Genomic DNA, 450,926 nt, shown 5'->3' on the forward strand with positions numbered 1-450,926 from the left:
GCGGACCGGTAGTTCAGTTGGTTAGAATGCCGGCCTGTCACGCCGGAGGTCGCGGGTTCGAGTCCCGTCCGGTCCGCCATCAAGGCCTGGCAGCTTGCTTGAGATAGTGCAGTAACTTGTGCGATTGCGTGGGTGATTAGCTCAGTTGGTTAGAGCACCAGCCTCACATGCTGGGGGTCACTGGTTCGAATCCGGTATCACCCACCACGCGGACCGGTAGTTCAGTTGGTTAGAATGCCGGCCTGTCACGCCGGAGGTCGCGGGTTCGAGTCCCGTCCGGTCCGCCATTATCGCCACGAATTCCCGAAGCCCCGAGCCTTGCTCGGGGCTTCTTCGTGTGTGCGCCACTCATCTCCGGCCATGGCATTTTTCCGCTTCTGCTGACCGCCCCGTCTGCCCTTGCTGACCCTTCCTGAGTCTCTCGCCACCATGCTGGGCTGGCCTCGTCCGCGCCCCGAGGCTTTGCACGCCTGCATCAGCTGTCATACAGTTGTTTGAATTCGGTCCGATGACAACTTCCCCGACAATGCCCGGAGCGCCACCATGACCGCCTATCCCCACCTGTTTCGCCCCCTCGAGCTTGGTCATCTGACCCTGCCCAACCGGATCCTGATGGGCTCCATGCACACCAACCTGGAGGAGGTGCCGGGTGGTTTCGCGCGCCTGGCGGCCTTTTATGCCGAACGCGTCCGGGAGGGCGTCGGGCTGATCGTCACCGGCGGCATCGCGCCGAACCCTGAGGGGGCCGTCTTCCAGGGGGCGGCAACCCTGGAGCGCGAGGAGCAACTGGATGATCACCGCGGGGTGGTAGAGGCGGTGCACGGAGAGGGTGGCCGGGTCTGCATGCAGATCCTGCATGCCGGGCGCTACGCCTATACGCCGGAACCGGTAGCGCCCTCGGCGATCCAGGCGCCCATCAACCCCTTTGCCCCCCGGGCGCTGACCAGCGAGGAGGTGGAGCGCCAGATCGACGACTACGTACGCTGCGCCACGCTTGCCAAGCGGGCCGGCTACGATGGCGTGGAGGTGATGGGTTCCGAGGGGTACCTGATCAACCAGTTCATCTGTCGGCGCACCAACCAGCGCGATGACGCCTGGGGCGGGGAGTTCGAGCAGCGTATCCGCTTCCCGCTGGAGATCGTGCGGCGCATCCGCGAGGCGGTCGGCGACGACTTCCTGGTGATCTTCCGCCTCTCCATGATCGATCTGGTGGAGGAGGGCAGCACCCATGATGAGGTGGTGGCCCTGGCCAGGGCGATCGAGGCGGCCGGAGCGGATGCGCTCAACACCGGGATCGGCTGGCACGAGGCGCGCATCCCCACCATCGTCACCAGCGTGCCCCGGGCAGCCTTTACCGAGGTGACCCGGCGACTGAAGGGCGCGGTCTCCCTGCCGCTGATCACCACCAACCGCATCAACATGCCCGAGGTCGCCGAGCGGGTGCTGGCCGAAGGGCATGCCGACATGGTCAGCATGGCGCGGCCCTTCCTCGCCGACCCGGCCTGGGTCAGCAAGGCCGCGGCGGGACGCAGTGACGAGATCAATACCTGTATCGCCTGTAACCAGGCCTGCCTCGACCACACCTTCGCCGGCAAGCTCACCTCCTGTCTGGTCAACCCGCGAGCCGGTCACGAGACCGAGCTGGTCATCGAGCCGGTGGCGACGCCGCGCCGCATCGCCGTGGTGGGTGGCGGGCCGGCGGGCCTGGCCGCCGCGCTGACCGCGGCCGAACGTGGTCACGCGGTCACCCTCTTCGAGCGGGATGGCGAACTCGGGGGCCAGTTCCACTATGCTCGCCAGATTCCCGGCAAGGAGGAGTTCGCCGAGACCCTGCGCTACTTCCGGGTGATGCTGGACAAGCACGGGGTCGAGGTGCGACTCAACCATGCCGCGGAGGTGGCGACGCTGGCCGACTTCGACGCGGTGGTGCTGGCCAGCGGCGTGCGTCCGCGCCGACTCGAGCTGCCCGGTGCCGATCACCCCAAGGTGATGGGCTATCCCGAGGCGATCCAGCATCCCGAACGGGTGGGGCCGCGGGTGGCGATCATCGGAGCGGGAGGCATCGGCTTCGATGTGGCCGAGCTGCTGACCCAGGTCGGCCAGCCGTCGCTGGATGCCGAGGCCTGGTGCGAGGAGTGGGGCGTGGACCTCGCCGTCTCCACACCCGGGGGACTCACGGCGCCGCGTCCCCCGGAGGTGCCGCGCCGGGTCTTCCTGCTGCAACGCAAGACCAGCAAGCCCGGTCGCGGGCTCGGCAAGACCACCGGCTGGGTGCATCGCGCCTCGCTCAAGCAGCGCGGGGTGGAGGCCCTTGCCGGTTGCGAATATCGGCATATCGATGATGCCGGCCTGCATATCCGTCACGCCGATCAGCCACGCCTGCTGGAGGTCGATACGGTGGTGGTCTGTGTCGGCCAGGAGTCGGTACGCGAGCTCTATGAGCCACTGCGCGAGGCCGGTGTGGCGGTGCATCTGGTCGGTGGCGCAAGCGAGCCCGGTGAGCTCGATGCCAAGCGTGCCATCGACCAGGGGACCCGGGTGGCCGCCACGCTCTGAGCGTTGCCGGGTCGTTGTGCTGCGGGCCTGCCGTCATCGTGATGGCAGGCCCGCTGCGTTGAATGCTCCGCTCCGACGGTGTCGAACCATGAGTCCGTTGCGGGCTCATAGGGATACAGAGAAGCGTTGACAGGATGTCAGCCGATAGTGTGCCGCGCTGACCTACGCTGAAGGTGACCCTGTTCTCGTGCGCCCCCATGCCGGCGCCGAGCCATCGGGCTTAAGGAGGCATCGATGAGCATCTTCGACCATGTGCAGAACCGTTTCGCCCGCGTCCAGCAGGAGGAGATGAGCCTGCAGGAGTATCTGGAGCTGTGTCGCGAGGAACCGCTGGCCTATGCCTCGGCCGCCGAGCGCATGCTTCAGGCGATCGGCGAGCCGGAGGTCATCGACACGGCCAAGGACCCACGGCTGTCACGCATCTTCTCCAACAAGGTGATTCGCCGCTACCCGGCCTTTGCCGAGTTCTACGGCATGGAGGAGTCGATCGAGCAGATCGTCGCCTACTTTCGCCATGCCGCCCAGGGGCTGGAGGAGCGCAAGCAGATCCTCTACCTGCTGGGGCCGGTGGGCGGCGGCAAGTCATCCCTGGCCGAGCGCCTCAAGCTGTTGATGGAGAAGGTGCCCTTCTATGCCATCAAGGATTCGCCGGTCTACGAGTCGCCGCTGGGGCTGTTCTCGCCGGAGGAGGATGGTGAGCTGCTGGAGAAGGAGTATGGGGTTCCCCGCCGCTACCTGAAGAGCGTGATGTCGCCCTGGGCGGCCAAGCGTCTCAAGGAGTATGGCGGCGACATCAGCCAGTTCCGGGTGGTGCGCCTCTATCCCTCGCGGCTCAACCAGATCGCCATCTCCAAGACCGAGCCCGGCGACGAGAACAACCAGGACATCTCATCGCTGGTGGGCAAGGTGGATATCCGCCAGCTCGAGCTCTACTCCCAGGACGATCCCGACGCCTACAGCTTCTCCGGTGGCCTGTGCCGAGCCAACCAGGGGCTGATGGAGTTTGTCGAGATGTTCAAGGCGCCGATCAAGGTGCTGCATCCCCTGCTCACCGCCACCCAGGAGGGCAACTACAACCCCACCGAGGGCATGGGGGCGATCCCCTTCGAGGGCATCGTGCTGGCCCACTCCAACGAGAGCGAGTGGCAGACCTTCCGCAACAACCGCAACAACGAGGCCTTCCTGGACCGGGTCTACATGGTCAAGGTGCCCTACTGCCTGCGGGTCTCCGAAGAGATCAATATCTACAAGAAGTTACTCGAGCACTCGTCGCTGTCCCAGGCACCCTGTGCGCCGGACACCCTGCGCATGCTTGCCCAGTTCTCGGTGCTCTCGCGGCTCAAGGAGCCGGAGAACTCGAGCATCTACTCCAAGATGCGGGTCTACGACGGCGAGAACCTCAAGGACACCGATCCCAAGGCCAAGTCGATCCAGGAGTACCGTGATGCCGCCGGGGTTGACGAGGGCATGGACGGGCTCTCCACCCGCTTCGCCTTCAAGATCCTTTCCAAGGTGTTCAACTTCGACAGCCACGAGGTGGCGGCCAACCCGGTGCACCTGCTCTACGTGCTGGAGCAGCGCCTGGAGCAGGAGCAGCTGCCGCGCGAGACCTTCGAGCGCTACCTGCGCTTCATCAAGGAGTTCCTGGCGCCGCGCTACGTAGACTTCATCGGCAAGGAGATCCAGACGGCCTACCTCGAGTCCTACTCCGAGTACGGCCAGAACATCTTCGACCGCTATGTCACCTACGCCGACTTCTGGATCCAGGACCAGGAGTACCGCGACCCCGAGACCGGCGAGTTCCTCGACCGCCAGGCTCTCAACGAGGAACTGGAGAAGATCGAGAAGCCGGCGGGCATCTCCAATCCCAAGGACTTCCGCCACGAGGTGGTCAACTTCGTGCTGCGGGCGCGTGCCCAGAACAACGGCATGAACCCCAGCTGGCAGTCCTACGAGAAGCTGCGTGGGGTGATCGAACACAAGATGTTCGCCAACACCGAGGAGCTGTTGCCGGTGATCTCCTTCAACGCCAAGGCCTCCAGTGCTGACCAGAAGAAGCACGAGGACTTCGTGGCTCGCATGGTGGAGCGCGGCTACACCGAGAAACAGGTGCGCCTGCTCTCCGAGTGGTACCTGCGGGTGCGCAAGTCCCAGTAGCCCGACGCTGCGCCGTGGCGGCAGACCCCCGCGGCGGGCAGGAGAGTTGCCATGAGCTACTTCATCGACCGACGGGCCAATGCCAAGCACAAGAGCGCGGTCAACCGCCAGCGCTTCCTCGACCGCTATCGCACCCATATCAAGCGGTCGGTGGAGGAGGCGGTCAATCGCCGCTCGATCACCGACATGGAGCGCGGCGAGAAGGTCTCGATACCCGCCCGTGACATCTCCGAGCCCGTCTTCCAGCACGGCGCCGGTGGCAAGCGTCGCATCGTCGCGCCAGGCAACAAGGAGTTCGTCGAGGGCGACCGCATGCGCCGCCCCGGCGGTGGCGGCAGCGGTGACGGCGCGGGGGAGGGCGGCGCCTCGAACCAGGGCGAGGGGGTGGACGAGTTCGCCTTCACCCTCTCCCGGGAGGAGTTCCTTAACTTCGTCTTCGATGGCCTGGAGTTGCCCCACCTGGAGCGCAAGGCGCTGGTGGATCTCGACGAGGTGCGCCCGGTGCGCGCCGGGGTCTCCAAGGAGGGGGTGCCGGCGCGGATCAATATCGTGCGCTCCATGCGCGAGGCCCACGCCCGGCGCATCGCCATGCGCGCGCCGATCCGGCGTGCCCTGCGCGAGGCCCGCGAGGCGCTGGAGGCCGAGGAGCGCAAGGACCCGGTGTTACGTAATCCGGCTCGCATCAATGAGCTCAGGGCCGAGGTGGAGCGCCTCGAGAAGCGTCTCGAGGCGGTGCCCTTCATCGATACCTACGACCTGCGCTACAACCACCTGGTCAACCAGCCCCAGCCCTCCAGCAAGGCGGTGATGTTCTGCGTGATGGACGTCTCCGGCTCCATGACCCAGGCCCACAAGGACATCGCCAAGCGCTTCTTCCTGCTGCTCTACCTGTTCCTCGAGCGCAACTACGAGAAGGTCGAGCTGGTCTTCGTGCGCCACCACACCGCCGCCCGGGAGGTCGACGAGGAGGAGTTCTTCTACTCCCGGGAGACCGGCGGCACCATCGTCTCCAGCGCCCTGTCCCTGGTCGACGAGATCATTGCCGAGCGTTACCCGCCTGGGCAGTGGAACCTCTACGTGGCCCAGGCCTCGGACGGCGACAACTGGGACGACGACTCGGTGGCCTGCCGCGACCTGCTGATCAGCAAGCTCATGCCGCGGCTGCAGTACTTCACCTACGTGGAGATCACTCCCCACGCCCATCAGGCGCTGTGGGAGGAGTACGAGAGCGTGGCCGCCGAGTTTCCGGCGCGCTTCGCCATGCGCCAGATCGTCGAGGCCGGAGATATCTACCCGGTGTTCCGCGAGCTGTTCAAGCGCCGCGTCACCGGCGGTTGAGGGCCGGTCAGCGGCCGAGGAGGCAAGATGACCCGACGCAAGCCCATCGCCACGGGATCCGACTGGAGCTTCGAGATACTCGCCGAGTTCGAGCGGGAGATTGCCCGCCTGGCAGACGAGTATCGCCTGGATACCTATCCCAACCAGATCGAGGTGATCACCTCCGAGCAGATGATGGATGCCTACGCCAGCGTGGGCATGCCGGTGGGCTACCACCACTGGTCATTCGGCAAGCAATTCCTGGCCGTGGAGCAGGCCTATCGCCGCGGCCAGATGGGGCTGGCCTACGAGTTGGTGATCAACTCTGACCCCTGCATCGCCTACCTGATGGAGGAGAACACCCTGATGATGCAGGTGCTGGTCATGGCCCACGCCTGCTATGGCCACAACTCCTTCTTCAAGGGTAACTACCTGTTCCGTACCTGGACCGATGCCGGCTCGATCATTGACTACCTGGTGTTCGCCCGGAAATACATCGCCGAGTGCGAGGAGCGTCACGGGGTCGCCGCCGTCGAGCAGCTGCTGGATGCCTGCCACGCCCTGCAGAATTACGGCGTCGATCGCTACAAGCGGCCCTCGCCGATCTCCACCGAGGAGGAGGTGCGTCGCCAGAAGGAGCGCGAGGAGCTGCTGCAGGCCCAGGTCAACACCCTATGGCGCACCATCCCGGGGCGCCCCTCGCCAGAGGCGCTGGGCGACGCACAGGACACCGAAGACCCGTTGGGCCTGCACTCGGGGGGGCGCTACCCGTCGGAGCCCCAGGAGAACCTGCTCTATTTCATCGAGAAGAATGCGCCGCTGCTGGCGCCGTGGCAGCGCGAGGTGGTGCGCATCGTGCGCAAGCTGGCCCAGTACTTCTATCCCCAGCGCCAGACCCAGGTGATGAACGAGGGATGGGCCACCTTCTGGCACTACACCCTGATGAACCGGCTCTATGAAGAGGGGGCGGTGGATGAGGGGCTGATGCTGGAGTTCCTGCAGTCCCATACGGCGGTGGTGCAGCAGCCCGCCTTCGACAGCCCCTGGTACAACGGCATCAATCCCTATGCGCTGGGATTCGCCATCTTCAGCGACCTCAGACGCCTCTGCGAGGCCCCCACCGAGGAGGACCGCCTCTGGTTTCCCGATACCGCCGGCAGCGACTGGCGCGAGACCCTGGAGTTCGCCATGAAGAACTTCAAGGACGAGTCCTTCATCCAGCAGTTCCTGTCGCCCAAGGTAATCCGCGACCTCAAGCTGTTCATGGTGCTCGACGACGACCATGAAGAGATGCTGGAGGTGACGGCAATCCATGACGAGCGGGGCTACCGGCGCATCCGCGAGGCGCTGGCGGCTCATTACGCCCTGTCCGTGCGTGAGCCCAATATCCAGGTCTACTCGGCGGATATCCGCGGCGACCGTTCGCTGACCCTGCACCATATACAGGATGATCGCCGCCCGCTGGCGCGCAGCGTCTATCCGGTAATCCGCCACCTGCATCAGCTGTGGGGGTTCCCGGTGCACCTGGAGTCGATCCAGGGCGAGCATGTGGTGCGGCGCTACCAGTGGCCGCTACCGGACGAGGAGGATGCCGAGCGCGCCTGACCCGGTGCGGCACGCCTGTCACTGGCCGTTACCCTTTTGCCTTCCTTCAACGACAGGACCCGCGCCTGGGCGCGGGTCCTCGCTTATGCCGGGTAGCGGCCGGAGCCGTCCGGATATCAGCTCTGGGCGGTCCAGGACTGGCACCAGCCCGCCGGCTCGACGCTGTTCTGGGGGAACAGCTGGCAGCCATTGGTGTCGGCCTGGAAGAACATGCAGTTGTCGCACTGCTCGCCTTCCGCATAGGCAGGGTGATCGGCGGCCTCGGTGGCATCCTTGACGTAGTTGAGGGCCTGGGCCTGCTCGGCGGAGGGGTCCAGCGGCGGCAGGTCCTGAGCGAAGGCGCTCTTGGACAGGATGCCGGCACCCAGCGGCAGGGCAGCCATGCCCAGCAGGCTGTTACGCATGAAATCACGACGGCTGTGGTTAGCCATGGAATCTCCTTATTGTCTCGTTGCCAGTCACGGTCGGGCGTCTGCCCGCTATCCTCGGGTGGTGACCCACCTCTCGAACTCCGACAGTCGGCTGCCGGAGGAGTTCGTCAACCCATGGTAGTCAAGGCGCCGGGCTCATGCGAACACGTGGCTGCGACGGCTTGTCGCAGTCACGCGAGGTGTCTGGCCACTCGCGATTCTTCCCGGCCCCCGGCACTGATATACTCGATGCCAGCCCCCGGGCAGCCGTCGATGAATGCCCGCCACCCACTCCGCCCTCGGGGCGCAAGCTGGAGAGAGCCCGATGCAGAATGCCGTGATCCTGATCAATGCCGAGAAGGGACAGGTCAAGTCGGTGGCCGAGCGCCTGGCCGACGTGGAGGGGATCAGCGAGGTCTACTCCACCTGCGGTCGCTATGACCTGGTGGCCATCGCCCGTACGCGCGACTTCGAGAGCCTGGCAGAGCTGGTCACCGGACGTCTCAATGCGGTGGAGGGCATCCGCGACACCGAGACGCTGAATGCCATGCAGGTGCACTCCCGCCACGACCTGGAGACCATGTTCTCGCTGGGCTGGTAGCCTGAGTCGCGGCTCGCCGCCAGCGATGTAGCGGCGGCCTGCCGCGCCTGCCTTCACCTGTAGTTCCCTGTCCCTCTATCGGAAAGCCATTCACGGATGAGTCGCCGACGTTCCCCCCTGTTGCGCCGTGGCCGACCGCTGCGGCGCCTTGCCGTCAGCCTGCTGTTCGTGGCCGTGGGTACCGGCCTGTGGCATTTTCAGGCCCGCGAGCTGCGTGATTCCCTGGTGTGGATGGGCGTGCCCGAATGGCAGCAGGTATCGCCCACCAGCTTCCACCGTGTGCTGCGCAATGAAGGTTTCCTGGTGGGCTGGTCCGATGTGCGGGTCAATCCGCTGTGGGTCAGTTATCGACTCCAGGCGGTGGAGGATCCCCGATCCGGGCCGCGCCCCGGGTTTCGCCAGGATTGGCGCACCCTGTGGCCCATCGGTACCGACCACTATGCCGGCAGCGGCTTCGACCGCGGCCACCTGGCGCCCAATTACGCCATCGCCGCGGTGCATGGTCGTGATGCCCAGCTCGACACTTTCTACATGAGCAACATGACGCCTCAGCGTCCCGATCTCAATCGACGGCTATGGCAGCGCCTGGAGGAGGTGGTGATGGACCACTTCGTGCCTCGCTTCGGCGCGGTGCAGGTGATAACCGGGCCGGTATTCCCCGAGGGCTTCCTCGACAACGTCTTCAACCGGGTCGGCTTCGTGGAGGTTCCCGAGGCCTTCTACAAGATCATCGTGGTGCCCGCCGAGCGCCCCCGGGCGCTGGCCTTCCTGATGCCTCAGGGAGTGCGCGGCGACGAGCCGCTGGATGACTTTCTGGTGAGCATCGACGAACTGGAGGCGCGAACCGGACTCGACTTCTTTCCCAACCTGCCGGCAGCGGCCGCCGAGGCGCTGGAGGGCCGGGTGAGTACCCGTGGCTGGGCGCTGGAGGAGGTCGCAAATCGACCCGGGCGCTTCGAGTAAATCCATCGAGCAGGCACAAAAAAACCGCGATCCATGTCGCGGTTTCCTGTGTGTATCGTCTGATCCAGCCTGCATGACGCTAAAAAATGGTGCCCAGGAGAGGACTTGAACCTCCACATCCGTAAGGATACTAGCACCTGAAGCTAGCGCGTCTACCAATTCCGCCACCTGGGCGCATCATGCATCTCGTCGTGTCCGCGTCTCCGAAGGAGTGGTGCCCAGGAGAGGACTTGAACCTCCACGTCCGTAAGGACACTAGCACCTGAAGCTAGCGCGTCTACCAATTCCGCCACCTGGGCGAACACGAGCGAGTCGTACTGTAAAAGAGCGATGGTGCCCAGAAGAGGACTTGAACCTCCACGTCCGTAAGGACACTAGCACCTGAAGCTAGCGCGTCTACCAATTCCGCCATCTGGGCAGGCGACGCGTATGGTACCCGAATTCGCCGGCTTTGCAAGAGGCAGGATGGCCGCGAGGTGTTTTTTTCCAGCCTCGAGGGGCCCGCCAAGGTTGGGTGGCCGCGCCCGCGGCGCTATACTGCGGCAATGATCAATGAATCCCCAAGCAACACCTCGTTCCCGCGGCGCTCGAGCGCCTCCTTACTCATGTCGTCCCCGACCCTGCCAAGGATGCACCGCGCATGACCCACTGGACGCTCAGCGACGATCCGCACGCGGAACGCGAAGCCCACAAGTATGACAAGCCCGCCCCCAGCCGCGAGTACCTGCTCGCCCGTCTGGAGGAGGTCGGCAAGCCGATCACCCACGAGAGGATGAGCCAGCAGCTGGGCCTCGAGGATGAGGAGCTCCAGGAGGCGGTGCGTCGCCGGCTGGCGGCCATGGAGCGCGATGGCCAGGTGCTGCGCAACCGTGCCGGTGCCTACGCGCTGATCGACAAGCTCGACCTGATCAAGGGCAAGGTGCTGGGGCACCGTGACGGCTTCGGCTTCCTGCTGCGTGACGACGGCAAGAAGCCTGATCTGGTTCTGCCGCCGCGGCAGATGCGCCGTGTCTTCCACGGCGATCACGTGCTGGCACGTGTCAGCGGTCGCGACCGCCGCGGCCGCGACGAGGCCACCATCGCCGAGGTGCTGGCGCGCAACACCCAGACCATCGTCGGCGTCTATCGCCAGAACACCCCCGAGTTCGGTGTGCTGATCCCCGAGAATGCCCGCATTACCCAGGAGATCATCATTCCCCACAGCGCCTGTGGGGGGGCGAAGGATGGCCAGGTGGTCTCGGCGCACATCGTCAAGCAGCCCGAGACCCGGGTGCAGCCGGTGGGCGAGGTGATCGAGGTGCTGGGCGAGCGCATGGATCCCGGGATGGAGATCGATATCGCCATCCGCAGCTACGAGATCCCCGCCGAATTTCCGCCGGAGGTCCACGACCAGATCGCCGGCATGTCCGCCGAGGTGGCCGAGGAGGACACGCATCGGCGCATCGACCTGCGCGACGTGCCGCTGGTGACCATCGACGACGAGAGCGCCAAGGACTTCGATGACGCCGTCTGCGCCTGGAAGACCAAGTCCGGGAGCTGGAAGCTGCTGGTGGCCATTGCCGACGTCTCCCACTATGTGAGACCGGGCAGCGCCCTGGACCAGGAGGCGATCCGCCGCGGCAACTCTGTCTACTTCCCGGGACAGGTGGTGCCGATGTTGCCGGAGCTGCTCTCCAACGGGCTCTGCTCGCTCAACCCGGCCGTCGATCGCCTGGCCCTGGTCTGCGAGATGAATATCTCCCAGAGCGGTGCCATCAGTCGCTACCGCTTCTACGAGGCGGTGTTCCAGTCCCATGCGCGCCTCACCTACAACAAGGTGGCGGCGATCCTCGACGACGAGGGGCAGGAGGGCGAGGCCCTGCGCGAGGAGTACAGCGAGCTGGTGCCGTCGCTGAAGAACCTGCACGCCCTCTACCGGCTGCTGCGCGAGGCCCGGGTCGAGCGGGGCGCCATCGACTTCGAGACCACCGAGACGGCCATCGTCTTCAATGACGAGCGCAAGATCGAGAAGATCGTGCCGCGCTCCCGCAACGATGCCCACAAGATCATCGAGGAGTGCATGCTGGCGGCCAACGTGGCCACCGCGCGCTTCCTCGACAAGCATGACCTGCCGGCCCTCTACCGCATCCACGAGAAGCCCTCGCCGGAGCGCCTCGACAAGCTGCGCCTGTTCCTCAACGAACTGGGCCTGTCGCTGGCCGGCGGCGACGACCCGAGTCCCCAGGACTATCGTGACCTGGCCGAGGCCATCAAGGGGCGTCCCGATACCGACGTCATCCAGACGGTGATGCTGCGCTCCATGAGCCGGGCGGTCTATTCGCCCCAGAATGATGGCCACTTCGGCCTGGCCTATCCGGCCTATGCCCACTTCACCTCGCCGATCCGGCGCTACCCGGACCTGCTGGTGCATCGCGCCATCCGCTCGGTGATCCGTGGGCCGCGCCAGACCAATACGGTACTGCGTGCCGACGGGGCGGCGGTGGAGCCACCCAGCAAGTGGGCGCCCTATACCTTCGAGCAGATGCTCGAACTCGGCGAGCACTGCTCGATGACCGAGCGCCGTGCCGACGATGCCACCCGCGACGTCGAGGACTGGCTCAAGTGCGAGTTCATGTCCGACAAGCTCGGCGAGGTCTACGACGGCACCATCGCCTCGGTGACCCAGTTCGGCATCTTCGTGCGGCTCGACGAGGTCTATGTCGAGGGGCTGGTCCACGTCACCTCGCTGCCCTCCGACTACTACCATTACGAGCCGGAGAAGCACCGCCTCAAGGGCGAGCGCAGTGGCATGAGCTACCGCCTCGGCGACGGCGTCACGGTGCAGGTGGCCCGGGTCGACCTGGACGATCGCAAGATCGACTTCGCCCTGGCCGACGACAAGCCGCGCCCCCAGCGTGCGCCGCGCCGGCGCCGTGCGGTGGATGATGCGCCTGCCAAGGGGCGCGCCAGCGCCGGTGGCAAGCCGCCCAAGGCCGAGGCATCCCGGGGCGACACCGCCGCCAAGGGCGACAAGTCCGACAAGGGCGATGGCCGCAAGCGCAGCGGCAACCGTCGGCGCCGTTCGCGGCGCTGAATCCTGTGGCGGGCCACCGGGCCCGCCGTGTGACCCTCGATGAAGCGATAACCATGAAGCACAAGCGACCCCACCGGCCTGCCGCCGGCAAGCCCGCCGCACCCGGTGGCCTGGAGGCGGTATTCGGCGTCCACGCCGTGCGTGCCTTGATCGAACGCGGCGAGACGCCTCGCGAACTGTGGGTGCAGGAGGGCAGTGCGGGGGCGCGCCTGGCCGAACTGGTCGAGGTCGCCCGCCGCGGCGGCGCCCGCATCCAATCGCGTCCGCGTGACGAGCTCGACCGCCTGGCCCAGGGCGCCGCCCACCAGGGTGTCGTGGCCTTCACCACGCCGCTGGCGTTCGAGGCCGAGAATGCACTGTGGTTCCGCCTGGAGGCCTGGCCCCATGCGACGCCCCCGCTGCTGCTGGTGCTCGACGGTATCACCGACGTGCACAACTTCGGCGCCTGCCTGCGCAGTGCCGATGCCGCCGGGGTGCATGGGGTGATCGTGGCCAAGGACAAGGCCGCGCCGCTCAACGCCACGGTGCGCAAGGTCGCCTGCGGTGCCGCCGAGAGCGTGCCGGTCTATCAGGTCACCAACCTCTCTCGTGCCCTGGCCAGGCTCAAGTCGCTCGGCGTCTGGGTCACCGGCACCGCTGGTGAGGCCGAATCGCTGATCTTCGAGGTCGACCTCACCGGGCCCACGGCGCTGGTGATGGGGGCCGAAGGCAAGGGCATGCGCCGCCTGACCCGCGAGGCCTGCGACCAGCTGGTCAAGCTGCCCATGGCCGGCAGCGTCTCTAGCCTCAACGTCTCGGTGGCCACCGGCATCAGCCTCTTCGAGGCGGTTCGCCAGCGGGGGCGGGCGACGCCCGGGACCTGAAGCCCGGGGCCTGAAACGACAACGCCTGCCATACGGCAGGCGTTGTCGTCTCTACGCGGCGCGAACGATCAGCTGCCGGCTTCCTCGGGTTTGGCTGCCGGGCGTCTGGCAGGGGCGTCGAGGAAGGCCTCCAGCGAATCATCCATGGCATCCAGCCAGCGGGTATGGTGGGCCGGCGCCTGGGTGCCGGTCATCAGCGAGGAGTAGGACTTGTCACGGAAGGTCATGATGTCCGTGTGCTTGTGCTGCTCCCACTCGAGGAAGGTCCGGTTGACCCCCTCGATGTCGAAGCTCGGATAGTCGGTGGCATCGATCAGGCTGGCGACATAGTCGCCCTGGAAACGGATCATCTGCTCATCGTCTTCCAGCGCCTCCTCGCGCTCGCGCCAGGCCTGGCTGTCAGCCTGCATGGTCTCGCGGTCGGGGAGGGCGATGCGCTCCAGGATGATGTCGCGGACATACCAGGCCTGGGCGTCGAACATGTTGAAGGTGTACCACTGATCCTGCATGCCCAGGTAGAAGAGCCCGGGGTTGTCCTCCCAGACGACCCCGCGGTAGAGCCCCAGCGGCCACAGGCGATTGTTGGTCTGCAGACGCAGGGTGTCCGGCAGGAAGGGGAAGTGGTGCAGGTAGCCGGTGCACAGGATGATGGCATCGACCTGCTTGCTGGTGCCGTCGGCGAAGTAGGCGGTGTTGCCGTCGACCCGTTGCAGCAGGGGCTTCTCCTCCCAGTTCTCGGGCCAGTCGAAGCCCATGGGACGGGTGCGGTAGCTGGTGGTGATGCTGCGCGCGCCATACTTGTAGCACTGCGAGCCGATGTCCTCGGCGGAGTAGCTGCTGCCCACCAGCAGCAGGTTCTTGCCCTGGAACTCCAGGGCGTCCCGGAAATCGTGGGCATGCAGGATGCGGCCGTTGAAGGCCTCGAAGCCCTCGAACTCGGGCACGTTGGGCGTGGAGAAGTGGCCCGAGGCCACCACCACATGGTCGAAGATCTCGCTCTCGACCACGTCGCGCTCATGGTCATGCACGGTGACCAGGAAGGTCCCGTCGTTCTCCCGGTATTCCACATGACGGACGGGGCAGTTGAAGCGGATGTACTCGCGTACGCCTGACTTCTCGACGCGCCCCTTGATGTAGTCCCACAGCACGGCACGCGGCGGATAGGAGGCGATCGGCTTACCGAAGTGCTCCTCGAAGCTGTAGTCGGCGAACTCCAGGCACTCCTTGGGGCCGTTGGACCACAGGTAGCGGTACATGCTGCTGTGGACGGGTTCGCCATTGGCATCGAGGCCGGTGCGCCAGGTGTAGTTCCACTGGCCGCCCCAGTCGCTCTGCTTCTCGAAGCAGACCAGTTCGACGGGGTCGGCCCCCTTCTCGAAGGCTGACTGGAAGGCGCGCAGTTGCGCCAGGCCGCTGGGGCCGGCACCGATGATGGCAACACGTTTTGTCATGAATGGCTCCGTGAGAGAGGCTCGCCACGGCGCCGCCGACAGCGGCGGCCGGGTCGAGCATCGAGATGGCAGAAAGCATGGATGCCCGGTGCCCGTCAGGGGGCAGGACGCCTGGTCCGCGATTCGGTCCCGGGGTGGTGATCCGTGCCCGGGAGGGGGTGCGCCTGTCGTAGTGACGGGGCGGAGTGCTTGCTGATGGCGTCATGGCGCCGATTCCGAGGCAGGGCCCATGCAGGCCGGCAACAGCGGAGGAGAGGCGGCATGGCGCGCCCGGAATCAGTGCGGATGTGGCGTGTCGGCCACGGGGAAAGCGGGGTGATCCATAACTATGCGTTATCAAAATATGGATATTTGATTATTATGTCAAATATCCGTCCGGTACTGCCGCGCCCCCGAGGCCATGATCGAGGAAACGCGCCTTGCCAGTACGGCGGCCATTCTTTAGAATGCTTGCGCCCGTTCGTCCATCGAGCGGGCATTCGTGTTTCTTCTATCACCTCCTTGCTTCCCCGGAGCGCCGAGACCTCCCGAGGAAGCTGCCAAACCGCAAGGAGATCCCATGCGTCATTACGAAATCGTGTTCATGGTCCATCCGGACCAGAGCGAGCAGGTTCCGGCCATGGTCGAGCGCTACACCAGCCTCGTCACCGAGAACGGCGGCACCGTGCATCGCCTGGAGGATTGGGGCCGTCGTCACCTGGCCTACCCGATCAACAAGATCCACAAGGCTCACTACGTGCTGATGAACGTCGAGTGCAGCGGCGAGACCCTCGACGAGATCGAGAACATCTTCCGCTTCAACGACGCCATCATCCGCAGCCTGGTGGTGCGCTGCAACGAAGCCATCACCGAGGCCTCGCCGATGATGAAGCCGGTGGAAGAGAAGCGTACCCGTCGCGAAGACAAGCCCCGCGACGAGAAGCCCCGCGCCGAGTCCGCCTGATCACCCCCATCGCACGTCTGAAGGAGTCTTCACATGGCACGCTTTTTCCGTCGCCGCAAGTTCTGCCGTTTCACCGCCGAGGGCGTGAAGCAGATCGATTACAAGGATCTGGACACCCTCAAGGCCTACATCACCGAGACCGGCAAGATCGTTCCCAGCCGTATCACCGGTACCAAGGCCCGCTACCAGCGCCAGCTGGCTACCGCCGTCAAGCGCTCGCGCTACCTGGCACTGCTCCCCTACTCCGATAGCCACCAGTAAGCCGGCGGCAAGATGCTGACGATCGCCCGCTGGGTGATGCGCGGTACGCCCTACGCCTCCGGCGGGGCCGCCGTGGCCACCCTGATTCCCTGGCTGTTCTGGCTGGGGGCCGCCATCGCGGCCCTGGTCACCCTGCGTCGGGGACTCTCCCCGGCACTGCCGGTGATCGTGGCCGCCGCCGTGCCTTCGGGCTGGTGGTGGATGCAGGGGGATGTCATCCCGCTCTCCAGCGTGCTGCTGGTGACCCTGATGGCGGTGGTGCTGCGCTCCCGCCTGCGCTGGAGCGAGGCGCTGATCGTTGGCGCCCTGGCCGGCGCGGTGATGATCCAGCTGGGTATCTTCCTGCCCCCCGGGGGCACCGGGGAGATGCTCGACCAGCTGCGACAGGCCTCTCCCGAGGTGGAGCGCCTGCTCACCGAGCTGGGCAGCCAGGGGCTCGATGCCGAGCAGCTGGCGGGATTGCTGATCGGTGGAGTCACCGGTCTTATCGTGCTGATTGCCGCCGTGGCCTGTCTGGCCCTGGCGCGCAGCTGGCAGGCGGGACTCTATAACCCCGGGGGCTTCCGCGAGGAGTTCCACGCCCTGCGCCTGGCGCCGCGTGAGCTCGCCGTGCTGGTGGTGCTCGGGGTGATCGGCGCCGTGCTGGGGCTTCCGGGCCTGGGCATGCTGCTGTGGGTTCCGCTGCTGGTCGCCGGCATCGCCCTGGTGCATGGATTTATCGGACTGAAAGGGATGAACGGGCTGTGGCTGGTCGCCTTCTACCTGCTGCTGATCACCACCTGGCCCATGATTCTGATCGTGCTGCTGCTGGCCTTCATCGACGCCTTCGCGAACATTCGCGGGCGCCTGGCCAGCCGCAACTGACAAGAGGTTTACGAGATGGAAGTCATTCTGCTCGACAATATTGGCAAGCTGGGCGGCCTGGGTGACCAGGTCACCGTCAAGCCCGGTTACGGCCGCAACTACCTGGTGCCCTACGGCCTCGCCGTGCCGGCCACCAAGGACAACATCGAGGCCTTCGAGGCCCAGCGTGCCGAGCTCGAGGCCCAGGCTGCCGAGCGCAAGGCCGAGGCCGAGGCGCGTGCCGCCCAGCTCAACGAGATCGAGCTCTCCCTGGTCGCCAAGTCTGGCGACGAGGGCAAGCTGTTCGGCTCCATCGGGCCCCGCGACCTGGCCGATGCCATCGCCTCGGCCGGCATCGATGTGGCCAAGAGCGAAGTGCGCATGCCGGAAGGTCCGATCCGCGCCACCGGCGAGTACGACATTGCGCTGCGTCTGCACGCCGATGTCGAAGCCACCGTGCGCGTGGTGGTGGTGGCCGAGTAAGTCCTGACGGCCGCTCCTGACGAGGGGCGCGGGGAGAGATCCTCGCGCCCCTCGTCGCGTTTTTATTGTGTCTGTCTGGGGTAGAATGGCGACCCCGCAATGCCCAGGGTGAACCATCGCCATGTCAGAGATGCTCGAGCACGACCAGGAAACCGCCGCCCTCAAGGTACCGCCCCACTCGCTGGAGGCGGAGCAGTCGGTGCTGGGCGGACTGATGCTCGACAACCAGGCCTGGGACAACGTCGCCGACCGCCTGGTGGCCGACGACTTCTATCGCTACGAGCACCGCCTGATCTTCAACGTCATGGCGGAGCTTGCCGAGTCGGCGCGGCCGCTGGACGTGGTGACCCTCTCCGAGGCGCTGGAGGGGCGTGACCAGCTGGACACCGTGGGCGGCCTGGCTACCCTCGCCGAACTGGCCCGCAATACCCCCTCCGCGAGCAATATCCGCGCCTATGCCGATATCGTTCGCGAGCGGGCGACCCTGCGCAAGCTGATCCGTGCCGCCAGCCAGATCGCCGATGGTGCCTTCAGCCCCCAGGGGCGGCCGGCGGATGAGCTGGTCGACGAGGCCGAGCGGCTGGTGTTCCAGATCAGCGAGGAGCGCCCCAAGTCGGGCGGCCCCATCGGCATGAGCGAGCTGCTCGCCAAGGCGGTGGACCGCATCGACGAGCTGTTCAACATGAAGGGCGAGATGACCGGCCTCTCCACCGGCTTCCGCGACCTGGACGAGATGACCTCGGGGCTGCAGCCCTCGGACCTGGTGATCATCGCCGGGAGGCCCTCGATGGGCAAGACCACCTTCGCGATGAACATCGTCGAACATGCCGTCATCTCCAGCGAGAAGCCGGTGATGGTGTTCTCCATGGAGATGCCCGCCGATGCCCTGATGCTGCGCATGCTCTCGTCGCTGGGGCGCATCGACCAGACGCGGGTGCGTACCGGCCAGCTGGAGGACGAGGACTGGCCGCGGCTGACCTCGGCAGTGAACCTGCTCAAGGACAAGCAGCTGTTCATCGATGATACCGCCGCGCTGTCGCCCAACGAGATGCGCTCGCGGATCCGCCGCCTGGTGCGTGAGCACGGCAACGTCGGCCTGGTGATGATCGACTACCTGCAGCTGATGCAGATCCCCGGCTTCTCCGAGAACCGTACCGGCGAGATATCCGAGATATCCCGCTCGCTCAAGGGGCTGGCCAAGGAGTTCGGCTGTCCGGTGGTGGCGCTCTCCCAGCTCAACCGCTCCCTCGAGCAGCGACCCAACAAGCGGCCGGTGATGTCGGACCTGCGCGAATCCGGCGCCATCGAGCAGGATGCCGACGTGATCGCCTTCGTCTATCGTGACGAGGTCTATAATCCCGACAACCCCGACAATCAGGGGCTGGCCGAGCTGATCATCGGCAAGCAACGTAACGGCCCCATCGGCACGGTGCATATGGCCTTCATCGGTCGCTATACCCGCTTCGAGGACCTGGCGCCCGACAGCTATGGAGATGGCTTCGGCGAGTGAGCGCGGGCGTCGCGGGTTGAGCCGGGGCGAGGGGCCCGTATAATGCCCACCCCCCGAACGAGTACAGGAAGGAGGCAGCATGGCAGGCGGATTTCAGCGCGGCAATCGACGCCGCACCCCCAAGCTGGAGGCGCGCGGCGAGCTCCAGTCCGTGGAGCGTGAAGGCCCGTTCAAGGAGTGGCTGGGCATGCCCGACCTCTACCGCTACCAGCTGATGGTGGAGGGTGAGACCTACAGCTACCAGACCGAGGACGCTGAACTGCCGGTGGCGGTGGGTGACCGTGTGGTGTTCCGCTACAAGGAGACCAAGGCCGGCAAGTGGGTCGACCGGAACTCCCTGGGCAAGGCGATCGATCCTTCCGACTATCAATAGCTTGTGGAACTCTCCTGGGGTCTCGTAGTCACATTTTCGACATGCAGCCGTCACCCTGGCGTCATCCTCCGGCGCCAGTCTGTGAGGACATGCAACTATAAGACACCCTGGAGGGATCCATGGATTTTCACGACCTCAAGGCCTTCGCGGCCCATCATGACAACTACGAGATTCGCGTCATCGGCCATGCCGGCAGTCGCTTCTATCAGGTAGAGCTGGAGGACATCGAGGGGCAGCGACACATGCTGACCCGTCAGGGCAAGCCGGTGCTGTTCCGCGCCCTGGACGACGTCTATGTGGAGCTCAAGCGTGCCGGCATTCACCGCGCTTACCTGGTGCAGCAGGTGCCTCACGACGAGGTGATCGGCCGCGCCACCCACTATCAGGACCCGCTGACTTCACGCATGCCGCTGGTCTTCTGAGCATCGTTCCGGTTTCTCGGCCGGCCCCTTCTCGTAGACCGCCTCCCGGCGAGACGATTCACCGCCGCCGCTTCTCCAGCCAGCGTCCCAGGCGCACCCGGCGGCGGGCAAACCAGCGATAACCCGCATCCATCAGCCCCGCCAGTCCCGGCAGGGTGCTCAGCCATACCAGCCGCTGGTAGCCCAGCACCGCGTAGAGCGCGCGGCTGGCGTCCATGCCGATGTACCAGTGGCCCCTGGCGTCCTGCAGGTGCAGCCGGCCCATCATTTCCTCGAAGGTCCGGCCCTGCGCCGTGGCGTCGAAGTCCGGTGCCTGGATATCCACCAGTGCCACACGCGCCCGTCGTGGATGTCGTTCCAGCCAGGCCACCTCACGCTGGCACAGCGGGCAGTCGCCGTCGTGGTAGAGGGTGACCGGCGGCGTGGCGGCGAGGGTATCGCGACGGCTCATGGGGTCTCCTCCTGGCGCGTGGTGCGGTAACCGGCGAGATGGCGGCGGCGCTCTTCAACGTCTCCCGCCTGGCGCCAGGCCGAGCTTCGCGGCAGCGCCGCCAGGAAGGCCTCCGCCTGCTCTCGCATGGCCGAACGCTTCTCGTCGCTCATCCTGGCCAGCGAGCCATAGATCAGTTTCATGCGCGGGTTGGCCGAGAGAGTCTCGGCATGACGCTCCAGGAAGCGCCAGTAGAGGCTGTTGAGCGGGCAGGCGTCGTCCCCGGTGACCCGCTTCGGGTCGAAGCGGCAGTGGCGACAGTGGTCCGACATGCGGTCGATATACTTGCCCGAGGCGCAGTAGGGCTTGGAGCCCATCAGGCCGCCATCGGCATGCAGCACCATCCCCAGGGTATTGGGCAGCTCCACCCACTCGCAGGCATCGGCGTAGACCGCCAGGTACCAGTCGCAGAGCGCCTCCGGCGATACATCACACAGCAGTGCGATGTTGCCGGTCACCATCAGCCGCTGGATATGGTGAGCATAGGCGTTGTCGCGGGTCATCTCGATGGCGCGCGCAAGGCAGCGCAGCTCGGTGTCGCCGCTCCAGTAGCAGGCCGGCAGGTCGCCCTCGGCCCCCAGGGCGTTGCCCGTCTTGTAATCGGGCATGCGTGTCCAGTAGAGGCCGCGCACATACTCCCTCCAGCCCAGGATCTGGCGTATAAAGCCCTCCACCGAGTTCAGCGGGGCGTGCCCCTCGAGATACTCCCGCTCCGCCGCCTCGCACACCTCGCGAGGCGACAGCAGCCCCAGGTTGAGTGCCGCCGCGAGCCGCGAGTGGAACAGGAAGGGCTCGACGTCGCTGATGGCGTCCTGGTAGCGACCGAACTCGGGGAGCAGGTGCTGGATGAAATGGCGCAGGTCGACCAGCGCCTGGCGCCGCGTCACCGGCCAGTGGAAGCCCTCGAGGCTGCCGAAGTGGTCGCCGAAGTGCTCCGCCACCAGCGCCAGGACCTCCTCGGTGACGGCGTCCCGACGGTGGTGCGGGGGTTCCGGGGCCGTGAGTGACTCCGGCAGCGGCTCGCGGTTGTCGTGGTCGAAGTTCCACTGCCCGCCGGCGGGCTGGTCATCCTCCATCAGGAGGCCCGTTCGCCGTCGCTGCTCCCGGTAGAAGTACTCCAGGCGCAGCGACTTTCGGCCGCGCGCCCAGGCGGCGAAGTCGTCCGGAGTGGTATAGAAGCGGTCATCCTCGAGCAGGCGCCAGGGCAGGGCGGCGCGCACACGCTCGTGCATCGCCTGCCACAGCCGCCACTCCCCGGGACGCATGACCTGGATCTCGTCGCAGCCGTAGAGGGCTGCCAGCCGCTCCGCCTCCTGGATCAGCCCCTGGGCGTTGTCGGCATCGTCCAGGGCGCTGTAGTGCACCCGGAAGCCCCTGTCGCGAAGTTCGGCGGCGAAGTGGCGCATGGCGGCCAGGATCAGTGCGATCTTCTGTGGGTGGTGGGGCACATAGGTGCCTTCGGCGGCCACCTCGCAGAGCGCCACCACGGCACCGTCGGGTGGGTCGCGCAGGCTGGCGAGCGTCGGGGTGAGCTGGTCGCCGAGCACCAGTACCAGGGGGCGGGACATGGCTTGACCTCGAATTGTACAAATCCATTTGATAGTACAACCCGATCGCCGTCGTCGCGAGGGTCCTGATACACTAGCCCCGTTTTCAACAACCGCACGTATCGACCAAGGAGCCAGCCCATGACCACCGCGACCCCGGATTCGGCCAATTCCGGCATGGACCACCCCGGCAGCGGCCGCCTGGCCCATGCGCCGGATGACCATCCGCCGATTCCGCGCGCCCGGGTCGGCGTGGTGCTGGTCAATCTGGGCACCCCGGACGCCACCGACTACTGGTCCATGCGCCGCTACCTGAGTGAGTTCCTCTCCGACAAGCGGGTGGTGGACTATCCGAGCTGGAAGTGGCAACCGCTGCTGCAGCTGATCATCCTTTCGCGGCGGCCCTTCAAGTCCGGCGAGGCCTACCGTGGCATCTGGAACACCGAGAAGGACGAGAGTCCGCTGTTGACCATCACCCGGAATCAGACCCGCAAGGTGGCCGAGGGGCTCGAGGAGCGCTACGGCGATCAGGTGATGGTCGACTTCGCCATGCGCTACGGCAATCCCTCTACCGACAGCGTGCTAAAGCGCCTTCAGGCGGCGGGCTGCGAGCGTATCCTGTTCTTCCCGCTCTACCCCCAGTACGCCTCGCCCACCACCGCCACCGCCAACGATCATGCCTTCCGAACCCTGATGAAGCTCAAGTGGCAGCCGGCGATTCGCACGGTGCCGGCCTATTTCGAGCATCCCCGCTATGTCGAGGCCCTGGCCAACTCGGTACGTGAGGCGTATGACGCCGCCGAGACGCCGCCGGAGGTGCTGGTGGCCTCCTATCATGGCGTGCCCAAGCGCTTCCTTATGGAAGGCGACCCCTACCACTGCCAGTGCCAGAAGACCACGCGACTGCTGCGCGAGGCCCTGGGCTGGGAAAAGGACAAGATCCAGACCGCCTTCCAGTCCCAGTTCGGTCCCGAGGAGTGGGTGGGGCCGGCCACCGTGGAGCATGTCGCCGAACTGGCGCGCCAGGGCAGGAAGCATATCGCCGTGGTCTCGCCGGCCTTCTCGGCCGACTGCGTGGAGACCCTGGAGGAGATCCAGGAGGAGATTCGCGACGCCTTCCTCGAGGCGGGCGGCGAGACCTTCACCTACGTGCCCTGTCTCAACGACCGCGAGGATCATGTCGCCGCGCTGCTCGCCATCATCCATAACGAGCTGGGTGGCTGGGTGTAGTCGTCGCAGCCGCAACACAGAACGCATCGGGCCCGCCATTGGCGGGCCCGATGCGCTCAGCCGTGGCCGCGGTCGGGGTGGGGTACCGGCTTCTCGCCGACCTCCTCGGGGCGTAGTTCCACGGGGGTGCCGATGGTCTTGTCCGCATGCTTGAGCTTCAGGTGCAGGCCGGTCTTGGCCAGCAGGTGGGCGCTGACCGGGGCGGTGATGAACAGGAACAGGGTGATCAGCATCTCCTGGATGTCGGGCTTGCCCTCGGTGCCCCAGAAGTAGAGCATCGAGCCGACCAGTATGCAGCCGATCCCCAGGGTGGTGGCCTTGGTGGGGCCGTGCAGGCGCATGTAGAAGTCGCGCAGGTGGGCCATGCCCAGTGAGCCGATGAACACGAAGGCGCCGCCGGCCACCAGCAGCAGGGAGGTGACTCCCTCGATAATCAGATGCAGGGTCATGACGCCTCCTATTCGATGATGTCGCCACGCAGCAGGTACTTGCACACCGCCACGGTACTGATGAAGCCGAGCATGGCGATCAGCAGCGCCGACTCGAAGTAGGTCTTGGTGTTGAGCCACAGCCCCAGCAGCACGATCAGCGCGATGGAGTTGATGTACATGGTATCCAGCGCCAGCAGGCGGTCGGGCATGTCCGGGCCGATGGTCAGCCGATAGACGTTCAGCGCCAGCGCCGCCACCACCAGGGCCAGGCAGGTAAAGAGAGCGACCTCTAGCATTCGTAGATCTCCTTCAGTGGCCGTTCGTAACGCTCGCGAATGGTCTCGATCAGTGCGTCATCATCCTCCACGTCCAGGGCGTGGATCAGCAGCGACTTGCCATCCAGGCGCAGGTTGGCCGACACCGTGCCGGGCGTCAGGCTGATGGTGTTGGCCAGCAGGGTAACGGTGAAGCGGTCCTCCAGCATCAGCGGGTACTCCACGAAGTGGGGCCGCAGGCGCCGCCAGGGGTTGATGATCAGCCAGGCCACCTGGACGTTGGCGATCACGATATCGCCGAGTACGCGCAGCGCAAAGCGCAGCAGCAGACCCGGCTTCTTCACATGGGGCTGGGCGTCCCAGAAGCGGTGGGTCACCAGCGGGATCACTACCGCCAGGACGCCGCCCAGCAGGAGGTGGCCGAAGGCGATGCTGCGCACCATCAGCAGCCAGACGATCAGCAACAGGATTGACAGCAGCGGGGTGGGCAACCAGGCACGAGGCGTGATCATGGGGCGTCTCCCTCGGTGTTCAACAGCGTCCGGGTCAGCGATTCGGGATTCGCCAGCTGCTCGGCCGTGGCGTCGGTGTAGTCGACCAGCGGCCCAGCCAGGACCACCAGCAGCGGGGCGACGCCGATCAGCCAGGCGACGCCGAACCACTGGCGATGCGCCAGGCGCTGGCCGTCGGCCTCGCCGGTGCTGCGCCAGAATAGCGTCGAGCCGGCCCGGGAGAGGGCAATGATGGCGGCGAGCCCCGAGAGCAGCAGGATCGGCCACAGCCAGGCGCGCTCCGCACCCTCGGCGGCAGCCAGCAGCAGCGCCTTGCCGATGGCACCGGAGAGCGGTGGCATGCCCGCCACGGCGATGGCACCGGCGAAGAACAGCACGGCCAGCCAACCCCCCTGGCGCAGCGGGCGGCCCTTGACCAGCCGGGTGCCGGCCTGGCCGCGCTGGGCGCCGATCATCTCGGCGAGCAGGAACAGCCCGCCGGTGATCAGGGTAGTGTGGATCAGGTAGTAGAGCAGGGCAGAGACCGCCGCCGGGGTGCCGATTCCGATCCCCGCCAACAGGGTGCCCACCGAGACCAGCACCAGGTAAGCCACCAGCAGGCGCAGGTCCCGGGCGGCCAGGACGCCGATCGCGGCCGCCACCAGGGTGCCCAGTGATAGCCACCATACCCACGCCTGTTCCAGATTGGCCAGCGGCCCGGCGGCCTCGCCGAAGACCAGCGAGTAGACCCGCAGGATGGCGTAGATACCTACCTTGGTCATGATCGCGAACAGTGCCGCCACCGGCGCCGGAGCCGCTGCATAGGCCTTGGGCAGCCAGAAGTAGAGCGGCAGGATGGCGGCCTTGAGGCCAAACACCACCAGCAGCATCAGCCCGCCGGCCACCACCAGCCCCTCGCGCTCGGCGGGAAGCGTGGCCAGTCGGGTGGCCATGTCGGCCATGTTGAGGGTGCCGGTGGCGCCGTAGAGGATGCCCACCGCGATCAGGAACAGCGATGACCCGGCCAGGTTGAGCACCACGTAGTGAACCCCGGACATGATCCGCTCCTTGCCGCCACCGTGCAGCAGCAGGGCATAGGAGGCGAGCAGCAGGACCTCGAAGAACACGAACAGGTTGAACAGATCGCCGGTCAGGAAGGCCCCGTTGATGCCCATCAGCTGCCACTGGAAGAGGCCGTGAAAGTTGCTGCCGCGCTCGTCATCGCCGGCGCAGGCGAACACCACGGCGCCCACCGCCAGCACTGCAGTGAGCAGCACCATGAGTGCCGAGAGTCGGTCGAGCACCAGTACGATACCGAAGGGGGGCTGCCAGTCCCCCAGGGCGTAGTAGGTTACCTCGCCGCCGGCGGCGCGAGCCACCAGGGCGATGCCCACCAGCAGCAGGGCGAGGGTGGCGCCGGTGCCGATCAGGCGCTTGACGCGGACGCTGCCCTGACGCTGGAAGAGCAGCAGGATGCCTGCCACCAGCGGCAGCACCACCGGCAGCACGATCAGGTGGGAGCTCATCGACGTCCCTCCCCGGCTTCATGCTTGCGGCCGTCGACATGGTCGTTGCCCGCCTCGCTGCGCGCGCGCATGGCTAGTATCACCACGAAGGCGGTCATGGCGAAGCCGATGACGATGGCGGTCAGCACTAGTGCCTGGGGCAGCGGGTCGGCGTAGTCGCCTGCCCCGTCGACCAGTGCGGCACCATCGGTGGTCAGGCCGCCCATGGAGAATAGGAACAGGTTCACCGCGTAGGAGAGCAGGGTCAGGCCCACCACGACGGGGAAGGTTCGCGAGCGCAGGATCAGGTAGAGCCCGCAGGCGGTGAGAACACCGGTGGTGATGGCGTAGAGGCTTTCCATCAGGAGGACTCCTTGGAACTGTCGGGAGACGGTGCGCTTGCGGTGCTGGGCTCCTTGGCCGGGCGGTGCGGCGTGGTCACCTTGCCCAGGTTGGCCAGGATCATCAGGGTGGCGCCGACCACCGCCAGGTAGACCCCCAGGTCGAAGAGCATGGCCGTGGCCAGCTCGAACTTGCCCACCAGCGGCAGCGAGAAGTAGCCGAACGAGGAGGTCAGGAACGGATAGCCGAACAGCCAGCTGCCCAGGCCGGTCAGGGTGGCGATGCCCACCCCGGCCACTGCCACCGGCTGGTAGGGGAAGTCGAGTCGCTGCTGGGCCCACTCCACCCCGCGAGCCATGTAGAGCAGGATCAGCGCTACCGCGGTGACCAGGCCGGCGATAAAGCCGCCACCGGGCTCGTTATGGCCGCGCAGGAAGATGAAGGCGGAGACCAGCAGCGCCAGCGGCAGCAGCGCCATGGAGATGGAAGTCAGTATCGCCGGGTAGCGGTCCGGCGACCACACGCGGCCCTCACCGTCGCTGTGGGGCATGAACACCCGCAGCCGGTTGAGCAGCTTGAAGATCGCCAGGCCGGCCAGGGCCAGCACGGTGATCTCGCCCAGGGTATCGAAGCCGCGGAAATCCACCAGGATCACGTTGACCACGTTGTGGCCGCCGCCACCGGGCACGCTGTTCTCCAGGAAGAAGCCGGAGATGGGGGTGGTGTCGCGGGTCAGTACCGCATAGTTGAGGCTCGCCACCACCAGCCCCAGGGCCCCGGCCAGCACCACGTCGCGCAGGTTGCGCCGGTTGGAGGACTCGGTGGGAGTCTTCTGGGGCAGGAAGAACAGCGCCAGCATCAGCAGGATCATGGTCACCACCTCGACCGAGAGCTGGGTCAGCGCCAGGTCCGGGGCCGAGAAGCGGGCGAAGGTCAGCGAGACCACCAGGCCCACCACCGAGAGCATGATCAGCGAGATCAGGCGGAAGCGGTGGGTGACCGCGGTGGCGATGCCGCCGAACACCAGCAGGGCGGCGCCCAGCAGCACCACGCCGTCGACGGGCTGGTTGCCGAGCGCGCCGGTCAGCCCGCTCATGCGCGCCAGGCCCAGCCCACCCATCAGCAGCGAGGCGAACAGCAGCCAGGTCATGTAGCGCTGCAGGGAGCCGCCGTCGAAGCGGCCCAGGCTCCGCTCGGACCAGCGCCCCAGGCGCTGCAGCGCCGCCTCGAACACCAGGCGGGCATCCACCGGGCCGAAGCCGCGGTGGAAGTGGCGCAGGTCGGCGTGTCGCCAGTAGGCGGCGACCCCGGCGATGATGGCGATAGCACTCATCGCCAGCGGCAGGTTCAGGCCGTGCCAGATGGCCAGGTGGAAAGCCAGGGGTTCACCCAGTACGGCCTCCACGGCCAGGCCCAGCAGTCCTTCGGCGAGCACCGGTGCCAGGCCCACGATCACGCAGAGCGCCACCAGCAGCTCCACCGGCGCGCGCATCAGCCACGGCGGCTCGTGGGGCGCCTTCGGTGGCCCCTGCTTGGCGGGCTTGAAGAAGACCGCGTGCACCAGGCGCAGGGAGTAGGCCACCGAGAGGATGCCGCCGATCGTCGCCAGCACCGGCAGTACCCAGCTCAGGCCCGCCAGCACCGGCGTCTCCACGGTCTCGGTGAAGAACATCTCCTTGGAGATGAAACCGTTGAGCAGCGGTACCCCGGCCATGGCTGCCCCCGCCACGCTGGTCAGCAGCGCGGTGACCGGCATGGCCCTCTTCAGGCCGCCCAGGCGGCCGAGCTCACGGGTGCCGGTCTCGTGATCGATGATCCCGGCGCTCATGAACAGCGCCGCCTTGAAGGTGGCATGGTTGAGGATATGGAACAGCGCCGCGAGTACCGCCATGGGGCTGCCGATGCCCAGCAGCACCGTGATCAGGCCCAGGTGGCTGACCGTGGAGAAGGCCAGGATGCCCTTGAGGTCGGTCTTGACCAGGGCGAACCAGGCGCCGTAGAGCATGGTGGCCATGCCCACTAGGGAGACCACCGCGGACCACAGGTCGCTGCCGGCGATGGCCGGATGCAGGCGTGCCATCAGGAAGATGCCCGCCTTGACCATGGTCGCCGAGTGCAGGTAGGCGGAGACCGGGGTAGGGGCCGCCATGGCATGGGGCAACCAGAACTGGAAGGGGAACTGGGCCGACTTGGTGAAGGCCCCCAGCAGCACCAGCGCCAGCATGATCGGGTAACGCGGGTCGGCCAGTATCGCCTCGCCGCCGGCCAGGACGTCGTCCATGGCGTAGCTGCCCACCATGTCGCCCAGCAGCAGCAGGCCGGCGAGCAGGGCCAGGCCGCCGGCGCCGGTCACGGTGAGCGCCATGCGCGCGCCCTTGCGGGCGTCGCTGCGGTGGGACCAGAAGCCGATCAGCAGGAAGGAGGAGAGGCTGGTCAGCTCCCAGTAGAGCCACAGCAGGATCAGGTTGTCGGCCATCACGATACCGACCATGGAGGCCATGAACAGGATCAGGTAGGCGTAGAAACGCCCGTAAGGCTCCTCCGGCGACAGGTAGTAGTGCGCATAGAGCAGGATCAGCAGGCCGATGCCCATGATCAGCAGGTTGAAGAGCAGCGACAGGCCATCCAGACGGAAGGCCAGGTCGAGGCCCAGGCTGGGTATCCAGGTCACGGAGACGCGCAGCGCCTCGCCGGCCGAGAGGGCCGGCAGCTGTGCCAGCATCAGCAGCAGGGCCAGGGCCGGGAGTACGGCGGTGGCCAGTGAGCAGGCGCGGCGTCCGCGGCCGGCAGTGACCATCGGCACCAGCATGCCCGCCAGCGGCAGCAAGGCTATCCACATCAGTGTCATCGGTCGCTCATCCTGCGAGTGAGAAGTAAGGGGAGGGCGCAGGATGCCTGCTGGGCCGGAGGATGCAAGCGACACCGGGTCGCATCCCGTCCCTGGGGCGCTGGCCCGTCCACGGCGGTATGCTGTTTATCCTAACGCAAAGCGCTGTTTCACGCTCTACCCTTGTGTTTCAACACCTTGTGTGGATAAGGTGATCCGATCGACCGACGGGAGAGCGCCGGATGCAGCTCGCTGTGCTGGGAGGGTTCGTGGTAGCCGCCATGGCGCCGCTGCTGCACCGCTGGTTCGGGCCAGGCACCGCGCGAGTAATGGCGCTGCTGCCCGCGGCCATTGCCGCCTGGCTGATCGGCCAGTGGCCAATAATCGCCGCCGGCGAGACGCTGTGGCTCGAGTGGGCCTGGGTGCCGGGCCTCGACCTCACCCTCACCTTCATGATCGACGGCCTGGCCTGGCTGTTTGCCATGCTGATCTCGGTGATCGGTACCCTGGTGCTGATCTACGCCGGGGAGTACCTGCGCGGCCACCGTGACCTGCCGCGCTTCCTGGTGGTGATCACCGCCTTCATGATGTCGATGCTCGGCCTGGTGCTGGCCGACAACCTGGTCGCCCTGTTCGTGTTCTGGGAGCTGACCAGCATCACCTCCTACCTGCTGATCGGCTTCAACCACACCGACCTCGCCGCTCGCAAGTCGGCCCAGCAGGGGCTCTTCGTCACCGTGGGGGGCGGACTGGCGCTGCTTGCCGGCTTCGTCATGCTGGCCCTGGCCGGCGACAGCTGGTCGCTGGCCGAACTCAACGCCCGGGGAGATCAGCTCAAGGCGCATGCGCTCTATACGCCGCTGCTGATCTGCGTGCTGATCGGCGCCTTCACCAAGTCGGCCCAGTTCCCCTTTCATTTCTGGCTACCCAATGCCATGGCGGCGCCGACCCCGGTCTCGGCCTACCTGCACTCGGCGACCATGGTCAAGGCGGGCATCTATCTGCTGGCACGGCTTCATCCGGCGCTGGGCGGCACCGAGCCCTGGGTGGTCACGCTGTCGCTGGTGGGGGCGCTGACCATGGCCACCGGCGCCTTCCTGGCGATCCAGCACACCAACGTCAAGAAACTGCTGGCCTACTCCACGGTGATGGCGCTGGGCACCCTGACGATGCTGCTGGGTATCGGCACCGAGGCCGCGCTCACCGCCTTCGTGGTCTTCCTGCTCGGCCACTCCCTCTACAAGGGGGCGCTGTTCATGGTGGCCGGCATCCTCGACCACGAGACCGGCACCAAGGATGTCACCGCCATGGGCGGGTTGCGCCGCGCCATGCCGCGCACCGCCCTGGTGGCGGCGGTGGCGGCGCTGTCGCTCGCCGGGCTGCCGCCGCTGCTCGGCTTCGTCGGCAAGGAGCTGATGCTGGAGTCGGTGCTGGGCGCGTCGGACTACCGGGGAGTGATCCTGCCGCTGGCCTTCCTCGCCGCCTTCCTGACCCTGGCGGTGGCGGCGATCGTCGCCATTCGGCCCTTCTTCGGCCCGTTGAGGGAGACGCCGCATACGCCCCACGAGCCCCCCGGCGGCCTGCTCGTGGGGCCCGCTCTGCTGGCCGCCCTGTCGCTTGCGTTCGGCCTGGCGCCGGGGCTCCTCGATGCCCTGGTGAGTGCCACCGTCGCGGGCATCGGAGCAGGGCAGGTCGATGTACACCTGGCGCTGTGGCACGGCCTCAACCTGCCGCTTGTGCTGTCGCTTGCCAGCCTGGGGCTGGGGGTGCTGGTGTTCCGCCACTGGGATCGCCTGCGTTCGCGGCTGGCGCGCCTGGAGCCGCTGATGGCCCGCGGCCCCGAGGCCGGCTATGAGGCCCTGATGGCGGGCATGGTGCGTATCGCCGAGTGGCAGACCCGCTTCCTGCAGAACGGCTATATGCGCAACTACCTGGTGATGACCCTGCTGGTGCTGCTGGGCCTGGTGGGCCATGCCCTGCTGGTGCGCCACACGCCGACACTCTCCTTCGCGCTGGATCTCTATCTCCACGAGGCGATGGTGGCGGGGCTGATGGTCGCCGGGGCGGTCGCCGCCTGCGTGATGCGCTCGCGCCTGGCGGCCGTCGCCGCGGTGGGGGTGATGGGTTACTCCATCGCCCTGACCTTCGTGCTGTTCAGTGCCCCGGATCTGGCCATCACCCAGCTGCTGGTGGAGACCCTGACGGTGATCCTGCTGGTGCTGGTGCTGTTCCGCCTGCCGCGCTTCGCCACCCTCTCCACCCCCGTCGAGCGATTGCGTGACCTGGTGGTGGCGGGGCTCTCCGGCGGCCTGATCACCCTGTTGATGCTGGCGGTGCTCTCCGGCGAGCGCCTGCCGCGCATCTCCGACTACATGGTGGAGAACAGCCAGCCGCTGGGCCATGGCCACAATATCGTCAACGTCATCCTGGTGGACTTCCGCGCCCTGGACACCCTGGGCGAGATGTTCGTGCTGGCGCTGGCGGCCATCGGTGTCTACGCCATGCTGCGCTTCCACGCCGAGGAGTATGAGGCGAGGAGTGCCTCGCGGACACGGAGGGGCGACGATGGTTAGATCGGGCACGCTGATTCTCAATGTGGCGGCGCGGCTGCTGTTGCCGCTGCAGCTGATGTTCTCGCTGTTCCTGCTGTTGCGTGGCCACGACGAGCCGGGTGGTGGCTTCATCGCCGGGCTGGTGGCGGCGGGGGCCTTCGCGCTCTACCTGTTCGCCTACGGGCGGCGTGCCCTGGGGGCGATGCTCAAGGTCTCGCCCCGCGACCTGGTAGGGATGGGGCTGCTGCTGGGGGTGGTCTCGACGCTGCCCGCCTGGTGGTACGGCGAGCCCTTCTTCACCGCCCAGTGGTGGACCATCCCGGTCATCGACTTCAAGGCCTCGACGCCGCTGATCTTCGACATTGGCGTCTATCTGGTGGTGCTGGGTTCCGTGCTCACCGCCATCACCGCTCTGGTCAAGACCGACCAGGCAGACGACGAACGCTGAGGAGGTCCCATGGAACCCTTGATGGCCGTCGCCATCGGCATCCTGTTTGCCGCTGCCATCTACATGATGCTGCGCCGCTCCATCGTCAAGCTGGTGATCGGGCTGATGCTGCTCTCCAATGCCGCCAACCTGCTGATCTTCTCCACCGCCGGCATGACCCGCGGGGCGCCGCCGCTGGTGCCGGAGGGGTTCACCGCGCCCGAGGGGGCAATCGCCGATCCGCTGCCCCAGGCACTGGTGCTTACCGCCATCGTCATCGCCTTCGGGGTGCTGTCGTTCGCCGTGGTGCTGGTTCGCCGGGCCTGGGAGATCGTGCGTGCCGATGACCTGGACAAGATGAAGGATACCGACACGTGAATCCCGAGATCGCGCTGCCCATCCTGATCCCGCTGATGTCGGGGGCCGTGTCGCTGGTGTTCTGGCGCTCGCGCCTGATGCAGCGGCTGGTCGCCGTGGGTGGCACCGCCGGGCTGCTGATCACCGCCCTGTGGCTGCTCGCTTCGGTGAACCGCGAGGGCATCCTGGTGATGCACATGGGCAACTGGGCCGCGCCCTTCGGCATCAGCCTGGTGGCCGACCTGCTGGGCGCCATCATGGTGGTGCTCACAGGCATCATCGGTTTGGCCGTGGCGATCTACTCCCTGGCCACCGCCGGCCGTGGCCACGAGGCCTACGGTTACTTTCCGCTGATGCATCTGCTGCTGGCCGGGGTGGCCGGCGCCTTCCTCACCGGCGACATCTTCAATCTTTACGTGTGGTTCGAGGTGATGCTGGTGGCCTCCTTCGCGCTGCTGATACTCGGCAGCGAGAAGGCGCAGATGGAGGGGGCGATCAAGTACGTGACCCTGAACCTGCTCTCCTCGGTGATCTTCCTGATCGCCGTGGGGCTGCTCTACGGTATGGTCGGCACCCTCAACATGGCCGATATCGCCAGGCGTCTGGCGGCGGTGGAGGAGCAGGGTATGGTCGATGCCCTGGCGATGATGTTCATGGTCGCCTTCGGCATCAAGGCGGCGGCTTTCCCGCTGTTCTTCTGGCTGCCGGCCTCCTACCACACCCCGCCGGTGGCGGTGTCGGCGCTGTTCGCGGGGCTGCTCACCAAGGTGGGGGTCTATGCGCTGTTCCGGGTGTTTACGCTGATCTTTCACCACAGCCCGGGCTACACCCACGAGATCCTGCTGTGGGGGGCGGGGCTGACCATGCTCTCCGGGGTGCTGGGTGCGGCGGCCCAGTTCGAGTTCCGGCGCATCCTGTCGTTCCATATCGTCAGCCAGATCGGCTACATGATCCTCGGCCTGGCGCTGTTCACGCCGTTGGCGATCGTCGGCGGGGTCTTCTACATCATGCATCACATCATCGTGAAGGCGAACCTCTTCCTGGTCAGCGGCATCGTCCACCGGCTGGGCGGCAGCTACCAGCTCAAGCGCCTGGGCGGCTTCTACCGCAGTCATCCGTGGCTGGCCGTGCTGTTCCTGATTCCGGCCCTGTCGCTGGCCGGTATCCCGCCGCTCTCGGGGTTCCTGGCCAAGTTCATCGTGATCCGTGCCGGCATCGAGGCCGAGGCCTACGGGGTCACCGCCATCGCCCTGCTGGTGGGGTTGCTGACCCTCTATTCGATGATCAAGATCTGGTCCGAAGTGTTCTGGAAGTCGACGCCGCCCGAGGGTGATGTTGCCCCCTATCCCGAGGTGCGCCAGCGCGAGCTGTGGCTGATGGCCGCCCCGGTGGTGGGCCTGGGGCTGTGCACCCTGTTCATCGGTCTCTATCCGGCACCGATCCATGCCCTGGCCGAGGCCTCGGCCGCTCAGCTGCTCGACCCCGATGCTTACATCCGCGCGGTGCTGGGCGAGGGCGCGGAGGTGCTGCCATGATCGGTGCGGCGTGGAACCTGCTGCTGGGGGGCGCCTGGGTGGTTCTCACCGGCGACTTCAGCGGCCTCAACCTGCTCGCCGGGCTGGTCTTCGGCTACCTGGTGCTGGCGCTGATCCAGCCCCAGGTGCCGGCGCTTGCCGGCTATGCACAGCGCCTGCCGCGGCTGGTGCGTTTCATCGGCTTCTTCCTCAAGGAGCTGGTCATGGCCAACCTCAAGGTGGCCTTCGATATCGTCACCCCGCCCTGGTACATGAAACCCGGGGTGATTGCCATGCCGCTCCAGGCGCGCAGCGAGTTCGAGATCGCCTTCGTTGCCAACCTGATCTCGCTGACTCCGGGCACCCTGAGCCTGGATGTCTCCGACGATCGCCGGGTGCTCTATATCCATGCCATGTTCCTGGACGACGAGGCGGCGCTGCGCCGCAACCTGGCAGAGATGGAGCGCCGCGCCCTGGAGCTGTTCCATTGATGCTCTTGCCGAGTCGTGGAGGAGAACGCCGATGTCGCCCCTGATCCTGCTGAGTCTGGTGCTGATGGCGCTGGCGCTGTGCCTGACCTTCGTGCGCCTGTTTCGTGGCCCGAGCCTGCCCGACCGCGTGGTGGCCCTGGAGCTCTTCTCGTCGATCCTGGTCGGTATCATCGGGGTGGTGGCCATCGCCACCGACGTGGCGAGTCTGCTCGACGTGGCCATCGTCATGGCACTGATGGCCTTCATGGCCGCCATCGGCTTCGCGCGTTTCCTGGAGCGGGGAGGGCCCCGGGATGACTGAGATACTCAAGGAGGGGCTGATCCTGATCGGGGCGCTGTTCATGCTGCTGGCGGCGCTGGGCCTGGTGCGCCTGCCCGACCTGCTGACCCGCATGCACGCCACCACCAAGGCGGCGACCCTGGGTGCGACCCTGATCATGCTGGCGGTGGCCATCCACTTCGCCCAGGTGGCGGTGGTAGCGCGGGCCTTCGGCGTGATCCTTTTCATCATGATGACGGCACCCGTAGCCGCCCACGTGATCGGCCGTGCCGGCTACTTCGTCGGCTCCCGGCTGTGGGAGGGTACGCTGAAGGATGAGCTCAGGCCCAACTATGACCCCCTGACCCACGAGCTCAAGAGCGGCCTGGAGACCGAGTCCAACGCGCGCCGCGAGCCCGGGGAGAGCGACGCTTCCTGAGCGCTTCCCGACCACTGTCTGCCGTGCGGGGCCACCTTCGGGTGGCCCTTCCTGTAACGGCTCCCGATGCTCCTTGCCTGGCGTGACCGGTATCGCGCAGCGGGCGGTATCGGGAGTATAAATTGTACAGAACCTGTACTATCATCCTGTCATGTCCATGCCTGGGGTTCTGTCATGCACTGCAAGCCATATCTGCCACACAAGACCTGCACCGGATGCGGCCGGCCCTTCGCCTGGCGCCGCAAGTGGGCGCGCTGCTGGGAGGAGGTCCGTCACTGCAGCGCGCGTTGCCGGCGCGAGGTGCGTCGCCGGAGTTGCGCATCGTGAGGCGTGTGCTGGCATGGCTGCGTGGTGACCTGCGTCTGGCCGACAATCCCCTGGTGCGCTTCGCCTCGCCCGCCGAATCGCTGCTCTGCGTCTACGTGCTGGACGACGCCTGGCTCGAGGATTGCGCCGGCCTGGGGCCCCGCATCGGCGCCGCGCGGCTGCGCTTCCTGTGGGAGAGTCTGATCGCCCTGCGCGGCGAACTGCTGGGTCGCGGCAGCGACCTGCTGGTGCTTGTCGGGGACCCGGTGGCGGAGGTCGCCGCTCTGGTCGAGCGTCACGCCATCGACCAGCTTCGCGTGCGTCGCGACGCCGGCTGGGAGGAGGGCCGCGCGGTGGCGCGCCTGGCCGAGCGCCTGGGGTCAGGGGTCGAGCTGTGGCAGCCCGATTCCGGCACCCTCCTCGATGAGGATGACTTGCCGCTGCCCCTGGCCTCGCTACCGCCGAGTTTCTCGGCCTTCCGTCGCCGTGTGACACGCGACGCCACGCTGCCGGCGTCCTGGCCGGCGCCGGTGACCCTGCCGCCCTGGCCTGAAGACGCGCCGCGAGGGCTGCCGGCGCTGCATCGGATATCACCTGCCGCCGCCGACTGGACGGCCGATGCGCGCGGCGACTTTTGCTTCGCCGGAGGCGAGGCGGCCGGGCTGGCGCGGCTCGACCACTACCTCTGGCAGAGTGGCGCCGTGGCCAGCTACAAGCAGACACGCAACGCCTTGATGGGCTCTGACTTCTCCACCCGCCTCGCGCCCTGGCTGGCCCACGGCTGTCTCTCGGCGCGTCAGGTGCACGATGCGGTACGCGCCTGGCAGGCGACCCATGGGGCGAGTGACTCCAGCGAGTGGGTGATCGTCGAACTGCTGTGGCGCGACTACTTTCATTGGGCAGCGCGCCAGGAGGGGGCGGCACTGTATGGCCGCCAGCGGCTGCCGCCGGTTGACGACGCCTTCCTTCACTGGTGTCGGGGTCGGACAGGGGTGCCGCTGATCGATTCCGCCATGCGCGAACTGTTTGCCACCGGCTGGCTCTCCAATCGGGCGCGTCAGAATGCGGCGAGTTTCCTGATCTTCGAGCTGGGTGGTGATTGGCGCCTCGGTGCGGCCTGGTTCGAGCGCTGCCTGGTCGATTACGATGCCGCCAGCAACTGGGGCAACTGGCGTTACGTGGCCGGTGTGGGGCGGGATCGCCGCGGGCATCGCTTCGATATCCCCTGGCAGGCCCGTCGTTACGACCCCGAGGGTGACTATGTGGCCCGCTGGCAACCCTCGCTGGCCTCGCAGCCGGTGGCCCAGCCCCACCGGCTCCGGTGTGCCGATGTTCAACGCTTTCCCCCGTCCCCGGGCGGCAAGGTGCCGCCCGTCGATCCCTGAGGAGCCCTGCATGCCCCTTCCCGGACTCGCCATCGATGCCGACGGCCGCCTCTCTCGCCTGCCGCTGCTGCTTGGTCTGGCCGGCCTCTTGCCCTTCCTGTTCACTGCTGCGGCGGCCTGGCTGGCGCCGGTGGCCTGGCAGGTGGTGGCCATCAAGGCATTCCTCGCCTATGCCGCCGTGATCCTCTCGTTTCTGGGCGGCATCCAGTGGGGCGTTGCCATGTCGCTGGAGTCGGCCGGCAGTGCCGCCTTTCGTGCACGCCTGCTGCTGAGCATGGCCCCGAGCCTGATCGCCTGGCCGGCACTGCTGCTGCATCCGCTGAGTGGCGCCTGGGTGCTGGCCAGTGGTTTCGTGCTGGTGCGCCTGCATGAGCTGGGGCGCGACAGCCGCGAAACGCTGCCTACCTGGTTCCAGTCCCTGCGCAACCTGCTCAGCGTGGTGGTGCTTGTCTGCCTCGCAGCGGTGATCTGGCGCCTCTCCGGATACTGAACGGACTTCCCGCGGCGCACCAACTGAGCGATGATCGTTGCCTGTTGCCATAACGCCAAGGAGTGCCTGCCACCATGCAACGGATGACCCTGACCTGCTGCCTGACGTTAGCCCTGCTGGCCGGCTGCCAGAGCGGCCCGGCCCGTGAGGCGAGTGCCGCCGAGCAGTCGTCCGCTACCCCCGGCGAGACGGCTGTCCAGACCTCTTCCGGCACTTCCGATGCCCGGGAACCTGGTGCCACCGAGAATTTTTCCGCCTGGCTGGCCCGCTTCCGTGGGGAGGCACGGGGCGAGGGGATCTCGCCGGCGACCCTGGCCCTCGCCCTGGACGGTGTGCGCTATCGCCCCCGGGTGATCGAGCTGGACCGTTCCCAGCCGGAGTTCGTGCGCCCCATCTGGCAGTACCTGGACAGCGCCGTCTCCGCCCAGCGTGTCACCACCGGGCGGGCCCGCCTGGCCGAGCACCGCGACACCGCGCGCCGCATGGAGCAGCGCTACGGGATGCCGGCGGAGGTGGTCGTGGCGATCTGGGGCATCGAGAGCAACTACGGCGGCAACTTCGGCGACTTCTCGACCCTCGAGGCGCTGGCGACGCTGGCCTACGACGGGCGGCGCCGCGACTTCGCCCGGGGCGAGCTGCTCGCCGCCCTGCGCATCATCGAGGCCGGGGATATCGCCCCCGAGCGCATGCTCGGCTCCTGGGCCGGCGCCATGGGCCATACCCAGTTCATCCCCTCCAGTTTCGAGGCCTACGCCAAGGACGGTGACGGCGACGGCCGCCGCGACATCTGGGGCAGCATCCCCGACGTCATGGCCTCCACCGCCCACTATCTGGCGCGTGCCGGCTGGCGCGAGGGGGAGCCCTGGGGCGTCGAGGTGACCCTGCCGGAGGGGTTCGACTATGCCCAGACCGAGCTTTCCAACCGCCGCTCGTCTGCCGCCTGGTCCGCACAGGGCGTCCGTGCCGTGGGCGATGGAGCCTTGCCCGCCTATGACGAGGCGGCGGTGATCGTTCCCGCCGGGGCGAACGGGCCAGCCTTCCTGGTGGGTCCCAACTTCCGGGCCATCCTGCGCTACAACAACGCCACCAGCTATGCGCTGGCCGTGGGTAGCCTGGCCGACGAGATCGCGGGGCGCGACGGAGTCGTCGGCGGCTGGCCCCGTGACGAGCAGCCGCTGGCACGGGCCCAGGTGCGCGAGATGCAGCACGCCCTCAATGCACGCGGCTTCGAGGTGGGCACGCCCGACGGCATCCTGGGTCCCAACACCCGGCGTGGCCTGCGTGAGTATCAGGCCTCCATCGGCGAGGTGCCGGACGGCTTTGCCACCCGGCGCTTGCTGGAGCGCCTGATCCGCTGAATTTACCGAGGACTCCGGTCGCGAGGGCCGGTCGCAAGAGGACATAGATGATGCGCATCAAGCATGCCCTGGCAGCGGTTCTGGGAATGGTCCTGCTGGCCTCGGCGGCCCAGGCCGACGAGGACAAGGTGTTCGGCTGGGTCGAGAAGGCCATCGTGGAGCCCTGGGGCGTGGAGGTGAAGGCCAAGCTCGACAGCGGCGCCCTGACCTCCTCGCTGGACGCCCGCGACATCGAACGCTTCAAGCGCGACGGAGAGCGCTGGGTACGCTTCCGCCTCAAGCTGGAGGACGAGGAGAGCGGCGAGGTGTTCAGCGAGCGCCTGGAGTTGCCGCTCTATCGCAGCCTTCGCCTGCGGGGTGCTGGCGGCACCGACCGCCGCCCGGTGGTGCTGATGAAGGTGTGCCTTGGCGATACCGTGTACGAGGAGCAGTTCAGCCTGCGCGATCGTGGCGATATGAACTATCCGCTGCTGCTGGGGCGGCGAACCATCGGCCACCTGGGCCTGCTGGATGTGCGCGATACCTTCCTCTCCGAGCCGGTCTGCGACGACGATTCGCCGCTGGTGGAGCATGATCCCGAAGAGGAGGAGGTCGTCGAGGAGCCCAACGACTGACTGCTAGCCCGGATGTTGCACCGGGCCGGCCAGACGCTCCCAGATCTCAGGCTCGGTGAAGACATTGGCGCTACGGGCTTGAGATTGGCTATTTCTTGATCAATTTCCTGAGCTCAAGGCGCATTTCCCCCTACCCCCATGTGTTTTCTGTGCCGGGGACAGCACGCCGCGGCGCTATCCCGGCACCAGCTTGCTGGCCAGCTTCAGGAAGAGGTCCTGCTCCGGGTACTGGCTGCTCAACATCAGCCGAATCGTGCGCGTGTTGCGGGTGATGACAGCGCCGATCTTCAGCAGCTTCAGGCGGAGGGTGTTGACCTGGGCCTGGGCGAAGGCGGTGCGCTTGAGGTAGATCCGGCGTAGCCGCTCCAGCAGCAGGTAGGCCAACCCCGACAGCAGCAGTCGGTACTGGTTGGGCCACCATTCGTGGCAGCTGGTGCGGTCGGAGAACAGGAACTGCTGCTCCTTGATACGGTTCTCCATCTCGCCTCGGGCACAGTAGCGGTGGTCATAGAGCCACTCGGCGCTGCAGCCGCGCAGGCTGGTGACCACATAGCGGGTGTTGAAGCCACGCCGGCTGGTCTCGGACTTGACGATGACCTTGCGTCGACGCTCCTTCCAGCTCTTGGCAGCGTACTCGATGAAGCCGAAGACACGCTCCTTCTCCCAACTCTTCTCGAAGCGGATAGCCGACGTGTAGTCGATGTCCAGAGCCAGCTTGGCCAAGCGCTTGTTGCCGGCGAGGCCGATGATGTAATCGACGCCGTGGCGGTCACACCAGTTGAGGATCAGTGGACGGCAGAAGCCGCTGTCGCCTCGGAAGACGATCTTCACCTCAGGCCACGCCTGGCGCAGCCGCCGAACCAACAGGGCGAGGATGGCACCGGCGTGGTGGGCGGCATCCAGCGAGGCCGGACGCAGATAGCTGACCAGCAGCTGGTCGCCACAGAATACGAACAGCGGCAGGAAGATGTAGTGGTTGTAGTAGCCGTTGAAGTGCCGCCCGAGCTGCTGGCCATGCACCCGATCGTCGGTGGCATCGAAGTCGAGGTAGAGCGGTTTCTTGGGTGGCCGCCGGAACGAGCGGATGAACTGCTCGATCATCTCTTCGTGGATGGTGATCGCCCAGTCCCGGTCGGCTTGCTGCTCGAAGCGGCACAAGGTGGACTGGCTGGCCAGCACGCCATCGGTATCGACGGCGGTCTGCAGGGCGATATCGTGACGCAACGCATGGTGGTCATTGAGATCCTCATAGCCCAGCGCCAGGCCGAACACGCGCTGCCGGACCAGGGTTTCGGTGCGGTGCAGGCAGCGCTGAGCGTCGCGCTCGTCGCTGAGTCGGCGAGCGACGGCGCGGGTCAGGCCCATCTCGCGATCGAGCTGCCGCAGCAGCAGGATACCGCCGTCGGAAGTGACATCACCGCCATCGAAACGGGCGATGACCTGACGGCCTTTGCAGCGTGGAAAGGAAGCGGACGGCGTGGTACATTTTGTCATGGCGGCTGAGGCGGTTGGTTCTTGTGTAGGAGCTTGAATTATAACCGATTTTCAGCCGCCTTTTTCATGTCTGATGCAATATCCAGGCTAGAAGAGTCGCGCCAGCAGGGCGGTGACCGCGGTCTCCACCCGCAGGATGCGCTGGCCTAGGTGGATGCCTTCGCAGCCCGCGGCGAGCAGCTTCTCCACCTCCCAGGGAATGAAGCCCCCCTCGGGACCCACCAGCAGCAGCGTTTCCTCGTTAAGCCCCCGCGGGCAGTCATTGGGCATGCCGGGGTGGGCCAGCAGTCCGCGCCGCCCCTCCAGGAGGTCGGGCAGACGGTCCTCCACGAAGGGGCGAAAGCCCTTCTCCAGGGTGACCTCTGGCAGGCGGGTGTCCCGGGCCTGCTCCAGACCCAGCACCAGGTGGTGGTGGATCTTCTCCGCGTCGAGCTCCGGCGACATCCAGTAGCTCTTCTCCACCCGCCGGGTATGCAGCAGGGTGATCCGCTTTACCCCGAGGGTGGTGACGTGTTCGAGGCTGCGCGCCAGCATGCGTGGCCGCGGCAGCGCCAGCACCAGGTGCACCGGCAGTGCCGGCGGCGGGGCCTGGTCGAGGGCTTCCAGCGCGAAGGTCGCCTCCTGCTCGTCGAGGGTGAGCAGCTCGCCCCGGCCGATACCTCCGCCGACCACGCCGAGGGTCAGGCGGTCCCCGGGGGCGGCGCGGTGTACCTCGCGCAGGTGGCGCAGGCGTCGCGGATCGGTCACCCGGGCGAGGCCTTGATGCGCGATATCGTCGGGGGCTAGCAGGATCAGGTTCATCGGGGACTCGCCGCGTTGGTAATCAAAAGATGGCTATACCTTGCATGGTGGGTGTCGCGGTGCACAATGGTCCCACAGGGGCAGTCGTCCCTCCCACGTTGAATGAGGAGCAGCGCCGTGCGCGTGATTCGCAAGTATGCCAACCGCAGGCTCTATGATACCGAACAGAGCCGCTATGTGACCCTCGAGGACCTGCGTGGGCTGATCCTCGACGAAGTGCCGTTCCGCGTCGAGGATGCCAAGAGCGGCGAGGACCTGACCCGTACCATCCTGCTCTCGATCATCATCGAGCAGGAGCAGGCCGACGGCGATGCGCAGGTGTTTTCCAACGACCTGCTGGCCCAGTTCATTCGGGTATACGACATGGCCCACCCGCTGCCCCTGTCGCGCTACCTGGAGCAGGGCACCAAGCTGATGATGGAGCAGCAGCAGCGCATGCAGGATCAGTGGCAGCAGGCCCTGCGCCACTCGCCCATGGACCTGATGCGCGAAATGGCCGAAGAGAACATGCGCTTCTGGCAGCAGACCATCGGCCAGGGACCCGGTGCCGGTGGCAAGGGCGACAAGGGCGACGATGACAAGGCGTGAGCGCTTGTCGCGACGCAGGCGCCACGACTTTCTGACATAATACCGCCTCGATTTCCAACGCCGCTCAGTCGGCCAGCAGCATGAAGGTGGAATAGGATGAAGGTGCTGATCATCGGCGGCGGTGGCCGCGAACACGCCCTGGCCTGGAAGGTCGCCCAGTCGCCGAAGGTGGCGATGACCTATGTGGCGCCGGGCAATGCCGGTACCGCCCGGGAGCCCGGGCTGACCAATGTTGCCGTCGCCGCGGATGATCTGGAGGGGCTGCTGGTCTTCGCCCGTGACGCTGCCGTCGACCTCACCATCGTTGGTCCCGAGGCGCCGCTGGTGGCCGGCGTGGTGGATCGCTTCCGCGAGGCGGGCCTGGCGATCTTCGGGCCTACCGCGGGCGCTGCCCAGCTAGAGGGCTCCAAGGCCTTTACCAAGGACTTCCTGGCCCGCCATGCCATCCCCACCGCCGCCTATCGCACCTTCACCGCGGTGGCGCCAGCTCTCGACTACCTGCGTGAGCAAGGCGCGCCCATCGTGATCAAGGCCGACGGTCTGGCCGCGGGCAAGGGCGTCATCGTCGCCATGAGCCTCGAGGAGGCAGAGGCGGCGGTGCGCGACATGCTCGAGGACAACGCCTTCGGCGATGCCGGCGCCCGGGTGGTGATCGAGGAGTTCCTCGACGGTGAGGAGGCTAGCTTCATCGTCATGGTGGATGGCGAGACCGTGCTTCCCATGGCCACCAGCCAGGACCACAAGCGGGTGGGCGAGGGCGATACCGGCCCCAACACCGGCGGCATGGGCGCCTACTCGCCGGCGCCGGTGGTCACCGCCACGGTACATGAGCGCATCATGGAGCGGGTGATCCTGCCCACGGTCCAGGGCATGGCCGCAGAGGGGCATCCCTATACCGGCTTCCTCTACGCCGGCCTGATGATCGATGCCGAGGGCAACCCCAAGGTGATCGAATACAACTGCCGCTTCGGCGACCCCGAGACCCAGCCGATCATGCTGCGCCTGCAGTCGGACCTCGCCGAGCTCTGCCTGGCCGGGGCACAGGGCGAGCTGGCCGGCCACGCCTGCGAGTGGGACGCGCGCGCCGCAGTAGGCGTGGTACTCGCCGCCGGCGGTTACCCGGGCAGCTACCGCAAGGGCGATGTCATCGAGGGGATCGAGGCTGCCGAGGCCACCGGCTGCAAGGTGTTCCATGCCGGCACCGCCGACCAGGACGGCCAATTGGTCAGCGCCGGCGGTCGGGTACTCTGCGTCACCGCCCTGGGCGAGGGGGTCTCGGCGGCCGCCGGGAACGCCTACCGCGGGGTTGATGCCATCCGCTGGGAGGGCGCCTTCTGTCGCCGTGATATCGCCCACCGCGCCATCGCCCGCGAGCGCGGCGAGGGTTGAGTCACGCCCTTGAGCTACGGCACCTCGCGTCACAACAAGAGCAACATGGGAGGCAAGCATGGAGCGCGTCAGGCTCGATTTTCCCGAGGCCGCCATCATCCACCGCCAGCCACTGACGGTGCGCGTGACCGACATGAACTATGGTCGTCACCTGGGCCATGACGCCCTGGTGTCGCTGCTCCACGAGGCTCGGATCCAGGCCCTGGCCGGGCTGGGGCTCACCGAGTGGGACCTGGGAGGCTATCCCAGCGTGGTGGCCGACCTGGCCGTACAGTACCAGTCGGAGGCGCGCTGGCCCGACGCCCTGGTGGTAGAGACGGCGATCCCCCCTTCCCGGGGCAAGGCGCTCACCGTCTTCCAGCGGGTGTGTCACGCCGAGGGTGGCCGCCCGGTCGCCACGGCGCGGCTCAACCTGCTGCTGGTGGATCCCGCGAGCGGCCGCCCGGTGGCGGTCCCCGAGACCGTGCAGGCGGCCATCTCCGGGGCGGGAGGGGCCTGATGTCCCGTGAATATCCGATCATCGCCGTGACCGGCTCTTCCGGAGCCGGTACCACCACCGTGAAGCGCACCTTCGAGCGCATGTTTTCCCGTGAGGACGTACACGCCGCCTTCGTTGACGGTGACGCCTTCCATCGCTACACCCGTGAGGAGCTTTCGCGGATCTTTCGCGAGGAGCCGGAGCGCAAGGATGAGCTCTCCCACTTCGCCGTGGAGGCCAACCTGCTCGAGGAGCTCGAGACCCTGTTCCAGGAGTATGGCGAGAGCGGCAGTGGCACCTATCGCCACTACATCCACGCCGAAGACAAGCAGATGATCGAGTCCGGCTACCGCATCGGCACCTTCACCGAGTGGCAGCCATTGCCCTATGGCACCGACCTGCTGTTCTACGAGGGGTTGCACGGAGGCCTGGTCACCCCCGAGCACGACATCGCCCGTCATGTCGATCTGCTGGTGGGCGTGGCGCCGACCATGAACCTCGAGTGGATCCAGAAGATCGACCGCGACACCAAGTTGCGCGGTTATTCCCAGGAGGCGGTGATCGATACCATCCTGGGGCGCATGGACGACTATGTACGCTATATCCAGCCGCAGTTCTCGCGCACCCATATCAACTTCCAGCGGGTGCCCACGGTGGACACCTCCAATCCCTTCGAGGTGCAGGACATTCCTACCGACGCCGAGTCCTTCGCGGTGATCCGCTTCCGGGAACCGGCCACGGTGGATTTTCCCTACCTGCTGGCGATGATCCAGGATGCCTTCATGAGCCGCCCCCACACCCTGGTGGTGCCCGGAGCGCGAGTCTCCCTGGCCATGGAGCTGATCCTGGGGCCGCTGGTGCGCCACCTGCTGGCCCAGCGGCGATTCCGCTGAGCGCGATCAACCCGACGAGTGAGGAGGCCCGAGAGATGGAGTGCCTGTTCTGCAAGATCATCAACCGCGAGATTCCCGCCGAGATCGTCTTCGAGGATGACCAGGTGGTGGCCTTCGAGGACATCAATCCCCAGGCGCCTACCCACCTGCTGATCATCCCCAGGAAGCATATCGCCACCCTCAATGACCTCGAGGAGGGCGACCTGGCGCTGGCGGGGCGCCTGCAGCTCACCGCCGCGCGTCTGGCGAAGGAGCGAGGCTTCGCCGAGGAGGGTTACCGGGTGGTGATGAACTGCAATGACCAGGGCGGCCAGACGGTCTATCATATTCACATGCACCTGATGGGCGGCCGTCGCTTTACCTGGCCGGCTGGGTAGTCGGCGTTCCTGCGGGCAACCGCGCGTTCTACGGTGTTCGGCGCATCAGGTGCATCCTTATATACAACGGCGCCACCCCTCTGGGGTGGCGCCGTTGTGTCATGGGGCTGCTGCCGTTCACTCCTCGACGATGGTGTAGGAATGGGTCACCTCGACCCCGCCCTTGACCAGCATGATCGAGGCGCTGCAGTACTTCTCGGCTGAGAGCTCCACGGCGCGCGCGACCTGCTTCTCCTTGAGCCCACGGCCGGTGACGGTGAAGTGGACATGGATCTTCGTGAACACGCTGGGGGTGGCGTCGGCGCGCTCGGCCTCGATGCTCGCCACGCAGTCACTGACGTCGGCGCGGGCCTTCTCGAGGATATTGAGGATATCGAAGGAGGTGCAAGCCCCCATGCCCATGAGCAGCAGCTCCATGGGGCGGGGGCCGGTGTTGCGGCCGCCATGGTCGGGCGGACCATCGATGACCACGCTATGGCCGCTGCCCGATTCGGCAACGAACTGGCGGCCGTCGGTCCATTTCACTGTGGCTTTCATGGCAAGGGTTCCTTTTCGATTGTCGGTTAAGGGTGGCCAGCATACAGGTGGATCGCAGCTGCCCATAGCGAGAGGCGCTGGGGACAGGTCGGAGAGGGGGTCCGAGGACCAGGGATGGCCGAGGTAGCCTACAGGGAAGTACTCGTAGCGCCCCCTCGAAGGCCTGTCCCCGGAACAGCCTCGAGCAATCCTGCCACCCGCTCACAGCCTTCGGTTCAGTCCCGCAGGCGCCGGTCGAGTTCGGCCAGCCTCTCCGGCGTGCCCACGTCCACCCAGCGGCCGCGGTGGTGGTGCCCGGCCACGCGCCCCTCGGCCATGGCGCGACGCAGCAGCGGCGCCAGGGCGAAGGCGCCCGGAGATTCGCCGGCCACCAGCGCCGGGTCGAGCAGGCCGATGCCGGCGTAGGTGAGCCGCGGCTCGCCCTCGGCGCTGACGCGGCCGGTGGCGTCGAGGTGGAAGTCGCCCGCCGGGTGGTGGTCGGGGTTGTCCACCAGCACCAGTCGCGCCAGGTCGCCGCTATCCAGCGCGGGCAGGGTGCTCGGGTCGAGATCGCACCAGACGTCGCCGTTGACCAGCAGGAAGGGGGCGCGACCGAGCAGCCCCAGCGCCCGCTGGATGCCACCCCCGGTCTCCAGCGGCGTCTCCTCGCGGCTCCAGGCGATGCGCACCCCATGGTTGCCGCCGTCACCCAGCGCCTCGATGATCTGCTCGGCACGGTAGCTGACATTGATCACGATCTCGGTGATGCTAGCCTCGCGCAGGCGTTCGAGGTGGTGGACGATCAGCGGCCGGCCAGCCACCGGCAGCAGCGGCTTGGGGCAGTGGTCGGTGAGCGGGCGCATGCGGGTGCCGAGCCCCGCGGCGAGGATCATCGCCTTCATGTGGACGCCTCCAGCCTGGCGGCCAGGGCCGGGCGGAAGGCGTCGACCAGCCAGGCCTTGAAGCCGTCATGCCCCTCCACGCCAGCCAGGCTCTCCTCGAGGTGAGCGAGGAAGTGGGGCAGGCGCTCGAGGTAGCCCGTCTTGTGGTCGCGCAGGGTCAGGCGGCAGAAGATGCCCAGCACCTTGAGCGAGCGCTGGGCGGCCATGGCGTTGGCCTGGGCCAGGAATGTGGCCTCGGTGGTGCTCGAGGGGAGACGGCCGTCGGCCACGGCGCAGCGGCGGAAGGCCTCGACCCAGGCGGCGAACCGCTCGGCGTCGAAGCGGCAGTAGCGACCGCGCAGCAGCGAGATGAGGTCGTAGCTGATGGGGCCTGCCACCGCGTCCTGGAAGTCGATCAGCACCAGCGAATCGTCTCGCACCATCAGGTTCATGGCGTCGAAGTCGCGGTGCACCGTGACCATCGGCTGGGCCAGCGCCTGCGCCACCAGGGCCTGGCGAAGGGCTGCCCAGCCCGGCGGCGTTTCCAGCCCCAGCCATTCGCCCAGGCACCATTCCGGGAAGAGCGCCAGTTCACGCTCGAGCAGGTCGGCATCGAAGCGCGGCAGGTCGTCGGGGCCGGCGCGGTTCTGCAGCTCGTGGAGCAGTGCGATGGCCTGCTCGTGCCAGGCCCGCACCTCCTCCTCATCGCCGAAGCAGCGCTGCAGGGGAGTGTCTCCAAGGTCCTCCAGTTCGATGAACCCCGCCTCCAGGTCGACCGCATGGAGGTGCGGCACCGGCAGCCCAGCGGCCTCCCAGCGGCGGGCGATGGCCACGAAGGGGTGGCTGTCTTCCTGCTCGGGCGGGGCATCCATCAGGATGCGGGTGGTCTCGTCAGGCAGGACCAGGCGGAAGTAGCGGCGGAAGCTGGCGTCGCCGGCGGCCAGGCGCAGGTCGAGGGCGTCGGGCGCCAGGGCATGGCGCTCGGCGGCCCAGCGGGCGAGCCGTTCGCGGCGCGAGGCGTCGAGGGCGGCGTCGGTCATGGAGGAGGCTCCTGGGTCGGGGTGTCCGGTTGACGGTCGTGGGCGCGCGCCGCATGCTGGGCGCTGCGCCGTCACCGCCGGCAGGACAGGCCGACGGCGGCCTGTATAATAGCGTTTCACCTCGCCAAGGACATCGACCAACATGGGCAAGCGACTCTCATGGAAGGCCCTTGCAGGCCTGGTGGCCGCGGGTCTTGGCAGCGGCCCGCTGCTGGCGGCCCCGCCGGAGCCCCTGCCTGCCGAGCAACTCGACTTCCGCCCCTGGGGCAGCGAGAGCCCGGGAGCTTCCCTGTGCCGCGGCGTCTACGTGATGCCCGACTACCGCCTGCCGCCCCCCGAGCCGGGCAAGGTGGCCAGCGAGTCGGCGAGTGCCAGCTACGGCGAGGATGGCGAGACCCTGCTGCGCGGCGAGGTGGTGTTGCGCCGCGACAACGCCCAGCTCGAGACCCCTCAGGTGCGGGTGCCATCAAACCGGGAACGTGCCTTCGCCGAGGGTCCTCTGGCCCTGCGCGACCAGGGGTTGCTGGTGCGCGGCAGCGCCGCTGAACTCTCGCTGGTCAACGACGCCGCCAGTGTCGACGAGGCGCACTACGTCATCCACGACCGCCACCTGCGCGGCGATGCCCAGCGCCTGGCGCGCCTGGAGGACGGCCGCTACCGGCTCTCCTCGGCGAGCTTCACCACCTGCGATCCGGGTGACAACCTGTGGCAACTGGTCGGCGGCGATGTGATGCTCGATCGCGAGAGTGGCTTCGGCACCGCCCGCCATGCCCGGCTGGAGGTCAAGGACGTGCCGGTCTTCTACTGGCCCTGGGTGCGCTTCCCCATCGACGACCGCCGTCATACCGGCTTCCTGTGGCCGGCGGTGGGCTTCTCCACCGACTCGCTGGACTATGCCCAGCCCTTCTACTGGAACATCGCCCCCGACCAGGACGCCACCATCACGCCGCGCTGGATCAGCGATCGCGGCCTGCTGCTGGGCGGCCAGTACCGCTACCTGTTCGCCGAGTCGGCCGGGCAGATCGAGGGCGCCTGGCTCGACAGCGACGATGGCGGTGACAGCGACAACCCCAACGATGCGGCGCGCCGCTTCGAGGGCGAGGAGCGCTGGTACCTCGACTATCGCCACGCCGGTACCCTGAGCCCGCGCAGCCGCTACCAGCTGCGCTACGGGGCGGCCAGCGACGGCCGCTACTTCGACGACTTCGGCAGCGACTTCGCCGAGCAGAACACCTCGTCCATGTCGCGCCTGGCCCAGGTCGACTACCGCGGCGACACCTGGCGCCTCGATGCCCGCGCCCAGGGGTTCCAGAAGCTCGATGACCCGCTGCTGGAGAGGGACAAGCCCTTCTACCGCCTGCCCAGCTTGACTGCGTCGGCGCGCTGGAACCAGCAGAGCGGCTTCTACCAGCAGTGGCAGAGCAACTACAGCTACTTCTGGCGCGACATCGACGAGGCAGCGTTACCGAATACCGAGCGTTTTGATCGTGAATCGGCCACCGGCTCGCGGCTGCATCTTGCGCCGGCCGTGGGCTGGCGCTTCGACGAGAGCTGGGGTCACCTGGAGCCGCGCCTGGAGTGGCTCGGCACTGCCTACGCGCTGGACTATGGCGAGCGCGGCACCGACCGCGATACTTCGTTGACCCGCAGCGTGCCAGTCACCTCCGTGGACGCCGGCCTGGTGTTCGAGCGCGAGCTCGACCTGGGAGGGCGGGGTTACCGCCAGACCCTGGAGCCCCGCGCCAACTACGCCTATGTGCCGGCCCGCGACCAGAGCGATTTCCCCGACTTCGATACCAGCGAGCGCGCCTTCTCCTGGAACCAGTTGTGGTCGCCGCACCGCTTCTCGGGCAGCGACCGGGTGGGGGACCTCAACCGCCTCTCCCTGGGTCTCGAGTCGCGGCTGCTGGATGACGACAGCGGCCGCCAGCGGCTCTCCCTGGGGCTGGGCCAGGCGCTCTACTTCGAGGACCGCAGCATCGATATGGATGGCAACCCCGACGAGTTGCCGACCAACGGCGCGGATTACTATCGCGCCACCCGCGATCGCTCGCCGCTGGTCGCCAACGCCGACTGGCAGCTCACCGAGAGCTGGCGCACCCGCTGGCAGTGGCTGTATGACGACGACCTGGAGCGTACCGAGCGCGCCGGGGTCGAACTGCAGTACCGCTCGCCGAATGGGCACGCGTTGAACCTCGGCTACCGCTGGGAGCTCGAAGGGTTCGATCCCTCGCTGGATCAGTTCGACGACGACTTTCGCAACTATGATCGCGAGGAGTACGACGCCTCCTTCGCCTGGAAGGCCGGCCGGCGCGTCGACCTGATCGGTCGCCTGCTCTACGACAACACCAACGACCGCGCCCTGGAGCAGCTCGCCGGGGTGCAGTGGAACGACTGCTGCTACGGCGTTCAGCTGGTGTGGCGCGAGTGGATCGACGACAACGACACCGGCAACCTGGCCGATGACTTCACCGATCGCGGGGTCTTCCTGCGTTTCGTGTTCAAGGGCCTCGGCGGCGTGGGCCGCGGGGCCGACAGCTACTTCGAGGAGGCCATCCCCGGCTACCGCAGTACCGCCTTCTGAGCCGGATGGCCCGTTAGAGAGGAATGATGAAAGGACAGCACAGCATGCGCAGTCGCCGCACCCCCTTCCTGGCCGCCGGCCTGGCCATGGCCCTGGGCCTCGCCACCGTGCCCGTCACCCAGGCCCAGGAGCCGCCTTCTACCCAGCGCCAGGCGCTGGATCGGATCGTGGCGGTGGTCAACGAGGGGGCGATCATGCAGAGCCAGCTCGAGGATCGCCTCGCCCAGGTGCGCAGCCAGATGGGCGCCCAGCAGCAGGAGCTGCCCCCCGCCGGGACCCTGCGCGAGCAGGTCCTGGAGCAGATGATCCTCGAGGAGATCCAGTGGCAGATGGCGGATGAGGCCGGACTCACGGTGGATGACACCGACCTCAACCGCCAGGTGCGTGGCATCGCCGAGCGCAACGGCATGAGCCTGGAGCAGTTCGCCGATACCCTGGAGGCCGACGGCCTGACGCTGGCCGGCGTGCGCGAGGAGATCCGCCGCGAGCTGACCCTGCGCCAGCTGCAGCAGCGTCGCGTGGGCAGCCGGGTCAATCTCTCCGAGCGGGAGGTGGAACGCTTCATGGAGCAGGAAGGCGTCGGCCGCGAGCAGGCCCAGCAGGCCCTCTTCCAGCGCAAGGCCAACGAGGAGCTCGGCGCCTGGTTGCAGGAGATCCGTTCCCAGGCCTTCGTCGACAACCGCCTCGACGAGCGCTGATGGCGACCCCCGCCGCGCCGGTCCTGGCGCTGACCAGCGGTGAGCCCGCGGGCATCGGGCCCGAACTCGTGCTGATGCTGGCCGCCGAGGGCGTGGCCGGCACCCGCCCGGTGGCGGTGGGTGACCCTGGCCTGCTCGCCGAGCGCGCCGCCGCCCTCGGCCTGGCGGTGGAACTGGTCGAGCTCGCCCCGGGCGAGGCGGTGCCAGCGGCGCGCCCCGGGCGGCTGCCGGTATGGCCGGTAGCACTGCGTGCCCCGGTGCGCCCCGGCGTACTCGAGGTCGCCAATGCCGACTACGTGCTCGAGACCCTGGACGTGGCGATCCACGCCTGTCGTGCGGGCCAGGCCGCGGGCATGGTCACCGCGCCGTTGCACAAGGGCGTGATCCTCGACGCCGGGCATGCGAGGTTCACCGGCCACACCGAGTACCTGCGCGACGCCTGTGGCGTCGAGGAGGTGGTGATGATGCTCGCCACCGACGCCGCCCTGCATGCCGAACGGCCCGGCTGGATGGGGAGCGCCGCCTTGCGGGTGGCCCTGGCGACTACCCATCTGCCGCTGCGCGAGGTGGCCGATGCCATCACCCGTGAGCGCCTGATGCGGGTGCTGCGCATCCTCGATGCCGACCTGATGCGCTGGTTCGGGGTGGCCAGGCCGCGTATCGCGGTGTGCGGGCTCAACCCCCACGCCGGCGAAGGCGGCCACCTCGGCCGCGAGGAGCTCGAGGTGATCGAACCCACCCTCGAGGCGTTGCGGGGCGAGGGGCTGACCCTCGACGGTCCGCTCCCCGCCGATACCCTGTTCACCCCGCGTCACCTGACAGGCGTGGATGCGGTGCTGGCCATGTACCATGACCAGGGCCTGCCGGTGCTCAAGTACGCGGGCTTCGGCCGCGCCGCCAATATCACCCTGGGGTTGCCGCTGGTGCGAACCTCGGTGGATCACGGCACCGCCCTGGACCTGGCCGGCACGGGTCGCGCCGATCCCGGCAGCCTGAGGGTCGCCGTGGCGCTGGCCGCGCAGATGGCCGCCCGCGGCGGTGGCAACTGAACCAGAATCTGGGCCGTTCAAGGGGCGCCGGGGATAGACCGAAGTGGAGGTCCGATTCCAGGGAAGGAATCGGTAGCGTACAGGGAAGTATTCACAGCGCCTCCGCGAAGGGTCTATCGCCGGAACAGCCCCGAATCAGCGGCGATGCGATAGTTAGATTATCCAGCGATAGAAGGACACCCCTGAATGGCATCTCGCCCCCCGGTCCACCGGGCCCGCAAGCGCTTCGGCCAGAACTTCCTGCGTGACCGCGGCATCATCTCCCGCATCGTGCGGGCCATCGGGCCGCGCCCCGGCGAGCGGATCGTGGAGATCGGCCCCGGCCAGGGGGCGCTCACCGAGCCGCTGCTGGAGGCCGCAGGCGGTCGCCTGGAAGTGATCGAGCTCGACCGCGACCTGATTCCCGGGCTGCGCGTGCAGTTCTTCAACTATCCCGACTTCGTGATCCACGAGGGCGATGCGCTCAAGGTCGACTTCCGCGCCCTGCGCGGCGAGGGGGAGCCGCTGCGTGTCGTCGGCAACCTGCCCTACAACATCTCCACCCCGCTGATCGCCCACCTGCTCCAGGCCGGCGATACCGTCGCCGACATGCACTTCATGCTGCAGAAGGAGGTGGTGGAACGCCTGGCCGCCGAGCCGGGCGGCCCCGACTGGGGACGCCTCTCGGTGATGGCCCAGTACCGCTGCCGGGTGGAATCGCTGTTCGTGGTACCGCCGGAGGCCTTCGTGCCGCGGCCCAAGGTGGACTCCGCCATCGTGCGGCTCACCCCCCATGCCGAGCTGCCCCATCCGGCACGCGACGAGGCGCTGCTGGCGGCGATCGTCAAGGAGGCCTTCGGTCAGCGCCGCAAGACCCTGCGCAACAACCTCAAGGGGCGCATCACCGCCGCCGAACTCGAGGCACTCGACATCGACCCCGGCCGGCGCCCCCAGACACTCTCCGTGGCGGAGTTCGTGCGTATCGCCGACCACCTGGCCCAGACGACAGGGGAGGCCCGCCCATGAGCGATCGAGTCGCCAGCGGAGACGCCCCCAAGGATGAATCGCGAGTCGCCAGCGGAGACGCCCCCAAGGATGAATCGCGAGGCGTGAGCGTCGAGGTCCAGCCGGAGTTTCGTGCCGATGAGTCTGCCCCCGGCGAGGGGCGCTACGTGTTCAGCTACACGGTGACCGTGCACAATGCCTCGCGCCACAGTGTCCAGCTGATGGCCCGCCACTGGACCATCACCCAGGGTAGCGGCAAGGTCCAGGACGTGCGCGGCAAGGGGGTGGTGGGGCAGCAGCCGGTGATCGGCCCCGGCCAGCACTTCCGCTACACCAGCCGGGCGATCCTCGATGGACCGGTGGGGGTGATGCAGGGCGACTACACCTGCGTGGATACCGCCACCCAGCGCCCCTTCGAGGTGCCCATCGCACCCTTTCGCCTGGCCTGCCCCAACCAGGTCCACTGAATCCACTGCACTCGAGCCCCAACCGAATACCGGGAGAGCCCATGACCACCTATGCCATCGGCGACCTCCAGGGCTGCCATGCCGAGTTCGTCGAACTGCTCGAGACCCTGGACTTCGACCCGCGGAATGACCGGCTGTGGCTGGCCGGCGACCTGGTCAACCGTGGCCCCGGGTCACTCGACTGCCTGCGAGAGGTCGAGGCGCTTGGCGACGCCGCGCTGACGGTGCTTGGCAACCATGACCTGCACCTGCTGGCGGTGGCGCGGGGCGGCGCTGCGCTCAATCGCAAGGACACCCTGGACGCCATCCTCGCCGCTCCCGATCGCGAACGGCTGCTTGACTGGCTGCAGTCGCGGCCGCTGTTGGTGCGCGAGACGCTGGGCGGCGAGGATACCCTGATGACCCATGCCGGGCTGCTGCCCCAGTGGACGCCGGAGCTGGCCGCGACGCTGGCCGCGGAGGTAGAAGCGGTGTTGCGCGACGAGCGCGGCGGCGCCTTCCTCGAGCGCATGTACGGCAATGCACCGGACCAGTGGCGCGATGACCTCGATGGCATCGACCGTCTGCGCGCCATCGTCAACGTCCTGACCCGCATGCGCTTCATCGACGCCCAGGGGCGGCTGGACTTTGCCGCCAAGGAGGGGCTCGACAGCGCCCCGGCGGGCTTCGAGCCCTGGTTCCGCTATCCCCGCGGCGACGATGTTCGGCTGATCTTCGGCCACTGGGCGGCCTTGCAGGGCGAGACCCCCGGCAGCCGGGTCAACGCCTGTGCGCTGGATACCGGTTGCGTGTGGGGAGGTTCGCTGACGGCCCTGGATCTGGTCAGCGGCGAGCGTACCAGCGTGCCCAGCCGGCGGCGTTGAACACGGCTATCCTTTCCTTCCGATCACTTCCTGACACGAGGCGCCTCCATGAGCTTCCAGCATCTCGATATTGCCACCCTCACGACCTGGCTCGACGAGGGTCGCGACGCCGCGCTGGTGGATATTCGCGACGCCCTGAGCTTCGCCCAGGGACATATTCCCGGCAGCCGGCGGCTCGATAACGACACGGTGGGCGACTTTATCGAGACGACCCCCGTCGAGCGCCCGGTGGTGGTGGTCTGCTACCACGGCCACTCCAGCCAGCAGGCCGCCGCCTGGCTGGCCGGCCAGGGATTCGCGGCCGTCTACAGCCTCGACGGCGGCTTCACCGATTGGCAGCTGCGCCACCCCGAGCGGGTGGAGGCCTGAGCGTGGCGATGACGGACGATCCGGCCGTGCGCGGGCTCTCGGTCTATCGGGTGGGCGGTGCGGTACGTGATGCCCGCCTCGGTTGGCACGTCACCGACACCGACTGGGTGGTGGTAGGGGCCACCCCGGAGGTGCTGCGTCGCCGTGGCTTCCGCCCCGTGGGGCGTGACTTCCCGGTCTTCCTGCACCCCGAGACACACGAGGAGTACGCCCTGGCGCGCACCGAGCGCAAGGCAGGCCACGGCTATACCGGCTTCGTGGTGCACGCCAGCCCCGAGGTGACCCTGGAGGAGGACCTGGCGCGCCGCGACCTGACCATCAACGCCATGGCCGAGACCCCGCAGGGCGAGCTGGTGGACCCCTATGGTGGCCTGGCCGACCTGGAGGCGCGGGTGCTGCGCCATGTGTCGCCGGCCTTCGTCGAGGACCCCCTGCGGGTGCTGCGCACCGCGCGCTTCCTGGCGCGCTACGCGGGGCTCGGCTTCACCATCGCCGAGGCGACCCGGGGGCTGATGCGTGAGCTGGTGGAGAACGGCGAGATCGCCCACCTGGTGGCCGAGCGGGTGTGGGTCGAGACCGAGAAGGCGCTGGCCGAGCCCTGGCCCGAGGTCTACTTCCAGGCGCTCGACGACTGCGGCGCCCTGGCCGTGCTGATGCCGGCGCTGGCCGCCGACCGGGAGGCGCTGGACGAGGCGCTGGGTCGGCTGCATCGGTTGCCCGAGGAGGAGGAGGGCGAGGCGCTGGCCCGCTGGCGCTGGGCGCGGCTGGTGGAGCACCTGGACGAGGCGGCGCGGCGCCAGCTGGCCGAGCGCCTGCGCCAGCCGAAGGCCTACGTCGAGCTGGCCCGGCAGGTAGCACAGACCCGTGCGCTGGTGGCGGACGCCCGCCACGCGCCCCCGGATGGCGAGCGGCTGCTGGCCTGGCTGGACGCCATCGATGCCTGGCGGCGCAACGAACGGGTAGTGCCGCTGATCAGCCTGGTGAGCCTGGATGCGCCGGCGCTGGCCGAGGCGCTGGCCGTGGCCTGGCGGCTTGCCGCCCAGGTGTTGCCGAAGTCATTGGTGGAGGAGGGGTTCAAGGGGCGCGAGCTGGGCGTGGAGCTCACTCGGCGGCGGCGTGAGGTGATCGATGCCGCCCTGCGGCGCGAGTAGGCCGGCTGCTCAGTCGGGACTCGAGATCCGCCGGCCGGCCCAGCTGAAGGCCACCGGCCAGAGCCGCTGGTCGCCCGCCTCGAAGCGGCGCCACAGGGCCGCATAGGTCTCGCCGCTCCCGGGCAGGCGCGCCTCGGGCAGCAGCTCGGCCAGGGGCTGGAGCACGAAGGCGTGGTGGGTGATCTCGCCCCGCGGCAGGCTGACGCCGTCATGCTCGCCGGTGAGCTCGCCCACGGTCAGCAGGTCGACATCCAGGGTGCGGGGGCTGAACTTGGGGCTGCCCTCGCGCCGGCCGTTGGCGAACTCGAGGCGCTTGCACCAGGCTTGCAGTTCACCCACCGAGGCATCGCTCTCGAAGGCCGCCACCAGGTTGTAGAAGTTGCGCCCATCCTCGAAACCCACCGGCTCGCTCTCGAATACCCGCGAGACCCGCAGCCCCTCGAAGGAGGTCGCCAGGGCGTCCAGGCAGACGTGCACGTGGTGCTCGCGCTCGATGTTGCTGCCGATGCTGACCGTGACCAGGGCCATCACACCGCTCCCGGGCGAGTGCCGCGCTCGATACGCACGCCCACCGCGGCCGCGGCCGCCACGGCCCCCGGCTTGCGCACCGTCAGGCGCAACCAGGCGATGCCGAACTCGCCGCGCAGGGCCTCGGCCAGGCGCTCGGCAAAGGTCTCTACCAGGGCAAAGTCATGCGCGGCGGCGAAGGCCTGGGTACGCTCGCTGATCGCCGCATAGTCGAGGGTCCGGGCGATGTCGTCATGCTCCGCTGCGGGGCGGATATCGGTGGCCAGCTCCAGGTCGAGCACCAGGCGCTGGGTGATGGTGCGCTCCCAGTCATAGACCCCGATCACGGTGTCGACGGCGAGGGACTCGATCAGCACTAGATCCATGGCGGGGTTCCGGGCGACTCAATGGCAAAGGGTGGTGGGGATTGTACGCGAGCGACGCAGCACCGAACACCTTGGCCGCTGGGCAGCCCGGGGCGGGGCTGTCAGAATGGCCGGGTTCCCGTTGCAGGAGGGTCGGCCGTGGAGACGCCACTGATCACGCTGCTGCCGCTGGCGTTGCTGGGGTATCTCAGCGGCAGTTGGCTCGGCGCGCTCACCGTCTGCCGGCTGGCCGGCGTGGGCGACCCACGCCTGGCAGGCTCCTTTAATCCGGGGTTTTCCAATGTCCTGCGCCTGCACGGCCGGCGACTTGCCCTGGCGACCCTGCTGGTGGATGCCGCCAAGGGTGTACCGGCCCTGGCGCTGGCGCTCCTGCTGGGGTTGCCGCCCTGGGCCCAGGGGGTGGTTGGCCTGGCCGTGCTGTTGGGCCACAGTTACCCGGTCTGGCACCGATTCCGTGGCGGCAAGGCGGTGGCCAGCGCCTTCGGCGTGATGCTGGTGCTGACTCCGGGGGTGGCGCTGGTGTGTGCCGTGCTATGGGCGCTGCTCGCCTGGCGGGTGCGCACCGCCGCGGTAGCGTCCCTGGCCAGCGCCGCCGCCGCACCCCTGGCCAGCCTGTGGCTGGCGCCGGATTACGTCATCGTGGTGATCGCCTTCACCCTGCTGGTGCTGGTGCGCCACGTGCTCAATATCCAGCGCCTGGGACGCGGTGACGAGCCACCTCTCTAAAGCTGTAAGCGATACGCTTTACGCTGTACGAAAAGCCCTTGTCGCGCGTTTCGGCAGCGAGATTCTGGCTTACGGCTTACGGCTTACGGCTTACGGCTTACGGCTTACGGCTTACGGCTTACGGCTTACGGCTTACGGCTTACGCAGGGTATCCATGGGCCAGCGCGGCACTGCTTTCATAACGCCGGTCTCGTCACGCTCGCCGGCCTGCAGTCGCTGGGCGCCGACATAAGCGATCATGGCGCCGTTATCGGTGCAGAAGCGCCCCCGGGGGTAGTAGGCCCGGGCGTTACGTTTCGCGCACTCGCGCTCCAGCCGCTCGCGCAGTCGGGTATTGGCGCTGACGCCGCCGGCCACCACCAGGCGCTTGAGGCCGGTCTGGTCCAGGGCGCGGCGGCACTTGATCACCAGAGTGTCGACCACCGCTTCCTCGAAGGCGCGGGCCACGTCGGCACGGGCCTGGTCGTCGAGTTTGCCCGCCTCCTCGAGCTGGCGGATGGCGGTGAGGGTGTGGGTCTTGAGCCCCGAGAAGCTGAAGTCGAGCCCGGGGCGGTCGGTCATCGGTCGCGGGAAGCGCAGGCGTGCGGGGTCGCCGTGCTCGGCCAGGCGCGCTATCTGGGGGCCACCGGGGTAGTCCAGGCCCAGCATCTTGGCCGCCTTGTCGAAGGCCTCGCCAGCGGCGTCGTCAACCGATTCGCCGAGCAGGGTGTAGCGCCCGAGGCCGCGCACCTCGACCAGTTGGGTATGGCCGCCGGAGACCAGCAGGGCCACGAAGGGGAAGGCGGGACGGTCCTCCTCCAGCATGGGCGCCAGCAGGTGGCCCTCCATATGGTGGACGCCGAGTACCGGGATACCCAGCGCCCGGGCCATGCCGTGGGCAGTGGCGGCGCCCACCATCAGCGCCCCCACCAGGCCGGGGCCGGCGGTGTAGGCGATGGCGTCGAGGTCCGCACGGACCAGGCCCGCCTCGTCCAGCACCTGCTGGATCAGCGGCAGCAGGCGGCGGGTGTGATCGCGGGAGGCCAGCTCCGGCACCACGCCGCCGTATTCGGCGTGCATGGCGACCTGGCTGTAGAGGGCGTCGGCCAGCAGGCCGCGCTCGGTGTCGAAGAGGGCGACGCCGGTCTCGTCGCAGGAGGTCTCGATGCCCAGTACGCGCATGGTGTCGGCTCGGTGTCTCGGAAATGGCCGCCATTCTACGTGGAAAGGACGCGGAAAGCATTTGCATAGGCCGGGCGTGAGGTCTAGACTACTGTGCGCTGCAAGACTGGGTCGTGCACCCAGGTGGCGAAATTCCGCGACCGATACCCTCGTTTTCCGGCGCGCTCAGGCGTTCCGGGCGTTTGTTCGTCGCGAAACGTGCCACCCGCAGGGGTGTGCGTACTAACCGAACTCTAGTTACCTAAGGTAGGTGAGTGCTTAATGCCTTCTGTCAAAGTACGAGATAACGAGCCGTTTGACGTCGCGCTGCGTCGCTTCAAGCGTTCCTGCGAAAAAGCCGGTGTTCTCTCCGAGGTGCGTCGTCGCGAGCATTACGAGAAGCCGACTGCGGAGCGCAAGCGCAAGGCGGCCGCTGCCGTCAAGCGTCACGCCAAGAAGCTCCAGCGTGAGCGCAAGCGCTTCGAACGGCTCTATTGATCCGTACTGGAGACGTCGGGGCCCAGGCCCGGGCTGTCTCAGGAGGACGCCAAGCGGCCGCCATCCGGTGGCCGCTTGTTTTTTCCGGGTCGGTGGCGGCTGCCGTCGACCCAGGGTGATCACACCGCAGCCGTCGAGGTGATCCGACTTCATGGCCGGACAGATTCCCCAGCGCTTCATCGATGACCTGTTGGCCCGCGTCGACGTGGTCGAGGTGGTGGGTGAACGAGTTCAGCTCAAGAAGGCCGGACGCAACTACTCGGGCCTGTGTCCCTTCCATCAGGAGAAGACGCCGTCGTTTACCGTGAGTGCCGACAAGCAGTTCTATCACTGCTTCGGCTGCGGCGCCCACGGCAATGCCCTGCGCTTCCTGATGGAGTACGACAAGCTGCGCTTCCCCGAGGCGGTGGAGCAGCTGGCCGGCCGCCTGGGTATGGAAGTACCACGTGAGGGGGCCGACGACCCGCGTGCCCAGGCCCGGGAGCGCAAGCGCAAGGAGGGTGTGAACCTCCTCGAGCTCTCGGCCAGCTTCTTTCGCGAGCGGCTGAAGATGCCGGAGGGCCAGGGCGCCCGGGAGTACCTGGAGCGCCGCGGCCTGGCGCCTGAAGTGATCGACACCTTCGGTGTCGGCTATGCCCCGGACACCTGGGAGAGCCTCAAGCGCCACCTCGGTGAGCGCGGTATCGGTGAGGCGGTGCAGGTGGAGTACGGCCTGCTGGTGCATCGCGAGGAGAGCGGACGCACCTACGACCGTTTCCGCGACCGGGTGATGTTCCCGATCCGCGATATCAAGGGGCGCACCATCGGCTTCGGCGGGCGGGTGCTGGGCGATGCCAAGCCCAAGTACCTCAATTCGCCCGAGACCCCGGTGTTCCGCAAGGGGCGCGAGCTCTATGGCCTCTACGAGGCGCGCCAGGCCGATCACCGTCTGGAGCGGGTGGTGATCGTCGAGGGCTACATGGACGTGGTGGCCCTGGCCCAGTTCGGCATCCGTAATGCGGTCGCCACCCTGGGCACCTCCACCAGTGAGGAACATCTCGGGCGACTGTTCCGGCTGGTCAACGAGGTGGTGTTCTGCTTCGATGGCGACCGTGCCGGACGCCAGGCCGCGACACGGGCGCTGGAGACGGTGCTGCCGCTGATGATCGATGGCCGCCAGGCACGCTTCCTGTTCCTGCCCGAGGGGGAGGATCCGGACACTCTGGTGCGTCGCGAGGGCAGCGAGGCCTTCCAGGATCGCATCACCTGCGCCAGCCCGCTGTCGGAGTTCCTCTTCGACCAGGCGGCGGCAGGCCGCGACCTGGCGCGCATCGAGGATCGCGAGCGATACGCCAGCCAGGTGCTGAAGGCGATCGGGCGCTTGCCGGAAGGGGTGCTCAGGTCGCTGATGCTGAGCGAGCTGTCGCGGCGCACCGGCGTCGAGGCGGCGAATTTCTCGGCCCTGCTGGCAAGGGGCGAGGGCGTGGCGGGGCGAGAGTCGCGCGGCGCACAGGAGCCAGCTGCCATGGAAGGGGGTAAAGGCAGCGCCATGTCGGAGCCGCCGCCCCGGGGTGAGAGCAGTGCCGCTCTTGCGCGGCGCTCCGGTGGGGCCTTGAGCCTGACGGCGCGCGCCCTGCAGCTGCTGCTTCACGAGCCGGCGCTGGTGTCGCGATTGCCCGAGGAGGAAGACTGGTGTCCGGAAGAGGAGCCCGACGGGGTGCTGTGTCGCGAGGTGATCCGCCTGCTGAGGGCCGGTGGCTACCGCAGCCCCCAGGTGCTGCTGGCGCACTTCCATGGCAGTCCCGAGGGTGAGCGCCTGGCGGCGCTGGCACGGCGTGAGCTGCTGATCCCGAAGCCGGCACGGGGTGCCGAGCTGGAGGGGCTGGTGGCGCACTTCCGGCGGCACCGTCGCAGGCGCTCACCACAGGAGGAGTTCGACGCACTGCTGGCCAGGGAGAAGGCGGGTGAGCGGTTGTCGCGGGAGGAGAAGCAGCGACTGATGGCGTTGATCACCGAACTGCATCGCTGACCGGAAGGTCAAAAAAACACACGACGGATTGGCGCTGCGGTTGATTTCTCTCCTAACATCCCCACATAGGAGACATCGCTCGGCACCGGCGTAACCTGACAACCTAACACACCTGAATGACCGCGCAAATAGATCGAACTGGCAGAAAGGTGCTTTCTGCCGCTATACTGTTCGGCTTTATGAGTTTTCTCCACCCAGCGCTTCAGGTGCTTCATTCTTCTTCGTCGAGATAGGGTTTCTATGGCTGGAAATGCGCAGCAGCAGTCGCGTCTGAAGGAGTTGATCGCGCGCGGCAAGGAACAGGGCTACCTGACCTATGCCGAGGTCAACGACCACCTTCCCGAGGATATCGCCGACCCGGATCAGGTGGAAGATATCATCGGCATGATCAACGACATGGGCATCAGCGTCGTCGAGGAAGCCCCCGATGAAGACACCCTGATGATGTCGGATCAGTCCACCGACGAGTCGGCGGCCGAGGAGGCCGTGGCGGCTCTGGCCGCCGTGGAAAGCGACGTGGGTCGCACCACCGATCCGGTGCGCATGTACATGCGCGAGATGGGGACGGTGGAGCTGCTGACCCGCGAGGGCGAGATCGAGATCGCCAAGCGCATCGAGGAGGGCACCCGTGAGGTAATGTCGGCGCTGGCCTACCTGCCCGGCGCGGTGGACTCCATCCTCGATGCCTATGATGCCACCCAGGACGAGGAGGCCCCCGGCCGCCTCTCCGACCTCTTCTCCGGCTTCATCGATCCCGACGAGGGCATTCCCGGCGTGGCCGAGGCCGAGGTTCCCGAGGAGGAGCCCCAGGCGGCGGGCGATGACGACGAGGATGGCGAGGCCGAGGAGGAGACGACCGGCGGCCCCGATCCCGAGGAGGCCCGCGCCCGCTTCGAGCAGATCCGCGAGCAGAACGCCGCGGCCCAGGCGGCCATCGAGGCCCACGGTCGGCACTCCAAGCCCGCCCAGGAGGAACTGGCGCGGCTGGCCGAGCTGTTCTCGCCGATCAAGCTGGTGCCCAAGCACTTCGAGCGCCTGGTCAACCAGGTGCGTATCAGCGTCGAACAGGTGCGCGCCCAGGAGAAGGCGGTGATGCAGCTGTGCGTCAAGAAGGCGCGCATCCCGCGCAAGACCTTCATCAAGGCCTTCCCGGGCAGCGAGTCCGATCCCGAGTGGCTGGATGCCTTCGCCGGCGAGCACCCCAAGTATGCCGACCGCCTCGCGCCGCTGCGCACGGATATCCAGCGTGCCCAGCGCAAGATCGCCTTCGAGGAAGCGATGGTTCGCCTGCCGGTGCAGGAGATCAAGGAGGTCAACCGTCGCCTCTCCATCGGCGAGGCCAAGGCGCGCCGCGCCAAGAAGGAGATGGTCGAGGCCAACTTGCGTCTGGTGATCTCCATCGCCAAGAAGTACACCAATCGTGGCCTGCAGTTCCTGGACCTGATCCAGGAGGGCAATATCGGCCTGATGAAGGCGGTGGACAAGTTCGAGTATCGCCGTGGCTACAAGTTCTCCACCTATGCCACCTGGTGGATTCGCCAGGCGATCACCCGCTCCATCGCCGACCAGGCGCGCACCATCCGCATCCCGGTGCACATGATCGAGACCATCAACAAGCTCAACCGGGTCTCCCGGCAGATGCTCCAGGAGATGGGGCGCGAGCCCACCCCCGAGGAGCTGGGTGAACGTCTCGAGATGCCCGAGGACAAGGTGCGCAAGGTGCTCAAGATCGCCAAGGAGCCGATCTCCATGGAGACGCCCATCGGCGACGATGACGACTCGCACCTGGGCGACTTCATCGAGGACAGCTCCATGGTGCTGCCCATCGACTCTGCCACCGGAGAAGGGCTGATCGAGGCGACGCGCAACGTGCTGGGCGGCCTGACTGCGCGTGAGGCCAAGGTGCTGCGCATGCGCTTCGGCATCGACATGAACACCGATCATACCCTCGAGGAGGTCGGCAAGCAGTTCGACGTCACCCGCGAGCGGATCCGCCAGATCGAGGCCAAGGCGTTGCGCAAGCTGCGTCATCCCAGCCGCTCCGAGCCGCTGCGCTCCTTCCTCGACGAGTAGGGTGCGAATCGCGCCGGCTCCGGCCGGCGTTGGCGCCATGAAGAAGCCCCGACAGGCCAGGCCTGTCGGGGCTTCTTGTGTTGTCGGCGGCCGTGCGCCGGAGGCTCAGCCCGCCTTGCGCGCGAGCGCCCAGCGGCGGGCCAGCAGGACAAGTTCGATCACTGCGATCAGCAGCAGGGCATAGCCGAACAGCTCCACCACTTCCTCGGCGGCACTCTTGAAATCACGCAGGTAGTTCTCCTGCAGGATCGCCTGCCAGAAGTCGCCACGTCCGTAGAGGCGCGAGAAGACGTAGGTGGTCAAGAAGCCCGCGGCGAACAGGCCGAAGGAGAGGCTGTTGGAATAGGCGGCGAACTCGGCCACGAAGGCGCGCCGGTGGCGGATGACCACGAACAGGATCGGCAGCACCGTGAGGCTGACCAGCAGCTGCCAGGCCCCGTCGAAGACCCGAGCATCGAGCAATGCATCCTGCTCGCGGATCAGCGAGGCGAACAGGAATCCGAACATCAGCAGGGCGACGAGGCGCAGCTGGCGCAGCCCGAGCATCACGTAGAGCAGCAGGGCGGAAGCGGTGGCCAGCAGGCTGGTCTGGGCCAGTTCGGTGAAGCCGCGTTCGGAGAAGCGGTCATCGGGGAAGTACAGGGCTTCGTAGAAGACCCCCTGGGCGATTCCCGCCACCAGCAGGATATAGAGCGTCGCACGCAGGCATACGGCACGGAACCCGATGGGCCAGGAAGGCTCGGGCAAAGACTTATGGGTCATGGCGAAGTTCGAATATGCAGGCAATAGTGTTTGCGTATTCTACCTGCCCCGCCAAGCGGTGGCTAACCTTGCCGGCTAGTTGTTTGCAAACTATTGAATTTATGGGGCCTACACCATTAGTCGAGTTTTCACCCTGGCCTATTGCCGAGTCGGAATCACTCCTCTAGCTTACGTTAACGTAAAGTGCCGAGGCCGGTGACCACTCGAGGATCGCCACCTGTCCGATGCGGATGACCACAGCCGTCATGCCGACGACGACAACGGCCGACAACAACGACAACAGCACCACGGCGGGTCGCCAGGCGACCCCGAGAGGACGATCCATGACCCAGGAGTTCATACTGGAGACTCGCGGGTTGACCAAGGAGTTTCGCGGCTTCACCGCCGTGGACGACGTCAACCTGCAGGTTCAGGAGGGGCATATCCATGCCCTGATCGGCCCCAACGGGGCCGGCAAGACCACCGTCTTCAACCTGTTGACCAAGTTCCTGCCGCCCACCCGCGGCGAGATTCTCTATCGCGGCAAGCCCATCACGCGCATGAAGGCCAACGAGATCGCGCGTCTCGGCCTGGTGCGCTCCTTCCAGATCTCCGCGGTGTTCGGTCACATGACGGCGCTGGAGAACGTGCGGGTGGCGCTGCAGCGCAAGCTGGGCACCTCCTTCCACTTCTGGAAGCCCGAGAGCAGCCTCGACCACCTCAACGACCGTGCCCTGGAGCTGCTCGCCGAGGTGGGTCTGGCCGAGTACGCCGATGTGCTCACCGTGGAGATGCCCTACGGGCGCAAGCGCGCCCTGGAGGTGGCCACCACCCTGGCGCTGGAACCCACCCTGATGCTGCTCGACGAGCCCACCCAGGGCATGGGCGCCGAGGACGTCGATCGCATCGTCGAGCTGATCCGTCGCGTCTCCAGGGGGCGCACCGTGCTGATGGTGGAGCACAACCTGAGCGTGGTCAGCCGGCTGTGTGACCGCATCACCGTGCTGGCCCGCGGTGCTGTGCTGGCCGAGGGCGACTATCAGGAAGTGTCGCGCAACCCCCAGGTGCGCGAGGCCTACATGGGCAGTGAAGCGGCGGCAGAGGAGGCCAGCGCATGAGCCAGGCAGCCGAGGCGATCCGCGAGACCCGCGGCGCCCATCCCCACCATGACGGCGCCGAGATGCTGCGGGTCAGCGACCTGCACGCCTTCTACGGCGAGTCCCACATCCTCCATGGCGTCGACTTCGACGTGAAGCGCGGTGAGCTGGTGACCCTGCTCGGCCGCAACGGCGCCGGGCGCAGCACCACCCTGAAGTCGATCATGAACATGGTTGGCCGGCGCACCGGCTCGATCATGATCAACGGCAACGAGACCCTGGGGATGAAGCCCCACCGCATCCCGCGGCTGGGCATCGGCTACTGCCCCGAGGAGCGCGGCATCTTCGCGAGCCTCGACGTCGAGGAGAACCTGATGCTGCCGCCCACGGTGCGCTCCGACGGCATGAGCCTCGACGAGATCTACGCCATGTTCCCCAACCTCTACGAGCGGCGCCGCAGCCAGGGCACGAGGCTCTCCGGCGGCGAGCAGCAGATGCTTGCCATGGCGCGCATCCTGCGCACCGGGGCGCGGCTGCTGCTGCTCGACGAGATCACCGAGGGCCTCGCCCCGGTCATCGTCCAGGCGCTCGGCGAGGTGCTGGTCAAGCTCAAGGAGCGGGGCATGACCATCGTGCTGGTGGAGCAGAACTTCCGCTTCGCCGCGCCGCTGGCCGACCGTCACTTCGTGATGGAGCACGGTCGCATCATCGAGGAGATCAGCGCCGCCGAACTGCCGTCGCGTCGCGACCACCTCAACAGCCTGCTGGGGGTGTGACGGCACGCCCGTCGCCCGGCAGTTTCACCACCGCCAACCGTATCGACAACAACAAACCGCCCCTCGTGGGCCACGGAGTCAATCATGACCTTCAATCGCAAGATTCTCGCTACCAGCGTTGCCCTGGCCACCGCCACCCTGATGGCCACCGGCGCCCAGGCCCAGATGAGTGATGATGCCGTGCGCATCGGCTATCTCGCCGACATGTCCGGCACCTACCGTGACCTGGCCGGCCCCGGCGGCCTCGCGGCCCTGGAGATGGCCATCGAGGACTTCGGTGGCGAGGTCAACGGCGCCCCCATCGAGGTGTTCAGCGCCGATGACCGCAACAGCGCCGATGTGGGTGCCAACACCGTGCGTGAGTGGTTCGACACCCGCAACGTCGACCTGGTCGCCGGCCTGGTGGCCTCCTCGGTTTCCATCGCTGCCACCAAGGTGATCGAGGAGAACGACGGCCTGGGCATCGTCTCCGGCTCTGCCGCCTCCAGCATCACCAACGAGCACTGCACCCCCAACCATATTCACTGGGTCTATGACACCTACCCGCTGGCCAACGGCACCGCCAAGGCGGTGGTCGAGCAGGGCGGCGATACCTGGTTCATGCTCACCGCCGACTACGCCTTCGGCCACGCCCTGGAGGGCGACGTGACCAAGGTAGTGGAGGAGAACGGCGGGGAGATCGTCGGCGGCGTGCGTCACCCCTTCCCGACCAGTGACTTCTCCTCCTACATCCTCCAGGCCCAGGGCTCCGGCGCCAAGATCGTCGGCCTGGCCAACGCCGGTGCCGATACCGTCAACGCCATCACCACCGCCAGCCAGTTCGGCCTGACCCAGTCCGGCCAGCAGCTCGCCGGCCTGCTGATCTTCCTCAATGACGTCCACTCCATGGGTCTCGAGGATACCCAGAACCTGCTGCTCACCACCGGCTGGTACTGGGACATGGATGACCAGGCGCGCGAGTGGGCCGACCGCTACTTCGACCGGGTGGGCGCACGTCCGACCATGGTCCAGGCCGGCATCTACTCCAGCACCATGCACTACCTGGAGACCGTGGCCGAGGAGGGCACCGATACCCCCGAGGCGATCCGCGCGGCCATGGCCGAGCGCCCGGTGGAGGATTTCTTCTCGCGCAACGGTCGCATCCGTGAGGATGGCCGCATGGTCCACGACATGTATCTGGCCCGCGTGAAGACGCCCGAAGAGTCCACCGACGAGTGGGACGTCTACGAGATCCTCGCCACCATCCCGGCAGAAGAGGCCTACCGCCCGCTCTCCGAGAGCCAGTGCGACCTGGTCAACAACTGAGCGGATGTGGAACCGGCGGCGGCTACGGCCGCCGCCAGCTGACGGGAGGCCCATGAGATGACAATGATTTTCGGGGTGCCGGTGATGGTGTTCATGGGCCAGCTGATGCTGGGCCTGATCAACGGTGCCTTCTATGCCCTGCTGAGCCTGGGGCTGGCGGTGATCTTCGGCCTGCTGAAGATCGTCAACTTCGCCCACGGCGCCATGTACATGCTGGGCGCCTTCGTGGCCCTGCTGGGCCTGCAGTATCTGGGGCTCAATTACTGGGCGGCGCTGCTGGTGGTGCCGCTGGTGGTAGGCGGACTGGGCATGCTGATCGAGCGCTTTATCCTGCGCCGTATCGCCCACCTCGACCACCTCTACGGGCTGCTGCTCACCTTCGGCCTGGCGCTGATCTTCGAGGGCACCCTGATCAACTTCTTCGGCGTCTCGGGCTCGAGCTATCCCACGCCCGAGGCCCTGCAAGGCGGGATGAACCTGGGCTTCATGTTCCTGCCCACCTATCGCGGCTGGGTACTGCTGGCGGCGCTGGTGGTCTGCCTGGCTACCTGGTTCATCATCGAGCGCACCCGCCTGGGCGCCTACCTGCGCGCCGGCACCGAGAACCCGTCGCTGATGCAGGCCTTCGGGGTCAACGTGCCCCAGCTGATCACCCTGACCTACGGCTTCGGGGTGGCCCTGGCCGCCTTCGCCGGGGTGCTGGCCGCGCCGCTCTACCCGGTGTCGCCGACCATGGGCTCGAGCCTGTTGATCGTGGTCTTCGCGGTGGTGGTGATCGGTGGCATGGGCTCGATCATCGGTGCGGTCATCACCGGCCTGGCCATGGGCCTGATCGAGGGCCTGACCAAGGTCTATTATCCCGAGGCCGCCAACACCGTGATCTTCGTGGTGATGGTGGTGGTTTTGATGCTGCGTCCCGCGGGACTCTTCGGCAAGGAGGCTTGACGCCATGTCGGCAACCCAGACCCTGACTCTCGCCATGCAGCGCCGCCGCCAGGCCAGGCTGCGTCGCAACGTTCTCTACCTGGTGCTGATCGCCATCGCCCTGGTGGCCCCCTTCGTGGCCTACCCGGTGTTCCTGATGAAGGTGCTGTGCTTCGCGCTGTTCGCCTGCGCCTTCAACCTGCTGCTCGGCTACGCCGGCCTGCTCTCCTTCGGGCACGCTGCCTTCCTGGCCACCGGCGGCTACTTCACCGGCATCATGTTGGCCAGCTACCCGGGGCTGACCCCCGAGCTGGGTATCCTGATCGGCACCTTCGCCGCCGTGGTGCTGGGCACCCTGTTCGGCGCCCTGGCGATCCGCCGCCAGGGCATCTACTTCGCCATGGTGACCCTGGCCCTGGCGCAGATGATGTTCTTCTTCTTCGTCCAGGCGCCCTTCACCGGCGGCGAAGATGGCCTGCACGGGGTGCCGCGGGGCGCGCTGTTCGGGCTGATCAGCCTCGACAGCAACCTCAACATGTACTACTTCGTGCTGGCGGTGTTCGTGATCGGCTTCGCGATCATCCGGCGTGCCGTTCACTCGCCCTACGGCCAGGTGCTCAGGGCGATCCGCGAGAATGAGCCGCGCGCCGTCTCGCTCGGCTACAACGTCGACGCCTACAAGCTGGTGGCCTTCGTGCTCTCCGCCGGCCTGGCGGGCCTGGCGGGCTCCACCAAGACCGTGGTCTTCCAGCTCGCCTCGTTGACCGATGCCCATTGGCACATGTCCGGCGAGGTGATCCTGATGACCCTGCTGGGCGGGGTGGGGACGCTGTTCGGCCCCCTGGTGGGAGCCGGCGTGGTGGTCAGCCTGCAGACCCAGCTCGCCCAGTCGCCGCTCGGCAACTGGGTCAGCGTGATTCTCGGCGCCATCTTCGTGATCTGCGTGCTGAGTTTCCGCAGTGGGATCGTCGGCGAGATCCAGAAGGTCGTGAAGAAGAACTTCAAGTGAGTCCCGTCTTGCCATGCAAACTCGAGGCGCCCCGCGGGGCGCCTTTTCAATGGACGGAAGGCAGGCTTTTCGGCAGGTGTTCGACCAGGTGGTCGAGGAAGCGGTGCAGCTTGGGGGAGCGCTGTCGGTGACGCGGGAACACCGCCCACACGGCGTTATCGTCGTGGCGGTAGGCGTCGAGCACCGAGACCAGGTCGCCGTTGGCCAGGTGCTCCTTCACGTAATAGTCGGGTAGCTGGGCCAGCCCCAGGCCCTTCAGGGCGGCATCGAGCAGGGCGGGTCCCGAGTTGGCGCGCCAGGGGCCGTCGACGCGCACCTCACGGCGGACGCCGTCCACGGCGAAGCGCCAGTGGTCGCGTGAGCCCACCAGGCAGCGGTGTCGGGAGAGCTCGGCCAGGGCATGGGGTTGGGAAATATGGGCAAAATACGCCGGGGCGCCGACAACGTATTCGCGGCGCTCGCACAGGCGCCTGGCGACCAGGCTCGAATCCTCCAGGCGGCCCATGCGGACCGCCACGTCAAAGCCCTCATCGATGATATCCACCTGGCGGTTGGTGAAGTGCATGCGCACCTCCAGCTGTGGATGTTCGAGCTGGAAGTCGTTGACCAGAGGCGCGATGAAGCGCTCACCGAAGGTGGTGGCCGACGTCAGGGAGAGCCGTCCCTGGGGACGGTCCTGAAGGTCACCGATGGCGGACTCGGCCTCGCGGAAACCATCGAACAGGTGGCGGCAGTGGCGGTAATAGAGTGCCCCGGCGTCGGTCAGGTGGATCTGGCGAGTGGTGCGGTAGAGCAGGGCAGTGCCCAGTTGCTGCTCGAGCTGGGCCACCAGCCGGCTGACGTGGGAGGGCGACACCGACAGTTCCCGCGCCGCAGCGACGAAGGTGCCCAGACGCACCACCTCGACGAAGGCCTCGATTCTATCCCAGCGCTGCATTCAAGCACCTTGATCAAGAGCTGTTCGAGGCTGATCCGGCGGCAGGTCTCCGAGGGGGCGCTGTGAACCCCTCCCTGGGCGCTACCGACGCCATCCCTGGCGTAGGACCCCCTCTGCGACCTGTCGCCGGCGCCTCTCACGCAGCTCGGTTACCAGTTGTCGACATTATTGCTGTGTGGCAATAATGTCGTGCCTTTGGTGCAGTTTATCTTGTATGGCGATCTTGCCTAGACTGGGGACAACATTCCCCCGAGTGAGGAGATCGATCATGAAGTCACGCGCCGCCGTTGCCCTGGAAGCGGGCAAGCCCCTGGAACTCGTCGAGATCGACGTCGAAAGCCCCAAGGCCGGCGAGGTGCTGGTGAAGATGGCCGCCACCAGCGTCTGCCACACCGACGCCTATACGCTCTCCGGTGCCGACCCGGAGGGCAATTTCCCGGCGGTGCTGGGCCACGAGGGGGCCGGCATCGTCCAGGAGGTGGGCGAGGGCGTTACCAGCCTGCGCCCCGGTGACCATGTCATCCCGCTGTATACCGCCGAGTGTGGCCAGTGCAAGTTCTGCCTCTCCGGCAAGACCAACCTGTGCAGCTCGGTACGCGCCACCCAGGGCAAGGGCGTCATGCCCGATGGTACGTCGCGCTTCTCGCTGGATGGCCAGCCGCTGCACCACTATATGGGCTGCTCCACCTTCAGCGAGTATACCGTAGTCCCCGAGGTGTCCCTGGCGGTGGTCTCCAAGGAGGCGCCCCTGGACAAGATCTGCCTGCTGGGATGTGGCGTGACCACCGGCATCGGCGCGGTGATGAATACCGCCAAGGTCGAGCCGGGCTCCACCGTCGCCGTGTTCGGCATGGGCGCCATCGGCCTGGCGGTGATCCAGGGCGCCGTCATGGCCAAGGCCAGCCGCATCATCGCCATCGACGTCAATCCCGAGAAGTTCAAGCTCGCCGAGCAGTTCGGCGCCACCGACTTCGTCAACCCCAAGGATCACGCCGCCAGCATCCAGGAGGTGATCGTCGACATGACCGATGGCGGCGTCGACTACTCCTTCGAGTGCATCGGCAACGTGAATGTCATGCGCTCGGCCCTGGAATGCTGTCACAAGGGCTGGGGCGAGTCGGTGATCATCGGCGTGGCCGGCGCCGGCGAGGAGATCAGCACCCGCCCGTTCCAGCTGGTGACCGGCCGGGTCTGGAAGGGCTCCGCCTTCGGCGGCGTGAAGGGTCGCTCGCAGCTGCCGGGTTACGTGGAGCAGTACATGAACGGCGAGATCAATATCGACGACTTCATTACCCATGACATGCCGTTCGAGAAGATCAACGAGGCCTTCGAACTGCTGCACAAGGGCGAAAGCATTCGTACCGTGCTCCACTATTGATGAGCGCCCGACAGGAGGCATATCCATGACCATGACCGAGCACCTCGAGCTGGTATCGGCCAACAAGAGTTTCGGTGGCTGGCACAAGCGCTACCGCCATCGCTCCCGGACGCTGGACTGCGAGATGGTCTTTGCCATCTATCTGCCGCCCCAGGCCGAGACCGAGCGAGTGCCGCTGCTGTGGTGGCTCTCCGGGCTGACCTGCAATGACGAGAACTTCATGCAGAAGGCCGGTGCGCACCGCATGGCCGCGGAGCTGGGCATCGCCATCATCTGTCCGGACACCAGTCCGCGTGGCACCGACCTGCCCGGCGAGCACGACAGCTATGACTTCGGTTCCGGCGCCGGCTTCTACGTCAATGCCACCCGGGAACCCTGGAAGCGCCACTACCGCATGTACGACTACGTGACCGAAGAGCTGCCCTCGGTGGTGCGTCAGCACTTTCCGGTCAATGGCCGGGAGTCGATCAGTGGCCACTCCATGGGCGGTCATGGTGCCCTGGTAATGGCGCTGCGCCGGCCCGGTCATTATCGCTCGGTGTCGGCCTTCGCCCCGGTCGTCAATCCTACCGAGTGTCCCTGGGGGCAGCAGGCCTTCACCGGCTATCTCGGCGAGGACCGTGGCAAGTGGACCCAGTACGATGCCTGTGAACTGGTGGCCCGTGGCGCCTCCAGCCAGCCGCTGTTTATCGACCAGGGCGAGGCGGATGACTTCCTCGAGGAGCAGCTCAAGCCCGAGCGGCTCGAGGCGGTGTGCGCCGAGCACGACCATCCGCTGACCCTGCGTCGCCAGCCGGGCTATGATCACAGCTACTACTTCATCGCCTCCTTTATCGAGGAGCACCTGCGCTATCACGCCGAGCGGCTGCACAAGAAGCGCTGAGGCAGCTGTCTCCCGTCGAGGCGACCGGGGCCCTATACTGGCCGCATGAGGGCTGTGGGGTCGTGATCAGGGCCCGGGACGAGGGGAGAGACGCATGCGACGAGGTCGGCGATGATCGCCAGGTGGAGACGCAGACTATGGGGCTGGCTGTGGCGGGCGTGCCTGGGCTTCGTGGTGCTCTCGGTGTTGCTGGTACTGCTGTTCCGCCAGGCCCCGGTATTCGGTTCCATGGTGATGGTGGAGCGCAAGGTGCACTCCTGGGTGTCCCGGGAACCCATCGACATCCAGCACCGCTGGCGACCCTGGGAGGCGCTCTCCGACCACGCCAAGCTGGCGGTGATCGCCGCCGAGGACCAGCGCTTCCTGGAGCACCACGGCTTCGATCTGGTGGAGATTCGTCGCGCCTGGCAGGCGAGCCGCAACGGTGGTCGGCTGCGCGGGGCCAGCACCCTCAGCCAGCAGACCGCCAAGAACCTCTTTCTGTGGACCGGGCGCAGCTGGATACGCAAGGGCTTCGAGGCGTGGTTTACCCTGCTGATCGAGGCCCTGTGGCCCAAGCAGCGCATCCTTGAGGTCTACCTCAATATCGCCGAGTGGGATAGCGGCGTGTTCGGCCTGGAGGCTGCGGCGCAGCACTACTTCGGCATCTCGGCGGGCCAGCTGAGTGCGGCCCAGGCCAGCCGCCTGGCGGCGATCCTGCCGGACCCGCGGGGTCGCGATGCCGCTCGGCCTTCTCCCGGGGTGGTCCAGCGCAGCGCCTGGATCCGCCGGCAGATGAGCAACCTGGGCGGCGTCGCCTACCTGCAGAATTTCTAGGCGAAGCTTACGGCGAGCATGATCGCCCGCATTACAGCCACAATGACAAGAGCAGAATAGCGAGGCCGCCATGCACGATACCACCAGCCCCCAACGAGCACGCCGTCGCGGCGGGGCCCGCGGCCGCGAGCTGGCACCGCTGGCGCTGAGCGGGCTGCGCGCCCTGCTCGGCGACGAGCGTGCCGATCCGGCGCTGCGTCGCCGCGACCGGCTGATCGAGCACCTCCACGTCCTCCAGGACGCCCACGGCCACCTGGCCATGGCGGAGCTGCGGGCGCTGGCCAGCTACATGGCCCTGCCCATGGCGGCCATCTACGAGACCGCCACCTTCTATGCCCACTTCGACGTGGTCCACGACGACCAGGCGCCGCCGCCGGCACTCACCGTGCGGGTGTGCGACTCGCTCTCCTGTCGCCTGGCCGGCGCCGAGGCGCTGCACGAGCGGCTCGCGTCCGGTGCCGACCCCGAGGCGGTGCGGGTGCTGCGGGCGCCGTGCATGGGGCGCTGCGACAGTGCGCCGGTGGCCCAGGTGGGCCACCTGCACGTCCGTTACGCCACCGCGGAGGGGGTCGAGGCGGTGGTGGATACCGGCCACTTCCACCCCGAGGCGATCCTATGGCAGCGCCTGGCCGACTACCGCGCCGCGGGTGGCTATCGGCTGCTGGCCGCATGCCAGGCCGGCGAGGTGGACTTCGCGGCGCTCTGCGAGGCCTTCGAGCATGCCGGGCTGCGTGGCCTGGGTGGTGCCGGCTTCCCGATCTTCAGGAAGTGGCAGGCGGTGCGCGCCGAGCCCGGACCCCGCTATGCGGTGATCAACGCCGACGAGGGGGAGCCCGGTACCTTCAAGGACCGCCACTATCTCGAGCATGAGCCGCATCGCTTCCTGGAAGGGGCCCTGGTGGGCGCCTGGGCGGTGGAGGCGGAGGCTCTGTATATCTACCTGCGCGACGAGTATCCCGGCCTGCATCGGGTGCTCACCGAGGCCATCGCCGAGCTCGAGGCCGGAGGCCTCGTACTGCCGGACTATATCGTGCTGCGCCGGGGGGCCGGTGCCTATATCTGTGGCGAGGAGTCGGCGCTGATCGAATCCCTGGAGGGCAAGCCCGGCAAGCCGCGCCATCGCCCGCCCTTCGTGGCACAGCGCGGGCTCTTTGGCCGGCCCACTCTGGTCAACAATGTCGAGACCGTCTACTGGGTTCCGCGGATCTGGGAGCAGGGTGCCGACTGGTTCGCCGCCCAGGGACGCCACGGGCGCCAGGGTCTGCGCAGCTTTTCGGTCTCCGGGCGGGTTGCCCGGCCCGGGGTGCACCTGGCCCCGGCGGGCATCACGCTCGCCGAGCTGCTCGAGGAGTACTGTGGCGGCATGGCCGAGGGGCATCGCCTCGCCGGCTACCTGCCCGGCGGCGCCTCCGGTGGCATCCTCCCGGCGAGCAAGGCCGATATCCCGCTGGACTTCGATACGCTGCAGGAGCACGGCTGCTTTATCGGCTCGGCGGCGATCATCGTGCTCTCGGACCAGGATGATCTGAAGGCGGTAGCGACCAACCTGCTGGGCTTCTTCGCCGACGAGTCCTGCGGACAGTGCACGCCCTGCCGGGTGGGCACCGAGAAGATGCTCACCCTGCTCGAACGCGATGAGTGGGATGTCGAGCAGCTCGAGCGCCTCGCCCGGGTGATGGCGGATGCCTCCATCTGCGGCCTGGGCCAGGCGGCGCACAATCCGGTGACGAGCCTGCTGCGCGATTTTTGCGGCGAGCTCGAAGCCCGGCAGCTGATCGCGAAAGGGTAGGGAGGTCGAGATGAGTGACTCCAGCAGCAACGACAGCTTCACCCTGACCCTGGATGGCGTCGAGGTCAGCGCGCGTCCCGGCGAGACCCTTTGGCAGGTGGCCAGGCGCGCCGGCGAGACCATTCCCCACCTCTGCTTCAAGGATGCCCCCGGCTACCGCTCCGACGGCAACTGCCGCGCCTGCATGGTGGAGGTCGAGGGCGAGCGGGTACTCGCCGCGAGCTGTATCCGCGAGGCGGCCCCGGGCATGGTGGTGAAGAGCGCCGGCTCCGAGCGCGCCCGGGAGGCGCGTGAGGGGGTCATGGAACTGCTGCTCGCCGACCAGCCCGAACGCGATGCCGGCCCCGACCGATCGAGCCACCTCTGGGCCATGGCCGAACGGCTGGCGATCGACGTCGGTGCGGTGCGTCAGCGCCTGCCGTCGCGAGCGGAGCGCGAGACACCGACGGTACGGCATGTCGTCGCGCGTTCGGCTGCGCTGCCCCATGCCGACGGCCATGACGCCACCCACTCGGCCATGAACGTCAATCTCGACGCCTGTATCGAGTGTGGCCTCTGCGTGCGCGCCTGCCGTGAGGTGCAGGGCAACGATGTCATCGGCCTGGCGCATCGCGGGGCGGCGGCCAAGATCGTCTTCGACTTCGACGACCCCATGGGGGAGAGCACCTGTGTGGCCTGCGGCGAGTGCGTCCAGGCCTGCCCCACCGGGGCGCTGATGCCCGCGACCCTGATCGATGAGGCAGGTCGCGGCGACTCCGCCGTGGCCGACCGCACGGTCGATTCCATCTGCCCCTATTGCGGCGTGGGCTGCCAGCTCACCTACCACGTCAAGGATGAACAGATCCTCTTCGTGGAGGGCCGCAATGGGCCCTCCAACCAGGGCCGGCTGTGCGTCAAGGGGCGCTTCGGCTTTGACTACCCCAACCATCCGGCCCGGCTGACCCGACCGCTGATCCGCCGCGAGGGAGTGCCCAAGGGCATGGATCCCGGCTTCGATCCCGCCAACCCACTGACCCACTTCCGCGAGGCGAGCTGGGAGGAGGCGCTGGATCTCGCCGCTAACGGGCTCACCGGACTCAAGGCGGCCCACGGCCCCGATGCGCTGGCCGGCTTCGGCAGCGCCAAGTGCTCCAACGAGGAGGCCTGGCTGTTCCAGAAGCTGGTGCGCACCGGCTTTGGTTCCAACCATGTCGATCACTGCACGCGGCTCTGCCACGCCAGCTCCGTGGCGGCGCTGATGGAGTGCCTTGGCTCAGGGGCGGTCACGGCGTCGTTCATGCAGGCGCTTCAGGCCGATGTGGTAATCCTCACCGGCTGCAATCCGGCGGTGAACCACCCGGTGGCTGCCACCTACTTCAAGCAGGCGGCGAGAAACGGCACCCGGCTGATCATCCTCGACCCTCGTGGCCAGGCGCTGGATGCCTACGCCTGGCGCAGCGTGCGCTTCACCCCCGGCGGTGACGTGGCTCTCTACAACGCCATGCTCCATGTCATCGTGGCCGAAAAGCTGTATGACCCGGCCTATATCGACGCCCACACCGAGGGCTTCGAGGCGCTGGCGACCAGCGTGGTCGACATGACCCCGGAGGCCATGGCGCCGCTGTGCGGCGTGGACCCCGGGACGATTTGCGAGCTCGCCCGGGCCTATGCCGGGGCCGAGCGGGCGATGATCTTCTGGGGCATGGGCATCTCCCAGCATGTCCATGGCACCGACAACGCCCGTTGCCTGATCTCGCTGGCCCTGGCCTGTGGCCACACCGGTCGCCCGGGTACCGGCCTGCACCCGCTGCGCGGGCAGAACAACGTCCAGGGCGCCTCGGATGCCGGCCTGATCCCCATGGTGCTGCCCGACTACCAGCCGGTGGGCGATGCCCAGCTGCGCGCTGCCTTCGAGGAGCTGTGGAATACGCCCCTCGACGCGACGTCGGGACTGACCGTGGTGGAGATCATGGACGCCATCCTGGCCGGAACCATCAAGGGGATGTATATCCTCGGCGAGAACCCGGCGATGTCCGACCCCGACCTCCATCACGCCCGGCAGGCCCTGGCGGCCCTGGAGCACCTGGTGGTGCAGGACCTCTTCGTCACCGAGACCGCCCAGTTTGCCGACGTCATCCTGCCGGCCAGTGCCTGGCCCGAGAAGGAGGGCACGGTGACCAACACCAATCGCCAGGTGCAGCTGGGACGCGCCGCCGTGGCGCCGCCGGGAGAGGCGAAACCCGACTGGTGGATCATCCAGGAGATCGCCCGGCGCTTCGGCCTGGTCTGGGACTATGCCCACCCGCGGGAGGTGTTCGCGGAGATGAAGCAGGGAATGCACTCGCTGGACCACATCAGCTGGGAGCGCCTCGAGGACGAGGGCTCGGTGACCTATCCGTGCCCGGCGGACGATGCCCCGGGAGCGGACGTGGTGTTCTCCGATGCCTTCCCGCGCGCCGGCGGGCGGGCGAAGTTCTCGCCCACCCGACCGCTGCCGCCGGACGAGCCGGTGGACGCCGACTACCCGACGGTATTGACCACCGGGCGCCTGCTCGAGCACTGGCACACCGGCGCCATGACCCGTCGCAGTCGGGTGCTCGACGACCTGGAGCCAGAGGCCGCCGCCAGCCTGGCACCCGCGGAGCTGGGGCGCCTGGGCGTGGCCCCGGGGGAATCGATCACCATCGCCACCCGGCGCGGAACGATCACCCTCGTGGCACGGGCCGATCCGCGGATGCCCGAGGGCATGGTGTTCGTGCCCTTCGCCTTCGTGGAGGCGGCGGCCAACCTGCTGACCAACCCGGCGCTGGATCCCTTCGGCAAGATCCCGGAGTTCAAGTACGCCGCCTGTCGGCTGTCGCCGGCGGTGTCCTGACCACCAGCACCACCCCGGCGATGGCGATGGCCATGCCCAGAAGCGAAACTGGCGGCAGTGCCTCGTCGAACAGCCACCACGCCTGCAGGGCGGTGACCGGCGGTACCAGATAGAAGAGGCTCGCCACCCGCGAGGCCTCGCCGCGCTTGATCAGTGCCATCAGCAGCAGGATGGCACTGATCGAGAGCACCAGCACCAGCCACCCCAGGGTCATGGCGAAAGTGGCGGACCATTCGACATCGCGCTCCTCGAACAGCAGGGCACCCAGGCCCAGCAGGGTCGCCGCCGCCAGATACTGCACCACGGTGCCGGAGAGCAGCGGCATTCCGGTGCAGTAGCGCTTCTGGTAGAGCGTGCCGCCGGAGATACCCAGCAGCGCCACAAGCACCGCGCCCAGCGCCCCCAGGCCGAAGCCCTGGAACAGGCTCTCCCCCGGGTCGAGCTTGCCGCCCAGTACCAGGATCACCCCGGCCAGCCCCAGCGCCAGGCCCAGCCACTGGCGCATCGCCAGCCGCTCCCCGAGCAGCGGCCCGGCCAGCCCCGCCGTCAGCAACGGCTGCAGTCCCACCAGCAGCGAGGCAAGCCCCGCCGGCATGCCCAGGTAGATGCCGTAGAACACGCCTCCCAGATAGGCTCCGTGCACCAGCAGACCGGAGACGGCGATATGTCCCCATAGCGCGGGTCCCCTGGGCCACTCGCCCGAGAGCCAGTGGGCCAGGGGCACCAGCAGCGCCAGGGTCAGGGCGAAGCGGATGAACAGGAAGGTGAAGGGCTCGGCATAGGGCAGGCCGAACTTGGCGCCGATGAAGCCGGTGCTCCACAGTGCCACGAACAGCAGCGGCATGATGGCCAGCCAGAGCCGGTGGGGGGCGAGTGAGGTCATGGAGGCATCCTTGCGAGGCAAAGCCCGCATCATGGCCCCTGGTGAGCCCCCTTGCCAACCTTCCGCCGTCGCCGTGGCGGCGCCCTGGATCGGCAACGTCCAGGCTCAGGAGGGCATCCGCATCCGCATGCAGTCCTCCTGGCAGCCGGGCACCGTCGGCTACCGCACCTTCGAGGCCTGGGCCAAGGGCGTCGTCGAAGCGACCAGCGGCGAGGTAAGCATCGAGCCCTTTCCGGCCGGTGCCGTGGCTGGTGCCTTCGAGGTCGCCGATGCCGTGCGCAACGGCGTACTCGACGGCCAGAACTGGTTCACCGTCTACTGGCCCGGCAAGATGCCCGCCGGCGTCTTCCTCACCGCCTTTCCCATGGGCCTCTCGCTGCCCCACCAGTGGGACATGATGTTCGGTGCCTACGGCGGCTTTGACATCGCCAAGGACCTCTACCGCAAGCAGGGCCAGGAGCTGCTGGGCTACGTCCACCACGACCTCAACCTGATCCACTCCAAGGTGCCGCTGCGCAGCTTCGACGACTTCGATGGCGTCAAGATCCGCATGCCGGGCGGCATCGTCGCCGAGACCTTCGCCGCCATGGGCGCGCGCACCACCCTGCTGCCGGGCTCCGAGGTCTATCCGGCCCTGGAGAAGGGCACCATCGATGCCGCCGACTTCACCGGTGCCGCGGTCAACTACGAGCTGGGCTTCTGGCAGGTGGCCGACTACATCATCATGGGCCCGCCCTCCACGCCCTGCCTGCACCAGTCCGTCGACCTCATGGATATCGCCGTCAACCGCCGCGTCTACGAGCGCATGTCCTCCCAGACCCAGGATCTGATGCACGACCTGGTTGCCGGCTACTCCCGCGAACACTACGCCGCGATCCAGAAGGCCAACGCCGAAGCCTGGCCCAAGTACCGCGAGAAGGGCGTCGAGATCATCCACCTCTCCGAGGAGGACGCCACCCGCTTCCGCGAAGTCGCCATCCCGCTGTGGTTCAAGTGGGCCAACAAGGACCCGGATGCCGCGCGGCTCTTCAAGGCGCACCTCGACACCATGATGGACCCGGCGGTGGCGCTGATCACCGAAGAGGACATCCAGGGCCACGAGCTCACCCTCTGAGCCGCCGGCCTGCCGGGCCGGGGATCGTTTGCGGGCGGTCGCCGGTCCGGTCGGTGAGCGTCCCTGCCTCCCGGCCTTCCTTGACTCGTTGATCCGTGGCCATCGCCGGGAGGCGATGGCGCAGCGGAGGAGTGTCCATGAACCTCGATATCGAATTCGTCCTGCCCCACTGGCTCTACTGGTCCGTGCTGGCCCTGCTGCCGCTGGTGGTGATGGCCTGCGTCGACCGCAGCTTTCGGCGCGGCGCCGTGGTGAGCGGCGGCGATACCGCCGAGCTCCCCGGCGAGGCGCCGGTGGAGCGCTATCGGCCGCCGGGCAATCGCTTCACCGCCGCCGTCGACCGCGTCTCCGGCTTCTTTGGCCGCTATGTGGCCTACTGGTCGCTGATCGCGCCCTTCGCCTTCGCCTACGAGGTGCTGGTGCGCTACGCCTTCAACTCGCCGACCAACTGGGTCCACGAGTCGATGACCCTGATGTTCGGCATGCAGTACCTGATCGCCGGCGCCTACGCGCTGCGCGAGGGCGGCCACGTGCGCGTGGACATCCTCTACCAGCGCGCCCGGCCGCTGACCAGGGCGGCGCTCGACCTCGCCACCTCGGTGTTCTTCTTCGTCTTCACCATCGGCCTGCTGGTGACCGGCTGGAGGTTCTTCTCCCAGGCGGTGAGCGATCAGTACTTCTTCGGCGCGAGCTATGCCAACGAGACCTCCTTCACCGAGTGGGCCATCCAGTACTACCCGGTGAAGTTCATGCTCTTCTTCGGCGCCCTGCTGCTGCTGTTGCAGGGGTGCGCCCAGCTGATCCGCGATTTCCAGACCTTCCGCCATCATCGCGCCGGCGAACGCCACGGCCGCGGTGTCGCCTACCTGCTGGTGGCGCTGGGCGTGGTGCTCGGCGCCTGGGTGGTGTTCGAGATGGTCAATATCGCCACCACTGACTATGAGAGCCTGACCGGCAGCCTGGAGAGCGTGCTGGGCAATGTCGGCATCGGCGGCCTGACGTTGGTAATGTTCGGCACCCTGATGGTGGTGCTGGTGGCGGGCCTGCCGCTGGCCTTCGTCACCGGCGGCCTGGGCGTGGCCTTTCTCTACCTGGTGGGCAGCCAGGACATGCTCAACCTGATGCCGTCGCGCATCTTCCCGATGATGACCAACTACCAGCTCTCGGCCATTCCGCTGTTCATCTTCATGGCCTCGGTGCTGGAGAAGGCGGGGATCATCGAGGAGTTGTTCGATGTCGTCTACAAGTGGATGGGTGGCCTCAAGGCGGGCCTGGCGATCGCCACCGTCATCGCCTCCACACTACTCGCCGCCATGGTTGGCGTGATCGGAGCCGCGGTGGTGACCATGGGTCTGATCGCCCTGCCGGCGATGCTCAAGCGAAACTACGATCCGGAGATCGCCATCGGCTCGATCATGGCCGGCGGCACCCTGGGCATCCTGATTCCACCCTCGATACTGGCCATTATCTACGGCGTCATCGCCCAGCAGTCGGTGGGCGAGCTCTATCTCGGTTCGCTGTTGCCCGGCCTGCTGCTGGCCTTCATGTACGGCTTCTACTGCTGGATGCGTGGCACCCTCAACATCAAGGTGGCGCCGCCGATGCCGGTTGAGGATCGGGTCGACATGAAGGAGAAGCTGCGTCTGCTGCGCAACATGCTGGCGCCCATCGTGCTGGTGGTGCTGGTGCTGGGCATCATCTTCACCGGGATCGCCACGCCGGTGGAGGCGGCCGGCATCGGCACCTTCGGCGCCCTGGTGGTGGCCGCGATGCACAAGCGCCTCACCTGGCCCAACTTGCACGCGGCCTGCATGACCACCCTGGTTGCCTCGGCGATGGTGATGTGGATCATCTTCGGTGCCAGCATCTTCGTCGGCTTCTATATTCTGCAGGGTGGCCAGACCTTTGTGCAGGAGCTGATCTCCGGTGCGGGCCTAGGCCCCTACGCGGTGCTGGCGCTGATGATGGTGCTGCTGGTGGCGCTGGGTATGTTCCTGGACTGGGTGGGCATCCTGCTGCTGGCGGTGCCGATCTTCGTGCCGCTGATCAAGGGACTCACCTTCGATGGCGTGCTCGGCCTGCCCGGGGTGGACCCCGCCGATGTCTCGCTGTGGTTCGGTGTCATCTACCTGGTCAACATGCAGATGTCTTTCCTCAGCCCGCCGTTCGGCTATGCACTCTTCTATATCAAGGGGGTGTGTCCGCCGCATATCACCATGGCGCAGATCTTCCGCTCCTCCTTCCCCTTCCTGGGGATCCAGGCGCTGGGACTGCTGTTGGTGATCCTGTTCCCGGCGCTGGTCACCTGGTTGCCCAACCTGGCCTACGGCTGATGGGTTCTGCCACGCAAGAGAGGGCGCCTGCGGGCGCCCTCGTTACATTCCAACACAAAACGATCTGAACTCCCCGGAACGAGGGTCGTCACAGGGGGGCACATACATGATGCAAAATACCTGGAGGTATCTATGAAACGCATGACTGCCCTGTTCTCCGCCGCCTTGCTCAGCGCTGGCCTGATGTCGGCCACCGCACACGCCCAGGAGGACTCTGCAGCCAATGCCGCCGAGCAGACCCAGGCTGCCGCCCCGGCCCAGGACTTCTCCGATGCCCAGCTCCAGCAGTTCGCCGATGCCTCCAAGGAGATCGCGGTGTTGTCTCAGGAGTACACCGAGCGCCTGCAGTCCGCTGAAGGCGAAGACGCCCAGCAGGAAGTACGCATGGAGGCCAACGAGGAGATGGTTAAGGTGGTCGAGGAGAGTGGTCTCGACGTGGATACCTTCAACGCCATCGGCCAGGCCATCCAGCAGAATCCCGAGCTGATGCAGCGTGTCCAGGAGATGGCCCAGTCGTAAGCCACCTTTGACCCGTCGCCGACTCCCATCGGCATTCGCGGCCACCCTCCGGGGTGGCCGTTCTCGTATGTACATGGCGGCTGCAAGAAGGCGCTTTACAGCGTCCCGGCAAGCTTCCAGACTTGGCGAAAATGAGCGGCGACGGGAGAGGACGCATGGAAGTGGAATGGCTGGAGATTCGCCAGCATATGGGGCGCTTCCCGCCCTTCGATGCGCTCTCCGACGAGCTGCTCGACGAGATCGCCGGCCAGGTGGAGGTGGCCTACTACCGCGCCGACAGCGATATCTACGTGGCCGACCAGGAGATTGATGCCCTCGGCTATGTGCGCAGCGGCGCGGTGGAGGTGAGGCGCCGCAACGGGGAGCTCTACGATCGTCGCGGTGAGGGGGAGATCTTCGGCCACTTCAGCCTGCTGCGTAACCACAAGGTGCGCTTCCCCATCCGCACCCTGGAAGACTCGCTGATCTACTTCATCCCCGACGCCATCTTCCAGCGCCTGTGTGAAGAGGATGAGCACTTCGCCGACTTCGTCGAGGTGGAGCGCCCGCGCCTCGAGAGTGCGGTGGAGCATCAGAAGCAGCAGAACGACATGATGATCACTCGGGTGCGCAAGCTGCTCACTCGTTATCCGCTGATGCTCGAGGCGCGCACCACGCTGCAGGCGGCGGCCGGCCAGATCAGCGACTTCGGCGCCTCGGCGGTGCTGGTGCTGGACAGCCCCAGCGACAACCCGCGCTATACCTTCCGCGACAGCGAGGAGCGCGCCTGGCAGGTGCGCGGCATCCTCACCGACAGCGACTTCCGCCGCACGGTGGCCGAGGGGCGACCGCCCGATACCCCCATCGGAGAGGTGGTGGGTGACCGGCTGGTGGCGATCCAGTCCGACGAGTCGGTGCACGAGGCGATGCTGACCATGCTGCGCAATAACATCCACCACCTGCCGGTGATGCATCGCCGCAGCCCGGTGGGCATCGTGCACCTCTCCGATATCATCCGCTATGAGACCCACTCCAGCCTCTACCTGGTCAGCAATATCTACAGCCAGTCCACCGCCGAGGGGCTGGCCAAGCTGGCGCCGGACGTGCGCGCCGCCTTCGTGCGCATGGTGGAGGACGGTGCCGACTCGCGGATGATCGGCAGCGCACTCTCCACCATCGGGCGCAGCTTCACCCGCCGCCTGCTGGAGCTGGCCGAGGAGGAGCTGGGACCGCCGCCGGTGGCCTACTGCTTCATGGCCATGGGCTCCATGGCGCGCAACGAGCAGACCCTGGTCACCGACCAGGACAACGCCCTGGTGCTATCGGACGACTTCGATCCGAAGGCCCACGACGACTACTTCCTGGCGCTGGCCAAGCGAGTAAGCGATGGCCTGGATACCTGCGGTTACAGCTACTGCACGGGCGACATCATGGCCACCAATCCCCGCTGGCGCCAGCCGCTGTCGGTGTGGAAGGGCTACTTCCAGGAGTGGATCCGCGATCCGACCCCTGAGGGTCTGCTGCACAGCTCGATCTTCTTCGACCTGGATGCGGTGTTCGGGGAAAACGCCTACGTCGAGCAGCTTCAGGACCTGATCGCTGCCCAGGCTCCCCAGAGCCGACTGTTCCTGGCCGCCATGGCCCGCAATGCGCTCAACCGTACCCCGCCGCTGGGCTTCTTCCGCACCTTCGTGATGGAGAAGGACGGCAAGCACAACAACTCCATCAACCTCAAGCGGCGTGGCACGGCACCGCTCACCGACCTGATCCGTGTGCACTCCCTGGCCTGCGGCTCCCGGGCCCAGAACAGCTTCGAGCGTCTCGACGATATCGACCAGACCCAGCTGCTGGCCCAGGGCGTGAGTGCCAAGCTGCGTCATGCGCTGGAGTTCCTGACCATGGCGCGGATACGCCACCAGGTGATCTATATCCAGCACGAGCGGACACCCGACAACAATATCGAACCCGAGAACGTCAGTGACAGCGAGCGCCATACCCTCAAGGACGCCTTCCAGGTGCTGAGTAACGCCCAGAAGTTCCTCAAGTTCCGCTACCCTGTGCCGCCCGCCGCCGAGCGGCGGAGGCGCTAGGATGGCCATGGGGCGCAGGCAGCAGGCGGTACCGGGCTGGCCGGAGTATCTGGCCGACCGCGCGGGCCGGGTAAGTCATCCACTGCTGGCCGACTTCTTTTCTACCGGCTGTCCGCCGGCCGACACGCCCATCGGCGAGGCGCCGCTGGTGGCGCTGGATATCGAGACCACCGGCCTCGACCCGCGTCGCCATGCCATCGTCAGCATCGGCATGGTGCCCTTCAGCCTGGCGCGAATTCCGCTGCGCGAGGCGCGCTACTGGGTGCTCAAGCCCTATCGCGAGCTCACCGCGACTTCGGTAACCCTGCACCACATCACCCATGACGAGGTGGAGAATGCCCCGGACCTGGCCGAGGTACTGCCTGAGGTGCTGGGTCTGCTCCGGGGACGACTGGCGGTGGTTCACTATCGGCATATCGAGCGTGGCTTCTTCGATGCGGCCCTCAAGCATCGGTTGGGGGAGGGGCTGCTGTTTCCGGTGATCGATACCATGTCGCTGGAGGCACGGCTCTACCGCCAGTCGCTATGGGCGCGCTTCAGGCGCTGGCTGGGGCGCCCGCCGGTATCGATCCGCCTGCAGGCGAGTCGCGAGCGCTATGGCCTGCCCCCCTACCAGGGGCACCACGCCCTGGTGGATGCCCTGGCCACCGCAGAGCTGCTGCAGGCCCAGGTAGCCAGTCGCTTCTCGGCGGAGACCCCGCTAAGCGAACTGTGGAGCTGAGCACCTCGAGCGCCGTTCAAAGGCTCGGCCCATAAGCTCGACCCATAACGCAGCGAGGCGGCCCGAAGGCCGCCTCGCTGCGTCTTGCTGGCTGCTTGCCAGCCTGGGGCCGATCTACTTGGCCTTGGGCTCGCTCATCAGTCCCTTGACGATGGCATAGCAGCCCACCAGCAGCACCAGGGTGAAGGGCAGGCCGGTGGTCAGTGCCGCCGTCTGCAGCGCGCCGAGGCCGCCACCCAGCAGCAGGGCGATGGCGATGGCACCTTCGATCAGCGCCCAGAACACGCGCTGGGGCTTGGGTGCATCGACCTTGCCGCCGGCGGTGATGGAGTCGATCACCAGCGAACCGGAGTCCGACGAGGTGATGAAGAACACGATCACCAGCACGATGCCGACGAAGGAGGTGATGGCGCTCAGCGGCAGGTACTCCAGCATGGTGAACAGCTGCAGCTCCAGGGCGGCGTCCTGCACCTCGGAGATGCCGGAACTGATCACCTGGTCGATGGCGGTGGTACCGAAGGCGGTCATCCATACCACCGAGGCCAGGGTGGGCACCACCAGCACGGCGATCAGGAATTCACGCACGGTACGGCCGCGGCTGACACGGGCGATGAACATGCCGACGAAGGGTGACCAGGCAATCCACCAGGCCCAGTAGAAGGCGGTCCAGCCCTGGCTGAAGTTGGCATCCTCGCGTCCGAAGGGCATCGAGAGCGCCGGCAGGTTCTTCACATAGCCGAGCAGGTTCTCGAGCACGCCGGTGGCGATCATCAGGGTCGGGCCCACGGCGATCACGAACACCAGCAGCAGCAGGGCCAGGCCCATGTTGAGCTGCGACAGGCGCTGCACGCCCTTGTCGACGCCGAGCATGATCGAGCCCAGGGCGACGACGGTGATGCCCAGGATCAGCAGCACCAGCGTGACGTTGTTGTCGGGAATGCCGAACAGGTAGTTGAGACCGGCCGAGGCCTGGGTCGCCCCCAGCCCCAGCGAGGTAGCCAGACCGAACAGGGTGGCAAACACCGCCAGGATATCGATCAGATGGCCCGGCCAGCCCCAGATACGCTCACCCAGCACCGGGTAGAAGATCGAGCGCATGGTCAGCGGCAGGCCCTTGTTGAAGGCGAAGATCGCCAGCGACAGGCCCACGATGGCGTAGGCGCCCCACGGGTGCAGGCCCCAGTGGAAGATGGTAGCGGCCATGCCCAGCGAGATGGCGGCCTGCTGGTCACCCTCGGCACCGCCCAGCGGCGCCCAGTCGGTACGCAGGCCATCCTCGCCCATGCTGATGCCGCCGAAGGCGGTGCCATAGTGGCCCAGCGGCTCGGATACGCCGTAGAACATCAGGCCGATGCCCATGCCGGCGGCGAACAGCATCGCGAACCAGCCTGGGTAGCCGAAGTCCGGCGTGGCCTTGGCGCCGCCGATGCGCACCTTGCCCATGGGGGTGAAGATCAGCACCAGCGCGAGTATCACGAAGACGTTGGCACCGAGCAGGAACACCCAGCTCAGCTTGGTGGTCAGGAAGCTGAACATGCTGTTGAAGATCGGCTCCATCTGAGCCTGCATGGCCAGCGTCAGGATCACGAACAGCAGGATCACGATCGACGAGACCATGAACACCTTGCCGTGCAGATCCACGTCGATCCCCATGGGGGAAGCGGTGATGTTGTCCTGGCCGATCACGTAATCCGTGTCGATCAGGTTGGCTGCCCCCTCCGGGGCCGGAATCCCCTCGGAGCCCTGCTGAGGCTCCTGGGGCTTGTCATCGTTGGTCTGGTTGGCCACGAGACGTCTCCCTTGCGGTTATCGATGTACGCAGTTGTGTGTCGTAGCGGTTATTCACCGGCCCCCGGACGTACCAGGAATACCGAGGCCTTGGTGTGCGTTGCCACCTTGCCACCGTGGGACGGCATGATCACGTCCAGATGCTTGGGCGGATGGGTCGGCATCACCACCAGATCGGCACCCACCTTGTCGATGGCCTCGATCAGGTCGTCGTCGAGGTCGGCGATGGGGTCGGGGCTGACGATGGTGTGGGTGCTGACCGGCTGGCCATGTACCGCGGCACGCTTCTGGGCGAAGGCCTCCAGCTTCTGGGAGAACTCCTCCGGGGTGCGTGCCACGCTTCCCGGGGTGCTGGAGGTGATGCCCACGTAGCAGACCTCGGCATCATAGTGCTTGGCCAGGTCGGCCACCGTCTGCAGGGCGGGCTCGATCACCTCGATATGGGCGAGATCGATCGGCACCATGATCTTGCGATACATCACGGCATCTCCTTGTCGTTGCGATGAAGGGGCGAGGCAGCGCCCTGAGCAAGCATGTTCTATACAGCAAGGGACACTCGAAGCGTAGTCGCTCTCTGGCGATCAGTGCTTCAACGCATCACGCTTGTTGTACGCGAACTGTACACCAATGATGAAAGTGGCGCAGGTGAGCTCCGAGGAGCCCGCGCGATACAGCATAGCTGGCATGCCAGACATGAAGCAGGGGAACCACTCGCGTGGCTCCCCCGGGAAGGCGCGGCGAGCGCCGCGGGTCAGCAGGATCAGTTGGCGGCGTCGAGCCACTCCTGGACCTGCTCCTGGTTCTCCTCGACCCACTGCTTGGCGCTCTCGTAGGGGTCGGCGTCCTCTTCCTGGTTCATGAGCATGACCTCGCCCATGTCCTCTGCGGTCCACTCGAAGGCATCCAGGATGGCATAGGCCTCCGGCATATCCTCCTCGAGGCCCTGGCGCACGATGGTGTGGATCTGCTCGGCGCCGCCATAGACGTTCTCGGGATCCTCGAGATACTTGAGGTCCCAGCGGGCGAACATCCAGTGCGGGGTCCAGCCGGTGACGGCGATCGCCTCTTCGTTATCGATGGCCGCCTTGAGAGCCGCGCTCATGGTGGCGCCGCTACCGGTCTGCAGGTCGAGATCGAGCTCGTAGGCGTCGATTACGTCCTCGGTCAGGCGCATGATGCCGGCGCCCGGATCGATGCCCACGATCTTGCCGTCGAAGTCGTCGGCATACTCGTTGAGCTCCGCGATGCTCTCGGCTTCCACGTAGCTCGGTACCACCAGGCCGAGCTTGGTGCCGTCCAGGTTGACCCCGGTATCGACAAGTTGATCCTTGAGCTGGGCGTAGTAGTCCTCATGGGTGGTGGGCAGCCAGCCCGCCAGCAGGGCGTCGGTGTCGCCGGAGGCAACCGACTGCCACATGGCGGCGGCAGAGAGTGAGGAGGTTTCCACCTCGTAACCGGCTTGTTCCAGCACGGCACGCATGACGTTGGTGGAGGCCACGGTGGAGGACCACTCGACGTAGGACAGGTGGACGGTGCCCTTGTCCTGAGCCTGGGCGGCACCGGCGGTCAGGGCTGCGCCGGTGGCAAGTGCCAGGCCGGCGAGACGGATACGACGGTTCAGCGGATGCTTCTTCATCGGTTACCTCTTCTCCAAGTGTTCAATAGACCACCATGAAGATCATGGAAGTGTTTTTCAAGGCTGGCTTATGCCTTGCGCCCCTTGCGCAGGGACTGGGTCAGGCGGTCGAGCAGCATGGCCAGTATCACCACGGCGATGCCGGCCTCGAAGCCGTCGCCCGGGCGCAGGCGCTGGATGGCGCGCCATACCTCGCTGCCCAGGCCGTCGGCGCCGATCATGGCGGCGATCACCACCATGGAGAGGGCCAGCATGATGGTCTGGTTGATGCCTGCCATCACCGTGGGCAGGGAGAGCGGTAGCTGCACCTTGAACAGCTTCTGGCTGCGGGTGGCGCCGTAGGCATCGGCGGCCTCGATCAGCTCGCCCGGCACCTGGCGGATGCCCAGGGTGGTGAAGCGGATCGCCGGCGGCATGGAGAAGATCACCGTGGCGAAGATCGCCGATACCGAGCCGATGCCGAAGAAGGGAATCGCTGGGATCAGGTAGACGAAGGCCGGCATGGTCTGCATGAAGTCGAGCACCGGCATGATCACGCGGTAGAGTCGCTCGGAAAGCGCCGCGGCGATGCCTACCGGGAGAGCGATCACCACCGCCACCAGGGTGGCGATCACCACCAGGGTGAGCGTCTCGATCATCGGGTCCCACAGGCCCAGGTTCCAGATCAGGGCCAGGCCGGCGGCAGCGCCGATCGCCAGGCGTAGGTTGGCGACCCACCAGCAGAGGCCGACGATGATCAGCAGCAGGCCCCAGGGCGGCAGCCACATCAGGGCGTCGTTGAGGCCGTCGATGCCGGTCTGGGTCACCCGGGATATGCCGCGGGTCACGATGGAGTACTCGCTGGTCAGCCAGTCGAGGCCACCCTCGATCCACTGGCCGAGCGGAATGCTTGGAATCTCGATCGCCATCACTGTTCTCCTGCCGCTGCGGTATCGGTGTCTGCGTCTGCCGTGGAGTTCTCCTCGGTGGCCTGGGCGAGCTGGTCGAGCACGGCGCCCTTGACCACCACGCCGAGCAGGCGCTCGTCGTCATCGACCACGGCGATGGGGAAGCTCTTCTCGCTGAACATGGCGAAGAGGTTGTGCAGCGGCTCCTGGGGCCCGACCTTGCGAAAGTCCTGGGTCATTGACTCGCTGATGGTGTCGGCGCCCTGCCTGGCCGCCTGCTCCGCGGCATCCACCTCGAGCAGGCCCAGCAGGGTGCGGTCGCGGCGGGTGACGTAGATGGAGTCGAGGTTATGCTCGTGCATCTTGCGCAGGGTGGTACGCGGGCCGTCGCCCTCGCGGGCCACAGCGCGCACCTTGCGCATGGCGTGCTCGGCGGTGAGGATCTTGGACATGTCCACGCCTTCCACGAAGCGCTTCACATAGTCGTCGGCGGGGTGGGTCAGGATCTGCTCCGGGGTGCCGATCTGCACGATCTCGCCATCCTTGAGCAGGATGATGCGGTCGGCGATGTTGAGCGCCTCGTCGAGGTCGTGGGTGATGAAGACCGTGGTCTTCTGCATCCGGCTCTGCAGTTCCTGCAGCTCCTGCTGCATGTCGCCGCGGATCAGCGGGTCGAGCGCCGAGAAGGCCTCGTCCATCAGCAGCACCGTGGAGTCATTGGCCAGCGCCCGCGCCAGGCCCACGCGCTGCTGCATGCCGCCGGAGAGCTGGTTGGGGTAGGAGTCCTCCCAGCCGTCCAGGCCCACCTGCTTGAGCGCCTTGCGGGCGATCTCGGCGCGCTCGGCCTTGTCCACGCCGCGGATTTCCAGGCCGAATTCGGCGTTCTGCTGCACCGTGCGGTGGGGGAAGAGCGCGAAGTTCTGGAACACCATCGAGAAGTGACGGCGGCGGCACTCCAGCAGCGCCTTGTCATCCAGCTTGGGGATGTCCTCGTCGTCGATGATGATCTCGCCCTCGGTGGGCTCGATCAGCCGGTTGAGGCAGCGGATCAGAGTCGACTTGCCCGAGCCGGAGAGCCCCATGATCACCAGCAGCTCGCCTTCGTAGACGTCGAAGTTGATGTTGGAGAGGCCCAGCGTCTGGCCGGTCTTCTCGTGGATCTCGGTGCGCTTGAGTCCCTGGTCACGCAGTTCGAGCCCCTTCTTCGGGTTGCTGCCGAAGACCTTGCTCAGGTTGCGAACCCGAATCTTGACGTTTCGGTTCTCGTTCATTGAATAGCCTTCTTGTCAGCCCCTGGCGTAACGCGAATGGCACAGAATACAGTGTGCCGGCGACGCCCAGATTGGCATGCGGAAGCGTTGACGGTTGCGAAAGGATCTCTACCCTACGTTTTTTTGAATGATCATTCAAATTAAAAAGCCTGGCGGTAACGCCAGGCAAAACAGCAGCAGGGAAGGGAAGAGGAGGACGAGGCTACGCTAGGGAGCCACCGGCGTCAGCCGATAGAGTGCGCCACGAGCGGCATCCTCGAGCAGGTAGATGGAGCCGTCCGGGCCCTGGCGCACGTCGCGGATGCGGCCGATCTCACCCTCGAGGATCACCTCGCGTTCGACCACGTCGTCGCCGTCCAGGGCCAGGCGTACCAGCCTTTCGCTGGCCAGGCCGCCGGCCAGCAGGTGGCCCTGCCAGGCAGGGAAGGTGTCGCCGCTGACCTCGGCCAGCCCCGAGGGGGCGAAGCGCCCTGCGAAGACATGCAGCGGGTCACGCATGCCCGGGGCGCTGTCGCGGCCGATGGGCTGGTTGGTGGCGTAGTCGTTACCGCGGCTCACCACCGGCCAGCCGTAGTTCTCGCCGGCCACCAGTCGGTTGAGTTCGTCGCCGGTGCGCGGACCATGCTCCGTGGACCAGGCGGTGCCGTCGGCGGCGACCGTGAGCCCCTGAGGATTGCGGTTGCCTAGGGTGTAGAGCTCGTCGAGCACCGCGTCGTCGCCGACGAAGGGGTTGTCCTCGGGCACGCCGCCGCTGTCGGTCAGGCGCAGCACGCTGCCGGCATGGTCGTTGCCATCCTGGGCCCGGGGCGGTTCGCGGCCGCGGTCGCCGATGCTCATCAGCAGGGTGCCGTCAGGGAGCCAGGCCAGCCGCGAGCCGTAGTGTCGCCCGGGGGCGGAGAAACGGTCCTGCACAAATAGCGTCTCGACGTCGGTCAGGGCGTCCTCGCTCAGACGGGCGCGGGAGAGGGTGGTGGCGCTGCCGCCGTTGCCGGGCTGGCTCCAGGTGAAGTAGAGCCAGTCATTGCCACCGCCTTCCTCGCCGAAGTCGGGATGCAGGGCAAGATCGAGCAGGCCGCCCTGGCCCCGGGTGCTCACCGCTGGCACACCGGCGAGGCGGGTGATCTCCCCCGCCTGGTCGATGCGTGCCAGGCGCCCCGGGCGCTCACTGACCAGCAGGTCGCCATCCGGCAGGAAGGCCAGCGACCAGGGGTGCTCGAGCCCCGTGGCGATGCGCTCGAGGTGCAGGGCGTGATGGTCGCTCTCGAGCCGCTCGACCAGCGTCTCGGCGGCCTGGGCGTGGTTATCCTGGGAAAGGCTGGTCGTGAGCAGGCCTCCCAGGCCCAGGCCGACGAGCAGCAGGGCGGTGGTCGCTCTATGAAGCATGGCCGGCATGGTCATCTCCTTGCGGGACGTGTCGGGTATCTCTCCACCAGCATAGATCGACAGGCGGACATCCACCGCAGCTCGGGCTACATCAGCCAGGCCAGCAGTAGCGGCAGGTAGAGCAGCGAGAGCAGGGTCGAGCAGAACACCAGGCTTGCCACATACTCCGGCTCGCGCCGCGCCTTCTGGGCGAACAGGTAGTTGAACACCGCCACCGGCATGCTCATCTGCAGCACCAGGATGCCCTGGGCCATGGCCGGAAGTTCGAGCAGGGAACCGATGCCCCAGGCCAGGGCCGCTGCCACCGGAATGCGCAGCAGGCTGAAGCCGACCCCGGACTTGAGGCTGCGGACCTGGATGCTGGCCAGCGAGACCCCCAGGGTGATCAGCATCAGCGGCACGGTGAAACCCGAGATCAGGTCGACGCTGTTGGCAAGCCACAGGGGCAGGGCGGTATCGGTGAGCAGCAGCGTAAGCGAGATGACAATGGCGTAGACCGTGGGGGTTCGCACCAGGGTGCGCAGCGGGTTGTCCCGGCTGGCCATCACCGAGCCCACGGTGAACTGGAACAGCGACACGGTGACCATCACCGTGATGCCATAGGCGAAGCCGGCACTGCCGAAGGCGTAGAGCACTACCGGCAGGCCCATGTTGCCGGTATTGGGATACATCATGGGGGCCAGCACCACCCGCCACTCCTTGCCCAGCAGGCGCGCCATCAGCGGGGTAGCCGCGGCCATGGCCATGATCACCAGGGCCGCGGCCAGCATGGTGCGGCCGACGTTGCCGGCCTCGATCTCGGCGTTGGCCAGCGAGGCGATGATCAGCGCCGGGGTGCCGATATTGAAGACCAGCCGGGTGACGAACTCCACCGGGTAGGGCTGACCCAGGCGGATCCAGAGATAGCCCAGACCGGCGCCGGTAAGCACCGGGGCCATTACGGCGAAGAGTTCGGCAAGCATGCGGTCGTCCCTGAGGTAAAGAGCGGGCGACTATTGTCGGAAGCGGCGGCCGGCCTGGCAAGGCGGCCGCCGATCGGTGCCTCAGCTCAGAAGGTGTAGCGGGCGGAGAGCCAGAGGCGGCGCCCCTCTTCGCTGTTGGCGTAGACGTTGCCGTATTCCGCACCGCCGTCGTAGGCGCGGTAATCGACGAAGTCCTTGTCAAACAGGTTCTGGACGGTGGCGCTGACGGTGAAGGCGTCGGAGACCCGGTAGCTGCCGCCCAGATGGAACAGGGCGTAGGATTCGAAATCGCCCAGGTCGTCGTAGGAGGCGGCGCCGCGGACCCGCTCACGGTTGCGGTAGCGCTCGCTGCGGTATTCACCGGAGAGCCAGGTACTCAGCCGTTCGGTAGTCTGCCAGCGCAGGGTGCCGTTAACCGCATGCTCCGGGGTATCGGTCAGAGGCTCGCCCTGCTGCTCGCCACTCTTCTGTTCGCTGTCCGTGTAGGTGTAGTTGGCACTCAGGTTGACGCGCTCCGAGAGCTGGATCCGGGTGGAGAGCTCGATGCCCTGGGTCTCGGCTTCATCGATATTGATGTCCTGGGAGTAGGTGCCGTCCGGTATGCCCGGATCGCCGCTGATCGTGATATCCGGTCCGGCGGCGATCTTGTCGTCGAAGCGGTTGTGGAACAGCGTGGCACTGGCCATGAAGCCCTCACCGTTGTCGTACTGGGCGGCGAGCTCGCTGCTGGTGCTCTTCTCCGGCTGCAGGTCGGGGTTGCCGATGGTCAGGATGGTGCCCTGGCCGGTCACGCCGTTGACGCCATCGTGCAGGTCATTGAGCGACGGCGTCTTGTAGCCGCGACTCACGCCGCCCTTCAGGGTCCAGTCGTCGCTGGCACTCCAGACCAGATAACCGCGCGGGCTGAACTGGCTGCCGAAGGCGTCGTGGTGGTCGTAGCGCCCGCCCAGGGTCAGCGCCCAGTCCTCGGCCAGCCACCACTCGTCCTCGGCGAACAGCGCCCAGGTGGTCTGCGAGAAGGCCTCGGTGGCCAGTCCGTCGGTCAGTTCGGAGTCCATCCACTGACCACCGATCGTGGCCATATGGTCGCCCAGGGGCATGGTGAACTTGCTGTCGAGGACGGTATTGGTGGTCTCGAGCTCGCGATCATCGCCGCCCACGATACCCGGGAAGCCTTCATAGGGCTGGCCCTGAGTGCCGGGGATGGTGCGCCCAGTGGTCTCGGTGGTATTGCGCATCAGGCTCGATTCCAGGGTGCCGGAGGCGAAGCGCCCGGTATGCCCGATGGCGAGCTGGTTGCGCTCGAAGCGCAGCTCATCGCTGTAGCCGTTGGCCTCGCCCGGGGCGGGTTCGCAGCTGCGGGTGCGCCCGTCCAGAGTGCCCAACTGGCAGTCATCGTTGTTGAAGCGCTGGCGGCTGGTCTCGCCATCGAGCCACAGCTCGTGGTCTTCGTGCGGGGTCAGGGTGAGCTTGGCGCCCAGGCTGTAGATGTCGCCTTCTACGGGGCTCGGCCCGCGCTGGCTGACCGGGACCTCGGTACCGTCCGCCTCGGTATAGGTCAGGGTCGAGGCATCACGCTCATGGAAGCGGCCGCGTACCTGCAACCCAAGGGTCTCCTCGACCAGCGGACCGCTGGCATAGAGGCTGGTCTCGCGGCTGTCGCCGTATTCATCATGCTCGTTGAGGGTGGTTTCGGCCTGCACCGAGCCGCTCCACTCCTTGCCTACCTTGCGGGTGATGATATTGATCACCCCGCCCATGGCGTCTGAGCCGTAGAGGGTCGACATCGGGCCGCGGATCACCTCGATGCGCTCGATGGACGAGACCGGCGGCATGAAGCTGGTCGCGGTTTCGCCGAAGCCGTTGGGCGTGACGCTGCCGGCGGTATTCTGGCGGCGGCCGTCGATCAGGATCAGGGTGTAGTCGCTGGGCATGCCACGGATGCTGATGTTGCGTCCGCCGGTCTTGCCCACCTGGCCGCCCACATCGACGCCTTCCACGTCGCGCAGGGCGTCGGCGATGCTGGTGACCCGCTTTTCCTCCAGCTCCTGGCGGCTGATCACCGAGATGCTGGCAGGGGCTTCGGCCATGGCCTGCTCGAAACCGGCGGCGGTGACCACGATGTTGTCCAGCCGCTGGCTCTCCTGGGCCAGGGCGGGAAGGGCAGAGGCGGTGGCGGCCAGGGCCACGGCGCTGGCCAGAGCGTTGGGTGTGATGCGGTTCATGTCAATCCTTGAATGATATTGATTATCAAAGGCGCAAGGATTCTAGCCGACATTAAGAATCAAATGATAGTATTTCTCACAAATTTGTTCGCTGCCTACCCCTGTGAAGCCAGTGTGCCACCTCGACCCAAGGGGCCGGGCACGCTGGAGCGAGGCGGTGTGCGTCGCTATCCTGCCCGGGTCAACCACAAGGACTCCCCATGACCTCCACCCCGGCGACTCCCAACAGCTTCCAGGCGCTGGTGCGCCTGCTGCGCTACGCCCGCGGCTACCGTCGGCGCATCATCGCCGCCAGTGCCTGCTCGATCATCAACAAGCTCTTCGATATCGCGCCGGAGATCCTGATCGGTGTGGCCATCGATGTGGTGGTCAATCAGGAGGAGAGCTTCGTGGCTCGGGCGGGCTTCACCTCGGCTCAGGAGCAGATATTCGTTCTGGCGATCCTGACCTTCTTCATCTGGGCCGGCGAGTCGCTGTTCGAGTACCTCTACAAGATCCTGTGGCGCAACCTCGCCCAGCGCCTCCAGGCCGACATGCGCCTGGACACCTACGAGCACGCCCAGCGCCTGGACATGGCCTACTTCGAGTCGAAGAGCTCCGGCCAGCTGGTGGCCACCATGAACGACGACGTCAACCAGCTGGAGCGCTTCCTCGACGGTGGTGCCAACTCGCTGATCCAGGTGGGGGTCACCGTGGTGGCGGTGGGTGCGGTGTTCTTCGTCATCTCGCCGCTGATTGCGCTGCTCGCCTTCACGCCGATCCCGCTGATCATCTGGGGTGCCTTCTACTTCCAGCGCAAGGCGGGGCCGCTCTACGCCGACGTGCGCGAGAAGGTGGGTGACCTGGCCAGTCGGCTGGCCAACAACCTGGCCGGTATCGCCACCATCAAGAGCTTTACCAGCGAGGCCCGCGAGGCCGAACGCCTGCACCGGGTCAGCGAGGCCTATGTGGAGGCCAACCGCCGGGCCATCCGGGTGAGCTCTGCCTTCATCCCGGTGATCCGCATGGCGATCCTGGCCGGTTTCCTGGCCACCTTTACCGTGGGCGGGATGCTGGCGCTGAAGGGCGAACTCAACGTGGGTGCCTACGGCGTGCTGGTGTTCCTCACGCAGCGCCTGCTCTGGCCGCTGACGGGCCTGGCCGAGGTGATTGACCTCTTCGAGCGCGCCATGGCCAGCACCCGACGCATCCTCGATCTGCTGGCGGAGCCGATCAAGGTGCGTGATAACGCCGGCGTGCCGCTGGCCGAGCCGCTGCGGGGTGAGGTGAGCTTCGAGAGCGTGAGCTTTCGCTATGCGGCGAGCGAAGTGGGCGTGGAGAACGTCAGCCTGGAGGTGCCGGCCGGCCACACCCTGGCCCTGGTGGGCGCCACCGGCTCCGGCAAGTCGACCCTGATCAAGCTGCTGCTGCGCTTCTACGACCCCGGCGCCGGGCGGGTGCTGATCGACGGCCAGCCCATCGGTGAGGTGAGCCTCGCCTCCCTGCGCGGCGCCATCGGCCTGGTCAGCCAGGACGTCTACCTGTTCGAGGGCAGCGTGCGTGACAATATCGCCTACGGGAAACCGGACGCCGCGGAGGACGCCATCGTCGAGGCGGCCAGGACCGCCGAGGCGTGGGAGTTCATCCAGGCGCTGCCCCGGGGGCTCGACACCTCGGTGGGCGAGCGCGGCGTGCGCCTCTCCGGTGGCCAGCGCCAGCGCCTCTCGTTGGCCCGGGCGCTGCTCAAGGACCCGCCCATCCTGGTGCTGGACGAGGCCACCAGCGCCGTGGACAACGAGACCGAGGCTGCTATCCAGCGCTCGCTGCGCCGCATCGGTCACGGTCGCACCGTGATCATGATCGCCCACCGCCTCTCCACCATCGTCCACGCCGACGAGATCGTGGTGATCGAGGGCGGGCGGGTCACCGAACGCGGCACCCACCAGAGCCTGCTCGAGGCCGACGGGCGCTACGCCGCCCAGTGGCGGGTGCAGACCGGGGCGCTGCTGGCAGATGGCATCGAGGGGCAGGCACCGAATGCGTGAGGCGCTGGAACGCCACCAGGTTTGGCTCTATCTGGCGGCGATCCTGATCGGGCTGGGCCTGGGGTTCTTGCGTCCCGCTACCGCCGCCGGCCTGGAGCGCACACTCTGGCCGTTGCTCGCCGTGCTGCTCTACGCCACCTTCACCCAGGTGCCACTGAGTCGGTTGGGCCTGGCCTTGAAGGATTGGCGCTTCGCCACGGCACTGGTACTCGGCAACTTCCTGCTCATGCCGCTGATCGTCGGCAGCCTGGTGGTGGCGCTGCCGCTGGCGCCTGCCGTAAAGCTCGGCGTGCTGCTGGTGCTGCTGGTGCCCTGCACCGACTGGTTTATCAGCTTCACCCATCTGGGCAAGGGGGATGCGGCCCGGGCCATCGCCGCCACACCCCTGCTGCTGCTGGTACAGCTGGTGGCCCTGCCGGCCTATCTCTGGCTCTTTCTGGGCACGGAGTGGGCCCGGGTCGCCATCGGCGGGCCGCTGCTCGCCGCCTTCGTCGGGCTGATCCTCGCCCCGCTGGCGGCGGCCTGGCTGACCGAGCGCCTGGCCAGACGCCATGCCGCCGTCCGCCGCCTGGTGGCGGGCCTGGGCTGGCTGCCCGTGCCGCTGCTCGCCGCGGTGCTGCTACTGGTAGCGGCGACCCAGGTTGCCGGCATGGAAGGGGTGAGCGGGGTGTTGCTGCAGGTGCTGCCGCTCTTCGTCGGCTACCTGGCGCTGGCGGCACTGCTGGGGCTGACGCTGGGGCGGCTCTTCGGGCTTTCGCCGCCGGCGGCCAGGACCCTGACCTTCAGTCTCGGCACCCGCAACTCCTTCGTGGTGCTGCCCATTGCCCTGGCGCTGCCACAGGGCTGGCAGGCCGCGGTGGTGGTTGTCGTCTTCCAGTCGCTGGTGGAACTCTTCGGCATGCTGGCCTTCCTGCGCTTCGTGCCGGGCCGGCTGATTCCCGACCGTTAGGTCGGCGGTAGCGGCGGGGATGGTCGCTGTGAAGGAGGGCGCCTTGCCGTCATGCCCGGCGTCGAGTGGCGAGCGTCGCGGTCACCGGCGCCGCAGGCCCCACATGAAGTAGGCGCCGCCCAGCAGCGAGGCCACCAGGCCGGCGGGGATCTCCGCGGGGAACAGCAGCTGGCGGCCCAGCCAGTCCGCCAGCACCATCAGCAGGGCGCCGATCAGCGTGGCCCCCAGCAGGTGGGCGCGGGCCCGGGAGAAGCCCGCCAGCCGGGCCATATGGGGGGCCAGCAGGCCGACGAAGGAGAGCGGGCCCACCACCAGGGTGGCGCAGGCGGTCAGCAGCGCGACCAGCAGCAGCAACGCCAGCCGGGCCCGCGCGACCCTGACTCCCAGGGCCGCGGCCGTGGCCGCCCCCAGCGGCAGGATATCCAGCCAGCGGGCGAAGGGGCGTGCCGCCAGGGCCAGCGCCACGGCGAGGCCCGCCACCACTGTCGCGCTGACGGGGTCGACGTAGTAGGTGGAGCCCGAGAGCCAGGCGATCACCTGCTGGCCGCGTGGGTCGCCGCCGGCCAGCACGATGGCACGCACGGCGTCGAACAGCGCGGTGATCGCCACGCCACTGAGCAGCAGCCGTTCGGGCATGAAGCCGCTGCGCCGGTTGAGCACGACCAGCACGGCGAGGCTTGCCAGCGCCCCCAGGGTGCCGGCGGCGACCAGGACCAGGTTGTCGGGGGCGGGCAGCAGGAAGAGCGCCGCGATCAGGGCGATGGCGCTGCCTCCGCTGATGCCGAGCACCTCGGGGCTGGCCATGGGATTGGCGGTGAGGCGCTGGATCAGGGTGCCGGCGACCGCCAGCATCACCCCGCTGGCCGCGGCCGCCAGCAGCCGCGGCCAGCGCCACTCAAGCACCGCCTCCTCAACAGTGGCGAACCAGCCGTCGGCCGCCTGGCCCACCAGCAGGGCGAGCAGCAGGGCGACGACAAGGCCCAGGGCCAGTCCCGCGGCCAGGCGTCCGGGGGCGGGGTGGCGCGGGGCCAGGGCCGTGGCGTTGGCGGGCGGGCGGCCGGCTTCCAGGCGCAGCCGGGGGATCAGCCACAGCAGCAGCGGCGCCCCCAGGGCGGCCGTGGTGGCCCCGGTGGGAAGCAGGGTGGGCAGGCTGCCGGCGAAGCGCTGCAGCAGCAGATCGGTGGTGGCCAGCAGCAGGGCGCCGAGCAGCGTCGACCAGACGAGCCGCGCTCCCAGGCGGCGCGCCCCGGCCAGGCGCACGATATTGGGCGCGGCCAGGCCGATGAAGCCGACCACCCCCACCACGCTGACCACGCAGCCGGTGAGGAAGACCGCCAGCCCCAGCCCCGCCAGGCGCAGGTGCTTCAGCGAGACGCCGAGGCTCCTGGCGCTGGCGTCGTCGAGCTCGAGCACCGTCAGCGGCCGCAGCAGCAGCCAGGCCGCCAGGGCGCCCAGCAGCAGCCGCGGGGCCAGGAAGGCGGCGTCATGCCAGCCGTTCTGGGAAAGCGACCCCGCGCCCCAGATCAGCAGCCCCTTGAGGATCTCCTGGTGGAAGAGCAACAGCACCATGCCCAGCGCCCCGGCGTAGAGGTTGACCACTAGGCCGGCGAGGACCACCACCGCGGGGGAGAGGCCGCGGCGCCAGGTCAGGGCGAAGACCAGCGCCATGGCACCGGCGCCGCCGGCCAGGGCCACCCATTCACGCCCGACCAGTAGCAGGCCGGGGGCGAGCAGGGTGGCGGCCATCAGCGCCAGGTTGGCGCCGCTGGCCACCCCCAGGGTGGTGGGGGCGGCCAGCGGATTGCGCAGCACCTGCTGCATCAGCACCCCGGCCAGGGCCAGCCCGCCGCCGGCCAGCAGCGCCATGGCCAGGCGCGGCCACCAGCTGTAGTGGCGCACCAGCGCTTCGGCGCTTGCCGGCGTCACGGTGGTCAGCGCGCGCAGGCCATCGAACAGCCCCTCCTCGGCGAGCGACCCCAGCACCAGGGCCATCAGCGCCAGGCCCGGCAGCAGGCAGACGAGGGCAGGGGCGTGGCGGCGGGCGGCCTCAGTCGTCATGGGGTGCCTCCTCCAGGGCGGCGACCAGGTGCTCGGCGAAGCGCTGCGCCGAGGGCAGGGCGCCGAAGCTCCATACCGGGGGCAGGGTGATCAGGGATTCGTTGCGCACGCTGGGCTGCTGCTGCCAGAGGCCGCTGTCGGCAAGCGCCGCCTCGACGCCCACCGGGTAGGGTTCGACCACCACCAGCCGAGCCTCCAGGCCGGCCAGCTGCTCCAGGCCCACCAGCGAGAAGCCCCAGGCGTTGGTCTCGCCGCGCCAGGCATTCTCCAGCCCCAGGCGGGCCATCACGGCCTGGTAGAGGCCGCCCGCGCCGAACACCCGGACGTGGCGCTCGTCCATGAACTGCACCACCAGCAGCGGCGGCACCCGCGCGGGTAGCCGTTGCCGCTGGGCCGCGAGGCGAGTCTCCGTCTCGGCGATCAGCCGCTCGGCGGCCGCCTGCCGGTTGGCCAGGCGACCGACCTTACGGGTCAGCTCAAGCAGCTGGGGCCAGGTCTCGCGGCCCGGGGAGTAGAGCGGCAGGGTCGTGACCGGGGCGATGCGCGACAGCCGCGGCGCCAGGTTGGCGAACATCGGCGAGATCAGGATGCGCTCGGGCGCGAGGCTCGCCAGTAGCTCCAGATTGGGCTGGCTGCGCAGGCCGAGATCGACGGTGGCAGCAGGCAGGCGCGGCGTGCCGACCCAGGCCTGGTAGGCGTCGACCTGAGCGACGCCGGCCGGCGTGGCGCCCAGTGCCACCAGGGTCTCGGCCAGGGTCCAGTCGAGGGTGGCCATGGCCGGCTGGGCCTGGGCGCGAGGCATCGGCGCCAGTGCCAGGGCCAGCAGCACAGGCACGAGTCCGCGGAGCAGCCGGGCGGGCACGTCAGGCATGGACCAGGGCGACGGGATGGTGGCCGGCGGGATGCGCCATCACCCGCATGGGGATGCCGTAGATCGCCTCCAGGGTGGCCTCGTCCATCAGCTCGGCCGGGGTGCCCCGGGTCAGCACGCGCCCGCCATGCAGGGCGACCAGGTGGTCGCAGTAGCGCGCCGCCATGTTGACGTCGTGCAGCACGATCACCACGCCGAGCCCCAGCGTCTGACTGAGCCGGCGGATCAGCGCCAGCACCTCCACCTGGTGGGCGATGTCCAGCGCGGCGAGGGGCTCGTCGAGGAGCAGGAAATCGCTGCCCTGGGCCAGCAGCATGGCCAGCCAGACGCGCTGGCGTTCGCCGCCGGAGAGGGTGTCGACCAGGCGGTCGGCGAAGGCCTCGGTGTGGGTGGCGGCGATGGCGCGGTCGATGGCCGCCTCGTCCTCGCGGGTGTGCCGGCCCAGCAGGCCGCGCCAGGGGTAACGGCCCATGGCCACCAGCTCGCGGCCGAGCAGGTTCTCGGTAGCGGGCAGCTGCTGGGGCAGGTAGGCCACCCGGCGGGCGAACTCGCGCTGGCCCCAGCGGGAGAGGGGCCGGCCGGCGAAGTGCAGCTCGCCCTGGCTCACCGGCTGCTGACGAGCCAGCAGCTTGAGCAGGGTCGACTTGCCCGAGCCATTGTGACCGATCAGGCCATGCACCCGGCCGCCCTCGAGAGTGAGGTCGGTGGCGGCAAGCAGCGGCCGGTCGGCGATGGCGAAACCGGCTCCGCGCAGTTCGAACATGCAGGACGCTCCTTCGGCGGGCCCCGGACGGGGCGGGCGATGGGCGCTACCTTACCCGTGTTGAAAATGCGTATCAATAAGGTCCTGGCCATGAGCACCACTATAGATGAGAAAAATTCCTACTTGTTTGCATAAATGATAGTGATTACCATGCGCGTTCAATTCGCACACAAGAACCCAAGGCTTGCTCACCCATGTTCCAGACTGCCGCCCACCCGTTCGGGATCGACCCCCTGGCCCAGGCCGTTCGCCGGGCCCTTGGCCTGGCCACCGCCGGTGCCTTCCTGTTCTGCTCGCCTTCCCTGCTGGCCCAGGAAACCGAACCCGCCGAGGCACTCGAGACACTGACCGTCGAGGCCGAGGCCCTGTCGGTCATCACCGAGGGCACGGAGCGTTACCGGGTGCCGCTCACCAGCACCGCGACCCGGCTCGACCTGACGCCCCGCGAGACGCCTCAGTCCGTGTCGACCGTGACCCGGGCCCAGATCGACGACTTCAACCTGGACACCACCAACGACATCCTGGAGAGCACGCCCGGGGTCACGGTGGAGCGCCTGGAGACGGACCGCACCTACTACACGGCGCGGGGCTTCGAGATCTCCAACTTCCAGGTCGACGGGGTGCGCGTGCCGATGCCCTACAACAACGTGCATGGCGACATGGACACCGCTATCTACGACCGGGTGGAGGTGGTGCGCGGCGCCACCGGGCTGATGTCCGGCTCGGGTAATCCGGCGGCGACGGTCAACTTCGTGCGCAAGCGACCCACCTATGTGCCCCAGGCCTCGGTGTCGGCGAGCGTCGGCTCCTGGGACCAGCGGCGCCTGGAGGCCGATGTGGCCGGGCCCCTGGACGATGCGGGGCGCATTCGCGGGCGCCTGGTGGCGGCCGGGATGCAGAGCGACTCCTTCCTCGACCGGCTGAGCCGCGAGCGGGGGCTGCTCTATGGCGTGCTGGAGGCCGATGTCAGCGACAGCACCCTGGTGACCCTCGGCCACACCTGGCAGCAGAACGACACCGACGGCAACATGTGGGGCTCGCTGCCGCTCTATGACCCCGCCGGCAACCCCACCGACTATGACGTGGAGACCTCCTCGGCACCCGACTGGTCCTACTGGGACGTGGAGACCCACCGCAGCTTCCTCGAGGTGCAGCAGGCCCTCGGTGATCGCTGGTCGCTGAAGGGGACGCTCACCCACCTGGACATGCTCTCCGATACCCAGCTGTTGTATATCTACGGGTCGCCCGATGCCACGACGGGGCGCATCGCCGAGGAGCAGCTGACCCTCAGCCAGTATGACCGCCACCTGGAGCAGTGGGTGGCCGACCTGCATGCCAAAGGTGACATCGAGGCCTTCGGGCGCAGCCATCAGCTGGTTCTGGGCACGGATTGGAGCCAGAGCCGCAACCAGCAGGAGTCTCGCTATCCCACGGCGGACTTCGACGCGGGCGGGCAGGGGCTCCCGCCGCTGGACGACTGGAAAGGCCGCTACCCCGAGCCCGACGCCTGGGTGGCCTTCCCCGGCACCGACGGCGATGCCACGGTCAAGGAGCGCAGCCTCTATGGCGCGGCCAAGCTGGACCTCGCCGAGCGCTGGACCGCGGTGGCGGGTGCCCGGCTGAGCTGGGCCGACACCACCGGCGAGCAGTACGGGGTCTCCCAGGCGAGCGACCACGACCGGGTGCTGACGCCCTATGCCGGCCTGATCTACGACGTCACCGACCGGGCGTCCCTCTACGCCAGCTATACCGAGATCTTCCAGCCCCAGACCGCCATCGACCGCAACGGCGACTACCTCGATCCCGTCGACGGGGTGAGCCAGGAGGTCGGGCTCAAGGCCGATCTGTTCGACGGCGGCGCCGATGCCTCGCTGGCGCTGTTCCGCACCGAGCAGGACAACGTCGCCCAGCCGGCGGGCACCCGGCCGGATGGCACCGCCTTCTATACGGGCGGGGACGGCATCACCAGCGAAGGGGTGGAGGCGACGCTCGCCGGCGAGCTGGCCCCGGGCTGGCAGGCCAGCGTCGGCTATACCTACCTGGAGGTCGAGGACGTCGAGGGCGACGCCACCAACACCTACATCCCGCGCCACCTGGTGCGCGCCACCACCAGCTATCGGCCGGCATCCTTGGATGCCCTCAAGGTGGGGGCACGGCTGCGCTGGCAGGATGAGATCGAGCGTGGGCGTGACCTCGCCGACGGCAAGAGCCGCCAGGGAGCCTATGCCTTGGTCGACCTGATGGCGAGCTACGACTTCAGCGACAGCCTGACCGGCTCGCTGAACGTCAACAACGTCAGCGACGAGGAGTACCTGACCAGCCTCAAGTGGGACCAGGCCTTCCACGGCGCACCGCGTCACGTCATGGCCAACCTGACCTGGCGCTACTGATCCTTATTCGTCGTAAACGGCATGCCACCAGGGCCCACCCCGGCAACGGGGTGGGCCCTGGCGTTGGTGAGGCGGTCAGCACGTTTCGGCGGCACGGGCCCGGCCTCGGCAGGCCAGCGGGCAGTTGCCGCAGACGCCCAGCTCATCGATCAGGTAGCGGATGCAGCACAGGCGACGCACCCGCCGGGGAGCGCCGTCATCGCCCTCGACATAGCGCACTGGGCGATAGAGGGGGTTACGACGCCCGTCGGGCAGCGTGCGGCTCGCCATCAGCGCCCGGGCGGGCTCACCCACGTCCGCTGAGGCCATCGGGTGGTCGGCCAGGGCGCCGGCGAAGTGCTCGAAGTAGTTGCCAGCGTTGCTCCAGAACACCCTGGGCGAGGCGCCGGTGACCGCGGCCAGGGCCTCGATCAGCGGACTCAAATGGGCGTCGAGCAGGGTGGCGAAGCGCGAGTGGGGATCGAGTTCGGCCAGGGGGCGGCCGGCATGGCGCAGCACCAGGCCGGTGGTCTTTCCTTCGGGCGATTGCGCGAGATGAAGCTCGTCCAGGCCCAGCGGCAGGTCGTGCTCGAGCAGCAGGTTGGTCGCCAGGCCATGGGCGATCAGGGCGGCGAAGTGCCACTTCGACCACAGCGAGGCCACCGCCCGGCGATCCCCCCGACCGTACTGGACGCCAAAACGCGTCAGCAGTGCGTCCAGCCGGGCCGGGTCGAGCAGCTCACGGGCCGGCATGCCGTCGGGCGCCACCGGCGCGATCGCCGGCGGGGCGAGGTGCTGCAGGGGGCCGACGTAGAGCCGGGCCAGGGAGGAGGGCATGGCGAGACCACCGGATCCGAGGAAAGCGCCATTATACAAACAATAATCGTTATCAAAAATAGACGGCGTGGGAGCCAGTTACTCCTCTGTCTTCTTGAGGCTCTTGGTCCAGCGCTGGCGGGCGTACTTGCGCAGGTTGGCGACGTTGTCGGTCTCGTCGACGATGTCCTGGCCGAGGATCGTCTCGATGACATCCTCCAGGGTGATCAGGCCGACCCAGGTGCCGAGGTCGTCGTAGACCACGCAAAGGTGCTGACGATCGAGCACCATCATGGTGAACACTTGCTCGACGTTGTCATCGGACTGGATCGTCTTGACCGGATGCATCAGCGTCTTGAGGGCGGTCTCATCGTCGGCCTGGTAGGTATCGGCCTTGTGCACATAGCCCAGCGCCTGCTCGCCGCCGTCCATCACCGGGAAGCGCGTGAAGGGCGAGCGGCCGAGCGCCTCGTCGAACTCCGCCACCGTCATGCCCGGCTTCACGGTGACCGACACCGTGCGCGGGGTCATCACGCTCCTCACGGTGATGTCGTGCAGGTTGAGGATGTTGACGATGACTCGGGTCTCTTCGGGATCCAGCGCCTTCTCCTCCTGGCCGATCTGCGCCAGCGCCTTGATCTCGCCGCGCATATCGGTGTCCATGGCGTCCTTGCCGATGCGCCGAGTGATCTGCTCCGACAACCAGATGAACGGCTTCAGGCTCCACACCATGACATTCAGCGTGGAGGCCAGCATGGGGGAGAGCTGGCGCCAGTAGGTGGCGCCGATGGTCTTGGGGATGATCTCGGAGACAAACAGGATCAGCAGCGTCATCAGCGCCGAGGCGACACCCAGCCAGGCCTCGCCAAACACCACCGTAACCTGGGCCCCGACACCGGTGGCGCCCACCGTGTGGGCGATGGTGTTGAGCGTGAGGATCGCCGCCAGCGGCTGGTCGATGTTGCGCTTCAGGTCGTTGAGCCTGGCGTGCAGCCTGGGGTTGGTCTCACGCACCTGGGCCACGTAGCTGGGTGTCATCGAGAGCAGCGCCGCCTCGAGCAGCGAGCAGAGGAAGGAGACGCCGATGGAGAGGGCGGCAAAGGCAATCAGCAGGAACATGAGGTCTCGTTTGGTGGCCAGAGGAATGCCGCCACAGGCGGCCCCGGCATCATCGCCGAAGCGCCGTCCACCCCGCAAGGCGTGCGGCTGTCGTCTCAACCCGAGCGCAGTAGGCGCCGCGCGCAGCGAGACGGGAGCAAGCTCAGCGCCGATCCGTGTAGTAGGGTGAGGCATCCATCAATCCGGAGGACGACGATATGGTGAGTGCGAAGATCCTGCAGCAGGGCACCATCCACTGCTTTCCCGCCGGCCTCAGGGACGGCAAGGGGCGGCTGGTGAACGCCGAGGTCTCGGCGGTGGCCTACGATGGCGAGCGACTGCTGATGGCCAGCGACAAGCCGATCCCAGGTGAGTCGCGCTCGGCGGTGTTCGCCGTGCCCCTCACCCCCGAGGGGCCCGACGACAGCCGGCTGACCTACTTTACCCAGCCGCTGGTCAAGCAGGCCGAGAAGTACGAGGACTTCGCGCTGACCGCCGATGGCCGCCACGTGCTGGCGACCACAGGCTTCGATCGCATCGATGACGAGAGCCACGCGCTGAACGACTACAACCACCTGCTGATCTGGCCGCTGGGCGAACCGGACCGGGTGCAGGTGGTGGACCCCGACCCGCGCGACGGCGTGGCGGGCTCGCTGGAACTGCGCGACAAGCTGAACGCCGCCATCGGCTTTCCCTACTACAAGATCGAGGGGCTCGCCGCGATCCCCGGCGAGCGGGGCGATGGCCTGCTGCTGTTCGGCGTGCGCGAGCAGGGCCAGGCCCATGACGACTTCGCCTACGTGAGCCGGGTGGTGGGGGCCCACTACGAGATCAGCGAGAGCGGCAACCTGGTGTTCCTCGATGCGCTGCGTGAGCACTATGCCTTCGACCCGGGCGAGCATCCCGAGGTCCGCTACGACTGCGGCCTCTCGAGCCTGGAGTACGACCCCTACCACGCGCGGCTCTACCTGCTGAACAGCTTCGAGGTGGAGGAGGCCGGCGAGGAGCGCATCGGCGGCTACCTGTGGGTGATCGGCCTGGAGGATTTCCGAACCGGCCAGAGCCCGACCCTGGTGACCACCCCGGCGGGCCTGCCGCTGGAGTTCGAGCACAAGGCCGAGGGCCTGGCGGTGCTGGACCATGATCGCCTGTTCGTCGCCTACAATAACGACCGCCACCTCGGCCTGGGTAGTGTCGACGAACGCGACGAGCGCCACGCCTGCGAGGCGCCCTACACGGTGCTCGGGATCTCCGCGACCTGACCTTTCCCTGCCTCAGCGCCGCAGCAGCACGGCGTCGAGAATGACCGGCACCTCGTCGCCGATCTGCTCGTAGCCCAGCAACAGCAGTACCGAGCGAAGCGTCGGGTTGGCCATCAGCTCGCGGCCATCCAGCGCCACCCGCTCGGCGTTGCTGACCCGTACCCGGCCGGGTGCCTCGCGGGTGAAGTGCACCGCCAGGGATTCGCGGTGGGTGGTGCCGCCGGACTGCACCGAGAGCTCGAGCACCTCCACCAGCGACTCGCCCACGGCCAGCGCCTCCAGGCGGTGGGGCGGGAAGCGGGTGGTCACGGTAGCCAGGGGCAGCTCGGTGAGGCCGGAGAGCCAGGGCGGAAGCGATCCCATGCGCTCGATCACGTCGCTCTGGGCCAGCCGCAGGGGCAGGCGCAGGGTGCCATCCGCCTCGGCGCTGCCGGCGAGGCGACGCACCTCGTGCTGATGGGCAATGGGCCCCGTCGGGGCGATCTGCACCACGGTGGCGGCCACCCGCGAACGCGCGGGGTCCAGCTCCCAGGCTGCAGTTGCCGGCAGGGCCAGCAGCAGGGCGAACAGGGCAGTGCCAATGGCAGCAAAACGGCAAGGGGGGAAAGGTCGCACCGGTCGATCTCCACAAGGGCAGGCCACCTGCAGACCGCGGCCGCCGAAGGAAGTGCCGCGTCGGGTGGTTTGGCAAACCAAGGGCAGCCGGCTATGGCCACCTTCATCGCCATTCGCTATCATACGTCGGCGCGTTCGCGCACCTTCCTTGAAAGGGCCTATAGCTCAGTTGGTTAGAGCAGGGGACTCATAATCCCTTGGTCGCTGGTTCGAGTCCAGCTGGGCCCACCAATGAAATCAGCGCCTTACGATTTTTACCTGGTGAGTCCCATAGTCCAAGGGTACAGTTTCGGTACAGTGCCGATCCTTCAGCCCCCTGGAGACTTTCATGGCCACCATCGTCAAGACCCCTGCCGGTAGCTGGAAAGCCGTCATCCGCAAGACCGGCTGGCCCACCACCGCCAAGACCTTCCGCACCAAACGAGACGCCCAGGACTGGGCACGCCGCACCGAAGACGAAATGGTGCGTGGTGTCTATATCCAGCGCAGCGCTTCGGAGCGCATGACGCTCGAAGCAGCCCTCAAGCGCTACCTGGCCGACGTCACCCCCACCAAGAAGCCCAGCACCCAAAAGAGCGAGCGCCACAAGGCCAGCACGCTGATCGAGCACTTGGGCAAGTACTCCCTCGCGGCCCTGACGCCGGAGCTGATTGCCAACTTCCGTGACACCCGCCTGAACAGCATTGGCCATCGTGGCCAGCCTATCAGCGCCAATACCGTGCGCCTGGAGCTCGCTCTGCTTGGCCATCTCTACACCGTGGCCATCCAGGAATGGGGTCTGGGCCTGACCTACAACCCCGTCCAAAACATCCGCAAACCCAGCCCTGGAGAAGGGCGCGACCGGCGCCTGAGCGCCGACGAGGAGAAGCGCCTGTTCGCCGTGCTACGGCAGCACAGCAATCCCATGTTGGCCTGGATCGCAAGAATCGCCCTGGAGACGGGCATGCGCTCCTCAGAGATCCTGACCCTCACTCGCTCCCAGGTCGACGTGAAACGCCGCGTGGTGCGACTCACCGACACCAAGAACAACGAAGCCCGCCTGGTTCCGCTGACTCAGGCCGCCACCGAGGTATTCAAGCAAGCGTTGAACAACCCAGTGCGCCCGCTTGACTGTGACCTGGTGTTCTTTGGTGAGCCTGGAAAGGATGGCAAGCGGGGCCCCTACGCCTACACCAAGCTCTGGAACCAGGCCAAGAAGCAAGCTCGACTGGATGACTTCCGCTTCCACGACCTACGCCATGAGGCCGTCAGCCGGTTGGTGGAGGCGGGGCTATCCGATCAGGAGGTCGCCGCGATCAGTGGCCATAAGTCGATGCAGATGCTGCGGCGGTATACGCATTTAAGGGCAGAAGATCTTGTCTCGAAGCTGGACCGAATACAAAACTACTAGCCAAACCATCTTGGGTGTAAAGCTGCGGTAGTAATAGTAATGTTATTACTATTACTACCGCTGAATAGCCAATCTCCCTTTAACTCCTGCCCAAAGCTAGCCCATGTTATGCCAGCGATGTGTGGCGGGCATGCTTCATATCATATTCTGTATAATATTTTGTATCGTATTTTGTATTGTATTAAGTGTTCGATACGAAATAAGCGCCTGGGCATGCCGCAAGGGAAAGCCGGGGGGCGCCTGCAAGAGTTAGCCTGAGCCGCTGATCTGAGTCTGTAGGCGAAGGGGGTAAAAAATATTGTGTATTTTTGTTAATCTGCAAGATGTTGAAATAATTTATCTTTTTGGTTGTCTATGTAAGTCAAATGGTCAAAGTGATATATATTGATGATCAAAGTATATTATATTGATTTCCCTATAAAACCGGCATGGTTGAGCTTTGTCTTAAATTGGCTAGCATAGGTTTCGTCAACGTTCGATTGATGGGTGCTAACCATGACTGTAGATGACTATCTTGTCGGGCGATTCGGCCTTCTAATGAGCATAACTGACCTGGCGGACCTGCTTGGTCGTTCGCCCGATGGTGTGCGAGTTTCTCTTTATTCAGATACTGAGGTCTCTCGAAAGCTGAAGCCAACGATGGTGAAGGTGGGGCGCCGTGTCTATTTCCGGACGCTCCAAGTAAAAGACGCCCTGAATTTGGAGCCTTCTGAATATGGCGCGTATTAATCCTTCGGTAGTGCAGGAGATTCTGGGGAGGGTGATTGGCTATTATACTGCCTTCACACTTCTTCCTGGTGTTTCTGTCCCTGGTGCAGTTTTTCTCAGTCAAGCCTTTTACTGGAGCCGTAATTCAACGACGAAAGCACGTAATGGATGGTTCTATAAAAATCAGCGAGGCGAAGATAGCTGGGAATCAGAAACGGGATTGACACCGAAACAGCAGGCCAATGCTAGAAAATCATTAGTAGAAATTGGCGTTCTTGAGGAAGAGAGAAGAGACGTTCCTGCAAAGATTTGGTATCGAGTGAACTGTGAGCGCCTGCTTGAGCTCTTGACGGACCAACTCGACGAAGGATCTTCTGGAAGTGGTTGTAATTCCAAGTTTTTCCCTTTGGTCGATTCTACTATCCCTTCTGGCCAATCTGGCGATCAGGATGGTCAAACCTTGATTCGACCAAAGGGCAAATCTATTACAGAGAATACAACACAGAGTACATCAAGAAATAAAAGCGAGGCGGCCAAGGCCAAGGGTTATCTTGGGTCCGCATCAAAATTAACTCGGGCGGAGTTGGCTGAGTTATTGGGCCAGCAAAGAGCAGACCTCATAGCCAGAAATTACGGCAGTGACAAGGTTGGAGCTCCTGCAGTAGAAGAAATGCGAAGAACCCTCCGCACATAGGATTCAAGTGGCGCGGAACGGGGGTGATGGCCCCGACCGCGCCTAACCACGATTGCCTGCATAGGAGGCATCCATGGCTAACAAACAGGGTATCACATCCGCCTACACCGACAGTGGCCTGTCGCGGCTGTACCGGTCACACGCGGTCGAACAGCATGCCATCCAGAGCGAGATTCAAACTCTGGTGATCATCGCCGGTTACGCTTGCGATTTTCTCACCGAAGGGGTGGAAGCCCTTCCCGAAGACTTTTTCACCTGCATCGAGGAGATGAAAGAGGTGATGGAGTCCATTGACTTGAAAAGTCTGGATTTTGAAAAGCGGTCGCTCACGCTCCAGAGAACGAAACGGCGTCTGGAGGCCAAGGCGACCCGTCAGGATCGTCAAAAGGAGGTTTGATCATGAGCAACAAAATTTCGTGCGCACGAAAAATGGCTGGTCTCGCCCTCGCGGCCACCATCGGACTATCGCAGCCAGCCATGGCGGGCGGGATTCCCGTGATCGATGTGTCGAGCCTGACCCAGCAGATTTTGCAGGTTCAGCACATGCTTAACCAAATCGAGCAACTGAAAAGCCAGCTCGCAACGGCCAACAAGGAGCTGGATAGCATGAGCGGGGTTCGTGGCCTTGGGAACGTCATTGACTCGGCCTATGACACCGCCGTGAATGTCGATCCTAACCAGGTGCTGAGTGACGCCGGCATCAGGGGGGCGAACGAACACGGCCTGTCCGATGAAGTGGCGGACCTGTACGACAGCGGCAACCAGAATACGGCGACCTGGCTTGGCCAGTCCCAAAAGTCCCTGGAACAGGCTCAGGATCGTTTCAGCGAGCTGACCGGCTTGGTGGCTGAGGTCAACAACAGCCCGGACCAGAAGGACATTCTGGACCTCCAGGCCCGTATCGGCGCTGAACAAGTCATGCTGCAAAACGAGATGGCCAAGCTGTCCATGCTCCGTTCGCAGGCCGAGGCCAACCAGGCGCTTCACGCTCAGCGGGTTCAGCAGATGCGTGTCGCGTCATCAGGGGAACCTTTCGAGCTTGATTGGTAAGGAGGCCTTATGAGTACCAGAAAAATTTCGTGCGCACGAAATATTGCCGTTTTGGTTCTGGTCAGCGTTGCGCAGTCCGGGTGCGTTGATGACACCCCGGATACTGGCCCGGTGCAGACCGTGGACTGGTACAAAGCGCATGACGACGAGCGCAAGGTGACCCTGGAGACGTGTGGCAACAACCCTGGCGAACTCCAGGAGACGCCGAATTGCATTAATGCACTACAGGCGCAGCGGGCACTGTCTAGCGGTGAGCCCTTCGAGCTCGACCTGTCTAGCCTCAAAAGCGAGGAGGGCTCATGAACCTGTTTGAAGGCATGTTCTCCGTCGTTGATCAGGCACTCGACCAGTACATTGTCAACACAGCTACTGACCTCATCGCTTACATCACTCCGATGTTTACCAGCATGTTGATCGTCTGGATTGCCATCTGGGGCTATTTGATGATGTTTGGCAAGGTCAGTGAGCCCTTGCAGGAGGGCGTTTTTCGTATCCTTCGCATCGGCTTCATCATGACGCTGGGGCTGACGGTCGGTACCTATATGGGCGTCGTGGTGGACTTACTGGCTCACGGCCCGGAAAAGGTAGCAGCAGTCATTACGGGGTCCAATGGAGGCGCAGCGGCCATTTTGGACAGCCTGTTCTCCCGCGTTCTCGCCGTAGCTGATCAGGCCTGGGATAAAGCGGGAGTCATGAGTGGTGATTTCGGCATGTATCTGGTGGCAATTCTGATCATGGTGTTTGGTGGTGGTGTTGCTATTGTAGTGGCGTTCCTCCTACTGGCCAGCAAGGTCGCTACCACAGTGCTGCTGGCGATTGGCCCGCTCTTTATCATCGGCCTGCTGTTTAACAGCACCCAACGATTTTTCGAGAGCTGGCTGGGCATGGTGATCAATTTCGGCATGCTGCTGGTTTTAGGTTCAGCCATTGGGCGCATGGTCATCGATGTCAGCGAAGCATTCATGAACATCGTGGAATCCTCGGCAGGCAGCATGGCCAGTATGACCACAAGCGCCTATCTGATTGCTTTTTTTGCTCTTGGAATCCTCGTGCTGAAGCAGGTGCCGGCCATTGCTTCTGCATTGGGCGGTGGTGTGGCATTGGCAACTCAGGGCGCTCTGGGCTCTGCTATGTCCGCGATGCGTCCCTCAGCCATCCGCCGTCAGTATCGCGGCGTTCAACGTGATGCACGCTTAGCAGGCAGTGCGGCAACCTCTCCGTACCGTGGCGCCAAGTCTGCCTATCGTGCCTACCAGAAGCGTTTCGGTGCTGGCAACACGATGACAGGAGGCTAAGTCATGAATAGCAATATCAAGTGGTTAGATATCTGGCGCGACCGAGTAGCGCGGGTAAAGCGTGGGGTGGGGCTGGTCATCTCGGGCCTGTTACTGGTGGTGGGTATCCTGTTGTCTGTGGCGTTGCTCCCTGAACTGCCTGGTTTAGTCAGCGTCGCTCTTGCTGGCGATGGCGAGGCTGCTCGTACTCTGTTTGTCTGTGTGGCCGGTATTGCTGTGTGTGTTCTCCAGTGGCTATGGCGCGCAACGATATATCCCGAGCTTCGGCGTGATCCACCTCAGAAGGAGACCTCATGAGCTACCGGCGCTTGACACCCGAAGAGATCGAGGACCTGCGAGCTGAGATGCGCGCTTCTGGACAGTGGATGAAAGCTGAGCTGGCCAAGCGTCGCCGAGAGCATGGTGAGACGGGTGCGGTAGAGACAAGTGCCTCCCCTATTACTAATGGCGAAGCCTCCCGATCAGCCCCAGGCGACGAGCAGTTTTGAGACAGGTCTGTCCGTATTGCTAATGGCGAAGCCTAACGCGTATCCCCGTGCTTGATAGCCTCGCCCGAGAAGCAGCCATTTTTCTTACGTACGAAAAGATTGGATGGGTTTGGGGCTAGGGCAGGATTCGCGAAGTGCCGGCACATGGTACCGCCGCCCTGAGTTGATCGCGCCCGAAGAGGGGGGCGGAGTCAAAATTTCTTACGTACGAAAAGTGTGGGTGGTTTTGAGGCTAGGGCAGGATTCGCGAAGTGCTAGCAAAACGTACCAAGGCCCAGTAGTAGCCATCGTGGCAAGTTGGAGAAATTTCTTACGTACGAAAAGTGAGGGTGATTTTGGGGCTAGGGCAGGATTCGCAAAGTGGTACCGGTTGCCGGCACCCTGCTGGCATTTGGTACCAAATTCGAGAGTCAGCGCGTGATGCAGGATGACGAGATGACAGAAACAGCAGTAGTCAAGACCAGGCTGACGCCTGGCGAGAAGGAAGCCTGGCAGCGTCTGTGTGAGGCATCTGGCCGTTCGGAGTCAGACGTACTACGAGAGATGATCCAGCGCGTATGTGGAGAGAGCATCGCCGAAGAAGGGCGAGATATGATGCGAGGTCCAAAGTCTTGCAAGTTATCGATTCGGCTGACTCGTCAAGAGCAGGAGTTGATTACAGAGCGTGCCGCTTACGAGGGCTTTCCGAATCGCACTCGCTGGGCTTCGGCGCTGATTCGGGCGACGCTGCTACGCCAGCCGGTCATGAACGAAGAAGAGCGCTTGGCCTTGATCCAAGCATCTTTCGCACTGACCGACGTCATTGAAAACGCGGGCGGCACCCAGCTGGGTTTACCTCGCATACGGATTAAGGGGCAGGGCCGGGGAGAAATCAGCATCAAGGAACTACAGGACAGAGTCTGTGAGGTTAACGAGCGCGTGATAGCACTGGTCTCCGGTGGGCGCAAGCGTTGGAACCTGGTTTGAGCATAGGAGAATGGAAATGCCTAGATATAGCTTCAAGGTCGACCCGTGCCCTCCGGAGGAAGGCTATGGCTGGGTCCTGAGGTACTTTGAAGATGATTGGGAGATCCCAGGCTACGAGCTGTTTTTGGCACCCCAGGACGTTGAGTGGATGAAAGAAGTTGAATTTGATAATGCACGGTTTTCAGGTGAGCTATGGGTAGAAGAGATGGTTTCAGATGTGGGGGTTGAGGCTTCGTCTAGATCTGAAAAAGAGCCGGATTTCCCTCAGCTTGATCTTAAGTTTTGATAGCAAACACCTTGCTTGCTTGGGGGTTGGGGGTGTTAAGTGCAATTAAAAATGTGACGGTTGACTGTGGTGGCAGTCTTTTGAGGTTTGGCTTGTTGTTTTTTTGTGAGGTGAGGTGATGCTCTCTATGTTAGTAGGCTTTGTTAGCGATCCTGTGGCTCAGTTTTTGGCGCTAGTGGTTATGTTGATCGCATGGGTCTTGTTTAGTCTTGTTCCCGATTGGCAGGATAGAAAAAGGTTGGCATCATCGAAAGTTTTTGATGATCTGTGCGAAGCATTTGTTAAATACAGTTCTGGAAGTGCAGGAGATATAGAGAGGGCTAGGCTTGAGTTTGCTGCAGAGAAGTTTTGTAAGCGCCATTTGAATCATCGCTTAGTTGCGATTGCATTTTTCTCAGATAGTGCACTATCTGTCTTGATGGATATGAGTAAAGTTGCTGGGGAAATAAAGTTTGAGAGCTTTAAGTTTTCCGCCAAAAGAAAAGGGGGTGGCTTTCCGAGCAGGCGTGATGGTGAAAGGATTCTTAGTGCTGGGAAGTGGTTTTATATGCTGTTCGTTTTATTGCTGGCTGTTGGTTATGTTTTGCTGGTTGTTCCTGGTTTCACAAGCAAATCAGCTGTTGGGCTGATGACTATTTCTTCACTTCCTTTTGTTTTGTCAATGATCTTGTCATTCAAGGCGTCAAGGGTTTATAGGTTGGCGAGAGTGGGTGAGTGTATAGAGAGTAATAATATTAACTTAACTTTACATGCTGAGAAGAAGGAGGAACCTCAGCTGTGTTAGAGATTGAATAATCACCGAAGATTTGAGCATCCTCGGCCACAACATGGATACTTTCGAAGGCTGGGCTGCTGTCAGCCCGGCCTCCCGTGTATGATGCCTCCCAATCAGTTCTGAATCGCACAAAACGTGGGGAAGCATCGTGAACACGGAGAGTCACTCTCAGCTGGCGGCCTTCATCTGGTCCGTGGCGGACCTGCTGCGCGGCGACTTCAGGCAGTCCCAGTACGGCCGCATCATCCTGCCCTTCACCCTACTGCGCCGCCTGGAGTGCGTGCTGGAGCCCACCAAGGACGCGGTGCTCCGCGAAGCCCAAGCCCATCAGGCCAAGCCCGAGGCGGTGCGCGAGAAGCTGCTGCTGCGTGCGGCGGATCAGCCGTTCTTCAACGCCTCGCCGCTGGCCCTGGGCACACTCTCCGACACCCAAACCGCCGACGACCTGATGAGCTACGTGCAGTCGTTCAGTCAGGACGCCCGGGAGATCTTCGAGCACTTCGATTTCGAGGGATTCGTACAGCAGCTTGGTGCCAGTAACCTGCTCTACCAGGTGGTGCAGCGCTTCGCCGCCATCGACATGAGCCCGCAGTGGCTCTCCAACTACGGCATGGGTCTGGTGTTCGAGGAGCTGATCCGCAAATTTGCCGAAAGCTCTAATGACACGGCGGGGGAGCACTTCACCCCGCGCGACATCGTCCACCTGACTACCTCGCTGGTGCTCACCGGCCAGGACGACAAGCTGCGTCCCCACGGCATCGTCACCGTCTACGACCCCACGGCTGGTACCGGTGGCTTCCTTTCCGAGAGCGACGAGTACATCCAGCAAGTCAGCCGGGACGTCACTGTCTCGCTGCATGGCCAGGAGCTCAACCCAGAGTCCTACGCCATCTGCAAGGCCGACATGCTGATCAAGGGCCAGGCGGTGGAGCAGATCAAGCTCGGCAATACCCTCAATGACGACCAGCTCCCCGCCGAACGCTTCGACTACATGCTCTCCAACCCGCCGTTCGGTGTGGAGTGGAAGAAGGTACAGAAAGAGGTTGCCGCCGAGCACAAGCAGAAGGGCTACGATGGCCGCTTCGGCCCCGGCCTGCCGCGGGTCTCCGATGGTTCGCTGCTGTTCCTAATGCACCTGGTGAGCAAGATGCGCTCCCGCCAGGAGGGAGGCTCACGTATCGGCATCATCCTCAACGGCTCGCCACTGTTCACCGGCGGCGCCGGCAGCGGCGAGTCCGAGATCCGCCGCTACCTGCTGCAGCACGATCTGGTGGAGGCTATCGTCGGCTTGCCCACCGACATGTTCTATAACACCGGTATCGCCACCTACGTGTGGATCCTCTCCAATCACAAGCCCGCCGAGCGCCGTGGCCAGGTGCAGTTGATCAACGCCACCGGCCGGGCCAGCAAGATGCGCAAGTCGCTGGGCAGCAAGCGCCAGTTCGTCGCCGACCGCGACATCGACGAGATCGTTCGCCTCTACGGCGCCTTCGAGGAGAGCGAGGAGAGCAAGCGCTTCCCGGTTGAGGCCTTCGGCTACCGGCGCATCACCGTGGAGCGCCCGCTGCGTCTCAACTTCCAGGCCAGCCCCGAGCGCCTGGCGCGACTCGATGACGAGAAGCCGATCCAGAAGCTGGAGGAGGGCGAGCGCGAGGCCCTCAAGGCCGCCTGTGCCACCCTGGACCCGGAGCAGGTGTTCACCAACCGCAACGCCTTCACCAAGGCGCTGCAGGCCGCCATCAAGGCGGCAGGCCTCAAGGTCGGCGCCCCGGTGCAGAAGGCGATCCTGGGTGCTCTCTCCGAGCGCGACTCCGAGGCGGAAATCTGCCTGGACAAGAAGGGGGACCCCGAGCCCGACAGCGGCCTGCGTGACTTTGAAAACGTGCCACTGGACGAGTCGGTCTATGACTATTTCGAGCGTGAGGTGAAGCCCCACGTCCCCGATGCTTGGATCGACGAGGGCAAGCGTGACCCGCTGGATGGCCGCATCGGCATCGTCGGCTTCGAGATCCCCTTCAACCGGCACTTCTACCAGTTCACGCCGCCGCGCCCGCTGGAGGAGATCGATGCCGACCTCAAGGCCTGCACCGACCGGATCAAGCAGATGATTGAGGAGCTGTCGGCATGAGGAAGGGCGCCGCTCAGCCTTGTCTTGCACAGTCATTGACAGTGAAAGGGACATGCCCTAGCATGTCGGGTAACACACCCGCCATGCCTCTCACTGAAGCACACTTTGGCGGGTTTTTTGTGTCCGGAGGTCGAGCATGAGCGACTTCCACAAGCCCGCGCACAGCATTGATGAGCAGATCGCGACGCTATGCAGCCGTGGCCTGGCGATACCCGACGAGGCTCGGGTGCGTCACTATCTGGCCAATATCAGCTATTTCCGTCTTTCAGCCTACACGCGTCCCTTCTACCAGCCAGGCCTCCAGGAGCATCGTTTTCTGGAGGGCACCTCCTTCGAGGATGTGCTGAGGCTCTATGTGTTCGATCGTGAGCTCCGCCTGCTGCTGCTTGATGCCATCGAACGGCTGGAAGTCGCGCTACGCGCTCAGTTGACCAACACCCTAGCTGAGCACCATGGCCCTCACGGCTACCTGGATCCTGAAATCTTCGACACCCGCTACAATCATGGGTGGTTGTTGGATAAGTTGGATCCAGATAACAACCGTAAGAAAAAGAATAAGGGCGATAAATCCCAGCCCGACATTGAGCCCTTTCTTAAGCACTACCGTAAGCGCTATACGGCAGCACCAAATCAGCCACCTATCTGGATGGCGATGGAGCTGCTTACTTTCAAGGAAGTTTCAATCTTGCTTGAAAACTTACGGCGTTCAGAAGATACCCAGCGTATCGAGCGGCACTTCGGCTGGAAGATGCCAGTGCTGAGATCCTGGTTCCGCAGCCTGTCCGATCTGCGCAACGTCTGCGCTCACCATGGCCGAGTGTGGAATCGAGAGTTCGGTAGCCGCCCCGAGATGCCAAGAAAGGTTCCGGCCGGCTGGCCGAGCATCCCTGGTAGCATCGAGACGGGGTCTCATGAGCACCCCGAGCAGCGTCTCGATCCGCGTAGGCGCCTGTATCTACAACTCGTGGTGATCGAGTCGCTGATGCAGGTCGTGTCGCCCACCAGTCAGTGGGCCGAGCGGTTGGTGACACTGCTGGACCATTACCCTCAGGTCTCACGTCCACATATGGGCTTCCCTGGACATTGGGATACGGAGCCTTTCTGGCGAGAAGCAGTGATGAACGCAAGAGAGGGGGCAAAGGCATGACTTTCCCGAAATACCCCGAATACAAGGACTCCGGCGTCGAGTGGCTGGGGGAGGTGCCGGCGCATTGGAACCACGGCAAGGTTCGCTATTTCGCCAAACTAGAGTCTGGTCATACTCCTAGCCGCAACAAGCCAGAGTACTGGGAGAACTGTACCGTTCCTTGGTTCACGCTATCGGATGTATGGAAAATACGGTCTGGACTTACCAAGGTCGTGTATGAGACGAAAGAGAAGGTTAGCGAGCTAGGGTTGGCTAACTCATCAGCACGCCTGTTGCCCGCGGATACTGTGATTCTTTCCCGAACAGCATCTGTTGGATACTCGGCGATTCTTGGTAAGCCAATGGCTACTACTCAGGATTTTGCCAACTGGATTTGTGGGAAAAAATTATTTCCAGAGTATTTGTTGTCAGTGTTCAGGGCAATGAAATCTGAGTTTTCTCGCATGATGATGGGGTCGACGCACAAAACCATCTATATGCCTGATATTGCAGAGCTGTACTGTGCTATTCCGCCAATGCACGAGCAATATAAAATAGTTACCTTTCTCGATTATGAAGCTGCCCGCATCGATGCCTTGGTGGAAGAGCAGCAGCGCCTGATCAAGCTGCTCAAGGAAAAGCGCCAGGCTGTGATCTCCCACGCCGTCACCAAGGGGATCGATCCTGACGTGCCGATGAAGGATTCCGGGGTGGAGTGGCTTGGCAAAGTTCCGGCCCATTGGAATCATGGCAAGGTTCGCTATTTTGCTAAGTTAGAATCTGGACACACCCCCAGCCGCAACAAGCCCGAGTTTTGGGAAAACTGCACTATTCCTTGGTTTACGCTCGCTGATGTATGGAAAATCCGGTCTGGCAGCACCAGGTTTGTGCATGAGACAAAAGAGAAGGTGAGTGCCCTTGGGCTTGCCAACTCATCTGCGCGTCTATTGCCAGTCGGTACCGTGATATTGTCGAGAACAGCATCAGTTGGATATTCAGCGATATTGGGCAAGCCAATGGCTACTACTCAGGATTTTGCCAACTGGGTTTGTAAAGAGGAATTGCAGCCTGAGTATCTGTTAGCAGTCTTCAGATCAATGAAGTCTGAATTTTCTCGCATGATGATGGGGTCAACTCACAAAACTATTTATATGCCAGATATTGCTGAGCTATATTGTGCAGTACCACCAATAACTGAGCAAGCTGAAATAGTTGCTTTTCTTGATAAAGAAACAGCCCGGATCGACGCCTTGGTGGAAGAAGGTGAGTCAGCCATCAAGTTGCTCCAGGAGCGCCGTTCGGCCCTGATTTCCGCCACCGTGACCGGGAAGATCGATGTGCGCGGCTGGCAGCCACCTACGGACTCAACGGCATCCACTGAGGCAGCCCAAACGGAGGTGGTATGACGCAAGGACGCAGCATCCGGCTCTTCCTGGTGGACGGCACGCCTAACGGCCTGCTGACCGCCGAGATCATGAACTGGACCGGCCATGTGTTGACCGGACCCCGCAGCAAACTCAGCGAGCTGGTCCAGCGACCGGAGTGTGGCCGTACCGGCATCTACTTCCTGGTCGGTACGGATCCTGAGGGCAACCCGCGGCCGCTGGTCTACATTGGCGAGAGCGACGACGTGGCCACGCGCCTCAAACAGCACAACCGCCCCGAGGAGAAGGGCGGCAAGGACTTCTGGGAGAAGGTCTGCCTGATCACCAGCAAGGACCAGAATCTGACCAAAGCCCACGTGAAGTACCTCGAGAGCTTGCTGATCAAGAGCGCCGGCGAAGTCGGCCGCTGCAAGCTGATCAACGGCACCGCCCACGAGTACATCGGCCTGCCAGAGTCTGACCGTGCCGACATGGCCTTCTTCATGGAGCAGGTACGCACCGTGCTGCCGGTGCTGGGGCTGGACTTTCTGCGTGATGCCACAAAGCCATCTGCCTCTACTGGAACACCCGATCCCCAAGATGCTCAGGCCTCGCCACGGTTCGTCCTGGAAGCCTCCAGACACGGGATCAAAGCCGTGGGGCAGGAAGTGGATGGTGAGTTCTTCGTATTGGAAGGCTCCCTGGCCCGGCGTGAATGGGCGGGCCCTTACCACAGCTATCAGAAGCAGCATGCCCAGCTCTGTGAGGAGGGGGTGCTCGTCGATAATGGCAATGATCTGCGGCGTTTCACCAAGGACTATGCCTTCTCCAGCCCCAGTGCTGCAGCCGCCATCGTGGTGGGGCGCGCGGCCAACGGCCGAATCGATTGGAAGGTCGCGGGCAGCGGCCTCTCCTATGGCGAGTGGCAAGACCAGCAGGTCAGCGCCGCCGCTCCATCGGCGGAGCAGTCCCCGAGCTGACGTAATGCTGCAAGCCCCATTCTGTCGCGGTGGCGAGAGCACGGTTTAGAAATAAACGTGAAAACGGCCTCAGCGGCCGTTTTCGTCACGCGATATAAACCTGGGAGTGCGAAGGCTTGCTCACCTTCCTCGATCGATATGCCACTCAAGTGCGGAAGCAGGCTTCACCGATATTTGGCCTCACCGTCCCTCGTGGACGAGTCACCGTCCTAAGTAGCCTTCTCCTTACATCTCTTAAGCGCTAGGCTGTTACTCAAAATTACGCCAAGCGCAGGGGATGACATGGCGGACAGCAGGGAAGCCCGCTTCCAGCAGGACATCATCGAGGCCATGACGGCCCATGGCTGGAAGGCCGGCACGGCCGGCGGCTACGATCGCGCCTCGGCGCTCTATACCGAGGACCTGCTCGGCTACGTGCGGGAGGCCTGGCCCGAGCGCTGGGAGAAGTTCTGCAAGTCCAATCCCCAGGCGCCGGAGCAGGTGTTCGTGCAGAAGGTGGTCCGCGAGCTGGACCGGGCCGGCACCCTGGAGGTACTGCGCCATGGCTTCAAGGTGCCTGGGGTGAAGTTCGACCTGTGCAGCTTCCAGCCTGACCACGGTATGAATCCCGATTCCCTGTCCCGCTACCGCGCCAACCGCCTGCGGGTGGTGCCCGAGGTCTCCTACTCGCCCCACGCCCGCGAGAAGGGCAAGGGCGGTGGCGACAGCTACAACCCCCGCCTCGACCTGGTGCTGTTCGTCAACGGCATTCCCACCGCCACCCTGGAGCTCAAGAGCCAGTTCAAGCAGACGGTGGAGAACGCTAAGCGGCAGTATCGCCAGGATCGCCCGATCAAGGATCCCGTCACGCGCAAGCCCGAGCCGCTGCTGGCTTTCAAGCGCGGCGCCCTGGTGCACTTCGCGGTGAGCCAGGCCGAGGTGGCGATGGCCACCAAGCTGGCCGGCAAGGAGACCTTCTTCCTGCCCTTCAACCGTGGGACGGAGGAGGGCGGCGCCGGCAACCCGCCCGCGAAGGACGAGCAGAGCTACGCCACCGCCTACCTGTGGGAAGAGGTGTTCGCGCCGGACGCCTGGCTGAAGGTGCTCGGGCGCTTCCTGCATCTGGAGAAGAAGACTAGCGAGGACTTCCACGGCCGACGCCAGACCAAGGAGACGTTGATCTTTCCCCGCTATCACCAGTGGGAAGTGGTCAACCGTCTGATACAGGCCACCCTGGCCGAAGGGCCGGGACGGCGCTACCTGGTGCAGCACAGTGCCGGTTCCGGCAAGTCCAACTCCATCGCCTGGTGTGCCCACCAATTGGCCAATCTCTATGCCGAGGATGGCAAGAAGCTGTTCAACTCGGTGATCGTGGTTACCGACCGCACCGTGCTCGACAGCCAGCTCCAGGAGACCATCTACCAGTTCGAGCACACCCACGGCGTGGTGCGGCCGATCACCCGCGACATCGGCAACCAGAGCAAGTCCGAGCAGCTCGCCGAGGCGCTGGCCAGCAATACCCGCATCATCATCGTCACTATCCAGACCTTCCCGGCACTGTTCGACGCCCTGGACAAGCGCCCCCAGCTCGCCGAGGGCAACTACGCGGTGATCGCCGACGAGGCCCACTCCTCGCAGACCGGCAGCTCGGCCAGCAAGCTCAAGGCGCTGCTGGCGGCCGCAGGAGAGACGATGGAAGGGGATGATGGGCGCGAGGGCGGCGGCGAGCTTGAAGTGAGCGCGGAGATGATGCTCGACGCCGCCGTGGCCTCGCGCCGCCCCAGCGAGCGCATCAGCTACTACGCCTTCACCGCCACCCCCAAGGCCAAGACCCTGGAGCTGTTCGGTCGCCCGCCGGACCCGGACCTGCCGGCAGGCGCCGACAACAAGCCCGAGCCGTTCCACCTCTACTCCATGCGCCAGGCCATCGAGGAGGGCTTCATCCTCGACGTGCTGCAGAACTACGTCACCTACAGCACCGCCTGGAAGCTCGCCCACCCCGAGGGGGAAGACCAGGAGGTTGATTCCAAGAAGGCCTCACGGACCCTGGCCAAGTGGGTGCGCCTGCACCCCTACAACATCGCCCAGCGGGTCGAGGTGATCGTCGAGCACTACCGCGACAACGTCCGCCACCTGCTCGATGGCCAGGCCAAGGCCATGGTGGTCACGGCCAGCCGCCAGGAGGCGGTGCGCTACCAGCTGGCCATGCGCGATTACATCGCCGAGAAGGGCTATGACGACGTCCACCCCATGGTCGCCTTCTCCGGCAGCGTGCCGCCCGACGAGGTGATCCCTGAGGAGGTCACCGAGACCAGCAAGTTGCTCAACCCCGGGCTCAAGGGGCGCGACCTGGCCGAGGCATTCGACACCGACGACTACAACGTGATGATCGCCGCCAACAAGTTCCAGACCGGCTTCGATCAGCCCAAGCTGTGCGCCATGTACGTGGACAAGAAGCTCCAGGGCGTGGACTGCGTGCAGACCCTCTCGCGGCTCAACCGTCTGTTCCCCGGCAAGCAGACCTTCATCCTCGACTTCTACAACGACGAGCAGGAGATCCTCGACGCCTTCGCCCCCTACTACCGCAAGGCGGAGCTGGCCGATGTCTCCGATCCCAACGTCGTCTACGATCTGCAGCGCAGCCTGGACGCCAGCGGCATCTACCACTGGCCCGAGGTGGAGGGCTTCGCCAAGGCCTTCTTCGACCCCAAGGCCCCGGCCTCGAGCCTCAGCTACTACTGCCGGCCCGCCCAGGACCGCTTCAAGCACAAGTACCAGGCGCTCCTCGAACAGCAGCAGACCTGGAAGGAGGCCCGCCGCATCGCCGGGCAGAACGGCGACGACAAGGGCCTCAAGCGCGCCGAGCAGGAGCTCAAGGAGGCCGGCACCGCCCAGGACGAGCTCGACCTGTTTCGCAAGAACCTGCAGAGCTTCGTGCGCACCTACGAGTTCCTCAGCCAGATCGTCACCTTCGACGACGCCGAGCTGGAGCAGCTGTGCGTCTACGCCCGCCATCTCGTCCCGCTGCTGCGCACCGACCGGCTGCTGGAAGAGGAGAGCATCGACGTCAGCGAACTGGAGTTGACCCACTACCGCCTCACCAAGCGCGAGGAGAAGCGCCTGCGCCTGGAGGAGGCCGAGGGCGACTACGGTCTCACCCCGGTCAGCGAAGTGGGCTCAGGGAAACCCCACGATCCCGAGAAGCAGCGCCTGGCCGAGATCATCGACCGGCTCAACGACCTCTACGGCGCCGAGGTCAGCGACGACGACAAGCTGCACTTCGCCAACGGCATCGCCGACCGTATCAAGCGTGACGAAGCGGTGATGGCCCAGGTTCGCAACCACAGCGAAGACCAGGTGATGCACGGCCTCTTTCCGAAGAAGGTCACCGACGCCGTGCTCGACGCCCTCAGCGACCATGAGAAGCTTTCCATGCCACTGCTGGAGGATGAGGAGACAGGACGGCAGTTTGCGCTGTTGATCCTGAAACTGCTGGCGGGAAGGACCGAGGGAAGTGTGCGGTCCGGAACGTGATTTTCCGTCTCTGTATCAATGAGTGTCTGACCCCGATTGTTTGACCCGATTGTTACACTGGAGGATATTTCCAGACTGTTCCATCAGCTATGATAGCCAAGAACTCACCATCACGGATCTATCACAGTATCTAGCATTATGTTGAAGAATGTCTCTCTCTAATGTTAAAGAAGATATGTTTTCACTTATATCTGAGATTAATAAATTGACGGCACGAAAAAGCATTAAAGACAAAACCACTCCAAAATGCCCATTTTGATCGTCAGGATCGGCATTTGAATAAACAGTTTTAGAAAAAGGTGCGATCCATTCTCGACTATCACAGTCCTCTATGTGTAGGTCATCATACATCCATGCGCAATTATTATACTGCAGGTGGTTCCTTGTTTTTGCAAAATCTCTAGCGGGCATGCCTCCTACAAAAGCATTGAATTCTGGGTCAAATGGAGTATTGGTTGTTTTTACAACCAGATTTTTAAAAAGATCCCATGTGTGTATGTGACCTGGCTTGAAATTCAAAGGAAGTAAAATAACAGATGTTGCTCCCTTATTGCTTCTTCCATCTAAAAGCCAGTATCGGGACGATACTGTGCTTGAAGACATATAGCAGCCTAGCAGCATAGTTATACTTCGTGCTAGGAAAAAAGAAGAAGTATAAGCAGAAACCTCGGCGTAAGTTTGGTCGTCGTTTTCAATATCCCGACTATAACTTCTTAATAGTGCACTTGCTTTGTGGGTGAGATAAATAGCCTCCCTCAACATAATTTCTTTAGAGTTTAGCATGGAGAATCCAACGCCAGATATGCCTGCATGTTGGAAGCTAGACTCGTTGATTTCTAACAAATCTTGAATAGATGTGCTTGGTGGCTTTCCAATCTCGTCGTAATCAACAAAGCTGAGCCTCCAGTCTTGTCGTAACTGGTGCCAGCTTTGTTGAGGAATTCTTCTGATAACTTTTTTAGGCATCATACTAAATCAACCTGATCATTTCACCTTGGCCTTGCTCTTGCATAACATTTTTAAAGTATGTTTCAAAATCTCTTCCTGCTTGATTCTCCGCTGCCGTGCCGGTGCCAATTTTATCCCAATCAGAAAACTGGAAGTCAGAAACTTTGCTCAACATTGACTCGATGTCTTCAACCCTAAAACCACGCTTTTCTTTCGCTGTTATTGAAAAAATTGGGTGAAGAGCGTTAATGACTGCACCAAACCCTAGTGTTTGGAAAAATCTTTGTTTAGTCAATGAGAACTCATCTGGGAATACCGATTTTAGAGCTTTGAAATAATTTTCAATGATGAGGCTGAACTCTTTTTGAGAATATGCGGAGAAAGGCCCTTTGCTTTCGAGAATGAGAGGATATATTTTTCTAACAAAGTTGTTGAGTGAAATTTGACCTTTTTTAGGAGAGGTGACTACCACGATTTTCTCGAAAAAAATTGAGTCTGGATCTTTTCTAAGAGTGTTCGCGATATCTGCAGCTTTTTCCTTAGCAACATCCATTGGCTTTGTTTTAGGGGGGAGGAAGTTTAGGAGATCGTAATATAGTGAGGTGGGAACTCCTTTGGCCTCTCTATTAATAGTTACAAATTGAGCAATTTGATCTTTGAGGTCTAGGCCGATATAGGCGACAATAGGAAGCTCTATTTCAGATTCTTTATCTGCAAGTGCTGCGCCTCTTAATCGATGTTGTCCATCAATGACCCAAGCGGAGTCTGGCGAATCTTCAATGCTGATTTCTGAATTAATTTCATCATATTCTGCTTTTCCTGCATCAAGTGACAATACAATTGCAGGAGCTATAGTTTTACGGCTAAGAATGTAGTCTTTGATATCTTTTGCGCGGGAGGGAGATAGTGCCCTCTGATATCCCTCCTCCTTGTCATCACTTTTCTGGTTTATACTCGAAAACCGCCAGATATCACCAGCGCGTGCTGAAAATAAGTATAAATTATTTTCACCTTGGCTAAATCTGATTGCCTTGTATTTCATGTCAAACCTCATCAATTACTGGATTTCTACCGACAGCCCCTGCTTTCTTTGGATCAAAAACAGGCCTGTCAATTTCTCTATACTGAAGCGTCCCGTTTTGTGCTGAGACGAGCCTTTTTTTAGCTATCTTAAAATAGCTCTCTGAGAGTTCCATACCCAAAAACTCTCTGCCTTCCATTATGGCCGCTGCTCCGGTAGTGCCAGCACCCATAAAGGGATCTAATACAATACCGCCATTGGGTGACAAAGACTTAACCAGCCTTTGAGCTAAGGCAATAGGAAATTGGCACGGATGACCTGTTTTCTCCACATGATTGGCCTTAACGTTTGGTATAACCCAGAGATCCCCAGGGTTTTTCCCAAGTGGGTTGCAGCTATATTCTCCCTTCTTATTGCCTTGGTAGTATTTTTTCCCAGGATACTTCTGCTTAACCCTTACCGAATCTAAATCAAAGTAATAGTTGTCGCCTTTGGTAAACCAAAGTATAGTTTCATGACGCCCGCTAAATCGGTTCCTGCAATTAGCTCCATGCTCAAAATGCCAAACTATTCTGTTCCTAAGTTTAGCGTCTGGGCACAGCCTTTTGAAGGCTTCATAAACTATAAAGTCCAAGGGTATGATTTCACCTTTGTTTACATGATGACCAACTTGCCAGCATATTGAGCCGCCTGCTTTAGTCTTTTTATATACTTCTTTGATTATGGGTTCATTGATCTCCAAGAACCCCTCAATTGTTGTATGAACGTCATATGCTTTTCCTATACAGTAGGGTGGTGAAGTCAAAGTGAGGTCAACACTTTCATCGTCAAGAGTAGGAAGGACCTTTAGGCAATCACCATTAAAAATATTGTAGCTCATTTGCATTACCAGCCATCGTACAGTAAAGGCAATTATACCAGCTTGGCGCGGGAGATCTAGACTGTTTGTGCTGGGCAAGGTGCGGTTGTGAAAAAAATCAATAAAAACAACTGCTTATTTGGTTTTGGCTGGCGTTCTCAATACCTGGCTCCTGCTCATGCCGTCGCAGTTGGCGCGCTGATATCGCTGTGTAGCAGTCTCCCAGCCGTTATCAGCTACTGCTAAGCGACAATGATTTTTGTGAGCGCTTCAGTTGAGGTAGATTTGCTGGGTAGTACCTGTTTCAGTTGTCTAGAAGGCAGCTCGTTACTTGCCAAGGAGCGACGCTCGATGTGACCTAATGGTTGACCGGTTTTCGAGTCTAATTCTGGTTTTTTGATCTGTAGACCGGTACAGTAACGGTACACACACCAGCTTCCTATGCTATCCTCAACTTACGCTAAGCTACTGATTACAAAGAACTGTACCTTCCGCTAGATTTCGGTCAGTTTCCCTTGTCTGTTAGTAACTTATTGTTTTAAAAGCGAACTCATAATCCCTTGGTCGCTGGTTCGAGTCCAGCTGGGCCCACCATCGCTGCATTTCAAGAACACCAGTCAGCCCACCCCCATGGCCGCGATGTCCTTGGCAGAGTAGAATTGCTATTAGCAAGCTATCTACCTTCAGAGCGATCCATCCCATGGGATGCGGCGCTCCGGCTGACGCACCACGACTACAAGAATCCCGCTTGCCTCCCCTGACACAGCGCCACGGCCTGCGATGCCGCTGGTGTAGTTCCACCGTGCCGCAGGTCCGGCACATGCCCTGTCAGAGGAGACCTTCCCTATGCCTCGCCCGACGCGCCCCGATCCCGGCACCGCCATGCACGCTCTGATTCGTGAGATCCGTACCCGCGTTCCCTTCGCCACACCCGGGTCGAGCCTGTGTCGAGGGCCCTGTCGGGGCTGCTCGAAGAAGCTGCTGGAGTTCCTCGATACCGAAATTGAGGAGTGGGAGGGCGGCCTGGAGGAGGGCGAGGTGCCAGGCTTCGGCGACCTCAAGCGACTGGAAAAGCTGGCCACCAAGGTCATGGCGGCGCTGCGCCGCAACGGCTTGGTCGTCTGAGCTTCTCTGACCAAGGCACCCGGGCTCGAGGCGCGGGAGGCGCTTCGGGGGCAAGCGGCGTGTCTCTCTTCTATGGTGAGGAGTGAGGCGTGTGCCTCTTCAGCGGGGAGGGGGAGCGATGATGGGCACCCGACAAGTGAGTGTTATCCATCCGTGGCGGGCGCTGGGCCTGGCCACGATCGCGGCGCTGGCACTAGGCGTCGTCGCCGAGGCGTCGGCCCAGGGCCTCACCGGCGTCTACTGCGCGCGCGGTGGCGACGATGCCTTGGTCGTGGAGGGGCACGGCCAGTCGCTCAGCTTCATGCTGAGCTCCTGGCAGGGTGGCATGCACCACTGCGGCACCGGTCGCCTGACGGCGACGGCACAGGGAGGAGGCTTTGCGGTGACCGATGGCGCCTGCACGCTGCGGCTGCGGGAAGACGGCCTCGATATCCTCCTGGAGGCGGCACCCTTCGAGGCCTGCAAGCAGCAGTATTGTGGGGCGAGGGCGGCCCTCGATACCCTGCGCCTGCCGCTGTCGAGCCGTCGGCCCCTGCCGATGCCGTTCGACCAGATCTCGATGATGGAGACTCCCGTCTGCCGGTAGCGTCTGGCCTGCAAGCAGAAAGGAAGATGGCCGCCAGGGGCGGCCATCTTGATGGGTTATTGGTGAAGGTTATCCATCATTTTCACGACCTTTCTTCTGTTTCTTCTCCTTGCGCTTTTCCTTGAGCGTCTTCTGGGGAGCCTTCTTGGCCTTTTCCTTGCTCATATGGTCACTCCTCCTGGTCAGGTCCCGGCAAAATGCCGCCTTTGCCGGCAAGCTTTCTAGGCTGGGTCATCCAGCATGTGCGGCAATCAAAGTACGTATCAGCGATGCACGTCGAGGACGCGGAGCTTGCGCTCCATGCCGAGAATCCGGACGCCTACCACCTCCTGCTCGGCGGATGAGAGCAGGGCGGCTCCCAATGGGGAGAGGATGGAGACCAGCCCCGCGGAAGGGTTGGCTTCGGTGGGTTGGGTGAGGGTGATGACCTGGCGCTTTCCCGAGGAGAGGTCCAGGTACCGGATCGTGCAGTTGATGGCCGCTCTCGTCAGGCCGCATCCGGCCGCCAGGTTCTCTACGCGGCTGATGACGCAGGCGTAATCGATGGGGCGTCCGCGGAAGAAGAAGGGGTGGCGCATTCCCTTGGTGAAAAGGTAGTCAAGGTACCCTGATTTTTTCAGGATAAAATGTCTGCGAGCCAATTGGATGCCTCACAATAAATAATGGCGGTGCTTGGGAGTGTTCCTGCTTTTATAGGGCAGGTTTACATGACCATACCTTAGAAAAAATAAAAAGCAAATCGGCGGTGATAAGGGTGGTTTTCTCCACTTTATTTCGTTTTATATGTGCCGGGTTAATTGATCGGTTTTTGGGGACGCACCCCAATAACTACGCCCTCAGCGATCACGAGAAGCTCAGGGGAAATTGGGGACGTACCCCAATAACCCCGGATCAGCGCCGCCGGTATCGGGTGCCGTTCCCCGGCACGCGCCCCGGTACCGGCTCGCGGCGTTCTTGTGGCCTGGTGTCGAAGACGGCCATGGCCTCGTCCAGGCTGGTGGCCACCGCATCCCACGGCAGCGGCGAACCGGCGAGGTGGCAGTGGTAGAGGGCGTCGTCGTCGATCTCGACACGATGTATGTCGTTGCCCTGATCGTCCTGCCACCAGTCGGCATGGATATGCTGCCAATGGGAGGTGAGCGGGGCGCCAAAGGAGATGTTCATGATAGCTGTCCCTTGTTGGACACGAGGCGCGACCTGAGACATGACGGCTTCGCGAAAGGGGGTAATCGCCAGACCTGATTCATCATTGGTCCCTGACAACTGCTTGAAACTCCAGGGGCCGCTCTCGATGATGCTTCGCCGGTCACGATGGTGAATACCCTTCCCGCACCGTCGGCATGGTCCCCTTATGATCAAGCTAGTAGAAAAACGCTGTTTGTAAACATCTGTAACAATTTTTCCTTCAGTCATCACGACGGAGGGAGAGCAGCTGCGACGGCCCCAGGGTCAGGGGCGGCAGGGCTAAGTGGGCGCGATGAATGCCATCTGGCCGCGACGAGGCCAGATGCGTAGAATCGCTGCTAGCAAGCTATCGATCATGACGTGCGATCCTCCCATCAGAGGCGACGGTTCGGCTGACGCCCTCCCATAACAAGATTCAGCTTGCCTCCCCTGACACAACGCTATTGGCCTGCGATGCCACCGGTGCGGTTCCACCGCGTCCGCAGGCCCGGAAATGCCTTGTCAGAGGAGTTCTTCCCCATGCCTCGCCCGACGCGCCCCGATCCCGGCACCGCCATGCACGCTCTGATTCGTGAGATCCGTACCCGCGTTCCCTTCGCCACACCCGGGTCGAGCCTGTGTCGAGGCCCCTGCCGGGGCTGCTCGAAGAAGCTGCTGGAGTTCCTCGATACCGAGCTCGAGGAGTGGGAGGGCCGCCTGGAGGAGGGCGAGATGCCGCGCTTCGGCGACCTCAAACGCCTGGAGAAGCTGGCCATCAAGGTGATGGCGGCGTTGCGCAGGAACGGCCTGATCGTCTGAGCTTGTGCTCCGGTGCACCTGGAGAATGGGGAACCTGACCCACCCTCGCCATGGCGTAATGAACTTCTGGCCTGGTTTGCTATCATTGATAGCATTGATGATGATTCAGGAGAACCGGCATGGCCAGCATCACGATTCGTAACCTGGATGATGCGCTGAAGGCCGAGCTCCGGCTGTCGGCGGCGCGCCATGGGCACTCCATGGAAGAAGAGGTGCGCTTGATCCTGCGCCGCGCGCTGGCGACAGCACCTCAGCAGGGATTAGGCAGCCGAATCCGGCAGCGCTTTGCCGAAGAGGGCGGGGTTGAGCTGGAAGTACCGAGCCGCCAGCAGCGCCCACGGGCGGCGGAGTTCGAAGAGTGATCGTACTGGACACCAATGTGCTCTCCGAGCTGATGCGTCCTTCTCCCGAGCCGCGCGTGGTCGCGTGGCTGGACGCTCAAGAGGCTTCGTTTGTGTCCATCACGGCGATTACCGTTGCCGAGATCCTCTACGGCATCCAGCGTTTGCCGGAAGGGCATCGCAGGCGCGCCTTGGCGTCGGCTGCTGCCGCCATGTTCGAGGAGGACTTTGCCGGCCGTATTCTTCCCTTCGATGCCGAGGCGGCGGTTTGCTATGCCGAGTGCGTCACCGTGAGTGAACGAGTGGGCAGGGCGGTGCAGATGCCGGATGCCCAGATCGGGGCGATCTGCCTCTGCCACCAGGCGGTGCTTGCCACACGCAATACCAAGGACTTCGAGTCCCTGGGTGTCCAGCTGATCGACCCTTGGCAACAGGCGTAATCCGGGGCGTACTCCGATTCCCTCGACTCCCCGGCATCAGCCTCTTTTCAGCCGGAGAATATCCGCGACGCTCTCGTCGACCGGGTAGCGAACGAAATCGCGCTCCTTACGGTCGGCGCCATACATGGCCATACGGTCGGCCAGTTCGTTGCCCTCCACCCCGGCATGTCCCTTGACATGGGCGATGGTCACCTTCGACTTCAGGCTTTCGTAGAGAGCGTAGGTGGGCTGGATGATCTCGGGGTTCTTGATCGGCTGGCCATCGGCCTTCTTCCAGCCGCGCTTCTTCCAGCCGCCGGCCCACTTGGTGATGGCATTGATGGTATAGGTGGAGTCGCAGTGGATCCGCACGGAGGCTCCCCGCGCGACCTCCTCCTGGGCGACCAGCAGGGCCTGGCGCAAGGCGTTCAGCTCCGCCGTGTTGTTGGTGCCCGCGGGGTTGTAGAGGCCATACCAGAGTTCAGCGAGCTTGCCGTCACGGTAGATCACCATGCCTGAACCAGCATCGCCGGGGTTGGGCTCACAGGCACCGTCGCAGTAGATCTCCGTATCGTAGGTCTTGCCAGGGGCGGAAGAGGTGCCCGATGGCGTGGGTGCCTTGCGGCGTGCCGGTCGTTTCGCGGGCGTGCCTGCGGCCTCTCCCTGCCTGGCGGGTGCGCTCCCGCCCGGGCCCTTCGAGAAGGCCGCTTCGGCCGCTTCCCGGGAGGGGAAGGACTTGAAGCGCGCCTTGGGGTAGCCCTTCACCTGGCGGCTGCACTCCTCCCAGGAGGTGAAGATGCCGGTCTGCCGGCCTACCCAGACGACGTAGAACTTGGGGCCCTTGCTGGCTGCCATGACCTGCTCCTTGGCAATAATTCGGCCCGCTATGATACATGACTCGCCCCTTCACGGCCGGGCTTGCCTCAAACCGAGATCAGCACCCCGCCGCCCGCCAACAGGGCAACTACCGCCCAGGCAGGGAGCTTCCATACGCCGAGCAGCAGGAAGCCGGTGAGCGCCAGGGCGAACTCTTGGGGCCCGAGGATGGCGCTGGTCCACACCGGCTGGTAGAGCGCCGCTCCCAGGATGCCGACCACGGCGGCGTTGGCGCCGCGCATCAGTGCCTGGGCGCTGTCCCAACGGCGGAAGCGGTTCCAGTGGGGGAGCACCGCCACCAGCAGCATGCCCGGAAGGAAGATCATCACCAGCGCCAGGGCGGCGACTACCAGGCCGCCACCCAGCGGTGACATTACCGAGCCCCCTATCACTGAACCCAAGTAGGCGGCAAAGGTGAACAACGGTCCGGGGATCGCCTGGGCGGCACCGTAGCCGGCCAGGAAGTCATCCGGGCTCACCCAGCCGGACTGCACCACCTCGGCTTCGAGCAGCGGCAGCACCACGTGGCCACCGCCGAACACCAGGGCACCGGCGCGGTAGAAGGCATCCATTACCACCAGCGTCATGGAGGGCGTGACCCAGGCCAGCAGCGGCAGTACGACCAGCAGCACGACGAAGCCGGCCCCCGCCAGATGGCCGGCGCGGCGGGAAACGGGCAGCGTCAGGGGATGCGCCTCGGCCTCGGCGTGGGCGCGGCAGAACGCCATGCCGGCCAGGGCACCGATGAGGATGGCCGCCACCTGGCCCAGCGGACCGCTCACCAGCACGACGGTGAACACCGCGGCGAGCGCGATACCGGTGAGGCGGCGGTCGGGGCAGAGATTGCGCGCCATGCCCCACACCGCATGGGCGACGATAGCCACGGCGGTGACCTTGAGGCCTTGGATCAGGCCCTGGCCGATGGGGCCCTCGAAGGCGGCGGCGCCCAGGGCGAAGAGCACCAGCAGGATCGCCGAGGGAAGGGTGAAGGCCGTCCACGCCGCGAGCGCCCCCCAGGGGCCGCCGCGCATCAGCCCCAGGGCGAAGCCGACCTGGCTGCTGGCGGGGCCGGGCAGGAACTGGCACAGCGCCACCAGGTCGGCGTAGGCCTGCTCGGTCAACCAGCGGCGGCGCTCCACGAACTCGCTGCGGAAGTAGCCGAGGTGGGCGATGGGGCCGCCGAAGGAGGTCAGGCCCAGCAGCAGGAAGGCGCGGAAGACCTCGCGGATGCGGCCCGGGGTTGCCTGGTCAACGCTCATGACACTCTCCTGAAGCCTTTGGCAAGGCTGTCACCCTGCGGGTGAGGGATGACGATAGTGTGACGGCACGCTGGGTGCGAAGGGGGCGGGAGATCATGTCCCCGGCAGGAACTGGCGGCACAGCGCCGCCACCAGGATGCCGCCGGCGATGGCCGGCAGCGGCTTCTTGAGCGTCAGCATGATCACGGCGGTGGTGAGCAGCGCCAGGCGGGCGCCGGTGTCGCCGGTCACCGCCAGGGGCGCAAGCAGTGCTACCAGCACCGAGCCGGACATGGCGTGGATGAACTGTCGCACCCGGTAGCCGATGGGCACGAAGGACATCACGAAGACGCCGCCCCAGCGCGTCGCCAGGGTTACCAGCGCCATGGCCAGGATGACGAAAAGTGCCCCCATGCCGCCCGTTTCGAGGCTCATTCGCGCTTCCCCCAGGCCAGGCCCACCAGGCCGCCGGCGATGGCGCCCACCACCACGTGGCTGTTCTCCGGCAGATAGTAGAAGGCGAGCAGCGAGGCGCCGGCGGCCACCGTCCAGATCAGCAGCATGCGCAGGTTCTTCTCGCCGCCCACCACCATGGCCAGCAGGAAACAGCCCATCACCATGTCGAGCCCGAGGCTCGCGGGGTCCTGCACTGCTCCACCGACGTTAAGGCCCAGCCAGGTACCCAGCACCCAGAAGCCCCACAGCGCGATCCCGCCGCCCAGCAGCAACCCCAGTCCCGGTCGGCCACGGCCGAAGGCCTGCATGGCCATGGCCCAGTTGGCGTCGGAGGCGACCAGCATGATGCCGTAACGCCGGGCCGGTGAGAGCGATTCGAGCCAGGGGTAGAGGGTGGCGCCCATCAGCAGGTGGCGTGCATTGATGGCAAACACCGTTACCAGCAGGGTGAAGAAGGGCACCTGTGGCCCCCACAACTCCAAGGCGGCGAACTGCGAGGCTCCGGCGAAGACCAGGGTGCTCATCAGCACGATTTCCAAGTCGCCGAGTCTGGCCTGGGTCGCCGCCAGGCCGAAGGCGACGCCAAAGACGATGACGAACAGCGAGAGCGGCAGCAGCGCCTTGAATCCCTCCCACACCAGCGCCCGGTCCAGGCGGTAGGGGCTCGCTTCCTTGCGTGTCATGTGGGCTCCTCTACGCCCAGTCGTCCGGGCTCGTTGATATTGTGTTGTTATCAGTTCGCCATCCCTGGCGGCCGGAATCAAGCTGGCCTGGCCGTGGACGGGTGGTACGCCGTGAGCGCCCAGCGAGGATGGCGTCATCGCGCAGCTCCGGGCGCACGATATCGTCCTGGGTCAGGTCGAGCGCGGCGAGGCGGGCGAGCGTGGTGGAACCTTGGCGTTGGTCGGTGGTGGTCTGGGCAAGATGGCTCATGTCGGTCTCCTTTTCCCCTGTCTGGAGGTCGTGGTTCGGCAAGCGCCGACCCAGGGGAGAGGAGTCGTACGCCGCTTTAGCTGCATTTCTATCCCGCCCGCAAGTTGGTGCTTAAATCGGCGGTGCCCCGAGGGCCAGATACACAAAACCCGCTTTGCAGATGCTAAAGCGGGCTCTTGGCGTCGCTTTAGCTGGATTTGTAGAGCGCCCGCAAGCTGGGATTCAAATCGGCGCTGGTTTTACGGTACGGCGCCGCCGGGGCGATGTCAAACGCCTTCGGGCCGGGTGATGGCGCCGGCAGGTGCCTGGCTGTGTTGTGGTGGCCTCTTCCATCGCCGATAAATCGGGCTCCCACAGTAGCTGCCCTTGTACCACCGCGATCGCTGATAAATCGGGCTCCCACTATATCGGGCTTCCCAAAATAGTGTTGTCTCTATCTGCGATAGCCCTGGGGCCGGGTGGCGAAGCGGGCGCATGTTGACGTTGAATTGCACCGGTCAGCCGACCCAGCGAGTTTTCTCTGCCATGATGCATGCTCGAACTCCAAGGAGAACTCCCCGATGAGCGATACCGCCCTGATGATCGTCGACCTGCAGAACGACTACTTCCCCGACGGCAAGTGGCCACTGGTGGGCATCGAACCGGCTGCCGAGCAGGCCGCCGCCGTGCTCGGGCACTTCCGTGAGCGCTCGCTGCCGGTGGTGCATATCCGCCACGAGTTTCCCTCCGCCGAGGCGCCCTTCTTCGCGCCGGGCAGTGAGGGGGCGCGCATTCACGCCACCATGGCGCCGCGGGAATCGGGCAACGAATCGGTGGTCCTCAAGCACAGCGTCAACGCCTTCCTCGGTACCGACCTGCACGAGCACCTGCAGGCGCAGGGCATCGAGAAGCTGGTGGTGGTGGGCGCCATGAGCCATATGTGCATCGACGCCGCTACCCGTGCCGCCTCGGATCTCGGCTACCAGGTCACGGTGCTGCAGGATGCCTGCGCCACCCACGACCAGACGTTCAACGGCGAGACGGTGCCGGCGGCCCAGGTGCATGCGTCCTTCATGGCCGGGCTGGCGTTCGCCTATGCCGAGGTCACCGACACCGCCGAGTGGATCAAGCAGCACTCATAGCCTTGCCTGGGGGGCGTAATCCACCATCATGGGGGATAATTCTTCCAACTTCCGCTTTCCAGGAGTGACCATGCGTATCAATGCGGACTTCACCCGGCGTGCCGTCGTCACGCCGGAGCATCACGAGTGGGTGGCCTCGCCCCAGGGCGGCGTCGAGCGGGTGATGCTCGACCGGGTAGGGGCCGAGAAGGCCCGCGCCACCAGCCTGGTGCGCTACGCCCAGGGCTCCCACTTCCCGCCCCATGAGCACCCCGGCGGCGAGGAGATCCTGGTGCTCTCCGGCACCTTCTCCGACGAGAGCGGTGACTTCCCGGCAGGCTGGTATGTGCGCAACCCGCCGGGCTCCGCGCATCGACCCTCCAGCGAGCCGGGCGCCACCATCTTCGTCAAGCTGTGGCAGATGCCGCCGGAGGACGATCATCACGTCCGCGTCGACACCAACGACCCCGCCGCCTGGCATCGCCAGGGGGAGGGGCGCGAGACCTGCCCGCTGTTCGAGTCCGCCGCCGAGCGAGTCTGCCTGGAGCGTCTGGCGGCGGGGCAGGCGCTACCGCTCGAGGCGACCCGGGGCGAAGAGCTGCTGGTGCTGGACGGCGAACTCGTGCTCGACGGCGAGGCTCCGGGCCAGACCCTCAGCAAGGGGAGCTGGCTGCGCCTGCCCGTCGGCGACACGCCGCGCCTTCTCGCCGGGGCGGACGGCGTCACCTGCTATCTCAAGCGGGATCATCTGGCGCCCTTGACTGTCGATGCCTGATTGAAGAAGGGCCGCCCCTTTCTGGGCGGCCCTTCTGCACTTCCGCTCGAGTGGCGAGCATCGGCTCAGCACTCGATGGCGTTCACGGCCAGCCCGCCCGTCGAGGTCTCCTTGTACTTCGCCTGCATGTCGGCGCCGGTGTCGCGCATGGTGCGGATCACCTTGTCCAGCGAGATGAAGTGCTCGCCATCGCCGCGCAGCGCCATCTGGGCGGCGTTGATGGCCTTCACCGAGGCGATGGCGTTGCGCTCGATGCAGGGCACCTGGACGAGGCCGCCTACCGGGTCACAGGTCAGCCCCAGGTTGTGTTCCAGGCCGATCTCGGCGGCGTTCTCCACCTGGTCGATGGTGCCGCCCATCACCTCGGTGAGACCGGCGGCGGCCATGGCACAGGCGGAGCCCACCTCGCCCTGGCAGCCCACTTCGGCACCGGAGATGGAGGCGTTCTTCTTGCACAGGATGCCTACCGCGCCGGCGGTGAGCAGGAAGTTCACCACGTCGCGCTCGTTGGCCCCGGTCTGGAACTGCATGTAGTACTGCAGTACCGCCGGGATGATACCCGCGGCGCCGTTGGTGGGTGCGGTGACCATACGCCCGCCGGCGGCGTTCTCCTCGTTGACCGCCAGGGCGTAGAGGTTGACCCAGTCCATGGCCGACATCGTGGAGGCGATCAGCGAATGATCGTCCTTGCTGGCCAGCATGTGTCGATAGAGGGTCTTGGCGCGGCGCTTGACGTTGAGCCCGCCAGGCAGGATGCCCTCGGCCTCCATGCCCTTCTTGACACAGGCCTGCATGGCGCGCCAGATGCTGGCGAGGCCCTCTCGGATCTCCTCTTCGCTGCGCCAGGCCTTCTCGTTCTCCAGCATCAGCTCGCTGATGCGCAGGTCGTGCTCGTGACACAGCCGCAGCAGTTCCTCGGCGCTGTTGAAGTCGTAGGGCAGTTGGGTGGTGTCCGCATCCAGGGAGCCAGCGGCGGCCTGGGCCTCATCGATCACGAAGCCGCCGCCCACCGAATAGTAGGTGTTGCGGTGAAGCTCCTCGCTGTGACCGTGGGCGATCAGGCGCATGGCGTTGGGGTGGTGGGGCAGGCTCTCCTCGAGCAGCTGCATGTCGCGGGCCCAGATGAAGGGCACGCTGTGGCGGCCATCCAGACGCAGCGCCTGGGCCTCCTGCAGCTCCTCGATGGAGGGAGCGATGATGTCGGGGTCGATGCGATCGGGGCGCTCGCCCATCAGCCCCATGATCACGGCGTGGTCTGTGCCATGGCCGATGCCGGTGGCGGAGAGCGAGCCGAAGAGCTCTACCTCGACCCTTGCCACGCGGGTCAGCAGGTCGCGCTCCTTGAGTTCGCCGACGAAGTCGTAGGCGGCCCGCATCGGGCCCACGGTGTGGGAGCTCGAGGGCCCCACGCCGATCTTGAACAGGTCGAAGACGCTGATGGACATGGTCGTGAACCTCTTTTGTTGTCTTGGCGACTCGGTGCTACTGCGCCTCGGCTCGCGCCTGCCGCCCTTCGGCGGCGCGGCAGGCGGCCGCGGTGAACAGTACGTCGGTGGAGGAGTTGAGCGCCGTCTCGGTGGAGTCCTGGACCACGCTGATCACGAAGCCGATCGCCACCACCTGCATGGCCACGTCAGTGGATATGCCGAACAGGCTGGCGGCCATGGGGATCAGCAGCAGCGAGCCGCCGGCCACCCCCGAGACGCCGCAGGCGGCCAGCGCGGAGACCACGCACAGCAGCAGTGCGGTGGGGAAGTCCACCGGAATGCCCAGGGTGTTGGCGGCGGCCAGGGTGATCACCGAGATGGTGATCGCCGCGCCGGCCATGTTGATGGTGGCACCCAGCGGGATGGAGATGGCGTAGGTGTCGGGGTCGAGATCGAGCCTCTCGCACAGTGCCATGTTGACCGGGATATTGGCCGCCGAGCTGCGCGTGAAGAAGGCGGTGATGGCGCTGCCGCGCAGGCAGGCGAAGACCAGCGGATAGGGGTTCCGGCGCGTCTGCGAGAAGACGATCAGCGGATTGGTGACCAGCGCCACGAACAGCATGCAGCCGACGATCACGCCAAGCAGCCGGCCATACTCGAGCAACGCGCCCAGTCCTGCTTCCGCCAGGGTATTGGCGACCAGGCCGAAGATGCCCAGCGGGGCGAAGCGGATGACTACGCGCACGATACCGGAGATGGCTTCGGAGAGGTCGTTGAGCGTGCCGCGGGTGGCTTCGCCGGCGTGGCGCAGCATCAGGCCGAGGCCGATTGCCCAGGCCAGGATGGCGATGAAGTTGGCCTCCATCAGTGCGGTGACCGGGTTGGCCACGGCATTGAGCAGCAGGTTGCGCAGGATCTCGATGATGCCGCCCGGCGGGTTGCCACTGACCTCGGGCATGTCCAGCGTCAGGGTGGTGGGGAAGGTGAAGCTCGCCACTACGGCGACCAGTGCCGCCACCAGGGTGCCGATCACGTAGAGGATCAGCACGCCGCGGATATGGGTGGGCTGCCCCTGGCGGTGCCCGGCGATGGCCGCGGCCACCAGCACGAACACCAGGATCGGAGCCACGGCCTTGAGGGCGGAGACGAACAGCTCGCCGAGCAGCGAGAACGAGGCGGCGAGGTCGGGCGACACGACGGCGAGCAGGATGCCGCAGGCAATGCCGATGGCGATCTGGGTGATCAGGCCCAGACGCAGCAGCGGGCCGAAGAGGGTATTGAGCGTGGAAGTCATCGAGGATCTCTCGGTGGTTGGGTGCTGGCAGAATTGTTGTGTGCTCGGGCCGGATCAGGCGGCCCTGGCCTTGCAGGCCCCGTGGCGAGGTAGCGCCAGGGGGCCAGTCTTGCGTTGTCGCGGGCGAAATGTGCCCGCGGCGGCTGCCTCACGCAACAGCGGCAGCCCTCGGTGGTCGGCGACTTGCGGCAGTCAGTTGCCGGACGATCATTTCCCCCGGTAGTAGCCAGGAGCGACGAAGGGAGTCTTGCTGACGGTCATCGGCAGGTGCTTGCCGCGCACCTCGGCGTAGACGGTGGTGCCTACCTCTGCGTGCGCCAGGGTCACATAACCCATGGCTACCGGCTTGCCCACGCTGGGGCCGAAGCCGCCGGAGGTCACCGCACCGATGGTGTTGCCTTCGGCGTCGAGCAGCGGGGCGCCCTCGCGCACCGGGGCACGCCCCTCGCCGAGCAGGCCGACCCGCTTGCGGGTGTGGTCCTTGGCCTCGACCTGGTGGAGGATCGCCTCGGCACCCGGGAAGCCGCCGGGGCGCTCGCCGCCATTGCGGCGGGGCTTGCCGATGGCCCAGATCAGCCCGGCCTCCACCGGCAGGGTGGTGGTGTCGATATCGTGCCCGTAGAGGCACAGACCGGCCTCAAGGCGCAGGGAGTCGCGGGCGCCCAGGCCGATCGCCTCGACCTCCGGCTCCGCCAGCAGGCGGCGTGCCAGGGCCTCGGTCTGCTCGGCGGCCACCGAGATCTCGAAGCCATCCTCGCCGGTATAGCCACTGCGGCTGACCCACACCGGAATACCGTCGATCTCGAAGTGGCCATGCTGCATGAAGACCATCTCGGTGGCCTCCGGGCATAGCCGCTGCATCATCTCGGCGGTCTGCGGACCCTGGATGGCGATCAGGCCGCGATCCAGCTCCTCGATCTCGTGGCCGGCCGGCAGGTTGGCGCGCAGGTGGGCGATGTCCTGGTCCCGGCAGGCGGCGTTGACCACCAGGTAGAGGTGGTCGCCGGCGTTGACCACCATCAGGTCGTCGAGGATGCCACCCGCCTCGTTGGTGAAGATGGCGTAGCGCTGCATGCCCTCGGCCAGGCCGACGATATCCGCCGGTACCAGGGTCTCCAGTGCCTCGGCCGGGGAGGGGCCGCGCAGCAGCAGCTGCCCCATGTGCGAGACGTCGAACAGCCCGCAGGCCGTGCGCGTGTGCTCATGCTCCTTCTTCACGCCCAGCGGGTATTGCACCGGCATCTCGTAGCCGGCGAAGGGCACCAGCTTGGCGCCGAGCTCGACGTGCAGGTCATGGAGAGGGGTACGCTTCAGCTCGCTCATGGGGGCCTCCGATAACAGGGAAAACGAAGCGGCGTGCCTCAAGGATAGCGGCAACCGGACAGCATAGCGCCTAGAGTAGACGATGTTTCCTATTGGAAACAATGGGTGTCATCAAGAATTGCCGTTGCCATGATGGAGCGCCGCGGGAGAACCGATCGCTTCATGGTGTCGGCGGGGAGATTGAAGGGCTTTGCGTGGCGGGGACCGAGCATCGTGACGCCGCTCGAGAGGGCGGTGTCACGACACTCAGGTTTTCCTATTGGAAACAGTGCGCTCTTGAGCCGTTTCCATTGGCGAGCGGTCGGTGAGTCACTGAGTCAGAGCGAGCGGCCCGCCGTTGATGGCCGAGAGCGCCTCGTTGGCCTCGAGGATCTGGGCCTCGATGCCGGTCACGCCCATACCCTCCAGGCGGCCGGTGTGCATCCGGCAATAGGCCTCGGCCTCTTCGCGGGTGGCGAAGAGGTAGACACCGCCGGCCCGCTTGCCCGCGGGATCCTCGGTCCAGATCTTCCACAGCAGGCCTGGCTCGTCATTGATGGAGCGGGCCAGCGGCGTCATGGCCTCGACCATTGCCTCGCCGAAGGGGCCATCGAAGGGAAAGTGCACCTGTAGAATTACGGCCATGGGGGCCTCCTGTGGTCGGGTAGTGGGGATGTGTGGCTGGGCTCAGGCGAAGTCGGGGTCGTCGGTGCGGAAGATCGACTCCTCCTCGCCGGGCAGGGTGACCGAGAATTCGCCGCCGCCCAGGTAGCTGACCGGGTGTCCCTCGCGGGTGCGCAGGGCGGGGCCGCCGCTCACCGGGCCGGCATGGGTCAGTTCACCGAGCTCCTTCACGCTGACCTGGATGTCGATCATCACTTCGCGGCCCTGATCGTCGAAGGCCATGATGGTGCGTTCGTGTTCGCTCATGGGGTTGGCTCCGGCTGGTAGGGTGGCCGTCAGTATCGGCATTTTCGGCCCGCGAGGCGAGTGGCCGAACGACGCGGGGCCTGCGCAAAGGCAGGCCCCGTTGATGTCGAAGGCGACTGGGTGACGCTCAGAGGCGGCTGGCCACGGCGTCCAGGAAGCCCTGCATGTCGACCAGGGTCTCGCTCTCCGGGGCGTTGGTCTTGCCCTTGAGGTCGCCGGTGATGATGCCGGCGTCCACGGTGTCGATCAGCGCCGCCTTGAGGCGGTGGGCGTAGTCGACCAGGGCGGGATTCTCCTCGCGTTCTCCCAGGGTCTCCAGGGCGTTGGCCACGGCGTAGAGCAGGGCGGAGGAGTTGAAGTGGGCCTCCTTGCCGTCGCTCTCCAGATACTTCAGGTAGAGGTCGTGGGCGGTGCCGTGGGGTGCCTCGAACAGCATGGTGCCGTCCTTGCTCTCGATGATGGAGCTGGCGGTGGCCAGGCTGCCGCCGAGCGCGGCGGAGATGTCCGAGAAGATGTCGCCGTCCAGGTTCTGCGCCGGGTAGAGGGCGTTGCGCGGCGGGTCGGTGATCATCTTGATGAGCTGGCTGGAGGGCCGCATGATCATGAAGGAGGGGGGCGAGGTGTCGGCCTCGGCGAGCTCGCGGCGCACGTCGGTGATCACGGTGCTGAACACCTCGTCGTACTCCATGACCTCGCGCTTGAGGCCGAAGTAGACCTCCTTGCTCTTGCGCGAGGCGTCACGGAACACCTGCAGCACCCAATCCTTGATCGCCTCATGGTCGTTGGACATCAGCAGGATGGGGTCACCCTTCCTGACGTGGCGGGCGTGCTTCTCCTCGCCGTCGACGATGACCTTGAGGATGCCGTCCTCCTCGGCAGGGGCGTTGAAGCTGCCGTACTGGTCGCCGCCGCCGGCGCTCATGCGCGAGATAGAGACCTGGGCCTTGCGGTCGGGAATACCGTATTGCTTGAGCTGCTCCACCAGCTTGTAGAGCTTGCGCCCGGTGGTGTTGTCCGGCACGCCCCACAGCGCCCGCTCGGGCGGGTTGGAGACAAGGCGTGCGGCCTGGGCGTCGATCAGCTCGTAGAAGTAGGCAAGGCCCAGGGCCTCGACCTGCTCGCGGTAGTGCTGGTCGTAGATTCCCTCGATGGCGGCGCGCATCACCCCGTCGTAGCCGGAGATCACGGTGTCCTTGAGGCCCAGGTAGATGTCGCGCTTCTCGTCGATGGCGCGCTGGAAGAAGCGGTGGGCCCAGGCCTTGACGTCTTCCAGGTCGTTGGTGGCGAGCAGCCAGGGGTCGCCCTTCTTGACCTCGCGGCGGTGCAGCTCCACCGGGTCGCCGCTGGCCCCCACGAACATCAGCTTGACGATGCCGGTGGCGCGGGAGAGCTCGTTGAAGCTCTCCTTGATGCCGCCGACCTCCATGGTGTCGACGACGATGTCGCGGTCGACCCACTCGGGGCGCTTGACCTTGAGGTTGCGAAACTGGATGTCCTCGCGGGTGATGTTGCCGCCGATACCCTTGCGGATGGCGCCGTTGGGCGACTTGGTGGCCAGCGGGTGCAGCTTGGTGCCGTCGAGGTCGGGGTGCTTGGCGAGCAGCTCGCCGAGCTGGGCGCGATTGACCGTCATGCCGGCGTTCTTGATGCCCACGCCGTGGCGCTTGAGCGCCTCCACGGCATCGACCACCACCTGGCCGTTGGTGACCAGGCGATTCTCGGCGGAGAGGTCGATCTCGACCAGCGGGATCTCCAGCCGGGAGGTCACGAAGGTATCGAGAATCTTCTCGAAGGCTACCTGGGCCATCTCGTCACCGTGGAGGATGACCAGTGGGGCGTCGACTGTGATCTTGCTGCTCATCGCCTCGTCTCTTCTGCTGCGCGCTGGAAAGTGCGCATAGGGTACGCCGGAAGGCCCAAGGGCGCCATGCCCCCAAGGGGTAAGGCCGCTGGTAACAGCCGCCCTCATTGCTCGGTGCTGTTCTGGCGGCAAGCCTTCGAGGAGGCGCTGTGAACCCCTCCCTGGACGCTACCGACGCCATCCCTGGCGTAGGACCTCCTCTTCAGCTTGCCCCCAGCGCTCCTCGCTGAGCAATTGGCAAGCTGATGGTGATTCAGCTGTCGCTGCCGGCCCAGCGTTCGTCAGGGTGGACCTCGTTGGCGGGCAGCACCGGGTCGTAGCCATCCCGGCGCAGCGCCTCGATCACCTCCCGGGTGTGCTCGCTGCCCAGGGTTTCCAGGGTGGCCTCCACCTCGGTGGCACGCAGCGAGAGGTCGGTGAAGGTGCGGTGGTGTGCGATATGGATGACGTTGGCGTGCTGTTCGGCGAGCTGCCGTGTCAGCTCGGCCAGGGCGCCGGGCACGTCGGGGATCGCCACGCGCACGCGCACGATGCGCCCGCTGCGGACCAGGCCGCGCTGGATCACCGAGGAGAGCGCCAGCATGTCGATGTTGCCGCCGCACAGGATCAGCCCCACCTTGCGCCCGCGGTAGCGTTCGGGGTCGGCCAGCACCGCGGCGAGGCCGGCGGCGCCGGCGCCCTCCGCCACACTCTTCTCGATCTCCAGCAGCAGCAGGATGGCGCGCTCGATCTCGGGCTCGTCCACCAGCACGATGTCGCGCACCCGCTCGCGCACGATGGGCAGGGTCAGCTTGCCGGGCTGCTTGACCGCGATGCCCTCGGCGAGGGTGGCCAGCCCGCAGTGGATCTCCTCACCGGCCAGGGCCTGCTGCATGGCGGGGAAGCGCCTGGTCTGCACGCCCACGATCTCGATGCCGGGCTTGAGCTCGGTGGCGGCGATGGCGTTGCCGCTGATCAGCCCGCCGCCGCCGATGGGGATCACCAGGGCGTCGAGGTCGGGGGCGTCCTCGAGCATCTCCAGGGCGATGGTGCCCTGACCGGCGATGATGCGCTCGTCGTCGTAGGGGTGCACGAAGACCAGGTTACGCTCGGCGGCGAGGCGGTGGGCGTACTCGCCGGCCTCGGCGACGCCCTCGCCCTCGAGATGTACCTCCGCGCCGAGTCGACGGGTGTTGTGCACCTTGAGGTTGGGGGTATGGCGAGGCATGACGATGGTGGCGCGGATGCCCAGCCGGGCGGCGTGGTAGGCCACCGCCTGGGCGTGGTTGCCGGCGGACATGGCAATGACGCCGCGTTCCCGCTCCTCCGGGGTGAGGGTGAGCAGGTGGTTCAGCGCCCCGCGCTCCTTGAAGGCGGCGGTGAACTGGTGGTTCTCGAACTTGATGAAGAGCTCGCAGCCGGCGATCCGCGACAGGGTATGCGACAGCAGGCAGGGGGTGCGCTCCACACTACCCCGGATCTGCTCGGCGGCGGTGCGGATGTCGTCGAGGGTCACGCTCATGGCGGGGCGTCTCCGGTTCTGGGCTGGCCTTCATGATGCGTCGTCGTGAAGTTGATGTCGAAACCCGGACGCCTGGGATAGAGTCCATCCAGGCACACCTTTTATCCGGGCATGTGAACACGAGGAGAGTGCGATGAACGCCAGCAAGATACTGGAACAGTTGATGCAGCAGGCCGGCGGCCAGTCCGGCAGTGGGTCGAGCGGCCAGGGCAGTTCCGGCCTAGATATCAAGGGCATGCTGGACGGCCTCTCCCGCCAGCTGGGCGGTGGCGAGGCCAGGTCCGGCCAGGGCGGTGGCTCAGGATTCGACGTCAAGAGCCTGCTGGGTGGCGGCGCCCTGGGACTGCTGGTGGGCTCCAAGCGCGGCCGCAAGCTGGGTGGCAAGGCCCTCAAGTATGGCGCCATCGCCGGGGTTGGGATGCTGGCCTGGAAGGCGTGGCAGAACTCCCGCGGCGGTGCCGGTGGACAGCAGGGCGAATCGCCCGCCGAGGGCGAGCCGGTGGAGCGGCTGGCCGGTCAGGCCCGCGAGCAGCGCAGCCTGGAGCTGCTGCAGGCGATGATCATGGCGGCCCGCGCCGACGGCCATATCGACGACCAGGAGCGTGAGCTGATCGCCGGCCAGATCGACGCCCTGGGCGCGGACCGCGAACTGCACGCCTGGGTGGAGCGTCAGCTCCAGGCGCCGCTGGACGCCGAGGCGCTGGCGGCCCAGGTCGATTCGCCCCAGGCTGCCCGCGAGATGTACCTGATCAGCGTGGCGGTGGTCGACGAGCAGAACGCCATGGAGCGCGCCTGGCTCGACCAGCTGGGTCGCGCGCTGGCGCTGCCCGGCGAGGTCACCGCCGAACTGGAGTACCAGGCCCGGGAGGCCGGTTGATGGTCGAGCCCTTGATGGCGCTGGCCACCGGCTTCGGCCTGGGGCTCTCGCCCTGGGCCTCGGGTACCGTCGGGTCGCTGCTGGGGCTGCCGCTGGCCTGGTGGCTGCTGGGACGCACCCGGCGGGTACAGATCGCGGTGACGCTGGCGCTGCTGCTCGCCGCCGTGCCGGTGTGTCACCTGGTCGAGCAGGACCTGGGCGGCAAGGATGATGGCCGCATCGTGCTCGACGAGATCGTCGCCTTCCCGGTGGCGGTGCTGGGCCAGGCGGCGGCCCGTCAGCCCTGGACGTTAGCCTCCGCCTTCGTGGTCTACCGGGTAGTCGACGCCACCAAGCCTCCGCCGGTGAGTCTGGCCGAGGCGGTGCCCGGCGGTGCCGGCATCGTGCTCGACGACGTCATCGCCGCGGCCATGACCTGGCTGGTGATGGCCGGCGGCCTGGCGCTGTGGCGGCGGCGTCAGGTCTCCTCCTGAGCCGGCGGCGGGAAGCTGACATCGAAGCCGCGGGCGTCGAGCTGGCGAATTTCGTGGGGGCGGCCCTGGGTGTCGAAGTCGACCAGGCCGATCCCGCTGCCGTTCCAGAGCCGCTCGCCGGCTTTGGCGTGGTCGGGGTCGCGGGGTGTGATGGCCAGGCGACGGCGCTTGGTGAACCAGTTGAGCGGTGACCAGGGCGCATAGAGCCAGCGGTTCAGGCGATCGAACCAGTCAAGCAGGGTATCGGGGAAGGCGTTCTTGATGCCGCTGGAGGTGATCTGCCACAGCCGCGGGCCCTGGCGGCGCTGGCGGATGCGGATGTCGTAGGCGAAGGAGTAGTGCACGTCGCCGGAGAGGATGACGTAGTTCCCCGGGGTGCGCGAGTGGCGGAAGATGTTGAGCAGCACGCTGGCCGCCCCGCGGTGGGCCATCCAGTTCTCGGCGTCCACCAGCAGCGGCTTGCCGGCCAGGGTGAAGAGCTTCTGTATCACCTCGATCAGCTTGACCCCGAACATCGGCGCCGGCGAGACGATGATCACCGAGCGGTGGTGAAGCAGGGCCTGCTGGAAGTCGCTCAGCGCCTCCCAGTCCATCAGTCCCGAGGGGCGCTTCGGGCTTCGTTCGCTGCGCCAGCGCCGGGTGCGGGTGTCGAGCACCACCAGCGGCGGGTCTCCCGGGATCTGGTACTCCCAGCCTTCGAAGCGCAGCAGGCGCCGGATCACGGCATCCAAGGCCTCGCCGTCGAGCCAGCCGTCGTTCGCCATAGCGTCCTGCAGCAGCCGGGCGCACTCATCCAGCGGTTTGGCCAGGCGCTCGGGGGCATTGCCCCAGCCCTGGAAAAGCAGGTAGCCGAGCAGGGCGTTGCCGATGATGCGCCGCGAGAAGGGGTGGCCGTAGGCGGTGCGCTCCCAGTCGGCGGTGAGATTCCAGTCGTCGGTGATGTCGTGGTCGTCGAAGATCATCAGGGTCGGTAGCCGCGCCAGCAGCCGCGCGGCGGCCGGCAGGCCGGCCACGAAGCGCTCGATCACCGCGTGCTGCTCGGTGAACAGCGCGGCGTGCTTGTCATCCAGCGCGGGCGTTGCCACCTCGATCAATGACCAGGGCGTGGGCGACCACACCAGCAGGTACATGGCCACCATCTCGGCGAAGGTGGCCAGGTGGTTTTGGGCGTTGGCCGAGGTGAACACCGGCTTGCGCACCCCGCCGAAGAAGCGCTCGCGCAGGTTCTCGCTGCTCTTCACGTCGGGCAGCAGCGATTCCCGCGCGTAGTAATGGGCGGCCTCGCCATGCAGCGCCCGGCTGTCGGCCACCACGGCGCCCTCCAGCGATTCGTCGAACAGCCCAAGGCGGCGGATCAGGGCGTGGATGGCCACCAGCATGGGGCCGGCGACATCGTCGGCGTAGATCTGATCGCCGGTCATCAGCAGCCAGGCGGGGCGCTCCTCGGGGGCCTCGCGGTGCTCGGCCAGCCACGCCTCGGCGCGCACCAGGCCGTCGCCGCCGTCGTGGTGGGGCTTGCGGCAGGAGCCGTGCAGCAGCCGGTGGTGGCGGCCGGCCAGCACGAAGGCGGGGAGCTCGCCCTCGGCGTCGAGCAGGTGGTCGCCCCAGTCGGCGATGCCGCGCTCGTCTTCGCCCTCGTGGTGGCGCTCAGCGTCGCGCAGGCGCAGGTCGTAGGCGATCAGGGTGTCGGTCGGCAGCGGCGTCTCGAGGGGCAGGTCGATCAGATGCAGCCAGGCGTGGCGGCCCACCGGCACCCGCCGGCAGTGGTCGTCCAGGGACAGCCGTCGCGTCCCCTCGCCGGCCGGGGTGAGGGCGAGGGTCAGCGCGAGGGGGCGGCTCGCTGCCAGCCACAGCACCAGGCGGTCGGGTGCCAGGCGGCGCAGCAGCGGGCCGGCAAGGACAGGGGGGAGGGCGGTCTCTTCCATGGATGCGGTCGTCATGCGGTTTCCTGGGGTCACCCCGAGACCGGTCTCGCGGCGGCAGGTTCCAGCCTCGCCGATGCGGCGCACCCCGGCAAGCGCCGCGTTGAGGCGTCCCACTGGCGAGGTGTGGGGAATCGCCTACATTGGAGATTCAGATTGAACGGTCATGCAGGCGTCATGTCGGCGTCATCCGGCTGTCACGGCCGGGCGACATAAGGGTACGGCACGTCGCACCATCTTCGGACCCCACCGCTCGAGGAGAATTTTCCATGTCGATCACCCGTCGCCGCTTCCTGCAGGGCTCGCTGGCCGCCGGTGCGGCCGCCACACTGCCGACTCCCTTCTATATCAATCGGGCCCTGGCCCAGCAGGAGCCGCTGCGCATCTACGCCTGGGCGGGCTACTTCAACGACGCCATGCTGGCCGACTTCACCGACAAGACCGGCATCCCGGCGACCTTCACCCCCTATGGCACCAACGACGAGCTGATGAACTCGCTGCGCGCCAGTGCCGGCGAGGGCTTCGACGTGATCATGCCCACCGTGGACCGGGTGCCGGGCTATCTCGACTACGACCTCATCCAGCCGCTGGAGGAGTCGCGTATCAACTGGAGCGGCGCCCTGGACAGCGCCATCTCGGGCTCCGAGACCGGCGGAGTGGTGGATGGCAAGCGCTACTTCGCGCCCAGCGACTGGGGCACCGAGGCGATCACCTGGCACCGCCGCTATGCCGACATCGACCGCGCCAACCTCAGCTATGCCGACCTGTGGAATCCCGAGCACGGCCAGGGCGTCACGGTGCGCGGCCACTCGGCGCTGGTGGGGATCGGCCTGTGGTTGGAGCGCGAGGGCAGGCTGCCCCACCCGCTGCTCGACTCCTACCGCAGCGAGGAGGCGATGCGCGCCAACTTCGATGTCATCCTCGAGGAGGCGGTCAAGCACAAGGAGCTGCTGGTGCAGTTCTGGAACACCGAGAACGAGGCCCAGGCCGCCTTCCGGACCAACGGGGCGATCATCGGCCAGACCTGGGACTCCACCGCCTTCCGCCTGATCCAGGAGGGCGACGATATCGCCTACGGCGCGCCGAAGGAGGGTGCCCTGGCGTGGATGGAGGGCTTCGTCATCCCCAAGAATGCCCGCAACCCGGATGCCGTCTACGAGCTGATCAACTGGTACTACACCCCCGAGGCCGGCGCCATGTTCGTCGAGGCCACCGGTTACAACTCCACCTCCAAGGGCGCCACCGAGCTGCTGCCCGAGGCGACGCGCAACTTCTTCACCGACTCCTACACCGAGCAGGATCTCGAGAACCTGTGGTGGTGGCCGATCCAGGAGCCCTGGTACGTGGCGCTGCGCAACGAGTACCAGGACCGCTACCTGTCTGCCTGACGAATGCCCGACCGCGAGGTGACCATGGACGGCAGCGTCCGGCTGGAGGAAGTGGTGATGCGCTTCGGCGACTTCACCGCCATCGACAAGACGTCGCTCGAGATCGGCTCGGGGGAGTTCTTCAGCTTCCTCGGCCCCTCGGGCTGTGGCAAGACCACCCTGCTCAACATGATCGGCGGCTTCCTGACGCCCAGCGAGGGCCGGGTCTCGATCGGTGGCGAGCCCATGGCCGGGGTGTCGGTGAATCGCCGCCCCACGGCGATGATCTTCCAGAACCTGGCGCTCTTTCCGCTGATGACGGTGTTCGAGAACATCGAGTTCGGCCTCGAGGTGCGCGGGGTCGACCGCCGTACGCGGCGCGCCACCGCCGAGCGACTGCTGTCACTGGTGGCCCTGGAGGGCGTGGGGTCGCGCCGGGTCACCGAGCTCTCCGGCGGCCAGAAGCAGCGTGTGGCCATCGCCCGGGCGCTGGCCGTGGAGCCGCGGGTGCTGCTGCTCGACGAGCCGCTCTCGGCGCTGGACCTCAAGCTGCGCCAGCATATGCGCAGCGAGCTCAAGGCGATCCAGCGCAAGACCGGCATCACCTTCATCTACATCACTCATGACCAGGGCGAGGCCTTGACCATGTCCGACCGGGTGGCGGTGATGTCGGCGGGCCGCCTGCAGCAGGTGGCCGATCCCATGACCCTCTATCGCCAGCCGGCCACCGGCTTCGTGGCGGCCTTCGTCGGCGAGAACAACCGCATCGAGGCGAGGGTGATCGACCGTCTGGGCGAGCGGGTGCGCCTGGATGCCGGGACCCTGGGTGAGCTGGAGGGCCGTGTGGGCGAGGAGGCGAGCCTGGGCGGCGGCGCGGAGGTGGCGCTCTATGTGCGCCCCGAGCAGCTGCGTCCAGTGGCCGCCGGCACTTCCGGTGATGCCTCCATGGGCGGTTCGACCCTGGTCGCGGAGGTCGAGTCGGTCAGCTTCGAGGGCGCCTGGCTGATGGTGCAGGCACGCCTCCCGGGTTCCGGCGAGGCGCTGCGGGTGCAGCTGGGCAGCGAGGTGTCGCGAAGCTTCGCCGATGCACTGGTGCCCGGCGAGGCGATCACCCTGGGCTATGATCCCGCCGAGACGGTGGTGCTGCCCCGGGATGACGGCCCGCGGGTGGACGAGGCCACCGGCGAGGTGGTGGAGGCAGCAGATGTTTAGGCACCTCGCCGCCCGCTTCGGTGGCCCCCTGTCGGCGGCCATCCTGGCGCTGCTGGGCATCTGGCTGATCCTGATGGTGACCCTGCCGCAGCTGCAGATGATCGACTACTCGCTGCGCCCCAACCTGCTGCCCGACCAGCGCGGTGGCCCCGAGGATGGCTGGACACTGGCCAACTACGCCACCCTGTTTGCCAACGATATCCACCGCGCCATCTTCTTCAAGACGCTGTGGTCCAGCGTGCTGGTGACCCTGCTGACCCTCGCCGTGAGCTATCCGCTGGCCTGGTACCTGGCCAAGGTGGCCACCCCGCGGCAGGCGGCACTCTGCATCCTGCTGCTGATCATTCCCTTCTGGATCAACGAGATCATGCGCACCTACTCGTGGTTCATCATCCTGGCCTTCCGCGGGCCGCTCAACGAGCTGCTGCTGATGCTGGGACTCATCGACCGCCCCATCCGCTTCCTCAGCGGCGATGGCGGGGTGATGGTGGGCATGGTCTATGCCTATATCCTGTTCATGGTGTTCCCGCTCTACAACGCCATCGAGAGCCTCGACGACAACCAGGTGCGTGCCGCCCGGGACCTGGGCGCCGGCACGCTGCGCACCCATCGGCGCATCGTGATTCCCCACGCCAAGCCGGGCATCGCCACCGGCTGCATCATGACCTTCATGCTGGCCGCCGGCAGCTACGCGGTGCCGGCGCTGCTTGGCTCGCCGGGCAGCCGCTGGTTCACCCAGATCATCTACAACTGGTTCTTCGAAGGCGGCAACTGGAACCAGGGGGCGGCCTACGCCTTCCTGCTGCTGGTGCTGTGCATCGGTTTCATGTCGCTGGTGATGAAGGTGTTCAAGGTGGGTTTGGGAGACATCGCGAAATGAGGGACCGGGCCAAATGAGCTCACAGCGACTGATGGCCCTGGGCCTGCGCTTCTATGTGGTGGTGTTCTTCGCCTACCTCTTCCTGCCGCTGATCGTCATGGCCGCGGCCACCTTCAACGACAGCCGCTTCCCCACCGTGACGCCCTGGGACGGCACCACCCTGAAGTGGTTCGGCGAGCTCGCCGCCGATGGCGCCATGTGGCAGGCGCTGACCAACAGCGCCATCGTGGCCACGGGCGTGCTGCTGCTGGCGGTGCCCATCGGCATCGCCACGGCGCTGTTCCTCAACACCGTGCAGAGCCGCGCCAAGCCCTTCCTCTATGCGCTGATCCTCTCGCCGCTGCTGACCCCGGGGGTGATCATCGGCATCTCCACGCTGATCTTCTGGCGCCAGTGGGGCGTGGGCGGTGGCATCTTCCTCACCGTGGTGGGCCAGGCCACCTTCATCGCCGCCTACGTGATGCTGATGGTCACCGCCCGGCTGCAGCGCTTCGACCGCACCATGGAGCGCGCCGCCCTGGACCTCGGTGCCAGCCAGTGGCAGATGTTCCGGCGTATCCTGCTGCCCTACCTGCGCCCGGCGATTCTCTCGGCGGCGGTGATCGCCTTCCTGCAGTCATTCGAGAACTACAACACCTCGCTGTTCGTGGTGGGCTACGACACCACCCTGACGGTCTACATCGCCTCCAAGGTGCGCACCGGCCTGACCCCGGCGGTCAACGCCCTGGGGCTGATCCTGATCCTGGTGACGGTGCTGCTGGCGGCGGCCTACGAGTTCAAGCGGCGCCGCGAGGCCGCGCGCCTGGTGAAGGGGGTGTGATCCCTGCGCTATGCTGGGGGCCCGCCACAGGAGGGCCCCATGTCCCACGATCACTCCCATGACCATGCCCATCACGCCCACGACAGCCGGCGCCGCCTGAGCTGGGCGATTGTGCTCACCGGCGGCTTCATGGTCGCCGAGGTGGTGGGCGGCATCGTCTCCGGCTCGCTGGCGCTGCTGGCCGACGCCGGCCATATGCTCACCGATACCGCCGCCCTCGCGCTGGCCTGGTTCGCCGCCTGGATCAGCCAGCGGCCCGCAGACGGCCGGCGCAGCTACGGCTACCACCGGGTGCAGACGCTGGCCGCCTTCGTCAACGGCATCACCCTGATCGCCATCGTGGTGTGGATCGCCATCGAGGCGGTGCGCCGCTTCCTCGCGCCGGTGGAGGTGATGGGCGGCACCATGCTGACCATCGCCGTGCTGGGGCTTGGTGTGAACCTGGTGGTGTTCGCGATCCTCCACGGCGGCGATCGCGACAACCTCAACATGCGCGGGGCCGCCCTGCATGTGCTGGGCGACCTGCTGGGTTCGGTGGCGGCCATCGTCGCCGCATTGGTGATCCTGGCCACCGGCTGGACCCCCATCGACCCGCTGCTGTCGCTGCTGGTGGCGGCCCTGATCCTTCGGAGCGCCTGGAAGCTGACCCGCGAGGCGGGGCATATCCTGCTGGAGGGCTCACCGCACGACCCCGATGCCGCGACCCTGCGCCGGGAGATTCCCGAGGCGCTGCCGGCAGTGCATGACGTCCACCATGTCCATATCTGGTCGCTGACGCCGGCGCGCCACCTTGTCTCGCTGCATGCCGCGGTGGAGGCGGGGGAGGATCGCCAGGCGACCCTGGTGGCGATCAAGGCGCTGCTGGTGGAGCGCTACGGCATCCGTCACGCGACCATCCAGGTCGAGGACCGCAACGACTGCGCCGATGAACGGAAGTGAGGGAGCTCAGGGCTGCTCGCGCAGCGCGCTGCCGGGTAGCCAGAGCCGGACGCACAGCCCGCCGATCGCGGCCTCTTCGAGGCTCAGGCGGCCGCCGTGCAGCTCGGTCAGGTCCTTGACGATGGCCAGCCCCAGACCGCTTCCCGAACGCTGCTCGTCGAGTCTTGCGCCGCGGGCCATGGCGGCCTGGCGCTGAGCCGCATCCATGCCCGGGCCGTCGTCCTCCACCGCCAGCCACACCCCGCCGGCTTCCTCCCCACCGTTCAGCCGGACTTGCCCCGCGGCCCAGCGCAGGGCGTTGTCGAGCAGGTTGCCGACCAGCTCCTGCAGGTCCTGGGCATCCATGCGCAGGTACAGCGGTTCCGGCAGCTCGGCGTGCAGGGCGATGCCCCGACGCTCGGCCAGGCGTCCCAGCCCCTCGACGATCGGGGCAAGCACCTCGCCCACCGCGATGCGCGGCGCCAGGCCGGCGTCGCTGGCCGCGGTGGCGCGGGCGAGGTGGTGATGCACCGCGCTGTCGATGCGCGCCAGCTCGTCACGGATGCGGCGGCGACGTGGCTCCTCGATGCCGTCGGCCAGGGTGGTCAGTACGCTGACCGGGGTCTTCAGGGCGTGGGCCAGGTTGCCGGCGGCGTGCCGGGCGTGGGCCATCAATCGGCGGTCTCGCTCCAGCACGCCGTTCATGGCTGCGGCCAGGCGGGCGAGCTCCTCCGGGAGGCGGGTATCCAGGCGCTCGGCCTCGCCATCCTCCACCCGGCGCAGATCGGCGCGCAGGCGGCGTAGCGGTGCCAGCCCCCAGCGGATCTGCAGCGCCAGGGCGGCCAACAGCAGCGCGCCCAGGCCGGCCAGGGAGAGCGCTACCAGGCGGTCGAAGCGGGCGATCTCGGTGTCCAGCGGCTCACGGGAGATCGCCACGGCGACGTGCAATGACTCGGCCAGGGGGGCGAGGCGGATGTCACGCTCGATGGCCCGCAGCGGCGTGCCGCGAGGCCCCGACAGGTCGCGGAAGACGATCTCCGGGTGGGAGGCCGTGGCCAGGCGCTGGTCCCATAGCGAGCGCGAGGTGAGGGTGTGATTGCCGCCGTCGCTGGCCTGCCAGTACCAGCCGGAGAAGACCCGGGTGAAGCGTGGCTCGCCCAGGTCGCGCTGCAGTACCAGCTCGCCGGCGACCTCGTCCCAGGCCAGCCCGGCGACCACCACCTGCAGCAGCGATTCCAACCGCTGATCGAAGGCGGCGGTGGCGGTGGCCTGGACGTGGCGGGAGAGGGCGATGCCGGCGAGCGGCAGCGAGACCAGCAGGATCGTCAGCGTCGCCAGCATCAGTCGGCTGGCCAGGGAGAGACGGTGCGGAGTCATGGCGCGCCGTCGGTGTCGACCAGGCGATAGCCCTGGCCGCGCAGCGTCTCGATGCGTGCCGCGCCCAGCTTGCGCCGCAGGCGACTGACCTGCACGTCGATGACGTTGGAGTCGGGTTCGTGGTCGCGGTCGTAGACGTGCTCGGCCAGTTCGCTGCGGCTGACCACCCGGGGGGCGGCGTGGGCAAGGTAGGCGAGCAAGCGCGACTCCTGGGCGGTCAGGCTGATGGGGCGGCCGGCCAGGGTGACGCTGCCGCTGTGGGTATCGAAGGCGAGCTCGCCGATCCTCAGCACCGGATGGGCGTGGCCGTGGGTGCGCCTGACCAGGGCGCGCAGTCGGAACAGCACCTCGGCGGTCTCGAAGGGCTTGGTGACGTAGTCGTCGGCGCCGGCCGAGAAGCCGGCGGCCTTGTCGGCCCAGCGGGTGCGGGCGGTAAGCACCAGCACCGGCAGCTCGATGCCATCCTCGCGCCAGTCGGCGAGCCAGCGGCTGCCGTCGCCATCGGGCAGGCCCAGGTCGAGGATCACCGCGTCGTAGGCCTCGGTGCGCACCAGAAAGTCCGCCTCGCCGCCGTTCTCGGCTCGTTCCATCAGCAGCCCGGCTTCGCCCAGCGCCTCGCATAGCGCATCGCTCAGGGCGCGGTCGTCCTCCACCAGCAGCACCTTCATGGTGTCACCTCGCGGCGGCGCATGGCATCGATCTTCACCCCTTCCATGCCGACCAGCTCACCGCTCTCGGCGTCGAACTCGAACTCCACCACCTGGCCGTCGGGGCCGAGCATCTCGATCTCGTAGGCGAGGCGGCCGTCGTCGCGCTCCAGTTCCACCTCCAGCACCTGGCTTTCAAAGCGCGCCTCCAGCCAGTCGAGCAGGCTCGGCAGCGCCACGATTCTCTCTTCGCGTACTGCCTCGTGGAGATCCTGCCAGTGCTCCTCGGCCGGCGCAGACGAGGCGGCCAACTGTACCAGCAGTCCTGCGAGCAGGCCGGCCAGCAGCGTCAGCCGGGGATGCAGGTGAGGGCGAGTGTGGGGGTGTCGTGTCAGCATGGGCTCAGGGTGCCAGGGGCAACATGAACAGAGCATGAACGCTGCCTTCACCTTCAGGCAAGGTGAGGGGGTGTGTAATGGCCCGGCAACCCGCAGAGATGAGGACACCACCATGCAACGCAAGATGATCCTGACCGCTTCCCTGGCCGCCCTGCTGGGCGCTGCTACCCTGGCCCAGGCCGCGGATGAGCGCCTGGCGACCGAGCGCCTCGACGAGGTGTTGGCCCAGGCCGGTGATTTCGGCTTCCAGACCTTTGATGAGATCGAGGTGAAGCGTGACGACCGTGTTGAGGTCGAGGGTTGGCTCGATGACGAGTGGCAGGCCGAGGTGAGCTTCGACCTGGCCAGCGGCGAGAGCCTGAAGGAGGAGCGCAAGAAGCGCGAAGGCGGTGCCTGGGGCCTCTCCGAGGCCGAGGTGCGCGACGCCATGGCGCTGGCCGTGGCCGAGGGCCTGGCCGAGTTCGAGGAGCTCCAGGCCGAGCGTGATGGCCGCATCGATATCGAGGGCTACGACGCCGACGACCGTGAGCTGGAAGTGAAGATCCGCGACGGCGAGGTGCTCGAGGTCGAGCGCGACTGAACTGCTCCCGGGGCGCCTCCCGGCCAGCGACTCAAGAGTAGATAAGGAGGGCCCGGCTCATGATGCGCCGGGCCCTCTTCCCGTCTAGCGCTCAACGCAGGGAGGTGAGAAGCCCTATCACGCTGACCAGGATCAGCACGGCACCCAGCACCCGGAAGTAGAGGTTGGCGCGGCTGCCCACCAGGTAGCGGTGGGCGCGCTCGCCAAGCAGGTGCCCCACCAGGGCGCAGGGCAGCAGCCACAGCTGGTGGATCAACTGAAGGTCGACCCCGGCGATCAGGAAGGAGACCATCTTGATCAGCACCAGGATGAACCACAGCACGAAGAGCGTATCGCGTAGCTGGTGCGTGGCTACGTGGGTGGCGAATACCGCCACGATCAGGGGAGCGCCGATCAGCGAGGTGCCGCTGACGTAGCCGCCCAGCGCCAGCAGCAGGGCATCGACCCAGCGACTGTTGCTGCGAAAGGGCCTGTCCAGCACATAGCCCACCGCGTAGACCATCACGATCACGAAGATGATAGCGGTCATGATGTGGCCGGGCAGGGTCAGCAGGCCCACCACCCCGATCAGCTTGGGCACGATCATCACCTTCATGGCCCGCCACAGGTAGGCCCAGTCGATGTTGCCTTCGGCTGGCGGGCGGCCGCCATTCTCGGCCACCAGCTGGCGATGGCCGTTCCAGGCGATCCAGCTGGAGAAAATCAGCAGCTGGATGGCGATGATCGGCAGGAACACCAGCGGCTGGTCGAGCACCAGCAGCAGGAAGGGCAGCGACAGCACCGCCCCGCCGAAACCCAGGCTGGTGCGCACGAAGCCGCTCCACACGAAGATCAGCGCGATCGCCAGGTACTGCCAGGCCGCAAGCGCTTCCATCAGTCGCGCTCCCCGGGCAGCCGCGCGGTCAGGGCGAAGACGTGGTCATCCTCGACGTCGAGGGCGCGCAGCGCTGCCGCCAGGTTGACCAGGTAGTCGCGGTTGGGACCGCTGGGGCCGTGGGCGGTGGCGATCTGCGCGGCGATGGTGTCCAGCGGCGCATCGCCGAGGTAGGCGGCGTTGTCGGCGCCGGCCAGGTAGACCAGCCCCTCGGCATGGCCGCCGGCGGCATCGTCGAAGCACAGGGTGGTCACCTCGCGCAGATAGCCGTTCTTCTCGCGCACATCCAGCGGCGCCAGCACCTCGGGGGTGATGCGGTAGGCCATGCCGTGGCAGACCGCTCCGGGCTCGCGTACCAGGGTGACGACCCGACCGGGGGCCTCCGGGGTGCCGCGATGGTCGTGGGAGCCCTGCCAGAAGCGCCGCACCCAGCCGTGGATATGCGCCGGGCGGCGTTCGATATAAGGAAAGTCGGCCTTCCAGATCAGCGAGCCGTAGCCGAACAGCCAGATGGCGTCGTGGCCGGCGAAGTGGTTGCGCTGGCGATTCAGTTGGGTGGTGTCGTGGCTCATGGGTAGGGTCGTGGAGATCGTTAGACGGAAAAGTGTCCATGATGCGCCGCCGCCGGCGCGATGTCGAAGTCGTCTTCAGGCGCCGGGGCGTCCCCAGACCGCCTCCAGGGCCGAGAGGGCCTCGGCGATCACCGGCTCCTCCTCGCGCCCCCGGGGCCACAGGAAGCAGAGCGCGCAGGGCAGGTGGACCCCCTCGGCTAGCGCCAGGCCACGCTCCTGGCGCTCGGTCATGGCCAGGGTATCCCGCGCCAGGCTCAGCCCCACGCCGGCGCGCACCAGGTCGAGCATGCACGCTTCCTGATCGACCCGCGCCACCCCACGCGGCGTGAGCCCCAGGGGGGCAAGCGCTCCCGCCAGGAGGCGGTGATGCACCGAGTCGGGCGGCGTGACGATCCACGGCAGGCCGGCCAGCCGGACCCAGTCCGCCCCGTCCAGGCGACTGCCCCAGCCCGCCGGGGCGATCACGCGATAGTCGAAGTGGGTGAGCTCGCGGTGGGCGATGGTGTCGGCCTGCTCACCGGGCCCCTCGCCCGGCGGCGCCAGGTAGAAGCCGACATCGAGTTCGTCGCGGCCCAGGCGTGTCAGCACGCTGCCACTCATGCCGTGGTGCAGTTCGGTCTCCAGCTGCGGGGCGCGTTCCACCAGCCGGTGCAGGAAGGCCCCCAGGCGGATGAACTCGGGGTCGACGATGGTGCCGATGCGCAGTCGCCCGCGCAGGGTGCTGTGCAACGCCCGGGCCTGCTGCTCGAAGGCAGCCGCAGTGGCCAGCGCCTTCTCGGCGGCGGGCAGCAGCGCCTCGCCATCCTCGGTGAGGGCAAGCCCCTGGGGGCGGCGGCGAAACAGGGTCAGCCCCATCTCCTGCTGGAGCTGCTTGAGCTTGAGGCTGATGGCTGGCTGGGTCAGGTGCAAACGCTCGGCGGCGCGGGAGACGCTGCCCTCGCGGGCCACGCTGACGAAGGCGCGCAGGGTCTGAAGGTCCACCATGGGGTGCTCCGGCTCGAGTGATATCAGTAAAACTTATACTGCGCTTTTGGATTTCTCAATTGATCCCGGCCGGCGGCGCGCTAGTCTGGAAGGGTTGCATCCCCTTGATACGGGCTCCCTGTCCCATCCCCCGGGGATACCCGCACGACAAGACGAGGCGAGACATGAGCACAGTCAGCATCCAGCATTATATCAACGGCCGAATTTCAGGCGGCGAGTCCGGCCGCACCCAGCCGGTCACCAACCCCGCCACCGGCGAGGTCACCGGCCAGGTGGCCCTGGCCAGCGCCGCCGATGTCGATGGCGCGGTGGCCGCCGCCGCGGCCGCCTTTCCGGCCTGGGCCGATACCCCGCCGATCCGCCGTGCACGGGTGCTGTTCAAGTTCCTCGAGTTGCTCAACGCCAACAAGGACGCCCTGGCCGAGGCGATCACCCGGGAGCACGGCAAGGTGTTCACCGACGCCCAGGGCGAGGTGGCCCGGGGCATCGATATCGTCGAGTTCGCCTGCGGTATCCCGCAGCTGCTCAAGGGCGACTACACCGAGCAGGTGAGCAGCGGCATCGACAACTGGACCATGCGCCAGCCCCTGGGCGTGGTGGCCGGCATCACCCCGTTCAACTTCCCCGCCATGGTGCCGATGTGGATGTTCCCGGTCGCCATCGCCACCGGCAACAGCTTCATCCTCAAGCCGAGCCCGCTGGACCCCAGCGCCTCGCTGATGATCGCCGACCTGCTCAAGCAGGCCGGGCTGCCGGATGGCGTGTTCAACGTGGTGCAGGGCGACAAGGAGAGCGTGGAAGCGCTGATCGACCACCCCGAGGTGCGTGCGCTCTCCTTCGTCGGCTCGACACCCATCGCCAACCTGATCTACGAGCGTGGCGCGCGCCATGGCAAGCGCGTCCAGGCCCTGGGCGGGGCCAAGAACCATATGGTGGTGATGCCCGACGCCAACTTCGACAAGGCGGTGGATGCGCTGATCGGCGCGGCCTATGGCTCCGCCGGCGAGCGCTGCATGGCGATCAGCGTGGCGGTGCTGGTGGGCGACGTGGGCGATGAGCTGGTGCCGCGCCTGGCCGAGCGAGCACGTGCACTCAAGGTGAAGGATGGCATGCAGCTGGATGCCGAGATGGGCCCCATCGTCACTCGCCAGGCCCACGAACGCATCACCGGTTACATCGCCAAGGGGGTGGAGGAGGGCGCCGAGCTGGTGGTCGACGGCCGAGAGTTCGACACCTCGGCTACCGGTGAAGGGTGCGCCGACGGCTTCTGGATGGGTGGCACCCTGTTCGACCACGTCACCCCGGAGATGACCATCTACCGGGAGGAGATATTCGGTCCGGTGCTGGTCTGCGTGCGGGTGCCGGATGTGGCCACCGCCATCGAGCTGATCAACGCCCACGAGTTCGGCAACGGCGTGAGCTGCTTCACCGAGAGCGGCAGCGTGGCCCGCGAGTTTGGGCGGCGCATCCAGGTGGGCATGGTGGGTATCAATGTGCCGATCCCGGTGCCCATGGCCTGGCACGGCTTCGGCGGCTGGAAGCGCTCGCTGTTCGGCGACACCCATGCCTACGGCGAGGAGGGCGTACGCTTCTACACCAAGCAGAAGTCGATCATGCAGCGCTGGTCAGACTCCATCGATGCCGGCGCCGAGTTCGCCATGCCGACCCATAAGTAGGTCCGGCCACCCAATGCCCAGGCGAGAGGCGCCGTTTTCGCCTCTCGCCGAATGCGACGTGAGAGCACGCCATGGCGGAACAGGAATTCGACTATATCGTGGTGGGGGCCGGCACTGCCGGCTGCCTGCTGGCCAACCGCTTGAGCGCCGACCCGGCCAACCGGGTGCTGCTGATCGAGGCGGGCGGCCGCGACAACTACCACTGGATCCATATCCCGGTGGGCTACCTCTACTGCATCGACAACCCGCGTACCGACTGGCGGTTTCGCACCGAGCCGGACGACGGCCTCAACGGCCGCTCGCTGATCTACCCGCGGGGCAAGACCCTGGGCGGCTGTTCGAGCATCAATGGCATGCTCTACCTGCGCGGCCAGGCCCGCGACTATGACGGCTGGGCCGAGTTCACCGGGGAGCCCGAATGGCGCTGGGAGAACTGCCTGGCGGACTTCATGCGCCACGAGGACCATCATCGCCTGGATGAGGACGGTGATGCCGACCCCGAGCACGCCGCCTTCCATGGCCACGGTGGCGAGTGGCGGGTGGAGAAACAGCGCCTCAAGTGGCAGGTGCTCGACGACTTCGCCACCGCGGCCGTGGAGGCCGGCATCCCGCGCACGCGGGACTTCAATCGCGGCGACAACGAGGGGGTCGACTACTTCGAGGTCAACCAGCGCTCGGGCTGGCGCTGGAACACTTCCAAGGCCTTCCTGCGTGGAGCCGAGAAGCGTGACAACCTGACCCTGTGGCACTCCACCCAGGTGCTGGGGCTGGAGATCGCCGGCGAGCGCGGCGAGCCCAGGGCGAGTGGGGTGCGTGTGCTGCGCGACGGAAAGGAGTCGCTGGCTCGCGCCGGGCGCGAGGTGATCCTGGCCGCCGGGGCGATCGGCTCGCCCCAGCTGCTGCAGCTCTCGGGCATCGGCCCGGCCGGATTGCTGGCCGAGCACGAGATTCCCCTGGTAGTGGACCTGCCCGGGGTGGGCGAGAACCTGCAGGACCACCTGCAGATCCGCTCGGTCTACAAGGTCAAGGGGGCCAAGACGCTGAACACCATGGCCAACTCCCTGGTGGGCAAGGCGATGATCGGTCTGGAGTATCTGCTCAAGCGCTCCGGCCCCATGAGCATGGCGCCCTCCCAGCTGTGCGCCTTCACCCGCAGCAGCGACGAGTTCGCCCATCCCAATATCGAGTATCACGTGCAGCCGCTGAGTCTCCCGGCGTTCGGGCAGCCGCTGCACGACTTCCCGGCGATCACCGCCAGCGTGTGCAACCTCAACCCCACCAGCCGCGGCTCGGTGCGCATCAAGAGCGCCGACCCGCGCCAGGCGCCGGCCATCGCGCCCAACTACCTGAGCACACCCGAGGATCGCAAGGTGGCAGCAGATTCGCTGCGCGTCACCCGGCGCATCGCCTCCCAGCCGGCCTTCGCCAGGTACTCCCCCGAAGAGTTCAAGCCGGGGCCCGAGTACCAGAGCGACGACGACCTGGCGCGGCTGGCCGGTGATATCGGCACGACGATCTTCCACCCGGTGGGAACGGCCAGGATGGGACGCGACGACGATCCCATGGCGGTAGTGGACCCCCACCTGCGGGTGCGCGGGGTGACGGGACTGCGAGTGGTGGATGCCAGCGTGATGCCCACCATCACCAGCGGCAATACCAACTCGCCGACGCTGATGATCGCCGAGAAGGCGGCGCGCTGGATCCTGGCCGGGGAGTGAACGGTGTCACTTTCCGGTCACGCGAGGCAAATAGTGTTTGACGTGCGCCCGCCGAGGGCGCATGCTGCGTGCAGTTGGTTAGCAAGTCGTAACACCCCAGGTAGGCATCGAACGCTCTAGCGCCTCGATTTTCCCGGGAACGTTTCTTGTTTTACCCACTGCAACTCGGGTATTACCCGGCAAAATCAAAACGCTATTAGAGGAATTCGATAATGGCTACCGGTACCGTCAAGTGGTTCAATGACACCAAGGGCTACGGCTTCATCTCTCCGGACGACAACGGCGACGACCTGTTCGCGCACTTCTCCGAGATCCAGGCCGACGGCTTCAAGACCCTGCAGGATGGCCAGAAGGTCTCCTTCGAGGTCACTCAGGGCAAGAAAGGCCTTCAGGCCTCCAACATCAAGGTCATCGACTGAACGTCGATCGATCATGATGTGACTGCCCTGCAGTCGATGAAAGGCTCGCCACGGCGGGCCTTTCTGCTGTCTGGGCCCCTGGCCCCGATGGCCAGCCTCGGCGCATTGCGCTAGGGTGATGCCCTTTCCCCGCTGGAGACGAATTCCCATGAGCGAACCCGGTGAGCTGATCATCGACCCCAAGGGCAACAAGCCCGCCGACGCCTGCGTATTCATCCTCCATGGCCTGGGCGCCGATGGTCGCGACTTCGAGCCGCTGATACCGGCCCTGTCGCTGCCGGGCGATGCCAGCGTGCGCTTCATCCTGCCCCATGCGCCGCGCCTGCCGGTGACCATCAACGGCGGCATGGTGATGCCCGCCTGGTATGACATCAAGGAGATGAGCCTCGACCGTCGTGTCGACGAGGCGCAGCTGCTGGCCTCGGCCCAGCGCATCCAGGCGCTGGTACGCGAGCAGATCGCTCTCGGCATCGACAGTCGCCGCATCATCCTGGCCGGCTTCTCCCAGGGTGGTGCGGTGGCCTACCAGGCCGCACTCTCCTTCGACCAGCCCCTGGGCGGCCTGCTGGCGCTCTCCACCTACTTCGCCACCGCCGAGAGCATCGAACTGGCCGAGGCCAACCGCGAGCTACCCATCGAGGTCCACCACGGTAGCTTCGACCCGGTGGTACCCGAGGCGCTGGGCAAGGCGGGCTTCGAGACGGTCAAGCGCCTGGGCTACCCGGCCCACTATCGCCAGTACCCCATGGCGCATGCGGTCTGCCCCCAGCAGGTGGCGGACATCGGCCACTGGCTGGGCAAGCGCCTGGGGCGCTGAGGCGCCGGTAAGGATCGCCACGGGCGTCGCCGAAGGTCGCCTCGACAGCCATGCCACCTGCGGGCAGGATATTTGCCACGATTTTCTTGCCTGCAGGATCGATACTATGAGCGCTTCCCCCTATGCCAACCTCCCCGATGCCCAGGGCTACTTCGGTCGCTTCGGTGGCCAGCTGATCCCTCCCGAACTCAAGGTGGTGATGGACGAGATCGACGCCGCCTACGAGGAGATCCGCGTCCGCGATGATTTCCGGCAGGAGCTGGCCGAGCTGTTCGCGGATTATGTGGGGCGTCCCAGTCCGATCTTCCATGCCCGGCGGCTCTCCGAGAAGCTGGGCGGGGCCCAGGTCCACCTCAAGCGCGAGGATCTGAACCACACTGGCGCCCACAAGATCAATCACTGCCTGGGCGAGGCGCTGCTCGCTAAGTTCATGGGCAAGACCAAGGTGATCGCCGAGACCGGCGCCGGCCAGCACGGCGTTGCCCTGGCCACCGCCTGCGCGCTGGTGGGCATCCCCTGCGAGATCCATATGGGGCAGGTGGATATCGAGAAGGAGCATCCCAACGTCACCAAGATGAAGATCCTGGGAGCCACCCTGATCCCGGTGACGCGTGGCACGGCGACCCTCAAGGATGCCGTGGACAGCGCCTTCGAGGAGTATCTCAAGGATCCGCAGCACTTCATCTACGCCATCGGCTCGGTGGTGGGGCCGCACCCCTTCCCGAAGATGGTGCGTGACTTCCAGTCGATCATCGGTCGCGAGGCGCGTGAGCAGTTCCAGGCGCGGCACGGCCGCCTGCCGGACCATGTCACCGCCTGCGTGGGTGGCGGCTCGAATGCCATGGGCATGTTCACCGCCTTCCTCGAGGACGAGGGCGTGCACCTGGTGGGCGTCGAGCCCGCCGGCGAGGGCCTCGACACCCAGCGTCACTCCGCGACCCTGACTCTCGGCAAGCCCGGCGAGCTGCACGGCATGGCCTGCTACGTGCTGGAGGACGAAGAGGGCAACCCCATGCCGGTGCACTCCATCGCCTCGGGCCTCGACTACCCGGGGGTGGGGCCCCAGCACAGTTACCTGAAGGAGCTGGGGCGGGTGGACTACCAGAGCGCCAGCGACGACGAGTGTCTGGAGGCCTTCCTGACCCTCTCCCGTGTCGAGGGCATCATCCCGGCGCTGGAGAGTGCCCATGCCGTGGCCTGGGCGATGCGCGAAGCGCCGAAGCTGCCCACCGACCAGCATATCCTGGTCAACCTCTCGGGCCGCGGCGACAAGGATGCGGACTACGTGGCCGGCCGGCTGGGACTCTAGCCATTCCCGGTGTCGGTCATCCCGTGCGATAGCCCGGGTGCGTTATCCCTTCGAGGGGTGTGCCCCGGGGCGAACTGGGGTAGGGTGAAATAAGGGCCCGGAGAGGCCCGCCTACTGCACAGGGAACCTCGGAGTGAGGAGATGGCAGCATTCAGGGAGAGATGGCAACGCTGGTGGCGTGGCGGGGCGGCAGGAGAGCCAGGCCTCGACGCGTTGCTGCTCGAGCACTACCCCGGCGCCGTGATGCTGCTGGACGATCAGGGTGTTGTGCGTCGGGTCAATCCCGCCTTCGAACGTTACGCCGGCCATCCGCCCGAGCAACTGCTGGGCCGGCGTGCCGTGACCCTAGACATCGATCCGCTGCACGGCGACTTCGCCCGGGCACTGGAGCAGTGCGTGACGACCCTGCGGCCCTGGCAGGGCCTGTTGCTGTGCCGACGTGCCGATGGCTCCCTGCGCCATCAGACCACCATGATCCAGCCGCTGGTGCGTGACGAGGGGCCGCTGCGGCTGCTGGTGATGCAGTATGACGTGACCGGCATGCGCGAACGTGAGCTGCGCGACCGCCAGCTGCTGGGGCGTCTGGAGAGTACCGTCTCGCGGGTCCCCAGCGCACTGTTCCGGCTCCGGCAGGGCGGCAATGGACAGCTCGAGTTCCTCTATCTCAGCGAGGCCCTGCGCTCGCTCTTCGGATTGGCGCCGGAGCAGTGCATGGATGACCCCGAGGCCCTGCTCGGCCGGCTGGCCCGAGACGACCGGCAGCGCTTCGAGGCCAGCCTGGCCCAGTCCGCGGTATCCCTTGCCCCCTGGCAGCTGGAGTTTCGGCTCTCGCTGCCCGAGGGAATGCGCTGGATCGAGGCGCGTGCCACGCCCCTGGCACGCGGCCAGGGTGACCTGATGTGGGATGGGCTGCTTATCGACATCGATGAGCGCAAGCAGGTCGAGCAGCGGGTGCAGCGGCTGGTGGGGACCGACATGCTGACCGAGGCCCTCAACCGTCGTGCCTTCCTCGAGCAGGGCGAGGCGGCCCTGGCCCGCGCGACCCGCCACGGCGAGTCGCTGTCCCTTGCCATGCTCGACCTCGACCATTTCAAGGCCTTGAACGATACCTACGGCCATGCCGTGGGCGACCTGGCCCTGCAGGCCTTTGCCACGACCTGTCGTGAATCACTGCGCCCCTACGACCTCTTCGCGCGCATCGGTGGTGAGGAGTTCGTGGTGGTGCTGGTGGACAGCCGCCCCGAGGAAGCCTGGAGCGTGCTGGAGCGTCTGCGGCAGGCGGTTGCCGCCATCGAACTGGAGTCGGAGGGAGAGGTGGTGCGCTTCACTGTCAGCCTGGGGCTTGCGGTACTCGGGGGCGAGGGCTCACTGGAATCGGGTCTCGCCCAGGCGGATCGCGCGCTCTATCGCGCCAAGCGCAGCGGGCGCAACCGGATCTGCGGCCCCGAGGCACTCATCCAGGATCCCGGGGCTCCGTGAGGAGGGGGGCTGGAAATCAACGTCGCACCCCGTCACGATCAGTGAGACCTGATCTCAGGTTGACCCCAAGCACAAGGAGCACATCAGCATGTCCGGACTCTCCGAAGACTTTCGCCTGCCGGTGGCCTGCCCGGGTTGCGGCAGCCACCTGATGCGGGTCTCCCAGGTGAAGAATCCCGACGACGCGGTGCACTGCGCCTCCTGCGGCAAGAGGATCTGCCTGTGGCACGAGGCCCAGACGGTACTCCGCCAGGGACCCGGCAGCGAGAGCGAAGCGCTGATCGAGGCCGCGGTCAATCGCCGCGGCTGAGTGGCGTCAGCCGTGAGGTGGCAACAGGAAGGCCGGCGCCGATGGCGCCGGCCTTCCGCCGTTGCGGCACCTGCCCTGGGCTACAGCAGCTCCTCGCCGGCCAGGGCCAGGCGCGAGCGCTCCACGCTCTTGAGCGTGACGTGGCCGGCGTGGGGCCAGTCGCGGAAGCGCTGCACCAGTGCCGCCATGCCGCAGGTGTTGGCGGTGAGGTAAGGGGTGTCGATCTGCCCCACGTTGCCCAGGCAGACGATCTTGGTATTGCGGCCTGCCCGGGTGACCAGCGACTTGAGCTGCTTGGGCGTGAAGTTCTGCGCCTCGTCGATGATCAGGAAGGTGTCGTTCAAGGTCCGCCCGCGCATGAAGCCGGGGGCGCGGATCTGGACCCGGGCGCCGAGCAACTGGCGGGTGGCGCCGTTATCCCAGCTGGACTCGCCGTCCTCGTTGCGCAGCAGGTTGTCCATGTTGTCGTGGAATGCGCCCATCCAGGGCGACATCTTCTCCTCCTCGGTACCCGGCAGGAAGCCGATATCCTCGCTCATGGAGATCGGTGCCCGGGTAAAGACGATACGCTCGAACCGCTTGCTGTCCAGGGTCTGCTGGAAGGCTGCCGCGAGGGTCATGAAGGTCTTGCCGGTGCCGGCGCTGCCGGCAATGGTGACCAGGTCGATATCGTCATCCATCAGCAGGTTGAAGGCGAAGTTCTGGTGGCAGTCGCTGGCGTGTACCCCCCACACGCTGGCGCCGTGACGATAGTTGCTGATCAGCTCCAGGCGTGCGCGCCGGTCGCTCACCTCACGCACGACGGCCTCGAAGCTGGCATCGCCGTCGGCGACCAGCATGCCGGGATGCCAGTCGGCGGGGATCTCGCCTGTCAGGTGATAGACCACGTGCTGGTGGTCACGCTCGACCCTGACGTCCAGGGCCAGGCCATTCCAGAGTTCGCTACCGGCATCCGGGTAGACCCGCACCCCCTCCAGCATGGCGTCGCTGTCATCGAAGGCGCGGTCGGTGAGGTAGTCCTCTACCGGCACGCCCAGGGCGGCGGCCTTGACGCGCAGGTTGATGTCTTTGGTGATCAGGATCACCGAGGCGTCGGCGCGTTCGCGGCGCAGGCGGCAGGTCTCGGCGAGGATGCGGTTGTCGGGGGTGTCGTCCAGTGGCTCGAGTGTGGCGAGGTCGGGGTAGCAGAGCAGGCGCAGACGGCCCTCGGGGCCGCTCAGGCGCCGGATGGGGATGCCGTCGCGGATCTGCTCGAGGCCGACGTCGGCGGTGAGGTCGGACAGGGTGCGGCTGACCTGGCGGGCAGTGCGGGCGATCTCGCGGATGCCGTTCTTGTGCTTGTCGAGCTCCTCGAGCACGGTCATGGGGATGACCACCTCATGCTCGTCGAACTGGTAGAGGGCGGCGGGGTCGTGCAGCAGCACGTTGGTGTCCAGCACGTACAGCCGGGTGGCCTTCTTGTCGATGCGTACCATCGGCGCAGCTCTCCTGATTGTCGCGAGACAGGCGTCATGTGACGCCCCGATGTCGACACTGTCAGCGCACGATGTCAGGAAGGTGACAGCGGCCTGACGGCGTCAGTAGCGCTGGTAACTCCTCCTGTGGCCTTGGACAAGCGGCGGGGAACTGGGTGCCCCGCTGTCTCCGAGCATGGATGGCGCCGCGAGGCGTGGCAAGGTGAGTGGTCGATGCAGGGTCAACGCAGAAGGGGCAATGCAGCCGGGCTCACTCCGCGTGGCGATAGACTTGTTCGACGTCCAGGGTGGAGCGGTTGCCCAGGTCCGCGAAGTGTTCGGCCAGCCACGCCTCGGCGGTGCGTCGGCCCGCGTCGCGCAGGTGGCAGAGGAAGGGCCATTCGGCGTTCATCTTGCTCGACACGGAGAGCTCGGCGAGCGCCTCGTCGCCACTGATACGGTGAAACAGGGCACCGGCGTAGCAGCCGATGTCGACGCCATGGTCGCCGAGCAGGCGCTGGAGCATGGCGATCATGCGCACCTCCTTGATCAGCGAGGCATTGAAGGTGATCTCGTTGAGGCGGTTCATGATCCCCGCGGCACTGGTGGGTACCTCGTCGCGGTAGATGGGGTTGATCTGCACGATGACGATGTCGCGGGAGCCGCAGTGCTCCATCAGCGGCATCAGCGCCGGGTTGCCGGTGTAGCCGCCGTCCCAGTAGGCCTCGCCGTCGATCTCCACGGCATGGAATACCGTGGGCAGGCAGGCCGAGGCCATCACCGCGTCGACGCTCATCTCCTCCCGGGCGAAGACCCGCTGCTTGCCGCTGCGCACATTGGTGGCGGTGACGAAGAGCTTGAGGTCGGGGCAGCGGCGCACCCGCTCGAAGTCGACCCGCTCGGCGACGATATCGCGCAGCGGATTGAGGTCGAAGGGGTTGAACTGGTAGGGGGAGACCAGCCGGCTCATCAGGTCCATGGCCACATAGCCGGGGGAGTGGTCCAGGCTCCAGTTGCCGGTGAACATGTCCAGCGGCGTTCGCCGCACCGGGCTGGCCATGCCGGCGCGGCTCACCGCCTGCCAGAAATCATGCAGGGCCTGACGGGCGGTGTCGCGGTCGCCGCGGGTCAGGGCGTCGGCCATCACCACGCCGTTCATGGCGCCTGCGCTGGTGCCGCTGATCCCCTCGATCTCGAGGCGCCCCTCCTCCAGCAGGCGGTCCATCACACCCCAGGTGAAGGCGCCGTGGGCGCCGCCACCCTGCAGCGCCAGGTCGATCCGCTTGGTCTCGCTCATGCTTACCCTCGTTCGGTCGTCAGGCCATGGTGCTGCGACGCATCATGGCAGCTTCTCGCCGTCGAGGGAAAGCGATGGCTACTGCATGGCGAGCTGCTGGCCCTGGTCGCGGTCACAGTCGAGGTAGGCGGAGCTCGCCAGCCACTCGGGGTCGGGGTAGTAGGCGAACAGGTACTGCTCCTCCTTGAGGCTGTCGATCAGCGGGTAGGTGACCTCCTGGCGTACCGCCGGGCAGCCCAGGCTGCGGCCGAGGCGGCCGGTCTGCTCGATGAACGATTCGCTGACGTAGTCGGCGCCGTGCATCACGATGGCGCGCTCATAGGCCAGGTGATTGACGCCCGGTTCGAGGCCCTCGAGGCGCAGCGAATAGCCGTTGCGTCCATAGTATGTGTTCATGGTGCGGAACAGTCCCAGGCTCGACTGGTGGCTTTCCGGGGTGTTCGAGAAGCGCGAGGCCAGGGCATCGCCCGAGCCGCGGCCGTGGGAGACGAGTTCCTCGAAGAGCAGGGCCTTGCGCTGCAGGTCGAATACCCACAGGCGCGGCTCGCTGGAGGGCAGCGAGTAGTCGATGACCGCCAGTCGCTCGGCGTCGGGGTCGGCGCATGAGAGGGCGCTGGCGGCCAGCTTGAGTACCTCGCGGCTGGCATCCGGTGCCAGGCGTGTCAGGGTCTGCTCCAGGCGCTCGCCTTCCAGTACCCTGGGGTGCAGGGCCTGGGCGAGGGTCGTGTCGGCGAGGGCAGAGGCGCCCGGTATCAGGCCGGCCGCACAGAGCAGCCAGGCGGGAAGGATCGATCGCAGCATCGCATGTGTCTCCTGGTTTCTCGCTATTATGTAGGGACGAGCCGGGATGGCCAAGTTAGCAATAAACGATACTGGAGGCGAACATGCGGCGATCTGTCGCGATAGGCGTGTTGACGTTGGGTATCATGCTGGTTTCCGGCATGGCCATGGCCCAGCAGCCGACAGCGCAGGAAGGCTCCGTGAGCGCGGTGGAGCAGGCCCTCGAGCAGCAGAATGGAACCCTCGAGGCGTTCTATGCGGCACGTGATTTCCAGGCTGCCTGGACCCGCGAGTCACGCGTCGAGGCGCTGGTCGAGGCGATGAAGAAACTGGCTGAGGATGGCCTGGAACCCACCGACTACGGCGCCGATCGCCTGCTGGCAGAGTTTCGCCAGGCCCAGGCCGGCGATGACATGGCCAGGGGGCGTTTCGATACCCGGGCGACCCGCGCCCTGCTCACGGCGCTTCGCCATCTTCACCATGGCAAGGTCGACCCCAACAGCATCGATGCCGACTGGGAGGTACCCATCAACGCGCAGCTGCCCCCCATGGGGGCGATCGTGCGGGCGGTGGACGCGGGAGAGATCACGGCGCTGCTCGATTCGGTACGCCCTGCCTATGCCCCTTACCAGCGGCTGCAGCAGGGACTGGCCCGCTATCGCCATATCCAGCGTCTGGGCGGCTGGCCGATGCTGCCCGAGGGCGGGCCGACCCTGCGCCTGGGCGAGGCGCACCCCGACGTGGCCATCCTGCGCGAGCGCCTGGCCCGGGTCGGTGAACTGGAGGTGATGGCGGCGGACCCCTCGATCCTGCCGGCGGCCGACCTGGAGGCGCCGGATCCACGGCGTTTCGATGCCGACCTGGAGGCGGCGGTCAAGCGCTTCCAGGACCGGCACCTGCTGGAAACGGATGGTGTCGTCGGGCCCCGCACCCGGGCGGCCCTCAATGTGCCGGTGGGCAAGCGTGTCGACCAGATCCGCCTCAACCTGGAGCGTGCCCGCTGGCTGATGCATGGCCTGCCCGAGGCCTTCGTGCTGGTGGATATCGCCGGCTACCGGCTCAGCTACTTCCGCCCCAACGGCCAGGTGTGGCGCTCGCGCATCGTGGTGGGCCAGCCCTATCGGCGCACGCCGTCGCTGCGCTCGGAGATTACCCACCTCACCGTCAACCCCACCTGGACGGTGCCGCCGACCATCCTGCGCGAGGACGTGATTCCCAAGGTGCGTCGCGATCCGGGCTATCTGGCGCGCCAGAACATGCAGGTGCTGTCGCCCTCGGGGCAGCGCCTAAGCCCCGGCCAGGTCGACTGGTCGAACCCGGGCAACGTGATGATTCGACAGGCCGCCGGGCCCGGCAACTCCCTGGGCCAGGTAGTGGTGCGCTTCCCCAACGACCACCTGGTCTACCTGCATGACACCCCGGCCCAGTCACTGTTTTCCCGCGAGCAGCGGGCGTTCAGCTCGGGCTGCATTCGCGTGCAGGGGGTGCTGGAGTTCGCCCAGTTGCTGTTCGACGATACTGGCAGCGGTCATGACCTCCGCGCCCTGCTGGCGGACGGGCGCACCCGCGACGTGCCCCTGGCCGAGACGATGCCGGTGATCCTGCACTACTGGACGGTTCATCCGGACTCCGGCGGGCAGATGGTCTTCCGTCCGGATATCTATGAGCGCGACGATGCCCTGCTGCGCGCCCTGGATCGCCCCTTGGCGCTGTAGTCACTCATAGCCCTTGGCCTGGAGGCGGAACAGACGCGCATAACGGCCATTGGCGGCCATCAGGCTCGCATGGTCGCCCTGCTCGAGGATCTCGCCGCCGTCGATCACCAGGATCTGGTCGGCGGCGCGCACCGTGGAGAAGCGGTGGGAGATCAGGATGGTCATCTTGCCCTGGCTGTGGTCGCGGAAGTCGGCATAGACCGCCGCCTCGGCGGCGGCATCCATGGCTGCGGTGGGCTCGTCGAGGACCAGGATATCGGCGCTCTCGCGCATATAGGCCCGCGACAGGGCGACCTTCTGCCACTGGCCGCCGGAGAGCTCCTGGCCGCCCTTGAACCAGCGTCCCAACTGGGTGTGGTAGCCGCCCGGCATCTCGGCGATGAAGTCGTCGGCCAGGCCGCGGCGGGCCGCCTCGCGCCAGCGGGCCTCGTCCTCGAAGGCGGCCACGTCACCGGCGCCGAGGTTCTCGCCGACCTTCATCTGGTAGCGCACGAAGTCCTGGAAGATCACTCCGATGCGCCGGCGCAGCGCCTGGACGTCCCACTCGCGGAGGTCGTTGCCGTCGAGCAGGATGCGCCCCGTGCTCGGCTCATAGAGCCGGGTCAGCAGCTTGATCAGGGTGGTCTTGCCCGAGCCGTTGGCGCCCACCAGCGCCAGGCTCTCGCTGGGTCTGATGTGCAGCGAGATGCCCGTGAGGGCAGGCGTCTCGGCGCCGGGGTAGGTGAAGCCCACGTTCTCGAAGCGGATGCCGTCGCCGGGTCGAGTGCCAGCGGTCAGGCTGCCCTCTTCCGGGGCCACCGGCTGCTCCAGGTACTCGTAGAGGTTCGAGAGGTAGAGGTTGTCCTCGTACATGCCGCTGATCGAGGTCAGGCTCGCCGAGAGCGCCGCCTGTCCCTGCTTGAAGACCATCAGGTACATGGTCATCTGGCCCAGGCTCAGGGTGCCGGTGATGGTCTCCACCACCACCCAGGCGTAGGCGCCGTAGAAGGCGACGGTACCCAGCAGGCCGAGCACGAAGCCCCAGCCCTCCCGACGCAGCGTGAGTCGGCGATCCTCGGCGTAGAGGGTGTCGAAGATCTTGCGGTAGCGGTCGAGCAGCAGCGGTTCCAGGCCGAACAGCTTGACCTCCTTGATGCTGTCCTCGCGGGCCAGCACGGTCTCCAGATACATCTGCATGCGGGTCTGGGGTGAGCGCCAGCGGAACAGCCGGAAGGCGTCGCCGGAGAACTTGGCCTCGGAGATGAAGACCGGCAGGGCGCCGACCACCAGCACCAGCGGCGCCCAGGGAGAGAACTGCACCAGCAGCACCCCGAAGCTGATCAGCGAGATGGCGTTCTGGGCCAGGGAGAAGGTCTTGTTGACCAGCCCCAGGGGCCGCACCGATGCCTCGCGGCGGGCCCGGGTGAGCTTGTCGTAGAACTCCGAATCCTCGAACTGGGCGAGGCTCAACGTGCCGGCCTTCTCGAGGATCATCACGTTGACCTTCTGGCCGAGCAGGGCACGCAGCAGCGACTGCTGGGCGGAGAGCGCCCGCTGGGCCAGGGCGATGGCGGCGATCACGCCGGCCTCGGCCAGCACGTAGCGCAGCACCGGCCACCAGTCGGCCTCTCCGGTGGCCTCGTGGTGCTCCATGGCGGCGATCACGGCATCGACGATCAGCTGGCCGAGCCAGGCGGCCACCGCCGGCAGCACCCCGGCCACCAGGGTGGCGATCGCCAGGCCCACGGTGAGCGCCCGCGAGGTCTGCCACACCAGCACCATGGCGCGGCGGCTGTAGCGGAACACGCCGAGGAAGGCCGTCAGGCGGTTCTCCGGCGGCGGGGCGGGGCGGGGTGAACGCGTGTGGGGAGATGACACGGGGCTCTCCGGAGGCGGGACAGAATCGAGACGCCCCGCACGATGGCGGGGCGCAGCGGAACAGCGGGGATGGTACGACGCGCGATCAGCCCTCGTCGGCCTCCTCGTCGGGATCCGTCTCGGCGGTGCTGGCCACCACCGGGCCGACCTCGCCGGACTGCAGGGCGGCGAGCAGCGGCTCTGCCTCACGCTGGAAGGCCACCAGTCGATCGCCCGCGAGGCTCTTGTTCTCCGGCAGCTTGACCTTCATGGCGTCGACCTGATTATCGCTGACCAGCACCTCGTAATGGAGGTGTGGTCCGGTGCTGCGGCCGGTGTTGCCGGAAAGCGCAATACGCTGCCCCATGGTCACGCGCTCGCCGCGGCTGACCAGCGGCTTGGAGAGGTGCAGGTAGCGGGTGCGGTAGCCGTTGTCGTGGCGGATCACCACGTAGCGGCCCGCGGCGTAGTGGCTACGCACCGACTCGACTACGCCGTCGGAGGGCGCGGTGATCGGTGTGCCGATCGGCATGGCGAAGTCGGTGCCCTTGTGTGGGCTGATGCGCCCGGTCACCGGGTGCTTGCGACGCGGGTTGAAGTTGGAGCTCAGCCGGTAGCGACCCTCGAAGGGGTAGCGATTGAAGGCGGGATCGAGGCTCTCGCCCTCCGGAGTGTAGAAGTTGTTGTCGGCACTGTTGCGTACCAGGGTCAGCGCGGTGCGCTCGCCCTCATACTGAACTGCCAGGATGCGCGGATCGAAGCTCTCGCCGTTGATCACATCGGACTCGACCAGCACCTGAAAACGATCGCCGCGACGGGTGTCGCGGCGGAAGTCGAGTTTCTTGCCCAGCACGTGGGTCAGGCGCGAGACCTCGGTGCTGGAGAGGCCGGTGGCCTGGGCCGAGCGGGTGAAGCTGCCGCTGACGGTGCCGGCGAACAGGCGCTGGGCGGCTTCGCCGGTGTGCTCGATGCTGGCGACCTCGAATGCTTCGCCCTCGCGCTCGGCGACGAAGCCGCTGCGGGCATCGCGCATCATACGCAGCGAGAGCAGTTTGCCGTCCTTGTCCAGCTGGTAGTCGAGGCGACTGCCGACCCGCCAGCGCTCCAGCATGTTCCTGTCGGGCAGCTGTTCAAGCAAGGCCAGGACCTCGCTGTAACCCAGGCCCAGGCGGTTCTGGGCCATCGCCGCGAAGGCATCGCCCGACTGTACCGTATAGGTCTCCCACTCGGGGACATAGGGCTCACGCGCGGCGATCTCACGTTCGAGAAGCACCGGCACGTCGTCGAGCACGCTCAACTCGCCCTCGGGGATCTCCTCGTAGGAGGTGGCATCGGCCACCAGGCTGCCGTCGTGGTCAAGCATGCCGCTTCCGATGGTGCCGATCACTGTGGCGATATGCAGGGCACCGCGATCTAGCCTGCCGGTCTCCCGAGCAGCGATCTCGCTGGCGATCCGCACGGCCTGCTTGTCCAGGGTGGCGCGGGTCGGTGCCTGGGCCATCACCAGGGGCGTGTCGCCACTCTGGGTGGCGTCTTCAACAGGGCGGGCCAGCAGCGGAGGTGCGGTGCCTGCGCTGGCGGCACCGGCCTCATCGATGAGTTCGAGGTCGACCACCTCGCTGACCTTCAGCTGGGTGATGGGCACACGCTGTCGCGTGGCGTCCAGCGCCTGGTTGGCCAGTTCGATGGCGTCACCCACGGGGCCGCGCTGAAGACTCAGCGAGGGCAGGCGAGAGGTAGCGTCGGCGTCGAGGGGAATGACGACGGTTTCCAGCGACCGGGAGTCGCGCTGGACATCCTGATAGGTGGTGATGATCTTCTGTGCGCCCAGCACGGTGACCATGGTGGCGACCGGTAACAGCAACAATTTGTGCGTGCGGGGCAGCGAATGGAGGACTCGCAGCATGGATAAAGGCCAGTGAATATAGATAAAGGTAGAAAAAGGCCCTTGAACCATAACCCATGATGGGGGTGCTGCCTAGGCTGTACGCATCCACAGTTGTGCCGCCCCGGGCGGCTGTGGTGTCCGTGCCGTGGGTGGCAGAAGAGGAAAGTGAACGCTGTTTGCTAGGCTTTGTCCGAAAACTCGAATTTGCTAATGTCACCTATGCCTCAGCAGCATAGGTGACCCATGGCAGGACGCTACGAGATCTCCGACAATGGTTGGGCCCTCATCGAGGATATCGTGTCGCCGCCGCAAAGGACGGGGCGCCCCCGCCGCGATGACCGCCAGGTGCTGAACGGTATCTTCTGGATCCTCTGCTCAGGTGCCAAATGGCGCGATCTGCCAGAGCGCTACGGTCCTTGGAAGACTGTCTATGATCGCTTCCGTCATTGGCGCGACGATGGCACCTTCGAGGCCATCCTGGCGCGTCTCCAGCTTCGCTTGCGAGAGGATGGCCTGATGGACCTGGACACCTGGATGATCGACTCAACGTCGATCCGCGCCACCCGTGCCGCCTCTGGAGGCGGCAAAAAGGGGGACACGAAGAGCCCGTAGATCATGCACTGGGCCGCAGCCGTGGCGGTCTGACGACCAAGATCCACATGGTCTGTGATCGGCATGGATGGCCGCTGACCTTCACGCTCTCGCCCGGTCAAGACTCGGATACACGGCACTTCATCCCGGCCATGGAACACGTTCATCTGCCTGGAAACAGGGGCAGGCCTCGTAAGCGCTGTCGCTACATCGTGGCGGACAAGGGCTATGACAGCGACCCGCTTCGCCGCTACTGCGATCGGCACCGCATGAAACCGATCATCGCCCGGCGCAAGATGAAGCGAAAGCCGCGTCCTGGCGCCCCACGAGGCTTCGACAAGTCTCGGTATCGAGAACGAAACATCATCGAGCGCTGTTTCGGCTGGATCAAAGAACTGCGCCGCGTCTGCACCCGCTACGACAAATTGGCCAGCAGCTTCAAAGCGATGGTATGCCTGGCCTGCATAGATCGCTGCTTGCGTGCCAACTTTTCAGACAGAACCTAAGTATGCATTGGAACGAAGTCGGCCGGGGATTGCAACCCCCGGCCAATACGTCCCGGGGTGCCGCTCAGGCCATGCCTTCGGCGAAGTGGCCGTCGCGATAGTCACGCAGCGCCTGCTCCAGTTCGTGCTGGTGGTTCATCACGAAGGGGCCGTAGTGAGCGATGGGCTCGCCGTGGGGGATGCCCGTCAGCAGCAGGGCGTCGGCGCCCTCGGCGCTGGTCAACGCGAGACGGCTGCCCGAGCCCAGCCGCGCCAACTGGCCGGCCGGTACCCGAGTCTCGCCGATGTCGAGCTCGCCTGCGAACACATAGACCAGCAGGATCGGGGCATCGGCCTGCAGTGCCATGTCGCCTCCCGCCCCCAGGTGGACATGGGCCACGCCTCCCCGGCCGGCCAGTGCATCCAGCGGCCCATCGACGGCCTCGCCATCGTCGCGCCGCCAGTGGCCACCCAGGGCGACCAGCCGACTATCGCCCTCGACGAGCTGCGGCATCTCGACGGCGCGCACGTCGCGGTAGGTGGGGGCGCTCATCTTCTCGCTGGCGGCCAGGTTGATCCACAGCTGGAAGGCGTGCAGGCCCTGGCTGTCGGTGAGTGGCATCTCCGAGTGGATAATGCCGCGGCCGGTGTGCATCCACTGGGCGTCGCCGGCGCGAATGGTGCTGGAGTGTCCCAGGTGGTCCTCGTGGGTCAGGCCACCGTGGAGTACATAGGTCAGCGTCTGCATGCCGCGGTGAGGATGCGGCGGGAAGCCGCCGATATAGTCGTCGGGGCGCTCGGAGCCCAGCTCATCGAGCATCAGGAAGGGGTCCAGGCCGCCGCCGAAGTCGTGGATCCGGCGAATCTTGACGCCGTCACCGTCCTGGCTGGGGCGGCTCGGCTGCAGCTGCTGGACTTGGCGGAGTTGTGATGCGCTCATGGTGATTGCCTTGTGATCTGTCGGGTCATGGCTGGTATTTTAGGTCGGTTTTTTCGAAACTTAAGCGCATAGTTTCGCTTTAAATATTCGAGGGGGTCGAAATGTCCCGCGTTACCCTGGCCCAGTGGCAGATGTTGGCGGCGGTCGTCGATCACGGTGGTTTCGCGCGTGCCGCCGAGGCGATCCACAAGAGTCCCTCCACTCTCAATCATGCGGTGCACAAGCTGGAGGAGCAGCTCGGGGTGCGTGTTCTGGAGCCGGCAGGCCGCCAGGTGCGCCTGACCGAAGCGGGCGAGATGCTGCTGCGCCGTGCACGGCAGCTGATCGAGAGCGCGGCGGCCCTTGAGGAGGTGGCCGGCAGCCTCGCCGAGGGCCTCGAGGCCGAAGTGGTGCTGGCGGTGGACCAGGTGTTTCCCCCCGACGCCCTGGCCCGCGCCCTGGCCACCTTCTCGGCGGCCTATCCCCATGTGCGGGTACAGCTTCACGAGACGGTGCTCAACGGCGGCATCGAGATGCTCTACGACGGCAGGGCCGACCTGGTGATCTCGGGCCTTTCCGCCCAGGGGTTCCTGGGCGAGCCGCTGGCCACCGTGCGCTTCGTGGCGGTTGCCCATCCCGACCACCCCCTGCATCGTCTGGGGCGGCCGCTGGACCTGCGGGACCTGGTGCAGCACCGCCAACTGGTGGTGCGCGACTCGGCGTTGCGGCAATCCATGGATGCGGGATGGCTCAAGGCCGAGCAGCGCTGGACCCTGAGCCACCTGGAGACTTCCATCGATATGCTGGAGCGCGGCCTCGGCTTCGCCTGGCTGCCGGAGACGCGGATTCGCCAGGCACTCGATACCGGACGCCTCCAGCCGCTGCCGCTCACCGCCGGGGGTATCCGTGAGATTCCCGTGCAGCTGATCCATCGCGACCGCGACCGCGCGGGCCCGGCAACACGCTTCCTGGTCGGTGCCCTGACCAGTGAGGCGCAGCGTGGCACTGGCAGGGTGGAATTCGATGCTATCGAATGAAAGCGCCCAGAATATGCGCTGAAGCATCGATAGTTTCGTCTTACTCTGGGGGGAGTGACCCATCGCGGCGAAGGCCGCCCACCAGAGGAGGATTTCCATGGGCCTGTTGATCGACGGCAAGTGGCACGACCAGTGGTACGACACCGACAAGCACGGCGGCGAGTTCGTGCGCGAGTCCGCCAAGCTGCGCGACTGGGTGACCCGCGACGGCAGCGAGGGACCCGACGGCCAGCCGGGGCTGCCCGCCGAAGCGGGGCGTTACCACCTCTATGTCTCCCTGGCCTGTCCCTGGGCGCACCGCGTCATGATCATGCGCAGGCTCAAGGGGCTGGAGGACCTTGTCGGCCTCTCTCATGTCAGCCCGCTGATGCTCGACCAGGGCTGGACCTATGATCAGGCCGAGGGCTCGAGTGGCGATCCCGTCAATGGCGTGGCCTATCATCGAGAGCTCTACACCCTCACCGACCCGCACTACACCGGCCGAGTCACGGTACCGGCGCTGTGGGACAAGGTGCAGGGACGCATCGTCAACAACGAGTCCGCCGAGCTGCTGCGCATGTTCAATGGCGCCTTCGACGACCTGACCGGCAACCGCCTGGACTTCTATCCCGAGGAGCTGCGCGAGACCATCGATGCGGTCAACGCCGATGTCTATGACCACATCAACAACGGCGTCTACAAGTCCGGCTTCGCCACCGAGCAGGCGGTCTACGAGAAGCATGTGGTGGCGCTGTTCGAGGCGCTGGACCGCATGGAGGCACGCCTGGCCGAGCACCGCTACCTGGCCGGCGAGTGGCTCACCGAGGCGGATATTCGCCTGTTCACCACCCTGGTGCGCTTCGATGCCGTCTATCACGGCCACTTCAAGTGCAACCTGCGGCGCATCGAGGACTACCCGAACCTCTCGAACTACCTGCGCGAGCTCTACCAGTGGCCGGGGGTGAAGGAGACCGTGGACTTCGACCATATCAAGCGCCACTACTATTACAGCCACGACACCATCAATCCCACACGGATCGTGCCCCACGGCCCCATCCTCGAGCTTTCGCGCCCCCACGACCGCGAGCCCCTGCCGGGGAAGGGAATAAAGGACAATGCTTCCCAGTGAAGTGAGAAGCGTCGGAGGCCTGCCGCCGGAAAAGCTGCGAACGTTTTTTTGCTAGAATGCGCCCAACTTCATATCCAGATACGAGACCCATGACCGACCAGATCCAGCGCTTCCTGTTCGACAACACCAACGTGCGCGGCGAGCTCGTCACCCTCGAGCAGGCCTATGCCGAGGTCCTCGATCGCCACGCCTATCCCCCCGCGGTGAATCACCTGCTCGGCGAACTGCTCGCCGCGGTGGCCCTGCTCACCGACACCGTCAAGCTCGATGGCACCCTGAGCATCGAGGTGCGCGGCAACGGCGCCCTGGCCCTGCTGATGGCCGAGTCCAACCCCGGCGGCGAGCTGCGTGCCATCGCCCGCATGGCCGAGGACGCGGCGATCCCCGACGAGAATGCCGGCTTCCGCGAGCTGGTGGGCGAGGGGCAGATCATGATCACCCTGGACCCCCGCGAGGGTCACCGCTACCAGGGCATCGTCGCCCTGGACCGCGATAGCTTGGCCGACTGCCTGGCCGACTACTTCGCCCAGTCCGAGCAGCTGCCCACCCGACTGTGGCTTGCCGCCGATGGTCTGCGCGCCGGAGGCCTGCTGCTGCAGCGCATGCCTGACGAGTCGCAGAACCAGGATCTCGACGCCTGGGAGCGCAGCGTGCACCTGGCGGCGACCGTCAAGCAGGAGGAGCTGCTGGGCCTGGCCCCCGAGGCGCTTCTCCAGCGCCTCTATCACGAGGAGACGGTGCGCATCTTCCCGCCCAAGGCGCTGCGGTTCGGTTGTACCTGTTCCCGGGAGCGCATCGCCGATGCCCTGGTGACGCTGGGTGCCGAGGAACTGCGCGACGTGGTCGCGGAGCAGGGCGGCATCGAGACGCAGTGCCACTTCTGCCACACTCGCTACGCCTTCTCCGAGGAGGAGGTCGAGGCGTTGCTGGCCGGCGCCAGCGAGCCACCGGCGACCCTGCACTGATGACGAGGCTGGCGTCCGGCATGCCTTGCCGGCGCATCCTTTTTGCGGTGCACAAGTGAACGCGTGGCGAATTTCGCGCATGTTGTAGAAAAACTACATGAATTTCGCCCAAAAATGGCGTTCCCCGCCCTCGTCCTTTTTGCCATAATGGCGCCGCTTTCAGGCGCGATCATGGTCCACAGGCAGCCAGCCGCAGGGCCCGATCGCCATGCTACCCCCGGCTTTTCGCGTCTCCGGCGACGCCAGGCACACGAGAGAATCGGCCCACGGCCCAGGAATCGACATGACCACACCCCAAGCTTCCCACGCCCACGTCAACCTCAGCAGCGCCGAACTGATCGAGCGATCAGTGGCCAGCGGCGAAGGCCGCCTGGCAGCCAATGGCGCTCTGGTGGTGAGCACCGGCGTCCGCACCGGTCGCTCGCCCAAGGATCGCTTCATCGTCGACGAGCCGACCACCAGCGCCAAGATCGACTGGGGCAGCGTCAACCGTCCTTTCGACGCCGAGAAGTTCGGTGCGCTCTGGGGGCGTGTCGAGGATTACCTGCAGAGCCGCGAGCATTATGTCTCCGAGCTGCACGTGGGAAGTGACCCGGAGTACTACCTGCCTGTGCGCGTGCAGACCGAGACCGCCTGGCAGAACCTGTTCGGCCGCACCATGTTCGTGCGCCCCGAGGCCTACAACCCCTCCGCCAAGGAGGAGTGGACCATCCTCAATGCCGCCGGCTTCGAGTGTGACCCGGCTCGCGACGGCACCAACTCCGACGGCACCGTGATCATCAACTTCGCCGAGAGGAAGGTGCTGATCGCCGGCATGCGCTACGCCGGCGAGATGAAGAAGGCGATGTTCTCGGTACAGAACTTCCTGCTGCCGGAATTCGACGTGCTGCCGATGCACTGCTCCGCCAACGTCGGTGAGGATGGCGAGACCTGCCTGTTCTTCGGCCTCTCCGGCACCGGCAAGACCACCCTCTCCGCCGACCAGGCGCGCTACCTGATCGGTGACGACGAGCATGCCTGGGGCCCGGGCACCGTCTTCAACATCGAGGGCGGCTGCTACGCCAAGTGCATCGACCTCTCCGAGAAGAACGAGCCGGTCATCTGGAACGCCATCAAGTTCGGTACCGTGCTGGAGAACGTGGTCCTCGACGACCGTCGCGAGCCGGACTACGCCGATGACAGCCTGACCCAGAACTCGCGCGCTGCCTATCCGCTGGAGCACGTCGAGAAGCGCGTTCCCGAGAACCGCGCCGGCGAGCCCAACGCCATCGTCTTCCTGACCTGTGACATGTCCGGTGTGCTGCCCCCGGTGTCCGTGCTCTCCAAGGAGGCCGCGGCCTACCACTTCCTCTCCGGCTACACCGCCAAGGTGGGCTCCACCGAGATGGGCTCCTCCGAGGGCCTGGCCGCCACCTTCTCTACCTGCTTCGGTGCGCCGTTCTTCCCGCGTCCGGCGCGCGAGTACGCCGACCTGCTGATCAAGCGCGTGGAAGAGAAGGATGCCCAGGTCTACCTGGTCAACACCGGCTGGACCGGCGGCGCCTACGGCGAGGGCGGTGCACGCTTCTCCATCCCGACTACCCGCGCCATCATCAGTGCCATTCAGTCCGGCATGCTGCGTGAGGTCGAGACCCATCGCCTCGATGGCCTCAACCTCGACGTGCCCACCGCGGTGCCGGGCGTCGACTCCAGCCTGCTCAACCCGCGCGAGACCTGGGAAGACAAGGACGCCTACGACCGTCAGTGTCAGGAGCTGGCCGCCAAGTTCGTCGACAACTTCAAGAAGTTCGACGGCGTCAGCGATGCGATCGTCAAGGCGGGCCCCAGCCTGACCTGAGCGCAGCACTCGGGTCCCTCGCGGGACCCCTGGCTTGCATGAAAGAACCCGGCACCGCCTAGGCGGTGCCGGGTTCTTTCGTTGGGTGAGGTGGCGTCGGCCCCATTCCATCGGCCGATAAATCGGGCCCCTGCGCGTCGGGTGGCCGAAAACCTCCATGTAGGAGCCGGATGCATCCGGCGATTGGGTTCTGCATCGCCGATAAATCGGGCGCCTGCGAGGCGGGAGGTACGCCACCTTATCCGGCGCCTGTTGTTTCATTCCTTCAGGTCGGGGAAATCCTCCTCCCGGAACTCCAGCTCGCCGCGCTCATCGCTGGCCTTGTGTACCTCGGCCTGGCGCAGCTCCACCCGGCGGATCTTGCCCGAGATGGTCTTGGGCAGGTCGGCGAACTCCAGCCGGCGGATGCGCTTGTAGGGCGCCAGTCGCTCACGGGCGAAGGCGAGGATATCCCGGGCCAGTTCGGCGCTGGGCTCGTAGCCGGCGGCGGGAATGACATAGGCCTTGGGCACCGAGCTGCGCACCGGGTCGGGGCTGGGCACGATGGCCGCCTCGCCCACCGCGGGGTGCTCGATCAGTACGCTCTCGAGCTCGAAGGGGCTGATGCGGTAGTCGGATGCCTTGAAGACATCGTCGGCCCGGCCCACGTAGGTGATGTAGCCCTGTTCATCCACGCTCGCCACGTCGCCGGTGCGGTAATAGCCGCCCTGCATGGCGGCCGCCGTGCGTTCCGGGTCGTTGGCATAGCCCACCATCAGGCCGGCGGGGCGCTCCTCGCCCAGCGCCAGTGCGACTTCTCCCTCTGCGGCCGGCTTGCCTTCGGCGTCGAGCATCGCCACCCGGTAGCCGGGCAGCGGGCGCCCCATGGAGCCCGCCTTGAGCGGCTGGCCCGGGGAGTTGCCGATCTGGGCAGTGGTCTCGGTCTGGCCGAAGCCGTCGCGGATGGTGATGCCCCAGGCGCGGCGCACCTGCTCGATCACCTCGGGGTTGAGGGGTTCGCCGGCGGCCACCGCCTCGCGCAGGGCGACCCGGTGGGAGGCCAGGTCCTGCTGGATCAGCAGTCTCCATACCGTGGGCGGCGCGCAGAGGGTGGTGATCTCGTAGTCCGTCAGCACCTTCAGCAGGGCGGCGGCGTCGAAGCGCGAATAGTTGTAGAGAAAGACGCAGGCGCCGGCGTTCCAGGGGGCGAAGAAGCAGCTCCAGGCGTGCTTGGCCCAGCCCGGGGAGCTGATGTTGAGGTGGCGGTCCCCCTTCTGCAGGCCGATCCAGTAGAGGGTGGAGAGGTGTCCCACCGGGTAGGACTGGTGAGTATGGGTGACCAGCTTGGGCTGGGAGGTGGTGCCCGAGGTGAAGTAGAGCAGCATGGGGTCGTCGGCGGGGGTCGGCCCGTCGGGGGTGAAGTCGTCGCTGGCGTCATGGGATTTGGCGAAGTCGTGCCAGCCTTCGGCGGCCCCGCCCACGGCGATGCGCGTCAGAGTGTCCTTTCGGCCGGCAAACTTCTCCAGGTGCTCATGGCCGATCACCAGGTGGCGGACCTGGCCGCGGGTGATGCGATCCTCGAGGTCCTCCGGGGTCAGCAGGGTGGTGGCGGGGATGATCACCGCGCCGAGCTTGATGGAGGCCAGCATCACCTCCCACAGTGGCACCTCGTTGCCCAGCATCAGCAGCACCCGGTCGCCCCGGGCCACGCCCAGGGAGCGCAGCCAGTTGGCGGCCTGGTTGGAGCGCCGCGCCATCTCGGCGAAGCTGAGCCGCGCCTCCCGGCCATCCTCCTCGACGATCCACAGCGCCGGGGCGTCATTGTCCCGGGCCATGACATCGAAGTAGTCCAGAGCCCAGTTGAACTCGCTGAACGTCGGCCAGCGGAAGTCGCGATAGGCGGTGTCGTAGTCCTCGCGGTTGGCCTGCAGGAAGTCGCGGGCGGCGAGGAAGCGCTCCAGCGCCGGTGAGCTCGATGATGTCGGCATGTGCTGTCCCTTCGTGTTGTTGATGCATTGTGTAGAAGGTGATGAGGCTAGAAACTCTAGCCAGACTCCCCCCTTCCTGTCCAAGAACCAAGCGAACGCTTGGACTAAAGTTGCCTCTTTCCCGGCGGCACCCGCCGCGCGTGGCTAGCCCCGGCGTTTGTGATACCTTGTCGCGATCGTTTTTCGAGCATCAGTGAAGGGGTTACATGGACGCCACCAACCGCATCATCACGCGCCTCGCCGAGGAGCTTTCCGTTCGCCCGCAGCAGGTCACGGCCACGGTGGAGCTGCTCGACGGCGGGGCGACCGTGCCCTTCATCGCCCGCTACCGCAAGGAGGTGACCGGTGGGCTCGACGATACCCAGCTGCGCAACCTCCATGAGCGCCTGGGTTACCTGCGCGAGCTGGAGGAGCGCCGCGAGGCGGTGCTCGCCGCCATCGACGAGCAGGGCAAGCTCAGCGATGAGCTCAAGGGGCTGATTCAGGCCGCCGACACCAAGCAGCGCCTGGAAGACCTCTATCTGCCCTACAAGAAGAAGCGCCGCACCAAGGCCCAGATCGCCCGGGAAGCGGGCCTCGAGCCCCTGGCCGACGCCCTGCTGGCCGACCCCACCCTGGACCCCGAGGCCGAGGCGGCCAACTATCTGCGCCCCGCGGAAGGTGATATCCCCGCCATCGAGGACGCCAAGGCGGCCCTGGATGGTGCGCGCCAGATCCTGATGGAGCGCTTCGCCGAGGATGCCGAGCTGGTAGGGCGGTTGCGCGAGCGGCTGTGGAGCGAGGGTGAGCTCAGCGCCCGGGTGGTTCCGGGCAAGGAGGCCGAGGGCGCCAAGTTCTCCGACTACTTCGAGCACGATGAGAAGCTCGCCAAGGCGCCGTCGCATCGCGCGCTCGCCATGTTCCGCGGCCGTAACGAGGGTGTGCTGACCCTGGCCATCCGCCTGCCCGGCGAGGAAGAGGCGCCGATCCATCCCGCCCAGGTGGCCATCGCCCGACACTTTGAGGTCCATGACGAGGGGCGCGCCGCGGACAAGTGGCTGCGCGATGTGGTGCGCTGGACCTGGCGGGTCAAGCTCTATACCCATCTCGAGACCGAACTGCTGGGCCGGCTGCGCGAGTCCGCCGAGCTTGCGGCCATCGAGGTCTTCGCCGCCAACCTCAAGGACCTGCTGCTGGCCGCCCCGGCGGGGCAGAAGGCGACGCTTGCCATCGACCCGGGCCTGCGCACCGGCTGCAAGGTTGCCGTGGTCGACGCCACCGGCCAGTTCCTCGAGCACGCCACCATCTATCCCCACGCCCCGCGCAACGCCTGGGACGCCTCGCTGGCCGAATTGGCCAGGCTGGTGGAGAAGCACGACGTGGCACTGATCGCCGTGGGCAACGGCACCGCCAGTCGTGAGACCGACAAGCTCGCCGGCGATCTGGTCAAGCTATGCTCTTCACAAGCAGGCCCCGGCAAGCGCTCGCTCTCCAAGGTGATGGTCAGCGAGGCCGGTGCCTCGGTCTACTCCGCCTCGGAGTATGCTTCCCGCGAGCTGCCCGACCTCGATGTCACCATCCGCGGCGCGGTTTCCATCGCCCGCCGCCTGCAGGACCCGCTGGCCGAGCTGGTCAAGATCGAACCCAAATCCATCGGCGTGGGCCAGTACCAGCACGACGTCTCCCAGGTGCAGCTGTCGCGCAGCCTGGAGGCGGTGATCGAGGACTGCGTGAACGCCATCGGTGTCGATCTCAACACCGCCTCCAGCGCGCTGCTCTCGCGGGTGGCGGGCCTCTCGCCGGCGCTGGCCGAGGCCATCGTCGCGCGGCGCAACGCCGAGGGACCCTTCGCCAGTCGCCGGCAGCTGCTCGAAGTCAGTCGCCTGGGCCCCAAGACTTTCGAGCAGTGCGCGGGCTTCCTGCGCATCATGAACGGCGACAACCCGCTCGACGCCAGCGCCGTGCACCCCGAGGCCTACCCCTTGGTGGAGCGCATCGCGGAGAGGAGTGGCCGAGCGCTTTCCAGCCTGATCGGCGACAGCGCCACTCTCAAGGCGGTCAAGCCCGCCGAGTTCGCCGACGAGCGCTTCGGGGTGCCCACGATCACCGATATCCTGGTCGAGCTCGACAAGCCGGGCCGCGACCCGCGCCCCGAGTTCAAGGCCGCCGAGTTCCGCGAGGGGGTCGAGACCCTCAAGGACCTGGAGCCGGGCATGGTGCTCGAGGGCAGCGTCACCAACGTCACCCACTTCGGTGCCTTCGTCGATATCGGCGTGCACCAGGACGGCCTTGTGCATATCTCGGCGCTTTCCGACAAGTTCGTCGAGGACCCGCGCTCGGTGGTCAAGGCCGGCGATATCGTCAGGGTCAAGGTGATGAGTGTCGACCTGGAGCGTGCGCGCATCGGCCTTTCCATGCGCCTCGACGACCAGCCGGGCGAGGAGGGCGACAAGCCTCGGCGCCGACGTGAAGGGAATGGTGGCGAGCGCCAGGCCCGCGGCGGCAAGGCCCCGCGCAAGGGCGCCGGGCGCGGCAGCGATGCCAGCCAGGGCGGGCAGATGGGCGCCCTGGGGGCGGCCCTGCTCAAGGCCAAGCAGAAAGGCTGATACAATCAGGCCTTCTACGGGCGCCGCCAGGGCGCCCGTCTCACTATCAGCGAGGCGCGCCGCCTCGGCGCCGTAACCACCAGCAGGGGTGTTATCTTGTCCGACTCATTCGCTACCCTCATCGAACGCCTGGAGGGTCCTGCCCGCCGGGGAGAGTTCAGCCGACTGCGTCGCGGCCTCGAGAAGGAGGGGCTGCGCGTCGACCGCGAGGGGCGCGTCGCCCAGACGCTGCATCCCCATGCGCTGGGCTCCAAGCTGACCCATCCGCATATCACCACCGACTACTCCGAGGCGCTGCTGGAGTACATCACGCCGGTCACCTGTCGGCCCGCCGACGCCCTGGAGTTCCTCGGCGACCTGCACCGCTTCAGTTATCGCTACCTGGGCGATGAGCTGATCTGGCCGGGCAGCATGCCGGCACGCCTCGACGGCAACGACAGCATCCCCATCGCCGACTATGGCAGCTCCAACGTGGGTACCATGAAGCGGGTCTATCGCCAGGGGCTCGATGTGCGCTACGGGCGCATCATGCAGGCCATCGCCGGGGTGCATTACAACGTCTCGCTGCCCGACGACCTGTGGACGCTGCTGCGTGACCTCGATGGCGAACAGGCCACGCCGTTGAACGACTATCGCTCGGCGCGCTACTTCGGCCTGATCCGCAACTTCCGTCGCCACAGCTGGCTGCTGCTCTACCTGTTTGGCGCCTCGCCGGCCATCGACCGCAGCTTCCTGCCCGACGGCAGAATCCCCGACAAGCTCGAGGCCCACGGCGAGGAGACACTGATCTCGCGCTACGCCACCAGCCTGCGCATGTCGGACCTCGGCTACCAGAACAAGGTGCAGGAGCAGCTCAAGATCTGCTTCAACTCGCTCTCCAACTACGTCAACACCCTGCGCCACGCCATCTCCACGCCGTGGCCCGCCTATGAGGCGCTGGGCGTCAACGAGGACGGCGAGTGGCGCCAGCTCAACGCCAACATCCTGCAGATCGAGAACGAGTACTACAGCGATATCCGGCCCAAGCGGGTGGCCCGTCACGACGAGACTCCCAGCCAGGCCCTGGAGGCCCGCGGGGTGGAGTATATCGAGGTGCGCTGTCTCGACCTCAATCCGCTGCTGACCCTGGGCGTGGACGCGTCCCAGATCCACTTCATCGACACCTTCGTGATGTGGTGCCTGCTGTCCGAGAGCCCCTGGATCCCCGATGCCGAGTGCGACACCCTCGACGACAACCGGCGCCTGGTGGTGGAGCGCGGCCGTGATCCCGAGCTGCGCCTGTGCCACGCCGGCACGCCGCGCAGCGTCGCCGACTGGGGCGGCGAGATCCTCGGCGAGATGCGTCGGGTGGCCGAGCTTCTCGACCGCCTGGAGGAGGGCACGCCCCATGCCGATGCCGTGGCCGCCATGCTGCCGCGGCTGGAGGACCCGGCGTTGACTCCCTCCGGCCAGCTGCTGGCGCGCCTGCAGGAGCGTGGTGAGGAGTTGTCGGATGCCATGCTGGGCATCGCCCGGGAGCAGGCCGAACGGCTGCGCCAGGAGCCGATGGACCCCGGTCGCGAAGGGATGTTCGACGAGCTGGTGGAGACCTCCCATCGACAGCAGGCGGAGATCGAGGCCGCCGATCGCGTCTCCTTCGCCGATTTCCTGAGCGACTACTTCGCCCGTGCCCGGGAATCCCGTGTTACCGATGGGGTCAGCCAGTGAGCGCCCTGGCCCGTCTCTCGGTGCGCCAGTGGAGCCTCGCCGGCCTGGCCTTCTGTGTCCTGATGATGGTGGTAGCCCTGGGACTCGAGCATATCGTCGGTCTCGAACCCTGCCCGCTGTGCATCTTCCAGCGCGTGGCGGTGATAAGTGCCGGTGTGGTGTTCGCCCTGGCGGCCATCCACAACCCCGCCGGTCGCCTCGGGGCGGCACTCTACGGCGTGCTTGGCCTGGCTGCGGTGGGTGGCGGCATCGGCGTGGTGAGCCGCCACCTGTGGCTGCAGTCGCTGCCCGCCGACGAGGTACCCAGCTGTGGCCCGGGTCTCGACTACATGCTGGATATCCTGCCGCTGCAGGAGGTGGTGAACATGGTGCTCTCCGGCTCCGGAGAGTGCGCCGAGATCGACTTCCTGTTCCTGGGCATCACGCTGCCGGGCTGGACCCTGGTGGGCTTCATCGTGCTGGCCCTGGCACCGCTGGGCATGCTGCTCTCGGCCTTCCGCGAGCGCTGAACTGCCGTCGAGGATTGCCATGCTCTACCGCGACTTCGCCACCCAGGAAGCCATCGACCGCGCCTACGATCCCATGATCGGTCGCGACCCGGCGGCGCTGGTGGCCGACTGGCGGGCCCGCAGCGACGCCGCCCGAGCCCGCCATCGCGTTTCCCTCGACGTGCCCTACGGGCCCAGCCTGGCCGAGCGTCTCGACCTCTATCACGCCGAGGATCGCAAGGAGGGCGAGCGCGCGCCGTTGCACCTCTTCTTCCACGGCGGCTACTGGCGTTCGCTGGGCCACCGGGAGTTCGGTTTCATCGTCGACGACCTGGTGGCCGCAGGGATCTCGGTGGGGGTGGTCAACTATGCGCTCTGCCCGGCGGTGCGCTTCGCCGAGATCGTGCGTCAGGCCCGCGCCGCCTTGGCCTGGGCGTATCGCCACGCCGCCGAGGAGGGCTGCGACCCGGCCAGCATCAGCGTCTCTGGCCACTCCGCCGGCGGGCACCTGTGTGCGATGTTGTTGGCCACCGACTGGGAAGGCGACTATGGCCTGCCCAACGACCTGATCAGGGGAGCGTTATGCGTCAGTGGTTTGTATGACCTCGGGCCGTTTCCCTGGTCATGGCTACAGCCCAAGCTGCGGCTGGACGGACGCGACGTCGCCGAGTTCAGTCCGGCCTTCCTGCCCTGCCAAGTAGCGGCGAAAGTGAGCCTGGTGGCGGGTGGTGAGGAGTCCGGCGAGTTCACCCGACAGATGACGGACTACGCCACCCACCTGGGCGAGCAGGGCATCGCGGTCGAGCAGGCCGTGCTGCCCGGCGATGACCACTTCTCGATCCTCGAGCACTATCTCGATGGTGGACCCCTGGCCGCGACGGTCAAGGGTTTCCATGCCTGAGGGGCGACTTCCATCGCCGATAAATCAGGCTCCCACGGTGCGGGCTGCCACTTAGAGGTTAGAGGGGGCTGCCACTTAGAGGGGGCTGCCATGGAAGCTTCCATGTGGGAGCAGAATTTATTCGCGATGAAGGTGGCACCAAAATCGCCGATAAATCGGGCTCCCACGGTGCGGGTAGCCACTTAGAGGGGGCTGCCATGGAAGGTTGCTTGTGGGAGCAGAATTTATTCGCGATGAAGGTGGCACCAAAATCGCCGATAAATCGAGCTCCCACAAGGCGGGTCTCCTTTGGGCCAGTTGGTTTCACACCCCCAGATAGCGGTCGCGCAGCGACTCGGTGAGCGCCTCGGCGGGGCCCGCCCAGGCGCTGCGGCCCTTCTCCAGCAGCACGCAGCGGTCGGCCAGGGGCAGCAGCTCCGAGAGGCTCTTGTCGACAATCAGGATCGCCTGGCCCTGGCCTTTGAGGCGGCCGATCGCCTGCCAGATCTCCTGACGGATCACCGGTGCCAGCCCCTCGGTGGCCTCGTCGAGCACCAGCAGCCGCGGGTTGGTCATCAGCGCCCGGCCGATGGCGAGCATCTGCTGTTCGCCACCGGAGAGGGTCGCCGCGGCCTGGCGGTCGCGCTCCCCCAGGCGCGGGAAGAGCGCCTCGACCCGCTGCAGCGTCCACTCGCCGGCGCGGGCGGCCACCAGCAGGTTCTCCCGCACCGTCAGGTTGGGGAAGCAGCGTCGCCCCTCCGGCACCAGGCCCAGCCCCAGGCGGGCGATGCGGTGGGGCGCCAGGCCGCGCAGCTCGCGCCCCTCGAAGGTGATGCGCCCGGCGTGGGGCGGGGTGAGGCCGAAGATCGAGCGGATGGTGGTGGTCTTGCCCATGCCGTTGCGTCCCATCAGCGCCACCATCTGGCCCGCCTCCACCGCCAGGTCCACCCCGAACAGGGCCTGGGCCGGACCGTAGCGTGTCTCGATGGCTTCCACCTTGAGCATGACGGTCACTCTCCCAGGTAGGCGTCGCGAACCTGCGGGTCGCGACGGATGGTGTCGCCATCGCCGTGGGCGATGACCCGGCCGGCGACCAGCACCGAGATGCGCTCGGCCAGCCGGAACACCGCCTGCATGTCGTGCTCGATCAGCAGGATCGGCACCTCGAGCCGCAACGACTCGAGCAGCTCGGTGAGTCGCGCCGAGCCCTCGGGGCCGAGACCGGCCATGGGCTCGTCGAGGAGCAAAGCACGAGGCTTCATCGCCAGGGCGCAGGCCACCTCCAGCGCGCGGCGTTCACCGTGGGAGAGCTCCGCCACCGGCGTCCAGGCGCGGTGGGCGAGTCCCATGCGCGCAAGCGCCGCCAGCGCCGGTTCGATCAGGCGCGGGTCGCGCTCCGCCGGCTTCCAGAAGCGGAAGCTGTGGCCGGCCTGGGCCTGGACACCGATCATCACGTTGCGGATCGCCGGCAGCGGCTCGGCCAGCGACGAGACCTGGAAGCTGCGGCCCAGCCCGCGACGGGCGCGGGCGGCGACGCTCAACCCGGTGATCTCCTCGCCGCCGAGCAGGATGCGTCCGGCGTCGGGACGCAGGCTGCCGGCGATCTGCGCGATCAGCGTCGACTTGCCGGCGCCGTTGGGGCCGATCAGGGCATGGATCTCGCCGGGCCTCAGGGTCAGCGAGACGTCGTCGGTCGCCGTCAGGGCGCCGAAGCGCTTGTGGAGCCCCTCCAGGGCCAGCACCGCCTCAGCCATGGGGCTCCCTCCCCGCCAGCCAGCCCATCACGCCGTGGCGGGCGAACAGCACCACGCCGAGCAGCGTAAGCCCCAGGAACAGCTGCCAGTACTCGGTCAGCCCGCCGAGCAGGGTCTCCATGCTGATATACAGCACGGCCCCGGCCAGGGGCCCGTATAGGCGGCCCACGCCGCCGAGGATGACGATCACCATCAGCTCGCCGGACATGTGCCAGCTCAGCATGCTGGGGCTGACGAAGCCGTTGAGGTCGGCATACAGCGCACCGGCAAGGCCCGTGATCATCGCCGAGATGACGAAGCTCACCAGGCGCACCGGGTAGGGGGTGATGCCGGCGGTGGCCAGGCGGGTGTCGTTGAGTCGCGCCATGGTCAGCGCCGCGCCGAAGCGCGAGCCCATCAGCCGCGAAGTGAGCGCCATGGCCAGCACCAGACCGGCGAAGCAGATCAGGAAGAAGGTCAGCGGGTCCTGGGTATCCAGGCCCGGCAGCTGGTTGCGAATGTAGATCGGCAGGCCATCCTGGCCACCGTAGGTGGGCCAGGAGTTGGCGAAGTAGTAGACCATCTGGGCGAAGGCCAGGGTGATCATGATGAAGTAGACCCCGCTGGTGCGCAGCGAGACGGCACCGATCAGCAGCGCCAGCAGGCCGCAGGCCAGCATCGCGATGGGCCACAGCACCAGCAGGTTGTCGCTGCCGGGAAACATGCCCATGAAGGCGGTGGCGTCGAAGGCGTGGTAGGCGCCGATGCCGGCCACATAGCCGCCCAGGCCGAAGTAGGCGGCGTGGCCGAAGCTGACCATGCCGCCGTAGCCCAGCGCCAGGTTGAGGCCTACCGCGGCCATGGCGATCAGCGTCAGCCGCGAGGCGAGCGTCACGTAGTAGGGGTGCCCCAGCAAGTCGGCGGCCACCGGCAGCACCAGCAGCAGGGCGAGCATGACGAGCTGCACCGTGCCCCGGCGGCCGAGGCGGCGCGGTGGACGGGCGGGCAGGTCGCCGGGGAGGGTGCCGGAAGGCGTCTGGTCAGTCATTGACGGCGAAGAGTCCCTTGGGCTTGAAGGCCAAGATCACGGCCATGAGGATATAGATCAGCATCGAGGCCAGGGCGGCACCCACGTCGGTGGCCTCGGAAGGCGGCAGGAAGCCGCGGAAGAACAGCGGCAGGAAGACCCGACCCAGGGTATCCACCACGCCGACCAGCAGGGCGCCGAACAGCGCCCCCTTGATGGAGCCGATGCCGCCGATCACGATCACCACGAAGGCCAGGATCAGCACCGGCTCGCCCATGCCTACCTGCACCGACTGCAGCGCGCCGACCATGGCCCCGGCCAGGCCGGCCAGCCCTGCGCCCAGCGCGAACACCGCGGTGTAGAGGCGCGAGATGTCGATGCCCAGGGCGCCGATCATCTCGCGGTCGCTCTCCCCGGCGCGCACGCGCATGCCCAGCCGGGTCCGCGAGATCAGCAGGTAGAGGCCGATCGCCACGCTGATGCCCACACCGATGATCACCAGGCGGTAGAGCGGGTAGCGGGCGTCGCCGGGCAGGGTGACGAAGCCCGACAGCCACGGCGGCGTGTTCAGCCACAGCGGCGAGGAGCCGAACAGCCAGCGGGTCCCCTCGGAGAAGATCAGGATCAGCGCAAAGGTAGCCAGCACCTGGTCAAGGTGCGGGCGGTGGTAGAGGCGACGGATCACCACCAGCTCCACCACGGCACCCACCGCGGCGGCGCCCAGCAGGCCCGCCGAAACGCCCAGCAGGAAGGAACCGCTGGCGGCGGTCACCGCGGCGGTGAGGTAGGCCCCCACCATGAAAAAGGAGCCGTGGGCCAGGTTGATCAGCCCCATGACTCCGAACACCAGGGTCAGGCCGCTGGCCATCAGGAACAGCATGGTGCCCAGCTGCAGGCCGTTGATCAGTTGTTCGAGAAGCAGGGTGGCTGACAAGCGCTGAAATCCGTGAGTGGTGAGTGGTTAGGCGTGAGGAGTGAGGAGTGAGGAGTGAGGAGTTACCCCTCACAAGCGCGAAGCGCGCTCACCCCTCACCAGCCGCGCAGCGGCGCTCACCTCTTACATCTTGCAGTCGACGTGGTAGATGTCCTGGATATCTTCCACGGCGATGCCGAGCAGGCGGTTGGTGGGCTCGCCATCCTCGCCTGCGACCACCTCGCGGACATAGATGTCCTGGATGGGGTGCTGGTTGGGGCCGAAGCGGAACTCGCCGCGCACCGAGTCGAAGTCCGCCTCGCGCAGCGCCTCGCGGAAGGCGTCCTGGTCGTCGGGGTGGGCCTTCTCCAGGGCGGAGAGGATCAGGTTGGCAGTATCGAAGCCCTGGGCGGCATACAGGGTCGGCGTGCGGCCATAGGCCTCGCGGAAGCTCTCGACGAAGGCATGATTGGTGGCGTTGTCGAGGTCGTAGGCCCACAGCGAGGTGTTCCTGGCGCCGATGGCGGCCTCGCCCACCGCCTTGATCAGGATCTCGTCGAAGGAGAAGGCGGCACCGAACACCGGCATCTCCACGCCCGCGTTCTGCCACTGCTTCATGAAGGAGATGCCCATGCCGCCGGGCAGGAAGAAGAACAGGCTGTCGGCATCGCTGGCGCGGATCTGGGCGATCTCGGCGGCGTAGTCGGTCTGGCCCATCTGGGTGTAGAGCTCGCCTGCCACCTCGCCCTCGTAGAGGTGCTTGAAGCCGGCCAGGGCATCGGTCCCCGCCGGGTAGTTGGGGGCCATGATGATGGGGTTCTCGTAGCCCTGCTCGCGCATCCAGGCGCCCATGGCGCCGTGCAGGTTATCGTTCTGGTAGGCGACGTTGAAGTAGTTCTCGTGGCACATGCGCCCGGCGAGGTCCGAGGGCCCGGCGTTGGGGGAGAGGTAGAAGGTCCCCTGGCGCACCACCGAGGGCACCACGGCCATGGCCAGGTTGGACCAGATGATGCCGGTCATGATGTCCACGTCATCGCGCTGCATGAACTCGTTGGCCAGGTTGCGCGCCAGATCGGGCTTGCGGGCATCGTCCTGCACCAGCACCTCGATATCGTCACGCCCCGACTGCTCGATGGCCAGCAGGAAGGCGTCGCGCACATCGATACCCAGGTGGGAGCCACCCCCGGAGAGGGTGGTGATCATGCCGATCTTCACCTCTTCGGCGTGGGCGGTGGCAAGGCCGCCGGCGAGGAGCAGGCCGAGACCCAGGCGAGCAAGCTGTTTCATGGAGAACCTCGGGAGTGTTGTTGTTAAGCAGTGGCTTGGTATTGTTGGCGTCGACATAGACTACCAAGTAAACGCCGGCGCCAGGCAATCGAAAAGGCCGCGATGGTCCTCTTGACGCCATGGGTTCTCCACGTTTGCGGTCGCAGGATTGACAGCCGTCGATGGTAGCGCGACTCTGAGGCTCACCCGGCCGGGCGCTGGACGCCCTCGGTACCCGCGAGCTTGCTCGACCAAACGAATGGAGGCCCCCATGCTGGAAGATTGCAAGAGCGCGCTGGAGCGCTGGGGCGGTGTACACAAGCTGATCGATCGTTGGCTGGATGAGCGCCGCGAGCTGCTGGTCAACTTCGTCGAGCTCAAGGAGGCCTGTGACGCCGAGCTGGAAGCGGTGACCAAGGAGCGCATCGATGGCTTCAGCGAACTGCTGATGGACTACATCAGCGCCGGCCACTTCGAGGTCTACCCCCAGCTGCGCGAGGAGGCCCGCGCCTTCGAGGATGAATCGGCTCTGACCCTGGCCGACCGCCTGCTGGAGCGCCTGGAGATGTCCACCGAACTGGTGCTCGACTTCGATGCCGAGTACGCCAGCCCCGGCCGCGTGCGCCAGCACCTCGCCCGCCTGCCTGCGTGGCTGGAGCGCCTGGCCCACGGCCTCACCGAACGCTTCTCCCTGGAAGATCAGCTGATCGGGCGCATCCATGCCCGCCACGCGCCGGATGCGGCCCGTGCGGAAGCCGCCAGCCGTACCTCGTAGGAGCGCGATTGATCGCGCGATTACACGGTCCAACCCCGCTGTGTCGGACTCTGGATAAATCTCAGCGATTGCCGCCGGGAGGCCTTCGGCCTCCAGACGCGAGACGCAGTCTCCCTCCTACTGCTTGGATTCAGGCTTTTTCCACTTGGGTTCCAGCACCAGCATGCAGGGCGTCAGCAGCAGCGTCAGACCGGTGGCGAAGGTCAGTCCGCCGGCGATGGCGCTGGAGAGCTGGGTCCACCACTGGGTGGAGGGGGCGCCGATCCCCAGGCTGGGGGCGAGCAGGTCGACGTTGATCCCCAGCACCATGGGCGTGAGGCCCAGCACCGTGGTCACCGCGGTAAGCAGCACCGGCCGCAGACGCAGGCTGCCCGCCTCCAGGGCCGCCTCGAAGGGGCTGAGCCCCTCCCCGCGCAGTTCGTTGTAGGTGTCGATCAGCACGATATTGTTGTTCACCACGATCCCCGCCAGGGCGATGATGCCCATCCCCACCATCACGATGCCGAAGGGCTGGGCATTGGCCAGCAGCCCCAGCAGCACCCCCGCGGTGGAGAAGACGATCGCCGAGAGCACCAGCCCCGCCTGGTAGAAGCTGTTGAACTGGGTCACCAGGATCAGCGCCATCAGCCCGATGGCCACCATGAAGGCGCCGGCCAGGAAGCGGCTCGCCTCCTGCTGGTCCTCCTGCTCGCCGGCCACGCTCAGCTGCACGCCCTCGGGGGGCTCGCCGGCGGCCTCGAGCAGGGCGCGCAGCCGCTCGTCGGCGCTGGCGTCGCTGGTCACGTCGGCCTCCAGGGTAATGGCACGGCGGCCATCGATGCGGTGCAGGGTGCCGACCTTGGGGGCCGGTTCCACCGACACGAAGTGCGATAGCGGTACCTGTCCCCGGGAGGTGTTGAGGCTAAGCCGGCCCAGCTGGTCCAGGGTGCGGTCGCCTTCGGGCAGGCGCACCCGGATATCCACCTCGTCGTCGACCCCCTCGGGGCGATAGCTGGCCACCTGGACACCGGTGGTCAGCAGCTGGACCGCGCTGCCCACGCTGGTCACATCGGTACCGAAGCGGGCCGCCGCCTCGCGGTCGACGATGATCCGCCACTCCACCCCGGGCAGGCTGCGGTTGTCCTCGATATCGCGGAAGCCCCCCAGCTCCTCCATCAGCTCGCGCAGCCGGTCCACCGCCTGGTCGGCGATCACTGGCGTCCGGCCACCGATCTCCAGCACGATCGGCTTGCCCTCGCCGGGCCCCATCTGCTGCTTTCGGAACTCCAGGGTCAGGCCGGGCAGGTCGGCGGTCCGCTGGCGCATCTCGTCGAAGATGCCGGTCAGCGGCCGGCGCCGGTGCCAGTCGATCAGCTGGAACTGCAGCACGCCGATGACGTCGGCGCCGAGCTGCTCGTTGGGGTTGGCGAAGGAGCGCGCATAGAGCGCCTCGACCTCGCTCATTCCGCCCAGCCTCGCCTCGACCCGGCGCACCATGGCGTCCTTCTCCTCGATGGAGAAGTCACCGCGGGTGCGCACCATCACCTGGGCGGTGTCGGGCTCCACGCTGGGGAAGAACTCCACGCCGTGGTTGAAGCGCGCATAGGCGGTGTAGATCAGCGCCATCAGCAGCACCGCGAACAGCAGGGTCAGTGCCGGGTGAGCGAGCAGCCGTGACAGCGCCGTGCGATAGAGCCGGCCGCCGGCCGTGGCGTCCACCGGCGCCGAGCCCGCAGAGGCCGCGCGAGCGCCGAACACGCTGCCCAGGGTGGGCAGGAAGACCAGCGCCATGGCCAGCGAGGCGAGCAGGCAGAGGATCACCGTGGCCGGCAGGTACTTCATGAACTCGCCCACCATGCCCGGCCAGAACAGCAGCGGCACGAATACCGCCAGGGTGGTGGCGGTGGAGGCGATCACCGGCCAGCTCATGCGGGTCGCCGCCTCCAGCCACGCCTCCCGCGGCGCCATGCCCTGGTGCAGGTGGCGGTCGGCCAGTTCGCTGACCACGATGGCACCGTCCACCAGCATGCCGGCCACCAGGATCAGCGCGAACAGCACCACGATATTGAGGGTGTAGCCCACCGCCCAGATCATCAGGATGCCGCTGAGGAAGGCCCCGGGGATGGTCAGCCCCACCATCAGGGCGCTGCGCCCCCCCATGGCCGCCAGGATCACGATCAGCACCAGCACCACCGCGGTGACCACGTTGTTGAGCAGCTCCGAGAGCATGTCCTCGACGAACTCGGACTGGTCGGTGATGGTGGTGACCTTGAGCCCTTCGGGGAGCATGCCGGCGGCCTCGTCGAAGAGTGCCTGGACCTGCTCCACGGTGGCGATGATATTGGCGCCGGCGCGCTTGGAGATCTCCAGTACCAGCGCCGGCTGGCCGTCGATGCGCGCGTACCCCTCGGGGTCCTTGAAGGTGGGACGGATGATCGCCACGTCGCCGAAGGTCACCACCCGGTCGCCGTCCACCTTCACCGGCATGGCCATCACATCCTCCAGGGTCTCGATGACCCCGGGCACCTTCATGCCCAGGCGGCCCGCGCCGCTGTCCAGGCTGCCGGCCGCCACCAGGCGGTTGTTGCGGCTGACCAGGTTGAACAGGGTGGCGAAGTCGATGCTGTAGCTCTCGAGCACCAGGGGGTCGACCACGATCTCCAGCAGCTCCTCGCGGTCGCCGCCGATATCCACCTCCAGCACCTCGGCGATGCCCTCGATCTCGTCCTTGATGCGTCGCGCGATGGCCACCCGCTGGGTCTCCTCCACGTTGCCGGAGAGGCCGATGGAGAGCACCGGGAACTCGCTGACGTTGACCTCCACGACGCGCGGTTCGTCGGCTTCGGAGGGCAGCTCGGCCTTGGCAATATCGACCTTCTCGCGCACGTCGGAGAGCGCCTGGTCGGCATCGAAGCCGGCATCGAACTCCAGGGTGATGGAGGCGTGGCCCTCGCTCGATTGGGCGGTCATCTTGCGCAGCCCCTCGATGCTGCGCAGCTCCTGCTCCATGGGGCGCACCAGCAGCCGCTCGCCATCTTCGGGGCTGACCCCCTCCAGGCTCATCGCCACGTAGATCATGGGGATGGCGACGTCCGGATTGGCCTCCTTGGGGATCGCCTGCCAGGCGCCGAGGCCCGCCAGCAGCAGGGCGGTCAGCAGCAGCAGGGTGGTGCGGGCGCGCTCCTGAGCGGCCGCGATCAACTGGCGCATCTCAACGAGCCCCCGTGCCGGCGGTGGCAGCGTCGGTGTCGCGCTCGAGGCTGTCGGGGGCCACCGGCGTGACGCGCTCGCCGACCTCCACCAGGCCGGCCCCCAGGGTGATCAGCCGCACCGGGTCGGGGAGACCGGCCACCCGGGCGGTCTCGAGGTCGGCATCGACCAGGGTGACCCTGGTCTGCACCACCCGGTCGTCGGCATCGAGGTGCTTGACCGCCAGCTCGCCATCGGGGTCGAGCACCAGCAGGGCAGGCGAGAGGCGATGGACCCGGCGCTCGGGGAGGGTGATCGCCAGGGTGGCGCTGGCGCCGGCCAGGCGGCGCCCCTCGGGGTTGTCGGCGCTGACCTCGACCCGGAAGCTGCGAGTCGCCTCCTCGGCGCGGCGGGCCACCATGCTGACCTCGCCGGAGAGTCGCGAGCCGTCCAGCAGGCGCAGCTCGGCGGGCAGACCGGCGGCGAGGTCCAGGGCGTCGCGCTGGGGCGCCCAGGCCGCGGCAATGAGCCGCGAGTCGTCCACCAGTCGACCCCAGGCCTCGCCCACCTGCACCAGTTCGCCGAGCTCCACATCGAGCCGATCCAGGGTGCCGGGGAAGGGGGCCTCGAGGCGGGTGTCGTCGAGCTGGCGCTGCAGCGCGGCGAGCTCGGCCGTGGCACGACTCGCCTGGGCCTGCAGGCGCAGGTATTCGGGGCGTGAGATCAGCTTGCGACTGAGCAGTGACTCGGCGCCGGCGAGCTCCGCCCGAGCCAGTGCCAGGTCATCCTCGGCCTGGCTCAGGCGTGCGGGCAGCTCCTCACGGGCCAGCGCCAGCATGACCTCGCCCGCCTCGACCCGGCTGCCTTCCGCCACCGGCAGTGCCTCCACGTGGCCGGACTGGCGGGCGCGCAGCTCCAGTTCGCGTTGCGCCTCGAGCTCGCCCTGGAGTATCAGGGTGGGGGCATGGGTCTCGGCCTCGCGGCTCTCCACCTCGACCCGCGGCGCGTCGGCCTCGGTGGCCGGCTGGGCCTCCGGTGGGGCATCGCGAAAGCCCTGGATGTCACCCAGCAGTAGCCAGGCGAGCAGTGCGATGACCAGCCCGATGGCCAGCAGGGCGGGGAAGGGGGGGAGGCGACGGCGGGGCATGCGGTGTGATCCATCAGCGGCATGAAGGCGCCAGCATACTATTCTCGGGAGCTGCTCTCATACAGCCGTTTGTCGCACCACTCACTCCCACCCTACGTCGCATTGAGTTTTGTGCGGTGCAGGCATACCATCTTGGCGGTTTGTTTTCAGGCCAGTGCGGGCCCGGTGCCCGCCCGGCTCGTCCTCACGGCGACAACCCGCGCGTTGACAACCCAAGGAGCCACCATGAAAGAACCCGTTCGCATTGCCATTACCGGCGCCGCCGGCCAGATCAGTTACTCCCTGGCCTTCCGCATCGCCTCTGGCGACATGCTGGGCAAGGACCAGCCGGTCATCCTGCAGCTGCTCGAGATCACCCCGGCCATGGACGCCCTGAACGGCGTGGTCATGGAGCTCAACGACTGTGCCTTCCCGCTGGTCCAGGACATCGTCGCCACCGACGATGCCAATGTCGCGTTCAAGGATGCCGAATTCGCCCTGCTGGTGGGTGCCCGTCCGCGCGGCCCGGGCATGGAGCGCAAGGACCTGCTGGAAGCCAACGCGGCGATCTTCTCCGTGCAGGGCAAGGCCTTGAACGACAACGCCAGCCGCGACGTCAAGGTGCTGGTGGTGGGCAACCCGGCTAACACCAACGCGCTGATCGCTTCCTGCAACGCGCCGGACCTGGATGCCAAACAGTTCACCGCCATGACTCGCCTGGACCACAACCGCGCCCTGACCCAGCTGGCCCAGAAGACCGGCAAGCACGTCAACGACGTCGAGAGCATGATCATCTGGGGCAACCACAGTGCCACCCAGTACCCCGATATCGCCCACTGCAAGGTGGACGGCAAGCCCGCCGCCGAGCTGGTCGAGCGTGACTGGTACGAGAACACCTTCATCCCCGACGTGCAGCAGCGCGGCGCGGCCATCATCAAGGCTCGCGGTGCTTCCTCCGCCGCCTCTGCCGCCTCTTCCGCCATCGACCATATGCGCGACTGGGCGCTGGGCACCGACGGCAATATCGTCAGCATGGCGATCCCCGCCGACGGCAGCTACGGCGTCGAGCCGGGCATCATCTACTCCTACCCGGTGACCTGTCAGGGCGGCAAGTACGAGATCGTCCAGGGTCTGGACGTCGACGACTTCAGCCGTGAGCGGATGAACGCCACCGAGCAGGAGCTGCGTGAAGAGCGCGCCGCGGTCGAGCATCTGCTGGGCTGATCGCCCGTCGCCGCTGGTCTTGGGCTCCTGTTGTAGGAGCCCGATTTATCGGGCGAATCGCCGCGTAGCGGCGCCGACCAGACACGAAAAACCCCGCCAGGCCATGCCTGAGCGGGGTTTTCATGTTCTCAAGGCGCGAATCGCTTTTCTTACAGCTTACGGCGTATAGCGTACAGCTCCCGGCGCAGCCGGGTCAGCGCAGGCTGATGATCCGCCAGCCACGGGCCTCGGCCACCTCGCGCAGGCTGGGGTCGGGGTCGACGGCCACCGGGTACTCGACGATCTCCAGCAGCGGCAGGTCATTGTGGGAGTCGCTGTAGAACCAGGCCTCATCGAGGGTCTGGTCCTTGTCGGCCAGCCACTCCTCCAGGCGCTTCACCTTGCCCTCGCGGTAGCTGGGCGTGCCTCGCACCTTGCCGGTGTAGTGGCCGTCGACGATCTCGGGTTCCACCGCGATCAGGTCGTCGACGCCCAGCCGCTCGGCGATGGGGCCGGTAATGAAGCGATTGGTGGCGGTGACGATCAGCAGGGTGTCGCCTCGGGAGCGGTGGCGGGCCAGCAACTCTTCGCCCTTGTCCAGGATATGCGGTTCGATCTTGCTGGCCATGAACTGCTGGTGCCAGGCGGCGAGTTGCTCGGGGCTGTTCTCGGCCAGGGGCCTGAGCGCGACTTCTAGGAAGGCGTGGATATCCAGAGTGCCGGCTTCGTAGTCGGCCAGGAAACGATCGTTGGCCTCGCGGTAGGCCACCGGGTCGACGGCGCCCTGCTCGAGCAGGAACTCGCCCCAGGCATGGTCGCTGTCGATCGACAGCAGGGTATTGTCCAGGTCGAAGATGGCCAGGCTCACGGAAACTCCCCAGGATGGCTGACAAGGTGGATGGAAAGCCGGCGATTATGGCAGATGGTGAGGTCCCCTGCATCACTGCGGCGGAAGGCGTATTGATGCGCTTCACGGCCTTGTGGAAGAATGGCTGCAATACTGGATTCAACAAGGTGAAGTCCGTGATCGACGCTGACGGCTTTCGCCCCAACGTTGGCATCATCATCGCCAACGACCAGGGGCAGCTGCTTTGGGCGCGTCGGGTAGGGCAGAATGCGTGGCAGTTTCCCCAGGGAGGCATCAAGGCTGACGAGACACCCAAACAGGCGCTATTTCGAGAGCTCCATGAGGAGATCGGCCTGACGGCCGGTGATGTCGAGGTTCTTGCCTGCACCCGGGGGTGGCTGCGCTACCGCTTGCCACGACGCATGATTCGCACGCATTCCCGGCCGGTGTGTATCGGCCAGAAACAGAAGTGGTTCCTGCTCCGGATCCGCTGCCAGGAGAGCCAGATCTGCATGGATATCTCCGAGAAGCCGGAGTTCGACGGCTGGCGCTGGGTCAGCTACTGGTATCCACTGGCGCAGGTGGTGCCCTTCAAGCGTGAGGTCTATCGCCGCGCCCTGAAGGAGCTCTCGCCGCGCGCCCAGCGCCTGGCGCTGGGGCACGGCTAGCCGCGCGTCACCCACAACAACGTCCAACGACAACAGGGATACCCGCTCGACATGCTCGAGGTCTTGCGCCGCATCATCCAGGAAGTCAACGGGGCCCGCAGCCTGGACGCGGCGCTCTCCACCATGGTGCGCCGCATTCGCAAGGCGATGCAGACCGACGTCTGCTCCTTCTACCTGTTCGACGAGGAGATCGACCGCCTGGTGCTGATGGAGACCATCGGCCTGCGCAGCCAGGCGGTGGGGCAGGTGACCCTGCCCATCGGCGAGGGCCTGGTGGGCCTGGTGGCCAGGCGCGAGGAGCCGCTCAACCTGGAGGATGCCCAGGCGCATCCCCAGTTCCGCTACTTCGAATCCACCGGCGAAGAGCGCTACTCCAGCTTCCTCGGGGTACCCATCATCCACCAGCGCCGCATGCTCGGCGTGCTCGTGGTACAGCAGGCCGAGAAGCGTCGCTACGGGGAGGAGGACGAGGCCTTTCTGGTCACCATGGCCGCCCAGCTCGGCGGCGTGCTGGCCCATGCCCTGGCCACCGGTAACCTGACCCGCCCGAGTCTGGAGGGCCAGGTGCAGTTCAAGGGCGTGGCGGCCTCGCCGGGAATGGCCATCGGTGAAGCGGTGGTGATCACTCCGCCCGCCGACCTCGACAGCGTGCCCGACCTGATCCCGACTGATGTCGACTACGAGATCACCCGCCTCAAGGAGGCGATCGGTCGCGTGCGAGAGGAGATCCGTGCCGCCGGTGCCCGCCTTGCCAACCGCATCTCCGCCCAGGAGCTGGCGTTGTTCGAGGTCTACCAGCAGATGCTCAGCGAGGCGGCACTTTCCCAGGAAGTGGAGAAGCGCATCCGCGAGGGGCAGTGGGCGCCGGGGGCCCTGGCCGATGTGGTCAAGCGCCACGTGCAGTACCTGGAGCGGGTCGACGACGACTACCTGCGCGAGCGCTCCGCCGACGTGCGAGACCTGGGCCGGCGGGTGCTGGCCCATCTTCAGGAGGAGACCCCCCAGACCCCCAGCGTCTATCCCGAGCGCACCATCCTGGTAGGCGACGAGCTGAGCGTCGCGCTGCTTGGCGAGGTACCCCGCGACAAACTGGTCGGCCTGGTCTCGGTGCGCGGTTCCAGTACCTCCCACGTGGCGATCCTGGCCCGGGCCATGGGCATCCCCACGGTCCTGGGCATGGTCGACCTGCCGTTGCCGCGGCTCTCCGGTTCACAGTTGATCCTCGACGGCCACCGTGGGCGGCTGTTCATCCGCCCCGGCCAGGAGCTGCTGACCCACTACGCCAGCATGATCGCCGAGGAGGAGGCGCTGGCCGAGGTGCTCGAGCACGAGCAGCACCTGCCCAGCCGCACGCCGGACGGTTACGACATGCCGCTGATGGTCAACACCGGCCTGGCGGTGGACGCGGTGGCCTCGCTCAAGCCACGTATCAGCGGAGTGGGGCTCTACCGTACCGAGGTGCCCTTCATGGTCACCGAGCGCTTCCCCGGCGAGCAGGAGCAGACCCGCCTCTACCGCGACCAGCTCGAGAGCTTCGCGCCGCTGCCGGTGGTGATGCGCACCCTGGATATCGGCGGCGACAAGGACCTTCCCTACTTTCCCATCGAGGAGGCCAACCCCTTCCTCGGCTGGCGCGGCATTCGCGTGACCCTCGACCATCCCGAGGTGCTGATGGTGCAGCTGCGCGCCATGCTACGTGCCTCCCAGGGGCTCGACAACCTGCAGGTGCTGCTGCCCATGATCACCAATGTCGACGAGGTCGACGCCGCCCAGCGCCTGCTCGAGCGCGCCATCGTCGAACTGGGCGAGGAGGGCGTGGTGGTGCCGCGTCCCAAGGTGGGGGTGATGATCGAGGTGCCGGCGACCCTCTACCAGCTCGATGCCCTGGCCGAGCGGGCCGACTTCTTCTCGGTGGGCAGCAATGACCTGACTCAGTACCTGCTGGCGGTGGATCGCAACAACCCACGGGTCGCCGACCTCTACGACGCCTGCCACCCGGCGGTGCTCTCCGCCATGGCCACCCTGGCCAGCGAATCGCGGCGCCTCGACATGCCGGTCTCGGTGTGTGGCGAGCTCGCCGGTGACCCGGCCGGCGCGCTGCTGCTGATGGGCATGGGTTTCGGCGCCCTCTCCATGAATGCCCCCAGCCTGCCGCGGGTGCGCGCCGCCATTCGCCGCGTGTCGCTGTCGGACGCCCAGCAACTGGTCGACCAGACCCTGCGCCTCGACTCCCCCGGGGAGGTGCGCCGCCACCTCGATGCCCGCATGGCCGAGTGGGATCTTGCCCACCTGTTGCCACCGAGGGATTGACCCGGCCTCGTTGCCGTAGGAGCGCGATTTATCGGCGATGAGGATTGGCACCGTTGGGTGGTGCTATCGCGATCCTCTAAGCGTGGTGGCATTCGTATCGCGCAGAATCTGCGCCCCTACACGCTGAGCCTTGTCTCCCCCAGCGCCACGCCCCCCGGCCCGAAGCGTCGCTCGCCGATCTCCATGTCCCCGCTGGCGTGCCAGCTCAGCCAGGTCATGGCGCGGGTGCCGTACTGCTCGCCGATGATAAAGGGGGAGGAGAGGGTGCGCTCCAGTTCGAGCCCCACGCCGGTATCCGGCAGGGCGTGGTCATCGGCGAGGTGCGGATCGGCCATCGCCGCCAGGGCGTCATCCGGCCAGCGGCCATGGTGAAGGGCGCTGGCCAGGCCCTGGCGGGCGTCGATCAGCTTCGGCCAGGGCGTATCGAGGGCGGCGTTGGAGAGGCCGTGGATACCGGGCGGCACCTCGCGGAGCGCGGCGCCTTGCCTGCCGCGGTGCAGGTGCCACATCCGTTCGCCGTCGCCCGCCAGCAGGTTGAAGCCGGCATAGCGCAGTGCCTCGCTGCGTTCCAGCCGGGCCAGCCAGGCAGGCAGGTCGGGGTGGGTGAGGGCATCATGGACCAGGCCGCCGCGGCTCGGTGCGCCATCGGGCACACGCTGCTCGGGATCGCGCACGTTGGTCACCGCCGCGAAGCGGCCGCGGCAGTGCACCGCCAGCCAGGTGCCGCCGGCCTCCAGATCGCGCCCGCCGATGATCTCGGGGGCATCGTCCCAGGCGGCCAGCGGCGCGGCGGGGCGGGCGTGGAACTCGTCGCGGTTGGCGACCAGGCGCAGGGGCCAGGCGCTACCGGGGCGGTGGTCGAAGGCAATCAGGCACATGCGGCCAGCTTAGCGGCTCGCTGCCGGGCGGGGAAGCGCCCGCGATGACAGCGCCCGTGAGCCGGCGTACACTCGAGCGCTACCTCGTTAACGGCCAAGGATGACGGATGCGAGACGAGTCGAGGCGCGCCCGGCGCCTTCCAACACTCATCGTGATGGCGCTGCTGGTCCAGCTGCTCCTGCTGCTGGCCGGTGGCGGTCTCCTGCTGTTCCACACCGGCGGGTCGGCTGCCTGGCTGATGGTGCTGCTGCTGGTGGCCAGCCTCAACCTGATACTGGTGGTGCTGCAGCCCAGCTGCTGGCGGCGCGACCCGCAGGCCGAGCCGCCCGCCGAGGCCCCCGAGCGACGCCGAATGGTGCAGGACTCGGTTGCCGAGCCCTCGGTGACCGAGGAGCGGCTGCGTCGGCAGGTGCGCGACCTGGAAGACGACCTCGCGCACCGTGAGCAGCGGCTCTCTCGTCTGGCGGCCGGGCGTGAAAGGGCCCGCGAGGAGTCGCGGCTCAAGTCGGACTACCTGACCCTGATGGGCCGCGAACTGCAGCGGCTACGCCTGCGTATCGATCAGCTGGCCGGCGAGCAGGCGCCGACCCCGGAGGCCGGTCTGCGCATGGCCAGTGAGCTGCGCGAGCGTCTTGCCGACCTTGGCGAGCTGCTCGAGGGGCTGGCCGGTGAGCGCGAGCCGCCGTCGCCGCGTCCGGCCGAGCGCCCGGGGCGGGTGCTGATCGTCGACGATGGCCCGGTCAACCTGATGCTGGCGCGGCAGGTGCTGGAGCGCGAGGGGCTCGAGGTCACCGCCGTGACATCGGGGGCCGAGGCCCTGGCCCTGCAGGAGCAGGAGCACTTCGACCTGGTGCTGATGGATATCTTCATGGAGGGCATGGACGGCATGGAGGCGAGCCGCCGCTGGCGCGAGCATGAGCGCACTCGGAGCCTCGCCGCCGGCAGCGTACTGGTGGCGCTGACCGCCAATGCCAGCGATGCTGACCGCCGGCGCTTCGCCGAGGCCGGGCTGGACGACTTCCTGGCCAAGCCCTATCGCCCCCAGGAATTGGTCGAACGGGTCACCCGCTGGCTGCCCGAGCGCCTGGTGGAGGCCGGCACCCCATGAGCCTGCTGCTGGTCTTCATCGGCTACCTGGCGTTGGGTGCCGTCGCCGGGACACTGGCCGGCCTGTTCGGTGTGGGTGGCGGGCTGATCATCGTGCCGGCGCTGGTCTTCGCCTTCGGCCTGCAGGGCGTGCCCGCGGAGGTCACCATGCACCTGGCGGTGGGCACGTCGCTTGCCACCATCGTGGTCACCGGCGCCTCCTCGGCCTGGGGCCATTACCGCCGCGGCAGCATCCATCGTCAGTGGTTCCTGTCGCTGTTGCCCGGGCTGCTGCTGGGGGCCGTGGCCGGGGTATTCGTCGCCGACGGGCTCTCCGCGGGCAGTCTCGGCACCCTGTTCGGTATCTTCGTGCTGGTGATGGCGGTGCGCATGGCGCTCTCCCGCGGGCCGCGCCCCGGCAGCATGGCGCCGGGACGGGCGGTGATGGCCGCCGCCGGCGGGGTGATCGGCGGTGTCTCGGCGCTGTTCGGCATCGGCGGTGGCACCCTCTGCGTGCCCTGGCTGACCCGTTGTGGCGCGCCGCTGACCCAGGCCGTGGGTACCTCCGCCGCCTGCGGCATTCCCATCGCCCTGTTCGGGGCGGCCACCTTCATGGTGCTGGGTTGGGGCAATGCGCTGCTGCCTCCCGGTGCCGCGGGCTTCGTGATGTCGCCGGCCCTCGCGGGTATCGTGCTTGCCAGTGTTCCCTGTGCCCGCCTCGGGGTGTGGCTCGCCCATCGCCTGCCGGCCAGGGTGCTGCGCCTGGCCTTCGCCGCCCTGTTGGCCGGTGTGGGGCTTACCTTCGTTCTTTAGCTTTAAGCTGTAAGCTATAAGCTTTAAGAAAAAACCCATTGCCGTCAGTATTGGTGGCTAAATTCTACGCGGCCTACGGCTATATAAGGACTCGCATGCTCAGCTATCCCGATATTGACCCCGTGGCGATCTCCCTGGGCCCCTTCCAGGTGCACTGGTATGGCCTGATGTATGTGGTGGGCTTCGTCGCCGCCTGGTTCCTGGGGCGTCGTCGCGCCGCACGTATCGGGCTTTCCCCCGACGATATCGGCGACCTGCTGTTCTACGCCGCCCTGGGCGTGGTGCTGGGCGGCCGGCTGGGCTATGCGCTCTTCTATGGCCTCGACCAGTGGCTGGCCGATCCACTGTGGATCGTGCGGGTGTGGGATGGCGGCATGAGCTTCCACGGTGGCCTGCTCGGCGTGCTGGTCGCGGCCTGGTGGTTCGCCAGGAAGAAGCAGCTGGCCTTCCTGACCCTCACCGACTTTGTCGCCCCGCTGGTGCCCATCGGCCTGGGGGCCGGGCGCATCGGCAACTTCATCAACCGCGAGCTGCCGGGCCGCGTGACCGAGATGCCCTGGGGCATGCCGTTCCCCGGCCTCGGGCCCGAGCCGCGTCACCCCAGCTCGCTCTACGAGGCGCTGCTGGAGGGCGCGGTGCTGTTCGTGGTGTTGTGGTTCGTCACCGCCACCCCGCGCCGCCGTGGCCTGGCTTCGGGACTCTTCCTCGCACTCTATGGTGCCTTCCGCTTCCTGGTCGAGTTCTACCGCCTGCCGGATGCCCATATCGGCTACCTGGCCTTCGGCTGGTTCACCATGGGCATGCTGCTGACGCTGCCGATGATTGCCGGTGGCCTGGCGCTGATCGCCTGGTCGCGCCGCCAGCCCGTCGATGCTCGAGTGTGATACGAAGCAAGAGGTGATGTATGCGACTGACCGACGAACAAGTTGTCATCATCAAGCAGGCCGCCCATGAGGTGTTTGGTGATGACGTCAGCGTCAAGCTGTTCGGGTCGCGACTCAACGACAGCGCGAGGGGAGGGGATATCGACCTTCTGGTAGAAAGTACGGCTAGCATCGAGGACAAGATGCAGAAGATGCTGACCCTCACGGCGCGCTTGCAGCTCCGTCTTGGCGACCAACCCATCGACATCCTGGTGGTAGACCCAACTACGTCTCTGAATCCCGTCCATCGGCACGCAATGAAAACGGCACAGGTGTTATGAACGAGCAGCTACTGCCCATCGAACGCTTCCTGTGGACGCTGGACATCGTCCAGCGTGAAGGCAACCACTTGGCCTACAGTTGGCACACCCTGTTCGAAGGGGGCCAGGGGCCAAGCAGTGACTGGGTCGCAACTCTCGATCAGCGTCCGGATGATGCCATTCGCCTGGAGGCATTTGTTTCCCGCTATAGCCGCATGCAGGACACCATCGCCGACAAACTGATCCCACGCTGGCTGCAGAGTCTGGCCGAGCGTGTGGGTAGCCAGATCGAAAACCTCAATCGGGCTGAGCGACTCGGTGTGCTGGAAAGTACCGAAGCCTGGCTGGCGGCACGTAAGCTGCGAAATCAGCTGGTGCATGAATACATGCAGGAACCCGATGCCTTCGCCGATGCCCTGCGGGAGGCGCGAGACTATTCCTTGATGCTGATGGCGACCTACAATCACGTCCGCTCCTACGCCGGAGAACGCATGTCGCTGGATGCCCCGTTGCCTGGGGAGTTGGTGCTCCCTGGTCAACAACCCGGCTGAGTTCGGGTAGAATCCGCCTCCCATCCGCCAGCCCCGGTGTTGCCGTGACCGACGAAACCCTGCCCGCCCTGGAACAGCCCTACCTCGACCTGATGCGCCAGGTGCTCGACCACGGCGTCGAGCGCGATGACCGCACCGGGGTGGGCACGCGCTCGATCTTCGGCCACCAGATGCGCTTCGATCTGGCGCGTGGCTTCCCGCTGCTGACCACCAAGAAGCTGCACACCCGCTCGATCTTCCACGAGCTGCTGTGGTTCCTGGCCGGCGACACCAATATCGCCTACCTCAAGGAGCATGGCGTGCGGATCTGGGACGAGTGGGCCGACGAGAACGGCGACCTCGGCCCGATCTACGGCTACCAGTGGCGTAGCTGGCCCGATCCGCGCGGCGGCCATGTCGACCAGATCGCGGGTCTGCTCGAACAGCTGCGGGTGAATCCCCGCTCGCGGCGGCTGATCGTCTCCGCCTGGAATCCCGCCCAGGTCGACGAGATGCAGTTGCCGCCGTGCCACTGCCTGTTCCAGTTCTACGTAGCCGAGGGGCGGCTCTCCTGCCAGCTCTACCAGCGCAGCGCCGACATCTTCCTGGGGGTGCCCTTCAATATCGCCAGCTACGCGCTGCTGACCCAGATGATCGCCCAGGTGGCGGGTCTCGAACCCGGCGAATTCATCCACACCCTGGGTGATGCCCACCTCTACCTGAACCATCTGGAGCAAGCCGAGGAGCAGCTGTCTCGCACCCCGCGCCCGGCACCCCGGCTGGTGCTCGACCCGAGCATCGATGACCTGTTCGCCTTTGGCATCGAGCATATCGCCATCGAAGGCTACGATCCCCATCCGCATATCAAGGCCGAGGTGGCGGTATGAACCAGTCAGACCCCCTGAGCGATGACACCCTCATTCCAGTCGCCATGATCGCCGCCATGGATCGTCGGCGGGTGATCGGCGTCGATAACCAGCTGCCCTGGTACCTGCCCGAGGACCTCAAGTTCTTCAAGCGCATGACCCAGGCCAAGCCGCTGGTGATGGGGCGTAAGACCTTCCAGTCCATCGGCCGGCCGCTGCCCGGGCGGCTCAATATCGTGGTCACCCGCGACACCGGGTTCGCCCACGACGGCGTGCGGGTCTGCCACGACCTGCCCTCCGCCCTGATCCTGGCCGACCAGCAGGCGATCATCGATGGCGTCGAGGAGATCATGGTGATGGGCGGCGCCGAGATCTACGCCCAGGCGCTGCCTCACTCCAGCCGCCTCTATCTCACCGAGGTGGATATCGAGGTGGAGGGCGATGCCTCCTTCCCCGAGATCGATCCCGCCGAGTGGGAGGAGGTCCAGCGCTTCCCGGGTACTCCCGCCGAGGGGCAGCCCGCCTACGACTTCGTCGAGTATCGTCGTCGCGAGGGTTAACGCCGCGAGGGTGTCGGCGCCTGAAGACATTTGTCATGGGCACGCATCTGGCACAGACTTGAAGGCGATGCCTGTATCACAGAGCTTGCGGGAGGAGACCGGTTTGGCCGAGCAACGCGTACACTCGCTGCTGGACGCCCTGGATGGGCGCACCCGATCGCTGCTGGAGCACCTGGCCCTCGAGCGCGAGGCGCGCCGCCACGCCGAGGCCGTGCAGGGCGAGCTGGCCCAGCGCCTCGCCGAACTGGAGCGGCAACTGGCCGAGGCCGAAGCCGCACGCCTGGAACTCGACGAGGTGCGCCGCGAGCTCATGGAGGAGAATCGCGAGCTCGACGAGCAGAACAGTGAGCTGGAGGCCCACAACCGCCATCTCCACGAACGCCTGGCCGGCGGCGAGCCCGCCGAGGGCGGCTTCCGCCCCGGGCGTCGCTCCCAGGGGCTCTCGGCGCTCATCGGCCGGCGGCCCGCGCCGGCACCTGCCTCGGAAGCCTCCGTGGGAGCCCGATTCATCGGCGATAAGAGTGCCGCTGCTGGACCGGATGCTGTCGCCAAGGGTGTCTCATCCCCTGTGGAAACCCGATCTGTTGGCGATCAGGCCACCTCCGCTGGCGCCGAGGGCTCGCCTGAATCGCCAAGCGCCCACCAGGATTCCCTGCCCATCGGCGAGGCTCCCTCGCCCCAGGCGCTGCTCGACGAATGGTACAAGCGCTATCCCGCGGCCTTCTTCAAGGGCCATACCCGTCCGCTGATGGTCGGCATCCACGAGGTGCTGGCCAGCCGCGAGCCCTGGCCCGAGAAGCTGGTGCGCCGCGCGCTGGCCTGCTACGTCAACCTGCCGCGCTACCTCAAGGCGGTGCGCGAGGACGCCGAGCGCATCGATCTCGACGGCCAGCCCGCCGGCAAGGTGGATGCCCAGTCGGCCGATCACGCCCACCGCAAGCTCGACCGCCTGCAGGGCGAGAAGCGGAACGCTCAGGGCCGCAAGCACCCGGGGCGCCAGAACGAGCGCCATAACCACAAAGAGCGCGGCAAGCCGGCCAAGGCAGGGTCTCAGGACCGAGCCCACGGCAAGCCGAAGGATGGCGCGAAGGGCAGCCCCTCGTCGCAGGGGAAGGGCGCCAGCGCCGGGCCCGTCCGCGAGCGTGCCGAGCCGGCACCCGCCACCATGGAAGAGAAACTCTCGGCCCTGCTCGCCAAGCATAACGGCCGCTAACACCCTGCCAGGAAAGCCTTTTTTCAATGTTCAACGCTCGCCATGCCGTTATCGAACGGCGTTGGTGGGCGTTGACTTGTGTTCGTCATATCGGCAAGGCATCATGCAGCAATCGCCGTGAGGCGAGTGTTTGCGCAGTTAACGAAAAGTTCCGAGTGGTGGGAGCGGTGCGTAGGAAAACAGTGTTTTTTCTTCTTGCGTTCCCCCATAGCCCGGTATAGAGTTCCTCCTGCGAGCATTGGAATATAACAAGGCTTCGCCGAAGTCGGCTCGCATCGGCGCTCTCCGCGAGGAGGTCAGCCGCGACGAACCGGCGCAGACCGGCCAGGCCCGCCGAATCGCCCAAGAGCGGTCGGCAACAAACGATCGAAACAGACTGCTAGTCAAAGGAACATCATCATGAAAAAGACACTGTTAGCGACTGCTATTGCCGGTGCCATGGTTGCCTCCGGCGCCCAGGCCGCCACTGTTTATAACCAGGACGGCACCAAGCTGGACCTGTATGGCAACATCCAGATTGCCTACTACAACGTAGACAAGGGTGACGATTCCAAGGATGCGCTGGCCGATAACGGTTCCACCCTTGGTTTCTCCGGCGAGCATATGATCAGCCGTGGCCTGACCGGCTACTTCAAGGCCGAGTTCGAGCACGACGCCGACGAGGCCAAGACCGCTGGCGGCCTCGACACCGGCGACCAGGCCTATATGGGTCTGAAAGGCAACTTCGGTGATGTGCGCCTGGGTTCCTGGGATCCGCTGATCGATGACTGGATCCAGGATCCGATCACCAACAACGAGTTCTTCGATGTTTCCGACTCGAACCAGAACATTCTGGGCATCGAGAACCGTGAAGGTAACAAGGTCGCCTACACCTCTCCGTCTCTCTCCGGCTTCCAGTTTGCTATCGGTACCCAGTTCGAGGGTGATGCCGAGGACGAGAACTACTCCACCTCCAGCAACGCTTCCGCCTTCGGTGGCCTGAAGTACACCGCCGGTGCCTTCTCCATCGCGGCTGTCTACGACAACCTCGATAACAATGACGGTACCTACGCTCCTGCTCAAAACAAAGACTCTGGATTTGATCTTGACGCAGGTGAAACTATCGACTACAAGGCAGGTGAGCAGTACGGCATCACCGCTCAGTATACCGTCGATACTCTGCGTGTTGCCCTGAAGCTCGAGCGCTTCGCTGATGACAGCGACGATATCGAAGATGTCAACTACTATGGCCTGGGTGCCCGCTACGGCTACGGCATGGGTGACATCTACGGTGCCTACCAGTATGTGGACGTGGGTGGCGACACCTTCCTGGGTACCGCCGACAGCGCCATCAACGACGGTGACTACCCGAACGACGGTGGTGAAAGCTACAACGAAGTCGTGCTCGGCGCCACCTATAACATCTCCGATGCCATGTACACCTTTATCGAGGGTGCCTGGTACGATCGCGAAGATGATGAGAAAGACGGCGTCGCCGTTGGCGCGGTCTACATGTTCTAAATCAGTCGGTCGCAGGGCCTGACCCTGCCCCGATGGGTTTCGACATCGAAAGCCGATCCTCCGGGGTCGGCTTTTTTATTACCGGCATGACCAAGCGAGGTTCCATGAACAAGCCTATCGTGACCGCCGGCCTGCTAAGTCTGGGGCTCGCCCTGGCCGGCTCCCAGGCGCTGGCCAGCGAGACGCAGGATCGCTTCCGCGAATCCGGCAAGCAGCTCGACCTGACCGGCTTTCTGCAGGCCGATACCGATGCCCGCAGCCGCAGCTTCCTCTATGGGGGCGTGCAGGAGCACGACTTTACCGTCAAGGAGGCCGGTACCTATCGTTTCCAGAGTCGGGTACCGGTTGGGGAGTCCGAGGAGTATCGTATCGAGGCGCTGCTGCTCGATGACCAGGGGCAGATCATCGCTCGCGCCGAAGGGCTTGGCCAGAATGGCGGCCTGAGCTTCCAGCAGCGCCTCGAGCCGGGTGACTATGTGCTGCAGGTGCAGGGCAACAAGTTCGGGACCGTGCGGCGCGGCGGCAACAGCTTCTCGGTGAGTGTCTCCGGCCTGGATGTGGACGAAGACGTTTCGGCCGGCGAGGGGATCGCCTTTACCGGCACCAGCCGCGAGGGAGGCCGCAGCGCCTTCGTGCGCCGCCCGGATGTGGTGGCCGCCATCGCCGCGCCTGCAGCCAGCGAGTCCGCCGAGGCGTCGCAGCCGGCTCAGGCAGATGCCCAGCCATCGGCAGCCGAGCCTGCTACGCCGGTTACAGACTCTTCCGATAGCCAGGCAACCACTGCCGAGAGCGATGCCTCCGCGGCCTCAGCGCCCGAGCCCGACAAGGGCTTCGAGCGGATCGTCACCGATGTGAAGATCCGTGCCCGCGGCGAGGTGCTGAGCTTCGAGGTGCTGGAAGCGGGTACCGTGGCCATCGCTACCTCCACCTTCCCCGGTAACGAGGGCACCTACCGCATCGAGGCCGAGGTGGTGGACGAGCAAGGGCGCGTGGTGGCAAGCGATGCCGGCGAGGGCTTCGATGGTGACATCGACCTGCGCACCGAGTTGGAGCCGGGGCGCTACACCATCCGGGTCAATGGCCAGAAGTTCGGCGGGGCGATGAGCGGCGTCAATAACTACGAGCTCGAGGTGCGCCAGCTGGATCGCCGCTAAGGCTCGACCCTCAGGTCCCGCATCCCTCGGTTCGATCGGGACCACCAAAAAGCCCCGGCCAGTCTCTGGCCGGGGCGCAATCGATCGAACCTTCTCTTCTGTTCAGGCCGTCATCATCGGGCCGTCATCCGACAGCTCAGAAGCTGTACTTGACCATCCCCTGCAGGCGTACCGCATCGCCGTCGCGGCCGTCGACCACCTCACGGGTATGGTAGGCGGCTTCGATGCCGTAGCTGACGCGCTGGATCGGCGACCAGATGTAGTTCAGGTGCACCGCCTCGAACTGCTCGTTGGCGCCCTCCACCCCGGCGATGCCGGCGTCGCGGGCATCATCCAGGTCAGCCTGGGAGATACCGTAGCCCAGGTTGATGGCACCCGGACCGGCGGCCAGGCTCATGCCGACATTGGCGCCCCAGGCCTCGACGGTCTCGATATTGCTTCCATCCCAGTAGCCCGGCGCCGAAGGGTTGTTCTGCATATATTCGCCGATGCCGTCGCCCCAGGTCAGCGCGCCACGCAGGGTCAGCGCCTCGGTAGCGGGGTAGCGGGCCGCCAGGTTGAGGCCATAGCCGGTGGCGCTGTCATCGACGCCGTTGACCTCTTCGACTTCCAGTTGGCGAGCCATGGCCGAGGCGGAGTAGTGCAGGCCGGCGGCCTGGTTCTGGTAGCGCAGGGTCAGATCGGGCAGGCCGGTCTTGCCTGACTCGTGTTCGCTATAAACGCCTCGTGGGTGCTCGACCCCTTTCGGGTTTAGCCAGTTGACCGCTACGCCATCCTTGTAGTCTTCCGGATCCGGATTCTCCAGGGCGATATGCCAGTTGTTGAAGGAGTAGCGCAGCTGCGCCTTGCGGCCCACCTTGCTCTGGCCCGGTTGGGGCGCCAGGTCGATGGTCGGGGTCTTGCCCAGCAGGCTGCCGAAGTTGGTCCAGGTCTTGCCCGCCAGGATGCCGTTCCAGCTGCCGAAGGCGTGGCGCAGGCGCAGGTCGCCGCCCTCCGGAGCGTTATCGAACCAGTCGACTTCGACCATGGTGGTCAGCTTGCTGCCACCCATGGGAGTGGCGCTCTTGAAGCCCAGGCGGCTCTGGTAAGCGTGCATATTGAAATGGCCGTCGCTACCTTCCTGGCCGTCGATCAGGATGCGTGGTCGTGCGGCCAGATCGCCGAGCTCGTTGTCGACGTCGTAGATCATGTCCAGCTTGGCATAGCCGTAGATGCTGGCGGTGGTGTCACCCACTTCGAAGTCGATGGCGTGGGAGGCCGAGGCGATGGCCAGCGCCAGGGTGCTGCCGGCGAGCAGCGTGGCGTGCTTGAGGCGGATGGAAGCTGTCATTGGCTTTTCCTTCTAGCGAGGGCGGAAGCGGCTCGGCGACACGGGCGGGTTCCCTTGATGATTCCGCTTGCCGCCGGTGGGTAACATGCTAACCACCCCGATGGGCCGGGCCCACTGCCAGGGCATGGAAAAAGCTTGATATGGGTCAAGGGGAGGAAGGATCCGGCGGTTCTTGCGATTAAGGTAAATTACCCTTCTGAAACAGAGAATTAAGTTCTAATTAACGCCATGTTGTGGATCATGCGTGTGGCAGAAAGGATGCCCGAAGCAGCAAAAAGCCCCGGCCAGTGGCCGGGGCGAAAGGATCGAAGCATTCTGCTTGTACTGTCAGCTGCCATGGCGAGGCCGAGCGAAGCGCCGCAATGGATAGGCGCCCTAGAAGCTGTACATCACCATGCCCTGGATGCGCACGGCATCGCCATCTTCACCACCCTTGGTCTCGCGGCTGGACCAGCTGGCCTCGATGCCATATTTGATGCGCTCGGCCGGCGACCAGATATAGTTTAGATAGGCGGTTTCGAAGGTGTCATTGGCAGAGTCGGTGTAATTCCCGATGGGGTTGCCATTGGAATCAGTGCCAGTATTATTTGCGTCATCTAGATCGACGGTGGAGACATTATAAGAGGCGTTGATGGCGCCCGGGCCGGCCTTGATGCTGGCGCCGATGGTGCCGCCGGTGCTCTCCAGGGTCTCGAGATCGCCGTTGGTATCCAGGTAGGCCGGGGAGGTCTGCGGGCTGACGTTCATATAGCCGCCGATACCGTCGCCATGGGTCACGCCGGCACGCAGAGTCAGCGCCTCGGTAACATCCATGGCGCCTTCGAGGGCAATACCCCAGCCAAAGGCGGAATCATCGTCGACGGTGGCGGTGGTATCAGCGTCGGCGTCATATTCCAGATGACGCAGCACCGCGGAGGCGGAGTACTTGAAGGGGCCGGAGGTATCGGTATAGCGCGCGGTCACATCGGGCAGCTGGCTCTTGGCCACATCTTCGCTGACTTGAGTGGCGTTGATGGTGTCTTCGGAGCCACCCAGGGTATCCGGATCCTCGATGGCCATGGAGAAGTTGCCGGTGGTATAGCGCAGCTGCGGCTGACGCGCCTGGTTGCCCACCCCGGGCGGGCCGGTGAAGTCAACGGTCGGGGTGCCGGCCACAAAGCCGTAGAAGTTGGTCCAGGTCTGGCCGGCCAGGATGCCGCCCCAGGAACCGTAGGCGTGACGCAGCCGGAAGGAGCCGCCACCATCCCCATAGAAGTCACCCTCGATGCGGGTGACCAGGTCACTGCCGGAGACCGGGGTGGTGGTCTGGAAGCCGATGCGGCTCTGGTAGGCGTGCATATTGAAGTGGCCGTCCTGGCTCTCTTTGCCATCCAGGGCGATGTTCTTGTGGCCAATGGAGTTGCCAAGGTCGGCATCCACGTCATAGATGATATCCAGCTTGGCATAGCCGTAGACGCTGGCCTTGGTATCGCCGACCTCGAAATCCACAGCGTGGGAGGCGCTGGCCACAGCCAATGCCAGGGCGGAGGCGGTAAAGACTGATGCCTGCTTGAACTTGTTGTATCGGGTCACGTGCCTTGTTCCTTGAATCGTGGCCGCGCTGGGCGGCGTTATTGTGTTGTTCCTGCGATGCATGCCGATATTGCGGATTGGCAACTCAGCTGACGTAAACGTCAAGGTGAAAGTAGCGATACGCTGCGTTGATGACAACGCCATGAATGCCCAAGGCGACCAAAGTTGTAGGAACTTTCCTATCCGGCGTTTCCACCCGAGCGTTCGTCTCTGGGCCTCGACCCCAGCGTTGACCGCTGTTGCCCGTTTCACCTTCAGGGGGTTCGGCTCTGTGGCATCATGTCGCCAGTGAACGACGCTCCTGGAGCCGCCCGTTGTCGATCCTTCTTCCTCTCTCCCTGCGTACCCGCCTGCTGCTCGGCATCGGCCTGGGCTGGCTGGCTCTGGTGGCGGCGCTGCTGGGCTACAGCCACCTGAGCGGCGGCAAGCTGACCCGGCACGAGAACCTGGTGCATCTGGAGTATGAGGCGCGCCTGGTCGCCGACCAGATGACCCGGGAGCTGGCCGAGCGCCAGGCGCTGCTGGCGCGGCTGGCCCAGGAGATAGATCTCGACGATCCCGAACTGGTCGAACGGCTGCGCGGCCAGCAACCGCTGCTGGCGATGTTCGACCGGCTGATGGTGTTCGATGCCGAGGGGAGGCCGGTGGCCGACTGGCCGCCCTTTGCCGAGGGTGGGCCGACCATTGCCGAGCGGCCCTATTTCAAGAAGGTCAGGGCCTTTCGGCGCCCGCTGGTCACCGAGCCCTATCGCGGCGGCGAGACCGCCATCGATCAGGTGATGGTGGTGCAGCCGCTGCTTGGTGAGCAGGGCGAGTTCCTGGGCATTCTCGGCGGCAACACCGCACTGCGCGACGGCGAGGCCTATCTCAACCTGCGTGGACGTTACCTGGGCGAGGCTGGCCATGTGCTGCTGATGACTGCCGAGGGTCAGGTGATCAGCCACCCGGACCCTGAGCGCCTGATGCTGCCGCTGGAGGATCTCGAAGAGCGCCCCCTGCTCGATCAGGCCCTGCTGGGCTGGCAGGGCGGTGGCACCACGCTGACCCTCGATGGCGAGCCGGCCCTGGCGTCGTTTCGCCAGGTTTGGGCCGCCGACTGGGTGGTGGGGGTCTATCTGCCCCTGGAGCAGGTAAAGGCGCCGCTGCGGCGCTATGCCGTCGAGCTGCGCTGGGTGGGGATCGGCACGGTGCTGCTGATGCTGCCTTTGCTGTGGTGGCTGCTGGGCCTTGGGCTGCGCCCGCTACACCGACTGGAGCGCCAGATCGCCCGGATCGGGCGTGGCGAGTCGCAGCGTCTGGAGCTGGCCACCGGGATGCAGGAGCTGCGTCAGCTGGAGGAGGCGTTCAATCGCCTGGAGGGGCAGCGCCGCGCGGTGCATGCCTCGCTGGAGGCGCGCGAGGCCTTCCTGCGAGCGGTGCTGGCATCGTCACCGGTGGGCATGTTTATCGCCGATACCCGGGGCCATGTCAGCTACCTCAACCCCGCGCTGGAACGCCTGACCGGCGTCTCGCTGTCGAGCTATCGGCCGTTGGCCTGGCTGCGACGCATACACCCCGAGGATCGTGCCGGCTTCCTGGCCGGCTGGCGCGAGGCGCTGAGTCAGGGCTCGGCCTTGCAGCAGTACTACCGCCTTCGTGGTCCGGCGGGGGACTGGCGGCGGCTCGATGTCCAGGCCAGCCGGGTCGTGCAGGGTCAACAGTCACTGGGCTTTGTCGGTCTGGTTCGTGATGTCACCGAGCACCATGAGCGTGAGCGCCGTCACCGCTGGGAGGCCGAGCATGATCCCCTGACCGGCTGCCTGAATCGCCGCGGCTTCCTGCGTCGACTGGGCGATGTCTGTCACCTTCCCGAAGAGCCGGAGACGCCTCGGGCGCTGCTGATGCTCGATCTGGATCACTTCAAGAGGGTCAACGATCGGGCCGGCCACGCCGTCGGCGATGCTCTGCTGCAGCAGGTGGCCCGAGTGCTGGGCGAGGTCATTCGCGAGGAGGATCATCTGGCCCGCCTGGGCGGCGACGAGTTCGCGGTGCTGCTGGCGCCGACACCGAAAGAGGCGGTTCTGCGCGTCGCCGAGCGAGTTCGTGAGTCGCTGGCAGGGCTGGTAGTCGAGCATGAAGGGGAGCGGTTCTCGGTGTCGGCCAGCGTGGGAGTGGCCATGTTGACGGCAGAGGAGGAGTCGCCGGAGGCGCTGATGGAGCGTGCCGATCAGGCCAGCTATCGGGCCAAGCGGCTGGGGCGTAACCGGGTGGTGATGGCCGAGGAGATGAGTCTCGGGTGACATGCCGGTGGAGCAGGGCGGGGTGGCGCCCCCTTCAGGATTCGAACCTGAGACCTTCCCCTTAGGAGGGGGACGCTCTATCCAGCTGAGCTAAGGGGGCAACACGCGGCGCATTATAGGGAAATGCGCCGCCGAGGGGAACCGTGGTGCCGCTGTCATAGGGTTATCCCAGATGCCAGCACCGCTCAAGGCTGTTCCGACGACAGGCCGTCGAGGGGGCGCTACGAGTACTTCCTTGTAGGCTACCTCGGCCCTGCTGCGCTCTCGTGTCCCGCTCCGCTTGCAGGTCCGGTGCTGGCCATCCTTGGCCAGCCCGTTCGGAGCAATGCTCCTCACCCCTGGTCCTCGGACCCCCTCTCCGACCTGCCCCCGGCGCCTTTCGCTATCAGCCTATCGGTAACTGCGATAGCTCTGGTGTGACAGCTGTCAGTTCACGGTTCGCACATCGCTGCGGCAACGTGCCCCATATCTCATCACATAACATGCATTTAATATTCCCGCCGCTTATACACACACCTAAAAGAAGATGAGCACGGGATCCATCACTAGCCAAATGCCACGCCGCCTGCCACTGGTGGCCCTTGTTGCTGCCGCGGCCTGGGGCTCGCTTGCCCAGGCACAGGGCACCGATACCCTCTCCACCATCGTGGTGGAAGGCACCCAACAGGTGCCCGGGGAACTGTCGCTCTCGCCCAAATCCTCACCCGCGCCGGCGGCCGATGCCGGTGAATGGCTGCGGCGCCTGAATGGCGTAGAAGGCATTCGCATGGGTGGCCATGGCCTCGACCCGGTGATCCGCGGCCAGCAGGGTAACGCCCTGAATGTCCTGATCGACGGGGGCTATGTGTTCGGTGGCTGTCCCAACCGCATGGATCCGCCCACCGCCTATGCGCCGCTGCACAGCATCGATCGCGTGACGGTCAGCAAGGGGGTGACCACCCTGCAGCATGGTGCCGGGGGCAGTGGCGGTACCGTACTGTTCGAGCGCAGTGCACCGGAGTTTGAGGGTGATGCGGTCGGCCAGCAGGGCAGCGTGGGTGCCAGCTACGACGACAATGGTGAGCGTGTCGGCCTGTATGCCAACCTGGAGGCCGGCAACCAGCAGGGCTACCTGCAGGTGTTCGGCGAGCACCAGAACGCCAGCGACTACGAGGATGGCGACGGACAGCGCATCCACAGCGGCTTTGAGACCACCAGCGGCGGCATTACCCTGGGGCTGACGCCCAGCGAGAATACCGAACTGGCCCTGGGCTATGAGGCGGTGCGCGAGCGCGACGTCAAGTTTGCCGGCGCCGGCATGGACTCCCCCGAGAGCGATAACGACACCGTGCGCCTGCGCCTCGACCATGCCTTCTCCGATACCCTGAGCATGGAGAATCGGCTTCAGTACACCACCATCGACCATGTCATGGACAACTACTCGCTGCGTGCCGAGCCGATGATGAAGATGCGCTCGCCCACCGAGTCCGACACCTTCACCTGGAAGAGCATGTTCACGCAGCAGCTGGCCGACAGCGACCTGCGCTACGGGGTCAATGTGCTGCAGAACGAGCGCAATGCCGAGATCATCAATGACTCCAAGGATATGGTGGCCTTCCTCTCCTGGCCGGATGTGACCACCCGCCAGGCCGGCGCCTTCGCCGAGCTGGATCACTACCTGGGCGAGCGCACCATCGTCAGCGGCGGCCTGCGCCTCGACTACTCCGAGGCCAGTGCCGATGCGGCCTATCAGCCCAGTGACAGCGGCGTGGTGGCTGCCGATCTCTACCGCAATGTCTACGGCGTCGAACGCGACCTGGACCATGATGCCTGGTTGGTGGGGGCCTTCCTGCGTGGCGAGCAGCGCCTCAACGAGTCCGACAGCGTCTTCGCCAGCGTGAGCCGCGCCGAACGCGATGCCGACGCCACCGAGCGCTACTTCGCCAAGAACGACTGGGTCGGCAATCCGGAGCTGGATCCTGAGGTGCACCACCAGCTGGATCTGGGCTTCGAGCGCCGCCTGGATATGGCTGGCTTCGAGGTGGTGGCCTTCGCCGACCGAGTCGACGACTACATCTTCCGGTCAGCGAATGCCGATGGGGTCAGCACCTATCGCAATATCGACGCTACCCTCTACGGCCTGGAACTCACCGGCGACCTGCGCTGGGCCCATAACTGGGAGACCCGTGGCCAGCTGAGCTGGGTGCGGGGTGACAACCTCGATGACGGTGGCGCGCTGTCGGATATCGCCCCGCTGCGTGGCCAGCTCTCCCAGTTCTACGTGGCCGATGCCTGGGAGGCGGGCCTGACCGCGCGCTTCTCCGACGACCAGGACCGCCTGGGCCCGGATGAAGTCGCCACCTCCGGCTATGTGGTGCTGGATGCCGAGGCCGCCTGGCAGTGGCAGGCGCTGACCCTGCGCACCGGCGTCAGCAACCTGCTGGACAAGACCTACAGCGACTTCCTGAACCGTAATCGCTCCAGCAGCGACCCCTTCCTCAGCAGCGATCCGGAGAGCGAGGAGCTGCCGCTGAACGAGCCGGGACGCAGTGTCTGGCTGGCCGTGGACTACGCCTTCTAGAGGCATTGTCGTTCAGCCTGTTGAACAGGCGATATATAGCGCCGCCAGCCATCGCTGGCGGCGCTTGCGTTGGGGCGGTACAGGCCGTTCTTGGTCAGCGGTGACTGATTCGAGGCAGGGCGCGATTCAGGTCTCACCCTGGAAGAAGGCGCGGTTCTCGCGCAGCAGCGTGGCCGAGTGCCTGGCCTGGCGGGCCAACTCGACCTGCTGGCGGCGTGCCAGGGTGCGCGCCAGACGCTCCAGGGCCGCGGCGGCTTCCAACGGGGCCTGGCGCAGCCGGGCGACACGGCGCAGGCTGGCCTCCAGGCGGCGCCGGGTGCCCGGGTCGGCCTGATTCTGGCCCTGCCCCTGATTATAGTGACGCAGCGCCTCGAGGGTCTCGCCCAGGGTCAGGGCCGCCAGGCTGGCGTCGACCACCCGGTGGGTCGCCTCGCCCTGCAGGTGGGCCCAGTGCACCAGGCGCATTACCCGATGGTAGAGGCGTGCCTGCCATAGCGCTTCGCGCTGGCTGTCGCCGCGGGAGGCGAGGGTCTCCAGCTCGTGCAGCATCATCGCCTCGAGGTGGCGTTGGCGGCGCCGGGCATTGGTGGGAAAGATCAGGCGGAAGGCGATCAGCGCCAGCAACGGGCCGGCCACCACGGCCAGGGCCAGGGCCAGGGAGTGAGAGAAGGTGCCGGTGAGCGGCAGGCTCGGCTGCGACAGCAGCAGCAGGATCATCACGTAGTCCATGGAGCCGTTCTGAGTGCGGCGGTGGGAGAAGGGCACCACCGTGACCAGAATCAGCGGCAGCAGCATGGCGATTAGTTGCCATTCGGCGCTGGCCAAAGGCCAGGCCAGCCAGCGCAGGGCCACCGCGAGCAGCGCACCGACCGCCTGCCAGGCCAGGATGCGGCGCATGATCCAGGCGGGGTTCTCGAAGGTGGAGAACAGGGTCACCATCACCGAGGTACCCAGCATCACGTAGGCACCGGCGGACCAGCCGGTGGCCACCCAGGCCAGGCCGATCACCAGCAGCACGCCGGTGGTGCGCAGCATCGCATGGCGGGCGTGGATCCAGTCACGGTGCCTGGTTACCTGGCGGCGACTCGCGTCGCGGTCGGTGCGGCCGGTATCGCGGAACTGCTGGCGCTGGGTCAGGGTGGCGGCCAGCCTTCCCAGTACCTCGCCCAGGGCCGGGTCCTCCGCTTCGGCCAGCTGGCTGGCCCGGTTCAGGTGCGCCGCCACCGTGGGCAGAGGCTCGGCGTTATCCATGGCGAGTGCCGCCTCCGCCACGGCCTCATGGGCGGCGGCCTGGCGCTGGCCATGCTCGCGACGGCGAATCCACAGCAACGCTGCCGTCAGGGCGGCGAGAATCGCCCGCTGGGAGCGCGCCGAATGGCGTGCACGCCGCGAACCGGCGGCGCTGGGCTCCAGCCCAGCCTCGAGGATGGCGATATCGGAGAGCAGCTCGTTGGGAGCCAGGCGGGTGCCGCGTGGTTGCGGGCCCAGCCGTTGGGCCAGCAGGTGGAGGACCCGTGCGGTGCTGCGCCGGCCGCGCTCCTCGAGCGCGCTGCGTGAGGCGCGTGGCGTGAGCGCGAGCCCTACCACCAGCGCCATGATCACGCCGACCAGCACGGTCAGCAGGCGGTCGGCACCCAGCGCAAGAGTGTTCATGCCGGAGGCGGTGCCGAGCAGGGCGACCATGGAGGCGGAGTACCCCGACAGCAGGGTGGCGTAGGCGATCATGCTGTGCAGGGCGTTGCCGATGCCGGCGCACAGGCCGACCCAGAGCGCCAGGCCGATCACCAGCCAGAGCAGGCTGTCGCCGGTGGCGAGCAGCAGAAGCAGGCCCACCGCGGTGCCCACCAGAGTGCCCAGGGCACGGTAGAGGCTCTTCTCGACCAGCAGCTCACGCACCGGCTGGGAGGCGGCCCATACGGTCATCGCCGACCACTGGGGATGCTCCAGGCCGATCGCCCAGGCCACGCTCAGGGCCAGGCAGGCAGCCAGGGCCGTGCGCAGGGAAAAGCGCAGCCGCTCGAGATCGAAGCCCTGGCCTGAGAGCCAGCGTGAGAGAGGCATGGGCGGTCCTCGTGGTGTGGTGAACAGTGAGGGTTGAATACTGAAGGTTGAAACTATTAGCCGGCGACTTTATCACGCGGCCCTGTTTGGTGAAGCCGGCGTCACGGGCATGAGACCGGCGCGGCTTGCGGGTAGAATGCCGGCATCTCTGTTCAAGGTAGCCCCATGACCACTCCCGCATCTCCGCTCTCCGTCCATGGTGATCGCCACTTCGATGGCCTGGCCGACAAGTTCGCCGCCAGCCTCTACGGTGGCGTGCGTGGCGAGCTGCGCCTGGCGCTGCTCGACCGCCTGTTGCCGGAGATGCTCGACCTCCGTGGCCAGCCGCTGCTCGACGTGGGTGGGGGCCTGGGTCAGCTGGCGGCGTGGTTCGCCGGGCGCGGCCACCCGGTGACCCTGGCCGAGCCCTCCGCCGAGATGCTGGAGCGGGCCCGCGAGGCGCTCCTGGAAGCATCGGTGGAGCGCGAGGTCACCTTCCTGCAGGCGCCGCTGCAGGCGCTGCCCGAACGTGCCGCCGGGCCCTGGTCTCTGATCGCCTGCCATGCGGTGCTGGAGTGGCTGGGCGACCCGCGGGGAGCGCTGGCCACCCTGGCGGGCCTGTTGGCCCCGGGCGGGCAGCTCTCGCTGATGGTCTTCAATCGTGATGCCCTGCGCTTCTCCAATGTGGTGAAGGGCAATCTGGAGAAGGCCCTGGATGACCGCCTGGAGGGCAAGGGGCTGCGCCGGCGGCTGACGCCGGTCTCGCCGCTGACCCACGCCCAGCTCATGGCCTGGAGCGAAGAACTGGGCCTGGAAGTGCGCAGCGTGGCGGGAGTGCGGGTGTTCCACGACTACCTGCGCAAGCCCCCGGAAAGTGACGCCGACCGACAGCGGCTGTTCGAGCTCGAGTGGCGCTACTGCCGGGTCGAGCCCCACTGGCGGCTGGGGCGTTACCTGCTCTATACCCTGGTGCGCCCCGGCGCATCGCCTTCTTCCACCGAGGAGTCCCCGAGATGAGTGCCGAGACGGTTCGTGCCGAGAATCCGGTCTGCCAGCTGCTGGAGCGCCAGGCCGCCGACTATCGCGGCTGGTGGTGGGTGGCGCCGCCCCGGGATGCCTGGCTCGAGACGGGGCAGGGCACGGCGATCAGTGCCGACCTGGCGGTGCGCGAGGCCTGGCAGGCCGCCGGGCGCTCGGCGCTCTCGCCCTTTGCGGCGGGATCCGCAGGTGATGTGGGTACGCCGGCCGGGGCGGTGCTGTTCTGGCCCAAGAGCCATGCCCTGGGCGAGTGGTGGCTGCTGTGGCTGTGCGCCACGCTACCCGAGGGCACGCCGCTGCAGCTGGTGGGTGAGAGCCAGGGCGGCATCAGGCGGGTGCTCAAGGTGCTGGCGGCACTCGGGCTGGGCTGTCGCAAGCTCGACAGCGCGCGGCGCTGCTCGCTGTTCGAGACCCGCCTCGGGCGTGTCGGCATCGACCCCGATGCCGCCTGGACCACCTTCGATGCCGAGCTGGGCAGCGAGCGGCTGACCCTGACCAGCCATCCCGGGGTATTCGGCCACGGCAAGCTGGATGACGGCACCCGGCTGCTGATTGAGACCCTGTCGGGAGAGGGGAGTGCGCCCATTGGTCTTGCGGGCGATGTCCTCGATCTGGGCTGCGGCGACGGCATCCTGGCCGCCTGGCTGGCGCGTCAGGGGGCAGGAGTCACCGCGGTGGATGTCAACGCCTTCGCGGTGGAGGCGACCCGGCGCAGCCTGGCGGCTAACCAACTCGCCGGCGAGGCCTTGTCTGGAGAAACGCTGGAGAGTGATGTCTACTCGGCGCTGGATGGCCGGGTCTTCGATGCCATCGTCAGCAATCCGCCGTTCCACCAGGAGAGGGCCATCGACTACGGGCCGGCGGCACGGTTGATCCTTGATGCCCCTGCGCACCTGCAGCCCGGTGGTGCGCTGGTCATCGTCGCCAACGCCTTCCTGCCCTATCCCGACCTGCTCGAACGCGCCTTCGGCGGCTTCGAGATCCTCGCCGACGACCGCCGCTTCCGGGTCTACCGGGCGGTCAGGCGCTGATCAGGCGACGTGGTCGTGATGCTGCGTGATGTCACCGCGTCCGGCAAGCAGGCCTTCAACGGAGATATCCTCATCGAGATCATCCCAATGCAGGCCCTTGCCCGAATAGCTGATACGACATGCGTCGCGTTCGGCAGGACTGGCATGCAGCAGGCGCGGGAACCAGGCCAGCGGAATGCCCAGCGTCCGGCCGTCGTTGAGTTCGACCCACATGGTGTAGTCATCAAAGCTGACGGTCTTGGCGGAAATACTCATTCCAGGCCCTCTCGATATCACTACGGTGCTCTTCAACCAGCCTATTTCCCCGGATTGCGATAGTCGATCTCGGTGATCACGTAGGTGGTCTCCCCGCCTGGGGCGGCCACCGTCACCTCCTCGTCGAGAGGCTTACCAAGCAGCGCCTTGGCCAGGGGGGAATCGACGCTGATCCAGCGCTTGTCCGGGGCGATCTCGTCGTGGCCGACGATGCGTACCTTCATCTCCTCGCCTTCCTCATCCTCCAGGGTGACGAAGGCGCCGAAGTAGACTTTTCCGGTATCCGCCGGCAACCGGTCCACCACCGTCAGCTCGTCGAGGCGTTTGGTCAGGTAGCGTATCCGGGCGATCACCCGGTTCAGCTCCTTCTTGTTGTAGGTGTAATCGGCGTTCTCGCTGCGGTCGCCCAGGGCCGCCGCCTCGCCCACCTTGGCGGAGAGGGCGGGACGCTTCACCCGCGAGAGATGGTCGAGGATGCCGCGCAGCCGCTCGGCCCCCTCGGCGGTGATCAGGTTGCTCTTGGGTTCCTGGCGCGGGTCCTTGGCCGGATCGCGCCAGCGGGTCATGTTGCGGCCTTTCATGCTCTTCCTCTTGATCCGGGCTATGGCGGCGAACATACGCCATGGCGGCCAGGCGGCCAAGCCGCTGGCCAATCATTCAAACGTTCGTTACATTTCAGGGCGGGAGCACAATACCAACACCCCGAAGGAGATCCGATATGCCGCGTCGTCGTCTGCTGAATACCGCCATGGGCGTGGGGCTGAGCCTCGGCCTCGCCGTCCTGCCGCTGGCCGCTGCCCATGCCTGGGAGGCCCGCGTGGAGGGCATGAAGAATCACTGGGAACGCCTGATTACCGAGCAGCCCGAGGGCCAGCGCGGCGATGGCCTGAAGGCCCTCGCTGGCCAGGCCGAGCGGCTGGTGGCCGAGCACCCCGAGGCGGCGGTGCCGCTGGTGTGGCAGGGCATCATCGAGGCGTCATGGGCCCGCGAGCGCAGCGGCCTGGGGGCGCTCTCCAGCGCGAAGAGCGCCCGCAAGGCCCTGGAGCGGGCCGTCGAGCTCGATCCCCAGGGCCATAACGGTTCCGCCTACGTCACCCTGGGAGCCCTCTACGATCGCGTGCCGGGCGGGCTGATGGGTTTCGGTGACAGCGAGACCGCCGAGCAGATGTTCGATGAGGCGCTTTCGATTCGCCCCGACGGCATCGACGTCAACTTCTACTATGCTGCCTTCCTCGAGGAGGAGGGGCGCCTGGATGAGGCCCGGGAGCATGCCCGCCGGGCGGTGGAGGGCGAGGCCCGCCCTGATCGCCAGGCCTCCGACGAGGCACTCCGCGACGAGGCGCTTGCGCTGCAGCAACGCCTCTGACGCCAGGCCGGCGGTTGGCATCCACGCCTCGGGTCACGATAATGGGCGTCTTTGCGCCAGTGGAGACCGCCATGAGTGACACGCCAGAGGTACCCGGCCCGGCACCGGCGGCGCCCTTCACCCGCGCCGATGTGGAACTGCTGGAGCGGCACTGCCTGCACCAGGGCTTCTTTCGTCTCGAGGAGCTGCACCTGCGCCACCGCCTGTTCGAGGGCGGCTGGAGTGAGCCCATGGTGCGCGAGGTGCACCACCGCCACGACGCCGTGGGCGTGCTGCTCTACGATCCCGAGCGCGACGCCGTGGTGCTGGTGGAGCAGTTCCGCCCCGGTGCCCTGGACGACCCGGCTTCGCCCTGGAAGCTTGAGGTGGTGGCAGGCCTGGTGGAGCGCGGCGAGAGTGTCGCCGAGGTCGCACGCCGGGAATCCCTCGAGGAGGCGGGCTGTGAGGTGGGCGAGCTGATCGAGCTGCATGCCTACTATCCCAGCCCCGGCGCCTGCGACGAGCGGGTCACGCTGTTCTGTGGCCTGGTCGACAGCCGCGGCCTCGGCGGGGTGCACGGCCTGGACGCGGAGCACGAGGATATCCGCGTGCATGTACTGCCGTTTGCGCGGGCCTGGGAACTCCTGCAGGCTGGACGACTCGACAATGCCATGTGTCTGATCGCCTTCCACTGGCTGGCGGGCGAGCGGGCCTCATTGCGAGCGAGGAGGTAGCGTGCCGAACAGAAACGCCTATGTGACCGACCTCAAGAGCCTGCAGGGCGAGTGCAGCGTCAACTACCTGCGGCTTGTGCGCCTGATGGGCGAGCTGGAGTCGGGCGAGACCCGTGAGGTGGAACTGGTGAGCCATGGCCGCCGCGTCGGTGAGTTGTGCCTCAAGCTCCAGGAGCGTGCGCCCTATACCAGCATCGTGCGCGTCTCCCAGCGCGGCATCCTCGACGACTACCTCGAGACGCCACGCATGCGGGTGCACCTCTACCACGACGTGCGCATGGCCGAGGTGACCGACTTCCAGCGCCAGCGCCACTTCCACGGTCGCTACCGCTATCCCAATGCCCAGATGCACCAGCCGGACGAGAAGCTGCAGCTCAACCGCTTCCTCGGCGAGTGGCTTGAGCACGGCCTGGCCCACGGCCACTCCCTGGACCTGCCCGAGCTTCCCTGACTGAAGCCCTGAAGCTCAGCCCTGAAATATTGCTCTGAAGTGCTGCCCTGAAGCGTCGCCGCGAAACTGCCCCCCCGGATTCACCCCGAGCCATTGATGCCCCCGGAGTCCTGCCATGCCCCGTCTGATCCAGATCAGCGACTGTCACCTGTGTGCCGACCCTCGGGCCCGTGGCCGGCGCGGTTTTCCGCTGCGCCAGCTGGAGGCGGTGGTGGCGGCCGTCAACCATGAGCGGCCGGAGCTGGTGCTGGTCACCGGGGACATCAGTAACGACGACAGCCCCGCCTCCTACGCCCTGGCCAGGCGCACCCTGGACGCCCTCGAGGCCCCCTGGGAGTGGCTGCCCGGCAATCACGACGTGATCGAACCCATGGCCGCCACCCGGCCGTTGCCGGCGGAGCTGACACTCGGCAACTGGCGCATCCTGCTGCTCGATACCCACCTGCCCGGCAAGCCCCATGGCGAGCTCGGCGAGGCGGCCCTGGAGGCGCTGGCCCGGCGCCTCGCCGCGGACCCGGTGCGGCCGGTGCTGATCGCCATGCACCATCCACCCCTGGAAGTGGGCTCCGCCTGGCTGGATGACATCGGCCTGCGGCATGCCGAGGCGTTCTGGGAGACCCTGGCACCTTTTACCGGGGTGCAGGCGATCCTCTGCGGGCATATCCACCAGGCCTTCGTGGGCCGCCATGCAGCGGGTGAGCGCGAGATCATGGTCTACGGCTGCCCCTCCACCATCGACCCCTTCCTGCCGGGCAGCGAGACCTTTGCCGTCGACCCGGTCGCGCTTCCCGGCTATCGTGTCGTTGACCTGGACGGCGTGGGCCTTGCCACCCGGGTAGAACGGGTCGATATCCATAAATAAGATATAAAAAGATAGAAATTAATTCTTTTGGGTTATTATAGGGCGGCGTTACCCTGCTTGGCATCGACATGTTTCACGTCATCTTTGCCACGTCATGCGAGGTAGCCGGCCATGACCCTTCTTCAAGCCCCCCAGCGTGCGGCTTCGCCCGAGACAGGTGCCACCGCGGCCGCGCCCGACCCGCGGCGGCTGACCCACCTCAAGCAGCTCGAGGCGGAGTCGATCCATATCATCCGCGAGGTGGTCGCCGAGTTCGCCAATCCGGTGATGCTCTACTCCATCGGCAAGGACTCGGCGGTGATGCTGCACCTGGCGCGCAAGGCCTTCTACCCCGGCCCACCGCCGTTCCCGCTGCTGCACGTGGATACCACCTGGAAGTTTCGCGAGATGATTGCCTTCCGTGACCGCATGGCGAAAGAGGCGGGCATGGAGCTGTTGGTGCACACCAATGAGGAAGGGCGCGCCGCAGGCATCAACCCATTCGATCACGGCTCCAGCGGCTATACCGATGTGATGAAGACCCAGGCGCTCAAGCAGGCCCTGGACAAGTACGGCTTCGACGCCGCCTTCGGCGGGGCGCGTCGCGATGAGGAGGCGAGCCGCGCCAAGGAGAGGGTGTTCTCCTTCCGCGACCGTTTCCATCGCTGGGATCCCAAGAACCAGCGCCCCGAGCTATGGAACCTCTACAACGCCCGAGTCAACAAGGGCGAGTCGATCCGTGCCTTCCCGCTCTCCAACTGGACCGAGCTGGACATCTGGCAGTACATCTACCTCGAAGGCATTCCCATCGTGCCCCTTTATCACGCCGCGCCGCGACCGGTGGTGGAGCGTGACGGCATGTTGATCATGGTCGATGACGGGCGTCTGCCGCTGGCCGAGGGCGAGGTGCCCGAGGAGAAGTGGGTGCGCTTCCGTACCCTGGGCTGCTACCCGCTCACCGGGGCGGTGGAGTCGACGGCTGCTTCCCTGCCCGAGATCATCCAGGAGATGCTGCTGACCCGCACCAGCGAGCGCAGCGGCCGCGCCATCGACCACGACCAGGCCGGCTCCATGGAGAAGAAGAAGCGCGAGGGCTATTTCTGATGTCACACCAATCGAGCCTTATTGCCGACAATATCGAGCAGTACCTGCACGAGCACGAGAACAAGGACCTGCTGCGCTTCATCACCTGCGGCAGCGTCGATGACGGCAAGTCGACCCTGATCGGCCGGTTGCTCCACGACTCCAAGATGATCTTCGACGATCAGCTCGCGGCGATCACCCAGGCCTCGAAGAAGAGCGGCACCACCGGCGAGGAGGTGGACCTGGCGCTGCTGGTCGACGGCCTGCAATCCGAGCGTGAGCAGGGCATCACCATCGATGTGGCCTACCGCTTCTTCTCCACCGACCGACGCAAGTTCATCATCGCCGACACCCCGGGGCACGAGCAGTACACCCGCAACATGGCCACCGGCGCCTCCAATGCGAGCCTCGCCATCATCCTGGTGGATGCCCGCCACGGCGTGCAGACCCAGACCCGCCGGCACAGCTTCATTGCCGACCTGCTGGGCATCCAGCACCTGGTCGTGGCGGTCAATAAGCTCGACCTGGTGGACTACTCCGAGGCGCGCTTCGAGGAGATCGTCGCCGAGTACCAGGCGATCGCCGAGAAGCTCTCCGCCCGGGACATCCGCTTCGTGCCGATCTCGGCCCTCAAGGGCGACAACGTGGTCAACCCGAGCGAGCGCATGCCCTGGTACTCCGTCGACGGCAAGCCGGGGCCGACGCTGCTCGAGCTGCTGGAGACGGTGGAGGTGAGTCGTGACCGCAACCTCACCGACCTGCGCCTGCCGGTGCAGATCGTCAACCGCCCCGACCTCGACTTCCGCGGCTATGCCGGCACCCTGGAGGCGGGACTCCTGCGCCCCGGCCAGGCCGTCAAGGTGCTGCCGTCGGGCAAGCGTTCCATGGTCGAGCGCATCGTGACCTGGGAGGGCGACCTGGAGGAGGCCTTTCCCGGTCAGGCGATCACCGTGACCCTCGCCGATGAGCTCGATATCTCACGGGGGGACTGGATCGTCGCCGATGGTGCCGAGGTGGCGCTCTCCCACGCCTTCGAGGCGGACATCGTGTGGATGCACGAGGAGCCTCTCGCGCCAGGTCGTCAGGTTGATATCCGCCTGGCGGGACGTTCGGTGGCGGGGCAGGTGAGCACCATCGACTACCAGGTGGACGTCAATACCCTGGAGCATCACCCCGCCGAGAGGCTCGAGCTCAATACCATCGCCCGCTGCCGGGTGGCGCTTACCGCCGAGGTGGCGCTGGATGAGTACGCGCGCAGCCCCGGCACCGGCAGCTTCATCGTCATCGACCGGTTGACCAACGTCACCGTGGGGGCGGGGATGATCCGCAGCGTCGTGGAAGGTGAGGGCGAGTCGGCGAGTGCCACCGAGGTGGACTGGGCCGGCTTCGAACTGGAGCTCAACGCTCTGGTGCGCAAGTACTTCCCCCACTGGGAGACGAAGGACCTGCGTGAGCTTCTGAAGTAGCAATACCGCGGCTCAACTCAATCACGGTTGCCGGAACAGCCTTGAGCGATACCGGACAGTGGCCACCGGGGAAACCGGCTCTGGTAGGCTGTGTCCAAAGCGACATAGCCGCTCCGGAGCCAACCCCTGATGATTTTTCTCGCCCTTGCCCTGTTGCTGGCCCTGTTCCTGCTGCCCAACGTCTGGGCCCAGTGGGTGCTCAAGCGTCATGCCCGTGGCCGTGACGACTACCCCGGCACCGGCGCGGAGCTGGCTGACCACCTGCTGCGCCGGCTGGGCATCGAGGGGGTCAAGGTGGAGCCCACCGAGCAGGGTGATCACTACGACCCCGTGGCGCGCCGTGTGCGGCTCTCGCCGTCCGTCTATGGCGGCCGCTCGCTCACCGCGGTCACGGTGGCGGCCCACGAGGTGGGCCACGCCATCCAGCACCATCGGGGCTATGCGCCGCTGCTGGCGCGTTCGCGGCTGGTGGCTGTGGCCCAGAAGGCCGAGAAGCTCGGCGCGCTGCTGATGATGGCCGCCCCCTTCCTGTTCCTGCTCACCCGCCTGCCCGGCGGCCTCGCCATCGTGGTCGTCGCGGCGGTGATCAGCTTCGGCACCGCGGCACTGGTGCATCTGGTGACTCTGCCGGTCGAGTTCGACGCCAGCTTCCAGCGCGCCTTGCCGCTGCTCAAGGAGTACATCCCGCCTGGCGACATGGCCGGCGCCCGCCATGTGCTGACCGCCTGTGCCTTCACCTATGTGGCGGCGTCGCTGTCCAGCATCCTCAACCTGGGCCGCTGGCTGGTGATCCTGCGGCGTTGAGCCAGTCCGCCGGTGGCCTTCATGATGTGATGCGGTCCATTCCAAAACGCAGAAGCCGCTCCGAGGAGCGGCTTCTGCGTATCTGCCTGAAGCGACGACGGACGCATCACTTCCTGAGCATGCGGTAGCCGCCCAGCAGCACCAGGGCACCGATGATGGCGGTGATGAAGCTGCCCAGGCTGAAGTCGCCCATGCTGCCCATGCCGACCATGGAACCCAGCCAGCCGCCCACGAAGGCGCCGCCGATACCGATCAGGATGGTGACGATGATGCCGCCCGGGTCCTTGCCGGGCATGATCCACTTGGCCAGGACGCCGGCGATCAGGCCGAACAGAATCCATGCGAGTACACCCATGTAGGCTCTCCTTGCTTGAGGGAAGGGAATGGTGAGTCTGCCATATCTTCCAACCCAACCCTAATGGCCGCTGCAAGCTCCCGGCGCTATCCGGGCCGATTGGCGATGACTACTGCGCGGCGCGGGGCGGGGTAGCCTTCCCGGGTCAGAGACGGGTCGCCGGGGTCCAGGAAGTCGGCCAAGGACTGGAAGGTCATCCACTCGGTGGCGCGCTGCTCATCCGTGGTGGTTGCCGCCTCATCCACCACCCTCACGTTGATGAAGCCACAGCGCTCGAGCCATTGGCAGAGGGCGGTGGAGGAGGGCAGGAAGTAGACGTTGGGCATGGCGGCGTAGCGCTCGCCTGGTAAGAGCACCGTGGTGGCGTCACCCTCGACGACCAGGGTCTCCAGTACCAGCTCGCCACCCGGACGCAGGGCGCCGCGGAGCTGCAGCAGGTGCTCCAGCGGCGAGGGTCGGTGGTAGAGCACTCCCATGGAGAACACCGTATCGAAGAAGCCGAGCTCCTCGGGGACGTCCTCGATGCCCACCGGCAGGAAGTGGGTGCGATGGCCATCGGCGTCGCCGACGAAGTGGCGTACCGCGCGGAACTGCCAGAAGAAACGCGGCGAGGGATCGATCACCAGCACGAAGGCCGCTCCTGCCCCCGCCATGCGCCAGGCGTGGTAGCCGCTGCCGCCGCCCACATCGAGCATGCGGCGGTCGGCCAGCGGTGCCAGGTGGGGGGCGACACGCTGCCACTTCCAGTCGGAACGCCACTCGGTGTCGATATGAATACCGGCGAGTTCGAACGGCCCCTTGCGCCAGGGGGTGAGCTTGCTGAGCAAGTTCTCGCACTGGCGGCGCCGGCTGTCTGGGAGGTCGCATTCCACCGTGATGGTATCGGCATCCAGACGCACCTCGCGCTCCTCGGGAAGCACCGGCAGCTTGGCTACCGCCTTCTCCCAGGCGGGCAGGTCGCCGTAGCGCTTGCGGTCTAGCCCGCGGGCGAGCTGCTCGGGTAGCCGGGCCAGCCAGGTGTCGAGGCCCTGGTCGAGGAAGGCCTGGTAGAGGTCGCGATGTTCGGCGGGTATCGGCACCCTCAGGTCTCCTGTGACGTGGGGGAAGCGGTGTCCTTGAAGGCCTCGTTCTTGAACGCCCCGTCCTTGAACGCCACGACGGAGGCGAAGTTGAGCAGCTGGAACCAGGTATGGCTGCGCGAGAAGCCGGCCCTGGCCAGGCGGGCATGGTGCGCGTCCAGGGTGTCGGGGACCAGCACGTTCTCCAGCGCCGTGCGCTTCTGGCTGATCTCCAGGTCGCTGTAGCCGTTGGCGCGCTTGAAGTCGTGGTAGCGCTCTACCAGCCAGGCGTTCTCCTGTTCGTCGCAGGCCTGGATCTTCTCCGAGAGCACCAGCACGCCGCCGGGCTCCAGCGCCTCGAAGAGCCGGGTCATCAGCGCCTCGCGGTCCTCCGGAGGCAGGAACTGCAGGGTGAAGTTGAGCACGATCATGCCGGCCGGCTGGTAATCGAGGCGCCGGATGTCGCCTTCGAGCACTTCCATGGCATGCTCGGGGCACTCGGCGGTTAGGGTCTCCCGGGCTCGGGCCACCATGGCCGGCGAGAGGTCCACACCGGTGTAGCGAAAGGCGTCCGGGGCGAGCTGGCCGGCCAGGGCCAGGCCGCCGGCGCCCAGCGAGCAGCCCAGATCGTAGACCCGGGCGCCGTGACGCAGGTGGCGGCGGGCGATCAGCCCCAGCATTCCCAGTATCTGCCCGTAGCCCGGCACCGAGCGACGGATCATGTCGGGAAAGCAGGCGACTACCCGCTCGTCGAAGGAGAAGCGTGCCACCCGGTCGAGGGGTGTCGAAAAGATCGCGTCACGGTAAGATGCGTCACTCATGATCGGGCCAGAAATGCGGGAACGGGCGCCATTCTACGCGTGCCGTCCCGCCCCCGCATCCGCCGCTTTCAAGGAGGACAAGGATGATCGACGAGAGCGCCGCCTGGCGTGAGCTCGAGGCCCATGCCGGCAAGCTGGGCCGACGCCACCTGCGCGAGCTGTTTGCCGCGGAGTCGGACCGCCAGCCGCGCTTCACCCGCCACGCCGCAGGTCTCACCCTGGACCTCTCCAAGCAGCGCTGGTCCGCCGAGACCCTGGAACACCTGCTGGCGCTGGCCGAGCAGGCCGAGGTGCCCGCCGCCATCGGCCGGCTGCTCGACGGCGAGCGGGTCAACGTCAGCGAGGATCGCCCGGCGCTGCACACTGCCCTGCGCCTGCCTGCCGATGCTTCCCTGGTGGTGGAGGGCGAGGATCTGGTGCCCGGGGTGCATCGTACCCTGGAGCACATGGCCGCCATGGTGGAGCGCTTCCACGCTGGGCAGTGGCGCGGCGCCACCGGGAGGGCGATCCGTGATGTGGTCAACCTGGGGGTGGGTGGCTCCGATCTGGGTCCGTTGATGGTGACCCACGCCCTGTCCGACTATCGCCCGGATGACGTACATCCCGTCGAGGTGCACTTCGCCTCCACCATGGACGGCTCCCAGCTGGCCGACTACCTGCGGCGGCTCAACCCCGAGACCACGCTCTTCGTGCTGTCGTCGAAGTCCTTCACCACCATCGACACCCTCTCCAACGCCAATACCGCCCGCGACTGGCTGATGGGGCGCCTGGCGGGAGCGGAGGGCGTTGACGCCGAGCTGATCATGCGTCAGCACTTCATCGGCGTCTCGGCCAGCGCCGAGAAGATGGGCGAGTGGGGCATCGACCCGGCCCACCGTCTCGAGTTCTGGGAATGGGTCGGCGGGCGCTACTCGCTGTGGGGGGCGATCGGCCTGCCCATTGCGCTGATGGTGGGCATGGACAACTTCCGCGCCCTGCTGGCCGGCGCTCATGCCATGGATCGCCACTTTCGCGAGGCGCCCCTGGCCGATAACCTGCCGGTGCTGCTGGCCCTGGCGGGGATCTGGAACGCCAACTTCCTGGATATCCGCGCCCACTCCATCCTGCCCTACGACGGCCGCCTGGAGTACTTCGCCGCCTATCTCGAACAGCTGGAGATGGAGTCCAACGGCAAGTCGGTGACCCACGATGGTCGCGAGGTGAACTACGCCACCTGCCCGGTGCTGTGGGGGCAGCTCGGCCCCAACGCCCAGCACGCCTTCTATCAGCTGCTGCACCAGGGCACCCAGGCGGTGGAGTGCGACTTCATCGCCCCGCTCCGGCGCTATGACGATGTCGAAGATGCCGCCACTCGCGAGCACCTCAAGGGCCAGCACCGGCTGACGCTGGCCAACTGCTTCGCCCAGTCCCGAGTGCTGATGCTGGGCGACGATGCCATCGCCGACGATGGCCCGCGCCCGGGCCACAAGCGCTATCGCGGCAATCAACCCTCCAGCACCCTGCTGCTCGATGAGCTCACCCCGGCCACCCTGGGGGCGCTGATCGCGCTCTATGAGCACAAGGTGTTCGTCCAGGCGACCATCTGGGGCATCAACCCCTTCGACCAGTGGGGCGTTGAACTGGGCAAGAAGATTGCCGGGGAGACCCAGCGTATCCTCGAGAGCCACCAGGGCCTCGCGTCCATGGACGCCTCCACCCGGGCACTGATCGAGGCGGCCTGGGCGGCGGAGGAGTCTCCATGATGCTGGCTACCCATACAGGTGTTAGGGTATGCTGAGTGCGCCACGGCGGGGTCGCCCGGCCAGCGGCGTGCTCTATCTGCACGGCTTCAATAGCGGGGCCGACTCGCCCAAAGGGGTGCTGATGCGCCGCGCCTGCGAGGCCTTGGGAGTGCCCTGTATTACCCCCCAGCTGCCGCACCGCCCCGGTGCGGCGCTGGCACTGGCCGAATCGCGCCTGGCCGAGCTGGGGGAGCGCCCGCTGGTCGCGGGCAGCTCCATGGGCGGCTTCCTGGCCACCTGCCTGGCCGAGCGCCACGACCTCGATGGCGTGCTGATCAACCCGGCGGTGCGCCCGGCGGACCTGGTGGCCGAATGGGTGGGCGAGCGCTTCGCCAACGAGCATACCGGCGAGCGCTTCACCATCGGCCGCCAGCACCTGGCCGAGCTGGCGGCGCTGACGCCCGAGGCGGTCACCCCGGAGCGCTACCTGCTGCTGCTGGGCAGCGCCGATGAGGTGCTCGACCCGGCGCATGCCTTCACGCTCTATCGCGGCGCGCGGACCCTGCTGCACCCCGGGGCCGACCACGCCTTCACGGTGCTCTCCCGGCACTTGCCGGCGGTGCTGGCCCATGGCGGCCATGCCTTGCCGCCGGAGTGGCAGGCCAGCCAACACTAAGGAACCGGACGACTCATGACGCAATACAGTGCCAGCTCGATCGAGGTGCTATCCGGCCTGGAGCCGGTGCGCAAGCGCCCGGGCATGTACACCGACACCAGCCGTCCCAACCACCTGATTCAGGAGGTGGTCGACAACAGCGTCGACGAGGCGCTGGCCGGCCACGCGAGCCAAGTCAGCGTGCGCCTGTTCGAGGATGGCGGCATCGAGGTCTCCGACGACGGCCGCGGCATGCCCATCGATATCCACCCCGAGCATGGCGTCTCCGGGGTGGAGCTGATCCTTACCCGGCTCCACGCCGGCGGCAAGTTCTCCAATGCCAGCTACAAGTTCTCCGGCGGCCTCCACGGGGTCGGCGTCTCGGTAGTCAATGCGCTCTCCCGGCGCCTCGAGGTGGAGGTGCTGCGCGACGGCAGCCGCCACGCCGTCGCCTTCGAGCACGGCGAGCCGGTCTCTAAGCTGGCGGTGATCGGCAGCGTGGGCAAGCGCAATACCGGAACCGTGCTGCGCTTCTGGCCGGAGCCGAGCTACTTCGACAGTCCGCGCCTGGCCGTGGGGCGCCTGAAGCACCTGCTGCGCGCCAAGGCGGTGCTCTGCCCTGGGCTCAAGGTGAGCCTGGTGGAGGCCGATGGCACCCAGAGCGAGTGGCAGTACGCCGATGGCCTGCGTGACTACCTGGCCCAGGCCACCGACGGTTATGAGGTGCTGCCCGCCGCGCCCTTCATCGGCCACTTTGCCGACGACGAGCACGGGGTAGACTGGGCGATCCAGTGGCTCCCCGAGGGCGGCGAGCCGCTGCTCGAGAGCTACGTCAACCTGATTCCCACCCCCCAGGGTGGCACCCACGTCAATGGCCTGCGCGCCGGCCTGCTCGAGGCGCTGCGCGAGTTCTGCGAGTACCGCAGCCTGCTGCCGCGGGGGGTCAAGCTGACCGCCGAGGACCTCTGGGAACGCGTCGCCTACGTGCTCTCGGTGAAGATGCTAGATCCCCAGTTCGCCGGCCAGACCAAGGAGCGGCTCTCCTCGCGCACGGTGGCGGGGTTCGTCTCCGGGGTGGTCAAGGACGCCTTCTCGCTGTGGCTCAACCAGCATGTGGACCAGGCCGAGGCGTTGGCCGAGCTGGTAATCAGCGCCGCCCAGCGTCGCCAGAAGAGCTCGAAGAAGGTGGCACGCAAGAAGGTCACCCAGGGCCCCGCGCTGCCCGGCAAGCTGGCCGACTGCTCCGGCCAGGATCCGGCGCAGAGCGAGCTGTTCCTGGTGGAGGGAGACTCGGCCGGCGGCAGTGCCAAGCAGGCGCGCAACCGCGAGAGCCAGGCGATCCTGCCGCTGCGCGGCAAGATCCTGAATACCTGGGAGGTGGAGAGCCACGATATCTATGGCTCCCAGGAGGTCCACGACATCGCCGTGGCCATCGGCATGGACCCGGGCAGCGACGACCTCTCCAAGCTGCGCTACCACAAGATCTGCATCCTGGCCGATGCCGACTCCGACGGCCTGCATATCGCCACCCTGCTGTGCGCGCTCTTCGTGCGTCACTTCCCGGCGCTGGTGGATGCCGGCCACGTCTTCGTGGCCATGCCGCCGCTCTACCGCATCGATCTGGGCAAGGAGGTCTTCTATGCCCTGGACGAGAGCGAGAAGGCGGCGATCCTGCGCAAGCTGGAGGGCAAGCGCGGCACCGTGAACGTGCAGCGCTTCAAGGGGCTTGGCGAGATGAGCCCGCTGCAGCTGCGCGAGACCACCATGGCCCCGGATACCCGCCGCCTGGTGCAGCTCACTCGCGAGGTCGGTGACGGCACCATGGAGATGATGGATATGCTGCTGGCCAAGAAGCGCGCCTCCGACCGCAAGAGCTGGCTCGAGGACTACGGCAATCTGGCGGACATCGAGGTGTAACCCCCTATGACCATGGATATCCAGGTAGCGGAGGGCGACGTCGAGCGCCTCTCGCTGCGCGAATACACCGAGAAGGCGTACCTCGACTACTCGATGTACGTCATCCTCGACCGGGCGCTGCCGCATATCGGCGACGGCATGAAGCCTGTGCAGCGGCGCATCGTCTACGCCATGCGCGAGCTGGCCCTCAATGCCAGCGCCAAGTACAAGAAGTCGGCGCGTACCGTCGGCGACGTGCTGGGCAAGTTCCACCCCCATGGCGACAGCGCTTGCTACGAGGCGATGGTGCTGATGGCCCAGCCGTTCAGCTACCGCTACCCGCTGGTGGATGGCCAGGGTAACTGGGGCAGCCCCGACGACCCCAAGTCGTTCGCCGCCATGCGCTATACCGAGGCGAGGCTGTCGAAGTTCGCCGAGGTGCTGCTCGCCGAGCTGGGCCAGGGCACCGTGGACTGGACCCCGAACTTCGATGGCACCATGAACGAGCCGGTGGTGTTGCCGGCGCGCCTCCCCCACGTGCTGCTCAACGGCGGCACCGGCATTGCCGTGGGCATGGCCACCGATATCCCGCCCCACAACGTGAACGAGGTGGTCGAGGCCACCTGTCACTTGCTGCGCCACCCCGAGGCCACCACCGCCGACCTGGTCCAGCACCTGCCGGCACCGGACTTTCCCACCGAGGCGGAGATCATCACGCCCCGGGCGGATCTGCGAAAGGTCTACGAGAGCGGGCGTGGCTCGGTGAAGCTGCGCGCCCGCTACGTGATGGAGGAGGGCAGCATCGTGGTGACTGCGCTGCCCTACCAGGTCAGCGGGGCCAAGATCCTCGAGCAGATCGCCGCCCAGATGCAGGCCAAGAAGCTGCCCATGGTGGCCGACCTGCGCGACGAGTCGACCCACGAGGAGCCGACCCGGCTGGTGATCGAGCCGCGCTCCAACCGCGTCGATATCGAGGCACTGATGGCGCACCTGTTCGCCACCACCGACCTCGAGAAGAACATCCGCGTCAACATGAACGTGATCGGCCTGGACGGCCGCCCGCGGGTCATGGCGCTGCCCGATATGCTCGGCGAGTGGCTGCGCTTCCGCCGCTCCACGGTGCGCCGGCGCCTGGAACACCGCCTGGGCAAGGTGGAGGACCGCCTGCACCTGCTCGAGGGCCTGCTGATCGCCTACCTCAATATCGACGAGGTGATTCGCATCATCCGTGAGGAGGACGCGCCCAAGCCCGCGCTGATGGAGGCCTTCGGTCTCAGCGACCGCCAGGCCGAGGCGATCCTCGAGCTGCGCCTGCGCCACCTGGCCAAGCTCGAGGAGATGAAGATCCGCGGCGAGCAGGAGGAGCTCGAGGCCGAGCGCGTTCGTCTTCAGGAGCTGCTCGGCAACGAGGCCAAGCTCACCGATCTGATCGAGGAGGAGCTGCGCGCTGCCGCCGAGGCCCATGGCGATTCCCGACGCTCGCCGATCGTCGAACGCGAGGAGGCCCGGGCGCTCTCCGAGGTGGAGCTGGTGGGCGCCGACCCGGTCACCGTGGTGCTCTCCGAGAAGGGCTGGATCCGTAGCGCCAAGGGCCACGAGATCGACCCCGCCGGGCTCTCCTACAAGGCCGGAGACCGCTTCGCGCTGGCCGCCCGGGGCAAGACCAACCAGCCGCTGGTGCTGCTCGATGACACCGGTCGCGCCTATACCCTGCAGGCCCACAACCTCCCCAGCGCGAGGGGCCAGGGCGAGCCGGTCACCAGCCGGGTCAACGTGGTCGCCGGTGCCCATATGGCCGGAGTGATGCTGGCACCGCCGTCCACCCGGTACCTGCTCGGCTCTGACGGCGGCTATGGCTTCGTGGCCCGGCTCGAGGAGCTGGTCGGCAAGAACAAGTCCGGCAAGTCGGTGCTGACGGTGCCCAAGGGATGCAACGTGCTGCCGCCGGTGGCGGTACCGGAGGGCGCGGAGGTGCTGGTCGCCGCGGTCTCCAACGAGGGGCGCCTGCTGCTGTTCCCGCTGGCGGAGCTGCCGGAGATGGCCAAGGGCAAGGGCAACAAGATGATCGATATCCCCGGCCCCCGCGCGGCGCGGCGCGAGGAGTTCGTGCGCGACCTGGTGGTGCTGCCGGAGGGCGCGGCGCTGGTGGTGCATGCCGGCAAGCGCCACCTGACCCTCAAGGCCGACGATCTCGCGTATTATCTCGGTGAGCGCGGCCGGCGCGGCAGCAAGTTGCCCCGCGGGCTACAGAAGGTCGACAGGTTGGAAGCGCTGAACGGCGACAGCTGACAAGATGGTGCCGCGGCGCCGGGGATAGGCCGTAGAGGAGGTCCTACGCCAGGGATGGCGTCGGTAGCGCCCATGGAAGGGTTCACAGCGCCTCCTCGAAGGCCTGTCGCCGGATCAGCCGCGGAAACGAGAGAGCTCCTGAGGCAACCATGACACGACGAATCCTGATCCGCGCCACCGGCGCGGCGCGGCCGGGCCAGCTGGCCGGCCTGGGCAGGGCCCTGGCCGCCAGCGGCGCGAGGCTGCTGGACATCAACCAGAGCGTGACCTTCGGCATGCTCTCCCTGGAGGCCCTGGTCGGGCTCGACCACGAGGCCGATCTCGAGGCGGCGCTTTCGGCGGCAGGGGACGAGCTGGGCCTCGACGTCCAGGCGATCCAGGTTGCCGCCGAGGACTACCAGCGCTGGAGCAGCCAGGCCAGCCAGCCGCGGCTGATCCTGTCCCTGCTGGCGCCGCACCTGCCCGCCGGGATCCTGGCCGAGGTGGGGGCGCTCACCGCCGAGCATGGCCTGACCGTGGAGCTGATCCACCGCCTCTCCGGGCGCGAGCCCCTGGACGGCGGTGTGCCCGGTGAGCGTGATGCCATCCAGGGTGCCTGCGTGGAGTGCTGGCTGCGCGGAGAGGAGGTGGACCTCGATGCCCTGCGCGAGAAGGCGCTGGCGCTGGGCGCCATGCACGGCGTGGATATCGCCATCCAGGAGGACTCCATCTGGCGCCGGCATCGCCGCCTGGTGTGCTTCGACATGGACTCCACCCTGATCAAGGCCGAGGTGATCGACGAGCTGGCGCGCCGCCACGGCGTCTATGACGAGGTGGCCGAGGTCACCGAGCGGGCGATGCGCGGCGAACTGGACTTCCAGCAGAGCTTCCGCGAGCGCATGGCCAAGCTTGCCGGCCTCGACGAGTCGGTGCTGGCCGAGATTGCCGAGTCGCTTCCGCTGATGGATGGCGTCGAGCGGCTGATGGCCCAGCTCAAGCGCCTGGGCTACCGCACGGCGATCCTCTCGGGCGGCTTCACCTACTTCGCCCGCCACCTGCAGGAGAAGCTCGGCTTCGACGAGATCCACGCCAACGAGCTGGTGATCGAGAACGGCAAGGTGACCGGCGAGGTCCGCGAGCCGATCCTCGACGCCGACCGCAAGGCAGAGCTGCTGCGCGAGATCGCCGCACGCGAGGGGCTTGCCATGGAGCAGACCATCGCCGTGGGCGATGGCGCCAACGACCTCAAGATGCTCGCTGCCGCCGGGCTCGGCATCGCCTTCCGCGCCAAGCCCCTGGTGCGCGTCCAGGCGCGCCACTCCATCTCGACGCTGGGGCTCGATGCGGTGCTCTACCTGATCGGTTATCGCCAGGGTGACCTGGAGGAGTCAGTGTCGTGAGCTCGGTCTTCGAGGCATGGCGCGACCGTTTCGAGCGGCTGCGTGCCAACAAGCTGTTCGAGACCGCGGTCATCGCCATCATCATCATCTCGGCGCTGCTGATCGGCGCCAAGACCTACGAGGAGACCAATCGCTTCCAGCAGTGGCTGCTGGTCCTGGACGTGGCGGTGACGGTGTTCTTCCTGGTGGAGATCCTGATCCGCATGGCCGCGGAACGGCGCCTGCGGGACTTCTTCCGCCGCGGCTGGAACATCTTCGACTTCCTGATCGTCACCGCCAGCCTGATCCCCCTGGACGATTCGGAGATGGTGCTGCTGGCGCGGCTGCTGCGAATCTTCCGGGTGCTGCGCCTGGTCTCGATGATCCCCGAGCTGCGCCTGCTGATGGCGGCACTGGTCAAGTCGATCCCGCGCATGGGCTATGTGGCGCTGCTGATGTTCATCATCTTCTACATCTATGCGGCCATCGGCAGCTTCCTGTTCGCGGACATCGATGAATTCCTGTGGGGCAATATCTCCATCGCCATGCTCACGCTGTTCCGCATCGCCACCTTCGAGGACTGGACCGACGTGATGTATGCCACTCAGGAGGTGTATGCCTGGAGCTGGATCTACTACCTGACCTTCATCTTCCTCACCGCCTTCATCTTCCTCAACATGATGATCGGCATCGTGCTCGACGTGATGCAGAAGGAGAGCGTGCAGATGGAGATCGAGAGCGGCGAGGGGGAGGCCGCCGAGCTCCACGGCCTGCGCAGCGACGTGCGCGAGCTGCGTGACCAGCTGACCCGCATGGAGGCACTGCTGGAGCGACGGAGTTGACAACGCCCTCCAGGCCTGATTTTCTAGGGGTATGAACCTGACCGCGTACGACCTCGACCTACGACTACTAGCGCTAGCCTGAGCGCTGGCGATGCCGCCTGCATCGCCGAGTCACTGCTCCCCTGTTGGAGCCCCGGTCGTCAAGAGGTCGTACCATGTCATCCATCCCCGTCGTCACAGCTTGTTTCCAGGTCGCGCCGGTATCGCCCCAGCGGGGCGCTGCCTGCCGCACCGTGATCTTTCATGCAGCGCCCCGACCGGCTCCCCGCCGTCGGGGCGCTGCCGTTTCCGAACGCCAGCACGCCTGACGCCCCGTATCCAGAGGAGAACGCCGCCATGATGCTCGACAATCCCGCCGCCAAGTATCGCCCCTTCGTCGCCGTGGACCTGCCCGACCGCCAGTGGCCCAATCGCCGCATCGAGCAGCCGCCCATCTGGACCAGCGTCGACCTGCGCGACGGCAACCAGTCGCTGATCGACCCCATGGATCAGGAGCGCAAGCAGCGCCTCTTCGACCTGCTGGTGAAGGTCGGCTTCAAGGAGATCGAGGTCGGCTTCCCCTCCGCCTCCCAGACCGACTATGACTTCGTGCGCTCGCTGATCGAGAATGAGCGCATTCCCGAGGATGTCACCATCCAGGTGCTGACCCAGGCCCGCGACCACCTGATCGATCGCACCTTCGAGGCCCTCAAGGGGTCGAAGAACGCCATCGTCCATGTCTACAACGCCACCGATCCGATGTTCCGCCGCGTGGTATTCGGTGTCGACAAGCCCGAGTGCATCCAGATCGCCGTGGATGCCACCGCGCGTATCCGTCAGCGCATGGAGGAGTCCCCCGAGACGAACTGGACCTTCCAGTACTCGCCGGAGCTGTTCACCACCACCGAGATGGAGTTCGCCCGGGAGATCGTCGAGGCGGTCATGGACACCTTCGGCGCCAGCGCCGAGAAGAAGATGATCGTCAACTTGCCGGCCACGGTGGAGGTCGCCACTCCCAACAACTACGCCGACCAGATCGAATGGTTCTGCCGCAACATCAAGGATCGTGAGGCGCTGATCGTCAGCGTGCATCCCCACAATGACCGCGGCACCGGCGTTGCTGCCGCCGAGATGACGCTGATGGCCGGCGCCGATCGCGTCGAGGGCACCCTGTTCGGCAACGGCGAACGGACCGGCAACGTGGATATCGTCACCCTGGCGATGAACATGTACACCCAGGGGGTGCACCCGGGGCTCGACTTCTCGAATATCACCCCGGTCATGCGCGAGGTAGAGTACTGCAATCAGCTGCCGGTGCATCCGCGCCACCCCTATGTGGGCGACCTGGTGTTCACCGCCTTCTCCGGCTCGCACCAGGATGCCATCAAGAAGGGCATGGCCGAGCGCCGCGCGCACCCCGAGGCCGTCTGGGACGTGCCCTACCTGCCCATCGACCCGCTGGACGTGGGCCGTAGCTACGAGGCGGTGATTCGCGTCAACAGCCAGTCGGGCAAGGGTGGCGTCTCCTACCTGCTGGAGCAGGAGCACGGCATCGAGCTGCCGCGCCGCCTCTCCATCGAGTTCAGCCAGGTTGTGCAGGAGGTGGCTGACCGCACGGGCAAGGAGATCACCTCGCAGATGATCTACCAGGCCTTCGCCGACGAGTACCTCGAGCAGACCTCGCCCTTCGGACTGGTCAGCCATCGCCTCTCCTCGGAGCCGGACAGCCCCACCGTGACCCTGGAGGCCACCATCGAGGAGCGCGGCGAGCGGCGTACCCTCCAGGGGCAGGGCAACGGCCCGCTGGCCGCCTTCATCAAGGCGCTGGCCGCCGCCGGCCATGACGTGGAGATCATCGACTACCACGAGCACTCCCGTGGCCAGGGCTCGGATGCCGAGGCGATCGCCTACGTGGAGGTGCGCATCGACGGTGAGGCGGTGTTTGGCGTGGGCACCGACGAGAGCATCACCAGCGCCTCCATGAAGGCGGTGATGAGCGCCATCAACCGCAAGCTGTCCACCCAGGCGCCGGCGGCCAATGTGACTGCTGCGTCACTGGCGTGAACGGCCTCCTGTAGGAGCCCGACTTGTCGGGCGATTGGCGCCGCAGGCGCCCGGCGGTGTTGCCCAGAGCCGATGGCTGCTGCCGGGGAGGCCTACGGCCTCCATCGCCCAATGAATTGGGCTCCTACAAGGGCGTCTTGCTCCCTTCGCCGGGGATCTCCCTGACCAGCCGCGGCATCAGGAATCCCGGCAGCAGCTCCCTGAGGCCCGCGACCAGTTCGCGGGCCTCGTCGTCCGGGACGTCGAAGTGGGCCGCGCCGGCTACCGGGTCGAGCACATGCAGATAGTAGGGCAGCACGCCGGCTTCGAAGAGCCGTTCGGAGAGCGTGGCCAGCGCCGCCACCGAGTCGTTGACCCCGCGCAGCAGCACGCTCTGGTTGAGCAGGGTTACCCCGGCCGCGCGCAGGCGGGCACAGGCGGCGATGACGGCGTCATCGATCTCGTGGGGGTGGTTGATATGCAGCACCATCACCTTCTGCAGGCGAGTGCCTCCGAGCCAGGTGAGCAGGGTGTCGTCGATGCGATCGGGGATCACCACCGGCAGGCGGGTATGAATCCGCAGGCGCGTCAGGTGGGGGATCTCCTCCAGGCGCGCCACCAGCCAGGCGAGGCGCCGATCGCTGGCGGCCAGGGGGTCGCCGCCGGAGAGGATCGCCTCGTGGATTGTGGTGTCGTCACGTAGGGTGTCGAGGGTCGCCTCCCACTGGGCCATGGAGGGGGAGTTCTCGGCGTAGGGGAAGTGGCGACGGAAGCAGTAGCGGCAGTTCACCGCACAGGCAGGGCTCGCGATCAGCAGCACGCGCCCCGAGTACTTGTGGATCAGCCCCTTGGCCGGGGTATGCGCGGCCTCTTCCAGCGGGTCGGCAACATAGCCTGGCGTGGGCCGGACCTCCTCGTCTAACGGGAGTACCTGACGCAGGAGGGGGTCGTGGGGATCGCCAGGTCGCATGCGCGAAAGGAAGGCCTCCGGCACGCGCACCTCGAAGAGCTCATGGCCAGCCTCTGCCCCGGGCAGCCAGCGCTCGTCCAGCCCCAGGCGGCGACACAGCTCGCGCGGGTCGCGGACGGCGCCGGCCAGCTGGGCCTGCCAGGCGGGCTGCAACGTCAGCGGTTCGCCTTCGTCATGACGCTGCAAAGGGGCGGGGCTTCGGGTTATCATGCGGCACCAGTCAATGCTGACGAGATTGCGCCTCGTAAGGCATGCCCTCGTCGAAAATCGTTTCCCAGTGCGCCGCCGGGGCTCCGGTGACGCGCTCAAATCCATGGGTGAGTGAAGATGGCGAACTATTCTACCAACGAATTCAAGGCCGGTCTGAAGGTGATGCTCGACGGCGACCCCTGTGCGATCGTCGAGAACGAGTTCGTCAAGCCGGGCAAGGGCCAGGCGTTCAACCGCGTCAAGCTGCGCAACCTGATGACCGGCCGCGTCTGGGAGCGCACCTTCAAGTCCGGCGAGAGCCTGGAAGGCGCCGATGTCCTGGATCTGGATATGGAGTATCTCTATAACGATGGCGAGATGTGGTACTTCATGAAGACCGACGGCTCCTTCGAGCAGTATCCGGTGGAGAAGAAGGCCCTGGGCGACACCGAGAAGTGGCTCAAGGAGCAGGTGGTCTACACCATCACTCTGTGGAACGACAACGCCATCAGTGTGAGCCCGCCCAACTTCATCGAACTCGAGGTGACCGAGACCGACCCCGGCCTGAAGGGCGACACCGCCCAGGGCGGCTCCAAGCCGGCGACCCTCTCCTCCGGTGCCGTGGTGCGTGTGCCGCTGTTCATCAACGAGGGCGAGGTCCTCAAGGTGGATACGCGGAGCGGCGAGTACGTCTCCCGCGCCTGATTGCATTTAGCTGCGAGCTGAAAGCGGCGCCGGGGACAGGTCGAAGCGGAGGTCCTATGCCACGGATGGCATCGGTAGCGCCCAGGGATGGGTTTACAGCGCCTCCGCGTAGGCCTGTCGCCGGATAAGCCGCGGCTTTGCACTATGAAGGCCACGCTTATGCGTGGCCTTGGCGATTCTGGAGACCCTGAAGATGATCGACGACTGGCGCCCCACGGCGACCATCGTGACCCTGCGCGAGCGGGCGCGGTTGATTGCCGAGGTGCGCACCTTCTTCGCCGAGCGCGGCGTGCTGGAGGTGGAGACCCCGGTGCTTGGCCATGGCGGCAGCACCGATGTGCATCTCGCGTCGCTATCCGCCGAGGCCACCACGCCTGCCGGGCGCGAGCGGCTGTGGCTGCAGACCTCGCCGGAGTTCGCCATGAAGCGGCTGCTGGCGGCGGGCGCAGGGCCTATCTTTCAACTGGCGCGCTGCTTTCGCGACGGCGAGGTGGGGCGGCGCCACAACCTCGAATTCACCATGCTGGAGTGGTACCGCCCGGGCCTCCCTCTCGCTGCCCTCATCGAGGAGACCACCGATCTGGTGCGCCGGGTGCTGGGCCGAGAATCGGGGGATGACCCCGTACCTCTGCGGCGTCGCCGTTATCGCGAGCTGTTCCGGGAGGCCCTGGGCATCGACCCCTTCACCGTGCCTATCGAAACGCTGCGTCGGCTGGCGGCGGAGCGGGGCGGACTTGCCATGGACGATGCCCCTCGTGACGACTGCCTCGACCTGCTGATGAGCCTGGTCATCGAGCCGCAGCTGGGGCGGGGCGGGGTCGAGGCGGTGGTGGACTACCCGGCGAGCCAGGCGGCCCTGGCCCGGCGCCACCGAGACCCCGAGGACGGGGAGTGGGTGGCCTCGCGGTTCGAGCTCTATCTTGAGGGGCTGGAGCTCGCCAACGGCTACGACGAACTCACCGATGCCGCCGAGCAGGCCGCGCGCTTTGCCGAGGACAACGCCACCCGACGGGCGGCGGGGCTGCCGGAGGTAGACGTGGACGTGCGCCTGCTGGCGGCACTCGAGCACGGCATGCCAGCGGGCAGCGGCGTGGCACTTGGCATCGACCGGTTGATCCAGCTGGCGCTGGGCCACGAGAGCGTGGCGGAGGTCATGGCCTTCGCCACGCCGCGCTGTTAAATCGCCCCCAGCGACTGCCCCATCTGCACCTTGGCGCCGGGCTCGAGGCCGTCGGCGAAGTCCACCGGCTCACTGAACGCCATCACCACCGTGGAGCCGAGCTTGAAGCGGCCCATCTCCGCGCCCTTCTCGAGCCTGATCGGGGTGTCGAAGCGAATGCGCTGCAAGTCACCCTTGGGCAGCGGGGTGATCTGGCCCGCCCATACCGTCTCGATGGCGGCGACGATCATCGCCCCCACCAGCACCATGGCCATGGGGCCCTGTTCGGTGTCGAAGTGGCACACCAGGCGCTCGTTGCGGGCGAAGAGGCCGGCGACATGTTCGGTGGTGGCGGCGTTGACCGAAAAGAGCCGTCCCGGCACGTAGACCATCTCGGTCAGGGTGCCGGAGAGAGGCATGTGTACCCGGTGGTAGTCGCTGGGCGAGAGGTAGACCGTGGCGAAGCTGCCGCCCAGGTAGCGGGTTGCGGCCTCCACGTCGCCACCCAGCAGCGCCTCGGCGGAGAAGCGGTGCCCCTTGGCCTGCATCAACTGGCCCGCCTCGATGGTGCCGAACTGCGAGAGCCGCCCGTCGGCGGGGCTGACCAGCCCCTCACTAATGGGGCGCACGCCGTCCTTCAGCGCCCGGGTGAAGAAGTCGTTGAAGGTGGCGTAGGCCGTCGGATCCGGCTCGACGGCCTCGGCCATGTCCACCCCGAAGCGCCGGATGAAGGTGCGCACCAGGGCATTCTTGATCACCGGGTGGCGACACTCGGCGAGTTGACCCACCAGCCGCGAGAGCAGGTGGTGGGGCAGGGGGTACTGGATCAGGGCAAACAGCTTGGATAGGGACACTAGGCGGGGAGCTCTCTAAGGCTTAGGGGTATTGGTTGTAGGAGGGAGGCTCCGCCTCGCGACTGGAGGCCGAAGGCCTCCCGGTAAGGTTGCAAGGCTTGGGCAACACCACCAGTGCGCCTGACGGCGCCAATCGCGATGCAGAGCCGGGATGCCGGACCGATCCCTCCTACAGTTCGCTTGCACGTTGATGTGCCAAGCGCCATTTTTGAAGTTTCCAGCTTACTTCTCGACCGGGGTGTCGTCGCGATTGCCCCACTCCTTCCAGGAGCCGGCATAGCCGCGGATCTTCTCGAACCCCAGCGCCTTGCCTACCAGCCAGGTGAAGCCGCTGCGGTGGTGGCTCTGGCAGTGGGTGACCACTTCCATATCCGGGGTCAGGCCCAGCGCCTCGAGCTCGGTGATCAGTTCGGCATAGTCGCGGATGCGCAGGCCGCGCTCGCGGTCCATGGCCTGGGTCCACTCCAGGTTTACCGCGCCGGGAATATGGCCCAGGCGCTTGTTCTCGCCCTTCTCGCCGCGATACTCCTCGGGGGAGCGGGCGTCCCATATCGCGAAGCCCTTCTCGTCCAGGCGCTCGACCAGTTCGCTGCGCTCGATCTGCACCTCGGGCCGGAGGATCTCCGCCTCATACTCGCTGGGAGTGGGCCGGCTCGCCTCGCTTTCGAGCGGCTTGCCCGCCTCGCGCCAGGCGTGGATGCCACCGTTGAGGTAGGAGTAGCGGGTGTGGCCGATCAGTTCCAGGGTCCACAGCAGGCGACCCGCCCAGCCACCGCCCTCGTCGTCGTAGGCGACCACGTGGGTGTCCCGGGTCAGGCCCAGTTCGCTGAACAGCGCCGAGAGCTGCTCGACGGTGGGCTCGAGGCATGGCACCTCGCCTTGGCCGCGCATCAGCCGGGCCTTATCGAGGAACACCGCGCCAGGCACGTGGCCCTCGGCGTAGCTCTCGGCGCGCATCGGCACGTCGACGATCAGCAGCGAGGCATCGTCGAGATGCTCGGCGAGCTCTTCCGGCTCGACAATCAGCGGCAGCAGGTTGGCTTCGGAACTCATGGGGCTCTCCTTTCCGGTATCAGGGGCTGGCCTGGTGTCAGGTCCTTGGTCTCTGCGCGCCCTCAGCTCGCCTCCAGCGAGTCGAGAATGCGGCGGTAGCTGGCGAAGCGCTCGGGATGAATCTCGCCACGTTCCACCGCTTCCAGCAGGGCGCAGCCGGGTTCCTGGCGGTGGCGACAGTCGCGGAACCGGCAGTGGCCCAGGAAGGGGTGGAACTCGATGAAACCCTCGGTGACCTGCTGCTCGTCGAGGTGGATCAGGCCGAATTCGCGAATCCCCGGGGAGTCGATCAGTTCGGCACCCTCCGCTTCCGGCAGGCGATAGAGCCGTGCGGTGGTGGTGGTATGGGTTCCCTTGCGTGAATCCTTCGACAGCTCGCCGATGCGAAGTTCCTCGTCGGGCAGCAGGCGGTCGATCAGCGACGACTTGCCCACGCCGCTCTGGCCCACGAATACAGAGGTGCGGCCGGCGAGGCGGGCATGCAGGGTGTCGAGGCCCCCCTCACGCTCGGTGGTGGTGGTCACTACCGGGTAGCCCAGTCCCTCGTAGCGGCGCAACAGCGCCATCAGCTCGCCACCGTCATCGGGCAGCAGGTCGACCTTGTTGAGCACCAGCACCGGAAGGATCCCGGTAGCCTCAGCGGCCACCAGGTAGCGGTCGATCAGGTTGGGGTGGGGCTCGGGCTCCACCGCGAAGACGATCAGGATCTGATCGATATTGGCCGCCACCGGCTTGAGCTGGCCGCGGGCATCGGGGCGTTCGAGCACGCTTGCACGCTCGCCGCGGGCCACCACCACGCCCTCCACGGTGCGTCCCTCGGCATCCGTCCTGCCGCGCCACACCACCCGGTCACCGGTGACCAGGCCCTCGAGGTTGGCGCGCAGGTGGCAGCGTATCACCTCGCCATCGGCGTCCGGTCGCACGTCCAGAGTGCGCCCGAAGTGGGCGATCACCCGACCCGGCTGCTCGGGACCGTAGTCCCCCGCGGCGAGCAGCTCGTCCTCCGGGACGTCACGTCGGGTCGCACGCTCGGCGCGTTCGGCCTGGATCTTCTCGATACGCCAGCGCTGCTGGCGGCTCAGCTTGCGTTTGCTCATGAGGCCCTGATGCTCGGTACAATGAAGGCATTGTACTCATCCATGACGCCGGCTGTCGCCAGGTTGCGAGCCGGCCCCGCAGGAGAAGGCTTTCCATGAGTTCGCAAGCGTCAGCGAAAGAGAGCAAGCAGGATCCCCGCAAGCAGCGCCTGGTGTGGATCGATCTGGAGATGACCGGGCTGGACCCGGAGAAGGAACGCATCATCGAGGTGGCCACCCTGGTCACCGACGCCGAGCTCAACGTGGTCGCCGAGGGACCGGTGATTGCGGTCAGGCAGCCCGACGCCCTGCTCGGGGCGATGGACGAGTGGTGCACGAAGACCCACGGCGAGTCGGGGCTGACCGCGCGGGTGCAGGCCAGCGATATCGACACCGCCGAGGCCGAGCGGCGTACCCTCGAGTTCCTGCGCGAGCATGTCGACTCCGGCACCTCGCCGATGTGCGGCAACAGCATCCATCAGGATCGCCGCTTCCTGGAACGCGAGATGCCCGAGCTGCTGGCCTTCTTCCACTACCGCAACCTGGATGTCTCCACCCTCAAGGAGCTGGCCAAGCGCTGGAATCCCGGCGCCATGGCCGGCTTCAAGAAGCGCAACGTGCACCTGGCCATGGACGACATCAAGGAGTCCATCGCCGAGCTGGCCCACTACCGCGAGACCTTCCTGCGCCTGCCGGGCCAGTGGAGCGACGAGGAGGAATAGGCCTCGTTGGCACAGGCGCGGCTTTTCCGGCGTCGGGTCCGATCGGGGGCGCTGTGAACCCATCCATGGGCGCTACCTCGGCCGTCCCTGGTCCTCGGACCCCCTCCGGACCAGCCCCCGGCGCCGCTCACTACCGCGGTGTCCTCAAGCGCTAGTAATGACGTTCTGGCGCCTTTCCTGCTGCCGGCCCAGCGCCCAGCGCACATGCTCGCGAACCAGGTCGGAGGGGTAAGCCAGCCGCGCGCGCAGCGCGGCCTCCACGGCTACGCTCCAGGGGGCGTTGCCCAGCCCTACGGCGAGGTTGCGCAGCCAGCGCTCATAGCCGATGCGGCGGATCGGGCTGCCGGCGGTCTTGTCCAGGAACTCCTCCTCGCCCCAGGCGAACAGCGACAGCAGGCTGGCGCGGTCGAGATCGTTGCGCGGCGTGAAGTCCTTCTCGGCAGTGGGGGTGGCGAAGCGGGTGAAGGGGCAGACCAGCTGGCAGTCGTCGCAGCCGAACACGCGGTTGCCCATGGCCTCGCGGTAGCGCTCGGGAATCACGCCGAACAGCTCGATGGTCAGGTAGGAGATGCAGGCCCGGGCGTCCACCACGCGGTCCTCGACGATGGCGCCGGTGGGGCAGGCCGTGCGGCAGGCGCTGCAGCTGCCGCAGTGCTCGCCCTCGAAGGGCGGGTCCACCGGCAGCGGCAGGTCGGTATACAGCTCGCCCAGGAAGAACAGCGAGCCGGCCCGGGGGTTGAGCAGCATGGCGTTCTTGCCGACCCAGCCGAGCCCCGCCTTGCGGGCGAGGGCGCGCTCCATCACCGGTGCCGAGTCGACGAAGGCGCGGTAGCCGAAGGGCCCTGCCTCGGCCTCGATCCACTTGGCCAGCGTCGCCAGACGCTTGCGCATCAGCTTGTGATAGTCGCGGCCGGTGGCATAGCGCGATACATAGGCCGTCTCGGGCCGCTCCAGCGTGGCCAGGGTCTCCACCTCGGCGGGCAGGTAGTCCAGGCGCACGCTGATCACCCGTATGGTGCCCGGCACCAGCTCGGCGGGGCGGGTGCGCTTGGTACCGTGCTTGGCCATGAAGCCCATCTCGCCATGCTGGCCGGCATCCAGCCAGCGCGAGAGGCGCGCCTCATCCTCGGCCAGGTCGACATCGGTGATGCCGAGCTGCTGGAAGCCGAGTTCGACTCCCCAGGCCTTGATGCGCTCGGCCAGGGCATGCAGATCGGGGGCGTCGGCGTGGACAGACGAGGAAGACATGATCGCGGAAACACCGTGCAGGGGGCCTGCGTCACTTGGCGCAAGCCACGAAGGCTTTACACTGTTCGATAAGCGCGTTCATCGAACCATCGCCATGATAAAGCATTGCCACCCGGGAGACACCGCATGGCCGACAGCCATCCTGCCGTATCGCTGCACCCGCTCTACCGTGCCGAGCAGGTGCGTGAGCTCGACCGGCGGACCATCGCCGGTGGCATCGAGGGCTTCGCCCTGATGCAGCGCGCCAGCGCTGCCGCCTGGCAGTGCCTCAGGGAGCGCTGGCCCGAGGTTCGCTCGCTGACGGTGCTGTGCGGCGCCGGCAACAACGGCGGCGACGGCCATGTGCTGGCCGCCCTGGCCGCCGCGGAGGGGCTTGCGGTGCAGCGCATCCTGCTCAAGGAGCTCGACGAGCTGAGTGGCGATGCCCGCCGTGCCGCGGACATGGCAACCGCAGCCGGCGTCGGTGCCGAGCCGTGGAGTCCCGGCATGGCGTTTTCCGGCCAGCTGCTGGTGGATGCCCTGCTGGGCACCGGTCTCGATGGCGAGGTGCGCGGCGGCTTCCGCGAGGCGATCGCGGCGGTCAACGCGAGCGCCAAGCCGGTGCTGGCCATCGATATTCCCTCGGGATTGCATGCCGACAGCGGCGCGGTGCTCGGCGAGGCGGTGCGTGCCGCCGCCACCGTGACCTTTATCGGCGACAAGCTGGGGCTGCATACCGGGGCGGCAGCGGATCATGTCGGCGAGCTCGCCTTTCGGGCGCTCGGTGTGGACGCCCTGGCCGAGGCCGACCTGCTGCCCGCCGCCCGCCTGCTCGATGCCTCCTTGATAGAGGCCTGGCTGCCGCCGCGTGCCCGCACTACCCACAAGGGGGACTGTGGCCATGCGCTGATCCTGGGCGGAGCGCCCGGCTTCGGGGGGGCGGCGCTGCTGGCCGCCGAGGCCTGTGGGCGCCTGGGAGCGGGCAAGGTGAGCCTGGCTACCGCACCCGAGCACGTCACCGCCAGCCTGGTGCGGCGTCCCGAGGTGATGGCCCACGGTGTCCGCGGTGCCGCCGATCTCGGCGCGCTACCCACCCTTGCCGACGTGCTGGTGGCAGGGCCTGGCCTGGGGCAGGGCAGCTGGGGGCAGGGCGTGCTGCAGGCGGCGCTGGCTGCCGGCAAGCCGCTGGTGGTGGATGCCGATGGCCTCAACCTGCTGGCCGCACACTTCGCCGGGATGCGCCGTGAAGACTGGATCCTGACACCGCACCCCGGCGAGGCGGCCCGCCTGCTGGGTTGCACAGCCGCCGAGGTCGAGGCGGATCGCCCCGGAGCGGCGAGGGCGCTGCGCGAGCGCTGGGGTGGCGTGATCATCCTCAAGGGCGCGGGCAGCCTGGTCGAAGGCCCCGCAGGGATGGCCGTCTGCCCCTTCGGCAACCCGGGCATGGCCAGCGGCGGAATGGGCGATGCGCTCTCCGGGATGCTCGGCGCCCTGCTGGCCCAGGGTGTGCCCCTGGAGAGTGCCGCCCGGCTGGGCGTGCTGGTGCACGCCCGGGCCGCGGATCTCGCCGCGGCAGAGGCCGGTGAGCGTGGTCTGCTGGCCGGCGATCTGGCATCCTATGCGCGAATTCTGGTCAACCCGACAGGGTTTGATGGCGACCTGTGATGGCAAGGGCGAGGGCGATGCGGCTGCGACTCGATGACGAAGAGAGCCAGGTGGGCCTGGGCGAATGCCTGGGGCGTGCCCTGGAGGGGCGTGGGCGAGTCTATCTCGTCGGTGAGCTGGGGGCCGGAAAGACCACCCTGGCGCGCGGCGTGCTGCGTGCCTATGGCCATCGCGGCGCGGTGAAGAGCCCCACCTACACCCTGGTGGAGCCCTACGAGCTCGATGGGGTGCGGGTCTACCACTTCGATCTCTATCGGCTGGGGGATCCCGAGGAGCTGGAGTTCATCGGTGGTCGCGACCTGCTCGGCGACGACGCCCTGAGCCTGATCGAGTGGCCCGCCCGTGGCGCCGGCTGGCTGCCCGCCCCCGACCTGCGCATCGAGCTTGGCGTGGTCGGCAGTGGCCGAGAGGCCCGGCTGGAGGCGCACAGTGCGCATGGACGAGCCGCCCTGGCCCGCCTGGACGCCATGCCCGCCGTCGCCGAATGGCGCCTCGCCGATGGTCGTCGCAAGGGGAGTACCCCATGAGGTTGGCTGCCCTGCATCGTCTGCTGGCACTGGGTGCATTGCTTCTGGCTCCGCTGGCCGGAGTGCAGGCCGGCGAGGTGGAGAACCTGCGCCTGTGGGCGGCGCCCGATCATGCGCGGCTGGTCTTCGACCTGGCATCGCCCACCCGGGCCGATGTGTTCTCCCTCGACAATCCGCGCCGCCTGGTGATCGATCTGGACGATAGCCGCATGGGGGCCGATCTCGACGGCCTCGACCTGACCGGTAGCGCCATCAGCCGCATCCGTTCCGGCGTGCGGGATGGCAGCGGTCTGCGCGTGGTGCTCGACCTCGAGCGCGAGGTGGACCCGCGGCACTTCTCCCTGGCGCCCAACGACCAGTACGGCCACCGCCTGGTGGTGGACCTCGAGTACCCCGGTGAGAGCGCGGTGGAGGACCCCATCGACCCCATCGAGGCGATGATCCGCGAGCAGGAGATCGCCGCCAAGCGTGCCCAGGCCCAGGTCGATCTCGGCGGCGCGGCCGCGGTGCCAGAGCCCGAGGCGCCGGTGCAGCGTGCCCAGCCCCATCCCCGGCGCGATATCATCATCGCCATCGATGCCGGTCATGGTGGCGAGGACCCGGGTGCCATCGGCCCCGCGGGGACCCGCGAGAAGGACGTGGTGCTGCAGATCGCCAAGCGCCTCCAGCAGCGGGTCAACGCCACCGAGGGCTTTCGCGCGGTGATGATCCGTGACAGCGATTACTATGTGGGGCTGCGCCAGCGTACGCGCATCGCCCGCGAGCAGAAGGCGGACTTCTTCGTCTCCATTCACGCCGATGCCTTCAACAGCCCTCGCCCCAACGGCAGCTCGGTCTATGCGCTCTCCCAGCGCGGGGCTACCTCCGAGACCGCCCAGTGGCTGGCCGAGAGCGAGAACCAGGCCGACCTGATCGGCGGCGTGGACGGCAACCTGTCGCTCAAGGACAAGGACGAGGTGCTGCGCGGCGTGCTGCTCGACCTGACCATGACCGCGACGCTCAACGACTCCCTCTCCATCGGTGGGCAGGTGCTGGACCGCATGGGGCGCGTCAATCGCCTGCACAAGTCGCGGGTGGAGCAGGCCGGCTTCGTGGTGCTCAAGTCACCGGATATTCCCTCGCTGCTGGTCGAGACCGGCTTCATCTCCAACCCCGAGGAGGAGCGGCGTCTGCGCGATTCGGGCCACCAGGAGAAGATGGCCCGGGCCATCTTCGCCGGCCTGGAGGAGCATTTCCGCACCAACCCGCCACCGGCCAGCCTGCTGGCCTGGCAGCGCGACAACGGGCGGAGTACCGCCGGCAACGAGTACCGCATCCAGCCGGGGGACACCCTCTCCGAGATCGCCTCGCGCCATAACGTGCCGGTGGGCCGCCTCAAGCAGGCCAACGAGCTCAATGGCGACGTGATCCGGGTCGGCCAGGTACTGCGCATCCCCCGTTCATGACGTCCCCTGGAGCCCTATGACCGAACAGCGTCGTATCCGGATTCTCGATCCGCGCCTGGCCAACCAGATCGCCGCCGGCGAGGTGGTCGAGCGGCCCGCCTCGGTGGTCAAGGAGCTGGTCGAGAACGCCATCGATGCCGGCAGCTCGCGCATCGAGGTGGAGCTGGAGGCCGGCGGTGCCCGGTTGATCCGGGTGCGCGACGATGGCAGCGGCATCGGTGAGGATGACCTGCCGCTGGCGCTGTCGCGCCACGCCACCAGCAAGATCGTGTCGCTGGAGGAGCTCGAGGGGGTGGCGAGCCTGGGCTTTCGCGGCGAGGCGCTGGCCTCGATCAGTTCGGTGTCGCGACTGGAGCTGGTCTCCAACCCCGCGGAGGATCCCACCGCCGGCTGGCGCGTGGTAGCGGAGGGCCGCAACATGGAGCCCCGCGTCTCCCCGGCGCCGCACCCCCGTGGCACCTCGGTGACGGTGCGTGACCTGTTCTTCAATACGCCGGCGCGGCGCAAGTTCCTGCGCACCGAGAAGACCGAGTTCGGCCACGTCGAGGAGGCCTTCCGTCGTCAGGCGCTGTCGCGCTACGACATCGGCTGGACCCTGCGCCATAACCACAAGACCGTCCATCAGCTGCGCCCGGGGGAAGACATGGCCAGCCGCGAGCGGCGCATCGCCGCGCTGCTCGGCAAGGCGTTCCTCGAACACGCCCTGCATCTGGACCTCGAGGCCTCGGGCCTGCGCCTGTGGGGCTGGGTCGGCCTGCCCACCCACTCCCGGGCCCAGGCCGACCAGCAGTACTTCTTCGTCAACGGCCGCGTGGTGCGCGACCGCCTGGTGGCCCACGCCGTGCGCCAGGCCTACCGTGACGTGCTCTTCCACGGCCGCCACCCGGTGTTCGTCCTCTACCTGGAGGTCGACCCGTCGGTGGTCGATGTCAATGTCCACCCCACCAAGCATGAGGTGCGCTTCCGCGACGGGCGCCTGGTCCACGACTTCCTCTTCTCCAGCCTGCACCGGGCGCTCGGTGAGGCTCGTGCCGGCCAACCGGGGGTTGGGCCTGGCGAAGAGTCCGACGAAGGCGGCGACCAGGGATCCAGCGGGAGCAGCGAGGCGGGTGCCGCGCCGCAGCGGGTGGCCGAGTCTGCCGGGCGCTGGCAGCAGCAGCCCATGTCACTGCCGAATCGCGAGGAGGGGGGCAAGGTGACGCCCGACAGGGTGCGGGCCTTCATGGAGGGCTATCGCAACCTGCATCCCGATCACGAGGAGACCCTGCTAACGCCGCAGCCCGCGGCGCCCGGCGCCGGTGGTGCCGCGGCCGACCTGGCCGTGGCCGAGCGCCAGGCCAAGCAGACCACGCCACACGCGCCGCTGCCCGAGCAGGACGACACCCGGGCGCCGCCGCTGGGCTATGCCGTGGCACAGCTGCACGGGGTCTATATCCTCTCCCAGAGCGAGCGTGGCCTGATCCTGGTGGACATGCATGCCGCCCACGAGCGTATCGTCTACGAACGCATGAAGACCCAGGTCCATGGCGGTCGCCTCGAGGCCCAGCCGCTGCTGGTGCCGGTCTCGCTGGCGGCCAGCCCCGCGGAGGTGGCCACCGCGGAGAGCGAGCGCGAGGCCTTTGCCCGGCTGGGCGTCGAGCTCGATGTCGCCGGCCCCGAGACCCTGCTGGTGCGCCAGGTGCCGGCGCTGCTGGCCGATGCCGACGTGGAACCGCTGGTACGCGAGATGCTCGCCGACCTCGAGCGCTACGGGCGCTCGGACCGCCTCGAGGCACATATCAACGAGCTGCTCTCCAGCATGGCCTGCCACGGCAGCGTGCGTGCCAACCGCCGCCTGACCCTGGCGGAGATGAATGCCCTGCTGCGCGACATGGAGCGCACCGAGCGCAGCGGTCAGTGCAACCACGGCCGCCCCACCTGGACCGAGATGAGCATGAAGCAGCTCGACCGCCTCTTCATGCGGGGGCAGTAGGCCCATGATCGATAAGCGCCCCCCCGCGATCTTGCTGATGGGTCCCACCGCCGCCGGCAAGACCGACCTCGCCATCGAGCTCCATGAACGCCTGGGCGTGGAGCTGATCAGTGTCGACTCGGCCATGGTCTATCGTGGCATGGACATCGGCAGCGCCAAGCCCTCGGCGCAGGAGCTGGCCCGCGCGCCGCACCGGCTGATCGATATCCGCGATCCTGCCGATCCCTACTCGGCGGCGGAGTTTCGCGAGGACGCCCTGCGTGAGATGCGCGAGATCAGTGCCGCGGGCCGGGTGCCGCTGCTGGTGGGCGGCACCATGATGTACCTCAAGCAGCTGCTGCATGGCGTGGCCAACCTGCCGAGTTCCGACCCGACGGTGCGCGCCGAGCTCGAGGCCGAGCTTGCTGCCCGCGGCATGGCCGCCCTGCATCAGGAGCTTGGCCGCGTCGACCCGGGCTCGGCGGCGCGAATCCACCCCAGCGACCCCCAGCGGCTGCTGCGCGCCCTGGAGGTCTTTCGCATCAGCGGGCGGACCCTCAGCGAACTGTGGGCCGAACAGCGCCCGGAAACCTTTCCCTGGCGTACGCTGTCGATAGGGCTCGCGCCGGGCGAACGGCTCGTGCTGCACGAGCGTATCGCCACACGCTTTGCGGCCATGCTCGAGGGTGGCCTGATCGAGGAGGTCGACGCCCTGCGGTCGCGCGGCGATTTGACGCCGGCGCTGCCCTCGATGAAAAGCGTAGGGTATCGTCAGGTATGGGAGTACCTCGACGGCGAGGTCGACCGCGCCGGTCTCGAGCAGCGCGGCATCGTGGCGACCCGGCAGCTGGCCAAGCGGCAGCTGACCTGGATGCGCAGCTGGGAGGCGCTGCACTGGGTGGATACCCTGGGCGACGACCCCCTGGCGGAGGTGTTGAAACTCGTGCGCCATTTCGGCACTTAGCGTAAGATACGGTGTTTCCTAGGCCGCTGGCCGGGCCGCTTGAAAAGGCCCCCGAAAACCCCAATAACCCAACCCCAGAGACACATCCAGGGAGAGAAAAAATGTCCAAAGGGCAGTCGCTTCAAGATCCGTACCTGAACATCCTGCGCAAGGAGCGTATCCCGGTATCGATCTTCCTGGTCAACGGCATCAAGCTGCAGGGCCAGATCGAGTCCTTCGACCAGTTCGTCATCCTGCTGCGCAACACCGTCAGCCAGATGGTCTACAAGCACGCCATTTCCACCGTGGTCCCGTCGCGCAACGTGCGACTGCCGGCCCAGGATCCTGCCGCGCCGCAGGAAGATGAGTGAGGTAGTGATTGTTTTTTGAACGCCCCGACGCCGGTGAGACGGCGGTACTCGTCCATATGGACTTCCAGGACGAAAAGGAGCGCGAGGATCCGGGTGAACTCCTGGAGCTCGTGCGTTCGGCCGGCGCCGTGCCGGCCACCCTGCTGACCGGCAGCCGCAAGCGTCCCGACTCGCGCACCTTCGTGGGCTCCGGCAAGCTCGAGGAGCTGCGCGAGGCGCTCGGTGTCCATGGCGCCGAGCTGGTGATCTTCAATCATGGCCTGAGCCCCTCCCAGCAGCGCAACCTCGAGCGCGAGCTCAAGTGTCGCGTGATCGATCGCACCGGCCTGATCCTCGATATCTTCGCCCAGCGGGCGCGTACCCACGAGGGCAAGCTGCAGGTGGAGCTGGCCCAGCTGGAGTACATGTCGACCCGCCTGGTGCGGGGCTGGACCCACCTGGAGCGCCAGAAGGGCGGTATCGGCCTGCGTGGCCCCGGCGAGACCCAGCTGGAGACCGACCGGCGGCTGCTGCGTGGGCGCATCAAGGCGATCCACAAGCGCCTCGACAAGGTGCGTACCCAGCGCGACCAGAACCGTCGCTCCCGGGCCCGCGCCGAGATTCCCAGTGTCTCGCTGGTGGGCTATACCAACGCCGGCAAGTCAACGCTGTTCAACGCGCTTACCGAATCGAAGGTCTATGCGGCCGACCAGCTCTTCGCTACCCTCGACCCGACGCTGCGGCGCCTGGAGATCGAGGATGTGGGGCCGGTGGTGATGGCCGATACCGTAGGCTTCATCCGCCACCTGCCGCACAAGCTGGTGGAGGCCTTCCAGGCGACCCTGCAGGAGGCCGCCGAGGCCAGCCTGCTGGTGCACGTCATCGACGCCGCCGATCCCGACCGCGAGCTCAATGTGGAGCAGGTCGAGACGGTGCTCGACGAGATCGGCGCCCTGGAGGTGCCGACGCTCAAGGTGATGAACAAGATCGACCTGCTCGACAGCGCACCGCGTATCGAGCGCGACGGCGAGGGGCGCCCCGAGGTAGTGTGGCTCTCGGCCCGCGAGGGCAGGGGGCTCGAGCTGCTGGAGCAGGCGCTCTCGGAGTGTCTGGCCGATGATGTCATCGATTTCGCGCTGACCCTGGAGCCCGAGCAGGGTCGCCTGCGCGCCGGCCTGCACGAGCTGGGCGCGGTGCGCGAGGAGCGCTTCGCCGAGGATGGCCAGACACACCTGCAGGTGCGGCTGCCGCGCCGCGACTTCCTGCAGCTGATGGCGCGGGTCGGCGAGCGGGCCGAAGACTACCTGCCGGCGTCGCTGAGCGAGCGTGAGGCGTGGGAGGAGACCCCCTAGACGGGGCATGAACAAGACAGGATCGCAACCGAGGCCCCGGCCGGCATCTCCGGTCGGGGCAGCAACGCATAGTGGAGAAGACCTATGGCCTGGAATGAGCCTGGTGGTGGTGGCAACCAGCACGACCCCTGGAGTGGGGGTGGTCGTCGCGGCGGCGGTAACGGCGGCGGTGGCAAGGGCGGTGGCAATCAGCCGCCGGACCTGGACGAGGCCCTGAAGAAGTTTCAGGACAAGCTCAACGGCATGCTGGGTGGCCGCGGGGGCAAGAAGGGCGGATCTGGCGGCAAGGGCGGCGGTGGCAAGCCGCGCAATGCCTTCACCCTGCCGGGCCTGCTGATCGTGGTGGCCCTGGCCATCTGGGCGGCCTCGGGCTTCTACCTGGTCGACCAGTCCGAGCGCGGTGTCGTGTTGCGCTTCGGCAAGTTCCAGGAAGTCGTCACGCCGGGCCTGCAGTGGAATCCGCCGCTGATCGACGACGTGCGCATGGTCAACGTGACCCGGGTGCGCTCGCTGACCCAGACCCAGTCGATGCTGACTCGCGACGAGAATATCGTCGAGGTCGAGATCTCGGCCCAGTATCAGGTCTCCGATCCGCGTGACTTCGTGCTCAACGTGCGCAACCCGCAGCTCTCCATCGAGAACGCCCTGGACAGTGCCCTGCGTCACGTGGTCGGCGGCACCGACATGATCGATATCCTGACCTCCGGTCGCGAGATCCTCGGTAGCTCTGTGGCCAGTCGCCTGCAGTCCTATCAGGACAGCTACGGCACCGGCATTCGCCTGCAGACCATCAACATCGAGTCCACCTCGGCGCCGGACCAGGTAATCGATGCCTTCGACGATGTCATCCGCGCCCGCGAGGATCGCCAGCGCACCATCAACCAGGGCATGGCCTACGCCAACGCCATCATCCCCGAGGCCCAGGGCCAGGCTCAGCGCATTGTCGAGCAGGGCCAGGGCTATCGCGAATCGGTAGTCGCCGAGGCGCGTGGTCAGGCCAGCCGCTTCAGCGCCCTGCTTACCCAGTACGAGGATGCGCCGGCGATCATGCGTGAGCGCCTCTACCTCGATGCTGTCAGCGAAGTGTTCGGCAATACCTCCAAGGTGATGGTCGATGTCGCCAATGACGCGCCGCTGATGTACCTGCCCCTGGATCAGCTGGGCAGAAGCGGCAGCAGCAGCGCACAGCAGGGCGAAGAGGGCGAACTCGACCCGCGGGTGCTGGAGCGCCTGCGCGGCACCCAGGGCGCCTCGTCGTCTTCCGGCAACACCAGCAACAGCAGCAACACCGGTGGTATCCGCAGGGAGGGCCGCTAAATGATCAATAATCGTTCCCTGCTCATTGTCGGCGGCCTGGCGGCCGTCGCCTGGCTGGCCAGCAACAGCCTCTACGTGGTCGACGAGACCGAGCGTGCGGTCAAGCTGCGCTTCGGTGAGATCATCGAGGAGAACATCCAGCCCGGCCTGCACTTCAAGGTGCCGATCACCCAGACGGTGCGTACCTTCGATACCCGGCTGCTGACCCTGGATACCGAGCCCAGCCGCTACCTGACCCTGGAGCAGAAGGCGGTGATCGTCGACTCCTACGTCAAGTGGCAGGTGGTCAATCCGACCCAGTACTACGAGGCCACGGCGGGTGACGAGCTGATGGCCAGCCGGCTGATCCAGCCGCGGGTCGATGAGAGCCTGCGTAACGAGTTCGGTCGCCTCGACCTGCAGCAGATCATCGCCGAGCGTCGCGATGACCTGATGACCGGTCCCACCGAGGAGCTCGACCAGCTGCTGCGCGATGAGCTGGGGGTGGCCATCCGCGATATCCGCGTCAAGCGTATCGACCTCCCCGAGGATGTCTCCTCGGCGGTCTACGAGCGCATGCGCTCCGAGCGTGAGCGCGAGGCCCGCGAGTGGCGCGCCCAGGGTCAGGAGGAGGCCGAGCGCATCCGCGCCAACGCCGACCGCCGTCGGCAGGTGCTGCTGGCACAGGCCAACGAGCGTGCCGAGACCCTGCGCGGTGAGGGCGACGCCGAGGCCGCGGCCATCTTCGCCGAAGCCTATGGCAAGGATCAGGAGTTCTTCAGCTTCTGGCGCAGCCTGAACGCCTATCGCGACAGCTTCGCTGGCGATGACAACATGCTGGTCCTGGATCCCTCCAGCGACTTCTTCCAGTACCTGAAGAGCCCCGCGCCAGGCGGCGGAGAGTAAACCATCCGGCCGGGCCTGCGGGCCCGGCCGGGGTTCATCCCCGGTGCAAACGTGGTAGACTCCTGACACCGGGCGAGGCCCGGTTTTTTTGTGGCCGTCTATCAACAAGACCGCGCCAGCCCGTCGCACGCCTGACGCTCGCCGGGCCAAGGAAAAGCGTCTTTATCACGGCCATTCACTGCCTTGCAGGATGATTGACATGACCATCGCTGACCGCTGGCTGCTGCCCGACGGCATGGACGAAGTGCTGCCACCCCAGGCGAACCGCATGGAGGAGCTGCGTCGCGCGCTGCTCGATCTCTATCACCGCTGGGGTTACGACCAGGTGATGCCGCCCACCGCGGAGTTTCTCGATTCCCTGCTCACCGGCACCGGCTCCGACCTGGCGCTGCAGACCTTCAAGCTCACTGACCAGCTCACCGGCCGCATGATGGGCATCAGCGCCGACGTCACCCCCCAGGTGGCGCGCATGGATGCCCACTCCCTCAAGCGCCAGGGCCCGGTGCGGCTCTGCTACTGCACCAACGTGCTGCGCGCCACCCCCGATCAGCACCAGGGCGGTCGCAGCCCGGTGCAGGTGGGGGTGGAGCTGTTTGGCCATGCCGGCCTCGAGGCTGACCAGGAGATACTCAACCTGGCGCTGGCCTCGCTGTCCGCCGCCGGGGCCGGGGAGATCCACCTGGCGCTGGGCCATATCGGCATCTATCGCAGCCTGGTGGAGGCCTCGGGCCTCGAAGGCGACGCCGAGCGAGCGATGTTCGAGGCCCTGGAACTGAAGTCGCCGGGCGAGCTGGCAGCCCGCGTCGAGGCGAGCATCGATGATCCGGCACTGGCCGAGATGTTCATGGCGCTCGGGCGACTGCATGGCGGCGTCGAGGTACTGGACGAGGCCCGTGAGGCCTTCGCCGAGGCGCCTGCCGCCGTGGGCGCCGCCCTGGAGCAGCTGCGCGCGCTTCTGCGCGGCGTGTTGGCCGCCCACCCCGAGGTATCGCTCTACCTCGACCTCGGCGAGCTACGCGGCTATGCCTACCATACCGGCATGATGTTCGCGGCCTATGTGCCCGGCTACGGCCAGGCGCTGGCCAAGGGCGGCCGCTATGATGACACCGGTCGCGCCTTCGGTCGGGCACGTCCGGCCACCGGCTTCTCCATGGACCTCAAGCAGCTGGCCACGCTCGCCCTCGCCGAGCCACCCCGCGATGGCATCTGGGCGCCTGCCGAGGGCGAGGGGTTGGTCGAGACCGTGATGGAGCTGCGCGCCCGGGGCGAGCGGGTGGTGCAGGCGTTGCCGGGACAACGCACCGGACCCGAGGAACACCGCTGCGATCGGCAGCTGGTGCTTCGCGCTGGCCACTGGCAGGCCGTGACACTGTAGACTGGGATACCACCTTGGCGCGACGGCCCGCCGCCGCGCGGCAACGAGAGACGAGAGAGCAATGGGCAAGAACGTAGTCGTACTGGGCACCCAGTGGGGTGACGAGGGCAAGGGCAAGGTCGTCGACCTGCTGACCGAATCCGCCGATGCAGTGGTGCGTTTTCAGGGCGGTCACAACGCCGGCCATACCCTGGTGCTCGACGGGGAGAAGACCGTCCTTCACCTGATTCCCTCAGGCATCCTGTGGCCCGGCAAGATGTGTGTCATCGGCAATGGCGTGGTGCTGTCACCCGAGGCGCTGATCAAGGAGATCCGCGAGCTGGAGGCCAAGGGGGTGCCGGTGCGTGACCGCCTGCGCCTGTCGCCGGCCTGCCCGCTGATCCTGCCCTATCACGTGCGCCTCGACCAGGCCCGCGAGAAGGCCCGCGGTGTGGCCAAGATCGGCACCACCGGGCGCGGTATCGGCCCGGCCTACGAGGACAAGGTGGCGCGTCGCGGCCTGCGCCTGGGTGACATGCTCCACCGCGAGCGCTTCGCTTCCAAGCTCGGCGAGGTGCTGGACTACCACAACTTCGTGCTGGTCAACTACCACGGCGAGCCGCCGGTAGACTTCCAGGAGGTCCTCGACAGCGCCATGCAGATGGCCGAGGAGCTGCGTCCCATGGTGGCCGATACCGTGGGCCTGGTGCATGGCGTGCGTCGCGCCGGCGAGAACATCCTCTTCGAGGGCGCCCAGGGCTCGCTGCTGGATATCGACCACGGCACCTATCCCTTCGTGACCAGCTCCAACACCACCGCCGGCGGCACCGCCACCGGTTCCGGTGTCGGTCCGCTCTACCTGGACTACGTGCTGGGCATCACCAAGGCCTACACCACCCGGGTCGGCTCCGGCCCCTTCCCCACCGAGCTTTTCGATGATCACGGTCGTCACCTGGCCGAGAAGGGTCACGAGTTCGGCGCCACCACCGGCCGCCCGCGCCGCTGTGGCTGGTTCGATGCCGTGGCCCTGCGCCATGCCGTGCAGATCAACTCCGTCTCCGGCATCTGCCTGACCAAGCTCGATGTACTCGACGGCCTGGAGAACATCCGTGTCTGCGTAGGCTACCGAAGCAAGGATGGCGAGGTGCTGGATACCCCGGTGGACTCCGAGGGCTATGAAGCCATCGAGCCGCTCTACGAGGACCTCCCGGGCTGGAGCGAGTCGACCCTTGGTGCCAAGCGCGTCGAGGACCTGCCGGCCAACGCCCGCTCCTATATCAGCTTCCTGGAAGAGAAGGTTGGCGTGAGCATCGATATCATCTCCACCGGCCCGGACCGCAACGAGACCATCGTGCTGCGCAATCCCTTCGACGGCTGAGCGAGAGCTCTCCCGGTAGACACCGTCCCGTTATCCACAGCAGGCCTCGCGCGAGCGGGGCCTGCTGCGTTCGGGGAGTGGTCAGTAGTCGATGCCGCGGCGCGCCTGTACGCCCGCATTGAAGGCGTGGCGCACTTCCTGCATCTCGGTCACGGTATCGGCCATCTCGAGCAGCTCGCGGTGGGCATTGCGCCCGGTGACGATCACGCTCTGCTCGGCGGGACGGTTCTCGATGGCGCGCCGCACGGTGTCGATGTCGAGGTAGCCGAACTTGAGCATGTAGGTGATCTCGTCGAGTACCACCAGGTAGACATCGGGGTCGGCCAGCATGCGCTCCGCCTCGGCCCACACCTCGCGGCAGGCGGCGGTATCCGCCTCGCGGTTCTGGGTCTCCCAGGTGAAGCCGGTACCCATGATGGCGACCTCGAGGTTGGGGTCCTCGACCAGCCGCTCGCGCTCGCCGCACTCCCACTGTCCCTTGATGAACTGGATCACCCCGACGCGGTAGCCGTAACCCAGTGCGCGGGTCACGGTGCCCCAGGCGGCGGTGGTCTTGCCCTTGCCGTTGCCGGTGAAGACCAGCAGCAGGCCGCGCTGTTCGGTGGCGGCGGCGACCTTCTCGTCGACGTGGGCCTTGAGTTTCTGCATCGACTGCTTGTGGCGGGTATCGCGATCGCTCATCGGGGCTCCATATGCTGTACAAGGCTTGTAGAGGAAAGCGACAGCATACGCGAGCCGTGGCCCGACGTCAGCTCCCCTGGCGTACCCGCGCCTCCATGCGTGACAGGAATACCGCCATGATGCGCTCATAGAGACCCCGACCGAGCACGGCATCCTCGATGCCGGCATCGATATTGGGGTTGTCGTTGACCTCGATCACCACCACCCGGTCACCGGCCTGCTTGAGGTCGACGCCATACAGGCCGTCGCCGATCAGCCGACAAGCCTTGAGGGCCGCCCTGATCACCGCCGGCGGCACCTCCTCCGGGGCATGGGTGGTGAAGCCGCCGCTCCTCACCCCGGCAGCGGAGTGGTCGTAGATCTGCCAGTGGCCGCGGGCCATGTAGTAGCGGCTGGCGAAGAGCACCTGGCCATCGAGCACGCCGATGCGCCAGTCGTATTCGGTGGGCAGCCACTCCTGGAGCAGCAGCAGGGCCGAGTCGTGGAACAGGCGGTCCGCCTGGTGTTCCAGCTGTGCCAGGTCGGTGACCTTGACCACGCCGCGGGAGAACGAGCCGTCGGGGACCTTGAGCACCAGCGGGAAGTCGAGGCCGTCGAGGCGTTCGGCCAGCGGGCGACGGTCGCCGCGCTTGAGCAGTACGCCATCCGGTGCCGGCACGCCGCGGGCGCGCAGCAGGGCGTGCAGGTAGACCTTGTTGGTGCAGCGCAGGATATCCCGTGGCGAATCGATCACCACCAGCCCCTCGTGTTCGGCACGGCGCGCCATGCGATAGGTGTGGTGGTCCAGGGCAGTGGTCTCGCGAATGAACAGGGCGTCGAACTCGGCGATTCGTCCGGCATCGCGGCGGGTGATCAACGAGACATCGATGCCGAGCCGGCGTCCGGCCCGGATGAAGGCCTTCAGCGCCCCGCGGTTGCTGGGGGGCAGCGCCTCCCCGGGATCGACCAGGATCGCCAGGTCGAAGCGGTAGCGGCGCCGCGACTTGGGTGTGCGCCAGACCTTGCGGGAGTGGCGGTTGAGGGCGCTGGCGAAGAGGTCCTGCTCCGCGGGTGCCAGGTCGCGCAGGCGCAGCGGCTTGAGGCGAGAAAGCCGCCACTGGTCGTGGCGGCGCACCAGTCGGGCCTCCAGCAGGGGGCAGGGCAGGCGTTCGAAGAGCTTGCGTGCCAGGCGCTCGAGGCCGGGTTGATGACACTCGCCGAACAGCACGCGCAGGGTCACGGCATCGCCGGAAAGCCGGCCGCGCCGCGCCAGTTCGCCGAGCAGCGGGGCCAGGGTATCGAGCTGCAGGTCGATCAGCGCCTTGCGCGACAGCTCGTTGAGCGTTTCCACCGTGGGCAGCACCCGCTGGCCGCGGGCCTGGGCCAGCAGCGACACATAGTAGCCGGTGCCCAGGTAGTCGAGCTCACCGCACAGGTTGATCACATGGGTAGTGCGTTCGCTTTCGGTGCCGCTGCGGTGGCGGCGGTCCAGCGAAAGGTAGTCGTCGGCGCTGATCAGGTCTTCACTGGGATAGTAGGGCTGCCAGTCGGCGAGGCGGTCGACGACGATTCGCAAGGGGCACATGGTGGCGGCTACCGGATAGGGAGGAGGGCGGCCGGGGCGGGCCGAACTGTGGCCAGAATGCGCCTGGCTCGCGGCCACGGCAAGGCGGATGCTGAGTGAAAATATTTCATGCTCCTGCCTCGCTGACATCGGCCCCGAGCACGCTCAGAATCGGCCGGGTACCCTCTGGAGAGCCCCATGACCATTCAGCTGCGTCGGGCCACCGGCCACGACCTCGACGCCCTCTTTCGCCTGGAGCAGAGCGCCTTTACCGGCGACCGCTTCTCCCGCCGCCAGCTCTGGCACCTGCTCAACCGCGCCCATGCCGATACCTGGGTGCTGGAGCGCGACGCCGAGGCGCTCACCCCGGTGCGGCTGCTGGGTTACGGTACCCTGCTGTTCCGTCACGGCAGTACCCGCGCTCGGCTCTACTCCTTCTGTGTGCACCCGGAGTTCCGCGGCTCGGGCCTCGGGCGTCAACTGCTCGAAGCCCTGGAAGGGGAGACCCGGGGGCGAGGCTGCACCCGCCTGGGGCTCGAGGTGCGCGCCGACAACCGTGCGGCGCTGGCGCTCTACCGGCGCATGGGGTTTCGGCTCGAGCGCTGGTTGCCGGAGTATTACCAGGATGGCTGCGCCGCCTGGCAGATGGTCAAGGCGCTGGAGCCTGCGGCGCCGGTGGCTCAGGGCTGATAGAATCCCCGCATCCATTTCCTACCTTGCCAGGAGCCGCCATGCCCTCCTTCGATATCGTCTCCGAGTTCGACAAGCACGAAGCCAGCAACGCCGTGGATCAGGCCAACCGCGAGGTCCAGTCGCGCTTCGATTTCAAGGGCGTCGATGCCAGCTTCGCGCTCGAGGGTGAGAGCGTGAAGCTCGAGGCCGAGGTGGACTTCCAGCTCAAGCAGATGCTCGACGTGCTGCGCAACAAGCTGATCGGCCGTGGCATCGACGCGCGCTGCCTCGATATCCAGGAACCGGTGCTCTCCGGGGTGCGTGCCCGCCAGGAGGCGCACCTCAAGCAGGGCCTCGAGCAGAAGGAGGCCAAGGACATCGTCAAGCGCATCAAGGAGAGCAAGCTCAAGGTGCAGGCGCAGATCCAGGGCGAGAAGGTGCGCGTCACCGGCAAGAAGCGCGACGACCTCCAGGCAGTGATGGCCCTCCTGCGCGGTGAGCAGGGCCCTGATCTGCCGCTGCAGTTCGACAACTTCCGCGACTGACCCGCGCGCTTCGGGGCATCGAGGGGCCGCGAAAGCGGTCCGCTCGATGCCGTTGGCGCGGAGCCCATGGCGTTCATAGGGGATGGCGATTGGCGTGCCGTGCTCGGCTGGTCTTCAATGAAGGACGAGACGTCGTCGGAGGCTGTGCCATGTCATCCATCCCCCGCCTGGCCTTCCTGCTGATCGCCTGGCTCAGTTTTGGCCTCGGCGTGATCGGTGTCTTCGTGCCGCTGATGCCCACCACCTGCTTCATGCTGCTGGCGGTATGGTCTGCCTCGAAGGCGTCGCCGAACTTCGCCCGCTGGATCCGTGAGCATCCGCGCTTCGGCCCCGCGGTGCTGGCCTGGGAGGGCGAGCGTGCCATCCCGCGCCACGCCAAGCAGCTGGCCGCCGGCATGCTGGCCCTTTCCATGTTGGTGCTGGCGCTGACTGTCAGCCTGCTGTGGCTCAAGCTCGCGCTGATCGGCGGCCTTGCCCTGCTCGGGGCCTGGATCGTCACCCGGCCGGAGCCGGCCCTGTGAGGGTGCTTTGAGCTCGGGGGGCGCGGCGCCGTACAATGGTCGCAATTCTCGACAGGAGCACCACGCATGTCCGATCCCCAGGCGACCTACCTGAGCGATTACCGTCCCCCCGCCTACCGCGTCACCCATGCCGACCTCACCTTCGACCTCGATCCCGCCACCACGCGGGTCAAGGCACGCCTGCACCTGGCGCGTCACCCCGAGCGTGAGCCGGGTGAGCCGCTGGTGCTCGACGGTGAAGGGCTGTCTCTCAAGGCCATCTCACTCGACGGCGAGCCGCTGGAGGCGGACGAGTATGCGGTAGACGACAAGCACCTGACGGTGCACCGGGTGCCCGAGGCGTTCCACCTCGACACCGAGGTGGAGATCGCCCCCGAGGCCAACACCGCCCTGGAGGGGCTCTACCTCTCCAACGGCATGTACTGCACCCAGTGCGAGGCCGAGGGCTTCCGGCGCATCACCTTCTACCCGGACCGCCCGGACGTCATGGCGACCTTCTCCACCACGGTGATCGGTGGTACCGGCGAGCCGGTGCTGCTTTCCAACGGCAACCCGGTGGAACGCGGCGAGTTGCCGGGCGGCCGCCACTTCGTCACCTGGGAGGACCCGCATCCCAAGCCCAGCTACTTGTTCGCCCTGGTGGCCGGCGACCTCAAGAAGGTCGAGGATGCCTTCACCACCGCCAGCGGGCGCGAGGTGACCCTGCAGATCTGGGTCGAGGAGGAGAACCTCGACAAGACCGATCACGCCATGGCCTCGCTGAAGCGCGCCATGCGCTGGGACGAGCAGGCCTACGGCCGCGAGTACGACCTCGACCTGTTCATGATCGTGGCGGTCAACGACTTCAACATGGGCGCCATGGAGAACAAGGGGCTCAACATCTTCAACTCGGCGGCGGTGCTGACCCATCCCCACACCGCCACCGACGCCGCCTTCCAGCGGGTCGAGAGCATCGTCGCCCACGAGTACTTCCACAACTGGTCGGGCAACCGGGTGACCTGTCGCGACTGGTTCCAGCTCTCCCTGAAGGAGGGCTTCACGGTGTTCCGTGACCAGTGCTTCTCCGCCGACACCAACTCCCCGGCGGTCAAGCGCATCGAGGATGTCGCCTTCTTCCGCACCGCCCAGTTCGCCGAGGACGCCGGCCCCACCGCCCACCCGGTGCGCCCCGACCACTACATCGAGATCGGCAACTTCTACACCCTGACCATCTACGAGAAGGGGGCCGAGGTGGTGCGCATGCTCGCCAACCTGGTGGGCGAGGCCGCCTTCCGACGTGGCAGCGACCGCTACTTCGAGCGCTTCGACGGTCAGGCGGTGACCATCGAGGACTTCGTCGACTGCATGGCCGAGGCCTCGGGACTGGACCTTTCCCAGTTCATGCACTGGTACTCCCTGTCCGGTACCCCGGAGATCGATGCCTTCGGCGAGTATGACTACGCCAAGGCCGAGTATCGCCTGATCCTGCGCCAGCGCACTCCGGCGACCCCCGACCAGCTCGACAAGCAGCCGCTGCACATCCCGGTGCGCCTGGGCCTGGTGGGTACCAAGAGCGGCCGTGACCTGCCGCTGACCCTGGATGGCGAAACGCTGGGAAGCGATGCGGTGATCCACCTGCGCGAGGCGGAGCAGGAGTTCCTGTTCACCGACGTCTCCGAGGCCCCGGTGCCCTCGCTGCTGCGCGGCTTCTCGGCGCCGGTCAAATTGCGCTTCCCCTATGGCCGCGAGGACCTGGCCTTCCTGCTGGCCAACGACTCCGATGGCTTCAACCGCTGGGATGCCGGCCAGCGCCTGGCCATGCTGGCCCTGGACGACCTGATCGCCGCGCACCGCAATGGTGTCGAGAAGGTGATGGATCCGCGGGTCACCGAGGCCTTCCGTGGCCTGCTGGAGGGGGAGCCCGAGGACCGCGCGGTGCTGGCCGAGATGATCACCCTGCCCAGCGAGGCCTACATCGCCGAGCAGCAGCCACTGGTGGACGTCGACGCCATCCACGCCGCCCGGGAGTTCATGCGTCGCGGGCTGGCCACGGCGCTGCGGGATGACTTCCTGCGCGTCTACCGCGAGAACCAGGACGACAGCCCCTACGCGCCCACGCCGGAACAGATCGCCCGGCGCAGCCTGAAGAACGTGGCGCTCGCCTATCTCATGGCCATCGAGGACGAGGACGGCGTGCAACTGGCCCGCGAGCAGTTCGAGGCCGACCACAACATGACCGACGTGCGCCATGCCCTGACCCTGCTGACCCACAGCAGTCGCGACGAGCTCAGCGAGCCGGCGCTCAAGGCCTTCGGCGAGAAGTGGGCCCATGACCCGCTGGTGATGGACCAGTGGTTTGCGATCCAGGTATCACGCCCGCAACCCGACGTGCTCGAGCGGGTGAAGTTCCTGATGCAGCACCCGGCCTTCTCGCTGAAGAACCCCAACAAGGTGCGCGCACTGATCGGCACCTTCGCCGGCCAGAACCGGGTCAACTTCCACCGTATCGACGGCGCGGGCTACCGCCTGCTGGCCGACACCGTGATCGAGCTCAACCGCCTCAACCCGGAGATCGCCGCACGGCTGATCACCCCGCTGACGCGCTGGGCGCGCTTCGACGAGGAGCGCCAGGAGCTCATGAAGGGCGAGCTCGAGCGCATCCGTGCCGAGGAGCTCTCGCCCAACGTGTATGAGGTGGTGGAAAAGGCCCTGGCCTGAACCTCCGCGTCTTCAACGACAAGCGCCGCCCCTCGGGGCGGCGCTTTCACGTCGGGATGGCGGTCAATATATGAGCCAGCTCAATACAACGAAGCCCAGCAGCAGCCACACCAGCGTGGCGACGATGGCGCGGCGGGTCAGGGCCCGGAACGCCTTCCACAGCATCCACAGGCCGACCACCAGGATCAGCAGGCTGACGATGGAGGTGGAGATGCCCAGCGAGCCGGCCAGCCCCTGGAGGAAGCCGCGGGCGGAGTCGCCGATATTGGCGAAGAAGCCGGTCAGCAGGTCGACGACGAAGCGGATGATCTCGCCGAGGGTCCTGCCGATCCAGGTGAAGAACTCTTCCATGTCAGGTTCCGTGGCAGTTCGAGAAGTAGCTCAAGGTAACCACGCCGGGAGCGATTGTCATCTTCGGGGTGCGGCATGAATTAGCCGAGCTGGCTTGAAACCGGCTCGATGCCTGACTCCTCGGCGGCGCTGTCGGCCAGGGCTCGGCCCGCCTCGTCATAGACATGGAAGACGGCGCTGGCACCCAACTCGCGGATCGGATCGATCTCCTCGGGAAACTCGACCACGGCGGTGATCTTTCCGGGGAACTGGCGCGACCGCAGCTGCTTTATGGCAAACAGGTTGCCTGCGTGATGCGGCATGGCCAGTACCACCATGTGCACATCGGGAGACATCAGCAGCTTGTCCCAGAAGTCGGAGTCGAGAGCGTCACCTTCCACCACGTTGAATCCACGTTCCGTCAGCATCCTGACGCTGGCCGGGTTGCTGTCGATGCCGAGGATTCGTAGCCCGTATTCCTTCTGGAGGCGCTGGTAAACGCTGCGTCCGATGCGCCCCATGCCCAGCACTACCGCCTCGGCATCCCCCACCTCGATGGGGCGGTCGCTGGGTGTGAGTTGCATGGAGTCGCGTCCTGGCAGTCGCTTGGCCAACCAGCGATAGATTCCCTCGCTGACGGCGTTGATCATCGCCGAGAGGCCGAAGCTCAGTGCCACCGCCAGCGAGATGACCACCAGCCACTCTTCCGTCAGCAGCCCGCCGGAGACTGCGATGGCGCCCACGATGAGGCCGAATTCGGAATAGTTGGAGAGGCTCAGGGTGGCCAGAATCGAGGTGCGGTTGCGCATCGGGAAACGCATGAATACCAGCAGGTAGAGCAGGCTCTTGAGCGGCAGCAGCGCCAGCAGCAGCAGCGCCATGGCCAGGTGCGAGCTATCCGGCATGGCGGTGAGGCCGATGGCCAGGAAGAAGCCCACCAGCAGCAATTCCTTGATGTTGAACATCGAGCGAGCCAGGGTCTGAGCGGCTGGATGTGGGGCCAGCAGCAGCCCGATGATCAGGGCGCCGAGATCCCCCTTGACGCCGAGTGCTTCGAACAGGGAGTAGCCCAGCACCAGGGCGAGCAGCATGCCGAAGAGGATCTGCATCTCGCCATGGCCGAGACGGTCCAGCAGTCGGCGCAGCAGCGGGGCGAGGGGGATCAACAGCACCAGGCCCAGCGCCCAGGGGCTTGGAAGCTTGCCGGTAGAGCCGGTGATGAAGAGCACCGCGAAGATGTCCTGCATGATCAGTACGCCGATGGCCAGGCGGCCATAGGCGGTCTGGGTCTCGCTGCGCTTCTCCAGCACCTTGATCACGAACACCGTGCTCGAGAAGGAGAAGGCGAAGCCAAGCAGCAGCAGTGTCTGCCACTGGCTGTCGGCCAGCAGGCTCAGTCCCCAGCCCTTGAACAGCGCCAGCAGACCGAAGAACAGCAGCGTCGAGCCCAGCATATGCAGGGTGGCACCGCCCCAGACATCTCCGCGAAGCAGGGTGCGTACATCGAGCTTGAGGCCAATGGTGAACAGCAGCAGGGTGACCCCGATGTCGGAGATCAGCTCGAGCAGCGGGGTATTTTCATAGCCCAGGGCGTTGAGGGCGAAGCCGGCGACCAGGAAGCCCACCAAGGGGGGCAGGCGCAGGGCCAGGGCGGCAAACCCGCCGATGAAGGCGGCGAGAAGAAAGGCCGGTTCGATCATGGACGCTCCCTGTTCTATGCATCGTACGTGATGAGTAGTTTACGGAAGCCGGTGCTTGAATGGCATCGTTGCATGAGAAGGTTACCGCTCGAGGATGATTCAACCCCGTCGAGCGCTCCTGGCTGGCCCGCCGTGATCGCCATCGGCACCGTCTGCGGCTAAGGTTAGGCAAGGACGCCGGTGGTCGGCGTCGCCTGCATGCTACATGAGGACGCCATGGACCTTTCGCTGATCCTGCCTGTCGTGTTGCTGGTTGCCCTGCTGATCTATGCCGTCAGCATCTACAATCGCCTGGTGGCCCTGAAGAACCGCTTCCAGAATGCCTTTGCGCAGATCGAGGTGCAGCTCAAGCGGCGCCATGACCTGATCCCCAATCTGGTGGAGACCGCGCGGGCCTACATGGCCCACGAGCGGGAGACGCTCTCCGCGGTGACCGAGGCGCGCAATGCCGCCGAGGTCGGCCTGAAGCACGCCGCCGCGGATCCCGGCAATGCCGCCGCCATGGCCGAACTGGCCGGTGCCGAAGGGGCGCTGGGATCTGCCCTGGGGCGCCTCAACGTGGTGATGGAGGCCTATCCGGATCTCAAGGCCTCGGAGAACATGCAGCAGCTCTCCGAGACCCTGACCAGCACCGAGAATCGCGTCGCCTTCGCCCGCCAGGCCTTCAACGATGCCGTGATGCAGTACAACACCTACAAGCAGAGCTTCCCGCCGGTGATCCTGGCCGCCTCCTTCGGCCACAAGCAGGACGCCGCCCTGCTGGAGTTCGAGGACAGTGCGGAGATCCAGGCCGCGCCCCGCGTGAGCTTCTGAGCGGAGGCCCCGCATGGACTTCTTTACCGCCCAGGATCGTGCCCGGCGGCTCTCGGCTCGGCTGGTCCTGCTGTTGCTGCTCGCCGTCGTGGTCCTGGTGGTGCTGACCTGCGTGCTGGTGGCGCTGGCCGTGGTGGTGGTGAACCCGGAGCGGATGGGCGCCGGTGACCCGCTGGCGGCGGCGCTGGAGCCCAGGCTCTTCGCCCTGGTGGCGGGGGGCGTGGTGGCCATCGTGGTGCTGGGTGGCCTGGTGCGTCACCTGCAGCTGCGTGTCGGCGGCTATGCGGTGGCCGAGGCCCTGGGCGGGCGCCCCCTGGCACTGGATACCCGGGATGAGGATGAGCGGCGCCTGCTCCATGTGGTGGAGGAGATGGCCATCGCCTCGGGGATGCCGGTGCCGGCGGTCTACCTTCTGGATGACGCCGCCATCAATGCCTTCGCCGCCGGGCATGACTCCCATGATGCCGTCATCGGCGTGACCCGCGGCGCCATCGAGCACCTCGACCGTGATCAGCTGCAGGGCGTCATTGCCCATGAGTTCAGCCATATCCTGCATGGCGACATGCGCCTCAACCTGCGCCTGGTGGCGCTGCTCCACGGCATCCTGGTGATCGGCCTGGCGGGCCGCTTCCTGCTGCGCGGGCTCGCTGGCGGCCGGCGTCGGGGTTCCCGGCGCGGTGGCCATGTGGCGATCATGGGCCTGGGGGTGGCGCTGATGGCGGTGGGCTACGCCGGTACCCTGTGCGGCAACCTGATCAAGGCGGCGGTAAGTCGCCAGCGCGAGTTCCTGGCCGATGCCAGTGCCGTGCAGTACACCCGCAACCCCGAAGGCATCGGCGGGGCCCTCCAGACCCTGGCCGCCTATCGCCTCGGCTCGCACCTGCTGGCGGCCAATGCCGCCGAGTTCAGCCATCTCTATTTCGGCAGTGGCGTGCGCAGCCTGAGCCGATTCACGGCGACCCACCCGCCGCTGGAGGCGCGCATCCGTCGCGTGCTGCCGCGGTGGGACGGCCGCCTGCCCGAGCCCTTCGCACCGACGCCCAGGGCCGCTCCTGAGCCTCCGTCCTCGCCGGCCACGCCCTCCCATGCCACTCCCCTCGGTGGGGCGGCACTGGCCGGGGCCGCACTGGGGGCCGCCGCGGTGGCCAGTGTCGGCCGCCCCGACGATGCGGCGCTGGCCAGCGCCCGCCGGCGCCTGACCGGGCTCGATGCGCGGCTGATCGAGGCGGCCCACGAGCCCTTCGCGGCCAGGGCGCTGGTCTATGCCATCCTGATGGGGGTCGACCCGGCCAGCCGCAACGCCCAGCGAGCGGTGCTCGAGCGCCAGGCGCTGCCCGAGGTGCTGGTCGAGCTGGAGGCCCTGGCCGAGCCGCTGGCGGGCCTGTCGCCCGGCGACCGGCTGCCGCTGATCGAGCTGGCGCTTCCCGCACTGCGTGCATTGAGCCCCGCCCAGGGGGCACGCTTCCGTGCCTGCCTGGATGGGCTGATGGCCGCCGAGGAGGCGCCGGGTGCCCTGCAGTGGGCGCTTCACCGGCTGGTCAGGTCGGGGCTGGATGGGGAGCGCCGCGCCCACCGTGACCGGCGCCTGGCCGACCTGGCCGGTCCGCTCTCCCGCCTGCTCTCGACCCTGGCCCTGGCGGGGCAGGCCGAGCGAGATGCGGCACAGGCGGCCCTGGAGCGGATCGCCTCGGTGCTGGGCGTGTCGCTGGACCTGGTCGTCGAGCCGGCCACTCCCCGCGAGCTGGACTGGGCGCTGGAGCGCCTGGCGCGGCTGCGCAACGAGGAGCGGGCACCGCTGCTTGCCGCCATGGTCTGCTGCGTGGAACAGGATGGGCGGGTCGAACCCCGGGAGGCCGAACTGCTGCGAGCGGTGGCCTGGACCCTGGGGGTCCCGCTGCCGCTGGGGGCACTCGATGAGGCATAAGTCGGCTTGCGAGGGATGGTCCGCTCTGCTGCAATGAGCCCTTTTCGTGACGGAGACGCTTGGATGACGACTACATTCTGGAAGCCGACCCTGCTGGCCACGCTGCTGGCCTTGGGGCTGGCCGGCTGCGGCAACGGCGATGAATCGACCGGCGGTGGCGATGCGTCACAGCCGGCGGAACAGGTGCCGGAGGAGCAGGCGGCGGAGGAGCAGGCGCCGGCCGTCGCGGAGTCGGATGACTCGAGTGCGGATGGGCAGGCCGCGGAAGAGGCGCCTCCCGCCGAGGAGGGGGAGTCCGAGACCATGTCGGCCGACGTCGAGGTCTCCGCCGATGTCGACTCCCTGGGAGAGTCTCCCGAGGACGCCCTGGAGGAAGAGGGCGCCCTGCCCGGCGAGGCCACTCGCGAGGATGTCGATGCCATCATCGAGGAGACCGAGCGGCGCTTCGAGGAGGCCCAGCAGCGCATCGACGAGCAGTTCGAGCAGGCCGAGCAGGAAACTTCGGTGCCCGAACCCATGGAGGGCGATGACTTCGAGAGCAGCATCGACATCGACTCTTCCCTCGGTGAGGATCCTCTGACCGGTGAGGGTGCGGGCGAATCGGATATTGACGCCATCATCGAGGAGCAGGAGCGTCGCTTCGAGGAGGCCCAGCGTGAACTGGAGCAGCAGTTCGAGGAGATGGAGCGGGAAGTGCCGGAATTCGAGGACTTCAACGTCGAACCCATGGAGGGTGATACGACCGCCGATGAGGCCGTCGCAGAGTAACGCCCCGCCGGCCCGGGCCTCGCACGCCGAGGGTTCGTCTCAGGATGTCGTCACCAGAAGCAAGAAGGCCCACCGTCTGGTGGGCCTTGCTCGTTGGTTCGGCGGCGCCGTTCCGTCGAGTTGACGCTCAGTCGGCGGGCCGGATGTTGGAGGCCTGAAGGCCCTTCTTGCCCTGGGTCACCTCGAAGGTGACCTTCTGGCCATCCTGCAGGGACTTGAAGCCTTCAGCCTGAATCTCGGAGAAGTGCGCGAACAGGTCATCGCCGCCGTCGTCCGGGGAGATGAAGCCGTAGCCCTTGGTGTCGTTGAACCACTTGACAGTGCCAGTTGCCATTTGTCGATTTCCTTAACATACGGATGGTGTTGCCGGCGCCAGCGCGTCGATCGCGCCATTGCCGCGGTGCCTGGCAGGCGAGAAGACAGCGTTCACTGCCCCCATTTTCGCCGACCAGTGCATCGATCGCGGTGCCTCGGCCAGACTTGCGCACGCTGCGCGTCGCAGGGAGACTATGCCGAGCCCGCAAGGTCACTCTAGTTGGAAAGCCCGGAGGCGTCCAGCGCCCCCGGGCCACTGTTTCCACCACCCTCGAGATCGCCATGACTGCAACCCCACTCGCCTCGCGTGACACCCACAGCATGCTGCTCGGCTACCTGCTGTGGCTGTTCGGCTTCCTCGGTGCCCACCGCTTCTACTACGGCAAGCCGGTGACCGGCACCATCTGGTTCTTTACCCTCGGCCTGCTGGGGATCGGCTGGCTGATCGACCTCTTCCTGATTCCGTCCATGGATCGCCAGGCGGACCTGCGCTTTACCTCGGGGCCGATCAACTACTCACTGGCCTGGCTGTTGCTGACCTTCCTCGGGGTGTTCGGCCTGCACCGCTTCTATCAGGGCAAGTGGTTGACCGGGATCCTCTATCTGCTGACCTTCGGTCTGCTGGGACTGGGCGTGCTCTACGATTTCTGGACCCTCAACGACCAGATCTCGATGCGCCACGCACGCCGCGCGGGATAGGGCAGCATGCTGGTCGATGCCCAGTTCTGGCCCTTCCTGGTGGCCATCACCCTGCTCTCGGTCACCCCGGGGGTCGATACCCTGCTGGTGATCCGCAACACCGCCCGGGGCGGGGTGCGTGATGGGGTGCTGACCAGCCTGGCGATCTGCTGCGGGCTCTTCGTGCATGCCGCCGTCTCGGCCCTGGGCATCTCGCTGATCCTGCTGCAGTCGGCCTGGGCCTTCGGGTTGCTCAAGCTGGCCGGCGCCGCCTACCTGATCTGGTTGGGGGTTCAGGCCCTGTTGGCGGCCCGCCGCGGCCGGGGCCTGCCGGTGGCAGGGGTGAGCCGCGAGCGTCGTGCGGTGCCCGCCTGGAAGCCCCTGCGCGAGGGGCTGCTCTCCAACGTGCTCAACCCCAAGACCGTGGTCTTCTACATGGCCTTCCTGCCGCAGTTCATCGCGCCCGGGGATCCGGCGCTGGCCAAGTCGCTGTTTCTGGCCGGGGTGCACTTCGTGATCGCCAATATCTGGCAGGTGGGGGTGGCGCTGATGGTGGGTGGGGCTGGGCGGCTGCTGGCCAGCCCGGCCTTCGCGCGCTGGCTCAACGGGCTGACCGGCGCGGTGCTGATTGCCTTCGGCGTCAGGCTGGCGCTCGAGCGCTCTCCCGGCTAAACCGGACTGCGTCCGGAGCTGTAAGCCTTAAGCTTTACGCTGTAAGGAAACCCCAGCCGCAAGCCCTGGTGGCTACACCCTGGCTTACGGCTTACGGCTTACGGCTTACGGCTTACGGCTTACGGCTTCAGTTCCTGGCCAGCAACGAGCCGTCGTAGCGCACCGTCTTCTCCGCGGGAGTGAGCATCGAGACCCCCTCGCTGTTGCCGCCGTTGGCCAGGCTCTCGAAGATCGCCCGGTAGGTGAGCACCGCCTGCACGTAGTTGCGTGTCTCGCGGAAGGGGATGCTCTCCACGAAGAGGTCGAACTCCCGGGGGGCGCCCTCCGCGAGCCAGCGGTCCACCCGGCCGGGGCCGGCGTTGTAGGCCGCCGTGGCGGCCAGGCGGTTGCCACTGTAGCGCTCGAGCATGTCGCGGATATAGGTGCTGCCCAGGCGGATGTTGGTCTGCGGGTCGAGCACGCCGTAGGCGCCGGGGTCGGCGATGCCCAGCTGACGGGCCAGCTGGGTGGCGGTGCCGGGCATGACCTGCATCAGCCCTCGGGCGCCGGCCGGGGATACCGCCTCGGGGTTGTAGGCGCTCTCGCGACGGGCGATACCCATCAGCAGGTAGGGGTCGACCCCCGTCCTGCGCCCCCACTCCATGAAGTGCTCGCGATAGGCCTCGGGAAAGCGCCATTCGAGGGCGTCCCACAGCTGGCCAGCGATGGTGGTCTGCACCAGCTTGGCGTGCCAGCCGCGGCGCTCGGCGTAGTCGCCCAGGGCGCGGGCATCCCGTGGACCGGCCCGCCGCACCGCCGCATACCACTCGCTGGCGGCCAGCCCCGGCTCGTCGATCCGCAGCAGGGCCTCGGTGCGCCTTACCACGGGCCAGCGGGACACCTGTTCGCGGTAGGCGGCGTCGAAGGTATTGCGCTCCATGTTGAGGGCGTAGGGACGGCCCAGCCTGTCGGCGGCAGAGAAACCGTAGAAGCTGCGTCCCGCGGCGGCGGCCGCATAGGCACGCCCGGCGCTGGCCTCGTCGCCGAGCTGTTCGTAGGCGCGCCCCAGCCAGTACTGCCAGCGTTCGTCGCGACGCGTCTCCTCCAGCATGCGCTGGACCCAGTCGATGACGCCTCGCCAGTCACGATCGGCCAGGGCGGTGCGTACCCGCAGCTCGAGCAGTTCAGGATCTGGCAGGTCGGGGAGGGCGGCGTCGACCCAGGCGCGATTGGCGTCTATCTCGCGCACCAGTGAATAGAAGATCAGATCGCGCTGGATCGCCTGGCGGTGCTCGACCGTGAGCTGCAGCCGCGGGGCGATCTGGCGCCAGGCCCTCAGTGCCTCCTCGGTATCGGCGCGCACATAGCCATGCATGGCGGCGACGAAGAACGGGCCGCTGCCGAGGCAGTCGGGGCCGAGGCAGTCGGGGACCCGGGTGATCGCGGCGTAATCGTCCTGCACGCGGCTCATCGCCTCCTGGGCGGACTGCCAGCGGCTGCCCAGCTGGCGACCCAGATAGCTCGCCAGCCCGCTCTCGCCGGCCTGCCAGGCGAGCATCTGACGCTCCCAGACCTGCTGTTCGCCGATCTCGCCGCGGCTGCGCAGGGTGTCGAAGAGGCTGTCGCAGGCCTCGGGCTGGGAGCGGCCGACGCGCCAAAGCTCGCGACCTCCCGTGGCGGCCGTGGCGGGGTCGCGGCCGAGCAGGGCGGTGTAGTAGTGGCAGCGCCGGGCGGTGCCTTCGGGCTCCCCGTCGGCGACTTCCAGCAGGTAGGCGTGGCGTTCGGCCTGGCCATACTCGTCGATGGCCTGGCCGCGCATCCAGTCGGCGAGGGGGGAGTCGTCGTGGTCGGCGATGAATGCGAGTACCCGCTGCGGCTCGACATCCGGCAGGCGGTCACGCAGGCGGTGATATGCCACGTAGCCGGCCAGCTCATGGTCGCGAATGGCTGTCTCGTCGACCTTGTGCCAGTCGCCGGCCCGGGCCGCCTGCAGTGCCTCGCGCATGCTGCGGTCATCGGCCTGGGCCAGCAGTGGCAGGCAGGCCAGGGTGGCGGCGGCCAGGGCACGCCAGGAAACGGGGAAGCGCAGGGACATGGGAACCCTCCAGCGTCGATTCTCGTGCAAACCACCATCCTCGCCGATGGGGGAACTCGGGGATAGTGTCGCCCGTGCACGACAACGCGTCGAGACTGTCGCCGCGACCGGGAATCGCCTATCGTGGAGTCCTGTTAGGCAGGAGTGGCAAGGAGGAGCCTATGGCAGGCAAGGGCGGCAAGTTGAAGACGCGGCTGCGCGGGCGTTCCCGGGTGATCGGCCAGATCGTCCGGGCCCTGAAGCTGTTTGTGCCGATGCTCGGCGACGTGCTGCGTGGTCGCTATCGCCCCGTGCCCTGGGCGGCGATCCTGTGGATGCTCGCCGCGCTGGTCTATCTGGTCTCTCCCCTGGACCTGATCCCCGACTTCCTGGTGCTGGTGGGTGTGCTCGATGACGCGGTGATCGTGGGCTGGCTGCTGACCCGGGTTGACGCCGCCCTTGGGCCCTATCGCGCCTGGCGCGAGGGCGGGGTGGACGCGAACGAGGACGATGCCTCCACGACCTGATACGATCGTTTGATCGACCAGCGAGACGAGCCCGACCCGCATGACTTCTCCCACCGATGCCGACTGGCGGCGCGCCCTGAGCCGCTTCGTCAACGTGATCCCGCATACCCGTGAGCTGGGCCTCGAGGTGCTCGAGGCGTCGCCACGGCTGACCCGCATGCGCCTGCCCTGGCACGAGGACTTGCTGGGCGACAGCGCTCGCGGCCTGGTCCACGGCGGGGTGCTGACCATGCTGCTGGATACCGCCTGCGGCTCGGCGGTGCTGCCTGCGCTGCCGGCGCCGGAGGTGTGTCCGACCCTGGACCTGCGTGTCGACCACTTCCGTCCGGCGGTGGCCGGCCTCGACCTGCTGGTGGAGGCGCGCGCGCTGCGTGTCACCGCCTCGGTGGTGTTCACCGAGGGACGGGTCTGGCAGTCGGGGCAGGGTGACGTGGCCCGGGCCGTCGGTAACTTCGTGCGGCTGGGGCCGCGCAACACGCCGCCGGAGTTCGCTCAGGCGCTGTTTGCCGAGGAGAATGACCATGCCTGAGGGTATTTATGGTGTGGAGTGGCTGGCCAGGACCCGTGACGATCGCGATCTGGCGGCATGGCTCGAGCTGATGCCCTATGCGCGGCGCATCGGGGTATCGGCGCAGCCGGAGGCGCAGGGCGAGGGGCTGCTGTTCCGCCTCGACCCCCAGCCGGGGAACGTCGGCAACGTGATGCTGCCGGCACTGCATGGCGGGGTGGTAGCGGCCTTCATGGAGACCGCGGCGACGCTCGACCTGATGCTGGCTTCCCGGGAGCCGCGCCTGCCGCGCGTCGTCGATGTCTCCATCGACTACCTGCGTACCGCTCGCCTGGTGCCTACCTATGCCCGCTGTTCGCTGCTGCGCGAGGGGCGACGCCTGGCCAATGTCACGGTCACCGCCTGGCAGAAGGATGCCGCCGCGCCGGTGGCCACCGCGCGACTGCATTTCGTGCTGGGGGATCCCGCGAACTATCAGGAATGACTCAGCTCGAGGCTTGAAAAGCGCCATCGCAACCCCATATCGACTGCCAGTTCCGAGTCGGTGGCCCGTCCACCGTCGTCATGTCGAAAGAAGGGGTTCACGCTACATGACTACCGCCACGCAACATGAAGAGACCCTCGGCTTCCAGACCGAGGTGAAGCAGCTGCTGCACCTGATGATCCACTCCCTGTACTCCAACCGGGAGATCTTCCTGCGCGAGCTGATCTCCAACGCCGCCGACGCCTGCGACAAGCTGCGCTACGCGGCGCTGGACAACGACGCCCTCTACGAAGGCGACAGCGAGCTGCGCATCGAGATCGAGCACGATGCCGAGGCGGGCACCGTCACCGTGCGCGACAACGGCATCGGCATGAGCCGCGACGAGGTGATCTCCAACCTCGGCACCATCGCCCGCTCCGGTACCGCCGAGTTCCTCAAGCAGCTCTCCGGTGAGCAGCAGAAGGACGCCCGCCTGATCGGCCAGTTCGGCGTGGGCTTCTACTCCGGCTTCATCGTCGCCGACGAGGTCTCGGTGCGCACCCGCAAGGCGGGCAGCGACCACGCCGAGGGCGTCGAGTGGCGCTCGAAGGGCGAAGGGGAGTTCACCGTCGCCGACATCGAGCGCGAGGCACACGGTACCGAGATCGTGCTGCACCTCAAGGCCGACGCCCAGGAGTTCGCCGACGACTTCCGCCTGCAGAGCCTGGTGCGCAAGTACTCCGACCATATCGAGGTGCCGGTGCGCATGCCGAAGGTCGAGGCCGCCCGCGACGAGGAGGGCAACGAGATCGAGGGTAGCGAGACCGTCACCTGGGAAACGGTCAACGAGGCCACCGCCCTGTGGGTGCGTCCCAAGAGCGAGATCTCCGACGACGAGTACCAGGCCTTCTACAAGCACGTCGCCCACGACTTCTCGGATCCGCTGACCTGGAGCCACAACAAGGTCGAGGGCAAGCTCGAGTACACCAGCCTGCTCTATGTGCCGGGCCGGGCACCCTTCGACCTCTATGAGCGCGACGGCGCCCGGGGCGTGAAGCTCTACGTGCAGCGCGTCTTCATCATGGACGACGCCGAGCAGTTCCTGCCGCTCTACCTGCGCTTCATCAAGGGCGTGCTGGATACCCGGGACCTGTCGCTCAACGTCTCCCGCGAGCTGCTGCAGCAGGATCCCCAGGTCGAGAAGATCAAGTCCGCGCTGACCAAGCGGGCGCTGGACATGCTCAAGAAGCTGGCCAAGGACAAGGAGGGCTACCAGACCTTCTGGAACACCTTCGGCAGCGTGCTCAAGGAGGGTCCGGCGGAGGACTTCGCCAACCGCGAGAAGATCGCCGGCCTGTTGCGCTTCTCCACCACGCATACCGACAGCGCCACCCAGGACCAGTCGCTGGCCGACTACATCGAGCGCATGCAGGAGGGGCAGCAGAAGATCTACTACATCGTCGCCGACGGCTTCAACGCGGCCAAGTCCAGCCCCCATCTGGAGATCTTCCGCAAGAAGGGCATCGAGGTGCTGCTGCTGCATGACCGCATCGACGAATGGCTGATGAGCCACCTCACCGAGTTCGACGGCAAGAGCTTCGTCGACGTGGCCAAGGGCGAGCTCGACCTCGGCGAGATCGAGGGCGAGGAGGAGAAGAAGGCCCAGGAGGAGACCGCCAAGGCCAAGCAGGACCTGGTCAAGCGGGTCAAGGAAGCGTTGGGCGAGACCGTCCAGGAGGTCAAGGTGACCCATCGCCTCACCGACTCGCCGGCCTGCGTGGTGCTGCCCGAGCATGAGATGGGCTTCCAGATGCGCCGCATCATGGAGGCCGCCGGCCAGCCGCTGCCCGAGGTCAAGCCGATCCTCGAGCTCAACCCCGAGCATGCGCTGGTGGCTCGCCTCGAGGGCGCCGAGGGCGAGGGCTTCGCCGACCTGGCCCATATCCTGCTCGACCAGGCGATCATCGCCGAGGGTGGCCATCTCGATGACCCGGCCGCCTACGTCAAGCGCCTCAACGCCATGTTGAGCGCCTGACCCCGCCAGCTTTATTCGCCTTTGCAGGCCGCCTTCGGGCGGCCTGCGCGATTCTGTCACTTGCCTTTTTCCCGGTTTCCCGTCAGCGTCGGTTTATGCCTCTTTTTCAGAGTGATGACCTGGCATTGCAGGAGCCTTCGACGGAGATTCGACGGTTGTGCAATGCGGCATTGTCAGGTATGAATAAAAAGACTGCCCTATGCATGATTTCAATAACCAACCGGGAGATCCAACGTGAAGATTGGTGCACCCAGGGAGCTCGCCAAGGGCGAGGCGCGCGTCGCGCTGACCCCTGACAGCGCGAAGTTCATCCAGAAGCTTGGACATGACTGCCTGATCGAGAGCGGTGCCGGCGTGGCCGCCGGCTTCGACGACCAGGCCTACCGTGACGCCGGCGTCAACGTCGTCGACGGCGCCGAGGCGCTGTGGTCCGACGCCGAGGTGGTGATCAAGGTCCGCGAGCCCGAGGAGGCGGAGGTCAAGCACCTGCGCCAGGGCCAGACCCTGATCAGCTTCTTCTGGCCGGCCCAGAACGAGGAAATGCTCGAGAAGTGCCGTGCCCAGGGCGCCACCGTGGTGGCCATGGACATGGTGCCGCGCATCTCGCGTGCCCAGAAGATGGATGCCCTGTCATCCATGGCCAACATCGCCGGCTATCGCGCGGTGATCGAGGCGGGCAACAACTTCGGACGCTTCTTCACCGGCCAGGTGACCGCCGCCGGCAAGGTGCCGCCGGCCAAGGTGCTGGTGGTCGGCGCCGGCGTGGCGGGTCTCGCCGCCATCGGTACCGCCACCAGCCTGGGTGCCGTGGTGCGCGCCTTCGACGTGCGTCCCGAGGTGGCCGAGCAGATCGAATCCATGGGCGCCGAGTTCCTGTTCCTCGACTTCGAGGAGAGCCAGGACGGTGCCGAGACCGGCGGTTATGCGGCCCCCTCCAGCCCGGAGTTCCGCGAGAAGCAGATGGAGTGTTTCCGCGAGCAGGCCCCGGATATCGATATCGTCATCACCACGGCGCTGATCCCTGGCCGCCCCGCGCCCAAGCTGTGGCTCGAGGACATGGTCAAGGCCATGAAGCCGGGCTCGGTGATTATCGACCTGGCAGCCGAGAAGGGCGGCAACTGTGACCTCACGGTGCCCGACGAGAAGGTGGTGACCGACAACGGCGTGACGGTGGTCGGCTACACCGACTTCCCGTCGCGCATGGCGACCCAGTCGTCGCTGCTCTACTCCACCAACATTCGCCACATGCTCACCGACCTGACGCCGGAGAAGGATGGCCAGATCGTCCACGACATGGAGGACGACGTCATCCGTGGTGCCACGGTGACCCACGCCGGCGAGGTCACCTTCCCGCCGCCGCCGCCCAAGGTCAAGGCGATTGCCGCGGCCAAGCCCAAGCCCAAGGAGAAGGAGCCGACGCCCGAGGAGAAGAAGGCCGCCGAACTGGCTACCTTCAAGGCCCAGACCAAGCGCCAGGTGACCCTGCTCGGGGTGGGCGGCGCACTGATGCTGCTGCTCGGCCAGGTGGCCCCGGCCTCCTTCATGCAGCACTTCATCGTCTTCGCGCTGGCCTGCTTCGTCGGCTTCCAGGTGATCTGGGGCGTCAGCCACTCGCTGCATACGCCGCTGATGGCGGTGACCAATGCCATCTCCGGGATCATCATCCTGGGGGCGATACTGCAGATCGGTTCGGGCAGCGGGCTGGTAACGCTGATGGCGGCCATCTCGGTGCTGGTGGCGACCATCAATATCGTGGGCGGCTTCCTGGTGACACGCCGGATGCTGGCCATGTTCCAGAAATCGTGAACCGCGGAGACAACCCATGCTGAGTCAAGGATTCGTGTCTGCCGCGGCGATCGCGGCAAGTGTACTGTTCATCCTCTCCCTGGGGGGATTGAGCAATCAGGAGAAGGCCAAGCGGGCGGTGTGGTACGGCATCGTCGGCATGGCGGTGGCGGTGTTCTTTACCGCCTTTGGCCCGGGTATCGGCGCCTACGGCTGGATGATCCCGATGATGGTCATCGGCGCCGCCGTCGGCGTCTATGTGGCCAAGAAGGTCGACATGACCGAGATGCCGCAGTTGGTGGCGGCGTTGCACAGCTTCGTCGGCCTGGCCGCGGTGTTTGTCGGCTGGAGCGCCGACCTGGAGCGGCGGCGCGTACTGGCGGCCCGCGCCATCGAGGCGGGCACCGACCAGTTCTCGGCCTTCGCCGGCCTGGTGGCTACCAAGGCGCCGGACGAGCTGATGTTCCTGCAAGTCGAGGTGGTGCTGGGCGTGTTCATCGGCGCGGTGACCTTTACCGGTTCGATCATCGCCTTCGGCAAGCTGGCCGGCAAGATCGACGGCAAGCCCCGTCAGCTGCCCGGTGGCCACATGCTCAATGCCGGCGCCGCGGTGCTCTCGCTGCTGCTGGCCATCCTCTATCTCAATGGTGCGGGCTTCTGGACCCTGCTGCTGATCGCCGCCCTGGCGTTCTTCATCGGCTATCACCTGATCATGGGCATCGGCGGCGCCGATATGCCGGTGGTGGTGTCGATGCTCAACAGCTACTCCGGCTGGGCCGCGGCGGCTATCGGCTTCACGCTCTCCAACGACCTGCTGATCGTCACCGGTGCCCTGGTGGGCTCCTCCGGTGCCATCCTGTCGTACATCATGTGCAAGGCGATGAACCGCAACTTCCTCAACGTCATCCTCGGTGGCTTCGGCGGCACCCAGGGGCCGGCGGCTGAGATCGAAGGCGAGCAGGTCGCCATCGACGCGGGCGGTGTGGCCAGCGCCCTCAACGATGCCGACAGCGTGATCATCGTGCCGGGCTATGGCATGGCGGTGGCCCAGGCGCAGAACGCGGTCAGCGAGCTGACCCGCAAGCTGCGCGCCGCGGGCAAGAACGTGCGTTTCGGTATCCATCCGGTGGCGGGACGCCTGCCCGGGCACATGAACGTGCTGCTGGCGGAGGCCAAGGTGCCTTACGACATCGTGCTGGAGATGGACGAGATCAACGATGACTTCTCCTCCACTGACGTGGTGATCGTCATCGGCTCCAACGATATCGTCAATCCGGCCGCCGAGGAGGATCCCAACAGCCCCATCGCCGGCATGCCGGTGCTGAAGGTGTGGGAGGCCAAGCAGGTGTTCGTCAGCAAACGCGGCCAGGGTACCGGCTACTCCGGTATCGAGAACCCGCTGTTCTTCAAGGAGAACACCCGGATGTTCTATGGTGACGCACGCAAGAGCATCGACGACCTGCTGCCTCTCGTCGACTGACGTTCTCGTCAATCTCGATCACGGTCCCGTCAGGGGCCGTACTCCGGGACGCCCGGGCCGGTCACGGTCCGGGCGTCTTTTTCGCTACAATCCCCACATTCATCCATTCATCTCCTGCGGGGTTCATCATGGCAGAGGAACGCATGCGGGTGGCGGTGCTGGGCGGTGGCAGCTTCGGCACTGCCCTGGCCAGCATCGCCGCCGACAACGGTGCCGAGGTGCGCCAGTGGCTGCGCGACCCAGCGCTGACCGAGCAGATCAACCGCGAGCACATCAACGGTCGCTACCTGCCTGACTATGCCATCAACCCGGCGGTGGTGGCCTCCACCGAGATGGCCGAGGTGCTGCCCGGTGCCGGCCTGGTGCTGGTGGCCATTCCCTCCAAGGCATTTGGGGATGTGGTGCGCCAGGCGCGCCCCCACCTGACCCCCGACCAGATACTCGTCAGCACCACCAAGGGTATCCAGGAGGAGGGATTCAAGCTGATGAGCCAGATCCTCGAGGAGGAGACCGGCTTTCCGCATATCGGGGTGATCTCGGGGCCCAACCTCGCCTCCGAGGTGGCCGACAAGCAGCTCACCGCCACGGTGATCGCCAGTGATGACCCCGAGACCCGTACCCGGGTGCAGACGGCACTCGGCTGTGACTACTTCCGGGTCTATGCCAGCAACGACCGTTTCGGTGTCGAGCTCGGCGGAGCGCTGAAGAACATCTACGCCATCGCCGCCGGCATGGCCGCGGCCCTGGGCATGGGCGAGAACACCCGCAGCATGCTGATGACCCGGGCGCTGGCCGAGATGAGCCGCTTCGCCGTGTCCCAGGGCGCTAACCCCATGACCTTCCTGGGGCTGGCTGGGGTGGGGGACCTGATCGTGACCTGCTCCTCGAGGCTTTCGCGCAACTACCGGGTCGGTTATGCCCTGGGCGAGGGTAAGTCCCTCGACGAGGCGGTGGATGCCCTGGGCCAGGTGGCCGAGGGGGTCAATACCGTGCGCCTGGTGCGCGACAAGGCGCGCGCCGAGGGCATCTACATGCCGCTGGCCGAGGGGCTCTACCAGGTGCTGTTCCGGGGCGTGCCGGCCAAGGAGATGGCGCGGCTGCTGATGCTGGGCGAGCAGAGCAGCGATGTGGAGTTCGTGCTGGCCCGGGAGGACGTGCAGCGTGCCCACCGCGAGCAGGAGGGCGCCACGCAGGGTGCCAAGGGGGGCGGGCATGGCTGAACGGCTGCTGATCATGCGCCACGGCGAGGCGGGGCCGGGCCACCCCGACGTCGAGCGTGAGCTGACCGGCCATGGCCAGCAGGAGGTGCGGCGCATGGCGGCATGGCTTGCCGACCGCGACGCCCTGGCCGGTCTGCGCCTGCTGGCGAGTCCCTACCGACGCGCCCGGCAAAGTGCCGCGGCGCTGGCCGAGGCGCTGGAGGCAGAGGTCGAGACGCTCCCCCTGATCACACCGGATGACCCGCCTCAGGCGGTGGCCGACTGGCTGCTCGAGCAGTCGCCCGGACGGCCTTTGCTGCTGGTCAGCCATATGCCGCTGGTCGGGGCACTCACCGGGCTGCTGGTCGAGGGACGAGCGGATCTTGGCCTCGCCTTTCCCACCGCCGGGGTGGCGGAACTCGAGGCCGAGGTGTGGGCGGCGGGCTGCGCCCGCCTGGCGCGCTTTATGACCCCGGCCGATCTCGGGTGAGCCTAGATCAACCCCAGGTGAAGGCGCCGCTAGATCAGCCCGGCCATCTGCAGGCCGAAGGCGCCCAGGGTGATGGTGACGCTGGCCATCAGGGTGGTGAGCGCGATGATGTTGGCGGTGAGCACGGCGTTGCCGCCCATCGCCCTGGCCATCACGAAGGCCGCCGCCGCGGTGGGACTGGCGAAGAACAGGAACATCACGCCCAGCTCGCGCCCCTCGAAGCCGGCCAGCCAGGCCGCGCCGGTGGCCAGTATCGGAATCACCACCATCTTCATCAGGCTGGCGCTGAGTGCCACCGCGCCGGACGCCTGCAGGGCGCCGAAGGAGAGGGTGGCGCCGATGCAGATCAGCGCCAGCGGCAGGGTCAGGGAGGCGAAGTACTCTCCCGAGGTCAGCAGCCAGCCGGGCAGCGGTGGTGCCAGCAGGGCCACCGGCAGCGCCGCCACCACGGCGAGGATCAGCGGATTGCGCACGATATGCGCGAGGATGTCGCGCCAGTCGACCCGGGCCTCGTCGCGGTAGGTGGCCAGGGCCACCACCGAGAAGGCGTTGTAGGTGAGGATCACCACGCCGAGCAGCAGGCCACCGGCGGAGAGGCCGTAGTCGCCATACATGCTGGCCGCCAGCGCCAGGCCGACGATGCCGCAGTTGCCGCGGAAGGCGCCCTGGATGTAGCTGCCGCGGTCGGCCCGGGCCACGCGCAGCGCCGCCCAGCCCCACACTGCCAGGAAGCTTCCCAGGGTGGCCAGGGCGAAGACGCCAAGCAGCCGCGGGTTGAGGGTCGCCTCGAGGTCGGCACGGATGATGCTCAGGAAGATCAGCGTCGGCAGGGTGGCCTTGAACACCAGCTGTGAGGCGGTGGTGACGAAGGCCGCATCGATCCAGCGGGCGCGCTTGAGTCCCAGGCCGATGAAGACCATGGCGAAGACCGGCAGGGTGATCTCCAGGGTCGCCTGGAAGATCGCCAGGGCCTCCATCAGCGCACCAGCCAGAAGCCGACCACCACGGCGGCGAGGACGGTGGCGAAGAAGAGTCGATTGCGGATCCGGGTATCGCGGGGCTTGCGGGCGGTCACGGGGGGCTCCTGGTTGCGGGGGACGGCTTGGCGAAACATGGTAATCCCGTTAGCCTGCTACCACCAGGCGCCCCACCCGCGCCGCGCTTCTCCCCGTATCAGGAAACGCCGATGACGCCCGCCCAGACCGACCGTTCCACGCTGCTGTTCGCCCACGCCAATGGTTTCCCCGGGGTCTGCTATCGCAGTTTCCTGGCGCCGCTGGGCGAGCGTTTCGTGCTCCATCCGCTGGATCGGCTCGGCCACCACCCCGATTTCCCGGTGGGCCACAACTGGCTGGCGCTGCGCGACGAGCTGCTCCACGCCCTGGAGGATCTCGATACACCGGTGATCGGCGTGGGCCACTCCATGGGCGGCGTGCTGATGGCCATGGCCGCCGAGGCGGCGCCGGCACATTTCCGCTGCGTGGTGATGCTCGACCCGCCGCTGATGCTGGGCATGGATGCCTGGGGGATGAAGGTCGCCAAGCAACTGGGCCTGGCGGATCGCGTCACCCCCGCCGGCAAGAGCCTGGGGCGGCGCACCACCTGGCCGGATCGCCAGGCGATGCGCCACTACCTGCGCCGGCGCGGGCTGTTTCGCCGCTTCACCGAGCAGGCCATGGACGACTACGTCGAGGGCGGCACCCGGCTGCTCGACGACGGTCAGGCGGTGCTGGTCTATGACCCGGATATCGAGGTGGAGATCTTCCGCCACCTGCCGGATCACCTGGGAGACCTGCCGCGCCGACTGCGGGTGCCCCACGCGGTACTGGCCGGCGAGGATTCCGACCTGCTGACGCCGCGTCGCTGTCGCCGCCTGCGACGCCACGGGGTGCCGGTGCACCCGGTGCCCGGTACCCACATGTTTCCCATGGAGCATCCCGACGAGGCGCGGCAGGGCCTGCTGGCCGTGCTGGATGAGCTGCTCGGGGAGACAGCATGAGCGCGCCACAGGCCCTGCGTCTGGCCGGAGGGCGCCTGGCGGGGCTGGCCTGGGGGGAGGAGGGCGCCCCGCCGTGGCTGGCGCTGCACGGCTGGCTGGACAATGCCGCCAGTTTCTCGCGCCTGGCGCCGCTGCTGGCCGAGCGGCTGGGCGTGCGGGTGGTGGCCATCGATTTCGCCGGCCATGGCCAGTCGCACCACTCGCCCGGCGACTATGCCATCTGGGACTACTGCGATGACGTGCTCGACGCCGCCGATGAGCTGGGACTCGAAACGGTCACCCTGCTGGCCCACTCCATGGGGGCCGGGGTCGCCTGCCTGACCGCCGCGGCCCTTCCCGAGCGGGTGGCGCGGCTGGCGCTGATCGATGGCCTGGGCTCGGTGACCACGCCTGCCGGCGAGGCCCCCCGGCAGCTGCGCCGGGGGCTGTTGGGCCATCGCCGCCCGCCCTCCGGCGGGGCGAGCTATGCTGATCAGGAGGAGGCCGTGGCGGCGCGAGTCAAGGGGGGAGCGACCCCGGTGGATGCCGGCACGATCCGCCCGGTGGTGGCTCGTAACCTGGGGGCGCTTCCGGACGGGCGCCTGGGCTGGCGTACCGACCCCCACCTGGTGCGCCCCTCGCCGGTGCGCTTGACGCCCGAACAGGTGGTGGCCTTCCTGGCAGAAATCGAATGCGCGGTGCTGCTGGTTGAAGGCGAGACGGGCATCCTCGGCGAGAAGGAGGCGGCACGGGTAGCGCGCAGTGCGCTATCGGGGCTCGAGCGCCGGGTGCTGCCGGGCGGCCACCATCTGCATCTGGAGCCCGACGCGGTGGCGGCAGTGGCCGACGCCATCGGCGCCTGGGCGTCACGCGACGCCGGACGGTCAGAGAAGCGAGGAGAAGCAGGCGAATGAGCGACAGGACGGCAGCCTTCGCCGCGGGCAAGCGAGTGGCACTGGTGCTGGGCAGCGGCGGGGCGCGCGGCTATGCCCATATCGGCGTGATCGAGGAGATCGAGCGACGCGGCTACCAGGTCGTGGCGGTCTCGGGCTGCTCCATGGGGGCCCTGATCGGGGGGGTCTATGCCGCCGGCCAGCTGCCGGCCTATCGCGACTGGGTGTGTCGACTCGACTACTTCGACGTGCTGCGCCTGGTGGATGTGACCTGGAGCCCCATGGGCGCCATGAAGGCCAACAAGGTGATGGGCAAGCTGGAGACCCTGGTGGGAGACGCGCGCATCGAGGATCTGGCGATTCCGGTGACCACCGTGGCCACCGACATGACCCGCCAGCGTGAGGTATGGTTCCAGAGCGGTTCTCTGCTCGAGGCGATCCGCGCCTCCATCGCCGTGCCCGGGGTGATCACCCCGGTGCACCGCGGCCAGCAGGTGCTGGTCGACGGGGGGCTGCTCAACCCGCTGCCGATCATTCCCTCCGTCTCCGCCGATGCCGACCTGGTGATGGCGGTCAACGTCACCGCCCATAGTCCGCATCCGGTGACCCTGGAAGAGCTGCTGCCTCCCGAGGCTGCCCGTCTGGAGCGTGAGCGCGAGGCCGCTCGCGAAGCCTCGGGCAACGAGTTCACCGCCTGGATCGCGGAGGTGAAGAGCGCCGCCAGCCGCTGGTTCGATGGCCTGGGCGGCGTCGGCGGCAGCGCCGAAGGGGAGTCGGACGAGACGAGTGAAGTGAGCAGCCGTCGTCGCGAGTGGGGGCGCCTGGACATGGTGCTCGCCTCCTTCGATATCACCCAGGCGGCGCTGGCCAAGTACAAGGTGGCGGGCTATCCACCGGACGTGCTGATCGAGGTGCCCAAGACGGTGTGTGGTGCCTACGAGTTCCATCGCGCCGAGGCGTTGATCACCCTGGGTCGCCAGCTGGCGGTGGAGGCGCTGGATCGCTACGAGGGGCGCAACCATCCGGGGTGGGGTGGGCGAGGTATCATCGTCGGCCCCAGCCTGCCGGGCGACACGTTGCCGGGAGAGTAGGCGAGTCTCAGCGCTCGCCACGGCGGCGCAGCAGCACGTAGACGGCGCCGGTACCGCCCTCGGCCTCCACGGCCGAGCAGAAGGCCAGCACCCCGGGCCACTCACGCAGCCAGGCGTTGACGTGGCTCTTGAGTACCGGGTAGTTGCCATCCACGCCCCAGGCCTTGCCATGCACCACCAGCAGGCAGCGGCGCCGCTCTGCGGCGGCATCGCGCAGGAACCCCTCCAACTCCTCGCGCGCCTCCTCCAGGGTGTAACCGTGCAGGTCGAGCCCCGCCTCCCAGGCCATCTCGCCGCGCTTGAGGCGGCTGCGGGTACGCCACGGCAGGTCCGGCAGGGCGAAGTCGAGGTACTCCGAGGGGCGCACCGCCTCCACGCGGCCATCGGAGGTGCGTCCCCTGGCACTGTCGTCGCCCGCCGCCTGGGCGGCGGCCCGGCGCGCCGCGGCGGACGGGTCCTCGCGTTGCGGGCGCCCCGGATCGGCACGGTTACGCTCGATCGGTCTGACTCCGGCCTGGCGCAAGGCCTGGCGGAAGGCGCTGATCTCGTCGTCATCCGGGCGGTGGCGATTTTTGCTCATGGGGCAGGGCTCATGGGGCGCTGTCGGTTGGCGTGCGGGCGACCAGTATACCCGGCGTGGCGTGGCTGTGAACCGGCGGGCCGGGTTACAATCATCTCCCCACATCTCGACGTTCAGGTGCTCCCTTGGCCGATCAGCACGCCCCGCGCTCGACCTCCACGCTTACCCTTGCCGACGACCGGCTCGCCGCCGAACTGGTCACCCTGCGCGACTACCTGCGCTGGGCGGCCAGCGAGTTTCACCTTGCCGGCCTGTTTCACGGGCATGGCAGTGACTCGCCCTGGGATGAAGCGGTGGCCCTGACCCTGGGCGCGCTGCACCTGCCCTGGAATGTCGACCCGGCGGTGCTCGACGCCCGCCTGCTGCCCATGGAGCGCAGCCGCATCGTCGCCCTGGTGCGTGAACGGATCACCTGCCGGCGTCCACTGCCCTACCTGCTCGGCGAGGCGTGGTTCGCCGGCCTGCCCTTCGATGTCGACGAGCGGGTGCTGATCCCGCGCTCGCCCATCGCCGAGCTGGTGGAAACAGGCTTCGCCGCCTGGTTTCCCGAGGAGCCGCCGGAGAGGGTGCTCGACCTGTGTGCCGGTTCGGGCTGCATCGGCATCGCTACGGCACTGCACCTGCCCACCTGCGCGGTGGATCTCGCCGATATCAGCCAGGAGGCCCTGGCGGTGGCACGCCAGAACATCAGCCGCCACGATGTCGGAGCGCGGGTGCGCGCGGTGCATGCGGACCTCTTCGATGCGTTGCCCGACCGCTATGACCTGATCGTCTCCAATCCCCCCTATGTGGATGCCCGCGACCTGGCCACCATGCCCGCCGAGTTCCGCCACGAGCCCGCCCTGGCACTGGGTGCCGGCGCCGACGGCCTGGATATCGTACGGCGTATCCTGCGCGAGGCCCGCGAGCACCTGACCGACCGTGGGGTACTGGTCGTCGAGGTGGGCAACTCCGACCACCACCTGGAGGCCGCCTTCCCGGAGGTGCCCTTCCTGTGGCTCGACTTCGAGCGCGGTGGCCAGGGGGTGTTCGCCCTCACCGCCGATGAACTCGACGCCCATGCGGCGTCCTTCGCCTGATTCACCGACCCCGATCCCTCGAGGAGCGCCCATGTCCGGCAATACCTTCGGCAAGCTGTTTACCGTCACCACCTTCGGCGAGAGCCACGGCCCGGCGCTGGGCGCCATCGTCGATGGCTGTCCGCCGGGACTGCCGCTCAGCGAGGAGGACCTTCAGCACGACCTGGATCGGCGTCGTCCGGGGACCTCTCGCCATACCACCCAGCGTCGGGAGCCCGACCGGGTGCGGATCCTCTCGGGTGTCTTCGAGGGGGTGACCACCGGCACCTCGATTGGCCTGCTGATCGAGAACACCGACCAGCGCTCCAAGGACTACTCGAAGATCAAGGACCAGTTCCGTCCCGCCCACGCCGACTACAGCTACCACCACAAGTACGGCATCCGCGACTACCGCGGCGGTGGTCGCTCCAGCGCCCGGGAGACCGCCATGCGGGTGGCCGCCGGGGCGATCGCCAGGAAGTACCTGGCGGCCCGGGGCATCATGGTGCGCGGCTACATGAGCCAGCTTGGCCCCATCGAGATCGCCTTCAAGAGCTGGGAGGCGGTGGATGCCAACCCCTTCTTCTGCCCGGACCCGGATCGTGTGCCGGAGCTCGAGGCCTACATGGACCAGCTGCGCCGCGACCAGGATTCGGTGGGCGCGAAGATCACCGTGGTGGCCGAGGGCGTGCCGCCGGGGCTCGGCGAGCCGGTGTTCGACCGCCTGGACGCCGAGCTGGCCCATGGCCTGATGAGCATCAATGCGGTGAAGGGGGTGGAGATCGGTGACGGTTTCGCCGCCGTGGCCAGCCGCGGCAGCGAACACCGCGACGAGATGACCCCCGAGGGGTTCCTCTCCAACCACGCCGGCGGGGTGCTCGGCGGCATCTCCAGCGGCCAGGCGATCATCGCCCATCTGGCCCTCAAGCCGACATCGAGCATCACCACCCCGGGGCGCAGCATCGACGTCCATGGCGATCCCGTCGAGGTGGTCACCAAAGGGCGTCACGACCCCTGTGTGGGCATCCGCGCCACCCCCATCGCCGAGGCGATGATGGCGCTGACCTTGATGGATCACCTGCTGCGTCATCGCGGTCAGAATGCCGAGGTAACGGTGGACACCCCCGTGCTGCGTTGAGGTTGGCCCTTTAGGGGCTGCTACACTGCCAGACATTCCCAACGGACAGGGCAATGCCATGAAGATCAATGTCGAGTTCGACCTTACCCCCGATGAGTTTCGTCACGCGCTGGGCCTGCCCAACGTGGAGGCCTTCCAGAAGGACCTGCTGGACCGGATCCAGAAGCAGATGGAGTCCGGGGTCGAAGGGTATGACCCGATGAGCCTGATGCAGCCCTTCCTGCAGCAGACCGGCATGGGGCAGGGCATGACCCAGGGGCTCTCCCAGGGCCTTTCCCAGGGGCTCTCCAGCTTCGGTACCTACCAGCAGATGATGCTCGACATGCTCAAGCAGGCTGGCCAGTCCGCCGGCCAGGCCCGGTCTTCGGAAGCCGAGGACAAGAGCGGCGAGTCCGGTTCGAAGGCTGGCAGCGCTTCCCCCTCGGGTAGCGCCAAGGCCTCCAGCCGTGCCAAGGCCAGCAAGGGGACCTCGACCTCCAGCACCCGTTCGCGGACCAAGCGCGAGAGCTGACGCCGGCAATTCGCCTTTCATCGTCTTGCCGCCATAATCTTGCAACTAGGCCGGTGTCAGACTACGCTTTGTGCAGTGCAACATCGTGGGCGGGCCGCCCACTACTGACCACCGTTCGGGAGGACGTCCCATGCAAGACAAGATGATCGAGAGCTTCAACGAGCAGACCCGCAAGTTCTTCGAACCGATGCGCAAGCTCAACTCCCTGATGCTGGACAACATGGAGAAGCTGTCCCAGTACCAGATGGAGTCCATGAAGCGCTACAGCCAGATGGGCACCGAGCGCATGCGCGATGCCAGCGAGGTTCAGGATGCTGACAGTCTGCGCGACTTCGGTACCCGCCAGGCCGAAATGATGAACCAGCTCTCCGAGCAGATGATGGAGGACGCCAAGGCGCTCTCCGAGATGAGCGTGGAGTTCAAGGCCGAGATGGAGAAGCTCTTCACCGAGCAGGCCAAGGCCATGGGTGAGGCCGCCAAGCCGCAGGCCGACAAGGCCGAGCCGGCCAAGGCGCAGTCCTCGCGGGGCGGCAGCAGCAAGAGTTGAGCGCGCGTCATGAGCACTGCGGGCGCAGTGCAATCTGGTCCTCGACAGGACCGCTGATCAGGCCGCCGTCCTCCACGTGAGGGCGGCGGATCGTGCTATCTGACGTCGGCATGGCGTGGCCGACGCACCGGGAGGGTTCAATGCAGCCAGGGGTTCAAGCACCGACACAGGCCGAGCTGGAGGCGTGGAATGCACAGCTCCAGCAGATCGGCGAGGAGTATCGTCACCTGATGGGTGACCTGCTGGAGCGCATGGTGCCCAGCGACGCCGCCGATTCGGTCTATGAGGATATGCGGAAGAGCTTCCAGACGGCGGCCGAGTCGCTGATGGGCAATCCGCCCCAGCTGTGGCAGACCCAGGCGCGCCTGATGCAGGATCAGTTCCAGCTGTGGCAGAACGGTCTGCGTGCCATGGCGGGCGAGCAGGTCGAGCCGCTGGTGACGCCGAACAAGGGGGATCGCCGCTTCAAGGACAAGGCCTGGACCAGCGACCCCTACTACCTGTCGATCATGCAGCAGTACCTGCTCTTCTCGCGCCTGGTCGAGGAGCTGATCGACGGCCTGGACCTGCCCGTGGACCAGAAGCATCGGCTGGCGTTCTACGCCCGTCAGATGGTCAACGCCATGTCGCCCACCAACTTCGTCACTACCAATCCCGAAGTGATGCGCAAGACCATGGAGACCCGTGGCCAGAACCTGGTCGATGGACTGGCCCGGCTGCGCCACGACCTGGCCAACTCCGCCGAGGGCCTGAACGTCACCATGACCGACCGCAGCGCCTTCGAGGTGGGCAGGAACATCGCCGTGACCCCGGGCTCGGTGGTCTACGAGAACGAACTGATCCAGCTGATCCAGTACACGCCCACCACCGAGCAGGCCTACAAGACGCCGCTGCTGGTGATTCCCCCCTGGATCAACAAGTACTACATCCTCGACCTGCGCGAGGACAACTCCTTCGTCAAGTGGCTGGTCGACCAGGGCCATACGGTATTCCTGATCTCCTGGCGCAACCCCGGTCCCGAGCAGCGCGACCTGACCTGGGCCGACTACATGCAGCTCGGCCCCATCGCCGGCATGGAGGCGATCGAGCAGGCCACCGGAGAGAAGTCGGTGAACCTGCTCAGCTACTGCGTGGGCGGCACCCTGGCGGCCTCCACGGTGGCCTACCTGACCAGTACCCGTCGCGGGCGCAAGGTGAAGTCGGTCACCTACATGACCACCCTGCAGGACTTCCGCGATCCGGGCGAGATCGGCGTCTTCCTCAACGAGCCGGTGCTGCAGGGCATCGAGGCCAAGATGGAGCGCGACGGCTATCTCGACGGCCGAGCCATGGCCTTCAGCTTCAACCTGCTGCGCGAGAACGACCTCTTCTGGTCCTTCTATATCAGCAACTACCTGAAGGGAGACGTGCCGGCCCCCTTCGACCTGCTCTACTGGAACACCGACGGTACCAACCTGCCGGCGGCGACCCACGGCTGGTACCTGCGCAACATGTACATGGAAAACCGCCTGGTCCAGCCCGGTGGCATCGAGCTCGATGGGGTCAAGATCGATCTGCGCAAGATTTCCACCCCGAGCTACTTCCTCTCCACCCGGGAGGACCATATCGCCCGCTGGAACAGCACCTACTACGGCGCGCTGCTGCCCAAGGGGCCGGTCAAGTTCGTGCTGGGTGGCTCGGGACATATCGCCGGGGTGGTCAACCCGCCGCACAAGAACAAGTACGGCTACTGGACCAACGACGCGCTGCCCGAGAGCCACGAGGAGTGGCTGGCCGGGGCCGAGCAGCACGAGGGCTCCTGGTGGCCGCACTGGCAGGCATGGATGACCGAGAACGGCTACGCCGACCCCGAGAAGATGGTGCCGGCACGCCAGCCCGGCGACGGTGAACTCGATATCCTCGAGCCGGCCCCGGGGCGCTATGTCAAGACGACCATTCCCGAGGTGGTGGGCGAAACCCCGGCTTCGCCGGGAGCTTAAAGCTGTAAGTAGAAGCGCCCAGCCGACTCATCGGCTGGGCGCTTCTTGTTTCTTCCCCAATGTCTCTCGAAAGATCTGGCTTACGGCTTACGGCTTACGGCTTACGGCTTACGGCTTGCGGCGCAGCCGCAGCCCCGGCAGCACCAGCAGTGCGGCGAGCAGCCAGGTGGGCCAGCTGCCGGTGCGGGTGAAGGGGGTGAGGCCCTGCATCGGGGTCACCTCGCCGGCGAGGCTGGCGATCTCGAACTGGGGTGCCCGGGCGGTGATGTGGCCGCGCTCGTCGATGATGGCGGTGACCCCGTTGCTGGTGGCGCGGATCACCTGGCGGCCGTTCTCCAGGGCGCGCAGGCGGGCCATCTGCAGGTGCTGCAGGGGGCCGATAGAGCGTCCGAACCAGGTGTCGTTGGACACCGTCAGCAGCAGCGCCGCGTGGCGCGCCTGTGCCGCGACCCGATCGGCATAGATGATCTCGTAGCAGATGGCGTTGCCGATGGTGGTGCCGGCGGCGCGCAGCGGCGCCTGGCCCTCCGGCCCCGGCGTCATCGCCGGCATCGGCAGGTCGAAGAAGGCGATGGTGCCGGCGAGCAGGCTCTCTAGGGGTAGGTATTCACCGAAAGGCACCAGGTGTGTCTTGCGGTACTCGCCCTCCACCTCGCCCAGCCCGATCACGCTGTTGTAGTAGAGCCCCTCGCCGTCGCGCTGCAGGATGCCGGTGAGCAGGGCGGTGTCGGGGGCGAGGTTGGACTGTACCCGCTCGAGGATCGGTCGCGCCTCGCGCTCGAACATCGGCAGCGCCGCCTCGGGCCAGACGATCAGGTCAGGGTCATCGGCCTGCGCGCGGGTCAGCTCGCTGTAGCGGTTGGCGGCCTCGCGCTGGCCCTCGGCGGTCCACTTGATCGCCTGGTCCAGGTTGCCCTGCAGCAGCGCCACCCGCAGCGGCTCGCCGGCGGGGCTCGTCCACTGGGCGGGCAGCGCCAGGGGCACCAGCCACAGGGCGGCGACGGGGAGGGCGGCCCACCAACGGCGACGCAGCAGCTCGACTCCCAGGCTGCCGGTCAGTGCGGTGATCAGCGAGAGCAGGTAGACCCCGCCCACCGGGGCCCAGGGGGCCAGCGGGGAGTCGACCTGGGAGGTGCCCAGCAGCAGCCAGGGGAAGCCGGTGAACAACCAGGTGCGCAGCCACTCGCCGAGGACCCAGGCACCGGCGAAGCTGAGCCAGGCCAGGCGTGGGCCGGTGAGGCGGCGGTAGAGCCACAGGGTCACGGCGGGGAAGAGGGCCAGGCCGGCGACGAACAGCACGGTGAGGAGCAGCGCCAGGGGCACGCCGGTATAGCCGTAGTCGTGGATCGATACATAGACCCAGGAGGCGCCGGACCCGAACAGCCCGAGCCCGTAGCTCCAGCCGCGCAGGGCGGCCTGGCCTGGCGTCAGGGTGTGGATGCCGAGGTAGATCAGCCCCGCGGCCACCGGGCCCAGCCACCAGAGCTCGAAGGGCGAGGCGGTAAGCGTGGTGAGGATACCCGCCGCGGCTGCCAGCAGGCAGCCGACGGCGGGGGAGAGGCGAAACGCTGGCATCTTGGCCCTCCGTGGCAGGCGCGTCAGTCGTTGTCGTCGAGGCCGTCGTCCTCGTCGCAGGGCTCGGCCTCGAGCAGTCGGATGCGGCGGTTGTCGGCGTTGAGCACCGTGAAGCGCCAGCCGCCGATGACGGCGTGTTCGCCACGGGCGGGCAGGTGGCCGAAGCGCTGCATCACCAGTCCGCCGAGGGTGTCGAACTCCTCGTCGGAGAAGTGGGTCTGGAAACGCTCGTTGAAGTCCTCGATGGGCGTCAGGGCGCGGATGGCATAGCGCCCGTCGCCCAGCTCGCGAATATCCTCCTCCTCGTCGGCGTCATGCTCGTCCTCGATCTCGCCGACGATCTCCTCGAGGATATCCTCGATGGTGACGATGCCGGCGGTACCGCCATACTCGTCGACCACGATCGCCATATGGTTGTGGGTGCTCTGGAACTCCTTGAGCAGGCTGTTGAGGCGCTTGGACTCGGGCACGAAGAGCGCCGGGCGCACCACCTCCTCGAGGCGGAAGGGCCTGCCGTTCTCCTGGCCACTGCGCAGCAACGGCAGGAGGTCCTTGGCCAGCAGGATGCCGTTCACCTCGTCGAGATTCTCGCCGATCACCGGATAGCGAGAGTGACCGGTCTCGAGGATGACCGGCAGGTACTCTTCCAGGGGCTGGTCCATGGCGATGGCGGTGACCTGGGAGCGCGGGATCAGCACCTCGCGAACCTGCTGGTCACTGATCTTGAGGGCGCCTTCGATGATCATCATGGCGTCCTGCTCGAGCTTCAGGCGACCTCCCGCCTGACGCAGGAACTCCAGCAGCTCGTCCCGTGAGCTGGGTTCGTCGCTGTCGCTGGAGAGCGCCCCCAGCAGTTTCTCGAGCCAGGAGCGGTTGCCCTGGCTACTCGATCGGTCTTCGCTCATGAGTCGGTTCTCTCGTCCTCGGGTGCGGTCCGGTAAGGGTCGGCGATGCCCAGTTCGGCCAGGATCTCGCGCTCCAGCGCCTCCATGGCCTCGGCCTCGTCATCCTCGAGATGGTCGTAGCCGAGCAGGTGAAGGGTACCGTGAACCACCATGTGAGCGTAGTGATCGTGCAGCGACTTGTCCTGCTCGGCAGCCTCGGCGACCACCACCGGGTGACAGATCACCAGGTCGCCGAGCAGTGGCAGGCTGACGCCGGGCGGGTTCTCGAAGGGGAAGGAGAGCACGTTGGTCGGGCGGTCCTTGCCGCGGTAGTCGCGGTTCAGCGTCTGGCTCTCCTCGGCGTCGACCAGGCGCACGCTGAGCTCGCTGTCGGCATCGACCTCATGCCGGCAGAGCACCGCGCCGACCCAGGCCTCCAGCTGCGCCTGGCTCGGCAGCCCTTCGGCCTCGATGGCCACCTGACGGTCAACCCGGGGCTGGCTCATGAGTCGCCTCGCTCGCGGTCGAGACGCTCCTGGCGTTCCTGACCCATTCGCCTTTCCTGCCCCATCTGCCTTTCCTGACGCAGTGCCTCGCGCTCCTGGTCGCGGGCCTGCTTGCGGGCGCGCTCCGCGGCCTCCTGCTCGGCCTCGAAGCTGTCGTAGGCCTCGATGATGCGCTGCACCAGCGGGTGGCGCACCACATCCTTGGCGGCGAAGTGGGTCACACCGATGCCGGGGGTGCCCTTGAGCACCTCGAGGACCTGGATCAGTCCCGAGCTCTGGCCGCGGGGCAGGTCGACCTGGGTGACGTCGCCGGTGATCACCGCGGTGGAGCCGAAGCCGATGCGGGTCAGGAACATCTTCATCTGCTCACGGGTGGTGTTCTGGCTCTCGTCGAGGATGATGAAGGCGTTGTTGAGGGTGCGCCCGCGCATGTAGGCCAGCGGGGCGATCTCGATCACCTGACGCTCGATCAGCTTGGCCACCTGCTCGAAGCCGATCATCTCGTAGAGGGCATCGTAGAGCGGGCGCAGGTAGGGGTCGATCTTCTGGGCCAGGTCGCCTGGCAGGAAACCGAGCTTCTCGCCGGCCTCCACCGCCGGGCGCACCAGCAGGATGCGACGCACCTCCTGCTGGTTGAGGGCCTCCACCGCCGCGGCGACCGCCAGGTAGGTCTTGCCGGTACCCGCCGGGCCGATGCCGAAGTTGATGTCGTGGGCGCGGATGCTCTGCACATAGCCCTGCTGGTTGAGGCCGCGGGGCTTGATCAGGGTGCGTGGGGTGCGGATCAGCACCTCGGTGGTGTCGGCATCCCCCTCGTCCTCCTCGAGGGCCTGCTGGCCGGACTCCTGCAGGAAAAGGTGCACGGTATCCGGTTCCAGATCGCTGGCCTCGGTCTCGCGGTAGAGGTGCTCGAGCACATTGGCGGCGGCCTTGACCCGGTGGATGGGCCCGGCCAGCTGGAAGATGTTGCCGCGGTTGCGCAGGGTGATGCCCAGGCGCGACTCCACCAGCTTGAGGTGCTCGTCACGCTGGCCGCAGAGGTTGGCCAGGCGGCGCGGGTCGTTGGGCTCGAGGGTCAGGGTGATGATGCGGTTGGCCTGGGAGGCTGGCTGGCTCAAGACGGGCGGGTCCCCTGGATGATGAATGTGTAGGCTCAGCTTACTGCCCCGGCGTTTGCCGGGGCAATGTGTGAAGGGCTATCGCGTCCGGAATGTGGTGCTCGAGCCCAGGGCCGCCGGATCAGCCCCGGCAGCAATACCCCTTGTCTGTCTCAGTAGATCTCCGGCGAGGCGAGCTCGCCGCGCAGGGAGTTGGGCAGTGCCTCGGTGATCTCCACGTCGACGAAATAGCCGATCAGCTCGGTGGGGTTGGGGGCACGGAAGTTGACCACCCGGTTGTTCTCGGTGCGGCCGGAGAGCTGGCCCGGGTCCCGTGGCGCGAAGCCGGTGACCAGGATGCGCTGGGTGGTGCCCACCATGCGCCGGCTGATCTGCATGGTCTGCTGGTTGATGCGCTCCTGGAGGATCGCCAGGCGCTGCTTCTTGACCTCCTCCGGGGTGTCGTCCTCGAGCGAGGCCGCCGGGGTGCCGGGGCGTGCCGAGTAGACGAAGCTGAAGGAGTGATCGAAGCCGATGCGATGGATCAGGTCCATGGTGGCCTCGAAGTCCTCCTCGGTCTCGCCGGGGAAGCCGATGATGAAGTCCGAGGAGAAGCTGATATCGGGGCGCAGCGCGCGGATGCGCTCGAGCTTCTCGACATACTCCTCCACGCCGTGGCCGCGCTTCATGGCGGCAAGCACCCGATCCGAGCCGGCCTGTACCGGCAGGTGCAGGTGGCTGACCAGTTCGGGGATCTCGCCATAGGCCTCGATCAGGCTGTCGGAGAACTCCACCGGATGAGAGGTAGTGAAGCGGATGCGATCGATGCCCTCCACCGCCGCCACGCAACTGATCAGCTCGGCCAGGTCGATCTCGTCGCCCAGCTGGTTGAGGCCGCGGTAGGCGTTGACGTTCTGGCCGAGCAGGTTGATCTCGCGCACGCCCTGGTCGGCCAGGTGGATGACCTCGTCCATCACCGCCTCGAAGGGCCGCGATACCTCCTCGCCGCGGGTGTAGGGCACCACGCAGAAGGTGCAGTACTTGGAGCAGCCCTCCATGACCGAGACGAAGGCGGTGGCGCCGTCGGAGCTCGGCTTGGGCAGGTGGTCGAACTTCTCGATCTCCGGGAAGGTCACGTCGACCACCGAGATCTGCTCCTGCTGTCGCGAGTCGAGCATGGAGGGTACCCGGTGCAGGGTCTGGGGGCCGAACACCATGTCGACATGGGGCGCGCGCTTGCGCAGTGCCTCGCCCTCCTGGCTGGCCACGCAGCCACCCACGCCGATCACCAGGTCGGGATTGGCCTCCTTGAGCTTCTTCCAGCGCCCCAGCTGGTGGAACACCTTCTCCTGGGCCTTCTCGCGGATGGAGCAGGTATTGAGCAGGATGACGTCGGCATCGCGCTCGTCGTCGGTGAGCTCGAGCTGGTGAGATTCGCCGAGCAGATCCGCCATGCGCGCGGAATCGTACTCGTTCATCTGGCAGCCGTGCGTCTTGATGAAGAGTTTCTTCGCCATAAGGATTGGGTCGTGGCGCCAGGCGCCCGACGTCTGTCACCGGTGGGTTCAGGGATGCGCGACACTCACGGCGGCGGACCGCCGGCGGCGCGGCAATGGATGGCGGTGGCCGTCCGGCCATCGTTGAAAACAGGCGCCCATTATACGTGCCGTGCCCGTGTGGAACCAGCCCGCCGCCTGGCCAGGACGAGTATGCTAACCTAGCGTACCCGGTCGTTGGGGCGAGCCCCTGGTCAGGTAATGACCAGCAATCCGAAAGCGGCGATGTGGCGCTGCCAGCGGACGACTTTCCCCGGGTTGTCCCGTCGGTTGTCCACAGAAGCTGTGAATAACCATTGCGGCGTCGTTGCCGGGCATCCGGGATGCGACCGCCCCAGGGCCAGGCTGTTTTCCGGCACGCCGCTTCAGTCAGTACGCTTCAGTCAGGATCATGGCATGACGACACACCACAGCACACGCACCGGCCTGGGCATCTGCCTGGGTACGCTACTCGGCCTGCTGGCCCTGCCGCTGGCGGCCCAGGAACAGAACGATACCGTCTGGGTCTCCGACTCCCTGACCACCTATGTGCGCAGCGGTCCCACCGATGGCTACCGCATCGTCGGCACCCTCACCGCCGGCGAGCCGGTCGTGCGGCTGGAGACCAGCGGCGACTATACCCGCGTCCGCGGCCCCGGTGGCGACGATGTCTGGGTGCTCAGTCGCGAGATTCAGGAGGCCCCCAGCGCCCAGGTGCGCCTGCCCGAGCTGGAGCAGCGGGTGGCCGAGCTGGATGCCGAACTCGACGGCATCGATGAGGAGTGGGAGCAGCGCACCGCCGCACTGCGTGAGACCCTGGAGGTTCGCGAGGCCCGGGTCGCCGAGCTGGAGTCACGCAATCACGAGCTGGATGCCGAGGCGGAACGCTCCCGGCAGGCCGTGCGTGAGCTCGAGGCGCGCCTCAACACCCAGGAGCAGGACCTGCTGATGCGCTACTTCATGTATGGCGGTGGGGTGGCCGGTGCCGGCCTGCTGGTCGGCCTGATTGTCCCCCATCTGCCGCGTCGCCGCCGCAAGCGCGATCGCTGGTTCTGAGTGCATGGAGGAAAAGGGAGACATGGAGAACGAGTGGCTGGCGCGCTGGCGCGAGGGGCGCATCGGCTTCCATCGTGACGCGCCGCATCCCGCGCTGCGCCATCACTGGCCGCGGCTGGGCGTGCGGCCCGGCGTCAAGGTGCTGGTGCCGCTATGCGGGAAGAGCCACGACATGCGCTGGCTGGGGCGTCACGACCACCCGGTGCTGGGCATCGAGCTGGCCCCCCAGGCGGTCGAGCAGTTTCTCGACGAGGGGGGCGAGGCCGTCTCTCGCTATCGCCAGGCGGGGTTCGAGATATGCCGCCAGGGCAATGTCGAACTATGGTGTGGCGACTTCTTTCATTTTCATATCGCCCAGGCGGCCGAGATCGGAGCCTTCTACGATCGCGCCGCCCTGATCGCCCTGCCGCCCGCCACCCGCCAACGCTACGCCTTCCATCTGGCCCAGCTGATTCCGCCCGGAGCCAGGGGGCTGTTCATCAGCCTCAACCGGGCCGCCGGCGAGGAGCTGGCCGGTCCGCCGTTTCACGTGCCGGAAGCGGAGGTGCGCGAGCTGTTCGAGCCCAACTTCCAGATCACCCTGCTGGAGCGGGGCGATCCGGAGCCGGGCAGCGGTTTCCAGGAACATGTCTGGGCCATGGTGCGCCGCGGCCCCATCGACTGACCCTCAGCGGGCCAGCAGGCGGCCCAGTTCGGGATCCCGGAAGGCACGGTCCAGGCCGTCGGATAGCAGCTCGTTGACCATCCGGCTATTGGCTTCCTGGTCCGGGCGCACGGCAAAGCTCTGGGTGCGCCGAGAGGTGTAGGTGCCGGTATAGGTCGTGCCGCCATTGACTGCCTCGGCGACGAATACCGCCTCCATGCGAGCCTCGCCGATCACCGGGCGGCTCTGGCCGCGGGCATAGCCCAGGTGGTCGAGTGTCAGGGTCAGGCTGGGGCGTCCTTCGGCGCGCTGGGTGGTGGGCTCGAAGCCCATCTCGCGCACCGCTCGCTCGGCCTCGCGCTGCAGCCGCGGCATCAGTTCGTGGGCGTAGACGGTGATGGTGGCGGTGGACATGGCGCTGCCGGTGCGGGTGCCGATCACCTCGCTGTCGCGACCGTCCGCGGCGATCACCGTGATCGCCTGGCCGCTGCCGGTCACCGGTACCTCGGCGCTGCGTTTCGGGTCAAGCTGAAGGGTCTGGGGAGCGGCGCAGCCGGCCAGCCAGCCAGTGGCGACCAGGGCCAGGGAAAGACGAAGAAAGCGTCGACGCAGCATGGAAAGCTCCCGTATCGAGGGTGAGTTCGGGGCGCAGTATAGCGCCGGGTACTCGCTCAGGGTACGACGTCGCCCCCTCGCTTACACTGTTGTCATACGTCGAAGGAGCCGAGACATGATCCGTCCCGCTACCGCCGAGGAGATTCCCGGGCTGGTCGATATCTGGCTGCGTGCCTCGATCCGTGCCCATCCCTTCATTCCCGAGGCGTTCTGGTCGTCCCGCGCCGAGGCCATGGCGCGGGAGCACCTGCCCCAGGCCGAGGAGGTCGCAGTGCTGGAAGTCGAGGGCAGGGTGATCGGTTTCGCCGCCCTCAACGGCGACCACCTCGAGGCGCTGTTCATCGACCCGAAAGTGCAGAGCTACGGCCACGGTTCGCGGCTGATGGCCCACGCCATGGCCGGCCACGAGCGCCTGACCCTGTGTGTCTACTCACGCAACGTGCGTGCGGTCTCCTTCTACCATCGGCTGGGCTTTCGCGCCGTGGAGGAGCGTGTCGAACCGCTCAGCGGCGAGAGCGAGACACTGATGGTATGGGAGCGCTGAGCCGGCGCTCCCCTGTCGCCGCGTCAGTCGTGCGGGGCCTGCGTAGCCCCCTGGAGTGCCAAGACGGCAAGCGCTACGTGCCAGCGAGACGATAACGTATCCTGGGTAGTGTGCGAGCCACCGGCGGCAGGCGGGTCGCCATGACCAGCGCCGCGATGGCGGCATACATCACCCACTCTCCGAGATCGGCGCGTACCACCCACAAGAAGTGCAGCAGTACCAGCCCCAGGATGGGGTAGGCGAGCCGGTGCAGGGTCTTCCAGCGCTTGCCCAGGCGACGCATCGACCAGCGGTTGGAGGTGGCTCCCAGCGCGGCAAGGCCGATCAGCGCCAGCATGCCGACGATGATGTAGGGCCGTTTGACCAGCTCGCTGCCCAGCATGGCCCAGTCGAGCCCCAGGATGAACAGCGCGTAGCTGAGCATGTGCAGGGTGGCGTAGGCCAGTGTCCACAGGCCAAGCTGCCGGCGGATCAGGGTGAAGCCCTTCCAGCGAGTGAGTCGGGTCAACGGCGTGAGGCTCAGGGTGAGCAGTAGCATCCACAGGGCGCCGGTGCCGATATTCAGCAGCAGGTAGCGCCCCGGCTCGGGTCCGGCGGCGTTATTGGCCACCTGCCAGCCCCACACCACCAGCGGGGTCAGGGCCGCCAGGAATACCCCCGCACGCCACGTTCGCCATGTGTTCCGGGTTGCCATCAGTAGTTCACCCGCAGATCCAGCCCCGCGTAAAGCTCGGCGACGTCGTCGGCGTAGCCATTGAACATCTGGGTATCGATGGTGTTGGGGCTGAACAGGCTGTTGGGCAGGCGCCGTTCGGTGGCCTGACTCCAGCGGGGGTGGTCGACCTGCGGGTTGACGTTGGCGTAGAAGCCGTACTCGTCAGGTGCGATCTGCTGCCAGGAGTTGACCGGCTGCTCTGCCACCAGCGAGATGCGCACGATCGACTTGATGCTCTTGAAGCCATACTTCCAGGGCACCACCAGGCGCAGCGGCGCGCCGTTCTGGTTGGGCAGTTCGCGGCCATACATGCCCAGGGCGAGCAGCGTCAGCGGGTGCATGGCTTCATCCAGGCGCAGCCCCTCCACGTAGGGCCAGTCGATCAGCGAGAAGGAGGAGCGCTGTCCCGGCATCTGCTCGGGGTCGACCAGGGTCTCGAAGCGCACGTAGCGGGCCTTGCTGGTGGGTTCGGCCCGCTTGATCACCTCGGCGAGGGGAATGCCCAGCCAGGGAATCACCATCGACCAGGCCTCGACGCAGCGCAGGCGATAGATGCGCTCCTCGAACTGCGAGGGCCTGGCGAGATCCTCCAGGCCAATGCGTCCGCCGTTGTTGACCTCGCCATCCACCACCACGCTCCACGGCTGGGTTTCCAGGCTGCCTGCATGGCGGGAAGGGTCGGACTTGCCGGAGCCGAACTCGTAGAAGTTGTTGTAGCCACTGGCGTCGTCGTAAGGAGCGAGCTTGTCCTTCTCGGGGTCGCTCGGGGTAACCGCCTGCCAGCGGGTGGCGTCGATCTTCTCTTGCAGCCACCCCGGCGCATCGCCATCGGGGACGTCCGCGTAGTCGGCGCTGGCGTTGGCCTGCCCGGCAAGGGCAAGCCCCGCGCCCAGCCCCGCCATGCCGCCCATGAAGCGTCGTCGGGAGAGGTAGATGGATTCCGGTGTCACATCGGATTCGTGCAGATCACCGGGCCTGGCAATCTTGATCAGCATGGGGGACCTCCGCTGGCGGTGAGTACTGAGTCGTGATGAGTGTGACAACACGACAGCAGAATTATCACCGCCAACCACCGCGTTATCGCCGGTTCGCCGGCCACGGGGCCGGCATTAGTCAGAGATAGCGGTGGCTGAGGGGCGAGCCGAGCGGTGGTTCAGGCGGCAGCGGGCTGGCGCTGCTGGGTGGCGTCAGCGCTGAAACGGTGCCAACGGCGTGGAATCACGAACAACCTCTGGCCGCGCCGCAGCTCGAGGCGCTCATAGTCGGCATGACGCAGGGTGGCAAGCCAGGGCTCGACCAGCCAGTCCGCGGCGATCTCTACCCGCACCTCGGCACCCACCGGGGAGATGGCGGTGACGGTCACCGGTAGCCGGGCCTCCGGCGTGGGGGCCTGCGCCAGGCGTACTTCGTGGGGCCGCAGCAGCAACTCCTCGGGGCCATCGGGGAGCGCCACTGCCAGGTGTGCCTCGCCGCAGGTCAGGACCCCGTTGCGCACTTCACCCTCGAGATGGTTCACGTCGCCGAGGAACTCGAAGACGAAGCGATTGGCGGGTGTCCGGTAGAGGGCGTCCGGGGTATCGATCTGCTCGATGCGCCCGTGGCTCATCACCGCAACCCGGTCGGAGACCTCCAGGGCCTCCTCCTGGTCGTGTGTCACGAACAGGCTGGTGAAGCCCAGCTCGTCATGCAGCTGGCGCAGCCAGCGACGCAGCTCCTGGCGAACCTTGGCGTCCAGTGCCCCGAAGGGCTCGTCGAGGAGCAGCACGTCGGGGCGCAGGGCCAGCGCCCGGGCCAGGGAGACCCGCTGCTGCTGGCCGCCGGAGAGCTGGGCCGGGTAGCGGCTGGCGAAGTGTTCGAGCTGCACCATCTCCAGCAGGCGGTGGACCCGGGCGCGGATCTCGCCGCTTGAGGGGCGCTCGCGGCGCGGCAGCACGGTCAAGCCAAAGGCGACGTTGTCGAACACCGTCATATGGCGAAACAGCGCATAGTGCTGGAAGACGAAGCCTATGCGCCGGTCGCGTACATGCACGTCGGTGACGTCGCGGTCGCCGAACAGGATGCGTCCGGCGGGGGCTCGGTCCGGTGCCTCCAGGCCGGCGATGATGCGCAGCAGGGTGGTCTTGCCCGAGCCCGAGGGCCCCAGCAGGCCCACCAGCTCGCCCTCGGCGATCTCCAGACTCACCGGCTCCAGGGCACGCCCGGCACGGCCATAGTGCTTGGCGATATCAGTCAGGCGGATGCTCATGGGGAAACCTCCTGGCGCGCGATGCGCCATTCCAGGCCGGCCTTGGCGGCCAGGGTGAACAAAGCGATCAGTGCCAGCAGGGCGGCGCTCGAGAAGGCGCCCACGGCGTTGTAGTCCTGGTAGAGCTGTTCCAGGTGCAGGGGCAGGGTCATGGTCTCGCCGCGGATGGCGCCGGAGACCACCGAGACCGCACCGAACTCGCCGACCGCCCTGGCATTGGTGAGGATCACCCCATAGAGCAGGGCCCAGCGGATATTGGGCAGGGTGACCCGGCGGAAGATGGTCCAGCCAGGCGCCCCCAACGTCACGGCGGCTTCCTCCTCGCGGGAACCCTGGGCCTGCATCAGCGGGATCAGCTCGCGGGCCACGAAGGGGCTGGTCACGAACACCGTCACCATCAGGATGCCCGGCCAGGCGAACATCAGCTGGATATCCTGGGCATCGAGCCAGCCGCCGACCCAGCCGTTGCGGCCATAGAGCAGCAGATAGACGAGCCCTGCCACCACCGGCGACACCGCGAAGGGGATATCGATCAGGGTCTGCAGCAGGCGTCGGCCGGGAAACTGGAAGCGGGTCACCAACCAGGCCAGGGCCACCCCGAACACCAGGCAGACGGGGATGGTCATGGCGGCGATGAACAGCGTCAGGCCGATGGCCGCCAGGGTGTAGTTGTCGCTGACGTTGGCCCAGAACACGCCGACGCCCTGGGAGAAGGCCTGGGCGAAGATCGCCACCAGCGGCAGCAGCAGGAACAGGGCCGCCAGCAGAACGGCGGCGGCGACCAGGAGGCGGCGCACCGCCGGGGAATCACCGACTCGTTGCATCAGCCTCGTCCTCCATGCAGTCGCTTGATGAAATGGCCGTGCCAGACGTTGATGGCCAGCAGCAGTGCAAGGGAGACGGCCAGCACTACCGAGGCGATGGCTGAAGCGCCGGCATAGTCGTACTCCTGCAGCTTGACGAAGATCATCAGCGCGGTGATCTCGGTCTCGAAGGGGGCGTTGCCGGCGATGAAGATGATGGCCCCGAACTCGCCCAGGGAGCGCACGAAGGCCAGCCCGGTGCCGGTGACCAGTGCCGGCCATAGGTAGGGCAGGATCACCCGGCGGAAGGCGGTGGCATCCGAGGCGCCAAGGGTCATGGCCGCCTCGTCGACTTCGGGTGGCAGGTCCTCGAGCACCGGCTGCACCGTGCGCACCACGAAGGGAATGCTGGTGAAGGCCATGGCCAGGGCGATGCCCACCCAGGTATAGGCCACTTCTAGCCCCAGTGGTTCGAGCAGCCGTCCGATCCAGCCGTTGCCGGCATAGAGGGTCGCGAGGGTGATGCCGGCCACCGCGGTGGGCAGCGCGAAGGGCAGGTCCATCAGGGCGTCGAGCAGGCGCTTGCCCGGGAAGTCGTAGCGCACCAGTACCCAGGCGAGCAGCAGGCCGAAGGCGGCGTTGGCCAGCGCCGCCACGGCGGCGGCGCCGATCGTCACCGTGTAGCTGGCCACCACCCGGCCGTCGCTGACGATCGCCCAGTACTCAGCCAGGCTGAGCCCTTTTAGCTGGCCCACCAGGCCGGTCATCGGCAGCAGCAGCACCAACGACACGAAGGTGAGGCTGATGCCCAGCGACAGGCCGAAGCCGGGCAGCACGCGGCGACGACGGGGCAGGGCGAAGGCCAGGGCGCTCATCGATCGACTCCCGGCGCTCAGCGGCGCTGCAGCTGGTCGAGCTGACCGCCGCTGCCGAAGTGGGTTTCCATGGCCTGATCCCAGCCGCCGAAGACCTCCTCGACACGTAGCAGCTGGGTCTCGGGGAACTGCCCGGCGAACTCCTCGGCCACCGCCTCGTGATTCACCCGGTAGTTGAAGCCGGCCAGCTGGCGCTGGGCCTCCTCGCTGTAGAGGTACTCCACGTAGGCCTGGGCCAGCTCCTCGGTGCCGTTGCGCTCGGTATTGGGTTCCACTACCGCTACCGGGAACTCGGCCAGGATGCTCACCGGCGGCACGATCACCTCGTAGTCGTCGCTGCCATACTCGCCGCGGATGTTGTTGACCTCGGACTCGAAGCTGATCAGGACGTCGCCGATGCCGCGCTCGATGAAGCTGGTGGTGGCGCCGCGGCCACCGGTGTCGAAGACCTTCACGTTGCCCAGGAAGTCGCGCATGAACTCCTGGATCTGCGCTTCATCCCCGTCGAACTGGTGATCCGCGAAGCCCCAGGCAGCCAGATAGGTGTAGCGGCCGTTGCCCGAGGTCTTGGGGTTGGGGAAGACAATCTCCACGCCCGCGTCATCCAGGTCGTCCCATCCCTCGATGCCCTTGGGGTTGCCCTTGCGCACGAGGAAGGCGGTGGTGGAGTAGTAGGGCGAGGCATTGTTGGGCAGCGCCTGCTGCCAATCCTCGGCCACCAGGCCGTCATCGGCCAGCACCTGGACATCGGTGACCTGGTTGTAGGTCACCACGTCGGCGCGCAGCCCCTGGAGAATGGCGCGGGCCTGGGCCGAGGAGCCGCCATGGGATTGCTGGATGGCGATCTCCTCGCCCTGGGTCTGCTGCCAGTGGGCGATGAACTCGGGGTTGATGGCGGAGAACAGCTCCCGGGCGATGTCATAGGAGGAGTTGAGCAGCTCGCGCTCGGCGGCCGCGACCGGTGAGGCCAGGCCGGCACCCAGGGCGATGGCGAGCAGCGAGCGCGGAAAGCGTAGATCGAGGGTCATGGCGAGACTCCGGAAGAGGGGTGGGTAGCGTTGTGAGAAGGTTATGAGTCATCAAAGGTAATTACAATGGTATTTTTTATTCAATTATAGAATATACCCCTGCGCTCTGGTCATCCTGTCGCCTGCCGGTGGCGGGGCGTTCTGGTAGAATGTGCCCTCTCGTCATCGACCCGGGATCCCTGCCATGACCGACGCGACCCGCGATTTCCAGATCGCGCCTTCGATCCTCTCCGCCGATTTTGCCCGGCTGGGTGAGGAGGTGGACGATGTCCTCGCCTCCGGCGCCGATATCGTCCACTTCGATGTGATGGACAATCACTATGTGCCCAACCTGACCATCGGGCCCATGGTCTGCGCGGCACTGCGCAAGCACGGCGTGACCGCGCCCATCGACGTGCACCTGATGGTGCGTCCCGTGGACCAGCTGATCGGTGACTTCATCGCTGCCGGGGCCAGCATCATCACCTTCCATCCCGAGGCCTCCGACCATATCGACCGCTCCCTGCAGCTGATCCGCGACGGTGGCTGCCGGGCCGGCCTGGTGTTCAACCCGGCCACGCCGCTCTCCTATCTCGACTATGTGATGGACAAGGTCGACATGGTGCTGCTGATGAGCGTCAACCCCGGTTTCGGTGGCCAGTCGTTCATTCCCGCCACCCTGGACAAGCTGCGCGAGGCGCGCCGGCGCATCGATGCCTCCGGCCGCGATATCCGCCTGGAGGTGGATGGCGGGGTGAAGGTCGACAATATCGCCGAGATCGCCCGCGCCGGCGCCGACACCTTCGTGGCCGGTTCGGCGGTGTTCAAGGCGAGGAACGAGTCAGACCCGCACCGCTATGACGGCGTGATCCGCGAGTTTCGCGAGCAGCTGGCCGGTGTGCGCTGAGCCGGTGACCGGGACCCGTTCCAGGCCCGGCGAGTGCCCCACGGAGAAGGTGGCGGTGTGGTACCTCTACCTGCTGGAGACCGCCGGCGGTGCGCTCTACACCGGCATCACCACCGACGTGGCGCGACGCTTCGCCGAGCACGTCGCCGGGCGTGGCGCCAAGGCGCTGCGCGGCAAGGGGCCCTTGAGGCTGCGTCATCACGAGCCGGTGGGCAGCCGCGGCGAGGCGCTGCGTCTGGAGGCCCGGATCAAGCGGCTCTCTGCGGCGCAGAAGCGGGACTGGCTGCTGGCGCGGGGGACTCCGCCAAGCCTGCCCACGGGGCAGGGGCCCCACAGAGTACAAGGAGCGAGCATGCACCCCATTCTCGATGGCATCGAACTGGTGGCCTTCGACCTCGACGGCACCCTGATCGACTCGGTGCCCGACCTGGCCATCGCCGTGGACGCGGCCCTGGCCGAACTGGGCCTGCCCCTCGCCGGCGAGGCGCTGGTGCGCGACTGGGTCGGCAATGGCTCCCGGGTATTGATGGAGCGCGCGTTGAGGTTGGCAACGTATCCCAGCGAGGCGCCGGGGACTGATCGTAGAGGGGGTCCTATGCCAGGGATGGCATCGGTAGCGCCCAGGGATGGGTTCACAGCGCCCCCTCGTAGATCAGTCGCCGGACCAGCCTCGCCCACGGCGGCTGGTGAAGTCGATGAAGCCCTGCTGGAGCGCGCTCATGCCGCCTTCCTCGAACACTACGGCCGCGATCCCGGAGCCCATACCCGGCTCTACGCGGGAGTGCGCGAGTGCCTGGATGCCCTGCGCGGCCGTGGCTTGCCCCTGGCGCTGGTGACCAACAAGCCCCATGCCTTTATCGCGCCACTGCTGGAGGGCGTGGGGCTCGACGCGCACTTTGCCCTATGCCTGGGCGGCGACAGCCTCCCCGAGAAGAAGCCGCATCCGGCACCGCTGCTGCATGTCGCGGCCCACTTCGATGTCTCGCCCGCGGCCTGCCTGATGGTGGGAGACTCACGCCACGATGTCGCCGCCGGCAAGGCCGCGGGTTTCCGCACCCTGGCGGTCCCCTACGGTTACAATCACGGCGAGCCGGTGCGCGACAGCGGCCCGGATGGCGTGGTTGAATCGCTGGCGGAACTCGTTTAACGTGAGCTTGGCTATTGCTATAAGGTAGAGCCTTTTCAATATGTTATTGATATAAGACGCGGACACCCCCTCGATGACCACCCGCATGTTCATGGACAACACCCGCTCCAGCGGCGCCCCCCTTGCCGCCTTCCTGTCTGCCCGGCCGCCCGCTCGGGGCGGCTGGCGATGGTGACGCTCACTCCACTCGCTTGAGCCGCTGCGCCTGGGCGCCTGCCATTGCCAACCCGTCTTATCGAGGATACCGGGCATGATGACCCCCGAACGCTTTCATGAGCTGGCCGATGCCGGCTATAACCGCATCCCGGTCACCCGCGAGGTGCTGGCCGATCTCGACACACCGCTCTCTACTTACCTGAAGCTCGCCAATGCGCCCTGGACCTTCCTGCTGGAGTCGGTGCAAGGCGGCGAGAAGTGGGGGCGCTACTCGATCATCGGCCTGCCCTGTCGCGAACGCATCGAGGTACGTGGTTTCAGCATCAGCCATATCGTCGACGGCGAACTCCACGGTGCCGCCGAGGTCGAGGACCCCCTGGCCTGGATCGAACAGTTCCAGGCGCGCTTCAAGGTGCCGCGCCTGGATGACCAGCCGCGTTTCGACGGGGGGCTGGTGGGCTACTTCGGCTATGACACCATCCGCTATATCGAGCCGCGCCTGCGCAGCGAGGCCGCCGCCGCCAAGCCCGACCCGCTGGATGTGCCGGATATCCTGCTGATGGTGTGCGATGAACTGGTGGTGTTCGACAACCTCTCCGGTCGCCTGACGCTGTGGACCCATGCCGATCCGGCCGAGCCCGGCGCCTATGCCAGCGCCGTGGAGCGACTGGAAGCGTTGGAGATCCGCCTGCGCAGCGCCACCCTCAACACCGTGAGTCCCGGCACCGGCAGCGCCGCAGTGGAGGAGGGGGACTTCACCTCCGGCTTCACCGAGGCGGGCTTCAAGGCCGCGGTGGAGACCATCAAGGAGTACGTGCTGGCCGGCGACGTCATGCAGTGCGTGCCCTCCCAGCGCATGTCGATTCCCTATCGCGCCGCGCCGCTGGACCTCTACCGGGCGCTGCGCAGCCTCAACCCGTCGCCCTACATGTTCTTCCTCGACCTGGGCGACCACCAGGTGGCCGGCTCCTCGCCGGAGATCCTCACCCGCCTGGAGGAGGGCGAGGTGACGGTGCGTCCCATCGCCGGCACCCGCAAGCGCGGCCGCACCGAGGCCGAGGACCGTGAGCTGGAGGCGGAGCTGCTGGCCGATCCCAAGGAGCGTGCCGAGCACCTGATGCTGATCGATCTGGGGCGCAACGACGTCGGCCGCATCAGCGAGACCGGCTCGGTGAAGGTCACCGAGGAGATGGTGGTGGAGCGCTACTCCCACGTCATGCACATCGTCTCCAATGTTACCGGGCGACTCGCGCCGGGCCTCACCGCCATGGATGCCCTGCGCGCCACCTTTCCGGCGGGCACCGTCTCCGGCGCGCCCAAGATCCGCGCCCTGGAGATCATCGACGAGCTCGAGCCGGTCAAGCGCGGCATCTATTCCGGGGCGGTGGGCTACCTCTCCTGGCACGGCAACCTGGACACCGCCATCGCCATCCGCACCGCGGTGATCAAGGATGGCCAGCTGCACGTCCAGGCCGGCGCCGGCATCGTCGCCGATTCGGTGCCCGAGATGGAGTGGCAGGAGACCCTCAACAAGGGGCGGGCGCTGTTCCGCGCCGTGGCCATGGCCGAGCGTGGCCTGGACAACCTCGAATAGCCCGGTGGCGGAGAGACCCATGAAAGTCTGCATGATCGACAACTACGACAGCTTCACCTTCAACGTGGTCCAGTACCTGGGCGAGTTGGGTGCCGAGGTGGTGACCCGCCGCAACGATGCCATCACCCTCGACGAGATCGCGGCCATGGCCCCGACCCACCTGGTGATCTCGCCGGGCCCCTGCACCCCCGACCAGGCGGGCATCTCCATGGAGGCCATCCGCCACTTCGCCGGGCGCCTGCCGATACTCGGCGTCTGCCTGGGTCACCAGGCCATCGGTCAGGTCTATGGTGGCAAGGTCGTGCGTGCCCCCCAGGTGATGCATGGCAAGACCTCGGCCATCCGCCACTCGGGGCTCGGGGTCTTCGAGGGCCTGGAGGACCCCCTGGAGGTGACCCGCTATCACTCCCTGGTAGTGGAGAGGGAGACGCTTCCCGAGTGCCTGGAGGTGACCGCCTGGACCGATGACAATGACATCACGCCGGGGTTGATCATGGGGCTGCGCCACCGCGAGCTGGATGTGGAGGGCGTGCAGTTCCATCCCGAGTCGATCCTGACCCGCCAGGGCCACGAGCTGCTGGCCAACTTCCTGAAGCGTCGCCCCCAGGCGCCGCTGGGCCGTGCCTGATTCGAGGAGAACCATGATGCAGATGCGAGATGCCCTCGGGGCCCTGATGCGCCGCGAGAACCTCAGCTTCGCCGAGACCCATGAGGTGATGCGCCAGATCATGACCGGGGAGGTCAGCGACCCGCAGATCGCCGCCTTCCTGATGGGCATGGCCATGAAGGGCGAGACCGCCGAGGAGATCAGCGCCGCCGCCCAGGTGATGCGCGAATTGATGAAGCCGGTTCACCTCCAGGCGGACAACGTGGTGGACATCGTCGGCACCGGTGGCGATGGCGCCAACCTGTTCAACGTCTCCACCGCGGCGAGCTTCGTGGTCGCCGCCGCCGGCGGCCACGTGGCCAAGCACGGCAACCGCGGCGTCTCCTCCTCGTCCGGCAGTGCCGACCTCTTCGCCGTGGCGGGTATCCACCTCGACCTCGATGCCGAGCAGGTGGCGCGCTGCATCGAGCAGGTGGGCGTGGGCTTCATGTTTGCTCCCAACCACCACCCGGCGATGCGCTACGCGGTCGCGCCGCGCCGTGAGATGGGCGTGCGCACCCTGTTCAACATCCTCGGGCCCCTGACCAACCCCGCCGGCGCCCCTAACCAGGTGCTGGGCGTCTACGCCCCGGAACTGGTACCGCTGATGGCCGATGTACTGCGTCGCCTGGGCAGCCGTCATGTACTGGTGGTGCACGCCGAGGATGGCCTGGACGAGATATCCCTCGCCCAGCCGACCCTGGTGGCCGAGCTCAGGGAGGGCGAGATCCACGAGTACGTGATCACTCCCGATGAGCTCGGCATCAAGCGCCAGTCCCTGGATCCGCTGCGGGTCGCCTCAGCCGAGGAGAGCCTGCGCCTGGTGGAACAGGCCCTGGTGGGCGAGGGGCCGGCGGCGGACATCGTGTCGCTGAACGCCGGCGCGGCCCTCTATGCCGCCGACGTGGCCGACAGTCTCAAGGAGGGGGTGGCACTGGCCCAGGATGCCCAGGCTTCGAAGCTGCCCCTGGAGAAGCTCAAGGAACTGGCCAATTTTACCCGCGTCTTCCTGCAGTGAGCGCCCTTCACTCTCTTAGCGCACCCCCAAGAGGAGTCACCCCATGAGCGGTTCCAGTACCCCGACCATCCTGACCCGCATCCTCCAGCGCAAGGAGGAGGAGGTCGCCGAGCGCGCCCGCGCCGTGTCCGAGGCCGAGCTGCTGCGCCTGGCCGCTGAGCAGGGGGCACCGCGGGGCTTCAATGCGGCGCTGGCGCGACGCATCGCCCAGGGCGACCCGGCGGTGATCGCCGAGGTCAAGAAGGCCTCGCCCTCCCGCGGGGTGATCCGCGAGGAGTTCCGTCCCGGCGAGATCGCCGCCAGCTATGCCGAGGGTGGCGCCGCCTGCCTCTCGGTGCTCACCGACGCCGACTTCTTCCAGGGCCACGAGGACTTCCTGATTGAGGCCCGCGACGCCTGCAGCCTGCCGGTGATCCGCAAGGACTTCATCACCCACGGCTATCAGGTCAGCGAGGCTCGCGCCATCGGCGCCGACTGCATCCTGCTGATCGTCGCGGCCCTGGACGACGCCCAGCTGGCCGACCTGCACCGCCAGGCGCTGGAACTGGGCATGGACGTGCTGGTGGAGGTCCACGACGCCCTGGAGCTGGAGCGGGCACTCAAACTGGACCTCGACCTGGTGGGCATCAACAACCGCGACCTGCACACCTTTGACACCACTCTGGACACCACCCTGGAGCTGCTGCCGCGCATACCCGCCGGTGTCACCGTGGTCACCGAGTCCGGCATCCACACCCCCGGCGACGTGCTGCGCATGCGCGAGCACGACGTCAACGCCTTTCTCGTCGGCGAGGCCTTCATGCGCGAGGCCGATCCCGGCCAGGCGCTTAGGCGGCTGTTCTTCTGAGCCGCTTGAGCAACTCGATGCTCAGAACGCCGGCGATGTCGGGTCGATCAGGCAGATGACCGTCTCGCCGGGCTGCGGGTCGAGTTCGCTTCGATCGCTGGCTACCCGCACTTGTCCCTTGGCGTCGAGGCAGAAGAGTGCCAGCAGCCGGTCGTCGTGGTCGCGGCGATAGGCGACGAAGTCGTGATCCTCATGCAGGCGTGCCACGCGCACCTCGGCGCCGCGGGCGACCCGGCTGGCCAGGTCGGCCCAGCTGACCTTCTCCCCGAACAGCCGCGGCAGTTCGGCCAGGTCCCGGGGACGCTGGCGCTCGGCCTGGTCATCCCTGCTGGCCTCGATGCGAAATACCTTGCCGGGAGCGAACTGCTCGGCGAAATGCAGCGCCGCCAGGTCGTTGGCCTCGCGATAGGGCGAGAGGGGCAGGAAGTGGCCCAGCCCGGTGAGCTCCAGATGGGTCTCGGCATGTTCGGAGTGGGGCTTGCCGTAGTAGACCGGTAGCCCCACCATGCGCGCCGCTTCCAGCGCCTCACGGTCGGTATCGGTCAGGCGAACCGCGAAGCCGGCCTGCTGCAGCGCCAGGGCGATGGTGCGTGCCACCGGGTTGGCGCCGAGGATCAAAAAGCCGCTGGGCGGCGGCGTCATCACCCCCAGTGCCCTGGCGATGGGGCGTGACAGCAGGCTCTGGATCACCACGGTGGCGATGATCACCAGGAAGGTCACCGGCACCAGCATCTCGGCGCCCTCCACGCCCTGCTCCTCCAGCTTCAGCGCGAACAGCGAGGCCACCGCCGCGGCGACGATGCCGCGGGGGGAGATCCAGGCCAGCAGCGCCCTCTCCCGGAGGTCCAGGCCGCTGCCCAGGGTACAGAACCACACCGCCAGGGGGCGGGCCACCAGCATCAGCACGCCGAGGTACGCCCAGGCCGGCCAGCCCAGTAGGGCGAGCTGGTCCAGCCGCAGGCGTGCGGCGAGCAGGATGAAGAGCCCCGAGATCAGCAGGACCGTCAGGGTCTCCTTGAACTCGATGATCGGCTCGGTGGGTACCCGCTTCATGTTAGCCAGCCAGGCGCCCATCACGGTGACGGTGAGCAGGCCCGATTCGTGGAACAACTGGTTGGAGAGGGTGAAGAGCGCCAGCATCACCATCAGGGTGCCGAAGCTGTGCAGCTGGCGCGGCAGCCAGTGGTGGCGCAGCACGCAGCCCCACAGGTAGCCGCCGGCGCCGCCCAGGCCGAAGCCGATCACCAGGGTGAAGCCGAACAGCGCCAGGGTGTGGGTAAAGGGGTCGCCCGCCGCGCCGATGACCACGAACTCGTAGACCAGCACGGCGCCGATGGCGCCCACCGGGTCGATGAGGATGCCCTCCCAGCGCAGGATCCGGGAGAGCGACTCCTTGGCGCGCAGTGTCTTCAGCAGTGGCAGCACCACCGTGGGCCCGGTGACCACCAGCAGGGCACCGAGCACGCTGGCCATGCCCCAGGAGAGGCCCAGCAGCCAGTGGGCGGTCAGGGCGCTGACCACGGCGGTGATCAGGGCGCCCCAGGTGACCAGCCGGCTTACCGTATGGCCGTGGCCACGCAGCTCGCCGAGGTTCAGGGTCAGGCTGCCCTCGAATAGGATCACCGCCACGGCCAGCGAGACCAGCGGGAAGAGCAGGTCGCCGAGCAGGGCGTCTGGATCGAGCAGGCCACTTGCCGGCCCCACCAGGATGCCGGTGATCAGCAGCGGCAGGATGGCGGGCACCCGGAGGCGCCAGGCGAGCCACTGGCAGGCCAGCGATAGCAGGCCGATGCCGGTGAGGAGTACGGCGGGGCTGTCCATGGCGAGGCTCCAGGCGGGGTCCACTCTGCAGATTAGCCACTACCGATGGGTAGCGCTATACGCGTGATGCCGCAGTTGCCGGAGCGTCTCGTCCGCAGGCGCGGGGGCGCGCACCGCGAGGCGCCCGTTCCTGGCGCCTCGTGTCGTGCAGTGCGGCTCTAACCCTGCCGCTTGAGCTCGGCCAGCAGCGCCTGCAGCGGATGCGGCAGCGCCGTCTCAGACAGGCGCTTCACCTGGCTGCGGCAGGAGTAGCCGGTGGCCAGCAGGCGACCGGCGCTTGCCTCGGCCTCGACTACCGGCTGCCACGACTGGGCGTAGATGGTCTTCGAGGTCTCGAGGTTGCGCGCTTCATGGCCGTAGGTGCCGGACATGCCGCAGCAGCCGGTCGCGACCAGTTCGAGCTCCAGGCCGAAGGCGGCGAACAGCTGTTGCCAGGCCCTGGGGCTGCCCGGGGCGTTGGTCTTCTCGGTGCAGTGCGAGAGCAGCCGGTACCCGGGCCCCGTCACCGCCAGTCGGCGGGGGGCAAGGGTCGGCAGAAGGGCGGCCAGCCACTCCTGCAGCATCAGTACCTCGGGCACGGCGTCGGCCCCCAGCGCCTTCACGTACTCCTGGCGATAGGTGAGGGTCATGGCCGGGTCGATGCCCACCAGCGGTACCCCGGACTCGGCCAGCATCCCGAGTCGTTCGGCCTGTTTCGCGGCGGTGTGCTCGAAGGCACCCAGGAAGCCCTGCACGTTGAGCGGCTTGCCGTTGGGAGAGTAGGGGGCCACGAAGACCCGGAACTCAAGCCGGCTCAACAGCTCGACGATATCCATGACCAGCCGGGCCTCGAAGTAGCTGGTGAAGGCGTCCTGGACGATCACCACACTGCGCGCCTTCTGGGCATCGGTGAGCAGGCCCAGCGAGGTCGGGGTCGCCTCCGCCACGCCCCAGGCCGCCAGCTGCTTCCTCAGGCTGGCGCGGGAGAGCCGGGGGCTGTCCACCATGCCGACGGGGCCGGCCAGCAGGCGCTCCACCAGCCGGTTGCCCAGGGCGGCATTGTAGAGCGGGGCGATGCGCGACAGGGTCGGGACCATGAACTCCAGGCCGCCGATCAGGTAGTCACGCACCGGGCGCAGGTAGCGGCCGTGGTAGACCTCGAGGAATTGCGCGCGGGAGTCCGGCACGTTGACCTTGATCGGGCACTGGCCGGCACAGGACTTGCAGGCCAGGCATCCGGCCATGGCGTCGTAGACCTCGTGGGAGAAGTCCTTCTCGCCGCGTCGCCTGGCCAGGGTGTTGCCGAGCCGCTTCGGGAAGTCCCTGACGAAGCCCCAGGCACCCTCGGCCTTCTTCTTTCGGGACTCCTCGACCAGGTCGACGCCGGCCTCGCTCTGCAGGCGCAGCCACTCGCGGACCAGGCTGGCGCGCCCCTTGGGGGAGTGGATGCGGTCGCGGGTGGCCTTCCACGACGGGCACATGGCGTCATCGGGATCGTAGTTGTAGCAGGCACCGTTGCCGTTGCAGTAGACGGTGGCGGCGTGGGCCTGCCATGCTCGCTCGTCGATGGTCCGATCGTGCTGGCCCCGGGTCGGCACACCATCGATGGTCAGCAGGCCCGGGTCGACCAGGTTCACTGCCTCATCTTGAGTGGCTTCTCCTGTCGCCAGTGGGGTAGCGATCTTGCCAGGGTTCAACTGGTTGTGGGGATCGAAGGCCGCCTTGATCCGCTGCAGGCTGGGGTAGAGCTCGCCGAAGAACCTCGGCGCGTACTCCGAGCGCACGCCCTTGCCGTGCTCTCCCCACAGCAGGCCGCCGTACTTGCGGGTCAGCTCGGCCACCTCGTCGGAGACCTCGCGGATCAGCCGCTCCTGGGCCGGGTCCTTCATGTCGATGGCGGGGCGCACGTGCAGCACCCCGGCATCCACGTGGCCGAACATGCCGTACTCGAGGCCCCGGGCATCGAGGGCGGCCCGGAATTCGGCGATGAAGTCGGCCAGATGCTCCGGGGGCACCGCGGTGTCCTCGACGAAGGGGATGGGGCGCTTCTCGCCCTTGGCATCGACCCTGGCGTTGCCCAGCAGGCCCACGGCCCGTTTGCGCATCCCGTAGACCTTCTGGATCTGCCCGCGCCCCTCGGCCAGGGTGAAGCCCAGGCGCTCGACGCTGTGGTCACTCTCCAGGTGGCGACAGAAGGCCTCGACGCGCTCACTCAGGCGCTCGGGGTCATCGTCGTTGAACTCCACCAGGTTGATGCCGCGTACCGGCGTCTCACCGGCGGGGAAGAACTCCGCCACGCTGTCCCAGACGAAGTCCTCCATGGCCAGGGTCAGTACCCGGTCGTCAACCGTCTCGATAGAGGTGGGGCCGGCGGAACTGGCCTTGAGCGCCTTGGCGTCGCGCAGGGCATCCATGAAGCCGGCGTAGCGCACATTGACCAGGGTTGAGTGTCTGGGGATCGGCAGCACGTTGAGCACCGCCTCGTCGAGCAAGCCCAGCGAGCCCTCGGAGCCACACAGCAGGCTGTTCATGTCGAGCCGGCCCCGGTCATCTCTCAGGTGCGCCAGGTCGTAGCCGGTCAGGCAGCGGTTGAGGGGCGGAAACTTGGCCCGGATCAGCTCGCCCTGGGTATCGATGACCTCCAGGGCGGTACGGTAGGCACGGCCGCTGGTGGTCTCGGGGGCACACAGCGTCTGAAGCTCGCTCTCCGCCACCGGCCGGCTGACCAGCCTCTCGCCGCCCAGCAGGAGTGCCTCGAGCTCGAGCACGTGGTCACGGGTCTTGCCGTACTCGCAGCTGCCCTGGCCGCTGGCGTCGGTGGAGATCATGCCACCGATGGTGGCGCGATTGGAGGTCGAGAGGTCGGGGGCGAAGAACAGCCCGTGGGGCTTGAGCGCCGCGTTGAGCTGGTCCTTGACCACCCCGGCCTGGACCCGCACCCGGCGGTTCTCCACGTCGATCTCGAGAATCCGGTTCATGTGCCGCGACACGTCCACCACCAGACCGTCGGTGAGCGACTGGCCGTTGGTGCCGGTGCCGCCGCCGCGGGGCGTGAGCACCACCTGGCGGTGCTCGACCTGGCCGGCCAGGTGGGCGATGCGCTGCAGGTCCTCGCCGTGGCGGGGGTAGAGCGCGGCCTGTGGCAGGCGCTGGTAGATGGAGTTGTCGGTGGCCAGCACCGTACGATCGGCGTAGTCCGGGGCGATCTCACCCTCGAAGCCGGCGGCCTTCAGGGTCTCGAGAAAACGCAGGTAGGGTGCGGCAAGCCCGGGGGCGGTGCCGGCATCGGTGGTGTCCAGTCGAGCGATCATGGGCATCTTCGTGAGGAAGCGTGGATGGAGCTACTTTACCGCGCGGGGCCCGAGGGCGCATCCCGGCGGCCGGTTCGCGTGGCGCCACTTTCGCCTTTTGCCTACAATGGTCGGTCTGTTTCCTGCCGCCGCTTACCCGCGGCCGACACCTCCAATCACCGACTGCAACGGACCGATTCCATGCTCGATCCCAAACTGCTGCGCAGCGACCTCGAGACGGTCGCCCAACGACTCGCCAAGCGGGGCTTTGCCTTGGACACCGAACGCCTTTCGGCGCTGGAGTCCCGGCGCCGGGAGCTGCAGGCCGAGACCGAGTCGCTGCAGGCCGAGCGCAACACCCGCTCCAAGGCGATCGGCAAGGCCAAGGCAGCGGGCGAGGATATCCAGCCGCTGCTCGACGAGGTGAGTGATCTGGGCGAGCGCCTGGATGGCGCCAAGACGCGTCTGGCCGAGGTCCAGGCCGAGTGGGACGATGCGGTGAGCGGCATTCCCAACCTGCCCCACGAGAGCGTGCCCGAGGGGGCCGACGAGAGCGACAACGTCGAGCTGCACCGCTGGGGCACCCCCCGCGAGTTCGACTTCACGGTTCGCGACCACGTCGACCTGGGCGAACTGAAGGGGGACCTCGACTTCGACCTGGCCGCCAAGCTGACCGGGGCGCGTTTCGCGGTGATGCGCGGACCCATCGCGCGGCTGCACCGTGCGCTGACGCAGTTCATGCTCGACAAGCAGACCCAGGAGCATGGCTACGAGGAGTGCTACGTGCCCTACATGGTCAACGAGGCTTCGCTGCGCGGCACCGGCCAGCTGCCCAAGTTCGGCGAGGACCTGTTCAGGCTGGACGATGAGCGCGGCTACCACCTTATCCCCACCGCCGAGGTGCCGCTGACCAACTTTGCTCGTGACGAGATCCTCGAGGCCAAGGCGTTGCCGGTGAAGCTCACCGCCCATACGCCCTGCTTCCGCAGCGAGGCGGGCTCCCATGGCCGCGATACGCGCGGCATGATCCGCCAGCACCAGTTCGACAAGGTGGAGATGGTGCAGATGGTCGAGCCGGAGCAAAGCTACACGGTGCTGGAGGAGATGCGCGGCCACGCCGAGGCGATTCTCCAGGCCCTCGAGCTGCCCTACCGGGTGGTGACCCTGTGCAGCGGCGACATGGGATTCGGCGCCGCCAAGACCTACGACCTGGAGGTATGGATCCCCAGCCAGGAGACCTACCGCGAGATCTCCTCGGTCTCCAATTGCGAGGACTTTCAGGCGCGGCGCATGCAGGCGCGCTTCCGCCATCCCGAACAGAAGAAGCCACAGCTGCTGCATACCCTCAACGGCTCCGGTCTGGCGGTGGGGCGTTGCCTGGTGGCGGTGCTGGAGAACTACCAGAACGCCGACGGCTCGGTGACCGTGCCCGAGGCGTTGCGTCCCTATATGGGGGGGCAGGAAGCGATCAATCTGTAACCTGGCCCAGTGCCTGGGTGCATCGAACCCCCGCCGGCGGCGGGGGTTCGGCGTTTTGGAGACATTGCTGTCGATTGTTGCCGTCCTGGCGAAGGGGCATGATGAAGGCCATGAACGGCTAGGGAGATCCTGATGAGGGATGCTGACGAGGATACGACGGGCATCATACCGCTGAACCTGGTGCTGGGGCTGGCGGCGCTGGTGGTGATCGTGGCCGGTATGCGGGCCGGTGCCAGCCTGCTGGTACCCATGCTGCTGGCGGCCTTTATCGCGGTGATCTGCACCGCACCGGTACTGTGGCTCAACCGCCATGGCCTGGGATTGCGCCTCTCGGTATGGCTGACCCTGATAGTGATCGGCGGAGTCATCTCGCTGCTGGGCGTGCTGCTGGTCAACAGCTTCGGTACCTTCGTCGATGCCCTGCCGGGCATCGAGCAGAAGCTCTATGACTACTACCTGGGGCTGCTGGATGGCCTGTCGCGCCTGGGTCTGGCCATCGATACCGAACGCCTGGCCGAGCTGCTGGATGCCGAACAGCTGGGCGGCTGGATCCCGGCCCTGATCGGGGAGGTGGGCAACCTGCTGATGCAGAGTGTCGTGGTCGGGCTGCTGGCGGTGTTCATGCTCTTCGAGACCCTGAATTTCCGCGACAAGCTCTCCCGTGCCCTGGCCAACCCGGCCCCCAGCCTGGATCGCTTCAGCGAATTCAGCCTGACCCTCAAGCGCTACCTGGCGGTGAAGACGGTGGTCAGCCTGGTGACCGGCGCCCTGGTCTGGGTCGCCTGCCTGCTGGTGGGGGTGGATTTCCCGCTGCTATGGGCGGTGCTCGCCTTTGCCCTCAACTATATTCCCAATATCGGGTCGGCCATCGCCGCGGTGCCGCCGGTGATGCTTCTGCTGGTCTCGCCCCAGGGTGGTCTGATCGATGCGTTGCTGCTGGCGTCGGCCTATCTGGGCATCAACTTTTTGATCGGCAATATCGTCGAGCCACGGATGATGGGCAAGGCGCTGGGGCTCTCCACCTTCGTGGCCTTCCTGTCGCTGGTGGTATGGGGTTGGGTCTTCGGCGCGGTGGGGATGCTGCTGTCGGTGGTGCTGACCATGACCCTGAAGATTGCCCTGGACAGCCACCCCCAGACACGCTGGATCGCCCATCTGCTGGGGCCGGGCGACGAGCCGGCGCTGGTCGCGGCGGATCGGCCGCCTTCCGAGCGGGACGACGAAGAGGGGGTCTGACAGGGGGCTGAAACGACATCGCCCCGGCCGAGGCCGGGGCGATGTCGACGGTGTACTGCCGTCGGCCTACTACAGTGCCGCTCAGGCGTTCTGTTCGATGAACTGGCTGAGCTGGGACTTGGATTGGGCGCCGACCAGCGAGGCGACCTTGGTGCCGGACTTGAACAGCATCACGGTGGGGACGCCGCGGACGCCCTGCTCGGCGGCGATCTCGGGTGCATCGTCGACATTGATGCTGACGACCTTGAGGTTGCCGCTGCGCTCCTCGGCAACCTCGTCGACCACCGGTGCCATCACCTTGCAGGGACCGCACCAGGGTGCCCAGAACTTGAGCAGCACCGGCGTGTCGGCCTTGAGGACTTCCTGCTCGAAGTTGGCATTGGTGACATCGACGTTATTGGCCATGGGGTTCTCCAGTTGCGTTGCGCTGCATCGAGCGGATCGGGTAGGCAGGCGACAGCTCGGGTCGCCTGTCCGGTCGGACGATGTTAGCGGTCGTCCGGAGTGCTGGCAAATCGGGAATGTCTATCGGCGCTATGTGCGGCGCCAAGCATTATATGCTATAAAGGCATTAGTATTTCATTTGATATTCCATTTTCCATCGCTTCGACGCCCTTCAGCCGGATGGGGCGGCATGGGAGAGTCGCCATGAAACTGCAGCAGCTGCGCTACGTCTGGGAAGTCACTCGCCACAACCTCAATGTCTCGGCCACCGCCCAGAGCCTGTTCACCTCGCAACCCGGGATCTCCAAGCAGATCCGCCTGCTCGAGGATGAGCTGGGCGTCGAGATCTTCGCCCGCAGCGGAAAGCACCTGACACGGGTCACTCCGGCGGGGCAGGCGATCGTCGAGCTGGCCGGCGAGGTGCTGCGGCTGACCGACAACATCAAGGAGGTCGCTCAGGAGTTCAGCGATGAGCGCCGTGGCAGCCTGTCGGTGGCCACGACCCACACCCAGGCGCGCTACGCACTGCCGCCGGTGATCCGCGAGTTCACGCGCCAGTACCCCGACGTGGCCCTGCATATGCAGCAGGGTACGCCCAAGCAGATCGCCCAGATGGTCAGCGATGGCCAGGCAGACTTCGCCATCGCCACCGAATCGCTGGAGCTGTTCAACGACCTGGTGCTGCTGCCCTGCTACCGCTGGAACCGCTGCATCCTGGTGCCCCAGGGACACCCCCTGGCCGAGGAGGGCGAGCTGACCCTGGAGGCCATCGCAAGGCATCCTCTGGTCACCTACGTGTTCGGCTTCACCGGCCGTTCCCAGCTCGACGATGCCTTCCGTGACAGGGGACTTACCCCCAACGTGGTGCTGACTGCCGCCGATGCGGACGTGATCAAGACCTATGTGCGTCTGGGCCTCGGGGTAGGGATCGTCGCCCATATGGCGGTGGATCCGGAGCACGACACCGACCTGGTGGCGCTGGACGCCGGCCACCTGTTCGCGAGTTCCACTACCAAGATCGGCATCCGCCGCGGCACCTTTATGCGCGGCTATATGTACGACTTCCTCAAGGGGTTTGCGCCCCATCTGGAGCGTGACGTGGTGGATGCCGCCCTGGCCGCCGGGCCGCGCCACGAGCGGGGGCTGTTCGAGGGACTCGAGCTGCCGCTGCGCTAGGCGGTGGTGATGACCACGGCGTCGCCGGCGGCTATCACGCGGCGACGCATGGTGCGGAGGATGAAGACGGCCGCCCGGAACACCGGGCGGCCGTGCTGCATTCAGCGGGCTCAGTGCTGCAGGTGCAGGCCGCACTCGCGCTTGGCCTCGACCTTGGTGGGGTCGAAGTAGTCGAACTCGTTGGGCAGGTCGTGGCGCAGGAGATAGGCATGGAGGTCCTTCGCCGTCCAGTGCAGCAGCGGCGCCACCTTGAGCAGCCCGTCGGCATTGCGGCTGACCGGCGCCATGCGCGAGCGCTGGGGGGTGTCCTCGGCGCGCAGGGCGGTGAACCAGACGTCTGGCGCCATCTCGCCGAGAGCCCGCTCGAAGGGCTCGATCTTCACTTCCCGGGTAAAGGCGTCGTGTCGTGGGTCGTCGATGCCGGGGAAGGGACCGTCCAGCGCCTCGCGGTGAGCGCGGGTGCGACGCGGCAGGTAGCTGATCAGGTTGAGGTCGAGGCGGCGCACCAGGGCGTCGGCGAAGCTGTAGGTGGCCTCGGTGTTGTAGCCGTGGTCCATCCACACCACCGGAATATCCGGCCGCTGGCGGGAGACCATGTGCAGGATGACCGCCTCGAAGGGGCGGAAATTGGTGGTGCAGATCGGCCGGCTACCCTGGCCCAGGGCCCAGCGGATCAGTGCTTCCGGGTCCTGGCCGAGGTCGCGGTTGATGATGTCGAGCGTCTCAGTCATGGGGCGTCTCCTGATGCGTATGCCGCCTACCCTAGCCGAGCCGCGGGGGGCGCGCCCAATACCGATTTCTTGCGTTGTTATTACAAAAACAGTGAAAGGTGGCTTCTCCTTATTCCCTTTTGTCTCAAGTCGAGAGTGCCGACATCAGGTGGCGGATCTTGTCCCAGGTCTCCTGATACTCCGCCTCGCCCTCCGAGTCGGCCACCAGGCCGCCGCCCCCCCACAGGTGCAGGCGGCCGCCGTCCGCCACGGCGGTGCGGATGGCGATGGAGGTGTCCATATGGCCACGGGTGTCCATATAGCCGAGGCTGCCGCAGTAGACGCTGCGCCGGCTCGGCTCCAGCTCGTCGATGATCTGCATGGCACGTACCTTGGGAGCTCCGGTGATGGAGCCACCGGGGAAGGCGCCTGCCAGCAGCTCCAGCGGCGTGCGTCCGTCGGCAAGCGTGCCGGTGACCACGCTGACCAGGTGATGGACGTTGGTGTAGCTTTCCAGGCCACACAGTTGTGGCACCCGTACCGTGCCGGGGCGACAACTGCGCCCCAGGTCGTTGCGCAGCAGGTCGACGATCATCACGTTCTCGGCGCGATCCTTCAGGCTCCCCTCGAGTTCGGCGGCTAGGCGGGCGTCGCTCCCGGGGGTGTCGCCGCGTGGTCGGGTGCCCTTGATGGGGCGGGTCTCCACCTGGCCATCACGGCACGCCAGGAAGCGTTCCGGTGACAGTGAGAGGATCGCTTGCTCGCCCTGTGCGGAGGGCCAGGTCATGAAGCTGGCGAAGGGCGTCGGGGTGGCCGCGCGCAGCCGTCGATAGGCCGCCCACAGGTCGCCTTCGTAGGGCGCGCTGAAGCGCTGGGCCAGGTTGACCTGGTAGCAGTCGCCGGCGCGGATATAGCGCTGCACCGCCTCGAAGCGGTCCAGATAGGCGTCGCGGTCGAGCTCTGCGGCAAACGGGGCCGTCAGGTGGCAGTCGTTCTCGGCGGCGGGAGCGGCGTTCAGCCACTCGAGGGCCTGGCGGCGGCGCTCGGGAGTGGCCACCAGCCAGGCCTCGCCACGCTGGTGATCCTGGATCAGCGCCCAGTCGTAGAGGCCCACCCGGCTGGCCGGCAGCGCCACGGCGCGGCGGGCACGTTGCCCCACCGGCTCCAGCTGATAGCCGAGGTCATAGCTCCAGTAGCCGATCAGCCCGCCCAGGAAGGGCAGTTCGCTCACCGGCAGCGGCCCGGTCGCGGGGAGTCGCTCGAGCAGCGCCTGCTGGGCGGCAAAGGGGGAGAGGTCCCGAAGCTCCGGCACGCCGTCGACCCGGCCCGCCTCATCCACCTCAAGCACTGCCAGCGGGTCGCTCGACAGGATGTCGTAGCGCCCCGCCGGTGCCTCCGGACGGCCACTGTCCAGCAGCACAGCACCGGGCCTTCGGCGCAGGCGCGCGAAGGCGGAGAGCGGGGTGGGCCGATAGGGGTGCGGCGTGATCTGGAGTGGTGAGCTCATCGACGGGACGGGCCTGTACAGAGGGGGCGCCCATTCTAGGCGCCGAGGGCGCCGCTGTCCTCGTTGCGGGGCGCTTGCCGACTCAACGCTGCCGGCCGCATTGTCGACATCTGGAGCCGGCAAGGCTGGGTTGTCTACAACCAAAGACGTATCGTTCGGCCATGACGCCATGTTGACCCGAGGACGGGCAATGGCTACTCTTCGCTCATCCCATAATTGTCGACAATCATCATGAAGCCAGCCGAAGCCGAATCGTCCAGCCCCGAGGTGCGTACCCTCGCCGAGCGCGTCTTCCAGCAGCTGCAGGATGCCATCGTCCGCGGCGAGATGGCACCCGGCAGCAAGATCACCGAGCCTGGCCTGTCACGCACCTATGGCATCTCCCGTGGACCGCTGCGCGAGGCGATGCGCCGCCTCGAGGCGCACCGCCTGATCGAGCGGGTGCCCCACGTCGGCGCCCGGGTGGTAAAGCTCTCCATGAAGGAGCTGCTCGAGCTGTTCGACGTGCGTGAGGCCCTGGAGAGCATGGCCGCCCGCCTGGCGGCCGAGCACATGACCGCCGAGGAGATCGCTGGGCTGCGCGAGGTGCTCGCGATGCACGAGCGCCAGGCCGACCTCAAGAAGGGCGAGGCCTACTTCCAGCGCGAGGGTGACCTGGACTTCCACTACCGCATCGTCCAGGGCAGCCACAATCGCATGCTGGTGACCATGCTCTGCGATGACCTCTATTACCTGGTGCGGCTCTACCGCACCCAGTTCAGCGCCAGTGGCTCTCGCCCCCAGCGCGCCTTCGTCGAGCACCATCGCATCGTCGACGCCATCGAGGCCGGCGACGCCGAGCTCGCCGAACTGCTGATGCGACGCCATGTCAGCGCCTCCCGGTCCAATGTCGTCGATCGCTACGCCGCTTCCCTCAGGGAGCTGGAAGAGACCACTGCCTGACCCCTTACCGGATACCACAGGAGAAACACCATGACCCAGCAGACTCCCGGCGCTCGCTTCCGCGCCGCCCTCGAGGCCAATCGCCCGCTGTCCATCGTCGGTACGATCAACGCCTATACCGCCATGATGGCCGAGCGCGTGGGCCACCAGGCCATCTACCTCTCCGGCGGCGGCGTGGCCAACGCCTCCTTCGGCCTGCCGGACCTGGGCATGACCACCATGAACGACGTGGTCGAGGACGCCCACCGCATCTGCGGCGCTACCGACCTGCCGCTGCTGGTGGACATCGATACCGGCTGGGGTGGGGCCTTCAACATTGCCCGCACCGTCAAGGAGATGCAGCGTGCCGGCGTGGCCGCCGTGCACCTCGAGGACCAGGTCGCCCAGAAGCGCTGTGGCCACCGCCCCAACAAGGAGATCGTCTCCAAGCAGGAGATGGTCGACCGTGTCAAGGCTGCCGCCGATGCACGCCTCGATCCGGACTTCTATCTGATCGCCCGCACCGACGCCTTCCAGAAGGATGGGCTGGATGCCGCCATCGAGCGCTCACAGGCCTGCATCGAGGCGGGCGCCGACGCCATCTTCGCCGAGGCGGTGCACACCCTCGACGACTATCGTGCCTTCTGCGAGCGCGTCGATGCGCCGATCCTGGCCAATATCACCGAGTTCGGTGCCACTCCGCTGTTCTCCCAGCAGGAGCTGGCCGAGGTAGGCTGCCGCATGGTGCTCTATCCGCTGTCCGCCTTCCGCGCCATGAACGCGGCGGCGCTCAAGGTCTACCAGAGCATTCACGACAACGGCCACCAGCGTGACGTGGTCGACTTGATGCAGACCCGCGACGAGCTCTACGACTTCCTCAACTACCACAGCTTCGAGCAGAAGCTCGATGCCCTCTTCGTCGAGAAGGGCAGCGACGCCTGAGACGCGCCCCACACCGGAAACACCATTCAAGAGGAGAGAGAACATGGCTGATAAACCCGTTAGTGGCGCAGGCCTGCGCGGCCAGAGCGCCGGCACCACCGCCCTGTGCACCGTCGGCAAGACCGGCTCGGGCCTCACCTACCGCGGCTTCGACATCAAGGAGCTGGCGGAGAAGGCGAAGTTCGAGGAAGTGGCCTACCTGCTGCTCAAGGGCAAGCTGCCCAACCAGGCCGAGCTCGACGCCTACATCACCAAGCTCAAGGGCCTGCGCGGCCTGCCCGCCGAACTCCGCACCGTGCTCGAGCAGATCCCCAAGGATGCCCACCCCATGGACGTGATGCGCACCGGCGCCTCCATGCTGGGCAACCTGGAGACCGAGCAGAGCTTCGATGAGCAGCAGGACGTCTCCGACCGCCTGCTGGCCGTGCTGCCGTCGATCATCTGCTACTGGTACCGCTTCAGCCACGATGGCGTGCGCATCGAGACCGAGACCGACGACGAGTCGGTGGGTGGCCACTTCCTGCACATGCTGCGCGGCGAGCCGGCTTCCGAGCTGCACGCCCGGGTGATGAACGTCTCGCTGATCCTCTACGCCGAGCACGAGTTCAACGCCTCCACCTTCACCGCACGCGTCTGCGCCTCCACGCTCTCCGACATGCACTCCTGCGTGACCGGCGCCATCGGCTCCCTGCGCGGCCCGCTGCATGGTGGTGCCAACGAGGCGGCCATGGAGATGATCGAGGACTGGAAGTCCGCCGACGAGGCCGAGAGCAAGATCCTCGGCATGCTCGAGCGCAAGGACAAGATCATGGGCTTCGGCCACGCGATCTATCGCGAGTCCGACCCGCGCAACGCGATCATCAAGGAGTGGTCGAAGAAGCTTTCCGAGGACGTCGGCGACAGCGTGCTCTACCCGGTCTCCGAGCGCGTCGAGGCGGTGATGTGGCGCGAGAAGAAGCTGTTCTGCAACGCTGACTTCTTCCACGCCAGCGCCTACCACTTCATGGACATCCCCACCAAGCTGTTCACGCCGATCTTCGTCTGCTCGCGCGTCACCGGCTGGTGTGCCCATGTCTTCGAGCAGCGCGCCAACAATCGCATCATTCGCCCGAGTGCCGACTACATCGGTCCGGAGAAGAGCGAGTGGGTACCGATCGAGCAGCGCGACTGATCGATCGCCGCCCCCGGACGGCCGACCTGGCCGTCCGGCCTTCTTCCCCCTTCTCCGACGCCTGCAAGAGACCCCTCACGCCATGAATACCGACTACCGTAAACCGCTTCCCGGCACCGAGCTGGACTACTTCGACGTGCGTGCGGCCGTCGAGGAGATCCAGCCCGGTGCCTACGACACCCTTCCCTATACCTCGCGGGTACTGGCCGAGCAGCTGGTGCGCCGCTGCGAGCCGGAGATGCTCACCGACTCGCTCAAGCAGCTGATCGAACGTCGTCGCGACCTGGACTTCCCCTGGTACCCGGCCCGGGTGGTGTGCCACGACATCCTCGGCCAGACGGCACTCGTCGACCTGGCCGGCCTGCGTGACGCCATCGCCGAGCAGGGTGGGGACCCCGCCAAGGTCAACCCGGTGGTGCCGACCCAGCTGATCGTCGACCACTCCCTGGCCGTGGAGCATGCCGGCTTCGAGGCGGACGCCTTCGACAAGAACCGCGCCATCGAGGATCGTCGCAACGAGGATCGCTTCCACTTCATCGAGTGGACCAAGACCGCCTTCGAGAACGTCGACGTGATCCCCGCCGGCAACGGCATCATGCACCAGATCAACCTGGAGAAGATGTCGCCGGTGGTGCAGCACCGCGACGGTGTGGCCTTCCCCGACACCTGCGTGGGCACCGACAGCCATACCCCGCATATCGACTGCCTGGGCGTCATCGCCGTCGGCGTCGGTGGCCTCGAGGCCGAGACCGTGATGCTGGGCCGTCCCTCCATGATGCGCCTGCCCGACATCGTCGGCGTGGAGCTGACCGGCAAGCCCAAGCCCGGCATCACCGCCACCGATATCGTGCTGGCGATCACCGAGTTCCTGCGCCGCGAGCGCGTGGTGGGGGCGTATCTCGAGTTCTTCGGCGAGGGGGCCAAGACCCTTACCATCGGTGACCGCGCCACCATCTCCAACATGACGCCCGAGTACGGGGCGACTGCGGCGATGTTCTATATCGACGAGCAGACCATCGACTACCTGACGCTGACCGGCCGCGAGCCGGAGCAGGTCGAGCTGGTCGAGACCTACGCCAAGCAGACCGGCCTGTGGGCCGACAGCCTGGCCGGTGCCCAGTACGAGCGGGTGCTGACCTTCGACCTGTCCAGCGTGGAGCGTAACCTGGCGGGCCCCTCCAACCCGCACCGTCGCCTGCCCACCAGCGCCCTGCATGACCGCGGCATCGCCGTGGACTACGACAAAGCCCAGGCGGAGGAGAGGGAGGGCAAGATGCCCGATGGCGCGGTGATCATCGCCGCCATCACCAGCTGCACCAACACATCCAACCCGCGCAACGTGGTGGGTGCCGCCCTGCTGGCCAAGAAGGCCAATGAACTGGGCCTGACGCGCAAGCCCTGGGTAAAGAGCTCCTTCGCCCCCGGCTCGAAGGTGGCGCGCCTCTACCTGGAGGAGGCCGGGCTGCTGCCGGAGCTGGAGAAGCTCGGCTTCGGCATCGTCGCCTACGCCTGTACCACCTGTAACGGCATGTCCGGGGCGCTCGATCCCAAGATCCAGCAGGAGATCATCGACCGCGACCTCTATGCCACCGCGGTGCTCTCCGGCAACCGCAACTTCGACGGTCGCATCCACCCCTATGCCAAGCAGGCCTTCCTGGCCTCACCGGCACTGGTGGTGGCCTACGCCATCGCCGGTACCGTGCGTTTCGACATCGAGAAGGATGTGCTGGGTACCGACAAGGGCGGTAACCCGGTGACCCTCAAGGACCTGTGGCCCTCCGACGAGGAGATCGATGCCATCGTCGGCGAGTTCGTCAAGCCCGAGCAGTTCAAACAGGTCTATATCCCGATGTTCGACCTGGACGCCTTCGAGAAGGCCGAGAGTCCGCTCTACGACTGGCGCCCCCAGAGTACCTATATCCGCCGCCCGCCTTACTGGGAGGGCAACATGGCGGCCGTGCGTGAGCTCAAGGGCATGCGGCCGCTGGCGATCCTGCCGGACAACATCACCACCGACCATCTGTCGCCGTCCAACGCCATCATGATGGACAGCGCGGCGGGGGAGTACCTGCACAAGATGGGCCTGCCGGAGGAGGACTTCAATTCCTACGCCACCCACCGCGGCGACCACCTCACCGCCCTGCGGGCCACCCTGGCCAACCCCAAGCTCTTCAATGAGATGGTACGCGACGAGAACGGTGAGGTTCGGCAGGGGTCGCTGGCACGCATCGAGCCGGAAGGCGAGGTGACCCGCATGTGGGAGGCCATCGAGACCTACATGGAGCGCAAGCAGCCGCTGATCGTCATCGCCGGTGCCGACTATGGTCAGGGCTCCTCCCGTGACTGGGCGGCCAAGGGCGTGGCCCTAGCCGGGGTCGAGGCGATTGTCGCCGAGGGCTTCGAGCGCATCCACCGCACCAACCTGATCGGCATGGGCGTGATGCCACTGCAGTTCAAGGAGGGCACCACCCGTCACACCCTGCAGCTCGACGGTACCGAGACCTATGACGTCGAGGGCAAGCCGGCGCCGGGCGCGACCCTGGAGCTGGTGATCCACCGCAAGACCGGCGAGGTCGATCGCGTACCGGTGACCTGCCGCCTGGATACCGCCGAGGAAGTCACCATCTACTCCGCCGGCGGCGTGCTGCAGCGCTTCGCCAAGGACTTCCTGGAGTCCTCGGAGGTGGCAAGCGCATGAGCCAGGTTCCTCAGATCCGGATCCCCGCCACCTATATGCGTGGCGGGACCAGCAAGGGTGTGTTCTTCAAGCTGACCGACCTGCCCGAGGCTGCGCAGGTGCCGGGCGAGGCTCGCGACCGCCTGCTGATGCGGGTGATCGGCAGCCCCGACCCCTACCAGAAGCAGATCGACGGCATGGGCGGGGCCACCTCCAGCACCAGCAAGACGGTAATCCTCTCGAAGAGCGAAAGCCCCGACCACGACGTGGACTACCTGTTCGGCCAGGTCGCCATCGACAACGCCTTCGTCGACTGGAGCGGCAACTGCGGCAACCTTTCCGCGGCGGTGGGGCCCTTCGCGATCAGCAATGGCCTGGTTGACCCGGCGCGCATTCCGGAGAACGGCGAGGCCGAGGTGCGCATCTGGCAGGCCAATATCGGCAAGACCATCGTCTCCCGGGTGTCGATCCGGGACGGCGAGGTGCAGGAGACCGGTGACTTCGAGCTGGACGGGGTGACCTTTCCTGCCGCCGAGGTGCCGGTGGCCTTCAAGGACCCGGCGGACGGCGAGGGTGCCATCTTCCCTACCGGCAACCTGGAGGATGAACTGGAGGTGCCCGGTGTCGGCACCCTCAAGGCGACCCTGATCAACGCCGGCATCCCGACCGTCTTCCTGAATGCGGACGAACTCGGCTATACCGGTACCGAGCTGCAGGAGGCGATCAACGGCGACGCCGCGGCGCTGGAGAAGTTCGAGACCATTCGCGCCCACGGGGCGGTGAAGATGGGGCTGATCAAGGAGGTGGCCGAGGCCGCGGCCCGCCAGCACACCCCCAAGGTGGCCTTCGTGGCGCCGCCGGCAGACTACCTCGCCTCCAGCGGCAAGCAGGTGAAGGCCGATGATATCGACCTGGTGGTGCGCGCGCTCTCCATGGGCAAGCTGCACCACGCCATGATGGGCACCGCGGCAGTGGCCATCGCCTCTGCCGCGGCCATAGAGGGCACCCTGGTCAACCTGGCCGCGGGTGGTGGCAAGCGTAACGCCGTCACCTTCGGGCACCCCTCGGGCAGCCTGCGGGTCGGCGCCGAGGCGAGCCTGGTGGATGGCCGCTGGGTGATCGACGAGGCGGTGATGAGCCGCAGTGCCCGGGTGCTGATGGAGGGCTGGGTGCGCATCCCCGGCGACAGTTTCTAGGGCCTGCCTGGCCAGGGGTCTGCTGAAAGATAAAGACGCCCCGGGTCCCAGGACCCGGGGCGTCTTCTATAGTGAGGGTCACGCATCAAGGGCGTTTGCTCGACAAGGTGACAGGAGGAGTTCATGAGTACCGTGGAAGCCAACGTGCGGCCGGACTACGACGCCGAGCTGCAGAAGATCGCCGACTATGTGCTGGGCTACCGTATCGAGAGCGATGAGGCCTGGAACACCGCGCGGCTCTGTCTGATGGATACCCTGGGTTGCGGCCTGCTGGCGCTGCGCTTTCCCGAATGCACCAAGCACCTCGGCCCGCTGGTGGAAGGCACCGTGGTGCCCCATGGTGCCCGGGTGCCCGGCACCTCCTTTCGTCTGGATCCGGTGAAGGCGGCCTGGGATATCGGCGCCATCGTGCGCTGGCTCGATTACAACGACACCTGGCTGGCTGCGGAGTGGGGACACCCCTCGGACAACCTGGGGGCCATCCTGGCCGTGGCCGACCACCTCTCCCAGAAGCGAGTGGCCCAGGGCGAGGCGCCACTTACGATGCGCGACGTCCTCGAGGCGATGATCATGGCCCACGAGATCCAGGGGGTGCTGGCGCTGGAGAACTCCTTCAACCGGGTGGGGCTCGACCATGTGGTGCTGGTCAAGGTGGCCTCCACGGCGGTGGCGGCGAGGATGCTCGGTGCCGATCGCGAGCAGCTGCTCTCGGCACTCTCCCACGCCTGGGTCGATGGCCAGAGCCTGCGCACCTATCGTCATGCGCCAAACGCCGGGTCACGCAAGAGCTGGGCGGCGGGGGATGCCACCTCCCGGGCGGTGCGCCTGGCGGACATCGCGCTGCGCGGCGAGATGGGCGTCCCCGGTGCGCTCAGCGCCCCCCAGTGGGGCTTCTATGACGTACTGTTCAGCCATACCAACCGCGATCTGGCCACCAAGCCCGAGGGGGAGCGCCGCTTCCGATTCCAGTGCGATTTCGGCAGCTATGTGATGGAGAACATCCTCTTCAAGCTCTCCTTCCCGGCGGAGTTCCATGCCCAGACGGCCTGTGAAGCGGCGGTGACCCTCCACCCCGAGGTGAAGGGGCGAATCGACGAGATCGAGCGGGTCGTGATCACCACGCATGAATCGGCAATCCGTATCATCTCCAAGGAGGGCGACCTGGCCAACCCGGCGGATCGTGACCACTGCCTGCAGTACATGACCGCAGTGCCCCTGATCCTCGGCGAGCTGACCGCCGAACACTACGAAGATGACTTCCACGCCGCACACCCCGAGATCGATGCCCTGCGGGCGAAGATGGAGGTGGTGGAGGAGCCGCGCTATACGCATGACTATCTGGACCCCGACAAGCGCTCCATCGCCAACGCCATCCAGGTCTTCTTCACCGATGGCACCTCTACCGACCAGGTCGCCGTGGAGTACCCCATCGGCCATCGGCGGCGGCGTGAGGAGGGTATCCCGGTGCTGGAGGCCAAGTTCCGGTGCAATCTCGAGACGCGCTTCCCACGCTCGCGCAGCGAGAAGATACTGGCGCTTTGCCAGGACGCGCAGCGCCTGCAGATGACCCCGGTCCATCGCTTCATGGACCTGCTGGTGATCTGAAGGCGCAGGAAGCGACATGCTCTCAAGCGGGGCCATGGCCCCTGTCGTGTAACTGGACTACATTTTTCTCTGTAGGGGCTTGCACCCCACCGGGGAAAGCCGTAAAGTACGCATCCGCTGCCGGCGACGGGCACACGTTGCAGGCGGTGGAGGTGGCAGAAGTGATTGTTCTGCATGGAGTTTTTTCGGGTCACTTCGAAATATTCCGATTGACAATCACGGCACGTTCGGTAGAATGTGCGCCACTGGATTCGCAGTCACCTCGACGAGGTGAGGCAGTCAGCAGTCACGGCAAGCACGCTTCGCTAGACACCGCTTGACACCGCCAGGCGAATCGGTAGAATACGCCTTCCTCGCAGGGCGCTGGCGACACGGAGTTCGCTCCGGCCGGCAGCAAGCGAGACGCTTCACCCGACAGGGTTCGAAGCCGCTCTTTAACAATCGATCAGGTAATTCATGTGGGCGCTTGTCGATGGCTCGGTGATCCATATCATTGAACCATCAAGGCAAGCGACTCGTCATAGATCTTCGGATCTATTTGAGAACGTTTGAGCCTTGAGCCAAGTTTGGTGCTACTTCAAGCACTTATGATCTTAAACTGAAGAGTTTGATCATGGCTCAGATTGAACGCTGGCGGCAGGCCTAACACATGTGGCTCAAGGCTCAAACGTTCTCAAATAGATCCGAAGATCTATGACGAGTCGCTTGCCTTGATGGTTCAATGATATGAATCACCGAGCCATCGACAAGCGCCCACATGAATTACCTGATCGATTGTTAAAGAGCGGCTTCAAACCCTGTCGAGTGAAGCGTCTCGCTTGCTGACGGCCGGAGCGAACTCCGTGTCGCCAGCGCCCTGCGAGGAAGGCGTATTCTACCGATTCGCCTCAGCGTGTCAAGCGGTGGTTGGCGATGCGCTGCATCCCGACCGTGTTCCCGCTGACCGCCCATCTCTTCCTGCCGAGATGGCTGCGAATAGAGCCCTCAGCGAGCCCTGTAGAACGAGTGACGCACATTCTACCTAACGTGCTGTGATTGTCAATCGGAATATTTCGAAGCAATTCGACCTGATTCGAAAATAATCCATGCAGAACAATCACTTCTGCCACCTCCACCGCCTGCAACGTGTGCCCGTCGCCGGCAGCGGATGCGTACTTTACGGATCCGCGAGCCGGGGCGCAAGCCCTTCCGGTAAAAAAGTTCCAGGAACCTCTCCGAAAGGCGAAGACGGCACGACCACTGTCATCCACACCCCTCCACCCGCAGGGGTTGTGGATAGCTCCTCTCGCCGTGCCTGGCTACCGGCTGGCACGGTCGAGCAGCGCGAGTATCGAACGATACGGGATGCCCCCATGCTGGGACAGTCCGATCTCGCAGGTCCGTGAGTTGGAGTAGCCCGCACTGCAGTCGACCACCTGCTCCGCCAGTCCGGCGAGTGCCGAGGCATTGAGTTCCGGCACGCTGAACCCCTTGTCGCCGGCGAAACCGCAGCAGGTAACCTCCGCGGGCACCACCACCTCGCTGGCACAGGCCCGCGCCAGGGCTATCATCTTCTCGCCCAACCCCATCCGCGTGCTGGAGCAGGTCACGTGGACTGCGATCCGCTCCTGGAGTGGCCGAATGGTCAGGCGCGGCAGCAGGTGATCATGGGCGAAGGTGACGGGCTCATGCAGCGCGAGGCAAGCATCGAGGCTCTCCTGCATCTGCAGGGTGCAGGGGCTGGTATCGCAGAGGATCGGATAGCGGCCGTTCTCGCTGGCGGCAAGCAGTTCGCGATTGAGCTCGCGCCCCTTGTGCTCCGCCTCGTCGAACTGCCCCTTGGAACGGAAGGCCATGCCGCAGCAGAGACTATCGACCCGTTCGGGAATCACCACCGCGAACCCGGCCCTGTCGAGCAGCGCCAGGGTGATCTCCATCACCGAGCGCGACTCTCCGGCGTCGCGACGGTCGGCGCCGAACATGCGAGTCGCACAGCTGGGCAGGTAGACCACCCGGGGGCGATCATCGCCCGCATCCGGCAACTCACCCAGCACGCGCACCGGCGCGGCCCCGGGCAGTGCCGGCGTCCACAGCGGTACACGCTCGCCGCTCAGGCGACGCGCGCCGCGGGCCGCACGCGACATCAGTGAATCGCCCATCAGCTTGTTTACCGCCCCTGCGGCCCGCAGCGAGCCTCGCGCCAGCCGGGTGACACCGTCGAAGTGGCGGCCGATGCGGCGCGCCAATCCGGCACGCTGGCTCAGGCGCCGTCGACGCATGTCACGCACCAGATCTCCGGTATTGATCCCTACCGGACACTGGGTCTCGCACAGGCCGTCCACCGCGCAGGTGGCATCCACATGATAGGCAAGGCCCCCACGCAGTGATGCCAGGCGCACCGCATCCGCCTCACCTGCCGAGTCACCCAGCGCCTCGAGGCGTGCCACCTCGCGGGTGATAACGATGCGCTGGCGCGGCGTCAGGGTCAGGTCCCTGGACGGACAGACATGCTCGCAGAAGCCACACTCGATGCACTTGTCGACGATCTCGTGGGCCGCTGGCAAGGGCTTGAGGTTCTCCAGGTGCAGGGTCGGGTTGCGGCTCAGGATCACCTCGGGGTTGAGCTGGTTCTCGGGGTCGAAGAGCGCCTTGATCTCCCACATCAGCGCATAGGCCTCGGGGCCCCACTCCAGCTCCACATAGGGCGCCATGTTGCGTCCGGTACCATGCTCGGCCTTGAGCGAACCGCCATACTCGACCCCAACCAGCTGCGCCACCTCGTCCATCAGCGCCTGGTAGCGCTCGACTTCGCCGGGCTTCTCGAACCCCTGGGGAAAGACGAAGTGCAGGTTGCCCTCCAGGGCGTGGCCGAAGAGGATCGCCTCCGCATAGCCGTGGCGGTGGAAGGTCTCGGTCAGTGCCAGCACGCCTTCGTCGAGACGCTCGATGGGAAAGGCCACGTCCTCGATGATCACCGTGGTGCCGGTGTCGCGCACCGCCCCCACCGCGGGGAACAGGCCCTTGCGGATCTTCCAGTAGAGGGCGTAGCGATCGGTATCGCGGGTGAAGGTGACCGGTTCCAGGGTACGGATACCCTCCAGCGTCCCCTGCACCTCGTCCATGCGCGCGGCCAGGTCGGCATCGTCGTGGCCTCGCACGTCGATCAGCAGCGCCGCCGCCCCGTCGGGGAGCGTGCGCAGCACCTCGGGCATGCCTGCCTCGCGCTCCACCGAGCGCAGCGCGGCACGATCCATCAGCTCCACGGCGGAGACCGGCGAACGCTTAAGGGCGATGGTGGCCCGGCAGGTGGTGGCCATGTCCGGGAAGAAGGCCAGCGCCGCCGCCTTGTGGGGTTCATCCACCACGGTCTGGTAGGTGATGGCGCTGATGAATCCGAGGGTGCCCTCGGAGCCGATCATCAGGTGCTTGAGGATCTCGATGCCGTCGCTGAAGTCGACCAGGCTGTTGAGGGCATAGCCGGTGGTGTTCTTGAGCCGGTACTTGTGGCGGATCCTCTCGGCCAGTTCGGCATTGCCCTGGGTCTCGGCGGCAAGGCGCTCGAGCCCCGCCAGCAGCTCGGCGTGGCTGCCGCGGAAGGCCGCCACGCTCTCGGGGTCGGCGGTATCCAGCAGGCTGCCGTCGGCGAGGATCACGCGCAGGTCACGCACGGTGCGATAGCTGTTCTGGGCGGTGCCACAGCACATGCCGGAGGCGTTGTTGGCGGCGATGCCACCGATCATGCAGCTGTTGATGGAGGCCGGGTCCGGGCCGATCTTGCGTCCGAAGGGGGCGAGCAACTGGTTGGCCCGAGCGCCGATCACCCCGGGCTGCAGGCGGATCGCCCGCCCCTCGTCGAGCAGCTCATGGCCGCGCCAGCCGTGCCCCAGCTGGATCAGCACCGAGTCGGTGACCGCCTGGCCGGAAAGCGAGGTGCCGGCGGCGCGAAAGGTCACCGGCAGCCGTCGGGCCCGGCATTCGGCCAGGATCACGCGCAGCTCCGCCTCGCTCTCGGGGCGCACCACCAGCCTCGGCACCAGGCGATAGAAGCTGGCATCGGTGCCGTACGCCAGGGTGCGCAGCGGATCGTCTATCAGCTGCTCTGCAGGCAACGAGGCCGCCAGGGCGGCCTTCAGCTCCCGGTAGGCCTCGGCGCTCGGCCGGCTCATCGCGAGATCCCGGCGGAGTCACCGGCATGGCGCACGATGACCACCAGTTCACGCGGCCCGTGCACCCCGTAGGCCAGGGTCTGCTCGATATCGGCGGTCTTGCTGGGGCCCGAGATCAGCAGGGCGTTGGTCGGCATGCCATCGGCCCAGCCATGGCCCTCGACAACATCGAAGAAGGTGTCCGCAAGGGTATCGGCATCCAGCACGGCGATATGCAGCGGCGGTACCAGGCTGATCAGGCGTGGCTCGTCGGGGGTCGGCCACAGCCACAGGCTGCCGGTCTCGGCGATGGCCCCGCGGGTGGAGGTCAGGCCGGCATCGACGCTCTCGAACTGCTCGCGCTGCCACTGTTCGATATCGCGATCCACGTCGACCAGCTCCACGTCGGCATCGGCCAGGGCACTGCGGGCCTCGGCAGCCACTGGGTGCTGCTTGCCCAGCGCCAGCCGACGCACGCCCTTGTCGGCGAGCACCCCGGCCAGCGCCTCGGTCCAGCGAGCCTCGTCGACATGGACCACCTCGCCATGTACCGAGCCGATCCAGCGCTCGAAGCGCGCCAGGCGCTCCTCCTCGCTCCAGCCACGATTCGTCGCCACGGTGAAGTCGCTCTCCGGCGCACTCAGCGGTCCGTCGAGGCGCTCGCGCAGGCGCTTGAGAATGGCGTTGCGGGCACTCATCAGCGCTCCTCCTCGTGGCTTTTGCTGTTCGGCTCATGGCTCTTGCTCGCCTGATGCCGCTTGACCAGCGCATGCAGGGTGGTACTGGCCGGCTTGGGGGCGGTGCGGTAGTCGGTCCAGGCACCCAGCTTCGCGGGCGTCAATGCCCTGAGCTTTCCGGCCACTGCGGTGCCACTGCGCCAGGCGCCAGGGTGGGTGGCCAGCCACTGGAAGCCCTTCCAGGCGGCGACCTCCTTGCGAGTGCGCTTGATGCCGGCGCCGGGCACGTTGCCGCGCCCCTCGCCCACCGACTCCTTGCGCAGCCGCACCAGCAGGTCGGGGATCGGAATCTTCACCGGGCAGACCTCGCCACAGGCGCCGCACAGGCTGGAGGCGGTGGGCAGGTCCTTGGTCTCCTCGAGCCCCATCAGGTGGGGCGAGAGGATGCTGCCGATCGGGCCGGGGTAGGTGGTGCCGTAGGTGTGGCCGCCCACCCGGGTATAGACGGGGCAGTGGTTCATGCAGGCGCCGCAACGGATGCAGCGCAGGGTGTCGAGCAGTTCGTCATCCTGATAGATGCGCGAACGGCCGCTGTCCACCAGCACCAGGTGGACCTCCTTCGGCCCGTCGTGCTCGCCTTCCTTGCGCGGCGAGCTGATCATGTTGAAGTAGGTGGTGACGTGCTGGCCGGTGGCGGAGCGAGTCAGCAGGGCGTAGAGGGGCGGCACGTCGCGCAACTGCTCGACCACCTTCTCGATGCCGGTCACGGCGACGTGCACCGGCGGCACCGTGGTGGTCATGCGGCCGTTGCCCTCGTTCTCCACCAGGCAGAGGGTGCCGGTCTCGGCCACCGCGAAGTTGACCCCCGAGACCCCTACATCGGCAGCCATGAAGCGCTCGCGCAGCTGCTGCCGGGCCGCCGCGGTCATGTAGTCGACGTCGCGGGTGCGCTCGGTGCCGGTCTTGTCGTGCAGGATCTCGGAGATCTCATCGGTGTTGAGATGGATCGCCGGCATGATGATGTGCGAGGGAGTCTGCTGGTTGAGCTGCACCAGGTATTCGCCGAGATCGGACTCCAGCGCCTCGATGCCCGCCTCCTCCAGATGGGCGTTGAGGTGCATCTCCTCGGAGACCATCGACTTGCCCTTGATCACCGAGCGCGCCCCGTGGGACTCGCAGATCTCGCGGACGATACGGCACGCCTCGTCGCCATCCTCGGCCCAGTGCACGCGAATGCCGTTGGCCTCGCAGTTGGCCTCCAGCTGCTCGAGCAGGTCGGGCAGCCTGGCGAGCGCCCGCAGGCGGATATTGGCGCCCAGTTCGCGCAGGGTCTCGAGGTCCCAGTCATCGAAGCTGTCACGCCGCTTGGACATCAGGCCATCCATCGCCTTGCGGAAGTTGGCGCGGATCTGCGGATTGCCCAGGGCGTCGTGGGCCTGGCGATGGAACTCGCGCGGGGTGTATGTCTCCACGCCGGGGGTCTGTCCGCTCATGAGGTCCTCCGCCACAGGTAACTGGCGATATGCTCGCCCTGGATCGACTTGTTCAGCTTCTCGAAACGCCCGCCGATGTTCATCATGCAGCCGCAGTCGGAGGTCACGAAGCGTTTCGCCCCGCTGGCCTCGATGGCCTGGGTCTTGTCCTCCACCATGGCGGCGGAGACCTCGGGGTGACGCACCGCGAAGGTGCCACCGAAACCGCAGCACTCGGCGGCCCGCGCCTGCTCTACCAGCTCGACCTGGCCGAGCTTCGCCAGCAGCGCCGGCCCGGTCTCGGCCAGCCCCATCTCGCGGCGCGCACTGCAGGAGGTGTGCATCGCCACCTTCTCGGGCTCGCCGCGATCCTCCAGGTCAAGATGGCAGACATGGATCAGGAACTCGGTCAGCTCGAAGACGCGCCCGGCCACCTCCTCGGCCTTCGCCTCGAGGTCGCTGCCGGCGAAGAGCTGGGGGTAGTGGGTGCGCATCATGCCGCCGCAGGAGCCCGAGGGCACCACGATCGGCCAGGGCTCGGGGAAGAGATCGAGCTGGGCCGCCGCCACGGCACGCGCCTCATCGTGGTAGCCGGAGGTATAGGCCGGCTGGCCGCAACAGGTCTGGTCCTCGGGGAACAGCACCTCGATGCCCTCGCGCTCGAGCAGCCGGATGGCATCCATCCCGGCCTCGGGATAGAAGAGGTCGATCAGGCAGGTGCCGAACAGGTAGACCTTGTCCGGCCTCGGAGGGTAGAGCTTGACGGCGGTCATCGGCGGTTCCTTCAACAGCTGGCATGGTCGTCACTCTGGTAAAGTGGTAAAACCAATTTACCCGACGGATTCGGCGAACCTTACGGAGGCCGCCGCTACAGTGTCAAACGAGCGACGGGGTTTTTCTCGCCATATTGCGCTAGACTTTGGTCTACCCCAGCTCGGCATTATTACAAGCTTTTGAAATTCGGTAAGATATTCTCTCCTCCCCGGTAATCTCGCCACGCAGGATATTGGTATTACCAATATCCTGCAGTAAGATGTGGCCAAGCCTCCCCACCGAAACCTCGACCACCACCGGAGCCTCGCCATGGCCTACCCGCCCCTGCGCCAGCCGCGCCTGGCCGATGTGATCACCGAAAGACTCGAGGCGATGATCCTCGAGGGCAGCCTCCAGCCCGGACAGAAACTGCCACCCGAACGGGAACTGGCGGAGCGCTTCAGCGTATCGCGGCCCTCGCTGCGCGAAGCCATCCAGAAACTCGCTGCCCGAGGCCTGTTGATCAGCCGTCAGGGGGGCGGCACCTTCATCGGCGAGGAGCTCAAAAGCGGCTACAGCGACCCGCTGCTCGAGATGCTATCGCGTCACGGCGAGTTCCACCTGGACCTGCTGGAGTTCCGCGATGCCATGGAGGGCCTCTCCGCCTACTATGCCGCGCTGCGTTCGACGCCTACCGACAAGGCACTGCTGATCAAGCGCTTCGAGGAGCTGGAGGCGTGCTTCCAGGGGCACGACCCGGCCGAGGAGGCCAAGGCCGATGCCGCCTTCCACCTGGCCATCGCCGAGTCGGCACACAACGTGCTGCTGCTGCATACCATTCGCGGCATCTTCCATCTGCTGGAGAAGAGCATCGTCGACAACCTCGCTCACCTCTTCGAGAAGCCGGATGCCCGTCCCCAGCTGATGGTCCAGCACCGCGCACTGCTCGATGCCATTCTCGAGGGGCGCGCCGAGGATGCCCGGGCTCGCGCCCACGAACACCTGGTGTTTGTCGAGGAGGGGCTGCTCGAAGTGGAGCGTGCCGAGACCCGTGCCCAGCGCGCCCTGCGCCGCGCCCAGGCGATGCCGGCGCCACGCAGTGAAGGGAGCATATGACGGCGACGGGACACGCGCCGCGGCTGCCCAGGCGCTGGCGTCGCTGGCTGTGGCTGCTTGCGCCGCTGGGTCTCGCCCTGGTGACCTGGCAGGCCGCCGAGGTGGCGCGCCAGCAGGCACTGCAGGAGCTTCGCCAGGATGCCGATAACGAACTACGGCTCTCGGCCGCCGGACTGATCGGCCACCTCTCCCGCCACGACTACCTGCCCCGACTGCTGGCTTCCCGAGAGGCGGTACGCCGCTTCCTCTCCTCCCCGGAGAGCCAGGACCCCATGCCGCTCAACCGACTGCTCGACCGATTCCGGGCGGCCACCGGGGTGTCCGACATCTATCTTCTCGATCGCCACGCCGACACCCTGGCAGCCAGCAACTGGCAACGCCCCAACACCTTCATCGGCCAGAACTACGCGTTCCGCAGCTACTACAGCGACGCCATCGCCGGCCGCCCGGGGCGCTTCTACGGCCTCGGCGTGCAGTCACTGGAACGTGGCTACTACTTCTCTGCCCCGGTCTGGCTGGACAACACGTCCCCCGATGCCTCACCGGACGGGGTCATGGTGGTCAAGGTGCTGCTCGACGCTATTGAGGAGAGCTGGGCAGACCAGGACGCCGAGCTGCTGGTCACCGACGCCGACGACATCATCTTCATGGCCAGCCGGCCCGAGCTGCGCATGGCCTCGCTGGCGCCGCTCTCCACCGACGAGAGAAAGGCGCTGCTGGCCACCCGCCGCTATGCCGACGAGCCCCTCGAACACTCCGGCCTGGAGATCCTCGAATCAATGGGTGAACGCACTCGCCTGGTCGGCTTCAGCTCGGGACCGCTGGCCGGCGAGCGCTTCCTGGGCCTGCAGCGGTCGCTGCCCCAGCTCGGCTGGGAGATGCTGATCCTCAAGCCGCTGGACTCGGTGGCCCAGGCACAGTGGGTCTCTGCCCTCCTCGCCGGCGGACTCTACGGCATCGTGCTGCTGGGCGGCGGCTTTGGCTGGCAGCGCCTGCGGCTGCGCCGTGAGCGCGAACTGTTCGCCGAGCGCGAGCGGCATACCCTGGCTCGGGCCCGCGACGAGCTGGAGCGCAACGTGGCCAGCCGCACCCGCGACCTGGTCGAGACCAATCGCCGCCTCTCCGATGAGATCGAGGAGCGCAAGCGCGCCGAGGCAGACCTGCGCCGCACCCGCGACGAACTGATCCAGGCAGCCAAGCTGGCGGTACTCGGCCAGCTGGCCGCGGGCATCAACCACGAGCTCAACCAGCCGCTGGCCGCTATCCGCGCCTACGCCGAGAATGCCCGTGCCTTCCTCGCTCGCGAGCGACGGGAGAGCGTCGACCGTAACCTGGCCGAGATCGTCGAGCTGACCGGACGCATGGCCGAGATCAGCGCCCAGCTGCGCCAATTCTCGCGCAAGGGCGATGAGCGGCGCAGTGCGGTGTCGGTCACCGACTGCTTCGAGTATGCCCTGCGCCTGTTCCAGACGCGGCTGCAGGAGACCGGCGTACGTGTGGAGCGACGCTTCCCCGCTTCGCCGGTATGGGTCAACGCCGACCCGGTGCGCCTGGAGCAGGTACTGGTCAACCTGATCGGCAACGCCCTCCAGGCCATGGCCGGGTGTGACAACCAGCAGCTGACGCTTCGGGTAGAGGCCGACAGCGCCCGCGTGCGGCTGATGGTGGAGGATAACGGGCCCGGCATTCCCCCGGAGCAGCTGACGCGGATCTTCGAGCCCTTCTTCACCACCAAGTCCCCGGGCAGCGGCCTGGGGCTTGGGCTCTCCATCTCATCGCGTATCATCGACGATCTGGGCGGCCGCCTGGGTGCCGAGAACCTCCCCGCAGGCGGCGCCCGCTTCACCATCCTGCTGCCTCAGGAGCACCTGACCCCCGCCCCGCCTTGCCCCGACCAGGAGAGCCTGCCCCATGCATGAAACGGTCGACACTCCGGTGATGGTCGTCGACGACGAGCTCCACCTGCGCATCAGTGCCGGCCAGACCCTGGAGCTGGCCGGCTATGCGCCGGCACCCTTCGCCAGTGCAGAGGCGGCCTTGCACGCCCTCGAGAGTGACTTCCCCGGCGTCATCGTCAGCGATATCCGCATGCCCGGCATGGACGGCATGGCGCTGCTGAGGGAGGTACGGCGCCGCGACCCCGACCTGCCGGTGATCCTGATCACCGGGCATGGCGACATCTCCACCGCCGTTGAAGCCATGCGCGAGGGGGCCTGGGACTTCCTGGAGAAGCCCTTCGCCGCCGAGCGGCTGGTGGAGGTAGTCCGCCGCGGGGTGGAGAAGCGTCGACTGAGCCTCGAGAACCGCCGGCTGCGCGCCGAGCTCGAGGCCCAGCAGGCCGCCCCCGGCCCCCGCCTGGTGGGGCGCACTCCGGCGATCCAGCGCCTGGCGGCCATGGTCCAGCGCATCAGCCAGGTGGAGGCCGACGTGCTGCTGTTCGGCGAGACCGGTGCCGGCAAGGACCTGGTGGCGCGCGCCATCCATGAGCGCAGCGGCCGTGCCGGCCACCCCTTCGTGGCGATCAACTGCGGCGCGGTGCCGGAGAGCACCATCGAGTCGGAGCTGTTCGGCCACGAGAAGGGTGCCTTCACCGGCGCCGTGGAGCGGCGCATCGGCAAGTTCGAGCACGCCAATGGCGGCACGGTGTTCCTCGACGAGATCGAATCGATGCCGCTCTCGCTGCAGGTCAAGCTGCTGCGGATACTGCAGGAGCGCAGCGTGGAGCGCCTGGGCGCCAACGTCCCGATCCCCCTGGACATCCGCGTGATCGCCGCCACCAAGGTGGATCTCAAGGCCGCCGCCGAGGCCGGCACCTTCCGCGAGGATCTCTACTATCGCCTCGACGTGGTCACCCTGCCGATCCCTCCGCTGCGCGAGCGACGCGAAGATATCCCGTTGCTGTTTCAGCACTTCGCGGTGGTGGCCGCCAATCGCAGCGGCCTGGAGGCACCGTCCCTGGACGCTTCCGGCATCTCCGCACTGCTCGCCCACGATTGGCCGGGCAACGTGCGTGAGCTGCGCAACCTCGCCGAACGCTATGTGCTGCTGGGGGCGGCCTTCGACTACCGGCTGGATGCCCTGCTGGCCGGGGCCGAGAGCGAGGCGGGCGAACTCCCGCTGCCCCAGCAGGTCGAGCTGTTCGAGAAGAGCCTGCTCGACCAGGCGCTGACCCGCCACCATGGCCGCGTCAGCGAGGTCAGCGAGCGGCTAGGCCTGCCGCGCAAGACCCTCTACGACAAGCTCCGGAAGTATGGCCTGCGCGCCGAGGACTATCGCCACAGCGCCGCGCCCTGATCGAGCAGCGTCAGCAGCGGTGTCCAGGCGGGCAACAGCGGCACCAGGCCGGCGATCAGCAGCAGCATCAGCACGGAGTTGCAGGGCTCCCGGTAGTCGAAGAGCTTGAAGGCGGTGCCGAAGGAGCGCTTGAGACGCGCTCCGGTGAGATCGACGCTGAACATCTCGTCGAGCAGCAGGTGTATGCAGAAGCCCAGCAGCACCGCCACTCCGTGGGACCAGGCCAGGCCTGGCTCCAGGAGCAGCAGGCGATGCCCGACGGCGCTGGTGGCCAGCGCACAGAGCAACCCTGCCAGCAGGGAGTGCCAGATCCCGCGATGCACCGAGAGGCGCTTGAAGACCGGACTCAGCAGGTAGCGCACACCGATGTAGATGCCGCCGCACGCCAGCAGCAGCCTCCCCGGCGTCAGCCAGGCCTGCATCAGCAGCGCGCCGGCCACCACCGCCAGCAGGGCCAGGGTGTTGAAGATGAGGCGCACGGCGTGGGAGTTGTCGGCGTCGATATCGGGAAGGATCCCGCCGAAGCTGGTCAGGGCCGCCACGGAGAGCGCCTCTGCCGGGCTCCAGAGCCCTGCCTGCCAGCCGCCCACGGCGAGCAGGGTGCCACCGCCCACGGCGGCAGTGAGATGGGTGCGAAAATCGGCCATGCGGTAACGGACTCCTGCGTCTCCGGCCATCCGATGCTGGATGAAAAACCAGCTGGACAAAAAACCAGATTATCGCCCGTTACCACATGGAAAAACAGGGGCTTAGAGGGTTATTCCGCCGCTGCCGCGAGGTAGTCGTCCTTGAGCCTGACATAGTTGCCGGCGGTATAGGGGAAGAACTTACGCTCCTTGTCCTTGAGCGGGCGCAGCGCCCTGGCCGGGTTACCGGCGTAGACATGGCCACCCTCCAGGTGCTTGCCCGGCGGCACCACGGCGCCGGCGGCGATGATCACCTCGTCCTCCACCACGGCGCCATCCATGACAATAGCCCCCATGCCCACCAGGATGCGGCTGCCCAGGGTGGCACCATGCAGGATCGCCTTGTGGCCGATGGTGACGTCGTCGCCGATGGTCAGCGGGAAGCCGCCGGGATTGAAGTCGCTGGCGTGGGTGATATGCAGCACGCAGCCATCCTGCACGCTGACCCGCGCGCCGATCCGGATGCGGTGCATGTCGCCACGGATTACCGCCATGGGCCAGACCGAACAGTCGTCGCCCAGCTCCACATCGCCGAGCACGAGGCTCGCCGGGTCGATATAGACCCGCTCAGCAAGGCTCGGGCGCTTGCCTTTCCAGGGCCGAATGGCCATCGACTCGCTCATCGGGATCTCCTCATCTTCGATCGGCGTTCAGATCAGTCCGGCCACCAATACTACCAGCGTCAGCGGAATGGCGACCCAGCGGGTCACCATGCGCCACAGGGTAAAGCCGCTGTCACCCACGCCCAGGGCGCGGCGTGCTGTGGCCTCCGGCACCACCCAGGCGGCGAAGATGGCGATCAGCAGGCCACCCAGGGGCAGGAAGACCTCCGGCGGGATGGTGCTGACCAGCTCGAAGCCGTTCATGCCGAACAGCGGGCGCCACTCGGCCAGGCTCGAGAACGAGAACACCGTCAGCAGCCCGAGCAGCCACACCGCCAGGCCCACCAGGGCCGCGGCGATACCACGCTTGAGGCCCAGGCCCTGCAGCGTAGAGACCATGGGCTCGGCCAGGTTGATCGACGAGGTCCAGGTGGCCAGCAGCAGCAGCAGGAAGAAGAGACTCAGCCACAGCGCACCCCAGGGCAGTTCGGCGAAGGCGATGGGCAGGGTGACGAACATCAGGCCGGGCCCCTCGCCGGGGTCCATGCCCTGGGAGAACACCACCGAGAAGATCGCGATGCCGGCCAGCAATGCCACGGTCACATCGAGCACCGCCACCGCCCCGACGGCCCGCGGCAGGCTCTGGTGGTCCGGCATGTAGGCGCCGTAGGCCATCAGCGCGCAGGCGCCCACCGCCAGGGTGAAGAAGGCGTGACCCATGGCATGCATCACCACCAGCGGGGTCACCGCCGAGAGGTCAGGCTGGAACAGCCACGCCAGGGCGGTGCCGAAACCGCTGGTGGTAGCGGCATAGCCCGCCAGCATCAGCAGCAGCAAATAGAGCAGCGGCATCAGCAGGTTGTTGAGGCGCTCCAGTCCCTTGGCCACCCCGGCGGCCACCACCAGCATGGTCATGGCCAGGAACAGGGTGTGGTTGAGGGTCATGCGCCCCGGGTCAGCCAGGAAGGCATCGAAGCCGGCGCCAATCTCGGCGGGGGCGGCACCGCGGAAGTCGCCATTGATGGAGGCCACCAGAAACTCGATGGACCAGCCGGAGACCACCGAGTAGAAGGAGAGGATGCAGAACACAGTGAAGGCGCCGAACAGCCCCAGCAGACGCCAGTGACGGCTGGCGCCGGCGGCCGCCGCCAGGTGCCCCAGCGAACCTACCGGACTGCGTCGCCCGGCACGGCCCACCATGATCTCGGCCATCATCACCGGCAGCCCCAGCAGCAGCACGAAGGCCACATAGAGCACCAGGAAGGCCGCCCCGCCGTTCTCGCCGGTGATGTAGGGGAAACGCCAGATGTTGCCCAACCCCACCGCCGCCCCGGTTACCGCCAGGATAAAGGCGCGCCGCGTGCTCCAGCGCTCCAGCGTCTCGCTCATCGTTGCTACTCCCGAAATACGGCGTGCGGGATCCCGCACGCATGAAAGCCCGCAAGCCTAGCAGCCCGCCCCCACACGGCAAACCCTGCCACCGATTGAAACTCGCCCCGCGCGCCCTCATCTTGAGAGCATTAATCCCCTGATTCGAGGTGCGCATGCCCCGCAACCCCCTGCTCGAGACCCATGAGCTTCCCCCCTTCGAGGCCATCCGCCCCGAGCACGTGGTGCCGGCCATCGACGAGCTGCTCGCCGAGAACCGCCATGCCATCGAGGCGCTGGTCGAGCGGGCCGAAAGTGAGCCGCCCCGTTGGGAGAGCCTGGCCGCACCGCTGGAGTCGCTCAACGACCGTCTGTCGCGCGCCTGGTCGCCGGTCTCCCACCTCAACGGCACCATGAACAATCCCGAGCTGCGCGAGGCCTACCAGGCCTGCCTGGGCAAGCTCTCCGAGTACAGCACCTGGTTGGGCCAGCACGAGGGGCTGTTCCGTGCCTGGCAGGCGCTGAAGGAAGGGGCTGCCTGGGAGACGCTGGACGACGCCCAGCGTCGTACCGTGGAGAACACCCTGCGCGACTTCCGCCTCGCCGGCGTCGACCTGCCCACCGAGAAGAAGCGCCGCTACGGCGAGATCAAGGCACGCCTCTCCGAGCTCTCCAACACCTTTTCCAACCAGCTGCTCGACGCCACCCAGGCCTGGCACCTGGACCTGGCCGACGAGTCACGGCTTGCCGGCCTGCCCGAGAGCGCCCTGGCCACCCTGCGCGCCAACGCCGAGGCCAAGGGGGTCGCGGGCTATCGCATCTCCCTGGACTTCCCCAGCTTCTTCCCGGTAGTCACCTACGCCGAAGACCGCGAGCTGCGCCGCGAGGTCTACACCGCCTTCGTCACCCGCGCATCAGACCAGGGCCCCCACGCCGGCCAGTATGACAACGCCCCGCTGATGGAGGAGATCCTCGCCCTGCGCCACGAGCTGGCCGAGCTGCTGGGCTTCGCCACTTACGCCGACTATTCGCTTGAAACCAAGATGGCCGAGTCCCCGGCCGAGGCCCAGACCTTCCTCGAGGACCTGGCCCGGCGCGCCGTGCCCCAGGCACGCGAGGAGTTCGCCGAACTCGAGGCCTTCGCCCGCGAGCGGCTGGGCATGGCCGAGCTCGCCCCCTGGGATATCGGCTACGCCAGCGAGAAGCTTCGCGAGGAGCGCCACGACATCAACGAGGAGCAGCTGCGCCCCTACTTCCCCGCGCCGCAGGTGGTGGATGGCCTGTTCCGGGTGGTGGAGCGGCTGTTCGGCGTCACCTTCGCCGAGGACGAGAGTGCCCCGCGCTACCATCCGGACGTGCGCTTCTTCCGTATCATGGAGCAGGGCGAGCCCATCGCCGGATTCTACCTCGACCTCTACGCCCGCGAGGGCAAGCGCGGCGGCGCCTGGATGGACGAGTGCCGGGTGCGCCGCCACGAAGGCGACTCCCTGCAGTTGCCGGTGGCCTACCTGACCTGCAACTTCACCCGCCCGGTGGGGGAGCGGCCGGCGCTGCTCACCCACGACGAGGTGACCACCCTGTTCCACGAGTTCGGCCACGGCCTGCACCACATGCTGACCCGACAGACCATCGCCGATATCTCCGGGATCAACGGCGTGGCCTGGGATGCCGTGGAGCTGCCCAGCCAGTTCATGGAGAACTACTGCTGGGAGCGCGAGGGGCTCGACCTGATCGCCGGCCATGTCGACAGCGGCGAACCGCTGCCCGCCGAGCTGCTCGAGAAGCTCCAGGCGGCCCGCAACTTCCAGTCCGCCATGGGCATGGTGCGCCAGCTGGAGTTCTCGCTGTTCGACCTGCGCCTGCACCATGAGCTTGCGGCCCCCTCCGCCGCCGAGATCCAGGCACTGCTCGACGCGGTGCGCGATGCCATCTCGGTGGTGCCCAGGGCCGACTTCAACCGCTTCCAGAACGGCTTCGGCCATATCTTCGCCGGCGGCTACGCGGCCGGCTACTACAGCTACAAGTGGGCCGAGGTGCTCTCCGCCGATGCCTGGAGTGCCTTCGAGGAAGCGGGTATCTTCGATCCCGAGACCGGACACCGCTTCCGCACCGAGATCCTCGAGCGGGGTGGCTCCCGCGACGCCGCCGAGCTGTTCCAGGCCTTCCGCGGCCGTGCGCCCAGCGTCGAGCCACTGCTGCGCCACAGCGGTATCCGCGCCAGCTGATCCTTCGCCATACACGCCTCGGCCCACGGGCCGAGGCCTACAGGAGTCCCCATGGCCGTCCAGAAACGCTTTATCGCCGGCGCCATCTGCCCGCGCTGCGCCGAGATGGACCGCATCCGCAGCTGGGAGCAGAACGGCATCCGCTACCGCGAGTGCGTCAGCTGCGACTTCTTCGAGCAGCTGCCCATCGAGGAGCAGGCTGCCCCGGAGCTGACCACCCGCGTCAACCGCCCCCACCAGGAGGACACCGCCGAGGACTTCCAGACCGTCAAGATCCTCGACCCCAAGGGACGCTGAGGTGACCCGCCAGGGAGTGGCGCGGGCCCTGCTGTCGCGACGCCGGCAGCTGGAGGCGCTGGGCCTGGCCGCAGCCGCCGCCCTGCTGCTGGCGCGCCCCGACCTGGCCACCCTGGCCGCCGGGCTGGGGCTCTTCCTGTGGGGCATGACCCGCCTGCAGGAGGCCATCAAGCGCCTCTCCGGTGGCACCCTCGACCGCTGGCTGCATGCCGCCACCTCGAAGCCCCTGCGCGCCATCGGCGTGGGGGCGGCGGCCACCGCCCTGGTGCAGTCCAGCTCGCTGGTCACCCTGCTCGCCATGTCCTTCGTGGGTGCCGGGCTGGTCGCCCTGCCCGGCGCCATCGCCCTGCTGTTCGGCGCCAACCTCGGCACCACCACTGGCGCCTGGCTGATCGCCGCCTTCGGCCTGCGCTTCGACCTGGCGGCCTTCGCCATGCCCTTCCTGGCCATCGGCCTGCTCGGTTCCCGGCTGCTGGACGACGGCCGCGCGGCCATCGCCGGGCTGCTGCTGGGCGTGGGCCTGCTGTTCCTCGGCATCGACTTCATGAAGCTGGGCTTCGCCGCCTGGCAGGACGGACTCTCGCTGGACGGCCTGGCCGGCGGCAGCGCCTGGCACTGGCCGCTGTTCGTGCTCTTCGGGGTGCTGGCCACGGTGGTGATGCAGTCGAGCCACGCCACCCTGCTGATCACCCTGGCGGCACTGGCAGGGGGACAGCTGCCCTACCTGCCCGCCCTTGCGGTGGCCATCGGCGCCAACGTCGGCACCACGGTAACCGCGGTGCTGGGGGCGCTGGGCTCGGGGGCCCCGGCCAGGCGACTGGCCGGCGCTCACGTGGCCTTCAACCTGGTCACCGCCGCCGTGGCCCTGGCCCTGCTGGTGCCGCTGGCCTGGGTGGTGGACCAGCTGGGGGCGTTTATCGGCCTGGCAGAGGATGCCTGGCCGCTCAAGCTGGCGCTCTTCCACACCCTGTTCAACCTGCTCGGCATCCTGCTGATGCTGCCCTGGATCCCGCGCCTGGCGACACGCCTCGAGCGCCTCTTCCCGCTGCCGACCCACCTCCTGCCGGCCCAGGCCCGCTATCTGACGCCGGCCGCGCTGCAGCACGCCGATACCGCCATGGCCGCCATGGAGCAGGAGTGCCATCGCCTCAATCGCCGCGCCTACCACCTGCTCTGCTCGGCCATCCTGGTGCCCAGCGCCGAGGCGATCGGCCACCCACCCTCCCGCGAGGTAGTCGAGCGCCCTATCGCCCCCGAGGACTGGCCGACGGTCAACGCCCGCTACCATGAGCGGATCAAGCCGCTGATGGCGGAGATCCTCGATTTCTACGCGCGCATCGACGAGCCGCTGACCGATCAGCAGCAGGCCCGCCTCGAGACCCTCTACGCCCGCACCCTGCGCATGGTCGAGGCGGTACGCTTCGGCGAGGTGCTCCAGCGCAGCCTGCTGCGCCACGCCGCCCCGGCAAGCCCCCTGCGCGCGGCCCACGACGAGATCCGCCTCGCCCTCGCCCAGGGCCTCAACCGCCTGGCCAACGACCCCGAGGCCAGCGATATCGCCGGGCCCATCGACGAGGTGCGCCAGCGCTGGCAGCGCCGCCTGGCGGAGCACCTGCGCGAACATCGCCTGGATCCCTGGCTCGCCTCCTCGTTGCTGAACGACCTGCACCAGGCCAGCCGGCTGATCGGCGCCCTGGCGGCGTAGCGCCACTCTCACCTGCCCAACAGCGCTTTCCAGTGATGACGACAGACATGTGCGGATTTCCGCACACTGCCGACGACCCAGCGTGCGAAAAACCGCCCCTTCGACGCCGGAGGGAATTCGACCAAGGTCGGACAAATGCTTTTCAATTGACTGATATCAAAGCCTTTCCAGGCAGATGGTCCGACCCTTGCTATATTCATTGCTGTGTAGCGGAATGAACGCCCTACGTTGAAAGCCGCGCCCCGACGCCGACGGCATGCCCGACAGGAGCTGCCAGACTGAGAGGGCTTCTGCCGGGCGCCAGACACCCGGGACATCACCAACGACAACATGCAATGGAGTCACGCCATGCGTCTTCTCTCCACCAAGCTGCTCGCCGGCACCGTCGCCGGCACCCTGCTGGTCGCCGCCTCGGCCTCCGCCCAGGATCGCAGCGACTGGCCAGACAACTTTACCGTGGGCACCGCCAGCCAGGGCGGCACCTACTTCGTCTATGGCTCCGGCTGGGCCAACCTGATCGCCGACGAGCTGGGCATCTCCGGCGGCGGCGAGGTCACCGGCGGCCCCAACCAGAACCTCGCCCTGGTGCACACCGGTGAGCTGGCCCTGGGCCTGACCACCATGGGCCCCGCCGCCGAGGCCCTGGCCGGCGAGAGCCCGCTGGCTCCCGGCGTGCCGATGGACAACGTCTGTGCGCTGTTCCCGATGTACGAGACCCCGTTCTCCATCACCGCCCTGTCCGACAGCGGCATCGAATCGATCGCCGACATTCCCGACGGCGCCAGCATCGGCTTCGGCCCGGCGGCCTCCACTTCCGACACCTACTTCCCGGCCATCCTCGAGGAGCTGGGCGTCGACTTCGAGCGCCGCAACGGCGGCTGGAACGACCTGGGCGGCCAGCTGCAGGACGGCCTGATCGATGTCATCGCCTTCGCCGCCGGCATCCCGATCCCCGCGGTCAGCCAGCTCGAGGTGCAGACCGACATCAACATCGTCGAGTTCACCGAAGAGGAGCAGGCCCAGGTCCTCGAGGCGTTCCCGGTCTCGCCGTTCATGATCCCGGCCAGCACCTACCAGACCCTCGAGGAGGACGCCCGCGCCGTCTCCATGTGGAACTTCACCATCGCCGGCTGTGATCTGCCCGAGGACTTCGTCTACGAGATCACCAAGCTGAGCATGGAGAACAACGACAAGATGATGGACGTCCACCGCAGCGCCGCCACCAGCATCCCGGAAAACATCCAGTACAACACCGTGCTGCCGTTCCACCCGGGCGCCGTGCGCTGGTATGAGGAAAACGGCCACGAGATCCCCGACGATCTGAAGCTGTAAGCCGTTCCACCCTGAACGCCGCCCCGGCTCCCTCACCGATCCGGGGCGGCATGCTTGTCGTTTCGTCCCACACCCAAGGGTGTTTTCATGTCGCACTCCCCCGATTCCCGAGACGACGTCGCCGCTGACGACGTCGTCCAGCCCATCAACGCCGAGGGCGTCGATGAGGTCGCCGCCGAATCCAACCGGCGGCTCTATGCCGGCTGGCAGTGGCTGCTGTTCGGCGCCCTGGCCATCGCCTACTCGCTGTTCCACCTGGTCTCGCTGAACGTCTACCCGCTGGAGACCTGGTCGTTTCGCATCCTGCACATCGCCGGCGCCCTGATCCTCGGTTTCGGCTTCTATGCCGGCACCCGTTTCGCCGACCAGGAGCACGAGCGCTCCGCCGCCTGGATGCGCTGGCTGAGCTACGCCCTGCTGATCCCGGCGCTCTACACCCTGGTGCGAGTGGTGATGATGTATCAGGCGATCGACGCAGGCGCCCTGCGTATCGCCCCGGAGATCGAGGCCTGGCACTTCGGCTATCCGCTGATGCTGACCACCGCCGCCGCCATCCTGCTCTCCTGGGGCTACCGCCAGGTGCGCGAGACACTCTCCCCCGCCGATCTGGTGCTGATGGTCTGTTCCCTGTCGGTGGCCGGCTACCTGCTGGTGATGTTCAACAGCCCGCTGCGCGCCTCCACCGGTACCCCTTTCGCCCCCGTCGGCATCTCCTATGCGGCCATCGCCGGCTCGCTGCTGATCCTCGAGCTGACCCGTCGGGTCGCCGGCCTGGCGCTGGTGACCATCTCGGCGATCTTCCTGATCTACGTCTTCGCCGGCCCGTACCTGCCGGGCTTCCTGGGCTACCCGGGGCTGTCCCTCAACCGCTTCTTCAGCCAGGTCTATACCGACGCCGGCATCCTCGGGCCGACCACCGCGGTCTCGTCCACCTACATCATCCTGTTCATCATCTTCGCCGCCTTCCTGCAGGCCTCCAAGGTCGGTGACTACTTCGTCAACTTCGCCTTCGCCGCCGCCGGCCGGGCCCGCGGTGGCCCCGCCAAGGTCTCCATCTTCGCCTCCGGCCTGATGGGCATGATCAACGGCACCTCGGCCGGCAACGTGGTCTCAACCGGCTCGCTGACCATCCCGCTGATGAAGAAGGTCGGCTACCCGGCACGCAGCGCCGGGGCCATCGAGGCCGCCGCCTCCACCGGCGGGCAGATCATGCCGCCGATCATGGGCGCCGGCGCCTTCATCATGGCCGAGGTCACCGGCATCCCCTACACCGAGATCGCCGTGGCGGCGCTGATCCCCGCCATCCTCTATTTCCTGTCGATCTACTGCATGGTGGACTTCGAGGCCGCCCGCAAGGGCATGCGCGGCATGCGCAAGGAGGAGATCCCGCAATTCCGTCGCCTGGCCAAGCAGGTCTACCTGTTCACGCCGATCATCATCCTGATCGCCGCCCTGTTCATGGGCTACTCGGTGATCCGGGCAGGCACCCTGGCCACCGCCTCGGCGGCCATGGTGAGCTGGCTCACTCCTCACCGCATGGGGCTTCGCGCCATCCTCACGGCGCTGCAGCTGGCCGGCACCATGTCGATCCAGATCATCGCCGTGTGCGCCTGTGCCGGCCTGATCGTCGGCGTCATTGCCCTGACCGGGGTCGGCGCCCGCTTCTCCTCGCTGCTGCTCGGCCTGGCCGGGGTCAGCCAGCTGCTGGCGTTGTTCTTCGCCATGTGCATCTCGATCCTGCTCGGCATGGGCATGCCGACGACCGCCGCCTACGCGGTAGCCGCCTCGGTGGTCGCCCCGGGCCTGATCGGCATCGGCATCCAGCCGCTGGTGGCGCACTTCTTCGTGTTCTACTTCGCGGTGGTCTCGGCGATCACCCCACCGGTGGCCCTGGCATCCTACGCCGCGGCGGGTATCTCCGGTGACAATGCCATGGGCACCTCGGTGGCCTCGTTCAAGATCGGCCTGGCCGCCTTCATCGTGCCCTTCATGTTCTTCTACAACCCGGCCATGCTGATGGAAGGCTCCTGGATGCAGATCCTGCGGGTCGGCGTCACCGCCACCCTGGGTATCGTGCTGCTGGCCGCCGTGGTCCAGGCCTGGTTCTTCGGCCCGGTGAAGGCCTGGCAGCGAATCGTGATGCTGATCGGTGCGCTATTCATGATCTACGGCGGCATCTACACCGATATCGCCGGCCTGGCCATCGGCACCGCGCTGTTCCTGATGCAGCGCAAGCTGCACGGCAAGGGCGGCGGGGGCGCCTCGCCGGCTTCCGCCTCGAGCTGAGGACCCGGCCCCGCCCAAGGCGGGGTACTGCTCCAATACAGGGAGTCCAACGCAGCGAGCCCCGCCATCTGGCGGGGCTCGCTGCGTCATGTGAGGTGCCGCGATCGATGTCAGCCGACGATATTGTCGACGATGCGCAGGCTCGGCGCCGCCTGGTTGAGCGTGTAGAAGTGCAGGCCCGGCGCGCCGCCATCGAGCAGGCGCTGGCAGAGGCGTGTGATCACCTCCTCGCCGAAGGCGGCAATGGACTCGCTGTCGTCGCCGTAGGCCTCGAGTTGCTTGCGCATCCAGCGAGGAATCTCGGCCCCGCAGGCGTCGGAGAAGCGTGCCAGCTTGGCATAGTTGGTGATCGGCATGATGCCCGGCACGATGGGCGCCTCGACGCCCAGGGCACGCGCCCGGTCCACGAAGTGGAAGTAGGCGTCGGCGTTGAAGAAGTACTGGGTGATGGCGAGGTTGGCACCGGCCTTCACCTTGCGGGCGAAGTTCTCGACGTCACGCTCGAAACTGGGCGCCTGGGGATGCGACTCCGGATAGGCGGCCACGGCAATCTCGAAGTGATCGCCGGTCTCCTCGCGGATGAACTCCACCAGCTCGTTGGCATAGCGGAACTCGCCGATGCCGCCCATGCCCGAGGGCAGGTCGCCACGCAGCGCCACCAGGTTGTCGATGCCCTCCTCGCGGTAACGGGCCAGCAGGTCGCGCAGTTGCGCCTTCTCGCTGCCGATGCAGGAGAGGTGCGGCGCGGTGGTGATGCCCGCCTCACGGACCTGGCGCACGGTGTTCAGGGTGCGGTCCTGGGTGGAGCCACCGGCGCCGTAGGTCACCGAGAAGAAGCGCGGCGAGCGCTCGGCCAGAGCGTCGCGCACCCCGATCAGCTTCTCGCGGCCGGCCTCGGTGTTGGGCGGGAAGAATTCGAAGCTGATGCCCAGCGGGTGTTGCTGCGTGCTCATCGGGTCTCCTCATGAGGCGTTTGCATGATGGGGCCATTGTGACGAGTCTCCGTCCTCGCCACCAATGAAAGATCCGCGGTGCCATATCGATTTCATTCAAGTTGGCGACCGGCGCCACCCCGGGCATCATGTGCCCTCGAGTCATGCAACAGGGGACATTACATGCACGCCATCGACCCCGGCGCCCTGATGGGCCCACTGTGGACCCTCCTGAGCTATGTCGCCCTGGGCTGGCTGGCCGCACGGCGTCTCGCGGTGGACCCGCGCCCCATCGCCACCCTGCTGATCTACCTGGTGGCGCCACTGACCTTCTTCCGCGGCCTGGTGCAGGGCGGCCCCACCCCCACCTACCTGTTGCTGACCCTGGCGGCCTTCGCGGTGGCCAGCCTGCTCGCCCTGCTGGTGCATCGCCTGACCCGCGGCACCTTCGCGCCCCAGGAGAGCGCCCTGCTGGCCTTCTCCGCCGGCACCGGCAATACCGGCTACTTCGGCCTGCCGGTGGCCCTGGTGCTGCTGCCGCCGGAGGGGGTCACGCTTTACCTGTTCTGTGTGCTGGGCATCACCCTCTACGAGTTCACGGTGGGCTTCTACCTGAGCGCTCGGGGGCAGTTCTCAGTGGCCGAGAGCCTGGCCAAGATCGTGCGCCTGCCGTTGATCTACGCTTTCCTGGCGGCGCTCATGGTGAGCGGCCTGGGCCTCGTGGTGCCGGCGACGGCCATGGAGGGGCTGGCGGTATTCCCGGCGACCTATACCCTGCTCGGCATGATGATCATCGGCATGACCCTGGGGCGGGTATCGCTGCGGGAGGTCGACGGGCGCTTCATCGGCGCCTGCGTGGCGATCCGCTGCGTGCTCTGGCCGCTGCTGGCACTGGGCGCGGTGGTGGGACTGCAGGCCATCGCCCCGCTCTCCCGGGAGCTGGCCATGGCGATGCTGCTGCTGGGGGTCGTTCCCATGGCCGCCAACGTGGTGGTAGTGGCCATGGAGCTGGGCATCGCCCCGGCCAAGGGGGCGCAGGCGGTACTGATCACCACCCTGGCCGCGCCGCTGCTGATCCCCCTCTACCTGACGCTGATGATACGCCTGGCTTCACTTTAAAAGGCGCCACCCAGCAGCGAAGTTGGCTCAAAGCTATTCCGGCGGCAGGCCTGCGAGGAGGCGCTGTGAACCCATCCCTGGGCGCTACCGACGCCATCCCTGGCGTAGGACCTCCTCTTCGGCCTGCCCCCGGCGCTTCTCGCCAGTGGATCCACTGGCCCAGGATAAGTCAGTAACGGTAGTCGTCGGGCTTGTAGGGACCATCCACCGGCACGCCGGTGTAGTCGACCTGGGCCTCGGTCATGCGGGTGATCACCCCGCCGAAGCCCTCCACCATATAGCGGGCCACCTCCTCGTCGAGGTGGCGAGGCAGCACGCTCACCGTGAGCGCTGCGGTTTTCTCTCCGGCCGGCAGCTCGGCGAAGCGCCCCTGGTAGAGGTGCATCTGCGCCAGCACCTGGTTGGCGAAGGAGCCGTCCATCACCCGGGAGGGGTGGCCGGTGGCGTTGCCCAGGTTCACCAGGCGCCCCTCGGAGAGCAGGATCAGGTAGTCGCGGCTGGCAGGGTCGAACTCGCCGGGCTTGCTGTCGCGATAGACCTTGTGCACCTGGGGCTTGACCTCCTCCCAGTGCCAGTGGCGGCGCATATAGCCGGTATCGATCTCGCTGTCGAAGTGGCCGATGTTGCACACCACCGCCCCGGGCTTGAGGGTCTGCAGCATGGCGGCGTCGCAGGCGCCGATATTGCCGGTGCAGGTCACCACCAAGTCGATGCGCGCGAGCAGGCCGCGGTCGATGCTTTCCAGGCCGAGGTTCTCGCCGTCGACGTAGGGCGAGACCACCTCATAGCCGTCCATGCAGGCCTGCATGGCGCACAGCGGGTCGATCTCCGCGACCTTGACGATCATGCCCTCCTGGCGCAGCGAGGCCGCCGAGCCCTTGCCCACGTCGCCGTACCCCACCACCAGCGCCTGTTTGCCGGCCAGCAGGTGGTCGGTGGCGCGCTTGATGGCGTCGTTGAGGGAGTGGCGGCAACCGTACTTGTTGTCGTTCTTCGACTTGGTCACGGCATCGTTGACGTTGATGGCCGGCACCCTGAGCGAGCCGCCGCGCAGCATCTCCTGCAGCCGGTGCACCCCGGTGGTGGTCTCTTCAGAGATGCCGTGGATGGCGTCGAGCAGCTCCGGGCGCTTCTCGTGAAGCAGTAGCGTCAGGTCACCGCCATCGTCGAGCACCAGGTTGGGCGCCCAGCCATCCGGCCCTGCAACGGTCTGCTCGATGCACCACCAGAACTCCTCCTCGGTCTCGCCCTTCCAGGCAAATACCGGGATACCCGCGGCGGCGATGGCGGCGGCGGCATGGTCCTGGGTGGAGAAGATGTTGCAGGAGGACCAGCGCACGCTGGCGCCCAGGTCGATCAGCGTCTCGATCAGCACCGCGGTCTGGATGGTCATGTGGATGCAGCCGGCGATGCGGGCTCCCGCCAGCGGCCGGGACTCGCGGTACTGCTCGCGAATCGTCATCAGCGCCGGCATCTCGGTCTCGGCGATGCGGATCTCGCGACGCCCCCAGTCGGCCAGGGAAAGGTCGGCGACCTTGAAGTCCTGCGTCGCGGGCGTGGTCACGGCGGGCTGGTTCATGGGCTCACCTCATGGATTGCGAAGGGGACGGCGAAGGGCATGCCCCTCACTATAGGCAGCAAGCCGAGGGGGCGACAATCAACGCCCGAAGCCGGCCACTCCCAGGCCTGCCAGCCGCTCGGCCTGGCGCCGCACCTCGGGGTGGGCGAAGAACTCGGTCAGTCCCTCGGCGCGCTCCGGTCCCACCCCGGGCAGGGCTGTCCAGTCGTCGACTCCCTGCCCGGCCAGGGTTCTCCAGTCGGCCGGCAGACCGGCCTCCACCCCGGGCGGCGCGCCCAGCGCCTGCAGCCAGCGAGCGAAGGGTGACTCCCTGGTCGCCGCGAAGGTGGCCACCAGCCTGCCCGCGCGCACCTCGCCGATACCGTGGGCGCGGCGGAGAGCGCGCTGATCCAGGGTCAGCCAGTCGAGCAGCCCCTCGATCAGGCCGGCCTCCACCAACGCCTCCCAGGTGCCCGGGCCGACGCCGGCGAGGTCCAGCGCCTCGGGGCCCGATAGCCAGGCCAGGCGCTCCAGGAACTGAGCCTCGCACCCCGGCGAGGCGCGCAGGCAACTCAGGGCGTGATAGGCCTCGGGGTCCGGCAGGCGCAGCGGTCGACGCTCGGCGCCGCGCCAGGCCACCGCCTCGAGGCGGGGAATGGTCAATCCGGCCAGGGCGATGATGACGTGGTCGCCGGCATGGATATCCATCTCGCGCCAGCGGGAGAGCGACCCCACACCGACCCGACGGATGGTGCGCCCCTCCAGTGTCACCGGGTGCAGATGGAGCAGCGGGGTGATGCGACCGGTGCGGCCGATGCGGAACTCCACCCCGCGCACCTCGGCCAGCGCCTCCCGGGGCGGATGCTTCCAGGCCACCGCCCAGTCGGGTGGCTCCGCCCGCCAGGCAGCGGCGGGCGGGCGCGAGGCCTGGCGCAGCACCACCCCGTCGGTGGCGAAGGGCAGCGGGCCCTGGAACCAGGCCCGGCGCCAACGCCTGACCGCGGCGAGGTCGACCACCGGATGGGTATAGGCCAGCGTATCCACGAAGCCCAGCGCCGCGAGCCCCGCCAGTCGCTTGTCCATGTCGTCCGGGCCGTCGGGCCAGTCCCAGACGAACAGCCCGATCTTTGCCGCCTCGGCGTCATCCAGGCGATCGCGGGCCATCAGGCCGCTTACCTCGGCACGCGCCCCACCATCGCCGGCCTCGGCCTGCACATGGCCCTCGAGGCGTCGGTAGAGCTCGCCCTGCAGCACGGCATCCCGCGGTTCGGGCAGACGGGCCGGCACCGCTGGCAGACGCCTCACCCGCCGAATCCAGTCCTGCCCCCGCTCGCCGTCGCCGCGGCTGATGGCCGCCACCAGTTCTCCGCGACGATAGGCCAGGGTCACCGCCACCCCGTCCACCTTGGGCTGGATCCAGGCGTCGCGGCGGCGCACTAGCCAGCGTGCCACCGCCTCGGCGTCCGGTAGCTTGGCCAGTCCCGTCTGGGGGATCGGGTGGCGCGCCTCGCCGGGCGGGTAGCCCGGCGCCACCGCCGCAGGCACCCGCTCGGGGAAGCAACGCCGCCAGGCCTCGAGGCGTGTTCGGGCCTGATCGTAGACGTCGTCGCTTACCGCAGACTGGCCGCGCCGGTAGTAGGCGTCGTCCCATTCGGCCAGGCGCGCCACCAGGGCCTCGACCGCCGCGGGTGAAGGCGGAGTCGGACAGGGGGCGGCGGCGACCGGCGTGGCCAGGAGGATCAGCAGCCCGCCCCATCGCAGGGGACGCAGCAGACGATACAGGCGCATGGGCGGCACCGAGGACGAGGGTTACCCTCACCCTAGCAACGGGCCCCGCGCGGCGCTGCCGGCGGGGACCGTCATTCCCTGTAAGCCTGGGCTTACATGACCTGGCTTGTCCTAGAGACCGGCGGCCTGACGCAGCGCGTGGGCACGATCGGTCTTCTCCCAGGGGAAGGCGGTGAAGGTCTCGGTATGCTCCTGGCCCTGGGTGTCGGTCCAGGTGTAGGAGGTCTCGAAGGGCTCGCGACCGAAGTGCCCGTAGGCCGCGGTCAGACGGTACATGGGGTGCAGCAGGTCGAGCATGCGGGTGATGGCATTGGGCCGCAGGTCGAAGTGCTCGCGCACCAGCTCGATGATCCGCTCATCATCCACCTTGCCGGTGGCGAAGGTGTTGACCGAGACGGACGTCGGCTCGGCCACGCCGATGGCATAGGAGACCTGAATCTCGCACTTGTCGGCGAGTCCCGCGGCGACGATGTTCTTGGCTACGTAACGGCCCGCGTAGGCGGCGCTGCGATCGACCTTGGAGGGGTCCTTGCCGGAGAAGGCGCCGCCGCCATGACGGGCCGTGCCGCCGTAGGTATCGACGATGATCTTGCGGCCAGTCAGGCCGCAGTCGCCCACCGGGCCACCGATCACGAACTTGCCGGTCGGGTTGATATGGTACTTGGTCTCGGCAGAGAGCCACTCGGCGGGGATCACCTGCTCGATGATCTCGCGCTTGACCATCTTGCGCAGCTCCTGCTGGTCGATGCCCGGGTCATGCTGGGTGGAGAGCACGATGGCATCCACCGCGCAGGGCCTGCCCGCGGTGTCGTAGCGGAAGGTAAGCTGGCTCTTGGCATCCGGGCGCAGCCAGGGCAGCAGGCCGTGCTTGCGCAGCTCCGCCTGACGCTCCACCAGGCGGTGGGCGTAGTGAATCGGCGCCGGCATGTAGGAGTCGGTCTCGTTGGTGGCGTAACCGAACATCAGCCCCTGGTCGCCGGCCCCCTGGTCTTCGGGCTTCACGCGATCGACGCCCTGGGCGATATCCACGCTCTGCTTGCCGATCAGGTTGAGCACGCCGCAGGTCTGGCCATCGAAGCCGACGTCCGAGGAGGTGTAGCCGATGCCGGTGATCACCTCGCGCACGATGGCCTCGAGATCGACCCAGGCGGAGGTGGTGATCTCGCCGGCGACGATCGCCACGCCCGTCTTGACCAGGGTCTCGCAGGCCACCCGGGCCTGCTTGTCGCGGGCGATGATGGCGTCGAGCACGGCATCGGAGATCTGGTCGGCGATCTTGTCCGGATGCCCCTCGGAGACGGATTCGGAGGTAAACAGGGAGTATTCGCTCATGGCGTCCTCGACCGTGATGTCACGGATGTCACAACATGTCACAAAAACAGGCCGCGGCGGCCCTCATATCGGGGCCAAGAGTCTACACGCTGGGCCTGCACCCGGCACCCACGATTTGAAGCACGCCGTCAAGTCGGCGACAATACGCCACCGACTTCGACCGTGTCGCGCCCGTCCCGCGCGGCACCCGATCCAGCCAGACAGCCCGTCCCCGCCGCCTCCCGGCGTGGGTCGCACGCATAATCATGCCGCAGGCGAGGAGCTAGCCCATGCCGTCCCGATTCGAACTGGCCAATGCCATTCGCGCCCTTTCCATGGATGCCGTCCAGAAGGCCAACTCCGGCCACCCCGGCGCGCCCATGGGCATGGCCGATATCGCCGAGGTGCTGTGGAACGATTATCTCAAGCACAACCCGGCCGACCCCAAGTGGGCCGATCGTGACCGCTTCGTGCTCTCCAATGGCCACGGCTCGATGCTGCTCTACTCGCTGCTGCACCTGACCGGCTACGAGCTCGGCCTGGAGGAGCTGCAGAACTTCCGCCAGCTCCACGCCAAGACCGCCGGCCATCCCGAGTACGGCTATGCGCCGGGTATCGAGACCACCACCGGCCCGCTGGGCCAGGGCCTGGCCAACGCCGTGGGCATGGCACTCGCCGAGAAGACCCTGGCGGCCCAGTTCAACCGCCCCGGTCACGCCATCGTCGACCACCACACCTATGTGTTCGTGGGCGACGGCTGCCTGATGGAGGGCATCTCCCACGAGGCCTGCTCCCTGGCCGGGACCCAGCAACTCGGCAAGTTGATCGCCTTCTATGACGACAACGGCATCTCCATCGACGGCGAAGTCGAGGGCTGGTTCACCGACGATACCGCCAAGCGCTTCGAGGCCTACGGCTGGCACGTGGTGCCCAATGTCGACGGCCACAAGCCCGAGGAGATCCGCGCCGCCATCGAGATGGCTCGCAGCCAGGATGACCGGCCCAGCCTGATCATCTGCAAGACGGTGATCGGCTTCGGTGCCCCCAACAAGCAGGGCAAGGAGGAGTGCCACGGCGCCGCGCTGGGCGATGACGAAGTCGCCGCCGCGCGCAAGCAGCTCGACTGGCCCCACGCGCCCTTCCATGTGCCCGAGGCGATCTATCAGGGCTGGGACGCCAGCGAAGCCGGCCAGACCCGCCAGCAGGCGTGGCAGGCCCGATTCGAGCGTTACGCCGAGGCCCACCCGGAACTGGCCCGCGAGTTCGCCCGCCGCATGGAGTGCAAGCTGCCCGCCGAATTCACCAGCGAGGCCATGGTGCAGCGCGCCCAGGAGCAGGGCGAGTCCATCGCTTCCCGCAAGGCCTCGCTCAACTGCCTCAACGAGCTGGGCCCGCAACTTCCCGAACTGCTCGGCGGCAGCGCCGACCTGGCACCCTCCAACCTGACCTTCTGGGAAGGGGCGAAGGCGATCACCCCGCAGACGCCGGACGGCAACTACCTGCACTACGGGGTGCGCGAGTTCGGCATGGGCGCGATCATGAACGGCATCGCCCTGCATCGCGGCTTCATCCCCTACGGCGCCACCTTCCTGATCTTCATGGAGTACATGCGCAACGCGGTGCGCATGGCGGCGCTGATGGGCAAGCGGGCCATCTATGTGTTCACCCACGACTCCATCGGCCTGGGCGAGGATGGCCCCACCCACCAGCCGATCGAGCAGCTCACCAACCTGCGCACCACCCCCAACCTGGCCACCTGGCGCCCCTGTGACGCCACCGAGACCGCCGCCGCCTGGGACGCCGCGCTGAAGCGCAACTCCGGCCCCACGGCGCTAGTGTTCTCCCGCCAGGGCCTGCCCCACCAGGCGCGCACCAAGCAGCAGCTGGCCAATATCCAGCGCGGCGGCTACGTGCTGAGGGACAGCGAAGGCACCCCGGAGCTGATCCTGATCGCCACCGGCTCCGAGGTAGGCCTGGCCATGGATGCCGCCGCCGAGCTCGAAGCCCAGGGCCGCGCCGTACGCGTTGTCTCCATGCCCTCCACTTACCGCTTCGACGGCCAGGACGCCGAGTACCGCGAGAGCGTGCTGCCGAAGGCCGTGACCAGGCGCATCGCCATCGAGGCCGCCCACGCCGACTTCTGGTTCAAGTACGTCGGCCTCGACGGCCGCGTCATCGGCCTGAAGAGCTACGGTGAATCCGCCCCGGCGGGCGATCTCTTCAAGCACTTCGGCTTCACCGTGGAGAACGTGGTCAAGCAGGCCACCGAACTGCTCGAGGGCTGATGCCGCGGGAGCCGATGACGAAGAGGGGCACGCCCGGCTGGTCGTGCCCTTTTTCGTTGCCCGGCCACCGCCTCAGGCCGAGGCCGCGGCGGCCGGCACACGAGTAGCGTGCTAACATACACCCCTTCTGCTGTCGCGACTCACGAGGCTACCCGATGCCCGCATTGCGCGGTTTCCTCTGGCTGATCGGCTTCCTGCTGCTCGGCGAGGTACTGATCACCCTCACCGGCCTGCCGGTCTCCGCCGGGGTTGTCGGCATGCTCTCGCTCACGGCCTGGCTTGTTCTCCACAGTGGCGGCTTCGATGATATCGCCGCCGCGGCACGACCGCTGATCGCCGCCCTGGCGCTGCTGATCATGCCCGGGGTGGTAGGGATCTTCTTCATGCTCGACGAACTGGCCGGGCAGCTGGTGGCCATCCTCACTGCCCTGCTGCTGGGTACCCTGCTGAGTGTCTTCACCACCCTTTGGCTGCTGCGCCGACTGGTCGGCGATGACGATGCAGGCACCCGGGAGGCGATCAATGAGTGATCTGATCACGCACCTGATGGCCAATCCCCTTGCCGCCGTGGCGCTGACCCTGGCCGCCTACTTCGCTGGCGAGCGTCTGTTCCGTGCCGTCCGGGCCCCCGCCTGGTGCCCACCGATCCTGGTCGCTGCCCTGCTGCTGGCTGCCGCGCTGTGGCTGCTCGGCATCGACTACGCCGACTACCACGCGGGGGCGGGCTGGCTGATGCTGCTGCTGGGTCCGGCCACGGTGGCGCTGGGCCTGCCGCTATACCAACAGATGGGGCATATCCGCGCGCTATGGCGGCCGCTGCTGCTGTGCCTGCCGATCGCCGCCGGCATGGCCGCCCTCTACGCGGTGGGTATCGCCTGGCTGCTGGGCGCGCCACCCGAGATCCTCGCCTCACTGGCTCCCAAGTCGGTCACCGCGCCCATCGCCATCGGCATCACCGAGCGGCTCGGGGGCTCGGTGGCGCTGATGATGGGCGGCCTGCTGGTCACCGGCGTGGCAGCCATCGGCTGCGTCGGCCTGGTGGCACGCTGGCTCGACATCCGCGACGAGCGCCTGCTGGGCCTGGCACTGGGCATCAACGGCCACGCCCTGGGCACGGTGCGCGCCTTCGAGATCGGCCCCACCGCCGGCGCCTTCGCCTCGCTGGGGATGAGCCTCACCGGGATTATCACCGCCCTGCTGCTGCCGCTGGCCTGGCGCCTGCCGGGACTCATCGGCTGAAATACGCTAGAATCGCCGGTCCTCGATGCCCGCAGAAGAGACTCCCAGCGCCATGGCCCATCGCATCGCCATCAACGGTTACGGCCGCATCGGCCAGTGCGTGCTGCGCGCCCTGATCGAGCAAAACAGAGCCGAGAAACACAGAGCCGAGCAACAAGAGGGCGCCGCGCAACGCCGGACAGGGCCTCTCGACCACGAGCCTGAGCTCGAGATCGTGGCGATCAACGAGCTCTCCGACCTGGCCACCATTGCCTACCTGACCCGCTACGACACCACCCACGGCCGCTTTCCCGGCGAGGTAAGTGCCCGCGACGGCCAGCTGGTGGTCGATGGCCGGGCGATTCGCGTGCTCAGCGAACCCGACCCCGACCGCCTGCCCTGGGCGGAGCTCGGCATCGATCTGGTACTGGAGTGTTCCGGCAGCTTCAAGGAACGTGCCACCGCCGAGCGCCACCTGGCCGCCGGCGCCGGCCGCCTGCTGTTCTCCCAGCCGGCGGAAGCTGATGTCGACGCCACCATCGTCAGCGGCATCAACGACCACGAACTGGCACCGACTCAACGCATCGTCTCGGCGGCCTCCTGTACCACCAACTGCCTGGTGCCGGTACTCACCGTGCTCGACGAGGCGCTGGGCATCGAGCACGGCGTCACCACCACCATCCACTCGGCAATGAACGACCAGCCGGTGATCGACGCCTACCACCAGACCGACCTGCGTCTGACCCGCTCGGCGATGCACTCCATCGTGCCGGTGGATACCGGCCTGGCGCGCGGCATCAATCGCCTGATGCCCCACCTGGCCGGACGCTTCGAGTGTCTGCACGTGCGCGTGCCGACCATCAACGTCTCGGTCATGGACCTGGCCATCACGGTGCGCCGCGATACCAGTGCCGCCGAGGTCAACGCCCTGCTCGCCGAGGCTAGCCGCGGACGCCTGGCCGGGCTGCTGGGCTACACCGAGGAGCCCATGGCCTCGGTCGACTTCAACCACGATCCGCGCTCCGGTATCGTGGACGCCACCCAGACCCGGGTGGCCGGCGGCCGCCTGATCAAGCTGCTGTGCTGGTTCGACAACGAGTGGGGCTTCGCCAACCGCATGCTCGACGTCGCCCGGCGCCTGGCCGCCATGCCCCTCGACACCCCCTGATCCCCTTCCGGTTTCCCCAAGATGAGGAACACGCCCCGATGAACGTGCGCAAGATGACCGACCTCGACCTCAGCGGAAAGCGCGTGCTGATCCGCGAGGACCTCAACGTGCCCGTCAAGCACGGCAAGGTGACCAGCGACGCCCGCCTGCGCGCCGCCCTGCCCTCCATCCAGGCCGCCCTGGACGGCGGCGCCCGGGTGCTGCTGATGAGCCACCTGGGGCGTCCCACCGAGGGCGAGCCCACCGAGGAGTTCTCCCTGGCCCCGGTCGCCACGCACCTCGGCGAGCTGCTGGGCCGTCCGGTGCGCCTGGTCAAGGAGTATCTGGAAGACGAGGTCGCCAGCGAGGATGGCGAGGTGGTGCTGCTCGAGAACGTGCGCTTCAACCGCGGCGAGAAGAAGGACGACGAGGCCCTCGCGAAGCAGTATGCCGCGCTCTGCGACGTCTACGTGATGGATGCCTTCGGCACCGCCCACCGCGCCCAGGCCTCCACCCACGGCGTGGCGCGCTTCGCCCCCGTGGCTTGCGCTGGCCCGCTGCTGGCCGCCGAACTCGACGCCCTGGAGAAGGCACTGGCGACCCCGGCGCGTCCCATGGCGGCCATCGTCGGCGGCTCCAAGGTCTCCACCAAGCTGGAGGTGCTCAACGCCCTCTCCGAGAAGTGCGACCAGCTGATCGTCGGCGGCGGCATCGCGAACACCTTCATCGCTGCGGCGGGCCACAACGTCGGCAAGTCGCTGCACGAGGCCGACCTGGTCGACCAGGCGAAGGCGCTGATGGCGAAGGTCGAGATCCCGCTGCCCTCGGACGTGGTGGTGGCCACCGAGTTCTCCGACGCCGCCGAGGCCATCGTCAAGCCGGTGGACCAGGTAAGCGACGACGAGATGATCCTCGATATCGGCCCCGAGAGCGCGGCGCGCCTGGCGGCCATGCTCAAGGACGCCGGCACCATCCTGTGGAACGGCCCGGTGGGCGTGTTCGAGATCGACCAGTTCGGCCACGGCACCGAGGTGATCGCCCGCGCCATCGCCGAGAGCCCGGCCTTCTCCATCGCCGGCGGCGGCGACACCCTGGCGGCCATCGACAAGTACGGCATCGCCGAGAAGGTCTCCTACATCTCCACCGGCGGCGGAGCCTTCCTCGAGTACGTCGAGGGCAAGACCCTGCCGGCGGTGGCCGCCCTGGAAGCCGCCGCGGCCCAGGCCTGATAGACTAGACGCACCCCGATCACGACTCTCCACGCGGCGGCGCCACACGGTGCCGCCGCCACCACGAACGACAGGTGAGAACATGGCACTGATCAGCATGCGCCAGCTGCTGGACCACGCCGCCGAACATGGCTACGGCGTGCCGGCCTTCAACGTCAACAACCTCGAGCAGATGCGCGCCATCATGGAGGCAGCGGATCGCACCGACTCCCCGGTGATCGTCCAGGCCTCCGCCGGTGCCCGCAAGTACGCCGGCGCCCCCTTCCTGCGCCACCTGATCCTGGCCGCGGTGGAGGAGTTCCCGCACATCCCGGTGGTCATGCACCAGGACCACGGCACCAGCCCCGGGGTGTGCCAGCGCTCCATCCAGCTGGGCTTCTCCTCGGTGATGATGGACGGCTCGCTGGGCGAGGATGGCAAGACCCCGACCAGCTACGAGTACAACGTCGACGTCACCCGCCGCACCGTGGAGATGGCCCACGCCTGTGGCGTCTCCGTGGAGGGCGAGCTGGGCTGCCTGGGTAGCCTGGAAACCGGCATGGCCGGTGAGGAAGACGGCATCGGTGCCGAGGGCAAGCTGGACATGGAGCAGCTGCTCACCGATCCCGAGGAGGCCGCCGATTTCGTCAAGGCCACCGGCGTGGACGCCCTGGCCATCGCCATCGGCACCAGCCACGGCGCCTACAAGTTCACCCGGCCGCCCACCGGCGACACCCTCTCCATCCAGCGCATCAAGGAGATCCACGCCCGCATCCCCGACACCCACCTGGTGATGCACGGCTCTTCCTCGGTGCCCCAGGAGTGGCTCGAGGTGATCAACGCCCACGGCGGCGAGATCCCCGAGACCTACGGCGTACCCGTCGAGGAGATCATCGAGGGCATCCGCCACGGCGTGCGCAAGGTCAATATCGACACCGACCTGCGCCTGGCCTCCACCGGCGCGGTACGTCGCTTCCTGGCCGAGAACCCCAGCGAGTTCGACCCGCGCAAGTTCCTCAAGGAGACCGTCTCCGCCATGCGCGACCTGTGCATCGACCGCTACGAGGCCTTCGGCACCGCCGGCAACGCCTCGAAGATCAAGCCGATCAACCTGGAAGCGATGTTCGAGCGCTACGCGAGCGGTGAGCTGGACCCCAAGGTCCGCTGATCCTTGTCTCGAGATGAACGGGCGGCCTGCGGGCCGCCCGTTCGCATGCGAGAGCCACCACGGCCAACACGCACACCCACCGACATGCGCGTCCGAAACACCCCCTCCGCCATGGCGACTTCGAAAACAGTGTTCACAAAGTCCGCAATCTCGGCTTACACTGATAGACAGCAATGACGCAACCTGGCCAAACCCGTGAGGATTGGTGATGCCACGCCCCCTCTGCCTGCTCTTCGATTGTGACGGTACCCTGGTCGACAGCGAGCCGCTGCTCGCCGACGAGATGGCGACCGCACTCAACGCCGTGGGCCTGCCCTTCCAGGCCACCGACTATGTCGGCGAATTTCGCGGGGCGCGCTTCCGACGCATCGTTGCCGAGCTGGAGGGCCGCCATGGTCGCGTCGATCCCGCGGCACTGGAGCCGCTGGAACGCAACATGCGCGCCAACCTCAACCGGCGCCTGGCCACCGAACTCACCCCCATCGAGGGCGCCACCGAGGCGCTGGCGGCCCTGTCCGCCTTCCCCATGGGCGTGGTCTCCAACGGTCCCGAGAACAAGATCCGTACCTCGCTGGTCGCCACCGGCCTGGATACCCTGTTCGGCGATCACCTGTTCAGCGCCTACACCGCCAACTGCTGGAAGCCCGACCCCTGCCTCTACGCCCATGCGGCACAGCAGATGGGCTACCCACCGCAGCACTGCCTGGCCATCGAGGATTCGGTGGTCGGCGTCAAGGCGGCCCTCGGTGCCGGTATGCTGGTGGTCCACCTCAACCGCTACCCGGACGTCGAGCAGACCCCCGAGGGCGCGATCATGATCACCAGCATGTTCCAGCTGCCCACCGTGGTCAGCCGCCTCGCCCGAGACCTCTCGCCCCGCGCCATCGCCCGCTGAACCAGGCCGCTGAGTCGACGCGCCCCCATGCAAGCGGCGTCCACAGCCGCTATCATCCCGGCACCTTTTCTTCATCCTTTCCGGGAGTCCTCCCCATGCCATCACTCCAGGACCAGCTGCGAGGCCTAGTCTACTCCACCGAGCACGGCGCGACCTGCCCCGACTGTCGCCAGCCCGTCGCCGAGTGTCGCTGCGCCGAACAGGCCGAGCAGGCGCGCCTCGCCGCGCTCGACGGCATCGTGCGCATCCGCCGGGAGACCAGCGGCCGCAAGGGCAAGGGCGTCACCACCATCGACGGCGTGCCGCTGCCCGAGACCGAGCTCAAGAGCCTGGCCAAGGTGCTGAAGAAGCGCTGCGGCACCGGCGGCGCCGTCAAGGAGGGGGTGATCGAGATCCAGGGCGACCACCGCGAGGTACTCAAGGCGGAACTCGAGTCCCGCGGCTATACGGTCAAGCTGGCCGGCGGCTGAGGCGGGCCTCCAGCTGCTCGACCAGCGCACCCAGCGAGGTCTCCAGCGGCGCCGCCACCTTCAGGGAATAGAGTTCGTCGGCGCGGGTGCGCCCCAGGTTGAGGCAGGCGATGGGCTTGTCGTCGCGGGCGGCGGCCCGCGCGAAGCGGAAACCCGAATAGACCATCAAGGAGGAGCCCACCACCAGCAGGGCATCGCACTCCTCGACCAGGGCAAAGGCGCGCTCGACCACGCTACCCGGCACGCTGTCACCGAAGAACACCACGTCGGGCTTCCAGATGCCGTCGCCGCAGCGCGAGCAGTCGGGCACCCGGAACGCGGAGAAGTCCGCCTCCAGGTCGGCGTCGCCATCCGGCGCCGCGGCGGCACCGGTGGTCGCCCAGCGCGGATTGAGCGCCTCGAGTTCGGCGTGCAGCGCATGGCGCATGCGACTGGCGCCACACCCCATGCAGCGCACACGATCGGCGCGGCCGTGCAGGTCGATGACTCGCCGCGAGCCGGCCCGCTGGTGCAGGCCATCCACGTTCTGGGTGATCACCCCGCGCACATGGCCGAGCGCCTCGAGCCGCGCCAGGGCCCGGTGCGCCGCATTGGGTCGCGCCTCGCCCAGGGCGCGAAAGCCCACCAGGGCGCGGGCCCAGTAGCGCTGCCGGGCGGCGTGACTGCCCATGAACTGGCGATGCTGCATGGGCGGCGAGCGCTTCCACTCGCCGGCATCGTCGCGGTAATCGGGAATGCCGCTGGCGGTGCTGATCCCGGCACCGCCGAGAACCGCCAGTCGCGGATGGCGCAAGACGAACTCGACGAGCGCCTCCAGGTCCGCCTCACTTTCATCGAGTACCGCTGGTGCTGCTGGTGCTGCCGTCATACTGCTGCCTCGCTGCCTGCGCCGAACAGAGCATGGCCCCGGAGGGGGCGGGTTGTCTAGAATGGGGCTCTCGACCCCGGCATCCCACCCGATGGGCAAGGAATCCCGATGGCCTGGCTGGAATACCTGCTCCCCCTGATCTTCCTGTTCCCCCTCGCCGCCATGGGGGTGATCGTGGTGGCGCTGCGCAACCTGCATGATGCTCGGGTGCGCTCCCCCTTCGACGCCCAGCCGCTGCGCGAACCCGGGCAGCACCTGCGCGACCGCCTCGACGACGCCTTCGCCGGACTCTATCTGAATGGCGCCCTGGGTCCCCTGGTCACCCTGGTACCGCTGGTCTACGGCATGGGCCGCATGCTGTTCTCCGTGGAGCAGCACTGGGTGGAGTGGGCGTTCTACGGTGCGCTGAGCACCCTGCTGGTACTCGCCTACAGCTTCCGACTGATGCGCGACTTCCAGCGCATCAGTCGGCTCAAGCTGGGCCTGGCCTGCGAGCTGGCGGTGGGTCAGGAACTCGAACGCCTGGTGCGACCCGAGGCCCACCCCTTCTACGTCTTCCACGATGTGCCGGCGGCCGGTACGCGCATCGACCACGTGGTGGTCACGCCCTGCGGGGTCTTCGTGGTGGAGACCCGCGCCCGCACTCGCCCCTTCGCGCCTTCCGGAGAAGAGCTCGACCGGCTGGTGGTGGAGAAGGCGCGGCTGCGCTTCCCGGGCTGGAGCGAGCGCAAGCCGCTGGCCAGGACCCGCGAGCTGGCGCGCTGGATGGCCGAGTGGCTGAGCTCGCGCACCGGCCGCACGGTGCCGGTGATGGGCGTGCTGACCCTACCCGGCTGGAAGGTGGAGGCTGACCAGGGGCCGGATGACCTGCTGGTGGACAGCGGCGACGACCTGGCCAGCCGCCTGGCCGAGCTGTGCCCCGGCGAGTTCGATGCCGCCACCCACGACGCCGTCATCGCCACCCTGCTCGAGCATGCCGGTGCCAGCCGGGCCCCGGGCGACTAGCCCGACCGGAATTGCCAGCTGAGCCAACTCAATCGCCACGCAGGCGGCCGCCCATCTCCTGGGCCAGGTCCACGGCGTAGTGGTCGGTCATGCCGCCGATGAAGTCGAGCATACGCCGGTAGCTATCGTAGAGGCTCCAGGAGGGACGCGGGGTATTCTCGCCGATCAGCGCCAGCACCCGCTGGTGCTTGAAGGTGGAGTGACCGGTGTGATGCAGCTCATGGGCCGCGCCGATGAAGGCCTCGAGCAGGATGCCCAGGGTGGTATAGGCGCCGATCTCCAGCTTGGCCTTGCGCTCGTTCTGGAAGATGCGCTCCCGTGCCAGCTGCTTGGCCGCCTTCACCCCCCAGTCCAGGTCGGGATGACACAGCTCCAGCAGGTCCGACTTCAACCGCCCGGCCAGCAGCTCCGCCTCGTGCTGCACGAACACCGCCCCCACGTCGTTCACCGCACGCTCCATGGCCGCACCGCGCAGGGCGGCAATGCGCCGCCGCTGGGAGACCCCCTGGCGCTGCATGGCGGTGTAGTCGCCGGGGGCGCCGCCGGCGATCTGGATCAGGATCTCGGCGACCTCGTCATAGCGCAGGATGCCCATCTCCAGGCCATCTTCCAGGTCGAGCAGCGCATAGCAGATGTCGTCGGCGGCCTCCACCAGCCAGGCCAGCGGATGACGGCACCAGCGCCCCTCTCCCCTGGGCAGCAGCCCCAGCCGCTCGACCACCTCGATCAGCAACTCGCGCTCGCTCTGGTAGCAGCCGAACTTGCCCGCCGCGCCGCCGTGCTCCACGGTCCAGGGATACTTGAGCAGGGTGCCCAGGGTCGCCGTGGTCAGGCGCATGCCGCCGCGGAACTGGTTGTACTCGATCTGGGTGACCACCCGGAAGCCCTGGGCGTTGCCCTCGTAGGTGAGCAGGTCCTCCCGCTCCAGGGGCGAGAGCCCCTCGAGCAGGCCCTTGCCATCACTTTCGGCGCGCTTGAACCAGTCGCGGATGGCGTACTCGCCGGCATGCCCGAAGGGCGGATTGCCGATATCGTGGCCGAGGCAAGCGGCCTGGACGATCACCCCCAGGTCGGCCGGGGTGATCCAGCCGGGCAGACGGCCACTCAGCCGCTCACCGACGATCATGCCCAGCGAACGCCCCACGCACCCCACCTCCAGAGAGTGGGTGAGCCGGGTGTGGATATGGTCATTGTCGGTCAGCGGATGCACCTGGGTCTTGCGTCCCAGGCGCCGGAAGGAACCGGCGAAGACGATGCGGTCGTGATCCTTGTGGAAGGGGCTGCGGCCGATCTCATCACGGCCGTTACCGGGGCGCTCGCCGCGCCGGTCATGCAGGCGGCTCGGATCCAGCAGCCGCTCCCAGCTCATCTGCGTCATGGGCATCTCTCCTTGAGGCCCCATTCTGGCAGCCCCCGGCGCCCCCGCCCAGCCCCGGCAAACGGAGTAGACCCACGCTGCCGCTTGCCGGACAACGGAATAAGGACTAAATTCAGTCCATATGCCCATGCGGAACCGAACGCCATGAAGTACTCAGAGAACATCAAGCCCATCAGCTATCTGAAGGCCCATGCCGCCGAAGTTTCCCGCTCGCTCAACGAGCTGCGCGAGCCCATGGTGATCACCCAGAACGGCGAGGCCAGGATGGTCGTGCAGGACATCCGTAGCTATGAGCAGACCCAGGAAACCCTGGCACTGCTCAAGATCCTGGCGCTGGGCAGCCAGCAGGTTGAACAGGGCAAGACCCTGGATGCCGCCGAGGCCTTCCAGCGGCTGCGCCGCCAGGATCGCTGACCGTGGCGCTGCGGGTCGAGCTCACGGCCTCGGCCTTCGAGGACCTTCGCGAGCTCCACGACTTCATTGCCGAAGACTCTCCCCCTGCAGCCGAGCAGCTGCTCACCGCCATCGAGGCGCGCATCATGTCGCTGGGGGAGTTCCCCGAGCGTGGCAGCCACCCCCGGGAGCTGCTGGAGCTGGGCATCCGGGAGTATCGCCAGGTCATCGAACCGCCGGTGCGCATCCTCTACCGCCAGCATGACGAACGCCTCATCGTCTATCTGATCGCCCATAGCCGCCGTGACATGCAGCGGCTGCTGGCTCGGCGACTGCTCGGTTAGCTTCCTCTCATGACTGCTTGGCGACCAGCCTACTCCCCATCGGCCAGCGCCGGTAACAGGACCTTGAGCTTGCGGGTGAGGGTGTTGCGCCCCCAACCCAGCAGTTCGGCGGCTTCCCCCTTGCGCCCCCCGGTGTGGCGCAGGGCGGTCTCGATCAGGATCTTCTCGAAGTCGGGAACCGCCTCCTCCAGCAGGTGGGTGTGGCCGGCCGCCAGGGCGCGGTCGGCCCAGTCGCGGAAGGCCACCCGCCAGTCGCTGCTGGCGACCAGCCCCTCGTCGCTCGCCTGGCGCAGCTCTGGCGGCAGGTCCTCCACCAGGACCTCGCGCCCCGAGGCCATCACCGTCAGCCAGCGGCAGGCGTTCTCCAGCTGGCGTACGTTGCCGGGCCAGGGCAGCCGGGTGAGGTGGCGCTCCGCCTCGGGGGTGAGCACCTTGACATCGGTGGCGAGCTCCTTGGCCGCCTCGGCCAGGAAGTGGCGGGTCAGCCGCGGGATATCCTCGCGCCGCTCGGAAAGCCTGGGCAGGTGCACGCGAATCACGTTGAGGCGGTGGAAGAGGTCCTCGCGGAAGCGACCATCCTCCACCAGCCGCTCCAGGTCCTGGTGGGTGGCGGCGATGATGCGCACATCCACCTTCACCGGGGTGTGGCCGCCCACCCGGTAGAACTCCCCGTCGGCCAGCACCCGCAGCAGGCGGGTCTGGGTCTCCGCCGGCATGTCGCCGATCTCGTCGAGGAAAAGGGTGCCGCCGTTGGCCTGCTCGAAGCGCCCCTGGCGGCTTGCCGTGGCCCCGGTGAAGGCGCCCTTCTCGTGGCCGAACAGCTCCGACTCGATCAGATCCCTGGGAATCGCCGCCATGTTGAGGGCGATGAAGGGCTTGCCGGTGCGCGGGCTGTGCTGGTGCAGGGCCCGTGCGACCCGCTCCTTGCCGGTGCCGGATTCGCCGTTGATCAGCACCGTGATTTGCGAATGCGAGAGCCGGCCGATGGCGCGAAACACCTCCTGCATCGCCGGCGCCTCACCGATGATCTCGGCATCCAGTCCCTCGGGCACGCTGATCGGGCGCCGGCGCTCCCGAGCGTGGGCCACGGCACGGCGCACCAGGGCCAGCGCCTCGTCGACGTCGAAGGGCTTGGGCAGGTACTCGAAGGCGCCGCCCTGGTACGAGGCCACGGCGCTGTCCAGGTCGGAGTGGGCGGTCATCACGATCACCGGCAGCTCCGGGTGGGCCTCGCGCACCTTGGCCATCAGGTCGAGGCCGTCGATGCCCGGCATGCGGATATCGGTGACCAGCACGTCGGGCGGGTCGGCCAGCAGCCGTTCGAGGGCGGTGTCGCCGCGCTCGATGCACTCCACCTCGAGGTCGGGCTGGGCCAGGGCGCGCTCCAGCACCCAGCGAATGGCGCGATCGTCGTCGACGACCGCCACGCGTGCGACATCATTCATGGCGCGTCTCCAGGGGAATCAGCAGTCGGAATTCGGTATGGCCCGGCACGGAATCGCACTCGATCAATCCCTGGTGCTGGTGCAGGATGCCTTGTGCAATGGAGAGTCCCAGGCCGCTGCCGTCGGCGCGCCCCGAAACCATGGGGTAGAAGAGCGTCTCCTGCAGCGCCTCGGGAATGCCCGGGCCGTTGTCGAGGATCGCTACCTCGCACACCAGGCGGTGGCGCTCGGCGCCCAGGGTGAACTGGCGACGCGCCCGGGTGCGCAGCACCAGGCGCGGCTCGGGGGTGGCCGCCTCGTGCATCGCCTCCACGGCGTTGCGTGCCACATTGAGTACCGCCTGGATCATCTGCGCCTCGTCGCCGGCGAGATCCGGCAGGCTGGGGTCGTAGTCACGTTCGATGCTCACCCCGGGGTGCTCGGCGAGCACCAGGGTGCGCACCCGCTCCAGCACCTTGTGGACATTGAGTGGCTGATGGCGCGTCACCCGGTTGGGACCCAACATGGAATCCACCAGATCGCGCAGGCGATCCACCTCCTCGATGATGATGCGGGTGAATTCGCGATGCGCCGGGTTCTCCAGATCGCGCTCCAGCAGTTGGGCCGCGCCGCGGATGCCGCCCAGCGGGTTCTTGACCTCGTGGGCCAGGCCCCGAGTCAGCACCTTGACGGTCTCCTGGCGAGTCATCAGCGCCTCCTCCCGGGAGATGCGAATCAGCCGGTCGCGGGGCTCAACCTCCAGCAACAGTTCATCGCGGGAGAGGGGGGTGGCGGTATAGTCCACGGTCAGCGGCTCACCGCCCAGCATCACCAAACGCGCCTCGCGGCGGGTGAAGGGATGGCAGGCCTCCAGCGCCTTGGTCAGCACCGCTGCCATCCCGTCCTCCTGCTCCATCAGCGAGCACAGTGCCACTCCCTGCACGCGGCTCAGGCTCACCGAGAGCAACGCCTCGGCGGCGGGATTCATCCACGCCACCCTGAGCTCGCCATCCAGCTGCAGCACGGCGGTGGAGAGGTGTTCCATCAGGCGTTGGTACATCGAAGCAGCCATATCGGGTCCGGGTATACTTGCTCTGGAGAGGAAAGCTGCAAGAAACGGGCCAGGACGGCGAAGCCCATGACAGCACGCCCTGCAACGTCTGACGGTGCAATACATGCACCAAAATAGTGCATACGGGAGATGCCTGCACCATCTCCAGACTCGAACCGGATCAAGGCGCCGGACGCGTTTGTCGTTCGGCCCGGCGGCGCTGCACCGGCTCATCCTCGGGCAGGCGTCGAGAGGGAGCGTCAGACGGAGGCGGCTGGTAGGGCGGATACTCGGAATGAGGAGGCCAGTGCCCGCCATGCGGTGGGCGACAGGGCCTGGGGCTGCCGTCCGGGCACCACGGCCAGGGTGCCCAGCGAGGGGGAAGCTAACCGGCTGGCTGGCGATTCACGTTGGCACGCAGCACATAGATGGTCACCGGCGAGGTGCGGTGGCGCACCTCGCCGCCGGCATCCAGCAGCTCGGCCTGCAGTACATGCTCCCCGGGGTTCATGTTGGGGACCATGAACGCCGAAGTGTGCATCGCCGACTGGCTGACCTGGCCATCCACCAGCAACCTGACGCGATGGTCCTCGCGCAGGCCGGGCTCGATCCCCAGATCCACGGCGATGTTGCCGGCCGCTCCCACCGGAAAGGCCTGCTCGTGGGTCGGCGAGACGATGCGAAAGCTGTCGTAGGGCATGAACGGCTGGCCCGGCGAGGCCGCCGCCGGGGCACTCTCGAGGCGCGGCGCGGCCTGACCGGTGCGCACCTCGCCACTGGACGGCACTACCGTGACCGGCGCCAGCTCCATCTGCTCGCCACCACGGTCGGGGTTGTCGGTGAACACCACATTGCCCTGGGCATCCGTGGTGCGGTAGATCTTCTGGGCCTCGGCGGCCACGCCGAAGGTCATGACCAGCACCAGCGTCAGCACTGCCTTGTTCATGGATCGCCCCCTGCGTGTCGCTGCGTGAGCCAGGATGGCTCGGCATCATCACTGTGCGTTGGATAGTGTAGAGAAGAAAGGGGTTCCGCCGGTAGCGGAACCCCTTTTCTGGTTCAACGAGTGCTGGTTCAACGTGACGCGCCGCCCCGCCGGGGCGGCGATCATCAGCAGCTGTAGTACATGTCGAACTCGACCGGGTGCGTGGCCATGCGCAGGCGGTCCACGTCTTCCATCTTCAGCTCGATGTAGGCGTCGATCATGTCGTCGGTGAACACGCCACCCTCGGTCAGGAAGGCACGATCCTTGTCCAGTGCCTCCAGGGCCTGGTCGAGGCTATGCGCCACGGTCGGCACCTTCTTGCCCTCTTCCGGCGGCAGGTCATAGAGGTTCTTGTCCATGGCATCGCCGGGGTGGATCTTGTTCTTGATGCCGTCGATGCCGGCCATCAGCATCGCCGCGAAGCACAGGTAGGGGTTGGCGGTCGGGTCGGGGAAACGCAGCTCGACGCGCTTGCCCTTGGGGCTCGCGGTGTAGGGGATACGGATCGAGGCCGAACGGTTGCGAGCCGAATAGGCCAGCATCACCGGCGCCTCGAAGCCCGGCACCAGGCGCTTGTAGGAGTTGGTGGAGGCGTTGGCGAAGGCGTTCAGGGCACGCGCATGCTTGATGATGCCGCCGATGTAGTAGATGGCCATCTCGGAGAGGCCGGCGTACTCGTCACCCGCGAACTGGTTGGTGCCCTCCTTCCAGAAGGACTGGTGCACGTGCATGCCGCTGCCGTTGTCGCCCACGACAGGCTTGGGCATGAAGGTGGCGGTCTTGCCGTAGGCGTGAGCCACGTTGTGGATCACATACTTCATCTCCTGGACCTCATCGGCCTTCTTGACCAGGGTGTTGAACTTGACCCCGATCTCGTTCTGGCCGGCGTTGGCCACCTCGTGGTGGTGCACCTCGACGCTCTGGCCGATCGCCTCCAGGGTGTTGCACATGGCGCCACGGATGTCGTGGAAGCTGTCTACCGGGGGCACCGGGAAGTAGCCGCCCTTGACCCGTGGACGGTGGGCCAGGTTGCCGCCCTCGATGGGACGGTCGGTGGCCCAGGCGCCCTCCTCGGAGGTGATCCGGTACATGGCGCCTTCGGGATCGGCCTTCCAGTGCACCTCGTCGAAGATGAAGAACTCCGGCTCCGGGCCGAAGAAGGCGGTGTCGCCCAGGCCAGTGGACTGCAGGTAGGCCTCGGCACGCTTGGCGATGGAGCGCGGATCACGCTCATAGCCCTGCATGGTGGCCGGCTCGATGACATCGCAGCGCAGCACCAGGGTGGAATCCTCGGTGAAGGGATCCAGGAAGGCGGTGCCATCCTCAGGGCGCAGGATCATGTCGGATTCGTTGATGCCCTTCCAGCCGGACATGGAAGAGCCGTCGAACATCTGTCCGTTCTCGAAGAACTCCTCATCCACCTCCCGGGCGGGGATGGTGACGTGCTGCTCCTTGCCGATGGTATCGGTGAAGCGCAGGTCGACCCACTTGACGTCATGTTCTTCGATCAGGGCGAGCGTCTTGGCAGACATGGTGTCCTCCGGTTGAGCAGGGCTCGATGGTTGAGGTGATTCAGGCATCACGATGCTGGAACCCCAGCAAGCTGTTGTAGCACGCCGCAGGCGCACTGCCCACGACGGCCCGGCATCCCGGGCGCTGACCATAACAATGCAGGCAGCGTGCCAACCCTGCACTCCATGCTCGCATGTATTCCGCAACCCATTGAATAAATTATCTATTACCCGATATGCCGGCTGCACTCCAATGACGCACCGGCTCGCTGGTCGAGATCGCCTGACATAAACCGCACCACAACGGTGCAAAACCCGGGCGGTACGCACCATTACGAACCACCAGCCAGTGCCGGCAACGCGCCTTTGATACATTCAATAACTTCACGCTACACTTGATTACAACACTCCCCGCCGGCCGCGTCTCCTGGCCGCCACACGGAGCCTCCTCCTGGCCTCGGAGAACTTATGGCCGCTCCTCACGGCACTCTACTGATCGATGCACGCAGTGCCGGCGCCAGGCTCCCCCGAGAACTGGCACTGGTGGCCAGCCTCGCCGTCGACCAATCCTTCGAGCTCGTTATTGTCGACGATACCCAGGATCCACGGGTCACCGGCATCGCGCGCCGCCATGGGGCACGCCACCTGCGCCTGCCCGGAGCCCCTCTGGGCCAGCGGCTCGCCACCGCCATCCCCAAGACCAGTGGCCCGGTGCTGGTGTTTCCCGTGCTTGGCTCTCTCTCCTCTACCCGCAGCCTACTGCAACTGGCCCAACGCGTCAGCGTCGGCGAGGTCGACGCCGTGATCCTGCCCGGCAGCACGCCGGGGCTGTTCGCCCGCCTGCTGGGACGCCGGAAGCCCACCTCCATCGCCGGCATCTGCCTGACACGCCACTGGTACGAGCGCCTTGGCGGCTGCGACCCGGATCTCGACCAAGAGGCCCTCACCGACCTGGTGGCGCGCCTGCGCCTCTGCGGGGCTCACCTGGAGCTGGCCGCCCCACATCAGCGGGGCAGCTAACCACAGCCAAACGGTGTAACGGGACCAGAACAAGGATGAGGCGAGCGTGCCAGGCTCGAGGGCACGCCATGGCAAGTCGGCAAACTTGCTACTCCTGGGCGCCGCTAGTCTGTACAATGCGCGTCCCACATCCCTGCCCCGCGCCTAGGGTACTTACCAGAACGTGTACATAGGTGCGTACATATCAGCGAGTCACACCTTATGAGCACGACCGTAAGTCCTTCAAATATCGAAAGTCTCAGGAACATTGCGATTATCGCGCACGTCGACCACGGCAAGACCACCCTGGTCGACAAGCTTCTCCAGCAGTCCGGCACCCTCGATCGCAAGGCCGAGGGGCAAGAGCGCGTCATGGACTCCAATGACCAGGAGAAAGAGCGCGGCATCACCATCCTGGCCAAGAACACCGCCATCCGCTGGCAGTCGCCGGATGGCCAGGCCTATCACATCAACATCGTCGACACCCCCGGACACGCCGACTTCGGTGGCGAGGTCGAGCGCGTCATGTCCATGGTCGACTCGGTACTGCTGCTGGTCGATGCGGTCGACGGCCCCATGCCGCAGACTCGCTTCGTGACCCAGAAGGCCTTCGATCAGGGCCTCAAGCCGATCGTGGTGGTCAACAAGATCGACCGTCCCGGCGCCCGCCCCGACTGGGTTATCGACCAGATCTTCGACCTGTTCGACAACCTCGGTGCCTCCGATGAGCAGCTCGACTTCCCGATCATCTACTGCTCGGCGCTCAACGGCATCGCCGGCCCCGATCCCGACGAGCTGGCCGAGGACATGACCCCCATGTTCCAGTCCATCGTCGACATCGTGGAGCCGCCCAAGGTCGAGCTGGACGGCCCCTTCCAGATGCAGATCTCCGCGCTGGACTACAACAGCTACGTCGGCGTCATCGGCCTGGGCCGCATCACCCGCGGCTCGGTCAAGCCCAACCAGCAGGTCACCGTCATCACCAAGGAAGGCGCCACCCGCAAGGGCAAGATCGGCCAGGTGATGACCCACATGGGCCTGGAGCGCGTGCAGACCGACGAGGCCACCGCCGGCGATATCGTCTGCATCACCGGCATCGATGCCCTGGCGATCTCCGACACCCTGTGTGACCCGGCCAACGTCGAGGCGCTGCCGCCGCTCTCCGTGGACGAGCCCACCGTCTCCATGACCTTCCAGGTCAACGACTCGCCCTTCGCGGGCAAGGACGGCAAGTTCGTCACCAGCCGCAACATCAAGGATCGCCTCGAGCAGGAATTGATCCACAACGTGGCGCTGCGCGTCGAGCAGGGCGAGACTCCGGAGAAGTTCAAGGTCTCCGGTCGCGGCGAGCTGCACCTCTCGGTGCTGATCGAGACCATGCGCCGCGAGGGCTTCGAGCTCGCCGTGGGCCGCCCCGAGGTGATCATCCGCGAGATCGACGGCGAGAAGCAGGAGCCCTACGAAGAAGTCATCATCGACTGCGAGGAGCAGCACCAGGGCGCCATCATGGAAGAGATCGGCTACCGCAAGGGCGAGCTCAAGAACATGAACCCCGACGGCAAGGGCCGGGTGCGCCTGGACTTCATCATCCCGGCACGCGGGCTGATCGGCTTCCGAGGCCAGTTCATGACCCTGACCTCGGGTACCGGCATCCTCACCAGCCGCTTCGACCACTACGGCCCGCTCAAGCCCGATGCCGCCATCGAGCGTCGCAACGGCGTGCTGGTCTCCATGGTCTCCGGCAAGGCCCTGGCCTACGCCCTCTACGCCCTGCAGGAGCGCGGCAAGCTGATCATCGACCACGGCACCGAGGTCTACGAAGGCATGCTGATCGGCATCAACAACCGCGCCAACGACATGGTGGTCAACCCCACCAAGGGCAAGAAGCTCGACAACATGCGTGCCTCGGGCAACGACGAGAACATCGTGCTGACCCCGCCGGTCAAGTTCAGCCTCGAGCAGGCCATCGAGTTCCTCGATGACGACGAGCTGGTGGAGATCACTCCCAACTTCATCCGTCTGCGCAAGAAGCACCTCACCGAGAACGAGCGCAAGCGCGCCGGCAAGAAGTAAGCGCCGCGCCCGCCTCGACAAGGCCCGCCGACCGGCGGGCCTTTTTCATGCCTGTCCGCCGGCAACGGCTTTCCCCCCTGCTTCGTGACCCTCTATGCTGCAGGTATGCCCAGCGAGCATGACCCTCACAAGAGGAGAGCCAAGATGCACAAGCACGTGGAGTGGGACGACCCCGGCGCCGACAGCGTGATGCGCCACTTCCAGCAGGACGACAGCAGCCATTCCGAGCCTGGCCCCGGTGATATCCTCTCGGCGCGCCATGAAGGTGCCGTGGTGCGGGTGAAGGTGGAGGCCTACGTGGAGGGCACCAGCATCGGCGAGGTCGCGGCGATCATCTCCGTGGACAACGGCCGTCGGCTCAAGTCCCACGGCAAGCTCGCCCTGGGCGACACCGTGCGCCTGCCCGACGAATTCCGGGCGCTGGAGCCGATCCTCGGCGACCCCAACGACAGGCGCGAGGATGACTAGTCGACAGCCTGTCCTCCCAGGACGTTAACGCGGCGTAAACGCGCACCACTGGCTCCCGACGGGCTTTTGTCGCAAAGTGGCGAGCTGGGCCCACAAGGCCAACGAACTCGAGTCGCGGGAGCACCGATGAGCACGCACAACGTCTGGACCCACAAGGGCACCTTCCTGCTGGCCGCGGTCGGCTCTGCGGTAGGGCTCGGGAACCTGTGGCGTTTCCCCTACCTGGCCGGCGAGAACGGCGGCGGGGCCTTCATCCTCGTCTACGTCCTGACCATCTTCGCCGTGGGCATTCCGATCCTGATCGCCGAGACCATGCTGGGCCGCGCCAGCCGACGCAGCCCGATCATGGGCATGCGCTTCCTGACACGCACCCATCACACCTCGCGCAGCTGGGAGACCATCGGCTGGCTGGGGGGCATCTCGGCCTTCCTGATACTGAGCTTCTATTCGGTAATCGCCGGCTGGGCGATCCACTACACCTGGCAGATGTTTACCGGCGCCCTGGTCGGGGCCGACGCCGCAACCATCGCCGCCGGTTTCGACGCCCTGCTCGCCTCGCCCTCGCTGCTCACCCTCTACCACACCCTGTTCATCGTCGCCTCGGGGCTGATCGTCGGCCTCGGCGTCCACCAGGGCATCGAACGCGGGCTGCGGGTGATCATGCCGGCTCTCTTCGTGATCCTGCTGGTGGTGCTCGCCTACGGCGTGACCAACGGCGACTTCGCCGCCGCCGCCAGTTTCCTGTTCACCTTCAATGTTGCCGACCTCAGCCTGGAAGGCTGGCTCGAGGCCATGGGCCAGTCGTTCTTCACCCTGAGTCTGGGCATGGGCGCCATCATGGCCTACGGCGCGTACATGTCCAGCGAGGTCTCGCTGACCCGCACCGCCATCGCCATCGCCGTGATCGATACCGCGGTGGCCATCGTCGCCGGCCTGGCGATCTTCTCGCTTGTCTTCGGTGCCGGCCTCGACGCCGGCCAGGGCCCCGGGTTGATGTTCGTCACCCTGCCGCTGGCCTTCGCCGAGATGCCAGGCGGGGCGCTGGTCGGCGGAGTCTTCTTCATCCTGGTGCTGGGTGCGGCGATCAGCTCCTCCATCTCGCTGATCGAGCCGGTAGCCGCCTTCCTGGTCGAACGCTTCGACCTCACCCGTCCCCAGGCGGTATTCGCCATGGTGGTAGCCGCCTGGGCACTGGGCCTGCTCACCGTGGCCAGCTTCAACCTGTGGGCCGAGGGCAGCATCTTCCACAGCCTGTTCGGGCGCAGCGCCTTCGACCTCTTCGAGCTGCTCACCAACATCTTCATGCCGCTGGGTGGCCTGTTGATCGCGCTGTTCGCCGGCTGGGCGCTGACCCACTCCGAGGTGATGAAGGAGATGCGCACCAACGAGACCTGGTTCGCCATCTGGCGTTTTCTGGTGCGCTTCGTCGCCCCGGCGGCGGTCTCCTTCGTGTTCCTTCGCGCCATTCCCCAGGTGGATGGCTATCTGAGTCCGGCCATCGGCGCGGTAGTGATCGTCGGCGCCTTCGCCGCCGGCCGCACCTTCCTGATGGATGACCGCCAGGAACAGTGACCCACGCTGCCGCCTCGAGGGGCGGCGGCGTCGTGGCGGCGTGACATAGCAAGCAGATACATCAAACCAGCACAACAACAACGAGACATAGCGCATGGCATCCATGATCGACGTGCAGCACGTCAACAAGGCCTTCGGGGGCCTCAAGGTGATCAACGACTGCTCGCTCTCGGTGGAGTCGGGCTCGATCACCGGCCTGATCGGCCCCAATGGCGCCGGCAAGTCGACCCTCTTCAACATCATCGCCGGCGCCCTGCCGCTGGACAGCGGCCAGGTGCTGCTCGAGGGCGAGGAGATCACCAACCGCCCCGCCAACGAACTGTTCCACAAGGGGCTGCTGCGCACCTTCCAGATCGCCCACGAGTTCTCTCACATGACCGCACTGGAGAACCTGATGATGGTGCCGCCGGCCCAGGCCGGCGAGAGCCTGTTCAACGCCTGGATGAAACCCGGCCTGGTACGCTCCCAGGAGGCCGAGGTACGTCGCCGCGCACTGGAGGTGATCGACTTCATCGGCCTGCATCACGTGCGCAACGAGCTGGCCGGCAACCTCTCCGGGGGCCAGAAGAAGCTCCTCGAACTCGGCCGCACCATGATGACCGACGCCCGTGTGGTACTGCTCGATGAGATCGCCGCCGGGGTCAACCGCACCCTGCTCGGCGACCTGGTGGAGAACATCGAGCGGCTCAACCGCGAGATGGGCTACACCTTCCTGGTCATCGAGCACGACATGGACATGATCACCCGGCTCTGCGACCCGGTGATCGTGCTCGCCCAGGGCAGCGTGATGGTCGAGGGCTCCATCGAGGAGATCCAGAACAACCCCGAGGTCATCGAGGCCTACTTCGGAGCGACTCACGATGCCACTGCTTGAAGCACGCGACGTCTATGGCGGCTACGGCGGCATGAACATCCTCAACGGGGTGAACATGACCCTCGAGGCCGACCAGATCGGCGTCATCGTCGGTCCCAACGGCGCCGGCAAGTCCACCATGCTCAAGGCCATCTTCGGCCTGCTTGTGGTTACCCAGGGCGAGATCCTGCTGCGCGGCGAACCCATCCACAACCTGCCGCCCCACCGGCTGGTGCAGCAGGGCATGGGCTTCGTGCCCCAGGAGCACAACGTTTTCCCGAGCCTGACGGTGAAGGAGAACCTGCAGATGGGGGCCTTCCTCAAGCCGGGCAATGTCAAGCGCATGCTGAAGCAGATCTACGACTTCTTCCCGCCTCTCTACGACAAGCGCCACCAGCCCGCCGGCGAGCTCTCCGGCGGCCAGCGCCAGATGGTAGCCATGGGCCGCGCGCTGATGGCGGAGCCCAGCGTGCTGCTGCTCGACGAGCCTACGGCCGGCCTCTCACCGCTCTACATGAACGAGATCTTCGAGCAGGTAAAGCAGGTCAACGCTGCCGGCGTCGGCATCCTGATGGTGGAGCAGAACGCCAAGCAGGCGCTGGCTATCGCCGACAAAGGCTTCGTGCTGGCCGCCGGCCAGAACCGTTTCACCGATACCGGGGCCGCCCTGCTGGCGGACCCGGAAGTGGCCAGGAGCTTCCTGGGCGGCTGAGCCTCGGAGCAGGGAGAACCAATCTCGTGAATGAACTCGTCTTCTTCTTCAACTACGTGGTCGTCGCCGGCAGCGTCACCGGCTCGATCTACGCCATCGGTGCGGTGGGCGTCACCCTGGTGTTCAGCATCATGCGTTTCGCCCACTTCGCCCACGCCGACATGATGACCTTCGGTGCCTTCACGGTGCTGCTGCTGACCACCGCCTTCCCCGGGGCGGGTGCCGCCCTGGGGCTGCCCACGGCGGTGGTCATGCTGCCGCTGGCCATGCTGCTCACCGCGGCCCTGGCGGTGGGCATCGACAAGACGTTCTACAAGCCGCTGCGCGCCCACGGCGTGAAGCCCATCGTCATGGTGATCGCCTCGCTGGGCGTCACCCTGATGCTGCAGGGGCTGATCCGGCTGTTCGCCGGCACCAGCGGCGAGAGCCTCTATGTCGACGACCGCAAGGAGATCTTCCGCCTCGCCCTGCCCTTCGAGGGCGCCCGAGCCCCCATCGTGGTCACCGAGCCCCAGGTGATCCTCTTCGTGCTGACCATCGTCTGCGTGGTGGGGCTGCATCTGTTCCTGTCGCGCTCGCGGCTGGGCAAGGCGATGCGCGCCATGTCCGACAACCCCGACCTGGCCCGCGCCTCGGGCATCAACACCAACCTGATCGTGGCCGTGACCTGGGTGATCGTCGGCGCCCTGGCTGCCATCGCCGGCACCTTGCTGTCGCTGGACGTCACCTTCAAGCCCGACCTCAGCTTCTTCCTGCTGTTGCCGATCTTCGCCGCGGCCATCGTCGGCGGCGTGGGCCACCCCTACGGTGCCATCGCCGGTGGCTTCGTGGTGGGCTTCGCCGAGACCCTGGCGGTGTTCAACTGGAGCGTGCTGCTACGGCCCTTCCACGACCGTCTGCCGGAGTGGCTGGCCAGCGCCGATAACCTCGCCTTCGTCGGCACGGAGTACAAGATCGTGGTGCCCTTCGTCCTACTGGTCGCCATCCTGGTGTGGCGACCCACCGGCATCTTCAAGGGGAAGGTGATCTGATGAGCACACAACAGCAACAAGGACAACACGAGCATCGAGAGGACCTGGTCGCCGCCCCGTCGCGCTTCCCGCTGCGTGAGGTGGTGCTGTTCGCCATCCTGATGGCCGCCATCCTCGGCGTCTATGCGGCCATGGGCGCCGCCTACAGCACGCGCATGCTGGTGGAGGCGGCCTGCTACGCCATCCTCGCCCTGGGCCTGACCATCCAGTGGGGCTATGCCGGCCAGTTCAACGCCGGGGTGATGGGCTTCGTGGCGCTGGGCGGTTACAGCGCCATGGCCTTCAGCATGCCGGTCAACAGCGAGTTCTGGGCAAGCCCCCTCTCGGGCGAACTGGGCATGGTGGTGCTGATGGCCCTGGGCGGCGTGATGGTGGTGGTCGGCGCCAGCCGCCTGCACCACCTGGGCGTGCCCCGGCGCCTGCGTACCGGCCTGGCGGTGGCCCTGGCGCTACTTTTCTACCTGCTGGTCTCGGCCCGCCTGGGCGTGGTCACCGAGCAGATCGAATCGCAGTTCGGCTATATCGGCGGGCTGGGCCTGCCGCCCTGGCTGGGCTGGATCGTCGGCGGCGCGCTGGCCGGCATGGTCGGCTACTTCATCGGCAAGGTGTGCCTGGGCCTGCGCAGCGACTACCTGGCCATCGCCACCCTGGGCATCGCCGAGATCATCAAGGCGGTGCTCAAGAACGCCGACTGGCTGACCCGCGGCACCGCCACCGTCTCGCCGCTGCCCTGGCCGGTGCCGGGTCCCGGCGAGGTGGGCTTCACGCTGGCCCGGGCGCTCTACTTCTCGGTCACCGCGGTAATGATTGTGGCGATCTTCTTGCTGCTCACCCGCGCCTACCACGCTCCCTGGGGGCGCATGATTCGCGCCATCCGCGACAACGAGATCTCCGCCGCCGCCATGGGCAAGGACATCAACCGCCGGCGCCTGGAGATCTTCGTGCTGGGCTGCATCCTGATGGGCATCGGCGGCGCCGCCCTGGGCAGCTTCAACGGCCTCTTCGACCCTCAGGGCTACCTGCCCCTCAACCACACCTTCCTGGTGCTGGTGATGGTGATCCTCGGTGGCCCGGGCAACAATCTGGGCACCATCTTCGGCGCCTTCGCGGTGTATATCATCTGGGTGATGTCCGAGCCCCTGGCGCTGGCGGTACTCGAGCTGGCGATCACCTTCGGCGAGGGCAGCTTCGGCTGGGACGCCCCCACCAACCTCGACAGCCGCGCGCTGCAGGCCCGGGTGTTCGTGATCGGCCTGCTGATCTCCCTGGTGCTGCGCTTCGCGCCCAAGGGGCTGTTGCCCGAGAAGGTCAAGCACCATGGATAGAGAGCGCCGATTTATTACTGCGCTCGATATCCTGGCCGCCGGCGGTGCTCGCTCTCCTCATGTAGCGAGCTACACTCCGGGAGCTCCGCTCCGGCGTCGACCAGCCTCTCATCGCTCGTGACATAAATCCGCACTCTCTACTGACATCATGGATTGCAAAGCATCGGCCCCGGCGGGAATCCGCCGGGGCCGATGCGTTTCAGGGTGTGGAATCAGCGCAGTGAGAGCGGGATTACTTGTCCAGGAAGCCCTTGCTGACGAACTCGCCGCCTTCGACCGCCATCTCCTCGACGATGCCGGGCACGTCGCCCTTGTCGTCGAACTCGTGACTGCCGGAGGCACCCTCGTAGTTGATCTCCTCACCGGCGGCGATCAGCTCCAGGGCCTTCTCCCACTCGCCGGGCAGGATCACCTCGCCCGGGGCGGAGGAGACGCTGCGCAGTGCCTCGGAGAGGCCCTCACGCTCGGCGCTGCCGTTCTGCTCGATGGCCAGCGCCAGCAGGAAGGCGGCGTCATAGCCCTGCCCCGCGAACACCGCCTCGTGGGAGATGCCGCCCGCCTCGGCCAGCTCGACGAAGCGTTCGGTGCCGGGGCTGTCCGGGTTGCCCGGGCGCGTGGCGATGAAGTTGTCGTTGAGCACCTCCTCGCCTACGCCATCGAGCAGGCCCGAGATCACCATGCCGTCGGCACCGATATAGCGGGTGAACATGCCGCTCTCGTAGGCCTGGCGCACCACCGTCTGCCCGGAGGTATCGCCATAGGCCAGCACCACCAGATCGGGAACGCCGGTCGCCGAGAGGGTGCCCAGCTCGGAACGGTAGTCGGCGCGGTTATCCTCGTGGGCCAGGTTCTCGGCCACCGTGCCGCCCTCGGCCTCGTAGGTGGCCACGAAGGCATCAGCCAGGCCACGGCCGTAATCGTTGTTCACGTAGGTGACCGCTACCTCGTCGATGCCCTTCTCCAGCAGCATCTTGGCCAGGGCCTCGCCCTGGAAGGCGTCGGAAGGCACGGTGCGGAACACCAGGTCGTTGTCGTCCAGTTCGCTCACCGCCGGTGCCGTGGAGGCCGGCGAGACCATCACCACACCCCCGGGAATGGCGGCGTTGTTGGCCGCGGCGATGGTCGCCCCGGTGCACAGCGCACCGACGATCGCCGTGACCTGCTCGCTGTTGACCAGGCGGTCGGCGGCATTGGAGGCCGCCGAGGCGTCGGAACAGGTGGTATCGCCGCTGGGCATGGCGACCTGCTCGCCGCCCAGCACACCGCCCTGCTCGTTGACGTGCTGCATGGCCAGCTGCGCCGCATCGTAGACCGGCGGCGTCAGCGTCTCTATCGGGCCGGTAAAGCCGCCCAGGAAGCCCACCTTTACCTCGGCCTGGGCCGCGCCCACGGCCAGGGTGGAGGCTGCGACCGCCATCGCTACTAGACTCTTCTTCATGTTGTTCGTCTCGCTTGGTTGCTGGGATCACACACCCCCTAAATCTGGAAGGGCAAAGGGAAAAACTCAAGTCGGCTTCGCCAACGCTCGGGGGCTCACGCCGCCGCCATGGCGCCTATACTGAGCCGGGCAACCCCACCAACGAGAGCTCCCCATGACGACTCGCTATTCCCTGATCCCTTCCGCCCTCGCCCTGGCACTGGCCGCCGGTGGTGCCCACGCCTTCGAGCCCGCCGGCGAGGAGATCACCTACCAGGTCGACGGCGAAGCCTTCGAAGGCTATCTCTCCCGGGCCGAGGGTGAGTCCCGCGGCAGCGTGCTGATCATCCACGACTGGGACGGCCTCGACGACTACGAGCGGCGCCGCGCCGACATGCTCGCCGACCTCGGCTACGACGCCTTCGCCGCCGACCTCTACGGCCAGGGCAATCGCCCGGCCGAGACCGAGGCCAAGAAGGCCGAGACCGCGCGCCTCTACGAGGATCGCGAGCGCATGCGTGCCCTCACCCTGGCCGGCCTGGCAGAGGCCCGCGCCCAGGGCGCCGCGAGTAACGCCGTGATCATGGGCTACTGCTTCGGCGGTGCGGTAGTACTGGAGATGGCCCGCTCCGGCGAGGCCGACGACGTGCACGGCTTCGCCAGCTTCCACGGCGGCCTGACCACCCCCGAAGGGCAGAGCTGGTCCGAAGACGCCGGCCCCCTCCTGATCGCCCACGGCGGGGCCGACGCCTCGATCTCCCTGGACGATGTCGCCACCCTGGGCAAGGAGCTCGAGGACGCCGGTACCACCTACCAGATCGAGGTCTACTCCGGCGCGCCCCACGCCTTCACCGTGTTCGGCAGCGACGCCTACCAGCAACGTGCCGATGAACACTCCTGGAGTGCCTTCCTGGACCTGCTCGACGAGGTACTGTAATCCCCCGGGGCTGGCGTCCTGCCGGCCCCACACTGCCTGCGTGCTAGAGTGATCCGAAAGGACACCACACGGAGGTCACCATGCAACTGACTTATCTCACCGGCAGCCGGCGCGACATCGGCCTGGGGCACGGCCGCGCCCATGCGGCTCCGATCCGCGCCAGCATCGCCGTCTACGACCGCCTCTTCCAGGACTTCGTTGGCCTCGACTGGGGCCAGGCACGCCGTGAGGCCGAACGCTTCGGCGCCATGATCGAGCAACGCTTCCCCGCCATTCTCGAGGAGATGGCCGGCATCGCCGAGGGCGCCGAACTGGAACTCGCCGATATCCTGACCCTCAACTGCCGCAGCGAGATCTCGTTGACCCAGGCCAGCGGCGGCTGCTCCGCCTTTGCCCTCGAACGCGCTGGAACACAGTGGCTGGCCCAGAACTGGGACTGGCGCGCCGATCAGCTCGACAATGTGGTAGTACTGCATATCGAGGGCGACGATGCCCCGCCGCTGGTCAGCCTCGGCGAGGCCGGCATGGTGGCCAAGATCGGCATGAACGCCCACGGCATCGGCGTCTGTCTCAACGCCATCCGCTCCCGCACCTGCGGCGAGGGGCTGCCCATCCATATGGCGCTACGCAAGATTCTCGAGAGTCCCGATCTGGCCACCGCCCGGGCGGTGGCAACCGATAGCCGGGTCTGCTCGCCGGCACACTTCCTGGTGGCGAGTGCCGACGGCCAGGCGGCGGGCCTTGAGGTACATCCCGGCGAGCCCGGCACACTCTCCCCCCGCGGCGGCGCGGTGACTCACACCAACCATCTCTATGACGCCGCCGTCACCTGCCAGGTCGAGGACTTCCCGCGGGCCGACTCGCGTCCGCGTCTGGAGCGCCTTGATACGCTGCTGGGCGACCTGGCAGAAGACGCCCCGGTGAATGAAGCCCGGCTGTTCGAGGTTCTCTCCGATCACCATCATCATCCGCTATCGATCTGTCGCCACTTCAACCCCGACCAGCCCGCCGAGGAGCGCATGGAGACGCTGTTCGGCGTGGTCATGAATCTTACCGAGCGGCGTCTAACGCTACGCCACGGCAAGCCTTGCGAAAGCAGGGACAGCCTGACCCTGACGCTGCCTCTCGGCTGAACCATTTGAGCGGAGAAAAAACGACTCTCAAAAACAAACAATAATGCTTGTCATTAAAATCGGAGGGGAGTAGAGTTCTCGCCGTAAACGATTCTCATCAACAGCGAGAGCTCCCATGAAGAAACTGCTGTTCACCGCCATCTGCCTGGGCCTGCTGGGTACCACCGCCAATGCCGACGACCAGGAGCGAGGCGACCACTTCGAGGGCGAGAGCGCCGAGACTCTCGACCAGGCGGTCACCAACTTTACCGAGACCAACCGCCAGCTGGCCGAGCTGCTGGCTCAGGAGGAGCTCAGCAACAGCGACCTGGGCACCATTCACGAGCTCACCTACACCCTCGAGAACGCCCTGGCGAAGATCGACGAGGAGCTCGAGACCATGGCCGTGGATCTCGAAGAGGTACACCTGGGCTCCGAGACCCTCGACTATGAACGCGTCAGCAGCCATGGTGCCGCCTACCTCGAGGCCGCCCAGACCCTGACCGAGTAACATCTTTTCGGGCAGCCTCGGCCCCCCCTCCCACGGCTCCGAACGCACGACGGGCGAGCCATCCTCTATGGCTCGCCCGTCGTCGTATCGGCTGACCGGTCACGGCATGGCTATCCCGCCAGCGCCTCCTCCACCAGGGCCCGGGCCTGGTCGGTCATCGGCAGTGTCAGCGCCAGCTCGTGGGCCCGCGGCGACATCTTCTTCCAGGTCATCTGCACGATGCGGATCAGATGGTCATGGTCGATCTGCCTGGAGAAGTCGGCAAAGTAGTTCTCCAGAAACACCAGACAGGCGCAATCCTCCACCGCCTGGGTGCCTGCCTCTCGCCCTAACCCCTGCTTGCGGATCATCCGCGATACCGCTTCGGCGTCCTCGTCGTCATAGCCCGCCTCGCGCATCAGCCGTGCAGTGGTCTCGCCGGCGCGCTGCCCCTGGTCGCGCCGCCAGGTCAGGTAGCCCACGCGGCCCTCGGGATACTCGCTGCGCGACAGCTCCCAGCGCTGCAGGTGCTGGCCACGCACCGCCAGCTGGACCAGCTCATCGGGGTGCTCGTGCAGCCGCTCCAGCCAGGCACTCATGCGCCCGGCATGCCACAGCTCATGAGGTACGCTCTCGCCCTCCACGCTGGCATGGCGCGGATCCTGTGCATGCAGCGCATCCAGCGCGGCCAGGGTCCGCTCGAAAGGGGAAAGGGGCATCGCTCAAGACTCCTTGCTGATCAGACAGAACGGCCCGGCAGCCATCACGCCACCGGGCCGAGATATCAGCCTGTTCTGAAGCAAAACCCCATACAGGTCAACCTTGTTCGCCGCCACACAGCAGGCCGCTGCCACGGATCGCCGCCAGGCGCCCCTCGCCGATGCCGGAGATGCGCGTCAGCTCGCCCGGTGCACGCCACGGCCGGCCCGAGATAATGGCCTCGGCGCGTGCCGGCCCCACGTGGGGCAGCTCGGCCAGGCGCTCGGCGCCGCTGGCGTTGAGGTCGATGCAACCCGGCCCACCCCGGCTGGCCATCAGCTCACCCCCATCGGCGGCCTGGCGCTCCAGCGTCGCCCCGTTCAGCGCCACATACACCGGCACATGGTCCGAGATGCGCTCGCGGGCCTCCTGGTGGGCCATCGGCAGCAGCTCGGGGAAGCGCAGCACACCCTGATCGTCCGGCGCGAGGCGTTCGGCGTCGTACCACAGGTTGTCGTAGAGGTTGGCATAGCGGCCCGCCGTGGTCGCCAAGGTAGAGGCACCCTCGGTCACCGCCGGCACCGCGCCCCGCTCGCGCAGCGGCGCCCAGCCGGCATGGTCCGGTGCCAGGTTGAAGTCGCCCATCAGCAGGCGCGGGGTATCGGCATGCACCTCGCCGAGCCACTGCCAGTAGTCGGCCAGGGCCGCAATCTCCGGCAGGCGGTCGCCGACGCTATCGCCATAGACCACATGCACCGTGGCCGCGGTGAAGAGCGTATCGTTCTCTACATCGCGGAAGCGCGCCGAGTAGGGCTCGCGGGAGAAGACGTCGCCGTGGTCGATGAACACCACCGCGCCATCCTCGTAGGCCACCTCGCTCTCGCGCCACAGGAAGCCGTAGTGCTCCTCGTAGGAGCTGCGGCCCAGGGCATGGCTGGCCATGGAGGACCACGCCTCGCCGGAGAGCGCCTCCAGCTCCACCTCGAGTGACTCGAGTGCCGCCGGGTCCATCAGCTCCTGGATCGCCAGCAGGTCGAAGTGGTCGGCCACATGGGCCACCTGCCCCACCGCCTTGTCGTTGTTCCACCCCAGGTGCTTGATGTTCCAGCTGCCCACGATGACATCCCCCTGGGCCGCCAGGGGAGCGAGGGCCAGCAGCCCGGCCAGCAGAGAGCGGCGCATGAATCCTCCACGCAAAAGGCCGCCATGCTGCCGGCTCCGCGCAGAATCATCAATGGCTTAACAAGGAAATTCAGTAACTACCCCTGCAGGTAGATAAACAGGGCAAACCCCACCATCGCCAGCAGGAACAGCGTCAGGCCGATGCGCCGGGTGGGGATGCGCGACGGGCCGAACTGGGCGAGTTTCGGGTCGTGCGGATCGTAGCGAACCTCCAGCGTCTTGCCGGTGGGGTAGTCCCGCAGCCAGGCCTCGGCCGCCTCACGCTCAGGGAAGGAGGGCGGCGCATCGAAGCGGCGGTTATCGGTGACGACCGGCCCGCCCGCCACCTCGAAGCGCACTTTCACCCGCGGCAGGTAGCGCGCCTGCTGCTCGAAGTGCTCACGCCGCTGGGAGTGCTGACGGCGCTCGATGACCTCGGTGGCCACCACCTCGGCCATGGCCCGGGGCCAGGCGCTGACCGCGCGGCGCCGCCATACGCCGTAACCGGAAAATGCCGCCCCGGCCAGGGCGGCGATGGCGATCAGCAGGGGAACCTGCGACATCATGGAGCATCCTTTACCAGTAGCCGAGCAGCTTCCACCATAGACCGCCCACCACGACCCAGACCAGCAGGTTGACCACACTCATGATGAAGCCGGCCCGCCACCACTCACCGAGCGGTACATAGCCCGAACCGAAGATGACCGGGGAGGTGCCCGTGGCGTAGTGGGTCAGGGTCATCATGATCGAGGAGGCCGCCGCCATGCTCAGCACGAACGGCATCGCCGGCGCCCCCATGGCCAGGCCCACGGCCAGAAAGGCTCCCATCATCGCCGTGATATGCGCCGTGGTGCTGGCAAAGAAGTAGTGAGAGTAGAGAAATACCAGGATCAGCAAGGAGCTCGCGCCAAGCCAGCCCACGCCGGTCTGGGTAATCAGGCCCTCGATAGTGGAGGAGAACCAGGCCACCACACCAAGCTGATTAAGCTGCGAGGCCATCATCACCAAGGCACCGAACCACACCAGGGTGTCCCAGGCACTCTTTTCGTTCAGCACGTCCTTCCAGGTCAGCACCCCGGTCAGCAGCAGAACGGCGAGGCCGATCAGCGCGGCCGTGGCCGAATGCAACGCAAAGGCATCACCCAGCAGCCAGGCCGGTACCCCTGCCCACAGCAGCAGCAGCATCACGAACACACCCAGGGTGATCTTCTCATCTCGCTGCATGCGGCCCAGATCGGAGAGCTGCTGGCGGGCAAAGCTCGCCGCGTCTTCGGTCTTCTTGATCTCGGGGGGATAGAGCAGGTAGAGCACCAGCGGCATCAGCGCGATCGCCGCCAGGCCCGGCAGCAGCATGGCCAGCGCCCAGGTGGTCCAGCTCAGCGTAATCGCGGCACCGGTGGCTTCGGCAATCAGCTTGACGGTCAGCGGGTTGGGGGCCGTGGCGGTCACGAACATCGCCGAGGTAATGGGGTTGCTGTGGTAGTTGACCAGTGCCAGGTACTTGCCGATCTTGCCGGTATTCCCGTTCTCGGGGGTCGAACCGAAGCTATGGGCGATCGACTGCATGATGGGGTGCATGATGCCGCCCCCGCGCGCCGTGTTGCTGGGTGTGACCGGGGCGATCGTCAGCTCGGAGAGCGCCAGGGCATAGCCGATGCCGAGCGTACGCTTGCCGAATACCGAGATGAAATAGTAGCCGATACGCGAGCCCAGGCCGGTCTTGATCAGGCTGCGGGATATCATGATGGCCACGGCAATCAGCCAGATCAGCGGGCTGGTGAAGCTGCCCAGCGCATCGCGGATCGCCGTGCCCGGCTGGTCACTGGTGACGCCCGACGCCGCAACCATCGCGATGGCGACGATCGAGAGCGCACCGATCGGCATCGCCTTGCCGATGATGGCGGCGATCGTGCCGATGAACATGGCCAGCATCAGCCATCCTTGATCGGAGACTTCGGCAGGCTGGGGCAAAAGCCAGACCACCAGGCCGACCACGACAGCCACCAGCGCGGGAACCAGCCGCAGGTCCGAGGCGCCTTCGTGAGTTTGGGACATGAACGATTTCCCTGTGAACATTGAAAGGAGTCGCCAGGTCGATGGCCTCGCAGGACACTGGTCCTCAACCGAAGCGACACGGCCAAGGTACCAGCATTAAACTAAAGTTTTATTGATGCAGGTGGGTGTCATAGCGCCAACACCCTGTCCACACAGGGAATCAATGTGGGAGATCGTCGCCCTCGCGCCGTGACGCCCGATTCACTGCCGACAGGAGAAAGCCATGAAGTACATCTTCGAAGTGCATATCCGCGACGGCTACACCGCCGAGGACTACGCCGACGCCTGGGTGCGCGCCAGCAAGCTGATCCAGCAGGCGCCGGGCGCACGGGGCACCGAGCTGCACCGCAAGATCGACGACCCCGCCACCCTTATCGCCATCGCCCACTGGGACAGCAAGGCCAGCCGCGACGCCATGGAAGCTCAGCCGGCGCCCAAGGTGAAGGAGATCATCAGGAGCGCCGCCCCCTTCTGCGAGATCCGCGTGATCGGCGAGTTCGAGGAGCCGGAGTGGGTGGTGATGCCGCCCCCGGCAAGGTCTTAAGCCATTCCTACGGTGGCTATTGAGACGCTACTCACGGTATAGCCGCGCAAATGGCTCATCCCCGCGCCTGCGGGGACCGGCGCACTTGCCATTCCGGAGAGATATACTTATTCGGATCATCCCCGCGCCTGCGAGGACCGGCCGTCAGGCCCGGTCGTCAAGTCGCTGATGGACGGATCATCCCCGCTCCTGCGGGGACCGGGGCGGTTGTGGTGGTCATGTATCGCCTCCGGCCGGATCATCCCCGCGCCTGCGGGGACCGGAGCTCCTCCCATTGCTTCTGTTCGTCGTAAACAGGATCATCCCCGCGCCTGCGGGGACCGGGCCCGGGCACCACGTCCAGAGTTCCCGAGACACGGATCATCCCCGCGCCTGCGGGGACCGGAAACAAGCACTTAAAGCGGGGAAGTGCCGAAACGGATCATCCCCGCGCCTGCGGGGACCGGTGGCTCATCATCCCCAGCCGCTGGGCGGCGCCCGGATCATCCCCGCGCCTGCGGGGACCGGGCGACAAGCTGGCGGCGAGCCGTCATCTGCTGCGGATCATCCCCGCGCCTGCGGGGACCGGCAGCGCCTGAGTGGGTGGATATTGACGGGGAGCGGATCATCCCCGCGCCTGCGGGGACCGGTTCATCTGGCGCTCTTTGCGCTCGACGTTCTGCGGATCATCCCCGCGCCTGCGGGGACCGGCGCCATCTCCTCCTGCCCTGGCGGCATACCCGCGGATCATCCCCGCGCCTGCGGGGACCGGACCGATGAGGCGGTGAAACGCCTGGAGGGTCGCGGATCATCCCCGCGCCTGCGGGGACCGGCGTTCCAGCTTGCCGCGCAGGCCCTCGATGATCGGATCATCCCCGCGCCTGCGGGGACCGGTCGCAGTCTCAGTCTGCGCCGATCGTCTCACGCGGATCATCCCCGCGCCTGCGGGGACCGGTCCTGCAGGGCCGCGTGATGAGGTGGGGTGGCCGGATCATCCCCGCGCCTGCGGGGACCGGGTTCAGACGTTGGCGAGGTCTTGGGTATCGACCGGATCATCCCCGCGCCTGCGGGGACCGGTTTTCTTGCGATCTACAAGTTTTGTTTGTAGTCGGATCATCCCCGCGCCTGCGGGGACCGGTATTCGGTGATGCCGTCCGTGTAGGTGGCTTGCGGATCATCCCCGCGCCTGCGGGGACCGGACTCAGGCGAAGCCACTTTCAAGCGCCTGGTGCGGATCATCCCCGCGCCTGCGGGGACCGGAAGGTGATCAACCGGCAAGGCCGTGGCTACACCGGATCATCCCCGCGCCTGCGGGGACCGGGGCATCCGTGATCACAGCACCTCCCTGTGCGCCGGATCATCCCCGCGCCTGCGGGGACCGGTCTTCGCGCTTGGCGAGGGTGTCGGCAGTGCGCGGATCATCCCCGCGCCTGCGGGGACCGGGATGCGGACGCGGCTTGAACTTGCCATAAGGAAGGATCATCCCCGCGCCTGCGGGGACCGGCGCACCCCCTGCTTCTTCAGATCGGCAGCCGTCGGATCATCCCCGCGCCTGCGGGGACCGGTGCGTTGGCCTGCTCCTGGGCCTGCTGCTGGGCGGATCATCCCCGCGCCTGCGGGGACCGGAACAGCGGGGTATAGCCGCGGGCATGCACCTGCGGGTCATCCCCGCGCCTGCGGGGACCGGTTGGCATGATCGCGATGCACCGATCCGCAATGCGGGTCATCCCCGCGCCTGCGGGGACCGGACTAATTGTAGCCACTTGTTTAAAAAGAAGAAAATCTCCAGAGGAAACTCCACCAGCGATTTTGCTTACTTTTTAACCAGACCTTCTTGTTAAAGATCTAATAAAATCAGTTGGTTGGTTGAATCGGCAGAAAACTCACCAGCCGGAGTCCATCATGATCGATCGGCTCACGGCGATTAGTGCCATAGGTCTGGAATTCGAAACCGGACTCATGGTTGCTGGCCCAGGCCATGGCGACATTGCCCTCCTCTGCCAAGGCACTGATCTGTTCCCAGATCATCTCCCGCACGCGCTTGCTGACATCGCCCACATAGACCCCGGCGCGAATCTCCAGTAGCCACACGGCGAGACGGCCGCGCAGACGCGGCGGCACCGCTTCGGTCACCACGACCAACATCGCCATATCACTTGCTCCGATGACCTTGATCACCGACGGATTCGGGTTTGGGAATGGCCGGCGGCATCGCCTCTGGCGCCGGCGGCGGAGGCTCGATCTCACCGGCGGCCAGCACCTCCTCGATCATGGGGATCAGCCGCTGCAGCAGCTTGGTCTGCTTGAAGGCATCACGACAGGCGATGCGCACCTCGCGCTCGGGTGCCGCCGGGCTGCGCGCCGCCACCCGAAAGGCCGCAGGCACCACCGTCTCGAACTTGACGATATCGGCGATATCGTAGACGAAGCTCTGCGGCTTGCCGGTGTGCAGGAAGCCGATCGCCGGCGCATATCCCGCCGCCAGAATCGCCGCCTCGGTGATACCGTAGAGGCAGGCGGTAGCGGCGGATAGGCACTGGTTGGCCACGTCGGACGCGCTCCACTGGGTAGGGTCGTAGCGACGCCCCTGCCACTTAACACCGTATTGCCTGGCGAGCAGTTGATAGGTCTTGCGTACCCGGGCGCCTTCCATGCCACGAAGCTGCTCGACGCTTCGCCGCGAGGGCGGCGGCTCGCCGAAGCGCAGCTCAAACATCTTGCGCACGACCTTCAGCCGTAGCGAGTCATCCAATGCTAACTGCGCCTGATAGAGCAGCTTGTCGGAGCGGGCCCCGCCGGGCTGCCCGGCGCTGTAAAGTCGAACCCCGGCATCACCCACCCAGATCAACAAGGTGCCGACGACCGAGGCCAGCTTGACGGCCGCGTGAGAGATCCGCGTGCCCGGCTCCAGCAGCAGGCAGGCGACCGAACCCACGGGGATATGCATACGCTCCCCGTTGACCTCGTCGATGACGACGAAGGCACCATCGCGCACGTCGATCTGTCCCATGCCTACGAAGATCATCGACATGCGGTCCTTCTCGGGTATCGGCTTGAGCGGTATGAATCCCATCTCGGCCTCCCTGCCTTGAGGTAGCGCTATGGACGCCGCAGCAGCAGCAGACCACAGCCGAACGCCTTGGCGCGCCCCACCCCTTGCGCCAGAGTCTCGATCAGCCGGCCCGGTTCGGTGACTTCCAGCAGGCCCTCGTAGTCGACGCTGGAGAAGCGAATCGGGCGGCCCTTCTCTTTCGACAGGGCGTGCTGGCGATAGGCCCCCACTTCCGGGGCTACCGGCAGGCGGAAGCCCCAGGCCCCGGCACGCTCCTCGAGCCAGCCTCGCGCGGCGGCATCCATCGCGTCGGCGCACGCCTGACTTTTCCTGTCTCCGCCCGACTCGAAGGGGTACTTGGCGGCCATCAGGACATCGGCGCGCCGCCCTCGCTGGCCCGCCACCGGTTTCGCTACCGTGGGATTGGCCCGAAGACGAAAGGCGAGCCTCTCTCCAGCCTCCAGCACCGGAGAAAACGGCTTGCACTGTGCCTCGAGCAGCCCATCCACCGGTCGAGGCTCGCGATCAGACAGCACGTAGAACAGCGGCAGTCCTTTCGGCGCTCTATCGTCGCTGATCTCCTCCATTTCCTGTCGAAACAGGAACGGACGCGCGCCCTGGTGTCCCGGAAACAACCGCCAGAGCAACTGGTGGGCGGCATAGGCCCGACCATCCATGATGTCGAACAAGTCCCCTCGCGAGAGGCCATTGAGATCGACACGCACTCGAGAAAGGTACATCAGCGCTCCTCCCCTGCTCGGGTCACGCGGCGATACTCGGTACGTGGGCCAAACTGCCAGCGGCGGCGATTGAGTGGATCATCCCAGGCTTCACTGGACTCCACGCCGCGACCATTGCCGTCCAGAAGCTCCGCCGCGCCCTCCCAGGCATAGAGCACGTTTTCCGGCAGCCTCAAGACCCTGCGCTCCTCGCCCGGCTCCTTGCCGGATAGCGATGGAAAGTCGACATCCAGGGCGTCTCGCAATCGAGCGAACGTCCGCCGACTCGGTGCAAGGGGCGCTCCCGGCGGGCACGCCTTGCGCCCCAGGTAGAGCGGGAAGTACGGCGTCTTGAGTGCTTGTTCCAGGTCCTCCAGCGCCACCTCCGCCTGTGGTGTCAGCCAGAGGGCGACGGTCCACAGGCCGTCACAGCGGTAGTCGCGGCTGGAGAGGATGGTGTGGATGACCTTCGTCGGAGCATTCAATTCGTCTCGCCGCGTGCGGTAGGTCACCTTGGACTGCGACGCCGGGACCTGCACCGTGTGGTAGTCGCGCAGCAGGCTGCCGGGAGAGCGTTGCTTGATGGCGATGCCGAGGCTGTCGCGCAGGCGACGCTGCCCTTCGTCGTCATCGCGGCGCACCCCCAGCGCCGCGCCGAGCAGCCCGATGATGGCGCTTCGCCCCGGGTAGGAAGCGGTCGGGCGCGACTCGCCCACCGCCGCCTCGCCCCAGCTGGCGAGCGGCGCATAGAGCCGAAAGACCAGATACTCCGTCATGACCACTCCTTACTGCTCGCTGGACAGGAACTCGACCAGCTCGGCAAGGCTGCCCATGCGCACGCCGCCGGCCAGCTGTGGTTCCCGATAGTCGGGGTCGGCCGCCACGACGAAACGCTGATCGGCACCGGGGCCATAGGCTTCGTCGAAGGCCCGTGCCTGTCGCTCCAGGCGGGCGATGGCATCCAGTGCCTGATCCTGTCCGGCCACGGGGCGCAGGAAGGCAGCCGAGAGTGAGCGCGGCTGCTGCTCACCCGTCTCGGCCAGCACATAACTGGCGTGGGCGCGAGAGCCGAAGCTGTTCTGCTTGCCCTTTGGCGAGGTCTTCACGGCGGCCTCCACCAGGGCCGCGATAGCTCGATCGGCCAGCGCCTCGTCACCGCCCAGGTTCTCGATCAGCTGGCGGCGATCGATGCAGACATACCCGTAGAAGAGACCGGCACCGAAGCCGGCCTCGCCGACGTGAGCCGCGCCGCGATGCTCATCGCCACTGTTCAGATCGTCCACGGCAGTGAAGTAATCATCCTCTACCTCGGCGGCATGCACCGTGATGGCATGAGCCACTTGGCAGGCGGCCTCGACGTTATAGGCCGGCGACGCCGCCAGCATGCGGCCGAACAGTGCAATATCCACGGCCGAGGGATTGTGGCGCAGCAGGTCAAGGTCTTCCTTCTCCGGCGCCCGCTGCTCGTCGGCCAGCCTCTCGACCAGAGCATCGACGGCCGCCTGCTCCTCGGGGCCGACGTGGACCAGTTGGCTGGTTTCCAGCTCACCCTTGGCCACGTCGCCGAAGACCTTGGCAATCTCCACGGCCCACGCCTTGGCGTCTTTCTCCTTCACGCCCTTTTCCTGCAGGCGCGCGGCAGCCTGGACGCCCACCTGTTTGGTACGCATGCCGCGGTGCTGACCCACGGCGTCCTCGAACAGGGCCGAGGTTCGCCAAGTACGCTTGAGGCTCTGCGACGAGACGCGCAGGCGCTTGGCGCCGCCCATGATGGCGGTCTTGGGCCGACCCAGGTCGTCGCGGTTAAGGTTGGCCGGCGGATAGGCGGTGAGCAGGTGCAGTTGGATGAAGTGGCTCATGGAATTTGCTCCCTGTCGTGGTTGACGGCTCATGGGGTGTCTTGCCGGTAGCCGGCGGCGGCACCGAAGTAGTCGTTGGCCCAGATGAAACCGAGTCGCTGTGTCGGCTTGGGTGACACTCCACCCTGGTACTCCTGCCACCACAGTGCGATGTCGTCGGCCAGATGAACGACGCTAACACCGCGCTTGTCGATCAGCGCGAGAGCACGGCGCAGGCGCTGAACCAGCTCCTCCGGCGTGCGTGACGTCATCAGTTGCTGAAAGCGCAGCTCGCTCATGCAAGGCTTGCCGGTTTCACGCTTCTGCTGGCCGAGAGCAGTCCCTAGCGGCATCCTGGGGCGCTCTTCACGCAGCTCGGCTACCACCAGAGCGATGCAGGACCAGGCCTGAAGCCGCCGATTGCGCCGCCATTCGGGCTCGCCCCCCGTGTCCGGAAGCTGATGCCAGAGGTGGCGAAACGCCTCTGTCAGCATCGCCGCCTCGTTGGTGTCGCACCGCCTCAGCGTCGCCCTCAGGCCCTTTGGCCAGGGCGGAAGGGAAATGTGCGCCTTGAGCGCCTCTGCCGGCAGCGTCAGGCGCTGCCACCAGCGCCGCAGGGCATCGGCCTCGCTGCGCTCGATGGCATGGAGCCGTTCCGGCACGCGCGGTGGCGCCTCGGCTTCGGGGGCAAGTTGCGATTCACTCACGGCACGCTCTCCTCGGTGGCTGCCGGCGCGGCGGTCAGGCTAAAGCCGCCGCTCTCGGCAAATTCACGAATGGCTTTGCTGCCCTTACTGCGCCCGGCCAGAAAGCCCTGCAACTGACGTCGCGCCGAGGTGGCACGCTTGAGGTCCGCCGCCTCCAGCGCCCCGCTCAGCGCCTGCTCCTCGAACAGCGCCATCCCCTCTCGCCTGAGCGTGCGATACCAGCGCTTGGCCACCTCGGAAGGCGGATGCAAGGCATCTTCATCGGCCGCCAACGCCGCCTGGAAACTCTGCAGGACGTGAAAGAAGGCGCCCTGCGTCGCATCAAAGAACGCCAGATCGAGGTGGCTCATGTCGCCCTTGGCATCGGCAGGCCGATCGAACCAGGCATTCTTGATCTGGGTGCGCACCATCCAGGCAATCTGCCGGGACAGGTCGGTGAACTGCTGGACCCAGGCGCGCAGCCGCTCCTGCTGTGTGGGCGGCACCGCCACCAGCGGCATCTCGACGCCGTACCAGCCGCGGGGCTTCATGTTGTCCATGTCGTAACCGAAGGCCCAGAGCCGAGCGTGCTTGAGCAGCACCACTACCTCCTCTCCGGCACGGCGCTCCTCATCGACGGTCTGCACCTTGCGGGAGACGTAGTCCTGAACGGCCAGGGCGGGGAGCGCACCGCTGCCATCGGCGTCCTGCAGCACCAGGTTGGGCCAATGCTGATACCCCAGGCCGCCGGGCTGGCCCTTGGTGGACAGCGGCGGCTCACTGGGCTTCTTGGGATCGCGGCGATAGGGCGTCAGCGGATGCAGCCAGGGGCCGTCATAGTTGAGGCCCTGCTTCTTGGCACGGATGCGGCGCACGGCGCGCGCGGTGTCGCGACCACAGAGGTCACAGCGGCACGATTCGTCCTCGAAGAGCAGCCGGAAGCGTCGAGGCATCGACCAAAAAGGGTGCAGCGGATGCATGCTCTCGGGCAGGGTCTCGCTTCCCTTCCTGTCGCTGACACGGGTCGGCGCCATCCACGGAAAAAGTCTGTCGTAATCGGCTCGTGGAAGCTGCCAGGACTGCCCGGAACGGGTCAGCGCCCTGGGTGTGACGACGTTCAGCCACAGCCGAGACCATAGGCTGGCATCGGCCGAGTCCGGCAATACCAGCGTGGTCAGCGGACCGCCGCCGCGCAGGCCGACGCGAATGCCCGCTCCGCCCGCCGGGGCATTGATCTGCATGGTGAACAGGGCAAGCGCCGCACAGTCTTCGCACATCGCCGCGACGCGCCCGCGCTTCACGAAGAAGTCGGTGTTGTTCTTGATGCCGTTGGCGCCCGGCGCATCGATCAGCAGGCCGCTGACCGTGGCCTCCTTGACGTCCTCGAGCGGATCGAGATCCTGCATAAAGCGCGGCCCGTCGCCATCCAGCTCGAAGGCGGTGGCGAAGGGCGCAAAGGCGGCCTCAAGATCAGCGACGCCAGGCGGCTCGATAAAACGATCCAACCAGTCGCCGTGGTCTTCCGGCGGCAACGCCGTCTGCAGCAGGCCGATCAGGAACTGGTAGGCCGCGCCCTGGAAGTCGGCCCGAGGCAGGGCGAGATCGACGATCTCGGGATCAGCCACCGCGCTGGACGGCCGGTAGACGATAGCGCCGCCCCTGGTGCGAAAAGGCAGCCACGGATCATTGAGCAGGTTCACATCCCTCTCCCTGATTTTCCGTTGTCATGGAGAACCGCACGCCCCACAGGGCGTCGTAGGCGCAGACAGGGTCGTCCTCGACCAGCCAGGGGCGGGTGAAGCGCAGCGCCTTGTGGCGCTCCTGAAGAGCCTCCCAGCGGGCCTGGTCGCCGGCCGGCAGGTCCGCCAGCTTCTCTGCCTGGCTCTGGCGCAGTTTTACCTGGCTAAGCATGGCCGCGTAGCGCTCGCCTTCGGCCCATAGCGCCAGCTCATCGTCGGCATCACGTTTCAGCAACACGACGTTCACCGTCGGCTCGTCGACCAGCCGCGTGCCGATCTCTCGCTCCTCCTGCCACTGGTCGATCTCGGGCTGGCGAAGATAGCCCTGCTCGAGCGACAGGGCGTTGAAGTGAGCCATGGAGACGGCCACCCCCTGCATGCCGCGCTGCTCCCACCTGGCTTCCTGGAGGCCATCCGGCACCAGCTCGGCGACACTGCCGTAGACGCCCTCGATCAGCGCCCGCGCCTCCTCGGGCATGCGGATCGCCCCAAGCTCACGCAGCACGCGCTGGGTCAGCCACAGCAGGGAGGTATCGCGATAGACCGCCTGGGTGCCTGGAAGGGCACGCTTCAGCCACTGGGCATCCGGCGCTTCGCTCCACTCTGGCGCCAACACGGACAGCACAGGCGCACGGCGCGGGCCGCGTACATGGCGCTGCAGGCGCCCGGCGCGCTGAATCAGCAAGTCGATGGGCGCCAGATCGCTGATCAGGAGATCCACGTCGCAGTCGAGCGATTCCTGGAAGACCTGGGTACTGACCAGCACCTGACCGCGACGCCTATCGGGCGTGGAGGCCTTGCCCAGCCGCTCGAGGACGTCCGATTCGATACGCTGTCGATCCACCATCGCGAAGCGGCTATGGAACAGCAGGCAGCGTTCGGGATCGGGGTGGCTTTGGCGTAGCTGCTCATAGGCGCGAATGGCGTCGTCCACGGTGTTGCGCACCCAGGCGACGCACTCCCCCGCCTCGACCGCCGCCATTACGATCTCGAGCGCTTGCTTCTCCGCGGTCAGCCAGTCGATGCCCACCGTTCGGGTCACTTCGGGACGTGTTGCCAGAGGGACTTCTCTCTGGGTAGCGCGACCGACCTGGGTCAACAACGGGAATGCGTCCTCCTCCAGGGTGGCCGGCGCCAGCTCCAACCCCTGGCGCCATGCCGCAACGAGCTCTTCGCGCATGCTATACGGCAATGTGGCCGTCAGCAGGATGGCACTGCCGCCCTGACGGGCATGGTGGGCAAGCAGCTGATTGAGCAGGGTCTGCATGTAGTGGTCGTAGGCATGTACCTCATCGACGATCAACACCTTGCGCGCCAGGCCGAACAGGCGCAGCGACTGGTGCCGAAACGGCAGCAACCCCATCAGCGCTTGGTCGATGGTTCCATCCCGACATCGGCCAGCAGCGACTTCTTGCGAGAGTCGGCCAGCCAGCGGTTGCAGCGCGTGGTCGCGGTCATGTCGTCGGCTGCGTAGTCACGGTCTTCCGGCTGCGCCGACGCCACGGCCTGCATGAAGACGTCGTTCAGTTCCCGGGCCCCGTGGGCCAGCACGCAGGAGGGACGCGAAGCCTCAGTATAGAAGCGATGATGCAAGCGGCCGAGACGCTCATACATGGCGTTGGAGGTCGCCATGGTGGGCAGAGCGAAGTAGAGCCCATCGCCATGCCCGCCGGCGAGCAACCGCTGATTGAGAATGCAGGCTGCCTCGGTCTTGCCGGAACCGGTGATGTCTTCGCAAATGAACAGCTGAGGACCTTCACCGATGGGTAGGGTTTCGGCCTCTCGCTGCAGTGGAGTTGGCGTAACCGACTCGCCACCGAACCAACTGGCCAGACCGCCATAGGGTATAGGCTCGGGAGGGTGCGCGAACCCGGTGTCCTGTAGTGCTCGCTCGGCGCGCCCGAGCGCTAGAGGCCAGTAATCGGCCAGCGGCATCACTTCTTGACAGTAGATGAAATAATCCCGATTCGACCCCAGCCAGTCACTGAGGGTAGCCCAGCCAGCCACCGTCCAGCTCATGGCCAGAAAAGCATCCCGCCACTGCGGGGAGACCAGCTTGTCGACCGGCCAGTCAAGTTCGATCAGAGCAGCCCAGTCGGCAGTGAATTGCCGCGCGGCCTCACAATCAGAGGCATCGTCGTCTTGGCCGAAGAACTGGGACAGACCCAGTTTTCCGGCTTCCACCGGCTGGCCGTGATGGCCAAACATCGGCGCCAGAACCACGCGGAGCGTCTCGCTGAGCTCCCGTCGTGCCTTGTGGTCGAGGTCACCACCGGGCCAACGCAGCGTGTCGTCTCGTAGCCACTCGATCCAGGATGCCTGCCAGAGCAGAGCGCCAAGGCGGTCATGGCGCTCGGTATAGGCCAGTCGCTCGATAGGTGCCACCAGTTCGACTCCTTCCGGACGAGCCAGCCCCTGGAAGGCGCGCGCGAACTTGCCCATGTCATGCAGGCCCAGCAGAAACACGAGGAATTGCCGCAAGGAGTCGGGAGACAGGCCGAGCTGGGACGCCAATCGCTGGGACAGGGGCCGCTCCGGGGCAAGCAAGTGCCAGCCCACTGCCGCCACATCCAGGCTGTGATAAGGCAGCAGATGGCAGCTATCGCCTTCATCCGATGGTTGGGCCTTGCCCCAATAGAGGTAATACGACATCCCTGTCTCTCTTCTTTATGGTGTCGGTACATCCATACAAGCACCCTTAACCTTACTTCGCCACCTACTGGCCATCCGACCAGCGTACTCTTCAACCCGGTTGTGACTTTCGTCATGCTGAGTCTTCACCACGGAAGGAAGGAAGCCTCCATGTCAGCGACCACCGCACTCCCCTGGGACACCCTGGCCCGCTATCGGCTGATCGAAATTCTGGCGCTGTGGGAGGGTCGTGTGGTGGCCGCGCAGATCGGTGAGGCCTTCGACATCGGGCGCCAGCAGGCACAGAAGGTACTGCGTCGCTATCGGGAACTGGTCCCCGGGAATCTGGCCTATGACGAGTCGCGTAAGGGCTTCCTGCCGACCACACGGTTCGCACCGTCCTTCACCCAAGGTCGGGTCGAGGAGTACCTTCATCTACTGGGCGTCCACCGGCAGCTGGCATCGCCGTTCACGGGACTGGGACTCGGCGCGGCGAACACGGAAGCACTGCCGCTGCCGAGCCGCATGGTGTCGCCGCAGGTGGTGCGGGAAGTGGTCAAGGCCGCCCGCGGTGCTCAGCGCCTGGAGGTCACCTACGCCTCCTTCACCAGCCCCACCGGTGAGGAGCGGATCATCGTGCCGCATACGCTGGTGTTCGCGGCGGGGCGCTGGCATGTGCGGGCCTTCTGCGAGAAGCATCGCGACTATCGGGATTTCGTTCTGAGCCGCTTCCGCGGCATACCGGAGTCGTGTGGCGATATGCTCGGCGAGCACGGGATCGCCGAGGACTCGGCCTGGCATACCCGGGTAGACGTGTGCCTGATACCCGACAGGCGGCTGCCACCCCGGGAAAGGGCCCTGATCGCCACGGACTATGGGATGGACGACGGTGAACTCAATCTGTCATGCCGGGGCCCGCTGGTGCTCTACGCGCTGCGCGAATTGGGCGTGAATCCCCATCATGTGGAAACCGAACCACGGGCCCAGCAGGTCGAGATAGCCAATGCCCAGACACTGGCACCCTGGATCCACTGGAGCTAGATGATACGGCAGGGTGCCTTGGCCCGCCCGTGAGGCTAGAGTAGCTCCATGACCTCCCCTCCCGATAAACCGCCTCGCCGCCGCGCCCTGGTGGCGCTGAGTGGTGATATCTCCGGTGCCTTCGGCGACCTTGGCACCCTGCTGCCCTATGTGATCGCCGGTATCGGGCTGGGCGTGCTGGCGCCCGGGGCGGTGTTTCTGGGCTTCGCGGCGGGCTACCTGCTGGTGGCACTCGTCTATCGCGCGCCCATCGCCGTGCAGCCGATGAAGGCGCTGGGCGCGGTGATCCTTACCGGCGGGCTCACCGCCGCCGAGACGGCCCTGGCCGGTGCCCTGCTGGGCCTGGTGCTGCTGGCGCTGTCTGCCACACCACTGCTGGGGCGCGCCGCCCGTGCCCTGCCGCAATCGGTGGTCACCGGACTGCAGGCCGGCCTGGGGCTGATGCTCGCCGCGTTGGCGCTGGAGATGATGGCCACCGGCTGGTGGCTGGCCCTGCCGGCCATGGCAGTGCTCGCCCTCTCCTGGGTCTGGCCTCGCGGGCCCTGGGCACTGGGAGTGATCCTCGCGGCCATCTGGCTGGCACCGACTGACGGCCAACCACTGGTATCGGAAACGGCCATTATCGCCGATGGGCTATCGCTGACCGCGGTGGCTGGCGGAATGCTGGCCCAGTTGCCGCTGACCCTGCTCAACGCCGTGGTGGTGGCCACCGCCGTGTCCCATTCGCTGTTTCCGGACGCCGTTCCCCGCGTCAGCGAGCGCCGCCTGGCCGCCTCCAGCGGCCTGCTCAACCTGGTGCTGGCGCCGTTGGGTGCCATGCCGATGTGCCACGGCGCCGGCGGCCTGGCCGCTCACTACCGCTTCGGTGCCCGCAGCTGGGTCGCTCCGCTGACCATGGCCGCGGCCTGCGCCCTGGCCGCGCTGCAGGGCGAGGCGGTGGTCGCCTGGCTGGCGGCGATTCCCGTCCCGGTGGTGGGCGCCCTGCTGGCCTTCGCCGGGGTGGAGCTGATGCTGGGCAAGCGCCTCTTCGACGCCCGGCCCGACTGTCGGCCGGTGATCGCGGTCACCGCGGTGGCCACCCTGTTCGGTAGCGTCCTGATCGGGCTGACGGCGGGCCTTGCCAGCGAGCAGCTGCGCCGGCATCTTGTACGCAGGCGTGCCCGCGGCACGCCCCACGACAGGGGCTGACGCCCCACCCACTAAAAGGACAGGAGAGCAGGGATGAAGATCAGTGCACGCAACGTGATCAAGGGCACCGTGCTGGAAGTGAAGGAAGGCCCGGTGAACAGCCAGGTCCGCGTCGACATCGGCGGCGGCAACACCATCAAGTCGATGATCACCAGCGATGCCATCGAGGAGCTCGGCATCGCCGTGGGCAGCGAGGTTCAGGTGGTCATCAAGGCCTCGGATGTGATGCTCGGCATCGACTGAATCCACTGGTGCGTCGGCACTCGCCGGCGCCCATTTCGTTAGCCGCCTCTGTTTTCTCGCTTCCTGCACCCTTGCTGCACATTCCCCACAGATAATCCCCGCATAACAGAACACGCCTCCCCCTCCCCGACGTCATCGTGACCGTCATCCAAGGAGGCAAGACATGAAAGTGCTGAAACCCGGGCAGGCCGTGGGCATCACGGTCGCCATCAGTTTCCTGCTGGTGCTGTGGGAAGTACCCGTATCCACCTGGGCCACGTCGGCCACCCTGAGCCTGGCGGCGGGGGTGGCTGCCCTGGCGTTGATGGCCACCTCGGCCATTCTGGCCAGCCGATGGGCCTGGGTCGAGCGGCTGCTGGGCGGGCTGGACCGGGTCTACCTCGCCCATAAGTGGATGGGTGTGTGGGCGCTGGGCCTGGCCTCGTACCACCTGGTGTTCAAGGCCGGTCTCGACGCCTGGGACGTGGCGCCGATCCTCGAGGTCAGCAAGTACTGGACCCGCCTGCTGCGCCAACTTAGCTTCGTGGCGCTGATGTTCATCATCCTGCTGGCGCTCAACCGCAAGATTCCCTACCACCTGTGGCGGAGCTGGCACAAGCTCTCCGGCCCGCTGTTCGTGGTGGTTATCCTGCACTGGCTGACCTTCGAGTCACCCATCGCCCTGAGCGAGCCCGCCGGCCTCTGGCTGGGTATCCTCTCGGTGCTCGGCGTGGCGGCGGCCGCCTGGAAGCTGCTGCTCTATCCGCGCCTCGCCCGCCATGGCGAATATGAGGTGGTAGAGGTTTCGCCCGGCGCCGGAGCGGTTCGCCTGCGCCTGGCACCGGTGGGCAGCGGCGTGGCCTTCCAGCCCGGCCAGTTCGGCTTCCTGCGGCTGAAGGAGGAGGGACTGCGCGAGCCGCACCCCTTCACCATCGCCTCGGCCAGCCAGGAGAACGGCGCGGTGGAGTTCTTCATCCGCGGGCTGGGCGACTTCACCCGCAAGCTGGTCAGCGAGAGCCGGGTGGGCATGCGCGCGGATATCTACGCACCTCACGGGCACTTCACGCGGCCCGAGCGGGCCGGCCATGAAGTGTGGGTCGCCGGCGGGGTGGGGATCTCGCCGTTCATCTCCTGGCTGCAGGATCCCGAGGCCGAGTCGCTGGAGCGGGTCACGCTCTTCTACTGCTACACCCCGGGGCGGGAGTTCCCCGACGTCGAAGCCCTGCAGGCCCAGGCCGACGCGCGCGGCGTGGAGTTGGTGCCGGTACCCGCCGGGCCGAACAGTGTCGCCTTCCGCGAGCGCCTGGCCGAGATCGCCCGCGAAGTGCCGGCCGACAGCGTGGAGATCCGCTTCTGCGGTCCCCAGGGGTTGAAGGAAGCGGTGCGCCAGCAGATGGAGGCGCTGGATATTCCGCGCCACAACCTGGCCTACGAGTACTTCGATTTTCGCTAGTCTGACTACCGCCCGGGCCTGGCCCGGGCCGAGGACGGCGCTGCCGGGGCTCAACCGGTCGGAGCCGCCTTCGCTTCGGCATCCAGCCGCTGGGCGGTCTGGTCCACCCCGCGCAGCCAGACCAGCAGCACCGCCCCCAGGGCGACGAAGCCGCCGGCCAGCCACAGGCCGATGTCGTAGTGGCCGGTGGACTCGGCGAGCATGCCGGTGAGTGCCGGGGCGATGATCTGGGCGGCACCATAGGCCAGCGTCATGCGCCCCATCATGCGTGCCGGGCTCTGCGGATAGAGCCGACCGGCCATGGTCAGCACCAGGCTGACGCAGCCCAGGAAGGTGCTGCCGTAGAGCACGGCGCTGGCCAGCACGCCGGCTAGGTTGTCGGTGACCGCCGGCAGCACGATCCCCACCACCTGCAGGCCCATGGCGGCAATCAGCGCGCCGAGGTAGCCGATCCAGCGCGCGATCAGGTCCCACAGCATTACCGCCGGCGCTGCGGCCAGGCCCACCAGGGCGAAGGTCCAGTTGCCGGCGCCGGCCAGCAGCGGCTCACGCTCGACGATGGCGACGATAAAGGTGGCGCTGATCACATAGCCGTAGCCGGCACAGAAGTAGGCGGCCAGCATCAGCCGCATGAAAGTGCGGCTGGGCGGCTGGGCCGGGCGTTGCCCGCCGCCGCCGCCCTCGAGCGGCTTGGCGGGCCGCGGCAACCAGGTCCAGGCGGGTACCAGCAATGCCACGGCCAGGGCTGCGAAGCCCCACCACTGGGCCTGCCAGTCGAGGGAGAGGCGCAGCATCAGCTCCACCGCCAGGGCGGCCAGCAGCATGCCCAGGCCCACCCCGGCGAAGTGGATGCCGAGTTCGCCGCGCTGCCGGTGGCTGATCAGCCAGTGCAGGATCAGCCCGGAGGCGAGCAGCATGGCGCCGCTGCTCGAGAAGCCGGCCACGAAGCGCATCGACGCCCATAGCCAGAAGCTGTCGGCCAGCGCCATGCCGGCGGTGGAGACGAGCGCCAGTACCAGGGTGAGGCGGTAGAGGGTGTCCTTGAGCCGGATGCTGCTGATGGAGGCGGCCGTCAGCGCGCCAAGCATGTAGCCGGCGTAGTTGAGGGCGGCCAGCCAGCCGCCCTGGGCATCGCTCAGCCAGGTCTGCTGCTGCATCAGCGGCAGCAGCGGGGTGTAAGCAAAACGTGCCACGCCGATGCACAGCAGCTGGCTGAACAGCCCGGCCAGCAGCACGCGGTAGCGCGGAGAGAGAAGAATGGGCTTGGCCATGCCTGGCGCTCCGTGGTCCCTGTTATGGTTGTTTTTCCTGCCGTTATCCGTGGTGCGGCAGATTACCGGCCTACCATACAGCACGCCTGGGTCAATAGATGAGGTCGTTCGACCAAAAGGGCAGGGGCGACACAAAAAGGGGCCCGCCCCCGGGAAGCCAGGGTGCGGACCCAATAAACAGATCTGCTGCTGAAGGACGCGCGACCGTCCTTAGAACTTGATGCGCATGCCGGCCAGGTAGCCTACGTCGGCGTTTTCCTCGTCGGTATCGGCGATCTCGGCGAACACGGTGACGTTCTTGTGGGCCGGGAAGGCGTAGGTGACGTTGGCGTACCACTCGGTCACGTCCTCGTCGCCGACCAGGTCGTCGTAGCTGGTTTCGGTCATGCCGATGGCAATATCGGTAGTCTCGGCGGCGGCGAACACGGCGGCCAGGTTGTACTGGTCGGCGTTATGCTCTGAGGCGTCAAAGTTGGAGTCAGACTCGCTGTAGTCGGCGGCCAGGGTGGCGATGCCGAAGTCATAGGCGGCGCTGACGCCCCAAGTGTCGACAGTCTCGTCGGAGCCGCCGCTCTGGACGTCGACGTCGTTCCACTCCTGGTAGGCCGCAGCCAGTTCCAGGCCACCGAATTCGGTGGAGGCGAACAGGTCGACGTACTCGCCGTTCTCGCTGCTGTTGCCATCGGACTCCAGCTCGTAGGAGGCCACCAGGTAGACGTTGCCGAGATCGGAATCGATGCGGATGACATCGTCGCCGTCGGTTGCACCTACCGCGTCGAAGCGATCCTCGTCGGTGTGAGTCTCGATGGCCTCCTCGATGCCGAATTCGTCACCGGCGGTGTTCTGCTTGCCGAAGGAGATGGAGGTGCCGCCGAAGGCCAGGCCTACATAGGCCTCTTCCAGCGAGGCACCGTCATCGTCGCCATCATCGTTGGCAGCATCCTTGAAGCCGAAGTCGACGCGACCGAAGGCGGTCATGTCATCGTTGAGCTGGTAGCTGACGTAGTTCTTCAGCTCCAGGTCATCGAACTCGATATCCGGGTTCTTGTCGTCACCGGATTTCTGACGCAGCTGGACCTGAAGATCACCATTGACCTTGTACTCGAAGCCACCGTTCTCGTAGATGGTGGCGGCGTTGGCAGAACCGGAAGCTACGGCCACGGCGGCGGCCAGGAGAAGCTTTTTCATGATCTATGTTCCCTTTTTGAATGGAGTCAAAGGTTCACTGGCTCTCGCTGAGCCAGCGCTTGAAGTCGTTTCTTGTTGTTGAGCTGGCTTGCTGGTACCAGAACTTGAGCATCTTCCCGACCATCTGCTGGTCGGACATGCCGCTGGCATTGGTTCCCTCTGGCACGGTGGATGGCACCGATTGCGTAGCGACATTGACTGCCACGGGGGAGTCGAAGGCGAAACTTTCTTCGCCCAGGATCGCCATGGCAGCGGGAGAGGCGGATTGATTGAAGCGCCTTAACTCGGCTTCATAGTCCCTGCCGAACTGCAGTCCCTGCTTCTCCAGCACTGCAGACTCATAGGGAACCGGCTCGCCTTTGGCATCCACCAGGTGCCACTGGCCGCCCTCGTCGAAGGTGCGCATCTCATGGCGACTGCCAATCTCCGGGGCCATCAGGCGCAGGCGCGAATCCTGGGCCTCAAACAGCACGACCTGGGCCGAGCTGGTATCAAGAATCGACTCATTCCCGGTGTCCCGGATTTCCGCGGCATAGGTAACGAGCAGCTGGTTTCTTCCATCATCCAGCTGGATGTCTCCCGAGAACGACGGGTGACTTTCGCTATCCACTTCCTGGCCATTGATGGCCAGTACCTCCACCCCATCAGCTGGAACAACCAGGACATCCGCCACGCAAAAAGACGATGACATCGCCACCAAAAAACCCAGGAACACGGGGGTAAACTTCATCAGGAACACTCATCATGAATAGTCGGCATGGCGGCACATTAGTGGCTCATTGCTACAGATAGATGACCAAAATATTGAACACACGGCTTTCTTATTTTCATGCTAATGAAATAAAAATTTGCTAGAGGGAGCGCATCACTTTTCTGTAACAACCCACCATTACCGTGCCTCTCTCACTCCGAGCTTTCTGTTCCCGATGGGAGATCACCACATGACCTGCCGTACTCTCCGCCTTTCCGGCCTGGCCCTGGCCATCGCCGCGGCGTCGGTTGCCACCGCGGCGTCTGCCGCCAGCTTCAACCGCATTCACAGCGTCTCTACCGCCGATAACCTGCCGGCATCCGAGCGTAACCAGGAGACGTCGGCGGAGATCATCACCGCCACCGCCAGCGGCGACATGCTGGTCTACAGCGATAGCCCGCGCGGTGGCATCGGCTACATCGCCATCGAGGAAGACGGCTCACCCCGTGCGGCAGGCTTCACGGCGCTGGAAGGCGAGCCTACGGCGGTCAGCGCCGTGGGTGAGGATGTTGTGGTGGGCGTAAACACCTCGGCCAGCTTCACCGAGCCTTCGGGCTTCGTGACCCTGGTCTCCGGCGCGACCCAGCAGGTACTGGGCCAGTGCGACCTGGGCGGCCAACCGGATTCGGTGGCGGTCTCCCCCGACCAGGCGTGGGTCGCCGTGGCGATCGAGAACGAGCGCGACGAGGACCTCAACGACGGTGCAATTCCGCAGCTGCCGGCGGGCGACCTGGTGCTGGTGCCGATGAGCAACGGCTCGCTGAACTGCGAAGGGCTCAAGCGCGTAGATCTGACCGGACTGGCCGAGATTGCCCCCAGCGACCCGGAGCCAGAGTTTGTCGACTTCAATGCGCTGGGCGAGGTCGTGGTCACGCTCCAGGAGAACAACCATCTGGTCATCGTCGATGCGGCCAGTGGCGAGATCGGCCACCACTTCCCGGCGGGCACGGTCGACCTGGCACAGATCGACACCGAGAAGGACGGCGCCCTGTCGTTCACCGATGAGCAGAAGGACGTGCTGCGTGAACCCGATGCCGCCCAGTGGCTGGATGACGAACGCTTCGTGATCGCCAACGAGGGTGACTACCAGGGCGGCGCTCGCGGCTTCAGCATCTTCCACAAGAGTGGCGAGCTGCTGTTCGAATCCGGGGCCACTTTCGAGCACGAAGTGGCTCGCGCTGGCCACTATCCGGACAAGCGCTCCGGCAAGAAGGGAGCCGAACCCGAAGGCCTGGAGGTCGGCAAGTTCGGCGAGGATACCTACATCTTCGTGCTCTCTGAGCGTGGCTCCGTGATCGGCGTCTATCGCGATACCGGCGCAGATCCGGAGTTTCTGCAGCTGCTGCCCTCAGGTATCGCACCGGAGTCCGCCGTGGCGATACCTCAGCAGAATCTGCTGGTCAGTGCCAACGAAAAAGACCTGGTGGAAGACGGCGGCCCGCGTGCCCACGTGATGTTCTATCAACTCGGTGATGACGCGCCCGCCTATCCGCAGCTGGTGTCCGACAACGATGCCCAGGGTGCCCCGATCGGGTGGGGGGCTCTCTCGGGGCTGACCGCCGACCCGCAACAGGCGGGCATGCTCTACGCCGTCAATGACAGCTTCTACGCCGGCCAGCCGCGCATCTTCACCATCGATGCCAACCAGCACCCGGCGCGTATCACCGCGGCACTGGAGATCACTCGCAACGGCCAGCCGGCCGAGGCGCTGGACCTGGAGGGCATCACCACCGACGGAGAGGGCGGATTCTGGGTCGCCTCCGAAGGCGACGCTGACAAGCAGGTGCCGCATGCCCTCCATCACGTGAACGCGGAGGGCGCCATCGAGCGTACGGTGACGCTGCCGGAGGCGCTGCTTGAGCACCAGACCCGCTTCGGCGCCGAGGGCATCGCCCTGCACGAAAATGCACTGTGGGTGGCCATGCAGCGTCCCTGGCAGGACGATCCCGCTGGCCATGCGAAGCTGCTGCGCTTCGACCTCTCAAGCGCCGAGTGGACGGCGGCCCATTATCCGCTGGAAGAGAGCGCGCGCGGCTGGGTCGGCCTCTCCGATATCGAGATCGCCAACGACACGCTCTTCGTGGTCGAGCGCGATAATCAGATCGGCGAGCACGCCGCCATCAAGCGTCTTTATGCCCTTGACATGGCAAGCGTGGAGACCGCTCCCCTGGGCAGCGAGCTGCCGGTGCTGGAGAAGATGCTGGAGCGTGACCTGATGGCCGACCTCAAGGCCCTGAACGGCGTTGTCACCGACAAGGTGGAAGGCTTCGCCATCGATGCCGCGGGTAACGGCTACTTCGTCACCGACAACGACGGCGTCGACGACAGCTCCGGCGAGACGCTGTGGTGGTCGATCGGCCAGGTGAAATAGGCCTGACGCACCTTCCCAACAGGGGCGGGAAAAGCAAGAGGGGGAGGCATCTGGCCTCCCCCTCTTGCTTGTGGTGTCGCCCTGGGCGGGGCGTGAGCCGAACCGGCTCCTCAGCGTCCCCCCGTGTCAGGATGAGTGCCGAGCCGCGGCAACATGCGCACCAGCACATCCTCGCCGGCCATGCGGCGATGCAGGAGCGCCATGCCCACGTGGCCGACGATCAGCGCCAGCAGCACCCAGCCGAGCAGGCCGTGGAAGATGCCACCGACGGCTGTCATCCACTCGATCTCGCCCTCGAAGCCCGGCATCAGCAGGATGCCGAAGGGGGCGAAGGCACGGCCGGAGCCATACTGGCGCAGCAGGGCGACCAGCGGCACCGCCACCATCAGGGCATACAGCGCCAGGTGGCCAAGGCTGGCGGCGAGGTTGACCGAGGCCGGACGCCGGGTCCGGTCCACCACCGCCCACACCAGGCGAAGCACGATCAACAGCATCAGCAGTGCCCCCAGCGGCTTGTGGGTGCCCCACACGGCGGCCTCCAGGGCGGTATCCGGGAAGGCGAAATGGGCGATGGCGGTGATGAACTGGACGCCAAAGAGCGCCGCCATGCCCCAGTGGAGCAGGCGGCTGACGCGGCCATAGTGTGGGATGTGGGACGGCATGGCGGGGCTCCTGTGCGATGAGAATGCTTTGCATGCTAGCGACCCTTAGCGCAGGAATTGTGAAGGTCCCGTGCAGCTACCCGTCACAAGTGGGAGGCAGGATAGGCCAACAGGGCCCCGGAACTTGGTACTCTCGGGGTTCGATCGATGACACTGCGAGGATGCCCCATGTGGGATGAGCGCTACAGCACGGACGACTACGTCTACGGCACCGAACCCAACGACTTCCTGCGCGAGCAGGCCGCGCTGATCGGCGAGGCACCCAAGCGCGTGCTCTGCCTGGCGGATGGCGAGGGGCGCAACGGGGTCTACCTGGCCGGCCTCGGCCACTGGGTGACCTCGGTGGATGCCTCCTCGGTGGGCCTGCGCAAGGCCGCCCGACTGGCCGAACACAAGGGCGTAGCGCTGACCACCCTGAACGCGGACCTCACCGAGCATGAGTTCGTGCCGGCCTCCTTCGATGCCGTGGTGTCGATCTTCTGCCACGTGCCGGCGGCTGGCCGCCCCCATCTGCACCGCCAGGTGATCCGCGCGCTGAAGCCCGGCGGCGTGCTGATCCTGGAGGCCTACACGCCGGAGCAGGTGCATCGCAATACCGGCGGCCCGGATACCCCGGATCGCACCCCCACCGCCGCGGAGCTCGACGCGGCGTTCGCCGAACTGGATATCGAGCTCAGCCGGGAGTGCGAACGCGAGGTGATCGAGGGTCGCGGCCACACCGGCCCGGGCTGCGTGGTGCAGTTCATCGCCCGCAAGCGCTGAGGATACGGCTCGATAATATGCAAGGAGACACCATGAATTCCGTGACCGCCCGCCTGAAGGCCGTGGCCTCCCCCACCATCGGCCTGGGCTGCATGAACCTCTCCCATGGCTACGGCCAGCCGGTCTCCGAGGCCGAGGGGCTGCGCGCCCTGGAAGAGGCCTTCGAGATGGGCTATCGCCACTTCGATACCGCCACCCTGTACGGCGCCACCGCCAACGAACGCCTGGTGGGCAAGGCACTTGCCGGCAAGCGTGACGAGTTCCTGCTGGCCAGCAAGTGCGGCATGGCCATGGACCCGGCGCTGGGCAAGAAGGTGATCGACGGTCGCCCGGCCACGCTGCGCGGCCAGTGCGAGGCGAGCCTCGAGCGCCTGAAGACCGACCATATCGACCTCTACTATCTGCATCGCTGGGACAAGGGCGTGCCCATCGAGGAGAGCGTGGGCGAGCTGGCCCGGCTGGTGGCGGAGGGCAAGATCGGCGCCATCGGGCTCTCCGAGGTCTCGGCGGCCACCCTGCGCCGCGCCCGGGCCGAGCACCCCATCGCCGCGGTACAGACGGAGTACTCGCTGTGGACCCGCAACCCCGAGATCGCGGTGCTCGAGGCGTGCCGCGAGGCGGACACCCTGTTCGTGGCCTTCAGCCCGCTGGGACGCGGCTTCCTGGCCGGCGCGGTACGCGACAGCGAGGGCCTGGTCGAGGGCGACGTGCGCGTCGGCATGCCACGCTTCAGCGCCGAGAACCTGTCGCGCAACCTGGGGCTGCTGGCCGAGCTCGAGGCCGTGGCCGGCGAGCTCGAGGTGACCAGCGGGCAGCTGGCGCTGGCCTGGCTGCGGGCCAGGGGCGACGACATCATCCCGATCCCCGGTACCCGCTCCATCGCGCATATGCGCGAGAACCTGGCCGCCGATGCCGTGACGCTGGACGCTGCCAGCGTGGCGCGTCTCGACGCCCTCTTCACTCCCGAGCGCATCGCCGGCGCACGCTACGGCGAGGCGCTGCAGGCCGAGATCGACACCGAGGAGTTCGCCTGACGGCGGGCCCGTGGCCTCAGCCGTTCAGCCACCAGATGCTGGTATTGAGATAGGCGGCCAGGCTGACCCAGGCCAGATAGGGCGCCAGCAGCCAGGCGGCCAGCGGCGAGACCCCGGCGAAGCGGCGGATGGTGAACACGATCAGCCCCCACAGCAGCAGCAGGTCGACCAGCGCCACCAGCATCCAGTGCAGGCCGAAGAACAGGATCGACCACAGGGCGTTGGCGGCCAGCTGGACCACGAAGGGCCAGAGGGTGTGCCAGCGCATTGCCGGCGGCGCGGCCAGGGTGGCCCGCCAGGCGGCCAGGGCCATCAGCAGGTAGAGCAGCGTCCAGGCGATGGGGAAGGCCAGGCTCGGCGGGGTGAACGGCGGCTTGTCGAGGCCGGCGTACCACTCGCCGGGCGGGGTGAAGATGCCGGTCAGCGCGGTCAGCGTCACCAGTGCCAGCCAGCCCAGCAGGATCAGCGCGGATCGTGTCGCGGTCATGGTCGCTCCTTGGGTCGTCGAGTTTCGGTATCCTAGGCGGTAGCGACCGCGACCCGAAAGGGATTTCGCGCGTCGCCCGGTAATCGGCAGTTGGAGATGGCCACTTGGAGAAAGGCATGGACGAGACCCTGGATGCGATCATCGTCGGTGGCGGCATGGTCGGTGCGGCCGTGGCGGCGGCGCTGGGCCAGGCCGGCATGAGCGTGGCGCTGGTGGAGGGCGGCGGTCCGCCGGCGGCGATACCCGACGATGCGCCCTTCGACCTGCGGGTGTCGTCGCTCAACCTGGCCTCCCAGCGCTTGCTGGAGGAGGTAGGCGCCTGGTCATACATTCCCGCGGCGCGGCGCTGCCCCTTCCTCCATATCGAGGCCAGCGACGCGGCCGAGAAGCGCCATATCCGCTTCAACGCCGCCGAGCTCGAGTTGCCAGGCTTCGGCCACTTCGTCGAGAACCGGGTGATTCGCCGCGCCCTGTGGCAGCGCCTGGCCGAGCTGCCCGGGGTGACCACAATCTGCCATGCCGGGCCGGTGGCCTGGGTCCCCGGCGGGCACCGCAGCCTGCTGGAGCTCGACGACGGCCGGATGCTGGCCGCACGGCTGGTGGTGGGCGCCGACGGTGCCGCCTCGCATACCCGGGAACTGGCCGGCATCGCCACCCGCGACGAGGACTATGGCCAGCGTGCGCTGATCATCAACGTGCGCACCCGGCTGCCCCAGCAGGACGTCAGCTGGCAGCGCTTCACCCCCGCCGGCCCCCAGGCGATGCTGCCGCTGCCCGGCCAGCATGCCTCGCTGGTGTGGTACGACAGCGCCGAGGCCACCCTGGCCCGGGAGGCGCTGGACGACGACACGCTGCGCCGCGCCATCGAGCACGACTTCCCCGCCCGGCTGGGCGGCGTGGAAGCGGTGCTGGGCCGCGCCAGCTTCCCCATTCGCCGGCGTCATGCCGAGCGCTACGTGCGCCCACGCCTGGCGCTGGTGGGCGATGCCGCCCATGTGATCCATCCGCTGGCCGGCCAGGGGCTCAACCTGGGACTCCAGGATGCCGAGGCGCTGAGCCGGCGGGTGATCGCCGCCTTCCGTGCCGGCCAGGACCCGGGCAGCCGCGCGGTCCTCGCCGGCTATGCCCGCGAGCGGCGCCCCCAGACCCTGGCGATGATCGCCGCCATGGAGACCTTCCATCACGTCTTCACCGGGGCCGCCCCGCTGCGCTTCGCCGGCGCCGCCGGACTGGCCCTGGCCGAGCGCCTGGAGGGCGCCAAGCGCCAGGTGATGCGCCACGCCCTGGGGCTCCAGCGATAAATCAGGCCGACTCGACCGTCGTCTCGGCCAGAGCCTCGGCGAGGAACGCCAGCAGCTCGGGCAGCTCGCCCTCGATATGCTGGCTGAGGTCGTGGTCGCCGGGCAGCAGGTGCAGCCGGGTCGGCGTCTCGCCACGGCTGGCGTAGAGTCGCTCGGCATCGCTGGGCGGGATCACGCGGTCGTCGCGTCCATGGACCAGCAGCACCGGGCAGCGCACCCGCGGCAGGGTATTGACGGGGGCGATGGCCTCGAAGCGGTGGCCGATCACCCGCTCCACGTAGCGCAGCACATACCAGCCCAGCGGAAAGAAGGGCAGCCCCTTCTCCGCCAGCCAGCGGCGCATCATGCCATCGGGGTGGGCGAAGGCCGAGAGGCTGACCACGGCACCGATATCGTCGCGCCGCGAGGCGGCCAGCAGCACCGCCGCGGCGCCCACCGAGTGGCCGAGCAGCGCCACCGGTGCCTCCGCCATGCCGGGGCGGGCACGCAGCCAGGCCAGCGCCGCCTCGCTGTCCTCGGCGAAGCGCGGCATGGAGGAGAAGCTGTCGGCATCGCTCTCACCGTGGTTGCGGGCATCGAACAGCAGCACGTTCCAGCCGGCGGCCTGCAGTGGCCTGGCCAGCGGCAGCATCAGTTCCCGGTTGGCGCCCCAGCCATGGGTGATTACCACCGTGCCGCGCCCTCCGCCGGGAAGCCACCAGCCGGCCAGCATCCTGCCTCGCCGCGTTGGGAAGGTCACCGTCTCCCCCGTCACGCCGTGCGCTTCGAGCGTGCCCGTCACCGCCACCCGGGGTGCGGCCAGGCTGATCCGGAGGCGCCGATGGAAGAGGTGCAGCAGCCCGCCGCTCACACTCGCCACGCCCAGGGGCACTGCCCACCACCATGCCGCTGCCATCCCGCTCTCCCTGTTCGCTGGATTCACCCTCATTCTCCGCGATGGCCGACATCGCGTCAGCTACCGCCGCCTTGCCGAGACGCTGTCGCGTCGAACACCACAGGCGCTGGCCAGCCGTCGTTTTGTTATGTTATAACCTATTCCGCTTTTCGCAGGACACCGCTCAGAGGAACCCATGGCACACCGCAGACACCGGCACCGCCCGGAAGGGCCCTGCCACTTCTCGCTGATGTCGCTCTCGGCGACCCGGCGCCTGCTGCTGGCGGCGCTGCCGCTGGCGGCACTCTGGCTGGCGGTGGCCTGGGCCACCGGCTGGGGGGCATGATGTCGCGCCTGCAGCTGGAGGACCTGACCCTGGCCCGCGGTGGGCGCACCGTGCTGGAGCACCTCGAGGGACGCTTCCAGGACGGTGCCGTGACCGCCCTGGTGGGCGCCAACGGCGCCGGCAAGAGCACCCTGATCAGCGCCATCATGGGCATGCTGCGGCCGATCTCGGGCCGCGTGGCCTGCCAGGTGCCCAAGGAACGTCGCGCCTGGCTGCCCCAGCAGCTGGCCCTGGATCTCACCTTCCCGATGAGCGTGGAAGAGCTGATCATGACCGGCACCTGGCCCAGCCACGGCGCCACCCGGGGTTACTGCGCGGCCCACTACCGCCGTGGCCGCGAGATCATGGCCCGGCTGGGCATCTCGCACCTGGCCCACCGCCAGTTGGGTGAGCTCTCCGGCGGCCAGCGCCAGCGCGCATTGATCGGCCGCACCCTGATGCAGGAGGCCGAGCTGCTGCTGCTCGACGAGCCCTTCGCCAACGTCGACGTCGAGACGGTGGATGTGCTCATGGACGTGCTGCGCGACATGGCCCGCGACGGCGCCACCATCGTGGTGGTGCTCCACGATCTGGAGCAGCTCTCGCGCCTGGCCGATGACGTGCTGATACTGGCCGGCGGCCACGGCCGCTGGGCGAGCCCCGAATCGCTGCTCGACCGCTACGCCGGGCAGCCGCCCCGCGCACCGCGCCTGCCCCTCACCTTCCCGGATACCTTCGATGCTGGAACTGCTTGACGCCTGGCTGCTCGCCCCCCTCGACTACGGCTTCATGAAGCGCGCCCTGGTGGCCGGCCTGGCGCTGTCGCTGGCCGCCCCGCCGCTAGGGGTGTTCCTGATGCTGCGCGGCATGAGCCTGATCGGCGACGCCATGGCCCACGCCATCCTCCCCGGGGTGGCGCTGGGCTTCCTGGCCGCCGGCTTCTCGCTGCCGATCATGAGCCTCGGCGGCATTCTCTCGGGGCTGCTGGTGGCGGTGCTCGCCGGCAGCGTGTCGCAGATGACCGGCCATCGCGAGGACTCCGCCATGGCCAGCTTCTTCCTGATCTCGCTGGCCGCGGGAGTAATGCTCGTCTCGCTGGGCGGCAGCAGCGTCGACCTCACCCATGTGCTGTTCGGCTCGATCCTCGCGGTCGACACCACCGCCCTGCTGCTGATCGCCGCCATCAGCAGCCTGATCGTGGTGATCCTGGCGGTGATCTTCCGCGCCCTGGTGGTGGAGTGTCTCGACCCGCTGTTCCTGCGCGGCCAGGGCAGTCCGGTGGGGCTGGTCCACGGGATCTTCCTGGGGCTGGTGGTGCTCAACCTGACCGCCGGTTTCCAGACCCTGGGCACCCTGATGGCGGTGGGACTGATGATGCTGCCGGCCACCACCGCACGCTTCTGGAGCCAGCGCCTCGAGGGGCTGATCGGCATCGCCATCCTGGTGGCCCTGGTGGCCAGCAGCGGCGGGCTGCTGCTCTCCTACCACCTCAACCTGCCCTCGGGCCCGGCGATCATCCTGCTGGCCGGAGCCGGCTACCTGCTCTCGGCCCTGGTGGGCCGCCACCACAGCCTGCTCGCCCGGCTGCGCCGCCGTGCCACGCCGCTGGGCGCCCCGGAACACGACTGACCCCACGGAGACCCCAATTCATGCGTCCACCGATCCCCGCCTCCATCGCCCTGGGCCTGGCCGCCCTGCTTGCCCTGCCCACCGCCCACGCCGATGAGCGCGTGCAGGTGCTGGCCAGCTTCAGCATCCTCGCCGACATGGTCGAGAACGTCGGTGGCGAGCATATCGCCGTCACCGCCCTGGTGGGTCCCGACAGCGACGCCCATGTCTATTCGCCGCGCCCCACCGACGCCCGCGCCCTGGCCGAAGCCGACCTGGTGGTCTTCAATGGCCTGCAGTTCGAGGGCTGGATGGAGCGCCTGGTAGAGGCCAGCGACTATGCCGGCCCGCTGGTGGTGGCCAGCGACGGCCTCGCCGCGATGCGCGACGAGCAGGTAGCGCCCGCCGAGGACGACCATGAAGAGCATGACGGCCACGACCATGGCGACCTGGACCCCCACGGCTGGCAGAACCTGAATGCCGGCAAGCGCTACGTGACCAATATCCGCGACGGCCTGATCGAGGCCGACCCCGACAACGCCGAGGCCTACGAGGCCAACGCGGCGCGCTACATCAACGAGATCGATGCCACCGACGCCGAGATCCGTACCCTGCTCGCCGAGATCCCCGCCGCCACCAGCGTGATCACCGGCCACGACTCCTTCGGCCACTTCGCCCACGCCTACGGGCTGCGCTTCCTCTCGCCCCAGGGCCTCTCCACCGAGGCCGACCCCAGCGCCGCCGACATGGCCGCGCTGATCGAGGTGATCCGCGAGCAGGAGGTGCGCGCCCTGTTCCACGAGAACATGACCAGCCCCGCCCTGCTCGAGCAGCTCGCCGAGGAGACCAGCCTGCCCATCGCCGGCACCCTCTACGCCGACGCCCTGGCCAGCGAAGGCGAGGCCAGCACCTGGCTGGGCATGATGCGCCACAACGCCAATACCCTCCACGACGCCCTGGCCGAGCCGGGCCATCAGGAGCACGACGCCGAGGAGCATGCTCACGACCACTGAGCCAAGTACGTGATGCTGAGAAAGAGGCGCCTTCGGGCGCCTCTTTACGTTGAGGGAAGCTTCTCTACTACCTTGGCCGTATATGTCGCCAAGTCGCACTATTAGTTCGCAAGCTTGGCAAATCTGCCGCCAAATTTGGCACGAAATGCAAACACCCTGGCTCAATAGGTCAACCCTGCTCTCGCCTTTGCTCCTACCATGAATCCGGGCGCTCCCGTGGCGCCAACCAACGGACAACAACAACGCAAAGGCATCTCCATGATCCCAACCCGTCAGTTTGCTTTGGGCACTCTCGCTGCCTCCATGCTGCTCGCCTCCCAGGCCGCTACCGCCGAGATCACCGACAACGAGATCCGTATCGGCTACCTGGCCGACATGACTGGCGCCTACCGCGACCCCATCGGACCGCTGGGCGAGGACGCCATCCGGATGGCCATCGAGGACATGGGCGGCAGCGTGGCCGGTGCCGAGGTGGTGCTGTTCAGCGCCGATGACCGCAACAGCCCCGACGTGGGCTCCAGCGTGGTTCGCGAGTGGATCGACGAGCGCAACGTCGACATGGTCACCGGCCTGGTAGCCTCCTCGGTGACCCTCGCCTCGGTCAAACTGCTGGAGGAAGAGAATCGCCTGGGCCTGGTCAACGGCGCCGTCTCCTCCGGCGTGACCAACGAGAGCTGCTCGCCGAACCATATCCACTGGGTCTACGACACCTGGGCCATGTCCAACGGCACCGCCAGCGCCATTACCCAGGAGGGCAACACCGACTGGTACCTGCTCAGCGCCGACTACTCCTTCGGCCACGCCCTGGAGCGCGACGTGACCCGCGTGGTGGAAGAGAACGGCGGCAGCATCGTCGGCAGCACCCGCCACCCCTTCCCCAGCAGCGATTTCTCGTCGTTCATGCTCCAGGCCCAGGCCTCCGGCGCCGATGTGATCGCGCTGAACAACGCCGGCTCCGACACCATCAATGCGATTCGCACCGCCGGTCAGTTCGGTATCACCCAGGCCGGCCAGATCCTCGCCGGCATGGTGCTGTTCAGCACCGACATTCGCAGCCTGGGACAGGAGATCGCCCAGGGCCTGCAGTTCACCACCGCCTGGTTCTACGACCTCGACGAGGAGGCGCGTGCCTGGGCCGAGCGCTTCCGCGAGCGCACCGGCAGCATGCCCACCCAGGTCCACGCCGGCCTCTACTCCAGCACCCTGCACTACCTGCAGGCCATCGATGCCATCGGCAACGACGAAGCACAGGCGGTTCGCCAGCAGATGGCGGCGACCCCGATCGACGATATGTTCGCCAGCGGCGGCTATATCCGCGAGGACGGCCGCATGGTCCACGACATGTACCTGGTGGAGGTGAAGTCCCCCGAGGAAGCCGTCGACGAGGACGACCTCTTCCGCCTGGTGCGCACCATCCCCGCCGATGAGGCCTTCCGCCCCCTCGACCAGAGCGACTGCCACCTGGTCCAGAACGGTGACACCTGAGCCCCTCGCCCTCCCCATCACAACAGCACAATTCGTGGAGATGAGATGACCATGCAGAGCCGCATCCAGCAGCACACCATCGGCGCGGCACTGGCGCGCAGCGCCCGCAAGAACGGCAGCCGCCTGGCCCTGGCCTTCGCTGATCGCCGGTGGAGCTATGCCGAGCTCGACCGCGCGGTAAACCGGGTCGCCCACGCCCTGATCGGCGCCGGCCTCACCCCCGGTGATCGCCTGGCGGTCTACGGCAAGAACTCCGATGCCTACGTGATCGCCTGGCTGGCCGCCACCCGGGCCGGCCTGGTCCATGTCCCGATCAACTTCGCCCTGAGCAGCGAGGAGCTCAGCTATATCCTCGAGCAATCGGGTGCCAGCGGCCTGCTCAGCGACCTCAGCCTGGCCGACAAGGTGGAGTCCGCCAGCAGCGCGGTGGACCTGACGCTCTCGGGCACCCTGCACGCCCCCCAGAGCGACGGCTTCGACGTTCTCAAGGCGGCCCTCGCCGAGGGCGACGACACCGAGCCGGCGGTGGAACTCGACGGCCAGAGCCTGGCCCAGCTGCTCTATACCTCGGGCACCACCGCCGCGCCCAAGGCGGCGATGATGACTCACCAGGCGCTGCTCGCCGAGTACATGGCCTGCATGGTGGAGCTCGACATCAAGGCCGACGAGCCGATGCTGGCCGCACTGCCCCTCTACCACTCGGCCCAGATGCACGTCTTCCTGATGCCAGCCCTGCTGCTGGGGGCCACGGTGCACCTGCGCGAGGCGCCGGCCCCCGACGACTGCCTGGCGCAGATCGAGCGCCACGGCATCGTCTCTTTCTTCGCCCCGCCCACGGTGTGGATCGGCCTGCTGCGCCACCCCGAGTTCGACCGCCACGACCTGAGCCGGCTGAAGAAGGCCTACTACGGCGCGTCCATCATGCCGGTGCCGGTGCTCGAGGAGCTGCGCCGGCGCATTCCCGGCGTGGGCCTATACAACTGCTACGGCCAGAGCGAGATCGCCCCGCTGGCCACGGTGCTGCGGCCCGAGGAGCACGATGCCCGGCCGGCCTCGGCGGGCCGCCCCATCCTCACCGTGGAGACGCGCATCGTCGATGCCGAGATGAACGACGTCCCGCCGGGCGAGCACGGCGAGATCGTCCACCGCTCACCGCAGCTGCTCACCGGCTACTGGGACAAGCCCGAGATGACCGAGGAGGCCTTCCTGGGCGGCTGGTTCCACTCCGGTGACGTGGGCTACCTCGACGAGGCGGGCTATCTCTTCATCGTCGATCGCATCAAGGATGTCATCAACACCGGCGGCGTGGTGGTGGCCAGCCGCGAGGTGGAAGAGGTGCTGTTCCAGCACCCCGCCGTCTCCGAGGTGGCCGTGATCGGCATTCCCGACGAGAAGTGGATCGAGGCGATCACCGCCGTGGTGGTGCTCAAGGAGGGAGCGGAGGTCAGCGAGGCGGCACTGATCGAGCACGCTCGCGAGCACATGGCGCACTACAAGGTGCCCAAGCAGATCCATTTCAGCGATGCCCTGCCCAAGAGCACCGCCGGCAAGATTCTCAAGCGACACCTGCGCAAGGAGCTTCAAGCGTGACCCAGGCCACTCCCCGGGATGAGCTGACCCCGCTGTTCCACGACATGATCTGCCGCTTCCTCGACCAGGAGGTCGACCCCCACTACGACGACTGGGAGGAGGCCGGCGAGGTGCCCCGCGCGCTCTGGCGGCGCATGGGCGAGGCGGGACTGCTGGGCATCGACATGCCGGAGCCGCTGGGCGGCACCGGTGCCGACTTCGCCATCACCCAGCTGGTCATCGAGGAGATCTCGCGGCGTGGCTTCGGCGGCCTGGCCAGCGCCTACAACATCCACGCCAATATCGTCATGCCCTACCTGCTGCATATCGCCACCCCGGCGCAACAGCAGCGCTGGCTGCCGGCCATGGCCAGCGGCGAGGTCATCGGCGCCATCGCCATGACCGAGCCCGGCGCCGGCAGCGACCTGGCCGGCATGAAGAGCCGCGCCCGGCGCACCGAGAGCGGCTGGCGGCTGGATGGCGGCAAGATCTTCATCACCAACGGCCAGGTGGCCGACCTGGTGATCGTCTGCGCCAAGACTGACCCGGAAGCCGGCGCCCGGGGGGTCTCGCTGTTCCTGGTCGACACCACCCTCCCCGGTTTCTCCCGCGGCCAGCCGATCAAGAAGATCGGCCAGCACGCCAGCGACACCGCCGAGCTGTTCTTCGACGGCATCGAGCTGCCGGAGGATGCCCTGCTCGGCGAGGAGGGCCGCGGCTTCGCCTACCTGATGCAGGAGCTGCCCCGGGAGCGCCTGGGTGTCGGCGCCCAGGCCCTGGGCGCCATGCAGGGGGCCCTGGAGCTCACCCTCGCGTACGTCCAGGAGCGCCGCGCCTTCGGCCAGCGGGTGGGCGACTTCCAGAACACCCGCTTCACCCTGGCCGAGGTGCAGGCCAACATCGAGATGGGCCGCGCCTATCTGGAGAAGTGCATGGCGCAGTATCGACAAGGCGAAATGGGGCCCACCGAGGCCGCCATCCTCAAGCTGCGCCTCACCGAGATGCAGTGCGCCACCGCCGACACCTGCCTGCAGCTGTTCGGCGGCTACGGCTACACCCGCGAATACCCCATCTCGCGTTTCTATCTGGATGCCCGGGTACAGACCATCTACGCCGGCACCTCCGAGATCATGAAGGAGGTCGTTGCCCGCTCGCTGCTGGGCAAGGCCTGACACTGGAGAATTCCCATGCACCTTGATTCCGTCGTCATCCTGGGGGGAGCCCGCACCGCCATCGGCGGCTTCGGCGGCAGCCTCTCGGGCCTCGCCCCCCATGAACTCGGCACCGTCACCGCCCGCGAGGCACTCGCACGTGCCGGCGTCGAGGCCGCGGCCATCGACCACGCCGTCTACGGCCATATCATCACCACCGGCCCGGAGGACGCCTACCTGGCCCGGCATATCGCCCGGGAGGCCGGGGTCCCCGACGAGGCCGGCGCCTTCAACGTCAACCGCCTGTGCGGCTCCGGGGTGCAGGCCCTGCTCTCCGCCGCCCAGCAGATCGCCCTGGGCGACAGCCGCCTGGCCCTCGCCGGTGGTGCCGAGTCCATGAGCCGCGGCGCCTACCTGCTGCCGCCCCAGGCGCGCAACGGCCTGCGCATGGGCCACGCCAGCGTCACCGACCTGACCCTGGGCATCCTCAGCGACCCCTTCGGCAGCGGCCACATGGGCTGTACCGCCGAGAATATCGCCGCCCGCTACGGCCTCAGCCGCGAGGCGGTGGACCGCTTCGCCATGGAGAGCCACCACAAGGCGGCCCGGGCCATCGCCGAGGGGCGCTTCGCGGAGCAGATCGTGCCGGTCACGGTGCGCAAGGGCCGCCAGGAGCGCGTCTTCGACCGCGATGAGCACGTGCGCGACGGCGTCACCATGGAGGACCTGGCCCGGCTCAGGCCGGCCTTCCAGAAGGAGGGGCTGGTCACCGCCGGCAACGCCTCGGGCCTCAACGACGGGGCGGCCAGCCTGGTGCTGGCCAGCGCCGAGGAGGCCGAGCGCCGCGGCCTGACGCCCCGGGCACGGCTGATCACCGGCACCGCCGCCGGGGTCGAGCCGCACCTGATGGGGCTGGGTCCGATTCCCGCGGTACGCCGCTGCCTGGAGCAGGCCGGCCTGACCATCGGCGATATCGATGTCATCGAGTCCAACGAGGCCTTCGCCGCCCAGGCCATGGCGGTCGCCGAGGAACTGGCGTTCCCGGCCGACAAGCTCAATCCCAACGGCGGCGCCGTGGGCCTCGGCCACCCGGTGGGCGCCACCGGCGCCATCCTGGTGATCAAGGCGCTGGCCGAACTCGAACGTACCGGCGGCCGCTACGGCCTGATCACCCTGTGCATAGGCGGCGGCCAGGGCATCGCCCTGCTGATCGAGCGCTGCTGATCCGGATCTTCCAGGAGACATCACCATGACAACCGTCACACCCAAGATCCTGCCGTCCACGCCCTCCGCGACCAACCCGCCGCTGCTGATCGGCGACCTGCTGGAGAGCGGCGTACGCATGGCCGGTGACAACCAGATCGTCTACCGCGACCTGGGTCGCCACGACTACCGCCGCTTCCGGGAGCGGGTGCACCAGCTCGCTCACCTGCTCACCGCCCAGGGGGTCCGCGCCGGCGACGTGGTGGCGGTGCTCGACTGGGACAGCCACCGCTATCTGGAGGCCTTCTTCGCCATCCCCATGCTGGGAGCGGTGCTGCACACCGTGAACGTGCGCCTCTCCCCGGAGCAGATCCACTACACCATGGAGCACGCCGAGGATGACTTCGTGCTGGTGCACCAGGACTTCGTGCCGCTGCTGGAGGGGCTACACGAGCGGCTGCCGCGCATTCGCGGCTATCTGCTCTGCCAGGAGGAAGCGGCCGAGGTGGACAGTGCCCTGCCGCTGGTGGGTGAGTACGAGTCGCTGCTGGCCGACCAGTCCCGCCACTACGACTTCCCCACCTTCGACGAGAACGCGGTGGCCACGCTCTTCTATACCACCGGCACCACCGGCAATCCCAAGGGGGTCTACTTCACCCATCGCCAGCTGGTGCTGCACACCCTGACCGAGGCCAGCACGCTGCAGGCGCCGGGGGTCGAGCTGCTCAATCGCGACAAGGTCTACATGCCGATCACGCCGATGTTCCACGTGCATGCGTGGGGCGTGCCCTATACCGCCACCCTGCTCGGCGCGACCCAGGTCTACCCGGGACGCTACGAGCCCGAGATGCTGGTCAGGCTGCTGGTCGACGAGCGGGTGGACTTCTCCCACTGCGTGCCCACCCTGCTGGGGATGGTGCTGAACGCCGAGCCCATCGCCTCGGGCCGGGTCGACCTCGCCGGCTGGAAGCTGCTGATCGGCGGCAGCCCGCTGACCCAGGCGCTGGCGCGCCGCGCCCATGAGCTGGGCATCGATACCCGCAGCGCCTACGGCATGTCCGAGACCTGCCCACTGCTCACCGCCGACGTGCTGCCCCGGGATATCGCCGAGGCCGACTTCGAGACCCAGCTGCCCTGGCGCTGCAAGGCCGGCCTGCCGATCCCCCTGGTGCAACTGCAGGTGGTGGACGAGAGCGGCACGCCGCTGCCCAACGATGGCGAGAGCGTCGGCGAGGTGCGCGTCCGCGCCCCCTGGCTCACCCAGGCCTACTACAAGGAGACCACCCGCAGCGAGGAGCTGTGGCGCGACGGCTGGCTGCATACCGGCGACGTGGCCACCCTCGACGAGCGCGGTTTCCTGCAGATCCGCGACCGCATCAAGGACGTGATCAAGACCGGCGGCGAATGGGTCTCCTCGCTGGAGCTGGAGAACCTGATCGCCCAGTGCCCCGGAGTGGCCGAGGTGGCGGTGATCGGCGTGCCCGACGAGCAATGGGGCGAACGTCCCGCCGCCCTGGTGGTGCCCAAGGACCTCAACGCCCCACCGGCAAGCGACGAGGTGCTGGCCTTCCTGAAGCGGTTCGTCAGCGAGGGGCGCATCAACCGCTGGGCGCTGCCCTCCTCCATCCGCTTCGTCGACGAGATCCCCAAGACCAGCGTGGGCAAGCTGGACAAGAAGCGCATCCGTCAGGAGGTATAGGTCAGGCTCCCCCGCCGATAGGCGGCTGGCGTATCCCCGGTCCAGGCGCGGAAGGCACGGCTGAAGCAGGCCTGGTCCTCGAAGCCGAGCCCCTCGGCGATGCCCGCCAGGGGCTGGTCACTGCGGGTCAGGGCCTGGACGGCGACATCCCGGCGGCACTCGTCCTTGACCGCCTGGAAGCGGGTGCCTTCCGCGGCGAGGCGCCGCGACAGGGTACGCACCGACATGTGCAGCGCCGCGGCCACCTCCACCACCCCGGCGGCATAGGCGCCGTGGCGGGTGAGGTGCTCGCGCACGCGGTGGGAGAGCAGGCGCTCCTCGAAGGAGACGTAGAACCAGTCCGCCGGGGCGCGCTTCAGGAAGGCGCCCAGGTGTCGCTTGGTCTGGCGGATCGGCTCGTCGAGCACCGCCACGTCGAAGTAGATGGCGGTCTGGGGTCGGTCGAACAGCAGCCGCCCGGGATAGAAATAGCGGTAGTCGGCGCTGTGCTCGGGCTGCGGGTAGGCGCACTCCAGGGTGATCGGTGGAATCTTGCGGGCGATCATCCAAGAGGCGATGCCGTGGAGCAGCTTGAGCATCAGCTCGTGCACCAGGATGCGACTGCCCGCGGGTGGCCGGTGCTCCACCAGGCCGATACGCACCAGGTCATCGCCATGGCTGACCTCGTAGCCGAAGTCGTCGAGCAGGATACGGAAGAACAGTCGATAGCGGTGCAGTGCCACCTTGAGGGTCGGCGCCTCGAGCAGGCTCAGGCAGAGCAGCTTGAGGGTGCCGCCGCGCAGCGGACGGGCGAAGAAGCCCGGTGTCTCGTCGTCGCAGGCGTTGACCAGCAACCGGTAGAGGGTGGCGAACTGCTCCACGGTGACCCGGCCATGGGGCGACTCCAGCAGCCCCGGCGAGATGCCGGCGCGGCGCAGCAGGCTGGCGCGCTCGGCCGCCATCCCGGGCACGCCCTGGAACAGCTCACCGACGAAATGCCGCGACACCGTCACCGTCATGCTCTTCGCCTCCCCGCGTCGCCTGGCCCCTGAGTGCCACCGGTTATACCCGATCGCGGTGTCGCCGACACTCCTCCCTCCGTCGCCTGTGGCTGGCCGGCGTTCTGTGCCACCATTCCGGCCTGACCCGTGTCAGCCCATTCCAGCGCCAGGGAGGCCGCCATGCTCGAGTTTCGCGAGGTCCACAAGGCTCACGCCACTCCCCAGGGGCCACTGACGGTGCTGGACGGCGTCGACCTGACGCTGGAGGCAGGTCGGAGCCTGGCGCTGATGGGGGAGTCGGGCAGCGGCAAGTCGACCCTGCTGCACCTGGCCGCGGGGCTCGACCTGCCGGATGCCGGCGAGGTGCGCCTGGGGGGCCAGGCGATCTCCACCCTCGCCGAGGCCGAGCGGGCACGCCTGCGCCGGGAGTCGCTGGGCCTGGTGTTCCAGCAGTTCCACCTGGTACCCAGCCTCACGGTACTCGACAACCTGCGCCTGCAGGCGCGCCTGGCCGGCCGCGAGGATAGCGCCTGGTCGGCCGAGCTGATCGCACGGCTGGGCCTGGCGGGACTCGAGGGCCGCTACCCCGAGCAGCTCTCCGGTGGCCAGCAGCAGCGCCTGGCCATCGGCCGTGCCCTGGCGCCGCGTCCGCCGCTGCTGCTGGCCGACGAACCCACCGGCAACCTGGACGAGGCCACCGCCGGCGAGGTACTGGAATTGCTGCTCTCGCTGGTCCACGAGACCGGCTGTGCGCTGCTGATGGTGACCCATAGTCCGCGCATCGCCGCGCCGCTGGATCGCCGCCTGGTGCTCTCCCGCGCCCGGCTGATCTCGGCTGACAAGGCCGAGGAGGAGGCGTCATCGTGATGGCCACCCAGCTCGTCACGCTGCTGACCACCCTGCTCTCCCACTATCGCCGCCACCCCGGCCAGCTGGCCATGCTGCTGCTGGGCCTGTGGGTGGCCAGCGCCCTGTGGAGCGGCGTCCAGGCGATCAACGCCTCGGCGAAGGAGAGCTATGCCCGCGCCGAGGCGCTTTTCACCACCGGGCTGGACCGCCTGGAGCGCCTCGACGGCAAACCCCTGACGCGCGACGACTTCCTCACCCTGCGCCGCCAGGGAGTGCCGGTCTCGCCACTGCTGGAGGGCGAGCTCACCGCGTCCGACGGCACGCGGCTGACGCTGATCGGCATCGACCCGCTCACCCTGCCTGGGGACAGCGCCTTCGCCACCGCCGGCAGCACCCAGGAGCTTACCGGCTTCCTCGCGCCGCCCTGGCAGACCCGCCTCGCCCCGGACACCCTGCCCGCCCTGGGTCTCGATGCCGAGGCGGCCCGGGGGGCGAGCCCGCGCCTGGCCGCGGGTCGGTTACCGCCCTTGACCCTGGCACCCGCGCTGCCGCCGCAGACCCTGGTGATGGATATCGCCGCGGCCGCGGCGCTGCTCGATGCCGGGGAGCGCATCAGCCGCCTGGTCACCGCGCCGGGAGCCCTGGCGGAGGCGCCGCCGGGGCTGGCGCTGACCCGCGCCACCACCCTGGTCTCGCCGGGCCAGCTGACCCAGAGCTTCCACCTCAACCTCACGGCACTCGCCCTGCTGGCGCTGATCGTGGGGCTGTTCATCGTCCAGGCGGCGCTGGGCCTGGCCCTGGAGCAGCGTCTGGCGATGCTGCGCACGCTGCGCGCTATCGGGGTCTCCGGTCGCGCCCTGGTGGCTGGCCTGGCCCTGGAGCTGGTGCTGCTCGGCAGCATCGGCGCCCTGGCCGGGATCGCCGGTGGGGTGTGGCTGGCCCGGGCGTTGCTGCCCGACGTGGCCGCCACCCTGGGCAGCCTCTATGGCGCCGGGGTCGGCGTGGAGCTGCGCCTGCCCTGGCACTACTGGGTCGGCGGCCTGGCGGTGACACTGGGTGGGCTGCTGCTGGCCGGCGCCGGGGTGCTGTGGCGGGCCGCGCGCCTGTCGGTGCTCGACCTGGGCCGCGCCCAGGCGTGGCGCAGCGGCTACCAGCGCCAGCTCGGGCGCATGTCGCTGGCCGGCGCGGCAGTCGCGGCCCTGGGCCTGGCGCTGTGGGCGTGGCTGTCGCGCCAGCCCGCCGGCGAGGGGCTGGCGGCGGGCTTCGTGCTGATGGCGGCGCTGCTGCTGGTGGGTGCGCTGTGGCTGCCGCCACTGCTGGCGGCGGCCCTGGCGGGGCTTGGCCGGCTGGCCCGGCGCCGCCCGCTGGCCCAGTGGGCACTGGCCGACCTCGAGCTGCAGCTGCCGCGCCTGTCGCTTGCGCTGATGGCGCTGCTGATCGCGCTCTCGGCGAGCCTGGGGGTCAACAGCATGGTCGGCGGCTTCCGCCTGACCTTCCTGGACTGGCTCGACCAGCGGCTGGTGGCCGACCTCTACCTGGATCCCCCGGCGGAGCGCTTCGCGGCGGTCCACACCTGGCTGGGCGAGCGCCCGGAGGTGGCCGAACTGATGGTCACCCGCCACGGCGAGAGCACCCTGCTGGCGGTGGATGCCGCGGGGGCCTCGCGCCCGCTGGCCCGTCCGGTGTCGCTGTTCGGCCTGACCCCGGGCGAGCGGCTGACACCGACTTGGCCGCTGCTGGAGACTGACGCCGGGCGGGAGGAGGCCTGGCGCGCCCTCGGGGAGGGCGGGGCCTTTATCAACGAGCAGCTGGCCGTCGCCGAGGGCATCGCCCCGGGCGATCGCCTGACCCTGGCCACGCCGGGCGGCGGGGAGGCGCTCGCCGTGGCGGCGATCTATCCCGACTACGGCAACCCTCGCGGCGAGGTGCTGATGGCCGCTACCGAGCTGGGCAGGCGCTTCTCGGCACCACCGGACTCCATCGGCATCGTGCTGGCCCCGGGGGCCGACGGCGAGGCCCTGGGCGCGGCGCTGGGCAGCGAATTCGCCCTGGGCCGCGACGCCCTGCGTGATCAGGGCGAGGTCAAGCGCATCGCCACCGGCATCTTCGAGCGCACCTTCACCATCACCCGGGCGCTCAACGCCCTGACCCTGGCGGTGGCGGCGCTGGCGCTGCTGGCCAGCCTGCTGGCCCAGGCCCGGGAGCGCCGCCGCCGGCTGGCACCGATGTGGGCCCTGGGGGTACCGAGAGGCCGGCTGTTGGGCGTCCAGCTGGCCCAGCTGGGCGGAGCGGCGCTGGCGGTGGGCCTGGTCGCCGTGCCGCTGGGCATCGCCATCACCTGGGGCCTGGTGGCGGTGATCAACGTGGCGGCCTTCGGCTGGCGGCTGCCGCTGCACCTCTTCCCGGGGGAGATCGCGCTGACCCTGGGAACGGCCGTGGCGGTGGCGCTTGCCGCCGCGGCACTGCCGGCGTTGCGCCTGTGGCGCACTCCGCCCCGGGCGTTGCTGGCCGAGGAGACAGGATGATGCCACGAGTGATCAAGCATGCCGTCCCGTTGCGGGCCCTGTTGCCGGCCGCCCTGCTGGGCGCATTTGTAGCCCTCGCCGGCTGCGACGAGACCCCGCCCGAGCGCTCGGGTGCCGGCTTCGCCGGGCTCGGCGAGAGCACCGCCGGCTTCGTGCAGGCCGGCCCGGACACCACGCTGAGTTTCCCCGAGGATCACGGCGCCCACCCCGACTACCGCATCGAGTGGTGGTACCTCACCGCCAACCTGAAGGATGAGCAGGGCGAGCCGCTGGGCCTGCAGTGGACCCTGTTCCGCCAGGCGCTCTTGTCATCGGAAACGACGCCACCGGAGGAGCGCCCCGAGCCCACGCCCTGGGCCGCCGACCAGCTGTGGATGGCACATATGGCGGTCTCCAGGGGCGCACAGCACGGCGTGGCGGAGCGCTTCGCCCGCAGCCATTCGGCGGCGCCTTCCCAACAGACGGATGGCCAGGCCGGTGCGGTGGCTTCCCCCTTCCGCGCCTGGCTCGACGACTGGGTACTGGAAAGCGAGGTAACCGAGCCCGGTGCCGACACCTTCGAGCGGCTCACCCTCACCGCCTTCGAGGGCGATGGAGAGGGAAAGGCGCGCCTCGGCTACCAACTCACGCTCACCGCCGAGGGGCCGCTGGTCCTGCATGGCCGTGACGGATTCAGCCAGAAGGCCGCCGACGGCCAGGGCTCGCACTACTACAGCCAGCCCTTCTGGCGCATCGAGGGCGAGGTCACCCTGGCCGGCGAGACCCACACGGTCAGCGGCCGGGGCTGGCTCGACCGTGAGTGGAGCAGTCAGCTGCTGAGCCCCGACCAGGCGGGCTGGGACTGGTTCTCGCTGCACCTGGACGACGGCCGCCGGCTGATGGCCTTCCGCCTGCGCGGCGGTGGCGACGACGGCGGCGACTACCGCTCCGGCAGCTGGATCGCGCCGGACGGCACCACTCGCCCGCTGGCCTCGCAGGAGCTGACAATGGCCCCGCTGGCCACCTCTCCGGTGGCCGGGCGCGAGGTGCCCACCCGCTGGCGACTGGAAGTGCCCGGGGAGAATCTCGACATGATCGTCGAGGCGCCCCACGCCGAGCGCTGGATGGACACCACGGTGCCCTACTGGGAGGGCGAGGTGGTGGCCCGCGACCATGATGGCGGCGAACGGCTGGGGGTGGGCTATCTGGAGATGACCGGCTATTGATGGACGATAATCCTATAAGCCTGCTATCGAGATAGCCGGCCCGACGCGCTACCCTGAGGGCATTCCCACGCCCTGGAGCTTGCCATGCTGCCTAGCCTGTTCATCTCCCACGGCTCGCCGATGCTGGCCCTGACCGAGACCCCGGCCCACGCCTTCCTGCGCGACCTGGGCCGCGACTACCGCCCCCGCGCCGTGGTGGTGGTGTCGGCCCACTGGGCCAGCCACCAGCTGCTGGTCAGCACCAGCGAGCGCCCCGAGACCATCCACGACTTCGGCGGTTTCCCCCGCGAGCTCTTCGAGGTGCAGTACCCGGCCCCCGGCGAGCCCGAACTGGCCAGGCGCCTGGCCAGGGAGCTCAACGCCGTGCCCACCGAACGCGGCCTGGATCACGGCGCCTGGGTGCCGCTGTCGCTGATGTTTCCCACCGCCGAGGTGCCGGTGGTCTCGCTGTCGCTGCCGATGCAGTGGTCCAACGCCGAGCTGCTGGCCCTGGGCGAGAGGCTCCAGGCACTACGCGAGGAGGATATCCTGGTGATCGGCTCCGGCAGCCTGACCCACAACCTCTACGAGATGCTGCCGCTGGACGCCGAGATGCCGCCCTGGGTCGGCGAGTTCGCCGACTGGGTCGAGGCGCGCCTGGTGGCGGACGACCGCGAGGCGCTGCGGGCCTGGGAGCAGGGCCCCAAGGCCCGCGAGAACCACCCCACGCCGGAGCACTTCCAGCCGCTACTGGTGGCACTGGGTGCCGGCGGGCCGGGCCGGCGCCTGCACCACAGCGTGGAGCACGGCGTGCTGGCCATGGACATCTACGCCTTCGACTGACGCCGCCGACACTCCTCTGAAAGCACGAGGCCGCCCCGTTGCCGGGGCGGCCTCGTCTCGTTGCGTACCCATGTCACGGAATCAGGCGTCGGGAATGTCCAGCGCCTGCTGCACCACCGGCCAGGCCGGCTCGCCGTCGCGGGTGGTCACGCCCTCGAGGAAGGCCTCGACCCGCTCGGGGTTGTCGCGCAGCCACTGCAGGGCGACCTCCTCGGGCTCGCGCTCCTCGTAGCTGAAGCCGAGGATCATGGCGCTCTGGTCGTCGGCACTGAAAACCAGCTGGTCGAGCAGCCGGGTAGCGTTGGGATTGGACTCGGAGAAGTCCGTGGTCACCAGCGTCTTGACGTCGCTACGCCCCTGGTCCGGCCCCCACATGTCCTCGGGATCCTCCAGGTACCTGACGTCGTATTCGATGTTCATCCAGTGCGGCGTCCAGCCAGCGAAGACGATCCACTCCTCGCGGTCCAGCGCCGAGTCCACTGCGCTGAGCATGCCCGGCGTGGATGTCTCGGAGAGGTTCCAGTCGCCGAGGCCGTAGGTGTCGTCGTCCACCGCCCCGTTGAGGATCTCGCTCATGCCGGAGCCTACCTCGATGGAGTAGATGGTGCGCTCCAGCTTCTCGGCGAACTCCTCGCGGTCGAGGTCCTCGGCGGAGGTCACGCCGGCCTCATGGACATAGGTGGGCACCGCGAAGCCCAGGCGAGCGCCGTCGACGTTGTTGCCCAGGTCGACCAGCACGTCCTTCTCCATGGTGGTCTCGTACATGCCCTGCTGGCCCGGCAGCCAGGCGGCAAGGAAGGCGTCCAGCTCGCCCTGGGTGAGGGCCTCGTAGGTAATGGTGGAACCGAGCTCCTCCTGGCTCACCTCATAGCCCAGCGTCTCGAGCAGCCGGGCAGCCAGGGCGGTCTTGACGGTGACGCCCGGCCAGGCTGGCACGGAGAAGCGCACCTGGGCCGGCTCCTCGGCGAGGACCACGCTGCTCCAGGTCAGAGGGGCAGCCAGCAGGGCGCCGGCCAGCGCCAGGGTAAGGGGACGACGGGACAGGTTCATCGGGTCTCCTTGGCAGGTCATGCCATGCATGGATTCGGGCATGACCTTATCGCCCGTCGAAGAGGATGGCAAAAACGCCGCCCGCAGGCGGCACCTGGTCAGTGGCACGTCCTCAGTCGCCCATGGCGGCGAGGCGATCGGCCTGGACCACCTCGATCCAGTAGCCGTCGGCGTCCTTCACGAACACCACGTCCTTCATCTTGCCCTGATCGGCGCGCTTGACGAACTCGACGTCGTTGGCGTCGAACCACGCCTCGGCGGCGTCGAGATCCGGCACGCTGAAGCAGATATGGCCGAAGCCCTGGGGCTCGGCATTGCCGTCGTGATAGGCGAAGTCGGTCTGGTTCTCGGTGCCCCAGTTGTGGGTCAGCTCCAACAGGCCCTTCTGGCTGAAGGTCCAGACGGTGCGCTGGCCGGCGTCCTCCGGTACGTCATCGCCCTGCTCCAGCCGGGCCAGGAAGTAGAGCGAGAACTGCATCTCCTCGAAGTCGAGGCGGCGCACCACCGACATGCCGAACACCCGCGAGTAGAAGGCCAGGGCCTTCTCGGGATCTTTGACCCGCAGCATGGTGTGGTTGAGGCGGAAGCCCTGGGACTCGGCGGTGGGGGCCTCTACGCCGGGATGCTGCTCACCCTGGAAGCTCATGGTGACTCCTTGTGATGCGTGGATGTACGCTCGGATATGGGGATGATGGTGGCACTTTTCCAGGCGCTTCCCGCGGCCTTTCCCCCATGGCTTCCCCACCAGTGGCGGCCAGCGCTAATGTAGGGGGATATCCACTGCAAGGAGCGATTCGCATGCCAGTTCGTGATCTCTGGCGGGTGTGGCTGCTGATGGTCGCCCTCACCCTGCTCGCCGGCTGTGCCGGCAAGGAGCTGGCGGTGGAGGACCCGCCACCCCACGAGGGCCTAACCATCGACCGCGTGCTGATCCTGGCTGCCGCCGAGCGCGCCCTGGGCACGCCCTACCGCTTCGGTGGCAACACGCCCTCGGGCGTCGACTGCTCGGGGCTGGTGCAACTGGCCTACCAGGCCGCCGGTATCCCAGTGCCGCGCACCGCCGATGA

Annotated in this window: 408 protein-coding genes, 8 tRNA genes, 1 pseudogene and 1 CRISPR repeat array (1 of these 418 cut by a window edge); of the genes and pseudogenes, 259 read left to right on the forward strand and 158 right to left on the reverse strand. The window is 66.9% G+C overall.

What is annotated here, in order from left to right:
• Positions 1 to 2: 2 nt before the first annotated feature.
• The 7 genes from GRB96_RS05745 (at position 3) to GRB96_RS05775 (ending at position 7,635) form a co-directional block, all read left to right on the forward strand.
• Positions 3 to 79: transfer RNA gene (locus tag GRB96_RS05745), tRNA-Asp, on the forward strand.
• Positions 80 to 130: 51 nt separating this feature from the next.
• Positions 131 to 207: transfer RNA gene (locus GRB96_RS05750), tRNA-Val, on the forward strand.
• 3 nt (positions 208 to 210) lie between these two features.
• A tRNA-Asp gene (locus tag GRB96_RS05755) sits at positions 211 to 287 on the forward strand.
• Between the two features lie 256 nt (positions 288 to 543).
• Positions 544 to 2,556 (forward strand): NADPH-dependent 2,4-dienoyl-CoA reductase, encoded by a 2,013-nt coding sequence (locus tag GRB96_RS05760; protein WP_161431248.1) that lies wholly within the window; start codon positions 544 to 546, stop codon positions 2,554 to 2,556.
• A 234-nt stretch (positions 2,557 to 2,790) separates the two neighbouring features.
• Positions 2,791 to 4,713: a PrkA family serine protein kinase gene (locus GRB96_RS05765; protein WP_161431249.1), complete on the forward strand. Its 1,923-nt coding sequence runs from the start codon at positions 2,791 to 2,793 to the stop codon at positions 4,711 to 4,713.
• Positions 4,714 to 4,764: 51 nt separating this feature from the next.
• Complete coding sequence (locus tag GRB96_RS05770; RefSeq protein WP_161431250.1) at positions 4,765 to 6,051, forward strand: YeaH/YhbH family protein; 1,287 nt, start codon at positions 4,765 to 4,767, stop codon at positions 6,049 to 6,051.
• Positions 6,052 to 6,078: 27 nt separating this feature from the next.
• On the forward strand, positions 6,079 to 7,635 hold the full coding sequence (locus GRB96_RS05775) for a SpoVR family protein (RefSeq protein WP_161431251.1): 1,557 nt from the start codon (positions 6,079 to 6,081) through the stop codon (positions 7,633 to 7,635).
• A gap of 116 nt (positions 7,636 to 7,751) precedes the next feature.
• Here the strand turns inward: GRB96_RS05775 and GRB96_RS05780 are convergent, their stop codons facing one another.
• Positions 7,752 to 8,066: a high-potential iron-sulfur protein gene (locus tag GRB96_RS05780; RefSeq protein ID WP_161431252.1), complete on the reverse strand. Its 315-nt coding sequence runs from the start codon at positions 8,064 to 8,066 to the stop codon at positions 7,752 to 7,754.
• A 304-nt stretch (positions 8,067 to 8,370) separates the two neighbouring features.
• Between GRB96_RS05780 and GRB96_RS05785 the strand changes: the two genes are divergently transcribed.
• Both GRB96_RS05785 and GRB96_RS05790 read left to right on the forward strand, forming a co-directional pair.
• Entirely contained in the window at positions 8,371 to 8,646 is a 276-nt protein-coding gene (locus GRB96_RS05785; RefSeq protein ID WP_161431253.1) for an Lrp/AsnC family transcriptional regulator, read from the forward strand.
• Between the two features lie 96 nt (positions 8,647 to 8,742).
• Positions 8,743 to 9,609 (forward strand): DNA/RNA non-specific endonuclease, encoded by an 867-nt coding sequence (locus GRB96_RS05790; protein ID WP_161431254.1) that lies wholly within the window; start codon positions 8,743 to 8,745, stop codon positions 9,607 to 9,609.
• An 87-nt stretch (positions 9,610 to 9,696) separates the two neighbouring features.
• On the opposite strand, the gene GRB96_RS05795 is transcribed toward GRB96_RS05790, so the two are convergent.
• The 3 genes from GRB96_RS05795 to GRB96_RS05805 form a co-directional block, all read right to left on the reverse strand.
• Positions 9,697 to 9,783, reverse strand: a tRNA-Leu gene (locus tag GRB96_RS05795).
• A 38-nt stretch (positions 9,784 to 9,821) separates the two neighbouring features.
• Positions 9,822 to 9,908, reverse strand: a tRNA-Leu gene (locus tag GRB96_RS05800).
• Positions 9,909 to 9,940: 32 nt separating this feature from the next.
• A tRNA-Leu gene (locus GRB96_RS05805) sits at positions 9,941 to 10,027 on the reverse strand.
• Positions 10,028 to 10,249: 222 nt separating this feature from the next.
• Between GRB96_RS05805 and rnr the strand changes: the two genes are divergently transcribed.
• Together rnr and rlmB are read left to right on the forward strand one after the other, a co-directional pair.
• Positions 10,250 to 12,682 carry a ribonuclease R gene (rnr, locus tag GRB96_RS05810; RefSeq protein ID WP_161431255.1) on the forward strand — a complete coding sequence of 811 codons (2,433 nt, stop codon included), beginning with the start codon at positions 10,250 to 10,252 and terminating at the stop codon, positions 12,680 to 12,682.
• 53 nt (positions 12,683 to 12,735) lie between these two features.
• Positions 12,736 to 13,545 (forward strand): 23S rRNA (guanosine(2251)-2'-O)-methyltransferase RlmB, encoded by an 810-nt coding sequence (gene rlmB, locus GRB96_RS05815; protein ID WP_161431256.1) that lies wholly within the window; start codon positions 12,736 to 12,738, stop codon positions 13,543 to 13,545.
• A 68-nt stretch (positions 13,546 to 13,613) separates the two neighbouring features.
• On the opposite strand, the gene GRB96_RS05820 is transcribed toward rlmB, so the two are convergent.
• On the reverse strand, positions 13,614 to 14,996 hold the full coding sequence (locus GRB96_RS05820; RefSeq protein ID WP_161431257.1) for an NAD(P)-binding domain-containing protein: 1,383 nt from the start codon (positions 14,994 to 14,996) through the stop codon (positions 13,614 to 13,616).
• A gap of 559 nt (positions 14,997 to 15,555) precedes the next feature.
• Between GRB96_RS05820 and rpsF the strand changes: the two genes are divergently transcribed.
• From rpsF to GRB96_RS05855, 7 genes are all read left to right on the forward strand, one after another.
• The gene (rpsF, locus tag GRB96_RS05825) at positions 15,556 to 15,939 is read left to right on the forward strand and encodes a 30S ribosomal protein S6 (RefSeq protein ID WP_161431258.1); all 384 of its coding nucleotides are present in this window, start codon (positions 15,556 to 15,558) and stop codon (positions 15,937 to 15,939) included.
• A gap of 33 nt (positions 15,940 to 15,972) precedes the next feature.
• Positions 15,973 to 16,200: a 30S ribosomal protein S18 gene (rpsR, locus tag GRB96_RS05830; protein WP_027960188.1), complete on the forward strand. Its 228-nt coding sequence runs from the start codon at positions 15,973 to 15,975 to the stop codon at positions 16,198 to 16,200.
• Between the two features lie 12 nt (positions 16,201 to 16,212).
• Positions 16,213 to 17,064, forward strand: a complete 852-nt coding sequence (locus GRB96_RS05835) for a hypothetical protein (protein WP_161431259.1) — start codon at positions 16,213 to 16,215, stop codon at positions 17,062 to 17,064.
• A gap of 15 nt (positions 17,065 to 17,079) precedes the next feature.
• Positions 17,080 to 17,526 carry a 50S ribosomal protein L9 gene (gene rplI / locus GRB96_RS05840; RefSeq protein ID WP_161431260.1) on the forward strand — a complete coding sequence of 149 codons (447 nt, stop codon included), beginning with the start codon at positions 17,080 to 17,082 and terminating at the stop codon, positions 17,524 to 17,526.
• 121 nt (positions 17,527 to 17,647) lie between these two features.
• Complete coding sequence (dnaB, locus tag GRB96_RS05845) at positions 17,648 to 19,036, forward strand: replicative DNA helicase (RefSeq protein ID WP_161431261.1); 1,389 nt, start codon at positions 17,648 to 17,650, stop codon at positions 19,034 to 19,036.
• A 79-nt stretch (positions 19,037 to 19,115) separates the two neighbouring features.
• Complete coding sequence (locus GRB96_RS05850) at positions 19,116 to 19,409, forward strand: hypothetical protein (protein ID WP_161431262.1); 294 nt, start codon at positions 19,116 to 19,118, stop codon at positions 19,407 to 19,409.
• 119 nt (positions 19,410 to 19,528) lie between these two features.
• The gene (locus GRB96_RS05855) at positions 19,529 to 19,831 is read left to right on the forward strand and encodes a DUF6482 family protein (RefSeq protein ID WP_161431263.1); all 303 of its coding nucleotides are present in this window, start codon (positions 19,529 to 19,531) and stop codon (positions 19,829 to 19,831) included.
• Positions 19,832 to 19,889: 58 nt separating this feature from the next.
• Here GRB96_RS05855 and GRB96_RS05860 read toward each other — a convergent pair whose 3' ends face one another.
• Both GRB96_RS05860 and GRB96_RS05865 read right to left on the reverse strand, forming a co-directional pair.
• Entirely contained in the window at positions 19,890 to 20,282 is a 393-nt protein-coding gene (locus GRB96_RS05860) for a thiol-disulfide oxidoreductase DCC family protein (RefSeq protein ID WP_161431264.1), read from the reverse strand.
• Positions 20,279 to 21,889, reverse strand: a complete 1,611-nt coding sequence (locus GRB96_RS05865) for a cryptochrome/photolyase family protein (protein WP_161431265.1) — start codon at positions 21,887 to 21,889, stop codon at positions 20,279 to 20,281. The genes GRB96_RS05860 and GRB96_RS05865 overlap by 4 nt, the downstream gene beginning before the upstream one ends.
• A 120-nt stretch (positions 21,890 to 22,009) precedes the next feature.
• Between GRB96_RS05865 and hemH the strand changes: the two genes are divergently transcribed.
• A complete protein-coding gene (gene hemH, locus GRB96_RS05870; RefSeq protein WP_240894133.1) occupies positions 22,010 to 23,098 on the forward strand; it encodes a ferrochelatase in 1,089 nt (362 codons plus the stop codon).
• 56 nt (positions 23,099 to 23,154) lie between these two features.
• On the opposite strand, the gene GRB96_RS05875 is transcribed toward hemH, so the two are convergent.
• Genes GRB96_RS05875 through GRB96_RS05900 form a run of 6 tightly spaced genes read right to left on the reverse strand, consistent with a single transcriptional unit; the run spans position 23,155 to position 28,990 of the window.
• Positions 23,155 to 23,547, reverse strand: coding sequence for a Na+/H+ antiporter subunit G (locus GRB96_RS05875; RefSeq protein WP_205743499.1), 393 nt, complete (start codon positions 23,545 to 23,547; stop codon positions 23,155 to 23,157).
• Between the two features lie 8 nt (positions 23,548 to 23,555).
• Positions 23,556 to 23,825: a K+/H+ antiporter subunit F gene (locus tag GRB96_RS05880; RefSeq protein ID WP_023006660.1), complete on the reverse strand. Its 270-nt coding sequence runs from the start codon at positions 23,823 to 23,825 to the stop codon at positions 23,556 to 23,558.
• On the reverse strand, positions 23,819 to 24,316 hold the full coding sequence (locus GRB96_RS05885) for a Na+/H+ antiporter subunit E (protein ID WP_161431266.1): 498 nt from the start codon (positions 24,314 to 24,316) through the stop codon (positions 23,819 to 23,821). The genes GRB96_RS05880 and GRB96_RS05885 overlap by 7 nt, the downstream gene beginning before the upstream one ends.
• Positions 24,313 to 25,821 carry a monovalent cation/H+ antiporter subunit D gene (locus tag GRB96_RS05890; protein ID WP_161431267.1) on the reverse strand — a complete coding sequence of 503 codons (1,509 nt, stop codon included), beginning with the start codon at positions 25,819 to 25,821 and terminating at the stop codon, positions 24,313 to 24,315. Before GRB96_RS05890 ends, GRB96_RS05885 begins: the two co-directional genes overlap by 4 nt.
• Positions 25,818 to 26,162 carry a Na+/H+ antiporter subunit C gene (locus tag GRB96_RS05895; protein ID WP_023006663.1) on the reverse strand — a complete coding sequence of 115 codons (345 nt, stop codon included), beginning with the start codon at positions 26,160 to 26,162 and terminating at the stop codon, positions 25,818 to 25,820. The genes GRB96_RS05890 and GRB96_RS05895 overlap by 4 nt, the downstream gene beginning before the upstream one ends.
• Complete coding sequence (locus GRB96_RS05900) at positions 26,162 to 28,990, reverse strand: monovalent cation/H+ antiporter subunit A (RefSeq protein ID WP_161431268.1); 2,829 nt, start codon at positions 28,988 to 28,990, stop codon at positions 26,162 to 26,164. The genes GRB96_RS05895 and GRB96_RS05900 overlap by 1 nt, the downstream gene beginning before the upstream one ends.
• A gap of 221 nt (positions 28,991 to 29,211) precedes the next feature.
• On the opposite strand from GRB96_RS05900, the gene GRB96_RS05905 reads away from it, so the two are divergent.
• The 12 genes from GRB96_RS05905 (at position 29,212) to rloA3 (ending at position 39,161) form a co-directional block, all read left to right on the forward strand.
• On the forward strand, positions 29,212 to 31,542 hold the full coding sequence (locus GRB96_RS05905; RefSeq protein WP_161431269.1) for a putative monovalent cation/H+ antiporter subunit A: 2,331 nt from the start codon (positions 29,212 to 29,214) through the stop codon (positions 31,540 to 31,542).
• Positions 31,535 to 31,969 carry a Na+/H+ antiporter subunit B gene (locus GRB96_RS05910; protein ID WP_161431270.1) on the forward strand — a complete coding sequence of 145 codons (435 nt, stop codon included), beginning with the start codon at positions 31,535 to 31,537 and terminating at the stop codon, positions 31,967 to 31,969. The genes GRB96_RS05905 and GRB96_RS05910 overlap by 8 nt, the downstream gene beginning before the upstream one ends.
• A 9-nt stretch (positions 31,970 to 31,978) precedes the next feature.
• Entirely contained in the window at positions 31,979 to 32,326 is a 348-nt protein-coding gene (locus GRB96_RS05915; protein ID WP_161431271.1) for a Na+/H+ antiporter subunit C, read from the forward strand.
• Positions 32,323 to 33,840, forward strand: a complete 1,518-nt coding sequence (locus GRB96_RS05920; RefSeq protein WP_161431272.1) for a Na+/H+ antiporter subunit D — start codon at positions 32,323 to 32,325, stop codon at positions 33,838 to 33,840. Before GRB96_RS05915 ends, GRB96_RS05920 begins: the two co-directional genes overlap by 4 nt.
• Positions 33,837 to 34,310 (forward strand): Na+/H+ antiporter subunit E, encoded by a 474-nt coding sequence (locus tag GRB96_RS05925; protein WP_161431273.1) that lies wholly within the window; start codon positions 33,837 to 33,839, stop codon positions 34,308 to 34,310. The genes GRB96_RS05920 and GRB96_RS05925 overlap by 4 nt, the downstream gene beginning before the upstream one ends.
• A 31-nt stretch (positions 34,311 to 34,341) precedes the next feature.
• On the forward strand, positions 34,342 to 34,611 hold the full coding sequence (locus GRB96_RS05930) for a monovalent cation/H+ antiporter complex subunit F (RefSeq protein ID WP_161431274.1): 270 nt from the start codon (positions 34,342 to 34,344) through the stop codon (positions 34,609 to 34,611).
• A complete protein-coding gene (mnhG, locus tag GRB96_RS05935) occupies positions 34,604 to 35,008 on the forward strand; it encodes a monovalent cation/H(+) antiporter subunit G (RefSeq protein ID WP_161431275.1) in 405 nt (134 codons plus the stop codon). Before GRB96_RS05930 ends, mnhG begins: the two co-directional genes overlap by 8 nt.
• Before the next feature lie 174 nt (positions 35,009 to 35,182).
• Positions 35,183 to 35,335: a DUF2256 domain-containing protein gene (locus tag GRB96_RS05940; protein ID WP_161431276.1), complete on the forward strand. Its 153-nt coding sequence runs from the start codon at positions 35,183 to 35,185 to the stop codon at positions 35,333 to 35,335.
• Positions 35,332 to 36,699: a DASH family cryptochrome gene (locus GRB96_RS05945; RefSeq protein ID WP_161431277.1), complete on the forward strand. Its 1,368-nt coding sequence runs from the start codon at positions 35,332 to 35,334 to the stop codon at positions 36,697 to 36,699. The genes GRB96_RS05940 and GRB96_RS05945 overlap by 4 nt, the downstream gene beginning before the upstream one ends.
• Before the next feature lie 10 nt (positions 36,700 to 36,709).
• On the forward strand, positions 36,710 to 37,189 hold the full coding sequence (locus GRB96_RS05950; RefSeq protein ID WP_161431278.1) for a DUF3429 domain-containing protein: 480 nt from the start codon (positions 36,710 to 36,712) through the stop codon (positions 37,187 to 37,189).
• A gap of 74 nt (positions 37,190 to 37,263) precedes the next feature.
• Positions 37,264 to 38,547, forward strand: coding sequence for a lytic murein transglycosylase (locus GRB96_RS05955; protein ID WP_240894134.1), 1,284 nt, complete (start codon positions 37,264 to 37,266; stop codon positions 38,545 to 38,547).
• Between the two features lie 50 nt (positions 38,548 to 38,597).
• Positions 38,598 to 39,161, forward strand: a complete 564-nt coding sequence (rloA3, locus tag GRB96_RS05960) for a retropepsin-like aspartic peptidase RloA3 (RefSeq protein WP_161433029.1) — start codon at positions 38,598 to 38,600, stop codon at positions 39,159 to 39,161.
• Between the two features lie 174 nt (positions 39,162 to 39,335).
• Here the strand turns inward: rloA3 and GRB96_RS05965 are convergent, their stop codons facing one another.
• Both GRB96_RS05965 and GRB96_RS05970 read right to left on the reverse strand, forming a co-directional pair.
• Positions 39,336 to 40,655, reverse strand: a complete 1,320-nt coding sequence (locus tag GRB96_RS05965; protein ID WP_161431279.1) for an IS1380 family transposase — start codon at positions 40,653 to 40,655, stop codon at positions 39,336 to 39,338.
• A gap of 87 nt (positions 40,656 to 40,742) precedes the next feature.
• Positions 40,743 to 41,456, reverse strand: a complete 714-nt coding sequence (locus GRB96_RS05970; RefSeq protein WP_161431280.1) for a 16S rRNA (uracil(1498)-N(3))-methyltransferase — start codon at positions 41,454 to 41,456, stop codon at positions 40,743 to 40,745.
• 117 nt (positions 41,457 to 41,573) lie between these two features.
• Here GRB96_RS05970 and phaR point away from each other — a divergent pair, with 117 nt between their 5' ends.
• The 5 genes from phaR (at position 41,574) to GRB96_RS05995 (ending at position 45,181) form a co-directional block, all read left to right on the forward strand.
• The gene (gene phaR, locus GRB96_RS05975) at positions 41,574 to 42,044 is read left to right on the forward strand and encodes a polyhydroxyalkanoate synthesis repressor PhaR (protein WP_161431281.1); all 471 of its coding nucleotides are present in this window, start codon (positions 41,574 to 41,576) and stop codon (positions 42,042 to 42,044) included.
• 96 nt (positions 42,045 to 42,140) lie between these two features.
• Entirely contained in the window at positions 42,141 to 43,433 is a 1,293-nt protein-coding gene (gene purD / locus GRB96_RS05980) for a phosphoribosylamine--glycine ligase (RefSeq protein ID WP_161431282.1), read from the forward strand.
• A gap of 58 nt (positions 43,434 to 43,491) precedes the next feature.
• The gene (locus GRB96_RS05985) at positions 43,492 to 43,932 is read left to right on the forward strand and encodes an acyl-CoA thioesterase (RefSeq protein ID WP_161431283.1); all 441 of its coding nucleotides are present in this window, start codon (positions 43,492 to 43,494) and stop codon (positions 43,930 to 43,932) included.
• Complete coding sequence (locus GRB96_RS05990) at positions 43,932 to 44,804, forward strand: phosphoribulokinase (protein ID WP_161431284.1); 873 nt, start codon at positions 43,932 to 43,934, stop codon at positions 44,802 to 44,804. The genes GRB96_RS05985 and GRB96_RS05990 overlap by 1 nt, the downstream gene beginning before the upstream one ends.
• A 35-nt stretch (positions 44,805 to 44,839) precedes the next feature.
• Complete coding sequence (locus GRB96_RS05995) at positions 44,840 to 45,181, forward strand: histidine triad nucleotide-binding protein (RefSeq protein WP_161431285.1); 342 nt, start codon at positions 44,840 to 44,842, stop codon at positions 45,179 to 45,181.
• Positions 45,182 to 45,298: 117 nt separating this feature from the next.
• Here GRB96_RS05995 and GRB96_RS06000 read toward each other — a convergent pair whose 3' ends face one another.
• The 3 genes from GRB96_RS06000 to GRB96_RS06010 form a co-directional block, all read right to left on the reverse strand.
• Complete coding sequence (locus tag GRB96_RS06000) at positions 45,299 to 45,718, reverse strand: OsmC family protein (protein WP_161431286.1); 420 nt, start codon at positions 45,716 to 45,718, stop codon at positions 45,299 to 45,301.
• A gap of 215 nt (positions 45,719 to 45,933) precedes the next feature.
• Positions 45,934 to 46,599, reverse strand: a complete 666-nt coding sequence (gene murU / locus GRB96_RS06005; RefSeq protein ID WP_161431287.1) for an N-acetylmuramate alpha-1-phosphate uridylyltransferase MurU — start codon at positions 46,597 to 46,599, stop codon at positions 45,934 to 45,936.
• Positions 46,596 to 47,618: an aminoglycoside phosphotransferase family protein gene (locus GRB96_RS06010; protein WP_161431288.1), complete on the reverse strand. Its 1,023-nt coding sequence runs from the start codon at positions 47,616 to 47,618 to the stop codon at positions 46,596 to 46,598. Before GRB96_RS06010 ends, murU begins: the two co-directional genes overlap by 4 nt.
• A 142-nt stretch (positions 47,619 to 47,760) precedes the next feature.
• On the opposite strand from GRB96_RS06010, the gene GRB96_RS06015 reads away from it, so the two are divergent.
• From GRB96_RS06015 to GRB96_RS06050, 8 genes are all read left to right on the forward strand, one after another.
• The gene (locus GRB96_RS06015; RefSeq protein WP_161431289.1) at positions 47,761 to 50,202 is read left to right on the forward strand and encodes an LPS-assembly protein LptD; all 2,442 of its coding nucleotides are present in this window, start codon (positions 47,761 to 47,763) and stop codon (positions 50,200 to 50,202) included.
• A 44-nt stretch (positions 50,203 to 50,246) separates the two neighbouring features.
• The gene (locus GRB96_RS06020) at positions 50,247 to 50,900 is read left to right on the forward strand and encodes a SurA N-terminal domain-containing protein (RefSeq protein WP_161431290.1); all 654 of its coding nucleotides are present in this window, start codon (positions 50,247 to 50,249) and stop codon (positions 50,898 to 50,900) included.
• Positions 50,900 to 51,949, forward strand: a complete 1,050-nt coding sequence (gene pdxA / locus GRB96_RS06025) for a 4-hydroxythreonine-4-phosphate dehydrogenase PdxA (RefSeq protein ID WP_161431291.1) — start codon at positions 50,900 to 50,902, stop codon at positions 51,947 to 51,949. Before GRB96_RS06020 ends, pdxA begins: the two co-directional genes overlap by 1 nt.
• A gap of 186 nt (positions 51,950 to 52,135) precedes the next feature.
• Entirely contained in the window at positions 52,136 to 52,954 is an 819-nt protein-coding gene (rsmA, locus tag GRB96_RS06030; RefSeq protein WP_161431292.1) for a 16S rRNA (adenine(1518)-N(6)/adenine(1519)-N(6))-dimethyltransferase RsmA, read from the forward strand.
• Complete coding sequence (gene apaG / locus GRB96_RS06035) at positions 52,951 to 53,400, forward strand: Co2+/Mg2+ efflux protein ApaG (protein ID WP_161431293.1); 450 nt, start codon at positions 52,951 to 52,953, stop codon at positions 53,398 to 53,400. The genes rsmA and apaG overlap by 4 nt, the downstream gene beginning before the upstream one ends.
• A 41-nt stretch (positions 53,401 to 53,441) precedes the next feature.
• Positions 53,442 to 54,263 (forward strand): symmetrical bis(5'-nucleosyl)-tetraphosphatase, encoded by an 822-nt coding sequence (locus GRB96_RS06040; protein WP_161431294.1) that lies wholly within the window; start codon positions 53,442 to 53,444, stop codon positions 54,261 to 54,263.
• A 48-nt stretch (positions 54,264 to 54,311) separates the two neighbouring features.
• A complete protein-coding gene (glpE, locus tag GRB96_RS06045) occupies positions 54,312 to 54,632 on the forward strand; it encodes a thiosulfate sulfurtransferase GlpE (protein WP_161431295.1) in 321 nt (106 codons plus the stop codon).
• 8 nt (positions 54,633 to 54,640) lie between these two features.
• Positions 54,641 to 55,783 (forward strand): tRNA nucleotidyltransferase/poly(A) polymerase-related protein, encoded by a 1,143-nt coding sequence (locus GRB96_RS06050; protein WP_161431296.1) that lies wholly within the window; start codon positions 54,641 to 54,643, stop codon positions 55,781 to 55,783.
• Between the two features lie 9 nt (positions 55,784 to 55,792).
• On the opposite strand, the gene folK is transcribed toward GRB96_RS06050, so the two are convergent.
• Positions 55,793 to 56,311, reverse strand: coding sequence for a 2-amino-4-hydroxy-6-hydroxymethyldihydropteridine diphosphokinase (folK, locus tag GRB96_RS06055; protein WP_161431297.1), 519 nt, complete (start codon positions 56,309 to 56,311; stop codon positions 55,793 to 55,795).
• The gene (gene folB, locus GRB96_RS06060; protein ID WP_161431298.1) at positions 56,311 to 56,676 is read right to left on the reverse strand and encodes a dihydroneopterin aldolase; all 366 of its coding nucleotides are present in this window, start codon (positions 56,674 to 56,676) and stop codon (positions 56,311 to 56,313) included. The genes folK and folB overlap by 1 nt, the downstream gene beginning before the upstream one ends.
• Positions 56,677 to 56,814: 138 nt before the next feature.
• Here folB and plsY point away from each other — a divergent pair, with 138 nt between their 5' ends.
• Positions 56,815 to 57,402, forward strand: a complete 588-nt coding sequence (gene plsY / locus GRB96_RS06065; RefSeq protein ID WP_420841745.1) for a glycerol-3-phosphate 1-O-acyltransferase PlsY — start codon at positions 56,815 to 56,817, stop codon at positions 57,400 to 57,402.
• 132 nt (positions 57,403 to 57,534) lie between these two features.
• On the opposite strand, the gene tsaD is transcribed toward plsY, so the two are convergent.
• Positions 57,535 to 58,563, reverse strand: a complete 1,029-nt coding sequence (gene tsaD / locus GRB96_RS06070; RefSeq protein WP_161431299.1) for a tRNA (adenosine(37)-N6)-threonylcarbamoyltransferase complex transferase subunit TsaD — start codon at positions 58,561 to 58,563, stop codon at positions 57,535 to 57,537.
• A gap of 261 nt (positions 58,564 to 58,824) precedes the next feature.
• On the opposite strand from tsaD, the gene rpsU reads away from it, so the two are divergent.
• Both rpsU and dnaG read left to right on the forward strand, forming a co-directional pair.
• The gene (gene rpsU, locus GRB96_RS06075) at positions 58,825 to 59,040 is read left to right on the forward strand and encodes a 30S ribosomal protein S21 (protein ID WP_016416934.1); all 216 of its coding nucleotides are present in this window, start codon (positions 58,825 to 58,827) and stop codon (positions 59,038 to 59,040) included.
• Between the two features lie 151 nt (positions 59,041 to 59,191).
• Positions 59,192 to 61,048 carry a DNA primase gene (dnaG, locus tag GRB96_RS06080; RefSeq protein ID WP_161431300.1) on the forward strand — a complete coding sequence of 619 codons (1,857 nt, stop codon included), beginning with the start codon at positions 59,192 to 59,194 and terminating at the stop codon, positions 61,046 to 61,048.
• 8 nt (positions 61,049 to 61,056) lie between these two features.
• On the opposite strand, the gene GRB96_RS06085 is transcribed toward dnaG, so the two are convergent.
• Positions 61,057 to 61,263, reverse strand: a complete 207-nt coding sequence (locus GRB96_RS06085) for a hypothetical protein (RefSeq protein ID WP_161431301.1) — start codon at positions 61,261 to 61,263, stop codon at positions 61,057 to 61,059.
• Positions 61,264 to 61,288: 25 nt separating this feature from the next.
• On the opposite strand from GRB96_RS06085, the gene rpoD reads away from it, so the two are divergent.
• Positions 61,289 to 63,121, forward strand: a complete 1,833-nt coding sequence (gene rpoD / locus GRB96_RS06090) for an RNA polymerase sigma factor RpoD (protein WP_161431302.1) — start codon at positions 61,289 to 61,291, stop codon at positions 63,119 to 63,121.
• Positions 63,122 to 63,226: 105 nt separating this feature from the next.
• Here rpoD and GRB96_RS06095 read toward each other — a convergent pair whose 3' ends face one another.
• A complete protein-coding gene (locus tag GRB96_RS06095; protein WP_161431303.1) occupies positions 63,227 to 63,883 on the reverse strand; it encodes a hypothetical protein in 657 nt (218 codons plus the stop codon).
• A 323-nt stretch (positions 63,884 to 64,206) separates the two neighbouring features.
• Between GRB96_RS06095 and GRB96_RS06100 the strand changes: the two genes are divergently transcribed.
• The 5 genes from GRB96_RS06100 (at position 64,207) to GRB96_RS06120 (ending at position 68,973) form a co-directional block, all read left to right on the forward strand.
• Entirely contained in the window at positions 64,207 to 64,980 is a 774-nt protein-coding gene (locus tag GRB96_RS06100) for an ABC transporter ATP-binding protein (protein WP_161431304.1), read from the forward strand.
• A 62-nt stretch (positions 64,981 to 65,042) separates the two neighbouring features.
• Positions 65,043 to 65,735: an ABC transporter ATP-binding protein gene (locus GRB96_RS06105; RefSeq protein WP_161433031.1), complete on the forward strand. Its 693-nt coding sequence runs from the start codon at positions 65,043 to 65,045 to the stop codon at positions 65,733 to 65,735.
• A gap of 84 nt (positions 65,736 to 65,819) precedes the next feature.
• Positions 65,820 to 67,040, forward strand: a complete 1,221-nt coding sequence (locus GRB96_RS06110) for an ABC transporter substrate-binding protein (protein ID WP_161431305.1) — start codon at positions 65,820 to 65,822, stop codon at positions 67,038 to 67,040.
• A 57-nt stretch (positions 67,041 to 67,097) separates the two neighbouring features.
• Entirely contained in the window at positions 67,098 to 67,985 is an 888-nt protein-coding gene (locus GRB96_RS06115) for a branched-chain amino acid ABC transporter permease (RefSeq protein WP_161431306.1), read from the forward strand.
• A gap of 4 nt (positions 67,986 to 67,989) precedes the next feature.
• Entirely contained in the window at positions 67,990 to 68,973 is a 984-nt protein-coding gene (locus GRB96_RS06120) for a branched-chain amino acid ABC transporter permease (RefSeq protein ID WP_161431307.1), read from the forward strand.
• A gap of 46 nt (positions 68,974 to 69,019) precedes the next feature.
• Here GRB96_RS06120 and GRB96_RS06125 read toward each other — a convergent pair whose 3' ends face one another.
• Complete coding sequence (locus tag GRB96_RS06125) at positions 69,020 to 69,910, reverse strand: LysR family transcriptional regulator (RefSeq protein ID WP_161431308.1); 891 nt, start codon at positions 69,908 to 69,910, stop codon at positions 69,020 to 69,022.
• 268 nt (positions 69,911 to 70,178) lie between these two features.
• On the opposite strand from GRB96_RS06125, the gene GRB96_RS06130 reads away from it, so the two are divergent.
• From GRB96_RS06130 to fdhF, 5 genes are all read left to right on the forward strand, one after another.
• Positions 70,179 to 71,288, forward strand: a complete 1,110-nt coding sequence (locus tag GRB96_RS06130) for an S-(hydroxymethyl)glutathione dehydrogenase/class III alcohol dehydrogenase (protein WP_161431309.1) — start codon at positions 70,179 to 70,181, stop codon at positions 71,286 to 71,288.
• A gap of 25 nt (positions 71,289 to 71,313) precedes the next feature.
• Complete coding sequence (fghA, locus tag GRB96_RS06135; protein WP_161431310.1) at positions 71,314 to 72,171, forward strand: S-formylglutathione hydrolase; 858 nt, start codon at positions 71,314 to 71,316, stop codon at positions 72,169 to 72,171.
• 111 nt (positions 72,172 to 72,282) lie between these two features.
• Positions 72,283 to 72,987, forward strand: a complete 705-nt coding sequence (gene mtgA, locus GRB96_RS06140) for a monofunctional biosynthetic peptidoglycan transglycosylase (protein ID WP_161431311.1) — start codon at positions 72,283 to 72,285, stop codon at positions 72,985 to 72,987.
• 70 nt (positions 72,988 to 73,057) lie between these two features.
• Complete coding sequence (locus GRB96_RS06145; protein WP_161431312.1) at positions 73,058 to 74,776, forward strand: NADH-ubiquinone oxidoreductase-F iron-sulfur binding region domain-containing protein; 1,719 nt, start codon at positions 73,058 to 73,060, stop codon at positions 74,774 to 74,776.
• A gap of 10 nt (positions 74,777 to 74,786) precedes the next feature.
• Positions 74,787 to 77,630 (forward strand): formate dehydrogenase subunit alpha, encoded by a 2,844-nt coding sequence (gene fdhF / locus GRB96_RS06150; RefSeq protein ID WP_161431313.1) that lies wholly within the window; start codon positions 74,787 to 74,789, stop codon positions 77,628 to 77,630.
• On the opposite strand, the gene GRB96_RS06155 is transcribed toward fdhF, so the two are convergent.
• Positions 77,590 to 78,513 carry a DMT family transporter gene (locus GRB96_RS06155; RefSeq protein ID WP_205743501.1) on the reverse strand — a complete coding sequence of 308 codons (924 nt, stop codon included), beginning with the start codon at positions 78,511 to 78,513 and terminating at the stop codon, positions 77,590 to 77,592. The two genes, fdhF and GRB96_RS06155, sit on opposite strands and share 41 nt — an antisense overlap.
• Positions 78,514 to 78,523: 10 nt before the next feature.
• On the opposite strand from GRB96_RS06155, the gene dctP reads away from it, so the two are divergent.
• From dctP to GRB96_RS06180, 5 genes are all read left to right on the forward strand, one after another.
• The gene (gene dctP, locus GRB96_RS06160; RefSeq protein WP_240894135.1) at positions 78,524 to 79,627 is read left to right on the forward strand and encodes a TRAP transporter substrate-binding protein DctP; all 1,104 of its coding nucleotides are present in this window, start codon (positions 78,524 to 78,526) and stop codon (positions 79,625 to 79,627) included.
• A gap of 137 nt (positions 79,628 to 79,764) precedes the next feature.
• Positions 79,765 to 81,960 carry a TRAP transporter large permease subunit gene (locus GRB96_RS06165; RefSeq protein ID WP_161431315.1) on the forward strand — a complete coding sequence of 732 codons (2,196 nt, stop codon included), beginning with the start codon at positions 79,765 to 79,767 and terminating at the stop codon, positions 81,958 to 81,960.
• Between the two features lie 132 nt (positions 81,961 to 82,092).
• Positions 82,093 to 82,479 (forward strand): DUF4168 domain-containing protein, encoded by a 387-nt coding sequence (locus GRB96_RS06170; protein ID WP_161431316.1) that lies wholly within the window; start codon positions 82,093 to 82,095, stop codon positions 82,477 to 82,479.
• Positions 82,480 to 82,634: 155 nt separating this feature from the next.
• A complete protein-coding gene (locus tag GRB96_RS06175; RefSeq protein WP_161431317.1) occupies positions 82,635 to 84,548 on the forward strand; it encodes a DUF294 nucleotidyltransferase-like domain-containing protein in 1,914 nt (637 codons plus the stop codon).
• Position 84,549: 1 nt separating this feature from the next.
• A complete protein-coding gene (locus GRB96_RS06180; protein ID WP_161431318.1) occupies positions 84,550 to 85,269 on the forward strand; it encodes a 3'-5' exonuclease in 720 nt (239 codons plus the stop codon).
• Positions 85,270 to 85,383: 114 nt separating this feature from the next.
• On the opposite strand, the gene GRB96_RS06185 is transcribed toward GRB96_RS06180, so the two are convergent.
• The 8 genes from GRB96_RS06185 to GRB96_RS06220 form a co-directional block, all read right to left on the reverse strand.
• The gene (locus GRB96_RS06185) at positions 85,384 to 87,057 is read right to left on the reverse strand and encodes a BCCT family transporter (RefSeq protein ID WP_161431319.1); all 1,674 of its coding nucleotides are present in this window, start codon (positions 87,055 to 87,057) and stop codon (positions 85,384 to 85,386) included.
• Between the two features lie 50 nt (positions 87,058 to 87,107).
• A complete protein-coding gene (locus tag GRB96_RS06190; protein WP_161431320.1) occupies positions 87,108 to 87,536 on the reverse strand; it encodes a universal stress protein in 429 nt (142 codons plus the stop codon).
• Positions 87,537 to 87,817: 281 nt separating this feature from the next.
• Positions 87,818 to 88,693 (reverse strand): glycine betaine ABC transporter substrate-binding protein, encoded by an 876-nt coding sequence (locus GRB96_RS06195; protein ID WP_161431321.1) that lies wholly within the window; start codon positions 88,691 to 88,693, stop codon positions 87,818 to 87,820.
• A 68-nt stretch (positions 88,694 to 88,761) separates the two neighbouring features.
• Positions 88,762 to 89,595 (reverse strand): ABC transporter permease subunit, encoded by an 834-nt coding sequence (locus GRB96_RS06200; protein ID WP_161433032.1) that lies wholly within the window; start codon positions 89,593 to 89,595, stop codon positions 88,762 to 88,764.
• A gap of 5 nt (positions 89,596 to 89,600) precedes the next feature.
• Positions 89,601 to 90,851, reverse strand: a complete 1,251-nt coding sequence (locus GRB96_RS06205; RefSeq protein ID WP_161431322.1) for a quaternary amine ABC transporter ATP-binding protein — start codon at positions 90,849 to 90,851, stop codon at positions 89,601 to 89,603.
• A gap of 207 nt (positions 90,852 to 91,058) precedes the next feature.
• Positions 91,059 to 92,243 carry a PQQ-dependent sugar dehydrogenase gene (locus tag GRB96_RS06210; RefSeq protein WP_240894136.1) on the reverse strand — a complete coding sequence of 395 codons (1,185 nt, stop codon included), beginning with the start codon at positions 92,241 to 92,243 and terminating at the stop codon, positions 91,059 to 91,061.
• Positions 92,244 to 92,320: 77 nt separating this feature from the next.
• Positions 92,321 to 93,196: an AEC family transporter gene (locus GRB96_RS06215; protein ID WP_161431323.1), complete on the reverse strand. Its 876-nt coding sequence runs from the start codon at positions 93,194 to 93,196 to the stop codon at positions 92,321 to 92,323.
• Positions 93,197 to 93,282: 86 nt separating this feature from the next.
• A complete protein-coding gene (locus GRB96_RS06220) occupies positions 93,283 to 95,421 on the reverse strand; it encodes a TonB-dependent receptor domain-containing protein (RefSeq protein WP_161431324.1) in 2,139 nt (712 codons plus the stop codon).
• 200 nt (positions 95,422 to 95,621) lie between these two features.
• Here GRB96_RS06220 and GRB96_RS06225 point away from each other — a divergent pair, with 200 nt between their 5' ends.
• Positions 95,622 to 97,445 carry an ABC transporter ATP-binding protein gene (locus GRB96_RS06225; RefSeq protein WP_161431325.1) on the forward strand — a complete coding sequence of 608 codons (1,824 nt, stop codon included), beginning with the start codon at positions 95,622 to 95,624 and terminating at the stop codon, positions 97,443 to 97,445.
• The gene (locus tag GRB96_RS06230) at positions 97,438 to 98,394 is read left to right on the forward strand and encodes an arsenic resistance protein (protein WP_161431326.1); all 957 of its coding nucleotides are present in this window, start codon (positions 97,438 to 97,440) and stop codon (positions 98,392 to 98,394) included. The genes GRB96_RS06225 and GRB96_RS06230 overlap by 8 nt, the downstream gene beginning before the upstream one ends.
• An 81-nt stretch (positions 98,395 to 98,475) precedes the next feature.
• Here the strand turns inward: GRB96_RS06230 and fhuB are convergent, their stop codons facing one another.
• Genes fhuB through GRB96_RS06245 form a run of 3 tightly spaced genes read right to left on the reverse strand, consistent with a single transcriptional unit; the run spans position 98,476 to position 102,086 of the window.
• Entirely contained in the window at positions 98,476 to 100,452 is a 1,977-nt protein-coding gene (gene fhuB / locus GRB96_RS06235) for a Fe(3+)-hydroxamate ABC transporter permease FhuB (protein ID WP_161431327.1), read from the reverse strand.
• A complete protein-coding gene (locus GRB96_RS06240; RefSeq protein WP_161431328.1) occupies positions 100,442 to 101,323 on the reverse strand; it encodes an ABC transporter substrate-binding protein in 882 nt (293 codons plus the stop codon). The genes fhuB and GRB96_RS06240 overlap by 11 nt, the downstream gene beginning before the upstream one ends.
• Positions 101,316 to 102,086, reverse strand: a complete 771-nt coding sequence (locus tag GRB96_RS06245) for an ABC transporter ATP-binding protein (RefSeq protein WP_161431329.1) — start codon at positions 102,084 to 102,086, stop codon at positions 101,316 to 101,318. Before GRB96_RS06245 ends, GRB96_RS06240 begins: the two co-directional genes overlap by 8 nt.
• 194 nt (positions 102,087 to 102,280) lie before the next feature.
• Between GRB96_RS06245 and GRB96_RS06250 the strand changes: the two genes are divergently transcribed.
• Positions 102,281 to 104,476, forward strand: a complete 2,196-nt coding sequence (locus GRB96_RS06250; RefSeq protein WP_161431330.1) for a TonB-dependent siderophore receptor — start codon at positions 102,281 to 102,283, stop codon at positions 104,474 to 104,476.
• A 75-nt stretch (positions 104,477 to 104,551) separates the two neighbouring features.
• Here GRB96_RS06250 and fhuF read toward each other — a convergent pair whose 3' ends face one another.
• Entirely contained in the window at positions 104,552 to 105,292 is a 741-nt protein-coding gene (gene fhuF / locus GRB96_RS06255; RefSeq protein WP_161431331.1) for a siderophore-iron reductase FhuF, read from the reverse strand.
• A gap of 78 nt (positions 105,293 to 105,370) precedes the next feature.
• Entirely contained in the window at positions 105,371 to 106,390 is a 1,020-nt protein-coding gene (locus GRB96_RS06260; RefSeq protein ID WP_161431332.1) for a CNNM domain-containing protein, read from the reverse strand.
• Positions 106,391 to 106,587: 197 nt separating this feature from the next.
• On the opposite strand from GRB96_RS06260, the gene GRB96_RS06265 reads away from it, so the two are divergent.
• Positions 106,588 to 107,631 (forward strand): hypothetical protein, encoded by a 1,044-nt coding sequence (locus GRB96_RS06265; protein ID WP_161431333.1) that lies wholly within the window; start codon positions 106,588 to 106,590, stop codon positions 107,629 to 107,631.
• 12 nt (positions 107,632 to 107,643) lie between these two features.
• On the opposite strand, the gene GRB96_RS06270 is transcribed toward GRB96_RS06265, so the two are convergent.
• On the reverse strand, positions 107,644 to 108,246 hold the full coding sequence (locus GRB96_RS06270; RefSeq protein WP_338074015.1) for a hypothetical protein: 603 nt from the start codon (positions 108,244 to 108,246) through the stop codon (positions 107,644 to 107,646).
• Between the two features lie 154 nt (positions 108,247 to 108,400).
• Here GRB96_RS06270 and GRB96_RS06275 point away from each other — a divergent pair.
• The 16 genes from GRB96_RS06275 (at position 108,401) to GRB96_RS06350 (ending at position 125,009) form a co-directional block, all read left to right on the forward strand.
• A tRNA-Ile gene (locus GRB96_RS06275) sits at positions 108,401 to 108,477 on the forward strand.
• A 97-nt stretch (positions 108,478 to 108,574) separates the two neighbouring features.
• Positions 108,575 to 109,636: a tyrosine-type recombinase/integrase gene (locus tag GRB96_RS06280; RefSeq protein ID WP_161431334.1), complete on the forward strand. Its 1,062-nt coding sequence runs from the start codon at positions 108,575 to 108,577 to the stop codon at positions 109,634 to 109,636.
• A gap of 715 nt (positions 109,637 to 110,351) precedes the next feature.
• Positions 110,352 to 111,038, forward strand: a complete 687-nt coding sequence (locus GRB96_RS06285; protein WP_161431335.1) for a hypothetical protein — start codon at positions 110,352 to 110,354, stop codon at positions 111,036 to 111,038.
• 73 nt (positions 111,039 to 111,111) lie between these two features.
• On the forward strand, positions 111,112 to 111,435 hold the full coding sequence (locus GRB96_RS06290) for a hypothetical protein (protein ID WP_161431336.1): 324 nt from the start codon (positions 111,112 to 111,114) through the stop codon (positions 111,433 to 111,435).
• Between the two features lie 2 nt (positions 111,436 to 111,437).
• Positions 111,438 to 112,088: a TrbJ/VirB5 family protein gene (locus GRB96_RS06295; RefSeq protein WP_161431337.1), complete on the forward strand. Its 651-nt coding sequence runs from the start codon at positions 111,438 to 111,440 to the stop codon at positions 112,086 to 112,088.
• Positions 112,089 to 112,097: 9 nt separating this feature from the next.
• A complete protein-coding gene (locus tag GRB96_RS06300) occupies positions 112,098 to 112,391 on the forward strand; it encodes an EexN family lipoprotein (protein WP_161431338.1) in 294 nt (97 codons plus the stop codon).
• Positions 112,388 to 113,383 carry a TrbL/VirB6 family protein gene (locus GRB96_RS06305; RefSeq protein WP_161431339.1) on the forward strand — a complete coding sequence of 332 codons (996 nt, stop codon included), beginning with the start codon at positions 112,388 to 112,390 and terminating at the stop codon, positions 113,381 to 113,383. Before GRB96_RS06300 ends, GRB96_RS06305 begins: the two co-directional genes overlap by 4 nt.
• A gap of 3 nt (positions 113,384 to 113,386) precedes the next feature.
• A complete protein-coding gene (locus tag GRB96_RS06310; RefSeq protein ID WP_161431340.1) occupies positions 113,387 to 113,680 on the forward strand; it encodes a hypothetical protein in 294 nt (97 codons plus the stop codon).
• 551 nt (positions 113,681 to 114,231) lie between these two features.
• On the forward strand, positions 114,232 to 114,837 hold the full coding sequence (locus tag GRB96_RS06315; protein ID WP_161431341.1) for a hypothetical protein: 606 nt from the start codon (positions 114,232 to 114,234) through the stop codon (positions 114,835 to 114,837).
• A 16-nt stretch (positions 114,838 to 114,853) separates the two neighbouring features.
• Positions 114,854 to 115,123: a hypothetical protein gene (locus tag GRB96_RS06320; RefSeq protein WP_161431342.1), complete on the forward strand. Its 270-nt coding sequence runs from the start codon at positions 114,854 to 114,856 to the stop codon at positions 115,121 to 115,123.
• A gap of 127 nt (positions 115,124 to 115,250) precedes the next feature.
• Positions 115,251 to 115,907 (forward strand): hypothetical protein, encoded by a 657-nt coding sequence (locus GRB96_RS06325; protein WP_161431343.1) that lies wholly within the window; start codon positions 115,251 to 115,253, stop codon positions 115,905 to 115,907.
• A gap of 139 nt (positions 115,908 to 116,046) precedes the next feature.
• Positions 116,047 to 118,026, forward strand: a complete 1,980-nt coding sequence (locus tag GRB96_RS06330; protein WP_161431344.1) for an N-6 DNA methylase — start codon at positions 116,047 to 116,049, stop codon at positions 118,024 to 118,026.
• 136 nt (positions 118,027 to 118,162) lie between these two features.
• Positions 118,163 to 119,173: an Abi family protein gene (locus GRB96_RS06335; protein ID WP_170293772.1), complete on the forward strand. Its 1,011-nt coding sequence runs from the start codon at positions 118,163 to 118,165 to the stop codon at positions 119,171 to 119,173.
• Positions 119,170 to 120,558, forward strand: a complete 1,389-nt coding sequence (locus GRB96_RS06340) for a restriction endonuclease subunit S (RefSeq protein ID WP_161431345.1) — start codon at positions 119,170 to 119,172, stop codon at positions 120,556 to 120,558. The genes GRB96_RS06335 and GRB96_RS06340 overlap by 4 nt, the downstream gene beginning before the upstream one ends.
• Positions 120,555 to 121,496, forward strand: coding sequence for a GIY-YIG nuclease family protein (locus GRB96_RS06345; RefSeq protein WP_161431346.1), 942 nt, complete (start codon positions 120,555 to 120,557; stop codon positions 121,494 to 121,496). The genes GRB96_RS06340 and GRB96_RS06345 overlap by 4 nt, the downstream gene beginning before the upstream one ends.
• 282 nt (positions 121,497 to 121,778) lie before the next feature.
• Positions 121,779 to 125,009, forward strand: coding sequence for a type I restriction endonuclease subunit R (locus GRB96_RS06350; RefSeq protein WP_161431347.1), 3,231 nt, complete (start codon positions 121,779 to 121,781; stop codon positions 125,007 to 125,009).
• Between the two features lie 87 nt (positions 125,010 to 125,096).
• On the opposite strand, the gene GRB96_RS06355 is transcribed toward GRB96_RS06350, so the two are convergent.
• From GRB96_RS06355 to GRB96_RS06365, 3 genes are read right to left on the reverse strand one after another with little or no spacing between them, the layout of a single operon-like run.
• On the reverse strand, positions 125,097 to 125,978 hold the full coding sequence (locus GRB96_RS06355; RefSeq protein WP_161431348.1) for a hypothetical protein: 882 nt from the start codon (positions 125,976 to 125,978) through the stop codon (positions 125,097 to 125,099).
• A gap of 1 nt (position 125,979) precedes the next feature.
• Positions 125,980 to 126,999 (reverse strand): DGQHR domain-containing protein, encoded by a 1,020-nt coding sequence (locus tag GRB96_RS06360; RefSeq protein ID WP_205743503.1) that lies wholly within the window; start codon positions 126,997 to 126,999, stop codon positions 125,980 to 125,982.
• Between the two features lies 1 nt (position 127,000).
• Positions 127,001 to 127,858 carry a DNA-methyltransferase gene (locus GRB96_RS06365; RefSeq protein WP_161431350.1) on the reverse strand — a complete coding sequence of 286 codons (858 nt, stop codon included), beginning with the start codon at positions 127,856 to 127,858 and terminating at the stop codon, positions 127,001 to 127,003.
• Between the two features lie 825 nt (positions 127,859 to 128,683).
• Between GRB96_RS06365 and GRB96_RS06370 the strand changes: the two genes are divergently transcribed.
• Together GRB96_RS06370 and GRB96_RS06375 are read left to right on the forward strand one after the other, a co-directional pair.
• Entirely contained in the window at positions 128,684 to 128,962 is a 279-nt protein-coding gene (locus GRB96_RS06370) for a hypothetical protein (protein ID WP_161431351.1), read from the forward strand.
• 121 nt (positions 128,963 to 129,083) lie between these two features.
• The gene (locus tag GRB96_RS06375; protein WP_161431352.1) at positions 129,084 to 129,548 is read left to right on the forward strand and encodes a hypothetical protein; all 465 of its coding nucleotides are present in this window, start codon (positions 129,084 to 129,086) and stop codon (positions 129,546 to 129,548) included.
• 263 nt (positions 129,549 to 129,811) lie between these two features.
• Here GRB96_RS06375 and GRB96_RS06380 read toward each other — a convergent pair whose 3' ends face one another.
• Together GRB96_RS06380 and GRB96_RS06385 are read right to left on the reverse strand one after the other, a co-directional pair.
• On the reverse strand, positions 129,812 to 130,126 hold the full coding sequence (locus GRB96_RS06380) for a GreA/GreB family elongation factor (protein ID WP_161431353.1): 315 nt from the start codon (positions 130,124 to 130,126) through the stop codon (positions 129,812 to 129,814).
• A 313-nt stretch (positions 130,127 to 130,439) separates the two neighbouring features.
• Positions 130,440 to 130,712, reverse strand: coding sequence for a hypothetical protein (locus GRB96_RS06385; RefSeq protein ID WP_161431354.1), 273 nt, complete (start codon positions 130,710 to 130,712; stop codon positions 130,440 to 130,442).
• Between the two features lie 540 nt (positions 130,713 to 131,252).
• Between GRB96_RS06385 and GRB96_RS06390 the strand changes: the two genes are divergently transcribed.
• The 3 genes from GRB96_RS06390 to GRB96_RS06400 all read left to right on the forward strand — a co-directional run bounded on the left by GRB96_RS06390 (position 131,253) and on the right by GRB96_RS06400 (position 132,312).
• Positions 131,253 to 131,531 (forward strand): hypothetical protein, encoded by a 279-nt coding sequence (locus GRB96_RS06390; protein ID WP_161431355.1) that lies wholly within the window; start codon positions 131,253 to 131,255, stop codon positions 131,529 to 131,531.
• 119 nt (positions 131,532 to 131,650) lie between these two features.
• Positions 131,651 to 131,893 (forward strand): FitA-like ribbon-helix-helix domain-containing protein, encoded by a 243-nt coding sequence (locus GRB96_RS06395; protein ID WP_023007389.1) that lies wholly within the window; start codon positions 131,651 to 131,653, stop codon positions 131,891 to 131,893.
• Entirely contained in the window at positions 131,890 to 132,312 is a 423-nt protein-coding gene (locus GRB96_RS06400; RefSeq protein ID WP_161431356.1) for a PIN domain-containing protein, read from the forward strand. Before GRB96_RS06395 ends, GRB96_RS06400 begins: the two co-directional genes overlap by 4 nt.
• Positions 132,313 to 132,348: 36 nt before the next feature.
• Here GRB96_RS06400 and GRB96_RS06405 read toward each other — a convergent pair whose 3' ends face one another.
• The 5 genes from GRB96_RS06405 to GRB96_RS06425 all read right to left on the reverse strand — a co-directional run bounded on the left by GRB96_RS06405 (position 132,349) and on the right by GRB96_RS06425 (position 135,794).
• Positions 132,349 to 133,146 (reverse strand): ribonuclease H family protein, encoded by a 798-nt coding sequence (locus tag GRB96_RS06405; RefSeq protein ID WP_161431357.1) that lies wholly within the window; start codon positions 133,144 to 133,146, stop codon positions 132,349 to 132,351.
• Positions 133,147 to 133,214: 68 nt separating this feature from the next.
• Positions 133,215 to 134,426, reverse strand: a complete 1,212-nt coding sequence (gene chrA / locus GRB96_RS06410; protein WP_161431358.1) for a chromate efflux transporter — start codon at positions 134,424 to 134,426, stop codon at positions 133,215 to 133,217.
• Between the two features lie 93 nt (positions 134,427 to 134,519).
• Positions 134,520 to 134,840, reverse strand: coding sequence for an AzlD family protein (locus GRB96_RS06415; RefSeq protein WP_161431359.1), 321 nt, complete (start codon positions 134,838 to 134,840; stop codon positions 134,520 to 134,522).
• A complete protein-coding gene (locus tag GRB96_RS06420) occupies positions 134,837 to 135,544 on the reverse strand; it encodes an AzlC family ABC transporter permease (RefSeq protein WP_161431360.1) in 708 nt (235 codons plus the stop codon). The genes GRB96_RS06415 and GRB96_RS06420 overlap by 4 nt, the downstream gene beginning before the upstream one ends.
• A 10-nt stretch (positions 135,545 to 135,554) precedes the next feature.
• Positions 135,555 to 135,794 (reverse strand): hypothetical protein, encoded by a 240-nt coding sequence (locus GRB96_RS06425; protein ID WP_023007383.1) that lies wholly within the window; start codon positions 135,792 to 135,794, stop codon positions 135,555 to 135,557.
• A gap of 560 nt (positions 135,795 to 136,354) precedes the next feature.
• Here GRB96_RS06425 and GRB96_RS06430 point away from each other — a divergent pair.
• Both GRB96_RS06430 and GRB96_RS06435 read left to right on the forward strand, forming a co-directional pair.
• Positions 136,355 to 136,915, forward strand: a complete 561-nt coding sequence (locus GRB96_RS06430) for a cysteine hydrolase family protein (RefSeq protein WP_023005296.1) — start codon at positions 136,355 to 136,357, stop codon at positions 136,913 to 136,915.
• 70 nt (positions 136,916 to 136,985) lie between these two features.
• Complete coding sequence (locus tag GRB96_RS06435) at positions 136,986 to 137,669, forward strand: cupin domain-containing protein (RefSeq protein ID WP_161431361.1); 684 nt, start codon at positions 136,986 to 136,988, stop codon at positions 137,667 to 137,669.
• 65 nt (positions 137,670 to 137,734) lie between these two features.
• On the opposite strand, the gene GRB96_RS06440 is transcribed toward GRB96_RS06435, so the two are convergent.
• The 7 genes from GRB96_RS06440 to GRB96_RS06470 all read right to left on the reverse strand — a co-directional run bounded on the left by GRB96_RS06440 (position 137,735) and on the right by GRB96_RS06470 (position 145,984).
• Positions 137,735 to 139,114 carry an L-serine ammonia-lyase gene (locus GRB96_RS06440; RefSeq protein WP_161431362.1) on the reverse strand — a complete coding sequence of 460 codons (1,380 nt, stop codon included), beginning with the start codon at positions 139,112 to 139,114 and terminating at the stop codon, positions 137,735 to 137,737.
• A 37-nt stretch (positions 139,115 to 139,151) separates the two neighbouring features.
• The gene (gene sstT, locus GRB96_RS06445; protein ID WP_161431363.1) at positions 139,152 to 140,390 is read right to left on the reverse strand and encodes a serine/threonine transporter SstT; all 1,239 of its coding nucleotides are present in this window, start codon (positions 140,388 to 140,390) and stop codon (positions 139,152 to 139,154) included.
• Positions 140,391 to 140,597: 207 nt separating this feature from the next.
• The gene (gene gcvT, locus GRB96_RS06450; protein ID WP_161431364.1) at positions 140,598 to 141,713 is read right to left on the reverse strand and encodes a glycine cleavage system aminomethyltransferase GcvT; all 1,116 of its coding nucleotides are present in this window, start codon (positions 141,711 to 141,713) and stop codon (positions 140,598 to 140,600) included.
• Positions 141,714 to 142,022: 309 nt separating this feature from the next.
• Positions 142,023 to 142,337, reverse strand: a complete 315-nt coding sequence (locus GRB96_RS06455) for a monooxygenase (RefSeq protein WP_161431365.1) — start codon at positions 142,335 to 142,337, stop codon at positions 142,023 to 142,025.
• A 42-nt stretch (positions 142,338 to 142,379) separates the two neighbouring features.
• A complete protein-coding gene (locus GRB96_RS06460; RefSeq protein ID WP_161431366.1) occupies positions 142,380 to 142,622 on the reverse strand; it encodes a hypothetical protein in 243 nt (80 codons plus the stop codon).
• A gap of 127 nt (positions 142,623 to 142,749) precedes the next feature.
• Positions 142,750 to 144,483 carry an NADP-dependent isocitrate dehydrogenase gene (locus tag GRB96_RS06465; RefSeq protein ID WP_161431367.1) on the reverse strand — a complete coding sequence of 578 codons (1,734 nt, stop codon included), beginning with the start codon at positions 144,481 to 144,483 and terminating at the stop codon, positions 142,750 to 142,752.
• A gap of 253 nt (positions 144,484 to 144,736) precedes the next feature.
• Positions 144,737 to 145,984 carry a threonine ammonia-lyase gene (locus tag GRB96_RS06470; RefSeq protein WP_161431368.1) on the reverse strand — a complete coding sequence of 416 codons (1,248 nt, stop codon included), beginning with the start codon at positions 145,982 to 145,984 and terminating at the stop codon, positions 144,737 to 144,739.
• A gap of 133 nt (positions 145,985 to 146,117) precedes the next feature.
• Here GRB96_RS06470 and GRB96_RS06475 point away from each other — a divergent pair, with 133 nt between their 5' ends.
• Both GRB96_RS06475 and GRB96_RS06480 read left to right on the forward strand, forming a co-directional pair.
• A complete protein-coding gene (locus GRB96_RS06475) occupies positions 146,118 to 146,861 on the forward strand; it encodes a tellurite resistance TerB family protein (RefSeq protein ID WP_161431369.1) in 744 nt (247 codons plus the stop codon).
• Complete coding sequence (locus GRB96_RS06480) at positions 146,861 to 147,334, forward strand: phosphatidylglycerophosphatase A family protein (protein ID WP_161431370.1); 474 nt, start codon at positions 146,861 to 146,863, stop codon at positions 147,332 to 147,334. The genes GRB96_RS06475 and GRB96_RS06480 overlap by 1 nt, the downstream gene beginning before the upstream one ends.
• Here GRB96_RS06480 and GRB96_RS06485 read toward each other — a convergent pair.
• Complete coding sequence (locus GRB96_RS06485; RefSeq protein ID WP_240894137.1) at positions 147,319 to 149,274, reverse strand: alkaline phosphatase D family protein; 1,956 nt, start codon at positions 149,272 to 149,274, stop codon at positions 147,319 to 147,321. The genes GRB96_RS06480 and GRB96_RS06485 overlap by 16 nt on opposite strands.
• Positions 149,275 to 149,525: 251 nt before the next feature.
• Here GRB96_RS06485 and GRB96_RS06490 point away from each other — a divergent pair, with 251 nt between their 5' ends.
• The 5 genes from GRB96_RS06490 to GRB96_RS06510 are packed head-to-tail and all read left to right on the forward strand — an operon-like array spanning position 149,526 to position 154,474.
• A complete protein-coding gene (locus GRB96_RS06490; RefSeq protein WP_161431371.1) occupies positions 149,526 to 150,644 on the forward strand; it encodes a substrate-binding domain-containing protein in 1,119 nt (372 codons plus the stop codon).
• Between the two features lie 24 nt (positions 150,645 to 150,668).
• Positions 150,669 to 151,835 (forward strand): ABC transporter ATP-binding protein, encoded by a 1,167-nt coding sequence (locus tag GRB96_RS06495; RefSeq protein ID WP_161431372.1) that lies wholly within the window; start codon positions 150,669 to 150,671, stop codon positions 151,833 to 151,835.
• Positions 151,828 to 152,715: an ABC transporter permease gene (locus tag GRB96_RS06500; protein WP_161431373.1), complete on the forward strand. Its 888-nt coding sequence runs from the start codon at positions 151,828 to 151,830 to the stop codon at positions 152,713 to 152,715. Before GRB96_RS06495 ends, GRB96_RS06500 begins: the two co-directional genes overlap by 8 nt.
• A 13-nt stretch (positions 152,716 to 152,728) precedes the next feature.
• Positions 152,729 to 153,535, forward strand: coding sequence for an ABC transporter permease (locus GRB96_RS06505; RefSeq protein ID WP_161431374.1), 807 nt, complete (start codon positions 152,729 to 152,731; stop codon positions 153,533 to 153,535).
• A 39-nt stretch (positions 153,536 to 153,574) separates the two neighbouring features.
• Positions 153,575 to 154,474 carry a cation diffusion facilitator family transporter gene (locus GRB96_RS06510; RefSeq protein ID WP_161431375.1) on the forward strand — a complete coding sequence of 300 codons (900 nt, stop codon included), beginning with the start codon at positions 153,575 to 153,577 and terminating at the stop codon, positions 154,472 to 154,474.
• 6 nt (positions 154,475 to 154,480) lie between these two features.
• Here GRB96_RS06510 and GRB96_RS06515 read toward each other — a convergent pair whose 3' ends face one another.
• The 3 genes from GRB96_RS06515 to GRB96_RS06525 are packed head-to-tail and all read right to left on the reverse strand — an operon-like array spanning position 154,481 to position 156,875.
• Entirely contained in the window at positions 154,481 to 155,830 is a 1,350-nt protein-coding gene (locus GRB96_RS06515) for a sensor histidine kinase (RefSeq protein WP_161431376.1), read from the reverse strand.
• Entirely contained in the window at positions 155,827 to 156,498 is a 672-nt protein-coding gene (locus GRB96_RS06520) for a response regulator transcription factor (protein ID WP_161431377.1), read from the reverse strand. The genes GRB96_RS06515 and GRB96_RS06520 overlap by 4 nt, the downstream gene beginning before the upstream one ends.
• Positions 156,495 to 156,875, reverse strand: a complete 381-nt coding sequence (locus GRB96_RS06525; RefSeq protein WP_161431378.1) for a PepSY domain-containing protein — start codon at positions 156,873 to 156,875, stop codon at positions 156,495 to 156,497. The genes GRB96_RS06520 and GRB96_RS06525 overlap by 4 nt, the downstream gene beginning before the upstream one ends.
• A gap of 112 nt (positions 156,876 to 156,987) precedes the next feature.
• Between GRB96_RS06525 and GRB96_RS06530 the strand changes: the two genes are divergently transcribed.
• Positions 156,988 to 157,455, forward strand: coding sequence for a PepSY domain-containing protein (locus GRB96_RS06530; RefSeq protein ID WP_161431379.1), 468 nt, complete (start codon positions 156,988 to 156,990; stop codon positions 157,453 to 157,455).
• Positions 157,456 to 157,546: 91 nt separating this feature from the next.
• Here the strand turns inward: GRB96_RS06530 and GRB96_RS06535 are convergent, their stop codons facing one another.
• The 3 genes from GRB96_RS06535 to GRB96_RS06545 all read right to left on the reverse strand — a co-directional run bounded on the left by GRB96_RS06535 (position 157,547) and on the right by GRB96_RS06545 (position 159,885).
• Positions 157,547 to 158,329 carry a sulfite exporter TauE/SafE family protein gene (locus tag GRB96_RS06535; RefSeq protein WP_161431380.1) on the reverse strand — a complete coding sequence of 261 codons (783 nt, stop codon included), beginning with the start codon at positions 158,327 to 158,329 and terminating at the stop codon, positions 157,547 to 157,549.
• Positions 158,329 to 158,901 carry a gamma-glutamylcyclotransferase gene (locus GRB96_RS06540; protein ID WP_161431381.1) on the reverse strand — a complete coding sequence of 191 codons (573 nt, stop codon included), beginning with the start codon at positions 158,899 to 158,901 and terminating at the stop codon, positions 158,329 to 158,331. The genes GRB96_RS06535 and GRB96_RS06540 overlap by 1 nt, the downstream gene beginning before the upstream one ends.
• A 75-nt stretch (positions 158,902 to 158,976) precedes the next feature.
• Positions 158,977 to 159,885, reverse strand: coding sequence for a LysR family transcriptional regulator (locus tag GRB96_RS06545; protein ID WP_161431382.1), 909 nt, complete (start codon positions 159,883 to 159,885; stop codon positions 158,977 to 158,979).
• 164 nt (positions 159,886 to 160,049) lie between these two features.
• On the opposite strand from GRB96_RS06545, the gene GRB96_RS06550 reads away from it, so the two are divergent.
• From GRB96_RS06550 to GRB96_RS06580, 7 genes are all read left to right on the forward strand, one after another.
• On the forward strand, positions 160,050 to 161,561 hold the full coding sequence (locus GRB96_RS06550; protein ID WP_161431383.1) for a CoA-acylating methylmalonate-semialdehyde dehydrogenase: 1,512 nt from the start codon (positions 160,050 to 160,052) through the stop codon (positions 161,559 to 161,561).
• A gap of 71 nt (positions 161,562 to 161,632) precedes the next feature.
• Positions 161,633 to 163,279, forward strand: coding sequence for a GMC family oxidoreductase (locus GRB96_RS06555; protein ID WP_161431384.1), 1,647 nt, complete (start codon positions 161,633 to 161,635; stop codon positions 163,277 to 163,279).
• A 212-nt stretch (positions 163,280 to 163,491) separates the two neighbouring features.
• On the forward strand, positions 163,492 to 163,698 hold the full coding sequence (locus GRB96_RS06560) for a cold-shock protein (RefSeq protein WP_161431385.1): 207 nt from the start codon (positions 163,492 to 163,494) through the stop codon (positions 163,696 to 163,698).
• Positions 163,699 to 163,846: 148 nt separating this feature from the next.
• A complete protein-coding gene (locus GRB96_RS06565) occupies positions 163,847 to 164,515 on the forward strand; it encodes an alpha/beta hydrolase (protein ID WP_161431386.1) in 669 nt (222 codons plus the stop codon).
• A 106-nt stretch (positions 164,516 to 164,621) separates the two neighbouring features.
• Positions 164,622 to 165,824 carry a tryptophan synthase subunit beta gene (gene trpB / locus GRB96_RS06570; protein ID WP_161431387.1) on the forward strand — a complete coding sequence of 401 codons (1,203 nt, stop codon included), beginning with the start codon at positions 164,622 to 164,624 and terminating at the stop codon, positions 165,822 to 165,824.
• A gap of 141 nt (positions 165,825 to 165,965) precedes the next feature.
• Positions 165,966 to 167,303 carry a sensor domain-containing diguanylate cyclase gene (locus GRB96_RS06575; RefSeq protein WP_161431388.1) on the forward strand — a complete coding sequence of 446 codons (1,338 nt, stop codon included), beginning with the start codon at positions 165,966 to 165,968 and terminating at the stop codon, positions 167,301 to 167,303.
• An 88-nt stretch (positions 167,304 to 167,391) separates the two neighbouring features.
• Positions 167,392 to 167,613 carry a hypothetical protein gene (locus GRB96_RS06580; protein ID WP_161431389.1) on the forward strand — a complete coding sequence of 74 codons (222 nt, stop codon included), beginning with the start codon at positions 167,392 to 167,394 and terminating at the stop codon, positions 167,611 to 167,613.
• A gap of 80 nt (positions 167,614 to 167,693) precedes the next feature.
• Here the strand turns inward: GRB96_RS06580 and GRB96_RS06585 are convergent, their stop codons facing one another.
• From GRB96_RS06585 to GRB96_RS06595, 3 genes are all read right to left on the reverse strand, one after another.
• Positions 167,694 to 169,088, reverse strand: a complete 1,395-nt coding sequence (locus GRB96_RS06585) for a PhoH family protein (RefSeq protein WP_161431390.1) — start codon at positions 169,086 to 169,088, stop codon at positions 167,694 to 167,696.
• A gap of 250 nt (positions 169,089 to 169,338) precedes the next feature.
• On the reverse strand, positions 169,339 to 170,364 hold the full coding sequence (locus tag GRB96_RS06590; RefSeq protein WP_161431391.1) for a patatin-like phospholipase family protein: 1,026 nt from the start codon (positions 170,362 to 170,364) through the stop codon (positions 169,339 to 169,341).
• A 78-nt stretch (positions 170,365 to 170,442) separates the two neighbouring features.
• Entirely contained in the window at positions 170,443 to 171,165 is a 723-nt protein-coding gene (locus GRB96_RS06595; protein ID WP_161431392.1) for a murein L,D-transpeptidase catalytic domain family protein, read from the reverse strand.
• A gap of 83 nt (positions 171,166 to 171,248) precedes the next feature.
• Between GRB96_RS06595 and GRB96_RS06600 the strand changes: the two genes are divergently transcribed.
• The gene (locus GRB96_RS06600) at positions 171,249 to 172,859 is read left to right on the forward strand and encodes a L,D-transpeptidase family protein (protein ID WP_161431393.1); all 1,611 of its coding nucleotides are present in this window, start codon (positions 171,249 to 171,251) and stop codon (positions 172,857 to 172,859) included.
• Here GRB96_RS06600 and GRB96_RS06605 read toward each other — a convergent pair whose 3' ends face one another.
• Positions 172,860 to 174,716, reverse strand: coding sequence for an ABC transporter ATP-binding protein (locus tag GRB96_RS06605; RefSeq protein ID WP_420841747.1), 1,857 nt, complete (start codon positions 174,714 to 174,716; stop codon positions 172,860 to 172,862). It abuts the gene before it with no gap.
• Positions 174,717 to 174,801: 85 nt separating this feature from the next.
• Positions 174,802 to 176,601 carry a peptidoglycan DD-metalloendopeptidase family protein gene (locus tag GRB96_RS06610; RefSeq protein WP_161431394.1) on the reverse strand — a complete coding sequence of 600 codons (1,800 nt, stop codon included), beginning with the start codon at positions 176,599 to 176,601 and terminating at the stop codon, positions 174,802 to 174,804.
• Between the two features lie 225 nt (positions 176,602 to 176,826).
• Here GRB96_RS06610 and GRB96_RS06615 point away from each other — a divergent pair.
• A protein-coding gene (locus GRB96_RS06615) for an IS5 family transposase (RefSeq protein WP_161431395.1) occupies positions 176,827 to 177,680 on the forward strand; the annotation gives its coding sequence in 2 pieces (ribosomal slippage) (positions 176,827 to 177,169 and positions 177,169 to 177,680; 855 coding nt in all).
• Positions 177,681 to 177,744: 64 nt separating this feature from the next.
• Here GRB96_RS06615 and GRB96_RS06620 read toward each other — a convergent pair.
• Positions 177,745 to 178,599, reverse strand: coding sequence for a pirin family protein (locus GRB96_RS06620; protein WP_161431396.1), 855 nt, complete (start codon positions 178,597 to 178,599; stop codon positions 177,745 to 177,747).
• A gap of 101 nt (positions 178,600 to 178,700) precedes the next feature.
• Between GRB96_RS06620 and GRB96_RS06625 the strand changes: the two genes are divergently transcribed.
• The 4 genes from GRB96_RS06625 (at position 178,701) to GRB96_RS06640 (ending at position 183,525) form a co-directional block, all read left to right on the forward strand.
• Entirely contained in the window at positions 178,701 to 179,615 is a 915-nt protein-coding gene (locus GRB96_RS06625) for a LysR family transcriptional regulator (RefSeq protein ID WP_161431397.1), read from the forward strand.
• 97 nt (positions 179,616 to 179,712) lie between these two features.
• Positions 179,713 to 180,723: a glutathione S-transferase family protein gene (locus GRB96_RS06630; RefSeq protein ID WP_161431398.1), complete on the forward strand. Its 1,011-nt coding sequence runs from the start codon at positions 179,713 to 179,715 to the stop codon at positions 180,721 to 180,723.
• Positions 180,724 to 180,812: 89 nt separating this feature from the next.
• Complete coding sequence (gene hslO, locus GRB96_RS06635; protein WP_161431399.1) at positions 180,813 to 181,688, forward strand: Hsp33 family molecular chaperone HslO; 876 nt, start codon at positions 180,813 to 180,815, stop codon at positions 181,686 to 181,688.
• A 283-nt stretch (positions 181,689 to 181,971) separates the two neighbouring features.
• Complete coding sequence (locus GRB96_RS06640; RefSeq protein ID WP_161431400.1) at positions 181,972 to 183,525, forward strand: phosphoenolpyruvate carboxykinase; 1,554 nt, start codon at positions 181,972 to 181,974, stop codon at positions 183,523 to 183,525.
• Positions 183,526 to 183,782: 257 nt separating this feature from the next.
• Here the strand turns inward: GRB96_RS06640 and GRB96_RS06645 are convergent, their stop codons facing one another.
• Positions 183,783 to 185,492 carry an AMP-binding protein gene (locus GRB96_RS06645; protein ID WP_161431401.1) on the reverse strand — a complete coding sequence of 570 codons (1,710 nt, stop codon included), beginning with the start codon at positions 185,490 to 185,492 and terminating at the stop codon, positions 183,783 to 183,785.
• 206 nt (positions 185,493 to 185,698) lie between these two features.
• Between GRB96_RS06645 and GRB96_RS06650 the strand changes: the two genes are divergently transcribed.
• From GRB96_RS06650 to GRB96_RS06665, 4 genes are all read left to right on the forward strand, one after another.
• Positions 185,699 to 188,077, forward strand: a complete 2,379-nt coding sequence (locus tag GRB96_RS06650) for a Tex family protein (RefSeq protein ID WP_161431402.1) — start codon at positions 185,699 to 185,701, stop codon at positions 188,075 to 188,077.
• Positions 188,078 to 188,173: 96 nt separating this feature from the next.
• Positions 188,174 to 189,784 (forward strand): glutamate--cysteine ligase, encoded by a 1,611-nt coding sequence (gene gshA, locus GRB96_RS06655; RefSeq protein ID WP_161431403.1) that lies wholly within the window; start codon positions 188,174 to 188,176, stop codon positions 189,782 to 189,784.
• Positions 189,785 to 189,789: 5 nt separating this feature from the next.
• Positions 189,790 to 190,293: a disulfide bond formation protein B gene (locus GRB96_RS06660; RefSeq protein WP_161433038.1), complete on the forward strand. Its 504-nt coding sequence runs from the start codon at positions 189,790 to 189,792 to the stop codon at positions 190,291 to 190,293.
• Between the two features lie 19 nt (positions 190,294 to 190,312).
• A complete protein-coding gene (locus GRB96_RS06665) occupies positions 190,313 to 191,173 on the forward strand; it encodes an alpha/beta hydrolase (protein WP_161431404.1) in 861 nt (286 codons plus the stop codon).
• A gap of 303 nt (positions 191,174 to 191,476) precedes the next feature.
• Here the strand turns inward: GRB96_RS06665 and GRB96_RS06670 are convergent, their stop codons facing one another.
• The 5 genes from GRB96_RS06670 to GRB96_RS06690 form a co-directional block, all read right to left on the reverse strand.
• Positions 191,477 to 192,157, reverse strand: a complete 681-nt coding sequence (locus GRB96_RS06670; protein WP_161431405.1) for an ABC transporter ATP-binding protein — start codon at positions 192,155 to 192,157, stop codon at positions 191,477 to 191,479.
• Between the two features lie 5 nt (positions 192,158 to 192,162).
• Positions 192,163 to 192,906, reverse strand: a complete 744-nt coding sequence (locus GRB96_RS06675; protein WP_161431406.1) for an ABC transporter ATP-binding protein — start codon at positions 192,904 to 192,906, stop codon at positions 192,163 to 192,165.
• Entirely contained in the window at positions 192,899 to 193,840 is a 942-nt protein-coding gene (locus tag GRB96_RS06680) for a branched-chain amino acid ABC transporter permease (RefSeq protein WP_240894231.1), read from the reverse strand. The genes GRB96_RS06675 and GRB96_RS06680 overlap by 8 nt, the downstream gene beginning before the upstream one ends.
• Before the next feature lie 85 nt (positions 193,841 to 193,925).
• The gene (locus GRB96_RS06685) at positions 193,926 to 194,846 is read right to left on the reverse strand and encodes a branched-chain amino acid ABC transporter permease (protein ID WP_161431408.1); all 921 of its coding nucleotides are present in this window, start codon (positions 194,844 to 194,846) and stop codon (positions 193,926 to 193,928) included.
• 123 nt (positions 194,847 to 194,969) lie between these two features.
• Positions 194,970 to 196,112 (reverse strand): ABC transporter substrate-binding protein, encoded by a 1,143-nt coding sequence (locus GRB96_RS06690; RefSeq protein WP_161431409.1) that lies wholly within the window; start codon positions 196,110 to 196,112, stop codon positions 194,970 to 194,972.
• 250 nt (positions 196,113 to 196,362) lie between these two features.
• Here GRB96_RS06690 and rsd point away from each other — a divergent pair, with 250 nt between their 5' ends.
• Positions 196,363 to 196,866 carry a sigma D regulator gene (gene rsd, locus GRB96_RS06695; protein WP_161431410.1) on the forward strand — a complete coding sequence of 168 codons (504 nt, stop codon included), beginning with the start codon at positions 196,363 to 196,365 and terminating at the stop codon, positions 196,864 to 196,866.
• Positions 196,867 to 196,983: 117 nt separating this feature from the next.
• Here rsd and GRB96_RS06700 read toward each other — a convergent pair whose 3' ends face one another.
• Together GRB96_RS06700 and GRB96_RS06705 are read right to left on the reverse strand one after the other, a co-directional pair.
• Positions 196,984 to 200,055, reverse strand: a complete 3,072-nt coding sequence (locus GRB96_RS06700; RefSeq protein ID WP_161431411.1) for an efflux RND transporter permease subunit — start codon at positions 200,053 to 200,055, stop codon at positions 196,984 to 196,986.
• 1 nt (position 200,056) lies between these two features.
• The gene (locus GRB96_RS06705; protein ID WP_161431412.1) at positions 200,057 to 201,181 is read right to left on the reverse strand and encodes an efflux RND transporter periplasmic adaptor subunit; all 1,125 of its coding nucleotides are present in this window, start codon (positions 201,179 to 201,181) and stop codon (positions 200,057 to 200,059) included.
• A gap of 225 nt (positions 201,182 to 201,406) precedes the next feature.
• Here GRB96_RS06705 and GRB96_RS06710 point away from each other — a divergent pair, with 225 nt between their 5' ends.
• The gene (locus GRB96_RS06710; RefSeq protein ID WP_161431413.1) at positions 201,407 to 202,384 is read left to right on the forward strand and encodes a malate dehydrogenase; all 978 of its coding nucleotides are present in this window, start codon (positions 201,407 to 201,409) and stop codon (positions 202,382 to 202,384) included.
• 193 nt (positions 202,385 to 202,577) lie between these two features.
• On the opposite strand, the gene GRB96_RS06715 is transcribed toward GRB96_RS06710, so the two are convergent.
• The gene (locus GRB96_RS06715) at positions 202,578 to 203,231 is read right to left on the reverse strand and encodes a histidinol-phosphatase (protein ID WP_161431414.1); all 654 of its coding nucleotides are present in this window, start codon (positions 203,229 to 203,231) and stop codon (positions 202,578 to 202,580) included.
• Positions 203,232 to 203,386: 155 nt separating this feature from the next.
• On the opposite strand from GRB96_RS06715, the gene GRB96_RS06720 reads away from it, so the two are divergent.
• Positions 203,387 to 203,878 carry an RNA pyrophosphohydrolase gene (locus GRB96_RS06720; RefSeq protein ID WP_232911989.1) on the forward strand — a complete coding sequence of 164 codons (492 nt, stop codon included), beginning with the start codon at positions 203,387 to 203,389 and terminating at the stop codon, positions 203,876 to 203,878.
• Positions 203,879 to 203,929: 51 nt separating this feature from the next.
• Positions 203,930 to 206,188 carry a phosphoenolpyruvate--protein phosphotransferase gene (ptsP, locus tag GRB96_RS06725; protein ID WP_161431416.1) on the forward strand — a complete coding sequence of 753 codons (2,259 nt, stop codon included), beginning with the start codon at positions 203,930 to 203,932 and terminating at the stop codon, positions 206,186 to 206,188.
• Between the two features lie 116 nt (positions 206,189 to 206,304).
• Here ptsP and GRB96_RS06730 read toward each other — a convergent pair whose 3' ends face one another.
• Positions 206,305 to 207,066, reverse strand: coding sequence for an NRDE family protein (locus tag GRB96_RS06730; protein WP_161431417.1), 762 nt, complete (start codon positions 207,064 to 207,066; stop codon positions 206,305 to 206,307).
• Positions 207,067 to 207,173: 107 nt separating this feature from the next.
• Between GRB96_RS06730 and GRB96_RS06735 the strand changes: the two genes are divergently transcribed.
• From GRB96_RS06735 to GRB96_RS06780, 10 genes are all read left to right on the forward strand, one after another.
• Entirely contained in the window at positions 207,174 to 208,175 is a 1,002-nt protein-coding gene (locus tag GRB96_RS06735; RefSeq protein WP_161431418.1) for a response regulator, read from the forward strand.
• Entirely contained in the window at positions 208,172 to 208,966 is a 795-nt protein-coding gene (locus tag GRB96_RS06740; RefSeq protein ID WP_161431419.1) for a sulfite exporter TauE/SafE family protein, read from the forward strand. Before GRB96_RS06735 ends, GRB96_RS06740 begins: the two co-directional genes overlap by 4 nt.
• Before the next feature lie 95 nt (positions 208,967 to 209,061).
• On the forward strand, positions 209,062 to 209,850 hold the full coding sequence (gene lgt / locus GRB96_RS06745; RefSeq protein WP_161431420.1) for a prolipoprotein diacylglyceryl transferase: 789 nt from the start codon (positions 209,062 to 209,064) through the stop codon (positions 209,848 to 209,850).
• A 20-nt stretch (positions 209,851 to 209,870) separates the two neighbouring features.
• Positions 209,871 to 210,170, forward strand: coding sequence for a nucleotidyltransferase domain-containing protein (locus GRB96_RS06750; protein ID WP_161431421.1), 300 nt, complete (start codon positions 209,871 to 209,873; stop codon positions 210,168 to 210,170).
• On the forward strand, positions 210,167 to 210,700 hold the full coding sequence (locus GRB96_RS06755) for a hypothetical protein (protein ID WP_161431422.1): 534 nt from the start codon (positions 210,167 to 210,169) through the stop codon (positions 210,698 to 210,700). The genes GRB96_RS06750 and GRB96_RS06755 overlap by 4 nt, the downstream gene beginning before the upstream one ends.
• A 92-nt stretch (positions 210,701 to 210,792) precedes the next feature.
• Positions 210,793 to 211,566 carry a thymidylate synthase gene (locus GRB96_RS06760; protein WP_240894232.1) on the forward strand — a complete coding sequence of 258 codons (774 nt, stop codon included), beginning with the start codon at positions 210,793 to 210,795 and terminating at the stop codon, positions 211,564 to 211,566.
• Positions 211,563 to 212,105, forward strand: coding sequence for a dihydrofolate reductase (locus tag GRB96_RS06765; protein ID WP_161431424.1), 543 nt, complete (start codon positions 211,563 to 211,565; stop codon positions 212,103 to 212,105). The genes GRB96_RS06760 and GRB96_RS06765 overlap by 4 nt, the downstream gene beginning before the upstream one ends.
• Before the next feature lie 103 nt (positions 212,106 to 212,208).
• The gene (locus GRB96_RS06770; protein ID WP_240894138.1) at positions 212,209 to 213,318 is read left to right on the forward strand and encodes a ProQ/FINO family protein; all 1,110 of its coding nucleotides are present in this window, start codon (positions 212,209 to 212,211) and stop codon (positions 213,316 to 213,318) included.
• A 399-nt stretch (positions 213,319 to 213,717) separates the two neighbouring features.
• On the forward strand, positions 213,718 to 214,818 hold the full coding sequence (locus GRB96_RS06775) for a porin (RefSeq protein WP_161431425.1): 1,101 nt from the start codon (positions 213,718 to 213,720) through the stop codon (positions 214,816 to 214,818).
• A 104-nt stretch (positions 214,819 to 214,922) separates the two neighbouring features.
• Positions 214,923 to 215,972, forward strand: a complete 1,050-nt coding sequence (locus tag GRB96_RS06780) for a hypothetical protein (protein WP_161431426.1) — start codon at positions 214,923 to 214,925, stop codon at positions 215,970 to 215,972.
• A 136-nt stretch (positions 215,973 to 216,108) separates the two neighbouring features.
• On the opposite strand, the gene GRB96_RS06785 is transcribed toward GRB96_RS06780, so the two are convergent.
• Both GRB96_RS06785 and GRB96_RS06790 read right to left on the reverse strand, forming a co-directional pair.
• Complete coding sequence (locus tag GRB96_RS06785) at positions 216,109 to 217,302, reverse strand: hypothetical protein (protein ID WP_161431427.1); 1,194 nt, start codon at positions 217,300 to 217,302, stop codon at positions 216,109 to 216,111.
• A gap of 375 nt (positions 217,303 to 217,677) precedes the next feature.
• The gene (locus GRB96_RS06790) at positions 217,678 to 218,874 is read right to left on the reverse strand and encodes a DcaP family trimeric outer membrane transporter (protein WP_161431428.1); all 1,197 of its coding nucleotides are present in this window, start codon (positions 218,872 to 218,874) and stop codon (positions 217,678 to 217,680) included.
• 314 nt (positions 218,875 to 219,188) lie between these two features.
• Here GRB96_RS06790 and GRB96_RS06795 point away from each other — a divergent pair, with 314 nt between their 5' ends.
• The gene (locus tag GRB96_RS06795) at positions 219,189 to 221,153 is read left to right on the forward strand and encodes a sensor domain-containing diguanylate cyclase (protein WP_161431429.1); all 1,965 of its coding nucleotides are present in this window, start codon (positions 219,189 to 219,191) and stop codon (positions 221,151 to 221,153) included.
• 23 nt (positions 221,154 to 221,176) lie between these two features.
• Here the strand turns inward: GRB96_RS06795 and GRB96_RS06800 are convergent.
• Positions 221,177 to 221,253 (reverse strand) — tRNA-Arg (locus tag GRB96_RS06800).
• A gap of 453 nt (positions 221,254 to 221,706) precedes the next feature.
• On the opposite strand from GRB96_RS06800, the gene GRB96_RS06805 reads away from it, so the two are divergent.
• Complete coding sequence (locus GRB96_RS06805) at positions 221,707 to 223,713, forward strand: TonB-dependent receptor domain-containing protein (RefSeq protein ID WP_161431430.1); 2,007 nt, start codon at positions 221,707 to 221,709, stop codon at positions 223,711 to 223,713.
• Between the two features lie 126 nt (positions 223,714 to 223,839).
• On the opposite strand, the gene GRB96_RS06810 is transcribed toward GRB96_RS06805, so the two are convergent.
• Positions 223,840 to 225,774, reverse strand: coding sequence for an FUSC family protein (locus tag GRB96_RS06810; RefSeq protein ID WP_161431431.1), 1,935 nt, complete (start codon positions 225,772 to 225,774; stop codon positions 223,840 to 223,842).
• Between the two features lie 165 nt (positions 225,775 to 225,939).
• Between GRB96_RS06810 and GRB96_RS06815 the strand changes: the two genes are divergently transcribed.
• A complete protein-coding gene (locus tag GRB96_RS06815) occupies positions 225,940 to 226,770 on the forward strand; it encodes a methyltransferase domain-containing protein (RefSeq protein WP_161431432.1) in 831 nt (276 codons plus the stop codon).
• Complete coding sequence (locus GRB96_RS06820; protein WP_161431433.1) at positions 226,767 to 227,822, forward strand: class I SAM-dependent methyltransferase; 1,056 nt, start codon at positions 226,767 to 226,769, stop codon at positions 227,820 to 227,822. Before GRB96_RS06815 ends, GRB96_RS06820 begins: the two co-directional genes overlap by 4 nt.
• Here GRB96_RS06820 and GRB96_RS06825 read toward each other — a convergent pair whose 3' ends face one another.
• Both GRB96_RS06825 and greB read right to left on the reverse strand, forming a co-directional pair.
• Positions 227,823 to 228,077 (reverse strand): DUF2442 domain-containing protein, encoded by a 255-nt coding sequence (locus tag GRB96_RS06825; protein WP_161431434.1) that lies wholly within the window; start codon positions 228,075 to 228,077, stop codon positions 227,823 to 227,825.
• A gap of 41 nt (positions 228,078 to 228,118) precedes the next feature.
• Entirely contained in the window at positions 228,119 to 228,658 is a 540-nt protein-coding gene (gene greB / locus GRB96_RS06830) for a transcription elongation factor GreB (RefSeq protein WP_161431435.1), read from the reverse strand.
• A gap of 137 nt (positions 228,659 to 228,795) precedes the next feature.
• On the opposite strand from greB, the gene GRB96_RS06835 reads away from it, so the two are divergent.
• The 7 genes from GRB96_RS06835 (at position 228,796) to GRB96_RS06865 (ending at position 234,801) form a co-directional block, all read left to right on the forward strand.
• The gene (locus GRB96_RS06835) at positions 228,796 to 229,443 is read left to right on the forward strand and encodes a tetratricopeptide repeat protein (RefSeq protein WP_161431436.1); all 648 of its coding nucleotides are present in this window, start codon (positions 228,796 to 228,798) and stop codon (positions 229,441 to 229,443) included.
• Between the two features lie 71 nt (positions 229,444 to 229,514).
• Positions 229,515 to 230,156 carry an NUDIX domain-containing protein gene (locus GRB96_RS06840; RefSeq protein WP_161431437.1) on the forward strand — a complete coding sequence of 214 codons (642 nt, stop codon included), beginning with the start codon at positions 229,515 to 229,517 and terminating at the stop codon, positions 230,154 to 230,156.
• Position 230,157: 1 nt separating this feature from the next.
• Positions 230,158 to 230,607 (forward strand): DUF1249 domain-containing protein, encoded by a 450-nt coding sequence (locus tag GRB96_RS06845; RefSeq protein WP_161431438.1) that lies wholly within the window; start codon positions 230,158 to 230,160, stop codon positions 230,605 to 230,607.
• Between the two features lie 115 nt (positions 230,608 to 230,722).
• Positions 230,723 to 231,469, forward strand: a complete 747-nt coding sequence (locus GRB96_RS06850; protein WP_161431439.1) for a phosphodiesterase — start codon at positions 230,723 to 230,725, stop codon at positions 231,467 to 231,469.
• A gap of 111 nt (positions 231,470 to 231,580) precedes the next feature.
• Positions 231,581 to 232,552 (forward strand): sulfate adenylyltransferase subunit CysD, encoded by a 972-nt coding sequence (gene cysD, locus GRB96_RS06855; protein WP_161431440.1) that lies wholly within the window; start codon positions 231,581 to 231,583, stop codon positions 232,550 to 232,552.
• The gene (cysN, locus tag GRB96_RS06860; RefSeq protein WP_161431441.1) at positions 232,552 to 233,997 is read left to right on the forward strand and encodes a sulfate adenylyltransferase subunit CysN; all 1,446 of its coding nucleotides are present in this window, start codon (positions 232,552 to 232,554) and stop codon (positions 233,995 to 233,997) included. Before cysD ends, cysN begins: the two co-directional genes overlap by 1 nt.
• Before the next feature lie 129 nt (positions 233,998 to 234,126).
• Positions 234,127 to 234,801 carry a zinc metallopeptidase gene (locus tag GRB96_RS06865; protein ID WP_161431442.1) on the forward strand — a complete coding sequence of 225 codons (675 nt, stop codon included), beginning with the start codon at positions 234,127 to 234,129 and terminating at the stop codon, positions 234,799 to 234,801.
• Between the two features lie 106 nt (positions 234,802 to 234,907).
• Here the strand turns inward: GRB96_RS06865 and GRB96_RS06870 are convergent, their stop codons facing one another.
• From GRB96_RS06870 to cmoA, 3 genes are all read right to left on the reverse strand, one after another.
• Entirely contained in the window at positions 234,908 to 235,156 is a 249-nt protein-coding gene (locus tag GRB96_RS06870; RefSeq protein ID WP_161431443.1) for a GlsB/YeaQ/YmgE family stress response membrane protein, read from the reverse strand.
• Positions 235,157 to 235,242: 86 nt separating this feature from the next.
• On the reverse strand, positions 235,243 to 236,235 hold the full coding sequence (cmoB, locus tag GRB96_RS06875) for a tRNA 5-methoxyuridine(34)/uridine 5-oxyacetic acid(34) synthase CmoB (protein ID WP_161431444.1): 993 nt from the start codon (positions 236,233 to 236,235) through the stop codon (positions 235,243 to 235,245).
• 2 nt (positions 236,236 to 236,237) lie between these two features.
• On the reverse strand, positions 236,238 to 237,035 hold the full coding sequence (cmoA, locus tag GRB96_RS06880; protein ID WP_161431445.1) for a carboxy-S-adenosyl-L-methionine synthase CmoA: 798 nt from the start codon (positions 237,033 to 237,035) through the stop codon (positions 236,238 to 236,240).
• Between the two features lie 83 nt (positions 237,036 to 237,118).
• Between cmoA and pgi the strand changes: the two genes are divergently transcribed.
• From pgi to leuA, 7 genes are all read left to right on the forward strand, one after another.
• Complete coding sequence (gene pgi, locus GRB96_RS06885; protein WP_161431446.1) at positions 237,119 to 238,777, forward strand: glucose-6-phosphate isomerase; 1,659 nt, start codon at positions 237,119 to 237,121, stop codon at positions 238,775 to 238,777.
• Between the two features lie 28 nt (positions 238,778 to 238,805).
• Positions 238,806 to 239,432, forward strand: coding sequence for a YqiA/YcfP family alpha/beta fold hydrolase (locus GRB96_RS06890; RefSeq protein WP_161431447.1), 627 nt, complete (start codon positions 238,806 to 238,808; stop codon positions 239,430 to 239,432).
• A gap of 15 nt (positions 239,433 to 239,447) precedes the next feature.
• Entirely contained in the window at positions 239,448 to 241,328 is a 1,881-nt protein-coding gene (gene parE, locus GRB96_RS06895; RefSeq protein WP_161431448.1) for a DNA topoisomerase IV subunit B, read from the forward strand.
• Between the two features lie 6 nt (positions 241,329 to 241,334).
• Positions 241,335 to 243,596, forward strand: a complete 2,262-nt coding sequence (parC, locus tag GRB96_RS06900; protein ID WP_161431449.1) for a DNA topoisomerase IV subunit A — start codon at positions 241,335 to 241,337, stop codon at positions 243,594 to 243,596.
• A 149-nt stretch (positions 243,597 to 243,745) separates the two neighbouring features.
• Complete coding sequence (serB, locus tag GRB96_RS06905) at positions 243,746 to 244,975, forward strand: phosphoserine phosphatase SerB (protein WP_161431450.1); 1,230 nt, start codon at positions 243,746 to 243,748, stop codon at positions 244,973 to 244,975.
• Positions 244,972 to 245,796: an ion transporter gene (locus GRB96_RS06910; protein WP_161431451.1), complete on the forward strand. Its 825-nt coding sequence runs from the start codon at positions 244,972 to 244,974 to the stop codon at positions 245,794 to 245,796. Before serB ends, GRB96_RS06910 begins: the two co-directional genes overlap by 4 nt.
• A gap of 336 nt (positions 245,797 to 246,132) precedes the next feature.
• A complete protein-coding gene (gene leuA / locus GRB96_RS06915) occupies positions 246,133 to 247,839 on the forward strand; it encodes a 2-isopropylmalate synthase (protein WP_161431452.1) in 1,707 nt (568 codons plus the stop codon).
• 124 nt (positions 247,840 to 247,963) lie between these two features.
• On the opposite strand, the gene epmB is transcribed toward leuA, so the two are convergent.
• The gene (gene epmB / locus GRB96_RS06920) at positions 247,964 to 248,998 is read right to left on the reverse strand and encodes an EF-P beta-lysylation protein EpmB (RefSeq protein ID WP_161431453.1); all 1,035 of its coding nucleotides are present in this window, start codon (positions 248,996 to 248,998) and stop codon (positions 247,964 to 247,966) included.
• A 117-nt stretch (positions 248,999 to 249,115) separates the two neighbouring features.
• Here epmB and efp point away from each other — a divergent pair, with 117 nt between their 5' ends.
• Complete coding sequence (gene efp, locus GRB96_RS06925) at positions 249,116 to 249,682, forward strand: elongation factor P (RefSeq protein ID WP_161431454.1); 567 nt, start codon at positions 249,116 to 249,118, stop codon at positions 249,680 to 249,682.
• A 193-nt stretch (positions 249,683 to 249,875) separates the two neighbouring features.
• Positions 249,876 to 250,862, forward strand: a complete 987-nt coding sequence (gene epmA / locus GRB96_RS06930; RefSeq protein WP_161431455.1) for an EF-P lysine aminoacylase EpmA — start codon at positions 249,876 to 249,878, stop codon at positions 250,860 to 250,862.
• Here epmA and asd read toward each other — a convergent pair.
• From asd to rsgA, 3 genes are all read right to left on the reverse strand, one after another.
• Positions 250,859 to 251,695, reverse strand: a complete 837-nt coding sequence (gene asd, locus GRB96_RS06935; RefSeq protein WP_161431456.1) for an archaetidylserine decarboxylase — start codon at positions 251,693 to 251,695, stop codon at positions 250,859 to 250,861. The genes epmA and asd overlap by 4 nt on opposite strands.
• Before the next feature lie 222 nt (positions 251,696 to 251,917).
• On the reverse strand, positions 251,918 to 252,748 hold the full coding sequence (locus GRB96_RS06940) for a sulfurtransferase (protein ID WP_161431457.1): 831 nt from the start codon (positions 252,746 to 252,748) through the stop codon (positions 251,918 to 251,920).
• A 62-nt stretch (positions 252,749 to 252,810) separates the two neighbouring features.
• Positions 252,811 to 253,845: a small ribosomal subunit biogenesis GTPase RsgA gene (gene rsgA, locus GRB96_RS06945; RefSeq protein WP_161431458.1), complete on the reverse strand. Its 1,035-nt coding sequence runs from the start codon at positions 253,843 to 253,845 to the stop codon at positions 252,811 to 252,813.
• Positions 253,846 to 253,940: 95 nt separating this feature from the next.
• Here rsgA and orn point away from each other — a divergent pair, with 95 nt between their 5' ends.
• Positions 253,941 to 254,546 (forward strand): oligoribonuclease, encoded by a 606-nt coding sequence (gene orn, locus GRB96_RS06950; protein WP_161431459.1) that lies wholly within the window; start codon positions 253,941 to 253,943, stop codon positions 254,544 to 254,546.
• 144 nt (positions 254,547 to 254,690) lie between these two features.
• Here orn and queG read toward each other — a convergent pair whose 3' ends face one another.
• Complete coding sequence (gene queG / locus GRB96_RS06955; protein ID WP_161431460.1) at positions 254,691 to 255,794, reverse strand: tRNA epoxyqueuosine(34) reductase QueG; 1,104 nt, start codon at positions 255,792 to 255,794, stop codon at positions 254,691 to 254,693.
• Positions 255,795 to 255,920: 126 nt separating this feature from the next.
• On the opposite strand from queG, the gene GRB96_RS06960 reads away from it, so the two are divergent.
• From GRB96_RS06960 to GRB96_RS07010, 11 genes are all read left to right on the forward strand, one after another.
• Positions 255,921 to 257,438, forward strand: coding sequence for an NAD(P)H-hydrate dehydratase (locus GRB96_RS06960; RefSeq protein WP_161431461.1), 1,518 nt, complete (start codon positions 255,921 to 255,923; stop codon positions 257,436 to 257,438).
• Positions 257,439 to 257,455: 17 nt separating this feature from the next.
• Complete coding sequence (gene tsaE, locus GRB96_RS06965) at positions 257,456 to 257,965, forward strand: tRNA (adenosine(37)-N6)-threonylcarbamoyltransferase complex ATPase subunit type 1 TsaE (RefSeq protein WP_161431462.1); 510 nt, start codon at positions 257,456 to 257,458, stop codon at positions 257,963 to 257,965.
• Complete coding sequence (locus GRB96_RS06970; protein ID WP_161431463.1) at positions 257,962 to 259,410, forward strand: N-acetylmuramoyl-L-alanine amidase; 1,449 nt, start codon at positions 257,962 to 257,964, stop codon at positions 259,408 to 259,410. Before tsaE ends, GRB96_RS06970 begins: the two co-directional genes overlap by 4 nt.
• Positions 259,411 to 259,426: 16 nt before the next feature.
• Complete coding sequence (gene mutL, locus GRB96_RS06975) at positions 259,427 to 261,382, forward strand: DNA mismatch repair endonuclease MutL (protein ID WP_161431464.1); 1,956 nt, start codon at positions 259,427 to 259,429, stop codon at positions 261,380 to 261,382.
• 4 nt (positions 261,383 to 261,386) lie between these two features.
• Positions 261,387 to 262,325 (forward strand): tRNA (adenosine(37)-N6)-dimethylallyltransferase MiaA, encoded by a 939-nt coding sequence (gene miaA / locus GRB96_RS06980; RefSeq protein WP_161431465.1) that lies wholly within the window; start codon positions 261,387 to 261,389, stop codon positions 262,323 to 262,325.
• A gap of 101 nt (positions 262,326 to 262,426) precedes the next feature.
• On the forward strand, positions 262,427 to 262,675 hold the full coding sequence (gene hfq / locus GRB96_RS06985) for an RNA chaperone Hfq (RefSeq protein WP_161431466.1): 249 nt from the start codon (positions 262,427 to 262,429) through the stop codon (positions 262,673 to 262,675).
• Positions 262,676 to 262,683: 8 nt separating this feature from the next.
• Positions 262,684 to 264,006 carry a ribosome rescue GTPase HflX gene (gene hflX / locus GRB96_RS06990; RefSeq protein WP_161431467.1) on the forward strand — a complete coding sequence of 441 codons (1,323 nt, stop codon included), beginning with the start codon at positions 262,684 to 262,686 and terminating at the stop codon, positions 264,004 to 264,006.
• A gap of 84 nt (positions 264,007 to 264,090) precedes the next feature.
• Positions 264,091 to 265,323: an FtsH protease activity modulator HflK gene (gene hflK / locus GRB96_RS06995; protein ID WP_161431468.1), complete on the forward strand. Its 1,233-nt coding sequence runs from the start codon at positions 264,091 to 264,093 to the stop codon at positions 265,321 to 265,323.
• Positions 265,324 to 266,208, forward strand: a complete 885-nt coding sequence (gene hflC / locus GRB96_RS07000) for a protease modulator HflC (protein WP_161431469.1) — start codon at positions 265,324 to 265,326, stop codon at positions 266,206 to 266,208.
• 199 nt (positions 266,209 to 266,407) lie between these two features.
• Positions 266,408 to 267,583: an ATP phosphoribosyltransferase regulatory subunit gene (locus GRB96_RS07005; RefSeq protein WP_161431470.1), complete on the forward strand. Its 1,176-nt coding sequence runs from the start codon at positions 266,408 to 266,410 to the stop codon at positions 267,581 to 267,583.
• A gap of 61 nt (positions 267,584 to 267,644) precedes the next feature.
• On the forward strand, positions 267,645 to 268,940 hold the full coding sequence (locus GRB96_RS07010) for an adenylosuccinate synthase (RefSeq protein WP_161431471.1): 1,296 nt from the start codon (positions 267,645 to 267,647) through the stop codon (positions 268,938 to 268,940).
• Positions 268,941 to 269,021: 81 nt separating this feature from the next.
• Here the strand turns inward: GRB96_RS07010 and cobO are convergent, their stop codons facing one another.
• Positions 269,022 to 269,621, reverse strand: coding sequence for a cob(I)yrinic acid a,c-diamide adenosyltransferase (cobO, locus tag GRB96_RS07015; protein WP_161431472.1), 600 nt, complete (start codon positions 269,619 to 269,621; stop codon positions 269,022 to 269,024).
• A 67-nt stretch (positions 269,622 to 269,688) separates the two neighbouring features.
• On the reverse strand, positions 269,689 to 271,185 hold the full coding sequence (locus GRB96_RS07020) for a RimK family protein (protein WP_161431473.1): 1,497 nt from the start codon (positions 271,183 to 271,185) through the stop codon (positions 269,689 to 269,691).
• Positions 271,186 to 271,362: 177 nt separating this feature from the next.
• Between GRB96_RS07020 and GRB96_RS07025 the strand changes: the two genes are divergently transcribed.
• From GRB96_RS07025 to pepN, 4 genes are all read left to right on the forward strand, one after another.
• Positions 271,363 to 271,854, forward strand: a complete 492-nt coding sequence (locus GRB96_RS07025; protein ID WP_161431474.1) for a GNAT family N-acetyltransferase — start codon at positions 271,363 to 271,365, stop codon at positions 271,852 to 271,854.
• Positions 271,855 to 271,895: 41 nt separating this feature from the next.
• Entirely contained in the window at positions 271,896 to 272,381 is a 486-nt protein-coding gene (locus GRB96_RS07030; protein WP_161431475.1) for a YajQ family cyclic di-GMP-binding protein, read from the forward strand.
• Between the two features lie 149 nt (positions 272,382 to 272,530).
• A complete protein-coding gene (locus GRB96_RS07035; RefSeq protein ID WP_161431476.1) occupies positions 272,531 to 272,902 on the forward strand; it encodes a YbaN family protein in 372 nt (123 codons plus the stop codon).
• Between the two features lie 66 nt (positions 272,903 to 272,968).
• Positions 272,969 to 275,599 (forward strand): aminopeptidase N, encoded by a 2,631-nt coding sequence (pepN, locus tag GRB96_RS07040; protein ID WP_161431477.1) that lies wholly within the window; start codon positions 272,969 to 272,971, stop codon positions 275,597 to 275,599.
• Positions 275,600 to 275,662: 63 nt separating this feature from the next.
• Here pepN and GRB96_RS07045 read toward each other — a convergent pair whose 3' ends face one another.
• The gene (locus GRB96_RS07045) at positions 275,663 to 275,950 is read right to left on the reverse strand and encodes a hypothetical protein (protein WP_161431478.1); all 288 of its coding nucleotides are present in this window, start codon (positions 275,948 to 275,950) and stop codon (positions 275,663 to 275,665) included.
• An 80-nt stretch (positions 275,951 to 276,030) separates the two neighbouring features.
• The gene (locus GRB96_RS07050; RefSeq protein ID WP_205743504.1) at positions 276,031 to 277,629 is read right to left on the reverse strand and encodes a cation:proton antiporter family protein; all 1,599 of its coding nucleotides are present in this window, start codon (positions 277,627 to 277,629) and stop codon (positions 276,031 to 276,033) included.
• 216 nt (positions 277,630 to 277,845) lie between these two features.
• Between GRB96_RS07050 and GRB96_RS07055 the strand changes: the two genes are divergently transcribed.
• The 3 genes from GRB96_RS07055 to GRB96_RS07065 all read left to right on the forward strand — a co-directional run bounded on the left by GRB96_RS07055 (position 277,846) and on the right by GRB96_RS07065 (position 281,134).
• Positions 277,846 to 278,442, forward strand: a complete 597-nt coding sequence (locus GRB96_RS07055; RefSeq protein ID WP_161431479.1) for a LemA family protein — start codon at positions 277,846 to 277,848, stop codon at positions 278,440 to 278,442.
• A gap of 13 nt (positions 278,443 to 278,455) precedes the next feature.
• Positions 278,456 to 280,366, forward strand: coding sequence for a M48 family metallopeptidase (locus tag GRB96_RS07060; RefSeq protein WP_161431480.1), 1,911 nt, complete (start codon positions 278,456 to 278,458; stop codon positions 280,364 to 280,366).
• A 63-nt stretch (positions 280,367 to 280,429) separates the two neighbouring features.
• Entirely contained in the window at positions 280,430 to 281,134 is a 705-nt protein-coding gene (locus tag GRB96_RS07065) for a hypothetical protein (protein WP_161431481.1), read from the forward strand.
• Positions 281,135 to 281,261: 127 nt separating this feature from the next.
• On the opposite strand, the gene GRB96_RS07070 is transcribed toward GRB96_RS07065, so the two are convergent.
• Positions 281,262 to 281,468: a cold-shock protein gene (locus tag GRB96_RS07070; protein ID WP_023005630.1), complete on the reverse strand. Its 207-nt coding sequence runs from the start codon at positions 281,466 to 281,468 to the stop codon at positions 281,262 to 281,264.
• Positions 281,469 to 281,731: 263 nt separating this feature from the next.
• On the opposite strand from GRB96_RS07070, the gene GRB96_RS07075 reads away from it, so the two are divergent.
• Entirely contained in the window at positions 281,732 to 282,148 is a 417-nt protein-coding gene (locus tag GRB96_RS07075; protein ID WP_161431482.1) for an NINE protein, read from the forward strand.
• Between the two features lie 6 nt (positions 282,149 to 282,154).
• Positions 282,155 to 282,799, forward strand: a complete 645-nt coding sequence (locus tag GRB96_RS07080) for a LysE family translocator (RefSeq protein WP_161431483.1) — start codon at positions 282,155 to 282,157, stop codon at positions 282,797 to 282,799.
• A 127-nt stretch (positions 282,800 to 282,926) separates the two neighbouring features.
• Here GRB96_RS07080 and GRB96_RS07085 read toward each other — a convergent pair whose 3' ends face one another.
• The gene (locus GRB96_RS07085) at positions 282,927 to 284,873 is read right to left on the reverse strand and encodes a transglycosylase SLT domain-containing protein (RefSeq protein WP_161431484.1); all 1,947 of its coding nucleotides are present in this window, start codon (positions 284,871 to 284,873) and stop codon (positions 282,927 to 282,929) included.
• A gap of 161 nt (positions 284,874 to 285,034) precedes the next feature.
• Between GRB96_RS07085 and GRB96_RS07090 the strand changes: the two genes are divergently transcribed.
• The 8 genes from GRB96_RS07090 to sixA all read left to right on the forward strand — a co-directional run bounded on the left by GRB96_RS07090 (position 285,035) and on the right by sixA (position 293,339).
• On the forward strand, positions 285,035 to 285,379 hold the full coding sequence (locus GRB96_RS07090; protein WP_161431485.1) for a YkvA family protein: 345 nt from the start codon (positions 285,035 to 285,037) through the stop codon (positions 285,377 to 285,379).
• Between the two features lie 40 nt (positions 285,380 to 285,419).
• On the forward strand, positions 285,420 to 285,908 hold the full coding sequence (locus GRB96_RS07095; RefSeq protein ID WP_161431486.1) for a PaaI family thioesterase: 489 nt from the start codon (positions 285,420 to 285,422) through the stop codon (positions 285,906 to 285,908).
• On the forward strand, positions 285,901 to 286,371 hold the full coding sequence (locus tag GRB96_RS07100) for a PaaI family thioesterase (RefSeq protein WP_161431487.1): 471 nt from the start codon (positions 285,901 to 285,903) through the stop codon (positions 286,369 to 286,371). The genes GRB96_RS07095 and GRB96_RS07100 overlap by 8 nt, the downstream gene beginning before the upstream one ends.
• 106 nt (positions 286,372 to 286,477) lie before the next feature.
• On the forward strand, positions 286,478 to 288,385 hold the full coding sequence (gene htpG / locus GRB96_RS07105; protein WP_161431488.1) for a molecular chaperone HtpG: 1,908 nt from the start codon (positions 286,478 to 286,480) through the stop codon (positions 288,383 to 288,385).
• A 234-nt stretch (positions 288,386 to 288,619) separates the two neighbouring features.
• Complete coding sequence (locus GRB96_RS07110) at positions 288,620 to 290,191, forward strand: Re/Si-specific NAD(P)(+) transhydrogenase subunit alpha (protein WP_161431489.1); 1,572 nt, start codon at positions 288,620 to 288,622, stop codon at positions 290,189 to 290,191.
• A 16-nt stretch (positions 290,192 to 290,207) separates the two neighbouring features.
• The gene (locus tag GRB96_RS07115) at positions 290,208 to 291,650 is read left to right on the forward strand and encodes an NAD(P)(+) transhydrogenase (Re/Si-specific) subunit beta (protein ID WP_161431490.1); all 1,443 of its coding nucleotides are present in this window, start codon (positions 290,208 to 290,210) and stop codon (positions 291,648 to 291,650) included.
• A gap of 128 nt (positions 291,651 to 291,778) precedes the next feature.
• Positions 291,779 to 292,870: an NAD(P)H-dependent glycerol-3-phosphate dehydrogenase gene (locus GRB96_RS07120; protein WP_161431491.1), complete on the forward strand. Its 1,092-nt coding sequence runs from the start codon at positions 291,779 to 291,781 to the stop codon at positions 292,868 to 292,870.
• On the forward strand, positions 292,863 to 293,339 hold the full coding sequence (gene sixA, locus GRB96_RS07125) for a phosphohistidine phosphatase SixA (protein WP_161431492.1): 477 nt from the start codon (positions 292,863 to 292,865) through the stop codon (positions 293,337 to 293,339). Before GRB96_RS07120 ends, sixA begins: the two co-directional genes overlap by 8 nt.
• Positions 293,340 to 293,368: 29 nt before the next feature.
• Here the strand turns inward: sixA and GRB96_RS07130 are convergent, their stop codons facing one another.
• Positions 293,369 to 294,316 (reverse strand): AEC family transporter, encoded by a 948-nt coding sequence (locus GRB96_RS07130; protein ID WP_161431493.1) that lies wholly within the window; start codon positions 294,314 to 294,316, stop codon positions 293,369 to 293,371.
• Between the two features lie 209 nt (positions 294,317 to 294,525).
• Between GRB96_RS07130 and GRB96_RS07135 the strand changes: the two genes are divergently transcribed.
• Genes GRB96_RS07135 through GRB96_RS07145 form a run of 3 tightly spaced genes read left to right on the forward strand, consistent with a single transcriptional unit; the run spans position 294,526 to position 297,301 of the window.
• Positions 294,526 to 295,338 (forward strand): alpha/beta hydrolase, encoded by an 813-nt coding sequence (locus tag GRB96_RS07135; protein ID WP_161431494.1) that lies wholly within the window; start codon positions 294,526 to 294,528, stop codon positions 295,336 to 295,338.
• A complete protein-coding gene (locus GRB96_RS07140; protein ID WP_161431495.1) occupies positions 295,335 to 296,231 on the forward strand; it encodes an alpha/beta fold hydrolase in 897 nt (298 codons plus the stop codon). The genes GRB96_RS07135 and GRB96_RS07140 overlap by 4 nt, the downstream gene beginning before the upstream one ends.
• The gene (locus GRB96_RS07145; protein ID WP_161431496.1) at positions 296,228 to 297,301 is read left to right on the forward strand and encodes a patatin-like phospholipase family protein; all 1,074 of its coding nucleotides are present in this window, start codon (positions 296,228 to 296,230) and stop codon (positions 297,299 to 297,301) included. The genes GRB96_RS07140 and GRB96_RS07145 overlap by 4 nt, the downstream gene beginning before the upstream one ends.
• A 7-nt stretch (positions 297,302 to 297,308) precedes the next feature.
• Here the strand turns inward: GRB96_RS07145 and GRB96_RS07150 are convergent, their stop codons facing one another.
• Positions 297,309 to 297,881, reverse strand: a complete 573-nt coding sequence (locus GRB96_RS07150) for a Smr/MutS family protein (protein WP_161431497.1) — start codon at positions 297,879 to 297,881, stop codon at positions 297,309 to 297,311.
• A gap of 125 nt (positions 297,882 to 298,006) precedes the next feature.
• Here GRB96_RS07150 and prmB point away from each other — a divergent pair, with 125 nt between their 5' ends.
• The 5 genes from prmB to phaC all read left to right on the forward strand — a co-directional run bounded on the left by prmB (position 298,007) and on the right by phaC (position 303,114).
• The gene (gene prmB, locus GRB96_RS07155) at positions 298,007 to 298,960 is read left to right on the forward strand and encodes a 50S ribosomal protein L3 N(5)-glutamine methyltransferase (protein ID WP_161431498.1); all 954 of its coding nucleotides are present in this window, start codon (positions 298,007 to 298,009) and stop codon (positions 298,958 to 298,960) included.
• A gap of 31 nt (positions 298,961 to 298,991) precedes the next feature.
• Positions 298,992 to 300,077, forward strand: coding sequence for a chorismate synthase (gene aroC / locus GRB96_RS07160; protein ID WP_161431499.1), 1,086 nt, complete (start codon positions 298,992 to 298,994; stop codon positions 300,075 to 300,077).
• A 58-nt stretch (positions 300,078 to 300,135) separates the two neighbouring features.
• On the forward strand, positions 300,136 to 300,588 hold the full coding sequence (locus GRB96_RS07165) for a hypothetical protein (RefSeq protein WP_161431500.1): 453 nt from the start codon (positions 300,136 to 300,138) through the stop codon (positions 300,586 to 300,588).
• A gap of 130 nt (positions 300,589 to 300,718) precedes the next feature.
• Entirely contained in the window at positions 300,719 to 301,135 is a 417-nt protein-coding gene (locus GRB96_RS07170; protein WP_161431501.1) for a phasin family protein, read from the forward strand.
• Between the two features lie 140 nt (positions 301,136 to 301,275).
• Positions 301,276 to 303,114 (forward strand): class I poly(R)-hydroxyalkanoic acid synthase, encoded by a 1,839-nt coding sequence (gene phaC / locus GRB96_RS07175; protein WP_161431502.1) that lies wholly within the window; start codon positions 301,276 to 301,278, stop codon positions 303,112 to 303,114.
• A 108-nt stretch (positions 303,115 to 303,222) separates the two neighbouring features.
• On the opposite strand, the gene lnt is transcribed toward phaC, so the two are convergent.
• The 5 genes from lnt to miaB all read right to left on the reverse strand — a co-directional run bounded on the left by lnt (position 303,223) and on the right by miaB (position 308,693).
• A complete protein-coding gene (lnt, locus tag GRB96_RS07180) occupies positions 303,223 to 304,689 on the reverse strand; it encodes an apolipoprotein N-acyltransferase (protein ID WP_161431503.1) in 1,467 nt (488 codons plus the stop codon).
• Between the two features lie 23 nt (positions 304,690 to 304,712).
• Complete coding sequence (locus tag GRB96_RS07185; protein ID WP_161431504.1) at positions 304,713 to 305,594, reverse strand: HlyC/CorC family transporter; 882 nt, start codon at positions 305,592 to 305,594, stop codon at positions 304,713 to 304,715.
• Positions 305,591 to 306,079: an rRNA maturation RNase YbeY gene (gene ybeY / locus GRB96_RS07190; RefSeq protein ID WP_161431505.1), complete on the reverse strand. Its 489-nt coding sequence runs from the start codon at positions 306,077 to 306,079 to the stop codon at positions 305,591 to 305,593. The genes GRB96_RS07185 and ybeY overlap by 4 nt, the downstream gene beginning before the upstream one ends.
• Positions 306,076 to 307,197 carry a PhoH family protein gene (locus tag GRB96_RS07195; RefSeq protein WP_161431506.1) on the reverse strand — a complete coding sequence of 374 codons (1,122 nt, stop codon included), beginning with the start codon at positions 307,195 to 307,197 and terminating at the stop codon, positions 306,076 to 306,078. Before GRB96_RS07195 ends, ybeY begins: the two co-directional genes overlap by 4 nt.
• 152 nt (positions 307,198 to 307,349) lie before the next feature.
• Entirely contained in the window at positions 307,350 to 308,693 is a 1,344-nt protein-coding gene (gene miaB, locus GRB96_RS07200; RefSeq protein ID WP_161431507.1) for a tRNA (N6-isopentenyl adenosine(37)-C2)-methylthiotransferase MiaB, read from the reverse strand.
• 435 nt (positions 308,694 to 309,128) lie between these two features.
• On the opposite strand from miaB, the gene GRB96_RS07205 reads away from it, so the two are divergent.
• Both GRB96_RS07205 and GRB96_RS07210 read left to right on the forward strand, forming a co-directional pair.
• Positions 309,129 to 309,767 carry a TIGR04211 family SH3 domain-containing protein gene (locus GRB96_RS07205; protein ID WP_161431508.1) on the forward strand — a complete coding sequence of 213 codons (639 nt, stop codon included), beginning with the start codon at positions 309,129 to 309,131 and terminating at the stop codon, positions 309,765 to 309,767.
• 22 nt (positions 309,768 to 309,789) lie between these two features.
• On the forward strand, positions 309,790 to 310,431 hold the full coding sequence (locus GRB96_RS07210; RefSeq protein ID WP_161431509.1) for a class I SAM-dependent methyltransferase: 642 nt from the start codon (positions 309,790 to 309,792) through the stop codon (positions 310,429 to 310,431).
• A gap of 3 nt (positions 310,432 to 310,434) precedes the next feature.
• Here GRB96_RS07210 and GRB96_RS07215 read toward each other — a convergent pair whose 3' ends face one another.
• Complete coding sequence (locus tag GRB96_RS07215; protein ID WP_161431510.1) at positions 310,435 to 311,025, reverse strand: YajG family lipoprotein; 591 nt, start codon at positions 311,023 to 311,025, stop codon at positions 310,435 to 310,437.
• A gap of 115 nt (positions 311,026 to 311,140) precedes the next feature.
• Between GRB96_RS07215 and GRB96_RS07220 the strand changes: the two genes are divergently transcribed.
• Positions 311,141 to 311,569: a GNAT family N-acetyltransferase gene (locus GRB96_RS07220; RefSeq protein ID WP_161431511.1), complete on the forward strand. Its 429-nt coding sequence runs from the start codon at positions 311,141 to 311,143 to the stop codon at positions 311,567 to 311,569.
• A gap of 73 nt (positions 311,570 to 311,642) precedes the next feature.
• Here GRB96_RS07220 and msrQ read toward each other — a convergent pair whose 3' ends face one another.
• The 6 genes from msrQ to cysP all read right to left on the reverse strand — a co-directional run bounded on the left by msrQ (position 311,643) and on the right by cysP (position 317,235).
• Entirely contained in the window at positions 311,643 to 312,263 is a 621-nt protein-coding gene (gene msrQ, locus GRB96_RS07225) for a protein-methionine-sulfoxide reductase heme-binding subunit MsrQ (RefSeq protein WP_161431512.1), read from the reverse strand.
• A complete protein-coding gene (gene msrP, locus GRB96_RS07230) occupies positions 312,263 to 313,279 on the reverse strand; it encodes a protein-methionine-sulfoxide reductase catalytic subunit MsrP (protein ID WP_161431513.1) in 1,017 nt (338 codons plus the stop codon). The genes msrQ and msrP overlap by 1 nt, the downstream gene beginning before the upstream one ends.
• 158 nt (positions 313,280 to 313,437) lie before the next feature.
• Positions 313,438 to 314,529 carry a sulfate/molybdate ABC transporter ATP-binding protein gene (locus GRB96_RS07235; RefSeq protein WP_161431514.1) on the reverse strand — a complete coding sequence of 364 codons (1,092 nt, stop codon included), beginning with the start codon at positions 314,527 to 314,529 and terminating at the stop codon, positions 313,438 to 313,440.
• Entirely contained in the window at positions 314,526 to 315,353 is an 828-nt protein-coding gene (gene cysW / locus GRB96_RS07240; RefSeq protein WP_161431515.1) for a sulfate ABC transporter permease subunit CysW, read from the reverse strand. The genes GRB96_RS07235 and cysW overlap by 4 nt, the downstream gene beginning before the upstream one ends.
• Positions 315,353 to 316,207 carry a sulfate ABC transporter permease subunit CysT gene (cysT, locus tag GRB96_RS07245; protein ID WP_161431516.1) on the reverse strand — a complete coding sequence of 285 codons (855 nt, stop codon included), beginning with the start codon at positions 316,205 to 316,207 and terminating at the stop codon, positions 315,353 to 315,355. Before cysT ends, cysW begins: the two co-directional genes overlap by 1 nt.
• Before the next feature lie 17 nt (positions 316,208 to 316,224).
• The gene (gene cysP, locus GRB96_RS07250; RefSeq protein ID WP_161431517.1) at positions 316,225 to 317,235 is read right to left on the reverse strand and encodes a thiosulfate ABC transporter substrate-binding protein CysP; all 1,011 of its coding nucleotides are present in this window, start codon (positions 317,233 to 317,235) and stop codon (positions 316,225 to 316,227) included.
• 184 nt (positions 317,236 to 317,419) lie between these two features.
• Here cysP and rpe point away from each other — a divergent pair, with 184 nt between their 5' ends.
• The 7 genes and pseudogenes from rpe to trpC all read left to right on the forward strand — a co-directional run bounded on the left by rpe (position 317,420) and on the right by trpC (position 323,529).
• Complete coding sequence (rpe, locus tag GRB96_RS07255) at positions 317,420 to 318,121, forward strand: ribulose-phosphate 3-epimerase (protein WP_161431518.1); 702 nt, start codon at positions 317,420 to 317,422, stop codon at positions 318,119 to 318,121.
• A 55-nt stretch (positions 318,122 to 318,176) separates the two neighbouring features.
• Positions 318,177 to 318,383: pseudogene (locus GRB96_RS15660) on the forward strand (GIY-YIG nuclease family protein); the annotation flags it as partial.
• 90 nt (positions 318,384 to 318,473) lie between these two features.
• Positions 318,474 to 319,268 (forward strand): phosphoglycolate phosphatase, encoded by a 795-nt coding sequence (gph, locus tag GRB96_RS07265; RefSeq protein ID WP_161433041.1) that lies wholly within the window; start codon positions 318,474 to 318,476, stop codon positions 319,266 to 319,268.
• 253 nt (positions 319,269 to 319,521) lie between these two features.
• Positions 319,522 to 321,018 (forward strand): anthranilate synthase component I, encoded by a 1,497-nt coding sequence (trpE, locus tag GRB96_RS07270; protein ID WP_161433042.1) that lies wholly within the window; start codon positions 319,522 to 319,524, stop codon positions 321,016 to 321,018.
• A gap of 19 nt (positions 321,019 to 321,037) precedes the next feature.
• A complete protein-coding gene (locus tag GRB96_RS07275) occupies positions 321,038 to 321,646 on the forward strand; it encodes an anthranilate synthase component II (RefSeq protein WP_161431519.1) in 609 nt (202 codons plus the stop codon).
• 16 nt (positions 321,647 to 321,662) lie between these two features.
• On the forward strand, positions 321,663 to 322,682 hold the full coding sequence (trpD, locus tag GRB96_RS07280) for an anthranilate phosphoribosyltransferase (protein ID WP_161433043.1): 1,020 nt from the start codon (positions 321,663 to 321,665) through the stop codon (positions 322,680 to 322,682).
• 43 nt (positions 322,683 to 322,725) lie between these two features.
• A complete protein-coding gene (trpC, locus tag GRB96_RS07285) occupies positions 322,726 to 323,529 on the forward strand; it encodes an indole-3-glycerol phosphate synthase TrpC (RefSeq protein WP_161431520.1) in 804 nt (267 codons plus the stop codon).
• A gap of 21 nt (positions 323,530 to 323,550) precedes the next feature.
• Here the strand turns inward: trpC and GRB96_RS07290 are convergent, their stop codons facing one another.
• Positions 323,551 to 325,350, reverse strand: a complete 1,800-nt coding sequence (locus tag GRB96_RS07290) for a cation:proton antiporter (protein ID WP_161431521.1) — start codon at positions 325,348 to 325,350, stop codon at positions 323,551 to 323,553.
• Positions 325,351 to 325,508: 158 nt separating this feature from the next.
• Positions 325,509 to 328,640 (reverse strand): D-2-hydroxyglutarate dehydrogenase YdiJ, encoded by a 3,132-nt coding sequence (gene ydiJ, locus GRB96_RS07295; protein ID WP_161431522.1) that lies wholly within the window; start codon positions 328,638 to 328,640, stop codon positions 325,509 to 325,511.
• Between the two features lie 180 nt (positions 328,641 to 328,820).
• On the opposite strand from ydiJ, the gene serS reads away from it, so the two are divergent.
• Both serS and GRB96_RS07305 read left to right on the forward strand, forming a co-directional pair.
• Positions 328,821 to 330,098 carry a serine--tRNA ligase gene (gene serS, locus GRB96_RS07300; protein ID WP_161431523.1) on the forward strand — a complete coding sequence of 426 codons (1,278 nt, stop codon included), beginning with the start codon at positions 328,821 to 328,823 and terminating at the stop codon, positions 330,096 to 330,098.
• 132 nt (positions 330,099 to 330,230) lie between these two features.
• The gene (locus GRB96_RS07305; protein WP_161431524.1) at positions 330,231 to 331,334 is read left to right on the forward strand and encodes an AI-2E family transporter; all 1,104 of its coding nucleotides are present in this window, start codon (positions 330,231 to 330,233) and stop codon (positions 331,332 to 331,334) included.
• 81 nt (positions 331,335 to 331,415) lie between these two features.
• Here the strand turns inward: GRB96_RS07305 and trxA are convergent, their stop codons facing one another.
• The gene (trxA, locus tag GRB96_RS07310; protein WP_161431525.1) at positions 331,416 to 331,739 is read right to left on the reverse strand and encodes a thioredoxin; all 324 of its coding nucleotides are present in this window, start codon (positions 331,737 to 331,739) and stop codon (positions 331,416 to 331,418) included.
• A gap of 243 nt (positions 331,740 to 331,982) precedes the next feature.
• Between trxA and cysB the strand changes: the two genes are divergently transcribed.
• Positions 331,983 to 332,954, forward strand: coding sequence for an HTH-type transcriptional regulator CysB (cysB, locus tag GRB96_RS07315; protein ID WP_161431526.1), 972 nt, complete (start codon positions 331,983 to 331,985; stop codon positions 332,952 to 332,954).
• Positions 332,955 to 333,064: 110 nt separating this feature from the next.
• Here the strand turns inward: cysB and GRB96_RS07320 are convergent, their stop codons facing one another.
• Together GRB96_RS07320 and pabB are read right to left on the reverse strand one after the other, a co-directional pair.
• Positions 333,065 to 333,685 (reverse strand): phosphoadenosine phosphosulfate reductase domain-containing protein, encoded by a 621-nt coding sequence (locus tag GRB96_RS07320; RefSeq protein WP_161431527.1) that lies wholly within the window; start codon positions 333,683 to 333,685, stop codon positions 333,065 to 333,067.
• A 124-nt stretch (positions 333,686 to 333,809) separates the two neighbouring features.
• Positions 333,810 to 335,171 carry an aminodeoxychorismate synthase component I gene (pabB, locus tag GRB96_RS07325; protein ID WP_161431528.1) on the reverse strand — a complete coding sequence of 454 codons (1,362 nt, stop codon included), beginning with the start codon at positions 335,169 to 335,171 and terminating at the stop codon, positions 333,810 to 333,812.
• Between the two features lie 231 nt (positions 335,172 to 335,402).
• Between pabB and GRB96_RS07330 the strand changes: the two genes are divergently transcribed.
• From GRB96_RS07330 to GRB96_RS07355, 6 genes are all read left to right on the forward strand, one after another.
• Positions 335,403 to 336,113: a GntR family transcriptional regulator gene (locus GRB96_RS07330; protein WP_161431529.1), complete on the forward strand. Its 711-nt coding sequence runs from the start codon at positions 335,403 to 335,405 to the stop codon at positions 336,111 to 336,113.
• Positions 336,114 to 336,143: 30 nt separating this feature from the next.
• Positions 336,144 to 337,034: a methylisocitrate lyase gene (gene prpB / locus GRB96_RS07335; RefSeq protein WP_161431530.1), complete on the forward strand. Its 891-nt coding sequence runs from the start codon at positions 336,144 to 336,146 to the stop codon at positions 337,032 to 337,034.
• Positions 337,035 to 337,077: 43 nt separating this feature from the next.
• Positions 337,078 to 338,205: a bifunctional 2-methylcitrate synthase/citrate synthase gene (gene prpC, locus GRB96_RS07340; RefSeq protein ID WP_161431531.1), complete on the forward strand. Its 1,128-nt coding sequence runs from the start codon at positions 337,078 to 337,080 to the stop codon at positions 338,203 to 338,205.
• Positions 338,206 to 338,287: 82 nt separating this feature from the next.
• Positions 338,288 to 340,903 (forward strand): Fe/S-dependent 2-methylisocitrate dehydratase AcnD, encoded by a 2,616-nt coding sequence (acnD, locus tag GRB96_RS07345; protein ID WP_161431532.1) that lies wholly within the window; start codon positions 338,288 to 338,290, stop codon positions 340,901 to 340,903.
• Entirely contained in the window at positions 340,900 to 342,078 is a 1,179-nt protein-coding gene (gene prpF, locus GRB96_RS07350) for a 2-methylaconitate cis-trans isomerase PrpF (protein ID WP_161431533.1), read from the forward strand. Before acnD ends, prpF begins: the two co-directional genes overlap by 4 nt.
• A gap of 123 nt (positions 342,079 to 342,201) precedes the next feature.
• Positions 342,202 to 343,683 (forward strand): bifunctional 2-methylcitrate dehydratase/aconitate hydratase, encoded by a 1,482-nt coding sequence (locus GRB96_RS07355; RefSeq protein WP_161431534.1) that lies wholly within the window; start codon positions 342,202 to 342,204, stop codon positions 343,681 to 343,683.
• Between the two features lie 1,298 nt (positions 343,684 to 344,981).
• On the opposite strand, the gene GRB96_RS07360 is transcribed toward GRB96_RS07355, so the two are convergent.
• Genes GRB96_RS07360 through GRB96_RS07375 form a run of 4 tightly spaced genes read right to left on the reverse strand, consistent with a single transcriptional unit; the run spans position 344,982 to position 350,729 of the window.
• Positions 344,982 to 347,828, reverse strand: coding sequence for an FAD-binding and (Fe-S)-binding domain-containing protein (locus GRB96_RS07360; RefSeq protein ID WP_161431535.1), 2,847 nt, complete (start codon positions 347,826 to 347,828; stop codon positions 344,982 to 344,984).
• Positions 347,825 to 348,505: a LutC/YkgG family protein gene (locus tag GRB96_RS07365; protein WP_161431536.1), complete on the reverse strand. Its 681-nt coding sequence runs from the start codon at positions 348,503 to 348,505 to the stop codon at positions 347,825 to 347,827. Before GRB96_RS07365 ends, GRB96_RS07360 begins: the two co-directional genes overlap by 4 nt.
• Positions 348,505 to 349,977 carry a LutB/LldF family L-lactate oxidation iron-sulfur protein gene (locus GRB96_RS07370; RefSeq protein WP_161431537.1) on the reverse strand — a complete coding sequence of 491 codons (1,473 nt, stop codon included), beginning with the start codon at positions 349,975 to 349,977 and terminating at the stop codon, positions 348,505 to 348,507. Before GRB96_RS07370 ends, GRB96_RS07365 begins: the two co-directional genes overlap by 1 nt.
• Positions 349,974 to 350,729, reverse strand: coding sequence for a (Fe-S)-binding protein (locus GRB96_RS07375; protein ID WP_161431538.1), 756 nt, complete (start codon positions 350,727 to 350,729; stop codon positions 349,974 to 349,976). Before GRB96_RS07375 ends, GRB96_RS07370 begins: the two co-directional genes overlap by 4 nt.
• A 310-nt stretch (positions 350,730 to 351,039) precedes the next feature.
• On the opposite strand from GRB96_RS07375, the gene GRB96_RS07380 reads away from it, so the two are divergent.
• The 3 genes from GRB96_RS07380 to GRB96_RS07390 are packed head-to-tail and all read left to right on the forward strand — an operon-like array spanning position 351,040 to position 355,119.
• The gene (locus GRB96_RS07380) at positions 351,040 to 351,825 is read left to right on the forward strand and encodes a GntR family transcriptional regulator (RefSeq protein ID WP_161431539.1); all 786 of its coding nucleotides are present in this window, start codon (positions 351,040 to 351,042) and stop codon (positions 351,823 to 351,825) included.
• A complete protein-coding gene (locus GRB96_RS07385) occupies positions 351,822 to 353,744 on the forward strand; it encodes a sensor histidine kinase (protein ID WP_161431540.1) in 1,923 nt (640 codons plus the stop codon). Before GRB96_RS07380 ends, GRB96_RS07385 begins: the two co-directional genes overlap by 4 nt.
• Entirely contained in the window at positions 353,737 to 355,119 is a 1,383-nt protein-coding gene (locus GRB96_RS07390; protein WP_161431541.1) for a sigma-54-dependent transcriptional regulator, read from the forward strand. Before GRB96_RS07385 ends, GRB96_RS07390 begins: the two co-directional genes overlap by 8 nt.
• Here GRB96_RS07390 and GRB96_RS07395 read toward each other — a convergent pair.
• From GRB96_RS07395 to GRB96_RS07405, 3 genes are all read right to left on the reverse strand, one after another.
• Positions 355,095 to 355,766, reverse strand: a complete 672-nt coding sequence (locus GRB96_RS07395; protein ID WP_161431542.1) for a metal-dependent hydrolase — start codon at positions 355,764 to 355,766, stop codon at positions 355,095 to 355,097. The genes GRB96_RS07390 and GRB96_RS07395 overlap by 25 nt on opposite strands.
• A 110-nt stretch (positions 355,767 to 355,876) precedes the next feature.
• Positions 355,877 to 356,428, reverse strand: coding sequence for a gamma carbonic anhydrase family protein (locus GRB96_RS07400; RefSeq protein ID WP_161431543.1), 552 nt, complete (start codon positions 356,426 to 356,428; stop codon positions 355,877 to 355,879).
• 27 nt (positions 356,429 to 356,455) lie between these two features.
• Positions 356,456 to 357,796 carry a sodium-dependent transporter gene (locus GRB96_RS07405; RefSeq protein ID WP_161431544.1) on the reverse strand — a complete coding sequence of 447 codons (1,341 nt, stop codon included), beginning with the start codon at positions 357,794 to 357,796 and terminating at the stop codon, positions 356,456 to 356,458.
• A gap of 155 nt (positions 357,797 to 357,951) precedes the next feature.
• Here GRB96_RS07405 and prlC point away from each other — a divergent pair, with 155 nt between their 5' ends.
• The 5 genes from prlC (at position 357,952) to GRB96_RS07430 (ending at position 365,620) form a co-directional block, all read left to right on the forward strand.
• On the forward strand, positions 357,952 to 360,000 hold the full coding sequence (prlC, locus tag GRB96_RS07410; protein WP_161431545.1) for an oligopeptidase A: 2,049 nt from the start codon (positions 357,952 to 357,954) through the stop codon (positions 359,998 to 360,000).
• Between the two features lie 51 nt (positions 360,001 to 360,051).
• Positions 360,052 to 360,297 (forward strand): YheV family putative zinc ribbon protein, encoded by a 246-nt coding sequence (locus tag GRB96_RS07415; protein WP_161431546.1) that lies wholly within the window; start codon positions 360,052 to 360,054, stop codon positions 360,295 to 360,297.
• 1 nt (position 360,298) lies between these two features.
• A complete protein-coding gene (locus GRB96_RS07420; protein WP_161431547.1) occupies positions 360,299 to 362,002 on the forward strand; it encodes a Na/Pi symporter in 1,704 nt (567 codons plus the stop codon).
• Between the two features lie 348 nt (positions 362,003 to 362,350).
• Positions 362,351 to 363,334, forward strand: a complete 984-nt coding sequence (locus tag GRB96_RS07425; RefSeq protein ID WP_161431548.1) for a TAXI family TRAP transporter solute-binding subunit — start codon at positions 362,351 to 362,353, stop codon at positions 363,332 to 363,334.
• A gap of 87 nt (positions 363,335 to 363,421) precedes the next feature.
• Complete coding sequence (locus GRB96_RS07430) at positions 363,422 to 365,620, forward strand: TRAP transporter permease (RefSeq protein WP_161431549.1); 2,199 nt, start codon at positions 363,422 to 363,424, stop codon at positions 365,618 to 365,620.
• 110 nt (positions 365,621 to 365,730) lie between these two features.
• On the opposite strand, the gene metF is transcribed toward GRB96_RS07430, so the two are convergent.
• Positions 365,731 to 366,573, reverse strand: coding sequence for a methylenetetrahydrofolate reductase [NAD(P)H] (metF, locus tag GRB96_RS07435; protein ID WP_161431550.1), 843 nt, complete (start codon positions 366,571 to 366,573; stop codon positions 365,731 to 365,733).
• A gap of 162 nt (positions 366,574 to 366,735) precedes the next feature.
• Between metF and GRB96_RS07440 the strand changes: the two genes are divergently transcribed.
• Entirely contained in the window at positions 366,736 to 367,671 is a 936-nt protein-coding gene (locus tag GRB96_RS07440) for an AEC family transporter (RefSeq protein WP_161431551.1), read from the forward strand.
• A 169-nt stretch (positions 367,672 to 367,840) separates the two neighbouring features.
• Here GRB96_RS07440 and ahcY read toward each other — a convergent pair whose 3' ends face one another.
• The 3 genes from ahcY to metK all read right to left on the reverse strand — a co-directional run bounded on the left by ahcY (position 367,841) and on the right by metK (position 372,349).
• On the reverse strand, positions 367,841 to 369,250 hold the full coding sequence (gene ahcY, locus GRB96_RS07445; RefSeq protein WP_161431552.1) for an adenosylhomocysteinase: 1,410 nt from the start codon (positions 369,248 to 369,250) through the stop codon (positions 367,841 to 367,843).
• A gap of 78 nt (positions 369,251 to 369,328) precedes the next feature.
• Positions 369,329 to 371,017, reverse strand: a complete 1,689-nt coding sequence (gene ligB / locus GRB96_RS07450; protein WP_161431553.1) for an NAD-dependent DNA ligase LigB — start codon at positions 371,015 to 371,017, stop codon at positions 369,329 to 369,331.
• A gap of 111 nt (positions 371,018 to 371,128) precedes the next feature.
• On the reverse strand, positions 371,129 to 372,349 hold the full coding sequence (metK, locus tag GRB96_RS07455) for a methionine adenosyltransferase (RefSeq protein WP_161431554.1): 1,221 nt from the start codon (positions 372,347 to 372,349) through the stop codon (positions 371,129 to 371,131).
• Between the two features lie 269 nt (positions 372,350 to 372,618).
• Here metK and tkt point away from each other — a divergent pair, with 269 nt between their 5' ends.
• The 8 genes from tkt (at position 372,619) to GRB96_RS07495 (ending at position 380,719) form a co-directional block, all read left to right on the forward strand.
• Positions 372,619 to 374,613 carry a transketolase gene (tkt, locus tag GRB96_RS07460; protein ID WP_161431555.1) on the forward strand — a complete coding sequence of 665 codons (1,995 nt, stop codon included), beginning with the start codon at positions 372,619 to 372,621 and terminating at the stop codon, positions 374,611 to 374,613.
• A gap of 155 nt (positions 374,614 to 374,768) precedes the next feature.
• The gene (locus tag GRB96_RS07465) at positions 374,769 to 375,143 is read left to right on the forward strand and encodes a CidA/LrgA family protein (protein WP_161431556.1); all 375 of its coding nucleotides are present in this window, start codon (positions 374,769 to 374,771) and stop codon (positions 375,141 to 375,143) included.
• Positions 375,136 to 375,852 carry an LrgB family protein gene (locus GRB96_RS07470; RefSeq protein ID WP_161431557.1) on the forward strand — a complete coding sequence of 239 codons (717 nt, stop codon included), beginning with the start codon at positions 375,136 to 375,138 and terminating at the stop codon, positions 375,850 to 375,852. Before GRB96_RS07465 ends, GRB96_RS07470 begins: the two co-directional genes overlap by 8 nt.
• 52 nt (positions 375,853 to 375,904) lie before the next feature.
• Positions 375,905 to 376,999 carry a type I glyceraldehyde-3-phosphate dehydrogenase gene (locus GRB96_RS07475; protein WP_161431558.1) on the forward strand — a complete coding sequence of 365 codons (1,095 nt, stop codon included), beginning with the start codon at positions 375,905 to 375,907 and terminating at the stop codon, positions 376,997 to 376,999.
• Between the two features lie 38 nt (positions 377,000 to 377,037).
• Entirely contained in the window at positions 377,038 to 378,207 is a 1,170-nt protein-coding gene (locus GRB96_RS07480) for a phosphoglycerate kinase (protein WP_161431559.1), read from the forward strand.
• An 82-nt stretch (positions 378,208 to 378,289) separates the two neighbouring features.
• A complete protein-coding gene (gene fba / locus GRB96_RS07485; protein WP_161431560.1) occupies positions 378,290 to 379,354 on the forward strand; it encodes a class II fructose-bisphosphate aldolase in 1,065 nt (354 codons plus the stop codon).
• Between the two features lie 208 nt (positions 379,355 to 379,562).
• Entirely contained in the window at positions 379,563 to 380,249 is a 687-nt protein-coding gene (locus GRB96_RS07490; protein WP_161431561.1) for an HAD-IA family hydrolase, read from the forward strand.
• 95 nt (positions 380,250 to 380,344) lie between these two features.
• The gene (locus GRB96_RS07495) at positions 380,345 to 380,719 is read left to right on the forward strand and encodes a translation initiation factor Sui1 (RefSeq protein WP_161431562.1); all 375 of its coding nucleotides are present in this window, start codon (positions 380,345 to 380,347) and stop codon (positions 380,717 to 380,719) included.
• On the opposite strand, the gene GRB96_RS07500 is transcribed toward GRB96_RS07495, so the two are convergent.
• A complete protein-coding gene (locus tag GRB96_RS07500) occupies positions 380,700 to 381,587 on the reverse strand; it encodes an NAD-dependent protein deacetylase (RefSeq protein WP_161431563.1) in 888 nt (295 codons plus the stop codon). The genes GRB96_RS07495 and GRB96_RS07500 overlap by 20 nt on opposite strands.
• Before the next feature lie 108 nt (positions 381,588 to 381,695).
• Here GRB96_RS07500 and GRB96_RS07505 point away from each other — a divergent pair, with 108 nt between their 5' ends.
• A complete protein-coding gene (locus tag GRB96_RS07505; RefSeq protein ID WP_161431564.1) occupies positions 381,696 to 382,592 on the forward strand; it encodes a nuclease-related domain-containing protein in 897 nt (298 codons plus the stop codon).
• Between the two features lie 28 nt (positions 382,593 to 382,620).
• Here the strand turns inward: GRB96_RS07505 and GRB96_RS07510 are convergent, their stop codons facing one another.
• The gene (locus GRB96_RS07510; protein WP_161431565.1) at positions 382,621 to 383,970 is read right to left on the reverse strand and encodes a deoxyguanosinetriphosphate triphosphohydrolase; all 1,350 of its coding nucleotides are present in this window, start codon (positions 383,968 to 383,970) and stop codon (positions 382,621 to 382,623) included.
• 144 nt (positions 383,971 to 384,114) lie between these two features.
• On the opposite strand from GRB96_RS07510, the gene GRB96_RS07515 reads away from it, so the two are divergent.
• A complete protein-coding gene (locus tag GRB96_RS07515) occupies positions 384,115 to 384,384 on the forward strand; it encodes a type II toxin-antitoxin system Phd/YefM family antitoxin (protein WP_161431566.1) in 270 nt (89 codons plus the stop codon).
• Between the two features lie 2 nt (positions 384,385 to 384,386).
• Positions 384,387 to 384,707, forward strand: coding sequence for a type II toxin-antitoxin system RelE/ParE family toxin (locus GRB96_RS07520; protein WP_161431567.1), 321 nt, complete (start codon positions 384,387 to 384,389; stop codon positions 384,705 to 384,707).
• Positions 384,708 to 384,736: 29 nt separating this feature from the next.
• Here GRB96_RS07520 and glnG read toward each other — a convergent pair whose 3' ends face one another.
• From glnG to glnA, 4 genes are all read right to left on the reverse strand, one after another.
• Entirely contained in the window at positions 384,737 to 386,152 is a 1,416-nt protein-coding gene (glnG, locus tag GRB96_RS07525) for a nitrogen regulation protein NR(I) (RefSeq protein ID WP_161431568.1), read from the reverse strand.
• Entirely contained in the window at positions 386,145 to 387,191 is a 1,047-nt protein-coding gene (gene glnL / locus GRB96_RS07530) for a nitrogen regulation protein NR(II) (RefSeq protein WP_161433044.1), read from the reverse strand. The genes glnG and glnL overlap by 8 nt, the downstream gene beginning before the upstream one ends.
• A 376-nt stretch (positions 387,192 to 387,567) precedes the next feature.
• On the reverse strand, positions 387,568 to 388,128 hold the full coding sequence (locus tag GRB96_RS07535) for a DUF4124 domain-containing protein (RefSeq protein WP_161431569.1): 561 nt from the start codon (positions 388,126 to 388,128) through the stop codon (positions 387,568 to 387,570).
• A gap of 164 nt (positions 388,129 to 388,292) precedes the next feature.
• The gene (gene glnA / locus GRB96_RS07540; RefSeq protein WP_161431570.1) at positions 388,293 to 389,699 is read right to left on the reverse strand and encodes a glutamate--ammonia ligase; all 1,407 of its coding nucleotides are present in this window, start codon (positions 389,697 to 389,699) and stop codon (positions 388,293 to 388,295) included.
• 447 nt (positions 389,700 to 390,146) lie between these two features.
• Between glnA and GRB96_RS07545 the strand changes: the two genes are divergently transcribed.
• From GRB96_RS07545 to GRB96_RS07580, 8 genes are all read left to right on the forward strand, one after another.
• Positions 390,147 to 390,698 (forward strand): hypothetical protein, encoded by a 552-nt coding sequence (locus GRB96_RS07545; protein WP_161431571.1) that lies wholly within the window; start codon positions 390,147 to 390,149, stop codon positions 390,696 to 390,698.
• 201 nt (positions 390,699 to 390,899) lie between these two features.
• Positions 390,900 to 392,750 carry a translational GTPase TypA gene (gene typA, locus GRB96_RS07550; RefSeq protein ID WP_161431572.1) on the forward strand — a complete coding sequence of 617 codons (1,851 nt, stop codon included), beginning with the start codon at positions 390,900 to 390,902 and terminating at the stop codon, positions 392,748 to 392,750.
• Positions 392,751 to 392,894: 144 nt separating this feature from the next.
• A complete protein-coding gene (locus GRB96_RS07555; RefSeq protein WP_161431573.1) occupies positions 392,895 to 393,218 on the forward strand; it encodes a hypothetical protein in 324 nt (107 codons plus the stop codon).
• 126 nt (positions 393,219 to 393,344) lie between these two features.
• Entirely contained in the window at positions 393,345 to 394,790 is a 1,446-nt protein-coding gene (locus tag GRB96_RS07560) for a sodium-dependent transporter (RefSeq protein WP_161431574.1), read from the forward strand.
• Between the two features lie 94 nt (positions 394,791 to 394,884).
• A complete protein-coding gene (locus GRB96_RS07565; protein ID WP_161431575.1) occupies positions 394,885 to 395,664 on the forward strand; it encodes an ABC transporter ATP-binding protein in 780 nt (259 codons plus the stop codon).
• Positions 395,651 to 396,355 (forward strand): ABC transporter ATP-binding protein, encoded by a 705-nt coding sequence (locus tag GRB96_RS07570; RefSeq protein WP_161431576.1) that lies wholly within the window; start codon positions 395,651 to 395,653, stop codon positions 396,353 to 396,355. The genes GRB96_RS07565 and GRB96_RS07570 overlap by 14 nt, the downstream gene beginning before the upstream one ends.
• A 26-nt stretch (positions 396,356 to 396,381) precedes the next feature.
• On the forward strand, positions 396,382 to 397,386 hold the full coding sequence (locus GRB96_RS07575; protein ID WP_161431577.1) for a branched-chain amino acid ABC transporter permease: 1,005 nt from the start codon (positions 396,382 to 396,384) through the stop codon (positions 397,384 to 397,386).
• Entirely contained in the window at positions 397,386 to 398,711 is a 1,326-nt protein-coding gene (locus tag GRB96_RS07580) for a branched-chain amino acid ABC transporter permease (RefSeq protein WP_161431578.1), read from the forward strand. Before GRB96_RS07575 ends, GRB96_RS07580 begins: the two co-directional genes overlap by 1 nt.
• A gap of 232 nt (positions 398,712 to 398,943) precedes the next feature.
• Here GRB96_RS07580 and GRB96_RS07585 read toward each other — a convergent pair whose 3' ends face one another.
• Positions 398,944 to 400,149: an ABC transporter substrate-binding protein gene (locus tag GRB96_RS07585; RefSeq protein WP_161431579.1), complete on the reverse strand. Its 1,206-nt coding sequence runs from the start codon at positions 400,147 to 400,149 to the stop codon at positions 398,944 to 398,946.
• Between the two features lie 154 nt (positions 400,150 to 400,303).
• On the opposite strand from GRB96_RS07585, the gene GRB96_RS07590 reads away from it, so the two are divergent.
• The 3 genes from GRB96_RS07590 to GRB96_RS07600 all read left to right on the forward strand — a co-directional run bounded on the left by GRB96_RS07590 (position 400,304) and on the right by GRB96_RS07600 (position 402,688).
• Positions 400,304 to 401,065 (forward strand): dienelactone hydrolase family protein, encoded by a 762-nt coding sequence (locus GRB96_RS07590; protein WP_161431580.1) that lies wholly within the window; start codon positions 400,304 to 400,306, stop codon positions 401,063 to 401,065.
• A gap of 80 nt (positions 401,066 to 401,145) precedes the next feature.
• On the forward strand, positions 401,146 to 402,198 hold the full coding sequence (locus tag GRB96_RS07595; protein WP_161431581.1) for a C45 family autoproteolytic acyltransferase/hydrolase: 1,053 nt from the start codon (positions 401,146 to 401,148) through the stop codon (positions 402,196 to 402,198).
• A 115-nt stretch (positions 402,199 to 402,313) separates the two neighbouring features.
• On the forward strand, positions 402,314 to 402,688 hold the full coding sequence (locus GRB96_RS07600; protein WP_161431582.1) for a DUF6746 family protein: 375 nt from the start codon (positions 402,314 to 402,316) through the stop codon (positions 402,686 to 402,688).
• 110 nt (positions 402,689 to 402,798) lie between these two features.
• On the opposite strand, the gene GRB96_RS07605 is transcribed toward GRB96_RS07600, so the two are convergent.
• From GRB96_RS07605 to GRB96_RS07620, 4 genes are all read right to left on the reverse strand, one after another.
• Entirely contained in the window at positions 402,799 to 403,386 is a 588-nt protein-coding gene (locus tag GRB96_RS07605) for a DUF4202 domain-containing protein (RefSeq protein ID WP_161431583.1), read from the reverse strand.
• 97 nt (positions 403,387 to 403,483) lie between these two features.
• The gene (locus GRB96_RS07610) at positions 403,484 to 404,548 is read right to left on the reverse strand and encodes an endonuclease/exonuclease/phosphatase family protein (RefSeq protein ID WP_161431584.1); all 1,065 of its coding nucleotides are present in this window, start codon (positions 404,546 to 404,548) and stop codon (positions 403,484 to 403,486) included.
• Positions 404,549 to 404,625: 77 nt separating this feature from the next.
• Positions 404,626 to 405,090 (reverse strand): DUF3592 domain-containing protein, encoded by a 465-nt coding sequence (locus tag GRB96_RS07615; protein ID WP_205743506.1) that lies wholly within the window; start codon positions 405,088 to 405,090, stop codon positions 404,626 to 404,628.
• Between the two features lie 13 nt (positions 405,091 to 405,103).
• Positions 405,104 to 406,582 (reverse strand): DASS family sodium-coupled anion symporter, encoded by a 1,479-nt coding sequence (locus tag GRB96_RS07620; RefSeq protein WP_161431586.1) that lies wholly within the window; start codon positions 406,580 to 406,582, stop codon positions 405,104 to 405,106.
• A gap of 223 nt (positions 406,583 to 406,805) precedes the next feature.
• Between GRB96_RS07620 and GRB96_RS07625 the strand changes: the two genes are divergently transcribed.
• Positions 406,806 to 407,126, forward strand: a complete 321-nt coding sequence (locus GRB96_RS07625) for an antibiotic biosynthesis monooxygenase family protein (protein WP_161431587.1) — start codon at positions 406,806 to 406,808, stop codon at positions 407,124 to 407,126.
• Positions 407,127 to 407,177: 51 nt separating this feature from the next.
• Positions 407,178 to 408,853: direct repeats of the CRISPR family, unit length 29 nt; unit sequence CGGATCATCCCCGCGCCTGCGGGGACCGG.
• A 106-nt stretch (positions 408,854 to 408,959) separates the two neighbouring features.
• Here the strand turns inward: GRB96_RS07625 and cas2e are convergent.
• Genes cas2e through GRB96_RS15670 form a run of 9 tightly spaced genes read right to left on the reverse strand, consistent with a single transcriptional unit; the run spans position 408,960 to position 417,791 of the window.
• A complete protein-coding gene (gene cas2e / locus GRB96_RS07630) occupies positions 408,960 to 409,256 on the reverse strand; it encodes a type I-E CRISPR-associated endoribonuclease Cas2e (RefSeq protein ID WP_161433045.1) in 297 nt (98 codons plus the stop codon).
• A 1-nt stretch (position 409,257) separates the two neighbouring features.
• Positions 409,258 to 410,178 carry a type I-E CRISPR-associated endonuclease Cas1e gene (gene cas1e / locus GRB96_RS07635; protein WP_161431588.1) on the reverse strand — a complete coding sequence of 307 codons (921 nt, stop codon included), beginning with the start codon at positions 410,176 to 410,178 and terminating at the stop codon, positions 409,258 to 409,260.
• Between the two features lie 26 nt (positions 410,179 to 410,204).
• Positions 410,205 to 410,897 carry a type I-E CRISPR-associated protein Cas6/Cse3/CasE gene (gene cas6e / locus GRB96_RS07640; RefSeq protein WP_161431589.1) on the reverse strand — a complete coding sequence of 231 codons (693 nt, stop codon included), beginning with the start codon at positions 410,895 to 410,897 and terminating at the stop codon, positions 410,205 to 410,207.
• Complete coding sequence (gene cas5e / locus GRB96_RS07645; RefSeq protein WP_161431590.1) at positions 410,897 to 411,652, reverse strand: type I-E CRISPR-associated protein Cas5/CasD; 756 nt, start codon at positions 411,650 to 411,652, stop codon at positions 410,897 to 410,899. The genes cas6e and cas5e overlap by 1 nt, the downstream gene beginning before the upstream one ends.
• A 9-nt stretch (positions 411,653 to 411,661) precedes the next feature.
• Positions 411,662 to 412,735, reverse strand: a complete 1,074-nt coding sequence (gene cas7e / locus GRB96_RS07650; RefSeq protein ID WP_161431591.1) for a type I-E CRISPR-associated protein Cas7/Cse4/CasC — start codon at positions 412,733 to 412,735, stop codon at positions 411,662 to 411,664.
• 29 nt (positions 412,736 to 412,764) lie between these two features.
• Complete coding sequence (gene casB, locus GRB96_RS07655; RefSeq protein WP_161431592.1) at positions 412,765 to 413,421, reverse strand: type I-E CRISPR-associated protein Cse2/CasB; 657 nt, start codon at positions 413,419 to 413,421, stop codon at positions 412,765 to 412,767.
• Positions 413,418 to 415,100, reverse strand: a complete 1,683-nt coding sequence (gene casA, locus GRB96_RS07660; protein WP_161431593.1) for a type I-E CRISPR-associated protein Cse1/CasA — start codon at positions 415,098 to 415,100, stop codon at positions 413,418 to 413,420. The genes casB and casA overlap by 4 nt, the downstream gene beginning before the upstream one ends.
• On the reverse strand, positions 415,084 to 416,502 hold the full coding sequence (gene cas3, locus GRB96_RS15665) for a CRISPR-associated helicase Cas3' (protein WP_240894140.1): 1,419 nt from the start codon (positions 416,500 to 416,502) through the stop codon (positions 415,084 to 415,086). Before cas3 ends, casA begins: the two co-directional genes overlap by 17 nt.
• Positions 416,502 to 417,791 carry a CRISPR-associated endonuclease Cas3'' gene (locus GRB96_RS15670; RefSeq protein ID WP_240894141.1) on the reverse strand — a complete coding sequence of 430 codons (1,290 nt, stop codon included), beginning with the start codon at positions 417,789 to 417,791 and terminating at the stop codon, positions 416,502 to 416,504. The genes cas3 and GRB96_RS15670 overlap by 1 nt, the downstream gene beginning before the upstream one ends.
• Before the next feature lie 150 nt (positions 417,792 to 417,941).
• Here GRB96_RS15670 and GRB96_RS07670 point away from each other — a divergent pair, with 150 nt between their 5' ends.
• From GRB96_RS07670 to GRB96_RS07685, 4 genes are all read left to right on the forward strand, one after another.
• Positions 417,942 to 418,811, forward strand: a complete 870-nt coding sequence (locus GRB96_RS07670; protein ID WP_161431594.1) for a WYL domain-containing transcriptional regulator — start codon at positions 417,942 to 417,944, stop codon at positions 418,809 to 418,811.
• A 48-nt stretch (positions 418,812 to 418,859) separates the two neighbouring features.
• Positions 418,860 to 419,999 carry a putative sulfate/molybdate transporter gene (locus GRB96_RS07675; protein WP_161431595.1) on the forward strand — a complete coding sequence of 380 codons (1,140 nt, stop codon included), beginning with the start codon at positions 418,860 to 418,862 and terminating at the stop codon, positions 419,997 to 419,999.
• 33 nt (positions 420,000 to 420,032) lie between these two features.
• Positions 420,033 to 420,242: a TOBE domain-containing protein gene (locus tag GRB96_RS07680; RefSeq protein WP_161431596.1), complete on the forward strand. Its 210-nt coding sequence runs from the start codon at positions 420,033 to 420,035 to the stop codon at positions 420,240 to 420,242.
• A 163-nt stretch (positions 420,243 to 420,405) separates the two neighbouring features.
• Positions 420,406 to 421,674, forward strand: a complete 1,269-nt coding sequence (locus tag GRB96_RS07685) for a ferredoxin reductase family protein (RefSeq protein ID WP_161431597.1) — start codon at positions 420,406 to 420,408, stop codon at positions 421,672 to 421,674.
• Positions 421,675 to 421,724: 50 nt separating this feature from the next.
• Here GRB96_RS07685 and GRB96_RS07690 read toward each other — a convergent pair whose 3' ends face one another.
• The 3 genes from GRB96_RS07690 to GRB96_RS07700 form a co-directional block, all read right to left on the reverse strand.
• The gene (locus GRB96_RS07690; protein ID WP_161431598.1) at positions 421,725 to 422,945 is read right to left on the reverse strand and encodes a YbfB/YjiJ family MFS transporter; all 1,221 of its coding nucleotides are present in this window, start codon (positions 422,943 to 422,945) and stop codon (positions 421,725 to 421,727) included.
• Positions 422,946 to 423,155: 210 nt separating this feature from the next.
• Positions 423,156 to 424,133, reverse strand: coding sequence for a porin (locus GRB96_RS07695; protein WP_161431599.1), 978 nt, complete (start codon positions 424,131 to 424,133; stop codon positions 423,156 to 423,158).
• A 34-nt stretch (positions 424,134 to 424,167) separates the two neighbouring features.
• On the reverse strand, positions 424,168 to 424,863 hold the full coding sequence (locus GRB96_RS07700; protein ID WP_161431600.1) for a YccT family protein: 696 nt from the start codon (positions 424,861 to 424,863) through the stop codon (positions 424,168 to 424,170).
• A gap of 211 nt (positions 424,864 to 425,074) precedes the next feature.
• Between GRB96_RS07700 and GRB96_RS07705 the strand changes: the two genes are divergently transcribed.
• Positions 425,075 to 427,255: an esterase-like activity of phytase family protein gene (locus tag GRB96_RS07705; RefSeq protein ID WP_161431601.1), complete on the forward strand. Its 2,181-nt coding sequence runs from the start codon at positions 425,075 to 425,077 to the stop codon at positions 427,253 to 427,255.
• A 110-nt stretch (positions 427,256 to 427,365) separates the two neighbouring features.
• Here the strand turns inward: GRB96_RS07705 and GRB96_RS07710 are convergent, their stop codons facing one another.
• The gene (locus GRB96_RS07710) at positions 427,366 to 427,917 is read right to left on the reverse strand and encodes a cytochrome b (protein ID WP_161431602.1); all 552 of its coding nucleotides are present in this window, start codon (positions 427,915 to 427,917) and stop codon (positions 427,366 to 427,368) included.
• A gap of 168 nt (positions 427,918 to 428,085) precedes the next feature.
• On the opposite strand from GRB96_RS07710, the gene GRB96_RS07715 reads away from it, so the two are divergent.
• Together GRB96_RS07715 and GRB96_RS07720 are read left to right on the forward strand one after the other, a co-directional pair.
• Positions 428,086 to 428,679, forward strand: coding sequence for an SAM-dependent methyltransferase (locus GRB96_RS07715; protein WP_161431603.1), 594 nt, complete (start codon positions 428,086 to 428,088; stop codon positions 428,677 to 428,679).
• Positions 428,680 to 428,711: 32 nt separating this feature from the next.
• A complete protein-coding gene (locus tag GRB96_RS07720; protein ID WP_161431604.1) occupies positions 428,712 to 429,713 on the forward strand; it encodes an aldo/keto reductase in 1,002 nt (333 codons plus the stop codon).
• A gap of 16 nt (positions 429,714 to 429,729) precedes the next feature.
• Here the strand turns inward: GRB96_RS07720 and GRB96_RS07725 are convergent, their stop codons facing one another.
• On the reverse strand, positions 429,730 to 430,200 hold the full coding sequence (locus tag GRB96_RS07725) for a TspO/MBR family protein (protein ID WP_161431605.1): 471 nt from the start codon (positions 430,198 to 430,200) through the stop codon (positions 429,730 to 429,732).
• A gap of 116 nt (positions 430,201 to 430,316) precedes the next feature.
• Between GRB96_RS07725 and GRB96_RS07730 the strand changes: the two genes are divergently transcribed.
• Complete coding sequence (locus tag GRB96_RS07730) at positions 430,317 to 431,501, forward strand: FAD-dependent monooxygenase (protein ID WP_161431606.1); 1,185 nt, start codon at positions 430,317 to 430,319, stop codon at positions 431,499 to 431,501.
• 1 nt (position 431,502) lies between these two features.
• Here the strand turns inward: GRB96_RS07730 and GRB96_RS07735 are convergent, their stop codons facing one another.
• Positions 431,503 to 432,396: an alpha/beta hydrolase gene (locus GRB96_RS07735; RefSeq protein ID WP_170293773.1), complete on the reverse strand. Its 894-nt coding sequence runs from the start codon at positions 432,394 to 432,396 to the stop codon at positions 431,503 to 431,505.
• Between the two features lie 175 nt (positions 432,397 to 432,571).
• Between GRB96_RS07735 and GRB96_RS15530 the strand changes: the two genes are divergently transcribed.
• From GRB96_RS15530 to GRB96_RS07775, 9 genes are all read left to right on the forward strand, one after another.
• Positions 432,572 to 432,721, forward strand: a complete 150-nt coding sequence (locus GRB96_RS15530; protein WP_170293774.1) for a hypothetical protein — start codon at positions 432,572 to 432,574, stop codon at positions 432,719 to 432,721.
• Positions 432,721 to 433,455, forward strand: a complete 735-nt coding sequence (locus tag GRB96_RS07740) for a metal ABC transporter ATP-binding protein (RefSeq protein WP_161431608.1) — start codon at positions 432,721 to 432,723, stop codon at positions 433,453 to 433,455. Before GRB96_RS15530 ends, GRB96_RS07740 begins: the two co-directional genes overlap by 1 nt.
• A complete protein-coding gene (locus GRB96_RS07745; protein WP_161431609.1) occupies positions 433,439 to 434,329 on the forward strand; it encodes a metal ABC transporter permease in 891 nt (296 codons plus the stop codon). Before GRB96_RS07740 ends, GRB96_RS07745 begins: the two co-directional genes overlap by 17 nt.
• 20 nt (positions 434,330 to 434,349) lie before the next feature.
• On the forward strand, positions 434,350 to 435,321 hold the full coding sequence (locus GRB96_RS07750; RefSeq protein ID WP_161431610.1) for a metal ABC transporter solute-binding protein, Zn/Mn family: 972 nt from the start codon (positions 434,350 to 434,352) through the stop codon (positions 435,319 to 435,321).
• 258 nt (positions 435,322 to 435,579) lie between these two features.
• Entirely contained in the window at positions 435,580 to 436,806 is a 1,227-nt protein-coding gene (locus tag GRB96_RS07755; protein WP_031217797.1) for an ABC transporter substrate-binding protein, read from the forward strand.
• A 45-nt stretch (positions 436,807 to 436,851) separates the two neighbouring features.
• Positions 436,852 to 438,396, forward strand: a complete 1,545-nt coding sequence (locus GRB96_RS07760; RefSeq protein WP_161431611.1) for an acyl-CoA synthetase — start codon at positions 436,852 to 436,854, stop codon at positions 438,394 to 438,396.
• Positions 438,397 to 438,440: 44 nt separating this feature from the next.
• Positions 438,441 to 439,547, forward strand: a complete 1,107-nt coding sequence (locus tag GRB96_RS07765) for an acyl-CoA dehydrogenase family protein (RefSeq protein ID WP_161433046.1) — start codon at positions 438,441 to 438,443, stop codon at positions 439,545 to 439,547.
• Between the two features lie 15 nt (positions 439,548 to 439,562).
• Positions 439,563 to 440,750: a beta-ketothiolase BktB gene (bktB, locus tag GRB96_RS07770; RefSeq protein WP_161431612.1), complete on the forward strand. Its 1,188-nt coding sequence runs from the start codon at positions 439,563 to 439,565 to the stop codon at positions 440,748 to 440,750.
• Positions 440,751 to 440,775: 25 nt separating this feature from the next.
• A complete protein-coding gene (locus tag GRB96_RS07775) occupies positions 440,776 to 442,428 on the forward strand; it encodes a fatty acid--CoA ligase (protein WP_161431613.1) in 1,653 nt (550 codons plus the stop codon).
• On the opposite strand, the gene GRB96_RS07780 is transcribed toward GRB96_RS07775, so the two are convergent.
• Positions 442,416 to 443,426, reverse strand: a complete 1,011-nt coding sequence (locus GRB96_RS07780) for an AraC family transcriptional regulator (RefSeq protein ID WP_161431614.1) — start codon at positions 443,424 to 443,426, stop codon at positions 442,416 to 442,418. The genes GRB96_RS07775 and GRB96_RS07780 overlap by 13 nt on opposite strands.
• A 162-nt stretch (positions 443,427 to 443,588) precedes the next feature.
• Between GRB96_RS07780 and GRB96_RS07785 the strand changes: the two genes are divergently transcribed.
• From GRB96_RS07785 to GRB96_RS07800, 4 genes are all read left to right on the forward strand, one after another.
• Positions 443,589 to 444,275, forward strand: coding sequence for an ABC transporter ATP-binding protein (locus GRB96_RS07785; RefSeq protein ID WP_161431615.1), 687 nt, complete (start codon positions 443,589 to 443,591; stop codon positions 444,273 to 444,275).
• Complete coding sequence (locus GRB96_RS07790; RefSeq protein WP_161431616.1) at positions 444,275 to 446,782, forward strand: FtsX-like permease family protein; 2,508 nt, start codon at positions 444,275 to 444,277, stop codon at positions 446,780 to 446,782. The genes GRB96_RS07785 and GRB96_RS07790 overlap by 1 nt, the downstream gene beginning before the upstream one ends.
• Positions 446,782 to 447,987: a lipocalin-like domain-containing protein gene (locus GRB96_RS07795; protein ID WP_161433047.1), complete on the forward strand. Its 1,206-nt coding sequence runs from the start codon at positions 446,782 to 446,784 to the stop codon at positions 447,985 to 447,987. Before GRB96_RS07790 ends, GRB96_RS07795 begins: the two co-directional genes overlap by 1 nt.
• 84 nt (positions 447,988 to 448,071) lie before the next feature.
• Entirely contained in the window at positions 448,072 to 448,809 is a 738-nt protein-coding gene (locus tag GRB96_RS07800) for a dioxygenase family protein (protein ID WP_161431617.1), read from the forward strand.
• An 81-nt stretch (positions 448,810 to 448,890) separates the two neighbouring features.
• Here GRB96_RS07800 and GRB96_RS07805 read toward each other — a convergent pair whose 3' ends face one another.
• Together GRB96_RS07805 and gloA are read right to left on the reverse strand one after the other, a co-directional pair.
• Positions 448,891 to 449,859, reverse strand: a complete 969-nt coding sequence (locus tag GRB96_RS07805; RefSeq protein ID WP_161431618.1) for an ABC transporter substrate-binding protein — start codon at positions 449,857 to 449,859, stop codon at positions 448,891 to 448,893.
• 112 nt (positions 449,860 to 449,971) lie between these two features.
• Positions 449,972 to 450,505, reverse strand: a complete 534-nt coding sequence (gene gloA, locus GRB96_RS07810) for a lactoylglutathione lyase (protein ID WP_161431619.1) — start codon at positions 450,503 to 450,505, stop codon at positions 449,972 to 449,974.
• A gap of 152 nt (positions 450,506 to 450,657) precedes the next feature.
• Between gloA and GRB96_RS07815 the strand changes: the two genes are divergently transcribed.
• A protein-coding gene (locus GRB96_RS07815) for a C40 family peptidase (protein WP_161431620.1) crosses the window boundary here: on the forward strand, positions 450,658 to 450,926 show its 5' portion. The gene runs 217 nt beyond the window's last position; the window shows 269 of its 486 coding nt (coding positions 1-269); the start codon lies at positions 450,658 to 450,660; its stop codon lies beyond the right edge, outside the window.

The sequence above is a fragment of the Halomonas alimentaria genome (assembly GCF_009902005.1).
Lineage (GTDB): Bacteria > Pseudomonadota > Gammaproteobacteria > Pseudomonadales > Halomonadaceae > Halomonas > Halomonas alimentaria.

Coding starts and splice junctions, on each gene's coding strand:
- GRB96_RS07615 (WP_205743506.1), bottom strand. CDS start 405,090: ATGTCGCAGGTTCCCCTGCTGATCGCCATCGCCGCCCTGGCCGGGGCG.
- GRB96_RS06805 (WP_161431430.1), top strand. CDS start 221,707: ATGCCACGCCGCCTGCCACTGGTGGCCCTTGTTGCTGCCGCGGCCTGG.
- metK (WP_161431554.1), bottom strand. CDS start 372,349: ATGAGCGAATACTCCCTGTTTACCTCCGAATCCGTCTCCGAGGGGCAT.
- GRB96_RS07130 (WP_161431493.1), bottom strand. CDS start 294,316: ATGGAGGCCCTGGCGATCTTCCAGGCGACCCTGGAGATCACCCTGCCG.
- GRB96_RS07740 (WP_161431608.1), top strand. CDS start 432,721: ATGTCGCGCCTGCAGCTGGAGGACCTGACCCTGGCCCGCGGTGGGCGC.
- GRB96_RS06680 (WP_240894231.1), bottom strand. CDS start 193,840: ATGCTCGCCCTGCTGCTGGTGCTGCCGGTGGCCGCCGACTTGCTGGGG.
- GRB96_RS07400 (WP_161431543.1), bottom strand. CDS start 356,428: ATGAGCGAGTCGATGGCCATTCGGCCCTGGAAAGGCAAGCGCCCGAGC.
- GRB96_RS06015 (WP_161431289.1), top strand. CDS start 47,761: ATGGGCAAGCGACTCTCATGGAAGGCCCTTGCAGGCCTGGTGGCCGCG.
- cas7e (WP_161431591.1), bottom strand. CDS start 412,735: ATGAGCCACTTCATCCAACTGCACCTGCTCACCGCCTATCCGCCGGCC.
- GRB96_RS07145 (WP_161431496.1), top strand. CDS start 296,228: ATGAGCGACAGGACGGCAGCCTTCGCCGCGGGCAAGCGAGTGGCACTG.
- GRB96_RS07750 (WP_161431610.1), top strand. CDS start 434,350: ATGCGTCCACCGATCCCCGCCTCCATCGCCCTGGGCCTGGCCGCCCTG.
- dnaG (WP_161431300.1), top strand. CDS start 59,192: ATGGCCGGACAGATTCCCCAGCGCTTCATCGATGACCTGTTGGCCCGC.
- purD (WP_161431282.1), top strand. CDS start 42,141: ATGAAGGTGCTGATCATCGGCGGCGGTGGCCGCGAACACGCCCTGGCC.
- GRB96_RS07505 (WP_161431564.1), top strand. CDS start 381,696: ATGGCCTGGCTGGAATACCTGCTCCCCCTGATCTTCCTGTTCCCCCTC.
- GRB96_RS06375 (WP_161431352.1), top strand. CDS start 129,084: ATGGGCACCCGACAAGTGAGTGTTATCCATCCGTGGCGGGCGCTGGGC.
- GRB96_RS06650 (WP_161431402.1), top strand. CDS start 185,699: ATGGACGCCACCAACCGCATCATCACGCGCCTCGCCGAGGAGCTTTCC.
- GRB96_RS06265 (WP_161431333.1), top strand. CDS start 106,588: ATGGTGAGTGCGAAGATCCTGCAGCAGGGCACCATCCACTGCTTTCCC.
- GRB96_RS07500 (WP_161431563.1), bottom strand. CDS start 381,587: ATGACGGCAGCACCAGCAGCACCAGCGGTACTCGATGAAAGTGAGGCG.
- GRB96_RS07610 (WP_161431584.1), bottom strand. CDS start 404,548: ATGCGCCGCTCTCTGCTGGCCGGGCTGCTGGCCCTCGCTCCCCTGGCG.
- GRB96_RS07680 (WP_161431596.1), top strand. CDS start 420,033: ATGAAGATCAGTGCACGCAACGTGATCAAGGGCACCGTGCTGGAAGTG.
- aroC (WP_161431499.1), top strand. CDS start 298,992: ATGTCCGGCAATACCTTCGGCAAGCTGTTTACCGTCACCACCTTCGGC.
- GRB96_RS07580 (WP_161431578.1), top strand. CDS start 397,386: ATGAGCACACAACAGCAACAAGGACAACACGAGCATCGAGAGGACCTG.
- trpB (WP_161431387.1), top strand. CDS start 164,622: ATGAGCGCTTCCCCCTATGCCAACCTCCCCGATGCCCAGGGCTACTTC.
- GRB96_RS06145 (WP_161431312.1), top strand. CDS start 73,058: ATGCACGATACCACCAGCCCCCAACGAGCACGCCGTCGCGGCGGGGCC.
- hfq (WP_161431466.1), top strand. CDS start 262,427: ATGTCCAAAGGGCAGTCGCTTCAAGATCCGTACCTGAACATCCTGCGC.
- gph (WP_161433041.1), top strand. CDS start 318,474: ATGCACCCCATTCTCGATGGCATCGAACTGGTGGCCTTCGACCTCGAC.
- apaG (WP_161431293.1), top strand. CDS start 52,951: ATGAGCGATCGAGTCGCCAGCGGAGACGCCCCCAAGGATGAATCGCGA.
- GRB96_RS06810 (WP_161431431.1), bottom strand. CDS start 225,774: ATGCCTCTCTCACGCTGGCTCTCAGGCCAGGGCTTCGATCTCGAGCGG.
- GRB96_RS06765 (WP_161431424.1), top strand. CDS start 211,563: ATGAACCAGTCAGACCCCCTGAGCGATGACACCCTCATTCCAGTCGCC.
- cysT (WP_161431516.1), bottom strand. CDS start 316,207: ATGAGCGCCCTGGCCTTCGCCCTGCCCCGTCGTCGCCGCGTGCTGCCC.
- GRB96_RS07730 (WP_161431606.1), top strand. CDS start 430,317: ATGGACGAGACCCTGGATGCGATCATCGTCGGTGGCGGCATGGTCGGT.
- GRB96_RS05990 (WP_161431284.1), top strand. CDS start 43,932: ATGTCCCGTGAATATCCGATCATCGCCGTGACCGGCTCTTCCGGAGCC.
- GRB96_RS06345 (WP_161431346.1), top strand. CDS start 120,555: ATGACGCAAGGACGCAGCATCCGGCTCTTCCTGGTGGACGGCACGCCT.
- gcvT (WP_161431364.1), bottom strand. CDS start 141,713: ATGAGCGAGCTGAAGCGTACCCCTCTCCATGACCTGCACGTCGAGCTC.
- GRB96_RS06565 (WP_161431386.1), top strand. CDS start 163,847: ATGAGCGAACCCGGTGAGCTGATCATCGACCCCAAGGGCAACAAGCCC.
- GRB96_RS06290 (WP_161431336.1), top strand. CDS start 111,112: ATGGCTAACAAACAGGGTATCACATCCGCCTACACCGACAGTGGCCTG.
- GRB96_RS06735 (WP_161431418.1), top strand. CDS start 207,174: ATGCGAGACGAGTCGAGGCGCGCCCGGCGCCTTCCAACACTCATCGTG.
- GRB96_RS06665 (WP_161431404.1), top strand. CDS start 190,313: ATGCTCTACCGCGACTTCGCCACCCAGGAAGCCATCGACCGCGCCTAC.
- prpB (WP_161431530.1), top strand. CDS start 336,144: ATGACCCAGCAGACTCCCGGCGCTCGCTTCCGCGCCGCCCTCGAGGCC.
- greB (WP_161431435.1), bottom strand. CDS start 228,658: ATGAAAGGCCGCAACATGACCCGCTGGCGCGATCCGGCCAAGGACCCG.
- GRB96_RS06560 (WP_161431385.1), top strand. CDS start 163,492: ATGGCTACCGGTACCGTCAAGTGGTTCAATGACACCAAGGGCTACGGC.
- GRB96_RS05785 (WP_161431253.1), top strand. CDS start 8,371: ATGCAGAATGCCGTGATCCTGATCAATGCCGAGAAGGGACAGGTCAAG.
- acnD (WP_161431532.1), top strand. CDS start 338,288: ATGAATACCGACTACCGTAAACCGCTTCCCGGCACCGAGCTGGACTAC.
- rlmB (WP_161431256.1), top strand. CDS start 12,736: ATGAAGCACAAGCGACCCCACCGGCCTGCCGCCGGCAAGCCCGCCGCA.
- GRB96_RS07625 (WP_161431587.1), top strand. CDS start 406,806: ATGAAGTACATCTTCGAAGTGCATATCCGCGACGGCTACACCGCCGAG.
- GRB96_RS06370 (WP_161431351.1), top strand. CDS start 128,684: ATGCCTCGCCCGACGCGCCCCGATCCCGGCACCGCCATGCACGCTCTG.
- GRB96_RS07805 (WP_161431618.1), bottom strand. CDS start 449,859: ATGAACCTGTCCCGTCGTCCCCTTACCCTGGCGCTGGCCGGCGCCCTG.
- GRB96_RS05890 (WP_161431267.1), bottom strand. CDS start 25,821: ATGAGCTCCCACCTGATCGTGCTGCCGGTGGTGCTGCCGCTGGTGGCA.
- GRB96_RS06585 (WP_161431390.1), bottom strand. CDS start 169,088: ATGGTACGCATCGACAAGAAGGCCACCCGGCTGTACGTGCTGGACACC.
- GRB96_RS05850 (WP_161431262.1), top strand. CDS start 19,116: ATGGCAGGCGGATTTCAGCGCGGCAATCGACGCCGCACCCCCAAGCTG.
- GRB96_RS05860 (WP_161431264.1), bottom strand. CDS start 20,282: ATGAGCCGTCGCGATACCCTCGCCGCCACGCCGCCGGTCACCCTCTAC.
- GRB96_RS06820 (WP_161431433.1), top strand. CDS start 226,767: ATGAGTGCCGAGACGGTTCGTGCCGAGAATCCGGTCTGCCAGCTGCTG.
- GRB96_RS07800 (WP_161431617.1), top strand. CDS start 448,072: ATGCTGCCTAGCCTGTTCATCTCCCACGGCTCGCCGATGCTGGCCCTG.
- GRB96_RS05770 (WP_161431250.1), top strand. CDS start 4,765: ATGAGCTACTTCATCGACCGACGGGCCAATGCCAAGCACAAGAGCGCG.
- GRB96_RS06020 (WP_161431290.1), top strand. CDS start 50,247: ATGCGCAGTCGCCGCACCCCCTTCCTGGCCGCCGGCCTGGCCATGGCC.
- GRB96_RS06420 (WP_161431360.1), bottom strand. CDS start 135,544: ATGACACGCAAGGAAGCGAGCCCCTACCGCCTGGACCGGGCGCTGGTG.
- GRB96_RS07745 (WP_161431609.1), top strand. CDS start 433,439: ATGCTGGAACTGCTTGACGCCTGGCTGCTCGCCCCCCTCGACTACGGC.
- GRB96_RS06360 (WP_205743503.1), bottom strand. CDS start 126,999: ATGAAATACAAGGCAATCAGATTTAGCCAAGGTGAAAATAATTTATAC.
- cysP (WP_161431517.1), bottom strand. CDS start 317,235: ATGACCCTCGATCTACGCTTTCCGCGCTCGCTGCTCGCCATCGCCCTG.
- cysW (WP_161431515.1), bottom strand. CDS start 315,353: ATGCAACGAGTCGGTGATTCCCCGGCGGTGCGCCGCCTCCTGGTCGCC.
- GRB96_RS07515 (WP_161431566.1), top strand. CDS start 384,115: ATGAAGTACTCAGAGAACATCAAGCCCATCAGCTATCTGAAGGCCCAT.
- GRB96_RS07380 (WP_161431539.1), top strand. CDS start 351,040: ATGGCCTACCCGCCCCTGCGCCAGCCGCGCCTGGCCGATGTGATCACC.
- rsgA (WP_161431458.1), bottom strand. CDS start 253,845: ATGAGCAAACGCAAGCTGAGCCGCCAGCAGCGCTGGCGTATCGAGAAG.
- queG (WP_161431460.1), bottom strand. CDS start 255,794: ATGTCTTCCTCGTCTGTCCACGCCGACGCCCCCGATCTGCATGCCCTG.
- GRB96_RS07395 (WP_161431542.1), bottom strand. CDS start 355,766: ATGGCCGATTTTCGCACCCATCTCACTGCCGCCGTGGGCGGTGGCACC.
- GRB96_RS07085 (WP_161431484.1), bottom strand. CDS start 284,873: ATGTCCCTGCGCTTCCCCGTTTCCTGGCGTGCCCTGGCCGCCGCCACC.
- GRB96_RS07060 (WP_161431480.1), top strand. CDS start 278,456: ATGGACTTCTTTACCGCCCAGGATCGTGCCCGGCGGCTCTCGGCTCGG.
- GRB96_RS06125 (WP_161431308.1), bottom strand. CDS start 69,910: ATGCAGCGCTGGGATAGAATCGAGGCCTTCGTCGAGGTGGTGCGTCTG.
- GRB96_RS06110 (WP_161431305.1), top strand. CDS start 65,820: ATGACCTTCAATCGCAAGATTCTCGCTACCAGCGTTGCCCTGGCCACC.
- GRB96_RS06865 (WP_161431442.1), top strand. CDS start 234,127: ATGATTTTTCTCGCCCTTGCCCTGTTGCTGGCCCTGTTCCTGCTGCCC.
- tsaD (WP_161431299.1), bottom strand. CDS start 58,563: ATGCGCGTACTGGGCATCGAGACCTCCTGCGACGAGACCGGCGTCGCC.
- glnG (WP_161431568.1), bottom strand. CDS start 386,152: ATGAATGATGTCGCACGCGTGGCGGTCGTCGACGACGATCGCGCCATT.
- GRB96_RS06675 (WP_161431406.1), bottom strand. CDS start 192,906: ATGGCTGAGGCGGTGCTGGCCCTGGAGGGGCTCCACAAGCGCTTCGGC.
- GRB96_RS06460 (WP_161431366.1), bottom strand. CDS start 142,622: ATGAGCGAACACGAACGCACCATCATGGCCTTCGACGATCAGGGCCGC.
- trpD (WP_161433043.1), top strand. CDS start 321,663: ATGCAGATGCGAGATGCCCTCGGGGCCCTGATGCGCCGCGAGAACCTC.
- GRB96_RS07475 (WP_161431558.1), top strand. CDS start 375,905: ATGGCCCATCGCATCGCCATCAACGGTTACGGCCGCATCGGCCAGTGC.
- GRB96_RS05985 (WP_161431283.1), top strand. CDS start 43,492: ATGGAGCGCGTCAGGCTCGATTTTCCCGAGGCCGCCATCATCCACCGC.
- GRB96_RS06385 (WP_161431354.1), bottom strand. CDS start 130,712: ATGAACATCTCCTTTGGCGCCCCGCTCACCTCCCATTGGCAGCATATC.
- GRB96_RS06670 (WP_161431405.1), bottom strand. CDS start 192,157: ATGCTCAAGGTGGAAGCCATCGAGACACGCTACGGTCCGGCCCAGGCC.
- GRB96_RS06775 (WP_161431425.1), top strand. CDS start 213,718: ATGAAAAAGACACTGTTAGCGACTGCTATTGCCGGTGCCATGGTTGCC.
- GRB96_RS07710 (WP_161431602.1), bottom strand. CDS start 427,917: ATGCCGTCCCACATCCCACACTATGGCCGCGTCAGCCGCCTGCTCCAC.
- GRB96_RS05875 (WP_205743499.1), bottom strand. CDS start 23,547: ATGACCCTGCATCTGATTATCGAGGGAGTCACCTCCCTGCTGCTGGTG.
- GRB96_RS07570 (WP_161431576.1), top strand. CDS start 395,651: ATGCCACTGCTTGAAGCACGCGACGTCTATGGCGGCTACGGCGGCATG.
- bktB (WP_161431612.1), top strand. CDS start 439,563: ATGCACCTTGATTCCGTCGTCATCCTGGGGGGAGCCCGCACCGCCATC.
- GRB96_RS06780 (WP_161431426.1), top strand. CDS start 214,923: ATGAACAAGCCTATCGTGACCGCCGGCCTGCTAAGTCTGGGGCTCGCC.
- GRB96_RS07215 (WP_161431510.1), bottom strand. CDS start 311,025: ATGCTGCGTCGACGCTTTCTTCGTCTTTCCCTGGCCCTGGTCGCCACT.
- GRB96_RS07590 (WP_161431580.1), top strand. CDS start 400,304: ATGACGACTCGCTATTCCCTGATCCCTTCCGCCCTCGCCCTGGCACTG.
- GRB96_RS06230 (WP_161431326.1), top strand. CDS start 97,438: ATGCGTGAGGCGCTGGAACGCCACCAGGTTTGGCTCTATCTGGCGGCG.
- GRB96_RS07670 (WP_161431594.1), top strand. CDS start 417,942: ATGTCAGCGACCACCGCACTCCCCTGGGACACCCTGGCCCGCTATCGG.
- GRB96_RS07100 (WP_161431487.1), top strand. CDS start 285,901: ATGCCTGAGGGTATTTATGGTGTGGAGTGGCTGGCCAGGACCCGTGAC.
- pepN (WP_161431477.1), top strand. CDS start 272,969: ATGTCCGATCCCCAGGCGACCTACCTGAGCGATTACCGTCCCCCCGCC.
- GRB96_RS07760 (WP_161431611.1), top strand. CDS start 436,852: ATGACCATGCAGAGCCGCATCCAGCAGCACACCATCGGCGCGGCACTG.
- GRB96_RS05865 (WP_161431265.1), bottom strand. CDS start 21,889: ATGTCCCGCCCCCTGGTACTGGTGCTCGGCGACCAGCTCACCCCGACG.
- GRB96_RS06755 (WP_161431422.1), top strand. CDS start 210,167: ATGAACGAGCAGCTACTGCCCATCGAACGCTTCCTGTGGACGCTGGAC.
- GRB96_RS05955 (WP_240894134.1), top strand. CDS start 37,264: ATGCAACGGATGACCCTGACCTGCTGCCTGACGTTAGCCCTGCTGGCC.
- GRB96_RS06575 (WP_161431388.1), top strand. CDS start 165,966: ATGGCAGCATTCAGGGAGAGATGGCAACGCTGGTGGCGTGGCGGGGCG.
- GRB96_RS15530 (WP_170293774.1), top strand. CDS start 432,572: ATGGCACACCGCAGACACCGGCACCGCCCGGAAGGGCCCTGCCACTTC.
- metF (WP_161431550.1), bottom strand. CDS start 366,573: ATGAGCACGCAGCAACACCCGCTGGGCATCAGCTTCGAATTCTTCCCG.
- GRB96_RS07405 (WP_161431544.1), bottom strand. CDS start 357,796: ATGAGCGAGACGCTGGAGCGCTGGAGCACGCGGCGCGCCTTTATCCTG.
- GRB96_RS06700 (WP_161431411.1), bottom strand. CDS start 200,055: ATGCGCCAGTTGATCGCGGCCGCTCAGGAGCGCGCCCGCACCACCCTG.
- trpE (WP_161433042.1), top strand. CDS start 319,522: ATGACCCCCGAACGCTTTCATGAGCTGGCCGATGCCGGCTATAACCGC.
- msrP (WP_161431513.1), bottom strand. CDS start 313,279: ATGCTGATCAAGATTGCCAGGCCCGGTGATCTGCACGAATCCGATGTG.
- mtgA (WP_161431311.1), top strand. CDS start 72,283: ATGATCGCCAGGTGGAGACGCAGACTATGGGGCTGGCTGTGGCGGGCG.
- GRB96_RS05790 (WP_161431254.1), top strand. CDS start 8,743: ATGAGTCGCCGACGTTCCCCCCTGTTGCGCCGTGGCCGACCGCTGCGG.
- GRB96_RS05965 (WP_161431279.1), bottom strand. CDS start 40,655: ATGACAAAATGTACCACGCCGTCCGCTTCCTTTCCACGCTGCAAAGGC.
- rnr (WP_161431255.1), top strand. CDS start 10,250: ATGACCCACTGGACGCTCAGCGACGATCCGCACGCGGAACGCGAAGCC.
- GRB96_RS05835 (WP_161431259.1), top strand. CDS start 16,213: ATGCTGACGATCGCCCGCTGGGTGATGCGCGGTACGCCCTACGCCTCC.
- GRB96_RS06365 (WP_161431350.1), bottom strand. CDS start 127,858: ATGAGCTACAATATTTTTAATGGTGATTGCCTAAAGGTCCTTCCTACT.
- serS (WP_161431523.1), top strand. CDS start 328,821: ATGCTCGATCCCAAACTGCTGCGCAGCGACCTCGAGACGGTCGCCCAA.
- rpoD (WP_161431302.1), top strand. CDS start 61,289: ATGGCTGGAAATGCGCAGCAGCAGTCGCGTCTGAAGGAGTTGATCGCG.
- ybeY (WP_161431505.1), bottom strand. CDS start 306,079: ATGAGCCAGCCCCGGGTTGACCGTCAGGTGGCCATCGAGGCCGAAGGG.
- GRB96_RS06825 (WP_161431434.1), bottom strand. CDS start 228,077: ATGAGTATTTCCGCCAAGACCGTCAGCTTTGATGACTACACCATGTGG.
- rpe (WP_161431518.1), top strand. CDS start 317,420: ATGACCGACGCGACCCGCGATTTCCAGATCGCGCCTTCGATCCTCTCC.
- sstT (WP_161431363.1), bottom strand. CDS start 140,390: ATGACTTCCACGCTCAATACCCTCTTCGGCCCGCTGCTGCGTCTGGGC.
- ligB (WP_161431553.1), bottom strand. CDS start 371,017: ATGCGCCTGTATCGTCTGCTGCGTCCCCTGCGATGGGGCGGGCTGCTG.
- hemH (WP_240894133.1), top strand. CDS start 22,010: ATGACCACCGCGACCCCGGATTCGGCCAATTCCGGCATGGACCACCCC.
- GRB96_RS06355 (WP_161431348.1), bottom strand. CDS start 125,978: ATGATGCCTAAAAAAGTTATCAGAAGAATTCCTCAACAAAGCTGGCAC.
- cysD (WP_161431440.1), top strand. CDS start 231,581: ATGACCCTTCTTCAAGCCCCCCAGCGTGCGGCTTCGCCCGAGACAGGT.
- GRB96_RS07120 (WP_161431491.1), top strand. CDS start 291,779: ATGGCAGAGGAACGCATGCGGGTGGCGGTGCTGGGCGGTGGCAGCTTC.
- GRB96_RS05910 (WP_161431270.1), top strand. CDS start 31,535: ATGGTTAGATCGGGCACGCTGATTCTCAATGTGGCGGCGCGGCTGCTG.
- GRB96_RS06335 (WP_170293772.1), top strand. CDS start 118,163: ATGAGCGACTTCCACAAGCCCGCGCACAGCATTGATGAGCAGATCGCG.
- GRB96_RS05940 (WP_161431276.1), top strand. CDS start 35,183: ATGCACTGCAAGCCATATCTGCCACACAAGACCTGCACCGGATGCGGC.
- cas2e (WP_161433045.1), bottom strand. CDS start 409,256: ATGGCGATGTTGGTCGTGGTGACCGAAGCGGTGCCGCCGCGTCTGCGC.
- cas1e (WP_161431588.1), bottom strand. CDS start 410,178: ATGGGATTCATACCGCTCAAGCCGATACCCGAGAAGGACCGCATGTCG.
- GRB96_RS07135 (WP_161431494.1), top strand. CDS start 294,526: ATGACGCCCGCCCAGACCGACCGTTCCACGCTGCTGTTCGCCCACGCC.
- ptsP (WP_161431416.1), top strand. CDS start 203,930: ATGCTCGAGGTCTTGCGCCGCATCATCCAGGAAGTCAACGGGGCCCGC.
- GRB96_RS07705 (WP_161431601.1), top strand. CDS start 425,075: ATGACCTGCCGTACTCTCCGCCTTTCCGGCCTGGCCCTGGCCATCGCC.
- GRB96_RS07390 (WP_161431541.1), top strand. CDS start 353,737: ATGCATGAAACGGTCGACACTCCGGTGATGGTCGTCGACGACGAGCTC.
- tkt (WP_161431555.1), top strand. CDS start 372,619: ATGCCGTCCCGATTCGAACTGGCCAATGCCATTCGCGCCCTTTCCATG.
- epmB (WP_161431453.1), bottom strand. CDS start 248,998: ATGATAACCCGAAGCCCCGCCCCTTTGCAGCGTCATGACGAAGGCGAA.
- cysN (WP_161431441.1), top strand. CDS start 232,552: ATGTCACACCAATCGAGCCTTATTGCCGACAATATCGAGCAGTACCTG.
- GRB96_RS06525 (WP_161431378.1), bottom strand. CDS start 156,875: ATGCTGACACGACACCCCCACACTCGCCCTCACCTGCATCCCCGGCTG.
- GRB96_RS06115 (WP_161431306.1), top strand. CDS start 67,098: ATGACAATGATTTTCGGGGTGCCGGTGATGGTGTTCATGGGCCAGCTG.
- htpG (WP_161431488.1), top strand. CDS start 286,478: ATGACTACCGCCACGCAACATGAAGAGACCCTCGGCTTCCAGACCGAG.
- prlC (WP_161431545.1), top strand. CDS start 357,952: ATGCCCCGCAACCCCCTGCTCGAGACCCATGAGCTTCCCCCCTTCGAG.
- GRB96_RS07370 (WP_161431537.1), bottom strand. CDS start 349,977: ATGAGCGGACAGACCCCCGGCGTGGAGACATACACCCCGCGCGAGTTC.
- GRB96_RS06580 (WP_161431389.1), top strand. CDS start 167,392: ATGTCCGGACTCTCCGAAGACTTTCGCCTGCCGGTGGCCTGCCCGGGT.
- pabB (WP_161431528.1), bottom strand. CDS start 335,171: ATGAGCTCACCACTCCAGATCACGCCGCACCCCTATCGGCCCACCCCG.
- GRB96_RS06760 (WP_240894232.1), top strand. CDS start 210,793: ATGCGCCAGGTGCTCGACCACGGCGTCGAGCGCGATGACCGCACCGGG.
- GRB96_RS07050 (WP_205743504.1), bottom strand. CDS start 277,629: ATGATCGAACCGGCCTTTCTTCTCGCCGCCTTCATCGGCGGGTTTGCC.
- GRB96_RS05900 (WP_161431268.1), bottom strand. CDS start 28,990: ATGACACTGATGTGGATAGCCTTGCTGCCGCTGGCGGGCATGCTGGTG.
- dnaB (WP_161431261.1), top strand. CDS start 17,648: ATGTCAGAGATGCTCGAGCACGACCAGGAAACCGCCGCCCTCAAGGTA.
- GRB96_RS07070 (WP_023005630.1), bottom strand. CDS start 281,468: ATGGCAACTGGCACTGTCAAGTGGTTCAACGACACCAAGGGCTACGGC.
- GRB96_RS06815 (WP_161431432.1), top strand. CDS start 225,940: ATGACCACTCCCGCATCTCCGCTCTCCGTCCATGGTGATCGCCACTTC.
- GRB96_RS06520 (WP_161431377.1), bottom strand. CDS start 156,498: ATGAAGGTGCTGCTGGTGGAGGACGACCGCGCCCTGAGCGATGCGCTA.
- GRB96_RS07185 (WP_161431504.1), bottom strand. CDS start 305,594: ATGAGCGAAGACCGATCGAGTAGCCAGGGCAACCGCTCCTGGCTCGAG.
- GRB96_RS07205 (WP_161431508.1), top strand. CDS start 309,129: ATGACGACACACCACAGCACACGCACCGGCCTGGGCATCTGCCTGGGT.
- GRB96_RS06105 (WP_161433031.1), top strand. CDS start 65,043: ATGCTGCGGGTCAGCGACCTGCACGCCTTCTACGGCGAGTCCCACATC.
- glnL (WP_161433044.1), bottom strand. CDS start 387,191: ATGTACCAACGCCTGATGGAACACCTCTCCACCGCCGTGCTGCAGCTG.
- GRB96_RS06095 (WP_161431303.1), bottom strand. CDS start 63,883: ATGACCCATAAGTCTTTGCCCGAGCCTTCCTGGCCCATCGGGTTCCGT.
- fba (WP_161431560.1), top strand. CDS start 378,290: ATGGCACTGATCAGCATGCGCCAGCTGCTGGACCACGCCGCCGAACAT.
- GRB96_RS07685 (WP_161431597.1), top strand. CDS start 420,406: ATGAAAGTGCTGAAACCCGGGCAGGCCGTGGGCATCACGGTCGCCATC.
- GRB96_RS06165 (WP_161431315.1), top strand. CDS start 79,765: ATGAACCTCGATATCGAATTCGTCCTGCCCCACTGGCTCTACTGGTCC.
- GRB96_RS06220 (WP_161431324.1), bottom strand. CDS start 95,421: ATGAACCGCATCACACCCAACGCTCTGGCCAGCGCCGTGGCCCTGGCC.
- prpC (WP_161431531.1), top strand. CDS start 337,078: ATGGCTGATAAACCCGTTAGTGGCGCAGGCCTGCGCGGCCAGAGCGCC.
- GRB96_RS07170 (WP_161431501.1), top strand. CDS start 300,719: ATGCAAGACAAGATGATCGAGAGCTTCAACGAGCAGACCCGCAAGTTC.
- GRB96_RS07425 (WP_161431548.1), top strand. CDS start 362,351: ATGCGTCTTCTCTCCACCAAGCTGCTCGCCGGCACCGTCGCCGGCACC.
- GRB96_RS07735 (WP_170293773.1), bottom strand. CDS start 432,396: ATGGCAGCGGCATGGTGGTGGGCAGTGCCCCTGGGCGTGGCGAGTGTG.
- GRB96_RS06435 (WP_161431361.1), top strand. CDS start 136,986: ATGCGTATCAATGCGGACTTCACCCGGCGTGCCGTCGTCACGCCGGAG.
- trpC (WP_161431520.1), top strand. CDS start 322,726: ATGAGCGGTTCCAGTACCCCGACCATCCTGACCCGCATCCTCCAGCGC.
- GRB96_RS06245 (WP_161431329.1), bottom strand. CDS start 102,086: ATGTTCGAACTGCGCGGAGCCGGTTTCGCCATCGCCGACCGGCCGCTG.
- GRB96_RS07165 (WP_161431500.1), top strand. CDS start 300,136: ATGAAGATCAATGTCGAGTTCGACCTTACCCCCGATGAGTTTCGTCAC.
- GRB96_RS06195 (WP_161431321.1), bottom strand. CDS start 88,693: ATGAAGAAGCATCCGCTGAACCGTCGTATCCGTCTCGCCGGCCTGGCA.
- GRB96_RS07510 (WP_161431565.1), bottom strand. CDS start 383,970: ATGACGCAGATGAGCTGGGAGCGGCTGCTGGATCCGAGCCGCCTGCAT.
- GRB96_RS05995 (WP_161431285.1), top strand. CDS start 44,840: ATGGAGTGCCTGTTCTGCAAGATCATCAACCGCGAGATTCCCGCCGAG.
- hslO (WP_161431399.1), top strand. CDS start 180,813: ATGACCGACCAGATCCAGCGCTTCCTGTTCGACAACACCAACGTGCGC.
- mnhG (WP_161431275.1), top strand. CDS start 34,604: ATGACTGAGATACTCAAGGAGGGGCTGATCCTGATCGGGGCGCTGTTC.
- GRB96_RS07490 (WP_161431561.1), top strand. CDS start 379,563: ATGCCACGCCCCCTCTGCCTGCTCTTCGATTGTGACGGTACCCTGGTC.
- GRB96_RS07065 (WP_161431481.1), top strand. CDS start 280,430: ATGACGACTACATTCTGGAAGCCGACCCTGCTGGCCACGCTGCTGGCC.
- GRB96_RS05925 (WP_161431273.1), top strand. CDS start 33,837: ATGATCGGTGCGGCGTGGAACCTGCTGCTGGGGGGCGCCTGGGTGGTT.
- GRB96_RS06120 (WP_161431307.1), top strand. CDS start 67,990: ATGTCGGCAACCCAGACCCTGACTCTCGCCATGCAGCGCCGCCGCCAG.
- rpsU (WP_016416934.1), top strand. CDS start 58,825: ATGCCTTCTGTCAAAGTACGAGATAACGAGCCGTTTGACGTCGCGCTG.
- GRB96_RS07330 (WP_161431529.1), top strand. CDS start 335,403: ATGAAGCCAGCCGAAGCCGAATCGTCCAGCCCCGAGGTGCGTACCCTC.
- GRB96_RS06960 (WP_161431461.1), top strand. CDS start 255,921: ATGGCCGACAGCCATCCTGCCGTATCGCTGCACCCGCTCTACCGTGCC.
- chrA (WP_161431358.1), bottom strand. CDS start 134,426: ATGAGCGTTGACCAGGCAACCCCGGGCCGCATCCGCGAGGTCTTCCGC.
- GRB96_RS06425 (WP_023007383.1), bottom strand. CDS start 135,794: ATGAGCCATCTTGCCCAGACCACCACCGACCAACGCCAAGGTTCCACC.
- GRB96_RS06320 (WP_161431342.1), top strand. CDS start 114,854: ATGCCTAGATATAGCTTCAAGGTCGACCCGTGCCCTCCGGAGGAAGGC.
- mutL (WP_161431464.1), top strand. CDS start 259,427: ATGACCGAACAGCGTCGTATCCGGATTCTCGATCCGCGCCTGGCCAAC.
- GRB96_RS07700 (WP_161431600.1), bottom strand. CDS start 424,863: ATGAAGTTTACCCCCGTGTTCCTGGGTTTTTTGGTGGCGATGTCATCG.
- GRB96_RS07385 (WP_161431540.1), top strand. CDS start 351,822: ATGACGGCGACGGGACACGCGCCGCGGCTGCCCAGGCGCTGGCGTCGC.
- hflK (WP_161431468.1), top strand. CDS start 264,091: ATGGCCTGGAATGAGCCTGGTGGTGGTGGCAACCAGCACGACCCCTGG.
- cmoA (WP_161431445.1), bottom strand. CDS start 237,035: ATGAGTGACGCATCTTACCGTGACGCGATCTTTTCGACACCCCTCGAC.
- rloA3 (WP_161433029.1), top strand. CDS start 38,598: ATGCGCATCAAGCATGCCCTGGCAGCGGTTCTGGGAATGGTCCTGCTG.
- GRB96_RS06500 (WP_161431373.1), top strand. CDS start 151,828: ATGTTTAGGCACCTCGCCGCCCGCTTCGGTGGCCCCCTGTCGGCGGCC.
- GRB96_RS06495 (WP_161431372.1), top strand. CDS start 150,669: ATGGACGGCAGCGTCCGGCTGGAGGAAGTGGTGATGCGCTTCGGCGAC.
- GRB96_RS07720 (WP_161431604.1), top strand. CDS start 428,712: ATGAATTCCGTGACCGCCCGCCTGAAGGCCGTGGCCTCCCCCACCATC.
- GRB96_RS06550 (WP_161431383.1), top strand. CDS start 160,050: ATGAGCACAGTCAGCATCCAGCATTATATCAACGGCCGAATTTCAGGC.
- GRB96_RS06260 (WP_161431332.1), bottom strand. CDS start 106,390: ATGTTCCTGCTGATTGCCTTTGCCGCCCTCTCCATCGGCGTCTCCTTC.
- GRB96_RS06645 (WP_161431401.1), bottom strand. CDS start 185,492: ATGCCGACATCATCGAGCTCACCGGCGCTGGAGCGCTTCCTCGCCGCC.
- GRB96_RS05895 (WP_023006663.1), bottom strand. CDS start 26,162: ATGGAAAGCCTCTACGCCATCACCACCGGTGTTCTCACCGCCTGCGGG.
- fghA (WP_161431310.1), top strand. CDS start 71,314: ATGACCATGACCGAGCACCTCGAGCTGGTATCGGCCAACAAGAGTTTC.
- GRB96_RS06440 (WP_161431362.1), bottom strand. CDS start 139,114: ATGTCCATCAGCGTCTTCGACCTGTTCAAGATCGGCGTGGGGCCCTCG.
- sixA (WP_161431492.1), top strand. CDS start 292,863: ATGGCTGAACGGCTGCTGATCATGCGCCACGGCGAGGCGGGGCCGGGC.
- trxA (WP_161431525.1), bottom strand. CDS start 331,739: ATGGCCAATAACGTCGATGTCACCAATGCCAACTTCGAGCAGGAAGTC.
- GRB96_RS06310 (WP_161431340.1), top strand. CDS start 113,387: ATGAATAGCAATATCAAGTGGTTAGATATCTGGCGCGACCGAGTAGCG.
- GRB96_RS06750 (WP_161431421.1), top strand. CDS start 209,871: ATGCGACTGACCGACGAACAAGTTGTCATCATCAAGCAGGCCGCCCAT.
- GRB96_RS06085 (WP_161431301.1), bottom strand. CDS start 61,263: ATGAAGCACCTGAAGCGCTGGGTGGAGAAAACTCATAAAGCCGAACAG.
- epmA (WP_161431455.1), top strand. CDS start 249,876: ATGATCGACGACTGGCGCCCCACGGCGACCATCGTGACCCTGCGCGAG.
- GRB96_RS07780 (WP_161431614.1), bottom strand. CDS start 443,426: ATGACGGTGACGGTGTCGCGGCATTTCGTCGGTGAGCTGTTCCAGGGC.
- GRB96_RS07565 (WP_161431575.1), top strand. CDS start 394,885: ATGGCATCCATGATCGACGTGCAGCACGTCAACAAGGCCTTCGGGGGC.
- GRB96_RS05820 (WP_161431257.1), bottom strand. CDS start 14,996: ATGACAAAACGTGTTGCCATCATCGGTGCCGGCCCCAGCGGCCTGGCG.
- GRB96_RS07695 (WP_161431599.1), bottom strand. CDS start 424,133: ATGAAAAAGCTTCTCCTGGCCGCCGCCGTGGCCGTAGCTTCCGGTTCT.
- serB (WP_161431450.1), top strand. CDS start 243,746: ATGACACGACGAATCCTGATCCGCGCCACCGGCGCGGCGCGGCCGGGC.
- GRB96_RS06040 (WP_161431294.1), top strand. CDS start 53,442: ATGACCACCTATGCCATCGGCGACCTCCAGGGCTGCCATGCCGAGTTC.
- GRB96_RS06130 (WP_161431309.1), top strand. CDS start 70,179: ATGAAGTCACGCGCCGCCGTTGCCCTGGAAGCGGGCAAGCCCCTGGAA.
- GRB96_RS05775 (WP_161431251.1), top strand. CDS start 6,079: ATGACCCGACGCAAGCCCATCGCCACGGGATCCGACTGGAGCTTCGAG.
- GRB96_RS07005 (WP_161431470.1), top strand. CDS start 266,408: ATGACCATCGCTGACCGCTGGCTGCTGCCCGACGGCATGGACGAAGTG.
- GRB96_RS06970 (WP_161431463.1), top strand. CDS start 257,962: ATGAGGTTGGCTGCCCTGCATCGTCTGCTGGCACTGGGTGCATTGCTT.
- GRB96_RS07115 (WP_161431490.1), top strand. CDS start 290,208: ATGCTGAGTCAAGGATTCGTGTCTGCCGCGGCGATCGCGGCAAGTGTA.
- GRB96_RS06405 (WP_161431357.1), bottom strand. CDS start 133,146: ATGGCAGCCAGCAAGGGCCCCAAGTTCTACGTCGTCTGGGTAGGCCGG.
- GRB96_RS06050 (WP_161431296.1), top strand. CDS start 54,641: ATGACGGACGATCCGGCCGTGCGCGGGCTCTCGGTCTATCGGGTGGGC.
- GRB96_RS06490 (WP_161431371.1), top strand. CDS start 149,526: ATGTCGATCACCCGTCGCCGCTTCCTGCAGGGCTCGCTGGCCGCCGGT.
- GRB96_RS07035 (WP_161431476.1), top strand. CDS start 272,531: ATGTCATCCATCCCCCGCCTGGCCTTCCTGCTGATCGCCTGGCTCAGT.
- tsaE (WP_161431462.1), top strand. CDS start 257,456: ATGCGGCTGCGACTCGATGACGAAGAGAGCCAGGTGGGCCTGGGCGAA.
- phaC (WP_161431502.1), top strand. CDS start 301,276: ATGCAGCCAGGGGTTCAAGCACCGACACAGGCCGAGCTGGAGGCGTGG.
- GRB96_RS06870 (WP_161431443.1), bottom strand. CDS start 235,156: ATGGGTGTACTCGCATGGATTCTGTTCGGCCTGATCGCCGGCGTCCTG.
- GRB96_RS07470 (WP_161431557.1), top strand. CDS start 375,136: ATGAGTGATCTGATCACGCACCTGATGGCCAATCCCCTTGCCGCCGTG.
- GRB96_RS06730 (WP_161431417.1), bottom strand. CDS start 207,066: ATGTGCCTGATTGCCTTCGACCACCGCCCCGGTAGCGCCTGGCCCCTG.
- GRB96_RS07320 (WP_161431527.1), bottom strand. CDS start 333,685: ATGACTGAGACGCTCGACATCATCAACCGCGACCTCGGCCAGGACCCG.
- GRB96_RS07220 (WP_161431511.1), top strand. CDS start 311,141: ATGATCCGTCCCGCTACCGCCGAGGAGATTCCCGGGCTGGTCGATATC.
- lgt (WP_161431420.1), top strand. CDS start 209,062: ATGCTCAGCTATCCCGATATTGACCCCGTGGCGATCTCCCTGGGCCCC.
- rplI (WP_161431260.1), top strand. CDS start 17,080: ATGGAAGTCATTCTGCTCGACAATATTGGCAAGCTGGGCGGCCTGGGT.
- GRB96_RS06300 (WP_161431338.1), top strand. CDS start 112,098: ATGAGTACCAGAAAAATTTCGTGCGCACGAAATATTGCCGTTTTGGTT.
- GRB96_RS07535 (WP_161431569.1), bottom strand. CDS start 388,128: ATGAACAAGGCAGTGCTGACGCTGGTGCTGGTCATGACCTTCGGCGTG.
- glpE (WP_161431295.1), top strand. CDS start 54,312: ATGAGCTTCCAGCATCTCGATATTGCCACCCTCACGACCTGGCTCGAC.
- GRB96_RS05885 (WP_161431266.1), bottom strand. CDS start 24,316: ATGATCACGCCTCGTGCCTGGTTGCCCACCCCGCTGCTGTCAATCCTG.
- cobO (WP_161431472.1), bottom strand. CDS start 269,621: ATGAGCGATCGCGATACCCGCCACAAGCAGTCGATGCAGAAACTCAAG.
- cas6e (WP_161431589.1), bottom strand. CDS start 410,897: ATGTACCTTTCTCGAGTGCGTGTCGATCTCAATGGCCTCTCGCGAGGG.
- rpsF (WP_161431258.1), top strand. CDS start 15,556: ATGCGTCATTACGAAATCGTGTTCATGGTCCATCCGGACCAGAGCGAG.
- cas5e (WP_161431590.1), bottom strand. CDS start 411,652: ATGACGGAGTATCTGGTCTTTCGGCTCTATGCGCCGCTCGCCAGCTGG.
- leuA (WP_161431452.1), top strand. CDS start 246,133: ATGATGCTCGACAATCCCGCCGCCAAGTATCGCCCCTTCGTCGCCGTG.
- miaB (WP_161431507.1), bottom strand. CDS start 308,693: ATGGCGAAGAAACTCTTCATCAAGACGCACGGCTGCCAGATGAACGAG.
- GRB96_RS06430 (WP_023005296.1), top strand. CDS start 136,355: ATGAGCGATACCGCCCTGATGATCGTCGACCTGCAGAACGACTACTTC.
- fhuF (WP_161431331.1), bottom strand. CDS start 105,292: ATGCCCTCCTCCCTGGCCCGGCTCTACGTCGGCCCCCTGCAGCACCTC.
- GRB96_RS06480 (WP_161431370.1), top strand. CDS start 146,861: ATGGTCGAGCCCTTGATGGCGCTGGCCACCGGCTTCGGCCTGGGGCTC.
- GRB96_RS07440 (WP_161431551.1), top strand. CDS start 366,736: ATGCACGCCATCGACCCCGGCGCCCTGATGGGCCCACTGTGGACCCTC.
- GRB96_RS07095 (WP_161431486.1), top strand. CDS start 285,420: ATGACTTCTCCCACCGATGCCGACTGGCGGCGCGCCCTGAGCCGCTTC.
- GRB96_RS06690 (WP_161431409.1), bottom strand. CDS start 196,112: ATGAAACAGCTTGCTCGCCTGGGTCTCGGCCTGCTCCTCGCCGGCGGC.
- ydiJ (WP_161431522.1), bottom strand. CDS start 328,640: ATGATCGCTCGACTGGACACCACCGATGCCGGCACCGCCCCCGGGCTT.
- GRB96_RS15670 (WP_240894141.1), bottom strand. CDS start 417,791: ATGTCGTATTACCTCTATTGGGGCAAGGCCCAACCATCGGATGAAGGC.
- prpF (WP_161431533.1), top strand. CDS start 340,900: ATGAGCCAGGTTCCTCAGATCCGGATCCCCGCCACCTATATGCGTGGC.
- GRB96_RS06325 (WP_161431343.1), top strand. CDS start 115,251: ATGTTAGTAGGCTTTGTTAGCGATCCTGTGGCTCAGTTTTTGGCGCTA.
- GRB96_RS06485 (WP_240894137.1), bottom strand. CDS start 149,274: ATGACGACCGCATCCATGGAAGAGACCGCCCTCCCCCCTGTCCTTGCC.
- GRB96_RS06100 (WP_161431304.1), top strand. CDS start 64,207: ATGACCCAGGAGTTCATACTGGAGACTCGCGGGTTGACCAAGGAGTTT.
- GRB96_RS06890 (WP_161431447.1), top strand. CDS start 238,806: ATGCTGAGTGCGCCACGGCGGGGTCGCCCGGCCAGCGGCGTGCTCTAT.
- hflC (WP_161431469.1), top strand. CDS start 265,324: ATGATCAATAATCGTTCCCTGCTCATTGTCGGCGGCCTGGCGGCCGTC.
- GRB96_RS05880 (WP_023006660.1), bottom strand. CDS start 23,825: ATGCTAGAGGTCGCTCTCTTTACCTGCCTGGCCCTGGTGGTGGCGGCG.
- typA (WP_161431572.1), top strand. CDS start 390,900: ATGAGCACGACCGTAAGTCCTTCAAATATCGAAAGTCTCAGGAACATT.
- GRB96_RS06630 (WP_161431398.1), top strand. CDS start 179,713: ATGGGCCTGTTGATCGACGGCAAGTGGCACGACCAGTGGTACGACACC.
- GRB96_RS06180 (WP_161431318.1), top strand. CDS start 84,550: ATGGCCATGGGGCGCAGGCAGCAGGCGGTACCGGGCTGGCCGGAGTAT.
- GRB96_RS06940 (WP_161431457.1), bottom strand. CDS start 252,748: ATGAGTTCCGAAGCCAACCTGCTGCCGCTGATTGTCGAGCCGGAAGAG.
- GRB96_RS07620 (WP_161431586.1), bottom strand. CDS start 406,582: ATGTCCCAAACTCACGAAGGCGCCTCGGACCTGCGGCTGGTTCCCGCG.
- GRB96_RS07605 (WP_161431583.1), bottom strand. CDS start 403,386: ATGCCCCTTTCCCCTTTCGAGCGGACCCTGGCCGCGCTGGATGCGCTG.
- GRB96_RS07375 (WP_161431538.1), bottom strand. CDS start 350,729: ATGACCGCCGTCAAGCTCTACCCTCCGAGGCCGGACAAGGTCTACCTG.
- GRB96_RS06000 (WP_161431286.1), bottom strand. CDS start 45,718: ATGAAAGCCACAGTGAAATGGACCGACGGCCGCCAGTTCGTTGCCGAA.
- GRB96_RS07555 (WP_161431573.1), top strand. CDS start 392,895: ATGCACAAGCACGTGGAGTGGGACGACCCCGGCGCCGACAGCGTGATG.
- GRB96_RS06530 (WP_161431379.1), top strand. CDS start 156,988: ATGCAACGCAAGATGATCCTGACCGCTTCCCTGGCCGCCCTGCTGGGC.
- GRB96_RS06535 (WP_161431380.1), bottom strand. CDS start 158,329: ATGGAAGCGCTTGCGGCCTGGCAGTACCTGGCGATCGCGCTGATCTTC.
- GRB96_RS06415 (WP_161431359.1), bottom strand. CDS start 134,840: ATGAGCCTCGAAACGGGCGGCATGGGGGCACTTTTCGTCATCCTGGCC.
- GRB96_RS07765 (WP_161433046.1), top strand. CDS start 438,441: ATGATCTGCCGCTTCCTCGACCAGGAGGTCGACCCCCACTACGACGAC.
- GRB96_RS06285 (WP_161431335.1), top strand. CDS start 110,352: ATGGCGCGTATTAATCCTTCGGTAGTGCAGGAGATTCTGGGGAGGGTG.
- GRB96_RS06640 (WP_161431400.1), top strand. CDS start 181,972: ATGACCACACCCCAAGCTTCCCACGCCCACGTCAACCTCAGCAGCGCC.
- GRB96_RS06475 (WP_161431369.1), top strand. CDS start 146,118: ATGAACGCCAGCAAGATACTGGAACAGTTGATGCAGCAGGCCGGCGGC.
- GRB96_RS07140 (WP_161431495.1), top strand. CDS start 295,335: ATGAGCGCGCCACAGGCCCTGCGTCTGGCCGGAGGGCGCCTGGCGGGG.
- GRB96_RS07235 (WP_161431514.1), bottom strand. CDS start 314,529: ATGAGCATCCGCCTGACTGATATCGCCAAGCACTATGGCCGTGCCGGG.
- GRB96_RS07585 (WP_161431579.1), bottom strand. CDS start 400,149: ATGAAGAAGAGTCTAGTAGCGATGGCGGTCGCAGCCTCCACCCTGGCC.
- GRB96_RS07080 (WP_161431483.1), top strand. CDS start 282,155: ATGCTGGTCGATGCCCAGTTCTGGCCCTTCCTGGTGGCCATCACCCTG.
- GRB96_RS07210 (WP_161431509.1), top strand. CDS start 309,790: ATGGAGAACGAGTGGCTGGCGCGCTGGCGCGAGGGGCGCATCGGCTTC.
- GRB96_RS07045 (WP_161431478.1), bottom strand. CDS start 275,950: ATGGAAGAGTTCTTCACCTGGATCGGCAGGACCCTCGGCGAGATCATC.
- GRB96_RS07785 (WP_161431615.1), top strand. CDS start 443,589: ATGCTCGAGTTTCGCGAGGTCCACAAGGCTCACGCCACTCCCCAGGGG.
- GRB96_RS07595 (WP_161431581.1), top strand. CDS start 401,146: ATGCAACTGACTTATCTCACCGGCAGCCGGCGCGACATCGGCCTGGGG.
- GRB96_RS07365 (WP_161431536.1), bottom strand. CDS start 348,505: ATGAGTGCCCGCAACGCCATTCTCAAGCGCCTGCGCGAGCGCCTCGAC.
- GRB96_RS07025 (WP_161431474.1), top strand. CDS start 271,363: ATGACCATTCAGCTGCGTCGGGCCACCGGCCACGACCTCGACGCCCTC.
- rpsR (WP_027960188.1), top strand. CDS start 15,973: ATGGCACGCTTTTTCCGTCGCCGCAAGTTCTGCCGTTTCACCGCCGAG.
- msrQ (WP_161431512.1), bottom strand. CDS start 312,263: ATGGCAACCCGGAACACATGGCGAACGTGGCGTGCGGGGGTATTCCTG.
- GRB96_RS06455 (WP_161431365.1), bottom strand. CDS start 142,337: ATGGCCGTAATTCTACAGGTGCACTTTCCCTTCGATGGCCCCTTCGGC.
- GRB96_RS07430 (WP_161431549.1), top strand. CDS start 363,422: ATGTCGCACTCCCCCGATTCCCGAGACGACGTCGCCGCTGACGACGTC.
- GRB96_RS06705 (WP_161431412.1), bottom strand. CDS start 201,181: ATGCCCCGCCGTCGCCTCCCCCCCTTCCCCGCCCTGCTGGCCATCGGG.
- GRB96_RS06010 (WP_161431288.1), bottom strand. CDS start 47,618: ATGACCGACGCCGCCCTCGACGCCTCGCGCCGCGAACGGCTCGCCCGC.
- GRB96_RS06740 (WP_161431419.1), top strand. CDS start 208,172: ATGAGCCTGCTGCTGGTCTTCATCGGCTACCTGGCGTTGGGTGCCGTC.
- GRB96_RS07755 (WP_031217797.1), top strand. CDS start 435,580: ATGATCCCAACCCGTCAGTTTGCTTTGGGCACTCTCGCTGCCTCCATG.
- GRB96_RS05780 (WP_161431252.1), bottom strand. CDS start 8,066: ATGGCTAACCACAGCCGTCGTGATTTCATGCGTAACAGCCTGCTGGGC.
- GRB96_RS05930 (WP_161431274.1), top strand. CDS start 34,342: ATGTCGCCCCTGATCCTGCTGAGTCTGGTGCTGATGGCGCTGGCGCTG.
- GRB96_RS06625 (WP_161431397.1), top strand. CDS start 178,701: ATGTCCCGCGTTACCCTGGCCCAGTGGCAGATGTTGGCGGCGGTCGTC.
- GRB96_RS07600 (WP_161431582.1), top strand. CDS start 402,314: ATGAAGAAACTGCTGTTCACCGCCATCTGCCTGGGCCTGCTGGGTACC.
- GRB96_RS07795 (WP_161433047.1), top strand. CDS start 446,782: ATGCCACGAGTGATCAAGCATGCCGTCCCGTTGCGGGCCCTGTTGCCG.
- GRB96_RS06470 (WP_161431368.1), bottom strand. CDS start 145,984: ATGAGCGTGACCCTCGACGACATCCGCACCGCCGCCGAGCAGATCCGG.
- GRB96_RS07495 (WP_161431562.1), top strand. CDS start 380,345: ATGCCATCACTCCAGGACCAGCTGCGAGGCCTAGTCTACTCCACCGAG.
- GRB96_RS06205 (WP_161431322.1), bottom strand. CDS start 90,851: ATGAACGAGAACCGAAACGTCAAGATTCGGGTTCGCAACCTGAGCAAG.
- ahcY (WP_161431552.1), bottom strand. CDS start 369,250: ATGAACCAGCCCGCCGTGACCACGCCCGCGACGCAGGACTTCAAGGTC.
- GRB96_RS07075 (WP_161431482.1), top strand. CDS start 281,732: ATGACTGCAACCCCACTCGCCTCGCGTGACACCCACAGCATGCTGCTC.
- folK (WP_161431297.1), bottom strand. CDS start 56,311: ATGGCCCTGGTCACGGTCAGCATCGGCAGCAACATCGAGCGCGAGCAC.
- GRB96_RS07715 (WP_161431603.1), top strand. CDS start 428,086: ATGTGGGATGAGCGCTACAGCACGGACGACTACGTCTACGGCACCGAA.
- GRB96_RS06210 (WP_240894136.1), bottom strand. CDS start 92,243: ATGCCGGCCATGCTTCATAGAGCGACCACCGCCCTGCTGCTCGTCGGC.
- GRB96_RS07775 (WP_161431613.1), top strand. CDS start 440,776: ATGACAACCGTCACACCCAAGATCCTGCCGTCCACGCCCTCCGCGACC.
- GRB96_RS07790 (WP_161431616.1), top strand. CDS start 444,275: ATGGCCACCCAGCTCGTCACGCTGCTGACCACCCTGCTCTCCCACTAT.
- GRB96_RS07675 (WP_161431595.1), top strand. CDS start 418,860: ATGACCTCCCCTCCCGATAAACCGCCTCGCCGCCGCGCCCTGGTGGCG.
- GRB96_RS07560 (WP_161431574.1), top strand. CDS start 393,345: ATGAGCACGCACAACGTCTGGACCCACAAGGGCACCTTCCTGCTGGCC.
- folB (WP_161431298.1), bottom strand. CDS start 56,676: ATGGATCTAGTGCTGATCGAGTCCCTCGCCGTCGACACCGTGATCGGG.
- GRB96_RS07355 (WP_161431534.1), top strand. CDS start 342,202: ATGAGTACCGTGGAAGCCAACGTGCGGCCGGACTACGACGCCGAGCTG.
- GRB96_RS06710 (WP_161431413.1), top strand. CDS start 201,407: ATGAAAGAACCCGTTCGCATTGCCATTACCGGCGCCGCCGGCCAGATC.
- GRB96_RS07055 (WP_161431479.1), top strand. CDS start 277,846: ATGGACCTTTCGCTGATCCTGCCTGTCGTGTTGCTGGTTGCCCTGCTG.
- GRB96_RS06190 (WP_161431320.1), bottom strand. CDS start 87,536: ATGTATCGCAAGATCATGGTGCCGATCGATCTCGCCCATATCGAGGTG.
- GRB96_RS06390 (WP_161431355.1), top strand. CDS start 131,253: ATGCCTCGCCCGACGCGCCCCGATCCCGGCACCGCCATGCACGCTCTG.
- GRB96_RS06350 (WP_161431347.1), top strand. CDS start 121,779: ATGGCGGACAGCAGGGAAGCCCGCTTCCAGCAGGACATCATCGAGGCC.
- GRB96_RS06250 (WP_161431330.1), top strand. CDS start 102,281: ATGTTCCAGACTGCCGCCCACCCGTTCGGGATCGACCCCCTGGCCCAG.
- GRB96_RS05905 (WP_161431269.1), top strand. CDS start 29,212: ATGCAGCTCGCTGTGCTGGGAGGGTTCGTGGTAGCCGCCATGGCGCCG.
- cas3 (WP_240894140.1), bottom strand. CDS start 416,502: ATGGGGTTGCTGCCGTTTCGGCACCAGTCGCTGCGCCTGTTCGGCCTG.
- GRB96_RS06465 (WP_161431367.1), bottom strand. CDS start 144,483: ATGAGCAGCAAGATCACAGTCGACGCCCCACTGGTCATCCTCCACGGT.
- parE (WP_161431448.1), top strand. CDS start 239,448: ATGACGCAATACAGTGCCAGCTCGATCGAGGTGCTATCCGGCCTGGAG.
- GRB96_RS07690 (WP_161431598.1), bottom strand. CDS start 422,945: ATGGCCAAGCCCATTCTTCTCTCTCCGCGCTACCGCGTGCTGCTGGCC.
- pdxA (WP_161431291.1), top strand. CDS start 50,900: ATGGCGACCCCCGCCGCGCCGGTCCTGGCGCTGACCAGCGGTGAGCCC.
- GRB96_RS05855 (WP_161431263.1), top strand. CDS start 19,529: ATGGATTTTCACGACCTCAAGGCCTTCGCGGCCCATCATGACAACTAC.
- GRB96_RS06610 (WP_161431394.1), bottom strand. CDS start 176,601: ATGCTGCGAGTCCTCCATTCGCTGCCCCGCACGCACAAATTGTTGCTG.
- GRB96_RS06295 (WP_161431337.1), top strand. CDS start 111,438: ATGAGCAACAAAATTTCGTGCGCACGAAAAATGGCTGGTCTCGCCCTC.
- GRB96_RS06595 (WP_161431392.1), bottom strand. CDS start 171,165: ATGCTGCGATCGATCCTTCCCGCCTGGCTGCTCTGTGCGGCCGGCCTG.
- GRB96_RS06785 (WP_161431427.1), bottom strand. CDS start 217,302: ATGACAGCTTCCATCCGCCTCAAGCACGCCACGCTGCTCGCCGGCAGC.
- GRB96_RS06170 (WP_161431316.1), top strand. CDS start 82,093: ATGAAACGCATGACTGCCCTGTTCTCCGCCGCCTTGCTCAGCGCTGGC.
- GRB96_RS07150 (WP_161431497.1), bottom strand. CDS start 297,881: ATGAGCAAAAATCGCCACCGCCCGGATGACGACGAGATCAGCGCCTTC.
- cysB (WP_161431526.1), top strand. CDS start 331,983: ATGAAACTGCAGCAGCTGCGCTACGTCTGGGAAGTCACTCGCCACAAC.
- parC (WP_161431449.1), top strand. CDS start 241,335: ATGACCATGGATATCCAGGTAGCGGAGGGCGACGTCGAGCGCCTCTCG.
- pgi (WP_161431446.1), top strand. CDS start 237,119: ATGATCGACGAGAGCGCCGCCTGGCGTGAGCTCGAGGCCCATGCCGGC.
- fhuB (WP_161431327.1), bottom strand. CDS start 100,452: ATGACGACTGAGGCCGCCCGCCGCCACGCCCCTGCCCTCGTCTGCCTG.
- GRB96_RS05760 (WP_161431248.1), top strand. CDS start 544: ATGACCGCCTATCCCCACCTGTTTCGCCCCCTCGAGCTTGGTCATCTG.
- orn (WP_161431459.1), top strand. CDS start 253,941: ATGAGTTCGCAAGCGTCAGCGAAAGAGAGCAAGCAGGATCCCCGCAAG.
- GRB96_RS05950 (WP_161431278.1), top strand. CDS start 36,710: ATGCCCCTTCCCGGACTCGCCATCGATGCCGACGGCCGCCTCTCTCGC.
- GRB96_RS06540 (WP_161431381.1), bottom strand. CDS start 158,901: ATGAGCCACGACACCACCCAACTGAATCGCCAGCGCAACCACTTCGCC.
- GRB96_RS06510 (WP_161431375.1), top strand. CDS start 153,575: ATGTCCCACGATCACTCCCATGACCATGCCCATCACGCCCACGACAGC.
- GRB96_RS06340 (WP_161431345.1), top strand. CDS start 119,170: ATGACTTTCCCGAAATACCCCGAATACAAGGACTCCGGCGTCGAGTGG.
- GRB96_RS06175 (WP_161431317.1), top strand. CDS start 82,635: ATGGAAGTGGAATGGCTGGAGATTCGCCAGCATATGGGGCGCTTCCCG.
- rsd (WP_161431410.1), top strand. CDS start 196,363: ATGCTGGAAGATTGCAAGAGCGCGCTGGAGCGCTGGGGCGGTGTACAC.
- GRB96_RS06215 (WP_161431323.1), bottom strand. CDS start 93,196: ATGCTTGCCGAACTCTTCGCCGTAATGGCCCCGGTGCTTACCGGCGCC.
- GRB96_RS07305 (WP_161431524.1), top strand. CDS start 330,231: ATGAGGGATGCTGACGAGGATACGACGGGCATCATACCGCTGAACCTG.
- gloA (WP_161431619.1), bottom strand. CDS start 450,505: ATGAGCTTCCAGGGTGAGCAGCATCCCGGCGTAGAGGCCCCCACCGCC.
- GRB96_RS06240 (WP_161431328.1), bottom strand. CDS start 101,323: ATGCCTGACGTGCCCGCCCGGCTGCTCCGCGGACTCGTGCCTGTGCTG.
- GRB96_RS06545 (WP_161431382.1), bottom strand. CDS start 159,885: ATGGTGGACCTTCAGACCCTGCGCGCCTTCGTCAGCGTGGCCCGCGAG.
- GRB96_RS06280 (WP_161431334.1), top strand. CDS start 108,575: ATGGCCACCATCGTCAAGACCCCTGCCGGTAGCTGGAAAGCCGTCATC.
- GRB96_RS07465 (WP_161431556.1), top strand. CDS start 374,769: ATGCCCGCATTGCGCGGTTTCCTCTGGCTGATCGGCTTCCTGCTGCTC.
- GRB96_RS06840 (WP_161431437.1), top strand. CDS start 229,515: ATGAGTGACACGCCAGAGGTACCCGGCCCGGCACCGGCGGCGCCCTTC.
- GRB96_RS07480 (WP_161431559.1), top strand. CDS start 377,038: ATGAACGTGCGCAAGATGACCGACCTCGACCTCAGCGGAAAGCGCGTG.
- GRB96_RS05915 (WP_161431271.1), top strand. CDS start 31,979: ATGGAACCCTTGATGGCCGTCGCCATCGGCATCCTGTTTGCCGCTGCC.
- GRB96_RS07545 (WP_161431571.1), top strand. CDS start 390,147: ATGGCCGCTCCTCACGGCACTCTACTGATCGATGCACGCAGTGCCGGC.
- GRB96_RS06835 (WP_161431436.1), top strand. CDS start 228,796: ATGCCGCGTCGTCGTCTGCTGAATACCGCCATGGGCGTGGGGCTGAGC.
- GRB96_RS06600 (WP_161431393.1), top strand. CDS start 171,249: ATGCGGCGATCTGTCGCGATAGGCGTGTTGACGTTGGGTATCATGCTG.
- GRB96_RS06395 (WP_023007389.1), top strand. CDS start 131,651: ATGGCCAGCATCACGATTCGTAACCTGGATGATGCGCTGAAGGCCGAG.
- rsmA (WP_161431292.1), top strand. CDS start 52,136: ATGGCATCTCGCCCCCCGGTCCACCGGGCCCGCAAGCGCTTCGGCCAG.
- GRB96_RS06305 (WP_161431339.1), top strand. CDS start 112,388: ATGAACCTGTTTGAAGGCATGTTCTCCGTCGTTGATCAGGCACTCGAC.
- GRB96_RS07725 (WP_161431605.1), bottom strand. CDS start 430,200: ATGACCGCGACACGATCCGCGCTGATCCTGCTGGGCTGGCTGGCACTG.
- GRB96_RS06850 (WP_161431439.1), top strand. CDS start 230,723: ATGCCCCGTCTGATCCAGATCAGCGACTGTCACCTGTGTGCCGACCCT.
- GRB96_RS06380 (WP_161431353.1), bottom strand. CDS start 130,126: ATGCGCCACCCCTTCTTCTTCCGCGGACGCCCCATCGATTACGCCTGC.
- miaA (WP_161431465.1), top strand. CDS start 261,387: ATGATCGATAAGCGCCCCCCCGCGATCTTGCTGATGGGTCCCACCGCC.
- GRB96_RS07020 (WP_161431473.1), bottom strand. CDS start 271,185: ATGTGCCCCTTGCGAATCGTCGTCGACCGCCTCGCCGACTGGCAGCCC.
- glnA (WP_161431570.1), bottom strand. CDS start 389,699: ATGTCTGCCAAGACGCTCGCCCTGATCGAAGAACATGACGTCAAGTGG.
- GRB96_RS06515 (WP_161431376.1), bottom strand. CDS start 155,830: ATGACTCCGCACCGTCTCTCCCTGGCCAGCCGACTGATGCTGGCGACG.
- GRB96_RS05970 (WP_161431280.1), bottom strand. CDS start 41,456: ATGAACCTGATCCTGCTAGCCCCCGACGATATCGCGCATCAAGGCCTC.
- GRB96_RS07415 (WP_161431546.1), top strand. CDS start 360,052: ATGGCCGTCCAGAAACGCTTTATCGCCGGCGCCATCTGCCCGCGCTGC.
- GRB96_RS06225 (WP_161431325.1), top strand. CDS start 95,622: ATGACCTCCACCCCGGCGACTCCCAACAGCTTCCAGGCGCTGGTGCGC.
- GRB96_RS06620 (WP_161431396.1), bottom strand. CDS start 178,599: ATGAGCGCATCACAACTCCGCCAAGTCCAGCAGCTGCAGCCGAGCCGC.
- GRB96_RS07090 (WP_161431485.1), top strand. CDS start 285,035: ATGGCAGGCAAGGGCGGCAAGTTGAAGACGCGGCTGCGCGGGCGTTCC.
- GRB96_RS07275 (WP_161431519.1), top strand. CDS start 321,038: ATGAAAGTCTGCATGATCGACAACTACGACAGCTTCACCTTCAACGTG.
- GRB96_RS06155 (WP_205743501.1), bottom strand. CDS start 78,513: ATGACCTCACTCGCCCCCCACCGGCTCTGGCTGGCCATCATGCCGCTG.
- GRB96_RS07010 (WP_161431471.1), top strand. CDS start 267,645: ATGGGCAAGAACGTAGTCGTACTGGGCACCCAGTGGGGTGACGAGGGC.
- GRB96_RS06590 (WP_161431391.1), bottom strand. CDS start 170,364: ATGAGCGAGACCAAGCGGATCGACCTGGCGCTGCAGGGTGGCGGCGCC.
- murU (WP_161431287.1), bottom strand. CDS start 46,599: ATGAAGGCGATGATCCTCGCCGCGGGGCTCGGCACCCGCATGCGCCCG.
- GRB96_RS06505 (WP_161431374.1), top strand. CDS start 152,729: ATGAGCTCACAGCGACTGATGGCCCTGGGCCTGCGCTTCTATGTGGTG.
- GRB96_RS05765 (WP_161431249.1), top strand. CDS start 2,791: ATGAGCATCTTCGACCATGTGCAGAACCGTTTCGCCCGCGTCCAGCAG.
- fdhF (WP_161431313.1), top strand. CDS start 74,787: ATGAGTGACTCCAGCAGCAACGACAGCTTCACCCTGACCCTGGATGGC.
- GRB96_RS07360 (WP_161431535.1), bottom strand. CDS start 347,828: ATGAGCCGGCCGAGCGCCGAGGCCTACCGGGAGCTGAAGGCCGCCCTG.
- efp (WP_161431454.1), top strand. CDS start 249,116: ATGGCGAACTATTCTACCAACGAATTCAAGGCCGGTCTGAAGGTGATG.
- lnt (WP_161431503.1), bottom strand. CDS start 304,689: ATGCCAGCGTTTCGCCTCTCCCCCGCCGTCGGCTGCCTGCTGGCAGCC.
- GRB96_RS07290 (WP_161431521.1), bottom strand. CDS start 325,350: ATGGACAGCCCCGCCGTACTCCTCACCGGCATCGGCCTGCTATCGCTG.
- GRB96_RS06555 (WP_161431384.1), top strand. CDS start 161,633: ATGGCGGAACAGGAATTCGACTATATCGTGGTGGGGGCCGGCACTGCC.
- GRB96_RS07030 (WP_161431475.1), top strand. CDS start 271,896: ATGCCCTCCTTCGATATCGTCTCCGAGTTCGACAAGCACGAAGCCAGC.